413 protein-coding genes, 1 tRNA gene and 3 pseudogenes (2 of these 417 cut by a window edge) are annotated in these 461,373 nt (G+C 58.3%); 187 read left to right on the top strand and 230 right to left on the bottom strand.

Features of this window, described 5'->3' with window-relative positions; genetic code table 11:
* Both G518_RS0103315 and G518_RS0103310 read right to left on the bottom strand, forming a co-directional pair.
* Positions 1–306: the 5' portion of an OmpA family protein gene (locus tag G518_RS0103315; protein ID WP_051235923.1), read on the bottom strand. It extends 279 nt beyond the left edge of the window; the window shows 306 of its 585 coding nt (coding positions 1–306); the start codon lies at positions 304–306; the stop codon falls past the left edge of the window.
* Positions 303–797 carry a FecR family protein gene (locus G518_RS0103310; protein ID WP_084651388.1) on the bottom strand — a complete coding sequence of 165 codons (495 nt, stop codon included), beginning with the start codon at positions 795–797 and terminating at the stop codon, positions 303–305. Before G518_RS0103310 ends, G518_RS0103315 begins: the two co-directional genes overlap by 4 nt.
* Positions 798–954: 157 nt before the next feature.
* On the opposite strand from G518_RS0103310, the gene G518_RS0103305 reads away from it, so the two are divergent.
* The 3 genes from G518_RS0103305 (at position 955) to G518_RS0103295 (ending at position 5,118) form a co-directional block, all read left to right on the top strand.
* Positions 955–1,962, top strand: a complete 1,008-nt coding sequence (locus G518_RS0103305) for a tRNA dihydrouridine synthase (protein WP_051235919.1) — start codon at positions 955–957, stop codon at positions 1,960–1,962.
* Between the two features lie 75 nt (positions 1,963–2,037).
* Positions 2,038–3,000 carry a DUF808 domain-containing protein gene (locus tag G518_RS0103300; protein WP_028601306.1) on the top strand — a complete coding sequence of 321 codons (963 nt, stop codon included), beginning with the start codon at positions 2,038–2,040 and terminating at the stop codon, positions 2,998–3,000.
* Positions 3,001–3,918: 918 nt separating this feature from the next.
* On the top strand, positions 3,919–5,118 hold the full coding sequence (locus G518_RS0103295) for a hypothetical protein (RefSeq protein WP_156909256.1): 1,200 nt from the start codon (positions 3,919–3,921) through the stop codon (positions 5,116–5,118).
* Between the two features lie 80 nt (positions 5,119–5,198).
* Here G518_RS0103295 and G518_RS0103290 read toward each other — a convergent pair whose 3' ends face one another.
* Complete coding sequence (locus G518_RS0103290; protein WP_028601304.1) at positions 5,199–6,092, bottom strand: NUDIX hydrolase; 894 nt, start codon at positions 6,090–6,092, stop codon at positions 5,199–5,201.
* A 332-nt stretch (positions 6,093–6,424) separates the two neighbouring features.
* On the opposite strand from G518_RS0103290, the gene G518_RS0103285 reads away from it, so the two are divergent.
* Together G518_RS0103285 and gshA are read left to right on the top strand one after the other, a co-directional pair.
* The gene (locus G518_RS0103285; protein WP_028601303.1) at positions 6,425–7,339 is read left to right on the top strand and encodes an SDR family NAD(P)-dependent oxidoreductase; all 915 of its coding nucleotides are present in this window, start codon (positions 6,425–6,427) and stop codon (positions 7,337–7,339) included.
* Between the two features lie 172 nt (positions 7,340–7,511).
* On the top strand, positions 7,512–9,074 hold the full coding sequence (gene gshA / locus G518_RS0103280) for a glutamate--cysteine ligase (RefSeq protein WP_028601302.1): 1,563 nt from the start codon (positions 7,512–7,514) through the stop codon (positions 9,072–9,074).
* Positions 9,075–9,235: 161 nt separating this feature from the next.
* On the opposite strand, the gene G518_RS0103275 is transcribed toward gshA, so the two are convergent.
* Together G518_RS0103275 and G518_RS0103270 are read right to left on the bottom strand one after the other, a co-directional pair.
* Positions 9,236–9,592 carry a hypothetical protein gene (locus tag G518_RS0103275; protein ID WP_028601301.1) on the bottom strand — a complete coding sequence of 119 codons (357 nt, stop codon included), beginning with the start codon at positions 9,590–9,592 and terminating at the stop codon, positions 9,236–9,238.
* A complete protein-coding gene (locus G518_RS0103270) occupies positions 9,592–11,601 on the bottom strand; it encodes a TonB-dependent receptor (RefSeq protein ID WP_156909255.1) in 2,010 nt (669 codons plus the stop codon). Before G518_RS0103270 ends, G518_RS0103275 begins: the two co-directional genes overlap by 1 nt.
* A 368-nt stretch (positions 11,602–11,969) precedes the next feature.
* On the opposite strand from G518_RS0103270, the gene G518_RS0103265 reads away from it, so the two are divergent.
* A complete protein-coding gene (locus tag G518_RS0103265) occupies positions 11,970–12,365 on the top strand; it encodes a polyhydroxyalkanoate granule-associated phasin (RefSeq protein ID WP_028601299.1) in 396 nt (131 codons plus the stop codon).
* 22 nt (positions 12,366–12,387) lie between these two features.
* Here G518_RS0103265 and G518_RS0103260 read toward each other — a convergent pair whose 3' ends face one another.
* From G518_RS0103260 to G518_RS0103205, 12 genes are all read right to left on the bottom strand, one after another.
* Complete coding sequence (locus G518_RS0103260) at positions 12,388–12,753, bottom strand: TfoX/Sxy family protein (protein ID WP_028601298.1); 366 nt, start codon at positions 12,751–12,753, stop codon at positions 12,388–12,390.
* A 40-nt stretch (positions 12,754–12,793) separates the two neighbouring features.
* Entirely contained in the window at positions 12,794–13,552 is a 759-nt protein-coding gene (locus G518_RS0103255) for a 3-hydroxyacyl-CoA dehydrogenase (protein ID WP_028601297.1), read from the bottom strand.
* Positions 13,553–13,600: 48 nt separating this feature from the next.
* A complete protein-coding gene (locus G518_RS0103250; protein WP_028601296.1) occupies positions 13,601–14,899 on the bottom strand; it encodes a purine-cytosine permease family protein in 1,299 nt (432 codons plus the stop codon).
* Entirely contained in the window at positions 14,896–15,966 is a 1,071-nt protein-coding gene (locus G518_RS0103245; protein WP_028601295.1) for an NAD(P)/FAD-dependent oxidoreductase, read from the bottom strand. Before G518_RS0103245 ends, G518_RS0103250 begins: the two co-directional genes overlap by 4 nt.
* 160 nt (positions 15,967–16,126) lie before the next feature.
* A complete protein-coding gene (gene fdxA / locus G518_RS0103240) occupies positions 16,127–16,456 on the bottom strand; it encodes a ferredoxin FdxA (RefSeq protein WP_028601294.1) in 330 nt (109 codons plus the stop codon).
* Between the two features lie 238 nt (positions 16,457–16,694).
* Positions 16,695–18,065 (bottom strand): sulfate adenylyltransferase subunit 1, encoded by a 1,371-nt coding sequence (locus tag G518_RS0103235; protein ID WP_051235917.1) that lies wholly within the window; start codon positions 18,063–18,065, stop codon positions 16,695–16,697.
* Between the two features lie 195 nt (positions 18,066–18,260).
* Positions 18,261–19,202 carry a sulfate adenylyltransferase subunit CysD gene (gene cysD / locus G518_RS0103230; protein WP_028601292.1) on the bottom strand — a complete coding sequence of 314 codons (942 nt, stop codon included), beginning with the start codon at positions 19,200–19,202 and terminating at the stop codon, positions 18,261–18,263.
* On the bottom strand, positions 19,199–20,047 hold the full coding sequence (locus G518_RS33715; protein WP_084651386.1) for a phosphoadenylyl-sulfate reductase: 849 nt from the start codon (positions 20,045–20,047) through the stop codon (positions 19,199–19,201). The genes cysD and G518_RS33715 overlap by 4 nt, the downstream gene beginning before the upstream one ends.
* On the bottom strand, positions 20,044–20,436 hold the full coding sequence (locus G518_RS0103220; RefSeq protein ID WP_028601291.1) for a DUF934 domain-containing protein: 393 nt from the start codon (positions 20,434–20,436) through the stop codon (positions 20,044–20,046). The genes G518_RS33715 and G518_RS0103220 overlap by 4 nt, the downstream gene beginning before the upstream one ends.
* Before the next feature lie 223 nt (positions 20,437–20,659).
* A complete protein-coding gene (locus G518_RS0103215; RefSeq protein ID WP_028601290.1) occupies positions 20,660–22,465 on the bottom strand; it encodes a nitrite/sulfite reductase in 1,806 nt (601 codons plus the stop codon).
* Positions 22,466–22,817: 352 nt separating this feature from the next.
* Entirely contained in the window at positions 22,818–24,773 is a 1,956-nt protein-coding gene (locus G518_RS33710; protein ID WP_156909254.1) for an alpha/beta hydrolase, read from the bottom strand.
* A gap of 138 nt (positions 24,774–24,911) precedes the next feature.
* Complete coding sequence (locus G518_RS0103205; protein WP_028601289.1) at positions 24,912–26,627, bottom strand: PhoH family protein; 1,716 nt, start codon at positions 26,625–26,627, stop codon at positions 24,912–24,914.
* Between G518_RS0103205 and G518_RS39815 the strand changes: the two genes are divergently transcribed.
* Positions 26,626–26,781 carry a hypothetical protein gene (locus G518_RS39815; protein WP_156909253.1) on the top strand — a complete coding sequence of 52 codons (156 nt, stop codon included), beginning with the start codon at positions 26,626–26,628 and terminating at the stop codon, positions 26,779–26,781. The two genes, G518_RS0103205 and G518_RS39815, sit on opposite strands and share 2 nt — an antisense overlap.
* Here the strand turns inward: G518_RS39815 and G518_RS0103200 are convergent.
* Both G518_RS0103200 and G518_RS0103195 read right to left on the bottom strand, forming a co-directional pair.
* On the bottom strand, positions 26,756–27,232 hold the full coding sequence (locus G518_RS0103200) for a peroxiredoxin (protein ID WP_028601288.1): 477 nt from the start codon (positions 27,230–27,232) through the stop codon (positions 26,756–26,758). The two genes, G518_RS39815 and G518_RS0103200, sit on opposite strands and share 26 nt — an antisense overlap.
* Before the next feature lie 220 nt (positions 27,233–27,452).
* Complete coding sequence (locus G518_RS0103195) at positions 27,453–27,854, bottom strand: Mth938-like domain-containing protein (protein ID WP_028601287.1); 402 nt, start codon at positions 27,852–27,854, stop codon at positions 27,453–27,455.
* A gap of 80 nt (positions 27,855–27,934) precedes the next feature.
* On the opposite strand from G518_RS0103195, the gene G518_RS33705 reads away from it, so the two are divergent.
* The 10 genes from G518_RS33705 (at position 27,935) to G518_RS0103145 (ending at position 39,748) form a co-directional block, all read left to right on the top strand.
* Positions 27,935–29,209: a pyridoxal phosphate-dependent aminotransferase gene (locus G518_RS33705; RefSeq protein WP_051235982.1), complete on the top strand. Its 1,275-nt coding sequence runs from the start codon at positions 27,935–27,937 to the stop codon at positions 29,207–29,209.
* A 51-nt stretch (positions 29,210–29,260) separates the two neighbouring features.
* Entirely contained in the window at positions 29,261–30,607 is a 1,347-nt protein-coding gene (locus G518_RS0103185) for a homoserine dehydrogenase (RefSeq protein ID WP_028601286.1), read from the top strand.
* A gap of 23 nt (positions 30,608–30,630) precedes the next feature.
* A complete protein-coding gene (gene thrC / locus G518_RS0103180) occupies positions 30,631–32,055 on the top strand; it encodes a threonine synthase (RefSeq protein WP_028601285.1) in 1,425 nt (474 codons plus the stop codon).
* Positions 32,056–32,065: 10 nt separating this feature from the next.
* A complete protein-coding gene (mobB, locus tag G518_RS0103175; protein ID WP_028601284.1) occupies positions 32,066–32,608 on the top strand; it encodes a molybdopterin-guanine dinucleotide biosynthesis protein B in 543 nt (180 codons plus the stop codon).
* A gap of 3 nt (positions 32,609–32,611) precedes the next feature.
* Positions 32,612–33,868 (top strand): molybdopterin molybdotransferase MoeA, encoded by a 1,257-nt coding sequence (locus tag G518_RS0103170; RefSeq protein WP_028601283.1) that lies wholly within the window; start codon positions 32,612–32,614, stop codon positions 33,866–33,868.
* A gap of 31 nt (positions 33,869–33,899) precedes the next feature.
* Positions 33,900–34,154 (top strand): MoaD/ThiS family protein, encoded by a 255-nt coding sequence (locus G518_RS0103165; RefSeq protein WP_028601282.1) that lies wholly within the window; start codon positions 33,900–33,902, stop codon positions 34,152–34,154.
* A gap of 94 nt (positions 34,155–34,248) precedes the next feature.
* The gene (gene moaE, locus G518_RS0103160; protein ID WP_028601281.1) at positions 34,249–34,725 is read left to right on the top strand and encodes a molybdopterin synthase catalytic subunit MoaE; all 477 of its coding nucleotides are present in this window, start codon (positions 34,249–34,251) and stop codon (positions 34,723–34,725) included.
* 246 nt (positions 34,726–34,971) lie between these two features.
* On the top strand, positions 34,972–35,562 hold the full coding sequence (locus G518_RS33700) for a thermonuclease family protein (protein ID WP_169457888.1): 591 nt from the start codon (positions 34,972–34,974) through the stop codon (positions 35,560–35,562).
* A 58-nt stretch (positions 35,563–35,620) separates the two neighbouring features.
* The gene (gene clpB / locus G518_RS0103150; protein ID WP_028601280.1) at positions 35,621–38,209 is read left to right on the top strand and encodes an ATP-dependent chaperone ClpB; all 2,589 of its coding nucleotides are present in this window, start codon (positions 35,621–35,623) and stop codon (positions 38,207–38,209) included.
* A 120-nt stretch (positions 38,210–38,329) separates the two neighbouring features.
* On the top strand, positions 38,330–39,748 hold the full coding sequence (locus G518_RS0103145; protein ID WP_028601279.1) for a coniferyl aldehyde dehydrogenase: 1,419 nt from the start codon (positions 38,330–38,332) through the stop codon (positions 39,746–39,748).
* Positions 39,749–39,778: 30 nt separating this feature from the next.
* Here G518_RS0103145 and G518_RS33695 read toward each other — a convergent pair whose 3' ends face one another.
* A complete protein-coding gene (locus G518_RS33695) occupies positions 39,779–40,648 on the bottom strand; it encodes an AraC family transcriptional regulator (protein ID WP_245597883.1) in 870 nt (289 codons plus the stop codon).
* Between the two features lie 50 nt (positions 40,649–40,698).
* Between G518_RS33695 and G518_RS0103135 the strand changes: the two genes are divergently transcribed.
* Entirely contained in the window at positions 40,699–41,946 is a 1,248-nt protein-coding gene (locus G518_RS0103135; RefSeq protein ID WP_211231660.1) for an MFS transporter, read from the top strand.
* Positions 41,947–42,094: 148 nt separating this feature from the next.
* On the opposite strand, the gene G518_RS0103130 is transcribed toward G518_RS0103135, so the two are convergent.
* The gene (locus tag G518_RS0103130; protein WP_028601277.1) at positions 42,095–42,490 is read right to left on the bottom strand and encodes an SWIB/MDM2 domain-containing protein; all 396 of its coding nucleotides are present in this window, start codon (positions 42,488–42,490) and stop codon (positions 42,095–42,097) included.
* 515 nt (positions 42,491–43,005) lie between these two features.
* Positions 43,006–43,920 carry a DMT family transporter gene (locus G518_RS0103120; RefSeq protein ID WP_028601275.1) on the bottom strand — a complete coding sequence of 305 codons (915 nt, stop codon included), beginning with the start codon at positions 43,918–43,920 and terminating at the stop codon, positions 43,006–43,008.
* Positions 43,921–44,290: 370 nt separating this feature from the next.
* Between G518_RS0103120 and aceA the strand changes: the two genes are divergently transcribed.
* From aceA to G518_RS39115, 3 genes and pseudogenes are all read left to right on the top strand, one after another.
* Complete coding sequence (gene aceA / locus G518_RS0103110; RefSeq protein WP_028601274.1) at positions 44,291–45,622, top strand: isocitrate lyase; 1,332 nt, start codon at positions 44,291–44,293, stop codon at positions 45,620–45,622.
* Positions 45,623–45,825: 203 nt separating this feature from the next.
* The gene (locus G518_RS33690; protein ID WP_051235911.1) at positions 45,826–47,976 is read left to right on the top strand and encodes a DUF6351 family protein; all 2,151 of its coding nucleotides are present in this window, start codon (positions 45,826–45,828) and stop codon (positions 47,974–47,976) included.
* Between the two features lie 105 nt (positions 47,977–48,081).
* Positions 48,082–48,426 (top strand): annotated as a pseudogene (locus G518_RS39115) (isocitrate lyase); the annotation flags it as partial.
* 265 nt (positions 48,427–48,691) lie between these two features.
* On the opposite strand, the gene G518_RS0103095 reads toward G518_RS39115, so the two are convergent.
* Both G518_RS0103095 and G518_RS0103090 read right to left on the bottom strand, forming a co-directional pair.
* The gene (locus G518_RS0103095; RefSeq protein WP_028601272.1) at positions 48,692–49,378 is read right to left on the bottom strand and encodes an RraA family protein; all 687 of its coding nucleotides are present in this window, start codon (positions 49,376–49,378) and stop codon (positions 48,692–48,694) included.
* A gap of 314 nt (positions 49,379–49,692) precedes the next feature.
* Positions 49,693–50,667 (bottom strand): Bug family tripartite tricarboxylate transporter substrate binding protein, encoded by a 975-nt coding sequence (locus G518_RS0103090; RefSeq protein WP_036593217.1) that lies wholly within the window; start codon positions 50,665–50,667, stop codon positions 49,693–49,695.
* Positions 50,668–50,764: 97 nt separating this feature from the next.
* Here G518_RS0103090 and G518_RS0103085 point away from each other — a divergent pair, with 97 nt between their 5' ends.
* On the top strand, positions 50,765–51,571 hold the full coding sequence (locus tag G518_RS0103085; protein WP_084651378.1) for an IclR family transcriptional regulator: 807 nt from the start codon (positions 50,765–50,767) through the stop codon (positions 51,569–51,571).
* A 92-nt stretch (positions 51,572–51,663) separates the two neighbouring features.
* Positions 51,664–52,878 carry an alpha-hydroxy acid oxidase gene (locus tag G518_RS0103080; protein WP_036593216.1) on the top strand — a complete coding sequence of 405 codons (1,215 nt, stop codon included), beginning with the start codon at positions 51,664–51,666 and terminating at the stop codon, positions 52,876–52,878.
* Positions 52,879–53,148: 270 nt separating this feature from the next.
* Here G518_RS0103080 and pdxR read toward each other — a convergent pair whose 3' ends face one another.
* Positions 53,149–54,615, bottom strand: a complete 1,467-nt coding sequence (gene pdxR, locus G518_RS0103075; RefSeq protein WP_028601268.1) for a MocR-like pyridoxine biosynthesis transcription factor PdxR — start codon at positions 54,613–54,615, stop codon at positions 53,149–53,151.
* 115 nt (positions 54,616–54,730) lie between these two features.
* Here pdxR and G518_RS0103070 point away from each other — a divergent pair, with 115 nt between their 5' ends.
* The 5 genes from G518_RS0103070 to G518_RS0103050 all read left to right on the top strand — a co-directional run bounded on the left by G518_RS0103070 (position 54,731) and on the right by G518_RS0103050 (position 60,636).
* Entirely contained in the window at positions 54,731–57,121 is a 2,391-nt protein-coding gene (locus tag G518_RS0103070) for a penicillin acylase family protein (RefSeq protein ID WP_028601267.1), read from the top strand.
* Positions 57,122–57,241: 120 nt separating this feature from the next.
* Positions 57,242–57,970: a GNAT family N-acetyltransferase gene (locus G518_RS0103065; RefSeq protein ID WP_028601266.1), complete on the top strand. Its 729-nt coding sequence runs from the start codon at positions 57,242–57,244 to the stop codon at positions 57,968–57,970.
* Positions 57,971–58,010: 40 nt separating this feature from the next.
* The gene (locus G518_RS0103060; RefSeq protein ID WP_028601265.1) at positions 58,011–58,457 is read left to right on the top strand and encodes a GNAT family N-acetyltransferase; all 447 of its coding nucleotides are present in this window, start codon (positions 58,011–58,013) and stop codon (positions 58,455–58,457) included.
* Positions 58,458–58,485: 28 nt separating this feature from the next.
* Positions 58,486–59,772, top strand: a complete 1,287-nt coding sequence (locus tag G518_RS0103055) for an MFS transporter (RefSeq protein WP_036593485.1) — start codon at positions 58,486–58,488, stop codon at positions 59,770–59,772.
* Positions 59,773–59,805: 33 nt separating this feature from the next.
* Complete coding sequence (locus G518_RS0103050) at positions 59,806–60,636, top strand: isocitrate lyase/PEP mutase family protein (protein ID WP_028601263.1); 831 nt, start codon at positions 59,806–59,808, stop codon at positions 60,634–60,636.
* A gap of 68 nt (positions 60,637–60,704) precedes the next feature.
* Here the strand turns inward: G518_RS0103050 and G518_RS0103045 are convergent, their stop codons facing one another.
* Positions 60,705–61,625, bottom strand: coding sequence for a LysR family transcriptional regulator (locus tag G518_RS0103045; RefSeq protein ID WP_028601262.1), 921 nt, complete (start codon positions 61,623–61,625; stop codon positions 60,705–60,707).
* 140 nt (positions 61,626–61,765) lie between these two features.
* Between G518_RS0103045 and G518_RS0103040 the strand changes: the two genes are divergently transcribed.
* The gene (locus G518_RS0103040; protein ID WP_028601261.1) at positions 61,766–62,515 is read left to right on the top strand and encodes an SDR family oxidoreductase; all 750 of its coding nucleotides are present in this window, start codon (positions 61,766–61,768) and stop codon (positions 62,513–62,515) included.
* An 88-nt stretch (positions 62,516–62,603) separates the two neighbouring features.
* Here G518_RS0103040 and G518_RS0103035 read toward each other — a convergent pair whose 3' ends face one another.
* The 7 genes from G518_RS0103035 to G518_RS0103005 all read right to left on the bottom strand — a co-directional run bounded on the left by G518_RS0103035 (position 62,604) and on the right by G518_RS0103005 (position 69,802).
* Positions 62,604–63,074 (bottom strand): Lrp/AsnC family transcriptional regulator, encoded by a 471-nt coding sequence (locus G518_RS0103035; protein ID WP_036593214.1) that lies wholly within the window; start codon positions 63,072–63,074, stop codon positions 62,604–62,606.
* An 84-nt stretch (positions 63,075–63,158) separates the two neighbouring features.
* Positions 63,159–64,178: a uroporphyrinogen decarboxylase family protein gene (locus tag G518_RS38240; protein WP_051235909.1), complete on the bottom strand. Its 1,020-nt coding sequence runs from the start codon at positions 64,176–64,178 to the stop codon at positions 63,159–63,161.
* On the bottom strand, positions 64,175–65,149 hold the full coding sequence (locus G518_RS0103025) for a Bug family tripartite tricarboxylate transporter substrate binding protein (protein WP_028601259.1): 975 nt from the start codon (positions 65,147–65,149) through the stop codon (positions 64,175–64,177). The genes G518_RS38240 and G518_RS0103025 overlap by 4 nt, the downstream gene beginning before the upstream one ends.
* A gap of 248 nt (positions 65,150–65,397) precedes the next feature.
* Complete coding sequence (locus G518_RS0103020) at positions 65,398–66,360, bottom strand: hypothetical protein (RefSeq protein WP_028601258.1); 963 nt, start codon at positions 66,358–66,360, stop codon at positions 65,398–65,400.
* 7 nt (positions 66,361–66,367) lie between these two features.
* Positions 66,368–67,624 carry a cystathionine beta-lyase gene (gene metC, locus G518_RS33680; protein WP_156909251.1) on the bottom strand — a complete coding sequence of 419 codons (1,257 nt, stop codon included), beginning with the start codon at positions 67,622–67,624 and terminating at the stop codon, positions 66,368–66,370.
* A 121-nt stretch (positions 67,625–67,745) separates the two neighbouring features.
* Positions 67,746–68,807 (bottom strand): NAD/NADP octopine/nopaline dehydrogenase family protein, encoded by a 1,062-nt coding sequence (locus tag G518_RS0103010; RefSeq protein ID WP_028601257.1) that lies wholly within the window; start codon positions 68,805–68,807, stop codon positions 67,746–67,748.
* Between the two features lie 11 nt (positions 68,808–68,818).
* Positions 68,819–69,802: a Bug family tripartite tricarboxylate transporter substrate binding protein gene (locus G518_RS0103005; protein WP_028601256.1), complete on the bottom strand. Its 984-nt coding sequence runs from the start codon at positions 69,800–69,802 to the stop codon at positions 68,819–68,821.
* 93 nt (positions 69,803–69,895) lie between these two features.
* On the opposite strand from G518_RS0103005, the gene G518_RS39810 reads away from it, so the two are divergent.
* Positions 69,896–70,087, top strand: coding sequence for a hypothetical protein (locus G518_RS39810; protein ID WP_156909250.1), 192 nt, complete (start codon positions 69,896–69,898; stop codon positions 70,085–70,087).
* A 109-nt stretch (positions 70,088–70,196) separates the two neighbouring features.
* Here the strand turns inward: G518_RS39810 and G518_RS0103000 are convergent, their stop codons facing one another.
* The 4 genes from G518_RS0103000 to G518_RS0102980 all read right to left on the bottom strand — a co-directional run bounded on the left by G518_RS0103000 (position 70,197) and on the right by G518_RS0102980 (position 74,417).
* Positions 70,197–70,499, bottom strand: a complete 303-nt coding sequence (locus tag G518_RS0103000) for a DUF1330 domain-containing protein (protein ID WP_028601255.1) — start codon at positions 70,497–70,499, stop codon at positions 70,197–70,199.
* A 10-nt stretch (positions 70,500–70,509) separates the two neighbouring features.
* Positions 70,510–71,490, bottom strand: a complete 981-nt coding sequence (locus G518_RS0102995) for a quinone oxidoreductase family protein (protein WP_028601254.1) — start codon at positions 71,488–71,490, stop codon at positions 70,510–70,512.
* 115 nt (positions 71,491–71,605) lie between these two features.
* Positions 71,606–72,643 carry a Bug family tripartite tricarboxylate transporter substrate binding protein gene (locus G518_RS0102990; RefSeq protein ID WP_156909249.1) on the bottom strand — a complete coding sequence of 346 codons (1,038 nt, stop codon included), beginning with the start codon at positions 72,641–72,643 and terminating at the stop codon, positions 71,606–71,608.
* Between the two features lie 832 nt (positions 72,644–73,475).
* The gene (locus G518_RS0102980) at positions 73,476–74,417 is read right to left on the bottom strand and encodes a LysR family transcriptional regulator (RefSeq protein WP_028601251.1); all 942 of its coding nucleotides are present in this window, start codon (positions 74,415–74,417) and stop codon (positions 73,476–73,478) included.
* Between the two features lie 108 nt (positions 74,418–74,525).
* On the opposite strand from G518_RS0102980, the gene G518_RS0102975 reads away from it, so the two are divergent.
* From G518_RS0102975 to G518_RS0102955, 5 genes are read left to right on the top strand one after another with little or no spacing between them, the layout of a single operon-like run.
* The gene (locus tag G518_RS0102975; RefSeq protein ID WP_028601250.1) at positions 74,526–75,488 is read left to right on the top strand and encodes a Bug family tripartite tricarboxylate transporter substrate binding protein; all 963 of its coding nucleotides are present in this window, start codon (positions 74,526–74,528) and stop codon (positions 75,486–75,488) included.
* 3 nt (positions 75,489–75,491) lie between these two features.
* Positions 75,492–76,535 (top strand): 4-hydroxythreonine-4-phosphate dehydrogenase PdxA, encoded by a 1,044-nt coding sequence (locus G518_RS0102970; RefSeq protein WP_028601249.1) that lies wholly within the window; start codon positions 75,492–75,494, stop codon positions 76,533–76,535.
* Between the two features lie 30 nt (positions 76,536–76,565).
* Positions 76,566–77,738 carry an L-rhamnonate dehydratase gene (locus G518_RS0102965; protein WP_028601248.1) on the top strand — a complete coding sequence of 391 codons (1,173 nt, stop codon included), beginning with the start codon at positions 76,566–76,568 and terminating at the stop codon, positions 77,736–77,738.
* An 8-nt stretch (positions 77,739–77,746) separates the two neighbouring features.
* Complete coding sequence (locus G518_RS0102960; RefSeq protein WP_028601247.1) at positions 77,747–78,676, top strand: dihydrodipicolinate synthase family protein; 930 nt, start codon at positions 77,747–77,749, stop codon at positions 78,674–78,676.
* 11 nt (positions 78,677–78,687) lie between these two features.
* A complete protein-coding gene (locus G518_RS0102955) occupies positions 78,688–80,124 on the top strand; it encodes an aldehyde dehydrogenase family protein (protein ID WP_028601246.1) in 1,437 nt (478 codons plus the stop codon).
* A 154-nt stretch (positions 80,125–80,278) separates the two neighbouring features.
* On the opposite strand, the gene G518_RS0102950 is transcribed toward G518_RS0102955, so the two are convergent.
* From G518_RS0102950 to G518_RS33665, 6 genes are read right to left on the bottom strand one after another with little or no spacing between them, the layout of a single operon-like run.
* Entirely contained in the window at positions 80,279–81,298 is a 1,020-nt protein-coding gene (locus tag G518_RS0102950; RefSeq protein ID WP_028601245.1) for a TRAP transporter substrate-binding protein, read from the bottom strand.
* Positions 81,295–82,233, bottom strand: coding sequence for an amidohydrolase family protein (locus G518_RS0102945; protein WP_245597881.1), 939 nt, complete (start codon positions 82,231–82,233; stop codon positions 81,295–81,297). The genes G518_RS0102950 and G518_RS0102945 overlap by 4 nt, the downstream gene beginning before the upstream one ends.
* Positions 82,234–82,238: 5 nt before the next feature.
* Complete coding sequence (locus G518_RS33675; protein ID WP_036593211.1) at positions 82,239–83,258, bottom strand: TRAP transporter substrate-binding protein; 1,020 nt, start codon at positions 83,256–83,258, stop codon at positions 82,239–82,241.
* 37 nt (positions 83,259–83,295) lie between these two features.
* Complete coding sequence (locus tag G518_RS33670; protein WP_245597880.1) at positions 83,296–84,219, bottom strand: amidohydrolase family protein; 924 nt, start codon at positions 84,217–84,219, stop codon at positions 83,296–83,298.
* Positions 84,216–85,493 (bottom strand): TRAP transporter large permease subunit, encoded by a 1,278-nt coding sequence (locus tag G518_RS0102930; RefSeq protein ID WP_028601243.1) that lies wholly within the window; start codon positions 85,491–85,493, stop codon positions 84,216–84,218. The genes G518_RS33670 and G518_RS0102930 overlap by 4 nt, the downstream gene beginning before the upstream one ends.
* Positions 85,490–86,032: a TRAP transporter small permease gene (locus tag G518_RS33665; RefSeq protein ID WP_051235908.1), complete on the bottom strand. Its 543-nt coding sequence runs from the start codon at positions 86,030–86,032 to the stop codon at positions 85,490–85,492. Before G518_RS33665 ends, G518_RS0102930 begins: the two co-directional genes overlap by 4 nt.
* A gap of 650 nt (positions 86,033–86,682) precedes the next feature.
* Here G518_RS33665 and thrS point away from each other — a divergent pair.
* From thrS to G518_RS0102885, 8 genes are all read left to right on the top strand, one after another.
* A complete protein-coding gene (thrS, locus tag G518_RS0102920; protein WP_028601242.1) occupies positions 86,683–88,590 on the top strand; it encodes a threonine--tRNA ligase in 1,908 nt (635 codons plus the stop codon).
* Positions 88,591–88,661: 71 nt separating this feature from the next.
* Positions 88,662–89,291: a translation initiation factor IF-3 gene (infC, locus tag G518_RS0102915; RefSeq protein WP_084651376.1), complete on the top strand. Its 630-nt coding sequence runs from the start codon at positions 88,662–88,664 to the stop codon at positions 89,289–89,291.
* A 178-nt stretch (positions 89,292–89,469) separates the two neighbouring features.
* Positions 89,470–89,673, top strand: a complete 204-nt coding sequence (gene rpmI, locus G518_RS0102910; RefSeq protein ID WP_028601240.1) for a 50S ribosomal protein L35 — start codon at positions 89,470–89,472, stop codon at positions 89,671–89,673.
* A 26-nt stretch (positions 89,674–89,699) separates the two neighbouring features.
* A complete protein-coding gene (rplT, locus tag G518_RS0102905) occupies positions 89,700–90,059 on the top strand; it encodes a 50S ribosomal protein L20 (protein ID WP_028601239.1) in 360 nt (119 codons plus the stop codon).
* A 111-nt stretch (positions 90,060–90,170) separates the two neighbouring features.
* Positions 90,171–91,244: a phenylalanine--tRNA ligase subunit alpha gene (gene pheS, locus G518_RS0102900; protein WP_028601238.1), complete on the top strand. Its 1,074-nt coding sequence runs from the start codon at positions 90,171–90,173 to the stop codon at positions 91,242–91,244.
* Between the two features lie 21 nt (positions 91,245–91,265).
* Complete coding sequence (gene pheT / locus G518_RS0102895; protein WP_028601237.1) at positions 91,266–93,701, top strand: phenylalanine--tRNA ligase subunit beta; 2,436 nt, start codon at positions 91,266–91,268, stop codon at positions 93,699–93,701.
* A 40-nt stretch (positions 93,702–93,741) separates the two neighbouring features.
* Positions 93,742–94,077 carry an integration host factor subunit alpha gene (locus G518_RS0102890; RefSeq protein WP_028601236.1) on the top strand — a complete coding sequence of 112 codons (336 nt, stop codon included), beginning with the start codon at positions 93,742–93,744 and terminating at the stop codon, positions 94,075–94,077.
* A 202-nt stretch (positions 94,078–94,279) separates the two neighbouring features.
* On the top strand, positions 94,280–94,750 hold the full coding sequence (locus G518_RS0102885; protein WP_028601235.1) for a MerR family transcriptional regulator: 471 nt from the start codon (positions 94,280–94,282) through the stop codon (positions 94,748–94,750).
* Positions 94,751–94,919: 169 nt separating this feature from the next.
* Here the strand turns inward: G518_RS0102885 and G518_RS33660 are convergent, their stop codons facing one another.
* Positions 94,920–96,107 carry a CaiB/BaiF CoA transferase family protein gene (locus G518_RS33660; protein WP_084651439.1) on the bottom strand — a complete coding sequence of 396 codons (1,188 nt, stop codon included), beginning with the start codon at positions 96,105–96,107 and terminating at the stop codon, positions 94,920–94,922.
* A gap of 5 nt (positions 96,108–96,112) precedes the next feature.
* Positions 96,113–97,087, bottom strand: a complete 975-nt coding sequence (locus tag G518_RS0102875; RefSeq protein WP_028601234.1) for a Bug family tripartite tricarboxylate transporter substrate binding protein — start codon at positions 97,085–97,087, stop codon at positions 96,113–96,115.
* A gap of 93 nt (positions 97,088–97,180) precedes the next feature.
* On the opposite strand from G518_RS0102875, the gene G518_RS0102870 reads away from it, so the two are divergent.
* Complete coding sequence (locus tag G518_RS0102870; protein ID WP_051235905.1) at positions 97,181–98,146, top strand: LysR family transcriptional regulator; 966 nt, start codon at positions 97,181–97,183, stop codon at positions 98,144–98,146.
* Between the two features lie 32 nt (positions 98,147–98,178).
* Here G518_RS0102870 and G518_RS0102865 read toward each other — a convergent pair whose 3' ends face one another.
* Entirely contained in the window at positions 98,179–98,820 is a 642-nt protein-coding gene (locus tag G518_RS0102865) for a 3-oxoacid CoA-transferase subunit B (protein ID WP_028601232.1), read from the bottom strand.
* Positions 98,821–98,831: 11 nt separating this feature from the next.
* On the bottom strand, positions 98,832–99,530 hold the full coding sequence (locus G518_RS0102860) for a 3-oxoacid CoA-transferase subunit A (protein ID WP_028601231.1): 699 nt from the start codon (positions 99,528–99,530) through the stop codon (positions 98,832–98,834).
* A gap of 82 nt (positions 99,531–99,612) precedes the next feature.
* On the opposite strand from G518_RS0102860, the gene G518_RS0102855 reads away from it, so the two are divergent.
* The 4 genes from G518_RS0102855 to pcaC all read left to right on the top strand — a co-directional run bounded on the left by G518_RS0102855 (position 99,613) and on the right by pcaC (position 103,813).
* Complete coding sequence (locus G518_RS0102855; protein ID WP_028601230.1) at positions 99,613–100,410, top strand: IclR family transcriptional regulator domain-containing protein; 798 nt, start codon at positions 99,613–99,615, stop codon at positions 100,408–100,410.
* 116 nt (positions 100,411–100,526) lie between these two features.
* Positions 100,527–101,471, top strand: a complete 945-nt coding sequence (locus G518_RS0102850; RefSeq protein ID WP_028601229.1) for a 2-hydroxyacid dehydrogenase — start codon at positions 100,527–100,529, stop codon at positions 101,469–101,471.
* Between the two features lie 152 nt (positions 101,472–101,623).
* A complete protein-coding gene (gene ccoG / locus G518_RS0102845) occupies positions 101,624–103,054 on the top strand; it encodes a cytochrome c oxidase accessory protein CcoG (RefSeq protein WP_028601228.1) in 1,431 nt (476 codons plus the stop codon).
* Between the two features lie 360 nt (positions 103,055–103,414).
* Entirely contained in the window at positions 103,415–103,813 is a 399-nt protein-coding gene (gene pcaC, locus G518_RS0102840) for a 4-carboxymuconolactone decarboxylase (protein ID WP_028601227.1), read from the top strand.
* A 22-nt stretch (positions 103,814–103,835) separates the two neighbouring features.
* On the opposite strand, the gene G518_RS38235 is transcribed toward pcaC, so the two are convergent.
* The gene (locus G518_RS38235) at positions 103,836–104,762 is read right to left on the bottom strand and encodes a LysR family transcriptional regulator (protein ID WP_028601226.1); all 927 of its coding nucleotides are present in this window, start codon (positions 104,760–104,762) and stop codon (positions 103,836–103,838) included.
* 129 nt (positions 104,763–104,891) lie between these two features.
* Here G518_RS38235 and G518_RS33650 point away from each other — a divergent pair, with 129 nt between their 5' ends.
* From G518_RS33650 to G518_RS0102820, 3 genes are read left to right on the top strand one after another with little or no spacing between them, the layout of a single operon-like run.
* Positions 104,892–105,626, top strand: a complete 735-nt coding sequence (locus G518_RS33650) for an aspartate/glutamate racemase family protein (RefSeq protein WP_051235903.1) — start codon at positions 104,892–104,894, stop codon at positions 105,624–105,626.
* Between the two features lie 10 nt (positions 105,627–105,636).
* The gene (locus G518_RS0102825) at positions 105,637–106,611 is read left to right on the top strand and encodes a Bug family tripartite tricarboxylate transporter substrate binding protein (protein ID WP_028601225.1); all 975 of its coding nucleotides are present in this window, start codon (positions 105,637–105,639) and stop codon (positions 106,609–106,611) included.
* A 2-nt stretch (positions 106,612–106,613) separates the two neighbouring features.
* Positions 106,614–108,137, top strand: a complete 1,524-nt coding sequence (locus tag G518_RS0102820) for a M81 family metallopeptidase (RefSeq protein WP_036593460.1) — start codon at positions 106,614–106,616, stop codon at positions 108,135–108,137.
* Between the two features lie 93 nt (positions 108,138–108,230).
* Here G518_RS0102820 and G518_RS0102815 read toward each other — a convergent pair whose 3' ends face one another.
* From G518_RS0102815 to G518_RS0102805, 3 genes are read right to left on the bottom strand one after another with little or no spacing between them, the layout of a single operon-like run.
* The gene (locus G518_RS0102815; protein WP_028601223.1) at positions 108,231–108,491 is read right to left on the bottom strand and encodes a hypothetical protein; all 261 of its coding nucleotides are present in this window, start codon (positions 108,489–108,491) and stop codon (positions 108,231–108,233) included.
* Between the two features lie 44 nt (positions 108,492–108,535).
* Positions 108,536–109,243 carry an LrgB family protein gene (locus G518_RS0102810; protein ID WP_245597878.1) on the bottom strand — a complete coding sequence of 236 codons (708 nt, stop codon included), beginning with the start codon at positions 109,241–109,243 and terminating at the stop codon, positions 108,536–108,538.
* Entirely contained in the window at positions 109,240–109,641 is a 402-nt protein-coding gene (locus tag G518_RS0102805; RefSeq protein WP_084651368.1) for a CidA/LrgA family protein, read from the bottom strand. The genes G518_RS0102810 and G518_RS0102805 overlap by 4 nt, the downstream gene beginning before the upstream one ends.
* 206 nt (positions 109,642–109,847) lie before the next feature.
* Here G518_RS0102805 and G518_RS0102800 point away from each other — a divergent pair, with 206 nt between their 5' ends.
* Positions 109,848–111,257 carry an aminotransferase-like domain-containing protein gene (locus tag G518_RS0102800; RefSeq protein ID WP_028601220.1) on the top strand — a complete coding sequence of 470 codons (1,410 nt, stop codon included), beginning with the start codon at positions 109,848–109,850 and terminating at the stop codon, positions 111,255–111,257.
* 126 nt (positions 111,258–111,383) lie between these two features.
* The gene (locus G518_RS0102795) at positions 111,384–112,523 is read left to right on the top strand and encodes an acyl-CoA dehydrogenase family protein (protein WP_211231659.1); all 1,140 of its coding nucleotides are present in this window, start codon (positions 111,384–111,386) and stop codon (positions 112,521–112,523) included.
* A gap of 125 nt (positions 112,524–112,648) precedes the next feature.
* On the opposite strand, the gene G518_RS0102790 is transcribed toward G518_RS0102795, so the two are convergent.
* From G518_RS0102790 to G518_RS0102770, 5 genes are all read right to left on the bottom strand, one after another.
* On the bottom strand, positions 112,649–113,863 hold the full coding sequence (locus tag G518_RS0102790) for a PepSY-associated TM helix domain-containing protein (RefSeq protein WP_028601218.1): 1,215 nt from the start codon (positions 113,861–113,863) through the stop codon (positions 112,649–112,651).
* Between the two features lie 4 nt (positions 113,864–113,867).
* Positions 113,868–116,366: a TonB-dependent receptor gene (locus G518_RS0102785; RefSeq protein WP_028601217.1), complete on the bottom strand. Its 2,499-nt coding sequence runs from the start codon at positions 116,364–116,366 to the stop codon at positions 113,868–113,870.
* Between the two features lie 299 nt (positions 116,367–116,665).
* Positions 116,666–117,640, bottom strand: a complete 975-nt coding sequence (locus G518_RS0102780) for a FecR domain-containing protein (RefSeq protein ID WP_028601216.1) — start codon at positions 117,638–117,640, stop codon at positions 116,666–116,668.
* Positions 117,641–117,650: 10 nt separating this feature from the next.
* Entirely contained in the window at positions 117,651–118,199 is a 549-nt protein-coding gene (locus tag G518_RS0102775; RefSeq protein ID WP_028601215.1) for a sigma-70 family RNA polymerase sigma factor, read from the bottom strand.
* A gap of 783 nt (positions 118,200–118,982) precedes the next feature.
* A complete protein-coding gene (locus tag G518_RS0102770; RefSeq protein ID WP_084651366.1) occupies positions 118,983–119,570 on the bottom strand; it encodes a putative molybdenum carrier protein in 588 nt (195 codons plus the stop codon).
* A gap of 415 nt (positions 119,571–119,985) precedes the next feature.
* Here G518_RS0102770 and G518_RS0102765 point away from each other — a divergent pair, with 415 nt between their 5' ends.
* The 14 genes from G518_RS0102765 (at position 119,986) to G518_RS0102700 (ending at position 135,420) form a co-directional block, all read left to right on the top strand.
* Complete coding sequence (locus tag G518_RS0102765; RefSeq protein WP_028601213.1) at positions 119,986–120,831, top strand: hypothetical protein; 846 nt, start codon at positions 119,986–119,988, stop codon at positions 120,829–120,831.
* 47 nt (positions 120,832–120,878) lie between these two features.
* Positions 120,879–121,106 (top strand): amidase family protein, encoded by a 228-nt coding sequence (locus G518_RS41445; RefSeq protein ID WP_028601212.1) that lies wholly within the window; start codon positions 120,879–120,881, stop codon positions 121,104–121,106.
* A gap of 350 nt (positions 121,107–121,456) precedes the next feature.
* Entirely contained in the window at positions 121,457–122,350 is an 894-nt protein-coding gene (locus G518_RS0102755) for a MurR/RpiR family transcriptional regulator (RefSeq protein WP_028601211.1), read from the top strand.
* Positions 122,351–122,405: 55 nt separating this feature from the next.
* Positions 122,406–123,719: an aspartate aminotransferase family protein gene (locus G518_RS0102750; RefSeq protein ID WP_028601210.1), complete on the top strand. Its 1,314-nt coding sequence runs from the start codon at positions 122,406–122,408 to the stop codon at positions 123,717–123,719.
* Between the two features lie 37 nt (positions 123,720–123,756).
* Positions 123,757–125,055, top strand: a complete 1,299-nt coding sequence (locus G518_RS33645) for a hydantoinase/carbamoylase family amidase (RefSeq protein ID WP_051235899.1) — start codon at positions 123,757–123,759, stop codon at positions 125,053–125,055.
* Between the two features lie 56 nt (positions 125,056–125,111).
* Positions 125,112–126,098, top strand: coding sequence for a Bug family tripartite tricarboxylate transporter substrate binding protein (locus tag G518_RS0102740; RefSeq protein ID WP_028601209.1), 987 nt, complete (start codon positions 125,112–125,114; stop codon positions 126,096–126,098).
* 11 nt (positions 126,099–126,109) lie between these two features.
* The gene (locus tag G518_RS0102735; protein WP_051235897.1) at positions 126,110–127,192 is read left to right on the top strand and encodes a phosphotriesterase family protein; all 1,083 of its coding nucleotides are present in this window, start codon (positions 126,110–126,112) and stop codon (positions 127,190–127,192) included.
* A 212-nt stretch (positions 127,193–127,404) separates the two neighbouring features.
* On the top strand, positions 127,405–129,987 hold the full coding sequence (locus tag G518_RS0102725) for an FG-GAP-like repeat-containing protein (protein ID WP_028601207.1): 2,583 nt from the start codon (positions 127,405–127,407) through the stop codon (positions 129,985–129,987).
* A 136-nt stretch (positions 129,988–130,123) separates the two neighbouring features.
* Positions 130,124–131,215, top strand: coding sequence for a helix-turn-helix transcriptional regulator (locus tag G518_RS0102720; protein WP_028601206.1), 1,092 nt, complete (start codon positions 130,124–130,126; stop codon positions 131,213–131,215).
* Between the two features lie 24 nt (positions 131,216–131,239).
* The gene (locus G518_RS0102715; RefSeq protein WP_028601205.1) at positions 131,240–132,346 is read left to right on the top strand and encodes a helix-turn-helix transcriptional regulator; all 1,107 of its coding nucleotides are present in this window, start codon (positions 131,240–131,242) and stop codon (positions 132,344–132,346) included.
* 252 nt (positions 132,347–132,598) lie between these two features.
* The gene (locus tag G518_RS0102710) at positions 132,599–133,141 is read left to right on the top strand and encodes an RNA polymerase sigma factor (RefSeq protein ID WP_028601204.1); all 543 of its coding nucleotides are present in this window, start codon (positions 132,599–132,601) and stop codon (positions 133,139–133,141) included.
* Between the two features lie 36 nt (positions 133,142–133,177).
* The gene (locus G518_RS0102705; protein ID WP_028601203.1) at positions 133,178–133,549 is read left to right on the top strand and encodes a LiaI-LiaF-like domain-containing protein; all 372 of its coding nucleotides are present in this window, start codon (positions 133,178–133,180) and stop codon (positions 133,547–133,549) included.
* Positions 133,550–133,567: 18 nt separating this feature from the next.
* Complete coding sequence (locus tag G518_RS39110) at positions 133,568–133,771, top strand: LiaF transmembrane domain-containing protein (protein ID WP_084651362.1); 204 nt, start codon at positions 133,568–133,570, stop codon at positions 133,769–133,771.
* Between the two features lie 170 nt (positions 133,772–133,941).
* Positions 133,942–135,420: a lactate permease LctP family transporter gene (locus tag G518_RS0102700; protein ID WP_028601202.1), complete on the top strand. Its 1,479-nt coding sequence runs from the start codon at positions 133,942–133,944 to the stop codon at positions 135,418–135,420.
* 58 nt (positions 135,421–135,478) lie between these two features.
* Here the strand turns inward: G518_RS0102700 and blaOXA are convergent, their stop codons facing one another.
* The gene (gene blaOXA, locus G518_RS0102695) at positions 135,479–136,288 is read right to left on the bottom strand and encodes a class D beta-lactamase (RefSeq protein ID WP_028601201.1); all 810 of its coding nucleotides are present in this window, start codon (positions 136,286–136,288) and stop codon (positions 135,479–135,481) included.
* 164 nt (positions 136,289–136,452) lie between these two features.
* On the opposite strand from blaOXA, the gene G518_RS0102690 reads away from it, so the two are divergent.
* Entirely contained in the window at positions 136,453–136,794 is a 342-nt protein-coding gene (locus tag G518_RS0102690) for a YciI family protein (RefSeq protein ID WP_028601200.1), read from the top strand.
* A 45-nt stretch (positions 136,795–136,839) separates the two neighbouring features.
* On the opposite strand, the gene G518_RS0102685 is transcribed toward G518_RS0102690, so the two are convergent.
* On the bottom strand, positions 136,840–137,790 hold the full coding sequence (locus G518_RS0102685) for an aldo/keto reductase (RefSeq protein ID WP_028601199.1): 951 nt from the start codon (positions 137,788–137,790) through the stop codon (positions 136,840–136,842).
* 271 nt (positions 137,791–138,061) lie between these two features.
* Here G518_RS0102685 and G518_RS0102675 point away from each other — a divergent pair, with 271 nt between their 5' ends.
* Positions 138,062–138,274, top strand: a complete 213-nt coding sequence (locus tag G518_RS0102675; protein ID WP_028601198.1) for a DUF4287 domain-containing protein — start codon at positions 138,062–138,064, stop codon at positions 138,272–138,274.
* Between the two features lie 44 nt (positions 138,275–138,318).
* On the opposite strand, the gene G518_RS0102670 is transcribed toward G518_RS0102675, so the two are convergent.
* Positions 138,319–139,989, bottom strand: coding sequence for an IPTL-CTERM sorting domain-containing protein (locus G518_RS0102670; protein ID WP_028601197.1), 1,671 nt, complete (start codon positions 139,987–139,989; stop codon positions 138,319–138,321).
* 172 nt (positions 139,990–140,161) lie between these two features.
* Between G518_RS0102670 and G518_RS0102665 the strand changes: the two genes are divergently transcribed.
* Positions 140,162–141,133 (top strand): helix-turn-helix transcriptional regulator, encoded by a 972-nt coding sequence (locus G518_RS0102665; RefSeq protein ID WP_028601196.1) that lies wholly within the window; start codon positions 140,162–140,164, stop codon positions 141,131–141,133.
* A gap of 73 nt (positions 141,134–141,206) precedes the next feature.
* Here the strand turns inward: G518_RS0102665 and G518_RS33640 are convergent, their stop codons facing one another.
* From G518_RS33640 to G518_RS0102625, 8 genes are all read right to left on the bottom strand, one after another.
* Entirely contained in the window at positions 141,207–141,917 is a 711-nt protein-coding gene (locus G518_RS33640) for an ABC transporter ATP-binding protein (RefSeq protein WP_036593209.1), read from the bottom strand.
* A complete protein-coding gene (locus G518_RS33635) occupies positions 141,910–142,695 on the bottom strand; it encodes an ABC transporter ATP-binding protein (protein ID WP_051235895.1) in 786 nt (261 codons plus the stop codon). The genes G518_RS33640 and G518_RS33635 overlap by 8 nt, the downstream gene beginning before the upstream one ends.
* The gene (locus G518_RS0102650; RefSeq protein ID WP_051235893.1) at positions 142,692–143,948 is read right to left on the bottom strand and encodes an ABC transporter substrate-binding protein; all 1,257 of its coding nucleotides are present in this window, start codon (positions 143,946–143,948) and stop codon (positions 142,692–142,694) included. The genes G518_RS33635 and G518_RS0102650 overlap by 4 nt, the downstream gene beginning before the upstream one ends.
* 45 nt (positions 143,949–143,993) lie before the next feature.
* Positions 143,994–144,944 (bottom strand): branched-chain amino acid ABC transporter permease, encoded by a 951-nt coding sequence (locus G518_RS33630; RefSeq protein WP_051235891.1) that lies wholly within the window; start codon positions 144,942–144,944, stop codon positions 143,994–143,996.
* Positions 144,945–144,947: 3 nt separating this feature from the next.
* The gene (locus tag G518_RS0102640) at positions 144,948–145,799 is read right to left on the bottom strand and encodes a branched-chain amino acid ABC transporter permease (protein ID WP_028601194.1); all 852 of its coding nucleotides are present in this window, start codon (positions 145,797–145,799) and stop codon (positions 144,948–144,950) included.
* Between the two features lie 109 nt (positions 145,800–145,908).
* On the bottom strand, positions 145,909–147,000 hold the full coding sequence (locus tag G518_RS0102635; RefSeq protein ID WP_028601193.1) for an LLM class flavin-dependent oxidoreductase: 1,092 nt from the start codon (positions 146,998–147,000) through the stop codon (positions 145,909–145,911).
* A 57-nt stretch (positions 147,001–147,057) separates the two neighbouring features.
* Positions 147,058–147,600, bottom strand: a complete 543-nt coding sequence (locus G518_RS33625) for a flavin reductase family protein (protein WP_245597877.1) — start codon at positions 147,598–147,600, stop codon at positions 147,058–147,060.
* Positions 147,601–147,714: 114 nt separating this feature from the next.
* A complete protein-coding gene (locus G518_RS0102625; RefSeq protein WP_028601192.1) occupies positions 147,715–148,485 on the bottom strand; it encodes an alpha/beta fold hydrolase in 771 nt (256 codons plus the stop codon).
* 121 nt (positions 148,486–148,606) lie between these two features.
* On the opposite strand from G518_RS0102625, the gene G518_RS33620 reads away from it, so the two are divergent.
* Positions 148,607–149,344, top strand: coding sequence for a TetR/AcrR family transcriptional regulator (locus tag G518_RS33620; protein WP_211231658.1), 738 nt, complete (start codon positions 148,607–148,609; stop codon positions 149,342–149,344).
* A 14-nt stretch (positions 149,345–149,358) separates the two neighbouring features.
* On the opposite strand, the gene G518_RS0102615 is transcribed toward G518_RS33620, so the two are convergent.
* Both G518_RS0102615 and G518_RS0102610 read right to left on the bottom strand, forming a co-directional pair.
* A complete protein-coding gene (locus G518_RS0102615) occupies positions 149,359–150,378 on the bottom strand; it encodes an asparaginase (protein ID WP_028601191.1) in 1,020 nt (339 codons plus the stop codon).
* A gap of 49 nt (positions 150,379–150,427) precedes the next feature.
* The gene (locus G518_RS0102610; RefSeq protein WP_028601190.1) at positions 150,428–151,321 is read right to left on the bottom strand and encodes a polysaccharide deacetylase family protein; all 894 of its coding nucleotides are present in this window, start codon (positions 151,319–151,321) and stop codon (positions 150,428–150,430) included.
* A 163-nt stretch (positions 151,322–151,484) separates the two neighbouring features.
* Between G518_RS0102610 and G518_RS0102605 the strand changes: the two genes are divergently transcribed.
* Together G518_RS0102605 and G518_RS39105 are read left to right on the top strand one after the other, a co-directional pair.
* On the top strand, positions 151,485–152,249 hold the full coding sequence (locus G518_RS0102605; RefSeq protein ID WP_028601189.1) for an IclR family transcriptional regulator: 765 nt from the start codon (positions 151,485–151,487) through the stop codon (positions 152,247–152,249).
* A 44-nt stretch (positions 152,250–152,293) separates the two neighbouring features.
* Positions 152,294–152,740, top strand: a complete 447-nt coding sequence (locus G518_RS39105) for a GFA family protein (RefSeq protein ID WP_245597876.1) — start codon at positions 152,294–152,296, stop codon at positions 152,738–152,740.
* A gap of 114 nt (positions 152,741–152,854) precedes the next feature.
* Here G518_RS39105 and G518_RS33615 read toward each other — a convergent pair whose 3' ends face one another.
* The 3 genes from G518_RS33615 to G518_RS0102585 form a co-directional block, all read right to left on the bottom strand.
* A complete protein-coding gene (locus tag G518_RS33615) occupies positions 152,855–154,948 on the bottom strand; it encodes an acetate--CoA ligase family protein (protein ID WP_169457887.1) in 2,094 nt (697 codons plus the stop codon).
* 62 nt (positions 154,949–155,010) lie between these two features.
* Positions 155,011–155,802, bottom strand: coding sequence for an enoyl-CoA hydratase/isomerase family protein (locus G518_RS0102590; RefSeq protein ID WP_028601188.1), 792 nt, complete (start codon positions 155,800–155,802; stop codon positions 155,011–155,013).
* Positions 155,803–155,898: 96 nt separating this feature from the next.
* The gene (locus G518_RS0102585; protein WP_028601187.1) at positions 155,899–156,882 is read right to left on the bottom strand and encodes a Bug family tripartite tricarboxylate transporter substrate binding protein; all 984 of its coding nucleotides are present in this window, start codon (positions 156,880–156,882) and stop codon (positions 155,899–155,901) included.
* A 98-nt stretch (positions 156,883–156,980) separates the two neighbouring features.
* Here G518_RS0102585 and G518_RS0102580 point away from each other — a divergent pair, with 98 nt between their 5' ends.
* On the top strand, positions 156,981–157,769 hold the full coding sequence (locus G518_RS0102580; RefSeq protein ID WP_028601186.1) for a helix-turn-helix transcriptional regulator: 789 nt from the start codon (positions 156,981–156,983) through the stop codon (positions 157,767–157,769).
* On the opposite strand, the gene G518_RS0102575 is transcribed toward G518_RS0102580, so the two are convergent.
* The 3 genes from G518_RS0102575 to G518_RS41500 form a co-directional block, all read right to left on the bottom strand.
* Positions 157,766–158,308, bottom strand: a complete 543-nt coding sequence (locus tag G518_RS0102575) for a P-loop NTPase family protein (protein ID WP_028601185.1) — start codon at positions 158,306–158,308, stop codon at positions 157,766–157,768. The two genes, G518_RS0102580 and G518_RS0102575, sit on opposite strands and share 4 nt — an antisense overlap.
* Positions 158,309–158,402: 94 nt before the next feature.
* Complete coding sequence (locus tag G518_RS0102570) at positions 158,403–159,863, bottom strand: IPTL-CTERM sorting domain-containing protein (RefSeq protein ID WP_028601184.1); 1,461 nt, start codon at positions 159,861–159,863, stop codon at positions 158,403–158,405.
* A 339-nt stretch (positions 159,864–160,202) separates the two neighbouring features.
* Complete coding sequence (locus G518_RS41500) at positions 160,203–160,508, bottom strand: CPBP family glutamic-type intramembrane protease (RefSeq protein WP_084651352.1); 306 nt, start codon at positions 160,506–160,508, stop codon at positions 160,203–160,205.
* 877 nt (positions 160,509–161,385) lie between these two features.
* Here G518_RS41500 and G518_RS0102565 point away from each other — a divergent pair.
* Positions 161,386–163,332 carry a putative Ig domain-containing protein gene (locus G518_RS0102565; RefSeq protein WP_156909247.1) on the top strand — a complete coding sequence of 649 codons (1,947 nt, stop codon included), beginning with the start codon at positions 161,386–161,388 and terminating at the stop codon, positions 163,330–163,332.
* Positions 163,333–163,385: 53 nt separating this feature from the next.
* Here the strand turns inward: G518_RS0102565 and G518_RS40890 are convergent, their stop codons facing one another.
* Both G518_RS40890 and G518_RS0102555 read right to left on the bottom strand, forming a co-directional pair.
* The gene (locus G518_RS40890) at positions 163,386–164,168 is read right to left on the bottom strand and encodes a response regulator transcription factor (RefSeq protein ID WP_028601182.1); all 783 of its coding nucleotides are present in this window, start codon (positions 164,166–164,168) and stop codon (positions 163,386–163,388) included.
* A gap of 307 nt (positions 164,169–164,475) precedes the next feature.
* Positions 164,476–165,459: a helix-turn-helix transcriptional regulator gene (locus G518_RS0102555; protein ID WP_028601181.1), complete on the bottom strand. Its 984-nt coding sequence runs from the start codon at positions 165,457–165,459 to the stop codon at positions 164,476–164,478.
* A gap of 211 nt (positions 165,460–165,670) precedes the next feature.
* Between G518_RS0102555 and G518_RS0102550 the strand changes: the two genes are divergently transcribed.
* The 5 genes from G518_RS0102550 to G518_RS0102535 all read left to right on the top strand — a co-directional run bounded on the left by G518_RS0102550 (position 165,671) and on the right by G518_RS0102535 (position 173,341).
* A complete protein-coding gene (locus tag G518_RS0102550) occupies positions 165,671–166,999 on the top strand; it encodes an alpha/beta hydrolase family protein (RefSeq protein WP_245597875.1) in 1,329 nt (442 codons plus the stop codon).
* Between the two features lie 129 nt (positions 167,000–167,128).
* Positions 167,129–169,204: a hypothetical protein gene (locus G518_RS0102545; RefSeq protein ID WP_051235887.1), complete on the top strand. Its 2,076-nt coding sequence runs from the start codon at positions 167,129–167,131 to the stop codon at positions 169,202–169,204.
* A gap of 77 nt (positions 169,205–169,281) precedes the next feature.
* Positions 169,282–169,653 (top strand): glycine-rich domain-containing protein, encoded by a 372-nt coding sequence (locus G518_RS39805; protein WP_051235885.1) that lies wholly within the window; start codon positions 169,282–169,284, stop codon positions 169,651–169,653.
* A gap of 126 nt (positions 169,654–169,779) precedes the next feature.
* Positions 169,780–170,313 (top strand): IPTL-CTERM sorting domain-containing protein, encoded by a 534-nt coding sequence (locus G518_RS41270; protein ID WP_051235883.1) that lies wholly within the window; start codon positions 169,780–169,782, stop codon positions 170,311–170,313.
* An 82-nt stretch (positions 170,314–170,395) separates the two neighbouring features.
* Positions 170,396–173,341 (top strand): hypothetical protein, encoded by a 2,946-nt coding sequence (locus G518_RS0102535; protein ID WP_156909246.1) that lies wholly within the window; start codon positions 170,396–170,398, stop codon positions 173,339–173,341.
* Between the two features lie 155 nt (positions 173,342–173,496).
* On the opposite strand, the gene G518_RS38220 is transcribed toward G518_RS0102535, so the two are convergent.
* From G518_RS38220 to G518_RS41265, 3 genes are read right to left on the bottom strand one after another with little or no spacing between them, the layout of a single operon-like run.
* Positions 173,497–174,510 carry a helix-turn-helix transcriptional regulator gene (locus G518_RS38220; protein WP_028601177.1) on the bottom strand — a complete coding sequence of 338 codons (1,014 nt, stop codon included), beginning with the start codon at positions 174,508–174,510 and terminating at the stop codon, positions 173,497–173,499.
* Between the two features lie 2 nt (positions 174,511–174,512).
* Complete coding sequence (locus tag G518_RS41495; protein ID WP_425414276.1) at positions 174,513–174,644, bottom strand: helix-turn-helix domain-containing protein; 132 nt, start codon at positions 174,642–174,644, stop codon at positions 174,513–174,515.
* Positions 174,599–174,907 (bottom strand): sigma 54-interacting transcriptional regulator, encoded by a 309-nt coding sequence (locus G518_RS41265; RefSeq protein ID WP_084651348.1) that lies wholly within the window; start codon positions 174,905–174,907, stop codon positions 174,599–174,601. The genes G518_RS41495 and G518_RS41265 overlap by 46 nt, the downstream gene beginning before the upstream one ends.
* 51 nt (positions 174,908–174,958) lie before the next feature.
* Between G518_RS41265 and G518_RS39085 the strand changes: the two are divergent.
* Positions 174,959–175,111: pseudogene (locus tag G518_RS39085) on the top strand (DUF1508 domain-containing protein); the annotation flags it as partial.
* Between the two features lie 1,173 nt (positions 175,112–176,284).
* Here the strand turns inward: G518_RS39085 and G518_RS33600 are convergent.
* Positions 176,285–176,959 carry a nucleoside deaminase gene (locus G518_RS33600; RefSeq protein WP_036593208.1) on the bottom strand — a complete coding sequence of 225 codons (675 nt, stop codon included), beginning with the start codon at positions 176,957–176,959 and terminating at the stop codon, positions 176,285–176,287.
* Between the two features lie 553 nt (positions 176,960–177,512).
* On the opposite strand from G518_RS33600, the gene G518_RS38215 reads away from it, so the two are divergent.
* Entirely contained in the window at positions 177,513–179,450 is a 1,938-nt protein-coding gene (locus tag G518_RS38215; RefSeq protein WP_051235881.1) for an MBG domain-containing protein, read from the top strand.
* Between the two features lie 183 nt (positions 179,451–179,633).
* Here G518_RS38215 and G518_RS41260 read toward each other — a convergent pair whose 3' ends face one another.
* Positions 179,634–181,460 (bottom strand): autotransporter-associated beta strand repeat-containing protein, encoded by a 1,827-nt coding sequence (locus G518_RS41260; RefSeq protein ID WP_211231657.1) that lies wholly within the window; start codon positions 181,458–181,460, stop codon positions 179,634–179,636.
* Between G518_RS41260 and G518_RS39795 the strand changes: the two genes are divergently transcribed.
* Both G518_RS39795 and G518_RS38205 read left to right on the top strand, forming a co-directional pair.
* On the top strand, positions 181,431–181,877 hold the full coding sequence (locus tag G518_RS39795) for a hypothetical protein (protein WP_211231656.1): 447 nt from the start codon (positions 181,431–181,433) through the stop codon (positions 181,875–181,877). The two genes, G518_RS41260 and G518_RS39795, sit on opposite strands and share 30 nt — an antisense overlap.
* 256 nt (positions 181,878–182,133) lie before the next feature.
* A complete protein-coding gene (locus tag G518_RS38205) occupies positions 182,134–184,044 on the top strand; it encodes an IPTL-CTERM sorting domain-containing protein (protein WP_156909243.1) in 1,911 nt (636 codons plus the stop codon).
* Positions 184,045–184,197: 153 nt separating this feature from the next.
* Here the strand turns inward: G518_RS38205 and G518_RS40870 are convergent.
* A pseudogene (locus tag G518_RS40870) lies at positions 184,198–184,476 on the bottom strand (transposase); the annotation flags it as partial.
* 133 nt (positions 184,477–184,609) lie between these two features.
* Positions 184,610–185,092 carry a GreA/GreB family elongation factor gene (locus G518_RS0102490; protein ID WP_028601172.1) on the bottom strand — a complete coding sequence of 161 codons (483 nt, stop codon included), beginning with the start codon at positions 185,090–185,092 and terminating at the stop codon, positions 184,610–184,612.
* A gap of 142 nt (positions 185,093–185,234) precedes the next feature.
* On the opposite strand from G518_RS0102490, the gene G518_RS33575 reads away from it, so the two are divergent.
* Complete coding sequence (locus G518_RS33575; RefSeq protein ID WP_051235877.1) at positions 185,235–185,879, top strand: MBL fold metallo-hydrolase; 645 nt, start codon at positions 185,235–185,237, stop codon at positions 185,877–185,879.
* 176 nt (positions 185,880–186,055) lie between these two features.
* Positions 186,056–187,066, top strand: a complete 1,011-nt coding sequence (locus G518_RS0102480; RefSeq protein WP_051235875.1) for a Bug family tripartite tricarboxylate transporter substrate binding protein — start codon at positions 186,056–186,058, stop codon at positions 187,064–187,066.
* A 283-nt stretch (positions 187,067–187,349) separates the two neighbouring features.
* Here the strand turns inward: G518_RS0102480 and G518_RS0102475 are convergent, their stop codons facing one another.
* Both G518_RS0102475 and G518_RS0102470 read right to left on the bottom strand, forming a co-directional pair.
* Positions 187,350–187,640 (bottom strand): DUF7684 family protein, encoded by a 291-nt coding sequence (locus G518_RS0102475; RefSeq protein WP_028601170.1) that lies wholly within the window; start codon positions 187,638–187,640, stop codon positions 187,350–187,352.
* 523 nt (positions 187,641–188,163) lie between these two features.
* Positions 188,164–188,784 carry a hypothetical protein gene (locus tag G518_RS0102470; RefSeq protein WP_028601169.1) on the bottom strand — a complete coding sequence of 207 codons (621 nt, stop codon included), beginning with the start codon at positions 188,782–188,784 and terminating at the stop codon, positions 188,164–188,166.
* Positions 188,785–189,025: 241 nt separating this feature from the next.
* On the opposite strand from G518_RS0102470, the gene G518_RS0102465 reads away from it, so the two are divergent.
* The 4 genes from G518_RS0102465 to G518_RS0102450 all read left to right on the top strand — a co-directional run bounded on the left by G518_RS0102465 (position 189,026) and on the right by G518_RS0102450 (position 194,309).
* Positions 189,026–191,431, top strand: a complete 2,406-nt coding sequence (locus G518_RS0102465; protein WP_028601168.1) for an AAA family ATPase — start codon at positions 189,026–189,028, stop codon at positions 191,429–191,431.
* Between the two features lie 274 nt (positions 191,432–191,705).
* Positions 191,706–192,077, top strand: coding sequence for a hypothetical protein (locus G518_RS39790; RefSeq protein ID WP_156909242.1), 372 nt, complete (start codon positions 191,706–191,708; stop codon positions 192,075–192,077).
* 232 nt (positions 192,078–192,309) lie between these two features.
* On the top strand, positions 192,310–193,044 hold the full coding sequence (locus G518_RS0102455; protein WP_028601167.1) for a zinc ribbon domain-containing protein: 735 nt from the start codon (positions 192,310–192,312) through the stop codon (positions 193,042–193,044).
* Between the two features lie 266 nt (positions 193,045–193,310).
* On the top strand, positions 193,311–194,309 hold the full coding sequence (locus G518_RS0102450) for an HNH endonuclease (RefSeq protein WP_028601166.1): 999 nt from the start codon (positions 193,311–193,313) through the stop codon (positions 194,307–194,309).
* 141 nt (positions 194,310–194,450) lie between these two features.
* On the opposite strand, the gene G518_RS0102440 is transcribed toward G518_RS0102450, so the two are convergent.
* Positions 194,451–194,527 (bottom strand) — tRNA-Pro (locus tag G518_RS0102440).
* Positions 194,528–194,733: 206 nt separating this feature from the next.
* Here G518_RS0102440 and G518_RS33570 point away from each other — a divergent pair.
* The 3 genes from G518_RS33570 (at position 194,734) to G518_RS0102425 (ending at position 197,498) form a co-directional block, all read left to right on the top strand.
* Positions 194,734–195,273 (top strand): metallophosphoesterase family protein, encoded by a 540-nt coding sequence (locus G518_RS33570; protein ID WP_342663747.1) that lies wholly within the window; start codon positions 194,734–194,736, stop codon positions 195,271–195,273.
* 474 nt (positions 195,274–195,747) lie between these two features.
* Positions 195,748–196,815: an XdhC family protein gene (locus G518_RS0102430; protein WP_028601165.1), complete on the top strand. Its 1,068-nt coding sequence runs from the start codon at positions 195,748–195,750 to the stop codon at positions 196,813–196,815.
* Positions 196,816–196,817: 2 nt separating this feature from the next.
* On the top strand, positions 196,818–197,498 hold the full coding sequence (locus G518_RS0102425) for a nucleotidyltransferase family protein (RefSeq protein ID WP_036593204.1): 681 nt from the start codon (positions 196,818–196,820) through the stop codon (positions 197,496–197,498).
* 150 nt (positions 197,499–197,648) lie between these two features.
* Here G518_RS0102425 and G518_RS0102420 read toward each other — a convergent pair whose 3' ends face one another.
* Both G518_RS0102420 and G518_RS0102415 read right to left on the bottom strand, forming a co-directional pair.
* On the bottom strand, positions 197,649–198,527 hold the full coding sequence (locus G518_RS0102420; RefSeq protein WP_036593202.1) for a MurR/RpiR family transcriptional regulator: 879 nt from the start codon (positions 198,525–198,527) through the stop codon (positions 197,649–197,651).
* Between the two features lie 66 nt (positions 198,528–198,593).
* Positions 198,594–199,934, bottom strand: a complete 1,341-nt coding sequence (locus G518_RS0102415; RefSeq protein ID WP_028601162.1) for an aspartate aminotransferase family protein — start codon at positions 199,932–199,934, stop codon at positions 198,594–198,596.
* A 215-nt stretch (positions 199,935–200,149) separates the two neighbouring features.
* Between G518_RS0102415 and G518_RS33565 the strand changes: the two genes are divergently transcribed.
* Both G518_RS33565 and G518_RS0102405 read left to right on the top strand, forming a co-directional pair.
* Positions 200,150–201,124 (top strand): Bug family tripartite tricarboxylate transporter substrate binding protein, encoded by a 975-nt coding sequence (locus G518_RS33565; protein WP_036593199.1) that lies wholly within the window; start codon positions 200,150–200,152, stop codon positions 201,122–201,124.
* Between the two features lie 13 nt (positions 201,125–201,137).
* Positions 201,138–202,652, top strand: coding sequence for a M81 family metallopeptidase (locus G518_RS0102405; protein ID WP_028601161.1), 1,515 nt, complete (start codon positions 201,138–201,140; stop codon positions 202,650–202,652).
* Positions 202,653–202,691: 39 nt separating this feature from the next.
* Here the strand turns inward: G518_RS0102405 and G518_RS0102400 are convergent, their stop codons facing one another.
* From G518_RS0102400 to G518_RS0102365, 8 genes are all read right to left on the bottom strand, one after another.
* Positions 202,692–203,672 (bottom strand): Bug family tripartite tricarboxylate transporter substrate binding protein, encoded by a 981-nt coding sequence (locus tag G518_RS0102400; RefSeq protein WP_028601160.1) that lies wholly within the window; start codon positions 203,670–203,672, stop codon positions 202,692–202,694.
* An 86-nt stretch (positions 203,673–203,758) separates the two neighbouring features.
* Positions 203,759–204,736, bottom strand: coding sequence for a tripartite tricarboxylate transporter substrate binding protein (locus G518_RS0102395; RefSeq protein ID WP_028601159.1), 978 nt, complete (start codon positions 204,734–204,736; stop codon positions 203,759–203,761).
* A gap of 38 nt (positions 204,737–204,774) precedes the next feature.
* Positions 204,775–206,430, bottom strand: a complete 1,656-nt coding sequence (locus tag G518_RS33560; RefSeq protein ID WP_051235873.1) for a bifunctional 3-(3-hydroxy-phenyl)propionate/3-hydroxycinnamic acid hydroxylase — start codon at positions 206,428–206,430, stop codon at positions 204,775–204,777.
* 40 nt (positions 206,431–206,470) lie between these two features.
* Positions 206,471–207,475, bottom strand: a complete 1,005-nt coding sequence (locus tag G518_RS0102385; RefSeq protein WP_156909240.1) for a Bug family tripartite tricarboxylate transporter substrate binding protein — start codon at positions 207,473–207,475, stop codon at positions 206,471–206,473.
* 58 nt (positions 207,476–207,533) lie between these two features.
* Positions 207,534–208,088 (bottom strand): VOC family protein, encoded by a 555-nt coding sequence (locus tag G518_RS0102380; RefSeq protein ID WP_028601157.1) that lies wholly within the window; start codon positions 208,086–208,088, stop codon positions 207,534–207,536.
* A 45-nt stretch (positions 208,089–208,133) separates the two neighbouring features.
* Positions 208,134–208,481, bottom strand: coding sequence for an NIPSNAP family protein (locus G518_RS0102375; RefSeq protein WP_028601156.1), 348 nt, complete (start codon positions 208,479–208,481; stop codon positions 208,134–208,136).
* 22 nt (positions 208,482–208,503) lie between these two features.
* Complete coding sequence (gene fahA, locus G518_RS0102370) at positions 208,504–209,829, bottom strand: fumarylacetoacetase (RefSeq protein ID WP_028601155.1); 1,326 nt, start codon at positions 209,827–209,829, stop codon at positions 208,504–208,506.
* Positions 209,826–210,584, bottom strand: a complete 759-nt coding sequence (locus G518_RS0102365; RefSeq protein WP_028601154.1) for an SDR family NAD(P)-dependent oxidoreductase — start codon at positions 210,582–210,584, stop codon at positions 209,826–209,828. The genes fahA and G518_RS0102365 overlap by 4 nt, the downstream gene beginning before the upstream one ends.
* 113 nt (positions 210,585–210,697) lie before the next feature.
* Between G518_RS0102365 and G518_RS33555 the strand changes: the two genes are divergently transcribed.
* From G518_RS33555 to G518_RS33550, 3 genes are all read left to right on the top strand, one after another.
* Positions 210,698–211,540, top strand: a complete 843-nt coding sequence (locus G518_RS33555; protein ID WP_084651341.1) for an IclR family transcriptional regulator — start codon at positions 210,698–210,700, stop codon at positions 211,538–211,540.
* A 170-nt stretch (positions 211,541–211,710) separates the two neighbouring features.
* Positions 211,711–215,907, top strand: a complete 4,197-nt coding sequence (gene hrpA / locus G518_RS0102355; protein WP_028601153.1) for an ATP-dependent RNA helicase HrpA — start codon at positions 211,711–211,713, stop codon at positions 215,905–215,907.
* Between the two features lie 245 nt (positions 215,908–216,152).
* A complete protein-coding gene (locus G518_RS33550; protein ID WP_051235871.1) occupies positions 216,153–216,902 on the top strand; it encodes a hypothetical protein in 750 nt (249 codons plus the stop codon).
* Between the two features lie 14 nt (positions 216,903–216,916).
* Here G518_RS33550 and G518_RS0102345 read toward each other — a convergent pair whose 3' ends face one another.
* The 4 genes from G518_RS0102345 to G518_RS0102330 are packed head-to-tail and all read right to left on the bottom strand — an operon-like array spanning position 216,917 to position 221,048.
* A complete protein-coding gene (locus G518_RS0102345) occupies positions 216,917–217,681 on the bottom strand; it encodes an amino acid ABC transporter ATP-binding protein (protein WP_028601152.1) in 765 nt (254 codons plus the stop codon).
* Positions 217,678–218,778, bottom strand: coding sequence for an amino acid ABC transporter permease (locus G518_RS0102340; protein WP_028601151.1), 1,101 nt, complete (start codon positions 218,776–218,778; stop codon positions 217,678–217,680). The genes G518_RS0102345 and G518_RS0102340 overlap by 4 nt, the downstream gene beginning before the upstream one ends.
* A gap of 2 nt (positions 218,779–218,780) precedes the next feature.
* Positions 218,781–219,977: an amino acid ABC transporter permease gene (locus G518_RS0102335; RefSeq protein ID WP_028601150.1), complete on the bottom strand. Its 1,197-nt coding sequence runs from the start codon at positions 219,975–219,977 to the stop codon at positions 218,781–218,783.
* Between the two features lie 33 nt (positions 219,978–220,010).
* Positions 220,011–221,048 carry an amino acid ABC transporter substrate-binding protein gene (locus G518_RS0102330; protein WP_028601149.1) on the bottom strand — a complete coding sequence of 346 codons (1,038 nt, stop codon included), beginning with the start codon at positions 221,046–221,048 and terminating at the stop codon, positions 220,011–220,013.
* 489 nt (positions 221,049–221,537) lie between these two features.
* Between G518_RS0102330 and G518_RS0102325 the strand changes: the two genes are divergently transcribed.
* Entirely contained in the window at positions 221,538–221,849 is a 312-nt protein-coding gene (locus tag G518_RS0102325; protein WP_028601148.1) for a single-stranded DNA-binding protein, read from the top strand.
* 63 nt (positions 221,850–221,912) lie between these two features.
* On the opposite strand, the gene G518_RS0102320 is transcribed toward G518_RS0102325, so the two are convergent.
* From G518_RS0102320 to G518_RS0102280, 9 genes are all read right to left on the bottom strand, one after another.
* Complete coding sequence (locus G518_RS0102320) at positions 221,913–222,275, bottom strand: DUF3703 domain-containing protein (protein ID WP_156909239.1); 363 nt, start codon at positions 222,273–222,275, stop codon at positions 221,913–221,915.
* A gap of 407 nt (positions 222,276–222,682) precedes the next feature.
* On the bottom strand, positions 222,683–223,414 hold the full coding sequence (locus G518_RS0102315; RefSeq protein ID WP_028601146.1) for a GntR family transcriptional regulator: 732 nt from the start codon (positions 223,412–223,414) through the stop codon (positions 222,683–222,685).
* A gap of 336 nt (positions 223,415–223,750) precedes the next feature.
* Positions 223,751–224,767, bottom strand: a complete 1,017-nt coding sequence (locus G518_RS0102310; RefSeq protein WP_051235869.1) for a Bug family tripartite tricarboxylate transporter substrate binding protein — start codon at positions 224,765–224,767, stop codon at positions 223,751–223,753.
* Between the two features lie 43 nt (positions 224,768–224,810).
* Positions 224,811–226,010 (bottom strand): CaiB/BaiF CoA transferase family protein, encoded by a 1,200-nt coding sequence (locus tag G518_RS33545; protein ID WP_051235867.1) that lies wholly within the window; start codon positions 226,008–226,010, stop codon positions 224,811–224,813.
* Entirely contained in the window at positions 226,007–226,867 is an 861-nt protein-coding gene (locus tag G518_RS33540; protein WP_051235865.1) for a p-hydroxycinnamoyl CoA hydratase/lyase, read from the bottom strand. The genes G518_RS33545 and G518_RS33540 overlap by 4 nt, the downstream gene beginning before the upstream one ends.
* A 33-nt stretch (positions 226,868–226,900) precedes the next feature.
* On the bottom strand, positions 226,901–228,382 hold the full coding sequence (locus tag G518_RS0102295; RefSeq protein WP_028601144.1) for an aldehyde dehydrogenase family protein: 1,482 nt from the start codon (positions 228,380–228,382) through the stop codon (positions 226,901–226,903).
* Between the two features lie 70 nt (positions 228,383–228,452).
* Positions 228,453–229,310: an alpha/beta fold hydrolase gene (locus G518_RS0102290; RefSeq protein WP_028601143.1), complete on the bottom strand. Its 858-nt coding sequence runs from the start codon at positions 229,308–229,310 to the stop codon at positions 228,453–228,455.
* A gap of 66 nt (positions 229,311–229,376) precedes the next feature.
* The gene (locus G518_RS0102285; RefSeq protein WP_028601142.1) at positions 229,377–230,327 is read right to left on the bottom strand and encodes a 3-carboxyethylcatechol 2,3-dioxygenase; all 951 of its coding nucleotides are present in this window, start codon (positions 230,325–230,327) and stop codon (positions 229,377–229,379) included.
* A 14-nt stretch (positions 230,328–230,341) separates the two neighbouring features.
* Positions 230,342–231,331 (bottom strand): substrate-binding domain-containing protein, encoded by a 990-nt coding sequence (locus G518_RS0102280; RefSeq protein WP_028601141.1) that lies wholly within the window; start codon positions 231,329–231,331, stop codon positions 230,342–230,344.
* Between the two features lie 199 nt (positions 231,332–231,530).
* Here G518_RS0102280 and G518_RS0102275 point away from each other — a divergent pair, with 199 nt between their 5' ends.
* Positions 231,531–232,535, top strand: a complete 1,005-nt coding sequence (locus G518_RS0102275; protein ID WP_169457886.1) for a Bug family tripartite tricarboxylate transporter substrate binding protein — start codon at positions 231,531–231,533, stop codon at positions 232,533–232,535.
* A gap of 40 nt (positions 232,536–232,575) precedes the next feature.
* On the opposite strand, the gene G518_RS0102270 is transcribed toward G518_RS0102275, so the two are convergent.
* Complete coding sequence (locus G518_RS0102270; protein WP_028601139.1) at positions 232,576–233,559, bottom strand: helix-turn-helix domain-containing protein; 984 nt, start codon at positions 233,557–233,559, stop codon at positions 232,576–232,578.
* Between the two features lie 132 nt (positions 233,560–233,691).
* Between G518_RS0102270 and G518_RS0102265 the strand changes: the two genes are divergently transcribed.
* The gene (locus G518_RS0102265; protein WP_028601138.1) at positions 233,692–234,207 is read left to right on the top strand and encodes an isochorismatase family protein; all 516 of its coding nucleotides are present in this window, start codon (positions 233,692–233,694) and stop codon (positions 234,205–234,207) included.
* A gap of 75 nt (positions 234,208–234,282) precedes the next feature.
* Here the strand turns inward: G518_RS0102265 and G518_RS33535 are convergent, their stop codons facing one another.
* Together G518_RS33535 and G518_RS33530 are read right to left on the bottom strand one after the other, a co-directional pair.
* Positions 234,283–235,272: a Bug family tripartite tricarboxylate transporter substrate binding protein gene (locus G518_RS33535; RefSeq protein ID WP_051235860.1), complete on the bottom strand. Its 990-nt coding sequence runs from the start codon at positions 235,270–235,272 to the stop codon at positions 234,283–234,285.
* A gap of 16 nt (positions 235,273–235,288) precedes the next feature.
* Positions 235,289–236,125 carry an alpha/beta fold hydrolase gene (locus tag G518_RS33530; protein WP_156909238.1) on the bottom strand — a complete coding sequence of 279 codons (837 nt, stop codon included), beginning with the start codon at positions 236,123–236,125 and terminating at the stop codon, positions 235,289–235,291.
* Positions 236,126–236,346: 221 nt separating this feature from the next.
* Here G518_RS33530 and G518_RS0102250 point away from each other — a divergent pair, with 221 nt between their 5' ends.
* The gene (locus G518_RS0102250; protein WP_342663746.1) at positions 236,347–237,312 is read left to right on the top strand and encodes an alpha/beta hydrolase; all 966 of its coding nucleotides are present in this window, start codon (positions 236,347–236,349) and stop codon (positions 237,310–237,312) included.
* Between the two features lie 93 nt (positions 237,313–237,405).
* Here G518_RS0102250 and G518_RS0102245 read toward each other — a convergent pair whose 3' ends face one another.
* Both G518_RS0102245 and G518_RS0102240 read right to left on the bottom strand, forming a co-directional pair.
* Positions 237,406–238,209, bottom strand: coding sequence for a hypothetical protein (locus tag G518_RS0102245; protein ID WP_036593195.1), 804 nt, complete (start codon positions 238,207–238,209; stop codon positions 237,406–237,408).
* A gap of 445 nt (positions 238,210–238,654) precedes the next feature.
* Entirely contained in the window at positions 238,655–239,632 is a 978-nt protein-coding gene (locus G518_RS0102240; protein WP_028601135.1) for a GMP reductase, read from the bottom strand.
* 323 nt (positions 239,633–239,955) lie between these two features.
* On the opposite strand from G518_RS0102240, the gene G518_RS33525 reads away from it, so the two are divergent.
* The 3 genes from G518_RS33525 (at position 239,956) to G518_RS0102225 (ending at position 244,556) form a co-directional block, all read left to right on the top strand.
* Positions 239,956–240,645, top strand: a complete 690-nt coding sequence (locus G518_RS33525) for an ankyrin repeat domain-containing protein (RefSeq protein WP_036593194.1) — start codon at positions 239,956–239,958, stop codon at positions 240,643–240,645.
* Between the two features lie 356 nt (positions 240,646–241,001).
* Complete coding sequence (locus G518_RS0102230; RefSeq protein WP_169457885.1) at positions 241,002–242,051, top strand: ankyrin repeat domain-containing protein; 1,050 nt, start codon at positions 241,002–241,004, stop codon at positions 242,049–242,051.
* Between the two features lie 90 nt (positions 242,052–242,141).
* On the top strand, positions 242,142–244,556 hold the full coding sequence (locus G518_RS0102225; protein ID WP_245597873.1) for a UvrD-helicase domain-containing protein: 2,415 nt from the start codon (positions 242,142–242,144) through the stop codon (positions 244,554–244,556).
* Between the two features lie 81 nt (positions 244,557–244,637).
* Here G518_RS0102225 and G518_RS0102220 read toward each other — a convergent pair whose 3' ends face one another.
* From G518_RS0102220 to G518_RS0102185, 8 genes are all read right to left on the bottom strand, one after another.
* Positions 244,638–244,949: a hypothetical protein gene (locus G518_RS0102220; RefSeq protein ID WP_028601132.1), complete on the bottom strand. Its 312-nt coding sequence runs from the start codon at positions 244,947–244,949 to the stop codon at positions 244,638–244,640.
* 32 nt (positions 244,950–244,981) lie between these two features.
* Positions 244,982–245,980 carry a Bug family tripartite tricarboxylate transporter substrate binding protein gene (locus tag G518_RS0102215; protein WP_036593192.1) on the bottom strand — a complete coding sequence of 333 codons (999 nt, stop codon included), beginning with the start codon at positions 245,978–245,980 and terminating at the stop codon, positions 244,982–244,984.
* A gap of 176 nt (positions 245,981–246,156) precedes the next feature.
* A complete protein-coding gene (fosX, locus tag G518_RS0102210) occupies positions 246,157–246,567 on the bottom strand; it encodes a FosX/FosE/FosI family fosfomycin resistance hydrolase (protein WP_036593190.1) in 411 nt (136 codons plus the stop codon).
* A 32-nt stretch (positions 246,568–246,599) separates the two neighbouring features.
* On the bottom strand, positions 246,600–247,340 hold the full coding sequence (locus tag G518_RS0102205) for a glutathione S-transferase family protein (protein WP_028601129.1): 741 nt from the start codon (positions 247,338–247,340) through the stop codon (positions 246,600–246,602).
* 2 nt (positions 247,341–247,342) lie between these two features.
* Positions 247,343–248,317: a tripartite tricarboxylate transporter substrate binding protein gene (locus G518_RS0102200; protein WP_051235856.1), complete on the bottom strand. Its 975-nt coding sequence runs from the start codon at positions 248,315–248,317 to the stop codon at positions 247,343–247,345.
* Between the two features lie 224 nt (positions 248,318–248,541).
* Positions 248,542–249,534 (bottom strand): Bug family tripartite tricarboxylate transporter substrate binding protein, encoded by a 993-nt coding sequence (locus G518_RS0102195; RefSeq protein WP_028601127.1) that lies wholly within the window; start codon positions 249,532–249,534, stop codon positions 248,542–248,544.
* Between the two features lie 10 nt (positions 249,535–249,544).
* Positions 249,545–251,173 (bottom strand): gamma-glutamyltransferase, encoded by a 1,629-nt coding sequence (gene ggt / locus G518_RS0102190; RefSeq protein ID WP_028601126.1) that lies wholly within the window; start codon positions 251,171–251,173, stop codon positions 249,545–249,547.
* A gap of 51 nt (positions 251,174–251,224) precedes the next feature.
* Positions 251,225–251,869: a flavin reductase family protein gene (locus G518_RS0102185; RefSeq protein ID WP_028601125.1), complete on the bottom strand. Its 645-nt coding sequence runs from the start codon at positions 251,867–251,869 to the stop codon at positions 251,225–251,227.
* A 227-nt stretch (positions 251,870–252,096) separates the two neighbouring features.
* On the opposite strand from G518_RS0102185, the gene G518_RS0102180 reads away from it, so the two are divergent.
* The 4 genes from G518_RS0102180 to G518_RS0102165 all read left to right on the top strand — a co-directional run bounded on the left by G518_RS0102180 (position 252,097) and on the right by G518_RS0102165 (position 257,190).
* Positions 252,097–252,999: a LysR family transcriptional regulator gene (locus G518_RS0102180; RefSeq protein WP_028601124.1), complete on the top strand. Its 903-nt coding sequence runs from the start codon at positions 252,097–252,099 to the stop codon at positions 252,997–252,999.
* A gap of 39 nt (positions 253,000–253,038) precedes the next feature.
* Complete coding sequence (locus G518_RS0102175; protein ID WP_028601123.1) at positions 253,039–253,398, top strand: DUF2946 family protein; 360 nt, start codon at positions 253,039–253,041, stop codon at positions 253,396–253,398.
* Positions 253,399–253,489: 91 nt separating this feature from the next.
* Positions 253,490–255,655, top strand: a complete 2,166-nt coding sequence (locus G518_RS0102170; RefSeq protein ID WP_084651334.1) for a TonB-dependent receptor — start codon at positions 253,490–253,492, stop codon at positions 255,653–255,655.
* An 11-nt stretch (positions 255,656–255,666) separates the two neighbouring features.
* Complete coding sequence (locus G518_RS0102165) at positions 255,667–257,190, top strand: PepSY domain-containing protein (RefSeq protein ID WP_028601121.1); 1,524 nt, start codon at positions 255,667–255,669, stop codon at positions 257,188–257,190.
* A 39-nt stretch (positions 257,191–257,229) separates the two neighbouring features.
* On the opposite strand, the gene G518_RS0102160 is transcribed toward G518_RS0102165, so the two are convergent.
* From G518_RS0102160 to G518_RS0102140, 5 genes are all read right to left on the bottom strand, one after another.
* Entirely contained in the window at positions 257,230–257,982 is a 753-nt protein-coding gene (locus G518_RS0102160) for a pentapeptide repeat-containing protein (RefSeq protein ID WP_036593189.1), read from the bottom strand.
* 218 nt (positions 257,983–258,200) lie between these two features.
* The gene (gene imm9 / locus G518_RS0102155; RefSeq protein WP_028601119.1) at positions 258,201–258,665 is read right to left on the bottom strand and encodes an Imm9 family immunity protein; all 465 of its coding nucleotides are present in this window, start codon (positions 258,663–258,665) and stop codon (positions 258,201–258,203) included.
* A gap of 424 nt (positions 258,666–259,089) precedes the next feature.
* The gene (locus G518_RS0102150; RefSeq protein ID WP_245597872.1) at positions 259,090–260,514 is read right to left on the bottom strand and encodes a HAMP domain-containing sensor histidine kinase; all 1,425 of its coding nucleotides are present in this window, start codon (positions 260,512–260,514) and stop codon (positions 259,090–259,092) included.
* Positions 260,447–261,136, bottom strand: a complete 690-nt coding sequence (locus tag G518_RS0102145; protein WP_028601117.1) for a response regulator transcription factor — start codon at positions 261,134–261,136, stop codon at positions 260,447–260,449. The genes G518_RS0102150 and G518_RS0102145 overlap by 68 nt, the downstream gene beginning before the upstream one ends.
* An 85-nt stretch (positions 261,137–261,221) precedes the next feature.
* Entirely contained in the window at positions 261,222–261,692 is a 471-nt protein-coding gene (locus tag G518_RS0102140; RefSeq protein ID WP_028601116.1) for a Spy/CpxP family protein refolding chaperone, read from the bottom strand.
* A gap of 242 nt (positions 261,693–261,934) precedes the next feature.
* Here G518_RS0102140 and G518_RS0102135 point away from each other — a divergent pair, with 242 nt between their 5' ends.
* Positions 261,935–262,384: a hypothetical protein gene (locus G518_RS0102135; RefSeq protein WP_028601115.1), complete on the top strand. Its 450-nt coding sequence runs from the start codon at positions 261,935–261,937 to the stop codon at positions 262,382–262,384.
* A gap of 255 nt (positions 262,385–262,639) precedes the next feature.
* Here the strand turns inward: G518_RS0102135 and G518_RS0102130 are convergent, their stop codons facing one another.
* The 7 genes from G518_RS0102130 to G518_RS0102100 all read right to left on the bottom strand — a co-directional run bounded on the left by G518_RS0102130 (position 262,640) and on the right by G518_RS0102100 (position 271,744).
* Positions 262,640–264,520, bottom strand: a complete 1,881-nt coding sequence (locus G518_RS0102130) for a bifunctional metallophosphatase/5'-nucleotidase (protein WP_036593187.1) — start codon at positions 264,518–264,520, stop codon at positions 262,640–262,642.
* 728 nt (positions 264,521–265,248) lie between these two features.
* Complete coding sequence (gene kce, locus G518_RS0102125; protein WP_028601113.1) at positions 265,249–266,178, bottom strand: 3,5-dioxohexanoate:acetyl-CoA acetone transferase; 930 nt, start codon at positions 266,176–266,178, stop codon at positions 265,249–265,251.
* A 401-nt stretch (positions 266,179–266,579) separates the two neighbouring features.
* On the bottom strand, positions 266,580–268,436 hold the full coding sequence (locus G518_RS0102120) for a bifunctional metallophosphatase/5'-nucleotidase (protein ID WP_245597871.1): 1,857 nt from the start codon (positions 268,434–268,436) through the stop codon (positions 266,580–266,582).
* 73 nt (positions 268,437–268,509) lie between these two features.
* Positions 268,510–269,583: a PLP-dependent cysteine synthase family protein gene (locus tag G518_RS33520; RefSeq protein WP_051235854.1), complete on the bottom strand. Its 1,074-nt coding sequence runs from the start codon at positions 269,581–269,583 to the stop codon at positions 268,510–268,512.
* 6 nt (positions 269,584–269,589) lie between these two features.
* Positions 269,590–270,384: a BPSS1780 family membrane protein gene (locus tag G518_RS0102110; protein ID WP_028601111.1), complete on the bottom strand. Its 795-nt coding sequence runs from the start codon at positions 270,382–270,384 to the stop codon at positions 269,590–269,592.
* A gap of 7 nt (positions 270,385–270,391) precedes the next feature.
* Positions 270,392–271,378 (bottom strand): homoserine kinase, encoded by a 987-nt coding sequence (locus G518_RS0102105; protein ID WP_028601110.1) that lies wholly within the window; start codon positions 271,376–271,378, stop codon positions 270,392–270,394.
* Between the two features lie 6 nt (positions 271,379–271,384).
* Entirely contained in the window at positions 271,385–271,744 is a 360-nt protein-coding gene (locus tag G518_RS0102100) for a hypothetical protein (RefSeq protein WP_028601109.1), read from the bottom strand.
* Between the two features lie 236 nt (positions 271,745–271,980).
* Between G518_RS0102100 and polA the strand changes: the two genes are divergently transcribed.
* Entirely contained in the window at positions 271,981–274,806 is a 2,826-nt protein-coding gene (polA, locus tag G518_RS0102095; protein ID WP_051235852.1) for a DNA polymerase I, read from the top strand.
* A 12-nt stretch (positions 274,807–274,818) separates the two neighbouring features.
* Complete coding sequence (locus tag G518_RS0102090; protein WP_028601107.1) at positions 274,819–275,289, top strand: PACE efflux transporter; 471 nt, start codon at positions 274,819–274,821, stop codon at positions 275,287–275,289.
* A gap of 139 nt (positions 275,290–275,428) precedes the next feature.
* Here the strand turns inward: G518_RS0102090 and G518_RS0102085 are convergent, their stop codons facing one another.
* A complete protein-coding gene (locus G518_RS0102085) occupies positions 275,429–275,980 on the bottom strand; it encodes a midcut-by-XrtH protein (RefSeq protein WP_028601106.1) in 552 nt (183 codons plus the stop codon).
* Between the two features lie 1,073 nt (positions 275,981–277,053).
* Positions 277,054–277,707, bottom strand: coding sequence for a GDSL-type esterase/lipase family protein (locus G518_RS0102075; RefSeq protein WP_028601105.1), 654 nt, complete (start codon positions 277,705–277,707; stop codon positions 277,054–277,056).
* Positions 277,708–277,850: 143 nt separating this feature from the next.
* Between G518_RS0102075 and G518_RS0102070 the strand changes: the two genes are divergently transcribed.
* Together G518_RS0102070 and G518_RS0102065 are read left to right on the top strand one after the other, a co-directional pair.
* Positions 277,851–281,588, top strand: a complete 3,738-nt coding sequence (locus G518_RS0102070) for a choice-of-anchor U domain-containing protein (protein WP_051235850.1) — start codon at positions 277,851–277,853, stop codon at positions 281,586–281,588.
* Between the two features lie 143 nt (positions 281,589–281,731).
* Complete coding sequence (locus G518_RS0102065) at positions 281,732–282,202, top strand: RcnB family protein (protein ID WP_028601103.1); 471 nt, start codon at positions 281,732–281,734, stop codon at positions 282,200–282,202.
* 75 nt (positions 282,203–282,277) lie between these two features.
* Here the strand turns inward: G518_RS0102065 and G518_RS0102060 are convergent, their stop codons facing one another.
* Positions 282,278–283,810: a DUF11 domain-containing protein gene (locus tag G518_RS0102060; protein ID WP_084651328.1), complete on the bottom strand. Its 1,533-nt coding sequence runs from the start codon at positions 283,808–283,810 to the stop codon at positions 282,278–282,280.
* Between the two features lie 237 nt (positions 283,811–284,047).
* On the opposite strand from G518_RS0102060, the gene G518_RS39785 reads away from it, so the two are divergent.
* The gene (locus G518_RS39785; RefSeq protein ID WP_156909237.1) at positions 284,048–284,191 is read left to right on the top strand and encodes a hypothetical protein; all 144 of its coding nucleotides are present in this window, start codon (positions 284,048–284,050) and stop codon (positions 284,189–284,191) included.
* Between the two features lie 6 nt (positions 284,192–284,197).
* Here the strand turns inward: G518_RS39785 and G518_RS0102055 are convergent, their stop codons facing one another.
* The 4 genes from G518_RS0102055 to G518_RS0102040 form a co-directional block, all read right to left on the bottom strand.
* Entirely contained in the window at positions 284,198–285,223 is a 1,026-nt protein-coding gene (locus G518_RS0102055) for a class 1 fructose-bisphosphatase (RefSeq protein WP_028601101.1), read from the bottom strand.
* A complete protein-coding gene (gene pepN / locus G518_RS33515; RefSeq protein WP_084651326.1) occupies positions 285,220–287,991 on the bottom strand; it encodes an aminopeptidase N in 2,772 nt (923 codons plus the stop codon). The genes G518_RS0102055 and pepN overlap by 4 nt, the downstream gene beginning before the upstream one ends.
* 208 nt (positions 287,992–288,199) lie before the next feature.
* Positions 288,200–289,304, bottom strand: a protein-coding gene (prfB, locus tag G518_RS0102045; protein WP_156909236.1) for a peptide chain release factor 2 whose coding sequence is annotated in 2 segments (ribosomal slippage) — positions 288,200–289,222 and positions 289,224–289,304 — 1,104 coding nt in all. Because the reading frame shifts where the segments join, the coding sequence is not laid out codon by codon here.
* A gap of 81 nt (positions 289,305–289,385) precedes the next feature.
* The gene (locus G518_RS0102040; protein ID WP_028601099.1) at positions 289,386–290,297 is read right to left on the bottom strand and encodes a LysR family transcriptional regulator; all 912 of its coding nucleotides are present in this window, start codon (positions 290,295–290,297) and stop codon (positions 289,386–289,388) included.
* 214 nt (positions 290,298–290,511) lie between these two features.
* On the opposite strand from G518_RS0102040, the gene ilvD reads away from it, so the two are divergent.
* From ilvD to G518_RS33510, 7 genes are all read left to right on the top strand, one after another.
* Positions 290,512–292,368: a dihydroxy-acid dehydratase gene (gene ilvD, locus G518_RS0102035; RefSeq protein WP_028601098.1), complete on the top strand. Its 1,857-nt coding sequence runs from the start codon at positions 290,512–290,514 to the stop codon at positions 292,366–292,368.
* Between the two features lie 136 nt (positions 292,369–292,504).
* On the top strand, positions 292,505–293,326 hold the full coding sequence (locus G518_RS0102030; protein ID WP_245597870.1) for a response regulator: 822 nt from the start codon (positions 292,505–292,507) through the stop codon (positions 293,324–293,326).
* Positions 293,323–294,792 carry a two-component system sensor histidine kinase CreC gene (gene creC, locus G518_RS0102025; RefSeq protein ID WP_028601096.1) on the top strand — a complete coding sequence of 490 codons (1,470 nt, stop codon included), beginning with the start codon at positions 293,323–293,325 and terminating at the stop codon, positions 294,790–294,792. Before G518_RS0102030 ends, creC begins: the two co-directional genes overlap by 4 nt.
* A 1,085-nt stretch (positions 294,793–295,877) precedes the next feature.
* Entirely contained in the window at positions 295,878–297,953 is a 2,076-nt protein-coding gene (locus G518_RS0102020) for a VIT and vWA domain-containing protein (protein ID WP_084651324.1), read from the top strand.
* Positions 297,954–297,959: 6 nt separating this feature from the next.
* Positions 297,960–298,877: an exosortase Q gene (xrtQ, locus tag G518_RS0102015; protein ID WP_028601094.1), complete on the top strand. Its 918-nt coding sequence runs from the start codon at positions 297,960–297,962 to the stop codon at positions 298,875–298,877.
* Positions 298,878–298,896: 19 nt separating this feature from the next.
* Entirely contained in the window at positions 298,897–299,499 is a 603-nt protein-coding gene (locus G518_RS0102010) for a hypothetical protein (RefSeq protein WP_028601093.1), read from the top strand.
* A 32-nt stretch (positions 299,500–299,531) separates the two neighbouring features.
* Positions 299,532–300,839 (top strand): biosynthetic peptidoglycan transglycosylase, encoded by a 1,308-nt coding sequence (locus G518_RS33510; RefSeq protein WP_051235846.1) that lies wholly within the window; start codon positions 299,532–299,534, stop codon positions 300,837–300,839.
* Here G518_RS33510 and G518_RS0102000 read toward each other — a convergent pair.
* From G518_RS0102000 to G518_RS0101975, 6 genes are all read right to left on the bottom strand, one after another.
* Entirely contained in the window at positions 300,805–301,308 is a 504-nt protein-coding gene (locus G518_RS0102000; protein ID WP_028601092.1) for a c-type cytochrome, read from the bottom strand. The two genes, G518_RS33510 and G518_RS0102000, sit on opposite strands and share 35 nt — an antisense overlap.
* A gap of 85 nt (positions 301,309–301,393) precedes the next feature.
* A complete protein-coding gene (locus tag G518_RS0101995; protein WP_028601091.1) occupies positions 301,394–301,735 on the bottom strand; it encodes a copper-binding protein in 342 nt (113 codons plus the stop codon).
* 77 nt (positions 301,736–301,812) lie between these two features.
* Positions 301,813–302,310: a cupredoxin domain-containing protein gene (locus G518_RS0101990; protein WP_028601090.1), complete on the bottom strand. Its 498-nt coding sequence runs from the start codon at positions 302,308–302,310 to the stop codon at positions 301,813–301,815.
* Between the two features lie 33 nt (positions 302,311–302,343).
* On the bottom strand, positions 302,344–303,756 hold the full coding sequence (locus G518_RS0101985) for a multicopper oxidase family protein (protein ID WP_028601089.1): 1,413 nt from the start codon (positions 303,754–303,756) through the stop codon (positions 302,344–302,346).
* A gap of 16 nt (positions 303,757–303,772) precedes the next feature.
* Entirely contained in the window at positions 303,773–305,212 is a 1,440-nt protein-coding gene (locus G518_RS0101980) for a TolC family protein (protein ID WP_028601088.1), read from the bottom strand.
* A complete protein-coding gene (locus tag G518_RS0101975) occupies positions 305,209–305,580 on the bottom strand; it encodes a hypothetical protein (protein WP_245597869.1) in 372 nt (123 codons plus the stop codon). The genes G518_RS0101980 and G518_RS0101975 overlap by 4 nt, the downstream gene beginning before the upstream one ends.
* A 142-nt stretch (positions 305,581–305,722) precedes the next feature.
* Between G518_RS0101975 and G518_RS0101970 the strand changes: the two genes are divergently transcribed.
* Positions 305,723–306,406, top strand: a complete 684-nt coding sequence (locus tag G518_RS0101970; protein ID WP_028601086.1) for a heavy metal response regulator transcription factor — start codon at positions 305,723–305,725, stop codon at positions 306,404–306,406.
* The gene (locus G518_RS0101965; protein ID WP_245597868.1) at positions 306,407–307,831 is read left to right on the top strand and encodes a heavy metal sensor histidine kinase; all 1,425 of its coding nucleotides are present in this window, start codon (positions 306,407–306,409) and stop codon (positions 307,829–307,831) included.
* An 18-nt stretch (positions 307,832–307,849) separates the two neighbouring features.
* Here the strand turns inward: G518_RS0101965 and G518_RS0101960 are convergent, their stop codons facing one another.
* From G518_RS0101960 to G518_RS0101925, 8 genes are all read right to left on the bottom strand, one after another.
* On the bottom strand, positions 307,850–308,776 hold the full coding sequence (locus G518_RS0101960) for a catechol 2,3-dioxygenase (protein WP_028601084.1): 927 nt from the start codon (positions 308,774–308,776) through the stop codon (positions 307,850–307,852).
* 23 nt (positions 308,777–308,799) lie between these two features.
* Positions 308,800–309,150 (bottom strand): 2Fe-2S iron-sulfur cluster-binding protein, encoded by a 351-nt coding sequence (locus G518_RS0101955; RefSeq protein ID WP_036593390.1) that lies wholly within the window; start codon positions 309,148–309,150, stop codon positions 308,800–308,802.
* Positions 309,151–309,552: 402 nt separating this feature from the next.
* On the bottom strand, positions 309,553–310,614 hold the full coding sequence (locus G518_RS0101950; RefSeq protein WP_028601082.1) for an NADH:ubiquinone reductase (Na(+)-transporting) subunit F: 1,062 nt from the start codon (positions 310,612–310,614) through the stop codon (positions 309,553–309,555).
* A gap of 22 nt (positions 310,615–310,636) precedes the next feature.
* Positions 310,637–310,993, bottom strand: coding sequence for a phenol hydroxylase subunit P4 (locus G518_RS0101945; RefSeq protein WP_028601081.1), 357 nt, complete (start codon positions 310,991–310,993; stop codon positions 310,637–310,639).
* 17 nt (positions 310,994–311,010) lie between these two features.
* Positions 311,011–312,558, bottom strand: coding sequence for an aromatic/alkene/methane monooxygenase hydroxylase/oxygenase subunit alpha (locus G518_RS0101940; RefSeq protein WP_028601080.1), 1,548 nt, complete (start codon positions 312,556–312,558; stop codon positions 311,011–311,013).
* A gap of 42 nt (positions 312,559–312,600) precedes the next feature.
* The gene (locus G518_RS0101935; RefSeq protein ID WP_028601079.1) at positions 312,601–312,870 is read right to left on the bottom strand and encodes an MmoB/DmpM family protein; all 270 of its coding nucleotides are present in this window, start codon (positions 312,868–312,870) and stop codon (positions 312,601–312,603) included.
* Positions 312,871–312,919: 49 nt separating this feature from the next.
* The gene (locus G518_RS0101930) at positions 312,920–313,918 is read right to left on the bottom strand and encodes an aromatic/alkene monooxygenase hydroxylase subunit beta (protein ID WP_028601078.1); all 999 of its coding nucleotides are present in this window, start codon (positions 313,916–313,918) and stop codon (positions 312,920–312,922) included.
* 68 nt (positions 313,919–313,986) lie between these two features.
* Positions 313,987–314,262, bottom strand: coding sequence for a phenol hydroxylase subunit (locus tag G518_RS0101925; RefSeq protein ID WP_028601077.1), 276 nt, complete (start codon positions 314,260–314,262; stop codon positions 313,987–313,989).
* A gap of 266 nt (positions 314,263–314,528) precedes the next feature.
* Between G518_RS0101925 and G518_RS0101920 the strand changes: the two genes are divergently transcribed.
* Positions 314,529–316,214, top strand: coding sequence for a sigma-54-dependent Fis family transcriptional regulator (locus tag G518_RS0101920; RefSeq protein ID WP_028601076.1), 1,686 nt, complete (start codon positions 314,529–314,531; stop codon positions 316,212–316,214).
* 319 nt (positions 316,215–316,533) lie between these two features.
* Here G518_RS0101920 and G518_RS0101915 read toward each other — a convergent pair whose 3' ends face one another.
* Entirely contained in the window at positions 316,534–317,475 is a 942-nt protein-coding gene (locus G518_RS0101915; protein WP_028601075.1) for an alpha/beta fold hydrolase, read from the bottom strand.
* A gap of 79 nt (positions 317,476–317,554) precedes the next feature.
* On the opposite strand from G518_RS0101915, the gene G518_RS0101910 reads away from it, so the two are divergent.
* From G518_RS0101910 to G518_RS0101895, 4 genes are read left to right on the top strand one after another with little or no spacing between them, the layout of a single operon-like run.
* Positions 317,555–318,613 carry an aldo/keto reductase gene (locus tag G518_RS0101910; RefSeq protein WP_028601074.1) on the top strand — a complete coding sequence of 353 codons (1,059 nt, stop codon included), beginning with the start codon at positions 317,555–317,557 and terminating at the stop codon, positions 318,611–318,613.
* 6 nt (positions 318,614–318,619) lie between these two features.
* On the top strand, positions 318,620–319,111 hold the full coding sequence (locus G518_RS0101905) for an aminoacyl-tRNA deacylase (protein WP_028601073.1): 492 nt from the start codon (positions 318,620–318,622) through the stop codon (positions 319,109–319,111).
* 50 nt (positions 319,112–319,161) lie between these two features.
* Positions 319,162–319,794 (top strand): glycerol-3-phosphate 1-O-acyltransferase PlsY, encoded by a 633-nt coding sequence (gene plsY / locus G518_RS0101900; RefSeq protein WP_051235965.1) that lies wholly within the window; start codon positions 319,162–319,164, stop codon positions 319,792–319,794.
* Complete coding sequence (locus G518_RS0101895; RefSeq protein WP_028601071.1) at positions 319,791–320,144, top strand: RidA family protein; 354 nt, start codon at positions 319,791–319,793, stop codon at positions 320,142–320,144. The genes plsY and G518_RS0101895 overlap by 4 nt, the downstream gene beginning before the upstream one ends.
* Positions 320,145–320,200: 56 nt before the next feature.
* Here the strand turns inward: G518_RS0101895 and G518_RS0101890 are convergent, their stop codons facing one another.
* The 4 genes from G518_RS0101890 to G518_RS0101875 form a co-directional block, all read right to left on the bottom strand.
* On the bottom strand, positions 320,201–320,863 hold the full coding sequence (locus G518_RS0101890) for a retropepsin-like aspartic protease family protein (protein WP_028601070.1): 663 nt from the start codon (positions 320,861–320,863) through the stop codon (positions 320,201–320,203).
* A complete protein-coding gene (locus G518_RS0101885) occupies positions 320,860–321,258 on the bottom strand; it encodes a GFA family protein (protein WP_028601069.1) in 399 nt (132 codons plus the stop codon). Before G518_RS0101885 ends, G518_RS0101890 begins: the two co-directional genes overlap by 4 nt.
* Positions 321,259–321,376: 118 nt before the next feature.
* Complete coding sequence (locus G518_RS0101880; RefSeq protein WP_028601068.1) at positions 321,377–321,862, bottom strand: YajQ family cyclic di-GMP-binding protein; 486 nt, start codon at positions 321,860–321,862, stop codon at positions 321,377–321,379.
* A 21-nt stretch (positions 321,863–321,883) separates the two neighbouring features.
* Entirely contained in the window at positions 321,884–322,156 is a 273-nt protein-coding gene (locus G518_RS0101875) for a DUF2164 domain-containing protein (RefSeq protein ID WP_028601067.1), read from the bottom strand.
* Positions 322,157–322,199: 43 nt separating this feature from the next.
* Between G518_RS0101875 and murB the strand changes: the two genes are divergently transcribed.
* Positions 322,200–323,273 (top strand): UDP-N-acetylmuramate dehydrogenase, encoded by a 1,074-nt coding sequence (gene murB, locus G518_RS0101870; protein ID WP_028601066.1) that lies wholly within the window; start codon positions 322,200–322,202, stop codon positions 323,271–323,273.
* Positions 323,227–324,198: a bestrophin family protein gene (locus G518_RS0101865; RefSeq protein WP_342663745.1), complete on the top strand. Its 972-nt coding sequence runs from the start codon at positions 323,227–323,229 to the stop codon at positions 324,196–324,198. The genes murB and G518_RS0101865 overlap by 47 nt, the downstream gene beginning before the upstream one ends.
* Before the next feature lie 138 nt (positions 324,199–324,336).
* Here the strand turns inward: G518_RS0101865 and ppnP are convergent, their stop codons facing one another.
* Positions 324,337–324,654 carry a pyrimidine/purine nucleoside phosphorylase gene (ppnP, locus tag G518_RS0101860; protein ID WP_028601064.1) on the bottom strand — a complete coding sequence of 106 codons (318 nt, stop codon included), beginning with the start codon at positions 324,652–324,654 and terminating at the stop codon, positions 324,337–324,339.
* A gap of 95 nt (positions 324,655–324,749) precedes the next feature.
* Positions 324,750–325,979: a hypothetical protein gene (locus G518_RS0101855; RefSeq protein WP_028601063.1), complete on the bottom strand. Its 1,230-nt coding sequence runs from the start codon at positions 325,977–325,979 to the stop codon at positions 324,750–324,752.
* A gap of 100 nt (positions 325,980–326,079) precedes the next feature.
* On the opposite strand from G518_RS0101855, the gene G518_RS38200 reads away from it, so the two are divergent.
* From G518_RS38200 to G518_RS0101775, 16 genes are all read left to right on the top strand, one after another.
* A complete protein-coding gene (locus tag G518_RS38200) occupies positions 326,080–326,934 on the top strand; it encodes a GntR family transcriptional regulator (protein ID WP_028601062.1) in 855 nt (284 codons plus the stop codon).
* Positions 326,935–326,982: 48 nt separating this feature from the next.
* Entirely contained in the window at positions 326,983–328,149 is a 1,167-nt protein-coding gene (locus tag G518_RS0101845; protein WP_084651320.1) for an ABC transporter substrate-binding protein, read from the top strand.
* Between the two features lie 24 nt (positions 328,150–328,173).
* On the top strand, positions 328,174–329,109 hold the full coding sequence (locus tag G518_RS0101840) for a ferritin-like domain-containing protein (RefSeq protein WP_028601060.1): 936 nt from the start codon (positions 328,174–328,176) through the stop codon (positions 329,107–329,109).
* A gap of 36 nt (positions 329,110–329,145) precedes the next feature.
* Positions 329,146–330,078 (top strand): hypothetical protein, encoded by a 933-nt coding sequence (locus tag G518_RS0101835; RefSeq protein ID WP_028601059.1) that lies wholly within the window; start codon positions 329,146–329,148, stop codon positions 330,076–330,078.
* A gap of 23 nt (positions 330,079–330,101) precedes the next feature.
* Positions 330,102–330,974, top strand: coding sequence for a branched-chain amino acid ABC transporter permease (locus tag G518_RS0101830; protein WP_028601058.1), 873 nt, complete (start codon positions 330,102–330,104; stop codon positions 330,972–330,974).
* 3 nt (positions 330,975–330,977) lie between these two features.
* The gene (locus tag G518_RS33500; RefSeq protein ID WP_051235842.1) at positions 330,978–332,036 is read left to right on the top strand and encodes a branched-chain amino acid ABC transporter permease; all 1,059 of its coding nucleotides are present in this window, start codon (positions 330,978–330,980) and stop codon (positions 332,034–332,036) included.
* A complete protein-coding gene (locus G518_RS0101820; RefSeq protein WP_028601057.1) occupies positions 332,017–332,787 on the top strand; it encodes an ABC transporter ATP-binding protein in 771 nt (256 codons plus the stop codon). Before G518_RS33500 ends, G518_RS0101820 begins: the two co-directional genes overlap by 20 nt.
* The gene (locus tag G518_RS0101815; RefSeq protein WP_028601056.1) at positions 332,780–333,493 is read left to right on the top strand and encodes an ABC transporter ATP-binding protein; all 714 of its coding nucleotides are present in this window, start codon (positions 332,780–332,782) and stop codon (positions 333,491–333,493) included. Before G518_RS0101820 ends, G518_RS0101815 begins: the two co-directional genes overlap by 8 nt.
* Positions 333,483–334,388, top strand: coding sequence for an alpha/beta hydrolase (locus G518_RS38195; RefSeq protein WP_051235840.1), 906 nt, complete (start codon positions 333,483–333,485; stop codon positions 334,386–334,388). Before G518_RS0101815 ends, G518_RS38195 begins: the two co-directional genes overlap by 11 nt.
* An 11-nt stretch (positions 334,389–334,399) precedes the next feature.
* Positions 334,400–334,789, top strand: a complete 390-nt coding sequence (locus tag G518_RS0101805) for a RidA family protein (RefSeq protein WP_036593183.1) — start codon at positions 334,400–334,402, stop codon at positions 334,787–334,789.
* Positions 334,790–334,793: 4 nt separating this feature from the next.
* Positions 334,794–335,795: an alpha/beta hydrolase gene (locus G518_RS0101800; protein WP_028601054.1), complete on the top strand. Its 1,002-nt coding sequence runs from the start codon at positions 334,794–334,796 to the stop codon at positions 335,793–335,795.
* 124 nt (positions 335,796–335,919) lie between these two features.
* A complete protein-coding gene (locus tag G518_RS0101795; protein ID WP_028601053.1) occupies positions 335,920–336,693 on the top strand; it encodes an RNA methyltransferase in 774 nt (257 codons plus the stop codon).
* 218 nt (positions 336,694–336,911) lie between these two features.
* Positions 336,912–337,769 (top strand): HTD2 family dehydratase, encoded by an 858-nt coding sequence (locus G518_RS0101790; protein ID WP_028601052.1) that lies wholly within the window; start codon positions 336,912–336,914, stop codon positions 337,767–337,769.
* 44 nt (positions 337,770–337,813) lie between these two features.
* On the top strand, positions 337,814–339,004 hold the full coding sequence (locus G518_RS0101785; protein ID WP_028601051.1) for a CaiB/BaiF CoA transferase family protein: 1,191 nt from the start codon (positions 337,814–337,816) through the stop codon (positions 339,002–339,004).
* A gap of 13 nt (positions 339,005–339,017) precedes the next feature.
* Positions 339,018–339,854: an HpcH/HpaI aldolase/citrate lyase family protein gene (locus tag G518_RS0101780; RefSeq protein WP_036593375.1), complete on the top strand. Its 837-nt coding sequence runs from the start codon at positions 339,018–339,020 to the stop codon at positions 339,852–339,854.
* A gap of 49 nt (positions 339,855–339,903) precedes the next feature.
* Positions 339,904–341,256 (top strand): class-II fumarase/aspartase family protein, encoded by a 1,353-nt coding sequence (locus G518_RS0101775; RefSeq protein ID WP_028601049.1) that lies wholly within the window; start codon positions 339,904–339,906, stop codon positions 341,254–341,256.
* A 697-nt stretch (positions 341,257–341,953) separates the two neighbouring features.
* On the opposite strand, the gene G518_RS0101770 is transcribed toward G518_RS0101775, so the two are convergent.
* The 5 genes from G518_RS0101770 to G518_RS0101750 form a co-directional block, all read right to left on the bottom strand.
* Positions 341,954–342,910: a Bug family tripartite tricarboxylate transporter substrate binding protein gene (locus tag G518_RS0101770; RefSeq protein ID WP_028601048.1), complete on the bottom strand. Its 957-nt coding sequence runs from the start codon at positions 342,908–342,910 to the stop codon at positions 341,954–341,956.
* Between the two features lie 79 nt (positions 342,911–342,989).
* A complete protein-coding gene (locus G518_RS0101765) occupies positions 342,990–343,958 on the bottom strand; it encodes a hydroxymethylglutaryl-CoA lyase (protein ID WP_028601047.1) in 969 nt (322 codons plus the stop codon).
* Between the two features lie 17 nt (positions 343,959–343,975).
* A complete protein-coding gene (locus G518_RS0101760; protein ID WP_028601046.1) occupies positions 343,976–344,758 on the bottom strand; it encodes an enoyl-CoA hydratase-related protein in 783 nt (260 codons plus the stop codon).
* A gap of 11 nt (positions 344,759–344,769) precedes the next feature.
* The gene (locus G518_RS33490; protein WP_051235838.1) at positions 344,770–345,678 is read right to left on the bottom strand and encodes a succinate--CoA ligase subunit alpha; all 909 of its coding nucleotides are present in this window, start codon (positions 345,676–345,678) and stop codon (positions 344,770–344,772) included.
* Positions 345,659–346,486, bottom strand: a complete 828-nt coding sequence (locus tag G518_RS0101750) for a GntR family transcriptional regulator (protein WP_028601045.1) — start codon at positions 346,484–346,486, stop codon at positions 345,659–345,661. Before G518_RS0101750 ends, G518_RS33490 begins: the two co-directional genes overlap by 20 nt.
* A gap of 103 nt (positions 346,487–346,589) precedes the next feature.
* On the opposite strand from G518_RS0101750, the gene G518_RS0101745 reads away from it, so the two are divergent.
* The gene (locus tag G518_RS0101745) at positions 346,590–347,726 is read left to right on the top strand and encodes an ATP-grasp domain-containing protein (protein WP_028601044.1); all 1,137 of its coding nucleotides are present in this window, start codon (positions 346,590–346,592) and stop codon (positions 347,724–347,726) included.
* 74 nt (positions 347,727–347,800) lie between these two features.
* Here G518_RS0101745 and G518_RS0101740 read toward each other — a convergent pair whose 3' ends face one another.
* Positions 347,801–348,727, bottom strand: coding sequence for a LysR family transcriptional regulator (locus G518_RS0101740; RefSeq protein WP_028601043.1), 927 nt, complete (start codon positions 348,725–348,727; stop codon positions 347,801–347,803).
* Positions 348,728–348,843: 116 nt separating this feature from the next.
* Here G518_RS0101740 and cysE point away from each other — a divergent pair, with 116 nt between their 5' ends.
* On the top strand, positions 348,844–349,614 hold the full coding sequence (gene cysE / locus G518_RS0101735) for a serine O-acetyltransferase (RefSeq protein ID WP_028601042.1): 771 nt from the start codon (positions 348,844–348,846) through the stop codon (positions 349,612–349,614).
* A gap of 112 nt (positions 349,615–349,726) precedes the next feature.
* Here cysE and G518_RS0101730 read toward each other — a convergent pair whose 3' ends face one another.
* The 3 genes from G518_RS0101730 to yjgA all read right to left on the bottom strand — a co-directional run bounded on the left by G518_RS0101730 (position 349,727) and on the right by yjgA (position 352,081).
* Positions 349,727–350,713: a hypothetical protein gene (locus G518_RS0101730; RefSeq protein WP_028601041.1), complete on the bottom strand. Its 987-nt coding sequence runs from the start codon at positions 350,711–350,713 to the stop codon at positions 349,727–349,729.
* A 76-nt stretch (positions 350,714–350,789) separates the two neighbouring features.
* Positions 350,790–351,398, bottom strand: coding sequence for a molybdopterin adenylyltransferase (mog, locus tag G518_RS0101725; protein ID WP_028601040.1), 609 nt, complete (start codon positions 351,396–351,398; stop codon positions 350,790–350,792).
* A complete protein-coding gene (yjgA, locus tag G518_RS33485; protein WP_036593369.1) occupies positions 351,395–352,081 on the bottom strand; it encodes a ribosome biogenesis factor YjgA in 687 nt (228 codons plus the stop codon). Before yjgA ends, mog begins: the two co-directional genes overlap by 4 nt.
* A 73-nt stretch (positions 352,082–352,154) precedes the next feature.
* On the opposite strand from yjgA, the gene pmbA reads away from it, so the two are divergent.
* Positions 352,155–353,537 (top strand): metalloprotease PmbA, encoded by a 1,383-nt coding sequence (gene pmbA, locus G518_RS0101715; RefSeq protein ID WP_036593180.1) that lies wholly within the window; start codon positions 352,155–352,157, stop codon positions 353,535–353,537.
* Positions 353,538–353,887: 350 nt separating this feature from the next.
* On the opposite strand, the gene G518_RS38190 is transcribed toward pmbA, so the two are convergent.
* Positions 353,888–355,804, bottom strand: coding sequence for a midcut-by-XrtH protein (locus G518_RS38190; RefSeq protein ID WP_051235836.1), 1,917 nt, complete (start codon positions 355,802–355,804; stop codon positions 353,888–353,890).
* Positions 355,805–356,010: 206 nt separating this feature from the next.
* Positions 356,011–357,906 (bottom strand): DUF6600 domain-containing protein, encoded by a 1,896-nt coding sequence (locus G518_RS33475; protein ID WP_051235834.1) that lies wholly within the window; start codon positions 357,904–357,906, stop codon positions 356,011–356,013.
* Between the two features lie 1,156 nt (positions 357,907–359,062).
* Here G518_RS33475 and G518_RS0101695 point away from each other — a divergent pair.
* A complete protein-coding gene (locus G518_RS0101695; protein ID WP_028601038.1) occupies positions 359,063–359,626 on the top strand; it encodes a hypothetical protein in 564 nt (187 codons plus the stop codon).
* 19 nt (positions 359,627–359,645) lie between these two features.
* On the opposite strand, the gene greB is transcribed toward G518_RS0101695, so the two are convergent.
* A complete protein-coding gene (gene greB / locus G518_RS0101690; RefSeq protein WP_028601037.1) occupies positions 359,646–360,233 on the bottom strand; it encodes a transcription elongation factor GreB in 588 nt (195 codons plus the stop codon).
* A 152-nt stretch (positions 360,234–360,385) separates the two neighbouring features.
* Here greB and G518_RS33470 point away from each other — a divergent pair, with 152 nt between their 5' ends.
* From G518_RS33470 to G518_RS0101670, 4 genes are all read left to right on the top strand, one after another.
* The gene (locus tag G518_RS33470) at positions 360,386–361,279 is read left to right on the top strand and encodes an inositol monophosphatase family protein (RefSeq protein ID WP_051235832.1); all 894 of its coding nucleotides are present in this window, start codon (positions 360,386–360,388) and stop codon (positions 361,277–361,279) included.
* A gap of 2 nt (positions 361,280–361,281) precedes the next feature.
* Positions 361,282–362,049 (top strand): tRNA (guanosine(46)-N7)-methyltransferase TrmB, encoded by a 768-nt coding sequence (trmB, locus tag G518_RS0101680; protein WP_028601036.1) that lies wholly within the window; start codon positions 361,282–361,284, stop codon positions 362,047–362,049.
* Between the two features lie 19 nt (positions 362,050–362,068).
* Positions 362,069–362,989 (top strand): pseudouridine synthase, encoded by a 921-nt coding sequence (locus G518_RS0101675; RefSeq protein WP_036593178.1) that lies wholly within the window; start codon positions 362,069–362,071, stop codon positions 362,987–362,989.
* A gap of 237 nt (positions 362,990–363,226) precedes the next feature.
* The gene (locus tag G518_RS0101670; protein WP_051235830.1) at positions 363,227–364,159 is read left to right on the top strand and encodes an MBL fold metallo-hydrolase; all 933 of its coding nucleotides are present in this window, start codon (positions 363,227–363,229) and stop codon (positions 364,157–364,159) included.
* A 553-nt stretch (positions 364,160–364,712) separates the two neighbouring features.
* Here the strand turns inward: G518_RS0101670 and alaS are convergent.
* The 5 genes from alaS to imuA form a co-directional block, all read right to left on the bottom strand.
* Positions 364,713–367,343: an alanine--tRNA ligase gene (alaS, locus tag G518_RS0101665; protein ID WP_028601033.1), complete on the bottom strand. Its 2,631-nt coding sequence runs from the start codon at positions 367,341–367,343 to the stop codon at positions 364,713–364,715.
* Positions 367,344–367,597: 254 nt separating this feature from the next.
* A complete protein-coding gene (locus G518_RS0101660) occupies positions 367,598–368,182 on the bottom strand; it encodes a 2'-5' RNA ligase family protein (protein ID WP_156909234.1) in 585 nt (194 codons plus the stop codon).
* Positions 368,183–368,187: 5 nt separating this feature from the next.
* A complete protein-coding gene (locus tag G518_RS0101655; RefSeq protein WP_051235829.1) occupies positions 368,188–371,562 on the bottom strand; it encodes an error-prone DNA polymerase in 3,375 nt (1,124 codons plus the stop codon).
* Between the two features lie 231 nt (positions 371,563–371,793).
* Positions 371,794–373,263, bottom strand: coding sequence for a Y-family DNA polymerase (locus G518_RS0101650; protein WP_028601030.1), 1,470 nt, complete (start codon positions 373,261–373,263; stop codon positions 371,794–371,796).
* Positions 373,232–374,095 carry a translesion DNA synthesis-associated protein ImuA gene (gene imuA, locus G518_RS33465; protein WP_036593176.1) on the bottom strand — a complete coding sequence of 288 codons (864 nt, stop codon included), beginning with the start codon at positions 374,093–374,095 and terminating at the stop codon, positions 373,232–373,234. Before imuA ends, G518_RS0101650 begins: the two co-directional genes overlap by 32 nt.
* Positions 374,096–374,216: 121 nt before the next feature.
* On the opposite strand from imuA, the gene G518_RS0101640 reads away from it, so the two are divergent.
* Genes G518_RS0101640 through G518_RS0101630 form a run of 3 tightly spaced genes read left to right on the top strand, consistent with a single transcriptional unit; the run spans position 374,217 to position 377,405 of the window.
* Entirely contained in the window at positions 374,217–375,041 is an 825-nt protein-coding gene (locus G518_RS0101640) for a thymidylate synthase (RefSeq protein ID WP_028601029.1), read from the top strand.
* A 13-nt stretch (positions 375,042–375,054) separates the two neighbouring features.
* The gene (locus G518_RS33460; protein ID WP_051235827.1) at positions 375,055–376,866 is read left to right on the top strand and encodes an O-linked N-acetylglucosamine transferase, SPINDLY family protein; all 1,812 of its coding nucleotides are present in this window, start codon (positions 375,055–375,057) and stop codon (positions 376,864–376,866) included.
* Positions 376,867–376,892: 26 nt separating this feature from the next.
* Positions 376,893–377,405 (top strand): dihydrofolate reductase, encoded by a 513-nt coding sequence (locus G518_RS0101630; protein WP_036593173.1) that lies wholly within the window; start codon positions 376,893–376,895, stop codon positions 377,403–377,405.
* Between the two features lie 75 nt (positions 377,406–377,480).
* Here G518_RS0101630 and G518_RS0101625 read toward each other — a convergent pair whose 3' ends face one another.
* Positions 377,481–377,969 carry an Lrp/AsnC family transcriptional regulator gene (locus G518_RS0101625; RefSeq protein WP_028601027.1) on the bottom strand — a complete coding sequence of 163 codons (489 nt, stop codon included), beginning with the start codon at positions 377,967–377,969 and terminating at the stop codon, positions 377,481–377,483.
* 72 nt (positions 377,970–378,041) lie between these two features.
* Between G518_RS0101625 and G518_RS0101620 the strand changes: the two genes are divergently transcribed.
* Entirely contained in the window at positions 378,042–379,010 is a 969-nt protein-coding gene (locus G518_RS0101620; protein ID WP_051235825.1) for a DMT family transporter, read from the top strand.
* Between the two features lie 38 nt (positions 379,011–379,048).
* On the opposite strand, the gene G518_RS0101615 is transcribed toward G518_RS0101620, so the two are convergent.
* Entirely contained in the window at positions 379,049–379,525 is a 477-nt protein-coding gene (locus G518_RS0101615) for an Lrp/AsnC family transcriptional regulator (RefSeq protein ID WP_211231655.1), read from the bottom strand.
* 80 nt (positions 379,526–379,605) lie between these two features.
* On the opposite strand from G518_RS0101615, the gene ilvB reads away from it, so the two are divergent.
* Positions 379,606–381,432, top strand: a complete 1,827-nt coding sequence (ilvB, locus tag G518_RS33455) for a biosynthetic-type acetolactate synthase large subunit (RefSeq protein ID WP_051235824.1) — start codon at positions 379,606–379,608, stop codon at positions 381,430–381,432.
* Positions 381,433–381,457: 25 nt separating this feature from the next.
* Here the strand turns inward: ilvB and G518_RS0101605 are convergent, their stop codons facing one another.
* Together G518_RS0101605 and G518_RS0101600 are read right to left on the bottom strand one after the other, a co-directional pair.
* On the bottom strand, positions 381,458–382,198 hold the full coding sequence (locus G518_RS0101605; protein WP_028601024.1) for a GntR family transcriptional regulator: 741 nt from the start codon (positions 382,196–382,198) through the stop codon (positions 381,458–381,460).
* 6 nt (positions 382,199–382,204) lie between these two features.
* Entirely contained in the window at positions 382,205–383,407 is a 1,203-nt protein-coding gene (locus G518_RS0101600; RefSeq protein ID WP_028601023.1) for a CaiB/BaiF CoA transferase family protein, read from the bottom strand.
* A 77-nt stretch (positions 383,408–383,484) separates the two neighbouring features.
* Between G518_RS0101600 and G518_RS33450 the strand changes: the two genes are divergently transcribed.
* From G518_RS33450 to pip, 3 genes are all read left to right on the top strand, one after another.
* Positions 383,485–384,471, top strand: coding sequence for a Bug family tripartite tricarboxylate transporter substrate binding protein (locus G518_RS33450; protein ID WP_051235822.1), 987 nt, complete (start codon positions 383,485–383,487; stop codon positions 384,469–384,471).
* Positions 384,472–384,489: 18 nt separating this feature from the next.
* Positions 384,490–385,326: an enoyl-CoA hydratase/isomerase family protein gene (locus tag G518_RS0101590; RefSeq protein ID WP_051235820.1), complete on the top strand. Its 837-nt coding sequence runs from the start codon at positions 384,490–384,492 to the stop codon at positions 385,324–385,326.
* Positions 385,327–385,390: 64 nt separating this feature from the next.
* Positions 385,391–386,344 (top strand): prolyl aminopeptidase, encoded by a 954-nt coding sequence (pip, locus tag G518_RS0101585; protein WP_028601021.1) that lies wholly within the window; start codon positions 385,391–385,393, stop codon positions 386,342–386,344.
* Between the two features lie 87 nt (positions 386,345–386,431).
* On the opposite strand, the gene G518_RS0101580 is transcribed toward pip, so the two are convergent.
* The 3 genes from G518_RS0101580 to G518_RS0101570 form a co-directional block, all read right to left on the bottom strand.
* Complete coding sequence (locus G518_RS0101580) at positions 386,432–387,370, bottom strand: DMT family transporter (RefSeq protein ID WP_028601020.1); 939 nt, start codon at positions 387,368–387,370, stop codon at positions 386,432–386,434.
* 89 nt (positions 387,371–387,459) lie between these two features.
* Positions 387,460–388,026: a GNAT family N-acetyltransferase gene (locus tag G518_RS0101575; RefSeq protein ID WP_028601019.1), complete on the bottom strand. Its 567-nt coding sequence runs from the start codon at positions 388,024–388,026 to the stop codon at positions 387,460–387,462.
* An 88-nt stretch (positions 388,027–388,114) separates the two neighbouring features.
* Positions 388,115–389,146: a phosphotransferase enzyme family protein gene (locus tag G518_RS0101570; protein WP_051235818.1), complete on the bottom strand. Its 1,032-nt coding sequence runs from the start codon at positions 389,144–389,146 to the stop codon at positions 388,115–388,117.
* 134 nt (positions 389,147–389,280) lie between these two features.
* Between G518_RS0101570 and G518_RS0101565 the strand changes: the two genes are divergently transcribed.
* Positions 389,281–389,790, top strand: coding sequence for a DUF1993 domain-containing protein (locus G518_RS0101565; protein WP_028601017.1), 510 nt, complete (start codon positions 389,281–389,283; stop codon positions 389,788–389,790).
* Positions 389,791–389,923: 133 nt separating this feature from the next.
* On the top strand, positions 389,924–390,325 hold the full coding sequence (locus G518_RS0101560) for a DUF4345 domain-containing protein (RefSeq protein ID WP_245597867.1): 402 nt from the start codon (positions 389,924–389,926) through the stop codon (positions 390,323–390,325).
* A gap of 60 nt (positions 390,326–390,385) precedes the next feature.
* On the opposite strand, the gene G518_RS33445 is transcribed toward G518_RS0101560, so the two are convergent.
* The gene (locus G518_RS33445; RefSeq protein ID WP_051235816.1) at positions 390,386–391,453 is read right to left on the bottom strand and encodes a serine hydrolase domain-containing protein; all 1,068 of its coding nucleotides are present in this window, start codon (positions 391,451–391,453) and stop codon (positions 390,386–390,388) included.
* A gap of 269 nt (positions 391,454–391,722) precedes the next feature.
* Between G518_RS33445 and G518_RS0101550 the strand changes: the two genes are divergently transcribed.
* Positions 391,723–392,652: a restriction endonuclease gene (locus tag G518_RS0101550; RefSeq protein ID WP_028601015.1), complete on the top strand. Its 930-nt coding sequence runs from the start codon at positions 391,723–391,725 to the stop codon at positions 392,650–392,652.
* Between the two features lie 138 nt (positions 392,653–392,790).
* Here G518_RS0101550 and G518_RS0101545 read toward each other — a convergent pair whose 3' ends face one another.
* On the bottom strand, positions 392,791–394,275 hold the full coding sequence (locus tag G518_RS0101545; protein WP_028601014.1) for a sensor histidine kinase: 1,485 nt from the start codon (positions 394,273–394,275) through the stop codon (positions 392,791–392,793).
* The gene (locus G518_RS0101540) at positions 394,272–394,988 is read right to left on the bottom strand and encodes a response regulator transcription factor (RefSeq protein ID WP_028601013.1); all 717 of its coding nucleotides are present in this window, start codon (positions 394,986–394,988) and stop codon (positions 394,272–394,274) included. The genes G518_RS0101545 and G518_RS0101540 overlap by 4 nt, the downstream gene beginning before the upstream one ends.
* Before the next feature lie 165 nt (positions 394,989–395,153).
* On the opposite strand from G518_RS0101540, the gene msrB reads away from it, so the two are divergent.
* Genes msrB through msrA form a run of 3 tightly spaced genes read left to right on the top strand, consistent with a single transcriptional unit; the run spans position 395,154 to position 398,278 of the window.
* Positions 395,154–395,651 carry a peptide-methionine (R)-S-oxide reductase MsrB gene (msrB, locus tag G518_RS0101535; protein ID WP_028601012.1) on the top strand — a complete coding sequence of 166 codons (498 nt, stop codon included), beginning with the start codon at positions 395,154–395,156 and terminating at the stop codon, positions 395,649–395,651.
* Between the two features lie 24 nt (positions 395,652–395,675).
* Positions 395,676–397,532 carry a cytochrome c biogenesis protein DipZ gene (locus G518_RS0101530; RefSeq protein ID WP_028601011.1) on the top strand — a complete coding sequence of 619 codons (1,857 nt, stop codon included), beginning with the start codon at positions 395,676–395,678 and terminating at the stop codon, positions 397,530–397,532.
* Between the two features lie 5 nt (positions 397,533–397,537).
* A complete protein-coding gene (msrA, locus tag G518_RS0101525) occupies positions 397,538–398,278 on the top strand; it encodes a peptide-methionine (S)-S-oxide reductase MsrA (RefSeq protein WP_028601010.1) in 741 nt (246 codons plus the stop codon).
* A 65-nt stretch (positions 398,279–398,343) separates the two neighbouring features.
* Here the strand turns inward: msrA and G518_RS0101520 are convergent, their stop codons facing one another.
* Positions 398,344–398,787 carry an RcnB family protein gene (locus tag G518_RS0101520; RefSeq protein WP_028601009.1) on the bottom strand — a complete coding sequence of 148 codons (444 nt, stop codon included), beginning with the start codon at positions 398,785–398,787 and terminating at the stop codon, positions 398,344–398,346.
* A gap of 213 nt (positions 398,788–399,000) precedes the next feature.
* Positions 399,001–401,166 carry an Ig-like domain-containing protein gene (locus G518_RS0101515; protein ID WP_028601008.1) on the bottom strand — a complete coding sequence of 722 codons (2,166 nt, stop codon included), beginning with the start codon at positions 401,164–401,166 and terminating at the stop codon, positions 399,001–399,003.
* Between the two features lie 196 nt (positions 401,167–401,362).
* On the opposite strand from G518_RS0101515, the gene G518_RS0101510 reads away from it, so the two are divergent.
* On the top strand, positions 401,363–401,722 hold the full coding sequence (locus tag G518_RS0101510) for a DUF2946 family protein (RefSeq protein WP_028601007.1): 360 nt from the start codon (positions 401,363–401,365) through the stop codon (positions 401,720–401,722).
* Positions 401,723–402,001: 279 nt separating this feature from the next.
* Positions 402,002–402,472, top strand: coding sequence for a copper chaperone PCu(A)C (locus tag G518_RS0101500; protein WP_028601006.1), 471 nt, complete (start codon positions 402,002–402,004; stop codon positions 402,470–402,472).
* A 685-nt stretch (positions 402,473–403,157) separates the two neighbouring features.
* On the opposite strand, the gene G518_RS33440 is transcribed toward G518_RS0101500, so the two are convergent.
* Positions 403,158–403,592, bottom strand: a complete 435-nt coding sequence (locus G518_RS33440; RefSeq protein WP_051235815.1) for a helix-turn-helix domain-containing protein — start codon at positions 403,590–403,592, stop codon at positions 403,158–403,160.
* A gap of 67 nt (positions 403,593–403,659) precedes the next feature.
* Here G518_RS33440 and G518_RS0101490 point away from each other — a divergent pair, with 67 nt between their 5' ends.
* From G518_RS0101490 to G518_RS0101465, 6 genes are all read left to right on the top strand, one after another.
* Positions 403,660–405,078: an MFS transporter gene (locus tag G518_RS0101490; RefSeq protein WP_245597866.1), complete on the top strand. Its 1,419-nt coding sequence runs from the start codon at positions 403,660–403,662 to the stop codon at positions 405,076–405,078.
* A gap of 97 nt (positions 405,079–405,175) precedes the next feature.
* Positions 405,176–406,297, top strand: coding sequence for an ankyrin repeat domain-containing protein (locus G518_RS0101485; RefSeq protein WP_028601004.1), 1,122 nt, complete (start codon positions 405,176–405,178; stop codon positions 406,295–406,297).
* Positions 406,298–406,984: 687 nt separating this feature from the next.
* Positions 406,985–407,536 carry a sigma-70 family RNA polymerase sigma factor gene (locus tag G518_RS33435; RefSeq protein ID WP_051235811.1) on the top strand — a complete coding sequence of 184 codons (552 nt, stop codon included), beginning with the start codon at positions 406,985–406,987 and terminating at the stop codon, positions 407,534–407,536.
* An 88-nt stretch (positions 407,537–407,624) separates the two neighbouring features.
* A complete protein-coding gene (locus G518_RS0101475) occupies positions 407,625–408,725 on the top strand; it encodes a FecR family protein (RefSeq protein WP_051235806.1) in 1,101 nt (366 codons plus the stop codon).
* 163 nt (positions 408,726–408,888) lie between these two features.
* Complete coding sequence (locus G518_RS0101470; protein WP_084651312.1) at positions 408,889–411,300, top strand: TonB-dependent siderophore receptor; 2,412 nt, start codon at positions 408,889–408,891, stop codon at positions 411,298–411,300.
* A 6-nt stretch (positions 411,301–411,306) separates the two neighbouring features.
* On the top strand, positions 411,307–412,536 hold the full coding sequence (locus G518_RS0101465; protein ID WP_028601001.1) for a PepSY-associated TM helix domain-containing protein: 1,230 nt from the start codon (positions 411,307–411,309) through the stop codon (positions 412,534–412,536).
* Positions 412,537–412,631: 95 nt separating this feature from the next.
* Here the strand turns inward: G518_RS0101465 and G518_RS0101460 are convergent, their stop codons facing one another.
* The gene (locus G518_RS0101460; protein ID WP_036593167.1) at positions 412,632–413,186 is read right to left on the bottom strand and encodes a MarR family winged helix-turn-helix transcriptional regulator; all 555 of its coding nucleotides are present in this window, start codon (positions 413,184–413,186) and stop codon (positions 412,632–412,634) included.
* A 64-nt stretch (positions 413,187–413,250) separates the two neighbouring features.
* On the opposite strand from G518_RS0101460, the gene G518_RS0101455 reads away from it, so the two are divergent.
* Positions 413,251–414,123: an EamA family transporter gene (locus tag G518_RS0101455; RefSeq protein WP_028600999.1), complete on the top strand. Its 873-nt coding sequence runs from the start codon at positions 413,251–413,253 to the stop codon at positions 414,121–414,123.
* Between the two features lie 4 nt (positions 414,124–414,127).
* Here the strand turns inward: G518_RS0101455 and G518_RS0101450 are convergent, their stop codons facing one another.
* The 10 genes from G518_RS0101450 to G518_RS38185 all read right to left on the bottom strand — a co-directional run bounded on the left by G518_RS0101450 (position 414,128) and on the right by G518_RS38185 (position 424,449).
* Positions 414,128–414,904: a sulfite exporter TauE/SafE family protein gene (locus G518_RS0101450; RefSeq protein ID WP_245597865.1), complete on the bottom strand. Its 777-nt coding sequence runs from the start codon at positions 414,902–414,904 to the stop codon at positions 414,128–414,130.
* Positions 414,905–415,081: 177 nt separating this feature from the next.
* On the bottom strand, positions 415,082–415,996 hold the full coding sequence (locus G518_RS33430; RefSeq protein ID WP_036593166.1) for a LysR family transcriptional regulator: 915 nt from the start codon (positions 415,994–415,996) through the stop codon (positions 415,082–415,084).
* A 46-nt stretch (positions 415,997–416,042) separates the two neighbouring features.
* Positions 416,043–416,744 (bottom strand): ABC transporter ATP-binding protein, encoded by a 702-nt coding sequence (locus G518_RS0101440; RefSeq protein ID WP_028600997.1) that lies wholly within the window; start codon positions 416,742–416,744, stop codon positions 416,043–416,045.
* Positions 416,745–416,746: 2 nt separating this feature from the next.
* Positions 416,747–417,514 (bottom strand): ABC transporter ATP-binding protein, encoded by a 768-nt coding sequence (locus G518_RS0101435; RefSeq protein WP_028600996.1) that lies wholly within the window; start codon positions 417,512–417,514, stop codon positions 416,747–416,749.
* The gene (locus G518_RS0101430; protein ID WP_028600995.1) at positions 417,514–418,461 is read right to left on the bottom strand and encodes a branched-chain amino acid ABC transporter permease; all 948 of its coding nucleotides are present in this window, start codon (positions 418,459–418,461) and stop codon (positions 417,514–417,516) included. Before G518_RS0101430 ends, G518_RS0101435 begins: the two co-directional genes overlap by 1 nt.
* Positions 418,458–419,330 (bottom strand): branched-chain amino acid ABC transporter permease, encoded by an 873-nt coding sequence (locus G518_RS0101425; RefSeq protein ID WP_028600994.1) that lies wholly within the window; start codon positions 419,328–419,330, stop codon positions 418,458–418,460. Before G518_RS0101425 ends, G518_RS0101430 begins: the two co-directional genes overlap by 4 nt.
* Before the next feature lie 44 nt (positions 419,331–419,374).
* Positions 419,375–420,535: an ABC transporter substrate-binding protein gene (locus tag G518_RS33425; RefSeq protein WP_036593162.1), complete on the bottom strand. Its 1,161-nt coding sequence runs from the start codon at positions 420,533–420,535 to the stop codon at positions 419,375–419,377.
* A 110-nt stretch (positions 420,536–420,645) separates the two neighbouring features.
* A complete protein-coding gene (locus G518_RS0101415; RefSeq protein WP_169457884.1) occupies positions 420,646–421,419 on the bottom strand; it encodes an alpha/beta fold hydrolase in 774 nt (257 codons plus the stop codon).
* Between the two features lie 10 nt (positions 421,420–421,429).
* Positions 421,430–423,394 (bottom strand): flavin-containing monooxygenase, encoded by a 1,965-nt coding sequence (locus tag G518_RS0101410; RefSeq protein ID WP_036593160.1) that lies wholly within the window; start codon positions 423,392–423,394, stop codon positions 421,430–421,432.
* A 101-nt stretch (positions 423,395–423,495) separates the two neighbouring features.
* A complete protein-coding gene (locus tag G518_RS38185; RefSeq protein ID WP_084651311.1) occupies positions 423,496–424,449 on the bottom strand; it encodes a LysR family transcriptional regulator in 954 nt (317 codons plus the stop codon).
* A 26-nt stretch (positions 424,450–424,475) separates the two neighbouring features.
* Between G518_RS38185 and G518_RS39780 the strand changes: the two genes are divergently transcribed.
* Entirely contained in the window at positions 424,476–424,631 is a 156-nt protein-coding gene (locus G518_RS39780) for a hypothetical protein (RefSeq protein ID WP_156909233.1), read from the top strand.
* Positions 424,632–424,679: 48 nt separating this feature from the next.
* Here G518_RS39780 and G518_RS0101400 read toward each other — a convergent pair whose 3' ends face one another.
* The 13 genes from G518_RS0101400 to G518_RS33410 form a co-directional block, all read right to left on the bottom strand.
* Complete coding sequence (locus G518_RS0101400) at positions 424,680–425,414, bottom strand: ABC transporter ATP-binding protein (protein ID WP_028600991.1); 735 nt, start codon at positions 425,412–425,414, stop codon at positions 424,680–424,682.
* A gap of 1 nt (position 425,415) precedes the next feature.
* Positions 425,416–427,182 carry a branched-chain amino acid ABC transporter ATP-binding protein/permease gene (locus tag G518_RS0101395; protein WP_028600990.1) on the bottom strand — a complete coding sequence of 589 codons (1,767 nt, stop codon included), beginning with the start codon at positions 427,180–427,182 and terminating at the stop codon, positions 425,416–425,418.
* Position 427,183: 1 nt separating this feature from the next.
* Positions 427,184–428,224 (bottom strand): branched-chain amino acid ABC transporter permease, encoded by a 1,041-nt coding sequence (locus tag G518_RS0101390; protein WP_028600989.1) that lies wholly within the window; start codon positions 428,222–428,224, stop codon positions 427,184–427,186.
* A 99-nt stretch (positions 428,225–428,323) separates the two neighbouring features.
* Positions 428,324–429,469: an ABC transporter substrate-binding protein gene (locus G518_RS0101385; protein ID WP_425414275.1), complete on the bottom strand. Its 1,146-nt coding sequence runs from the start codon at positions 429,467–429,469 to the stop codon at positions 428,324–428,326.
* 58 nt (positions 429,470–429,527) lie between these two features.
* On the bottom strand, positions 429,528–429,950 hold the full coding sequence (locus G518_RS0101380; RefSeq protein ID WP_028600987.1) for an acyl-CoA thioesterase: 423 nt from the start codon (positions 429,948–429,950) through the stop codon (positions 429,528–429,530).
* A gap of 12 nt (positions 429,951–429,962) precedes the next feature.
* Positions 429,963–430,748 carry an SDR family NAD(P)-dependent oxidoreductase gene (locus tag G518_RS0101375; RefSeq protein ID WP_028600986.1) on the bottom strand — a complete coding sequence of 262 codons (786 nt, stop codon included), beginning with the start codon at positions 430,746–430,748 and terminating at the stop codon, positions 429,963–429,965.
* A gap of 12 nt (positions 430,749–430,760) precedes the next feature.
* On the bottom strand, positions 430,761–432,005 hold the full coding sequence (locus G518_RS0101370; RefSeq protein WP_028600985.1) for a thiolase family protein: 1,245 nt from the start codon (positions 432,003–432,005) through the stop codon (positions 430,761–430,763).
* 123 nt (positions 432,006–432,128) lie between these two features.
* Entirely contained in the window at positions 432,129–433,997 is a 1,869-nt protein-coding gene (locus G518_RS0101365) for a feruloyl-CoA synthase (protein WP_028600984.1), read from the bottom strand.
* 34 nt (positions 433,998–434,031) lie between these two features.
* Positions 434,032–434,829, bottom strand: coding sequence for a crotonase/enoyl-CoA hydratase family protein (locus G518_RS0101360; RefSeq protein ID WP_051235800.1), 798 nt, complete (start codon positions 434,827–434,829; stop codon positions 434,032–434,034).
* A 148-nt stretch (positions 434,830–434,977) separates the two neighbouring features.
* Complete coding sequence (locus tag G518_RS33415; RefSeq protein WP_084651309.1) at positions 434,978–435,979, bottom strand: Bug family tripartite tricarboxylate transporter substrate binding protein; 1,002 nt, start codon at positions 435,977–435,979, stop codon at positions 434,978–434,980.
* Positions 435,980–436,020: 41 nt separating this feature from the next.
* On the bottom strand, positions 436,021–436,875 hold the full coding sequence (locus G518_RS0101350; protein WP_028600982.1) for a fumarylacetoacetate hydrolase family protein: 855 nt from the start codon (positions 436,873–436,875) through the stop codon (positions 436,021–436,023).
* 25 nt (positions 436,876–436,900) lie between these two features.
* Positions 436,901–437,938, bottom strand: coding sequence for a cupin domain-containing protein (locus tag G518_RS0101345; RefSeq protein ID WP_028600981.1), 1,038 nt, complete (start codon positions 437,936–437,938; stop codon positions 436,901–436,903).
* A complete protein-coding gene (locus G518_RS33410; protein ID WP_036593156.1) occupies positions 437,935–439,182 on the bottom strand; it encodes an FAD-dependent monooxygenase in 1,248 nt (415 codons plus the stop codon). Before G518_RS33410 ends, G518_RS0101345 begins: the two co-directional genes overlap by 4 nt.
* Before the next feature lie 90 nt (positions 439,183–439,272).
* Here G518_RS33410 and G518_RS0101335 point away from each other — a divergent pair, with 90 nt between their 5' ends.
* From G518_RS0101335 to G518_RS0101320, 4 genes are all read left to right on the top strand, one after another.
* Positions 439,273–440,208 carry a LysR family transcriptional regulator gene (locus G518_RS0101335; RefSeq protein ID WP_169457883.1) on the top strand — a complete coding sequence of 312 codons (936 nt, stop codon included), beginning with the start codon at positions 439,273–439,275 and terminating at the stop codon, positions 440,206–440,208.
* Positions 440,209–440,251: 43 nt separating this feature from the next.
* Positions 440,252–441,133, top strand: coding sequence for a LysR family transcriptional regulator (locus G518_RS33405; protein ID WP_051235794.1), 882 nt, complete (start codon positions 440,252–440,254; stop codon positions 441,131–441,133).
* A 181-nt stretch (positions 441,134–441,314) separates the two neighbouring features.
* The gene (gene acnA, locus G518_RS33400) at positions 441,315–443,963 is read left to right on the top strand and encodes an aconitate hydratase AcnA (protein ID WP_084651306.1); all 2,649 of its coding nucleotides are present in this window, start codon (positions 441,315–441,317) and stop codon (positions 443,961–443,963) included.
* Positions 443,964–443,997: 34 nt separating this feature from the next.
* Positions 443,998–444,975: a Bug family tripartite tricarboxylate transporter substrate binding protein gene (locus tag G518_RS0101320; protein ID WP_036593154.1), complete on the top strand. Its 978-nt coding sequence runs from the start codon at positions 443,998–444,000 to the stop codon at positions 444,973–444,975.
* A 122-nt stretch (positions 444,976–445,097) separates the two neighbouring features.
* Here G518_RS0101320 and G518_RS0101315 read toward each other — a convergent pair whose 3' ends face one another.
* From G518_RS0101315 to G518_RS0101280, 7 genes are all read right to left on the bottom strand, one after another.
* Positions 445,098–446,381 carry an alpha/beta hydrolase family protein gene (locus G518_RS0101315; protein ID WP_169457882.1) on the bottom strand — a complete coding sequence of 428 codons (1,284 nt, stop codon included), beginning with the start codon at positions 446,379–446,381 and terminating at the stop codon, positions 445,098–445,100.
* A gap of 30 nt (positions 446,382–446,411) precedes the next feature.
* Positions 446,412–448,616, bottom strand: a complete 2,205-nt coding sequence (locus G518_RS0101310) for an OsmC domain/YcaO domain-containing protein (RefSeq protein ID WP_028600977.1) — start codon at positions 448,614–448,616, stop codon at positions 446,412–446,414.
* A 128-nt stretch (positions 448,617–448,744) separates the two neighbouring features.
* Positions 448,745–449,287: a demethoxyubiquinone hydroxylase family protein gene (locus tag G518_RS0101305; RefSeq protein ID WP_051235791.1), complete on the bottom strand. Its 543-nt coding sequence runs from the start codon at positions 449,285–449,287 to the stop codon at positions 448,745–448,747.
* Between the two features lie 108 nt (positions 449,288–449,395).
* A complete protein-coding gene (locus tag G518_RS0101300; protein WP_028600975.1) occupies positions 449,396–449,776 on the bottom strand; it encodes a hypothetical protein in 381 nt (126 codons plus the stop codon).
* Between the two features lie 414 nt (positions 449,777–450,190).
* On the bottom strand, positions 450,191–450,811 hold the full coding sequence (locus G518_RS0101290; RefSeq protein ID WP_156909232.1) for a hypothetical protein: 621 nt from the start codon (positions 450,809–450,811) through the stop codon (positions 450,191–450,193).
* Between the two features lie 59 nt (positions 450,812–450,870).
* On the bottom strand, positions 450,871–451,221 hold the full coding sequence (locus G518_RS0101285) for a hypothetical protein (RefSeq protein WP_028600972.1): 351 nt from the start codon (positions 451,219–451,221) through the stop codon (positions 450,871–450,873).
* The gene (locus G518_RS0101280; RefSeq protein WP_156909231.1) at positions 451,218–452,000 is read right to left on the bottom strand and encodes a hypothetical protein; all 783 of its coding nucleotides are present in this window, start codon (positions 451,998–452,000) and stop codon (positions 451,218–451,220) included. Before G518_RS0101280 ends, G518_RS0101285 begins: the two co-directional genes overlap by 4 nt.
* Positions 452,001–452,071: 71 nt before the next feature.
* Between G518_RS0101280 and G518_RS0101275 the strand changes: the two genes are divergently transcribed.
* The 3 genes from G518_RS0101275 to G518_RS0101265 all read left to right on the top strand — a co-directional run bounded on the left by G518_RS0101275 (position 452,072) and on the right by G518_RS0101265 (position 454,800).
* Positions 452,072–453,115 (top strand): alpha/beta fold hydrolase, encoded by a 1,044-nt coding sequence (locus tag G518_RS0101275; RefSeq protein ID WP_028600970.1) that lies wholly within the window; start codon positions 452,072–452,074, stop codon positions 453,113–453,115.
* A 292-nt stretch (positions 453,116–453,407) separates the two neighbouring features.
* The gene (locus G518_RS33395; protein ID WP_051235790.1) at positions 453,408–453,767 is read left to right on the top strand and encodes a cupin domain-containing protein; all 360 of its coding nucleotides are present in this window, start codon (positions 453,408–453,410) and stop codon (positions 453,765–453,767) included.
* A gap of 61 nt (positions 453,768–453,828) precedes the next feature.
* Positions 453,829–454,800, top strand: coding sequence for a Bug family tripartite tricarboxylate transporter substrate binding protein (locus G518_RS0101265; RefSeq protein ID WP_028600969.1), 972 nt, complete (start codon positions 453,829–453,831; stop codon positions 454,798–454,800).
* A 66-nt stretch (positions 454,801–454,866) separates the two neighbouring features.
* On the opposite strand, the gene G518_RS41490 is transcribed toward G518_RS0101265, so the two are convergent.
* The 6 genes from G518_RS41490 to G518_RS0101235 form a co-directional block, all read right to left on the bottom strand.
* Positions 454,867–455,151, bottom strand: coding sequence for a helix-turn-helix domain-containing protein (locus G518_RS41490; RefSeq protein WP_425414274.1), 285 nt, complete (start codon positions 455,149–455,151; stop codon positions 454,867–454,869).
* A 545-nt stretch (positions 455,152–455,696) separates the two neighbouring features.
* Positions 455,697–456,134 carry a hypothetical protein gene (locus G518_RS0101255; protein WP_028600968.1) on the bottom strand — a complete coding sequence of 146 codons (438 nt, stop codon included), beginning with the start codon at positions 456,132–456,134 and terminating at the stop codon, positions 455,697–455,699.
* 117 nt (positions 456,135–456,251) lie between these two features.
* Complete coding sequence (locus tag G518_RS0101250; protein ID WP_028600967.1) at positions 456,252–457,217, bottom strand: PDR/VanB family oxidoreductase; 966 nt, start codon at positions 457,215–457,217, stop codon at positions 456,252–456,254.
* 25 nt (positions 457,218–457,242) lie between these two features.
* Positions 457,243–458,319, bottom strand: coding sequence for a LysR substrate-binding domain-containing protein (locus G518_RS33385; RefSeq protein WP_245597864.1), 1,077 nt, complete (start codon positions 458,317–458,319; stop codon positions 457,243–457,245).
* A 520-nt stretch (positions 458,320–458,839) separates the two neighbouring features.
* Entirely contained in the window at positions 458,840–459,826 is a 987-nt protein-coding gene (locus G518_RS0101240) for a LysR family transcriptional regulator (protein ID WP_281170505.1), read from the bottom strand.
* Between the two features lie 444 nt (positions 459,827–460,270).
* Positions 460,271–460,825 carry a 4-hydroxylaminobenzoate lyase gene (locus G518_RS0101235; protein ID WP_051235783.1) on the bottom strand — a complete coding sequence of 185 codons (555 nt, stop codon included), beginning with the start codon at positions 460,823–460,825 and terminating at the stop codon, positions 460,271–460,273.
* Between the two features lie 488 nt (positions 460,826–461,313).
* Here G518_RS0101235 and G518_RS33380 point away from each other — a divergent pair, with 488 nt between their 5' ends.
* Positions 461,314–461,373, top strand: partial view of a tyrosine-type recombinase/integrase gene (locus tag G518_RS33380; RefSeq protein ID WP_084651300.1) — the beginning only. Its footprint extends 1,284 nt past the window's final position; only the first 60 of its 1,344 coding nucleotides appear in the window; the start codon lies at positions 461,314–461,316; its stop codon lies off the right edge, out of view.

The following is a 461,373-nucleotide window of genomic DNA, read 5'->3' as shown; positions in this document are numbered from 1 at the left end:
AGGGGTCAAGGCAGAACCACCGGCCACGAAGTACAGCGTGAAGCGTTCGGCTACAGGCGGCTGTATGGCCAGCAATTCCGGATACCGCAGGTGGACGTCTTGTGCATTGGTTTGATCTGCGGCGATCACACCCCGCTGGGAGACGCTGGCCACCTCGAAGGGGGTGGTCATCTTCCAGGTTTCATTGGCGGCCCTGACTTCCACCGAGCTTTTCGGGTGGTTTTCCTGGGGCAGCAGCGTTACTCGCGTGGTGGGGGCACAACCTGCTAACGTCACGATAAAAACCAAGGCGAGAAGTCCCCTCATGGAGCCGTTGCCTCCACGATGAAGTCAGTACCGCGCACGCCGATCACAGCAGTAGGCGTGAGAACGCTTACGTTTTCGGGTTTCAGCTTGGCGATCAAGCCGGTAACCATTCTCAGGCTGCCGCGAAGGAGCCGAACCGCAATGCTGCCCTCTTGGGTGGTGGCGTCATAGCTGAACTTCTCCAAAGCGAGCGCGCTATCCGGGCCGACAGCAATCACTGTCCCGTCTTGCAGCGTCAGGGCCGCTGCGCTTTTCGGACCCACCAACAATTTATCCGTGGTGAGAAAACCGTCACCTGAGGCGGCGGGACGAGGAATTTCAGCGCGCACCAGGTTGACTTCGCCCTTGATGGACTTGAAAGTCCCTTGACGATCGTCGCTCGGGGTGATCTGCACAGCGGCTTCTTGTGTCCAGGCAGGGGAAGAGCTCAACAGGGCCAGCATGAGTAAATGCTGGCAATGGCGGGCTATCTTCGAGGCTAATGGCTTCATTTTGATATTCTCCCTAGCGTAGCGTGGTTGGCTTGGCTAACCTATGATAGTACCTTAGTGCGCGGCAACAGCACTTTCAGGGCGAAACAACGCTCAAACGGCAATAGCGGTTGACCTCCACCTTCTGAACCTGACCTTGGCAATCTTGCTCGCCCCTATGGAGGGCCTTCTCGACCATACGCTTCGCGACGTGCTCACCCGCGTCGGCGGAGTGGATCGTTGTGTCTCCGAATTCATACGCATCACTGACCAGCTTTTACCTAAAAGAGTGTTCACACGTGTGGTGCCTGAGCTTTTGAACGGTAGTCGCACCCCGGCTGGGGTGCCGGTACGGCCTCAATTGCTCGGTTCCGAGCCCGTATGCCTTGCCGAGAACGCAGCGCGGCTCGCCGAACTGCGGCCGGAGGGCATAGATCTCAACTTTGGCTGTCCGGCCAAGACGGTGAATCTGCACCGTGGTGGAGCGGTACTACTGGATGAGCCCGAGCTCATTCATCGCATCGTGGCGGCGGTGCGGCGTGCCGTGCCCGAAGCCATACCAGTTTCGGCAAAGATCAGGTTGGGTGTGCAAGACGCAAGCCGCGCGATTGAGTGCGCACAGGCGATCGACCTGGCGGGCGCCAATCAATTGGTGGTTCATGCGCGTACCAAAGTTCAAGGTTATCGGCCCCCGGTGTACTGGGAGCGGGTAGCGGAGATCCGGGCGGCGGTCAAGGTGTCTGTGGTGGCCAATGGAGACATCTGGAGCGTGGAAGATGCCCTGCGCTGCCAGGAGGTGACTGGTTGCAAGGATTTGATGATCGGCCGCGGCATGGTGCGAGACCCGGGGTTGGGGCTTGCCATCCAGGCGCGATTGCTGGGCGATGCGCAGGGGGCTCACGCTGTCAACGCTGAGCCGCGAGTTACCTGGTTGGAACTGCTCCCTTTGATCGCCGAATTCTGGCGGCAAGTTAGCCTGCGCGTGGAGCCGCGGCATCGTCCCGGCCGGCTCAAGCAATGGTTAGGCTCTCTGCGCACTCGCTATCCAGAGGCTGAGACAGCGTTCGATCAGTTTCGCCAAGTGCACGATTGCTCGCGTATTGATGCATGGTTGGCAGGCGCCACTGCGCACCGCACTTTGAAAGCTATCGGTGTTGAGACGGAAGTGGCTGAGTCTGTAAATTAATCGTCTTCGGGCGCTCTGATTTCCAGGACTAAGCTGGTTTAATCCGCAAATCTATTTCTTTTGAGTCCTCGCACCATGGCTACCAGCTTGCTTGCTCTGCTTGACGACATTGCCACTCTTCTGGATGACATTGCCGTGATGGCCAAGGTATCGGCTCGTAAAGCCGTGGCCGTATCAGACGATGTCGCGGTGCTGACCAAGCTTTCAGCGCAGAAAACAGCCGGTGTGCTGGGCGATGATTTGGCGCTGAACGCACAGCAGGTCACTGGCCTGAGTGCCAACCGCGAAGTGCCGGTGGTCTGGGCCGTGGCCAAGGGCTCTTTCGTGAACAAGGTCATCCTTGTGCCCGCCGCCTTGGCCATCAGCGCTTTTGCGCCATGGGCCGTGACGCCCCTGTTGATGGTAGGTGGCGCCTTTCTTTGCTACGAAGGTTTTGAGAAGGTTGCACACAAGCTTTTGCATAAAGAAGACGAGGGTGCGCAAGCAGTCGCAGTAAGCGCCACCAACGAGCCCGGGGCTGAGGTTGATCTTGTGCAGTTGGAAAAGCAGAAGGTCAAAGGCGCCATACGCACGGACTTCATTCTTTCCGCAGAGATCATTGCCATCACGCTCGGCACAGTGACGGGGCAGCCTTTCCTGACTCAGGTTCTGGTGTTGTCGGGCATCGCCTTGCTGATGACCGTTGGGGTATATGGACTGGTGGCGGGTATCGTCAAACTGGACGATCTAGGTCTTTACCTCAGCCAGCGTGCAGGAAGTTTCACCCAGGCGTTGGGCCGAGGCATTCTTGTGCTTGCGCCCTGGTTGATGAAGTTCCTCTCGATTGCCGGTACGGCCGCGATGTTTCTTGTGGGCGGTGGCATTTTGGTTCATGGCGTGCCGGCTCTGGCGCACTGGGCAGAAGCGTGGTCGGCGGGCATGGGGGGGATAGCTGGCACGCTCGCTGGAATGCTTGTAAATATGGTTGTTGGTGTGGCGGCTGGTGCTGTGGTGGTCGGTGCCGTTGAATTGGTGAAACGGCTGCGTGGGCGTAAGTAGCAGCCTACCAAGTCTCCGGATCATTCTTGTGCCCCGGCGCTGATCGCACGCGCCGCGCTTGTCTCCTGCACTGACGCATGGTTCACGTGCGTCAGTGTGAGTCGTTGATGGAACTTTTCCCTTCCTGTGGTTACTCAGCAGAGGGCACCGTTCGGTGCTGTTGACGTTCTGCACTGGTGTTTACAACTCATCTGTTGAACGGATGACCTGCGCCGGAACCTCAACCATCAACCGAAACGCGATATGCCGATTACTCCGCCGGGCAGTCCCAGCCATCAAGGCTCCGTACTAACGCCAAAGGGTGGTGCAAGCTATTCGCAGCACGCACCTGACGAGGCGCCGCCCCCTGCTGAGCCGACCGTGCTTCCAACTTGGCGCAGCGAAGACTACATGAGCTCCAGCGAGTTCAGGTCCGGTGATGGGCGTACGAGGTTAGAGTTGTTACAGGACAGTGATTTTTTTCTAGATGAAACGTCCGCACTGATGACCGGAAATCGCGGCTTTACGGTGCTTTCGAGGTCCACCTCCGCGCCTCGATCACTTCAATCAGATGCAGACTATGTACTTGCGTCGGAGCCAGAGACTGATCAAAGCACCGACATCGCTGGGGAGGCGCTTTCCTGGAGACGTTTGTTTGAACGAGAGTTTGAACGAATGCTCTCCCTCAATGCCTCGGATGGTCCTTCGGAGTTTTTGGACACACCAAATTTCTCGAGAGCTCCCTCTTATATCGGCGGATACGCCGTTCACGCAAGACTCGACGGCGCGGAGCCAAAGCCAGACGAATCCAGTGTCGACTCGGATCTGTGGTCTCCTCTCCGGCTTTTTTGGTCCCCAAGCCATCCTTCCTGGGAACCAGAAAGCATCTGGACCAGCGAAAACACGGATTTTGATCACGAAGGAGCTGATATAGGTTCCGTGGCACATGCGCTTCTCGCGTGCGGGCCTGAGCGCGTGCTGGTCGAGCGTGCAGCGCTGGTGAGTGGATCACGCGAGTCAGCCCTGGCCGCCTATAACGACTATTCGCTCTTGAACGGGCAATCGTTCGAGGCGGATCGCCGCGCCAGGCAAACCTATGGAGATTTACTGGAGTCAACGCGGCAGAGAGCTTTGGCGGTTCACCCAGATCAACTCAGGGCTGCCCACGCGGCGGCCCTTGAGGCTGCTTACGCCCATTCTGGTGCTGAGCTCGCAGCCAGGTATTTGCGTACGGCTTATGTCGTCTATGCCACGCAGGCATTTTCTGCGGGCGATCTTGCTACAAGCGGTAGAGCGGCTTTTTTGAGCCGCGGCCGGGAGGCGCTGCAAGTTGTTCGGCTAGCGCTTCTCGCGGAGCTCAATCATCGTTTGCTCGCGGCGGTGTTCGGTGCCATCACAAGAACAAATGATCCTTGTCAGCCGCTTCAGCCCGAACATTCGTTTCTGCTTGCGGACCCAGGTGCCCTTGAGCACTTTGTGCGCCTTTCTGCCCGCATCGTTCCCTATCTTAATGACGCGGGAGAAGCCGATGAAACCACCGCCTCCAGCGCCACCACTTACGATGAAGTTCTTGCTGCCGCCAATGAAGACGCTCATGCGTGGGGGCTCTACCTCGCGGAGCAAGAAAGAGCTCAAATCTCAGAGTGGATTTTTATGGAAGCCCAAGCAAAAGAACTGGATTGGATCCAGGATTTTCTGGGGCTCTTTCGGGTGAAATCACCTAGGATCGATGGGCTGCTGAGAGACCAGCAAAAAGAGGTCACTACTGCGATACGGCAATCCGTGGTGGCCGATGTCTCTCTGCAACTTCGCGAAGCATCACAAAATTTCTTGGCCGGCAGCGCCACGGCTTTTGCGGCGGCAGCGTTGGCGTACAGCAGTTGCTTGGAGCATCTGATCCGTATTGCCTTGGCGGCGCCGCACGGAGCCCTCCCGTTTATACCCAGCACCCTTGAGATACCCGCGGTGCTTCGATACTTTACCGACGACCTTGACCCAGTCTCCAACGCTAGAAGCATCCAGACCAACGCTCTTCGAGCGCTCGATGATGCGTCGAATCTCATGCAAAAACTGATTCCAGCCTTGCTGATGATTCAATCAGTTCCGGCATTTCGCTTCAAGAACGCGCCCAACGCCTAAGGCGTCTTTTCCTGCGTATCCCCTATCTGCTCAACCCGATTCAGTGCGCGGGAAGATGCATAGCCTTAATCAGGGCAGCTTTAGTTTTCGCTCTGAAAAAATGCTTCAAAGCCACCAGGTGGCTCAAAGCGCTTGTCTTTCCATACAAGCCGTGTGGGGGTTGGCAGAGCGCGTTCTCGAACCGAATGGCGTTCGTCACCCGGATAGCAAAGTACGCGAGTGCCGTCTTCCTCAAAAGATTCGGGTTCTACCAATGGTGGCTTACGGGTGAGGGCATCTGCTCGGGCTTGCGCTACCGTAGTGAAACCCGCTAGATGGGCCAAGCCCATGATTTGAGGTGGAGCCAGATCAATGCTCCCAGCTTTGTACTCGGTGAGTGCGCTGCGAGGGGTGAGCCACAGCGTTTCAGTCGTTTCGAAGTTATCGTGCCGTGCGGTCTGGTCCGTTGGCGCCACGGCCAGGAAGAATCGCGTGTCAAAGCGTTTGTTCATGACCGATGGACGGCGCGGTGTGATCCAGCGTGACCATGGCACAAGGGCGTCAGTGTCGAGCGTGAGGCCAAGCCGCGCCAGCAGGGTGCCGAACGATTCACCCGCGTTCAGGCTGGCGCGTGCCGTCGCATCAACCGTGGCTATTTCGGTGTTTCCAACCTGCTGATACAGCACGCCGGCTTCTTCGAAAGCTTCGCGCGCAGCCGCCACGTACAAAGCAGCCGCGTGCGTAGGCGATAGCTCAGGCTCACCTAGCCGAGCATGCAACTCGGACGGAGCGCGGTCAAGCCGCGCCAGCAAATCCGCGCTACTGTCGGCAGCATCCAATTTCCCACCCGGGAAAACGCATGCGCCGCCCAGCACACTCGAATCGGTATGGCGGCGTACCAGCAGAACCTCCAGACCCTGGGCTCCGTCCCGGATCATGACCAAGCTGGCGGCGTCGCGTGGAGGGGTGTCAATCACGTTCGAGTTAAGTTCCATGATCAGCATTTTGCGCGAATAGGGCGCTCTTTCTATCTACAGAGGGTCGCGTACGTGTCTTGGGGCACTTAGCGCACGTTCTGAGGGATTGCGGTGTCAAGTGTTCCCACTGCCCGAAGCAGTACATTAATAACCCTCTGCGAAACCCATCGGGGCGCGGGATCCAAGTCCCCCCGGCGGTCTGCTGTGTTGTTTTTTTTGCCAATAGCGACGGCCATTGTCTGCAAACTTACCTTGCAGCCCATCCCGACGCCGACACCCAGCCTCCACGATGAGTTTTGCAGTAGGGCCTAAGCGGTTTGTCCGCTAGTTTGATTACAAGGAGCGAAAGCATGAGCAACCCCCTCGATTTTTCCGGCCGCGTAGCCATTGTCACTGGTGCAGGCGGTGGCCTGGGTCGCTTGCATGCGCTGGAATTGGCCGCGCGCGGCGCCAAGGTGCTCGTCAATGACCTCGGCGGCACGGTTAACGGCAGTGGCAGTTCCGCATCAGCTGCGCAGAAAGTGGTCGATGAAATCAAGGCGGCAGGCGGTGAAGCCATTGCCAATGGCGCTTCCGTGACCGATTTTGACGCCGTCCAAGCTATGGTGCAGCAGGCTATGGACACATGGGGCAGGATTGACATACTGGTCAATAACGCTGGCATTTTGCGCGACAAATCCTTCGCGAAGATGGAGCTCGCCGATTTTCGCCTGGTGCTGGATGTGCACCTGATGGGCGCCGTTCACACCACCAAGGCGGTGTGGCCGCACATGGTGGCGCAGGGTTACGGCCGCATCGTCATGACGACATCATCCACCGGCCTGTATGGCAATTTCGGCCAGAGCAACTACGGCGCCGCCAAGTTGGCTCTTGTGGGCCTGATGCAGACCTTGAGCCTGGAGGGAGCCAAGCACGGCATTCGTGTGAACTGTCTCGCGCCAACGGCGGCTACGCGTATGACTGAAGGTTTGATGCCCGCACCGGTGCTGGAGATGCTTCGCCCGGAAGCCGTGGTACCTGCCATGCTGGTACTGGCCTGCGAGGACGCGCCCACACGCACAACGCTCTGCGCGGGCGCGGGTACCTATGAGGCTGCGTATGTCACCATGACGCAAGGGATGCACCTTGGCCTGACACCAGACACCCCGGAGCGCCTTTTGGCCCACCTGGCAGAGGTTACCAACCGAGCCGGCGACTCGGTGCCGGCGAGCGGAGCCGATCAGGGCACGAACGAAGTCACACTGGCCATGGCGGCCCACCGCTGACAACGGCGCGTTCTTGAAAAGCCGCGTACGATAGAACGCGGTCACAATCCGCATATCACTCCTGAGAGACTTTGAACAGGCTCTTAGGCGGTCCGGGCTTGGTGACCCCGCCTGCGCGCGGAATTGCCGCCTGTGATACCGTCGCCCCCCAGCCCGAGAAATGAGACACGACATGAACAAGCTAAGGAGCCTATTAGAGGCGCTGCCTGGCGACCGGCTGCGGGGTATTCGCCGCGGTATTGAGAAAGAAAGCCTGCGTGTCAACCCAGATGGCCGGTTGGCGCTAACGCCCCATCCGGCTGCCCTGGGGGCGCCTTTGACCCACCCCAACATCACCACCGATTTCAGTGAATCGCAGGTGGAGCTGGTTACGGCCGTGCATGGCAGCGTGGAAGCCTGCCTTGAGGAATTAACGCAGATCCACCAGGAAACCTACCGCGTGCTCGCCGAGTCCGGTGACGAAATGCTCTGGGTTTCCAGCATGCCCTGCGCGCTGCCGCCAGACGAAATGATTCCGTTGGGCTTCTATGGCAGCTCCAACGTGGCGCGTGCCAAGAGCGTTTACCGCATGGGCTTGGGGCACCGCTATGGGCGCCGCATGCAAACCATTTCCGGCATTCATTACAACTGGTCAATGCCAGGGGTGACGAGTGATGAGTATTTTGGACTTATCCGAAACTTCCGCCGCCACGCATTTTTGATGCTGTATCTGTTTGGTGCATCGCCAGCGGTCTGTTCCTGCTTTGTCGAGGGACGCCCTCATGAGTTGCAAGCGCTCGGTGATAACACCATGTATCTGCCGCACGCTACTTCGCTACGCATGGGGCGATTGGGCTACCAAAGTGAAGCTCAGACCTCACTCGCGGTCAGCTACAACAACCTCGAAGGCTATGGCGCCTCCCTGGAAGATGCGCTCACACGGCCGTACCCGGCGTACGAGGCTGTGGGTCTGCGCAATCCCGGCGGAGATTACAACCAGTTAGCGACCACGTTGCTGCAGATAGAAAACGAGTTCTACGGCACTATTCGGCCCAAGCGCGTGATTTTCCCTGGAGAGCGTCCGTTGCATGCCCTGCGTGAGCGGGGCGTGGAATACGTAGAAGTGCGCCTGATGGATTTAGATCCATTCGTACCTATTGGTATTACGGCTGAGACAGGCCGTTTTATTGATATGTTCCTGCTGCACGCACTGCTTTCTGAGAGCCCACCTGACACTCCGCAAGAGATTGCTGCGCTTGGGCGCAACCAGCACCGTACGGCTGCTCGTGGGCGTGAGCCTGGCTTGATGCTGGAGCGAGATGGCGGGGAGATCTCCTTGCAACAATGGGGTGCCGAATTGCTGGCCGAGTTCGATCCAATCGCTGAAGCTCTGGATGCGACCCACGGTGGTAACGCCTATCGCGCCGCGCTGGAATCTGCGGTGGCCGCGATGCGTGCGCCAGAGAATCTGCCTTCAGCGCGTGTTCTGAATGCCATGCAAGGTGAATTCGGAAACAGCTTCATGGGGTTCGTGCGCCAGCGCTCAACGCACACTCGCGCTGAATTGCTTGCACTGCCGTTTGAGCCTGAGTGGCAAGAGCGCTTTGCGAAATTGGCCGCAGAATCGGTTGAAACGCGCAAGCGAATCGAGGCTTCCGACACCATGCCGTTTGAGCAATACCGCGAGGCCTATACGTCGCCAAACCGGCTGGGGCTGCGCGCGGGTGCCCGAATGGCGAATGCGGAATCGGTATAGGTAGCTTGCTACCGGCGTTGCTCCACGAGCAACGCCCTTGCAAGACTTCCAATCGGTAGGAGTACAGGGCGGAGGAGCCTTGGCGACCATCAGCGATAAGTCGGCAGATCGCGGTTTGTCTCGTGCGCCCTAGGCTATGGGCTTTTCCACATTTCAATCGCTCAACGGATTCGTTGGGCTGAGCGTGTGCAGTACACGGCAGGTTCCGACTTTTGGGTGGACTCGCATGATTCGCTTGCTGTCAAAGGCTTGACGATGAAGTTGCCGTTGATGGGAACCTCTACCCGGTAGCGTTGGATCTCAGCTTCTGCCGGAGTGCCATGCATGTAAGGAGTCAGTCGCAAGTCGCTCTGGCCGCAGAGTGCCAGGAGTGGTGGCTTACCCATACTGGTAAGCACACGCGTGACGCTGATTCGGGAAGTCTCGCAGTCTTTTGCGGTGGTGGCTTCTGAAAGAGTCAGACGTGTGCTTCCGTCGGCCATCAGCGTTAGCAGCAGGAGTGCGTGTGCGGCTGCCATCAGAATTTCTTCGTTAGAAACAGGTTGATGGAGCGCTCCGCACCCGGCATTTGCCCATAGGGTGTGTATCTGCGGTTGGTCAGGTTGTTGAGTTCGGCCACCAGGCTGAATCCGTTGGCCATCTCCGCATGGGCGCGCAGATTGAGAGTTCCATAACCACTGGCAGATCCTGACACAGCGCCGGAGTTGTCGCGCAGGCTGACCTTGCTTTCTCCGCGCACGTAGAGATCTACGCTCCCCCCTGTGCGGCCCCAGCGCCAGTCCTTGCGCAAGCCAATCTTGCCCGCGAAGCTGGGCGAGCCACCATCGTTGGTTTGATAGCCGTTACCGTAGCGTAACTGCCGGCTCATCGCGGCGAACGAGGTGTAAGGGGTCAGGCCCCATACCCCCAGTGCATGTTCCGCGTACAACTCCACTCCCGTGCTATGGGCTGCATCCACATTCTCATAGCTGCCGATGGCTCCGGAGGACACGGTGGCAATGTAGTCTTTGGCTCGGGCATGGAACAGGGTGGCATCCAATACGGTGCCTCCAGCGGCGTAGCGTGCGCCAAGTTCGTAGGTGGTGGAAGTCTCGGGCTTAAGATTTGGGTTTCCGGTCAGTGTGACGCCACCTCCCGTGGTGGTCAGGAAGAGTTGGCCCAGTGTTGGATAGATATAGCCTTGCGAGATGTTGGCGCGCAATGCCAAGTGCTTGGAGGGGCTCCAGACCAAGCCAGCCGAGCCAAGGAACTTGCTGTCGCTGCCGCTGCTCGTGGTGTTGGCGATGCCGTTGGTGGCGGAGGCGCGCAGATCGGAATTTACACGGGAGCCCCGTGCTCCGATTGTGGCGGTGAGTTGATCGCTCAAGGTGATTTCGTGCTGTCCGAAGACTGAAAACGAGCGGGTTTTGGCATCGTCGAAGCGCAGCGTTTTCGTGGTCGTTCCGGGAGGCGTGCGCGTGGTATTGGTGGTTTTGTCGGCCGTCAGCCCGTCGTCTTCCCACTCGATTCCTGCCACAGTACGACTGCGTGCAGAAAATTTCATTTCGGCACGCAGATTGGCACCGTTGGTGGTTTGCTGGTCGAGCGAAGTGGAAAGCACTCTGATCCGCAGAGGTCCCGCAGCGGTACTCACGTCGTTTCTGAAATCACGATCTATGGTTTGCCGGTACAGGTTAGCGCTGAGTTTGGTTAACCAAGGTGTCAACTGCGTGCCTTCATAGAACAGACCGGTCTTGCGCAAGTCACGGTGGGGGAGTGATATGAGGAAGTTAGGCTGGCCCACATACACGTTGGCCGCCAGGTCGAAGGCCTGTGCTTTCAGCCCGAAGTAGTGTGGCCCTAACCGGTAGCCAAGGTGGCCCGCAATATTGCGGTCTTCAACGTCAGAAGGGGATAGTGTGCCGTCAGGCGTGCGACGATCGCCCTGCCTCATCTTTCCCAGGCTAAGGTTGTAATCCAGTTGGCCCGGGCCGGCGTTGACGGTCCCGCTCGCACTAGCCGATGCCCTGTATCCGCGCGTGGCAGACATGTAGCCCGCTGTGGTGCTGAGGCTGAAGGGTTTTCCTGCGCCGCGCTTGGTGATGATGTTGATCACACCTCCAATGGCCGCGCTGCCTGACACCACTGAAGAGGAGCCACGCACGACCTCAATACGCTCGATCGTCGTAGGGTCCACCAGCACAGGCTGGCCGTAATTGGTGTGGTCGGTCAGTTTCTGACCATCAATCAGGATGGCGACACGGCGAGCGGTTTCTCCCCGAATCGAAATACGCTCGATACCTTCCTCAGAAATTTGTACACCTGGTACATCACGCAGCAGGGTTGCGACGGAGACCGGCGCCGTCTGCTCGATGGTTTCGGCGGAGATCACTGTGATGGAAGCAGGGTTGCGCAATACTTCAGTTGGCAATCCCGTACCAATGACGGTCACCGTCTCAAGGCTCTGAACGTCCGCTTGCGCAAAAGCAGGGGAGATGGCGATGTAAAACCCGGCACCCAGGACGAGTGAGCGGCCCAGTGAAGACATGATGGTCCTTTCGTCGATAGACAAGCTGAAAAAGCCTGAACCTGGCGAAAGCTGGGAAGGCAACAAGCTGTTTATATGAACTTTGTTGCGAATGAGAATTGATCCACATCAAAATTTGAGAAACAGGTGTGGGTGGTTCTTCCCATTTCCATCTTTTCGAATCAAAGAGGCTTATAAGCAGACTGATTCCGCTCTTCGACCTTCTTTGGAGTGGACTCTCTACGCCATGGGTGAAGAAACTGGTTATAGTGAATAATTGATTTAGTGTTCCCCGCGTGGCGCCAGATAGTGTGATCCCCGCGAGGTCGTTTCCCAAATGTCCATGCGAAGCGTGGAAAGCATGGGTGCCATTTTTAAGGAAGCAATCCATGTCCTCCAGCACGAATCGCGAAGCGACCACGCTGCTTCGCCAAAGCACCGAAATCGCATTAGCTGCGCCGCAAGTTGTCGCCCATCGCATGACGCGCATGACCGCGGGAGCAGGCGGCATGCCCTCCGCGCGTGATCAAAAGGAATTCACTCAAATGGTGGTTGAAAAGCAGGTAGCCTTTGGCCAAGCCTGGGTCGCCATGATCATGCACGCCGCTACCACAGCGCCATCTCTTTTTCTGGCTATGGCACAGTCTTGGACAATGCAAGGTACCCCAGCCAATAAATCGTTACTGACGCAGTGGCAAAACGCCACGCTCGGCATGATGAATGCCGGGCTCGCGCCTGTACGTGCTAAGGCCGTGGCCAACGCCAAGCGCCTCTCGCGCGGGTAAACCTACTCAGAAGGCGCCGGCCCTAAGCCTGGCGCTTTTTCGCCGCCGGTGGTTTAGTCGTTTTTCGGGGGGCTTTGGGTTTGGGCCGAGGTAGCGCTTCTGCCGTGGCCATCACCAGCGACCGTAACCAATCGCGCTCATCCCACCGATCAGGCGTGACCAAGAGGTGCGGCTTTATCTTTTCGTAAAAACTCCCCCACACCGGAGGATTCATGATCCCCTGGCCGGCGTCGGTGGGTTTCACGTAGAGCAAGTCGTCGCACACGAAGGCAACGGGTTTGTCATCTACATACACGCAATACTCACCGAACATACGCCGCGCGCGCAGCCCCGGTAGATCCCCAAGCTGATCAAACAGAAATTCGAGGGTCTCGGGCCGCGTAGACATATGCTTTAGTGTTGGTAGACAGCGCTCTCAGTGCCGGGATTTATTTTGGAGCCAGCCTGATCGCGCCGTCGAGGCGGATCACCTCGCCGTTGAGCATCTCGTTTTCAACGATTTGCTTCACCAGCTTGGCGTAATCTTGCGGAGTGCCCAGGCGGCTTGGAAAGGGTACGCTGGCTGCCAGCGCGTCCTGGACTTCCTGAGGCATGCCAAAGAGCATTGGCGTGCCGAACAATCCCGGTGCGATCGTCATATTCCGAATGCCATTGCGAGCGAGATCTCGTGCGATAGGCAGTGTCATGCCCACAACGCCGCCTTTGCTGGCTGAATAAGCCGCTTGGCCAATTTGCCCGTCGTAGGCTGCCACGCTGGCCGTGCTGATTAGCACTCCGCGCTCGCCCGTATCTTCCGCTTCGTTCTTCGACATGGCATCGGCTGCCAGGCGGATCATATTGAAAGTTCCAACCAGATTGACCATGATGGTCTTGGTGAACATTTCCAGCTTGTGTGGCCCGTTCCTGCCAACCGTTTTTTCTGCTGGGCCGACGCCGGCGCAGTTCACAAGGCCCATCAGCTTGCCCATCGAAGTCGCTTTGGCCACGACAGCCTGGCCGTCAGCTTCGTTACTGACGTCGCACTTCAGGAAGGCGCCACCAATTTCCTTGGCCACGGCCTCGCCTTTTTCCACTTGCATATCGGCGACGAGCACTTTCGCGCCTTCAGCTGCCAACATACGCGCCGTGCCCTCGCCCAAACCAGAGGCTCCGCCCGTAACGATGAAAACTTTATCTTTGATCTGCATGAATTGACTCCTTTTAGTGTTGATTGTTTCAGGCTTGATTATCGGTCCCTAGGAGGCTGTGACACGTCTTCCAGGGCGAGTGAGGAAGGAGAGAGCGAAGCAAAGCGCCAGTGTGGGCAAGGCGGAACCCAGCATGGGCGCTACTTTGGGCAGCAGGTGGTAGAGCGCGATTCCGGCAAGCCAGATCAGCGTCGGAGTCCAGTGCACACCTTCAGCGCGAGCCAGTAGTTGTTGTGCATTTGTACCAAAGGCCAAACGCCCCAGGATGACCCCGAAAAGTGGCACGAACACCGAGCTGAGCAGCATTAAAAATGGCTCCAGACCGTGCATCGGAAGCACCAAAGCAAATGCGGTGCAAGCGGCGGCAATGATCAACCCCCAGCGGCGTATGCTCCAGGTGGGAAGCAAACTGTGCGCGGATACGGAGCCTGAATAGGCATCTCCATAGGCGTTGTCTACCTCATCAATCAGAATGAGCGAGAGCGCGATGAGGCCGCCCTGAGCCAGCAGCAAAGCCGTCACCAGATCCTTGCTGGGTAGCACCAGCGCCACCAACACGCCCAGCGAATAGCACCACATATTGGCCAAGGCGTATCCCAGCCAGGTGCCGCGCAACGCGGTGCGGCCCTCTCGGCCATGACGGGCGTAGTCTGCCACGAGTGGAAGCCATGAGATGGGCATCGCAATGACCAGATCTAACGCAGGGAACACGCCCATGCCGCCTTCACCTCGGCGGCTCCAAAGCGCCGACAAGCCCTGCGTGTGGGCGAGCGAGAGGAATTGCCAGGACAACCAAAGCAGCGAAAGAATTACTAGGGGAAGTGCAATGCGCGAGATGAGCTGGCGCACCAGACGCACCATGCTGCCACTGATAAGTGCAATGACCACCGCCCCCCAAAGCAGGGTAGCGGCAACGGGTGCGTAGGAAAAACCAGCAGATGCGCCGCTGGCCTCTATCAGCCCTGACTGCTTGGCCAATGCTACGGTGGCGTCGCGCATCACCACCAGCTCAAACGCGCCCCAGCCCAGCAGCTGCACAATGTTGAGCACAATGGGCAGGCTTGCGAAGCGACGGCCATACACAGCATGCATAAGCCCCGCGCTCGACAAACCGCTGTCGCAACCCAGCTTGGCGACCCAACCCAGCAACCCCGCGCCGATGATGGAGCCAAGCACAATGGCTAAGGCGGCTTGCTGAGTGCTCAGCGCGGGCATGAGGTAGGCGCCCACCTGCATCACCAGCAGGCCTACCCCCAGGCTGAACCATAGGGAGGCATGGTCGCGAAAACCAAAGGCGCGGCTTTGAGGTGCGACAGGGGCCAGGGCTTCGTTGGTGGAGGCTGTCATGGTGTTTGTGGTGAGGACAGGCCCAGCAGCCTGTGCAATAGCGTGGACGATGTGGTGTATTGCAGGGGCACGGGTGCTCCGGCGAGCTGTTCCGCAAGCGCAAAGGCCGCAAGCGTAGCTTCATGAAAGCCACTGAGGATGAGTTTGCGCTTGCCCGGATAGGTGTTGACGTCGCCCATGGCGAAGATGCCCGGTTCGCTGGTTTGGAATTTTTCGGTGTCCACTACCAGTTGCTTGCGTTCCATGGCCAAGTGCCAGTCCGCAATGGGCCCAAGCTTGGGCGTGAATCCTTGCAGAACCAACAGCTTGTCAGTGGTCAAGGTGTGCGGTTTCCCGTCCACATCCAGGATATGCAGAGCGGCCAGGCGTCCTTCCGGTGCATCGAATCCTTGCGCTTGGCCAATGACAAAGCTCAGCTTGCCTTCAGTGAGCAAGGAACGGAAACGTTCAACCGTGGCGGGTGCAGCCTGGAAGCCATCGCGGCGGTACACCAGCGTCACACTGGCAGGGCGATTGACTTCGCGTGTGGCGAGGTCAATTGCTTGCTCCAGGGCGCTGTCTTCGCCGCCGATGATCACCACCTGTTGGCCGGCAAGGTGCTCCGCGTCAGGCGTTCTGTAGAAAAGGTGGTGGTCCTCAAGTGCGTTCAGGCCCTCTAACTTGAGCCGCTTGGGCTCAAAAGCACCTACGCCTGCAGCAATGAACACGGCCTTGGCGAGCAAGCGCAATCCCCGCTGGGTGGAGAGCAGAAAGCGGCCATCCGGTTGACGCTGCAGTTCATCTACGCGATGTCCCAGGTGCAACGGTGGATTGAAGGGTGCGATTTGCTTCATCAACCCATCAGCCAATTGCTGCCCGGAGCAGACGGGAGTGCCCGGGATGTCGTAGATAGGCTTGTCGGCGTACAACTCCACCGGTTGCCCGCCAATGCGGGGCAGGGCGTCGATGATGTGGAAAGAGAGTTCGTGCAGCCCCAGTTCAAACGCAGAGAAGAGCCCTGCGGGGCCGGCGCCGATGATGGCAACGTCGGTTTCAATGGGCGAAGAGAAGTCTTTGGCGGATGTCATTGCTCTCTTTCACAAAAAAAAGCGGCTGGCGCAGATCAAACCTGCGTCAGCCACCGTTTAGTTGAGCCACTCCTCGTGATGCGTGAAAACCAGGAGCAGGCCAGTCGTTCTCAGGATCGCCTTGCCCCGGGAATACGACGATCAAGGCGATAGGGGTGATTCAGCGTTTGAGTTCTGCAAGCTTGTCGGTGCGGTCTTTCCACTCTTCGGCCGTGGGCAGAGGGTCTTTGCGCTTGGTAATGGTCTTGAAGTTGGCCGAAAGAGCCAGCTCAGCGTTGATCTTGATCATGTGCTGCTGGTCTTTGGGCAGATCTTCTTCGGCGTAGATGGCATTAACCGGGCACTCAGGGATGCAAACGGCGCAATCGATGCATTCATCGGGATCGATGGTCAGGAAGTTGGCGCCTTCCTTGAAGCAATCGACCGGGCAGACGTCCACGCAATCGGTGTATTTGCATTGAATGCAGGCTTCGGTGACAACGTGGGTCATTTTATTTTGACGGGAATCAAAGTTGTGAAATTAGTCCGGGCGCTCTGTGGCATGCGCAACCTGGGAAACCCCGGGATTTTATCCCTCTAGAGGCTTCTAGCGTCGGTGGCCGTGCTGACAGAGCGGGTATGGCGAGGAGTCAGGAGCTCCAGGCCCTGGATGACGTGCCCATTTTGCCGTCCAGAAAGGGCAGCCCCAAGGGGCCACGGGAGGTGGATTGTCTCCCGTGGAGCAGCCCTCAGCGCACGAGCACCGCGCCTGCAGTTTTGTGATTGGCCGCATCCACCAGGATCATCGATCCCAGCGCACGGCTCTTGGCGAATGGCGCGGCGGGAATCGGCTCTTGTAGTGCCAATTCCACATGGCCGATGGCGTTTGGCTCAAGTTGCGCGGCTTCTTCTCGCGCAAGCGTCTGGATGTTCAGGCGTTCTACAACGCGCTTGACCTTCGCTTTGACCCAGCGATGACCATGAAGCGCCCAGTACACCCGACCGGCCACCAGGGGTTCGTCATCCAGCCAGGCGATCGTGGCATGGACTTCGCGGGTGGTGGGCCAAGCGGAGGCGGGCGGGGTCTCAAAATCATCCTCAGTGGCCGCTGACGCAGCCGTCGGTGAGGCCACAATCCAATCGCCGCGGGAAACATCGAGCTCGCGGTCGAGAGCAATCCCCGCGCTGTGGCCCGCAGTCACGATCTTGGGTACGCGCGCATGATCGAGCACTCGGGCCACTACGGCACTCTGGCCACTTGGCAGCAACGTTACCCGCGTGCCAGGGGCCACTTGCCCTGTCGCCACGCGGCCCCAAAATATACGGCGGCCTTGTGAGGTGTCGTTGGAAGAGGAGAATTTCTCGACCCATTGCACGGGAAAGGCCAGCGGCAGCTCAGTCTCGCGCGGAGTGACGGGAAGGGATTCCAGAATCTGCAGCAGCGTGGGGCCTTCATAGCCGCACCAGAGCGCGTCATGCTGACCGGCTTCCACCACGTTCCAGCCCTTCAAGGCGGAAATAGGCAAAACGCCAGCAGTATGAATACCTGCCTCCCGGGCAAAGGCTTGCAACCCGTCACGAATATGCGCAAAAGCTAATGCTGGGTCTGCCACGGCGTCCAGCTTGTTGACTGCGAAAACCACCGAAGGCACGCGCAAAAGCTGCAGCAAAAGCGTATGCCGCCGTGTCTGGGGCAGCAAAGAGAGGTCCGCGCGTTCCCAATCCAGTTTGGTGGCATCCACCAGCACTACCGCAGCATCCGCCTGGGAAGCCGCAGTCACCATATTGCGCGTGTACTGTTCATGCCCCGGTGCATCACCAATGATGAACTTGCGCGATTCAGTACTGAAGTAGCGGTACGCCACGTCAATAGTGATCCCCTGCTCGCGTTCCGCCGACAAACCATCGGTCAGCAAGGCCAGATCGGTCTCGCCTTGTCTGGTAACCCCAGCCAAATGATCTTGCAGCACCGATTTGCTATCCACCAGCAACCGCCCAATCAACGTACTCTTGCCATCATCCACACTCCCGCAAGTGATGAAGCGCAAGGCAGTCCGAACATCGCCCTTGGATTCATTTGCTCCGATAACCACCGGAGGAGCCGTCAATTCAATAGTCATCACATCACCTTCAAATAGGTAGAAGCATCAAGTGCCAGTCCATATCCCCACAGCTGTTCCAGCCCTCAAAGGCAGGGCTATTGCCCTGCCGCTGTTCCAGGGCACCAAAGCGCCGGCTTTGCCAAGCCGCTGGTGCGTCCCCTTGAGGGGAAGGCGCGTAGCGCCTCAGGGGTGGGCCAATCCTTCAGGGGTGGGCTAAAAATAGCCGTCTTTCTTCCGTTTCTCCATAGAAGCCTCAGACGTTTTGTCATCCATCCGGGTGGCGCCGCGCTCGCTGACGTCAGCCGCCAGAGTTTCAATCACGATTTCACCAGGCGTGGCGGCCAGGCTGGGCACGGGGCAGGTGCATGTGATGTCGCCCACGGTACGAAAGCGGACTGTGCGGGTCTGTGCAACTTCGCCTTCCTTGGCGGGCGTCAGTGGCGTAATCGGCACCAACAGGCCCCGACGTTCCACAACCTCGCGTTGGTGAGCGTAGTAGAGGCTGGGCAAGCCGATGTGTTCGCGTTCGATGTACTGCCACACATCCAGCTCTGTCCAGTTGCTGATGGGGAACACACGGAAATGCTCGCCCGGCGCTACACGCGTATTGAACAGAGTCCACAGCTCTGGCCGTTGGGCTTTGGGCTGCCACTGGCCAAAGCTGTCGCGGTGGCTGAAGATACGTTCTTTGGCGCGCGCCTTTTCCTCGTCGCGCCGGGCGCCACCAATCAATGCATCGAAGCGAAATTCTTCAATGGCTTCCAGCAGCGTCACCGATTGGTGGGCATTGCGGCTTTCCTCAGGATGGGCAAGGCGTACGGTGCCCCGGGCCATACTGTCTTCCACACTGCGCACGATGAGCTCGGCTTCCAGTTCCTTGGCACGCTGATCGCGGAAGTCGGTCACCTCGTGAAAATTGTGACCGGTGTCAATCATCAGCAGCGGATACGGGAGACTTCCCGCGCCAAAGGCCTTCTCCGCGCATTTGAGCAATACCAGCGAATCCTTTCCGCCGGAGAACAGCAGAGCAGGGCGTTCGAACGTCGCGGCCACTTCGCGCAGGATAAAGATGGTTTCTTCTTCCAGCGCGTCGAGGTGAGCGTTGCTCAGCTGAGGCCGTGGATGCAAGAGTTTGGGGTCGGTACGGGCGTTCATGCGTGAGCCTGTGGTTCTGGTTGGCTGTTTCTTGCCAGACTGAGGGAAGACGACTGTGGTGCTTGCACGTGGAGGCCGCATTCCTTGGCGGCTTCATCCTCCCACCACCACCGGCCAGAGCGGAAATCCTCACCCACGGTGACTGCGCGGGTGCATGGTGCGCAGCCGATGCTGGGGTAGAAGCGGTCGTGCAGCGGATTGAACGGCACTTCGTTTTGCGCGATGTAGTGCCACACGTCATTCCAGGTCCAGTTGGTCAGGGGGTTGTACTTGAGCAAGCCCTTGCTTTCTGCCTCAGAGCGATCCACCAGACTGACTTCGGCGCGCGCACCTGATTGCTCGCGGCGTAGCCCAGTGACCCAGGCGCTCTTGCCAGCCAGCGCACGTGCCAAGGGTTCCATCTTGCGGATACCGCAGCAGGCTTTGCGAAGCTCAATGCTCTTGTACATGGCATCTTGCCCCTCACGGGCTACGAACTCCACTACCGCTTCTTGCACTGGGCGGTAGATGGTGAGAGGCGCATGCTCATGCTTTGCTTGCTGAGTTTTAAGCTGATCGATCAGCGTCACCGTCTCGTCGTGCAATGCACCGGTGTCGAGCACAAAAACCCCTATGGGCAGGGAGTGCGTGTTGATGAGGTGGGTGATCACCATGTCTTCTGCACCAAGGCTGCTCGCCTGTGCGACTGGGCCGGTGGCAGCTGCCTTGAGCAGTGTGACCACGGTCTCATGGAGCTTTGCATCGAAATCGCGAGAAGGGCGCGCGTACAGATCGATCGCTGAAGACACATTCACTTGCGAGGGCTCGTACCGTGAGGACGGCAGTTCACTGACAGCGGCATTCATGCGGGCTCCAGTCTGGCGAAATGTGGAAGTGGCTGCTGCGCATCTCCTTGGTAGAAGCTGGCGTAGCGCTTGAACTGGCGCTCTGCAGTGGCTGGGTCTACGCCGGGTGCCAGCACAGCGCTGGTGAATCCGCTGCGCGACATCTGCACCAGTTGGTCAATCAATACATCGCCGGTGGCGCGGATGTCGCCGGTGAAACCAAAGCGCCGGCGCAGCAGGACAGCCTGGCTGAATGCGCGCCCGTCCGTGAACTTTGGAAAATTCAGGTCGATGCGTCCAATGGTTTCAAACGCGCCTTCTGCGGCCAGGGCAGCAAGGTCCGCATCGTTGGCAACTTGCAGCGTATTAGGGGCGACTGCTGATTCGGTATCTGCTGTGAGAATGTTCATGATTTTTCTACCGGTCTTCGTGAGACGGCCAGCGCTCAGAAGGTGTGAATGAATCCGACGTGTCCGAAAGGGCCGTCAAAAACCGCCTGATCAAGGCACAAAGTGCAGGCATAGCTCGGGCTATGGCGAGCATTTGTAACGCGGAGCGGGTGGCTTTTGGCGGTCAAGGCGGGCATGAGGGGGTCGTTCGCACCTTCTCAGTGCGTGCCGTGTTCAGATTTGCTCAGGCCAGTGCTTCCTCGCTTTCACGAGTGGCGCGGTGGCCTGAATTGCGGGCGGCGTTGGCGGCCAGCTTGAAGGGCTCATGTCCCACGCGGCGCAGTGCGTCGATGAAATGCTCCGCTGAGCTGGTGCGCAGTTTGCGGTACGTATCCAGAACAGCTTCCACAACACCAGGCACCTCTGCGGCGGTAAACGATGGGCCCACCACTTTGCCCGCGTGTGCAGGGCCTGAAAGCGCTGAACCATCAGAGCCACCGAGCGTGACTTGATACCACTCCTTGCCATCCTTATCGACACCCAGGATGCCGATGTGACCGCTGTGGTGGTGACCGCAGCTGTTGATGCAACCGCTCATATGCAGGTCGATGGGTCCGAGGTCAGTGACTTCATCAATGTCTTGATAGAGCTCTGTCAGCGCCGCGGCGATAGGTAGCGAGCGCGCGTTCGCGAGTGAGCAGTAATCGCCACCCGGGCAGGCGATCATGTCGCTGATGAGTCCAATGTTCGGGCGTGCCAGCCCCAGTGCCTTGGCCCGTTCGTACAGGGCAGGCAAGTCGCTTTCATGCACCCAGGGCAAGGCCAGGTTCTGCTCGTGGGTGATGCGGGCCTCGCCGGCGCTGAAGACTTGGCTGAGCTCGGCCACGGCATCCAGTACGTCAGCGTCAGCATCTCCTGGGGCGGCGCCAGGGCGCTTGAAGGAAAGGGTAACGACGCGCAGATTCGGCAGCCGGTGCGCGCGCACGTTCTGGCTCAGCCAGCGCTGAAACGCCTTGGCATTGACATCGGTCTGGCTGGGAAGGTTCGTCGGCCGCAGTTCGGGCTCCACAAAATTGGCCGAAACTCGGTTCAATTCAGCGGTGGTGATGGTGTGTGGGGCGCCGTCTTGTTCAATGATGGAGCGGTACTCGGCCTCTACTTCGTCAATGAACTTTTGACCTTCGGCCTTGACCAGGATCTTGATGCGGGCCTTCCACTTGTTGTCTCGCCTGCCGTAGCTGTTGTAGACACGTATCACTGCCTCAATGAAATTGAGGAGCTGATCCCAGGGAAGAAACTCTCGTACCACGGTGCCAATCACTGGCGTGCGGCCCATCCCTCCACCTACTTTGACGGTGAAACCGATCTCCCCTGCTTCATTGCGCACCGCTTGCGCGCCAATGTCGTACCAGCCAGTAGCAGCGCGGTCTTCTACCGAGCCATTGAATGCGATCTTGAACTTGCGTGGCAGAAAGGCAAATTCATGGTGCAGCGTGCTCCACTGGCGCACGATCTCGGCAAAGGGGCGCGTATCCACGATCCCATCAGGTGCGATGCCTTCCAGGGCCTCGCAGGTGATGTTGCGGATGGTGTTGCCACTCGTCTGGATGCCGTGCATGTTCACGCTGGCAAGAAGGTCCATCACGTCCGCGGCTTTAGAAAGCGGGATCCAGTTGAACTGCACGTTGGTGCGGGTGGTGAAGTGGCCGTAGCCGTATACCAGCGGAGCTGCGTCCAGCGTCAATCCAGGCTGGGCAGCCTGTAATTCATCTTGGGTGGCTTGCGCCTGCGCCAGCAAGGCTGGCTCTGGCTTGTCATAGTCACGTGCAATGCGAGCGAGCATACGTAGCTGCGTGCTGCTGACTTCCCCATAGGGAACTGCAATGCGGGCCATGGGCGCATAGCGCTGTACATACCAGCCGTTTTGCAGGCGAAGTGGCAAGAACTGTTCATCGGTCAATTCGCCGCGCTGCCACCGCTCCAACTGGTCGCGAAATTGCTGCGCGCGCAAGGTGACAAATTGACGATCGAATTCGGTGTACTGATACATTATTTTCCCCGGGTAAAAAACCCGCGAGCGGGTGGGTCCGAGGTGAAATGTACCTATTGCTTATGCAAAAACAAACCAATTGTTTGTTGTTGATATATGCATTTTAAGAATAAGGAGCTGCCTGTCGCAATTTGCGCGTCTGCGCAGGCGGCTTGAGCACGGGGAGAAACCCCTCAGACTTCCGAGCCTATCAACTGGCGGAAGGCCTCTTCCGGACCTCTTCCGGGCCATTTGCAGGCCGCTTTAAAGCCTGGAAAGCTCGCGCTGATGGCGTTAAGCGCGTCGCGAAATACGGTACCAGTCATCAAGGTCAACTTTGGATGACGTGGTCACGACGTAGTCCTAGGACACTTTATCTACCAAGCTTTTGGAATTGAACATCGGCCAACGCAATCTTGCCCGACTGAGCCGGAAGATGCAGACGCAACTCACTCAATCGGCTCAGATCGAGTTCCGGGAATGCGCTGAGAGGGATGGCCACCATGTTCATTAACTGCGCTGGCTCACCGTTGCCAAAGGGAAGGTCGGCCACATCCGGTATCAGGGGTGAGCCGGAGCGGGGTGCGGTGGGACCCAGGTACAGCGCATCGCTGAAACGGCTCGCTTTGACAGACGCTGATTTTCCTGAAGCATCGGTCAGGGAGACTTCGATCTCCTGGCCGAAGGGGCGGACAACCGCCACACGGAAGGAGAGGGTGTCGTAAGCTTTTGCCGAGATTCCATCCAGCATGGTGGACATGCTGGCCTTAGGGCTGCTCCAGGACAATTGGATATGTTCAGAGATCGAGCGCAATCCACCGGTGGTCATGGTCCGGGTTTCGAAGCCTGGCAGCCGAGCGGGCATGCAGGCCGCCTCGGTTTGGGAGTTACCGTACGGCATTTCACACAACGAAGCGGCATCAAAGCCTCTCAACGTCACTGCACCGCCTAGATCGTTTCTCCCCAAACTGTCAGCGTATTCAAACCGATGGATGCTCAGGCGACTGGCTGCGTCTTTCTGTATGGTTAGTGCAACCCGTGCATCGCAGGGCCACTCTCCTTGCGGACAAGCTGACGAAGGTAACTGCGCCAATCCGTTCCAATAGGGAGCAAACGCGGGCTCACCGCCCACGAAATGGCGCATGAAGCTATTGATGAGGAAGAGGCCGCCGCGGCGCTGGTCCTCGGGGTTCAAGTGTGGAGTTTCGTTGCGTTCCGCATCGCAATAGGCGTCATGGGGCAGATAAGGAGGATTGGTGTCATCTCTTCGCCATTCTGTGTTGTAGTAGTTGTGGTTGGCACCCCGTACCACTACTTGAATATTGGCTGCAGTGTCGTAATCAAATCCGTAGCGATTGTTGTCATAGGTGCGCGCACCTTGAAAGTTAAATACGTCGCCATCGCATGAAGGCAACACAACTGCCAGCGGAATGTTGGCCAAGCCGACAGTGCCATAAAAATCAGTGGGAGCCAGCAGCAGTCCACCCCGAAAGTTGTAAGGCCTGACGCTATTGGCACTCGGGCTGAAGGCAATCTCCTCGGTTTCGATGGCCTTCGTGAATAGCTCAATGTCGACCACTCCCGGGCTGACCACAGCCTTCAGTAAATCCGGGTAGTTGGCGAAGGTCTCAGGCGTGTAAGCCAGTTGATCCCTCAACTCGCGGGGCGTAACGGATTCACGTTGCAAGTTGAACTTAAAGGCGTTGGTGAGACCTTGGCCCCCACGAGAGTGGCCCATGACGCCGATACGCTCAAAATCAAGTTTGTTCATCAACGCGGACATCCAACCTGGCCCGCCCGATTTGTCGATATTGCGCAGTTGGTCTAGCGTTCCCAGAATCAACTGTCCTCGCGACACGCTGGAGGTGTCTCCGTGGTTGGATGGGTCAAATGGATCGTCGGAGCTTGCGTTGATGGCATTGGCATCAATGGATACAGCCACATAGCCGTGAGCGGCTAGATCCTGCGCGAGGTAGTCGTAGCCCCGATAGCTCGGGTCTGTTACCTCATGATTGCCGTGAAGGAGCAAAACGATCGGGAAGCGATCGTTCACTCGACCGCTTTTGGCCAATGCAGCTTCCGGAAAACGGATTAGGCCACGTATCGGCGTGAGGAATACGCTCGGGAATGGCGCGATACCCCGCACTGGCAAATGGCCGAGTTCATACTCAATGGCCTGTGAAACCGCGTGAGTGGGCTGGTCCTGAGGCGCTGGGGCAATCTGTGTAAATCGGACTGGATCGGTAGGTGCGGGCGCTGGATCAGCACCTTCACCACCACAGCTCACCAAAGTTAACAAGGCAGCTAAGGCAAGCGCGTATTTACTCATTTAAATCAAAAAATCTATAGTTGTCTTTGGCATCGACCGTTTCTGATGTGGAAGTGCGGAATTCTCAGCAAACCTTCCCCCACCTGCGATCATATTTCGATTGCAGGAGGTTACAGGCGAAACGATTTTTAAAGAGAACTATAGTACCTCGCTGGCGAAATCTGCCAAGCGTGAACGCTCTCCGCGAGCCAACGTGATGTGGCCACCATGCGGCCAGCCTTTGAAGCGGTCGACCGCATAAGTCAGTCCGGAAGACCCTTCTGTAAGGTAGGGCGTATCGATTTGCGCCAAGTTCCCCATGCAGATGATCTTGGTGCCGGGGCCGGCGCGGGTGATCAGGGTCTTCATCTGCTTGGGCGTCAAGTTCTGAGCTTCGTCGATGATGATCCACTTGTTCATGAAGGTGCGGCCGCGCATGAAGTTCATGCTCTTGATCTTGATGCGGCTGCGGATCAACTCGTTGGTGGCCGCGCGTCCCCATTCTCCGGAGCCGTTGGTTTCGCCCTTGGCCAGGAACTCGAGGTTGTCGTCCATCGCACCCATCCATGGGCCCATTTTTTCTTCTTCGGTCCCGGGTAGAAAGCCGATGTCTTCACCCACGCTGACCGTGGCGCGGGTCATGATGATCTCCGTGTAGCGGCGCTCATCCAGCACCTGGGTCAGGCCAGAGGCGAGCGCCAGCAGGGTTTTGCCCGTGCCCGCCGTACCGGCCAGAGTCACGAAATCGATCTCGGGATCCATCAGGAGGTTGAGGGCGAAGTTCTGCTCACGGTTGCGGCTGGTGACACCCCATACGGAGTTCTTCAGATGACCGAAATCCTTCAACGTCTTGAGGACGGCGGTCTTGTCGCGGATTTCGGACACGCGGGCATAGAGGCTGGGCTCACCTGGCGCCTCAAAATAGACGAATTGGTTGAGCATCAGGTTAGGCACGATGGGCCCGCTGATCCGGTAGTAGGTGTGGCTGCCCGATTGCCAGCTTTCCACCGTCTTGCTCTGGCGTGTCCAGAAGTCGTGAGGCAGTTGTAGCGCGCCAGAGAAGAGCAGGTCGCCGTCCTCTAGCGTCTTGTCGTTCTCGTAATCTTCGGCAGAGAGGCCCAGCGCCCGCGCTTTCACGCGCATATTGATGTCCTTGGACACCAAGATGACTTCTCGCTCAGCGTGTTTCTTCTTGAGCGCGGTCACTACGCCCAGGATTTGGTTATCAGCCTTACCTTGCGGCAGCGCAGCAGGAATGGTGGCTTCCAGCGGGGTTGTCTCGAAATAGAGCTTTCCGCCGGCTTCTCTATGACCGGTGGAGTCGAGTTTGAGTCCGGCCGTCATGTCGGCCCCCTTGACCCCGGCCAGCGCATCAAGTGAACGGCTGGTCTGGCGGCCATTGCGGGCAACCTCGGTCATGCCCTTTTTATGGCCATCGAGCTCCTCCAGCACGATCATGGGCAGGTAGATGTCATGTTCCTCGAAACGGAACAGAGCGATCGGGTCGTGTAGCAAGACATTGGTGTCGAGCACGAACAGGCGGGAAGGTCCGCTGGATTTTGGTTTGCGTTTCGCCTCGGCGCTCGGTGCCGGCGCGCGCGCAGGGGCGGGTGCGGGCGACTGGGGCCGGCTGGAAGGTGACTTTTTAGCTGGCGCCGCAGCACGTGCCTGAGATGGCTGGGCTGCAGCGGTAGGTTCGGTCGCCACCTTGGGAGGTACGGGGGCAGCCAGCAAACGCGCTGCCGGCCGGGTGGCTTCTGAAGCTTCCACCGGTGCAGCACTGGCTGTGCGCGGCTTGGTCCGGCGGGTGGACTGGTCTATGGCTTCGATGGACAGCTGGGCAGCACGTTTGGCGGGCGGAGGAGGCAAAGGCATGGATTTTGTACGCGTGAAGCTAAAACGAAAAAGCCGCCTTGAAGCCAAGGCGGCTTTTTATGGAGGCGAACGTTGCGGTGTGCGACGGCATTCAGGCCATTATGCACAACTGCGCGAAGCCAATACCCTCAGGCAGCTTTTTTCATCACCTTGACGGCTTTGAGAACGTCTTCAACGTGGCCTGGCACCTTGAGCCCGCGCCATTCCTGCACCAAAAGCCCTTCGGCGCTGACCAGGAAGGTACTGCGCTCAATGCCCTTAACCTTTTTGCCGTACATGATCTTGTTTTTCACGACGCCGAACATGTGGCACATTTTTTCTTCGGTGTCGGCGATCAGCTCGAAAGGAAGCTCAAGCTTGGTCTTGAAATCGTCGTGCGACTTCATGTTGTCACGCGAAACGCCAAAAACGATGGCACCGGCTTTCACGAAGTCCTTGTACTTGTCGCGAAACTGCATCGCCTCGGTCGTGCAACCGGGGGTGTTGTCTTTTGGGTAAAAATAAAGAACCATCGCCTGCCCAAGGTGAGAGGTGTTTGAAACCTTGATGTCGCCAGTGGCGATGGCTTCAAATTCGGGCAGGGGTTTGTTGACAACTATCGCCATATGAACTTCAATCTCTCTCGTGACGGTTTTTTGTAAGACGCGGCACGCCGTCTCCCGGCGCTGCAACCCGTACGTTATGGAAGGCTTTTGGCCTTGAATTGGTAAAGGCTTGTATGCTTTATGCCAAGTTTGTAGACCAAATTTTGAGCGCAATGTATTGTCACTGTGTTCAAACTTTCAGTCTTTCGTCGGGCGCCGCAACAGTCGGCAACCGTGAATTTTACTCCATTTTGGGTTGGCCCGCCGGTTCCGCGGTTTCGATAAGCAGCGCGACCACCACGCGTCGCCCCTCACCGGCCAGTATGTTGTAGGTGCGGCAGGCTGCTGGCGTGTCCATGGTCTCAATACCAATGTTGGCTTCAATCAGTGACCGCAGCCATTCCGGGCGGGGGAAACGCAGGCGCGAGCCACTGCCGAAAATCACCAGTTCCGGTGTGGACTCTATGAGGCGGGCGAAATGCGCTGCACTCAACTGCTCGAAGCGATCGCAGTCCCACACCGAACGTTCACCGCTCGCATGGAGCACGAGGCTCTGCGTGACGCGTTCGTTACCGACGGCGATCCAGTCTGGGCCATAGCCGCTTATGGTGGCGGCGCCAACGAGGTCTGGCTGAAATTTCATGAGTTGCGGCTAACTTGGTGGTGAACTGTGGTCAAATTCTAGGTTTTCCCAAGCGGGAACGCTCACTGGAGGGCTTCATCATGAAGGCCATCAAGAAATCGGCCAAGCTAGCCAACGTGCTCTATGACGTACGCGGACCCATCGTGGACGCCGCGAAGCAGATGGAGGACGAGGGTCAGAAAATCATCAAGCTGAACATAGGCAATCTTTTGCCGTTTGGCTTTGAGGCGCCGGAAGAGATTGTGCAGGACATGGCCACGAATCTGGCCAATTCCGCCGGCTACTCAGATAGCAAGGGCATTTTCTCTGCTCGCAAGGCGGTCATGCACTACACCCAGCAGCAGGGGATCACCGGCGTGACGCTGGATGATATTTACCTTGGGAATGGTGCGAGCGATCTGATCGGAATGGCCGCCAACGCGCTGTTATCTGATGGCGATGAAATGCTGGTGCCTGCGCCAGACTACCCTTTGTGGACAGCGGTGGCCAGCCTCTCCGGCGGAAAACCGGTGCATTACATCTGCGACGAAGCCAGCGGTTGGATGCCCAATCTGGACGACATCCGCGCCAAGATCACGCCCCGCACCCGCGCTATTGTGGTGATCAATCCCAATAACCCCACCGGCGCGCTCTACTCAGACGAGCTGCTGCTGGGTATTGTGGATATCGCGCGCGAGCATGGCTTGGTGCTGATGGCCGATGAGGTCTACGACAAGGTCCTGTTCGACGGTGTGAAGCACACGGCCATTGCGTCGCTTTCCACTGATGTGCTTACGCTCACCTTCAACTCCCTTTCGAAGGCCTACCGCTCTTGTGGCTTTCGTGCTGGCTGGATGGTGGTTTCTGGCGACAAAGGTCGAGCAAGTGATTACATCGAAGGCCTGAACATGCTGGCCAATATCAAGCTTGGCTCCAACGTGCCAGGCCAGTACGGCATCCAGACGGCGCTCGGTGGTTATCAGAGTATTCAGGACCTGGTTTGCGAAGGTGGGCGTTTGCGCCGGCAGCGCGACCTGGCGTACGAGCTCATCATGGCCATTCCCGGTGTGACCTGTGTCAAGCCACAGGCGGCGCTGTATATGTTCCCGCGGCTGGACCCCCAGATGTACCCGATCGAAGACGATCGCCAGTTCTTCATGGAGGTGCTGCGTGCCACGCGTGTAATGTTGGTGCAGGGATCGGGCTTCAACTATCCCGATCATCAACATTTCCGCATCGTTTTCCTTCCGCACGAGGATGACCTGCGGGTGGCTATTGGCCGCTTGGCCAAATTCCTGGAGCAGTATCGTTCTCGCTATGCGCATACTGCGCCGGTGGTCGATATCGCTTCAAAAAAAGCAGCTGCACGCGCCTGATTCGTCAGGGCTGACTCATCGCGACTTGTCGTAAGTTTGAATTTTTATCTCATGAACCCCATAAAAGTAGGCTTGCTTGGTATTGGTACCGTCGGTGGCGGCACCTTCAATGTGTTGCAGCGCAATCAGGAAGAAATCCGGAGCCGCGCAGGGCGGGGCATTGCCATTACCATGGTGGCTGATCTGGATACCGCGCGCGCCCGTGAAATCGTGGGGCCTGGGGTGGAAGTGGTGGCCGATGCTCGCGCCGTCGTCGCCAATCCTGAGATTGAGATCGTCATTGAACTCATTGGGGGCTACGGCATTGCCAAGACGCTGGTGATGGAAGCCATCGCCGCCGGCAAGCACGTGGTCACCGCCAACAAAGCGCTGCTGGCAGTGCACGGCACCGAGATCTTCGAAGCGGCGCAGAAGAAGGGTGTGATTGTGGCCTTCGAAGCCGCAGTGGCGGGTGGTATTCCCATCATTAAAGCGCTTCGCGAAGGCCTTACAGCCAACCGCATTCAGTGGATTGCCGGCATCATCAACGGCACTACGAACTTCATCCTGAGCGAAATGCGAGACAAGGGGCTCGATTTCGGCACGGTGCTCAAAGAAGCGCAACGTCTGGGCTACGCTGAGGCGGATCCCACCTTCGATATTGAAGGCGTGGATGCGGCGCATAAAGCGACCATTATGAGCGCCATCGCGTTCGGCATTCCGGTGCAGTTTGACAAAGCCTATGTAGAGGGCATTACCAAGCTCTCCGCCACCGATATCCGTTACGCGGAGCAGCTGGGGTACCGCATCAAGTTGCTGGGCATCACCAAACGCCGCGAAGGTGAAGGCGTGGAGTTGCGCGTGCATCCCACGCTAGTGCCTGCGAAGCGCCTCCTTGCCAATGTGGAGGGTGCCATGAACGCGGTAGTGGTCAACGGCGATGCCGTGGGCACCACGCTTTACTATGGAAAAGGCGCAGGCAGTGAGCCCACGGCCAGCGCAGTCATTGCCGATCTGGTGGATGTCACCCGCTTGGCGACCAGCGATGCCCAGCATCGCGTGCCCCATCTGGCATTCCAGCCGGGTTCATTGCGCGATGTCACTGTGCTACCTATGGAGCGCATTGTGACCAGCTATTACCTGCGTTTGAGTGTGAAAGACGAAGCTGGCGTGCTTTCACAGGTCACACGAATTTTGGCTGATGCAAATATCAGCATCAGTGCCGTGTTGCAGCGTGAAGCCGATGAGGTGGCTGGTACGGATGCAGGTGCGGGCGAGCCCACACCTGATCAAACCGATCTGATCATCTTGACCCATGACACCAGCGAGGGCACGATGAACAAAGCCCTGGCGCTCATGGAAGCATTGCCTGCGGTATTGGGCTCCGTGGTCCGGATTCGCAAGGAAGAGCTGGCCTGAGGGCCCTTTGCTGAATTTTCACCATGAACTACATCTCAACCCGTGGCGACACCACGCGCCGCAAGTTCTGCGACATCCTTCTTGAAGGGCTGGCACCAGATGGTGGCCTGTATCTGCCGGAGCAGTACCCTCAAGTCGATTCCGCCACGCTCGCTGCGTGGCGAGACGTCCATGCCAGCCAGGGATACGCGGGGCTGGCTTTCGAAATCCTGTCGCTGTACATAGACGACATCCCTTCCGCTGACCTGAAAGCCATTTGCGCCAAGACCTACACGTCTGCGGTGTTTGGCACAGAGGCCATCGTGCCACTGAAGAAGCTGCGTGAGGGCTTCTTTCTTGAAGCACTGTCCAACGGCCCCACACTGGCCTTCAAGGACATGGCCATGCAGCTCCTGGGGAACCTGTTTGAGTATGAGTTGGCGCGTCGCGGCCAGCAGCTCAACATCCTTGGCGCCACCAGCGGCGATACCGGCAGTGCGGCGGAATACGCCATGCGCGGGAAAAAAGGCATCCGGGTGTTCATGCTCAGTCCGCATGGGCGCATGAGTGCGTTCCAGCAGGCACAGATGTTTTCTCTGCAAGACGAAAACATTCACAACATCGCCATCGAAGGCGTGTTCGATGATTGCCAGGATATTGTCAAGGCTGTGAGCAATGATCTGGCGTTCAAGCGCCACTACAACATTGGCACGGTCAATTCAATCAACTGGGCACGCCTGCTGGCGCAGGTGGTCTACTATTTTGCTGGCTATTTCCAGGCCACCACATCCAATGACGAGCGCGTGAGCTTTGCTGTTCCTAGTGGCAACTTCGGCAATGTCTGCGCCGGTCACGTGGCCAGGATGATGGGTTTGCCCATTCAGCAACTGGTAGTGGCCACCAACGAGAACGATGTGCTGGACGAGTTTTTCCGTACCGGTGTGTATCGGGTGCGCGCAGCCGCGGATACGCATGAGACATCCAGCCCGTCCATGGACATCAGCAAAGCCAGCAATTTCGAGCGCTTCGTGTTCGATCTGCTTGGGCGCGATGGTCCGCGAGTCAAGATGCTTTTCACGGACAGTCTGGCAAACGCAGGAAGCTTTGATCTGAGTAGTGATCCGGCTTTTCAGAAGGCACGTGAGCGCTACGGCTTTGTAAGTGGAAAGAGCATCCATGCTGACCGCCTCACCACGATTCGCCAAGTCTTTGAGCAGCACGGTGTGATGGTGGATACCCATACTGCTGATGGCGTGAAGGTGGCTCTGGAGCATGAGACACCTGGTGTGCCGATGATCGTGCTCGAGACCGCACTGCCAATCAAGTTTGCCGAGACCATTGTCGAAGCACTGGGGCGCGAGCCAGACCGGCCCAGCAAATTCGAAGGCATCGAAGCACTGCCGCGCCGGGTGCAGGTCATGGCCGCGGATTCTGGTGCTGTGCAGCGACTCATTGCCGAAAATTGCTGAAAGTGCGCCGATGAAAGTGGTTTGCTTTGCCGGTTATTCCGGCTCCGGCAAAACACATTTGATCGAGCGCCTGATTCCAGCGTTCAAGCGGCGCGGCTTGCGCGTGTCAGTCGCTAAGCATGCACACCACAAATTCGATGTAGACCACCCAGGCAAGGATAGCTTCCGTCACCGCGAAGCAGGTGCTTTCGAGGTGGTGGTAGCGTCAGGCCGGCGAATGGCGTTGATGCGCGAGTTCGAGCATGAGACGCAGTTGTCTGTGCGCGATTTGATTGCCGAACTCGATCACCGTGTGGATTGGGTGTTCGTGGAAGGCTTCAAGCACAGTGATGTGCTGAAAATCGAAGTCTGGCGAGCCGCATCTGGTAAGCCACTGCATGACGTAGATGACGAGTTGGTGGCGGCGATCGCGACTGATTCTCCTGCCGATCTGCCTGAGATTCCCCCGCGCCCCGTGCTGGATCTGAATGCCACTGAAGCAGTGGTCGGGTGGCTGCTCGAAAATGAACGTCTGTTCGAATACGATTCCTCCCAAAATCTGAACTCTGTCTGACCGATGTCTTCTCCTGCTCCTCGCCGACCGCCACTCATGCCCTTGGATGAGGCGCTGCAACGGGTGCTCGCACAAGTGAAGCCCTTGCCCCTGCAGGAATTGGTGGATACTTTTGAGGCTGATGGCCGGGTACTGGCGGAGGATGTGATTTCCCGTTTGCAGGTGCCCCCTCAGGACAACTCCGCCATGGATGGCTATGCGGTCCGCGTGGCGGATGTCGCGGCCTCAGGGATGGTGCTGCCCGTGACGCAGCGTATTGCCGCAGGCCATGCAGGCGGGCCGTTGGTACCCGGCAGCGCAGCCCGAATTTTCACGGGTGCTCCCATTCCTGCCGGGGCTGACGCAGTGGTCATGCAGGAGGACACCGAGGTTGTGGATGAGGGCGCGCGTGTACGCATCAATGCTGTGCCGGCAAGTGGCCAATGGGTGCGTGCTGCTGGCGAAGATGTCCTGCGTGGGGCTGTCATTCTTCAACGAGGCGAGCGGCTCAAGGCGGCCAGCATAGGCTTGGCGGCCGGCATAGGGCTGGATCAGCTCCAGGTGAGCGCTCGCCCGCGTGTCGCGGTGTTTTCAACAGGAGATGAACTGGTGATGCCGGGCGAAATACCTCCCGAGCAGATGAAGCCTGGTGCCATCTACAACAGCAATCGTTTCTTTCTGCGTGCATTGTTACGGCGGTTTGGCTGCGTGGTGACGGATCTGGGTATCGTGCCTGATCAGCGGGATGCCACACTGGCCGCGCTGCAGGGCGCGGCTGACGGGCATGATCTGATTCTTACCAGCGGTGGTGTGTCTGTTGGGGAGGAGGATCACGTCAAACCGGCGGTGGAAACGCTCGGTGCGCTAGATCTCTGGCAGATCGGCATGAAGCCGGGCAAGCCATTCGCCTATGGGCACGTTCGGCGCTCGGAGGCCAGCGCTGGCCAGACGCATTTTGTAGGTCTGCCGGGTAACCCCGTTTCAAGCTTTGTGACCTTCTTGCTCTTGGTCCGGCCGCTCTTGCTCAAACTGCAAGGCGCTACTGAGCTGGGTGTTCCCGCGATCGCCATGAGAGCCGATTTCGATTGGCTCAAGCCTGACAAGCGCCGTGAATTCCTGCGGGCCAGGCGCAATGATCAAGGCGGGCTTGATCTGTTTCCCAATCAGAGCTCCGGTGTGCTCACTTCGGCGCACTGGGCCGACGGGCTGATCGATCACCCCGCAGGTGCCACGATTGCCAAGGGAGATATCGTGCGTTTTATCTCGATGGGGGAGTTTTAAGCTCGTGGTTACAGGCATCACACAACCCGAGATGAAAACCATCACGATCCGCTACTTCGCTAGCATTCGCGAAGCGCTGGGCACCGGCAGCGAGAGCTTGCAGACCTCCGCCGCTACGGTGGAAGCGTTGCGCGATGAGCTCATTGCACGCGGCGGTGTGTACGCGGAAGTTCTGGCCCGCGGCAAGGCCGTGCGTACGGCTTTGAACCAAGTCATGAGCATGGAGTCGGCCGAGTTGCTTTCGGGAGCGGAATTGGCGTTTTTCCCGCCAGTGACAGGCGGCTGATGCAGCGCTGACGAAGGGACCTTCTTTTCCTCCTGGGGAGAAACAGTATGTGCACGAGGCAAATCATGACCGCTGGTCAGTGCACAATCAGCGCATGGCTCCCGTGCGCGTTTCTATTCAGACTGAAGACTTCAACCTCAGCGAGGAGGTCGCTGCGCTCCGCGCCAACGATGCTCGGGTAGGCGCAGTTTGTGCGTTCGTGGGCACGGTACGCGATCGCAATGACGGGCAAACAGTGGGCTCTCTGGAGCTTGAACACTACCCCGGGATGACCGAGAAATCCATCGAGGCTATGGTCTCTGAGGCGCTGGAACGGTTTGATCTGTTTGGAGTGCGCATCATCCACCGTGTGGGCCTGCTCGCGCCGCAAGATCAGATTGTGCTGGTGGCCGTTACCTCGGCGCACAGAGGCGAGAGTTTCAAGGCCTGTGAGTTCCTTATGGATTATTTGAAAACCCAGGCTCCCTTCTGGAAGAAGGAGGAAACACCTGAAGGTTCCCGCTGGGTCGACGCCCGGTCTTCGGACGACGCCGCTCTAGCGCGCTGGGGCATTAAAGCCGTCAACTCCTGACACTCTGAGTCGCGTTTCATCGATAAACATCGTTCGGGCTGAGCTTGTCGAAGCCTTGCGCGGCGCGTTGATCTTCGACCAGCCCCAGGACAGGTCAAGCTCCGTAGGAACGGTTTTTTAGGTTGTTAATTTATTGCAAACAAAGAAAAGTAATTTTGCTTTTTGAGTTTGCTGAAGGGTCAAAGCCTCGTACGACGCTCGCTCGGGTGTCCCGCCGGCGGCCCAGAGTTTGTCAGGATCATTTGCTTGTCTTCGTTTGTCTCTCTTTTCACTTTCGTAGCGTCCACCGCTCGTCGTCCTGACCTCTTTCGATGCCTCTCTGCGTTGGTGTTGGGTGGTTCTGCTGTGGTCGCGAGCGCACAGGAGGGTGCGAGGCCCCGTGCTGGCCAATCGTGGGTAGCTGAGGTGACCTACGTAGTGGATGGCGATTCAATCTGGGTGCGTTCGGAGGCCGATGGGAGACGCCGAAAGCTGCGGTTGGAGGGCGTGGATGCGCCGGAGATTTGCCAAACTCACGGGCCAGAGGCGCGAGCAGCCATGCAGGCCTTGGTGCAAGGGGAGCGGATGCGGATTACAGTGAGGGCGTATGACCGATTCGGCCGTGGCATAGCCTCAGTCAGAAGAGCCTCGGATGAACTGGACATCGCAGGCGCGATGGTGGCGCAAGGCTGGGCCTGGACCAACACTTACAAAAGCCGACGGGGCAAATATTGGCGCGAAGAGGCGCTCGCCCGTGAGCAAGGCAAAGGCCTTTTTAACGACTCATCTGCCATATCGCCAACAGATTTTCGCCTGAAGCACGGGCCTTGCGGCGCTAAAGCGTATTCGCAACTGTGACCGCAGCCTTGAAAGCCCGGGTGTAAACCCTCATCTGAAGACCAATTGGAGGCTATTCATGCGATTAGACAAACTTACCACTAAATTTCAGGAAGCCCTGGGTGACGCACAAACGCTCGCCTTGGGAAACGATAACGCCTATATCGAACCCGTGCATTTGCTGGCAGCCATGCTGCGGCAAAACGAGGGGCCGAAGGCATTGCTTCAGCGTGCAGGGGTCAATGTAGCCAAGTTGGCGCAGGAGACTGAAGCTGCGATCAAGCGTCTGCCCAGTGTGCAGGGGCATGAGCAGGTCACTGTGGGCCCGGAGATGAACAAGCTGCTTCAGGCAACGGAAAAGGAAGCCATCAAGCGTGGCGACCAATTCATCGCGGCCGAGTTGTTCTTGCTGGCACTGGCAGATGCCAAGGACGAAGCCGGGCGCCTGGCCAAGGAAAATGGGCTCACTCGAAAGAGTCTGGAAACTGCCATTGACGCCGTTCGCGGCGGCCAGACCATGGATTCGGCAGAAGGCGAATCCCAGCGCGAGTCATTGAAAAAATATACCCTGGACCTCACTGAGCGTGCCCGGCAAGGCAAGCTGGACCCAGTGATTGGCCGCGACGACGAAATACGCCGCACCATCCAGGTTTTGCAGCGGCGTACCAAGAACAACCCAGTATTGATTGGCGAGCCAGGAGTGGGCAAGACCGCCATCGTTGAAGGCTTGGCTCAGCGCATCGTCGCGGGCGAAGTGCCGGACACGCTGAGGGACAAGCAGGTGCTTTCGCTTGATATGGCTGGCCTGCTGGCCGGAGCCAAGTACCGCGGCGAGTTCGAAGAACGCCTGAAATCCGTGCTGAAAGAAGTGGCGGCTGAGGAAGGCCGGATCATTCTCTTCATTGACGAAATCCACACCATGGTGGGCGCGGGCAAGGCCGAGGGCGCCATGGATGCAGGCAACATGCTCAAACCCGCGTTGGCTCGCGGTGAACTGCATTGCATTGGAGCCACCACACTCGACGAGTACCGCAAATACCTTGAGAAAGATGCTGCGTTGGAGCGGCGCTTCCAAAAGGTGCTGGTGGGTGAGCCCAGCGTTGAAGACACCATCGCGATTTTGCGCGGCTTGCAGGAAAAATACGAGATTCACCACGGTGTGGATATCACTGATCCGGCCATCGTCGCCGCTGCCGAATTGAGCGCGCGCTACATCACCGATCGGTTCCTGCCAGACAAGGCCATCGATCTGATCGATGAGGCCGCCGCCAAGATCAAGATCGAAATTGATTCCAAGCCTGAAGTGATGGATAAGCTGGATCGCCGCATGATCCAGCTCAAGATCGAACGCGAGGCGGTGAAGAAAGAAAAAGACGAAGCGTCGCAAAAACGCCTGAGCCTCATTGAGGAAGACCTCATTAAGCTGGAAAAGGAATATGCCGATCTTGATGAGATCTGGAAAGCGGAGAAAGCCAACGCCCAAGGTGGCGAGCTACTGCGCAAGGAGATCGATCAGGTCAAATTCCAGATTCAGGAAGCCACCCGCAAAGGGGATTTCAACCAGGTAGCAGAGCTTCAATACGGCAAGTTGCCCACGCTTGAAAAGCAGCTGAAAGAAGCACAAGCCAGCGAAAGCCATAAAAATCAAGCTGCCCCACAGCTCTTGCGCACGCAGGTTGGCGCAGAGGAGATTGCCGAAGTGGTGAGCCGTGCCACGGGGATTCCCGTGAGCAAGATGATGGAGGGTGAGCGCGAGAAGCTGCTGCAGATGGAAGATGCCTTGCATCAACGTGTAGTGGGTCAGGAAGAGGCGATCAGCGCAGTGGCCAATGCTATTCGCCGCTCGCGCTCGGGCCTTGGCGATCCCAATCGACCACTGGGCAGCTTTTTGTTCCTCGGCCCTACGGGTGTAGGTAAAACCGAGTTGACAAAAGCTTTGGCTGGATTTTTGTTCGACAGCACCGATCACATGATTCGCATCGATATGAGCGAATTCATGGAAAAGCACAGCGTGGCTCGCCTGATTGGTGCGCCACCTGGCTACGTGGGTTACGACGAAGGTGGTTACCTGACGGAAGCCGTTCGCCGCAAGCCCTATAGCGTGGTGTTGTTCGACGAGATCGAGAAGGCTCATCCAGACGTTTTCAACGTACTGCTGCAAGTGCTGGACGATGGCAGGTTGACAGACGGCCAAGGCCGCACTGTGGACTTCAAGAACACTGTGCTCATCATGACGAGCAACATCGGCTCGCCCATGATCCAAAGCATGAGCGGCCTGCCGTACGATGACGTCAAGGATGCAGTATTCGGCGAATTGAAAAACCACTTCCGCCCGGAGTTTCTGAACCGAATTGACGAGATCGTCGTATTCCATGGTCTGGATGCTTCGCAGATTGGCTCGATTGCCAAAATCCAGTTGCGTACGCTCTCCGAGCGCATGGCCAAGATGGACTTGAACTTGAATGTGTCAGACCAAGCCGTGGACGAGTTGGCCAAAGTCGGGTTCGATCCAGTCTTCGGCGCGCGGCCTCTCAAGCGTGCAATTCAGCAGCGCATCGAGAACCCGCTCTCGAAGCTGCTTCTAGAGGGCAAGTTCCCGCCGAAGTCCGATGTCAACGTGTCGGTCGATCCCATCAAGGAACCAGGGATCTTCAAGTTCACGACCTGACCTGACTCTGTTTCCCTGAAATGCACATGAAGGGGATTTAGTGTGAATACACACTAGTCAAACTAAAAAGGCGCAGCGGCTATTTGGCCGTGGCGCCTTTCTTTTCTCTATCATCTGGATATGACTCCACCAAGCAGCCTGCGCGATGTCTTCGATGAGCAGTTTCGCGCCAGTCGCGTCGCACCTGCCACCTCTCTTGATGAGCGGCGTCGTAGGCTGGATCTTCTGTCCCGTTTGGTAGACGAACACGCAAGTGCCTTGGCCGATGCCGTCAACACTGACTTTGGCGGTCGTGGCGCCGCACTGACTGAAATCGCAGACATGTTCGTCCTGCGAGCGACGCTTGTCGAGTTGAAGCGAAATCTAGCCCGTTGGAGCAGACCCCGGCGCGTTCGTACGCCCATCTACCTACAACCCGCGAGTGCGCGGATCGAGCGCCAGCCTCTGGGCGTAGTGGGCATCATCGGACCGTGGAATTACCCGTTGCAGCTGACACTCGGCCCCATCGCTACCGCACTCGCGGCTGGTAACCGGGTGATGATCAAGCCCAGCGAAATAACGCCGCGCACCTCCGCGTTATTGGCCGAATTGATCGCGAAGTATTTCGCCGAGAACGAAGTGGCCGTGGTGCAAGGAGGGGCGGAGGTGGCTTCTGCATTTGCGGCACTGCCGTTCGATCACCTGTTTTTTACCGGGTCTACATCCGTGGGACGCAAGGTCGCGGAGTCCGCGGCCCGCAATCTCACGCCCATCACGCTAGAGCTGGGAGGGAAGTCTCCTTGCATTGTCGATGTGTCCTGTGCGGATTTGGCGGATGCTGCTTTCAAAATTGCTCACGGCAAGCTGCTCAACTCAGGCCAAACCTGCATCGCGCCTGATTACCTGTTGCTGCCACGTGAACGTGAAGCGGCTTTTGAGCAGGCCTACCGCGCTGCTGTTGCCCAGATGTATCCTCAAATCGAGGGCAATGCGGACTACGCTGCCATCGTGAATGATCAGCATCGGGCCCGTTTGACGGGCCTGTTGGAGGACGCACAGGCACTCGGCGCCCATGTGGTGGATGTTGGCCCCGCTTCAACCGGCGAGGCAGGCACAAGTCGTCGTATGCGCCCCGTGCTGGTATCCGGCGTTCGACCTGAAATGCGCCTCATGAAAGAGGAAATCTTTGGTCCCGTGCTTCCTGTGGTGCTCTACGACCAGCTTGACGAGGTACTGGCCAAGATCAACACCGGCCCACGGCCATTGGCCTTGTACTGGTTCGGGCAAGATGCCGAAAGGCGAGACGAAGTGCTCCAGGGCACCGTAAGCGGTGGTGTCACCGTGAACGACACCTTGCTGCATGTCGCGCACGAACGCTTGCCGTTTGGTGGGGTAGGGGAGAGCGGGCTGGGCGCCTACCATGGCGAAACGGGCTTCCTGCGTTTCACTCACCAGAAAAGCGTGTTGCTGCAATCGCGTTGGGCGCAGGGCCGCTTGCTGTATCCCCCTTATGGCGCACGATTTGCGCGCGTCATGGGTTGGATCAGGAAGTTGCTCTAAGCGGGGCTCAGCTACCTACTACCACCGCTTTCAGGCGGTTCGCTTTCCCTGCAGCCGAGAAAATGCCCTTGGCGATTGCCCAAGCGTTCCTTTGAACATGGCGCTGAACGCGCTTTCACTGGAGTAGCCGCACCGCGTTGCCACCTGTCCGACTGGAATCCCGCTGGCCAAAAGCGGGAGTGCGTGGGCCAGTACGACCTGCTGGCGCCACTGCTGGTAGCTGGTGCCCAATTCCTCATGAAACAGCCGGGCCGCTGTGCGCTCGCTGGCGCCTACGCTTTTCGCCCAATCTGCGAGCGTCGCCCGTTTGGTGGGGTTTCGCATCACCGCTTCGCATAATGCGCTCAGCCGTTTGTCACCATCGCTGACGCGCGGCAGCGGTACGCCCAGCGTTTGAAGATCTGCGCGCTCAAGCTCGTCGAGGATGAGCTGGCTCAGGAGCGCTTCCCGCGGTGCCGATGAACTGCTCTCGTCAAGCGCCAGCGCCAGTTCACGGAACAGGCCGCTCACGGCCAAAACCCGGGGAATCGTCCACTCCTGTGGCAATGCAGCCGCATCTATATACAGCGTGTGCATCCGGGCCGCCTGCAACGCTGTAATGGCATGAGGCTCATTAGCAGGAATCAGCACTGCGCGTGAGGGAGGCACGATGAAGCTAAGCCGCGCATCGCTTCCTAACACCACCTGGAGCAGGCCATCCGTGCAATAGGCTAGTTGCGCCCATGGATGGTGATGGCGCTCAAAATGCCAATCGGCCGGCAAGTTGCGCGGGCGCGTTCGAACCGGATGCTGGGCCGAAGGCGCGAACTCATCGTTACCAGCCAACAGTGGAGAGTTGGCCGCATAGGGGGGTAGCCGGGTGGCTTGTGCGAGTGGCATGGCGTGAATTCGACGATCCATGGCAGTTTAGCGAATAGTGGAAAACTGTGCGCTGGCGTAGCATTGCCCACATGAGCTCACCCACTACCGAACTTGCTGCCGGCCCCGCGCCTGGCGCTCTGAAAGACGACGCCGCTGTGATCGGTCTGGTGGGCGCCGGCCATATGCTCAGTCACTACAGCCAGCTCCTGTTGGCACCGCTTTTCCCTTGGTTGAAGGCAGAGTTCAACGTCAGCTATACCGAGCTGGGCTTTCTGATGACCGTGTTCTTCGTGATGTCCTGCGCGGTGCAGACATCGTCTGGATTCATGGTGGATCGCTTCGGACCGCGCCCCATCCTTTTTGCCGGGTTGGCTTTATTGGCCTGCGCGGCTTTTGGGTTTGCATCCAGCACAAGCTACTGGATGCTGATGTTCTTCTCCGTGATAGGTGGTGTGGGCAATGGCGTATTCCATCCAGCGGATTACACCTTGATCAATCGCAAAGTCAGCCCAGGGCGGCTGGGGCACGCGTACAGCGTTCATGGCATCACCGGTAGCTTGGGTTGGGCGTTGGCCCCCGTGATGTTGGTGCCGTTGGCGATTGCGTATTCGTGGCGCGTGGCGCTTGTGGGCGCGGGCTGTCTGTTTTTGTTGGTGCTGGCGCTGTTGGTCATCTACCGGGCACGTTTGCATCTACCTCCTTTGCAGGTGGCACCTCAACAGGGCGAGGCCAAAAGGGAAGGGAGCTTCGATTTCCTCGCTATCCCCGCGGTATGGATGTGCTTCGGCTTTTTCTTTTTCTACTCGGCGGCGCTCAGCGCGGTGCAGACTTTCGCACCCGAGGCCGCTGGTAAGTTGCACTCTGTGCCGCCCACACTGGTGGCCATCTGCCTTACGACATACATGCTGGCTGCCGCAGGGGGAATGGTGCTGGGGGGATTTCTCATCAGCAATCCGGAGCGCTGTGAACGCATTGTCGGCTTCGGTTTTGGCGTGATCGTTTGTATTTCGCTGTTGATCGGTTTTGGCAGTCTTCCCGTATGGATGGTGCCGGTACTCTTTGGCGTCATGGGTTTTGCGGCGGGGAGTTCAAGCCCATCAAGAGACATGCTGGTCAAGCGCTCAGCACCTCCCAATGCTTCGGGGCGCGTGTACGGTGTGGTGTATTCAGGTCTTGATATCGGTCAAGCCCTGATGCCCTTGATCTTCGGAGCCATGATGGACAAGGGGCGGTACCAGGCCGTATGGGTGGTCCTGGCTTTGACTCAAGCAGTTTTGATTGTCAGCGCCTTTAATGTCCGCAAGGTGCGCCGGACGCCCTTGCCGGCAACTGCATGAGACCTGTGACCAGGGGAGATTAGAGCGCCCCCACGCTCCCCGCTTCGCGAGGTTCGTTGCTCCCATGGAGGGGTTTTGTCTCGGAGCGGCCTAGCCAAAAAAAAAGCCAGCTCAAGAGCTGGCTTTTCTTGGCCCGAAGGCGCGTCGATCAAGACAGGTGTGCGTTGATGAGCTTGGTCATCTCGAACATCGTGACTTGTGCTTTGCCGAAGATTGGCTTCAGCTTGGCATCTGCATTGATGTTGCGCTTGTTCTCGTTATCTTGCAGCTTGTTAGCCTTGATGTATTCCCAGACTTTCTTCGTCACTTCTGTGCGCGGTACTGGCTTGTTGCCGATCACTGCGGCCAGAGCGGCGCTAGGTGTCATTGCCTTCATGAAAGCGGCGTTTGGAGTGCGCTTTTTGGCTGGGGCGGCTGTCTTGGCAGGTGCTGCAGCTTTTTTGGCTGGAGCAGCGGCTTTCACCGGAGCTGCGGCCTTTTTAGCTGGAGCAGCAGCTTTCTTTGCCGGCGCCTTCGCGACGGGAGCTTTCTTTGCAGTTGCCATGGTTGGATCCTCTTTGTTTGAAATTGGGAACATTTGGCCGGCGCAGTGTTTGCACCTTGCAGGCTGACCGCCATGCTACTGGATAAGTAGCACCCTTCCAAGAGGAAAATGTCCTTTTTCCCTCTGTGATGTTGCTTTTTTTTGTCGCTGGGCCGCCCCGAGACAAAAAGGCCCCCACGGGGGGCAGCGGACCTCGCGAAGCGGGGAGCGTGGGGGCATGTTTTGTCGCTGGGCCGCCCCGAGACAAAAAGGCCCCTACGGGGGGCAGCGGACCTCGCGAAGCGGGGAGCGTGGGGGCATGTTTTGTCGCTGGGCCGCCCCGAGACAAAAAGGCCCCTACGGGGGGCAGCGGACCTCGCGAAGCGGGGAGCGTGGGGGCATGTTTTGTCGCTGGGCCGCCCCGAGACAAAAAGGCCCCCACGGGGGGCAGCGGACTTCGCGAAGCGGGGAGCGTGGGGGCTCTCTTTTTTCTTGTTCGTCCCACGTCAGTACATGCGGCCGAAGGGTATGAAACCCTAGGACCGGCCGCGCTTCGAAGGAAGAGTAGCCAGCACTACGCCGGCCAGCGCAATGCAAAACGCCAATACCTGAGTCCCCGTCAACTGCTCTCCAAGCACCACAACGCCCACCAGCGCAGCGCTGATGGGAAGCATCACAGTGAACACGCCAGCCTGTGCGGCCGGAACACTTTTCAGGCCCGTCATCCACAGCCACACCGTCCACATGCATGCGGCGAGCGAATAAAACAGCAGCAACATCCAGGTACTTGCATTCACAGCCCTGAAGTCAAACCCCCAAGCCAGCCAAAGGCCAAATGGCAAGGTAAGAACGAAACCCCAAAGATTGATGAGTGATGTGATGCGACGCGGTCCCAGGCTGCCGGTTAATTTTTTACCGATCACTGCATAGCTGGCTTCGCAAAACACGGCTGCCAGCAAGAGCAGGTTGCCCAGCCAGGCTTTGCCTTGGCCACTCGCTTCAGATGCAGGCCCCGAATTCGAGAGGGAAAGCAAACCAATTCCAAGCACCGCACAGACCACGCCGCCCCACACACGCGGTGGAACACGTTCGCGTAAGAACGCCCACGATAGGAGCGCCACTGCGGCGGGAATCGCCGCCATGATGACTCCTGCGGATACTGCCGTGGTGAGCTTCACGCCAGAGATCATGCACAGGGTGAAGAGAAAATTACCCAGGAATGACTCCAGGAACAGCAGGCGCTTCACCTGGGCGGTCATGGGCGGCTCGTCTTGGGGCTTCTTTAACCAGTGGAGCATGGCGGCGCCACCAATGCCAAAGCGCAGCCAGGCCAGGAGCAATACCGGAAATACGGCCGCAAGCGGTTTGGACAGCGCCACGTAGCTGCCTACCAAAGTCATTGACAGGGCAAGGCAGGCGTAAGAGACGGCGCGGTTATGAGCGGTGGCCAAGTGAACCCGTTCTCAGTGCAAAAGAGCCACGATCATGCACAAGTTTCCGTGCACTCTTTCACTGCCTGCAGGACTATTGCACAGCAAAAAAGCACTTATTTTGCAATGCGACTTTCATTTCTTGTATAGTGAAAAACGAATTGCTGCGCTGCCGCATTTTTTCTCAATATGGGATAAATGATTTCACATTGAGGTATTTGGTTGATAAGTAGTTGATTTATTTGATTTAAATTTTTCTCTTGTATAAGACATAAGAATGTTGCTTAGTCTTATATAAGAGTTATGATTCTTTCAACGGCGAGATTCAAAGCAAGGTAAGCGCAGCGAGCCAAGCCGCCCGAAATTCTTGATCTACCCACTGGAGCTTCACATGCCACAAAACGTTACTGAGCAACTGAGCCGCGAGCAGCAGATCGCTGCGTTGGAAAAAGATTGGGCTACCAATCCCCGTTGGAAAAGCGTCAAACGCGGTTACTCCGCGGCTGATGTCGTGCGCTTGCGTGGCAGCCTGCCAATCGAGCACACCCTGGCCCGCCGCGGTGCTGAGAAATTGTGGCGTCTGGTTAATGGCGATGCTAAAAAAGGCTATGTGAACGCCTTCGGCGCCATCACTGCGGGCCAAGCCATGCAGCAGGCCAAAGCCGGGCTGGAAGCTGTGTACCTGTCGGGCTGGCAAGTGGCCGCTGATGGCAACACCAGCGAGACCATGTACCCTGACCAATCGCTGTACGCGTATGACTCAGTGCCCACCATGGTGCGCCGCATCAACAACACGTTCAAACGTGCAGATGAAATCCAATGGGGTCGTGGCATTGAGCCAGGTAGCAAGGAGTTCATCGACTACTTCCTGCCCATCGTTGCAGATGCGGAAGCTGGTTTCGGCGGCGTGCTCAACGCATTCGAGCTGATGAAGAACATGATCGCATCCGGCGCGGCTGGCGTTCACTTTGAAGACCAACTGGCCGCAGTGAAGAAGTGCGGCCACATGGGCGGCAAAGTGCTGGTGCCTACGCAAGAAGCTTGCGAGAAACTGATTTCTGCACGCTTCGCCGCAGACGTGATGGGCGTGCCCACCATCATTCTGGCGCGTACCGATGCTGAAGCTGCGAATCTGATCACCAGCGATCACGATGCCAACGACAAGCCTTTCTTGAACGGTGAGCGTACGCAAGAAGGCTTCTACCGTGTCAAGAACGGCCTGGAACAAGCTATCAGCCGCGGCGTGGCTTACGCTCCTTACGCCGATCTGGTGTGGTGCGAAACTGGCGTGCCGGACATCGGCTTTGCGCGTGAATTTGCACAAGCCGTGCATGCTTCCAGCCCGGGCAAGTTGCTTTCCTATAACTGCTCGCCATCGTTCAACTGGAGGAAAAACCTCAACGACAAGCAAATCGCTTCGTTCCAGGAAGATCTCTCTGCGCTAGGCTACAAATACCAGTTCATCACCTTGGCCGGTATTCACGTCAACTGGTATCGCACTTTCGAATTCGCAAAGGCATACGCAGAAGGCGAGGGCATGAAGCACTACGTCAACATGGTGCAAGAGCCTGAGTTCAAAGCACGCGAGCAAGGCTACACCTTCGTAAGCCACCAGCAAGAAGTGGGCGCAGGCTACTTCGACGACGTGACCACGGTCATCCAAGGTGGCTCTTCCAGCGTCAAGGCGCTGACGGGCTCTACCGAAGAAGAGCAGTTCCACTGAGTGTTGTAGTGGCGCCGCATAGGCGCTGCTAAAAAACGAAGCCCGAAGGTAATGCCTTCGGGCTTTTTTTTGCTCAGGGTTATTGCTAATGTTCTCAAATACACGGCCAAGACAAACTTAATAAACCGCCCGACCGGTCGGTTTATTAACTGTGAGGCTCTTGACCTCGCAAACCCACGAAGTATTCCAAGAGGATTCCCTACATGCGTTTTGCCTTTAAAGCTGGCCGGCTGGTTTGGCCAGGTCTTGTCATCTTGAGCGCTTTCATCACCGGTTGTGGCTCTTCAGATGCTCCCGAGCCGGCCCCTCAGGTTCGGACGCTTTCTTCAGACCCCAGCCGTGTGACGGGCGGAAATGTTTTGATCGAGGTCACACTGACCGGTTCTACCAAGGACGGCAAGGTCAAGGTGACATCCGGCGCAAAGGATTTCAGCGACTCCTTCAAACCAACGAGTTCCACCGGCAGGTATCTTGGCCTCATCGAAGGCCTTCCGGAAGGCACATCCACTTTCGAGATACAGGCCGTCAGCAATTCTGGGGGGAGCTCTGCCACCTCAAGTTTGAAGCTTGTAAATCACCCAAGCTCCGGGCCCGTGTTTGCCGGTGCCAAAGAAACCCCGTATATCTGTACGGTCTCGGAGAACGGGATGGGGCAGGCGCTTGATGCGAACTGCTCGGCGAAGACGGAAGTCAGTTACCGGTACTGGGCTTCAAGTGGCGCATTCAAAACACTTGACCCCGATTCACCGTTGCCCAGCGATCTCACGACAACCCAAACATCAGATGGGAAGACCGTCAATTTCATCGTGCGTCTTGAGCGTGGCACGCTCAACCGGGGAATCTATCAAATCGCGTTCTTACATCAACCAGGGACCGCGCTTCCGAATCCCTGGACAAACACCGCCGATTGGAATCGCCGCCTGCGATACAACTTTGGTGGAGGTTGTGGCGGTGGGCATACCCAAGGGGTATTCGAGACTACGGCCGGAGGCGTTACGTACAGCCTGGCTACGGTGCTCGACAAGCCTGCACTCGCACGCGGCTACGCCGTTGCGACCTCGTCGCTCAACGTGGGGCAGGTCAATTGCAATTCAGTAGTTAGCGCAGAAACCCTTGCCATCGTGAAGGAGTACTTCATCAAGCGATTTGGTCAGCCCGTGTGGACCGTTGGCAAAGGCGGCTCTGGCGGGGCGGTGCAGCAATTTGAGATCGCTCAAGGGTATCCGGGGCTTCTGGATGGCATTTCACCTGATTCCAGCTTCCCCACCATGATGGAAGCGGCAACGATGTTCTCCGATTGCAAGCTGCTGCGCACCTATATGGCGAGCGGTGACGCTGCTGGCTGGACTGACGAACAAAAACGGGCGGTCTCCGGATACGCTACATGGACCACTTGCAATGGTCTCGGCGTGGGGCTTGGCAACTCAATGGTGAACGCATCGTCTTGTGATCCGCGCCTGCCAGCAGGCTTGGCCTTCAATGCGGTAAGCAATCCAGCTGGTGTGCGTTGCGCACTCGCAGATGTGTTCTCGAACGTTTATGGCCTTGACCCTGCTACCCAGGTTGCTCGTCGGCCGCTGGACAATGTGGGCGTTCAGTATGGCCTCGTCGCGCTGAAAAGTGGTGCTATATCGGTCGATCAGTTCCTGGATCTGAATGAAAAGCTAGGTGGGTTCGACCTCAATGGGGCAGTCCAGCGGCAACGACATGTGGGCAATACGCAAGCGTTGAGCACTGCATATGACACGGGCCGCGTTCTCGTGGGTGTCAACCTTGATGCGGTTCCGATGATTTCGTCGCGCACCTACAACGATAAAGCAGGTGACCTGCATGATCGTACTCGTGACTTTCAGATCCGCGCAAAGCTCGATGATCGCTTCGGAAATCATGACAACCATGTCTTGTTAATCGCCGCACCTGGCTCTCCTTCGGGCAGCGCTGAGATGGTCAACACGCAAATTATCGAGATGGAGAAATGGCTGGATGGTATTGCTGCAGACCTATCTGCTGATGGACTCGCTCAAAAGGTAAAACGGCATAAACCAGTTACTGCGCAGGACACATGCTGGCGTCCCGATGGATCGAAAGTCACAGAGCCTGCCAGTTTCGAGAGCACCGGCATTTGCAATTCACTGTACAAGCCGTACCTGGATCCGCGCTCGGCCGCTGGTGCTCCGCTGGCCGAGACGGCTCTCAAGTGCCAGCGCAAACCTGTTGACGTCAGTACCTATGGTGTTCCTTTCTCGGCGGACCAAGCCACGAGGTTGTCCGCAGTGTTTCCGGAAGGGGTTTGCGACTACTCCAAGCCGGGCGTAGAGCAGAAGGCGCCGACTCGCTTCTGGGCTTCATTCTGATGGTTGACGAAAGCCTTCGCCCATTGGTGACATGCACGCCACGCTGATGGGGGAGGGCCGAAGCGGGCGCGCTCGACTTGGGACTCTCCTGAGAGTGCGCTCTGCTTCAACTGGAAGAAAAACCTGGACGATGCCACCATCGCCAAGTGCCAGGACGAACTCCCTGCACTGGGCTACAGGTACCAGTTCATTACGCTGGCCGGTATTCACATTAACTGGTATCGCACCTTCGAATTCGCCAAGGCATACGCTCAAGGCGAGGGCATGAAGCACTACGTCAACATGGTGCAAGAGCCCGAATTCAAGGCACGTGAGCAAGGCTACACCTTCGTGAGCCACCAGCAAGAAGTGGGCGCAGGCTACTTCGACGACGTGACCACAGTCATCCAAGGCGGCTCTTCCAGTGTCAAGGCGCTGACGGGTTCTACCGAAGAAGAGCAATTCCACTGAATGTTGTAGTGGCGCCGCATAGGCGCTGCTAAAAAACGAAGCGCAACTCCATGGGGGTGACTGCATTGGCTTGGAATCTTGGTCCGTATTTGTCTCCTGTTGTGCGCTGTGCGAGTTGCAACCACTTCTGTTTTTCCGGTTGGGGTAGCCTCTTCAATGCGTGAACAATCGCTTGAGCAAGGCCTACTCCTGCAACTCCCGATTCGTCCATTCGTCGCAGACTCGAGAACACCAGCGGCGCCGGCGTCCCGTGCTTGACTACGGCCTAGAGCAACTCGCCTTCCTTGAGAACACCTGCAGCTCGTAACGCAGCTGGTAGCCATTTCGACACGGTGTCTCCAGTAGCGATTGCCTCTAGGCGAGCCGCTTCGTCTGCCACCTTCTTGTCGGCTAATGCCATCATGGCCGGTGCCTTGGCTCGTTCTATAACGACTACGCCATCAGCGTCCCCCACGATCAAATCGCCCGGATTGACCGTCGTACCCCCGGCAGACACGGGATGATTGATGCGCCCGGGAACGTACTTCGTAGGACCTGCAGGGTTGAAACCGGCGCTGAACACTGGGAACCCCAGCTCCAGTATTTCCAACTTGTCACGGATGGCGCCATCAACGACAACGCCGGCCAATCCAATCTTTTTGCAGGCGCTAAGCATCAGCGTGCCCATCAATGCCGCGGTTTGATCTCCCTTGCCATCGATCACAAGGACATCACCTGGTTTGGCCAGCGCAATGGCGGCGTGAATCATCAGGTTATCCCCAGGCCGTACTTCCACAGTAAACGCAGGGCCTGCAAGCTTCATGTCCTGGTGCACAGGCGTGATCCGTGCAAGCATGGTGCCACGGCGTCCTGCTACGTCGGCCAAGATGGCTGCTTGGAAGGTCGCAGCTTTGGCGATGACGTCAGCACTCACGCGTTCAATGTCACGGATGACTTCGGGAAGGTGGCTCATGAGATCTTTCAAAAAGTGGTTGAAGAACTTTGATTTATTAAGTGCAGGTTGCTTGGATTTGGCGTTTTGGGTCTGTTGAATGGAGGGGCAGAACATCTAGCTAGATGCCCCATACCCTGCATTTCTCTGGTCCTTGAAACCGAGGGCGTAGGGGGCGAGAGTTCCGACCAGCCAGGTAGTTGCCTCGGCACTGAAGCACGTGAGGCACCATACTGGTCTACCAGGCTCCAGAAGGGCCTGATGCGGGGAATGTTCGATCAAATCCTCTCCGCCATGGAGTGCAATGAAACAGGGTCATTGCTGTCGCCAGGTTCTCAGTTCAGCTCGACTCGAGCGTCCCGGATGACCTTCTCCCAGACTCCCCGCTCCCTGAGGACTATCTTTCGTAACTCATCAGGTCCTGCAAGGGCGACATCAACACCTTGCTCATCGAATCGATGTTTCAAGCCAGGGTTTTGTGCTGCTGCACGCATCGAGGTGTAGAGCTTGTCGATAGCGCCTGCAGGCGTACGCGCTGGCGCAAAGATCGCGTTCCACGAACTATAGGAAAACCCGGGCACGGTCTTTGAGATAAGCGGCACCCCCTTCAGCGGCTGAGCGTTGCTCGCGGCGGTAATGCCAATGGCATGCAGAGCGCCTTTCTCAATCATTGCCGTAAACGACGGCATCGTGCCGAAGATGGCATGAATCTGACCGGCCACCAAATCGTTTGTTGCTGCGGAGGCACCTTTGTACGGAACATGGGTAACTTTGATACCTGCGCTGTGAGCCAGCAATTCAGTTCCCAAATGGGCCAGGCCTCCAATCCCAGCAGATCCGAAATTCACTTCACCGGGATGTGCTTTCGCGTAGGCAATCAATTCCGGTAAAGATTTGAAGGGGGCCTTGTCGCTGATGACCAGCACGTGGGCAGCAGAGGCGATCATGCCGACTGGCGTAACCTGGCTCAAGATGTCGACGCGGTTCTTAGAGAGCAGTGGTTGCGCGGTGATGTTCCCCGAGGCGCAGAAGAGGACCGAATACCCATCGGGCGCTGCACGCGACACGCTGTTTAGCGCTGGCACGCCTGCTCCACCACCGATGTTTTCGACAACGAACGATTGCCCGAGACTGGGAGCCATTGCCTGACCAAGATCGCGCCCCAGTACGTCGGTCGCACCACCTGCTGCAAACGGGATGATCATCCGGATTGGTTTGCTGGGGTAATTGGGCTGAGCTTTTGCCGCCAATGGCAGGAGCGCGGCAGCGCTGAGAATATGGCGCCGGCTGAAGTGAGGAGGAATATCCATTGCGTCGTCTCTTTTTAGGTTGTCGGAGCCGGAATGATCACGCGACTTTCAAACCGGAACAACGTGTTACGTCAGGCGTAACAACTATCATTGGTCCATGGTTAAAGGTTATCTCCCCTCTACTCACCCAGCCGGTTCCGCTCCCCGACCTACTTCCAAGAGTCCAGACGATATCGACCAGGAACCCGGGCGCGAGCACGTTTATGCGGTGGTCCGTGCCATGTCACTGCTGAAAGCGTTTGACGGTGGCGATGAAGTCTTCCTCTCGCTTACCGAACTGGCACGACGCACAGGCATGCACAAGCCGACCGCGCTGAGGCTGGCTCGCACGCTGGCACTTTCGCGCTTCCTGGTGCAGCGCGAAGGCGGCGCTTGGCGGTTGGGTCCTGCCGCGGGTTGGATCGGCTCACGCTACCAGGCTCAATTCGATGTTGACTTGGTCATCGAGCCCATCTTGGTTCGTCTTGCGGCAGAGACTGGAGAGAGCGCTTCGTTCTATGTGCATGAAGGCAATCTGCGCAGTTGCTTGATGCGTTGTGACGGTCCAAACGCGAGGCCGGATCATCCGCGCTCAGGAGAGTTGCTACCTCTGGAGCTTGGCGCCCCCGGCCGAGTGATTCTGGCAGCGCTTGGCGAGCCAGGTGATCTCTATGAACGCATCCGGCGAAAAGGGTTTCACTGGGCTCGCGCCGAACGCTCCACTGGCGCCGCCGCTGTTGCCGCAGCGGTGCGCGGAGGCCAGGGCACGGTACTCGGAGCCGTCAGTACTTCCGGTCCTGTGGAGCGGCTGACCCCTGCGGTCCTACGCAAGCTCGCCCCCATCACGGTAGCTGCCGCTCGACAACTTGGGTTGGCATTGGGGGCGGTTCCAGCGACCGCTTTGCGGGCAACCTGGCATCCGTGATGTTACGCATCGCGTAACGCATTGCCGATACGCTTGGTCTGGATTCCAATGCCACCAAGCCCGCAGGACTGCAGGCAGCCGAAGGAATCCGCATGACTACAACTCCACCGCGACAGCAGCTTGGTCCCGCGCCAAATGCGCGTCGGCACCTGCCGCCCAGATTGCGAACCATTCTCTCTCTGGGTGATCTGGAGCCTGCTGCCCGCCGCATCCTGCCTCGCCCCATCTTCGGGTATCTCCAAGGCGGAGTTGAAGACAACGTGACGCTGCAAGCGAATGCAGCGGCGTATCGAAGATGGATGTTCCGCACGAGTGTTTTGGTAGACGTGTCACTGCGTGAGCAATCTTGCCAACTTATGGGCCAAACCTATAAGGCGCCCTTTGGCATCGCTCCCATGGGATTGTGTGCATTGTTTTCCTTTGATGGTGACGTTGCCATGGCGAGAGCGGCCGAAGCAGCAGGCATTCCCTATGTGCTCAGCGGCGCATCGTTGACCCGCATGGAGCGTGTGGCGCAGGCCGCACCTACCTGCGGCTGGTTTCAGGCCTATATTCCTGGAGAGACTGCACACATCGAAGGTCTCCTCGAACGCGTCACAAACGCAGGGTTCAAGACCTTGGTAATCACCGTGGACACGGCCACGCTGGCGAATCGCGAAAGCAACGTTCGTGTCGGTTTTTCAACACCTCTGCGTCCCAGCTTGCGGTTGGCGTGGGATGGCTTGGTGCGCCCACACTGGTTGCTGGGAACGCTGGGTCGCACCCTTATGAAGAATGGAGTTCCGCATTTCGAGAATTCGGGCTCAGGCAAAGGCGTCCCAATAATTTCCAGTAATGTGGTGCGGCAGTTCGGCTTGCGCGACCACCTGAACTGGAGTCACCTGGCGCTCATTCGCAAGCTCTGGCGAGGCACGCTGGTGATCAAGGGTTTGATATCCGCGAACGACGTGAAGCGCGCGGAACAAGTTGGTGCTGATGGGGTGATACTGTCCAACCATGGCGGCCGCCAGCTTGACGGAACGGTGCCCCCTCTTCTGGTGCTTACGGACGCCGCGAAGGCCAAAGGTTCGATGGCGCTGATGCTGGACAGTGGTATTCGCCGAGGTACCGACGTCATTAAGGCGCTTGCCCTGGGCGCGGACCACGTTTTTGTAGGTCGTCCCATGGCCTACGCAGCTGCAGTAGGAGGCCAAGCGGGCGTCACCCATGCGATTGGCTTGCTGCGCGACGAGATACATCGGGACATGGCGTTGCTGGGGGTCAAAGCCCTGGATGAGCTGGGAGATGACCAGTTGATTGCTATGTAGAAGAACTGTCCCTGGAGGGACCTGGATGGTCCGCTCAGAGTCTGACGGTTACACCATCAGGATTAGCCCATCGACCCGTATTGCGGCCAGGTGCCAGTGGTGGGTAGTGCCGCCAATTACACCCTGAAGGACACGAAGCCGAGCGCCCTAACCACGCAGTCGACGGCATGATCGTGGTGAATTTCTCCTTACCGGTCAAGTCGTACCGGGACATGTTGCCTTCGTGAATTCCCGGCTAGGCCAACTCACATTCGACCACCAAGATTAATCTTAGGCCAAGCCTTTCAAAATCTTCCCCAGCTTCTTCACCAGTGGCCCCATGGTTTCCACGGGTGTGTTGCCGTAGCCCAGAACGAGCCCATTGTCTTGTGTCTGCGGCTCCAGCGCGAAGCCGGATAAGGCTTGCGGAGCCATGCCGTAGCGCTGCGCGGCTTCGACCACGGCCACATCGGCGTAGTTCGCAGAAAAACGCACGCATAGGTGCAGGCCGCTGCGCCCACCTTCAATGCTGTGCGGCACACCCAGATGCTGGCCTAGTGCGCTGCGCAGGGCTTGCTGACGCTCGCGATAGAGGCGGCGCATGCGGGCCAGGTGACGCACAAAATGGCCCGCCTCCATGAAGCGGGCCATGGCCAGTTGCTCGTGGCTGTGGCCGCCGCGCAGTAGCTCGCGCAGTGGTTGCTGCAACAAGGGCTGCATGCGCTCGGGAAGCACCAGGAAGCCGAGCCGCAGGGACGGAAACATGGTTTTGGAAAACGTGCCCACGTAGAGTACCGGCGCATCTGACACCAAGCCCTGCATCGCCCTGATGGGTTCGCCACTGTGGCGAAATTCGCTGTCGTAGTCGTCCTCAATAATCCACGCACCGTGAGCCTGCGCGGCGGCCATCAATGCCAATCTGCGCGCTACAGACATGACGGTGCCCAACGGGTACTGGTGAGATGGTGTGGTGTAGATAAGCCGGGGTTGCTCGGTGCGCCAGTCGGTGGCGGTGAAGTACAAGCCCTCTGCGTCCACGCGTTTGGGCAGCACGCGCAGGTCCCCCGCTTGCAAAGCCGATTTGCCTCCTCGGTAGCCGGGGTCTTCCACCCACGCGGTGTCGCCGGGGTTGGTGATGAGGCGCACACACAGGTTCAGCGCTTCCTGCGCGCCTTCGGTCACCACCACCTGCTCCGCCGTGCAATGCACGCCACGGGTGACCGCCAAATGGCTGGCAATGGCGGCGCGCAAGGCTAGCTCGCCTAAAGGGTCACCGTAATTGAGTGTGTTGGGAGTGGCCGAGCGGGCGGCATAGGCGAGCGCCAAGCGCCAATGTGCTTGCGGAAACTGGGTAAGCGCGGGCACGCCAGGGCGCAGGGCGGTGCAGTCGGCCGTCGTCGCGGGGCTAGGGCGCAGGCTGGCAAGACGGGAGGCCAAGCGAGGGGAGGGGGGTGAGCTTGCATTAGTGCGGGTGTGGGCGTGTGTGCGCAGCTCTGCCACCACGGTGCCCTGTCGGTCTGCCACCACATACCCTTCAGCCAGCAGATGCTCGTAAGCCATGCTGGCCGTGTTGCGCGAGATGACCAACTCCTGTGCCAGCGCCCGTGTGGCGGGCAGACGCAGTCCCGCAGGCAGGTCTCCTGCCACGATGGCGTCCTTGATGCGGCGACATAGTTGGCGCTGCAGGGGCTCGGCGCTGACCCGGTCCAGCGGGGCCTCCAGCAGTGCGAGTAAAGACGATGACGAAGGTGTTTTCATCGCGTCGTGGCACCATGAAAAATAGAGATTGTGGAGCTTTATACCATGCCACAAATTTCCTATGCTTTGCTTTCAAACAGGAGACGAAGCTTTGAAAAATGCAATCAAACGGGCCATGCGCGTGACGGCCATGAAATTTGCGATGACGCTGTTGTGCGCCCAAACCGGTGCCGCCATCGCCAAGGAGCCGACCGCGTATCAACTGCCTGGTCTACGAGAACAAGCGGAGATCATTGTTGACAAGTGGGGCATTCCGCATATCTACGCGAAGAGCCAGGATGATGCGTTTTTTGTCCAGGGATTCAATGCCGCACGCGATAGGCTTTGGCAAATTGACTTCTGGCGAAAACGCGGTTTGGGCGAGCTGGCCAAGACCTTCGGTCCGTCATATACAGAGCATGACCGGGCCGCGCGATTGTTTCTCTACCGTGGCGACATGTACCGGGAATGGCTCGCTTACGGATCGGATGCCAAGAGAATTGCAGAAGCCTTCGCCAGCGGTGTGAACGCCTACATTCGCGAAACTCAGAAACACCCAGAGCTTTTGCCAGCGGAGTTCAAGCAATTGGGATACCAGCCCGCTCTGTGGACCGCCGAAGACATTGTGCGCATCCGCGCGCACGGATTGACGCGCAACGCCACGAGCGAGATTGCAAGGTCCCGGGTCGCTTGCAACGGCGACGTAGGCGTGGATGAGCTGCGAAGCGGCCTACAGCCGCCATGGCGCGCGGCCATCCCTGAAGGGCTTGACCCCTGCACCATCGACCCCAAAGTCATGGGCGCCTATGCGCTTGCGACGGCAGAAATCAAGTTCAGCAAAGAGTCCGTGGCCCAAGCGCAGTTGCCCGATATTGACGAGATGTTGGCAAGCACCGAGCGCATGGAGCAGGGTACGGGAAGCAATAACTGGGCGATTTCTGCCTCACGCACCAAGTCTGGCCGGCCAATTCTGGCCAATGATCCCCACCGTGCCTATTCCTCGCCTTCGCTTCGGTACATTGCCCACGTGTCCGCACCGGGCATGGATGTGATCGGTGCCGGCGAGCCATTTCTGCCGGGTGTCTCGATCGGACACAACGGGCGCATTGCATTCGGTTTGACCATATTCCGCGCAGATCAAGAGGATGTGTATTTTTACGAGACCAATCCGCAAAACAGAAACGAGTACCGCTACCGCGACCGATGGGAGCCAATGACGGTGGTCAAAGAGTCAGTCGCCGTCAAAGGCGCACCTGATCGGGTGGTTGAACTCAAATTCACGCGGCATGGCCCGGTTGTGCACGAAGACCCCGCTACCGGGCGTGCCTACGCATTGCGAGTGGCCTGGCTTGATCAAGGCATGGCGCCCTATTTCGGCAGTGTCGATTTCATGCGGGCACAAAACTGGGATCAGTTCACCGCAGCCATGAATCGCTGGGGGGCTCCTTCAGAAAATCAGGTCTATGCCGATACGGCTGGCAATGTGGGCTGGGTACCTGGGGGTTTGATTCCCATTCGTCCGAATTGGGATGGTCTTATGCCCGTACCAGGTGATGGCCGTTATGAATGGGCAGGTTATCGCCACAACGATGAACTTCCACGCGAATTCAATCCATCACGTGGCTGGGTTGCCACGGCGAACAACAACACCTTGCCGAAGGCCTACCCAGCAGACAAGAAGATTGGATTTGAATGGGCAGACCCAGCACGCATAACCCGCATCACGGAGGTTCTAAATCACCCTGGGAAGACTAGCGTGAGCGACTCCATGAAGTTGCAGACCGATGTGTACTCAGTACATGCGCGCCAGCTTACGGAGTTGCTGCGCCCACTCAAGAGCGATGACGGTGCCGTCGTCAATGCGTTGCGAATGCTGAACGGGTGGGATCTGAACGTGACTAAGGAGTCATCCGCCGCTGTTCTGTACGAAGTGTGGTTCTCTCGGCACCTCAAGACGGCCATCCTGGACCGCCTTGCGCCGCAGGACAAAAAAGCTTTGCTTGGAGAGGGTGACTCGCGGGTCATTCTAGGTTTACTGCTGCAGCCTGACGAACGATTGGGGGTTGACCCGAAATCTGAGCGCGACCGCATTCTCTTGGATAGCCTGAAGGCAGCGATGGCAGATAGCAGCAAATTGCTCGGCAGCAACCCAGATTCCTGGCAGTGGGGGAAGCTGCACCATGCGCTGTTCTCTCACCCGCTGGAAAATCTACTAGACAAGAACGTCCAGGCAAGCGTCGGGCCAGTACCTAAATCGGGAGACGAGTTCAGCGTCAATTCGTCTGTGTACCGCCGTAGCGACTTCAGGCTCATGACCGGGCCATCGTTCCGGATGGTGCTTGATGTTGGAGGCTGGGACAAATCACGCGTGATCAACACGCCCGGGCAATCAGGCGATCCGGCCAGTCCTCACTACCGGGACATGGTGTCTGATTGGGAGGCAGGACGTTATGTGCCGTTGCTGTACACGCGCAAGGCCGTTGAAAAGCAGGCCAGGGTGCGCATTCTTTTGCAACCGTCCCAGTAGCTAATAGTCAATACCCATAGCCACTAATAGAAAAGAGGAGAAAAACAGTCTGCACGTTAGCAGGCTGTTTAACGCCAGCGCTTCTATGCGGTGAGTCCATTGCCCTTTCCGAAAGCCCTCATGACACGCCTCAACGACTACGGCCAACCCATCGGCGATCCAGTCTCGGAATGGACACCCCGGCGATTGCCACCGCGCGCAACCATAGAAGGTCACTTCTGCCGTTTAGAACCTATCAATGCAAAGCGCCACGGTGCTGATTTGTTTGCTGCCAATACCACTGCGTTAGACGGGCGTGCTTGGACGTACCTGTTTGCAGAGCCTTTCACTCGTTGCGAAGAGTTCAATGTCTATCTGGAGAAGCTGGAAACCAGCGATGACCCCCTGTTTTTTGCCGTGGTGGACGGTAAAACTCAGCGCGCTGTTGGTTTTCTATCTCTGATGCGGATTGATCCCGCGCATGGTGTGATCGAAGTGGGGAACATCAACTATTCGCCTCTGGTGCAGCGCACGCCTGCGGCGACTGAAGCGCAATACCTGCTGATGAAGCTGGCGTTTACTACGCTCGGCTACCGCCGCTTTGAGTGGAAGTGCGATAGCTTGAACGCACCTTCGCGCAGCGCGGCGTTGCGTTACGGCTTCACTTTTGAAGGCATCTTCCGCCAGGCAGTGGTCTACAAGGGCCGTTCACGAGACACGGCGTGGTTCTCAATTGTCAACAGCGAGTGGCCGGGCATCAAAGCTGCGATGGAGTCCTGGCTCTCGCCTGGCAACTTTGAGCCTGATGGCAGTCAGCGCATGTCGCTGGTGGATATCCGGCAGCGTTTGGCGTCTAACCTGCTCGCATGAGCCCCACGGCACGGTAAAGAATCAACACATTGAGAGGAAGATGCCCATGAATATTCGATTGGCGCAAGCGCAAGACTACGCGCAGTGGCTACCGCTTTGGCAGGCCTACCAAGACTTCTATAAAACCATCATTGCCAAGCCGGTTACGCAAAAAACCTGGGCGCGATTTATGGACCCCGCGGAGCCAATGTACTGTGCAGTGGCCGAGCAGGATGGCGTGCTGGTGGGGCTGGTCCATTACATCTTTCACCGCAGTTGCTGGACCTCGGGCGACTACGTTTATTTGCAAGATCTGTTTGCCACGCCCGTACTGCGCGGCAAGGGCATAGGGCGAGCTCTGATCGAGCATGTCTACGCGGTTGCTCAAGTGCAGGGCGGTAGTCGCGTTTGGTGGCTCACGCACGAGAGCAATACCGACGCGATGAAGCTCTACGACAACATCGCCGACAAAAGCGGATTCATCCAATACCGAAAGTTAATGGCGTGAAGCATTCTTCGCTGCCCCCGGACTAATGATGCGTGTATTCGGGTCGACGGACTTCTTTGGTGTGTGGGTCGTGCGTGCTGCCTTCGTGCTGGCCGTCTTCGGATGGGGTGTCGGTTTCTATGGCCCTCCGATTTTTCTGCACGCGGTGGTGGAGCGCACAGGATGGCCTCTCGGCACCGTCTCTGCGGTTGTGACATTGCACTTCCTGAGCGGCGCGCTCGTGGTGGTTTACCTGCCCAAGCTCTATGCCCGATGGGGGTTGCCAACCGTCATCAGCGTTGGCGCGGTGGTCACCTCAGTCGGCGTATGGGGATGGGCTGTGGCGTCCGAACCCTGGCATCTGTTCGTTGCAGCATTGGGCAGTGGTATGGGTTGGGTGACGCTGGGCTCGGTTACCGTCAATGCCGTCATTTCGCCTTGGTACAGGCGCACCCGGCCCAGGGCATTGGCCATCGCCTATAACGGTGGCACTTTCGGGGGCGTGCTCTTCTCCCCGCTCTGGGTCACACTGATTGCCTTGCAAGGGTTTGCGGGGGCGGCCATGGTGGTTGGCGTCGTGATGGTGGTGGTGATCATTTCGCTTGGCGCCCTGGTGTTTATTCATACACCGCAGGATCTGGGCCAGCAATCCGACGGCCTCTCCAAATCCTGTGTGGGGGAGCACTTCGCCTCTTCATCGCGCCCGCCGTTGCCCGGTGGGCAGTTGTGGCGCGACCGTGCATTCCAGATGCTGGCTATTGGGATGGCTGTTGGGCTATTTGGTCATATGGGGCTGCTTGCGCACCTGTTTTCGCTGCTCGCAGTGACTTTGGGGTCCCAATATGCCGGTTTGGTCATGGGCGGGCTCACTGTGTGCGCATTGTTGGGGCGCACAGCGGCGGCCCATCTGCTAACCCTCGGGTGGGATCGACGAGCCATAGCTGGCGCGAGCTATACGATTCAAGCTTTTGGCGCGTTAACATTTCTGTTCGCAGATTCCGGACATGTGTTCCTGATTTTGTTGGCGGCAGCATTGATCGGCTCGGGTCTTGGAAATGGCTCGTATCTGCCGCCCTTGATCGCCCAGAGCGATTTCGCAGCAGAAGATGTTCCTCGGGTGGTAGCCACCACCGTAGCTATCTCGCAAGCCGTCTATTCGTTTGCGCCGCTGGTATTTGGTTTGCTACTGTCCGCATCGAGCGGAGATAGTCATACCGGAGTCGGGGCGCAATCAGTCGTATTCTTCGCTGTCGCAAACGGGGTATTGCTCTTGGCAGCGGTTTGCTTCTTCGCCTGTCGGTTGGGCCCCGGGCGCGCTGCTCGCCAGCGAGCTTAGGTCATCGGTGTTACGACATTTACTGGATAAGTCATGAAACAAACAGTTCAAGATAAGCGTGCCGCCTTTAGGGTGCTTCACGAAAGAGGCTGCTTCGTGTTGCCCAACCCCTGGGACACAGGCAGTGCGCTGTTGTTGCAAGGCATGGGCTTCAAGGCTCTGGCTACAACCAGTTCAGGTATGGCGTGGTCTCAGGGACAGGCCGATGGCGCGGTTTCCCGTGACCTTGTTCTTGAACATATGCGCATGATGGTTGCTGCCACAGACTTGCCAGTGAATGCCGATTTTGAGAGCGGCTTTGCGGCAACCCCGGAAGGTGTTGCAGAGAGCGTGCGTATGGCTATTGATACCGGTGTGGCAGGCCTCTCCATCGAGGACGCGACAGGAGATTCCCATAACCCGCTACGCGAGCTGGGCGACGCGGTTGCCCGCATCAAGGCGGCACGTTCGGCCATAGATGAGACGGGCGGAGACACCCTGCTGGTTGGGCGCGCCGAGAATTTCTTTGTGGGCCGCCCGGACATTGAAGACACCATCCAGCGCCTGCGAGCCTATGCGGAGGCTGGTGCTGATTGCCTGTATGCGCCCGGCATACGCAGCCGGGAACACATTGCTGCCGTGGTGGCCGCCGTGCATCCCAAACCAGTCAATCTGTTGATTGGTTCTGCCAGCGAATTCAAGCTACAGGACGTGGCAGCCATGGGCGTTAGGCGCGTGAGCGTAGGTGGTGCCTTGGCACGCGCCGCCTGGGGCGGGTTTCTTCGAGCAGCTCGCGCCATTGCAGACGAAGGCCGATTTGACGAATTCGCGCATGCGGCATCAGGCGCGGAACTTAACGCTCACTTTCGTCCATCTGCTGATTGAGTGAGGGGAGCGAGGGCTTACGCAACCCATGCATCAAGGTTTACCTCATCGGCGTAGGCCGGTGCACGTCATTTTGCGCCGGGCTTATCGACTCCAAATTTTTCACGGTACAACTCACTTGCCCAATCGATGAACACGCGTACCCTGGGGGAGAGTTGGCGGTGAAACGGATAGAGCGCGCAGACGGGCAGCTGGGGGCATGGCCATTCCGCCAGAACCTGAACCAGGCGCCCCGCCTGTAGATGCTCCTCCAGGCGAAAGCGTGGCAATTGAATCAATCCACATCCCGAGAGTGCTGCACTGAGGTAGCAGTCAGAGTCACTGACTGACATCCAGCCTGCCGCGTTGAACTCGGTCACTTGGCCGTTCAGGGTCACTGAGAAAGGGTACCGGCTGTCACTTCCCCTGGAGAAAAACCCGATGCCTTGGTGCGCTGCTAAATCTTGAGGATGCATTGGCGTGCCCGCTTGCGCCAGATATGCAGGGCTGGCACAAATGATCTGCGGCATATTGGCCAAGCTTCTCACCACAAGCGAAGAGTCGCGTGGCTCGCCGGCTCGAACCACGCAGTCAATACCCTCTTTCACCAGGTCAACCAGCCGATCACCGCTGCTGATGGCGATATCGATGTAAGGGTAGCGCTGCCGAAATTCGCCTATGCGCGGCAATATGATGGCCGTTGCATGAGCACCATGCAGATCCAAACGCAATATTCCGCGAGGATTGGCGACATGGGTGCTCAGAGATGCCTCCGCATCTTCCAGCTCAGCCAGAACACGCTTGCTGCGCTCATAGAAGGCTTGACCATCCAAGGTGGGTTTTACCTGGCGAGTTGTTCGATCCAGCAGCCGAGCTCCTAACCGGTTTTCTAGCGCCTTGATGGTGTGCGTGGCGGTTGCACGCGGCACATTGAGCACGCTTGCAGCTTCTGTGAAGCTGCCCAGCTCAACGATCTTGCTAAAGAGTTGCAGGGCATCGAAGCGGTCCATGATGATTAATTGTTGATGTATTTGGAAAAATAAAGACAATTTACATCTATTTATTCATTCTGAGTAAACCTTGATGATCGATCCCTCAGCTGTTCAGCCCAGCTTTTACTGGTGGAGCAGCAACTTACAAGGAAATCATCATGAGCCACAGCCCTACCTCTTTAATTCGGTCAGCCATCGTCACTGGAGCCTCGCGAGGCATTGGCCGTGCCATTGCCCTTCGGCTGGCCGCTGATGGTTTCAAGGTCGTCGTGAACTATTCAGGTAACGCTGCGAAGGCTGAAGAGGTCGTCTCGATCATTCGATCTGCGGGTGGTGAGGCAATTTCCTTGCAGGCGGATGTCGCCAAAGCCGAAGACGTGAAGCGGCTCTACGCTGGCACGCTGGAAGCATTTGGGAACATCAGCGCTGTCGTTCACAGTGCCGGCGTCATGCCTTTAGCCCCAATTGCTCCTGAAAGCATTGACGTCTTTGATCGCGTCATTCAGACAAACCTTCGCGGCGCTTTTTTGGTGTTGGGGCAAGCCGCACAACATTTGCAAGAGGGGGGCCGCATAGTGGCGCTTTCCACCAGCGTGATCGCCAAATCATTTCCGCAGTATGGCCCCTATATTGCAGCCAAGGCGGGTGTGGAAGGTTTGGTGCACGTGCTGGCGAACGAGCTGCGGGGCAGAAGCATCACGGTGAATGCGGTCGCGCCAGGGCCTGTGGCCACCGAGCTATTTCTTCAAGGCAAGTCAGACGAGCAGATTGTCCAACTCAGCAAGCTCCCGCCGCTGGAGCGCCTGGGGCAGCCTGAGGATATTGCTGGGGTGGTGTCGTTTCTGGTTGGAGCAGATGGGGGTTGGGTGAATGGGCAGGTCGTGCGAGCCAACGGCGGGTTTGCATGAATTGGCCGCAAGCTAGGACGCGAGTTCGGACGTCTGGACATCGAGCGACATGGTGTCCGCCTCATTTAGTCCAGCGCTTTTTACTCCATCAAGCGTAATCCAGTGGAAGCGCCGTCGTGTATTTGAGCTGCTCCATCGCAAAGCTCGAACTTACGTCAAACAGTTCAATATCCCGGATCAAGCGCCGGTACACGGCGTCGTAACCCTTGATGTCAGGTACAACCACGCGAAGCAGATAGTCATTCTCTCCGCTCATGCGATAGAACTCCACGATCTGGGGGATGGTGGAGACCACGTCCGCAAATTTCTTGAACCACTTGTCGTTGTGCTGGTTGGTCTTGATGGCCACGAACACGGTCACCCCAACGTTGAGCTTCTCCGGGTCCAGCAGCGCCACGCGGCGCTGGATGAAACCTTCTTGTTCCAGACGCTGTATGCGCCGCCAGCAGGGGGTGGAAGACAGGTTCACCCGCTCTCCGATCTCGCTGACCGAGAGCGTGGCGTCTTTCTGCAGCAGCTCCAGGATAGCTCGATCGGTATTGTCTAGCGTGTGCCCCATGTCTCTACCTGCCCTTTTTATTGGTTAGAGCTTGTTCAACGTCTCTGCGCGATGGAACTGCGAGGAGAGACTTTGAACAGGCTCTCAGATCTCCACTGCAGCGCGCAAGGCGTCAAGATTCGCAGAGGAGGTGCTGGCCACCTGGACCGAGCACCCTGGCCCGAGCAGCAAAGACTTGCCCCCCGTTTCAGCAATGGCAGAACGTGCCATCGTCGTGACCTCGTCTGGTGTGCCCACGCGCAGAGTTTTTGCATCTACGCCGCCGCCCACCGCTTTGCCTAACTCCGCATGGCCTGCAGCCAATGTGGGGTTATGCCCGGCGCTGCGGTCCCAGTGGAAGACTTCTACGGGGTAATCGGCCATCGCATCCAGACGGATAGAGTCTTCGCAAAGGTGGAGCATGTTGCACCACATTGGCTTCGCCGCTTCGAGCACCTGGAGGTCGAACGGCCGTACAAAACGCGCGTATTGCTCGGCCGTCAGGCGCCCGTCATTGGCCCATTTGGTGGAAAAATAGATGCCATCTACGCCTTCGCCCACCAACTGCTCGACAAAGCGGGTGAATGTGTCACCGATGGCGGCCATTGCGCTTTCCACCGCTTGTGGGTTCTCTTCGATGTGCGCACGCAGTAGCGCGCCATCACGGTCGACCAGCTTGTCTGCGACATCCAAAGGAGAAAACACCGTCATGATGAGCGGAACCGTGGTGCCCACGCGCTCGCGGATGTAGCGAATGGCTTCGATCTGCTCATGCAGCGCGGGCGTATCAAGCGTCAACGGTTTCAGCTTGCCCCAGTCGGCGCTGGATTTGATGGGCATCGTGGTGCATTTGTGCAGCAGCGCTGGGTCAGTTGAGGCTTCGTAATCAAAGCCCCAACCTTCCACGTGGTAGCTGGCACGCGCATGTACCTTGAGGTAATCCCAATCGTGGCGCTCGAAGAAATCGACCATGGTGTCGGCCAGCGAGCGCGCCGAAATTTCCTGTGGATAGAAATGGCCCCAGGCGCTAACCGGAACGCGGTCTGGCGTACCGCCTTGCACCGCAGCCTCCACACGGGTGCGCCGCGCGTCTTGCATGCGCACGGAATTGGCAGCGCGCGTCATTCGACTTTCATCCCGCTGTCTTTGACCACCTTGGACCAGCGCACCAGGTCCGCTTTGATCAGCTCGCCAAATTGTTGTGGCGTGTTGGTGGTAATGATGGCGCCTTCGGAAGCCAGCGCTTTGCGGCTCCGCTCAGTGCCCATCACTTTCACGATGTCGGCATTGATCTTGGTCACCAGCTCGGGCGGAGTGCCTGCGGGCGCGAGGATGCCAAACCAAGGGGAAGGGTCGAAGTTGCGCAAGCCGGATTCGGCCATGGTTGGTGTGTCAGGTAAAACTTCAAGGCGCTTAGGGCTGGCCACGGCCAATACTTTCAAGCGACCGGTCTGGATGTGCGGCAACACGGTGGCCGCACCCACCATCACCAGCGACACCTGGTTGCTCAACAAATCCGTCACCGCGGGACCCGTACCTTTGTAGGGCACGTGCACGATGTTGGTCTTCGTCAGCAGCTTGAAATATTCCATCGCGAGATGGTTGGCACTGCCGTTGCCGGCGGAGCCGTAGTTCAGCTTGCCCGGGTTGGCCTGCGTGTAGCTGATCAGTTCGCCCACATTCTTAGGCTCCAAAGAGGCATTGGCCACGAACAGCAGAGGCAAGAGCGTCACGAGCGAAATAGGCTCGAAGCTCTTCACCGGGTCGTAAGGAAGCTTGGGGTACAGCAGTGGATTGACCGACATCGTGCCGGTGTGGCCCAGTAGCAGGGTGTAGCCGTCCGCCGGTGATTTGGCGACGAAGTCGGCGCCGATGCTGCCGCCCGCGCCTGGGCGGTTGTCCACCACCACCTGCTTGCCCCAGAGGTCAGACAGCTGCTGGGCGAGCGCCCGGCCGATGATGTCCGTCGAACCACCAGGAGGGAAAGGAATCACCAGTTTGACAGGGCGGTTAGGAAAGGAGGACTGGGCCTGCGCAGGCAGACTGGAAAGTGCCGCCAAGGACAACAACGAGATCAGAAAGGCGCGCGACTTCATAAAAAGCTCCAATGAAATAGGGTGGTTGGAAAGACGTGTTGAAAATTCGAGGGGATCTGCAATCAAGTCTACCAACGGCATCCGAATAAATCTTTTCGATGATTGTCTGTTTTTCGAATAACGTAGAAAATTATTCTATTAATCTATAGGAAATTGTAATTTCCATCCAATGGCGCCTGCTTTTACTTAGAGGGATGCAGAGCGCTGGATACGGCTTGAAAGGAGTGCGCCACTAACCGTGCGTGCGGCTAACGCGCCAGGGTCGTCCCCAGGCCTAACTGCACAGCTCGTTGAAACACCAGCGCTGAAACCGCCGCGTCCGCCAGGCCCGAGCCTGCAAAGACGAGCGCACGCCGGGCGCTTGCGGAAGACGCACCAAACTCAGGCTGTGCAAGAACCTCTGCGAGCTCCCCAGCAAAGCTGCCTTTGTAGTGCAGGTCTTCCAGGGCCATCTGGGAGACAGGATCCAGATCGTCGGTTACGACCATGTCCAGTTGGTCGAAGCCGGCAGCATTCCATGCACGTCCGCCATCGACCATAGACACGAATGACCCTGGGGACAACCAGTCAATATCGAGGAACGAAGTGTGGGAGGAAAGTCTAGGCGTGCTGGTGATAACGATCTGATGGTCCGCCACAGCGTCTCGCGCTTGCTCAGCCACCCGAGCTTGCAGACCCAGAGACTGTGCATACTCTACAAAACTGGAAGCACCTTTTCCGTTCAGGCTGTAAGCGGTAACCCGCTTGAGTGGAAAGCGGGCCAGCAGGGCGTCCAGGTGGGAACGGGCTTGGAAACCTGCGGCAATGAAGCCTGCCGACGCCGACTCTGGGTCCGCCAGCACGGCAGCAGCAGCGGCAGAAAGCCCGGCCGTACGCACGCCCGATATCCAGTGCCCATCCATGATGGCCGCAGGCTCGCCGGTGGGCAGGCGGTTGACCAGAATCATCGGGATGAAGTTGGGAAGATTCAACGCTGCGTTGCCAGCTGCGAAGCCATACCATTTGACGGCCACGAATCCTTGCCTGGCGAGTACGCCTCCCTTGGCTTTGAAATCCAGCTCGGCGCTGGCCTTCATATACAGCGGTCGTTCGGTGATGGCTTGGTGCGTGTGCTTATCAACGAAGGCTTGCCGAATCGCTTCGGCCACTTCGTTGATAGAGATGCCGCATTGCCGGATCGCCGCGTCATTCAGGTAGAGCAAGTCTTGCATCGTCAGCTCAGAGCACGTTTTCCATCAGGTGCACAGCACTGTGCTGCGGGGGAACTGCTGACACATCGGAGCTCGTGCCGGGCTTTCGAGCCGCGGCTTTCGCTGCGGCCTCCAGCGCCTGGGCCATGTCGGCTTCGAGATCGATGTAGTCTTCCAGGCCCACATGTACCCGAACCAACTGACCCTGACTTGTCCAGGGCGCGACTGCGCGCTTTGGAGCGTCCATGGGTAAGGCCAGGCTCTCAAATCCGCCCCACGAAAGGCCAATTCCAAACAGCTTCAACGAGTTGAAGAAAGCGATGGTCTGCGCGCGGGTGAGAGGCAGCAAGACGAATGCGAACAGGCCGCTGGCCCCTTGGAAATCGCGCTTCCATAGCGCATGCCCGGGGTCTTCAGGCAAGGCGGGGTGAAGCACCCGCTCCACCATGGAATGCTGTTGAAGAAACTTCGCAAGGCGCACGCCACTCTCCCAATGCCGTTGCATGCGCAACGAAAGAGTTCGCAGGCCACGTAGCACCAGGAAGATGTCGTCGGGGCTGGTGGTTTGTCCGAAATCGTGTGCGCCGGCCTTGAGTAGTGGCCAAGCGCGCTCATTGGCGGTGGCCACCCCCATCAAGGCATCAGAGTGCCCGACGAGGTATTTCGTCGCAGCTTGAATGGACACATCCACTCCGTGCTCGAAGGCCTTGAAGAACAACGGACTGGCCCAGGTGTTGTCCATAACGACAAAGGCCCCATGTTCGTGGGCTTGGGCGGAGATGGCAGGAATATCCTGGATGTCAAAGGTCGCTGAACCTGGGGACTCTACGAAGACCAGTCTGGTATTTTTCCGCATCTGCTGGCGGATGCCGGCACCGATGGTGGGATCGTAGAACTCCACTTCCACACCCAGACGGGAAAGCACGTCTTCCGCAAATGAGCGTGTCGGGCCATAGACGCTGTCGGTCATCAGCACGTGGTCACCAGAACGCACGAACGCCAAGAGGGCATGGGTACACGCGGCCAGACCCGAGGGAAAGACCAAAGAGCGATGACCACCCTCCAGCTCGGCCATCATGTCCTGCAGCGCTAGCGTGGTGGCCGAACCAAAGCGGCCGTAAGAAGCGTAGGGATTGCCGGGTGTCTTGCGGGCTTCCCATTCCTGAAGTGTGGGTGCGACGATGGTCGATCCCCTGCAAACCGGCGTGTTGACCAGGCCACCGTGGCTGGCCGGGTTCCTGCCAGCGTGCAGCAGGCGCGTGTCGATGTTGAAATTGGATTCCACAGAGATACCTTTGGTGATTGCGGAAAACGTCTTTTCTAGCTCGTCTTCCAAAAAAAAGCGGGGATGAGTGCCCAACGGTTCGTGCGTTACAACCCGTTCCTTTTCTCGCGCGTCAGATTTCTTAGTGGTTCACCCGCGCCAGCAAGCCCGTCACGGTTTCTCCGGCCAGCATCAGTGGTTCGAGCAAGTCGTTCTCTGCCGTGAAGTCCCGGTCGGTGATCAAGGCAGCGTTGCCGATGACCGCCTGCGTGGCGGTCATATCCACGCCAGCGATGCGGCCCAGCGCCACGTTGAAGATCAGCCCGAACGGAACGTCCTCAGCAAGGAAGCGCGTCGCCACGTCGGTCGGTCCGGGCGGACCACCACGCGTGGCGTGGAGCTCGTCGGCAATTCCACTCAAGTTTTCAGCCGAAGTGGAGAACGATTGGGCGAAGTGCTGTTCGATCGTGCGTACCCGGGTGCCAAATGCGTCGGCCAGGGCTATCCGCTCGGCGTCCAGCTTTTTGATAGCGCCAGACACCATGGAGGTCATGTAGTGGTACTGCGGCCAGTGCTCGGCGCGTTCTATGCGCGTCCAGTTGTAGAGCGCCAACGGTCCGTGCGCCACAGGGTTGATGTTGGTCAATGCACTGGCCAGCGCATTGTCTTGTGCTGTGAACCTTTCGCCAAAGAGTGTGTTGCATAGGCTCACCACGGCTTCTGTGCGCCTGCATGGAATGGCGGAGACTCCCAGCGCAACCCTGCACGTCATGATCTTCACATGGGTGTCGCTCTGCCTGCGTGCCGTCAATACGGTGGTGCCCCAACTAGCCACAGTGATGTCGTGCCCAAGCTGACGTGCCTGCTCTGCCAAGTACAGCGCGGACAACGAACTCATGGAGCTGATGATGATGGTCTGGCCATCGCGCAGATGAGGAAGGAGTGCATCCATGACGCGCCGATGGGCGTTGACGATCACGGCGATCAACAGCACATCAGCGGCCTCAGTCAAAGCGGCGGCGTTGTCCACAACCCCCACCCGCACCTGGGTCGTCAGCACGCCGGAGGCGCTCAGAGGTTCGTCGCGCAATGCATCCGCATTGTGGCCCGTGGGCGACCACACGTTCACCTTGTGTCCGCCGTGAGCGAGCCAGGCGGCTGATGCCAACGCCACGGCGCCCGAGCCTACGATTCCAATATTCATGGCGTTCCCTTTCAGTTCACTTTGATGTTGCTTTGGCGAATCACGCGGCTCCATCGATCGAAGTCCTCCGCTACTACTTTCTCCAGATCCGCCGGCCCGCCGCAGGAGGGGAGGGCGCCCAGGCCGAGAAACATTTCCTGTGTCTCCGGCAACTTGCAGATGGCCTGGAGCTCTTGGGTCAAATGAGCGATACGGGCTGCGGGTGTCTTGGCCGGAGCCATCACGCCAACCCACACGGGCACCTCCAGCCCGCTCATACCGGCGCTTTCGTTCACCGTCGGCGCTCCACCCAGCGTGGGTAGGCGCTTGGCAGTGAAGCTCCCCAATACGCGCGCTGTGCCCATCTTCACGGCGGGATCAATGGATGCCGAACTCGCCACCATCACTTCGACTTGCCCGCCCATCAGATCGGTCATGGCCGGGCCGGCACCCCGGTACGGAACGGGCAGGATCGGAACGCCCACACGCTGGGCAAACAGCTCGCCGACCAAATGCGAAATCGTGCCTGTCCCGTTGGATGCGAAGCTCAGCGGCGCTGAGCGGGTCTTCGCGTCGCGGATCAGTTCAGCCATGGTGGTGTAGCGGCTCTGGCTGCGCACTGCCAACGTCATGGGCGTGTCGGCCAGGATCGCCAGGGGCACGAAGTCGCGTTTTGGGTCGTAGGGCAGTTTGGGTTGCAGGTGAGGCGCGATAGTGATGGGACTGCCCGTGGCAATCAGTAGAGTGGTGCCGTCCGGCGTGGATTTCGCCACTTGGTCTGCCGCAATCACGCCACCCGCTCCGCCTTTGTTCTCCACCACAACGGTCATTCCTGCACGGGTGGTCAGCTTGTGGGCAAAGTATCGACCTATGGCATCTTGCGCTCCGCCAGCCGCGAACGGCACGATGAAGCGTACCGGTTTGCTTGTGCTGACCACTTGTGCCCACGTGACCGAAGGCGTTGCGCACAACAACCCGGCGCTGCAAAGAATGACCGAAAAAACGTTTGACTTCACGCTATCTCCTTCAATAAATATGAGATCGTTGGGCGGCCTTTACGGAAAACGTGAAAGCCGCCGGATGCCCTGTGAATCAAGGAACAAGGCCCCGTGTTCGTTCAAAAATTGTCGGTTGATGCATGGAGTTTTTTGCTGCGCAATTTGGCGGATATCTCTTGTTTCTTAGAAGAGTTTTCTCCGCATTTGGGTGTATTTGGAATGGGGTTGCAGGCGTGTCTTTGCGCGGAGTTGAGTGCGGCGGAAGCGGTAGTTGGCGATCGGTTGATCTGGTTGTGCCCCTAACCAGAAAATGAAAAAGACCGCTGCAGCGTGAGCTGCAGCGGTCTTGGGAAGATCGGCGCTTGAGGTCGTTGATGCCTGGAGCGTGTTCGATCAGTTCAAAAGGTAAGGATCAAGTGGAGGGATCAACGCCCTCGACGATGACGTTCTCCACTATCCCCGCATCGCCCCGGCGAAACGAGGCAGCCTCGCGGTACTCGGCGGACTCAAAGCACCTGACGCCCGCTTCGAGACTAGGGAACTCGATGACGACGAAACGATGAAACGTTTCCGGGCCCTCCATGATCTGGTAGCGGCCGCCGCGCGCGAGCACTTTGCCCCCGTGTGCGGCAAGGATGCCCGGAACCAGATCGGTGTACCGCTTGTATTGAACAGGATCGCGGACGATGCAACGGGAGATCCAGTAGGCACTCATTTTGGATGGCTCAGGGCAGGAGAACGCTCGAACCCATGGTGCGCCCAGATTCCAGATCCGCGTGCGCCTGGGCAGCATCAGCAAGTGCATACCGCTGGTTAATAGAGACTTCGAGAAGTCCCTGCGAACGCAGCTCAAATACTGCCGCTGCAGATGTCCGTAGATCTTCTGTGGAAGCCGTATAGGTCACTAGTGTCGGACGGGTGAAGTACAAAGACCCCAGCTTTTGCAATGTGGCCGCTTCAATTGGAGGCGGCGCGCCCGTGGTCGTGCCAAAGGAAACAAAGTACCCGCGGGGCGCCAAGCTGGCGAGAGACTGCTCAAAGCTGCTCTTGCCCACCGAGTCGTACACGACTGGTACGCCCGCACCGCCTGTGATGGCCTTGACGCGCTCAGGCACGTTTTCGGTCAACCGGTCGATCACGTGTTCATAGCCATTGGCTTTCGCCAAGGCAGCTTTTTCTGAGCCTCGGACTACTCCGATCATGTGCGCACCCAAGTGTCGGCCCCACTGTCCCGCGAGCAGGCCCACGCCACCCGCGGCGGCATGCCATAACACGTGCTGACCGGCTTGCACGGCATAGCAGCGGCGCATCAGGTACTCGACCGTCATCGCTTTGAGCATCGAGCCGGCCAGTTGTTCGTCGCTGGTGTGATCGGGCGAATGCAGCAGTCGCTGAGCGGGGTAGTTGCGGTGCGTGGCATAGGCCCCCAGGTTCGGGCCGCTGATATAGAAAACGCGGTCGCCTGCCTTGAAGTCGGTCACATCAGGGGCCACAGCCTCCACGATACCTGCGGCCTCGGTCCCGAGTCCACTAGGTGTGGGTACAGGATACTGGCCCGAACGGGCATAGATATCCTGATAATTCAAACCTATAGCCGTGTGGCGGATGCGGACCTCTCCAACGCCAGGCTCTGGAAGGTCAATGTCGTCGAATTGGAGGACCTTGGCCTCGCCTGGGGCGTGAAATCTGATGGCTTTAATTTTCATGGTTTCTGCAATGGTCGATAAGCGGGGAAAAGAGAAGGCGATCCAGGCCTTCAATGCGAGGAAAACGCATTGGCATGGTCTGAGTCGCCATTAGAAATCAACGCGACCTTCGCTTTCAGTCCATTTTGATATCGCGATCGCGGATCACCTGGCCCCACTTTTTGTTGTCGCGCGCGATAATTTGCGCAAACTCCGCCGAAGTAGTGCCGGTAGGCGTAAACGCAAACTCCGCCATTTTTTTGTTAATTTCCGGCGTCTTCACGATGCGGACAAATTCGGTATTGAAGCGCTCAACGAGTTCTGGCGAGGCACCCTTTGGAAGCCAAACCCCATGCCATGAAATCAACTCGTACCCGGGTAAGGTTTCGGCGACAGTAGGCAGGTCAGGGAAGTCTGGGTGGCGGGTCGCACCCGTGTATGCCAAGGCTCGGACCTTGCCTTCTGAAATGAAGGAGCGAATGGAGGGTGGCACCTCCAATTGAATGTCGATGTTGCCACCTATCAGGTCGGTAACAGGCGCTTGCTTGTAAGGAACGTGAGTGATCTTGACGCCGCCCATACCGCAAAACAGCTCCATCCCAATGTGATGGGCGGACCCCGCGCCCCAGCTACCGTAGTTCAATTTGCCGGGGTTCTTCTTGGCGTGCTCCACCAAGTCCTTGACCGATTTGACTGGCAAATTATTGTTCACCACCAGAATGAAACCCACGGTGCTGGTTTGCGTTACCGGCACCAAATCAGTTAACGGGTTATAGGTCAACTTGGGGTAAATGTGGGGGTTGAAGGTAACGATCTGGTTAATGCCATACAGAATGCTGTACCCATCCGGCGCTGCCTTGGCGATGTCGGCGGCCCCTATGTTCGCGGAAGCACCGGGTTTGTTCTCCACGACGACGGGTTGATTGAACACGTCGGTAAGGCGTGGCGCAACCAATCTGCCCAGGATATCGATGCCGCCGCCGGGCGCCTGTGGGATCACCATGCGGATGGAGCGGGAAGGCCAGTTGGCCGGCTGAGCATGTGCCATGCTCATTCCCATTCCCTGCAGGGCAAAAAGTCCACCGACGGTTTTGGTCAGGGCCGCGCGGCGGTCGAGCATGGCCGCTTTCTCCATGTACGAATGAGCTTCTTGAGTTTTGCGTTCTTGTTTCATGATTTGTCTCCGTTGCTTAGGTTAAAAATGGAACGCCTTCTAAGTGCGTTCTCTGATCCACTGAAATTTGCAAGGGTCAGAATGTCCAACCCTTGCTCGGTACTTCTCTTTTTTAGTGGCACTGGCTGCTGGCTTCTAGTGCTCGCAGGCGTCTGTTTAGGCGCACATGCGTCCGATACACGAAGCTTCATGCATTCCTGACGGAGAGCGATGCCTTGAAAGGCTGAATAAGCTCAGCGCAGATGGCCCAGAAGGGGCGAATGCTGTGAATAGAGAGAAATTCAAGAACCCTCCGATTTGCGTGGTTCGCCGACTGAGTCAGTTCATCAAGCGCCCATTTACTGCGCCGTCTTCTTGGTTGTCTTGGCGGCGCCTGGGATTTGAGTTGCCGCGAACGCAACAAGATGCGTGGAGATTAGGCAGCGTGATCCCATCTGTCCAATACCTAATTCACTGCCTGCCATATCATCTTGAGATGGATGCGAGCTTGGTCCTCATCGGCAGCTGAGACGCCGCGCCTCTCAATTTCATGGGAAGCTCAGGGGGCAACGGCTACCCCAGTGCCATCAGCCGAAGGCAGTTCGAGGCCATCAAGCCCGTGTTGAAGGGCCAGTGCACAACGGCACGCCCGTGGCGGGCTGCCGAGCCAAAGAATCGCGAAGACCGCTGCAGCGGTTCTGAGGAGATTGGCGCTTGAGGTGGTTGATCGCTATCCTCCGCACCATCCGAAAAGAAGGGCGGCGCGATGGCCAACATGCCTAGACTGGGCTGATACTTACCGGCGATGTTTTACGGCGTCCCCTCTAGCTTTGATTCCAAAATCTAACCAGAGTCAAAGCTTCCTTGGCGCGTGCAGCAACGTGAGAAACTCCTGTGCCGGTTTGCTTAGAGGACGATCCGATCGGACCACGCTGCCGTAAGCTTCGAGCTTCTGTCTAAAGCGATAGGGCAGGATGTGCAGCAGATTGTTTCCTGAATACTGCTGGGCCACGGCTTCCGGAATCACGCCGATCAGTTGTGAGCGCCGGATCAGGTTGATGGTGGTGAGGATGGAGCCCGTCTCGATCAAACCCTTGGGGATCAGTGCATGGTGGTGGCGAAACTCATGCTCTATCAGGTCGCGCATTGGACTTCCGTTGGATTGCAGTACCCAGGAGAATTCGAGCAGAGATGTGAATTCGATGCGCCGCTTGCCAACCAGAGGGTGATCGCTGGCTACCACCACGGCCAGCGCTTCGTCGTCAATGGCGCGAAAGGCGCACTCCATACCGGGGTCGTCCACCAGGCGCCCAACCATCACCTCAAGCACGCCTTCCCTCAATTGAGCGAGCAGGCGGTCGCTGGTGTCGACGGCGATCTCCATGGCAAGCAGTGGAAACTGGGCCTTTAGCCCTAGCAAAGCGTCAGTCAGTCGCCCGGGCGACGCCGCCATGATGCTGCCTAGCGAGAATTTGCCGGCGCTGCCCAGGCGCATCTCACTGAGTTCACGGTTCAAAGCTTCCATACAACCGCGGATGCTGCGGAAATAGCCCGTGGCGCGCTCGCCGGCCGCATTGAGCTGCAGGCCCCGGCCTACCCGGTCAAAAAGCGTCTGACCCAAGGCGTCTTCCAATTCGTGAAGCATCTTGGTTGCGGCTGGCTGGGTCAGGCCCAGCTGATTCGCTGCGCCACTCAGCGTATGCCGATCCTCGATAGCGAGCAACAAGGCTACTTGCCGCATGCGTAGCCGATTAAGCAGTTGTGGAGTGCTGTCCTGCCGGTCGATAGAGCCCATTTTCTATTACCTGAGGTTATTGATCGATCAAGAGCTTTCAGTTTACGGCAATCAATTGCATGCCTACCATCGGTTCACTTCTTATAAAACGTATTCGGAGACAGCTAGATGAAATTCATGATGGCCTTAACGGCTGCCACTGTGCTTGTGTTGGGCCCTGGTGGTGCTCAGGCGCAGGAGTGGCCCACTCATCCGGTGCGCATCCTGGTGGGGTCCGCGCCGGGCGGGGGCACTGATGCTATGGCGCGTGCAGTGGCAGACAGGTTGGGGCCGCTACTTAAACAGCCCGTCGTGGTGGAAAACCGCCCCGGTGCGTCAAACACCCTGGCAGCTGGCGTCACCGCCAAGTCTACCGACGGGAACACCATGCTGATGGGTGTGGTGACAGCGCACGCCATTGCGCCGCACCTGCTAAAGCTAACCTACGATAGCAACCGCGACCTGGTTCCGGTGGCGTTCGTGGGCTCTGTTCCCAATGTACTCGTCGTGGGCAATGGTGTACCTGCGAAAACCGTGAAAGAGCTCATCCAGATTGCGAAGGCTTCACCCGGAAAGCTCAACTATGCGAGTAGTGGCTCCGGTAGCACACAGCACATCGCAGCAGAGATGTTCAAGGATGCCGCTGAAGTTGATATAGCTCAGGTGCCTTACAAGGGAAGTAGCCCGGCCCTGATCGATCTGGTGGGCGGGCAAGTCCAGATGAGCTTCGACACCTTGCCTTCCATCCTGGGCCACATCAAGAGCGGGAAGATCCGGGCGCTTGCGGTCACCACACCAAAGCGCAATCCGCAACTTCCTGATGTACCAACGATGGCCGAAGCCGGTGTGCAGGGCGTTGAGATGAGTGCCTGGTACGGCATCTACATGCCTGCTTCAACGCCAAAGGCTGTGCAGACCAAGGTGCATGACGCTGTCAATCTCGTGCTCGCCATGCCGGAAACCAAGACCCGCCTGGACGGCATTGGCGCAGAGATCACGCCAACGACGCAAGCTCAGTTCGCTGACTTCCATGCAGCCGAAAACAAGCGTTTCGGCGAACTCATCAAGAAGCGCAACATCCGCCTGGAGTAATCAATGAGTCACCCCGTACTGCCTGTAGTCTCCGTCATGCTCGGCGATCCCGCCGGGATAGGGTCCGAGCTGATCGCCCGGCTGCTTGCCAAACCTGAAGCTACTGCATTGGCCAACATCGTGCTGGTGGGCGACCCCTGGCTTTGGAATGAAGGGCAGCGCATCGCAGGCCTGACGGTTCCGTGTGATGAAGTGGCGTCGTTCGCCGAAGTCCGTCAACGTCCAGACCGCTCGCGCCCCGCGTTCATTGCAGTTGACAGCATTGATCGTGCCTTGGTGAATCGCGGTCAGGCAGAAGCGCCTGGTGGCCGCTCGGTCTTGAAGGTGCTTGATCTTTGCATGGACGCCGCACTTGCCGGCGAAGTCGATGCCATCTGTTTTGCGCCACTTAACAAGCAGGCCATGAAGATCGGTGGAATGCAGCATGAAGATGAGTTGCATCACTTTGCCGAGTATCTAGGGGTGAAGGGGTATTTCTGCGAATTCAACACGCTTGGCGACCTTTGGACATCACGCATCTCTTCGCACGTACCGCTCAAGACGGTTGCCAGTTTCCTGAGCGTTGAGCGCATCGAGCAGGCCTCGGAGCTGATATATCGGTCACTCTTGGCCAGTGGCATCGCAGCGCCCAAGGTGGCGATTGCTGCGTTCAATCCGCACGGCGGAGACGGCGGCGTTTGCGGACGTGAAGAGCTTGACATCATTGCTCCGGCTGTGCGTGCCCTTCAGGCGCGTGAGTGGCCAACCGACACGCCATTCCATGGCCCTTTCCCGGCTGACACCATCTTCCTGAAGGCGGTGGCGGGCGAGTACCAGGCCATTGTCACCATGTACCACGACCAAGGCCAGATCGCAATCAAGCTTCTGGGCTTCTCGCGCGGCGTCACGGTGCAGGGAGGTTTGCCGATTCCCATCACCACGCCGGCCCACGGTACCGCCTACGACATTGCCGGCATGGGCAAAGCCAACGTCGAAGCTACCTGGCAGGCTTTTCAGATTGCCAGTCGCATGGGCGCCGCGCGCCTGCGCGATGTCCAACCCGCTTGAGTCCATCAATTCATTCACAACGAGACAGCCATGAAAATCAAATCCGTTCGCGCTCGCGTTTTTCAATGGAAGGGTAAGACCGTCCCACCACAAGGAAATTTCTGCTCTAACGCGATGGACCTGGTCTACTCAAATACTGAGTCCATGAGTACGTTCCGCTTTCACTCCTGGACCGTGGTGGAGATCGAAACTGACGACGGTATCGTCGGGCTAGGCAACGTGGCCTTGGCTCCTGCTGTCGCCAAAGCCATCATTGACCAGTATCTGGCTCCGTTGGTGATTGGCCAGGACCCCTGGGACTATGAGTACCTCTGGCAACGCATGTACCGCAGCACGCACGCCTGGGGGCGCAAGGGCGTCACCATGGCCGCCATCTCAGCGGTTGATCTGGCCATCTGGGACATTCTGGGCAAATCGGTCAATAAGCCGGTCTTCAAGTTGTTGGGCGGGCGCACCAAGGAAAAAATTCCTGTCTATTACTCCAAGCTTTACCGCACCGACCTGGATGAAATGCAGGCTGAAGCGCAGAAGTTCCTTGACCAGGGCTTCACCATGTTCAAGTCTCGCTTCGGCTACGGCCCAGCGCACGGCACTCGTGGTGTGGCTGAGAACCTGAAGGCCGTTGAGGCACTCCGTGAAGTAATTGGCTACGAAAGCGATCTGATGCTCGAGTGCTACATGGGCTGGAACCTGGAGTACGCCAAGCGCATCTTGCCCAAGCTGGAGAAGTTCGAGCCGCGTTGGGTGGAGGAACCAGTGATTGCCGACGATATCGATGGCTACGCCGAACTCAATCAACTGACGAGCATTCCCATCTCTGGGGGCGAACATGAGTTCTCGCTCTATGGATTCAAGCAACTGCTAGACAAGAAAGCGGTGAGCGTCGTTCAATATGACACCAACCGTGTGGGCGGCATCACTGCTGCGCACAAGATCAATGCTCTGTGTGAAGCCTACTCGGTGCCAGTCATCCCGCACGCAGGTCAGATGCACAACTACCACCTGACAATGAGCACCATTGCGTCGCCCATCAGCGAATACTTCCCCATGTTTGATGTCGAGGTGGGCAACGAGCTGTTCTATTACATCTTTGACGGCGAGCCGATCGCGGAGAACGGGTTTGTGCAATTGCGCGATGACGTCCCCGGCCTCGGTCTTAGCTTGAAGACCGAGTTTCTTGATCAGTTCGACATCATCGAGTGAGCCATCCCATGCCTGGACTTTCCAACCCTCGCTATCGGGGCATCTTTCCCGTAGCACCCACCACCTTCGACGAATTCGGTGCGCTTGATCTCGAAAGCCAGAAGCGCTGTCTCGACTTCATGATCGACTCGGGCGTAGACGGAATCTGCATTCTTGCCAACTTTTCGGAGCAATTTTTGCTTTCAGACGAAGAGCGCGAGATCTTGACCCGGACTGCACTCGAACATGTTGCCGGGCGAGTGCCGGTCATTGTGACGACCACTCACTTCAGTACAGCGGTTTGCGCTGCACGCAGCAGGCGAGCGCAAGACATGGGTGCGGCCATGCTGATGGTCATGCCGCCCTACCACGGCGCTACCTTCCGTGTGCCTGAGACTCAGATCTTCGAGTTCTATGCCGGGCTATCGGACTCGGTCTCCATTCCCATCATGGTGCAGGATGCACCGGCCAGTGGAACGGCGCTTTCCGCTGCTTTCCTTGCGAAGATGGCAAAGGAAATTGAACAGGTCAGCTATTTCAAGATCGAAACCGCTGGCGCAGCAAGCAAACTGCGCGAGCTCATTCGTCTGGGCGGTGAGGTCATAGAAGGGCCATGGGATGGCGAGGAAGCCATTACATTGCTGCCCGATCTGGACGCCGGGGCGACCGGCGCGATGACCGGTGGTGCCTTTGCGGATGGCATACGCCCAATCATCGAAGCGCACCGCCTGGGCAATATGGATTTGGCTTTTACGCTGTACCAGCGCTGGTTGCCACTGATCAATGTCGAGAATCGGCAGGCAGGAATTCTTGCGGCGAAGGCGCTCATGAAGGAAGGCGGGGTAATTGCTTGCGAAGCACCGCGTCATCCGTGGCCGCCTATGCACCCGGCCGTGCGTGAAGGGTTAATCGCAACGGCTAAACGGCTCGATCCCCTTGTGCTACGCTGGGGAAAATGAACGGATCACGAATGAAAAAGAACGACAACTTCATTGGCGGTCAGTGGGTTAGTGGAAACAGCTACAGCCCCAACCTGAATCCCTCCAACCTTGCCGACACCATCGCTGAATACACGCAGGGCGATGCCGCGAGCGTGGATGCCGCAGTAGCTGCTGCCACCGCCGCATTCCCGGCCTGGGCCACGGGCGGGGTTCAGGCACGCTCGGATGCGCTCGACAAGATCGGTACCGAAATCCTGGCACGTCGTGAAGAACTCGGTACGCTGCTGTCGCGAGAAGAGGGGAAAACCAAGGCTGAAGGCATTGGAGAAGCCACGCGCGCCGGACAGATCTTCAAGTTCTTTGCCGGTGAATGTCTGCGCCTGTCGGGCGAACTCTTGCCGTCGGTACGCCCGAACATCGGCGTGGAGATCACTCGCGAGCCCATCGGTGTGGTGGGTTTGATCACTCCTTGGAACTTTCCCATCGCCATTCCGGCCTGGAAGATCGCGCCTGCCTTGGCCTTTGGCAATTGCGTTGTCCTCAAACCCGCAGATCTGGTGCCAGGCTCCGCTTGGGCTTTGGCTGAGATCATCAGCCGTTCGGGCATTCCGGCGGGCGTCTTCAACTTGGTCATGGGGCGCGGTAGCGTCATTGGTAGCGCGCTGGTAAGCCATCCCGGCATACATGCCATCAGCTTCACCGGGTCAGTCGGTGTGGGCCGAGCCATTGCTGTGGAATGCGTGACCCGTCAGAAGAAAGTCCAACTGGAGATGGGCGGCAAGAACCCGCAGATCGTGCTGGATGATGCCGATCTGGCTCAAGCGGTAGAGTTGAGCGTGCAGAGCGCTTTCTATTCCACTGGCCAACGCTGCACAGCTTCAAGCCGTCTGATCGTCACTGAGGGCATTTACCCTAAGTTCATCGATGCCATGAAGGCTCGCATGTCCAAGATCAAAGTAGGCGATGCCTTGGCGGAGGGAACGGATATTGGCCCCGTTTCCAGTCAGAGCCAGCTTGAGCAGGACCTGAGCTATGTGCGGATTGGCCAGGACGAAGGCGCTACGCTGCTCACCGGGGGCGAACGACTGAAACTGGCTACCGAAGGTTTCTACATGTCTCCGGCTCTGTTGGTGGATACGGATAAGGACATGCGTATCAACAGGGAAGAGATCTTTGGCCCGGTCGCAAGCGTGATCCGGGTGAAGAACTACGATGAAGCGCTGGCTACTGCTAACGACACAGAGTTTGGTCTGTCCGCAGGAATTGCGACCACCAGCTTGAAGTACGCGACGCACTTCAAGCGCCATAGTCAGGCAGGCATGGTGATGGTGAATCTGCCAACAGCCGGTGTTGACTACCACGTGCCGTTCGGCGGCCGCAAAGGATCAAGCTACGGCTCGCGAGAGCAGGGCAAGTATGCGCAGGAGTTTTTCACCACAGTGAAGACGTCCTACACGCTGGCCTGATTCGTCCTCCGAAAAAAAAGCCCGTGGATTCGCTCCACGGGCTTTTTTTGTGGCCGGGCCGCCTCAAAGCAGAAAAGCCCCCCACGGGGCCCAGCGAACCTCGCGAAGCGGGGAGCGCGGGGGGATTTCTTATGCTTCTCAGAGCACCAAAATTTCACTTGCCTGTGCGGATCTTTGCCAATTCAGAACCCATGCGCTGCATCCAGTCACCGCCAATAATGCCAGCATACTTAGTCACGACGGGCTGGAGCTTTTCTGCGAGGCGTTGCTTCTCCGCCGGAGTAACGTCGTTGACTTGCATTCCGTCCTTCTTCAGTTTTTCGAGCAATGAGCCAGCCAATGCACGGCTCACACCGCGTTCGTAAATGGCTGCTTCCTGGGCGGCTTCTGAAACCAGCTTTCGCTCGTCCGGGTTGAGCTTGTCATAAGTCTTTTTTGACATCAGCAAAGCGACCGCGTTGTACGCGTGCCCAGTGAGGCTCAAGTACTTCTGTACTTCCTGGAAGCGGTTGGAATTGACTGCTGCGAGGCTGTTCTCATGGCCATCGATGGCCTTGGTTTCCATGGCCGTATAGACCTCGTTGATGGTCATGGGCACTGCGTTTGCGCCCAAGGCGTTGAACATGTCAACGTAGAAGGCGGAAGGCTGTACCCGGATCTTCAGACCTTTGAAGTCTTCCCATTTCGAGATGGGGTGCTTGCTGTTCGTGGTGTCACGAAATCCCTGCTCCATGTAGGTGAGACCAATCAGATTTTTTGGCTCCAGCAGCGCGAAAAGCTGCTTGCCAATGGCGCCATCCAAAATGGCATCTGCCTCTGCAGTGGTGCGGAACATGTAGGGCATATCAAAGAGTGAGTACTCCTTGACCATGCCTACCAGCGTCGTGGTCGTTGCGATGGAGAAATCCTGCACACCACCCTGGAGTGCAGACTGCATCTGCATCTCATTGCCCAATGATGCGGAGCTGTATACCCTGGCCTTCATCTTGCCCGCGCTCTTGGCCTGTAGTAGTTCACCAAACTTCTTGGCCCCCTGGGTGATCGGGTGATCATCCGGCAGGGTTGTACCAATCTTGAAGTTTTGTTCTCGCACTTGTGCAAGAGTCGGTGTGCTTAACACAGCCAATGCTGTAGCAGCGACGGCACTCAAAATGAATCGTTGGCGGGAAATCATGGTTTGTCTCCTTGTAAGTCAGGGGGGGAAATCCGATAGAAATTCAGTGCATTACGACGAAAGAAGGCGTCGCGCTCGGAGGCCGTGAAATCGGCGAGGATCTGCTGCATAGCCTCTATCAATGCGTCGTATCCGATTCGTAGACCGGCCACTGGAAAATTGCTTGCGAACATGCAACGTTCCATGCCGAAAATGGTGATCGTGTCACGTACGACGCCGCGATTGGACTCAATCGTCCATGGCAGATCTCGCAGGCCTAGCTCGGATATCTTCACGTGCACATTGGGCTGGCGTGCTAACTCCTCCATGGCAGTCCGCCAGGCAGCTATTCCTTCAGCGGAGCGATTCCAAGGGAAACCTGTGTGGTTCAGCACGATGGGCGTATTTGGAAACTGCCGTGCAACCTCAGCCGCCTCAGCCAGATGCCAGTAGGGCACGCGCAGATCCCATGAGAAGCCGTGCTGCTCCAGCAAGGAGAACCCGCGCAGCCATTGGGGGTCATGCATGGACCCGGCGCCACGAGGGGGGGGCGCGTCGGGCGTGGCAGATGTCACTGGTTTGCTCCGGATGCCTTTCACCAGGGGCCAGGCTGCCTGTGCAGCGAGTACTTCCTCGGCTTCAGGCGTGTGGAACCAGGCGTGCGCGACAACCGCGTTTGGCAGCCCGTGCCGAGCGTGCTGGCGATGTAGCCAGGCGGTTTCACCGACTTGGTCATCCCGTGCACGTTCAGCCTCCACATGTACCGTGGCGATGACTTTATGGTGGCGGGTATCGTTGCGATAGTCGCCTGGAAGATAGTCGCGCCGTATGCCTGCGTAGTCACCTAGGAAAAAGTTGGGCTCCACCGCATCCTGAAGCCAAGGATAGCGGTGAGCTTTCAGATCCCAAAGGTGATGGTGCGCATCCACCAAATTGAGTGGTGCTGCATCACCCATGGAGGTCATTTGACGGTGGCACGAACTTGATCAAGCGCGCCGAGCCACGCCTTGACGAAATCCTCGCCGAGCGTGGATGAGAATTTCGTCTGTACAGGTTTGGCCTTTTCGGCGAAGCGGGCGGTCTCGGCGGGGCTCAGCTCATTGACCGTCATCTGCTTGCGCAGCTCTACCAGCAAGGCCGAATTTTGCTCGCGGGCGATCTGGCGCTCGTAGCTGCGTGCGCTAGCAGCGGCGTCCGTAAGGATCTTGCGCTCATCCGCGTTGAGTTTGTCCCAACTCTTCTGGCTTGCCAGCAGCACGTACGCGGTATAGATGTGGTTGGTCAATGAAAGGTGCTTTTGGACCTCAAAGAACTTCTGTGTGGACACAATCGATGGCGGGTTCTCTTGTGCATCAATGGCTTTGGTCTCAAGAGCCGTGTAAACCTCGTTGATAGCCATCGGAACGGCATTGGCACCCGTGCTGTTGAAGAACTCGCGGAAGACCGGGCTCTGCACTGTTCGGATCTTGAGACCATCGAGGTCTTCCCATTTGGTGATTGCACGCCGGCTATTGGTGACTTGACGGAACCCGATTTCCCAGAACCCCAGGCCGATAAGGCCCTTGGCCTTCAACTTATCGAGTAGCTGTGTACCCATCGGGCCATCGAGCATGGCGTCGACTTCTCGCACGTTGCGAAAGCTGAAGGGGAAGTCCAGGACGCCGAATTCCTTGACCAGGCCGCCCAGCGTGGGCGCGCCAACAAGTGCGAAATCCATGGTCCCACCTTGCAGCATGCCTTGCATCTGAACATCGTTTCCGAGCATGGCAGAGTCGTAGGTTTTGACCTTCATCTTGCCGCCGCTGGCTTTGGCGACCAACTCTGCGAAGCGCTTATTACCCATGGGTCCTGGGGCGGCAGATGGATCGCCGGTGCTGATGCGGAAGGTGTGCTCACGCACTTGAGCGTTGGCGCCCAGGGGAACTGCCAAAGCGGTGCACGTGAGAGCGGCCAGGATAGCGAGGTGAAATGATTTCTTCATGTTTGTCTCCTTCGTTTATGAATTCAGTGAACAGGGGTCATAGTTGGTAGACCCGGCACGCGTTGTCATGAAAGAGCCCACGTTGGACTTCCCATGGCATTGATGCCGTGGCCTGTGCAAAACCGCTGAAGATGGTGTTGAAGTCTCCGATCAGACTGTCAACGGGGAAATTGCTGGCGAACATGCAGCGCTCTGCCCCGAAGATCGAGATCGCATCGCGCACCACTGGTATGTTGTCCTCCGCGCGCCATGGTCGGTCTGCCAGTCCTATTCCCGAGATCTTGAGCATGACGTTGGGAGCTCTCGCCAGATGCTCCATAGCCGAACGCCAGGCGGCCAAGCCGGGTACGCTGCGGTCTGACGGAAGCCCCGCGTGGTTGAGCACTATCGTGGTGGAGGGAAAGTCCCCCGCCAGGTCTGCGGCTGCGTCCAGATGCCACCAAGGCGTTTGCAAATCAAACATCAGATGATTTGGGGCCAGATGAGCGAAACCGTCGCGCCATCGCGGGTCATCCATGCTGCCCCTGGCACCGCGTTGCGCTAGCGCCGCGCTGGCGGCTGCACGAGGCTTGTGGCGCACGCTACGTACCAACGGGAAGGCCGCCTGGGCAACGATCAAGTCCCTGGCGTTTTCGCTATCGAGCCAAGCCTGGGCAACCACAGCATTCGGCACTCCGAATTCCGCGGCTACCTTATGGATATACCGCGTTTCGCCCAAAGGGTCGCGGTGATCCCATTCGGTTTCAACGTAGACGGTCTTTGCAACCTTCCACCCACCGGTTGCCGCCATATAGTCCGGTGGCAGAAATCGGCTGCGAATCGCCGTGTAATCCCCATAGCGGAACGGGATCATTGGCTCGTCGTTTAGCCAGGGGTGATAGTTTCGTTCTGGCTCCCAGAAATGCTGGTGCGCATCGACGATAGGGAAATCACGGGCCTGCATATCTGCGATCTCGCTCACATCCACCACTTCATGGGGATCAGCACGAGCTGCGGGAATAAAGTGAACGCGGCCAGTAGCAACAAGTGCGCGAGCAGGAATGGCCAGATGCCCTTCATCACTTGATCCATGGTGATCTTGCTGACGCCGCAGATCACGTTGAGCACAGTGCCTACTGGCGGCGTGATGAGGCCGATGGCGTTATTCATGATGAACAACACGCCGAAGTACACCGGATCAATGCCTGCTTGCTTGACCACTGGCATCAGTACAGGTGTCAGGATCAAGATCGTAGGTACCAGATCCATCGCGGTTCCCACGAGCACCACAATGATCATGATGACCACCATCAACAAGATCTTGTTGTCGATCAATGGCTCCAGCAATCCAATAACGGCTTGCGGCAAATCAGCGATAGTGATGAGCCAGGCTGAAACCGCCGCTGCCGCGACCAGGAACATGATCACTGCGGTTGTTTTGCCCGCTGACAACATCAGCTCATAGAGCTGCGAAAACTTCAGTTCCTTATAGACAAATTTACCCACGAGGAAGGAGTAAACCGCAGCCACCACACCGGCTTCGGTGGGTGTGAAGACACCCGCCTTGATACCCCCTACGATCAGTACCGGGATGACCAACGCCCAGATGCCATCCTTGAGGCAATACAGCACTTCGCGCATCGACTGGCGTGGCGCCACCGTGAGTTCTTCCTTGCGGTTGACAAGCCACCATGTGAACACCAGTACGATGCCCATCATCAGCCCCGGAACAATGCCTGCCAAGAACAGCTTGCTGATCGAAACACCGCCCGCGACGCCGAAGATGATGAATGGAATGGATGGCGGCAACACCGGTGCAATGATCCCCCCGGAGGCGATCAAGCCAGCCGAGCGTGGCACGTCGTAACCTGCTTTGCGCATCATCGGAATCAAAAGCGCGCCCACGGCGGCGGTATCGGCGACGGCGGAGCCTGACATGCTGGCCATCAAAATGGCAGCGAACACCGCCACGTAACCCAGGCCGCCGCGTTTATGGCCGATCAACGACATGGCCAGGTTCACGATGCGACGTGAGATGCCGCCCGCATTCATGAATTCGCCTGCCAACATGAAGAAAGGCACTGCCAACAGCGAAAAGCTGTCAGCCCCGTTGACCAGGTTTTGCGCAATGATTTGCGCATCGAAGTTGTTGAGCTGAACCATCAGCGCGACGCCGCAAACGACTAGCGCGAAGGCAATTGGCATACCAAGCGCCATGGCGCCGAGCAGCGAGAAAAGGAAGACGGCGATGGTCACTTGCGCACCTCTGGCAACGCCGCTTCAGGCATACGCTCTTCACTTTCGACCACCTGCACAAGCTCGTCCACGCCAGCTCGGCCGCTAAGCACTCGCATCAAGTGCGACGTGATCACGATGATCAGTCCTACACTGGACACCACTGCTGCTGCGTGCATGACGCCGACCGGTACACCGGAGACCGGGGCCGCGTTGTCCATGTTGAAAAGCGTTTGTTTCCAACTTCCAATCAGCAGCAGTACGCAACAGCCGAGCATGAATACGTCGCTGAGTACTGCGCAGAATTTCTTACCCATCACCGGCAGCCGCGAGACCAAGGTGTCCACACCTAGATGCGCGTGGTCGTACATGGCGACTACAGCACCCAGGAAGGTGAGCCATACGAAAAAGTACCGCGCTGCCTCCTCCGAGATGCTGATGCCGGAGTTGAAACCGTACCTTAGTACGACGTTCCCGAACACGAGCACCACCATGGCACCCACGCATAGCACGATCAGCCAGCGCAGCACAGCGAGTGCGCCTCGGCCCAATGCATCCATTGTTGTCTCCTATTTGTTGCGACGCTCTTCGCCCCTCGAAAGAGGGCTTTGCGTGGGCCGGATTAGAGAGCCTCAATCGATAACCGTCCAATCAAATGTGGAGATTGTTTGATTCCCTCAAGCTATGGATTCAGGGTGTCTTGGTAAAAACCCTTGGTTCGTTGTGCGCCTCGATTTCGGCTGAAGAGCGAGCACTGAAAATGGCCTGATACACGGTCGAGGAGGGGAGAGTTTTCAGTTTCGAGCCAAGCGAAGTGGGGCGCTAAAGCGCTGCGTGTTGCGGCAACTCAAAGGTTTTTTGAAATCTAGGATGAGAAGGCCGTTTCGGCTTGTATGACGGCTGCGACTGGTGTTTTGCCACGTTTTTCGATCCTTGCCACCACTTCACAGCCGATCACGTTCATCCCCGGCTGGTGAGAAAATCCGAGCCAGTGGCCAGGCAAACCAACTCGGGACCCGGTAGAATCTCACCATCTGTAACCCATAAGGGCGAGAAAGGCATAGTCGGTTATGACACCGCGAACTACAACGGAGATTCTCACCAGCCGCTAGGCTGGCCGTTCGCGCCTGCACGAGATTTAGCCTTTGCCCTCGAAAAAAGCGCGGACCTTGCTCCGCGCTTTTTTCATTTTGAAGACCAGGATTCCCACATGATTCACATCACACTCCCTGACGGTTCCCAACGCGAGTTCCCCGGCCCGGTGACTGTGGCCGAGGTGGCCGCTTCCATTGGCTCAGGTCTGGCGAAAGCGGCACTGGCTGGCAAGATCGATGGCAAGGTCGTTGACACCAGCTTTCAGATCACGCAAGACAGCCCTCTGTCCATCATCACCGCCAAAGATCCAGATGGCCTGGAGGTGATTCGCCATTCCACGGCTCACTTGTTGGCTTATGCCGTCAAAGAGTTGTTCCCGGACGCGCAAGTCACCATTGGCCCGGTGATTGAAAACGGGTTTTTCTACGATTTCTCGTACAAACGCCCATTCACGCCTGAGGATTTGGCGGCCATTGAGAAAAAAATGACCGAACTGGCGGCCAAGGACGAGCCTGTGGTTCGTCGCGTATTGCCTCGTGATGAAGCGGTTTCGTATTTCAAAGGCATTGGCGAGGCTTACAAGGCCGAAATCATTGCCAGCATTCCTTCCAACGAAGACGTCTCGCTGTACCGTGAAGGCGCGTTTGAAGACTTGTGCCGTGGCCCCCACGTGCCGTCTACAGGCAAGCTCAAACATTTCAAGCTGATGAAATTGGCCGGTGCTTACTGGCGCGGTGACCATCGCAACGAAATGCTGCAGCGTATTTATGGCACGGCCTGGACCAGTAAGGACGAGCTGCAAAACTACCTGCGCATGCTTGAAGAAGCGGAAAAGCGCGATCACCGCAAGCTGGGCCGGGAACTTGATCTCTTCCATATTGACGAGCATTCGCCCGGTACAGTGTTCTGGCATCCCAAAGGCTGGACCTTGTGGCAGCAGGTGGAGCAGTACATGCGCCGCATCTATATTGACAACGGCTACCACGAGGTCAAAGGCCCGCAGATTCTGGACAAATCCCTGTGGGAGAAAACAGGGCACTGGGACAAATACCGCGACAACATGTTTGTCACTGAATCGGAAAAGCGGGATTACGCGCTCAAGCCGATGAACTGCCCCGGCCACATCCTGATTTTCAAGCAAGGCCTTAAAAGCTACCGTGATCTGCCCCTGCGCTACGGCGAGTTCGGCAATTGCCACCGCAACGAGCCAAGTGGCGGCCTGCACGGCATCATGCGTGTGCGCGGGTTCACTCAAGACGATGGCCACATTTTCTGCACGCCTGAGCAGATCCAGGCCGAATGCACGGCCTACACCACACTGCTGCAAGACGTGTACAAGGATTTCGGCTTCACCGAGATCATCTACAAATTGGCCACACGGCCTGAGCAGCGCATTGGAACTGAGGAAAGCTGGGATCAGGCTGAAGAAGCCTTGAAGGCAGGTCTGCGCGCCTCTGGATGTGAGTTTCAGATCAGCCCCGGCGAGGGTGCCTTCTATGGCCCCAAGATCGAATACACCCTGAAAGACGCCCTTGGCCGGGAATGGCAGTGCGGCACCATGCAGGTGGATCCCAACATGCCGGAACGGCTGGATGCGGAATATGTAGGCGAAGACGGCGCGCGGCACCGGCCTGTCATGCTGCACCGCGCTATCGTGGGCAGCCTGGAACGCTTCATCGGAATGCTGATTGAGCACTACGCTGGCGCATTGCCTGTATGGCTGGCTCCGGTACAGGTTGCGGTCCTCAATATCACTGATTCACAGGCTGATTACGTTGAAACCGTGGCGAAAACGCTGCGTGATCAAGGGGTTAGAGTGCAGACGGATCTGCGCAACGAGAAGATAACGTATAAAATACGAGAGCATTCGTTGCAAAAGCTACCTTTTATCCTGGTCGTAGGGGACAAGGAAAGGGAGGCTGGCGCCGTCGCAGTGCGCGCCCGAGGCAATGTTGATCTCGGCGTAATGTCTCTGGATGCGTTTTCCAAGCGTATCGCCGAAGACATTGCTTCCAAAGCCTGAATTTCTACCCGAAACAAGCTCTGGCCCGCGTGTAATGAGCGGCTTTCGCTACGTGTTCGTAGCATTTTGTATTGAGGATTTTTGCCATAGCTACCAATTTTCGTGATCGCCGCCAGCGGGAGGAACGTGCCCACCGTCTGAATCGAGAAATCATGGCCCCAGAGGTTCGCCTCAACGGTCCTGAAAATGAACCCCTTGGCGTTGTGCCAATCCAGGAGGCTTTGCGCCTGGCTGGTGAGTACGACGTTGATTTGGTCGAAGTTGTTGCCAATGCCAATCCGCCGGTTTGCCGGCTGATGGATTACGGCAAGTTCAAGTATCTCGAACAGAAGAAGGCCGCCGAAGCCAAGGCCAAGCAAACGGTTATCGAGATCAAGGAAGTCAAGTTCCGCCCTGGTACGGACGATGGTGACTACAACATCAAGATGCGCAATATTCGCCGCTTCCTGGGCGATGGCGACAAGGTGAAAGTCACGCTGCGTTTTCGCGGCCGCGAAATCACGCACCAAGATCTGGGCATGGCGTTGCTGAACCGTATTCGGGACGAGCTGGCCGATCAGATTCTGGTCGAGCAGTTTCCGAAGCTTGAAGGTCGTCAGATGATCATGATGCTTGCTCCGGCGCGCAAGAAACCAGGCGGTGGCGGTGCGGTCAAGCCTGTCGTGGCGGGTCAACCAGCAGCGGTGCAGGCAGATAGCTGATCCCGAATTGGGGTAGATGGTGAGATGAGAATTTGCCAGTGCGCTCCACTCCTCTGGAGAGGGGTGTGCAGGCAGATGAGTCAGCTGAAAGGCTGACTATAAGAAGTGTCTCGGGGCCAACAAGGCTGCAAGCAGTTTGCAGACGCCTCACGAGCACAATTCAAAAGTGAGCATTTAAATGCCCAAAATGAAAACTAAGAGCAGCGCGAAGAAACGTTTTCGCGTTCGTCCCGGTGGCACCGTCAAGCGCGGTCAAGCCTTCAAACGTCACATCTTGACCAAGAAGACCACCAAGAACAAACGCCAATTGCGCGGTGCGGTGAATGTGCATGAGACCAATATGGGTCACATGGCACAAATGCTGCCATTCGCTGGCCTTTGATCAACTGACGAACAAGGAAAAATAACATGCCTCGCGTTAAACGTGGTGTAACAGCCCGAGCTCGCCATAAGAAAGTCCTCGCCCTTGCTAAGGGTTTCCGCGGTCGCCGCGGTAACGTCTATCGCATCGCCAAACAGGCGGTGATGAAGGCCGGTCAATATGCATACCGTGACCGCCGTGCCAAGAAGCGCGTATTCCGTCGTCTGTGGATTGCCCGTATCAACGCCGCTGCGCGTGAATGCGGTATGACCTACAGCCAGTTTGCCAACGGCATCCGCAAGGCCGGCATCGAAATCGATCGCAAAGTCCTTGCTGACATCGCTGTGCATGACAAGGCGGCTTTTGCCGGCATCGTGGAGCAGGCCAAAGCTAAGCTGGCTGCCTGAAACCCTCTCTGCAAACATCACCTCCCATAGTGAGGTTTGCAGATTGCCCAAGGGGTTGAGGCCAGACCGGCCTCAATCCCTTTTTCATTTCATCGTTGTTTTCCGTCTGCCATGAACGCACCCGTTTCCGCCGCCTCTGAACTCGATACGATTGTCGAAAGCGCGCGCGCGGCTTTCAGCGAGGCCACCACTCCGGCCGATCTGGAAAACGCCAAGGCTCAGTACCTCGGTAAGACCGGCCGTCTTACGGAGCTGATGAAAGGCCTGGGCGCGCTGCCAGTGGAAGAAAAGAAAACACGCGGCGCCGCCATCAACGTAGTCAAACAAGCGGTCGAAGGCGCCCTGAATGCGCGCCGTCAAGCACTGCAAGATGCTGACCTGGACCGCCAACTGCGTGCCGAAGCGCTGGATGTCACATTGCCCGGACGCCAACGCGGTACGGGTGGCCTGCATCCCATTTCCCTGGCCTGGGAACGCATTGAGGCCATCTTTGGCAGCATGGGATTCGACGTGGCCGATGGCCCGGAGATCGAAAGCGATTGGTTCAACTTCACGGCGTTGAACAATCCGCCGAACCACCCAGCGCGATCCATGCAGGACACCTTTTACGTGGATATGAAAGACGCAGACGGCCAGCCGTACTGCCTGCGTACCCACACCAGCCCCATGCAGATCCGCTACGCCACGGCGCACGCCAAGGCGCAAGCAGAGCGTCTCGCACGCGGTGAGATGAGCGAAATCCGCGTGATCGCGCCTGGTCGCACGTACCGCGTAGATAACGACGCCACACACTCACCCATGTTCCATCAGGTCGAAGGACTCTGGTTGGGCGAAAACGTGAGCTTCAAGGATTTGAAGGTCACCTACCTTAATTTCTGCAAAGCATTTTTCGAAACCGACGATCTCATTTTGCGTTTCCGGCCGAGCTACTTTCCGTTTACAGAGCCCAGCGCCGAGATCGATATCCAGTTCCAAACCGGGCCCTTGGCAGGTAAATGGCTGGAAGTTTCCGGTTCCGGCCAGGTGCATCCCCAAGTGGTGCGCAACATGGGCCTTGATCCTGAGCGTTTTATCGGCTTCGCCTTCGGCTCCGGCATCGACCGGTTGGCTATGTTGCGCTACGGCGTGAATGATTTGCGCCTGTTCTTCGAGGGCGATGTGCGCTTCCTGCGCCAGTTCAGCTAATCAGTTTCCTAGAGAGTTTTTATGCAGTTTCCTGAATCCTGGCTGCGCGAGTTCTGCAATCCGCCGCTGTCTACTGAGCAATTGGCCGAAGCCCTCACGATGGCTGGCCTGGAAGTAGAAGAAGTCAGCGCGTTTGCGCCGCCGTTTTCCAAGATCGTTGTCGGTGAAATCAAACAAGCCGAACAGCACCCCAATGCCGATCGCCTGCGCGTATGCCAGGTGGATGTCGGTCAAGGGGCGCTGCTGAACATCGTATGCGGCGCGCCAAATGCGCGCGTTGGCATCAAGGTGCCTTGTGCTCTTGTGGGGGCTGAACTGCCGCCCGGTGAAGATGGCAAGCCCTTCATTATCAAGAACGGCAAGCTGCGTGGCGTAGACAGCGAGGGCATGCTTTGCTCGGCCCGCGAACTGAAACTATCTGAAGATCATGGAGGCTTGCTGGAACTTGCGGCGGATGCTCCTGTTGGCAAGGACATTCGCGAAGTGCTGGCACTGGATGAAGCGCTGTTCACGCTCAAGCTCACGCCCAACCTGGGCCATGCGCTGAGCGTCTACGGCATCGCCAGAGAGCTGTCTGCCATTACCGGCTCACCTTTGCTGACCCCTGAGCATCCTCCGGTGGCTGTAGGTTCTACTGATGTGTTGCCTGTCAAGATCAGCGCCCCTGATCTGTGTGGGCGTTTCTCGGGCCGAGTAGTTCGCAACGTCAATACCAAGGCTGCCACTCCCCAATGGATGATTGATCGCCTGGCGCGCTGCGGGCAGCGTAGCGTTACCGCGCTGGTCGATATCTCCAACTACGTGATGTTCGAGTATGGCCGGCCCTCTCATATTTTTGACCTTGAGAAAATCCATGGAAGCCTGGATGTGCGCTGGGGCAGGGCGGGTGAACAGCTCAAACTGCTGAACGGCAACACCATCAGTCTCGATGAGACCGTGGGTGTGATCGCAGACGAACGTGAGGTTGAATCTCTGGCTGGCATCATGGGCGGTGACGCCACAGCCGTGTCTGACGACACGCAGCACGTGTATGTGGAAGCCGCTTTTTGGTGGCCAGATGCGGTTGCAGGCCGTTCCCGGCGTTTTAACTTCAACACAGATGCTGGACACCGCTTCGAGCGTGGGGTGGACCCAGAACTCACAGCCGCGCACATTGAGCGCGTGAGCCAACTCATCATTGATATTTGCGGTACTTCGGCAACGGTATGCGGCCCGATCGATGATCATCAGCCGAACATGCCTGCACCGCAGCCGGTGACACTGCGCGTGGCGCGGGCTGTCAAAGTGATCGGCATGCCGCTCACGCAAGTTCAATGCGCTGATGCATTGAGCCGCCTCGGTTTGTCCTTGCAAGAGGGTGAGGGCACGATTACCGTTGTGCCGCCAGCGTACAGGTTTGATCTGCGCATAGAGGAAGACCTGATCGAAGAGGTTGCTCGCCTGATTGGTTTCCAACAGTTGCCCACCACTGCGCCGTTGGCGCCCATTGTTCCGCGCGTTCGGTCTGAATCGCGCCGCAGCCCTTTTGCTGTGCGGCACATGTTGGCTGGGTTGGGGTATCTGGAAACCATCAATTTCAGCTTCGTGGAAGAAAGCTGGGAGCGGGATTTGGCGGGTAATTTGGATCCGATCCGCCTGCTGAACCCTATCGCAAGCCAGATGAGTGTCATGCGCTCGTCGCTGGTCGGCTCACTGCTTCAAGTGGTCAAACACAACACCAATCGCCGGGCTGATCGGGTTCGGGCGTTTGAGATTGGCCGCACCTTTTTGCGTGATCCCGCGGCCAAGGCCTCGGACACCAGCGTGCAAGGCGTTCGTCAGCCCATGCGCGTAGCCGCCATCGCCTATGGCTTGAGCGGTCGCCAAGGCTGGGAGGGCCGCCAAGCCCCTGCAGATTTCTACGATGCCAAAGGAGACGTGGAGGCCTTGCTTTCACCTCGTCAGCCTCGTTTTGAGCCCGTTTCCCACCCCGCGCTGCACCCTGGTCGGTCGGCCGCTGTGCTGCTGGATGGGGTTGCTATTGGCTTTGTGGGTGAATTGCATCCACGCTGGCGCCAAAGCTGGGAACTGCCACAGGCGCCCGTGGTGTTTGAACTCGATCTGGAAGCCGTGCTTGATCGCACACTACCGCAAGCCCAGGCCGTGCCCCGGCATCAGCCGGCCGAGCGCGATCTGGCCGTGGTGGTGCGCGAGGCGGTTACGCACGCTCAATTGATGCAGGTCATCTGGGATACCCCCACCGACGGGCTGCTGCGCGATGCCGTTCTTTTTGACGTCTATCGTCCCAAAGCTGACGCAGCGTCTGCTGGGGGTGTGGCGGCAGGTGAGAAGAGCTTGGCGGTGCGGCTAACCCTCAGCAGTGCAGAGGCTACTTTGACTGATGAACGCATCGATGCGGTGATGCAGTCTGTGTCCGGAGCGCTGCAACGCGATTTGGGCGCCAGGCTTCGGGCTTAGGCATAGTTAGCAGCGAATAAAAAGAAGGAGCGAGGACGTCATGGAACTATCGGTTGAGAGCCTGGAAATTTCGGCGCTGACCAAGGCACAACTTGCAGAAGTGCTGTTCGAGCAGATTGGCCTGAACAAACGCGAATCAAAAGACATGATCGATGCATTTTTCGATCTGATCAGTCAGCGTTTGATCTCGGGCGAAGAAGTCAAACTGTCGGGTTTTGGGAACTTCCAGATACGGGTGAAAGCTCCGCGTCCTGGCCGCAACCCGCGTACGGGCGAGCTGATTCCCATTGAGGCTCGTCGCGTCATTACTTTTCATGCCAGCCAGAAACTCAAGGACCAGGTGCAGTCAGATTCAAACGTGAGTTCTGAAACTTGAAGGTACAACGAGACGCTAGCGTTGCACCTCTCGTACCGAGCCTATGAAAGCGTTTCGAAGGGATTGAATTGTTTCGGTTTACTTCGGGATGCCCCTCTGGCCCCATGTTACTGATCAATAAGTCACATCTTCGCTCTTACCCTGTAGCGATCTGCTTCAACTTGCGCTACCCTTTCGGATGGTCGCCCAAGGTCTAGGTTAAATGGAGAACGTACTCCCCCCCATTCCAGCTAAGCGCTACTTCACCATTGGTGAGGTAGCGGAGTTGTGTGGCGTCAAGCCGCATGTGCTGCGCTATTGGGAACAGGAATTCACGCAGCTGCGCCCCATGAAGCGAAGGGGCAACCGCCGTTATTACCAACACCACGAAGTGCTGATGATCCGGCGTATCCGCGGCCTGCTGTATGACCAGGGTTTCACTATTAACGGTGCCCGCCACAAGCTTCAGGAAATCGCCCAGTCGGAGCGCGAACGCAGCCGCTCGGGCGATTTCGGTCTACCCGTCATAGACGAACTCGATTTGCACGGGGATGAGCTGGGCCAATCGAACGGATTGCCAGAACCATCCGATCAGGCCGTAGCCATGGTCTTTGAAGATGGCCCCATGCCAGAGCAGATCCGCCAGGTGGAGCGGGAACTGAAAGCCATCCGCGACCTGCTAACGGTCTTCTAGGGGGTGAACACGCCCTGGTCTCCAGGGGCCCACGTATTGGCTCCCCGCTGCGACCGCCGAGCTCCCGCTCGGCATTGCAACGTATCCAGGTAGCTCGGTATGCCAATACGAAGCTCGGCTGTCCCGCGCAAACAGCCAAGTTCGCGAATCCTTGCAGTCACTTACCCGTTTATCTGCCCCCTCTAAGCAGTGCCTCCGTATGCTGCCCCAGCGATGGAGCGCCGGCTCTCAATTCAGAGTCTTCTCCCACATACGTGAAACCCAGGCCAGGTGTGCGAATCGTGCGATCCCCCTGCCCATAACTGCGTACCGGAAGCGGCAAGTGCGAACCACTTTCTACTTCGTCCAGGAATTCACCCAACCGCCTGACGCGCGCCGCCGGAACCCCTACCGCATTGAGTTGCTCTTCCATATCTCGCGCTGAGCGTTGCGCGAAGGCGGCGTTGAACTGCTGGCGCACGTAGTCCATATCGCGCGCAACCACGAACCCGCCTCCTGGGGCATTGAATGCTGCCAGGTCGATGGCGTTGCCATCCTCACACAGGTGCTCCAGCTCGAGAATCTTGGTCAGCTTGCGGAACTGGGCCGGGGTGTTCGCCGCTGTTGAAAGCCAACCGTCGTTGCATTGATAGGTATCTGCCGTTGGACTGCCGGTGTATCCCCGGTTACCTACCCGCTGGGGTTCTACCCGCTGGGTCAGAAATGCGCTCGCATTGGGATACATAAGCGTCATGGCCGCTTGAACCATGGACACATCTATGCGTGCGCCCGTGCCGTCCCGGGAGCGCTGATGCACAGCAGAAACGACGGAAAGCGCGCCCAGGAGCCCGGCAGCTACGTCGATCACCGGAAAACCTACCTTCAGCGGAGGGGCATCCGCTGAATCGCCTGACATCATCATCATGCCCGTGAGAGCCTGTACGACGTGATCGTAAGCGCCGCGCTCTGACCAATCTCCCTGCTGGCCGTAGCCAGAGACCGAGCAATAGATGATGTCCGGCTTCACGGCCTTGATGCTCTCGTAGTCGAGGCCATACTTGGCCACCACGCCCGGGCGGAAATTCTCAATGAAAACATCGGCGCTGGCTGCCAGTGCGCGCACGGCTTCATGCCCCTCCGGTTTCCGGATGTCAATGGCCATTGATTTCTTGCCAGCGTTGAAAGACACAAACCCGGTGGGTGTGTCCCCTTCGCCTGGGCCTGCCTTGCTGGAGCGCATGACATCGCCACCCGCTGGTGTTTCAATTTTGATGACTTCAGCGCCGAACTGCGCCAGGTAGAAGGAGGCCATAGGCCCGGCGATCACGTGGGAGAGATCAAGAACGCGGATGCCCGCCAGTGGAAGCTTGGTAGTCATATGCATCAGCCTCCCGTGACATTGCCTTTGCGGATGATTTCAGCCCACTTGGAGTTTTCCGCGTGAACGAACGCTGAATACGACGCCGGGCTTTCACTGGTTTCCACCTCACTACCCCCGTCTCGTGCCTTCGCCTGGACAGCCGGCGCTTTCAGAGCGCTGTTAACGGCCGCATGAATGCGGTTGATGATGTCCGGCGGTGTCTTGGCGGGGGCCCAAAGGCCCGACCAGGATTCCTGAATAGTCAGTGGGTCACGCGTGAGTTCATTCATAGTGGGTACATCCGGTAGCTCAGGTAAACGCTTGGTACTCGTGACGGCGAGCGCGCGAACTTTTCCGCCCTTTACTTGAGGCACTGCGGTTCCCGCTGTAGGAAAAGCGAACTGCGTATCTCCGCGAAGCAGTGATGCTGTGATTTCCACCGAACCACGAAGTGGAATGTGCACTACCTGCAGCCCCTTGAGAGCTGCAAATGTCGCCGCTGCCAGGTGGGCGCCTGTACCTACCCCTCCCGATCCATAGTTGAATTTCCCGGGGGCGGCTTTGGCGGCGGCTGCCAGTTGGTCAATGTTTTTGTAAGGCGAGTCGCTCGGCACGATGAGAATCGATGGCGAGGTAGACATGTTTCCGGCGAAGGCGAAATCCTTCAACGGATCGAAACCGAGTGAGGGCTGCAGTATTTTGAGGATCAGGTGCGTACTCGCTCCCATGAGCAGCGTATATCCGTCTGCAGGCGCGGCGGCTACGAATTGGGCCGCAAGGACGCCGGCCGCTCCCACCTTGTTCTCAATCACGATCGTTTGCCCAAGCGCATCGCCAATGGCGGGCGCCATCTGGCGCATGAGTACATCTGGCCCGCCCCCGGCCGCATAGGGGACGATCACGCGTACAGGGCGGGTGGGATAGCCTGTGGCGGCCCAAACAGACCCCATCGGCAGCGCCAGGGCTGAGGCGGCTATGCAGAAATTGCGTCGATTCATGCTGTCTCCTTTGTGGTTTTCCTCACTGTAGGCCTGTTATCTGATTCACGGAACTGATAAATTTCTATTTACTGATAGCTTTCTTGAATTGGTATGGAAAAACAAGACCCACCCAACGCTGGCAATGAAGAACGTTTGCGACGACTAGTGCTGCGGCTTCGATTCAGGCACCTGCAATTGTTGGCAGCGCTGCGAAAAGCCGGAAGCCTGCATGCCGCAGCCAAATTGCTGCACCTGACGCAGCCTTCGCTGAGCAAGATGCTCCATGAGGTGGAGCAAGCTTTTGGTCAACCGCTTTTTGAGCGCAGCGCCCGAGGCTTGCAGCCCACGCCTTCAGGCGATTCAGCCATGCACGGAGCTGAGATGCTCCTGGGCGAACTCGATCGGCTCTCACGTGAGTTGAGTACGCAACGACCACAGATGCTGCTGCGCATTGGAACGCCGCCGTTCGTAGCGCATTCCTTGATGCCACAAGTCTTTACCGAATTGAGATCGTTGTCGGCAGATGTCCGAGTGGAGCTGACGGAAGGTGGCGTTCCGCGGCTGCATCGCATGTTGCTGGATGGCAAGCTGGACGCGCTGGTTACCAGCTTTGCGAGCGACATGTCTGAGAGCGAAGGGCTGAAGTTCGAGCGCCTCAAATCGACTCGGATTTCGGTGGTGGCGGCTTCTTCTCACCCGCTGGCTCGAAGGCGCCAGATCAGTTGGGCCATGCTCGCCCAGGAGCCTTGGATTCTTCCTCCGCAAGACTCTCGAGTCCGGCGCTTCTTGAACGATATGTTCGCCCAAGCTGGCTATCTCACTCCACAGCCCATGATTGAGTCAGGCAACCCCATTACCAACCTGCGGTTTGTGGCGGCGGGGCTAGGGCTCGCGGCTGTTCCTCAGGAATGCTTGCGCCTGGTGGAAAACCCAGACGCTATTGTCAGCCTGCAGCTTGCAAAGCGCTTGCCCGAGAGCATCCTTGCTTTCGTCTACAGGACGGATCTGGAGCACCCCCGGATGAAGATTTTTCGAGACGCGTTGCTGAAGGCAGGTAAGAACGAGGCATTTTTCTGATGCCTCAGACCTTAGGCCTTACGCGTAACGCATCAAGCCTTCACCGGAAGCCCGATCAACTGCTCCAGTTCGGCATGGCTTAAGCCATCAACCTTGTCAATCAAGCGCAGGCCCTCAGCGGTGCACTCCAGTGTGACCAGATCCGAATAGATCCGCTTGACGCAGCTCACGCCCGTCAGCGGATAGCTGCAGCTCTCGACAACCTTGCTTTGACCTTGTTTGGTCAGCAGATCCATCATGACCCAGGTTTGCTTTGCGCCCACCGCCAGGTCCATGGCGCCACCGACTGCTGGGATCGAGTCTGGCTCGCCCGTGCTCCAGTTGGCGAGATCGCCGGTGGCTGAAACCTGGAAGGCTCCCAGCACGCAGATATCAATATGGCCTCCGCGCATCATGCCGAAGCTGTCTGCGTGGTGAAAATAGCAGCCACCAGCCAGCAAGGTCACAGGTTGCTTGCCTGCGTTGATGAGGTCGTAGTCTTCTTGTCCTGCGGCTGGAGCCGGGCCCATGCCCAGAATGCCGTTTTCGCTGTGCAGGACCACTTCCACGCCAGAAGGCAGGTGGTTGGCCACTTGAGTGGGCATGCCAATACCCAGGTTGACATACGCGCCATCATGAATGTCGCGTGCGACGCGTTGGGCCAGTTCGGTTTTGCTGCGGCGGGTGTAGCTCATGGGGTGTCCTTTCATGCGGCCTTGAAGCCACCTGCCTGTGTCTGCGTGCGGGCAATGCGCACAATCTTATTCACATGGATGCCTGGCGTGACCACGGTTTCGGGGTCGAGTTCACCGAGCTCAACAATTTCATGGACTGTGGCAATGGTTTTGCGTGCGGCCATGGCCATGACGGGGCCGAAGTTGCGCGCAGCCTTGCGGTAGGTGAGGTTGCCCCAGCGGTCACCGCGTTCAGCCTTGATCAGTGCCACATCACCGTGAATGGGCTCTTCCAGCACGTAGCCTTTGCCGTTGATGATGCGGGTTTCCTTGCCTTTGGCCAGTTCTGTGCCGTAGCCCGTGGGGGTGAAGAAACCACCAATCCCTGCGCCCGCAGCGCGCAGGCGTTCCGCCAGGTTGCCCTGCGGAACGAGTTCCAATTCCAGTTTGCCGCTGCGGTAAAGCCCGTCGAACACCTGGCTGTCTGCTTGCCGGGGGAAGCTGCACACCACCTTGCGTACCCGGCCGGCCTTGAGAAGGGCAGCCAAGCCAGTTTCGCCGTTGCCTGCGTTGTTGTTGACTACGGTCAACTCACGGGCCCCTTGCTCAATGAGCCCGTCAATGAGCTCGCCGGGAATGCCTGAGGTGCCAAAGCCGCCTATCAGCACAGTAGCGCCATCTTGAGTGTCTGCCAGTGCAGCGGCGATCGATTCAGCGATTTTGTTGATCACATGTCCCTTTTCTGTTCGTAATACGAACATTTGTTCATAATGCGAATTATAAAGAACTTGTGAATTCAATTCAAACCCCGCCATGAAGAGCCCAACCGAGCCCACCACGCCGCGCCCTGGCGACAACTACGTGCAATCGTTTGCGCGTGGCCTGCAGGTCTTGAGGAGCTTCAGCGCACAAGCCCCGCGGCAGACTCTCAGCGAAGTGGCCGAACGCGCCGGGATCACACGGGCGGGCGCACGCCGCATTCTTCTGACCATGCAAACCTTGGGTTATGTGCAGTCGGATGGCAAGCTCTTCAGGCTCACCCCCCGGGTGCTGGACCTGGGTTTTGCGTACCTGTCGTCCATGCCCATTTGGGACCTTGCAGAGCCGGAGGTGGAAGCGCTGGTGAACCGCGTGAAGGAATCAAGCTCCGTCGCGGTGCTGGATGGTGCGGAGATCGTTTACGTGATGCGCGTGCCTACGCACAAGATCATGAAAATCTCGCTGGGCATAGGCTCGCGTTTGCCGGCGTTCTGCACATCGCTCGGCCGGGTATTGATGTCAGATCTGGAAGACAGCGAAATTGTGCAACGCCTGGAGAGCGCCCCACATGCTGCGCTGACTCGCCACACAGTGACCGATATTCCCAAGATCTTGGCTCGTATTCAGCAGGTGCGAAAGCAGGGCTGGTGCCTGGCCAACCAGGAACTTGAAGAAGGGCTGATCTCGGTGGCAGCACCCCTGCGCAGCGCGGATGGCCGCATCACAGCCGCCATCAATGTGAGCGGGCAGGCCAATCGAACCAATGCGCAGGAAATTCAAGAAAAAATCTTGCCGCCCCTGCTGGAGACCGCGCAGACGATTAGTCGCCTGCTTCGCCGCAAGGGTGGGTGAGGGCGCTCGTTCAACGCATCGGCTTGGCTAACTGATCTTTTATCTATTTATCTATATTGATCGTCTAGGTATATCCATGAGAATCGGCTACTTCAAAGATTCAGGTTGTAGATGACATGAGACGGGTACTTCCCTTTGTTTGTCCGCCCTCCTATCCGTTTTGGCGTCAATGGGTTGCAGCTCTTCAAGAGGCTATGCCGGATGAGCACGTGGTGGTGTTTCACGAGTTGGACGCACGGGATCTCGCATCGTGTGACGTCGCTGTGGTTGCCAACCCCTCCATTGAGGACTTGCGTGCGTTACCCAATCTCAAGTGGGTGCATAGCGTTTGGGCGGGCGTGGAGCGTCTTGTCGCGGATCTTGGGGATCTTGACTTGAAGATCGTGAGGCTTGTCGATCCCGTCATGGCGGAGACCATGTCGGAAGCAGTACTCGCTTGGACGCTCTACCTTCATCGCGACATGCCCCGTTATGCCAAGCAGCAAGCGTCTCGGGAATGGTTGGAGCACGAGTATGTTGGCGCGGGGGATAAGACCGTCTCATTGCTCGGACTCGGCGCTTTGGGTACTGCGTCTGCGGTGAAGTTGCGTGGTGCCGGTTTCCAGGTGTGCGGTTGGAGCAGAACTCGCAAATCGATATCAGGCGTGCAATGCTATGCGGGCGAAGAGGAGTTGCTGCAGATGCTGGGGCGTACCGACATTCTCGTATGCCTGCTACCTCTTACATCCAAAACCGAGGGCATCTTGAGCGCAGAGGTGCTTGGTGCCTTGCCTCAAGGCGCATCGATCATTAACTTCGCTCGGGGTCCCGTTGTGGATGAACACGCGCTGCGGCGTGCGTTGGACGAAAGCAAACTTTCGCACGCCGTACTCGATGTGTTCAACCGGGAGCCCTTACCCGTAAACGCCTGGCAGTGGGCCCATCCTCGTGTAACCGTGCTTCCACATATATCGGGCCCCACGAATCGCCGAACAGCTTCGGCATTGGCAGCCGCCAATATCCTCAACTATCGGACCACCGGCGTTCTGCCCATTAGCGTGGATCGGAAAACAGGTTACTAGGGCCGTGCGAGCACGCCTGAGCGCATCGAAGTCCATCTGATACGAAAAATCGAGTCGAATCTGACGCTGTTCTTCTAAAGGGATCGAGGCCATAGTTCCAAGCTGAAACGGCGTACTGGTGATAGCACCATGCGCCGCGTCTCGAGGTTTCTATGCCACATCCAGAACATTCATCACCCGACAAAAAAGCCAAGAAAATCATACCGATCCTCCCGGAGTCGGTCGCTTTACTTGAGCCGCGCAAGAAGATCCAACCGCGGTCCATCAGTGATGTTTTTTCCGCATGGCGCTGGATCATGGTGTGGGTCACGCAACTGGTGTTCTACGTGCTGCCCTGGCTGGAATGGGGAGAGCGCCAAATGGTGCTGTTTGATCTGGAAACCCGGCGCTTTTACCTTTTTGGCCTAGTGTTGTACCCGCAGGACTTCATCTACCTGACGGGCCTGCTTATCATCTCGGCGTTGGCCTTGTTTCTCTTTACGGCGCTGGCAGGGCGCCTTTGGTGCGGCTTTGCGTGCCCGCAGACGGTCTACACCGAGATGTTCCTCTGGATTGAGCACAAGGTGGAAGGTGAGCGAAGTGCGCGTCTGCGCCTTGATGCGAGCCGCTGGACGTTCGAGAAGCTCTGGAAGAGAACGGCCAAGCACGGCGCCTGGATTGCGGTGTCGCTATGGACAGGTTTTACCTTTGTGGGCTTCTTCGTACCTATTCGGCAGCTTGGCAGTGAGCTGCTGATGCTACAGGGTTCCTGGCAGCTCTTCTGGGTGCTGTTTTACGGCTTGGCCACGTACGGCAATGCGGGCTTTCTGCGTGAGCAGGTCTGCAAGCACATGTGCCCCTACGCGCGGTTTCAAAGTGCCATGCTCGATAACGACACACTGGTCGTCACATACGATGCGAAACGCGGAGAACCACGAGGTGCGCGGAGCAAGAATGCGGCCTCCGAAGGGTTGGGCAGCTGTATTGACTGCACGCTGTGCGTGCAGGTCTGCCCTGTGGGAATAGATATCCGCAATGGCCTGCAGTACGAATGCATAGGCTGTGGGCTGTGCATTGATGCCTGCAACAGCGTGATGGATAAAGTGGCTCAACCACGCGGGTTGATCCGCTTGGCCACCACTAACAGCATGGCCGGTCAATGGAACGCTGCACGCATGTTGCGCCGGATGATTCGCCCGCGTGTGCTGATCTACGCCGCAGTCCTTGTGGCGTTAAGCAGCGCCATGATCATCAGTTTGGCCGTGCGTACACCCTTCAAGGTGGATGTGGTGCGCGATCGGGCTGCGTTGTCGAGAATTGTGCCGGGTGGAAAAATAGAGAATATCTATAGATTGCAGATCATGAACGCGACCGAGTCACCACAGCGCTACCGAATAAGCGCGCGTGGTATTGAGGGCGTTGAAGTGGCGTCTGAGCCGGAAGTGAGCGTCGGTGCAACCGAATCTCAGTGGGTCTCCGTGCGCCTGCAAGTTCCTTACGGAACCGTGCCCTCGGGTGCGCATCCGGTGTACTTTGAAGTGGAGTCATTGAGTCCAGAGCCAGAGTACGTATCAGAGAAGTCCTCTTTCCTGGTGCCGCGATGAATCCTCTGCTGAGCGCCGCTTCGATCTATCCAAGACACTAGGGCGTGTTCACACTAAATTCACCCCCGCGTGAGGTTCTGGCGAGCCGCAATCAAGGCGCAAACCGCAGCCGGGTTGGACACCCGGCGAGGGATTGCAACGCTGAGTGCGGGTTGCCAGAGCCTCACCCTTCGGGCCGGGGTTTGCCGGGCCGCATTGCCGCGTTGCGCCTCTTGCCAAGGATCGCTACCTTGGCGGCACGGCGCGCCTTGCACTACAGCGCGGCCGGCTTCGGTACGGCAAACCCCGGCGCGGGGGCGAATTTAGTGTGAACACGCCCTAGCTCCCAAATCACTCCCCAAAACCAACCAAGGAACTTATATGACCCGTGCCTTTGACCCCAAAAATCCAGCCCTGTTCGAACAAGGCTTGTCCACCCGCCGCGATGTGCTCGGATCCGAGTATGTGGATGCTGCACTTAAGAACGCGACGGATTTCAACATTGATATGCAGGAGTTGGTCACGCAGTACTGCTGGGGTGATGTGTGGAATCGTCCTGGCCTGGACCGCAAAACCCGCTCGTTCTTGAACCTGGCCATGCTCACTGCATTGAACCGTCCACATGAGCTGAAGCTCCATGTGCGTGGAGCCATCAACAATGGCTTGACCAAGGACGAAGTCAAAGAGGTGTTCTTGCAAACAGCGATCTACTGCGGGGTGCCTGCTGCTATCGACTCGTTCCGCGTTGCATCAGAAGTGTTCAAGGAAATGGAGATCTGAGAACGGATTCTCAGACTGAGGCTTAAGCTGCCGCCGTGCGGCTTCCCCGCTTTTGTGCGGCAGCCAATTCTTGCGCAAGCCATTTTCCTAGCAGGGCCACAGCGTCTTGTTTGTTGCTGAGCCGTGGCCAGCAATAGTAGTAAGACCTGCCGGTGGGAATTTTCAATTTGTGCAGGCGCTTCAGCGCGCCCAAACCAGAGCTTGGAACGAACTCTGGCGGAAGCAACACTACACCAAGCCCGGTCAGCGCAACCTCGAAAGTCAACAAGTACAGCGAGTGCTGACCCACGAAGTCCAACGGAGTTTTCAACGATGTGGCCGCCATATAGATGGCCCAGGACGCGTCTTGTTCTTGTAGGTCGACGGCTGGAATGCGTTCTAGATCTTCAAGCTTGTTGGCACCAAGCCGCTTCAGAAGGCTGGGCGATGCGAAGGGAGACATGGCGATGTCCATCAGCTTGAAGCTCTCGCAGTTCTCGGGTGGGGTCGTTGAGTTCACGATGGCCGCATCGATTGAGCCTCGCTCGAAATTCACGGCGCCAACATGCGGCATGACGTTTATCTGCGCCGCGTCCTCCAACGCGGAGTAGCCCGGCAGGTTGGGAATGAACCATAGGTTGCAAAAGCTGGCAGCCACAGATAAATTGAGCACGTTGCTTCGCAAGGCACGCATCTGCATGCGCAAAGTGGCCGCCCGCAGATCCTGGATGACCGGCTTTATGAGCTCTCTGAACTCAACTCCAGCTGTGGTGAGTGCCACCCGTTGACGCTCTCTGGAAAACAGCTTCACACCCAGGAGCGCTTCCAGATCGATGACTTGGCGGCTCACTGCACTCTGAGTCAAACCAAGTTGCTCACCCGCTTTGGTAAAGCTGGCATAGCGAGCAGCCTGCTCGAAGATCAGCAGTGAGTCGACCGAGGGTAGTGCGGCATGTAAGCTTCTCTTCATGAGTTTTTTGCATGGACTTGATGCGCCATTATCGCTGTACATTCATTCGTGCTGATCCTACTATTTGCGCAAGTTCACCTCACGTAAGCCTATGAAATGCCATTCGACAGCAAAAACATAGGCGTAAAAATGAAGCAAATTGGTTTGATCGCTGGTATGGGGCCTGAAGCCGGGGGCGACATGTTGATGCGATTTTTGCATGCGTGCCGTGATGAGATTGTGAAGACTGGTCACCCCGTCAGCGATCAGGCGTATCCCGCGCACGTGCTCATTCAGTACCCCATCCCTGATCGGTCATCGGCGTTGCTGAATGGCGGAACAAGCCCACTGCCCGGACTGGTGAAAGCCATCGGCGCTGCCCAAGCCACTGGAGCAGACGTCTTCGGCATCGCGTGCAATACCGCGCACTTCTGGCATGAGGATCTGCAGACGCTCTTTCCTGACATCGATCTTCTTCACATTGCCACGGAGACTGCCGAACACGTGGTCAATTCCGGATCAAGGCGGTGCGCTGTGCTCGCCACCTCGGCTACTCAGCGGCTCGGGATGTACGCCTCTGCATTTGAGAAGTTGGGTTTGGAAGTCGTGAAGCAGCCGCAAGAAGATGACGAGTCAACGCACCGCGCCATCTTTGACATCAAAGCGGGGAACCTTGAAGCAGCCCGGCATTGGCTCAACAGTAGCGTAGAGCGCCTTTTGCAATCGGTCGACACCGTAGTTCTGGGATGCACAGAACTTGGATTAGTGGTCCATGAGGGCGACTACCGGAAGCATCAAGTCACTGATGCGGCGACCGTACTCGCGCGAGCACTCGCCGCGAAAGCGTATGGCACCTACCGACCAACCCCTGTTAACGCACTTTGAAAGACCAACGATGAACCGCCGCCAACTTGCCCTTAGCCTATGTGCAACCCTCGCTTTATCGGGTCACGCTGTGTGGGCGGATACGTTCCCTAGCAAACCCGTTAGGTTGATCGTGCCGTTCGCATCCGGCAGCTCGCCAGACACTACAAACCGATTCTTTGCCAATGAGCTGACCAAGGTCATTGGTCAGCCGGTGATCATTGACAACCGGCCTGGCGCCAATGGGATCACCGGAACCATCGCGGGACTGGCCGCACCTGCGGATGGCTACAACTTGCTTTCGGTCAACGTGGGCACATTGGCCATCAACCCGTTCTTGTTTCCCAAGCAGAAGTATGACCCGCTGAAGGATATCGCCCCCATCGCCATCGTGGCCTCTACAGCCAATGGCTTGGTCATTCGTCCTGACCTGAAAGTGGCGAATGCTGCCGAGCTGATTGCTTATGGAAAAGCAAACCCTGGCAAGCTGAGTATGGGCTCATCAGGTACAGGCACGACGGGCCACTTGAGCGGCGAACTTTTTCTCAAGATGACCGGTGCTTCGGCCGTGCATGTGCCGTACAAAGGCTCTTCTGCTGCCTACACCGATCTGATCGCCGGGCGGATTGATTTCATGTTCGATAACCTCGTATCGGTATCGCCCTACGCAAAGGACGGCAGGGTGAAACTACTTGCAGTGACAAGCGCCCAGAGAAACGAGAATTTTCCCAGTATTCCCACTCTGCAAGAGGTCGGCTTGAAGGACTACGAAATGACGACCTGGGCCGGATTGGCCGCGCCAAAGGGAACACCCGCAGCCATTGTGCAGGCGCTGAAGCAAGCCGTGGATAAGGCCAATGCAAGCCCTGAAAATATTGCGTTCAACAAGCAAACGGGCATCAAGGCAGTTGCTCCGATGACGGAAGAGCAGTTCACCAAGTTCGTTGAAGCAGAGCAGAAAAAGTGGGCCGCCTTGGTCAAGAGCAGCGGCGCGGACACCAATTGATCGTGGGAAAATTGACTCACAGCTTCCCCAAGCGGATTCGAATTGCGGTTGTACATTTCTCGCACGAGACAGTGACGTTCTTGCCCAACGACACCCAACTCTCAGATTTCGTGTACGAGGGCTCGCCTTGCAGGGACGATGCGCTTCTGGCGTATGACCCCAATGGCTACATCGGCGGCTTTGTTCAATGTGCTCGGGAATTCACCGAGGTAGATCTCGTCGGTATCCAGTCTCCGTTGTTTCCTAAAACCGGAATTGGTTCCGGATGGGTGACCAACGAAGCGTATGAACATTTCGTTGGCGAAATGATTCAAGATCTGCAAGAGCGAGGCCCGTTCGACGGCGTCTACATGGCGTTGCATGGTGCGATGGCCGCAAGAGGCGTTGCACATCCGGAGGCGGAACTGGCGGCTCGAATTCGTAAGGTGGTCGGTCCCGAGGCCATTTTGGCTGCCACCTTCGATCCCCATGGAAATGAAGACGAGAAGTTTCATCAATCGGCTGACCTCGCGTTCTGCGTCAAGTTTTACCCGCACTACGACACGCATTTGCAGGGGGAGCGGGCAGCGAGAACCATGGTTCGCTCCATTCGTGGTGAATACAGGCCAACGTCTGCGTGCATCAAGGTGCCCATCCTCTCGCCCACGGTCATGCAATGGACAGGTGCTTCGCCCTGGATGGATCTGGTTCAGCGGGCACTGGTCTGGGAAGCGCGCAAGCCTGGCGTCTATGTGAACGTATTCTTCGGATTCCCTTGGGCAGATACTGCGGACGCGGGTATGACGATTCAGGTTACCTCCAACGGCGACCAAAGTCTCGCCCAGGAAGTGGCGAAAGACATGGCCAATGTCGCTTGGCGATTACGTGAGGCGCTCACACAATCAACGAAGGTTCACAGTATTGAGGAAGGTGTCAGCCTCGCGCTTCAGGCGGTGGAGAATGGGCAATATCCTGTGGTCTTGGCCGATCACAGTGATCGTTCCGGGCATGCGACCTGGTTGTTCGAGGAGCTACAGAGGCGAGATACGCGCAAGACCTTGCTGGCTTCAATCGCCGAAGGTGAGTTGGTTAAAGACTTGATCGCGCAAGGCATTCGCCCAGGAGATCCCTTTGACCACGAGATCGGCGGCAGAGTTGATCCGTCAGCAGGTGTTGCCGTTCGCGTCGTCGGAACTGTTCTGGGTTCAGGAATGGCCAACGACGGCACTGGCAGTAGAAGCGAGTGGATCAGTGTGGCGCTGGGCAACGGAAATGTCGTTGTCATCAGTGCCTACCTCATGCAAATCATTGAGCCCGGCATGTTGACAAAGATGGGGCTGAATGTCGGGGAGTTTGAGATTTTCGCCATCAAGTCACGGGTGCATTTCAGGCGTGGTTTCGATGACAGTGGGTTCGCCGCCCGTATCTTTCTCGTGGAACCGGAAAGTCCGTTTCTCGGAACTACACGCCTTGATGCGCTTGCCTATGAGCATGTTCGCATCGGCAATTTTTACCCTTATGGCTTGGAAGAATTTGAGGCTGATTGATCTGGTGTGATGATGCATTCACCGTTCGCCCTGAGCTTGTCGAAGGGCTTAGACCTTTCTAAGGGCGAACGGAATTCAAGCTTAATGAAGCCGCTAGCTTTTCAACACAGTGAATTTGCTTCGCACAATGAGCATGCCAGCACTCCGTGAATTTTGGATGGTTGCCAGCCCTTCAAGGCGCAGTTGCTTTCCGTCTACGCTGAGCACTGACTGATCGAATGCCACCGTCGTGATCTCTTCTGCTGAACGTGCCTCAGATGCATGCGCGGAGAACAAGATTTCATCGGTGGTGCTTATGCCAAGAACCTTCACCGTCTCCGGCACGATCTCCGGCGGTGGGTTGATATAAATCACGGTTGAGTTCGTAGTCGAGTTCGTAGAGGAGTTCACAGAGGAGTTCACAGCAGCCTCACAATCAGCGGAACCAGAATGCTGGTGATCAGTGCAGTGAGTCCCATCGCCAAAGCGGCGAAGGCAACCGCCGTCTCGCTCAGCTGAACGGCTCGGGCGGTTCCAATGGCGTGAGCCGCAGCGCCTAACGCCAAGCCGCGCACCGTGTCGCTCTTTACGCGGAGCAGGGAGAACAGTCTCGTGGAGAAAACGGCTGCTGCGATGCCCGTCAAAGCCACCGCCACTGCACTCATAGAGGCTACCCCTCCCACGCTTTGAGCGAGAGGCATGGCCACGGGCATGGTGGCAGATTTTGGAGCCAGGGACATCATCAGTTCCCAGTTGGCACCCAATAGCCACGCTATCCCTATAGCGGAAATCACAGCGGTAGCTGATCCCGCCAACACTGCGCCCACGACCGGCCACCAGATGCCTCGTAGCCGTGCACGTTGCGCGTAGAGGGGCAGGGCGAGCGCGACAGTGGCTGGGCCTGCAAGCCAGGAGAGCAGGGCGGTGCCTTCCCTGTACACGCGGTACGGAATATCCATAGCTAGCAGCGTGACCACTACCAGCGTGGTGCCCGTGAGAATCGGAAGGAGCAGCTCCCAGCCGCTACGCTGATATGCCCATAGAGCCAGCCCATAGGCCACCAGCGTGAGGAGTGTCGCGGCCAGCACCATCGCAGCGCCGGAAGGCGATGCCAACGCGTCGATCATTCAACCGCTTCCTGGCGCTTCATCAGCTTTTCCAGGGTGAACGCTGTCACCACGAGGGTGAGCGCCGCGCCCGCAATACTGGCCACTACGAACGGCAGCCAGCCAGACTTCAATGCTTGAAATTGCTCCATCACGCCCACCACAGCGGGAATGAAGAACAACATCATGTGCCTCAAAAGCGGCTTGCCTGCAGCTTCCGCGGTAGGGGCCAAGCGGCCAAAAATACCGAGCACGATGAGAAGAAGCACCATGCCGATGATGGCTGGCGGTATTGACAAGGCCAGCCATTGAGAGAGTTTGTCGCCTGCAAGCAGCATGAATACCAAGACAACGAAACCCAGCGAGAACTTTGGAATTCTCGAAGCTATTTCCGTTAGGCGTAATGATCCTTCACTCATATCTCAGTCAATTCCTCTTGCGAGTGCGAGCCTGATGGATCGTGCTCACACATGCCAGAGAGTCTGCACGTCCAGCCGGGACGCTTCAATGCTCAGAATTGAAAGAAAAAATCAGCTCAGATCCGGTCGATATACTGAGTAAAACCTTAGCAAAGCTCCAAGCAAATCAGTCCCACCATGGTGTACTTCCAGAAGAGCGAAAGAAAGTGAAGCGCTACGAACAACTGGCCAGTGACATCGCGGAGTCCATAGCCAATGGAACCCTGCCTATCGGAGCGCGGCTGCCCTCAGTGCGGCAAACCTGCGCCAACCGTGGCGTCAGCCCTTCCACCGTCTTCCAAGCCTATTACTTGCTTGAAGATCGAGGCTTGATTCAGGCGCGTCCTCGCTCGGGTTATTTTGTGGCCAGCAGCGCCTCCAGCGTGCCTGAGCCTGAGTCTTCCCGGCCCAGTGGTGAGCAGCAAGATGTAGAGGTTTCTGAACTGGTATTTCAGGTGCTGGAGCACATGCGAGACCGCCATCTGGCGCCCTTGGGATCGGCCTTTCCTGATCCCACTTTGTTTCCACTCGAAAAGCTTGCGATGGCGCAAAGCAAGGCTATGCGCAGACTGGATCCATGGCGTACCGTGGAGCATCTCTCGCCAGGTAACCCCGAGCTGCGCCGACAGATCACCTTGCGCTACCTTGCAACGGCCTTCGCTATCGACTCAAATGAGCTGGTCATTACCAACGGCGCGATGGAGGCCCTGAATTTGAGTCTCGAAGTAGTGACCCAACCCGGCGATCTCGTTGCCGTGGAGTCACCCACTTTCTACGGCGCGCTGCAGGCATTGGAGCGGCTCAACTTGCGGGCCATAGAAGTGCCCACCCATCCTCGCACAGGGGTAGACGTGTCAGCGCTTGCCGCTATTTTGGAGCGACACCCCGTGAAGGCATGTTGGTTCATGCCCAATTTTCAGAACCCTTTGGGCAGCCTGATGCCTGATGAAGCCAAGCAAGCACTGGTGCAGCTCATTACGGAGCGGCAGATCCCGCTGATCGAAGACGATGTCTACGGAGAGTTGTACTTCGGCGCGCACAAGCCGCGGCCTGCCAAAGCTTGGGACACGCAAGGGCTTGTACTGCATTGCAGTTCCTTCTCCAAAACGGTGGCTCCTGGCTACCGAATTGGCTGGGTGGCCGCTGGCCGCTTTGCCGCCACTCTCGCACGTCGAAAGCTGATGAGCTCCTTGACGGCCGCTGTGCCTTCTCAGGAAGCGTTGTCACGCTACCTCCAGCAAGGCGGCTACGACAAGCATCTGCGGCGATTGCGGCTCACCCTGCTAGGGAACCGAGCCGCCGCATTGCGCGCTATTGCGAAGCACTTCCCTCCAGGAACACGGGCTTCACCGCCGGAGGGCGGTTACTTCCTCTGGATCGAACTGCCGATGAACATAGATGCGCTGGCATTGCATCGGCTGGCTCTTGCGAACCAGGTGAGTAGCGCGCCAGGACATCTTTTCTCTGCAGATCATCGATTCCATCATCATCTGCGAATCAACTTTGGGCAGGCGGATGCGTCGGAACTGGAAACCGCCTTGGCGGTACTGGGCAAGTTGGCAAGCTCGTTGGCATAGCGCTGATCCGGTCAAAAAAGCAGCATCTGCTGCTTTCCCTGCGGGGATGTCCTAGCGATAGTGAAGGGGCTCAGAACGTGCATACACAGCCGCTGATGTTCCCCTTTACTTCTCCGTAGAAAACGCATGTCCAGCCCCTCCGGGTTTTTGCCTCGTCAATCCAAACCCACTTCGACCCAACCAGTGGCGGCAAGCGGCCAAATGGGGGCAAGGTCCGCCCATTGGCTGGTTGATTTGTCAGAGGCTCTGGATCAAGGCACAGCAGGTATTGATCTGCTGAGAAAATTTGCATCTGAGGGGCTGACACGCATAGGGGTTCCTGAAGCAATGGGAGGCAGTGGCGGGTCTTGGGCTGAGACTGCTGAATCCATCGCGGAGTTGGCAGAGCACTCATTGGCAGCCTCTTTCGTCCTCTGGAGCCACCGTACTTATATCGAATGTGTGGTCCGCAGCAATAACCCCGCATTGCGTGAACGAGAGCTGCCAAGACTGCTCGCAGGTGAGTGGGCCGGAGCGGTTGCCTTGTCAAATGCAATGAAGTTTGTTTGCGGGCTTGAACCCCTTGAGGTGGTCGCCAAGCCAATGGCAAGAGCCGAATCGCGAGAAAAAAAGTGGCGCATTGATGGCGTGCTTCCTTGGGTCACCAACCTCCGCGCCAGTGGTTTCAGTATCGCAGCAGCTGCGCAACCTGCGGCCCCCGGACCTGTACCGGTCTTTGCCTTCCGGTCAGATATGCCAGGCGTTCATCGTGGCCGGGATTTGGGTTTGATTGGCCTTCGGGGCTGCGAAGTTTCATCTGTCCAGTTGGATGCGGTACTTATGGGCGCGGAACACCGGCTGCATGACAACCTGACGGTCTGGTTGACACAGGTTCGACCGCAGTTTCTGGGGTTTCAGTGCGGTATGTCGATTGGTTTGGCGCGCGCCAGCGTCGCCGCCGCCCAGGAGCGCGTTGGCCGTCGTGCAGTTTTAGCGCCTCATCTCCTTAAGCTGAGCCGCGCTCTGGAGACTGATGCCGGAATGCTATTGCAGGGCTTGAAGAACGGCCGGTTCAGCAGCGACCCGGCTGCCCTGTTTCGTTTGAGAATCGCATTTGCTCGCCACGTGCAGCAAGCCCTGAACCTTGAGTTGCAAGCTTGGGGCGGACATGCGTACCTGGAAGATCACGCTCCCGGTTTTGCTCGTCGCTGGCGAGAGTCTGCGTTGATCCCGATCATTACCCCCAGCCTGGCGCAATTGGAAATCCAACTGAGCTTGCTCAGGTAGCAGCCGTGATTCAAACCTGCGTTGGCTGCGTTTCCAGCCCCCGTTGGTGTTGAGACGTATCGACTTGAACGTCATCACACCTCTCAGGAGTTGGTGTACATGGCTTCAGGATTGGAATGCAGCAATCAAACCTTGGCGTTTTTTCTTTTTATCCACCGCAGCACACCGGTCACACAGATCAGTGCCACGAACAAGCCACCTAAACTGATGGCCAAACGCCCAGGCACCCCCAGAAGTTTGCCGGAATGAACCGGATACAGCCACACCAGGAAACGATCGGAAGCGGTCCCGCTGATATATCCGAAGCGGCTCAGCAAGTTGCCGGATTCCGCATCTACGAATATCTGCTCATACCGGACACGAAGAATATGCTCTCGCAGCCCACGTTCCTTGAAGGCAGCGCGATACAAGCCTCGGGAAGCGTCGTAGCCCAAGTACCAGTTTTCATAGTGTCGCGCTTCATCTGGCAATAGCTCGCGCGCTAGTTTGAGCCCTTGCTCGGGAGAAAGTGTTGGAGAGGTGGCCAATGGCACTCGGGCCTTGGGTATGGTCGTGAAGGGGTGGGGCGTGATGGGGCCAAACAGGCTGACCGCTGGTTTGAACAGCTCGTTCCCAAGATTGAGGTAAATGCCGGTGAATGCGGTGGACAAGGTAAGCAGCAGTACCCATAAACCTGCAGCCCGGTGCAGATCATTGATTCTCCTAAAACCCTTGGCTCCTCGTTTGATCTGCCATGCTGGCTTCCAACGGCTCCAGTAGGTGGCACCCGCCTGCCGGTGAGTGCCGGGATCTGATGTCTTGCTCGTTTTCAGTTTGGCGGGCAATGTGAGGTAGAGGCCCGCGAACGATATGGACAGCCACACCACCGCCACCGAACCCAGCAGTTGGTTGCCTATGCGCCCAGGTAAGGTAAGGCTGCGATGGAAGCGGTTCATCCACGGCATCAGGTGAGCACGATCCCATTGCCAAACCCCCCATTGACGCGCCCCAAGTACACGGCCTGTGGTGGGGTCTACGAACAGACGATCAAACCCGATCGGCGCTCGCGCGGAGCCTGTAATGGCCTTGGTTTCTACCTGTACTTCGCGCGCTTGCCCTGGCTCTGTATCCAACGGCATCTGCGTCACGCGGAGCCTTGAATCTTGCCCCTCGATTCTGGCAATCAGCGCATCAAGGGGCAGTGCTTTCCCGGTGGTTCCCGTATAGAAAAGCTCAGGGTTGAGCCAAGCGTCCAGCTCGTGTTCAAAGGCTATCAAGCTCCCCGTGAGGCTGCTTGCCAACAGAAAGACCGCGACACTCAGACCGCACCAGCGGTGCAGCCTGCGGAGCAGGGCGCGCACCCGATCACCAAACGTGCGTGTAGCTGATTTTCAGCACAGCGCCTGCCGCTGGGAGGCGACTGGTGTTGTTATTGCTTCTGAGCAGTTGGCTGTAGAGTGGGTAGTAGTGGCGATTGAACAAGTTTTCAATACCGAACGAAAGCCGGTTCTTCGAATCGATCTTCCATTGGCTGATCAAGTCCACTGTGGTGTAGCCCTGGGTGTCGTAGCGGCCGAAACTTGTTTTTCCGTCCAGGCGGTAATCTTTGGATGCGTAGGAAGTAGCCTGTACCCGATGGCTCCAACGCGCGTTTGGCCTGTATTCCACATACGCCGTCAGTTTCTGAGGAGGGATCCGAAAGCCAGTCATGCTCTGGTAGTTGCTCGCGGTCTGCAACAGCTCGCGGCCCTTCATCCAGGTGAGGGTGCCTCCCATACTCCAGCGATCGTCTGTGCTGAAATAGTCCAGACCCGCCTCCAGGCCGTGAATCTTTTCCTTGGTACGCAGCAGCGTCAACCCGTTATTGAAACTTTGAACTGCTCCCAGGTTGGATTGGGATTGGAAGACGCTCAGGTTCGCTTGCATGTTGTTGAATTTGCCGCGCCAGCCGAGTTCAAAGGTATTGGTCTTGATGGGCTGAAGATTGGAGTTGCCTATGTCAAATCCAAGTGTGGCATTGCGTACCACCACTCCAATATCCGGTAATTCGAAGCCTTGGCTGTAAGACGCATAGAACTCCTGGCGTTTGACCGGCGTGAATACAGTCCCCACGTTGAAGGTAGATGAACCATACTTCACAGTGCCTCCAGTAATTGACTGCGGCGAAGGCAACTTTGATTGAGAGAGCGGCGTGAAGTCATTGAAACGAGCTTCAGCCCGGTCATACCGCGCGCCGCCTTCAAGAGACCATTTTTCGTTGAACTTGTGCTGCAACTGCGCAAAGCCGCCAAAACTGCTGGTGGTGATGGGCGGCATGTAGATCAAGCGGCCCGTCTTGTTGAAGACGAGGCCGCCACTGGCGTCATATGCTTTGGGGTCGAACACGTCAATTGGCATGTCCGTGCGTTCATGGTTGAAGTCCGCGCCCCAGATGAGCAGGGTTTTCTTGTCTTGCCCTAATGGAGTTTTGATGGTGAGCCGGCCACCAAATACTTTTGAGTTCTGCATGGCCTGATCGATATTGGCGCCACGTACGGGAACCGCGCGCGCATCGAAAGGCGAGAACCGGGTGAAGAAATCACGGTAATACAGTTGTGCGGCAAGCTTGCTGCCCGCAATGTCTCGATTCTCATAGTCCAGACCAAGCAAAGTATTCTTGATCTGATTCTGATCGGCAAGCACCAGGCCTTTTATAGGCCGGGCAGCGGTGGTGCCCGCCGGCAAGCGAGCCACAGAGGGATCGGAGGCGTAGCTGGTGTCCTGATTGGCGTTGTAGTGGCTGGCAGATAGTTGCAAGCGCTGGTTGGCATCGATCTTGAAGCCTACCTTGCCAGAGGCGTTGTACACATTGGAGTCGAACAAATCCCCTTGGCTTGGCTCTGGTGCAATTCGGTCACCCTTGGCATCAAATGATCCACCAATTCGCCGGCCGCCTACACTGAACGAGTAGTCGAGCTTGTCGTTGCCACCGGAAATGTAGTGCTGCACTTCACCGCCAAGGCCTGAACCTCCCAGCCTGGAGAGTGGGCTCAAGCCGCTCACTGTGGTTTCAGCCTTGGCCTCGCCTGAAGGCCTCTTGGTTTGAATGGCAATGATGCCGCCTGCTGCGCCACTGCCGTAGATGGCACTGCTGCCACGCAGCACTTCTATCTGCTCAATATCCGCAGGGTTGATGTTGGCTAGATTTCTGGATGAGTCACGGTTGGTGTTGAGAGGAATTCCATCTATCAGCACCAGCATGTTGCGGCCGCGAAGCGTTTGCCCGTAATCGGTGATGGTGTGGCTGGAGTCCGCCATCCCCGGAACCACTTTGCTGAGCATGGTGGCAAGACTATCCGAGCCTTGTCTGAGCTGCTGAATCTCCTCTGCCTCCAGAACAGTGACCTGTCTGGCGGGTGCTGTCAGGTTGTTCTGTGTGCGCCCAGTCACTGTGACTGTGGCCAGTTGCTGCACTTCACTCGGCTCGGCGGTTGAGGATGGTGCTTCAGTGGCCACTCTTGACACAGGTATTGCCCGCAGCCCATATCCACCTCCGCTCAATGGGACAGCTTGCAGGCCGGTGCCCGCCAGCAGCGCGACCAAGCCACCGGCTACATTGAATTCGCCCTTTAATCCCGGGCTGGTTTTGCCTTGGGCCAGACTGCTGGAAGCCGCTAGATGAATACCTGATTCAGCCGAAAATCGCGTGAGTGCGAAGGGGAGTGGCCCAGAGGGAATGTCATAGGTTCGCACCGCGGATGGAGCGGTCTGCGCGTGTGCAGGAGAGGTTATCGCCAGGAATGAACTGCTTGCCAGTGCAATGTGCAGAGCGGTTGCAATGGGTCGCAGGGCGAAGGTAACGGAGGCGTGAGTACCACGAGGCATGGTGATGGTCTTGATCAAGAAATGTGGAGAAATGGCGAGCGCCTCATTTCCTGGTTCGAACTGGCTGCCTGCTGCGCGGTGGCTGTCGCTCTTGGATGTGGCCCTCTCTCACTAGGTAAATCAGCCGAGACAAAAAAAGCGGAACCATTTCTGCAAATTTTTTCAAGATTTCCCCGTCGGTGGTTTCCTCGGCAAGCTTTTTCATCTGAGGATGGGCTACCGATGAGAACGGCATGCGGTAGCGCAGGGACGTCCAGCGAGGGAAAGACCCCCCCCCCGCGGCGCGCGTCAACCGGGGTTCACAAAGCTTCCAGGGTGACCCACCACGGTAGTGTGCGGCGTACTCGCAAGTTGGCTGCATCTGCCAGCAGATTCAGCGTGGTGTTGACGTCATGCAGAGGGAACGAACCAAATACCCGCTGTTGCGCGAAGGATGGGTCCACACCAATATGCTGGCGCGTGTAACGACGCAGTTCTTCCACCACTTCGATCAAGGGCGTGTCTAGCGCCACCAGATCGCCACGGCTCCATGCAGCGCTGGATTGATCAGCGGACGTCAGAGGTCTGATGCCTTGAGCACTGAAGCGCGTTTGCTGGCCAGAAGGAATGGTTTTGACGTCACCACTTGCGGCCGTACGGACTTCAACTGCTCCCTGATACACGGCGAGCACGGTTTGCTCGTCCTCGCGCCGGACTGTAAAGCGGGTTCCAAGTGCGCGCAGCCAGCCTTCCGGTGTCTCAACGATGAACGGGCGCTTGGCGCCGTCCGCAGCGGTGTCGATGAGGAACTCACCGGCTAACAGTCGTAGCCGCCGAAAGTCCGTGTTGTAGTGTTGGTTGAATGCGCTGGCAGTATTGAGCCAGACGCGGGTGCCGTCGGGCAACTCGATCTCGCGTATCTCGCCCACACCCGTGCGGTGATCAGCACTCAAAGCCAGCACCATGGGGCCGAGTGAGCTGCGCCAACTCATCCACCCCAGCGCGCCTGCACTGGTGGCCACCGCCACACTGGTGAGCACATGGCGGCGGCGCCATGTGCGGGTGTTGGCGGAGTGCAGGTTCTCTGCGGTCAAATGAGGATCAGTGGTGTCCTTCAACGGTGCCAATACACGCTGACTGACCGTTTCTACATAACTCCAGGCTTGGCGATGCTCCGGATTGGTCACCAGCCAGGCCTTCCAGCGTGCCCGGTCATTGGCTGTTTCTTCGCCGGAGATCAGCAAGGCGTACCAATCGGCCGCTTGCTGCATGGCGGCATGTGAAGGCGTGTGCATGAGGCGCGTGTCAGGAGTCTTGAAGCAGGCCGGCTACGGTCTGGCTGGCCTGCGCCTGCATACAACGCAGCATGACTTGCGCTACGTACTTGCGCACCATCCGGGTAGAAACGCCCAGCTCGTCCGCCACTTCCTGGGCGCTCATTTCGCACACGGAGGATAGAAGGAAAGCCCGGGCTGCCTTGGGCGGTGCACCCAGCAATAGCGTGCCAATTTCGTGCAGCGCTTCCAGAACAATGGCCTGCCGTTCTGCAGAGGGGGCGAAGGCCTGCGGATAGGTAGCCAGGGTATCCAGCCAGGCTTGCTCGATTTCCCTCCTATGCCAGAGGTTGATGCACATCCCTTGGGCCATGGTGCGCAGATACCCACGAGCCTCTCCATCGCTGGCAAACCCACGTGGAGCTGGCTTGACGATCAAGCGTAAGAACGCGTCGTGTGCCAGATCGGCAGCATCCGCAGCGTTGCCCAGGCGTTTACGCAGCCATCCCAGCAACCAGCTGTGATGATCGAGATAGAGTGTTTGCACGTCAGTGTGCAAGGGTAGGGTGGCAGCAACCATGTATATAAATAGGAATGGTTCTTATTTATATCTGGAGTGTACTCTTCCGGCGGCAGCGCCCTTCTGAGTGGGGGCTAAGCTCAGAATTTCCCTCCACAGCGTATGTGCCCTGGGGCGCCTGCAAGGACTACGCTTGGAGTTTCCGCAGCTTGCTTAACTGCTAGGGCGTGTTCACACTAAATTCACCCCCGCGTGAGATTCTGGCGAGCCGCAATCAAGGCGCAAACCGCAGCCGGGTTGGATACCCGGCGAGGGTTTGCGCGGCCGGCGTCGGCAACGCCGAGTGAGGATTGCCAGAGCCTCACCCTCAGGGCCGGGGTTTGCCGGGCCGCATTGCCGCGATGCGCCTCTTGCCAAGGATCGCTACCTTGGCGGCACGGCGCGCCTTGCACTGCAGCCCGGCAAACCTCGGCGCGGGGGCGAATTTAGTGTGAACACGCCCTAGTCGGGTTGTCTGCGGGTCTCCCTGCTGGGACCGCCGAGCTCCCGCTTGGCATTGTCGCGTTTGCAGATTCTCGAGCGTCCTTGGAGAAAGTCGCTCCTCAGGTTCGCACACCAATGGCCCTTAGTGGGCAATGTGCTTTCGAGCTGTAAGACGCTGCTGGTGGCCCTCACCTGCCGTGATCAGCAACTGAAAGAACTTCATGGCTGCCGGTGACAAGGTGCGGTTGCTGCGTTGAATCAAAGTCTGACGTAAAGGTCAAACTTCACTATCGACCATTCGGTGAGAAGCTGATGGATTCGCTACGGCCGCTATGGCGGCAATCCACCCCTAGTGCGACTCTATGAACGAATTGCGTGGTCAACCGTTCGCAAAAACTCAACCGTTAGGTTATGAATTCCTGGCCGCTTACTTTCGCGGGGGCCGGCGATATTCAGCGTCTTGATAGAGTGGTGACGGAGCCATGCAAGCGCATTGGTTACGGCGTCCGCTGTGGCCTCGATGTCAAGTTGTGCAACAAGAGTCGTTTTTCCTATTTGTGCGGCAAAGGTTTGGGTCGCGAGTGTGCCGCCGTCCAGCGGCCCGAGATTGACTATTAGCGTGCCGTCGCTGTCTTGAATATTGCGACGGGTCCGCTGTCGATAGCCGCCTTCGGTCATTTCGGTGAGCTGATAGTTCAATGGGATGATGCCGTCTTCGGCTCTGCGCCCCCGCGGTACCCAACCACCATGTGAGTATCCATGTTCGATCGCAAAATTCAGCGCACCACGATCCACACCGGTTTGTCCGCCGGAGACAATGCGCTCGCAGAAGCGAGATGGATGGTGTAAGTGGTTGTGCAATGGTTGCAGTGGCGGCAACGTGCCATTGGTAGGAATACCCCAGTGATCATAGACGCCGTAGTTGGGTTCTGTTGGGTTTTCATACATGTGCGATCAGTGGCGCTGACCCGCCGCCTGTAGCAAGATCGACTTCCCCAACGCTCATTGAACGGATTGCAATTCTAGAAAGAAGACATGTTTTCAGAGAGCCACCCTCTCGTCGCTAGCTCTGAACGAATGCATTTGGTTTTCTCCCAAAGTTTTCATTCGAAGGAAGTAGTCGATACGATCTCCGTTCGCTATCCGGAGCAGACCGCGAAGTGCTTGATCTGCGCCCGGATGATGCGCCGGAGGTACTGACAAAGGTTTCGCGGGCAAGACCGTCCGCGTCGGAAGTGAGCGGTGGTCTAAGCTGAGTCCGACATATTCGAAAAAGGTGCTCCGCGTTCATTAGCAGGGCCCACCTGACCTGTTGTCTAAGGCAAATTTTCTTGCCTGTACACACTGATTCTTGGGACTGAACATGCGAAAAACCTTCCTTGCCCGACCTCTACCTGACGATCCTGTTATCGCCCAATGGCTGCAAACCCATGAGCAAAGTGCTGCCGCACGCGCCTGTGTGTACTATTCATTGGCTTACAACTTGCTTGACATCGGTTGGGTGAAAAACATGCTGGCGCCTGGCGTGCACTACTGCACGCAAGGCAGTGTTGAGGGGTATGAAGGCGTTAAGCGGGTGACTGAATTCCTGTCAGGAAAATTCGACACATTGCGCAGTAGTCCCGAGCATCAGCCACTCTTTGAACTTGCTGAAACAGGGCCCGATTTTCAGCCTTGCGCTTCAGGCTGCCAGCCACTAGGTGCTTTTGACCGCAACTGGCTCTCCCGACCGGTCGTGAGCGTGGCCTTTGAGACGGGCCCACTGGGACTGATCAGCAAGATTTTCAATATCACGTCCATGCCAAACCCGGCCTATGTTCGGCGCCGCGGAATTTACCCTGGCACCAACGGAACGGTAAAGGAACGTCCGCGCCTTTTCATTCGCCCTACGCAGGATTTTCAAGGTGTACGTCTGGATTTTTATGTGTGGTCAGGAAAATATCGGCAAGACCAGCAGATGCTTCAAACTGCAGATGCTGTGCAGGAGCAATTGCCGGGTGCGGAAGTTCGAGTAGTGATTTTGCATGAGATCGAACCTAATTCCGAGGCTAAGTTGACCCTCCGGCAAGCCCAACTCACTGTCTTTCCGTCTGTCGTGGTGTATTACCGCGGAGAGGGTGTTTTTCGATACCTCGGCGTGATTTCGGCGCATCTTCTCATCGATGCTATTGTCAAAGCTAGCCCTCTGCATGTTGTTTCTGACTCTTAGGACAGGTCTTACGCGAAACGGGGCAAGCGCTTTTGCCGATCGATGGGATGCCGGTTGCATGGGGCGCACAACAGGGGTCTCATGCTCAGGTAGGCCGATGGGGTTGCGAGTGGCATGTTCTGGCGGGCTTGGGCACCCAGGCTCAAGGCTCCATCTTGCGGCCCGCCAGCTTTTGCGGCGTGGTTGGCTACAAGCCAACTTGGGGCGCCGTGCCATTGAGTGGCGTGCATCCCGTTCTACTTCGTGCTGGCGCAGTGCAAATGAGCGCTGCCTGACGTTGCGCATCCCGGTACAACGCCAACTGCGTTGGCGCGGGTTGCGCTTGAGTTGACCACCGCATCTGCGTTTTGCGCTGAGTTAGGTCAAGTGCGCTGAGCTCTATCCGAGACCAGGCCACCTCGCTTTTCAGCGGGACATTCCCTTCGTTCTGATTGGCCGAGGTGCCTCAAAGCGGCTCTGTACGGCGGACGCATTGCTATAGCCATGCTGGGGTTGCCGTATCTCTATGGAGGCTACCCGCCTCATCACGTCCGAGTACTTCTTTCCTGGGGTAATCCCTATATCAAAGAGATTTGCATCGCCATAAGATGCATTCAAAATTTGCACGAGTTGCAGGAAATTAGAAATGAATACTCAATTGAGCGTTGAGAATTTGCGTGAAATTCTGAGGGAAGAACGAGCCAAAAGCGGGCGGAGTCGGGTGGGTGAAAAGGCGCTGGTGGTTCTTGAGGACATGCTGAGCCGCCCAGGGCCCGCTGCGGTGGACAGCATTTCTGAGCTCGCTGCAAAGAATGGCGTTGATCCTTCAACCCTCACTCGCTTGGGAAAAAGGCTTGGGTTTGCCGGTTTTGCTGAACTGCAGGATGTGTTCCGCCGCCACGTGGCACAGACCCAACCGTTCTACAGCAGCCGTGTTCAGGAGCGGGTGGCGGAGCCGGTAACCATTGATGATCCGCAGGAGCTGATCCGCGTACATGCCCAATCTGAGTGCCAGCGTGTGCTCAAGCTCGCGAACAGCCTCGACGCCGATGCCGTGACACGTGCGGTCGACGCCATCGTTTCAGCCAAACACGTGCACGTATTGGCCATGCGTGCCACCTACGCCTTCAGCCACTTCTTTGGCACGTACCTTGGAACCTTGCGCGAGAACGTGACCATTTTGGGAGTTCCCGGGCAGGGGCTGACTTTGGAGTTGGCCAGCCTCACACCAGACGACTTATTGGTCGCGGTGAGTTTCCGTCCCTATACGCGCGCAGTGGTGGCCGCCGTGGAAGTCATGAAGGAAAACGGCGTGCCCATCCTTGCTCTGACGGATGCGGATTCCGCCATTCATGTAGGGCCAGAGCATGGCACTTCTGTCGTCATTGACGAGCCTTTTTACTTCGACTCAGCTACTTCTCAGTTTTTTGCCATCCAAACCATTTTGTTGGCGGCGGCGCGCCGCCTGGGCCCCTCTGCGGTCGCCATGGTGAAGCGCCGCGAGCGCCTGGACAAAGCACTGAACGTGGAAATCACCTAAAGACACGTCGGTTTTTACTCAGCCACCTTTAAAGCGATCACTTTCATTTTTCCCAATGACAGCACAGACCTCTAATTCCGCAGCTATCCAGCTTGCGATCGCCGAAGCGAAGAGCCGCTATCGCGCAAGCAATCCCAAGAGCCTGGCACAGCACCAAAAGGCAGCCCGCGTTTTGCCGGGTGGCAACACACGCACGGTGCTGTTCAGCGACCCCTTCCCGATCACTTTGACCTCGGCCGAAGGCTGTCGGGTTACATCGCTTGATGGCCGAACCTACACGGATTTTCTGGGGGAGTTCACTGCAGGCCTGTACGGTCATTCGGATCCTGTTCTTAAGCAGGCCATGCTGCAAGCCATGGAAAGTGGTTGGGTGCGTGGCGGCCACATTGAGCAAGAGGAGCAACTGGCGAGTTTGATCTGCGACCGCTTTCCATCCATTGCGCAGATTCGTTTTGCCAACTCCGGTACCGAAGCCACGCTTTATGCCCTCGCCAGTGCGCGTGTGGTCAGTGGCAAAAACAAGGTCATCGTATTTGAAGGCGCGTACCACGGCGGCGTGTTCACCTTTGGCGCGCAGACGAGCCCCTTGAATGCGCCCTTTGACTTTGTACGTGCCCCCTTCAACAACTGGGAGGGAACTGAGGCCTTGCTGGATGCGAATAGAGAAGATCTTGCTTGCGTGATCATCGAGCCCATGCAAGGTTCAGCGGGTTGTATTGCCGCAGATCCGGAGTTTCTCCGGGCCTTGCGTGCCTGGACCATGGCGCGCGGCGTGATCCTGATCTTTGATGAAGTCCAGACCTCCCGTCTGGCTGGTGGTGGGCTGCAAGGCGTCTACGGTATCGAGCCCGACATGACAACACTTGGCAAATACATAGGCGGTGGATTTAGCTTTGGTGCCTTCGGTGGCCGTGCCGACATCATGGAAAGGTTCAACCCCTTGCGGCCGGACTACATAGCTCATGCCGGTACCTTCAACAACAACGTATTCACGATGTCCGTGGGTGTCGCGGGCCTCTCAAAGTTGTACACCCCTGAAGTCGCGGCAGCTCTTACCGCGCGCGGAGACGCTCTGCGAACACGGCTGAACGAGATCGCCAGCAAAGCCCTTTTTCCTATGCAGTTCACGGGCATCGGATCGATGATGAACGTGCATATGTGTGAGGGGCCGGTTCGCAGCATCCGCGATTTGACGGTGAGCAATATGCCGCTGCGTGACCTGTTCTATTTCGACATGGTTGAACAAGGTTTCTGGCCTGCGCGGCGGGGAATGTTCAACCTCTCGCTGCCTATGGGTGAAGCAGAGATCAATGGGCTGATAGACGCTGTCGCACGTTTTGTGCGAGAGCGAAACGCGCTCGCTCAATGAGGTGTGTCAGCGCCAATTCATACCAGGCCCATAAGAGATGACTCACGAAGACGCACACATGCTGATGAAGTTTGACGCCGAAATTGACAAGCTTGCTCAGGTGGCTGAACAGCTGTTTTTCAAGATTGCCGAGGCTTCCCGTGATGGAGAAGGGATTACTCGGCCTGCCTATTGCGAACAAGAAACCACGGCAGGCCATGTGCTGCGTGAGTTTGCTGAAGCCGAAGGCCTGCGTTGTGGCCCTGATGCAGTCGGTAATTTTGAATATGTGCTCGAAGGCGAGGACAAGAAAAACTTTGTCTTGATGGGCTCTCACCTGGACTCAGTTCCCATTGGCGGCAACTACGACGGCCTGGCCGGTGTGGTGGCGGGCGTTCTTTTACAGGTCGCGCTCAAACGTTGCGGTCTGGTGCCCAAGTTCAGCTTGAAAACAATTGGGTTCAGAGGGGAAGAGAGCCCCTGGTTTGGTACCGCCTACATCGGAAGCCGGTTGCTGCTCGGAGAGTTCGCGGGCGAGCAGTTGACTTCCCTCAGGCACAGCTTGACGGGCCAGACATTGCAACAGCATCTGCATGAACTGGGCGTCAGCGTGGACGTCAATGCGCCCGGCAAAAACAAGCTCGATCTGACTTGCGTTAAAGCCTATCTGGAGCTTCATATTGAACAGGGGCCGCTTCTGGAAGCCGAAGGAGTGCCCATAGGCGCTGCAACGGCCATTCGGGGCAACATTCGCAGGCCCTTCGCATCCTGCCGAGGTGAGTATGCGCACTCGGCGGCAACGCCGCGGCATCTGCGCAAAGACACCGTCATCGCAACGGCCCATCTGGTTGCCGCTGCAGACCGCTTCTGGCAAGAGTTGATTGATGCTGGCGGCAACGACGACCTGATTATCAACGTCGGAATTTTCTCAACCAATGCGGCGGAACATGCACTGACAAAAGTGTCGGGCGAGGTCACCTTCAGCCTCAACGTGGCTGGCACCAACAACGCCGTCCGAGACGCGCTGTATGAGCGCATCTTGAACGAGGCTGCGCGCATAGAGAAGGAATTTCGGGTGTCCTTCGACTTTGGCTCACGAGTAGGCACAGACGCGGTTCAACTGGATGCAGGGCTGATCTCGAAGACTGAGAAAGCTGCGCGAGGTCTTGGGCTTGCCGTGCTCACCATGCCTACGGTGGGTCACGACGCGGCCTTGTTTGCGCGAGCAGGCGTGCCCGCCGGCATGGTCCTCATCCGCAATCAGAACGGCAGTCACAACGTGCATGAATCCATGGAGATCAGGGATTTTCTCGATGGTGTCAAGGTGCTGGCCCGCTGCGCGTTGGAGCCCATTTAGCTTTTGTCTTCGGTTTGATTCAGCTTTTCGATTTCATTTTTACAGGAGAAATCATCATGGAAAAATTCTGGCGTTTCCCGGTTCTTCGCCGCGCTTTGCTCGGGCTCGGTGTTGTTGCAGCATGCGCTGCTGCACCGGCGCTCGCAGCCTATCCGGAGCGTCCTGTGAAAGTGCTCGTGGGGTTCTCTGCAGGCGGCACGACGGACATTGCGGCGCGCATCATTGCCGCTGAGCTAACCAAGACCCTGGGCCAATCGTTTGTAGTGGAAAACAAGGCCGGTGCGAGCAGCAACCTGGCGACCGCTCAAACCCAGGCTGCGGCGCCTGATGGGTATACCTTGTTGGTCTTTGCAGTGACCTCGGCGATCAATCAGACCTTGTTCAAGAACCTCAAGTTTGATATCACCACCGATTTCGAGCCCGTTGCCAACTTCTTTCTCTCGCCTAATTTGCTGGTGGTTAACCCATCACTTCCCATTAAGAATGTGAAAGAGTTGGTGGAGTACGCCAAGAAGAATCCAGGCAAGCTGGCTTTCGCATCTGCTGGAACAGGTGGCTCGACGCATATGGCTGGTGAGCTCTTCAAGATCCAGGCAGGCGTTGACATGCTCCACGTTCCCTACAAAGGGAGTGCTCCAGCTCTTCAAGATCTGATCGCAGGTCAGGTGCAGCTGAGCTTTGACAACATGCCATCAGCCTTACCCCATGCCCGCGCTGGCAAGCTACGTGCGCTTGCTGTGACGAGCCGCGAGAGATCACCAAGTGCGCCTGATATTCCCACAGTGGCGGAAGCTGGCTACCCCGAATATGCAGTCTCCGCATGGTTTGGAATGCTTGCTCCCAAAGGCACTCCTTCTGACATCGTGATGAAGCTCAACGCGGCAGTCAACAAGGCGCTGGCGGAGCCGTCAGTTCGTCAGAAGCTGGACCAGATGGGCGCCATTCCTTCGCCTATGACGCCAGCCGAGTTTGGCCGTTTCGTGAAGGCGGAAACCGACATGTGGGGTAAGGCTGTTCGCGCTTCTGGCGCGACCAGTGAGTGAGATCGCCTGCCATGTTCAATCAACTTTTAGCTGAAGACGCGGCCAAGGTTTCTAGCGATGAACTTCGCGGGAAGATTCAAACAGTACGCGGCCTGATAGAGCCGGATTCCCTGGGCAAGACGCTGATGCACGAGCACTTGCTGTGGGACATTCGAAGCGCCGAGCAGAAAGCTGCCGTGGATCAGGGGCCGGAGATTACGCTGTGCAACTGTTTCAAGATCAACTATGGCCGCTTGAAGGTTCCACGAAACAAAATCTTCAGGAGCTGGGAAACCGCAACCCGTGAAGTTCAGCTCATGCTTGATGCAGGTGGGAATTCCATCGTCGAGCTCAGCAATGGCGGCTTGGCGCCAGATCCGCTTGGCCTCAGAAAGATCTCGGAAAGCACTGGTGCTCACGTGGTGATGGGCTGTGGTCATTACGTGGATGCCTATCAGGACGAGAGCAACCGTGACCGTTCCGTTGAAAGCTTTGCCCAGGAAATCAGATCGCAAATTCTTGAAGGCGCATGGGGCACAGATGTGCGTGCCGGCATCATTGGAGAAATTGGATGCCAGGCGCCCTGGACTGACCTGGAAAAGAAAGTCATGCTTGGTGCGCTGATTGCACAAGCCGATACCGGCGCTGCGCTGAATGTGCACCCGGGCCGCCACGAGGACCAGCCGCAGGAAGTGATCGATTTCATGATCAGCAACGGCTACCCCGTGGAACGAGTGATCATCAGCCACATCGATCGCACGATCTTTGATAACGAACGTATTCTCCGTCTTGCGGACACTGGGTGCGTTCTGGAGTTTGACCTCTTCGGGCAAGAGCATGCCTACTATTCGCTAGGCGACATTGACGGACTCAATGATGCGATGCGTTTGAAGTACATTCGCACGCTCATCAGCCGCGGGCATCTATCGCAGATCGTGATCAGCCACGATATTTGCCACCAGACCCGCTTGGTGAGCAATGGTGGCCACGGCTATGGGCACATCTTCGAGAACGTGATTCCAATCATGGACCGTCATGGGTTCACTGAGCAGGAAAAGGCTGCAATTCTGGTGGAGAACCCCAAAAGACTGCTGACCTTCGCCGGAGGGCGTTGACCTGCGTCATTGAGCGGCGTGGCTTGTCACGCTTTGACTTCGTCAGCCAATCGCGCCAAACCATCCCCGGCTTCTATTTTCTCGTCGACGCAATCATTTGCGATTGAACCCACCCCTGGGGGTGGGGCGTTGTAGCACTTAACTTCCTAGACTGATGCCATCTACAGTCGGAATTAAGAGCAATGAGAACTTTAACAATAGCAAGCAGATGGATGCAAAGAGCGAAACGCGTTGCCGCCAGCGTGGCTGCAACTGCCGCGTTCTGCGCTGTAGCGCTGCCAGCGCAAGCGGCCAATATTTACGGGCCAGCGGAGTTACAGGCCAATAGCGCAAGCAACGCTCCAAACGTGTCGACGGCCGCCGTCAGCGCGGACTTTAATAATGATGGTTACCCAGACTTGGCGGTGGTCAATGAAAACACCTCCCAGTTGCTCATCTATCTCGGCACGCCCATTGGCGGCCTGGCGCTTACGCGGGACTTCAATAACCTGGTATTCGGTTTGCAAGTACCTAGGAGCATTTCTGCCGGAGACATCGATGGGGATGGCAAGATTGACTTGGTTATTACTGATTCTCTGGGGGTATCAGTATTAAAAGGATCAGGTAACAATAACGCCGATTTTAATGCATTTGGTATTCAAAGACCGCTGCTTTCGGATGCTGATACTGGCGCCTTTAATGCGAGCCTTGCGGATCTCAACCACGACGGGAAATTGGACATTGTTGTTGGTGTGCATGAGTATGGTAATTTTGGTGGGACTGATTACTTTGAAGTTTTGCAAAATGTGGGGTTCGGGAATTTCATATTAATTGGACAATATGAAGTAAGTAGCAGCGGGTATGCTGCTCGCTCTTCCATAAGAACCTCGCATCTGGCTGATATTGATGGCGACGGGAAAACTGATCTGATCTTTCGTGGCAGCTACGAAGGAACGAATATTTCATGGCTAAAAGGGCTAGGGAATGGAGGTTTTTTACCGCAGGCACAATTGCTTGGAGTAGGCGCTGGCGCCACGGACCTCGAGGATATTGAAGTCGCTGATATAGACGGCGACGGCAAAGTCGATATATTGATGCAGAATTCCTACGGCCAAGGCGTATGGATGGCCAAGGGTGTTGGCAATGGTATTTTCTTACCGAGCACCAAGCTTTATGCCACAGGCTTATCTGGGGGTGGCGAGCGTGATATGGGGCGAATCATCATTGCCGATGTGAACGGTGATGGTCGGCTGGACCTTATATCGGATGGCTATGTAGGACTGCAGCAAGCCAACCACACCTTTGTTTTAAACGAGCATATTGGTTATTCGGTCACCCGCATGCTTGCGGCAATTGACATTAACCGTGATGGTCGCGTGGATCTGGTGACATCTGGCCCCGGTGCCGGGAAGATTGCTGTTTTCAAAACCATTGCCCTCGCTGCTGCGTCAGTCGGGAATACCGGCACGCCGCAAAGCACGGTTTTCAATACCAGTTTTGCGCAATCCTTGACCATCAAGGTGCTCGACAGCAATGGCGTGGGAGTGCCTGGCTTGGCGGTGAGCATTACCCCAGTGAACCCAGGGCCCAGCCTGCCAGTAGCGTCTACCGGCTCGGGCACCACCAATGCGCAAGGTATTTTTAGCTATACCCCAGTGGCCAATGGCGTGATGGGGTGCTATGAGATGAAGGGAACCATTGGCATCTTGGGCAATATGCCGATCTTTTCTTTGTGCAACACCAACACGAATAGCCTGGCGGTGACGGCCGGCGACAACCAAACCACCCTGGTCAACACGGCCTTTGGCACGCAGTTGCAAGTGAGGTTGACCGACGCGTCGAATGATCCGAAGGCCGGTGTCACGGTGACATTTGGCGGACCTAGCGTACCGTCGCGTGTGACGCTTTCTTCGACTACAGCGGTGACTGATGCGAACGGGTACGCGGCGGTCACGGCCACAGCTGCAGGCATGTCTGGTGCCTATAGCGTCAGTGCCACAGCGCCGAACACGGCGGGAACGTCGTTCAAGCTGTCAAACTCCGCGCCTGCCGGAGCCGCTGCCGCGATTGCTTTTGGCGTGTCTACTCCGCAATGGGCATATGTCACCCAGCCATTCTCAGGGCCCGTCACTGCGCATGTCCAAGACTTTTTTGGTAATCCAGTGCAAGGCGCCACGGTTATTTTTGCCATCACACCTGATGCCGTATCGGGCGCCACGGCGAGCTTCTCCGCACTCACAGCGGTGACCAACGCCGCAGGGGACGCGCAAGTGAGCGCGACGGCCAACGGGTTTGTGGGCACCTACGCTGTGAAGGCCAGCGTGCAAGGCAGTGCATTGGTCAGCCCTCAAAGCCACCTGCTGAGAAACATTGCGGATCTGCCAAAGTTCATGACAACGGCGAGTGGCACGCCACAAAGCACACCAATCAACACGGCTTTTGTCCAGAAACTGCGGGTGCAAGTCACGGGCTGGGATGGCAGCGTGACGCCGCAGGTTCGTGTCTATTTCCTGGCATCCGGCGGGGCGGTGTTGTCTAGCGAAAGCGCCCTGGCCGATGCCAATGGTTTTGCGGAAGTCACGGCCACCGCCGACGCCACGGTGGGGACGTATCAAGTCAGTGCTGTGGTGTATGACACCGTGCTTGAGGAACCTATTACACAAACGTTTGACTTAACGAATATCGCTGGTTCAATTCCACCCGTCGTCTCCAGCAACCCCGTGCCCGTGCCGGTGCCGGCGGTCAGTCCGGTTGGCCTGCTGGGCCTGTCATTGGCCATGCTGGCCTTGGTCCGGCGCCGCCGAGCAAGGCGCTGAGCGTTCTGACTGCTCAATAGGTATTTCGCCTTTTTTCGCCGGTGAATACTTATCCCTACCCCTTGGGGTGGGGCGGAGAGCGCGGTGTATGTGGTAGGTTGTTACAAAGTGCACTAACAACCGACTGATCCACACCATGTCTCTTTCTCGAGTTCAGCAGCAAGCCCTGGCGCGCGTGCAGCATATGGCCTGCTTGGATTTCAACGGGCCGCAACTGATCGAGGCCCTGTTTCACGAGCTGCATCACCTGATCTTTTTTGACACGGGGGGTTATTTCTACCCCGGCAGCGAGGGTGCGATGGGGGCCTACATCGAGCCTTCGCTGGCGCGCGACATGATGCACATTTACTTCGACCCGGAGATCATGGCCAGCGAGCGAAAAGTGATCCGGCGCAGTGCGCACGACTTTGCTGCTGCGGTGCGTGGTGACCACGGGCCGCAGATGATGGAGCAGCTCATTACCGTGCCGATTGCCGAGTTGATGCGCAGCGATTTTTACAATCTGACGCTGCGCCCGGCAGAACTGCTGGACTGCCTGAGTCTGGTGTTGCGCACGCCTCAGGGCGCCGGTGTGGGTGCGATCAAGCTGTATCGCGGGACGCAGGCGCCGCGCTTCGGCCCCGAAGAGGTGGCCATGATGGCGCAGCTGGAGCCTTGGCTGGCGCGTGTGCTGCAGCTAGGTGAGGCGGATGCGAAGGACACTGTGGTGCATGACAGCGCCATGTTGGTGGCATCCCCGCAGGGGCAACTGTTGTGGACATCGCCCGAGGCCGACCGGCTGATGGCTCTGGCGTTCGAGCCGCGCTGGTATCGGCGCAGCGAGCTGCCGCCCGCGTTGCAGGCATTGCTGCGGCGCCTGGAGTACGCCCGCCAGGGCGCCAGTCTCCCTGAGCCACCGCAACTGGATTTGCACAACGCCAGCGGCACGTTCTCGCTGCGCGCTACGCTGATGGAAGCGGTCGCTGGCGAGGGCAGGGCGGTAGGTATCGCCATCACGCAGCGTGTGCCGCGCGTAGCCAAATTGTTGCCCACGCTGCGCGCCCTGGGTCTTCCGCAGCGCCAGCATGAGCTCGCCTACTGGCTGGTCCGTGGCCTGCCTGAGGAGCAGATTGCCACGCGCATGGGCATCAGCGCGAATACAGCCACCTACCATCGCAGGCAGGTGTACATACGGCTAGGGGTGCAGAATAGGCAGGAGCTGCAAGCGTTTTTGTTTGCACCGCAGTGATGCGGCGCAAAGCGCCTATCACCCATGCAAAGTTCCCATATTCATCAGCAGGCCACTGAGCGCCTGCAATTAATGGCCTGTCTGGATTTCAGCGGGCTGGCGCTCATTGAGCCAGTGATGCATGAGCTGCACCAACTGATCGCCTTTGATACGGGTGTTTATTTCCACCCCGATGCCAGCGGGGCTCTGGATGCGTACATCGAGCCTTCGGTAGCGCGCGAGTGGATGCACCGCTATTTTGATCCGCAGATGGCGGCGCTGGAGCACGAGGTCGTCAACTACAGCTCGCACGACTTCGCCGCCGCCGTGCGGCATGAACATGGGGTGCGGGTGATGGAGCAGCTCATCTCCGTACCCAGGAGCGTATTCGTTCGCAGCGATTTCTACAACCAGGTGGCGCGACCATCCGAGCTGCAGGATTTTTTGAGCCTGGTGTTGCGCACACCGCAGGGGCGGGGCCTGGGTTCGCTCAAGCTATGCCGCAAGCCGGGCGCCCCGTGCTTCACGCCCGCAGATACGGCAGTGTTGGCGGGGCTTGAACCTTGGCTGGCGCGCATCCTGCAGACCGGAGAGCTGAATGCGCAGGACAGCGTGGTGTGCGACAACGCCATGCTGGTGGCCACGCCTCAGGGGCGGTTGCTGTGGTCATCGCCACAGGCTGACCGGCTGATGGCTCTGGCCTTCGGGCTACGCTGGTACCGCCGCAGCGAGCTGCCGCCCGCGTTGCAAGAAGTGTTGTTGCGCCTGCAATCTGTCCAGCAACCTGCGCTCAGGAGCTCGAAGAACCTATCTTCAGCATTGCCGCAACTGGAGCTGTACAACGCAAGCGGCTCTTTCACGCTACGCACCACGCAGATGGCCGATGCCAAGGGTGAGGGCCGGGCGGTGGGTATCCACATCACCCAGCGGGTGCCGCGTGTGGCGCATTTGCTTTCCGCACTGCGGGCGCTGAAGTTGCCGCAGCGCCAGTACGAACTAGCCTACTGGTTGGTACGAGGCCTGTCTGAGGAGCAGATCGCCACGCGCATGGGCATCAGCGCCAATACCGCCACCTACCATCGGCGGCAGATCTACACGCGATTGGGGGTGAAGAGCCGCAAGGAGTTGCAGGGGCTATTGTTGGCGCCTTAGCTGAGCGAGGTTGAGTAGGCTGAGTTCGAAAGGCACGGAGTCTTCTTCGGGACCCACTTGAGCTGCCGGGACCGCCGAGCTCCCGCTCAGCAGCTTCATGCTCGCACTTGGCAGGGGCAGCTGCATCGTCTGGCAAGGGATAGGCGAGCTGTAATCGCGCCTAAATTCCGTTCGTCCACAATATTTCCTGTGCTCGTACGTCTTCCTAGTATGGACGCCGTAGTCAGCCCGCCCCCCGCAGCACAATTCGCCATGCCGACCAATGTTTCGCGTTTTACTGAAGTCGTTAAGCGCGAGCGGTCGCGGCTGGGTAACTTTATCCGCGGCCAGGTGCGTGATGCTGCGGAGGCAGAGGACATCTTGCAAGACGTATTGCTGGATTTTTACGCCGCCACCGAAACCATTGAGAAAGCCAGTGGGTGGCTATTTCGAGTGGCCAAGAACCGAATCATTGACCGTTCACGCAAGAAAAAAGAAGAGCCGTTTGCGCCCGTTGACGGCGAAGAAGGCCGAAGCTGGCTTGAAGAGAGTCTGCCTGATCCCGCTGCCGGGCCTGATGCAGCCTATGCCCGTTCGGTTTTACTGGCCTCTATACAAACCGCTCTACAAACGCTTCCGCCCGAACAGCGCGACGTATTTGTTGCGCATGAGATTGAAGGCCTTTCGTTCGCTGAGATGTCCGCCCAATGGCACGTGCCGCAGAACACCCTGCTTGCGCGCAAGCGTTACGCCGTGCTGGCCTTGCGTGAAAGGCTACAAGCCGAGTACGGCGAATACGGCGATTTCATCATCTAACGCTCACTTATTTGCACTTTTTTGTTGGAGAAAGCCATGCGTATCTTTCCATTTGCCCTCATCGCCATAGGCGTGTTTGGGGTGCTCAAACACTTCGGTTTCATAGACCCCGCCTTTGTGCAGTTGTTCTGGCCTTTGATTTTGATAGGCATTGGCATCGCCATGCTTGCGCGTGGCCCACGTTGGCGCGCCGACATGCGTGAACGCATGCAAGACCGTTGGGAGCGGCGCATGAATCGTCAATTCGGCCCCGGCTGGACCAATCTGAGCGAAGAAGAACGCAATCGCTTTCGCGCAGGTATGCGGCAGTGGCACTCTCATGGTGGCCCTGCAGGCCACTCACACTTTCCCGCCTCCACAAAAGAAACATCTTCCTCGAAGCAGTTCGCTCAGCCACCCACCTCTTGATTCAACCTAGAGCACATCATGAGAATCCTTCCTCTTGCATTTATTGTTATCGGCTCGCTTGGCGTCGCCAAATACCTGGGCCTGATCCCCGTCGGCATGTTTCCCCTCATTGGCCCGGTCTTGTTGATTGCGCTCGGGGTGGCACTTCTATTTCGTCGTCCACGCCACTGCCGGGGCGAATGGCGCGGCCGTAGAGACGTCGCCAAGACAACCACTCCATAACTCGAGACCGCCGGCAGGCTGAGAGAGGCCCCGGCGGTTTGCTATTTGCAAGGGTGTTGCTTTCGGCTTGGCCATGACAGGCCATGACAGGCCTTGCGGCCTATTGCCCTCAGGGCCGTGGCGTCCGCTACCATCAGCGGGATGACCCAGCTTTCCCCATCCCGGCTTCAATGACCTACTTACTATGGTCAATGCCAGCGTTTGTCATGGTGCTGGCCATTTGCAGTGGCCGTGTCAGTATGACGAATGCTGCGGTGCTGGGGCTTTTGTCTGCCATCCCTATCGCATTCACCACGGGGCCAACGGCATTCGGAATAGAGCAATTGAGCCACGCACTCACGCGTGGTTTCTGGATTGGGGCCACCATAGCGCCCTATATCCTGGGTGGGCTTTTTTTCTGGCGAATTGCTTCGCATAGCAAGGTTCAAACCGAAAGCGCGGATACGGCTTTATCAGGTGCCTCTGCAACGCAATCGCCGCTGGCCCGGCGCCGGAGGCTGTTCTTTGCTTGCTTCCTGGTGGGCCCATTTGCGGAGGCCGCTACGGGCTTCGGTGCCGGAATGTTGGGCACCGTGACCTTGATTCGCCACATGGGCTTTGCTCCTCGGCATCTCATGGTCTTTGGGTTGCTGAGCCAAACCATGATTCCTTGGGGTGCCATGGGCAGCGGGACTCTCCTGGCAGCCGCGTACGCGCGCATTCCAGCGTCCGTGCTGGGGCTTTACTTGATGGTGCCCATCAGCTTGTTCATGATGATATGGCTGCAGTTGTTCTGGCGGACCATGCGGGCCGCAGGCTGGGAAGTCTCAAAAGGGGAGTGCATCCGCGAAACTGCGTGGATCGCCACAGGCTTGGTCTTGCTGGCTTTTGCCACCTGGTACCTAGGGCCCGAAACAGCTCTTCTTGCAGCCTATGGCCCCTTGATCTTGCTGCGTTACTTGGTCGATGAAAAGCCGGACCTTGCCAGTGCCCGGAAGGCAGCAATACGAGCCATGCCGTACGTGGCGTTGATCAGCGCGCTAGTACTGACACGGCTGCTGCCACCTCTCAAGGATGTCCTTGGGAGCATATTCAGGATTGCACCTTTTGAGGATCTGCCTGCGTGGTCCCCGCTCTTTCATGCGGGCTCCTGGTTATTGGCCGGTGGTGTGGTCACTGCTTGGGTCCGCAGGCAGGCCCAGCTCATTCCTTTGGAAGCTACCGCGGCATGGGTGACCGGCAAGCATGCGGTATTAACCGTATTCCTGTTTGCCATGATGGCGGAAGTCTTGTCTGCCGCGGGTATCTCGGGGGCCAGCGCGCAGGCCATGTTTGCTGCGCTGCATGAAAAAGCGATTCTGGTCACCCCGTTGATCTCAAGCGCTTTCGGTATTCTGACCAATAGCGGCAACGCTCCCAACAGCCTGTTCATGCCCTCTCAACTCGCTCTGGCTGCGCAGGCTAGTCTGAGCCTGCCAGCCGTTGCCGCATTGCAGCACGTATCAGGCACCGCCATGAGCATCTTTTCACCTGTTCGGATGACGATCGCCGCGGGTATGGCACATGGAGTGGGGCAGGAGCGCCTGGTCTATCGCGCGCTTCTGCCTTACGCAGCTTGTTGTCTTGCTGTGCTTATGCTGGGGGCGCTATACATTGCTTTTTTCATGTGAGCACTACCAGGCGTAGCCGGGAAGTTCGACCGCGACCACATTCAGCTCCACTCGCTCATCAACGCAAGCGAAGGCTTGCAGTAGATAGCTCCTCCAATAGCTGATCTCTTGCACGGACGCCCGCATTCGGTTTTTGCGCTTTTTCGTCCTGAATGAGTCGGGCGAACACCAACGTTTGCGTGCCTTTGGTTGCCCATCCAACGTACCAGCCATACGCTTGATCCGCCCGATATCTGTTGTCCTGACCTGGTGAGCCCGTGCCTGTTTTCCCGTAAATACGCCAGCCGTCCAAATGCATATCTTGCCTTGCAATGGTGGCTGTCATCTCATATGCGTGGGCACTCACAGGCAGTTGACGATTCACAAACTTTCGCAGGAAAGAAACTTGCTCATTGGGCGATATTTGAAGCGATGACATCACCCAAACACCATGGCTGCTTGACGCTTTAACGGGTACGGCCGAGACATCCTTGTTCCCATACCCGAAGGCCTCTACGTATTTCTCGAAGCGAGCTTGTCCTAGCTGCTTCAACACTTGTTGGGAATACCAAAATACAGATACCTTCATCCAGTCGGCAGGATCGATGTCTCGTCTCCATGCGTCTCCAGCCCAATCGGGGTAGCCGACCTGATACGGCCATGAAGGGTTTTTTGCATCAGATAGAACGCCAGAGTCGAACCCCATCACGCTAATGGCGAGCTTGAAGGTCGACGCGGGAGTTACGCGCGTTGCACAGTGTTGGCCGGTTTTCAGGACGGTGTCACCGCTGGCTGCGTCGATGATCAGTGTGCACAACTCACCGGCAAATGACGTGGGTGCTGAGAACGCCAGGGTTGACGTAAGAACAAGTGCCGTGGCTCTGCGCATGTTAGGCTTTAAGTGTTGAAGTTTGAATTTTCGCCGACAAGACGGCTTCGCCCCTCGGTCCAGTGAGCTTGAGTTGGACAGGTCACAAACACGGGAGACGCTGCCGGCCCTCACCCCAGCCATCTCCCGCATGCGGGAGAGGGAGTGATTACTCGAGACCAACGATGACCAAATTCCTGATCTCCTTTCCTGCCGGTGCGATGAAAGTCGCCCCTGAGGACCTGGCCGCCGTGAGCGATGCTTCGCACCAGGTCATCCGGGAGGCCAAGGAAGCTGGCGTGTATGTGTTCGGTGGCGGAGTCAACGCAGAGGTTGCCACACGCATGGTGGCTCCAGACGGTACTGTTACCAATGAAACCTATCCCCAGACCAAGGAGTTCGATGGGGGCTTCTGCGTGCTGGAGCTTCCGTCTCGCGAAGCCGCCATTCTCTGGGCGGCAAAACTCGCCAAAGCTTGCCGCTGCTCGCAGGAGCTCCGCGAGTTTGGGTATGACCCCGAAAGCTGAAGGCTAGGAGTCTGCGCGGCTGGGGGCGCCCAGCCGCGCAGACTCCTAGGCGCCAAGGGCCCGGTTGCGCCAGAAGGAGGCCTCAGGAATGATGCCCATGCCGGCTCTGGCGTTGTCTACCATGTGCTCAGGTCGGCTGGTTCCTGGGATGACACAGGTCACTGCGGGGTTGCTGAGCACAAACTTGAGAAGCACCTGCGCCCAGCTTGCGCAATCGATTTCCTTGGCCCAACCAGGCAACGGTTTGCCTCGCAGTTCCCTTAGTAACTCGCCGCCACCAAACGGCTTGTTTATCAATACGGCTACGCCTTTGTCTGCAGCCAAAGGGAGCAGGGTGTTGGCAGCGCTTTGATCATCGTAGGCATAGTTGATTTGCAAGAAATCCAATTGTTCACGCCTGAGTACCTGCTCTACCTCGCGGAACGCCGAAGGGGTGTAGTGCGTGATGCCAATGTACCGAATCTTCCCCTGTGATTTCCAACCCCGAAGAGTCCTCAGGTGTGTTTGCCAGTCCACCAAGTTGTGAACCTGCATCAGGTCCAGCTTGCTGACGCCCAGCAAAGAAAAGGACTCATTCATCTGTGCAATGCCCGCCTCACGCCCAGATGTCCAGACTTTGGTGGCCAGGAACGCCTTGCTCCGATGCTTCGATTTCGCCAGTAACTCTCCGGTAGTCTTCTCAGAGCGGCCGTACATGGGTGAACTATCTAAAACAGTGCCGCCAGCTTCGAAAAGCGCGTCGACCACGCCAGGCAAGCGCAGGTACTCGGCGCTCCCTTCGGCATGCCCAAAGCCCTGCCAGGTACCACATCCAACCACAGGAAGAAGTTCGCCTGTGGTGGGGATTTTCCGTGTGATCATCTTGCTTCCTTGGACATCCTGGGAGGCAGAAAATGCCGTGCTCCCGAGCGTCGCCGCCACTGTGGCGGCCGCGGTGGCTCGCAGGAACTGCGCTCGGCTGACGCCTGTGGCTCGAAGTTCACCAGGTCGGGTCATGTGCTCTCCAAAGAAGTTGCTGCAACCTTAGCACTCGTTGAAAAGCTTATATGCCACAGGGGGGAGTTCGCGTTTCCACTCATAGCCTGGCGTTCCCAGACATCAAAATGCCGAAGTCAGTTTACAGTTGGCGCTAGCGCGATGGGTTGGGCGTGGTTTCGGCGCCGGTAGTGGCCATGTAGTTGGTCGCGGTGGCCTGTCGGGGGAGTGCCTGCTGCCGCAGCATGGCGGGGGGCATACCTCAAGAATATTTCGAAAGGTGTTTCAGTTCATGGCTACTTCAAACACAGTTAAAGGCCCAGCCTCCTATTTCCCGTCCATAGAGAGCAAGTATGGAAAGCCCATCAGCCACTGGATGGAAGTCCTGCAAGCGGCGGGTCCCTTGAAGCACATGGAGTATGTTGCTCTTCTGAAGACCGAACATGGGATGGGGCATGGGCATGCCAACGCGCTCGTGGCGGTGCACTTGGCCGCCAGCAAGTAGCGACTGGCAACGGCGAAAATCTTAGGCTGGCGTGTTCACACGACCTACTTCGCGCCGTGTTTTCCTGGGGCCCGACCGTCGTTTTGCTCAAGATCGGAGTCTACGGACCGTGGCGCGCGCAGTGCTCCCACACCTAACAAGAGGGCAGACAGCAAGGCCAAACCTAATTCGCCCATTGTGGGGACCGCAGCGACCTTGCTGCCACCGTTACTCACTGGCCCGGCCTGTATAGCGACGCACTGCGAGAATTCAGACGTACCGAATTGCCCGCCGTAGTCCACCGTAGCGGTCATGGTGAGCGGTGTGCCTACAGGTAGATTGGGCAGCGCCATGCTGCCGCTGTACTGACCGCCGTTCCCGCTCACGCTGACACTGCCCAGATAGGTGCGGCCAGGGCCCCAGCCGCTTGCGCCACATTCGGTGTTGCTGAAGAGTTCGAAACGTACTGGGTATTCCAGAGGGCCGTTTGTCAACATGAAGTTCACCACACCCGCCGTCGCGCTGGTAATAGTGGGGCGCGACATGCCGACCACAGAGTTGGGCGCTCTGCTGCCTGGGGCTGCGCCTTGCCCCGTGGCCGTGTCGATCAGCTCGATGCCTTCGCCTACAGTGGCATAGATGCTGTTTCCCAGGACGCTCATGAAGCTGATGCTGGTGGCGTTGTTTGTTTGGCGATCAGCTCGTATTCCGTTGCCACGCCAGTGTGCAATGGTGTTTCCGTCGGCGGGGTTGGTGGTGCCTATCTGCGGGAAGTAGGGGCTTTGGTCGTGGCTGCCATTGGTGATGAACACTCCGTGGCGGCTGTTGGCGCCGGTGAGGTTGGCGCCATCTGTGCCCACGCCAATTCGGTTGGTCCGCAGGGCGATGTGGTTGACCCCACCATCAATGTAGACTCCTACGTCTTGGGCACCAATGACGTTGTGCTCCGCCATGGTGTTGTCTGAAGATCCCACGTACAGGCCTTGGCCAGTGGCTATCAACGCATTGCCCGTGCGATCTGTCCCGATGAAGTTGCCCGCCACGCGGGCCGAGGTGGCACCGAAGGCGCTGATGCCCGCGCTTGAGCTGGGCGCAACTATGAGGTTGCGGTCCGCCGGCTGAGAGCCACCCGCGGTGGCATAGGCAGCTTCATTCTGAATTCTCACAGCGTCGCCTTCATTCGGCAGGGGTGTGAATCCATCAAGATCCACGCCGACGAAATTGCCTGCTAGGGTGAGACCGGTCAGATTGCTGCCACCTTGCCCATCAATGAGCACGCCGGCTCCGGTGAAACGTGTGATGGCCACCCCACGCACCACCGAATTGGATGCGCCGGGGAGAAAGCGCAGGCCAGGTGTTCCCGATGGGCCAATATTGCCGCCATCTATGCGCACGGTGATGATGGCGTTGTTGCCTGCGGCCAGCGTGTTGGGGGTGCCTCCGTTGGTGTAGCCGTCGATGGTGAGCTGGTGAGAGATAGAAGGCAGCGATGTGTCGATGCTGATCGTGGTGGGCGCGCCGCTAAAGTCGAACGCGATGGTGTGCATTCCCGGCAGGGCGCTGGCTTGCTCAATGGCCGCGCGCAGCGTGCAACCGTTGCCTTGGGCGTAGCACACGTTGTCGCCCAGGGCATGGTCAGGGGCGTCGTCCGAGCGGTTGACTGTGAAGGTGGCGGCCCATGAGGCCGATGGCATCAGCACACAGGCCAGGAAAAGCAAAGCAAAAGAATTGGGCACGGGGAAGATTCGAAGGAATGCGTTGCCCCGTATTCTTAGAAATACCTCATCACCTGTATTGGCTGCGTGCGCCACGCAATTGTCTGTACACGACATTAGCGAAAACACGGGTAAATGGCGCGATGCGATCTGCGACACTTTTCATTACAGTACGAAGAACGAGGAACTGTGCATGACGACTTCCGTAGACGCTGCTGCTCCCATGGCCACCATACGCCTTTCCGGCCTGCACGCTGGCCGCGAGATGCTGGCTATGCGTGAATACCTTGCCAGTGTTATGCGGGTGGATCTTGCGCCCCTGGATGCCACCCAGCCGCTGCGCTATGAAGCGAGCTTGCGCACCGTGCCGGGTGCGAGCTGGGGTGGCGCCCGGGTGAGCCCTGTGCGCACCACGCGTACGGCGGCACTCTGCAAAGACGGCCAGGACGACCTGATGCTGCTCATGCCGCAGGCAGAGACGCTCATCGAGCAGCCTGGGCGAGAGGCGCTGCGAGTACGGCCCGGCGGTGCGGTACTGGTGTCGCAGGCGCGGCCCATGCAGATCAGCCAGCAAGCCGGAGCGGCCTGGATGCTGCGCGTGCCGCATCGCGATGCAGCCCGCATGCTGCCGCGCCTGAGCGATGCTCCTATGATTGCGCTGCACGAAGACACGCCCATGCTGGGGCTGCTGCAGCGCTATGGCAAATTGCTGGAATCAGAAGCGCTGCGGGGTGCGGCTACCCAGCAACTGGCAGCACGCCAATTGCAGGACATGCTGGCCGTGGCCCTTGGCCAATCGCCTGACTACGCCGCCTGGGCTGAGCAGAACAGCCTGGCCTCCGCCCGATTGCAAGCACTGCGCGCCGATATGGCTGCACATTTGACCAGCAGCCGTCTTTGCCTGGAGTGGCTGGCCGCGCGCCAGGGCCTATCACCGCGTCACCTGCAGCGTATGCTGGCCGCAGAGGGCACGAGCTACCTTGATACTTTGCGCCAGGTGCGCGTGCAAGCGGCTTACGCCATGCTGAAGGATCCAAAGAACGCGGCGATGAGCATCACAGCGATCGCGTACGCGTGCGGGTTTTCAGATGCACCGGGGTTGAACCGGGCTTTCCGGCAGCACTATGGCATGACGCCTGGGGAAGCCCGATGGCATGCAAGGTGATTAGCCAAACCCGGTCCCAAGGGGAGGTCGCCCTCGCGGCATTGATCTTCACGCCAATCCGCGTCCGAAGACCTTAAACGCCTAGATAGCGGTGCAGGGTGGCGGTGTCGTTCGCGAGTTCTCTTCCCGTGCCGTTGTAAACCACCGCGCCCGTTTCAAGCACGTACACAGAGTCCACCACGGACAAGGCACTGCGCAGGTTCTGCTCCACCAGCAAGACCGTCATGCCCTCGGCCTGCAGGGTGCGGACAGCCTGTTCAACGTGCTGCACGATCAACGGCGCCAGCCCCTCAGTCGGCTCATCCATCAGCATCAGGTCCGGGTTGAGCATCAGGGCCCGGGTGATGGCCAGCATCTGGCGCTCTCCGCCTGAGAGCTGATTACCTCGGTGGCCACGGCGCTCGCCCAGCCGGGGAAACAGCTCGTAGGCCCGCTCCACCGTCCAGGGTTGACGGCCCGATGAGACTGGTCGACGCGGAATGATCTCCAGGTGCTCCTGTACCGTTAGAGAAGGGAACAAGCGGCGCCCCTGTGGCACCAGGCCTATGCCCAACATGGCCACCTCATTAGGCAAGAGGCCGCACAACTCCTGCCCGTTCCAGCGAATGGAGCCAGTAGTCACTTGCGGTGGTTTGACCTGCATGATGGAGCGGATCAGGGTGGTCTTGCCGGTGCCGTTGCGTCCCAGCAGGCCGACGACTTGGCCGACTTCCACCGTCAGATTCACCGCATGCAGAATCTGCGCTTCGCCATAGCTGGACGATACGGATTTGATTTCAAGCATGGCTGCTGGCTGTTCCAAAATAAACTGATTGCACCTTCTTGTCCGAGCGCACTTCTTCCGGCGTTCCATCGGCGAGCAGGCTTCCATAGTAGAGGCAGCTGACGCGGTCGGCCAAGCCGAGCGCCAGCTCCATGTCGTGCTCAATGAGCACGATGGTCAGCTCGCGCGGCAAACGGCGGATGGTCTCGGCCATGGGGCCTCGCTCGGCCGGTGAAAGGCCGGCCGCGGGCTCGTCAAGCAGCAGCAAACGCGGATCATTGGCAAGCGAAATCGCCAACTCCAGCAAGCGTTGCTCGCCATAGGACATCGCCCCTGCGCGCACATCACGGCGGTTTTGCAGGCCACACATGCTCAGCAACTCGTCGATGCGCGCACTGCTGGCCGCATCTGGGCGAGTGCTGGTGAACATATTGAGTTGGCCACCGCCGCGCCCGCGCATGGCTAGCACCAGGTTTTCCTGCACGCTGAGGCCGGAGAACACGTTGGTGATCTGGTAGGTTCGGCCCAATCCTGCCCGCGAGCGGCGCATGGCAGACCAGGATGTAACATCCTGGCCGAATAGGTTGACCTTGCCAGCGCTCACACCCAGCTCGCCTGACATCAATGCGAACAGAGTGGTTTTGCCCGCCCCGTTCGGACCAATGAGCACGTGGCGCGTGCCGGCCTGAATGCGGAGCGTGACATCATCTACCGCCTTCAAGCCACCAAAGCTACGGCTCACGCCGTGCAGCTCAATGGCCGCCGCGCCTGCGTTTGCCGCTGAACTCGCTAGACTCATTTGGCAATGCCTTGGAAGGCGCGGCTGTACGCAGGCTGCTTCAAATACTCCACGGGGTTGTAGTTCCAGAACTGCGAGACCTGAGGGTAGGTCTCGACGACGGCATTCACCAGCTTGCCATCGGCGCGCTTGACCACGCGGCGAATGTACACGTCGAACACGGGGTTGCCATAGGCATCCATCTTCACGCTCTTGCCAAACGGCGTGCCTTCAATGGTCTCGCTAGACAAGGCAGAAATGAGGGCGGCGGAGTCTTCGGAGCGGCCATTGATCTTCTTCAGTGCGTGGGCCAGCCACATGGCGCCGGTGAAACCTTCGGCAGCGAAGATGCCTGGCAACTTCTTGAACGCCTTTTCGTAGTTGTCCACGAAGCGTTTGGTGTCGGGCGAATCGCGCCCTTCGGCGAAATGGGAGCTGGAAATGATGCCCTCACACTCGGCGGCATTGAGCGTGCGAATCACGGATTGATCGGTGACGTTTTGGGAGGTGATCAGCGGGATCTTGTCCTTGAAGCCATAGTTCGACCATTGCTGCAAGATACGCGCGGAGTCGGCACCCGTTTGCACCGAGAACACCACATCGGGGTTCAGGGCTTTGATCTGTCCAAGGTAGGTGCTCAGGTCTGGCGTGTTCAGTGGATGCCAGAACTGGCCAGCGACTGAACCCCCACCCTCGGTAAAGACCTGCACGAAACCACCAACCTGCTCATGGCCAAAAGCGTAATCCTGGCCGAGAGTGACCACGCGCTTGTAGCCGCGCTTGCGGGCCCAGTCTGCCAGGGGGCGCGTGATCTGGCTGGCAGAGAAACCACCGGTGCGCAGCACATTGGGAATACGGCCACGCTGGGTGAGTTCATCGGCGGCCACCGCTGGCATGAGATAGGGCACATTGGCCGTCTTGGCGTATTCAGCCACCGCCAGGCCGGTGTTCGCCAGCACGTTGCCCACCAGCATGTGCACACCTTGCTGCTGGTGCAAACGGCGTGCTTTCTGCATGGCTGTGTCGGGGTTGGAGCCATCGTCCTCCACGAGGATTTCCACCATTCGGTTCCCAATCTTCAGGCCGTTTTGTTGCCAGAACATATTCCACCCATCCAGCAACTCCCGGCCTGTGGAGGCTGCCACGCCAGTGAGCGGGCTCATGAAGCCGATTTTGATCGGGCCGGTCTGGCCGAAGGCTAGCGGGCTCAGTGTCGGCAGCATAAGTGCGGCACCGGCTTGGGCGCTGTTCAAGATGAAGTTTCTGCGTTGCATGCTTGTCTCCTAGGGTATTGAAAGTTCGAAGGACGGGAACGGGATTCAGGGTGGCGTCGTCTTGGACGAACCCTTCTTGAGGCGCTCAATCACGGTGCGCGCCGTGCCCAGCAGGCCTGTGGGGGCGAACAACATGGTCAGCACAAACATCACGCCCAGCACCATGGCCCAGCGTTCGGTGTAGAAGCTCACCAGGTTTTCCAGGGCGATCATCACGCCCGCACCAATGAAGCCCCCCCACAAGGTGCCAACGCCGCCCAGGATGGCCATCAGCAGGCCTTTGGTGGACTGCGCCAGCGCCACGCTGCTGGGGCTCACAAAGCTGTTCAGGTACACGCCCAGCACGCCGGCCACGCCGGCAACGAAGCCAGATACCGTAAATGCGAGAGCGAGTGTCAGCGGCACGTTGTAGCCCAGGGTGCGCATGCGTGTGCTGCTCTGCTTGATGCCACGCAGTGCAAGGCCGAACTGGGAGTTCACGACGCTGCGGAGCGCAAAGAAGGTGAGCGCCACCGCCGCGAGCACGAACCAGTAGAAATGGGCGTTGTCCTCCAGGCCTTCTGGTCTGGCAATGCCCCGCAGGCCGCTCTCGGCGCCCGTGACCGAGACCCAGCGGTAGGCCACCCCCCAGACCACCATGCCCAGCGCCAGCGTGAGCAGCAGGAAGTACACGCCTTCTGTGCGCACGGCCAGCAAACCAAAGACCAGAGCCAGCAAGGTGGCGGCCCCCACACCCAGTGCAGCGGCCATCCAGGGATCAATGCCCGCAGAAGTCTGGCACCAGGCCACCACATAGGCGGCTGTACCAAAGATCGCTCCGTGACCCAGTGAGGTGCGGCCAGCCACACCGGCCAGCAGGTCGATGGAGGCTGCAAACAGGCCAAAGATCAAGATCTCGGTCAGCAAAGTTTGCGGGTAGGCATTCAACCAGAACGGAGCGCTCACCAAGGCCAGGAACAAAACCAGCGCCAACAGAAGCGGAGTGCGTTGAATCACGTTTCAGGCCTTTCCAAACAAGCCAAGAGGGCGGAAGGCGAGCAGCAATGCCATCGGCCCAAAAATCACGAAGTAAGCCAGCTCGGGTAGCCATAGAGGCCCGAACGTTGCCAGGCCGCCAACCAGCAAACTGCCAATCGCTGCGCCGCCCAGGCTGCCTCGTCCGCCAATGATCACGATCGCCAGGCTGAACACCAGGATTTCGGAATCTGCCGTGGGATACAGCGTGAGGAATGCACCACCCAGAACACCGCCCAAGCCGGCCAGAGCTGAGCCCAGCATGAAGGTGAACACGAAGAGGCGGCCAATGTTGACCCCCATGGCCTGCACCATTTCCTTGTCGTCGACGCCCGCGCGTATCAAGGCGCCCAGGCGAGTGCGGTTGTAAACCAGCCAGAGCAACACAAAAGTGGAGAGCCCTGCGGCCATGACGAACACTCGGTACTTGGGATAGAACGCTTCGCCGATTTCCATCGCGCCGCGCAGGAACTCAGGAATAGGTACGGTCAACGCATCACCGCCCCAGATCACCAGCGCCAGATCATTGATGACCAGCGCCACACCCAGCGTGAGCAAGACCTGTTTCAGATCCTGGTCCTTCACGCGCTCCAGCAGGAACCGGTCCAGCAGGTAGCCGGCCAAGGCTACCGAAGCAGTGGCCGCGAGGATGCCAAGCAGAAAACTCTCTGACGAGCGTGCCACCGTGAGGCCTATGTAGCCCCCCAGCAGGTACAAGGCTCCGTGCGCAAGGTTCACCACCCGGAGCAGGCCAAAAATCAGCGTGAAACCACTGGCCACCACAAACAGCAAGGCCGCCAGGGAGAGCGCGTTGGCGATCTGTATCAAGGTCCCCATCACAGACTCACTTCCGGGTTGAGATTGATGCCGCTTCCCGGCAGGAAGGCGGGCGTACGGGCGTGCTGGTCAGGGCGCGCCTCGGTCCGTCGATTAGCTTGCGCGGGGTTCATGCGCCAATGGCTGCATTGACCCTGGGCATGACCTGCTCGGACATCAGCTGCATGGAGCGTTTGCCCAACGCTGGGTCTACCCAATCGTGCCCGGCGTAGAGCAGGGTGCCGAAGTCACCCACCTGCTCGCGGAAGGCCAGCAGTTGGTCCACCACTGAATCGACCGTGCCGGCAATCACCAACCGCTGTGTCACGTAATCCGGCGTGATGGCTTCGTCGGGCATGCTGGGGTCGGTCTTGAACAGGTTGCCGCGCCCGCCTGCACCCACCAGTTTGCGCACCAGTTGCTTGAAGTAAAAATGGTAGGGGCCATCGGCTTCTAGCGCGTAGCGGCGCGCTGTGGCTTCGTCATCGGCCACAAATATGCTCTTGGCGATGCGCCATTCATTGGGGGAGGCCTCAGCACCGATGGCCGTGCGCCCCTCCACGTATTTGGGCCAATGCGTCTTGACCCATTCAGGCATGAGGAAGTTTGCAGAGATGGGCTGCCAACCACGCATGGCCATCTCCGTCACGCCTTGCGAGAAGGGGGCGACTGCCGTGCCCACGATCAAGGGATGCGGTTTCTGGAACGGTTTCATCATGAAGCCCTGGCCAATCTCGGGGATCATGGTCTTGGCGACTGAGATGTTCCAGTACTTGCCTTCAATGTTGTAGGGCGGATCAGACTGCCAGATATTGAGCACCGCATTGATGCCCTCCACAAACATCTCGGTGCGGTTATTGCCAAGATTGCCGAACACCTCTGCATCTGACATCAGCCCACCCGGGCTGATGCCCATGATGAAGCGGCCTTTCAGCAAATGGTCCAGCATGGCGGCTTGCGTGGCGATGGCCGCAGGGTGGCTGTTGGGAACGTTGATCGTTCCGGTGCCCAACATGATCTGCTGCGTCTCGGCGATCAGGCTGGCAAGAAAAATCATCGACGAGGTGACGGTTTCTGCGGCATCGGTAACGTGCTCACCAACGTAGGCTTCAGAGAAACCCAGCCGATCAGCCAGGATGATGGCCTCACGGTCTTCCTGCAGTGTCTGAGTCACATTGCGGCCCGGTGGGTGCAACGGCATCATGAACATGCCCAGCTTCATTGTCTTTTCCTTGGTTTTCTGTGAATTGGTGAATCGTTGGGTGTGGCCAGCCCGGCGTCAGCAGGCGGCGTTGCGTGCTGGGGCGGCTGCAGGTGGCGGTGTGATGACCGTGGCCTCTATGTACTTGCCGTTGTGGAAGAGCAGGGGCGCAGCGTCTTCGTAGGTGTAGCGCTCCACCCGGCCCAAAAACAACATGTGGTCTCCCACCGTATGGCTATTGATAACCGCGCACTCAATCGTTGCAGTGCATCCTGTGAGCACTGGCAAACCACCCAAGCCATCTGCGTACTCGACGCCGGCGAACTTGTCCGGTGCGGGGCGTGAGAAGCGGCCAGACAGGTCCATTTGGTGCAGTGCCAGTACGTTGACCACAAAACGCCCCGCGTTCCGGAAGTTTTCAAGGTTGGGCGACTTGGTCGCCAGGCTCCACAACACGATGGGGGGCTCCAATGACACCGTGTTGAACGAGTTCGCTGTCACGCCAACGCGTGTGCCATCAAAGGTGCGCGTGGTGATAACCGTCACGCCTGTGCCAAAGCGACCGAGGGCACGTCGTAAATCGAGAGGGTCGATCTCAGGTTTCATGTTCGCCGCTGCCATGGTGCTCATCCTTGTTGGGTTCATGCGCCGCAGAAATAAGGGCATTTGCCGTGACTTTAGTGATCAAGTGATCACCAGAAAATCGGGGTTTCCCCTATTCGAGAAAAAACGCATTCAGTTCGAAGCCAGAAAGTTCTGCACGGCTCGATCAAAGCCCACCGGGTTCTCGATATGCACCAAGTGGGGGCCATCGATCTCGATCAGTTGCAAGCGGTCGTTAGAGGCGGCATCAGCTTTCACCAGCGCGCTGAGCACCGCCTGGTCTGCACGCCCTGAGATCAACAGCGCGGGCACCTGCAATTGCTTCAGGCGCTGAGCCTGGTGCATGTCGGCAAGGGCACGTGCGCAAGCGGCAAAGCCTTCGGCAGACATGGAAGACAAGGTCTCTCGTACAGCCTCCGTGATGTGCGGTTCAGTGGCTCTGAACGCCGGTGTGAGCCAGCGGTCTAGCGTGGCATCTACCACCGCAGCCATACCGTGTTGCTCCACTGAAATGGCGCGCTGTTGCCACATTTGCGTTGCCGCGGAGTCCATCTCCAGGCGCGCATTGGCTATCACCAGGGATTGCACCGCTTCAGGGTACTGGTGGGCCAGCGCCAACCCCACGCAACCACCCAGGGACAGGCCCACAAAATGGCTTCTTGCAATACCCAGTTGCTGCCACAGTGCATACACGTCGTCAGCGAGATCATCAACTCCACAGGAAGGCCCTTGGCTGGGAGATTCACCATGGCCGCGCATGTCATAGCTCAACACCCGGTAACGCTGAGACAGCTTGGCCGCTTGCGGCGCCCAGGTCTTGCGGTTCGCGCCCACCGGATGGGCCAAGGTGACCCAGGGGCCTTCGGCTGGCCCTGCGATTGAATAAGTTGCTTCAGCGTGCATGAGTGTGTTTAAATCCAAGAAAATATGTGATTTAAGTGATCATATGATCACTAGAGGTGAGCTAATCCGCACAGGCTTGGCCGCCCCTACAATCTTTCATGTCCCCACTGACAAGGCTCCCTTGAAACACAGGTCGGATTCGATCCCTGGCGCCGCTATCGCCGCCACCGGCACCCAAGCCGCGAGCCCTGAGCCACCGACTCGCCGCCGCTTGTCGAGGCCAGAGCGTGAGCGCAGCATCGTGGAAGAGGCGGTCAAGTTTTTTGCGGAAGTCGGCTTTGATGGCGACACCCGAGAGCTCACGCGGCGCCTCAACGTCACACAATCCCTGTTGTTCAAATATTTCCCCAACAAAGCCTCTTTGGTCGAGCGCGTGTACCAGGAGGTGTATGTAGGGCGATGGAATTCGTACTGGGAGGAGATCGTTGCCGACCGACGCACTTCTCTGCAGGAGCGGCTCGTTCGGCTGTATACGGACTACGCCCAAACCGCGCTGACCTGGGACTGGGTTCGCTTGTTCATGTTCTCCGGCCTTCGAGGCGAAGCCATCAACCAGCGTTACCTGGGCTTCTTGCGCAGCCGCATCCTGGAGCCGGTGGCTATCGAGTTGCGCGCGGAGCTTGGCCTGCCAGGGCCGGACCGTGTGCCGCTCCATATCCAGGAGATTGAGCTGGTGTGGGGCATCAACGCCCGTATCTTTTACTTCGGCCAACGCCGCTGGATTTTCAATGTGCCGCTGGAATCGAGTGTGGAAGAGCTGGTGCAACTGACCATTGAGCACTTCATCGCGGGAGCGCGTGTCCTGGTGCCTCGTATTGTTCAGGCTCAGATGGATGCCACGCCTGCGCATGCTACGTAGAGGGCTGAAACGCATCATTTCGCCCCTGAAGAGAAACCATCGCGCAGGGCTGCAAACGCCTGCTTGAGGGGCTCACCCTGAAGCCCCTGTGCCAAAAGCAGCCGCAACAGCAGGCACGCTTTGGGGCCTGACAGTTCTCCTGCAGGCAGTACCCCTTTGCTGATCAGATCCATCTCGGACCCGGCAAAACCATAGGTTGAGGTGAATACAGGTCCGCTGACCACGCGTGTAGCCAGGATGACCGGTAGGGTCTGGGCCAATTGCGCCACGATGGCCGCATGGGAGGCCGGTAAATGCCCCGCACCCAAGGCTTCAATTACCGCACCATGGAACCCCAACCCAGGCAATGCAGCCAACAAGCGGCCATCGTCGCCCAGCACCGTGCTTACCAAAGCCACTGGGCAGTGGTTCACGCGCTCGGGCCGCGCGAGCTTCGGTGCTTGCGGCACGCGTGCCTGCAGGCGCAACCGGCCTTCAATGACTCGGCCCAGAGGAGCGAAACCGGGCGAAGCGAATGCGGAGGTGAGTGCGGTGTGAGACTTCCGAACATAACGCGCGGCATGAACCTCATCGTTCAGCACCACTAACGTTCCCATGCCGGCCGCAGCGGGAGAAGCTGCCACCGTCACCGCTGACAGCAAGTTGGCCGGCCCATCGGCGCCTGGAGCGCCAGCGCCACGCATTGCGCCTGTGACCACCACAGGCCGGCCCGCCGCCACCAGAACATCCAGCACGAAAGCGGTTTCCTCGATGGTGTCTGTGCCCTGAACCACCACCGCGCCCGCAAACCCCCGCGCAAAGCCATCATCCAGAAGGCGCGCAATCTCTACCAGGTCTTCCAGGGTTAATGAGGCACCAGGCTTCTGTGAATAACTCAGTACATCCAGTTCAGCCTGTTGTGCCAGTTCAGGCACGGCCTTCACCAGGTCATCGCCCGTGAGGGTGGGCACAATGCCGCCGGGGCCTGGCCCGGATGTCATGGTGATGGTGCCGCCCGTGGAGATGAGCAGCACGCGAGAAAGGGGCTTGGTCATTTGGGAAAGCCTTGCAGATGAAGGTTGCCGCATCGGCCAGCAGCGAGGCTCATGCGGGCTGCTGCGCTTTGTACACATCCATGATTTCTGAACCCGTCATCCAGGCCACGTCCTGGTGCTGGAGGATGTGGTCGTACAGGGCTTCGAGATATCTAATGCGATGAGGCACGCCCGTCAGGTACGGGTGAATAGAGATAGCCATCACGCGCGGAATGCTCGCGCCTTCCTTGTAGAGTTGGTCGAACTGGTCGCGCCCACGGCGGAATAGCTCGTCTGAGGCGTGTTGTTGCACCGCAGAGATGACCACGTCGTTGATTTCCACGCTGTAGGGCACTGAAACAATGGGGCCAGATTGCGTCTGGATGCTCACCGGCTGGTCATCCAGAACCCAGTCGGCCACGTACTCGATGCCGGCGGCAGCCAGCAGGTCTATGGTGCTGTCTGTTTCCGTCAGGCCCGGGCTTTCCCACCCGCGTGGCGGCTGGCCGGTGAAGGCGCGGATCGCGTCCACGGTCTGTTGTATGGCCAAGGCCTGGTCCTCTACGCGGTGCATGGGCTTTTGTTCAAAGCCATGTCCCATGAACTCCCAGCCCGCATCCAGCGCGGCGCGGCATGCTGCTTCGTACTCTTGGCATGCGGATCCGTTCACCGCAAACGTTGCGCGAAGCTTCCTGCTTTTCAACACCTCCAGAAAACGCCAGAAGCCCACGCGCATGCCGTACTCGTGCCAACACCAGTTGGGCACATCGGGCAGCAGCGGTTGTCCCATTGGTGGCGAAAGTACCGCACGCGGCATGGCGGCCTGCGGTAACCAGTTCTCAACGTTCACGATGGTCCACACGGCCACACGTGCGTTGCTCGGCAGCACGAATGGGCGGCGCCCCACGATGGGCTCGTAAGGAATCCGGTCTCTCGCGGTGCGTAGCGGGTTGTTTGGGTTCACCTGATTTGTCTCGTGCTCGCGCCAGGGTTCAACACTGGGCGAATGTTTTCTACTATTTGGACTACTTTGATTTAGTACAAATGCCTGTAGAAGCATTATTGTTTCGAGTGAAATTCAGTCAACACAAGTAAAATTCGTTTCACTATTTGGACGCATCCGCCCTATGACCATTACCCACGGTGCTCAGACCATCACCCGCGCGATCAGGGCACTGAAGATCCTCGCAAGCCAGAGCTACCAAGGCATGCGTTTGGTGGATTTGGCGCGCGAGATGCAGCTGGAGCGACCCACAGCGCACCGCTTGCTGAAGGCCTTGATGGTGGAGGGCATGTTGGTGCAAGACGCCAGTAGCCGCCGGTATACGCTGGGGCCATTGGTGTTTGAGCTTGGCCTGGCTTCCGCGCATCAGTTCAATCTGCGAGATCTCTGCGCACCCATCCTTGAGCACTTGGCAGAGCAAACCGGCGACACAGCATTTCTGTTCGTTCGCAGCGGAAACGATGCCGTGTGCCTGAGCCGCGTGCAAGGCAAGTACCCCATACAGACACCCGCAGTGCCGGTGGGTAGCAGGCAGCCCTTAGGTGTCAGTGCGGGTGGCCTGGCGCTGCTCAGCAGCCTCTCTCCAACAGAGATCCAAACCATCACGCAGGCAATTGATGCGCGGCTCAGTGTGTACGGTGATCTGGATGCCGCAGAAATTCACCGGCTGTGCGCGCAAACCAAGCGCACGGGTTACGCCTGGATCTCTAACCGCGCTGTGCCCGGAGTGAGTGCCGTGGGGTTGGCCGTTAAAAGTGAAAACGGTACGCCGGTGGCCGCCGTGGCCGTGGCAGCCACCATGGCGCGCATGACCGAGAAACGTGTGCTGGACATCCTGCCTTGCCTTCAAGAGGCAGCCAAGGAAGTGACCAACATCTTTCGCGCCTAGCCTTTTGCACCCAAGCCCAACTCTGAAAAGTACATGAGGCACCCATGGAATACTGTATTAAAATACAGTATTCCAATAAAGGTAAAGGAAGAGCCATGCTGAGAGGTAGCTGCTGCTGTGGGGAAGTGAAATTTACGGTTTCCATGCCTCCGAGCATGATGGGCACATGTCATTGCAGCCGATGCAGAAAGATCGGCGCCAGCACCTTCGTATTCGTCAAGCGTGAATCTTTCACCTTGGTTTCTGGGGCAGAGCTCATCGCCACGTTCAAGCCACAAGCCCCTTACAAGTACAGCCGTTGCTTTTGCTCGCAGTGCGGTTCTGCCCTGGGCGAAGTGACTTCGCTTAGTGAGTCATTCCCTGTTGCTGCCAATTGCTTTGACGACGAATTACCGCTCAGCAATCAGTTCCACGAATTCGTCCAGGAAAAGCCAACCTGGTACGACATATGCGATAGCGCCATACAGTTCCCAGGACACCCCCAGCAGTAAAAAGTGGAGCACTCCCTCACTGCTGATGCGTTAGCGATACTTTGCGCCGACCACTGAAGAGGCCGGGGTCGCGCAAGTGGTTTAGCAAGGGCCTTGCGAGAGCCCTAAGTCGCCTTACGCTACCACTCCGCGCCCGTCAACCGCCAAGGCCCCTTGTCCGGCTGGGCGTACCAGCAGAGGGTTGACGTCGAGTTCTAGGAGCGAATCTCCCAGATCGGAAAGCAACCAGGAAAAGCGACAGATTGCGTCAACAGCCGCCTCCATGTCAGCGGCTGGCTTACCCCTGAACCCATTGAGCAACGGGAACAGCTTCAGGCTCATCAGCATGGACTGCGCTTTCTCTCGCGTGACAGGTGCGAGCGCGGAGCACACATCTTGCAGAAGCTCCACCTGTACGCCGCCAAAGCCGACCAGCAATTGCGGGCCAAACTGCTTGTCGTAGCGGCCGCCCATGATGAGTTCTGTGGCGCCATGGATCATTGGCTGAACAACGATCGCGTTGCCGGCGCTCGTCGATAAGCGCTTGAGCACGTCGCTGAGGTGTTTGTAAGCTTGGCGCACATCTGCGGCATTGCTCAGGTTCAGTTGCACTAATCCTGAATCGCTTTTGTGCGAGATATCGCGGGCCACCCCTTTGAGAACCACCGGGTATCCGATGGCATCCGCAATGGCCACTGCACTGGCTTCGCTGTCGACGACATGATCTTCCGTTGCTCGAATGCCATAGCTCGCCAGCATGCTTTTGACTTCCGGCTCGGTCAATATCGTGCCCGGCGCGTGCGTACCGCTATAAGCGGCCTTGAAGTTCTGGGGTACATCTGCTGGCCGAACAGGCGAGGCATCGTGGGTTCCCGCATTTTTGGAAAGGCGACACATCACTTCCAGCGTCCGAATTCCGTCGTCGATTCGGCTCACGAAGGCAGTTCCGCTGGCAATGAAGCGTTGGCGTATAGGCTCGCCCAGGCTACCCGTATTGAGCACCACCAGGAGCGGCTTGCCGGAATCTTTCCACGCTGCGGCCAGTGCATCGGCCATCTCTGGCATGAAAGGTTGCGGCGTCATCAGGAACAGCATGACGGCCACCCCCGGGTCGGCAAGGATCGCACGCACGGTAGTAACGGAATCCTCCAGATTGGGGCCGCGCTTCAAGGCGCCAAGGTCAATCGGATTGTTGATATGCCGATCGAGATAACAATCACCAAGCGCATCGCGCGCGTTCTTTCCGTAGGCCGTGAGCAAGGGCAGACCAAGGAGGTCAAGCCGGTCGCTGGTAACAGCGCCGCAACCGCCTGAAGACACCATCATGGCAATGCCACCGGGGTGCAGTTCTCCCAGCTTATCCATTGCACCAGCCGCCAGCACCATACCTTCCGGCTCATCGATCAGTAGCGCCCCGGTGGCCTCGCAGGCGGATCTGAACGCTTCGAACGAACCCGCCAGGCTGGCCGTATGAGACAACGCGGCGATCTGACCGCTGGTCGTGCGGCCGGCTTTCACCACGAGCACAGGCTTGCCCACGTCGCGCGCTCTACGGGCCAGTGCAATGAACCGTTCAGGGTTCACCAGTCCTTCCACATAGAGGCAGATCACACGTGTGGCGGCGTCATCAATCAGGCACTCAAAAAAGTCACAGAGTTCCAGGTCAGCCTGGTTACCCACCGAGATCATGCGGCTGAAACCAACGCCGTGGTCATAGCCAATCATGAAGAGTGTGGCCATCAATGCCCCACTTTGACTGACCAGCCCAACGCCGCCCTTGGGCAACGAAGGCACGTGGAGCATGGTGGCTGACGAAGTCAATGCCATTCCGTGGGCGGGATTGATGATGCCCAGGCAATTCGGCCCCACCAATCGCATGCCGGCTTCGCGAGCCGTGCGAACGACCTCACGTTGCAGGTTTTCTCCAGCCTCATCGAATTCTGCCGTTTGCGCAGTGATGAGCACGCAGGCACCAACACCCGCATTCGCACACGCCCTTACCGTTTCCAGCAGTTGGGAGGAGGGCAGCGCGATCACCGCCACATCCACGGGCTCTGGCACGTCTGAGATATTGGCGTAGGCGCGCAGACCCAGCAGGGTGTCGCGCTGCGGATTGATAGGGAAGATACGGCCACTGAACCCCTGCTTTACCAGACAGGCGAATAACCGGCCTCCGAATTTCTCCGTACTGGCAGACGCCCCAATGATCGCCACTGAACGTGGGTTCATTACTTGCGCCACCGTGAGGCGTGGCGGGGCGCAACTCACTTTGCATTCCTCAGAGCCCACCATCAGCCCACCACCTTGGCATTCGGAGCCGCCGCTGAATCCGCTGCAGAACGGGTGTTCACGAAGGCATCGACAGCCCGCCCTGCATCGCCGGCCCGGAAAACTTCCTGCCGCAAAGGAATGCCGAATTTGTAGACATCGCCATAGGAATGGTCGAGCGACTTGTACAAGGTTTTCTTCGTGAGTTGCAGAGCGGGGGCACTCATGTCACACAGGCGCTTGGCAATGCGCATGGCCTCGCCAAGCTCTTCGCCGGGCAAGCTGACCCTATGAACCAACTGGTGTGCCAGTGCCCAGGCAGCGTCTTTTTTCTCGCCCAGGAAGCAGAGTTCAACCGCTGCCGGAAGGCCGAGAGCACGCACGCACTGGGAGCTGAGCCTGATCAACGGCATACCGACCGCCACTTCGGGCACAGAGAAAATCGCATCTGATGCGCACACGCGGAAATCGCAGGCAAGGGCCAGGTGCATTCCTTCGCCCACGCACCAGCCGCGAATGGCGGCTACTACCGGTTTGTCCAGGTATCCGGGCTCTGCAAAGGGGATCTCGTAATCACTGTCGTGGAACTCGCCTGCCAATGAATTTTTCATGGCCTTGAGGTCAACCCCTGCAGAGAAGGCGCGCTTACCCTCTCCGCTGATGACAGCAACCTTCAAAGATTTATCGTTGCGGAACTGATCTATGGCCGCGTTCAGCTCCTGGAACATCGCCAGGTTGAAGCTATTAAGGGCTTCGGGGCGGTTCAAGCGGATATGGGCAATAGAGCCCTCAATTTCAAAAATAACAGCGCTCATTGGTTTACCTGAATGGAGTAGGAGCTTTCCCGCCGCGGAGTGGGCGGGGAGGGGAGAGGCGCAGACCGAGTCGGTCCGCACGGTGATGTATGAAACTTATGTCGGCTCGATGCCGGCCGCCTTGAGCAGCCCATCCCAACGGTCCATGTCCTTGCGCACGAACTCATCTACTTCTCTGGGGGGCATGCGCAACACAGCACCACCCTGTTCAGCCATATGTACGACTTCCTTGTCGTTCACCACTTCGAGCATCTGTGGGTAGAGAAAATCAATCACTGAGCGAGGCGTGCCAGCAGGCACGAAGAAGCCGTTCCAGTAACCCACATCCACTCCGGGTACCGTTTCATTGATGATCGGAGTCTGTGGGTAGGCCGGTAGCCGGCTTGGTGCCGCAATGGCGATCATCTGCAGGCCGTCGTGCTGCAAGAAAGGCGCTACGCCAATCACCGGCTGGAACGCCGCCGCCAATCGGCCGCCCATGAGATCGGTCATCATTTGCGAAGAGGCCGCGTACCGAATGTAGGTGTGCGACAACTTGGCCTTGTTCTGCAATTGCTTGTTGAGCACTTCCGCCGTTGTGCTTGATCCGCCAATCGCATACTTCTCAGGAGATTCGCGCGCACGCTCTATGAATTGAGCCAGCGTGGCGTTCTTGTCTCGGGCTCCAATCAACAGCGCGAAGTAGCCTTCACCGGTAATCGTGATGCCGTTGAAGTCTTTTGTGGGGTTGTAGCTGAGAGACTTGGAAAGGGAAGGCGCGGCTGAAAGCGAAGAATTGGTGGCGTAGAGCACGGTGTAGCCGTCGGGCTTGGCTTTGGCAACGTAGCCGGTCCCGATCATGCTGTTGGCGCCGGGCCGGTTATCAACCACTACCCTTTGGCCGACGCGACTTTCCAATTTGCGAGCAAACAGCCGGCAATAGGCATCTGGTGGGCCACCGGCTCCAAACGGCACGATCAAGGTGATTGGCTTCGTCGGATAAGCCACTGATTGCGCCCTGGCAGGCTGGATGCCAGCACCCCACGACCCGAGTGCTATGAGTGCGCCCGCATTGACGAAATGGCGGCGGGGGATGGTCATATATGTCTCCTTCGTTGTATGTGTCTCCCATTCTGTTTGGCTTTTTCGACTAGTACAATACTACCTATTACACTAGTATAAAAACTACCAAGCTAAGCATGGCCTTGCAGGACAGAACCGAAGCGCGTAAGGATCTGGCGGTGTTCCTTCGCGCACGCAGGGCTGAGATTTCTCCACTGGATGTAGGCATGTCTATCGGTGCACGGCGGCGCACACCAGGCCTAAGAAGGGAAGAGCTGTGCCACTTGGCTGGAGTGGGCTTGACTTGGTATACGTGGTTGGAACAGGGGCGCGATATCAACTTTTCGCGAGGTGCCCTTAACCGTCTGGCGGGAGCATTGAAGCTGAATACCAGCGAACGCAACCACTTGTTCGCGCTGGCACAGCAGCCCATATTCGAAGTTCCCGCAGAGCAGGCCACCGTATCACCTCAGCTGCAGCGCGTGCTGGATGTGATCGGTACCCCTGCCTACATCATTGACCGCCATTGGGACATCTTGGCCTGGAATCAACCGACGTCCGACCTCTTTGGAGATTTCGCCAATCGCAATGGCCAGGAGCGTAATCTCGTGTGGCTCGTCTTCGCTGATCCTTCCTACCGACACCTGTTCGTCAACTGGGAACAGGATGCGCAACGGGTGCTGGCCAAGTTCCGTGTCGCCTATGCCCGCGGAGGCGGCGAGTCTGACCCAGCCAACCACCGGCTGGTAGAAGAGCTGCGCAGCATCAGCCCACACTTTTTGCAATGGTGGGGCCGGCAAGATGTTCTGGATCTAAGTGAAGGTGACAAGCGTTTCCGCATCAAAGGCGAGGGCGATCTGCTGATGCATCACACGTCTTTTTCCATCGGCTCAGATCCTGATCTGCGGCTGGTGGTGTATTCCTAGGCTCGCGTATAAGCACCGAGCTGCTCAGCCTGGTAGAAGCGGTTGAGTTCACCTGTGGTTGCGAGTTTCACTTTGGGCAGGCGGGCCTTCTCGTACAGCTCTGCATAACGCAGCCGGTTGCCTGGGGTGACGATGGCTATATGACGAAGCATTCCCCACTTGATTGAATCCTTGCCGCCCTCCAGTGCTCCGGGCCGGTGATGTTCGAACCAGGTTCTACGAAAGTAGCGAAAGAGGCTGATGGCCGTCGACACCTCCAGCAAGATGAAGCCTGTGGCTCGCTCCAGCCGTTGGTCAAGGGTGCGCGTGTAATTGCCCTCCATGACCCACTGGTGCTGCTCTATCGCCTGGTCGTGCAGGCGAATGAACTCCGCTTGGGGCCGGGGCTGCCAATCTGTGTGGGGCTGATGGAATAGTTGATCGAGGTGAATAGCCGGAAGCCCACGCTTGCGTGCGATGGCCTCCGCTAGTGTGGACTTGCCGCTGTTCGAAGGCCCCAATATGCAAATACGGGAACCAAGGTCATGAAGGGAGTCCATATGCGGGCATGTCTGGTGAAAAAGGATTTGACCAGAAAGCTGCTAGCAGTGAGCCCCCCAAAATAAAAAACCGCCCGAAGGCGGTTTGCTTAAATTAGATATTGCGTTGGCGAACTCTCGACATGCCGAACAAAGCAAGCAGGGACATCAACGCCATCAGCGCCCACTGGCCCAGACTTGGCACGGGTGTTGGCGTGAGTGTCTGTGGAACAGCAGCGCTGGTCACAGGGCCTGATGCAAGCGTACACACTTCCAAGCCTGGGGAGGCACCGGTCTGCGCAGCAGGCGTCACGCAGTAATAGACGTACTTGTTCAGATCCGCTGGCTGCAATGTGTAGGGGACACTGCCGGCAGCGCCACCTGTAGAGCCAGTTGCCACCACCGTGCCACCGCCGGAGCCAGTGATTGTTGAGCTTGTGCTGGTGACAAAGTGATAGATGGTGCCGCTGGGGTTCTCAATATCAGAGTTGCTGTCGGCATAGGTATAGGTGCCGGTCACGGTGGATCCTACTTGCGTGGTCCCTGTGATAGTCGGAACTGCCGTAGGAACCACATTGGGAGGAGGAGCATTAGTGACAGGCCCGGAAGCCAGGGTACATGCCTCCAGCCCTGGGGACGCACCCGTCTGCGCAGCAGGTGTCACGCAGTAGTAGACGTACCTGTTCAGATCGGCTGCTTGCAATGTGTAGTTGACACTGCTGGCAGCACCACCTGTAGAGCCAGTCGCCACCACGGTGCCATCTCCGGAACCAGTAATGGTTGAATTGGTGCTGGTGACAAAGCGGTAGAGGGTGCCGCTAGGGTTTTCAATATCAGAATTGCTGTCGGCATAGGTATAGGTGCCGGTCACTGTGGATCCCACCTGGGTGGTGCCCGTGATCGTCGGAACCGCTGTGGGAACCACATTGGGTGGTGCCCGCTCAATGATGGCCGCCATGCTTTGCTTTGCCGGATCCTGATTGTTGAAAAGATCCACGGTTAACGTAGTGGCGCGGTATGTCGAGGGAAGGGTGGCAAATGCAGTCGTCATGGCCTGGTACAGAGTTTGGTAGGCAGTGACGAATGCAGGGTAGTCTGCATGAGTCGGCGGATAAACGACATCGTTGCCGCTGGCTGGACGTGAGGCACCTGCGTTGTCATTGATGCTGCCGACAGTGCCGTTGTAGTCGTTTCCGATCTCCCAGAGCGCATATTGAATGGCTCGTTGCTGCGGCCCTGTTCCGTTCTTGAAATAGGTGAGATAGTAGTTATCCAGCAGCCAATGGACTGCGGCGACGCCAGCGTTGCCCGAGCCACCTTTGAGCGCAGTGCCACCTGCTTCCGTGAGGAAGGTGGTTGTCTGGTCGAAGGGGGCCTGTGTCGAATGGTCTACGCAAATCAGCGTCACCGGCAGGTCGCTGTAAGGCGTGGAATCGGGATGTTGAAGGTTGGTCGACTCAACCGCGTAGGCTTGGGTAAAGGTGTAGCGCATATAGCCTGTCACCGTGGCTGCCATGGACAAGCTCGGCGCGGCAATGGCGAACGCCACTCCTAAGGCAGAGAGTAATTTACGCATCGTGTCTTCCTCGTTCAGTTGTGGCCCCAATGCGAAAGCTTCAGGACCGGTTGCCACTTATTGATAAGAACCTTTACGCAATGAAGGAGCCTCTCCCGCTGAGCTCTCCTTCGTCTTGCGGCTTCATTCGTGAATTCCCAGAGCTGAATAAGGAAGTTTCCCGTACTGAAGATTCAGCGAGAGTATCTATAACTACTTTGTCTGGGCAAGTGGCTTGGCGTGAAATTACTGCGGAACGCCAAATTTGTCGAGCTTTCTTTGAGATATTTAACTCAATGCCACATGGGTTATTGAAATTAATCAAAGAAAATTAATAAATACCAAAGGTTTAATGGGTTTTCAAGAATTCGTTACTTGGAAACGTCGATCGGTTTCTTTAAAAGGTGGCTTGGCATCATGGCGCGGATAGCCATACAACAGCCTCGTTCCCTCCCGCCAGGGCAACACTCTGCCTCGGTGCTCGTGGCTCACTGGATGACGTAGTAGAAGGTGAAGGCCGTTGTAGGTCACGTGCAGAGCCATGCACGGCCAGTTGCGTCGGGTCTTGTGCAGCAGCCACCTTGCGAGCACCTCCACCATGGACGCGAGCAGGAAAATAATGCATGGGTCGTGTGCACTCGGGAAGATCAGCGAGCGGACTACCACCCCAGTTCAGGCTCCATAACGGCTTAAAGCATTGGCAATGACGCCGCGGAAGGGAGCCGCTTCACCGATGGGCGTAAGGATGGAGCCCGTGAACAGGAGCACGGCAAGAGTAACTCCATCGGCCTGGGCGGCTGCTTGAAAATCGCCTTGGGTGGTGGGTTCGTTGATGAAGTGAAATAGACCGCTTCAATCGCGAAACTTGCGGCAAACGCGATAAAGCCTATTCCTATCCCGAAAAGGATCCACTTCCACGAAGTTCTACTGAATCCAAAGGTATTCCCGCGGTGAATCCTCAAGATAAGGGCCACGAGCAGGCCGGCTACACCAGTAACTCCATTGACGGTACCGCCCGCAATTCCGCGCTGTGCGGCTTGTTCATTCGGGTTTTCCGTGATCCATATAAGCTGCTCGACCTGAATGATGAGATATCTCGCAAGCCTTGCTGCAAGATCTGGTCACCTGGGCCGGCCAAGGGTCGCAGGTGGGTTGACCACAGAAAGCTTGCTCATTCGACTAGTTCCAGATTACGTTGCTACATGCACACGCTGCCGTACCCGCCTACTGTCGCCGGATTCAGAATCGGGTATGGAGACAGCCAACGGCGGCGCTGCTTGAATTTAAGTCAATAGTTAATCACGAATATTCAGTGGTACCGGTTATGAGGTTTCCCGAGAAATACAGAGTGTGCTAGTTTTTTTGTAACCACCTCATGAGAATAAATTGGATCAGTGACTGATATTAAAAAATGCCACTTCCAGAGTGCCGCGTATAGGCAGGGCTATGTCACATGGAGCCAATTGCATGGCGTGTACAGCCAATACAAGTCGCAGCGAATTCCGAAAAATACCCGGTGGTTCTCACCCCGGACTTCCAAGCCATGCCCCGCTTCCCGTTGTCACTATCCCTGGCCTGCATATGGCTGCCTGTCGCTGCAGGGGCTGCTACGGTCACCGTGACTGACGCGGGTGACGCGCCGCTGGGTGGTGCGGTGCACTGCAACACGGGTAGTTCCACTTGTACGCTGCGCGCGGCCATCGACCACGCGCAGCCGGGCGACACTATTGCGTTCGACTTCGGCGGCGTGCCCACCATCATCAGCCCGGCCACACCGCTGCCGTTCATCACCTACCCGGTCACCATCGACGGCTACACCAACGGCGGAACGCCCAATAGCGCGGCTACGGGGACCAACGCGGTCATCACGGTGCGGATTGATGGCGCGAACGCCGGGGCCAACGCGGTTGGCCTGCAACTGGTGCGCGGCACGTCTGGTTCAGTGGTGCGCGGGCTGGCTGTTACTCGGTTCGGCAACACGGGCGTGTGGGTTACTTCCCAGCAGTTGAACGACGTGTATAGCGTGCAAGTCCTTGGCAATTTCATCGGCACAGATGGCAGTGGCTCGGCGGACGATGTGGCGGGCTTGCTGGCCAACGGGCGCGGGGTAGGCGTCGCCAACCGTGCCCAGGGCACCTCGGTGGGCAATGGCACGCCCGCTGGACGCAACCTGATTGTGGCCAGCGATGGCGGCATAAGCATTCTCGCTACCGACAAGGTGCTGGGCACCTCCATCCACGACAACCTCATTGGAACGGATCGCAGTGGCAACCAGTTGCGCGGCGGTGCGCCCATCGGTATCCAGGTGATGGGCAGCAACAGCGTTTCCATCCGCAGCAACGTGATTGGCGCTCGCGAGACAGGTATTGACATCGTGAACGAGAGTGACGCGAACGAAATCCGGTCGAACCGCATCGGCGTGGGCGCCGACGGCAGTGCTTCCATCGGTGGGAGCGGCCACGGTGTGCTCATCCGCAACTGGATGAACATCAACAAATCCTTCCCCTGGAACAACCGCGTGGGCGGCACCAGCGCTGGCGAGGGTAATGCCATCGCCCACTGGGGCGGCAACGGTATCCGCGTGGAGCACAACCTTCTGCAGGTCAGGAACCCCCAGGGGAACAACTGGCGTGGCAACAGCATCTACAGCAACGGTGCGCTGGGCATTGAACTGATCGACCCTGGCAACCCCCTTGTCGTGGGCGCTGACCCCGCGCAACCCCAGCCCATTTGGGCTGAAGAGTTGCCCATGATCGCCAGCGCCACCGGCAGCGCTGCCGGCACGCAGATCCACACCACGCTGATGGACAGCCTGCGACCCAGTGCCAACTTCCGCGTGGAAGCTTTCGCTAGCACTGCCTGCAACGTCAGCGGCTATGGCGAGGGCCAGGCCTTCCTGGGTGCGGCCAACATACAGACCTTCGCGAGCGGCGGTTGGGCCGGCGCGTTAAGCTTTTCCGCCTTACCAACCGGCTACACCCATGTGGCGCTGACAGCCACTTGGATCGGTGTGAATGGATTCGCGGCCAGTTCGGAGTTCTCGCGCTGCGTGGCAGTGCAGATACAGGGCGGTGGCTCCGACGCGCCGACGCCGCCCGCCGTGGCGTCCGGCAGCGCCAGCGCGCTGGTGAACCAGCCCTTCAGCCACGCGCTGGCGCAGTACGTGACGGCCACCGACGGCGATTCCCTGCAGTCGTACGCGTTGTTGGGCACGCTGCCGCCAGGTCTGGGGTTCGACTCCGCCACTGGCCTGCTCACCGGCACACCCGGTACACCCGGCATCTACCCGCTGCTGCTATCTGCCTCCGACAAGGACGGCACCGCCAGCGCGGTGTTCACCCTGACGGTAACCGGACCGGGTGGCGATGTCGGGGGCGGTGGAGGCGGCGCCAGCCCAACGGCCATCCCCACGCTGGGCACATGGGGCTGGCTACTGCTGTCAGGGCTTCTGGGTGGCTTCGTCCCGTGGCGAAAACGCCTTCGAAACTAAAGCCACTTTCGCTTTATGTCCTGCTGTGTTTCGCAAGCAGGTCGTGTTGGCTATCAACTCTTGCTGCCCAGCCACAAGCTCATCAATTCAGCACGGCTGCGCACTGCGAATTTTCGGAACACGGCAACGATGTGCTGGTGCGTGGTAGAGACAGCCAGGCCAAGCTGATCCGCGATGACACGCTCCGATGCCTTGGTCAGCAGCAGCCTGAGCACCTTGCGTTCGGTTGGCGTTAATGGCGACTTCGCTACCAACGGCCCGCTGGTGAGCATGAGTTGGCGGTGAAACCACTTGATGCCGCGCAGCGCGTAGGCCAGCAGTTCGCAGTCCTTGTCAGTAAAGACCTTATGAGAATAGAAGCCGAAATGCGATTCCGCATCGCTGTTGATCGGAAAACCCACCCATAGTGAATCCACGATGCCGTAGCGCGCACTGAACATCTGGTACACCGGTCCGTCGAACCACTCCGGCGGCAGGTCGCGCCTGTGCCCGTAGGTGCGGAATTGGCCGATGCCTTGCATGGGCTGCAAGAAGGAAACATCCATCTCGCGGTTGTTCCAGCGCTTCTGCAGTTCCTGGAATGGCCCGTCTTCGGCGGGTGCCTCGAAGGGGTAGAGCAGCCGGGTGACGGCCACGCGCCAGCCTTGCAGAGGGTCATCGTTGTCCGGGCCAGGGTCGAGGCGGGTAGCACCACCCCAGGTCGAATTCCACGCCCCCACCATGCGGCACAGGCGCTCCTGCAGATGTCTTGCGGCCGCATCGGTCTGGCCTGCATCGAAGTCCGTTAGTTCATCCCACAAGCTGTGAATATCTTCTTGAACGGCTGAATCCAGCAAATCAGTTGTCCTTTATTTCTTCACCCTGCGGGGATATGGAGTGTCAACCCTACACATCTGTGGATAGGCGCAATCTAGTGTCCTAGGTAAGCTTTATGCAGCAATCGACGGGTACAGGCCGGTCTTTATTAACTACTTAAGAAAACTATTTTCTCTGGTCGATCCATTCTAGATTGAAGGAATATTTCCCGACAATTTGGAGCAGTTTGCCGCCCAGGGTACAGACGAAGAGCCGAACATGGGACGCGCAGGGCAACGATTAGGCGGCTGGGCATCACGGGCTGCCGTAGCAAAAATCTGCGGCTACTCAGCCCGTTGTGTTGGTCTGCGCGTGCAGATGCCATTCAGTGGGTGTCAGCCCAAAGCGCAGCCGGAACAGCTTGCTGAAACCCGATGGGCTTGCAAAGCCGCAGCGCCACGCTATTGCCCCCACATTCAGACGCTGGCTTTGCTCGATGAGGTTTCGGGCGCGTTGCAGGCGCATCTCGCGCAGCGCGTCCATCACCGTGCCGTTCCTGGCTGCAAAAGCCTCGTACAACCGCGTGCGCGAACAGCCCGCACCGTGGGCGATTTCAGCGGCGCTTAGTTCGGGGCGGTGGGCATGCAGTTCCATAAAACGCAACGCCGCCGCACGGCGGCCCGAGTGCAGGCTTTCGGTGGTGTCAGGCAGATCCGAGCTTTCGCCCTGGCGGCCCAGGTTGCGCAGCATGAGCAGGGCCAGAGCGCGCGTGGCATCCAGCAGGTCAGCGTACTCCGCGTCGTTCACCTGGGCGCGCTGGCGCAGCAGCGGAGTCAGGTGATTCATGTGGGACGCCAGTACGGGCGCCAGCGCGCAGCGGGCGGTGCTGATGGACTGGGAGGCTGGAGGCTCGCGGCCCAACGCGGCCTGCACATCGCAGTGCCGCAGGGCGATGAAGGCGTAGCGGGTGCCCTGGGTCCAGCGAAAGTGCCCCGCTCGCCGGGTGGCGCACAAGCCCATGCCGCCCGCGGCTCTGGGTGCGTCCAGGCCAGGCAGCATTTCGCCAGACTGAATGAGCGAGATCACCACCATGTCCTCGGGGCGCTGCCAGCGCGGGCCGGTGCGCATGTCGTAGGCCGAAGAGCGCATGGAGCCGGTGGCGCAAGTGCTGCCCCGAAGGATGTCCATCTCAGCCTCCAGTGGCACGCCGGGCATGGGTTCGTAACCGACCCAGGGATGAGCGATCTCCTTCCAGGCATCCCTGCGCACGGATGGTTCCCAAGCGTCGGTGCGCAGGTGAGTCAGCAGGGACTGAGGCAAAGGGTGCGACATGCACCGAATTCTAGTGATGACCGGGCGCGCGGGACGCGTGTGCTCAATCTGGGACGCCTGTGCTCAATCTCATGCGCAGGGCCTCTGCCTCCGTCCCTAGACTTTGCAGATGTCCCGTTGCGCACCGTGGAGCTCAAGGAAATTTCAGTCTCCAGCGCTTGTCAGTCTGTCGTATTCAACTATCAAAAAACAGAGAAAACCTGAGCCTTCTATGCTAGATCTGCACACCCATCAGCCGCGCCGCCATTTCATGGCCGCTGCAGTCGCCAGTCTGGCCCTGCCTGCGCAGGCGCAGCCCAGGCCCGCCGCCCGAATGGAGCGCGGCAACACCCGTGTGGCTGGCTTTGCCAGCGCGGAGATGGACTACCAACTGATCCGCCAGTTGGGCTCGGCGCGCTATGGTGGCGCGTCGGTGGGCGAATGCTTGGCGCTGGCGCAGCGCATACAAAATGGCATTCCGGCCAGTTGGGTGGCAGAGTTCACCAAGGCTGCCCAGCGCCAGGAGGCTGACGCACGGGTTCGCGCGTTGCGGGGCCACGCCGTCAGCGCACGCGAGCAGTACCTGGTGGCGTGCAACAGCTACCGCGCTGCCGAGTACTACTGCGGTGTTTTGAACCCCGAGCACGCACGCCTGGGCCGCAAGAGCCGCGAATGCTTTCTGGCCGCCGTGCGTGGGCAGGATGTGGAGGAGGTCTTCCTGCGCTTTGGTGGCTCATCGCTGCCCGCATACTATGTGCGCGCACCCAGTCAATCTGGCGCCAAGCGCGGCCGTCCTGGCAAGACACTGCTGCTCATCAGCGGCTACGACGGCACGCTGGAGGAAACATGGCTTTCCTACGGCCTTGCTGCGCTGGAGCGTGGCTACCACTTGCTGCTGTTCACTGGCCCAGGGCAGATGGACGCGCTGCGTACCAACCCCGGCATGGCCTTCATTCCTGAATACGAGCACGTGGGCCGCCTCGCGCTGGACTACGTGCTGGCGCGTCGCGAGACCGACCCGCGCCGTGTGGCGCTCATGGGCATCAGCTTCGGTGGCTACTTCGCTACCCGTATCGCCTCGCACGAGCCACGAGTGCGCGCCCTCATCGCCAACTCGCCTATCGTCGATCTGCATGCCTACATGGCCTCGTTCGTGGGGTTCGATCCAGCCCTTATGCCAGATGCTGAGGATGTTCGGCTGGAGGATATCGACCACATACCTGACAGCGCCGTTCCCCCGCAGACACGCGAGATGATGCGTAATCTGATCGTACGCATGGGGCAGCGCAGCTTCAAACAGGCCTACCTGCGCCTGCGCGAGTTCCGCGTGGATGACGATGGGCTGCGCGGTATCCGCTGTCCTTCACTGGCCCTGGTCGGCGCTGGCGAGGGTGCCGAGCCCCTGGCCCAGTGCGAGCGTTTCCTGCGTACGGTCGGCGGCCCGGTTCGGCGCCACGTCTTCTCGGCCGAGGAGGGTGCTGAGGGCCATTGCCAGACCGGCAACCTGGCGTATTCGGCTGCCATCTCCATGGACTGGTTGGACGAATTGTTCGCTACCTGATTCATGTCCGTACACCGTCCGAGGCCGACGCCGACGCCGAAGACGGGCGGTACCAGTGCCTCGACCGTGTGCGAGGCGCTCCCTTCCCTCAAACCAACCCAAATCCGATATCTACAAGGATTCTTTCAAATGCGCACATCTCCTCCACCCGGCCATACCCCGCACCCAGTGCCCGCCGTCGTTGCTCTGGCTCTCACCGCTAGCTTGGTAGCCTGTGGCGGTAATGGCACTTCCGAGTCAGCAAGCGGTGGCGGGCTTGGAGGCGCCCCCATGGCCAACAAACCCATCGTCTGCAAGGACTATGACAATAACGACGTGCTGGTCCAGCCCAAGACCATCACCATCCGCAACAACTCCGAAGGCCAGATCTACCCTGTGCTGGCCACCAGCACTAACGCGGTCAACGAATGGGTGCAGGGGTGTTTGCGCACGGTCGAGCCGCTGCCCACCGAATCGGTCTACAAACTCTACGTCAACGACGGACAGGGCATCCCGCCAAACTCGGAGGTCACCATTACGCTGCCGCTGTACAGCGAACTGGGGCCCAAGCAATACGCCACCTGGTGGAATGGCGGGCGCGTTCTGTTGGCTGACCGCACCCAACGCCTACGCAATGAAGAAGACAAGGCCATGGCCACGCCGGGTGGCGTAAATTGCAAAGGCGAAGGTACCACCTGCAATCTGAGTACCTATTCCAGCAAAGTGCAGTTCCCCGAAGATGCCTTCGCCCAGTTGTCCGAATACACCTTCGGCGACGCCTACATCCCCAGTGGGCAGTCCGTGCGGCTACTCAAACCCGAGAACGTGGGCTACAACATCTCCTACGTCGATCATGTCTACATGCCTGTGGCCATCGGCGTGCGGGGAAATCCCTACATTGGCTACAGCGGATCGGCGCAAAAGCTCAGCGGCTTTCGCAGCACCTTGCGCAGCTTCCTGGGCAACCTGGGCGAGGGCTGGCCGGTCTACAACATGAGCGAGCTGCGCCTGCCCGGTGGCTACAACATATTTGCCCAGCGCGGGGGCTTCCTGATCAAGGATCCCGACGTGCCCGTGCAGCCGCCGGACAATCTGAATCCGCCGGTGCTCACCGTGATGAAGTGCATCGACAAACAATGCACCCCGCAGGAACAGCGCAACATGCAATGGGGCCAGTCCGTGCAGAACATTCAGGACTTGTGGGGCGCCTGTGTCGATTGGGGCAGCGAAGACATTTCTGCCTACACAAGCAAGAAGTATCCGCAAGATTGCACGGCCCCCGATGCGATGAAGGCGAACATGGTCCTCATCAAGGATTTCTTCACAGAGAACCACAGGAAGTACCTGGCCCTGTACGCCAGCGGAGCCTGCCAGGGCAGCACGCCACCGGAGCACGTGGCGGAATTCAAGTACTGGGAGGCCGTCAAGCACATCTATGGCTGGGTGCCCTACAACGAAGGTTGCGGCGCGGCAGCCAACAAGCTGAGCACCACCACGGCCCATGGCCGCGATCATGCCTACATCCAGGGCATGTACATCCAGGACCTGCAATACAACTACAAGCAGCCTGCCGTGCAGGCTAACCCCAAGCTCACCTTTAACCCGTACGTCAAGCTGATCCACGAGGACCTGGGCATGAGCGCCTATGGCTTCTCGGTGGATGACGCCGTGGGGTTCATGAGCGAGCTGGGTAATGGCCTGGTATTTACCGTTGGCGGCGAGCAGGGGCTGGAGAACGGGCGGGCCTTCAACTATGCCGACGGCTTCGAGGTGCTGCTGGGCGGACCCAGCGAAGTGCCCGAGAACAAGCCACTGCTTAAGAAATACGGCGTTTGCTCGCTGGGTCAGGACGCGGGCGACCCGAACTGTGAGAAAGACAAGCAGGACGTCACTATGCCTGATGGCCGAAAGGTCGTTGGCTTTCGCGTGGGCACCATGCCCTCTTACCCCATGAAGGTGCGCTTCACTGACGCGCAGGACAACGTCTACACCTTGCTCATCAAGGAGAAGTTCGCGGCCTGTACCGGCCCGCTGGCCAACTGCCCATCTAACAAGGCGGCCATCGTGGACAAGAGCGCGTGCAGCGTCATCACCCCGCAGGGACAGAAACACGCTGACTCCGACCGCTGGTGCAACGGCGCCAACCCCAACCAGAGCCGGGAAAACGACGAAGCGGCGATCAAGAACCACCTGAGCTACCCGGTGCCGGTCAAGTACCTGCCGTAAGCCAGATTCAAGAAAAGAGATGCCTCAAGCAATTGCAGGACAAGTGCTGGAGGCTATTAAAAAACTGGAGTATCCACATGCAAAAGACGAAAGTGCAGTTGGCCATTTTGGGCCTGCTTGCACAGCCTCTGGCGGCTTCGGCGGCCACACAATCCTTCAGCGCCTCAGGTACCTGGACAGTGCCGCCAGGCGTCACGCAGATCAATGTGCAGGCGCTGGGCGGTGGCGGTGGAGGCGGTGATGGCGTGCCGGGCGGTGCGGGAGGCAGCGTCACTGCGAATGGTCTGGCCGTCACGCCGGGCGCTACGCTCACCATCGTTGTGGGCGGGGGAGGCGGCGCCAGCACTGGCGGCAATAGCGGCCACTCCGCAGGTGGCGGTGGTGCCAGCAGCATTCAGGCGGGAGGCACCTGGGTCGTGGCGGGCGGCGGCGGGGGCAGCTCGTACTAGAACGACAACAGCGTCTCCGACACCGGCGGTTGGGGCCAGGGTGGCCACGGTTGCGGCGGCCATGGTACAGCGGGTGGCGACAACGCGGCAGACGACGGTCAAGGCGGCCAGGGCGGCAGCGCGGGCATGGGCGGCGCGGGCGGCATCGCAGGCACTGGCGGCCATGCGGGCGGGTCGGGCCAGAGCGGCCAAGGTGGCGCAAGCGGTAGCGCCGCACTGGCCAATGCGCTGGTGGGCAACGGCGGGTCAGGCGCAGGTACGGGCAGCGGTGGCAATGGCGCCTACGTCCAACTCGTTGGCGGCGGCGCAGGTGGCGGCGGTGGCTGGGGCGGTGGCGGCGGCGGTGGATCCAGCGACGATACCGACGCCGGCGGCGGCGGTGGCGGCAGCACCGGTGGTACCTGCACCCCCGGCAGCAATGGGGGGCTGAGTTTCCGGGCCTCGACTGGCGACGGCCCGGACCTACCCGCAGAGGCGGGCGGCAATGGCTTCGTCACCATCACCTACACCGACGCGCCGTCACCCCCAGTGGGCGCGCGGCCCGTGCCCACACTGGGCGAATGGAGTGTGGCGCTGCTGTCGGTCCTGCTCGGGCTGGCGGCGCTGGGGTGGCGGAACTTGGGTCGAATCAGTTTACGGCGCTTAACTGCCAGGCGCTGAAGCCCATAGAAAAGCAGATACACCCAGAAAAACCATGCAGCCCACGGGCTTCAACAGAGAACTTTTCAGACAAGTATTCAAAATGCCCTTTGCTTCACGAACCTGCATTGCGCGACCTTCGGCGGGTGCCTCGCGACTACTGCCCACCCGCTTGGCCATGCTGCCGTCCGCGCTGGCCTGCACGCTCCTCCTGGCCAGTTGCGGCGGCGGCTCTGACGAGACAGAACCCACCTACGCCTCACGTTACCCCGCTCTGGCCGCGCACGCGGCCATGGACGAGGAAGACTTCGATCGCTTCCTGAAGACCGCCGGCCGGGGTACCGACATCACGCAAGAGACCATCAAGTCGCTGTCGGTTGGCGCCAGCATCGACTCCGGCGCTTCTACCTACAACCTGCGCCCCATTTTCGACCTAGGCCGGCTCAAGGACGATAACCTGCTGAACGTGGACACCACGCGCTCGCAGCAAAAGACCGAGCTGAGGCTTACCAGCAACAAGAACGCCAGTTCGGCCAGCAGCCAGGCCACCATCGACGGCTCGGCCTCCGGCTCCTACGCCGGCTTCAAGGCTGCGGCAGCCTACCACCAGGCCAACGCCTGGAAGAACACCCACTCCGATGGATCCATCAGCGTGCAGATGGTGTCGGCCAACACCAACAACATCGTCTCTATCTTGAGCAGCGGGTTCAGTGGCAGTGAAAACCTCACCCCCTATCTCATAGGCACTCAGCTCACCGACGAGCAATTGCGCGGCTACGTCAGCGTCACCGAAAGCGCGTCCGCCGACGTGTGCGGTGGCAAATCCCACATCACCGGTCTTACCATCAGTCGTTACAAGATGGCCGACGCCGAGCCTTACGCCAACATGCAGTTGCTCTCGCGCATGGAGAGTATCTTTGCCGACCTCCGGGCCCAGCATGAGCTGTGCTCTGACGCCGCTATCAAGGCGAAATCCATCCTGCAGATGACCGAGCTGCGCGGCAAGATCGAGAGCGCCATCGCTGATTTCTACGCCTTCAATGGCGATTCGTTCGTCTCCCAGACCACCTCGATGAACCAGGGCGTTGGCAAGGGCCAGCTCACCTTCAGCAGTGCCGACGGAAACACCGAAGCGCAGTACGGTGCTTCCCTCTCGGCCGAATACCAGACTGCGGCCTTCGGCGCCGGAGCGACAGGTGCCTTCCAGTATTACAAGCAAAACGGCTGGGCCTCGGCTCTGCAGAACGTGCAGGTCTCTGCTGAGTCATGGCCCGCCGGCGTGGCAGACACCACTGCCTGGGTCAGCAGCCTCTACACCATGCTGAAAGACCAAGGCAGCTCTGTGGTGCCGCCGCTGGGCGGCCTGCCCAAGGACCCCGGCGTGAAGCTGCCCACCCCAGTGGGCCCCAAGAAAGAAAAGCAGGAGGGCCCGCCGGACTCGGTGTTTTCCTCCTATGACGACTGGAAGAAATACCAGGCGGACAAGAAGAGCGCCAAGGACGCCGAGGAACTGGAACGAGCACGCCAGCGCGCCGAGAGCCTGCCCATCATCGTTGATGGCGATTGGAAGAGCCTGCAAGCCAGTCAAGGCAGCGGCGGCAACGCTTACCTCCAGCTTATCGCCGAACTCGACGACCTGAAGCAGCGTGCCAGGGTTCCCCAGCAGGCGCCGCAGGCTGGAGCTTCGGCCGCAGCGGTCGACGGCAACCTCGTGCGCTTCGACAAGATGTACGTTAGCGGCTTTGAGACCACGCCTTACGACAGCGTCATCCCTCAGCTACGCCCCAACCTGGAGATTCCGGGTATGGACAAGGCCATTGGCAGCTTCCCCCAGTTGATGGACATGATGCTGGCCGTGGAAAAATTCGGCAAGCTCGACTCCTACCTGCGCTTTCTGGCCAACCTCTCGGTCAGCAACGTCACGCCCGAGATGAGCGCGCGCTACCACCAGTTTTTTCAGACCGCCTCGTCGCGTGCCTACGACCTGGTGGCCCTGGCGATCGGGCAGGGTGCGGACATCACGCCTGAGGTGCTTGCCGGATACAAACAGGCCATGTTCGGCGGTACCAGCGCCACTAAAGCGCAGAGCGAGTTGTACAAGAGCCTTCAGGACATGGACTATTACGACTACGTCGTTGGCACTCTGCTTGACCCCGTCAAGGGCAAGACGTGGGCCACCGCACCGGGCGGCTACCTGCCCATGCGTTGGAAGAGCGACGGCAGCGGTGGCGCGGAACTGGTCACCTGGACAGCGCTGTCGCAGGAACGGGGCGGACACAGGGGCAAAGAGGGCGTGGTGGCGGCGGATTTCAGCAACCCCAACGCTGACCCGCTGGCGCTCTACAGCAGCAGCATGAAGGCCCTCCAAACGCCTTGGTACCCGGTTTACATTTTCAACCAGGGCAACGCGCCGGCGCTAGTGTTCGTGCAGAACTTCGGTGCCTACCAGGCGATCTACGGTGCCCGTTGGGTGGTGCGGCCCTTCGATGGGGATGTGCCCGTGAAGCCGAGCCTGAAGCCCCTGTGGTCGGATTACCAAGCGCTGGGCAGCAATGCCATGCGCGCGGTCATGACGGGTAGCGAGAACTCCTTTCTGGAGCACATGAGCTGGGATTACTCGGTGTACTTCCCGCTGTCCGGCAATGACCCCATGCGCCTGCGCAAGTTCAATGCGCTTTTGCTTACTATGCCTGCAGATTTCACTGGCGGGGAGACCCTTTATTCTGCTTCGCACTCGGCGGCGGTGCGCGATTTCCGCAAAGGAGCGTACGACGTCACCTTAATGTCCGACGCAACCTACAACGCCTTCCGGCTGCCCGTCAAAGAGCACAAGATGCGGCGCATGAGCGACGGCGCGGTGGTGGACACTGCGCTGCAAAAGATCGACGAAAACTACGCCACCTCGCTGATGCTGCTACCGCTGAACACCACCACCACGGGCGCGAGTCTGAAACAGGCGTTCAACTATGCCCCTGAGCGGGCGCCGATGGATATCGTTACCCCCACCAGCCTGGACCTCGTCAACAAGCTGGCCGTGCTGCTGCAGTGAACCGGCGTCACCACCCGCCACGCCCATAGCAAACCCCTGCCCACACTCGGCGAAAGGGGGGCTTTGGCCGTGGGTTTGGGTGTTCCTGCCCAGCGCCGTCTATTCAGATAATTCAGACTATTTTTCTCAGCGGAAGCGGCCATTCAAAGCTGCTTTCAAGCACCTGCAGCCCAGGCGCGCCGGTGCCATTCCGAAGGCGAGATGCCGAAGCACGCCTTGAACAGCTTGGCAAAGCCAGATGGGCTGGCAAAGCCGCAACGCCACGCGAGCGCGCCCACGTTCAGGCGCTCAGTCTGCTCAATGAAGCTGCGGGCGCGTTGCAGGCGCATCTCGCGTAGGGCGTCCATCACTGTGCCGTCCTCGGCTGCAAAGGCCTCGTATAACCGCGTGCGCGAGCAGCCCGAACCGTGGGCGATTTCAGCGGCGCTTAGTTCGGGGCGGTGGGCGTGCAGTTCCATAAAACGCAATGCCGCCGCACGACGGCCTGCATACAGAATTTCAGTGTCGGTGGGCGTTACGTCGGGTTCGTCGGCTGGCTTGCCGCTGCGGCTGTGGCGGGCGTGGCGGCCCAGGTTGCGCAGCGTGAGCAGGGCCAGGGCGCGCGTGGCGTCCAGCAGGTCCGCGTACTCGGTGGCATCCACCAGACCGTCGGCCTCGCCACTCTGGCGCAGCAGCAGCGCCAGTTGGTTCATGTGGTTGGACAACAGCGGAGCCAGCGCACCGCGGGCCGTCAACAGTTGTGTGAAAGGGGCCTGCCCCAGCGCGGCGGCCACATCACTGCGTGATAAGGCCAGAAAGACCTGGCGTGCGCCTTGTTCCCAGCGAAAGCGGCCCACCTCGCGCGGATCGCACAGGCTTAGCGCGCCCGGCCCCTTGCGCCCGTATACATCAGGCAGAAGGCCGCCGGACTGCATGAGGGTGAGCACCACCATATCGTCGGGCTGCGCCCGGTGCGAGCCCGTGCGCATCTCGTAGGCCGACGAGCGTGTGACGCCCAGCGTGCAAGCCTCGCTAGCTAAGATACTCAACTCCGCCTGCAGGGGCACTTCGGCCGCAGGGCGAAAGTCCACCCAGCGGTGCGCCACATCGCACCACGCATCCCGTCGTTCGACAGGAGCCCAGTCATCAGATCGGAAGTGAGCCACAAAGGACGGCGGCATGGTGGTCATGCTCAGGATTTTAGTAATACTCTCGATCTACCAGGGTTCGCGCCAACCTGGCGCTTGATCTTCCTGTAGAGCGTTGCGCGGCTGATGCCTAGCATTTCGGCCGCGCGCTCTTTGTCTCCGCCGGTGGCCTGAATAGCCCGGCCAATGCTCCTGGCTTGCCGTGCGAACGAGCGCATGGAATTGAACCGCCTTCGTAACCAAAGAGCTCAGCATTGATCAGGTTCTCAGGAGTGGCGGCGCAGTTCACCCAGAAGAAAGGGCGCTTGGCGCGAGGCGAAAGCTCATGAATGGCATTGGCTGCCAGCTCTTTCCCCGTTCCGGTTTCATCTGTGATCACCACGGGCAAGTGCAGGGGTTGCGGGTTACATTGCGTTAGTCTTTCCACAGAAGAGAACATGAGCCTCGCTTCCTTTTACGTCTACAAAGACACCGCAAAACGTGGCGCTGGAGGTTTGTTGCCACGAATAGAAAAACAATCGCTGTTAGTTCTGAGGCCTATCACCATCTTGTGGATTGCGAACACTCGGTCAATCTGGTCAAGCAAGAAGGTCCAACCTGTCCATTAATCAGGCATGACGATTTCAAACGCGCCAGGCTTTAGCGTGGATACTTGGCCTAACCTATCAACCAAGCGGATTCGCCATCGGCAATCCACTCGCTCTAAACATTGGGCGGTGCAAAACTAATGCGTAGTGTCCTTGACGATCATCCCGCGCTCGCCGCCGCCATCCGAAAGCTCCATTCGGCTGCCGTGAGTGCGAGCGAAGCTGAGGACTTGATGGCACGTGTTGCCTCTGAAACCAAGTCGATCCCCTTGAGGAGAATGGACGACTGGGAACGCACGATAAGAGCCGAGTTATGGTCTGCTGAACCCGGAAACAGTGAAGCCTCGTGGAAGTTTTGGGTTCGCCCGCGTCGGCTTACTTCGTGGCTTGACCTCTGTAGCCACGATGGCCACAAGAGAGAAGCGGCACTGCGAGCCACTTCTAGCGGCGCACCGAGTGCGTTTCTGCTCACTCTCGCATTTAGGCGCTTGAACGATTGGGTGCCGCAAGTAAGGAGTGCCGCCCGCGAGGTGCTTCCAGAGCTCGCTTCAAACTCTGCGCCAGAAGACGTCGCCAATGCGCTTTGGAGCCTACTTGCTCACTGGAATACTTGGGGCCGGCTGGAGCCTGCGGATAAAGACGCTGTAGCTACGATAGCTTCAGTCGAACCTGTTGCCCTTGCACTTCGGTCGAAGATCATGAACGCAACGGTAGGTCCAGCAGCACTCGTTCTATCTCAATCTGCCCGTTTGGGCATTTTCGATTCCTGGATCCAGGAGGTAGCCCAAGGCGCCGCCCAGCCAGCTGCCCGAGCACGGGCTTTCCGGTGGTTGTTTCTTGGGCGAACTACTTGGGTTGTGGGCCGCAAGTGGAGGTGGACCGACTTGGCGTATTGCAAAGGGAAACTCGAGCCCATCCTTGAGTCTCGAGACATTCCTACGAATTGGTCGTTCGCAATGACGCTAGGTGCCGCAATGGCGGATAGGTCGCCCATGGTTCGCCGGGTCGCGGCGGAGTTTCTCATCCGCGAGCTCCCCTCTTTGGGCGAGAACGCGCTTCCCCTCGCGCAGCGGACGGCTTCCGATATGAGCCCATCCGTTGCACGGCTTGGCCATTTCGCGCTGAAGCAACTGAATCACCAAACTCTTACCAGGTCGAACAGCGCCGCTTAATCCCTCGCTTAGAGGGCGCACCAACGCGTCATTGTCGGGCGAGAAGGGCGTGAGGGATCAATACCGCGCGCCGTCCGGCAGCTTGCGGAACTCTTGCCAGACGGCCTGGCCTTCTTGCTGCAGGATTTGCTGAGGCGCGAGCTGGCGCTGCGGGTACGGCTTGGCTAAGTCCAGACCGATGTTGGAGTCGTCGAAGATGTCGTCGTAGTCGCGCCAGCCAGCGGCAAAAAAGATCTTGTCGATGCGGGCCCAGTAGGCTGTGGCGTAGCACATGGGGCAGCATTCGCAGCTCGTGTACAGCACCGCGCCGGTCAGGTTAGCCGAACCGACGTTACGGCAGGCCATGCGGATAGCGTTGACCTCAGCATGGGCCGTAGGGTCCTTGTCCTTGACGACGCTGTTGCCACTGGCCGCGATGATTTTGCCGTTGAGCACGATAACGGCACCGAATGGGCCACCCGTCTTGTCGACCACACCCACCTGGCGCATCAGGCGGATCGCCTCTCGCATGTACTCGCGGTCCTTGTCGGTAACGACAGCCATGCCGCCGCGCGCACCACCGGGTGGCCCAACGGCAGTCACCGCAGCTGCCTCGGCGTTACTGGCGCCCAGCAGAGCGCTGCCCGACGCGGCCAAGCCGGCGGCCGAGAGGAAATTCCGGCGGTTGATGACGGAATATTGCGCGTAGTTTTCGTCGAGTTGCTGGCCTTCGGACGGCGGATTGTGGGTCATGGAAGCGCTTTCAGATGTAGGGTTCAGGATCTAGGGATTGATGCTGCGATTTCGCCAGCCTGGGCTGAAGCGCATAAGTAGCCAGCGCATTGACGCACAAAATGTGTGAATTAAGTTTCATTTTGCAACGTAAATTTGCACTTCGCAATACCTTCGTGGACGGAATTATTGATTTGCAATGAGAAAAGGCGTTCACCGGATGTTGGTGAACGCCTTTAAGCCTTCTAACGGGCAGTGATCTTGCGCTTGACTGGTTTGTAGAGTCCGCCCATGGACTGCGCTTTTCCAGAAATCTTCGGTCAAAGGAAGAATGCCGCTGTAGCCGATTTCGCTAACAGGGCGACCAGCCTGCACCCGAAGGTTGGCGCGCTGCGCATTCGTCGGGGGGCAAGGTTTCGAGGGGGTAGTTAACCGTTTCTTCTTCACCCGGCGAACATAACCCGCACGGTTCGCTTGCCGTCGCACGCTGCGCTTATTCGAGCGATGCGCAACTGGCCCTATCGGATATCATGCCGCCGAAGTGCAGCCGACGCTGTACAAACCGGGGGAACGCATGTTCGGTTTCGATATCGCGAAATGGTCGCCGCGCCGCGCCGCGTGGTTGCTGGTGCTGGCCGCCGCGCCGGTGAGTGCCGTCACCTTTAGTTATACAGGCGGCATGCAGACCTGGACGGTACCCAACGGTGTGACCAGTATTACGGTCGATGTCAGGGGATCGCAGGGTGGAGAGTGTATTTATAACAATACGGCCAAGCCAGATGACCCCGGCGGTAAAGGCGGCCGGGTGGTAACCGTATACCCGGTTACGCCTGGACAGATATTGAACCTGTTCGTAGGCGGGCTTCCTTACAACGGCGGCGGTAACGGGGCGGGCTCCATTTGCCAGGCAAATGGCGGTGGCGCCTCGGATGTGCGCATTGGCGGCACGGCTTTAACGGATCGCGTAGTTGTAGCCGGTGGCGGCGGCGGCGGCGGTAACAATTGCTCTCCCGATGCGGAGCCTGGTGGCGACGGAGGGGGATTAATCGGTGCTGCGGGATGGGAGTGTGGTAACCAGTCGTCAACCTATGTAGGACCGGGCGGTACGCAGTCAGCAGGCGGCGCTGGCGGCACCGGCCCAGGCAATCCCGGAACTGCCGGCGTGCTCGGTATAGGTGGCAATGGAGGTGGGTTCGGAACCGCTTCTGGTGGCGGTGGTGGCGGCTATTATGGCGGTGGTGGCGCGGCCTATGGCGGCGGCGGCGGTGGTAGTAGCTACACCAGCTCGTTGGCCACGTCGGTGGAGCATACCCAAGGCTTTCAAAACGGGACGGGCCAGATTCTTATCGCCGTAGCGCCGACGATAACGGCATGGCCGAGCGGCAGCACCATCACCTACGGTCAAACTCTGGCGGATTCCCCCTTGACCGGCGGCGCAGCCTCGGTTCCGGGCACTTTCGCGTGGACCACGCCCGCGACAGCGCCGCCCGCGGGCACGGCGAGCTACTCCGTTACCTTCACGCCGACCGACACAGCCAACAACTCCACCGTCACTGACACGGTCAACGTGGAAGTGAACAAAGCCACGCTGACCATCACCGCCGACGACAAATCGCGCGCCTACGGGGCAGCCAACCCCGCGTTCACCTGGACGCCGAGCGACTTCGTCCACGGCGATACCGCGTCCGTGCTGAGCGGCACACCGGCGATTAGTTCGACCGACACGCCGACCTCGGCCGTGGGCACGACGTATCCGATCACGATCACGCAAAGTCAGCTGGCGGCGGCGAATTACACGTTCACCTTCGTCAGTGGTACGTTGACGATCAACAGCAAGGCCAGCCAGTCCGCGTTGACTGCCATCGCCACGCCGTCGGGCATCGCCTACGGCGGCAGCAGCGCCTTGAGCACCACGGGCGGTTCGGGCACCGGCGCGGTGAGCTACGCGGTGACCGCAGGCAACGCGTTCTGTAGCGTGAGCAGCGCAACACTGACCGGAACCGGCATCGGCACCTGCACGGTAACCGCGACCAAGGCGGCGGACACGAACCACAACGCCGTCACCGCGACGGTAGACGTCAGCGTGAGCCAGAAGACCTCGATGATCGCGCTGAATGCAACGCCGAACCCGGCGCCGCTCAATGTCCCGGTGACGATCTCCGCGATCGTGGCCGGAGATCCGCCGAGCGGCACGGTGACGTTCTGCGACGGCGCGGCGACGCCGGACGCGGCCTGCAGCGGCGGCGCGCTGCTGTGCACGGCGACGCTCGTGCCGGGCGCGACGAATTCGACGGCCGTCTGCACGCACAGCTTCACCACTGCGGGCACGCACAACCTCGGCGCGTACTACGCGGGCGATGACAACTACGTCGCGATCGCCACTGTGCAGGCGCTGGCGCTGTCGGTGAATACACCGGCAGTGCCCGTGCCGACGTTGTCGGCGTGGCTGCTCGGCCTGCTCGGTGGCCTGCTCGCGATGATCGGCTTCGCCCGCGCACGGCGCGCGGTCTGATGCCTGGAAAGCCGCATGAAATAAGCTTTCCAGATGAGAGTTTTACCGTCAAAGACCGGTTTAGTACGAACAGCGGAATTCATCCTCCCGTTCTGAATGTCCGGGTGCTGGGATAGGGTGCGCCCGCGCGCAATCCGCGCACGGGAGCTTTGGGCCGATCTGTGAACCGAAAATCCGTCGCCTTCATCGCTGCGCCCACCCACGCGCGCGCGCCAACCCCACCACTCCTAGCAAACCGCCGAGCAAACCGAGCAGCCAGCCCGACAAGGCGGGTACCGGGTGTATCGGTACCAGCACCGGTACAGGGGGTGCCGGTGTCATCGCGAAGTCCTGCGTCATTTGCCTCGCTGCCGCATAGGTGGAGTCGCCGACCTGATCCGCCGCGATCGTGCAGGTGCCAGCGCTTAGCATCGTCACCGTGCTACCACTGACCGAGCATACGCTTGGCGTCTGCGAGGTGAACGCTACCGTCAGGCCGCTGCTCGCGGTCGCCGCCACGTTGAACGTAGCGCCGCTCACATAGGTTTGCGGTGGGATCGCGGGGAAGGTGATGTTCTGCGCGCACAAGACATTGAACACGAGCGCATTGCTGACGATGGCAAAACTTCCGGTGAAGCCCGTTGTGCTGCCGGTGTAGTCGAAACTGAAATCGCTCGCGGCAAAGCCGCTGATGCTGCCCGCCTGGATCAGCGTGTACGCCGCACCACTGCAGGCTGCAGGCGCGGTGGCCGCGTCGCTGAAGTGGAACACGTAAGTGCCGCTGCCGGCCTTGCTCAGTGCGCCGGCGACGACGATCGCATCAGATGCTGGCGGAGTGCCATCCAGCTGGAAATCAATCGCCGCGCCGCCGCTCCAGGTCAGTGCGCCGGTGCTCAGCGTGGCCACAGCGCCGGAGCTGCCGCCGGGGGCGATCGCGCCGCTTTGCAGGGCCACGGCGCCGGCCACGTTGCCGCTGCCGGCGAGTGTACCGCCGCTGACCGTCACCGTGCCTGACCCCGTGGCGCTGTTGGGCGCCGCCGTATTCGCGAACAGGGTGCCGGCTGAGATCGTCGTGCCGCCGCTATAGGTGTTCGCGCCGGTCAGTACCAACGAGCCCGGGCCGGTGAGCGATAGCGCACCCGTGCCCGTGCCGCCATTGGCGGTCTGGTCGGTGATGACGTCGCTCACTATCTGTGTGTCGCCTGAAGCGGGGGTAAAGGAGATGGAGTTGTTCCCTTGGACGAATATGCCGCTGCCGAAGGCAGAGCCGTTCTGGTAGCCCGTGCCGCCGGTGACGGCATTGGTGGTGATCGTGAGCGGGCCGGCGACGATGAGGCTGCCGCCTTGTTGCACGAAGATGGCACCACCCATGCCCGCGCCGCCGCCGCCGAAGGAAGCTATGCCGAATGAGCCGCCGCTCCCGCCACCGAAACCGCCGCTGGAGTTGTAGCCGCCGCCGTTGTAGCCGCCGCCGCCGCCGCCGCCGAAGCCGCCGGGACCGCCTATGCCGGCGTCGATGCCACCGCCGCCGCCGCCGAAGCCGCCACCGCCGCCCGAAACGAGGCCGCCGCCACCGCCGCCGCCGAAGCCGCCGCCACCGCCGGAATTCTGGAAAGAGGGCGCACCGCCGCCTACACCTCCCCCCGCGCCTTCGTTGCCACTCGAACCGCCGCCACCGCCGCCGATGCCACCTGCATTGGGCCCGTCGGAGCCGCCGGGCGACGCGCCGGTGGCTAAGCCGGGCCCGCCGCTGCTGAAGTTGCCGCCATCGGCTCCGACGCCGAGGCCACCGCCACCGTACACGGTACCGTGGCCTCCCATACCGCCGCCGCCACTGGCAGCGAAGCTGGCAGCGGTGCTACCGCCGATGGCGGAGCTGGAATCGAGGGAGACGCTATCGAGGGTGACGGTGGCCCGGTCGGCGACGAAGAGCGCTCCGCCCAGGCCAGCGCCGCCTCCACCGCCAGCTCTCATGACGGCCCATCCGCCGCGGGCGCTGGCATGGCTGATGGAGAGATTGCGGATAGTCACCGCGACGGGGGCGAAGGTGCTGCCACCGTTGAAGTTCGCGACGAACAAGCCGCGGTAGCTATCCGCGCCGTTGAGGGTGTAGCCCGCGCCGTCGATAGTGATGCTCTTCTGCACGAGGGGGAGGTCGCCGCTGAGGAAGATGTGGGTGCTGAAGACAACGGTGTCGCCGTCATCCGCGCTGCCGGCACCATTGCGGGTGAGGGCGGTGCGGAGTTCGGCATCGGTCGCCACCGAAATCGTTGCGGACAGCGCCAACGACGGAAGCAGGGCGACCGCCAGCACCGCAGCGGGCATAGCGTTCGTGAAGGAAATGCTACGGGCCGCATGCCGCGCGCTGCCACGCGCAGGCCCGGATTTTTTCATTTGCTTGGCCGCTGCGGGATACGCCGTGAGCATGTTGGAGAACGTCATTTCTAGTCTCCCCTCGCCTTTTTTGTAATGGATTCAACGTCGACATACGCGTGTCATCGACGGGCTCAGTGAATCGCCCCAGCAAAGAGTCTGGGCGCTAAGAATTATGAGCGATCAGATTTCTGTTTGTTCTGAAAGCTCTGAGGATATACAAAAGCTGTAAGCAGTGGCAACATGGAGCGCCCCCGCGCACGCAGGGATTAAAAAATTCTCAAAACCATAGCTGCTTGCGCCTGCCGGATGGGCGTTGGAGGCCAAAATCATGCCAAGTACCCCGCACCCCGCCCACGTCCTCCACCGCTGGCTTCTACGCATGGCCTGGGGTCTGTGGGCAGCGGCCCTGCTGCTTGTGGGCGCCGCACACGCGCAGGCCGGCCTCTGGACTGCCAGCAGCGACCTGGCCACGGCGCGCGCCCGCCACACGGCCACGCTGCTGCCCAATGGCAAGGTGCTGGTCGCAGGGGGGGCCAACGCCAGCGGAGACCTCAACCAGGCCGAACTGTACGACCCCGCCACCGGCACCTGGGCCCCAGCAGCCAGCATGCTGGCTGCGCGCAGCGTGCACACGGCCACGCTGCTGCCCAATGGCAAGGTGCTCGTCGCGGGGGGCTTTAGCGCCGTCACACAGGCTGAGCTGTACGACCCGGGCGCCAACACCTGGACAGCCACCGGCAGCCTGACTCAACAGCGCCTGGCCCACACGGCCACGCTACTAGCCAATGGCAGCGTGCTGGTCGCAGGGGGTACCTTGAGCGCCAGCGCCAGCACCAGCGCAGAAATCTACAACCCCGCCACCGGCACGTGGACGGCCACCAGCAGCCTGGTCCAGGGGCGCTTCTATCACGCAGCCACGCTGCTGCCGGGCGGCAAGGTGCTGGTTGCCGGGGGCACGCTCAATGGCGACACCGGCCTTACCAGCGCCGAGCTCTACGACCCCGCCAGCGGCACCTGGGCTGCCACCGGCGCGTTGGCCACGGGGCGTTACGGCCCCACGGCCACGCTGCTGCCCAATGGCACGGTGCTCCTTCTCGGAGGCGCCGGGGCGGGTACAAGCTTTCTCAGTGCCGCCGAACTGTACGACCCCGCCACCGGCACCTGGGCAGGCACCAGCGCGCTGCCCACCCCACGCTTCGCCCACACCGCGAGCCTGCTGCCTGGCGGCAAGGTGCTGGTCGCGTCGGGGCAGACCGACCTCGTCCCGCCCACCAGCAGTGCGGTGGTGTACGACCCTGCCACCAGCACCTGGGCTGACACCGGCATGCTGGCCCATGCCCGCATCGACCATACCGCCACCGTGCTGCAAAGCGGCATGGTGCTTGCCGCCGGGGGGAGCAATGGCGCCCCGTACCTTGCCAGCACCGAGCTGTACCAACCCACCGCCCAGCCCACCCTGGCGCTGGCAGCCAGCGCCAACCCCAGCGTCCTGGGCGCCAGCGTCACCCTGAACGCCACGCTGGGCAGCGCCAGCAGCCCCACGGGCACGGTGGCCTTCAGCGCGGACGGCGTGCCGCTGACCTGCGTGGCCCCGCCTGCCATCAGTGGCAGCACGGCCACCTGCACCGTCAGCGGCCTGCTGGTGGGCGCGCACACCCTCACCGCCAGCTACGCGGGCGACGCCAGCAACTCCCCCGCCACCAGCGCCCCGCTGGCACACACCGTGGACAAGGCCAGCCTGGGCCCAGGGCCCACGGGGGTCACCGTCAGCGGCCCGCCCGGCTGCGTGGTCGGCAGCCTGGCACTGGCCGCCGCCGCCCCTACCGACAACTTGCCCGCTAACGCCACCGCCCCTCTGGGCGTGCTGCGCTTCACCGCCACGGGCTGCGCGGGCGCCACGCTCACCGTCACGGTGGACTACCCTGCGGGCAGCCTGGCCGGCCTCACGCCCTACAAGTTCGGCCCGGCCAGCGCAGGCGCCACGCCGGATTGGTTTGCCCACGGCGGCAAGACCGGCGACAGCGTGACCTACACCGTGACCGACAACGGCACGGGCGACAACCAGAGCGCCACCAGCGGCCCCAACGCGGGCGTGATCGAAGACCCCCACGCCATGCTGCTGCTGGCCGCGCCGCCCGGCGGCACGCAGGCGATTCCCACGCTCTCCCAGTGGGGGCTGGCGCTGCTGGCGGCGCTGCTGGGGCTGCTGAGCGCGCGAGGCTGGCGCAGGCCTACCTAGTGTGGTGTTCGACGCTATCCGGCACTTAAACCGCGTCTTTTCGGTAGTGGCGGCGTTGCAAATCCTCGTGATAGCTATGGCTATCACTGCGGCTTTTGCGCCTCGTCATGATCAAAAATCCATCGGTTTTATTGATCCGGCACGATGGGCTCTTCAGGCCGCATACTTGACGATCGGGTCCTGGAAGTAGCTCCGAACCCGATCGCGATTGGCTGAGATGAGTTGCATGTGCTCATCCGCTGTGGCGCGCACTTTGGCTTTCGTACGAACTTGAACCTTTTAGCTGATGGCGTGCTTGATGTCGGCGTTCAGCCGCGTGTCGGGATTGAGCTCGGGGGTGTAGCTAGGCAGGAAGAAGACTTCGATGCCGCGCCGGCGCTCAGCCAGCCAAGCCTTCACGGGCTTGCAGTGATGCACGCCCAGGTTGTCCAAACTGAAGCTCTGGAACGAGGTTTACCTACCCCAAGCTGAATGAAATGTAATGCCGTATGACATTGAAAGTCCGGTCCTAGCCTCCAGGCACGTCTGCTGATCTCGGCCAATGCGGCGTGGGCTTGCTTGCGGATTAATAAACCCGCAGCACCTCAAACTGCTGTCGGATTGCAGCGACCTGTATCCACACCTCATCACCCTCGCACTTACCCAGCATGGCCTTGCTCAAAGGGGCTTCGCTGCTGATGACCTGAACGAGTTGAGCGCCGCTGACCAACTTCATGCTGCCTCCATCCGGCCCGAGAAAGAGATGTTGCTGCTTGGCGCAGGAATCGACCAGGCAGACTAGCGCGCCGAGCTGTATACCTTTGCTGGCGTCGTAGGGGTGCGACCGGAATTGGCGCCAATTGGCCATTGCCTGCCGGATACCTTCGGCGCGCCGGGCTTGGCCGGTGGCCAGGTAGGCGGCCTCGAGTCCCAATGTGTCGTATTTGTTTTCGGCGATGTTTTCTTCGTGAGTCGCCGTTTCATGGGCCGTCTTCACTGCTTGTTCGGCTTGCAGCAAGTCTTCGGCAAGCCGCTCCAGCACCTGCTGCTGCAGCAAGAATTTATCCATGATGAAAGATCAGCATCTCGAAAAACGGGAGGTCTTGATTATGAAGGGCGCCACCAGCCTTAGCCGCTTCTGTTAGCTGTTCAGCTATCAGCATGCAAATACACCCTGAGGGGCGCCAAGCGGTCGCTGGATCGCGCAACTGGTGCTGCAGGAGCAGCCCTTTTCCTACTGCCTGGGCGCCGTAGCCGGCTGCTTGCAAACTGCTCAGGAAAAGCTATTCCGTTGCCTGGGGCTGACTCCCGCCGACATTCACTACGTCATGTGCACCCATCTGCACAGTGATCACGTGGGCTGGAACACTCAGTTAGTGAATGGTGAATGGGTTCCCACCTTTCCCAACGCGCGGTACGTTTTCAGCAAGCAAGAGTTGGAATGGGCCCAGACAGCAGACGCCAAGGAACCGCTCGCGGCCTATCGCGACAGTGTTCTACCCATCGTCAGAAAAGGTATGGCTGAATTGGTGGAAGACAGCTATGGCCTGGGAGACCATGTGCGCCTGTTGCCTACGCCTGGGCATACACCAGGCCATGTGGCGTTCTGCTTTGGCCGCGGCCGGGATGAACTCGTCGTGACGGGAGATCTGATTCATGTCCCGCTGCAGATGCGTTACCCCGAGCTGAACTTCGCACGCGACAAAGATCCCAAGCTTGCTCGCGAAACCCGGCGGAGTTTCTTTGAGCGCTATTGCGACACCCCCACGCTCTGCTGTACAGCGCATTTTCCGCCACCCTCAGCAGGCCGGGTTCGGCGCTGGGGTGATGGTTACCGGATGGATTACTCCGGTTGAAAGAGAAGGACCCGCATGCGCGCATACGCTGCCAACCGCCTTAGTTAACTACGGGAAGCCGTTGACCTTCCTGGCCCGGAACACACGGGTCCCTACCGCTGAAATAAATCATCTTCGCCTGGGCGATGTGACCCGGCGCCGCCGTGCCTAGCTCTCATTCATAACCTGACATTGACATGAACAACCTACATAGCAAGAACTGGTCTGAGGCCCGCTCTGTGAAGCGCCGAACTTTGCTGGCTGCCGCCGCAGCGTGCACTGTGATGCCAATGGGCGCCAGCGCCCAGGCCGCGTGGCCCAACCGCCCTATAAAGTTGATCGTTCCATTCCCACCTGGTGGCGGCAATGATTTGGTCGCCCGTGCGTTGGCCACAAAGTTAGGTCCCCGCTTGGGGCAACCTGTGGTCGTGGAGAACAAGGGTGGTGCTGGGGGTACGATCGGTACGGATTTTGTCGCCAAGTCTGCGCCTGATGGGTACACGCTGGTTCTGGCCTCCACCTCGATATCCACGAATGAGGCCAGCGGAAAAAAGTTGCCGTATGACCTAGAGAAAGATCTTGTCCCGATAGGGCAGATTGGTGCGGGTGCCCTGGTGGTGGTCGTGCCAAACAATTTGCCTGTGAAAACGCTACAGGAATTCATCGCATTGGCTAAAGCCAAGCCGATGTCTATCAACTTTGCTTCAGTGGGCGTTGGCGCCATGAATCATCTGGGCGCCGAACTGCTGGCCTCCAGCGCCAACGTGAAGCTCACGCATGTTCCCTACCGTGGTGCTGGGCCGGCTTTTAACGACCTGATAGGCGGGATCGTGCAGATGCACATGCCAAGTCTCTCTGTGGCAGCGCCGCAGATGAAGGCCGGAAAGATGCGTGGGCTGGCGGTAACAAGTGCTGAGCGTTCCCCGCTCGCGCCTGATCTTCCAACGGCTGCCGAGGCCGGATTGCCTGGTCTGCAATGCGAGATCTGGTGGGGCTTGCTCGGCCCAGCACGCATGCCGCCAGAGGTGGTCAAACGGTTGAACTCGGAGATGAACGACCTGTTGGCTCAGGCCGATATGCGCGAACTCCTAGCGCGTGAAGGCGCAACTCCCAGACCGGGTAGCCCTGCAGCGTTTGCGAGCCTGATCCGTTCTGAGACAGGACGGTGGGCAAAAGTAATTCGGGACGCGAACATTCAGATTGAGTGAGCCGCATGGGTGTGCGGGAAGAAGAACCGGTTGGGGTGATGGGAGCCGGCGAGCCAAGCGGGCCTGAGGGGGAGGGCGGGTGCACCTTTCCCCGGACGGCGCACTCGACAGCAATCGGGTACGCTGTTTTGCTTTGATCTGTCAGAGAAGAACTGCGAGCGTCTTCGGCTAACCTGATGTGTTGAGACGAATAAACTCCGAATGCCGTCCGTTTGCCCGACCAACTGCCGTGGTGATCGCCAATGAACTCGTTTGAGGGTTGTTAGTGCGGTGCAGGGTATGGTTAAAGCTGGACTACTTGAACTTTGCCAGCATATTCGTCCATCAGAGACTCGGCAAACTCAATGGCTTCATCAAGCGACTCCCCTTCGTGGAACGAGGTGAGGATGAACCTCGTTTCATCGAAACCGTCTCCGACCAAGAGTTCATGGATTATGTCTTCCACGCGCGAGCAATCATGGCCCACGACACCAACAAATACCACCCCGTCGCGTATGAACTGCTCAACGATTTCATCGAGTTCCGTTTTGTAGCCGCATGGGCAGTGCAACACTATCTTTCGACCGTAGGGCATGGAAGGCCTATCGTTTATGTTCGATGGGTGGCGGCGTGTTTGGCATATTAGCGCCCCCTTGAACAACCAAGTAGGTCAAGCACAATTGTTCAATCAGTATGCTGATGTGAGCAAGTATTGGTCGCCGTGCTTCAATCGGGTGACCTGGTTCGCGCTGTGGACGGTCAAAGAAGCCGCAGCTCGAACACCTGTTCGTGTAGCGGCACTGCGTCGCCTCCTCGAGGGGAGGTCGTAGATCGTGCGTGCGTCGAATTGACCGCCGGCGACACACTGGCGTATTCGCCGTGCCAATCGGTTCGCACTGCGCTCCAGCTGTCGGCCGCTTGCAATGGCTGCTTCGCAGCGTGAGCCGACATTGGAATTCGGAAACGCGATGACCGCTCTCAGCGGAAGCTGTCCTTAAGTGGCTAAATCGGCTTTGCAGCGGCTGCTGCCTAACGCACGTATAGTGCTGACTGGCGGGAGTTCACCAACGGCTCAAAGACGTCTAGAAAAGCCGGGGCGATTCACCTTTCGCCACAAATTACTGCTCTGAGGTGCCTTCGATGGCGATGCCTCGAGGTATCTGCAGATCGTCAAACTTGGCTGAAGTGATGCGACGATCTCCAGTGGTGCATCTAAAAAACTCCAGGAAAAAACGATATGAGGTCAGGTTGCACGAGTCATTCAAAACACGACTGCTTGCGCCAGCAATCCTATTTGCCGAAGCACAGCGCATTCCTGACTTCGTGTAATTGAAGACGAACGAGTCAGGAGTGATGTCTAGCATCTTGTCGCACTGACTAAGCAGCTCTTTGTGACTGCCTAGTGTCATTGCTACGCCTTCATCTATTCTCTTTGATTGAATCAGGACTCCCTTGGAGTAGGTGAGTTGTGGCGTCGCGATCGACACATGAACCAGCATGTCCGCACCAGCCGTTTTCTCCTGTGCCGCTACCCCTTGGCGGTGCCTCAGAACGGACGAAGACCAGTTGATACCACCAATATCCTTATCAAAAGCCGCGTCCAACCGGCCTATCAAAACGCCAGTGATGTCGTCTTCATCCGTCACATGACCATTGGCGTACTTCTCCATGGCGGCGCTCACAGCTCGGTCTGCAGCATGCGCAGCTTTTCGAAAAGCTTTTTCAAGGCGATTTTCCATTTAGGTATCAGTGTTGGGCAAGCATCTGTGCGACTCGGCGAACCCAGTGGCACTATGAAACGCTTTTAGCGTCACTATAGGTGAATGAATGTGGAGAGGCTTTGGTTTAAATGCCAGGCTCGATACAGGCCGTTCGGGCGTTACAGCTAACTAATTGGCAAAAATCCCAGTGGCCTACGGTCTTGAGCCCTACAGGTCGTTGAGTCAGAATGTTGCCAATTGTGACAAATGAGGCGCTGCGATGATTGAAAAGCTGGATATTGCGAACTTCGGGTCGTTTGACGGTTTTCGATGGGACACCGATGTCCGTGAGCCGCACGGGGCTGTTGGGAGGTTCAAGAAACTCAATATTCTTTACGGACGCAACTATTCGGGAAAGACAACGCTCTCCCGCATCTTCCGTTCGTTCGAAGTCGGCCAGACACCCGCCCGGTACGATAACCCTTCGTTCCAAATCAAGACGGCCAACGGGCAATGGACGCAATCACAGTTGAATGTGCAAGGAGCGCCTATTCGCGTCTATAACAAGGATTTCGTCGAGGCAAACCTCACCTTCCTTCGCGACGACCATGGCCACATCCAGCCGTTCGCAGTACTTGGTGCCCAGAATAATGAGGTCGAGCAAGAGATTGAGAAGGTGAAGACCCAACTGGGAAGCAAGGAGTCGGACACCGGCCTGCGAGCGGCTTTTTTCAAAAAGCAGACCGAAGAGAGCAATGCTCAAACCATCGTTACCCGAAAGACCGAGGCCTTGAACAAGAAATTGGTCGACAAGGCTAACGGTAAACCCGGGGGCATCAAGCACAACGCGCTGTACCGCAATCCCTATTACGACGTCCGCAACCTGAATGCAGATATCGCGCACGTCCAGTCTCACCAGATCGCGGCGCTGGATGAGGCAGTGCGAGTCGAGAAAATCGGTCTGCTCACGGAGAAGCCACTTAATGACATTAGCCCACTTGCTGCATTCGCATCAAGCATCGCGGCATTGAACAAGCGCGTAGTGGCAATTGCAGGCGAGAAGATTCAGCCCAGCGCGCCGCTTCAAGACCTCCTGAACTCTGCCGTCCTAGCGAACTGGGTCAGAGACGGCCGGCCGCTGCATGTGAACCGTGACTGCTGTGCATTCTGTCGGCAGCCTTTACCCGCTGACCTGACAGAGACGTTGAACAACCACTTTAACGAGGAATCAGAAAAGCTGCAGGCCAAAATCCAACGTTTCCTGCAGGATTGCGAGTCCGAGCGCGCTCGGATCCAGGCCTTGGGTCTGCCTGAACGAGATCGGTTCTATTCATCCTTCCACGCAAAGCGTGACTATGTTGTGGAGAAGCTCGGCGCTGCAAAGGCAGGGTACGAGCGAGCACTTGACGAGTTATCCAAGGTAGCACGTGAGCGCTCGAATAACATTTTTTCTGCTCACGAACTCACCGAAGTCGTTCCTGACTCCGATTCGGGCATCGGCGCTGCTTTAGATAAGGGAAACGAGCTCATTCGTCAGAGCAATGAGCACACCGCTCGAATCGGCGCATCCCAGAAGCAATTGAGAGATGAATTGCGTCTGAGCGAGGTGGCCGCGTTTGTGGCTGACAGCGGACTGGATGAGGTCAAGGCGGACATCGAACAAGACCGGCAGAAGCTCGAAGCGCTTACAAAGGAGCTCGAGGAGTTGGAAGCCGAGGGCAAGAAACTGCGCGCCGCATTGGAGTCGCTGCAAGCGCAGCTTCGAGACGAGAAGCGCGGCGCCGAGCGCGTCAACCGTTACCTAGGCCACTCACTGGGTGGGACAAGCCTGCGCCTTAAGGCTGAAGAGGAAGAAGGTAAGGCAACCTATCGGTTTCGCATCATGCGGGGCGAACAGGAGGCGTTCAATCTGAGCGAGGGTGAGTGCAGCCTCGTCGCCTTTTGCTATTACTTGGCGCGATTGGATGACGTTCAGACCCATGGGACGAAGCCCATCATCTACATTGACGACCCTATTTCGAGCCTTGATAGCAATCACATCTTCTTCATCTTCACCCTGATTGAGTCCTTCATTGCAAAGCGGCTTGTCAGCAGCGATGGGACTGAACTCAAGGATGCCGTGGGAAAACCCGTCTACCGATACGAGCAGCTCTTCATTTCCACGCACAACCTTGACTTCCTGAAGTACCTCAAACGGCTGACGGCGCCCGAGCAGGTGGAACGATTCCTCGTCAGCCGCAAAGCGGCGTCGAGCTCCATCTCGCTCATGCCCAAATACCTCAAGTCCTACATCACCGAACTCAACTATCTCTTCGCTGAGATTCATACTTGCACGGACGATGCCAACTCTGCCGCGAGTTATCACAGTTTTTATAGCTTCGGTAACAACCTCAGAAAATTCTTGGAAGCATTCCTGTTCTTCAAATACCCCAGCGGAACCGTGAACAACGATAAACGGTTGCAGCTTTTCTTTGGAGATGACGTCGGCGCGGTTGCCTTCCTGAGCAGATTGACTAACGAGCACTCCCACCTGGAAGAGTATGTAGACCGAGGAATGGTGCCAATCGATTGCGCTGAAATTGCTCGAACCGCGAAGTTTGTGCTGGGAGCGATGAAGGCAAAAGACCCCGACCAGTACCAACACTTCCTGCGTAGCATCAACGCAGGAGACCCCCTTTCAGCGTGATGGAAGGTTTGTTGCAGGGACCGCCTGCCGGACTTCTGGATGCTGTTTGTTTTATCGTTGCGGGCCAACTTTTAGGCCAAATGAGTTTCAATTGTCCGACGACTGCTATACGGTGACAGTAGTTGTTCGGCGCTGAGCTCTTGAAAGGCCGTTACCAGCCTAAAGCTGCCCTAGCAAGTCACACAACGAATCTCTGAATCTGCTTCAACGCCGCAGGGTCCTAAATATTCGTCATTTCTCCAGGATCCCGCGCACCACGCACCGCCCGTACCGCATGGCACAGAAGCTTGCCGTGTCGTCTTGTGCAAGGGCGTCAAAAAGCGCACCCGAGGCGACGACCATGGTGGTTAACCGTGGGGATATGTTCCGTGGGCTGGTGTACACCATGGCAGTTGCATTGGTACTGTGGTTATTGGGGCGTTTCTTTATCCGAGACCGCAGCCGTATTGATATGCGTGAAGAAGAGCCGGACGGTGTTCGCATGCGGACCTACTATCGCGCGCCCAGTCCGAAAAAATTCCTTTGCGGACTGTGTCGCGCCTATGTCGAGACTGCAGCTGAGCTGTTGCAGCGAGGCTTGGCCGCGTGCCATCGCCCCGGTTGTGCGTACTTAGAGACACGCTCGCGACGGCCTGAGTTTGTGTGAGTTACAAGTAAGCAATAAAAATCGATCAAGAGGAATTCAGGATGAAGGACCAATGCGGAATTTATGGCATCGTTTTGGTCGGCTTCTTTAGCTAAGCAAATCAACGTTACTCAGGAAGTTGCATCTCAATTCATTTTTCAGAACTGAACTCGGCTGGAAGTGCCACAGACTCGTTCATAAAAAATGCCCTGTTCGAAAGTGCGAACGATAATTAGAGGCAATGGAGGCACATATGAAGTTCCAAGCTGATGCAGGCGTTCTACGTCTGCGGGAATGCATTATTTTGGGGGGAAGCGGCTTTCCGTTCGCTTCAGGGGAGACGGTAGGCGTCTTGTTAGGGAAAAACGGCCTGACCGTTCATGGGTCGGCCTATCTCGTAAGCATCTCGCTAGTAGAAATTGCCGAATTGAACATTGCGGGGCCTGGCTCCGTCACAACAGGCGGCAGCTTTGTTGGTGGCGGCTTTGGTGTTGCGAGCGCGCTAGAGGGCATGGCTATAGCGGGCGTACTCAACGCGCTGACAAGCCGAACCAAGATCCATACGTTCATTTCTCTGATTACGAACTTTGGAGAACTGCACTTGCATTACGGCGATCTGGAGCCATCCGCGTTACGGATTGCACTGTCTGACGTATTTGTGAAATTGCGGTCCTTGGAGCCATCGTGGCAGCCTTCACGACTCCGCCTGCTGGAGGCGGAACATTCCCGTGGAGGCATCACGCAGCAGCAATTTGATGACGGCAAAAGCCGCCTAGTATCCGACCCCACATGGAGCACTATCGCTGATGAATCTCGCCGCATAAACGCGCTCAGAGATGCTGGGGCACGTGATGAATTTGAACGTGCACCAAAAGGAATCTGCCCGAATTGCGATGCCGTGATCGCATTGCACTCTGAAAAATGCCCCAAATGTGAGGCTACGTTTGGCGTTGGATCGGCATGGGCGCCAACGCCAATTGCTGAATGAGAGCGACGTCCTTTGGTTTCGAGGATTATCTTTCTTCTGGGAGCCAAGTTGCCCTCCAGATGCGCTGTTGAGCCTTGCGCAAGCTGTTTACCCCGACGCATTTCAGGACCAGCTTTAGAGCTCAAGATGGTGATTTGTTCGATTGCGCTGGGGCGGTGGCGAGGTGAGCAAGGAAATGAAGGCCGAGTTCACTGAGTATCCGGTTTATCCCGCCGATTCTGCAGAACACATTAGTTAATAAACCATCATTCTGGAGCTCCCGAGATATGTACGGCCAATGCATCCTCTGCCTTGAGTCCACTGAACTGCTGACCGAAGAACACATTTTTCCCGAAGCTGTCGGCGGAAACATTGCAAAGTACGTGCTCTGTAAGCCTTGCAACGACGAGTTGGGGCGCTGGGTTGATGCGCCCTATGTTGACCAAAAGCACATTCAGCTCGCCCGCGTTGCATACAAGATCAAAGGAAAGACTGGAAACATCCCACAGCCGTTTTCCGAGACCTACTCTCTAAATGGCTCGGACGGTCAGTTGAAGATAAAACTGGACAAGGACTTTACGCCAAGGGTTGTACCTCAAGCACCGAAGGTATGGGTTACAGAGGGCGGAGAAGTTGGTTTCAGTCTGTCCCGGGACGTCAAGGACAGGAAGGACATTCCGAAAATCATTAGGACAGTACTGTCGCGGTTCTTCAAGTCGGAAGAGGGTAAGCGTCTCGGATGGTCGGATGAGCAAAAGGAAAATGCAATACAAAGAGCCATCGACGGGGCTACTAGAGTCGAACCTAGGTCCGAGCAGATAAAGTCCCCCTTGGGTGGTCGTTGGACAATCGAACTTAAAGCACTATTTGCTGAGCATATAAAAGTCATTTATGAAATCCGCTGTCTAGAGTTCGGCGCCCCCTACATCAATAGCCCATCAGGTGGGCGACTGCGGGCCTTTCTCCGTGCTCAATGCTGCGATGAACCAGAGCCATGGGATCTGAAGGACATGGCCAAGCATCTAAATGTTGCCCCTCAAATTCCAAAAGACCTTGATGGCTTTATTAAGTACCTCACGAACGGCAATCCACATACACATCATATTGCCGTAGTGACCCCAGCCAGTGTGGTGTGTTCTATGCTCGGGATGGGCGCCGTTTTCCACGATGGAGACCTCGATCAAGCCCCTGGAGTGGCAGACATAGTAAAGGTCTATATCAGCAGCGTCACGGGCGGCAAGTCGGGAATATTCTGTCTCCATGAATTGCTGGGTGATGGCCAATGAGTTCTAACCTCGTGGTCAACACAGATCGCCTGCAAGCTGCGCGTGATCCTCACGCCATTGCCACTTTCCCCGCGGGGTATCGCTGCAACAGACAAAAGAAAAAAGACTTAGCCCCTTTCGAAGCTAAGTCCTTGATATAAATGGTCGGCGTGGCGGGATTCGAACTCGCGACCCCTTGCACCCCATGCAAGTGCGCTACCAGGCTGCGCTACACGCCGACAAGCCGCAGATTATAGCCTGTAAATTTATCCCCTAGGCTAGTTCTCTGTAGAGCTTTCGGCGATTCCAGTTCTTGGTCTTGCTTGTCTCTCATTAGCGACGTTTTACGCGGGGGGCGCTAAGCAAACTTGCACGCCACGACACGACGCGTGGCAGTCTATTATTGAGTTCATCAACTTACAGCCACAACGTTCAAGGCCAGTGAATGCGCATTGCCATTGTCTCGGACATTCATGGAAACCTTCCTGCGCTCGAGGCCGTCGTGAAGGACATCGGCCGTCGGGGCGTCGATTTCGTGGTCAATCTGGGCGACAGCCTATCTGGGCCGTTGATGCCTCTCGAGACCGCCCAATTTTTGATGGGCCAGGATTGGGTTCATCTCGCTGGAAATCACGAGCGCCAGCTTCTTACGCTCGCTTCTGGTCAGCGCGGTGCGTCAGATGAATATGCACATTCCCGGCTCGGCGCTAAGGAGTTTGAGTGGCTGGCTTCGCTCAGGCCTTGTCTTCGGTTCAGTCCAGAGGTCGTGCTTTGTCACGGAACCCCGACCAGTGATTTTGAGTACTTTCTGGAAACAGTGGAGCCTGAACGCTTTCGTGCGGCCACAATGCCGGAAATCGATGCCCGCCTCGGGGAGGTCAACGCGGAACTGATAGCGTGCGGGCACACGCATGTGCCACGCGTGGTTCGGGCGTCTAGCGGGCAACTAATTCAATCCGGGCAGTGTCGGGCTGCCGGGTTATGACGATATCCATCCTTATCCGCATGTCGTTGAGACAGGGTCGCCGGACGCGCGCTACGCCATCGTCGAACGACAGGAAGGTGTCTGGATTTCCACGCTTTTCTCGGTGCCATATGCTCACCGAGCAATGGCAGCCCTGGCTTTGGCTCGCGGGCGTCCAGACTGGTCAAGTGCTCTGTCTACTGGACGCCTTGCGTAGCCCAGTGGCATTGGTAAGTTCTGCTGTGCCCACTTTATGCTGGCAGACCCTGGTGCGGAGAAGTTGGCGTGCGAGCGGAACGCAGGAAGCAAGCTCGTGTTGGCGCGTGCCTAGGTCATGCATTGGTTTCAACTGATGTCCGACAGCAGGTGCGGAAGATGGTTCACGGGTAGGATTGCCGACAGGAAATGCCTACATCGCTGGGGAGGACTCAGTCCAGGGTAGGCTAGTGGCTGTTCAGCCGTTTCGGATAGGAGAGCTTCAAAAGGAAGCTGGTAATGGAAAACCTCGATGTGACTGTCTTACGGGCCTTGCGTGACTGGCGTCTCGCAGGCAAGCGTGCGCTTATGGCTACTGTGGTGCGGACCTGGGGTGCTTCACCTCGGCCCATTGGCTCCATCATGGGGCTGGCTGAAAGTGGTGCGGTGGTGGGCTCGGTATCTGGGGGCTGCATTGAAGACGACTTGATCGCTCGCTACACGCAGTCTGCAGCGGCTGATGCGCTTACGGCTTGCACAGATGGCGCGCCGCAGTTCGTCAAATACGGGGTTTCAGCGGATGAAGCCCACCGCTTTGGATTGCCGTGTGGTGGCACGCTGGAGCTGCTGCTGGAGTTTGATCCGGATGCAGCCATTCTCTCGGAGCTGGTGAGCGCTCTGGAGGCGGGGCGGCTCACGCATCGCAGTGTGGATCTGGCTGATGGTTCGGTCACGCTCCAAGCGGCCAAGGCACCTGCGGAGTTGAGCGTGAGCCCCACGCAGCTCGTGAATACGTTTGGGCCTGAATACCGCATGCTCCTCATTGGCGCTGGGCAATTGGGGGAGTATTTGGCCACGATGGCGCTGTTTTGCGGCTTTGCCGTGACTGTGTGCGACCCGCGAGAAGAATACCGGGGCGCATGGAGTGTGACGGGTGCTCGTGTACTGAGCACCATGCCTGATGACACCGTGATTGATTTCAAGCCTGATCGCCGCAGCTGCATCATTGCCTTGACTCATGACCCCAAGCTGGATGATCTGGCGTTGCTCGAAGCGCTTAAAAGTGAGGCGTTCTACATTGGCGCCATTGGTAGCCGCCGGAATAACGAAGCTCGCCACCAGCGGATGATTGAACATCTGGATCAAACCGAGGAAAGCCTGGAAAAGCTGCGCGGGCCGGTGGGCATTTTTATCGGCAGCAAGACGCCACCCGAGATTGCGGTGAGCATCATGTCTGAGGTGTTGGCGGTGAAGAACGGGGTCACGCTGCCGCGTGATCTGGATGTGGCGCATGTGAAGAACGCGCAGAACATGCAGAACGCTGAGCTTGCCCAGGCGGGTGATCAGGCGGCGTGTTTCATTCCTTGAGCATGCCTGGGAAGATTGGCGCCATCATCATGGCCGCAGGGGCAGGGCGGCGCATGGGAGGGCGGCCCAAGTCTTTGCTTTTGCGTGATAGCGTGCCTTTGATTGAAAGGCAGTTGCGCGCGCTGGCGCAAATAGGGGTGTCTCACGCTGTGGTGGTGCTGGGCCATCACTCGGTGTGTATTGAGCCCGTTTTGGTGGCGCTTCAATCACAGTTTGGTGATTCACTGGATCTGCGCTGGGCTCTTAACCCGCTGCCAGACGATGGGCCGGGCTCTTCATTGCGAGTGGGGTTGGCGGCGCTTTCACCCGAGCTTGATGCAGTGCTCGTTACGCTGGCGGATCAGCCTTTGGTGGAAGCCGCAGATATGAGGGCGGTGCTGGCTGGGTGGGAAGGCAGGGGGCCTGAGGTTGAACTGGTGGTGCCCAGCTTCGAAGGGGAGCCGGGGCATCCGGTGGTTTTTGGGGCGGGGGTGCGCGATGCCGTTGTGGCGATGAGTGGTGGTGCGGGTTTGCGTGATTGGCGAAAAGCGCATTCGGCTCAGGTGCAGATGCTTCCGGTTGATCATGCGCGCCATACGCTGGACATTGATACGGAGGCTGACCGTGCTGCGCTTGCTGAGCGCTACGGTATTGCTTTGGAGTGGCCTGCTGGGTTGGATGCGGGTGTTGCTGCGTCGGGATAAATTGGCTGGCGTTGACGTTTTCGCAGCTTGTCACAACTAACCTACCGCCGTTCGGGCTGAGCTTGTCGAAGCGTTGCGCAAGGCTTCGACAAGCTCAGCCCGAACGGTTATTTTGTTCCAACGACATTGACCGCGGCCCTCGCAAGCACCTCAACCCCGGCTAGTTCGCGCGTAGACGTCGAAGCGGCGTAGCTGGGCTTCACTGTTGTCGATTTCATCCAGGCTGGCTTGTCCGCCGCTTTGGACCAGCATGGCCACCAGGGTTTGTGCCACGGAGAGTGCGGGCACTACTGATGGGAACAAGGATGGAGACGCGTTGGCGAACAGCAGCAGGGCGTGGGCTGGTCCGGCGATGGGGGAAACGGTGCTGTCAGTCACAGCCACGATGCGTGCGCCGCGCTCGTGTGCAAACTCGACTGCAGCCACGGTGTCTCGGGCGTAGGGGGCGGCGCTGAAGACCACCATGGCGTCGTCTGCGCTCACCTTGCGGAGCGCATCGGTAAAGACGCCGCCGGTGCTGGTGAGCAAGGTGGTGTCTTGGCGGAACATGCCGCATGCATAGCTGAAATAGTATGCGGCGGGAAACAGGCTGCGTAGGCCCACTACGTAGATGTGGCGAGCTTGTGCAAGTAGCTTTTGGGCTGCTGCATAGCGCTCTACTGTTTCGGGCGCCAAGGTTTGAGCCAGGTTCTGCGTTTCTGATTGCAGCATGTCTGCCAAGAGGCGAGCATCTGCGTTCTGCGCTCCACGCTGCTGTAAAGCGCTGGCGCGGGCAGAAAACGTATCTGAGCCTTGCCCTAGCCAGGCTCTATAAATCGTGCGGAAATCTTCATAGCTTTCAAAGCCCAGCTCGCGTGCCAGGCGCAGCATGACACCTGCTTGTACCCCCGCTTCTTGAGCCAAGGCACGCATGGATTGCATGGCCACATCGCGCGGGTGATCCAGGACATAACGGGCTGCCAATTGCAGCTTGGGCGTTAGTGCGGGAAATTGCTGCGCGATGCGCCGATCGAGCGTGCGCTTGTCCATAAAACTCCCAATTTACGACACTAAGAGGCCCGCATTGTCACGCATGCGATGGCTTTGCATGGGAGATCAGCTTGTTGCCCGAACCTCTTGCAAGGCAGTATCAACAGATTGCCGCAGCAACCCCGCTATGGATTCCAGTTCAGACTCCGTGACGATGTAGGGCGGCGCGAGCAAGATGTGATCGCCGGAAGCTCCATCAATCGTACCTCCACCCGGGTAGCACAGCAGGCCCTGGCGTTCGGCAGCGGCCTTGATGCGTGCGTTCAGTTTCAGGGCGGGGTTAAAGGCTTGGTTGCTTGCGCGGTCTGCCACCAGCTCAACGGACCAGAACAGGCCTCGCCCACGGATGTCGCCCACATGTGGATGATCTCCCAGGGAGTCGCGCAACATTTTTTCGAACCGTGGCCCGAGCGCGGCAACCCGTTCTACCAGGCCATCGCGCTGGATGATGCGCTGAACCGCCAGCGCCGCGGCGCACGCCACGGGGTGGCCCACATAAGTGTGGCCGTGTTGGAAGGCACCGGCTCCGTGGTGCAGCACATCCACTACCTTGCGATGTGCCAGCACCGCGCCTATGGGCTGATAGCCGCTGCCAAGCCCTTTGGCCAGGGTGACGATATCTGGCACCACGTCTTCCTGTTCGAACGCGTGGTAAGTGCCCGTGCGGCCTACGCCAGACATGACTTCATCCAGAATGAGCAGTACACCGTGCCGATCACACACTTCCCGAATCTTGCGGAAGTACCCAGGTACGGGAGCGACTGTGCCTGCGGTGGCCCCGACCACGGTTTCCGCCACAAAGGCCGCCACGGTATTGGCGCCCAGGTTGACAATGGTTTCGTTCAACTCGGCAGCCAGGCGGGTTCCATAGCAGTCGTCTGTTTCGCCTGGCTCGCGATAGCGGAAAGGAAAGCAAGGAGACACATGATGGCTCTCCATCAGCAGGGGTTGGTAGAGCGCGCGGCGAGCCATATTGCCGCCTATGGAGAGGGCGGCCAGGGTATTGCCGTGGTAGCTCTGGCGGCGTGAAACGAAACGGCGGCGCTCGGGTTCACCACGGTCCACGTGGTATTGGCGTGCCATTTTCAAAGCGGTTTCTACGGCTTCTGATCCACTTGAAACGAAGTAGGCGTGGCCTAAGCCAGCGGGGCTGCGTGCGGCCAAGGTTTCAGCCAAGGCTTCTGCGACCTCGGTGGTGAAAAAGCTGGTGTGCGCGTATTCCAGTGCGTCCAGCTGAGCTGTGATGGCGGCTCGCACTTCTGGATGCCCATGACCCAGGCACGAAACGGCTGCGCCTCCAGAGGCATCAATGTAGCGGCGACCTTGGGTGTCGACGATGGTGCAGCCTGAGCCGGAAGCGGCTACCGGCAAAGGGGCGTGTGGATTTCGGTGAACGATGTGAGTCATTGGCGGTATGCGCTGGATAAACAGGCTGGAGAGGGGCATGCCGAAAGCGGAAGTCTGCTGAGCATTTGGGTTGCTGCACTTGACAGGGCTTGCGGCCATGGATAAAGTGAATGTGTGATTTAAATGAATAATAAATCATTTGTTCGATTTTGTCTGAGCCAATTGTTGGTTTTCAGCTCCTTACATCCACTTCATCACCTGTAAAGACCCACACAATGTCCATTTCATTTCGTGCAGCGTTTGCAGCTTGCTTTGTCGTCATGGCGCCCTTGATGGGAGTTGCTTCTGCGCAGACTTGGCCAGACAAGCCTCTTCGCCTCGCGGTTCCTTTTGCTGCAGGCGGCACCACCGATCTCTTGGGGCGCCTGGTAGCCGAAGGCATCGCTCCTGAGTTGGGCCAGCCGGTTGTTGTGGTGAACAGGGCCGGCGCTGGCGGTAGCCTGGGTGCTGCCGAGGTTGCCCGCGCTGCACCAGATGGTTATTCGCTGCTGCTGGGCACGCCGGGTACGCAGGCCATCAACGCCTACGTGTACAAGAGCATTGGGTATGACCCCAGGAAAGACTTTGCGCCTGTGGCCTATGTGGTGCAGGTGCCCAATGTGCTGCTCACCAATCCTCAAAGCGGCTTCAAGACCATGGCGGATGTCGTGCGGGCGGCCAAAGCGAATCCGGGTAAGTTGAACTGGGGCTCACCCGGGGTGGGAAGCTCAGGGCACCTGATGCTGGAAATGCTCAAGCAGCGCGCTCAAGTGGATATCACGCACGTTCCTTACAAGGGCGCGAGCCAGGCTAACAACGACCTGCTTGGCGGGCAGATCCAGTTGTCTGGAGACAACCTGCCAACGGCCTTGCCTTTCATCAATTCCGGCAAACTGGTGGCATTTGCTGTGACTTCCAAGGATGCCGTGCCAACTGCCCCAGGTGTGGCTCCGGTGTCTGCCACTTTGCCAGGCTTTGAGTTGACTTCCTGGTTTGTGCTGATGGCGCCGGCGGGTACGCCTAGCCCGGTGGTGAATCGCCTGAATGCTGCAGTGGAGAATTGGCTTGCCAAGCCTGAAACGCGCAAACGCCTCTCTGAACTTTCTGCGTTGCCGGTTGGTGGGTCTCCTGATAGCCTGGGGCGCCACCTGGAAAGTGAGCAGCGCAAATACAGGGATCTGACCACCGCCGCTAAGATCGAACCGCAATAACTTTGGGCAAAGCATGAGCATTGATTCAGCGCCGCGCAAGAAGCGCCTGGCCGTGGCTCGCTTCTGGTATGAGGGGAACGTCTTTTGCCCGGTGCCTTGCACCCAGGAAGATTTTGACCGCCGCGAGTGGCGCACGGGCTCCGATGCTCTGGCAGTGGCCCGTGATACGGCCACCGAGCTTGGCGCGGTGGAGCGCTTTGCTCGCACCCGCACTGATTGGGAAGTGGTTGCGCTTCGCTGCGCATCTGCACTACCGGGTGGTGCCATAGATGATGAAGTCTTCACGCGGTTTTACGATGAAGTACTCACCGGCTTGGCACAAGGCGGGCAGTGGGATGCTGTTTATCTTTCATTGCACGGTGCCTCCATCACCAACGCGCGGCATACCCCGGAAATGGATATTCTGAGTGCGGTGAGGTTTTTGCTACCCGGCGTGCCCATTGGAGCCAGCTTCGATTTGCACGCCAACCTTTCTCCGGGAATGGGGCCGTTCCTTGATATGGCCAGTGGCTACAAGACCTACCCTCACATAGATATGCTGGAGACGGCTCAGCGTGTGCTGGATGGCTTGTTGTCCATTGTGGAGCAGGGGCGTCGCACGCGCGTGACGGTTGTCAAACCTCGCGCTATGCTGCCCAGCTTTAATATGCGCACGGCCGAAGGGCCCATGAAAGAGCTGCAGGAGCTGGCTGCGGCACAGATCGGCCCTGGGGTAGTTGAGGCGCTGGTGTTCGGAGGCTTTCCTTACTCTGACACGCCAGATACTGGGTCTTCTGTGGTGATCGTTTCGGATCTCAATGCAGATCCAGAAGGCAAAACCGCTGCAGCAGTCAGTGCGAAACTGGAAGAAGCAGTGCGTGCGCTTGCGCCCCGTTTTGCTGTTCAATTGCCAAACGCAGAAGAGGGTTTACGGCAAGGTTTGGAAGCCTTGGTCTCCAAGGGCGGCCTTGTAGCGGTAACTGACCCTGGCGACAACCCACTCTCCGGGGGCGCATGTGATACCCCGGGTCTGTTGGCCGCTCTGCTGCAAACAGACACCACCGTGCCTTGCTTGTTCGCCAGTTTTGCTGATGCCGATTCCGTGCGAACTTTGCATGAAGCGGGCATTGGCGCGCAGTGCAAGGTAGCGCTGGGCGGAAAACTCACCGCAGATTTTGGGCCTCCGGTAGAGGTCACTGTGCGCGTTGAACGCCTGACCGATGGGGTGTTTCGTAACACGGGCCCCATGGAAACAGGCGTTGAAACCCGCTGTGGGCGCACTGCTCTGGTGTCATTGGTAGATAGGCCAAATATTCAAGTGATCGTGACCAGCTCAGTAGCCCCCGCGAATGACCCTGGTTTCTTTGCGCTCCACGGCATAGATCTGGATGCTTCAAGGCTGCTTTGCGTAAAAGCCAAGAACCATTTTCGTGCGGCTTTTCTGGATCGTTGCCAAGCCATCATTGATACGGATGTTCCCGGGCCTTCGGCGCTGGATCTGGATCTATTGCCCTTTAGGTACGCGGATAGATCGCTGGCGCCGAAGTAGCCCGAACTCATTGGTGTTCAGCTGTGGTTAACCCGGCGGTTAGTCAACCTTGGCGCCGGATTCAACTACAACCTGCTTCCAGCGAGCAAGCTCCGTGTGAATGTGCTGCTTGAATTGTTCTGGTGTTCCACCCAGTGGGTCAGCGCCCAGCTTGAGCAAGCTCTCCTGCATGGCCGGTGTCTTGAGGCCTTTGTTGATCTCTGCGTTGAGAGCGTTGATCACTTCTTGTGGTGTACCCTTGGGCGCGAGCAGGCCCCACCATGATGTGACGTTAAAGCCTTTGTAGCCTTCTTCTTCGAGCGTGGGAACATCGGGCAGAGAGCTTGAACGGGTTCGTGATGTGACGGCAAGCGCCCTGAACTTTCCGCTGCGGATATGTGGCAGAGCTGTGGGCACGACGTCAAACATCATGTCGAGTTGACCGCCCAGGAAATCGGAGACCGCAGGTGCGGAACCTTTGTACGGTATGTGCGTTGCTTGCGCGCCCACCTGCCGCAGGAAATACTCAGTCACCAGGTGCGTGAGGTTGCCATTGCCTGCGGAGCCGTAGCTCATCTTTCCGGGTTGTGCTTTCAGCGCGTCTACAAGCGCACGCACGTTGCGCACGTTGGAAGAGGGTTGCACCACCACGACGGCAGGTGTGCCTGCAATCAGAACAACCGGGGCAAAGTCACGCTCTGTGTCGTAAGGCAGTTTGGGGTAGAGGCTGGGGTTGATGGTTAACGGCCCAATGGGGCCCAGCAGTAGTTCATAGCCAGTGGGGGCGGCTTTGGCTACGGCATCTACACCAATGGCGCCGCCTGCGCCTGCCTTGTTTTCCACAACGACTGCGGTTCCCCATGTGCGCGAAAGGTGATTGGCCACGATACGAGCCACCAGATCCACGGCCCCACCAGCAGGGAACGGTACGACGATGCGCACGGGTTTATCTGGGAAGGCAGCATGTGCTCCCGTAGAGGTAAGCAGACCCAGGCCCATACACAGGGCCGCGAGAAAATGGCGTCGTTTGGAGAATTTCATAACTGGTTGGCTTGTGATTTAGATATCTGACGGCGCGCATTGCGTGTGTTGCGCGCGTTGTGCCTCAGGTCTTGGCGCTTCATGTTTCAGGCTTGCAGCGGAATCCCGACCTTGGTGATCACGGTGTGCCAGCGGGCGATTTCGTTTTGCACCATGGTGCGGAATTCATCTGGCGTGCACGGAGAGGCCGCACTGCCCGCAGCGGCAAGTGACTTTTGCAGGGTGGTGTCTTGCAGGGCCTGATGCACTGCAGCGGTGAGTTTCTGAACAACGGGTGCGGGTGTTCCGGCAGCCGCGGCAATGCCAAGCCACGAGCGCACTTCAAAGCCCAGCAAAGTGCTTGAGACAGGCGGTACATCTGGTATGGAAGGCCATGCAGCCGCGCTGGTTACGCCCAATGCGCGCAGGCGTCCGGATTTGAGGTGGGGCGTTGCAACGGTCAGTGTGTCGGTCAATATGTCTACATCGCCGGCAATCACTGCTTGCACCGGGGCACCCCCGCCACGATAAGGAACGTGCAGCAACTCTACGTTGGCGGCGGAGCCCAGTAGTTCGCCCACCATATGCTGTGTAGAACCCACGCCCACCGATGTGAATGTGATCTTGCCCGGGTCCTTCTTGGCGAGAGCGATCAGATCGGCCAGCGTTTTGGCCGGATGCTCTGCGCGCACCGCCACCACGAAGGGGAATGATGAAACCGTAGAGATGAAGGAGAAATCCTTGACCGGGTCGTACGGCAGGGATTTCTTGAGCGCGGCAGACACCGTGTGCGCTCCGGTCAACATGACGAGGTTGTAGCCATCAGGTGCTGACTTGGCCACATAGTTGGTGGCAATGCTGCCGCCCGCGCCGCTTTTGATGTCAATGACTACCGGCTGCTTGAGAGCATCTTGCAATTTCTGGCCCACCAGGCGAGCCACTACATCGGCGTTGCCGCCAGCGCCAAAGCCATGAATGAGCTGTATGGCGCGTGAGGGATAGGTGCCTTGCGCCCAGGCCTGGGGCAAAGCAAGTGAGGCGGCGCCGGCGAGCAGGGCAGTGCGGCGGTTGAGGAACATGGTCATAGGGGTGTCTCCGTCATGGTTCTATTGATGGGGCAGGGTCAGTTAGCAAGGGTTGCCGGCTCCCGGGCACTCGCTTGGCCGGCGGCGGTTGCCGAGGGGTGAGCGCCAAAGAGCGCGCTTTCAAGTGCCAGCAGCAGGTGCGGAAGTTCCTCTGCGCTTTGGGCAACGCCGTATACATATCGGTCTGGGCGAATGACGGCGACCTTGGCGCCTAGTGATTGCAGCCAGGTGGAGAACACGCCGTCTCGTTCCTGCACGGCGAGTACATCCGGCGCCACGGATGGTGATGGCGGTACGGTGCCTATCCAAACGCGCTGGCCTGCAATGCGTTGCCAGAAGGAAGCCGTGGAAGCGCTCATTCCGTCTAGTGCGGAAACATCGTTGCTTACGAGGAGGAAGCCAGGTGAGGCCAAGTCGTCTAGTCGTTGGAACGCCAGGTTCACGGCGGTTTTTACCCACGGTTGCACAAACAGCACGCCAGCGCCTGGTGCGGGGCATTGCTGGGTGTCCATGGCGATCAACCCGGTGGTCAGCCCGGGTATGAATTTTTGCCTTACGCTTTCGGCTTGGCCCGAAAGCAGCTCTTCTTCCATGCGCTGGTCACGGATGCGCGCAGCCGCTTCATCCAACTCCCCAATGATGAGCCCGAATGATTTTGCATGGCTCACCACCGTGCGCACATGGGGCGTGCGTTCTTCAGCGTAGGTGTCCAGCAGCTTGGGCGAGGCGCCCAGGCGCTCTACCGCATCAAGCTTCCACGCCAGGTTGATGGTGTCGCGAATGGCTGCACACAGGCCTTGTCCCAGAAAGGGCGGCATCTGGTGTGCGGAGTCGCCCATCAGGAACACCCGGCCAAAGCGCCACTGTTTGGCAACCAGGGCATGAAAGCGGTAGATGGCTGTTCGGCACAGGTCCAAGGCTTCGGGGTTGGTGAATTCGGCCAACACTTTCCGAATGGCTGCCTCGTTGTCGAATTGCTCCGGCAACTCGCCGGGAAGCATTTTTATCTCCCATCGGCGGAGCGAATTCGGGCCCACGATGTAAGTGCCGGGGCGCGATGGGCGGCAGTACTGGACGCAACGCTCAGGCAGATCAGCATCAGCGCGCAGCCACGCATCCACCACGATCCACCATTCATCGAACGCGAGATCTTCTATCTCGCCGTTCATCTGGCGGCGTACGGAGCTTCGGGCGCCATCGCAGGCGATGGTGTAGCGCGAGCGAAGCCGGATTTGCTCGCCATCTGACAGCCGCCGTATGTCTGCGCAGACTTCGTTTTCGTTCTGCTGGAGTTGCAGCAGTTCGTGGCCCAGGAAAACCTGCACCTTGGGAAATCGCTCCACGCCTTTGCGCAGTTTGACTTCCAACTCTGGCTGCACAAACATCCATGTGGGCTCCCACGCCAGCAACTGGGGAGGTGGCTGGGGGTAGAAGCGTTTGATGACTTGGCCCTGCATGCCGACAAAGTCCGTTCCCGGATGCGGGCAGGTGCCTTGTTCCATTTCTTGCGCCAAACCGCAATGCTGGAACACCCGCATGGCTTCCTGATCAGCCGTGATGGCCCGCGGCTTGTCGTAGATGGCGGTGGCTGACTCAACCACGGCCACGCTGTAGCCGCGCTGGCCCAACAGGTTGGCCATGGTGGCGCCAGCAGGACCGTACCCGATGATCAGGACATCGAAGCACTGGGGCATGGGGGTCTCCTGTTTCTCAAGCACGCGCAGTTCTCCGGAATCAATCCGCCCGAATGCCGCGGGATTTGATCAAGGGCTCCCAGATGGCCTTCTCTGCACGGACGTGGCGATCCATTTGCGCGGCGTCGCTGGGGATGGGTTCCATGCCAAGATCAGCCAGTTTTTGGCGCACGGCGGGAACGCTCAGTGCTTGCTGTACTTGTTGCGATAGAGCTTCAATGGCGGCGGGTGGTGTCCCCTTGGGGGCCACCAAGCCTTGCCAGGCATAAACGCCTGTGCTGGCGAAGCCCAGCTCCTTCAGGGTGGGAACATCAGGCAATTGGGGCAGACGAGTGTCGGAGCTGACCGCAAGGGGGCGCAACTTGCCGCTGCGGAAATAGGGCAATGACAGCGATGGAGACAGCACGGCCACGGGAAGCTGGCCACCCACCAGATCCTGAAGCGCAGGGGCATCACCTTTGTAGGGCACATGGGTGATGGTGCCGCCAGTGGTGGCTCCCACCAGTTCCATGGTGAGATGGTGCGGAGTACCCACGCCAGCAGAGCCATAGGTCAACTTCCCATCAGGCTTCTTGGTGCCAGCCACCAACTGCTGCATGCTTTGAATGCCGCTGGCAGGATGGGTGGCCACGACCACCGGAAAGCGAGCCATCAACCCGACAGGGGTGAAATCCTTCAGCGCGTCGTAGCGGATCTTTTGGTAGAGCGCACCGTTGAAAGTCATGATGGCGATGTCGCCGGTGAGCACGGTGTATCCGTCAGCGGCGGCGTGCGCTACGGTTTCTGCAGCCAGCATGCCGGCAGCGCCTGGCCGGTTGTCAATCAGTACGGACTGCTTGATCTGCTCTGTGAGTTGTACACCGACCGTGCGGGCAAGCACATCGGTCCCACCGCCAGCGGGAAAGCCCACTACCCAGCGGATGGGCTTGTTGGGGTAGCCATCTGGTGATGCCGCCAGCGCGGCAGCGCTGCTTCCCAGCAAAGCGGCGCCCATGCATAGTGCCAACGTGCGGCGAGAGAGCGCCTGTGGGTAAGAAGTCTTCACTGTTGTCTCCTGAGGTTTATTTGTTGGCTTGTTGGTTTGAAGGAAGGGCGTTGGCTCGCTATGGCGCTCGTACGTACCCGGTCTTGGCACCAAAGACCTTCTCGCGCTGAGACCAGTCGTGGGTTGCGTTCCACAAGGCGAGCACCTGGGGGGCTTCCGCTTCAAACTCCGGATAGCGCGCGGGATCGCAAGTGCGTGTGGTCAGTTCCAGGCGGTGGCCTGAGGGGTCAAAAAAGTAGATCGACGTAATGAAGTCGTCGTGATTGGTGGGGCCCACCACAGACAGGCCTTTGCTCTCCAGGTCCTTCTTGGCCTGCAGCAGGGTGTCTATGTTTTCCACTTCAAAAGCGAAGTGCTGAACCCAGGCCGGTGTATGCGGATCACGGCCAGAGGGTTCTCCTTCGTCTTGCGGGCACTCAAAGAATGCAATGTTGCTGCCGTCTTCCATCTCAAAAAAGATATGGACGTGCGGGCTGTACTTGCCTGTGGAGGGCACATGGTCTTCGCCCATGGCATGGGCGAATTTCAGACCAAGTACCTCGGTGTAGAACTTCACGGTTTCTGCGGCGTCTTTGCAGCGGAAGGCAGCGTGGTGGAGTTTTTTACAAAGCATGGCGTTCTCCTGTGAGCGAAACGGGTGGTCAGGGCGTGGGCGCTTTCAGGCGCCAGTGGGTTCGGAAGGCGGTTCTTGCCACATGGGCTGAAAGAACGGTGCGGGCGTGAGGAATTTCGATTCCTGGCTTTGCAGCATGGGCAGCATCTTGGAAACGTAGGCCAGCCACTGCGGGTCTTGCATCAGGCGGGCACGCAGTTGTGCGCGCTCGTTCAAATCGGTATAGGCCCACAGATGCACAATCTGGTTCAGCGGCCCAGACTCCGTGGTGTAGTAGCCCACCATGCGACCCAGAATGCGCTGCTGCACAGCCAAGCCCTCGGCTTCATACAGGGCCAGGTAGTTGCGCCATTGGCCGGGGTGGGTGGTATAGGTGCGTTGTTCGACGAGCATGGTGCTTTCCTCAGACCAACTGCTACGCGGAGGCCGCCAGCACCGTGTTCGTGCAATGACCCCAGCCAATGCTGATGAAGCCCTCACGCGAACAGCGGCCACGGAAGCTGACTTCGTCACCGTCTTGCAGGAAGCTGCGCTGCTCCTGGGTGGCTGCAATCGCCAGCGGCTCAGAACCTCCCCGGGTGATTTCCAACAGGCTTCCCAGTGCGTCTGCCGAGCTACCGGAAATGGTGCCTGAGCCCAAGAGGTCGCCTGTATCCAGCGCACTGCCGTTGCTCGTGTGGTGCGCCACCATCTGCGCAAAGCTCCAGTACAGCGTGGAAGCGTTGGAGCGCGACAGGCGTTGGGCCGATGCGCCCGTGGCGCGCATGCGTTCGGTGCGTAGAAGAGCCTCAATCTCCACGTTCACTGTGCCGTGAGCTTGATCGTTGGTGTCCAGCAGGTGAGGCAGCGGGGCTGGGTCTCCTTCGGGGCGTGCAGCCACAGCCTGGCGAAACGGAGCCAGGGCCTCGGCGGTGATCACCCAGGGCGCGACGCTGGTGGCAAAGCTCTTTGCCAGGAAGGGCCCCAAGGGCTGGTATTCCCAGGATTGGATGTCGCGCGCAGACCAGTCGTTGAGCAGCGAAAATCCGAAAACATGGCCCCACGCATTGGCCACTGCCACCGGGCTTCCCAGGCGCGACGGCGCGCCGATATACATGGCCAGCTCCACTTCAAAGTCCAAGCGCTGGGCTGGGGCGAATACTGGTGCTGCCTGATCGGGCCGCTTGAGCTGACCCCAGGGGCGCTGCACGGGTGCGCCGCTTACTCGCACGCTATTGGCGCGGCCGCTATAAGCTACGGGCACGTACTTGTAGTTGGGCAGAAGTGGGGCGTCTGGGCGAAACAGGCGGCCTGCGTTGGTGGCGTGATGCACTGAGGCAAAAAAGTCTGTATAGCCCGCCACGCGTACGGGTTGCAGCAGTTCAACGCGGTCAATGGGATGCAGGGCGCGCTGCAGTGCCTCTCTATGGGTCTTCTGGTTGGCGCTGAGCAAGCTCGATAGTTCTGCGCGCAATGCCGACATGGCCTCAGGGCCGAGGGCCATCAGGGCGTTCAAGGTATCTGCGGCCTCACAGGCTTGCGCAGCGCTGCGTGCCAGCGGGTCGCTCATCAAGGGCGCGCACGCAGCAATTTCCAGGACCTGGTCACCGATGCCAACACCGCAACAGGCTGTGTTACCGCCCTGTGGGCGAAACACCGCGAGAGGCAGGTTTTGAATGGGGAAGTCTGCGCCAGGCTGATTGGCGCTTTCCACCCAACTGCGCAGCTCGGGTGCGTGAGTAGCGTTGAGTTGCAGGCTCATAAGGTATGCCCCCCGTCAATCACGATGCGTGCACCCGTGGAGGTGCGCAGATGCGTGATGCAGGCGAGGATGGCCTGGGCCACATCTTCGGGTGTCACTACGCGGCCCAGGGGGGTCTTGGCTGCCTTTTGCTCCAGCTCGTTGCGGCTGCGGCCGGCGACGAAATCTGTATCTACCGAGGCCGGTGAGACGCATAGGAAGCGCACCGGGGCAAAGGCACGGGCCAGAGAAACGGTGAGCGTGTCGAGCGCCGCTTTGGCCGCGCAATACGCCATGTTGCTGCCGAGGCCGGTAAAAGCCGACACGGACGACACATTGACGACCGTGGCTTCTGGGCGGGCGCGCAGCAGTGGCAGCAGGGCACGGGAAATGCCGTAGGTGCCGCCTACGTTTTCTGTGAGGATCTGGTTGAATAGTTCAGGTGTCAGGGCGTCCAGATCTGCGTGAGCAATACGCTGCGTGAACCCTGCGGAGTTCACCAGGATGTCCAGGTGACCGTGCTCTGCCTGTAGCCATTGGCTGGCAGCCGCGTGGGTTGCTGGGGCATCCAGCGAGATCTGCAGCGTGGCGTGGCGGCCCGCATCGCCCAGGCTGGCGCGAAGGGCTTCAGCACGGTCACGGCCCTGGTGGTAGCCAATCACAACGCTGGCGCCTTCTCGCGCCAGCGCACGCACCGTGGCGGCGCCTATGCCGTTACTGCCTCCCGTAACGAGGGCGACTTTGCCTTGCAGTGAGCAGGAGGAATTGCGTTCCATGTTCTATTGCCGATCTGAAGCGTCATGTCCGATAGTTGGATGGCTTGAAAGCCAACTGACGGAATTGTTTTCTAATTGCGGAATGGCGTCATTAATTTGTCCGATAAACGAACATGAATAAAAACACCGAATTAGGATCACTTAAGCGTGGTGTTGTCCTGCTCAAGCTGCTGGCTACAGGTGGGGCAAGAGGATGTCCGTTAAGTGAACTTTCCGAAAAATCAGGAATGCCGCACCCTTCGGCGCACCGGATCCTCAAGCAGCTGATTGCCGAGCGCCTGGTCGAGCACAACCGCGAAACGCACCGCTACAAGCTGGGGCCGCTGGCCTTTGAGCTGGGCATCGCCGGATCCACCATGCATGACATCAGGGATCTGTGTGAACCCACCATGCAGGCGATGGCGTTGGAGACGGAGGACACGGTGTATCTCGTGGTTCGCAGCGGCTTCGAGGCCGTGTGCATGCACCGTTGGGAGGGCAGCTTTCCAATCCGCACGCTGGTGCTGGAAGTGGGAAGCCGTCGTCCGCTGGGGGTGGGCGCGGGTGGTTTGGCTGTGCTGGCTGCCATTGAAGAAGACGAACGCGAGGAAATCATCCGCCGGGTGGCCCCCTCACTCCCGGCATTCGGCAAGCTCACGCCGGCGGCATTGGCGGAGGCCTGTGACACCACCCGGGCTCACGGGGTGGCGATTATTCAGAACCGGGTGAGCCTGGGCGTGACGGCCGTGGGCGCTGCCTTTCGCGACAGCATGGGTTTAGCGATTGGTGCGGTTAGCGTGGCGGCACTGTCTCAGCGGATGGGGCAGGCACGGCTGCGCAAAATCTCTGAATTGGTGCTGCGTGGCGCGCGCGATATCGAGGCGAGCATCCGCAGGCAACGGGCGCCGGTGAAGGCGGGGAAGGGCGCGCGGATGGACGAGCCCTCATCATTGGCCGCCTCCATGCCTCGCTTGTGATGGCGCGCAGCGCATTCTTGTCAGATCGAAATACAACCCCATATGCTTGATTCCCGCACGTGGTGCTCACTCTATCTGCTGAGAAAGAGAGGGCGCCTACAGTTGCCTGCAGGCCCTTGGGGGCAGCCGATAAGCGGCAAGCCCCCGTCGCTGGGATAATCCCCAACCCGATGATTGAGCCAACCCCGCCATTGAACTCGCCCTTGAAGATCGAATTTCCACCAAACCTGCCCGTATCCGAGCGCCGCGCCGAGATAGAGGAAGCCTTGGCACGGCACCAGGTCATTATCGTTTGTGGCGAAACGGGCTCGGGCAAAACCACGCAGCTCCCCAAGATGGCGCTAGCCATGGGCCGGGGCCGCATGAACGCCAAGCCGGGAGAGCGGGGCAGGCTGATCGGACACACGCAACCACGCCGGATTGCGGCCAGCAGTGTGGCCAAGCGTATCGCCGAAGAGCTGAACACCCCGCTGGGCGAGGTGGTTGGCTACAAGGTGCGTTTTCAGGACCGTTTGTCCCAGAATGCGTCGATCAAACTGATGACCGACGGCATTTTGCTGGCGGAGACGCAAACGGATCCGCTGCTTAAAGCCTACGACACCCTGATCATTGATGAGGCGCATGAACGAAGCCTGAACATCGATTTTCTGCTGGGCTATCTGAGGCAAATTTTGCCCAGGCGGCCAGATTTGCGAATAGTGGTGACTTCGGCCACCATTGATGCTGATCGGTTCGCCAGGCACTTTGAAAGCAAAAATGGCCCGGCGCCTGTGCTCATGGTGTCTGGAAGGACCTTCCCGGTAGAGCAGCGCTACCGGCCCTACGAAGAAAGCCGCGAATACGATCTGAATAGCGCCATAGCCGATGCTGTGGATGAGCTGTGGACTGGCCGGCCCGTGGGCGATATCCTGGTGTTTCTGCCGGGAGAGCGTGAAATCCGCGAAGCGGCGGATCACTTGCGCAAGCATCTATCGCACCACGCCGGCACGCGCAACGCTGAAGTGCTGCCTCTGTTTGCGCGTCTGTCACAGGCTGAGCAAGACCGCGTGTTCGATACGCATGGCGGCCCGCGCATCGTGTTGGCCACCAACGTGGCGGAGACATCACTCACGGTTCCAGGTATCCGGTACGTGGTGGATACGGGTACGGCCCGGGTCAAGCGCTACAGCTACCGAAGCAAGGTTGAGCAATTGTTGGTCGAACCCGTGAGCCAGGCTGCCGCTAATCAGCGCGCCGGCCGTTGTGGACGTGTGGCCGATGGCATTTGCATACGCCTATACGACGAGAAGGATTTTTCCGGGCGCCCGCGCTTCACAGATCCTGAGATCTTGCGCAGCTCGCTTGCGGGCGTGATCTTGCGCATGAAAAGCCTGCGCCTGCTGGGCGACGGTGGCCGGGTGGAGGATTTCCCGTTCCTGGAGGCGCCTTCCGGGCGCGCCATTGCCGATGGCTACCAACTTTTGGGTGAGCTGGGGGCAGTGGATGAAATGGGCGAGTTAACTCGCTTGGGTAGCGAGTTGGCACGCCTGCCGCTCGATCCCCGCATCGGCCGGATCATCATCGAGGGTAGAGAGCGTGGCGCCCTGGATGAGGTGATGGTGATCGCTGCAGCCTTGAGCGTGCAGGACGTGCGCGATCGCCCGATGGAAGCCCAGGCTCAGGCCGATCAGGCGCATGCCAAGTTTGACGACGAAAAAAGCGAGTTCAGCGGCTATTTAAGACTATGGAAATGGCTGCAAGACGCTCGCGGCGGGCATGCTGCCGGCTCGCGCCGCGAAATGGCCGCGCAAGAAGGCAAGGCGCCTAAAGTGCCCGCGAACATCGCGGTCCTTCCGGTGGCGCAACGAGCTGCGATGGCGATGCAAGCTGCACGTCAGGCGCTCCAGACTTCAGCTCAAAACGCGGCAACTGGCTCCAAAACTGGGGGTTCCAAGGCCGCGGCGCGCCCTGCTCCGGAAGGAGCGGCGGGGCGATGGGTAGACCCCTCATCCCACAAATTAAGCAACCGCCAATACGAAAGCCTGCTGCGCCAGAACTTCATCAGCGTACGCCGCGTGCGCGAATGGCGCGATATTCACACCCAGTTGCATACCGTGGTGGCGGAGCACAAATGGAAGGTGAACACGCAGGCCGCAGGCTATGAAGCGCTGCACAAGTCTTTGCTTGCCGGATTACTGGGCAACATAGGTTGCAAGCTGGAAGAAGACGCCGGTGGTAGTTCTGGTGAATATCTGGGTGCGCGCGGGATCAAGTTCTACAGGCACCCCGGATCTCATCTGAGCAAAAAGCCGGGCCGCTGGATTGCCTGCGCGGAGCTGGTGGAAACCACGCGCCTCTTTGGCCGCAGCATTGCCAATATTGAACCGCAATGGCTGGAGGAAGTAGGTGAGCACCTGCTGAAAAAGCAACTGCTGGCGCCACACTGGGAGAAAAAAGCCCTGGACGTGATTGCACTGGAGCGAGCCACTTTGTATGGCCTGCCTGTGTACACCGGCAAGCGCGTGAGTTTTGGCAAGGTGGACCCGCATGGTGCGCGGGAGATCTTCATCCGGGAGGCATTGGTTGCCGGTGAATGGCCTGATGAATGGGCGCGTCGCCTGCCATTTTTGCCCGCCAACCAGAAAACCATTGCCAAGGTGGAGGAGCTGGAGCACAAGAGCCGCCGGCAAGATGTGTTGGTGGATGATGAGCTCATCTACGCCTATTACGACCAGCAGATCCCAAAAACCATTTGCAACGGCCGAGACTTCGAGGCTTGGTGGAACGAAGCCAGTAAAGCACAGCCTGACCTCCTGCGGCTAACGCGCGAAGAGCTGATGCGGCACGATGCGGCTGGCATCACCACCAGCGCGTTCCCCCGGGTGGTGCGCCTTGGTGGCGTAGATTGCGCCGCCACGTACTTGCATGAACCGGGTGATCCCAAAGATGGCCTTACGGTGACCGTGCCGCTTTTTGTGCTCAATCAGGTCAATGAGGAGCGGGCGGAATGGTTGGTGCCCGGCATGTTGAAAGACAAGATACAGGCGCTTTTGAAAAGCCTTCCGCAAAAGCCGCGCAGCCGATTTGTGCCGCTTCCCGAAAGCGCCGCGCGCCTGAATGAGCAACTGGGGGCGCCTGAGGCGTTCGGCCATGGAAGCCTGATTGATTCGCTGCTTAAGCTCGTACGTGATGCCACCAGCCTTCAGGTGACACGCACCGATTTCAAGCAGGACATGCTTCCCCTGCATTTGTTCATGAACTTCGTTGTGGTCGACGAACATGGCCGTCAATTAGCCACGGGCCGCAATCTGGCCGCTCTCAAGGCAGAGCTGGGGCATCAGGCGAGGGGAGCGTTTCAAGCATTGGCGGCTTTGAAGGTGAACACGCCTGCGGCGCAGGCCTCATCCGCCTCGGATGGCGCAAGCCCCGCTTCAAGTGCCAAGGCACGTGCAGGGTCGCCAGGTGCCGCTACCGCTGAGTCGTCTACCGCGCGATCGGCAGGAGCGCAAGGGGCGCGCCCAAGCGATGAATTGGCCCCAGCCCAACGCTATACGACCTGGACATTCGGCGAATTGCCGGAGCTGATGGAGATTCGCCGAAAAGGGCAGGTCTTGATCGGGTTTCCTGCGCTGGTGGATGGTGGCGACGCGGTCACCATAGAAGTGTTTGATGAGCCCGATGTGGCCGCCGCCAAGCATAGAAGCGGTTTGCGCCGGCTTATTGCGCTGCAGATCAAGGATGCCTTGAGGTACTTGGAAAAGAACGTTCCTGATCTGCAGAAGATGGGCGTTGCGTTCATGAGCCTTGGAACACCGGAAGAGCTGCGTCAGCAGATCATCGATGTGGCCCTGGACCGAGCTTTCCTGCAAGAACCCCTGCCGCAAGACGCCGGAAGCTTTGGCCGCCGTGTTGAAGAAGGCAGAGGGCGGTTGACCCTGATCACCAACGAGGTGGCACGCTTGGCTGGAGTGATCTTGTCCGAATACGCCACGGCCGTTCGCAAGCTCAAAGACACCAAGAGCGCTCCAGACGCTGTGGCAGACGCTCAAGTGCAACTGCAGCGTCTCATGGGCAAACGCTTCCTGCAAGAAACGCCTTGGGCCGCCTTGCAGCACTTACCGCGCTATCTGAAAGCGATTGTGCTGCGTATGGAGAAGCTCCGCGCTGATCCGGCCCGGGATGTGCAGCGCATGACAGAAGCGCGCGCTCAGGAGCAGCGGTTTTGGCGCCTGGTGGCTGATCGCAAGGGCGTGCAGGATGCTCGCTTGCAAGAACTGCGCTGGTTGCTGGAGGAGTTGCGCGTGAGCTTTTTTGCGCAAGAGTTACGCACTCCACAACCTGTGAGCGTGAAGCGGCTGGAAAAGGTTTGGGGCCAGGTCAAGGGCTAGAGCAAGGGCTGGATCAGAGGCGAGCTTAGTGGCTAGGTCAGTGCCTAGGTTAAACCCTTATAAATGCTGTTGATCTAGAGCCCTGGGAAGGAAATTGCGCGATGTTGAGAACGGAAGGTCTCAAGAAGCGCGCAAGAAACCCCAAAAATATCACGCATGAGCGAATACGTGCTGACGCGAAAGTGACAAATCCGCGTGGATTTGTACACAATTAGAAACACGTAATCTTTCGTCTTGGCTAGCTCATGTTTTCCACCCTTTCGTCGGCCTTTTTATTGCTTCTGGGGCTTGTTGCGGCTCTGCTGCTTCTGGCCGCCGGCGCGTGGGGGTATCGCGCTTGGGCGAAACGGCTCGCCAGGCGCCAGCGTCGTATACCGCACCATTGGCCACTGGTACCCAGGGCCTTGGTCAATAGCGAAGAACTCAGAGTCTGGCGCTGGTTGATGCACACCTTCCCTGATCATCGGATCATGGTGAAGCTGCCACTCACACGCTTTGCAATGCCCAATGACCGCGCGCAGGCGGAAGCCCTGCACGAGCTTCTGGGTGCCGTATATTGCACTTTCACCATTTGCAAGACTGACGGCAACGTAGTCGGTTGTGTAGATGTTCCAACGCAGGCCGAGACGCAACGCAGGGCCTATAGGATCAAGCGCTCAATGCTTGGCCAATTTGCGCTGCCCTATTGGGTGGTCAAATCAGACAACCTTCCTGACCCGGCTTTAATGCGCACCGAATTCCTGGCTGGCGAAGGCCCATCGGATTTTTTGGTAAACCAGGAAGAATATGAAGACCAGGCCATCATGACGGCTCAGGCCAGCCTGCGTTCCGCGCTCAACCGCCAGCGCCAAAACCGGGAGCATAGTGACTTCGGTCCATTGCCTACGGAGCTTTCTGCTCTTGATGCAGTCTCGCAAGATCGCGGCATGCGCGGGGGCTGGCAATCCAACTCCTTCTTGACTCCCATGGATAGCCGCGAAGCCGGTTTACGCTGAAGAATACCGGGGCCTTAGCGCTCCAGTAGCTTGGAAAGAAAGTCCCGGCCACGATCGGTTTGTGGCGCTGAAAAGAACTGCTCTGGCGGGGCCTCTTCCATGATCTGGCCTTCGTCCATGAATACGATGCGATCAGCCACGGCGCGCGCAAAATTCATCTCGTGCGTCACGCACAGCAGCGTCATACCCTGGCCCGCTAGATCCACCATGACATCCAGCACTTCCTTGACCATTTCAGGATCAAGTGCGGAAGTGGGCTCATCAAACAACATGATGCGCGGTTTAAGGCAAAGCGCACGGGCGATCGCCACACGCTGCTGCTGACCGCCGGACAACTGCAAGGGGTACTTGCTGGCTTGCCCGGCAATACGTACGCGCTCCAACTGAGCCATGGCTTGCGCGCGCGCTTCAGCCGGAGTGACTTGATTGACCCAGACGGGTGCGAGCGTCAGGTTTTCCAGCACAGTAAGGTGCGGGAACAGATTGAACTGCTGGAACACCATGCCCACCTGGCGGCGCACTGCCTGCACTTCCTTGAGATCATCTCCCAGTACATGGCCGGCGACGGTGAGCTCGCCTTCCTGGTAGTCCTCAAGCGCGTTTACGCAACGCAAGAGCGTAGATTTTCCTGAACCTGAGGGGCCGCAGATGACGAGGCGCTCGCCGGCCTGCACGGAAAGATCGATGTCGCGCAGCACGTGCAGGCCATCTCCATACCACTTGTTCACTTGCTCGAAGCGGATCAAGGGCGCGTCGGGGTTGATGGGCTGAGCAGTCATGTGGTGTGGCGATGCAGCCGTGCTTCCAGGCGCCTGGCATAGAGCGACATGCAAAAGCAGAGCGTGAAATAAATCATCGTGATGAACAGGTAGCCTTCAATTTTGTAGGGCCGCCATACGGGATCTCCAGAGAGCGCAAGACCGAGGGCGCCAGTCAACTCGTAAAGGCTCACGATGGTCACGAGCGAAGTGTCCTTCAGCAGCGCAATGAAATTGTTCATCAAGCCCGGCAGCACCGTGGTGAGCGCCTGAGGCAGCACCACCAAGCCCTGTGTTCGCCAAAATCCTAATCCCAGGGAGGCCGCGGCCTCCTGCTGCCCTGCGGACACGGCTTGCAAGCCCCCGCGTACCACCTCTGCCATATAGGCCGCAGCAAACAGCGTGATGCCTATGACCACGCGGATGAGTACATCGGGGTTGTATCCGGTGGGCAGGAGCAGCGGGAACATGAAGCTGGCCATGAACAAGACAGAAATCAGAGGCACGCCGCGGACCAGCTCCACATAAACGGTGCAAACCGCGCGCACCGCTGGCAGGGCCGAGCGCCTGCCGAGCGCCACGGCCACCGCTAGTGGGAATGCCAGCGCAAGCGAAACGGTTGTGAGCAACAGCGTGAGCGGTAAACCACCCCACTGCGAGGTGTCGACGCGTGAAAGCCCCGCCACACCTCCGCCCATGAGCGCCATGAAACCTGCCAAGCCTACGATCCATGCCGGCAGCAGCCATTTGCGCCAGAGTTGGCGTACTCCGCTGGCCACCACCAGCGCCAGAAGCAGCACGGAGGCCAGCGCTGCACGCCAATGCTCGGCATAAGGGTAGTGGCCAAACAGGATGACGCGGTACTTTTCGGTAATGACTCCCCAGCAGGCGCCTTGTCCGCGGGCGGCTTCGCAAGCCTGCTCGTCAGGTGCAAAAACTGCATTCAGCACAGCCCATTCGGCTGCGTGCCAGAGTGCCCAGATACCGAGTACAGCCAGCAGACAAGTGGCCAGCAAGCTCGCTGGGCTGGCGCCAAAATTGGTGCGCAGCCTGTGCAAGATTCCTGCGCTGCGTCGGGGCGCCGGCCGCGCTGCGATGAAAGCTTTTGGAGCGCTCATACTCATCGCTCCTTGATCGCTACGCGGCGGTTGAACCAGCCCATCAGTGCAGAAGTGAGCAGGGAGAGCACCAAATACACCAGCATGATGAGCGTGATGCACTCCACCGCACGCCCCGTCTGGTTGAGCGAGGTGTTGGCCACCGAAACAAGGTCAGGGTAACCAATGGCCACCGCGAGCGATGAATTCTTCGTGAGGTTGAGATACTGGTTGGTGAGCGGCGGAATGATCACGCGCAGTGCTTGTGGCAACACCACCAGCCGCAGCACAAGGCTGCGCGGTAAACCTATGCTGGCACCTGCTTCCAATTGCCCGCGGCTCACGGAGGAGATTCCTGCGCGTACCACCTCTGCAGTAAAGGCCGTGGTGTAGGCCGTGAGGCCCAGCAGAACCGCCATGAATTCGGGGGTGAGAGACACACCGCCCTCGATGGAGAAGCCGCCTAGCTCGGGTACTTCCCAGGCAGTGGGCATGCCGCCAACCAGCCATCCCAGCAGGCCTGCACACAAGACGATGGCCAGTGGCTGAAGCACCAGGCTGGGAGGGCGCCCACCGGCCTCCTGGAATCTTCGGCGCGCGCGCAGTCCTAACGTGGCGGCTATGGCCACACCTGCGGCCAGGCCACCGGCAACCCAACCCCAACCAGCAGAGGCTGCGGGAGCAGGCAGCGCCAGGCCGCCTTTGCTGAGGAAGATGAGTCCACCCAGACTCAGCGGCTCGCGGGCAGGGGGCAAGATCTCCACGAAGATCAAATACCAAACGAGCAGTTGAATCAGCAGCGGCACATTGCGGAACAGCTCTACGTACGCTTGGCAAAGGCCACGCACCAGTGCGTTGCTGGACAAGCGGCCAATACCAATCAGCACGCCAGCCACAGTGGTGAGCAAGCAGCCCGCTACGGCCACACGCAAGGTGTTGCCAAGGCCTACGAGAAAAGCCTTCCAATAGGGATCGCTGCTGGAGAAATCAAACAGGCTTTCACTGATCTCGAAGCCTGCGCTGTCGGTCAGGAAACCAAAACCACCCTGAATGCCGCGCGCACGCATGTTGGCCCAGGTGTTGGAAAACAACCAGGCCACGAGGCCAACCACTGCAGCCACGGCCAGGGCCTGATAGACCCAGCGGCGCAGGCTACGGCTGCGCCAGCTCCATGCAGCACGGCGCGAGACGACCGGAGGTGGTCGTGCGGGGATGGTCATCAGCCTGCGTCCGGCAGGCAGAAAGGCGTGCGATCAGCGGACTGGCGGCGCATACATCAGGCCACCCTTGTTCCATTGCCGGTTCAAGCCACGTGGCAAGCCAACAGGTGTTTTCTCACCCAGATTGCGCTCAAAGATTTCGCCATAGTTGCCTGTGGTCTTGATGGCGCGGGCGAGCCATTCGCGGTCAAGCCCGAGCAGCTTGCCCATGTCTTCGCCTTTACCCAGCAAGCGCATCACCACGGGGTCAGTGCTGTCGGCCTTGAGTTGATCTACGTTGGCTTGGGTGATGCCGTTTTCTTCTGCCTCGATGAGGCCATACACCACCCATTTGACGATGGTGAAGAACTCATCATCTCCGCGGCGTACCAATGGGCCCAATGGCTCTTTGGAAATCAGATCGGGCAGGATCACGTGGTCCTTGGGATTTTTGGCTTCTTTGGAACGGATAGAGGCCAGGCCGGAGACGTCAGAGGTGTACACATCGCAACGACCACCAAAATACGCTGCAGCCGAGGCATCCAGCTTTTCGAACACCACAGGCTTCAGATTGAGTTTGTTGGCCCGCGAGAAATCAGCGAGGTTCTTCTCTGTGGTGTTGCTGCCTTGCAAGCAAACGGTGGCGCCCTTGAGTTGTTTGGCGCTGGTGATCTTGCTCTTGGCAGGCACCATGAAGCCTTGGCCGTCGTACAAAACGATGGCTGTCTGGACCAGGCCCAGGGATGCATCGCGGGTGAGCGTGAAGGTGGTTCCGCGAGAGAGCAAATCCACTTCGCCAGATTGAATGGCCGTGAAACGCTGCTGTACGGTGAGGGGAACCCATTTGGTTTTCTCGCCATCGCCAAGAACGGCTGCTGCCACAGCGCGGCCAATATCCACATCCAGCCCTGTCCAGCGTCCTTGGCTGTCCGGTGCGGAAAGGCCTGGCACGCCGCTGCTCACGCCCACCACAAGCTGGCCGCGGGATTTGATGGTGTCCAGGGTTTTGCCAGCGAAAGCTGGGAGCGATGACGCCGCGAGAACACCGGCGAGCAGAAGATGTTTTCCGAGGGATTTAGGGGAAAAGGCCATATGACGCCACTCCGATGTGCGGTTTAAGGAAGTTCTCTCGGACAAACGGTGCACCGAAGCGCGCCCACGGCGTCCAAGAGGATCGTTCAACAATATACTGAATACTGTAGCAGCCGCCAATCAACCAAAATGATCTCAGCTCATAGCTTGGCGGCATAAGCGAGTAGTCACCTTGTTCTCGCTAGCGCGATGATTGGAAGCTGCGGCTCACCACTAGTGTCGTGGGTTGAAAGTTCGTTGAAAAGACAAATCTGTCGAAATCGGTGTCAGGCAAGGAACAAACCGCAGTGATACCGGTTGGTATCGCGAGGAGTTGTGACGCCGCATGGCGTCGATTCTCGGCGGATTTGTTCAGCGAACTTCCAATTCACGACACTAAACCACCCCCGACGTTCGAATTGCACTTGATTCGTGATGGACTCAGGCTGAGTCCACTTCACGGGCTGGTGCTTTTGTGATTGACGGTTAGATACCCCCAAGAGGAAACCCATGATTGATGCATTGATCGCTGGCAAGTTATATGGCCAGGCCCAACAACGCGACGGCGCCAACGGCAAACCCTTCACTACCGCCAAGGTGCGCGCTTCAGTGGGCGAGGGCGAGCCACTCTTTGTGAACGTGATCGCATTCAGCCACTCGGTGCAGGAGACATTGTTGTCCCTGGGTGATGGCGAAAGCGTGGCGCTGTCTGGAGAGCTGACGCCCAAAGTGTGGACGGATAAAGAGGGCAACACCCGCCCAGCGGTTGATCTGGTGGCCCACGCCGTGCTGTCTATATACCAAGGCTCGCGCGATCGCTAGGTCTGCATCTCGCGCGTTGCAGCCGGCGATCCTTCTGCCGGGGGCGCCCAGCCGCGCAGACTCCTAGGCCTTGGATGCAGCGTCAATCTTTTGCTGCAGATCGCCGGAGACCGGCATGCGGCGAAAGGGGCTGACATCCGCGCCACCTGTGTTCCCGGTGGGAACCAGGCCGATGGCGGTTTTGGTGGCAGCTCCTACGACGCGAATGACCTGACCAAAAGCTTCCTTGAATCGGCCATGGCGCCATGCCCAAAAGAGCATCTGCATATGTACGCGGACATGCTGGACAGTAGAAGCCTGCCCGAGGACATGCGCCCGCTCCAGGTGCCTGAAGCCTAGGTCAGGGAGACCCTTGGCTTCAAGTTCGAAGGCCTCGTGAATTTCGGTATCTACTACCGGCCGAATTCGCTTTCCAAATGTGTTCATGATTGCTTTTGGGGAGGGTTGAGCTTTTCATCGCCCTCCGCGTGTACTACATGCCGGGCGACTTGCCCACAATTGGAAACCCTGGAGTAACTCCAATGTCAAGTGCTAGGGCGTGTTCACACTAAATTCACCCCCGCGTGAGGTTCTGGTGAGCCGCAATCAAGGCGCAAACCGCAGCCGGGTTGGACACCGGGCGAGGGTTTGCGCGGCCGGCGTCGGCAACGCCGAGTGCGGATTGCCAGAGCCTCACCCTCCGGGCCGGGGTTTGCCGGGCCGCATTGCCGCGTTGCGCCTCTTGCCAAGGATCGCACCTTGGCGGCACGGCACGCCTTGCACTGCAACGCGGCCGGCTTCGGTACGGTAAACCCCGGCGCGGGGGTGAATTTAGTGTGAACACGCCCTAGTCTCTAGCGGAGCTCAATCTCGAGTTTGAAGGTGTCGCCCCGGTACAGGCCTTCCCCGAGGTAGATCAGCTTGCCGTCCAGGTCAACAGCCGTGCGGTGCACCTTCACGATGGGTGCGTTCAGCGGCAGTTCAAGCAGGTTGGCGATTTCGATGTCTGCCGAGCTCACGGTCAGGATCTGGTGAGCCGAAGCAATGCGGGCGCCGGCGATATCGTGGAGTATGGGCAGGGTGGGCTCTCGCAGGAAACGCTTGGGCGGGCCCAGCCGGAATAGTTCGCGGTCCAGGTAGAAGCGCCCCACAAGATACGGCTGGCGTTCGCGCAGATGCAGGCGCCGCATCATTTCGTATTCAGCGGCGGGCTCACCGGTGGTTGAGGCATAGGCGGGCAATGTCTTGGTGCGCCCTTGCTCCAACACGCGGATTTCCACGCCTTTGTGCATCTCGATCATGGATGCCCAATCGCTCTCAAGATGATGCACGCCCTGGGCTATGGGCGATTTGCGCACAAAGCTGCCTTTGGCGCGAAAGCGCTCAATCAGGCCTTCCTCCGCCAGAACGTCCATGGCTTCGCGAATAGTCCCCCGCGCGACCTGGAACTCTTCTGCCAGCGCCTCCACGTTGGGAATACGCTCGTCTACTCCCCATTCCCCTGATGCAATCCGGTTCCGGAAAAGCGTGGCAAGCTGGAGATAGCGTGCGATGCGGCTGCGGCTGATATCCGTGAACTTCGACATGTTTTTATGTTTTGAATTTCGTAGCTGGCGTTGGCCATTCTAGGAGGGTGTTGGCTTCGACCGTCTTGGTCTGCAAATGGACCGCAATGGAAATGCCGTGCAACCAGGGTATGACTGATGTCGCTTATTGACGCTCTCATAAACCACGACAAATACCCGTTCGTGCTGAGCTTGTCGAAGCGTTGCGCAAGGCTTCGACAAGCCCGAACGGTAGTTTGTAGCTCAAACGACCTTTGCTACTTGACCGAGACCAGGGAACCTCAGAACAGGCCAAGCTCAGCGTGAACGGTGGCAGGTTGGTTTGGTGCTCCAAACTTCGCAGCCTCCTGGAAAATCTCATTCTGGCTGGATTCCAATAGTCTGGGCCAAGCGGGCAAACCGGGCTACGTCTTCCTTGACAGTACGAGCCATGCTCTCTGCTGAAACATCGGCCGGCTCGAAGCCGCCTTTCATCAATGAATCTCTGACCTCTGCAATCCCCACGATGCGACGGATTTCTTCGCCTAGACGTGCCACGATGGGTGCTGGCGTGTTGGCAGGCAAGGCAAAGCCGAAGTAGGTTTGTGGCAGTAGATCTGGCTGCCCGCCTGATTCAGCAACGGTGGGCGTCTGCGGAAGCAGGGGAGAGCGGTTGGGCGCGCCCACGGCCAGGGCTTTCAGCCGGCCATCTTTGATGTGTGGCAGCACTGCGGCAATGGTCGACAAGGTGAATTGAACCTCACCACCCACAGTGGCCATGACCGCTGGCCCACCTCCCTTGTACGGCACATGCGAAATGCACGTGCCGTAGTGCGCGTTCAGCGACTCCATACCCATCTGAGCCATGCTGCCTATACCAAAGCTGGCGTAGTTCAACTTGCAGGCGTTTTGCTTGGCATAGGGAACCATCTGCGCCAGATCTTTCACTGGCAAACTGCCTGCGGCCACAAGCACATAGGGCGACCACGTGGCGATGCCTATATAGGCAAAGTCCTTCAGCGGATCGTAGGCGAGCTTTTTGTAGAGACTTGGGTTGACACCAAAGGCCCCGCGGTCCGCAAACAAAAGGGTATAGCCGTCTGCAGGCGCCTTGGTCACCGCACCTGCGCCAATGGAGCCGTTCGCGCCAGGGCGGTTGTCAATCAGCACGGGCTGCCCGAACGCATCAGACAGGCGTTTGCCAATCATTCGGGCGGTGGCGTCCACACCACCACCCGGCGGAAAGGGGACCACCATTCGAATGGCTTTGTCTGGATACGATTGAGCGACTACCGGCAGCGCAGCCAGGGGTGCGAGCGCGGTGAGCAGTAACCGTGCTGCAGCGTACGAGCAGCGGCCGAAGGCGCTAGCCTCCCGGGGGCGAATCTGTGGCATGGAGATCTCCTCGTTAGTCATGTTCGTGGACGGTGGCTGTGCGCTACCCGTGGCGGGGCATACCCGCCGGCTCGGCACTGCCGATGCCGAACTCACGCAGCACTTCATCGGTATGTTCGCCCAGCACCGGGGGTGGGCATCGTGTGGGCGCGCGCCCACCATCGAACAGCACGGGCCGCTCAATGCAGGTCACGTCTCCCATTTCCGGATGCGACAGCGTACGGAAGGTGCCACCTCGCTGCAGAACCGGATCTTGGAGTACCTCGTCCACCCGGCGGATCGCAGAGTGAGGTACATCGGCGCGGGTGAGTACGTCCAGCCAATGCGCCCGAGGCTGGGCTGCAAAAAGCAGGCGCAATTGTGCGGTGAGTTCCTGGAAGTTCTGAATGCGCAGGACGCGCGTGCAGAAGCGAGGGTCCGCAGCGAGCGCCGGTACACCGATGGCGTTGACCATCGCGAGCCAGAATTTCTCTGGCGAGGACAGCTGAATTCCCACCATTTCCCCATCCGCGCACCGAAAGGCAAAGGTATGTGAATACGCAGCCCGCGTGGTGGACCCCATCAACGTGCCTTCCCTTGAGTAGCTGGCAAAGAAATCAGGCATGAAAGACATGGCCGCTTCTACCATGTTGACATCCACCCTGCGGCCCACGCCACTGGTTGTACGCCCGGCCAGCGCGCCAAGAATGCCATAGCTGGCATACATGCCTGCCACCTGGTCTGCAATGGTGGGGCCGCGCACATCCGGGTTGGCGGGGTCCAGGAAGACGTCGAGCATGCCGCTCTGGGCCTGCCCGATGGCATCGAACGCGGGGCCGTCAGCGTTCTCGCTGCCGGGAGGAAAGCCTGCAATGGCGCAATACACCAGTCGCGGGTTGAGAGCGCGCAGCTTTTCGCAACCCAGCCCCAGCTTATCCATCACGCCAGGTCGGAAGTTCTCTATCACGACGTCGGCCTGCTCCACCAGGCGCAGGAAGGTGTCCCGCCCTGTAGCGCTGCCCAGGTCGAGCTTCACGCTGCGCTTGTTTCGGTTGAAGCCCACAAAATTTGGGCTGTATTGACCACCCCGGAACGCGCGGAAAGGGTCTCCTTCCGGGCGCTCGATCTTGATCACGGTGGCTCCCAGGTCAGCCAGAAGCAGACCCGCGTACGGCCCTGTAATGAAGCCACCTAGTTCAAGCACCGTGATGCCGTCCAGCGGCTCACGGGCAGGCGATGCGCCGTTGGCTTCGCCGCTGTTCAAGACGATTCCTTGGGCTGATTGGCGCCAGCGTCTTCGTTGCGTTGATAGGCGCCATAGCCAGGCCTGTACGTCTTCTCGTCCAGGAACTGGGTCATGGCCTGCTCACGACCGCGCTCGGTGTCCAGGAAGCGCATCTCGCGCTCCTTGGCCAGCAGGTAGTCAGCCGCCTGGTCCACGCTCATGCCACGCACCAGGCGCAGGCTTTCCTTGATGGTGCGCAAAGTCTGCGGGTTTTTCTTGGCGAGTTCGTGCGCCAAAAGCTCCGTTTTCTCACGCAATTCAGCAGCCGGAACAGATTGCGTGACGAGGCGGATCTCTGAAGCTTTCTTGCCGTTGAACTGCTCACCCGTCATGGAGTAGTACACCGCATCGCGATAGGAAAGACCATCTACGATGACTTTGCCCACCAGGCCGCCGGGCAAAATTCCCCAGTTCACTTCCGAGAGGCCAAAAAGTGCTTCGTCTGCTGCAATGGCGAAATCGCAGGCGAACAGCTGTACGAAGGCGCCACCGAAACAATAGCCGTTGACCATGGCAATGGTGGGCTTGGGAAAGCTCGAAAGCAAAGTCCAGCGCCATTCGTGGTTGGCCAGGCGTGCCAGGTGCCTCTCGCGTGGCTTGTCGTCCAGATCACGGAAGAAGAGCTTGATGTCCTGGCCGGCGCACCAGCTGTCTCCCTCGCCAGACAGCACCAGCACGCGCACTGCGGTGTCTTCGGCCAGCTCCTTGAGCACATCGACCATCTCGAAATGCAGATCCGGGCTCATGGCGTTGCGCTTTTCCGGGCGGTTCAGGCTGACCCATGCAATGCCGTCGGCGATGCGGACTTTGACGTTCTTGAGTTCGTTGAAATTCATGGCATTGGCTTTCAAGTTAAGGATGCGGTGGTGTCAGAGATTGATGTGGATGTTCTTGAGCTGCGTGTACGAGAGCAGCTCCTCAAAGGACTCTTCGCGGTTGTTGCCTGATTGCTTGGTGCCCCCAAACGGTGCCGGGAAGAAGTGGCGCGCGGCGTTGTTCACCCAGACATAACCCGCCTCTACACGTGCCGCCGCACGGTGTGCCGTAGCGAGGTTGGTGGTGTAGATGCCGGCGGCCAGGCCATATTCGACGTTGTTCACTTCTTCGAACATGGTGTCCTCGTCACTCCACTTGATGATGGACAGGACCGGGCCAAAGATCTCTTCCTTGGCGATACGCATCTTCATGGTCACATCGGCGAAAACCGTGGGCTCGATGAAGTGGCCGTTCGCGAGGTGTTCCCCATCTGGGTGTTTGCCGCCAGCCACGAGACGGGCGCCTTCGTGTTGGCCACTTTCCACATAGCTCATGATCTTGTCGTACTGCGCTTTGGAGACGATGGCGCCCATCGTGGTGTCCATGTCAGTGGGTATGCCTGGGCGGAAGGCTTTCACGCCTTCCGCAACGCCGGCCACCACCTGGTCGTAGATGGAAGCGTGTACGAACAACCGGGAGGTGGAGCTGCAAGCCTGGCCGCACCAGGTGAAGCACATGCCGGCCACGGCGCCCGCGATGGCTCGCGGCAGGTCTGCATCCGGGTAGAGGATGAGGGCATTTTTTCCGCCAAGTTCCAGGCTCACGTGCTTCAGCTTGTCGGCGGCGCCGCGCGCAATGGCCTTGCCTGTGGGGATGCTTCCAATCAGGGTGACCTTGGGAATCAGGTCGTGTGCCACTAGAGCTTCGCCGCAGACCTGACCACCGGTGAGCACGTTCATCACACCCGGTGGCAGCACGCCGTCAATCAGCTCCATGAGCCGCAGGGCAGACAGCGGGGCCTGTACCGGGGGTTTCATGATGACGGTGTTGCCGGCCGCAACGGCGGGCGCCATCCGGCTGGCGGTGAACATCAGCGGATGGTTGTAAGCAACGATGCGTGCGCAAACACCGAAGGGCTCACGCACGGTCATGTTGACCACGTCCTGCCCCATGGGGATGGTGGAGCCACGCAGTTCGTGGACCAGGCCGGCAAAGTAGTCAATCAGTTGGGTGGCGATGTCCACGTCGTGCATCAGCGCGCGCACGGGGTTCCCGCAGTTCATGGCGTCCAGGCTCGCCAGTTCCTCCCGATTGGCGCGCATGATCCGCGAGATCTCTCTCAGTGCCTTGGCGCGCTCTTCTGGGGCGGTCAGGCGCCAACTGAGGTAGGCGGCGTGTGCGGCTCGGGCGGCAGCGTCTACATCAGTTGCGTCCGCGTCTGCGTAGAGGCCCAAACTGGCACCAGTCGCCGGGTTGAAGGTCTCGGCATAGCCACCGTGTGGCGCGTGCCACGCGCCACCGAAGTACAGGTCTCGGTGCTTGGGCAGGTAAGTGGCCTGCCGCTCTGCGGCGCTGGCGTTTTGGGCGTTTGACATGTGCTTTGTCTCCTAAGTTAAATATTTGAGTGCTATGGCCTCCAGGCCATTGAAGATTCAGAACCTGAGTTCAGAGCCTGGTCAGGAATTCGGTGATGGCCTCAATCAAGCCTTGGGGGTTGTCGCTCACCAGATCGTGCGATCCGGTGATCTCGCGGGTGCTGACACGGGCATTCACTTCATGAACTTTCTCCAGCGTTTCGCGGGAAAGCATGTCAGAGGTGCTTCCGCGCAGCACTTCTGCGGGAATGCTTAGTCCAGCCAACATGGCCCAAAGATCAACGCCTGCAGGTTGCGACTTCCCGGTGCGCAACACCTCGCGGAACGAATTGCGAAAGTGCAGGTCTCGCTTGAGAACCAAGCCATCGTCCGTGGCCCGTAGAAACGCGGCATAGCGCTTGTACAGCGGCGAATCACTGGAAACTCCCTCATGCCCGTGATAGGCCAAAGCCTCATATATCGAAGCAAATGTGTCGGGCTGGTTGCCGATGCGAAGGGCGACCTTCCGGCGTCCTTCAGCCTCCACATCCGGTGCGAAGTCCAGGCACATGAGTGCGCCAACGCGTTGCGGGTGCCAGGCTGCAGTGCAGAGGCAAACTCGGCCACCCATGGAATGGCCCAGCAAGGCCGCTTGATCCCAACCCAAATGGTCCAGCACGGCGATCAAGTCGTTGGACATGGCTTGCAAGCCGTATTCACCAGAGGGGCTGCGGTCTGAATCACCGAAGCCGCGCAGATCAATAGCCACTACTTCTCGCTGCTGAGATAAGGCGGCGGCTATCTCTATCCAGTCGTAGGAGAAGTAGGAGAGTCCATGGACGATCAAGGCGGGCATCTTCCCCGGCGAAGCCTCCCGTGAAAGGAAGCGCCGGTAGTGGATGCGCACATCGCCGGAAGTGATGTGTCCTGTTTCTGAAGACAAAGTCATTGTTCGTTCCTTCCCGGGGCAACGCCCGTTGCTTGCTCAGTGCGGTGGTGAAATTTCATGGCTCACTCACACCTGCGCCGTTACCACGCCCATGCCAGTCAGCCATTCGGGAATGGCCTGGTAGTAGCGGATCTCAGGTTTCAGCGCGTCTCTTCCTGCCATGGCTTCGCAGGCGGCAGCCGCCGCTACCCAGGTGCGCACTTCGTGGCCTCCGAACCCGGCTTTGCTGTCTAATTCCGCATCGGTGATGGCGTCCAGGGCGGAGTGGTCTAGTGCCACGATGCGCTGCATGAATTCGTCGTCCCATTGCACATCTGGGGGTTTGCAAGGTCCGCGGCCCAGCACCATGTCGCGTGCTGCCTTAACCACGCGGGCCTCTCGGGCCTGCAACTCTTCCTGGCTGGGGGTGGCGCGTTTGATCAGCCTGCGTGCTACTTCAAAAGATGTCTGTGCGAGCCTGGGTGTGGGTGGGTCGTGGGATAAGCCCCCAGAGCCCAGCACCGCCACGCGCAAAGATTGCCCCGCCAGAAACCGCCCGATCTCTGCACCCAACTGGCGCACGCGCCGCATGGAAGGCCGCGGATCGCCAGCGCAGTTGATAAATATAGGCAGCACGTCGTAGCGCGCCAATGCGCCGGTTACTTGAATGAGCGGAATCGTCAAGCCGTGGTCAACCTTCATGTCGTAGGACAGGCTGATGTCGAAATCTGCGCCGTGCAGGTGGCGGACGCACGCCACGGCAAGATCACGCGGTACGCGCAAGGGGCCGCCTTCAGCTCCCCAGTCCCGCGAGCCCTCAGCGGCGGCGCCGATGCAAAAGGGGGGCATCAGCTCATAGAAGAAGCCGTTGAAGTGGTCAGGTGCGAACACCACCACCAAATCGGGCGAAAAGGCGTGCAGTTCCTGAGACACGTCTTCCATGGTGGCAATGAAGCGGGCTTGAGCGTCGCCCTGCGACTCCTCAATCCCTGTCAGCATCAGAGGGCTGTGTGAACAGCAGATCATTTGAACTGGCATGGTGGTCTCTCCGCTCAAACGTGCACTGCGTCGAGTGTTCCCGGGGCAAAGATTTCTTCGATTTCGAGCTTGCGTACCGCCAGGCCCTGGTCGTAGGAATAGCGGGTCATGGCCTCCAGCGCCCCCCTGTTGGCAGCCACGCCGTAAGGCCAGAAGTCTTCACCCATGACCTGCTGTGTGGCTTCCAGTTCGGCAGTGACCCACGGCAATCCGATCTTCAGCGCCGTGACCTCCTTGAGGTCTTCATCGGAAATGCGTTTGGCTGCTGCGAATGCTTTGTAAACGCTGGCTGCGAGCCAGGGGTGCTTCTCCGCCATGTCCTGACGCACACCGACCGCGTGCATCAGCGGGAACAATCCCGTGCGGCGGTAGTAGTCCTGCTCTACCGCGCGGTAATCAGGAAAGAGCCGCTGCACGGGCACCCCGGGTTGCCCGAAACAAGAGGGTGCGCGAGCCGAGATCACTGCATCCAGTTCACCGCACGCCAGCAGGCTGGAGAGTGAGCTTGAAGACGCAGAGGTCAGCGGGAAGTCTGGCGGCAGGTTTAGAGGGAATTTGTCTTTTCGGCCAACCTGTTCCAACCCGCCTTGCACCCATTGCATGTCCGCCGGGGCCAGCCCGAAGTCGTCTTGCAGGAACCCTCGCACCCAAAGGGCCGCCGACTGCTGATATTCCGGAACACCAATGCGCCTGCCGCGTAGATCCTGGGGGGTGCGAATGCCACTATTCGAGTTCACGTACACCGCTGAATGCCGGAACGTGCGCGACAGGAAGGCGGGCACCGCCACGTATGGTGCCACGCCGCGCGACAGCGCAATGAGAAACGGGCTGAGGCCAATCTCGGCCACTTCGAACTCGCCGTGAAAGTAGGCGCGATGAAAACACTCTTCTACCGGCATCACGAGGTAGTTCACATCACACCCCTCCACCGTGACCCTTCCGTCGATGAGCGGGCGGACTCGGTCGTAGTCCCAGGTGGCGATGGTGATTGGCAGGCGTGCCATGTCGGATCCCTTTTTCTTGATTGACAACGGGCCGGAGTTTAGACCTTAAAAGTCAAAAGATCATAGTATTGACCTTTAGGTGTTTTCCCTATTGATGGTTTTTTCTTCAAACAATCAGACTATTGACCTTTATGGCGTGGAATTTTCGGGAAACCGAAAAACCACCATCGCTTGGTTCGAAGAAAAAATGGAGATCAACATGTCTAGCTGTTCCCGCCTGTCACTTCAAGCCCGCCCATGGAAGGTGCGCGCTTCCCTGTTGCTGTGTGCGGCGCTCAGCGCGCTGGCCGTGCCGGCTGCTGCGCAGACATATCCCACCAAACCGGTACGAGTGATCGTTCCGTATGGACCCGGGACCGCACCAGACTCCATTGCGCGCATTGCGAGCGATGGCTTGCAGCGGCGCCTGGGCCAATCGTTTGTGGTGGAAACGCGTACCGGCGCCGGTGGAAAGATCGGCACTGAAGCTGCTGCGCTGGCGGCCCCTGACGGCTACACCTTGTTTCTGGGCACCAAAGATTCCCAGAGCATCCTGGCGCACCTGTACCCCACATGGAACATCAAGCCTGATCGCAGCCTGGTTCCTATCTCCGGGCTGGCGCGCATTGAGAATGTTCTTGTGACGCGTTCTGCGTTCCCGGCGAATTCCCTTCAGGATATGGTGGCCCTTGCGAAGACCAAGGAACTCACGTACGGAACCCCAGGAGTGGGCACCAATTTGCACCTGATGGGCGAGCTGCTGCGCTCTCGCCAAGGGCTCAAGCTGCTGCACGTGCCTTACAGCAGGAGTTTTGCCGAGGCATTGCCTGCAGTGGTGCGAGGGGATGTCGATCTGCTGGTAGCCGGCTTGCCGCCCATGTTGCCCTTTCTTCAGGACGGGCGGGCCAAGGCTCTCGCTATCACTGGCACGGCTCGGTCCAGATACCTGCCGGACGTTCCCACCTTTTCAGAACTCGGCATCAAAGATCTGGAGACTGGTGGTTGGTTCGGATTCTTTGCACCCGCAGGGACGCCTGCTGCCATTCTCAGCAAGCTTGAGGCAGAGCTCGCGCTGGTGGTCAAGAGCCCGGAGTTTCGAAGCCGCATGGAAACGATGTCTGCTGAGCCTTGGCCTGCGACGCCTGCAGACGTCTCGCGCACGATAGAGGCAGAGACGCGGCGTTGGGGAGCGCTCATCCAGGAAAGCCGCATCACGGTGAACTAGGGCTGTCCAGTAGAAGGTCTCGATCTACATCAGGACTACATCATGCTGAAGGACTCCGAGCTTCACTGAAAGCGAAGCTTCGCCGCCAGGTGCTCGGGCTCACTCCAAGCTCGCGCCGGAAGTGGTGGCGCAGCGAGACTGCCGACCCAAAGCCGGCCATTTCTGCAACTTGTTCGACCGATTGATCTGTTTGTTCGAGCAGTCTCTGGGAGAGCGCAAGCCTCTCGCTTAGCAGCCAGGATTGCACGGTAGTACCCGTCAAAGCCTTGAAGTGGCGCGTGAAGCTGCGCCGGCTCATGCGGGCTTCCGATGCCAGGCTGTCCAAGTTGTGCGGCTGGTGAAGGTGCATTCGCACTGAATCGATCAGCCGGGCGAGCCTAGTTCCTCCCACGGTGCTGGGAAGCGGCTGTTCAATGAACTGCGCTTGTCCCCCTTCGCGATGCGGCGGCACAACGAGGCGCCTCGCGAGCCGATTGGCGACTTGTGCACCTAAGCGTTCCCGAACCAGGTGCAGACAGGCGTCTATGCCCGCCGCTGTACCGGCGGAAGTCAGGATGCCATCGTCTTCCACATACAAGACATTCGCATCGATATCGACCGCCGGAAAACGAGCCGCCATGGAGTCCGCGTACTCCCAATGCGTGGTTGCTCGTCTTCCATCGAGGAGCCCGGCTTCTGCGAGCACGTGCGCGCCAAAGCAAAGGCCCACTATCCTGGCTCCGCGGGCATGTGCATCGCACAAGGCCTTGAGCAGGCGCTCTGGCGGCCGTTCATTGGTGTCCCGCCAACTCGGCACGACGATTGCACCAGCTTTCTTCAATACCGATAGCGCAGCCAGGTTCCCTAGGCTGAAACCGGCAGTGGTCGTCAGCGGGGCAGGTTCAGCGGCGCAAACCACTACTTCAAAGGGCGAACTCCCACCCATTGCGTCGCCAAAGACTATGCAAGGCACGGACAGGTGAAAAGGGCTGATGCCGTTGAAGGCGACAACGGCAACCAGTGTTGTGGGTGAATCAGCAGGCATGAGCGATCCCGTGGACGGAAGCAAAGCAAAAGCAAACTTGGCCCGATGTTATCGATATTGGTATCTCAGGCCAATCGTCAGGGGCCGTGTGGAGAGAAACAATCCTCCCATCAACCCTAAATGGAGTTACCCATGAGCAAGCCCGCACTCGTCGTCATCGATGTTCAGAACGACTATTTCGAAGGCGGAGCCTTCCCCCTCTGGCATGCCGAACAAACGCTCGCCGCCACCGAAAAAGCCATTGCGGCGGCACGCAGCAAGGACATTCCTGTGGTGTTAGTTCAGCACGTCGCGAAAGGTGCGGCGCCGTTCTTCAACCCAGGCACGGAAGGCGTAAAAATCCACGACCGTGTGAGTGCGGCGGTAGGTGACACTCCCGTGGTCACCAAGCAGCATGCCGACGCGTTTGAAGGCACCACACTGCACGATACGTTGAAGGGGCTGGGCGCGGACGAGCTCATCATCTGCGGAATGATGACCCAGAACTGTGTCACGCACACGGCCATTTCTCGCCGTGCTGATGACTACCGCAAGATGACCGTCTTGAGCGATGCCAGCACCACGGTCTCCGAGATCTTGCACCTCATTGCCCTGGCTGGGCTCTCGCCGCGCGTGAATCTAGCTACCGTAGATCAGGCGTTTGCTTGAAACAGAGAGCCGGGTCGGCCGGAAAGTGGTGCGCCGCGTATTGGCGCGCCCATTCCGGCGCTTTACTCGTGCCAATTATTCTTCGATCGTGATCTTGGCTTTGGTTGCCAGAGTGCGCCAGCGAGTCAAGTCGGTGAGAACAAACTTCTTGAATTCATCTCCGCTCTGAGGAGCGGGATCAAAGCCCTTTTCCTGCAAGCTCTTGATGAATTCGGGGTCGTTGATCACCTGAACCATGGCGGCGCGCAAAGATTCTGTAGTGGCTGCCGGCATGCCTGCTGGGCCGGCAATGCCCCACCAGTTTTCCACGCGCAAATTGGGGTGCCCGATCTCTGGCGATGAGGGGACCTGTGGAAGCACATCGCTCCGACGCCCACCAAAGACGGCGAGCATCTTGACCTTTCCATCCTGAACCATAGGCCGGATCGAGCCGGGCGACACAATGCACGCCTCGATATGTCCGCCCTGGAGATCGTTGAGAACTGGGGCCATGCCTTTGTAGGGAATGACATTGAGCTCAATTCCCAACTCTGATTGCAACATCATGGCGCCCATGTAGTCCAGCGCGCCAATGCCTGCGGAGCCAATGCGGATGCTCCCCGGGCGAGCCTTTGCGGCTTTCACGAATTCGGCAAACGTATTGGCCGGAAAATTCTTGTTCACTACCAAGCCGAACGGGCTGCTGGCAATGCGCACGAGAAAGGTGAAGTCGCGGTCTACCGCGTAACGAACTGATTTGCTGATGGCCGGCAAGATTCCCATGCTGGCAGTGGCGCACAGCAGGAGAGTCTGGCCATCAGCAGGTTTGGACTGGGCCACAAACTGTGTGCCCAACATAGAGCCGGCCCCAGGTTTGTTTTCCACAATGAACGTACGGTTCATTTTTTTGCTGAGGGCATCTGCCATCAGGCGCCCTACGAGGTCGTTGGAAGCACCAGCCGCGAAGGGCACCACAATGCGGGCCGCTTGCTGTGCAAACGCGCGAACAGGGGCCAATGAAGCGAGCAACAGCGCGCCGGCGCCCTTGATGGAACCACGGCGCGTGGAAAAAATAGTTTGTGGCATGTCTCTGTGTCCTTGTTTAGTTTTGTGAAAGCGGTTGGCCCAAATATTCCAGAACGATCTGGTTGAATTCTTGCGGGCGTTCCCAGTTGATGGAGTGGCCGGCATCACCGATCTCGGCGTATTGGGCGTTCTGCAGGTGCTTGGCCCAAGTTTTCATGAGGGCTGGAGGCGCTAGCAGGTCGGCACCGCCCATCAACACAAGTGTTTGCGTAGCAATGGTGGAAATTTTGGCGAAAGTGTTGGGTGTGCGAAGAGCCTGCTCCGGAGCACCTTCCTGGCGAGAGGTGTGCTCCATTTCTATGAAGCGGGCAAAGCCTTCGGGGTTTTCTGACCGGTAGGCCACACCCACCTCCAGATATGGCCGCACCTCTATACGACCAGTCAAGCCAGGAACCGCGATACGGGCATAAAAATCCTGCATTTCGGGCTGGGTGAACTTCCCGTTGCTCCCGGCGATGACCAGCTTGATCAGTCGCGAAGGCTGCCAGGAGGCGTAATCCAGTGCTGCAAACCCACCTCCGGCAATGCCCAGAAGATGGAATTTCTCCAAATTCAGCGCGTTGGCTAATGCCTCAAGATCTTCAGCAATGCTCCCTGGCTGAGGGCCGGTGGCAGGGTCTGCCATGCTTTTGCCCCAACCGCGGCGATCAAATGCAATGACTCGGTAACCTGCTTCGTGAAACGCGACGAACTGTGCGTGCCAGGACGCGACAGTCGAGGTGTTGGCGTGAAGCAGAACCAGCGGCGTTCCTTCTCCGCCGCTGTCCATAACCCAAAGGCGAGCGCCTGGTACAGCGACCTCCCTGGCCGGAAAGGTGGAGGAGGGGAGGGGAGATGAGCTTGATTGAGTCATGCGTGCAAGTTCTTCTTGTACTGAGATGAGGCCCGGAATGAGCACGGAGCTCGCAGGCGTGGGTCGGCTTGCAGGCAAAGGGCTCTGCTTGGCGCTTTGCAAGAACCCGAAAAAATCGTGTGTCCGATGTCGTGTCTCCTCACGGGCGAAATGACCGCCCGCGTCGCCAAAGTCTAAGGGGAGTCAGTAATTCGGCCTATTGCCGTTCAGTCAAAGCAGCTATGCAGGCCGATTTGGAGTTGGGGTATTTCTACAACTCGCGCACTCGTTATCTGGATGTGGCCTTGCAGTTTGAGACAATATCGCCACTCATGTCACGCCTAGAAGACGCCCACCGCCCCGTCATGCCAGATACGCAATGGCTTGAACGCATGTACAACAATCGCATGCGCGTACCCGATCACGGCGATTATTTCGCCCGCTGGGCGGCTGAATCGGCTCTTGTGCGCCAGCATTTGCCATGCGAGCGTGATGTGGCCTATGGCGATGATCCCCGCGAAAAACTCGATGCTTTCCACACACCACGCAAAGGCGCCCCGTTGGTGGTGTTCATCCATGGCGGATACTGGAAAGCGCTTGATAAGTCCCATCACAGCTTTTTGGCTGCAGCGCTTCATGAGGCTGGCGCGGGCGTAGTGGTGCCTAACTATGCGTTCTGCCCACGGATGACCATTCCTCAGATCACATTGCAGGTGGCGCGTGCTGTTGCCTGGACGTGGCGCAACGCGTCGCGCCTGGGCGGCGATGCCCGCCGCATCACGGTGATCGGGCATTCCGCAGGCGGCCATATGGCGGCCATGATGATGGCTTGCGCCTGGAACGTGTTTGACAAAGATTTGCCCCCAGCGCTTGTGAAGGGGGCCATGGGCGTTTCAGGCCTGTATGACCTGGAACCTCTCATGCACACACCCAGCCTGCAGGAAGTCCTGCGTATAACACCAGAGCAGGTGCACGCAGCCAGCCCGGCGAGGCTGCCGCGCCCCGCCAAAGGGCGCTTCTATAGCGTGGTGGGTGGGCTGGAGAGCGGTGAATACCTGCGTTTGAACCGCCTCATTCAGCAGGCTTGGAGCCGTGAGCGGGTGCCGGTGGCCGCAACTCTGGCTGGCCTGAATCATTTCAGCATTCTGGACGCTCTGGCAAAACCAGGCCATAGGCTGAATTCGTTGGCACGTGAGTTGATTGGCTAAGTGCTGAGTACGGTGGCCGTGGTTGCCTGGCCAGGCGATCATGTTGCGCGCAGTGCCCGGCATGCCCATGCTCGCCTCCGCTCGCAGAGCCGATCAGGACCCCCTGCGGTTTCGTGACCACATGCGCTTGGCCGCTCCCAGCACCAGCACGCCCAGCAACGCCAGCCCGAGGTCATTCAACAGAGGAACTGCAACCGGGGTTGGAGGAGGGGGAGGTTCGGGCGGAGGCAGCGCGGGGACAAGGGTGAACGTATGCGGCTCACTAAGATCGCTGCTTTGGCACCCTTCATTACCTCCGTTGTCTCGAACTTGAAACCCGAAAAATTCTGAACCAGCAGGTGGAGTAGGCAGGCTAAAAACCAGCTTGCCATCACGGATAGCGACAATACTTATCTCAGCATTCTCTGCCAGGAGCATTCCATCCAGCGTCAATTGCCCTGTGGCGGGCAGGCCGGTGATCACAACCGACTTGAATCCGTCCGCGGGCGTGTCATTCGGATCAGAAAAACCGAAATCTGCCTCCTGCAAGGTGTAGCTTGTGGCCGCACCAAGGTTAATGGATGCATTGACAGCGTTAGGCGGGTCGTTGGTTGGACTAATGTTTACGAAGAGGTCCATCGTGACTGAATCGGGCACTCCCGTATCCTGAGTCGTGAAGTTGACCGAGAAGTAGCCATATTCATTTGGTCGCAAGGCCGCATTGACATTGATAGCAGGCCCGCTACCAGTCAAAAGTGAAACAAGGCTGCTCCACTCTGCATCCACGACCGAATTGATGACCGTATTGGTCAGTGGAGCTGTGGTCATGTGCCCACCCAACTCCAGCAAGGCTGACACTGGCCAAGACCTCGCTTCGTCTTCGCATATATCTACGGAGCTGGAAAGTTCTATAGGCATGTGTACCTCCTAAAGACGTAGGAAACCCAGGACACTCGGCATTGCAAATCGACTTCTACCCTGCAGTTTAGATCTACCGACCCTATTTTGGGGACTTTTCTCAGAAACTACGGTTTCGGAATCTACTGCTTAAGATTTATTTTGAGCGTATTGTGAGGTTAGGCATTCACAAAAGCCGAGACTCTCTGCAAAACCCACCGCGGATGCCGGGCTGGAACGTCGGCATGGGCTAAAAGATGAGTTTTTCGGCCAATTGCTCGTATTGTTGGCGAAAAATCAACGCCGCAGGCCGCAGCTAGGCAGCCCACGGGCCAATGATCTGGCGCCATGGGGTTTTGCAGAGGGCCCCTGGGGGAGTTAAGTAATTAGTACGGAAGCCGTTCTGTCCGCACCAGAGGCCGCGGCGGTTTCCCGGGTATGAAACTGCCGCTCATGCCGCGTGGGCTTACATCAGCAGATGTTCACCGGCGTTGTCTCCACCCAGGATGACGTAGTTCACCTTGCGGATGTCCAGCAGCTTTTTGCCGCCCGCATAGCTGATGGAGCTTTGCACATCCTGCTCCATTTCGGTGAGCGTATCGTCCAGTTTGCCTTTGATTGGCTCCAGGATGCGCTTGCCCTCTACGTGGCGGTACTCACCCTTGTTGAAGTCGCTGGCGGAACCGTAGTATTCCTTGAACTGCTCGCCATCCACCTCTACGGTGCGGCCAGGTGATTCTTCGTGCCCCGCGAAAAGCGAGCCAATCATGATCATCGTGGCGCCAAAGCGGATACTTTTAGCGATGTCGCCGTGACTCCGGATACCTCCGTCAGCGATGATGGGCTTGGTCGCCACGCGCGCGCACCATTTGAGCGCTGAGAGTTGCCAGCCACCGGTGCCAAAGCCCGTTTTTAGCTTGGTGATGCACACCTTGCCTGGACCCACGCCCACTTTGGTGGCGTCAGCGCCCCAATTTTCCAGATCGATCACGGCCTCAGGAGTGGCCACGTTGCCAGCGATGATGAAAGATTCAGGCAGCTTGGCTTTGATGTGGGCAATCATGTCGCGGACGGTGTCCGCGTGGCCATGTGCAATGTCTATGGTGATGTACTCCGGAGCCAGATTTTCTGCCGCCAGTTGATCCACCGTGGCGTAATCCGGGCTCTTGACGCCCAGTGAGATAGAAGCGAACAGGCCCTGATTCTTCATCTCGCGCACAAAGGCGACGTTATCAAGATCGAACCGGTGCATGACATAGAAGTAGCCGCTCTTGGCAAGCCAGGCGCACATCTTCTCGTCCACCACCGTCTTCATGTTTGAAGGCACCACCGGCAGTTTGAAGCGCCGGCCACCGAACTCCACGCTGGCATCGCATTCGCTGCGGCTTTCCACCAGGCATTTGCGCGGTAGCAGCAATACGTGGTCGTAGTCAAAAATTTCCATGAGATCCAAGCTCCATTCAGGTTGTGAGGGAAGGGCGCTTGGTCTGGCAACCGGTGTTTGTGGGCGGCCACAAAAAACCGGGCCAAGAAATCTTGGGCCCGGTGGCTGATTCTACTGCGTTGAGATTGCCGTGCCCCCCGTACTGGAATACCGGTTTCGAGCGTAACTACCAGCTTGTTGGGTTGCATGGGTAGTGGTATAAATATTTGAGAACTTTTGATTTATTTATTCGCAACCTTGGTGCAGAGACGTTGAGCATGCTTTGTGGGCAAGCAGGCGGGCTCAGTCAGGAACGTGAGCGCTTCTTTTACTAGGAAAATCACATGCTAGGCCGTGCCGGTGTGCAAGACACAAGTCCCCAGATCGCCCTTCGCTCGCTTTCCTCCGCGAACATCAAGCCTGTACCTGTCTTGCGGCAGCAGGGCGCTCGCAGCGATGCTTTTATCTCTGGCACCGGCGTGGGTACTCCCCTGGAAGATGATAAAAGCCAGTGTGCGCAGGTACTTGGTAGTACTTTGTCGTTCCCGGAGTGCTCAGTACCGGTGAGTACGGAGCAGCGGGAGGTCCCGGCCGCCGTGGGGCCTGGTGGCTATACCGGGGAGCGAGCGATTGCACTACAGATCACGGCCGAATTGGGGCCGCTTGAGCAGGTTCATGCACTGCGTCAGGTTGGCGCGAGAGTTGATGGGGATATCAATGGCCCCATCGCGTCGCGTGCAATGCGTTCGGCGGCCCTTGCAGGACGAGTGGACTTGGTAGCCGGATGGATTGCTGCCGGTGCGGACATCAATGCCCCCAACGCAAACGGCACCACTGCCCTGATGATTGCAGCGCAGCTTGGGCACGCGGACGTCGTGTGTTTGCTGATCCAGGCCGGCGCTCTCACTGACATGGTCAATCGCAACGGGGAGACCGCATTCACGCTTGCGTTGGTTGCGGGGAATGTCGGCATTGCCAAGAGCCTTCATTTGGCTGGGGAGAAAGCGGCCCATGCGGTGACCCCTTCCAAGTGATTTTTTGCTGGGAAACGGCTTGTTCCGGTTGGGCGTGCGCCCTGACAAAGACACGCCCATTTGCAACTTTTGTAGAAAAACCGAAGCTTGCGGTTTACTGAGGTAAGCCGGGGTTCCGATACTGTTTCATCAGGAAAATCCTAATGTTGAGTCGTGCTGCTATCAGTGACAGGAGTTCCGGAAATACGCCTCCTTTGCGTCCACGGAGAGAGACTTCCCGCGGATCTGGCTCGCCGCCAATGGTGGCTAGAAGCGGGCCCTCCATTTCCTCAGAAGGCCTGGGACCGTCGCTGAAGAAGGGAGGGCCTGAGCTTAAAGCTAGTCCCTGGCTTCCAAGTCACCAAGTGCTGGCAATCGTGACTGTCAACGCGATAGAGCTTGGGCCAGAGAGCACGGCTGCGGAGAAGGCGTCCGCGCTGATGGCCGCAGCGGAGCGGGGCCAGGAAGACCGGGTTCAGGAACTGCGTGGTATGGGCGCTTGCGTTGATGGCCCTATCCATGGGCCGCTCGCATCACGATTGTTGAGGGCGGCAGCGCAAGCCGGGAAAACGAATGTAGTGGCAGCATGGATAGCCGCAGGAGCTGACATCAATAACGCCGACAGAAATGGCTCCACGGCGCTGATGCTGGCAGCTCAAGCAGGGCATGGTGCGGTAGTGAATTTGCTCATTGCAGCCAAGGCGAGCATCAAACTTGCCAACCTTTCCCGTGAAACCGCGCTAACGCTCGCCGCACGGGCGGGACATGTGGAGACTGTGAAAATCCTGCGCATAGCGGGCGCAACGGTATCGAGCGCTCAGCTCGATAAGAATTTGCCCGAGTTGCGCCGTGCGATGGAGACCAACTCATGCTCACAGGCACTGGCGTGGATGATGGCGGGGGTGGATCTGGCGGTGCTTAACCCGGTGCTCGTTTTTGACCTTTTCTCCTCATCGCCACGCGCTGCCAGTGAAAGTAGTTCTTCCGCCGCCGTCAGGCGCGCTTGCCTGATGGCACGCATGAATCCGGGGCATCCATCTGGTTCGATAGAAGTCGGTCTGCAATCCAGCCTGGATATGAACCTGGTTCAATGTGCGGCGCTTCACAAGCCTGAGCTGGTTCAGGCCTTGCGATCACAAGGGGCCAGGTTGCCTATCGAGTGCGTGGCGGATGCAGAGCTTGCGCTTCTTGAGGATGCGCGCCTTGGGCGAGCAGCCGGCGTACAAGCGTGGCTTCTAGCGGGTGCCTGCCTCAACGCCGTCCATCAAGACGAGCTCGCAGCCCTTATGAATACGGCCCAGTTTGAAGACATTGCTTTGATCAACACCCTCATTAGGGCAAGAGAGCGCCTGGATCCGCAAGACAAGAGTGGAGATGGTGCGCTGATCCATACGGCTGGAGCTGACAGCATGCCAGATCCAGATTGAGCAGATTGGGATGGTGCCAGCGGCACCTGCCGGCGCGTAATCTGGGCTAAGTTCGGGTGCGACCCGTTCGCTTTTTCTACAATGGGCGCAATGTACCTCGAAAGCCCCGTGTCAGATCACTCTCTACCCCTTCTCGCGGGCCTCAATCCTGAACAGGAAGCCGCAGTCACTTTGCCAGCAGAGCATGCGTTGATTCTGGCTGGCGCTGGCTCTGGTAAAACGCGCGTTCTCACCACCCGCATTGCATGGCTGTTGCAAACCGGGCAGGTGTCGCCTGGTGGCATATTGGCTGTTACGTTCACCAACAAGGCTGCCAAAGAACTGCTCACGCGCCTCACTGCCATGTTGCCGCTCAATGCGCGCGGTATGTGGATTGGCACCTTTCACGGCCTTTGCAACCGCTTTTTGCGCGCCCATTACAAGCTGGCGAATCTGCCTCAATCGTTTCAGATTCTTGATACGCAAGACCAGCTTTCTGCCATTAAGCGTTTATGCAAGCAGTTCAACATCGACGATGAGCGCTTCCCACCCAAGCAACTGCAGTGGTTCATTGCCGGGTGCAAGGAAGACGGCGAGCGGCCAGGAGATGTGGTGGCGCGGGATGAAGAAGCGCGCCGTAAGGTAGAAATCTACCAACTGTACGAAGAGCAGTGCCAACGCGAAGGCGTGGTTGATTTTGGCGAGCTGATGCTGCGCAGCTACGAGCTGCTGAGAGACAACGATGCCGTGCGCGAACACTACCGCAGGCGTTTCCGGCATATCCTGATAGATGAGTTTCAAGATACCAACCGCCTGCAGTACGCGTGGATCAAGATGATTGCCGGCATGCCCTCAGAAGGGGGCGGCTCAGTCTTGGCTGTGGGCGATGACGACCAGAGCATTTATGCCTTCCGTGGTGCTCGCGTGGGCAATATGGATGATTTTGTGCGGGAGTTCAATGTTCAGCACCAGATCAAGCTGGAAGAAAACTACCGTAGCTACAGCAACATCCTTGATAGCGCCAACCAGCTGATCAGCCACAACAAGAAGCGCCTGGGCAAGAATCTGCGCACGGTTCAAGGGCCGGGAGAGCCGGTACGGGTGTATGAGGCGGCTACGGATTTCGCTGAGGCGGAGTGGGTGGTAGACGAGCTTCGCCAACTGGTCCGGGGCGATGGTTTCACACGCAGCGAAGTGGCCATTTTGTACCGCAGTAACGCGCAAAGCCGCGTGATCGAGACGCAGCTGTTCAATGCTGGTGTGCCGTACCGGGTGTACGGGGGGCTGCGCTTTTTCGAGCGTGCGGAGATCAAGCACGCCTTGGCTTACTTGCGCTTGCTGGAGAACGAGCGTGACGACACCAGTTTCCTGCGCGTGGTGAATTTCCCCCCGCGTGGCATTGGCGCACGCACCATAGAGCAATTGCAAGATGCGGCGCGAGCCTCAGGCTCTTCCCTGCGCGATGCCGTGACCTCCATACCTGGCAAGGCGGGCGCCAATTTGGCGGGTTTCGTGGCCATGATCGACGTGCTGCGCGAGCAAACGGCGGGTCTGACTTTGCGCGAAATCATCGACGCCGTGCTGGAGTCCAGCGGCCTGATCGAACACTACCGCGCCGACAAGGAAGGTGCCGATCGCATAGAAAACTTGGAGGAACTGGTTAACGCTGCTGAAAGCTTCGTCACCCAAGAAGGCTTTGGGCGGGATGTGGTGGCACTTCCTGTAGATGAGTACGGAACGCCCCTGACGCAAAGCCCAATCAGCCAAGGGCTGGATCCTGATGCACCTTTGCTCAATGAGTCGCTGGGTGTGGCGATTGATGCGGAAACCGGCGAAACCCTTTCCCCGTTGGCAGCCTTTTTGACCCATGCCGCTTTGGAGGCTGGAGACAACCAGGCCCAGGCTGGTCAGGATGCCGTGCAACTGATGAGCGTGCATGCCAGCAAGGGCCTGGAGTTTGATGCGGTGTTTATCACGGGGTTGGAAGAAGGCCTGTTCCCGCATGAAAACTCCATGAGCGACTACGAGGGCCTGGAAGAAGAACGCCGGCTTATGTATGTGGCCATCACGCGGGCACGCAAGCGCCTGTACCTGAGCCATGCCCAAACACGCATGCTGCACGGGAAGACGCGGTACCACGTGCGCAGCCGGTTTCTGGAAGAGTTGCCGGAAAGTGCACTGAAGTGGATTACGCCAAAACGCTCAAACTTTGGGTCTGGATTCAGTTCTGGATCTGGCGGAGGGTACAACGCGGGTTCCAGGAATTCAGGTGCCGGCATGCAGCCCGCCTGGGGCCGAAGCGGCATCGGTGTGGAAACCTTCGCCAGCCCGCCAGTGCCACCCCAAAAAGCAGCTCCAAGCCATGGGATCAGAGCTGGCATCAAGGTCTTTCACATCAAGTTTGGTGAGGGCAAGGTGCAGGCAGTGGAGGGCGCGGGTGATGACGCACGAGCACAGGTGAACTTCCCTAGACACGGGGTGAAATGGTTGGCGCTGTCAGTGGCCAAGCTGACTGTGGTCGACTAGAGGAGTCGGCTATTCACCCGGGACCGCCGAGCTCCCGCTCGGCACTGCGGCGTTTCGTGGCAGCACCGCTGCACGAGGCGCTTAAGGCTGCGACACGGTCCCTGTCGCGTTATCCACCACCAGAAGCAAGTCATAGTAGGTGATTTTCACGGGTGCGCCGGTCGCCTTTTCTTTTGCGGCGATCCACTCGGCGTTGTGCGCCTTTTGCGCGGCCTCGCGCGTGGGCCAGAGGTAGAAGCCCGCGCCGTCGCGGTTGTTGTCGCTCACCAGAAAGTGTTTGCGCACCAGGTCCGTGTTGGCCTGCCACTGGGGTACGACGGACAACGCGCCTTCGATGATTTCGGCGCGTGTGCTGCCCGCAGGGTGGGTGAAGGTGACGAGTTCGGCAATCATGAATTCTTCCGTTGAGTTAGTGTGAACACGCCCTAGTCCAGGCGGATTCTCGCCTGTTCGATAACGTTGGCCCAAAGCTTCACGTTGTTCCGGATCTGGCGTTCAAGCACGGCGGCATCGCGGCCGTCGGGCATAAAGCCCTGTTGAATCAGCGTGGGCCGCAAGGCCGGGTGGAGCACGATGCGGTTGAGTTCGGTGGAGAGTTTGTCGATCACGGCGCGGGGTGTTCCCTTGGGCGCAAGGATGCCGAGCCAGTTCACGACGGTGGCGTCGGGCTGGCCGGCTTCAGCCACACTGGGTACGTCGGGCAGGGCGGCGTTGCGGGCTTCGCTGGTGACGGCAATGGCGCGCAGGCGCCCGCTTTTCACGTGGGGCACCACGGGCGCGGCCAATATCCAAAGCGCATCGGTCTGGCCGCTGAGCAGATCATTGATGGCGGGCGGGCCCCCCTTGTAGGGTACATGGGTCCAGTCGATGCCCGCGCGCAGGCCGTAGAGCGCGCCCGACAGGTGGCTTGATGTGGCCGGCCCGGGCGAGCCGGCGGTGAGGGGCTTGCCGGCTGCGGCGCGTTCAATGGCGGTGCGCTTGAAGTCGGCCAGTGTCTTGATGGGCGAGTCGGCCCGCACCAGCAGCACGTCGGTGGTGAGCGCAAGCAATGAGACGGCTTCAAAGTCGGTGAGCGGGTTCACCGCACCCTTGATGCCCAGGCTGGGCGCGGCCGAGATGCCGTCGGTTGTGAGCAACAGGGTGTAGCCATCGGGCGCGGCCTTGGCGACGGCGCCAAATGCGATGTTGCCGCCTGCGCCGGGCCGGTTGTCCGTGATGACGGCTTGGCCCCATGCCTGCTGAAGGCGCTCGCCCAACTGGCGGCTCAGGATGTCGAGTCCGCCGCCCGGTGCACCATTCAGGATGATGCGGATGGGGCGCTCAGGGAAGATGGCGGGTTCTGCGGCTTGGGATGGCGTGCTGCTGAAAAATACCGCAAACGCGACGAGGGCGACGGCGGGGAGCCGGAGAAAAATTCGAGTCATTGCGCGTTGCGTCGGGAGATTGCAAAGCGTGAATGCTAGGAGCGTGCCTTCGTGAAGGAAACGAAGAAGATGTCATGAGCTAATGCAGTTGGCGTCATGAGCCAAGCCCATAGGAAAACGCGTTCCGTGAGGCCTCGCACGCCAAGACCGGACAGCAACGACATCTGCTATGTCGATCACTGGCCGGTTGCGTAACGTATCAAACGTTCGTCCAGAGTTCCCGTGTGGAGCTCGAACAAGTGATTGTCAAAGTCATGGAAGTACAAGGAGTTTCCTTCTCCTTCTACGCGCGGGCGCGGCGTTTGAATATCTACACCTATTGAGCGCAGGCGGATTTCAAACTCAGAAAGTTCATCCTCAGAAACCTTGAAGGCCAGGTGCCGGTAAGTCCGTTCCGCAGGAGGCTCTCCCTCCATCGCAGCCAACCAGACACCACCCAGGAGGAAGAACTTTTCACGCGAGACGGAGTAGTTCTTCGCGCTGCTGTCATAGACCTCCTCAGCTCCCAATCCTTCGCACAAGAATTTCTTCATCAGATCGAGATCCCGAACGATGAACGTGATGTGGCTGATGCCTTGAATTTTCATAGGCAATTCCAGGCAGCTTAGCTGTATAGATCTCAGGCAGGCTCAATCGAGCCGCCTTCTGAGCCTGCAGGCGGCATTGCTGAGGCATAGGTAGGGCGCGAAGTGATGCGTGCATACCAGTCGTTCACACGCGGACGCGCCGCGACCAGGCCGAACAGATCGATGCGTACAAGGCGCTGCACGAAAGGGGCGATGTCGATGTCAGCAAGGCTGTACTCCTCGCCGGCGAGCCAGGGCGCATCTTGCAGCGCGTCATCCATTCGCTCCACCATCTCGGTCAGGCGCCCAATCGACGGTTTCAGGTCATCCGCAGAAATCCCCTCGGTCGCGGCCTTGCGCCATCGCGCGCGAATGTGTTCATTGGGTATGCGGGCTATTGTGGCGAGCGCTTCTTCGCGCGGCATGCGCTGCAGCCCTGGCTGGATATTCTTGACGAAAGACGGCAGCTTCACTGCCTCGGATGCCACGTCATCCGCGTATTTGGTCCATAGGCGCATGCGCGCACGGGCATGCGCGCTCTCCGGAGAAAGGCGCGGCTGCGCATAGGCGTCCTCCAGGTACTCGTTAATAATGCGCGACTCCGTGAGCACTTGTCCGCCGTCGACCAGCACCGGCACCAGACCCGCAGAATTGAGTGCGAGGAATTCCGGTTTCAACTGATCGAAGGCCCGAAGGTTGAGGTGGTGGCCGGTCCACGTGAGCCCCTTCTCCGCCAGGCAGATGCGTACCTTCTGGCTGCAGGTTGAGTGGGTGCTGTGATAGAGCGTAATCATCGCTAGTCGACGCGTGCGCCGGTTTTGCGGACGAGGTCGCCCCATTTCTTGATGTCAGCACGCAGGAGCGTGGAGAATTCCTCGGGTGTGCTGGTCATGGGCTCGATGCCCTGGAGCCGGAGCTTTTGATCGACGTCGGGCATGCGCATGATCGCAACCAGTTCCTGGTTCAGTTTGGCGATGATTTGTGAGGGCGTTCCAGCGGGGGCGACCACACCGAACCACACGTCTGCCTTGAAATCAGGCACGCCTGCTTCCGCGACTGTAGGTAGTTCGGGCGTGGCCTGCGAACGGCTTGCGGTCGCGACCGCGAGTACACGCAACTTGCCGCTGGAGATCTGGGGCCGGAGTGTTGCCATTTGCGCGAACGAGGTCTGCACCTCTCCACTGGTCTGAGCCTGCACCACCGCAGCCGTGCCCTTATACGGAACATGCACGATATCGACACCCGCCAGGTTTTTGAACAGCTCCATTCCTAGGTGGGCGACGGTGCCGTTTCCGCCGGAAGCGTAGCTGAGCTTGCCTGGATTGGCCTTCGCGTGGGCGATGAGTTCCTGCACGTTGTTGACTGCAAGCGAGGAATGAACCGACAGCCCCATGGGTGCGCTCACAAGCAAGCTGACAGGCGCAAAGCTCTTCTCGGCGTGATAAGGTAGTTTGCTGCGCAGGCTCTCGTTGATCGCCAGGTCAGGTGCCACCAAAAGAATGCTGTAGCCGTCCGGCGCTGCCTTGGCAACGACGTCAGTCCCGATGACGCTGCCGCCACCGCCGCGATTTTCCACAATCACCGGTTGCCCCCATTTTTCGGTGAATTTTTGCCCAATCGTGCGCGCCAGCAGGTCGGTCACTGAACCCGGGGGATAGGGTACGACAAAGCGGATGGGCTTCTCGGGATAGGAGTCGGTGGCAGCGTTGCAGACGCCCCCCAAAGCAAACATGGTCATGATCGGCAGCGCGAATCGCAACATGGTGTTCATTGTTTGTTCTCCTAAGGGGAAGTTTCGAGTTGTATTTCAATGAGGATAATGGGGAAACCACATCACGCATGCCGCTACCGCGACGCACGAATACCGGCGTGGTGTAACTACCACGCCATTTGCCGAGCTGACGAGGCCAGCGATGCTCAGCACGCGTTGACTTTTCAGTGCTGCCCTAGTCACCTTTCAGCGTGAGACGAAATACGCCTAGAACTCTAACTTGTTCAAGACTGCCCAGAGATATTGAGCTGTTTGATCAGCTTACCCAAGCGATTGGATTCCGTGGCAACCAACTTGTTCATTTCATCGCGACCGCTCGCTACGATCTCGAATCCTGCCTCTTGAACCTGTTGGCGCACCTGTGGATCTTGAAAGACGGCGGCAACTGTTTGGGCAAGTTTGTCCAGAATGACTGGTGGCGTCTTAGCTGGTGCGACCAAGCCGACCCAGGAGTAAAACTCAAATCCTGGAAAAGTCTCCGAGATGCTAGGCACATCTGGCAGCGCGGCCAACCGCTGTGATGAAGTAACGCCCAGCGCCCGCAGTTTTCCGTTCTGTAGATGCGACATGATCTGCGGCAGGCTGCTGAAGCTTGCGTGAACATGGCCACCCATCAGGTCAGTCATGGATGGGCCGCCGCCTTTGTAATTGATCATGGTGGCGCGTGTGCCGGCTTTTTGGTGCAGTAGCTCAAAAGCCAGGTGCGAGCCTGCTGCAACGCCCACCGTGGAGTAAGACAAGTTCTCCTTTTTGGAGGCGGCAAGGTAGTCTGCCAAGGTCTTGAAGGGGCTGTTCGCACTCACCACGAGAACCAATGCCGAGCGAACCATGCATGACACGCCGGTCAGATCCCGCATGGTCACATAGGGCAATTGCGGATACACATGTTGCTCGGTTGCATAAGAGTCATACACCATGGCCAGCGTGTAGCCGTCGGGTGCTGATTTGACGACTTGAGCTGTACCAATAGTGCCGCCGGCGCCGCCCCGGTTTTCTATGATGAGGGATTTTCCAAGCTGTGTCTGCAGCGGCTGTTGGATCATCCGGGCCACGCGGTCCACTACACCTCCTGCGGCAAACGGCACCACGACGGTAACGGGCTTGGTGGGGTATTGTTGAGCGAAGGCGGGTGATGCATGTGTGAGCAGTGCAATGGATGAGCCTATACCGCTTGCAATGGCTTGGCGGCGGGTACAGCGAAAGCTGGATTCGTTCATGGTTGTCTCCTTAGTTGTTAAAAATGGTGGTTTCGTAAGCGACGCCATCTCGCCCGGGATCGGCACCACCCTGGAACTGCCCAGCCGCCATGCGAATGGCGTGTACCCAGCCGATCGTGTAGCCATAGGGGTTGCGTATGACCTCGTAGCCCATCGAATTGAGCTCAGACTGGGTCGAACGGGGAATACGGTTGCAGATGTCTATGGCGTTGCTGGTAGCAGAGAACCTGGGTAGCGACACGGCGGTCTGCATGGTTTCACCGTGGTCGATCACGTTCAGCAAGCTCTGCAAGATGCCCATGGCGATCTGCGTGCCACCTGGGGCGCCCAAGACAATTTCTGGAGCACCATCTCGAAAAACGATGGTGGGGCAGGCCGAAGTGAACCGGCTCTTGCCCGGCGCAATGCTGCCGGCACGGCCTGGCCGTGGATCGAACACAGCCATGCAACCGTTGTACATGTAGCCAAGGCCAGGGGTGATCACTCCAGATGGTGAGCCCAGAGAGTGAGTCAGTGAAACGCAATTGCCGTCTCCGTCCACGACGGAGAGGTGGGTGGTATCTCTTGGCTCAGGGGCCGCCGCATCCATTCTTTGGATATGCACTTTGTCGCCGGCAATGATTCGCGCTGCCGCCTCAGCCGCATGGCTTTTGGAAAGCAAATGCTCTAGCGGGACCTCTAGAAAGCGGGGGTCACCAATAAACCGGTCCTTGTCCACAGTAGCCTGCTTCATGGCTTCGCATACGAGGCGGATGTATTGCGGGCTGTTGTGCGGGAGCGATCCCAGATCGAAATGCTCCAGAATGTTCAGCATCTCCAGCAACAGGGCACCTCCACCAGGTGGTTGGTTGGTGGTGATGGTCCGATCGCGGTAGGTGCCGGTAAGGGGCTTTGTACGTGTAGCCTGGTAGTTGGCCAGGTCCTCACGGGTGATCAGTCCGCCTTCCTGACGAAAATGCTGCAGCATTTTCTCGGCCAGAGAGCCCAGGTAGAACGCATCTGCACCTTCGCTTGCGATGATCTCCAGGGTTCTCGCGTAGTCGGTATTCACCAGCGGTGATCCCACGGGTTTGGGCGACCCATCAGGCTTGCAGTAGAGCGATCTGCCGTCAGCGCTGAAGGCCAGGCGCTCCTTGCTGCTGGCGCGCCCCAGTCCAGCCTCATCCATCCAGTAGGTGTACATGGATGGACGAACAAAAAACCCCTCTTCGGCCCAACGGATCGCAGGCTCAACAAGCTGTCGCCACGGCAAACGTCCATGCTCTCGGTGCATCAACTCCAAGCCGCGCAGCGTGCCGGGAACTCCTATGGATTGAACGCCTATTTCATTCAAACGGCCTTTGATGCGGAAGCCAAAGCCATCTCTTGATTCGCCCTCCAGCAGGTGTTCCCACATGGTTGCGCTGGCGGCTGCGGGGGCTGGCGCATGAAAATCGACATACTCATGCACGCCTTTGCCCGGCAGGTAGATGGCCGCTGTACCGAAGCCGGCAATGCCGCACATCAAGGGATCGACCACGGTTTGCGCGAGCGCACAGGCGACTGCTGCATCGACCGCGTTGCCGCCCAGCTGCAGGATCTCGATTCCAGACTCGGCCGCCTCTGGCTGCAGGCAAGCCACCATTGCTTTTTTCGTCATTCTTGATTGCTACTCATGGATGTTGTCTCAGACCCTGGCATGCAGCGTTCGTCAATCTGTTTGTTGTTGATGGGGAGCGCGGAGTGCGACCTTGGGCGGTCGGGCAATCGAGAATTTGGTCTCTGGTGTTGCCACGAAGTAGTCGAAATAGCCCGCTCGCATGATGGGGCGCATGGCCGCGGTATCGACCAAGCCGTTCTGGATAAATTGGTCGTCTATATACACACCCATGACCTGTCCCAGAATGATGTATTGATCCATCTTCTGGCCATCGACCGTGCTGGGTTGGATGGTCTGAACCCATCGGCATTCCAACGCGGCGGAAGCTTCCGCAACGCGGGGTGTCTTGATGAAATGAGAGGGCGCGGTGGTCAGCCCTGCATAGGCTAGTTCGCTCTCGCCGCGTGGCAGGTTGGTGGAGGTCTTGTTCATCTCGTCCCGCAAGTCCCACGTGACGATGTTGCAGACGAATTCCTTGCTTTTTTCCACAAAGGCGATGGCGTCCTTGTAGCCGGCAGAGGAGAAGGCCACCAAGGTTGGATTCTGTCCGAGCATGTTGAAGAAAGAATAGGGGGAGAGATTCAACTCTCCTTTGTCCGAAATTGCGCTGATCCATCCGATGGGGCGCGGCCCGATCAGTGCTTTGATGGGGTTGTGAGGCAGGCCATGGTTGTTGATGACGGCGTCGTAGATCACAGGGTGTACCGGTTGGGAAGGTCGACTCAGATGAAACTTGAAATCAGCTGGAGCATGTGGCGGTGATTTCCAAAAAAAGGAAACTTCTTAACTTTCTCGATCCTACAATTGCACTTTTAGGTAGGCAATTACCGAATTTCTAACAATGCGTTGCTTTACAGGCAAAGGTAAGGCGCTTTTTGAGCGTTTGCCCGGCTTTCCTGGAGCGCCGCAACGAGGGCATCGCGATGGATCAGACGGCTCTGCGCTACTTTCTAGAAATCTCCCGCAGCGGCTCTCTCAGCAAGGCTTCTGAGCGACTGTTTGTGGCTGTTTCTGCCCTGAGCCGCCAGATATCGAGGCTTGAAGAGCAAATGGGAACGCCTCTCTTTGAAAGACGGCCCAGGGGTATGGTGCTGACGGACGCAGGACGGCTGCTCGCGAGCCATGTCAAGCGCCGTCAGATCGAAGAGGAGCGCGTCATTGAGGAAATAAAAGACCTGAGCAATCGCGGTGCGGTGGTTTTGCGCGTTGCCGCGTCCAGAGGCTTGGCTCCGGATTTTTTGCCTCAGGTTTGTGCGGAGTTTCTCAAGATGTACCCGCGCACACGCTTTCATCTTGATGAGTCCATGCCTTCGGTCGCCACGCAGCGTGTCAGGGATGGCTCACATGATGTGGCGGCCTGCTTCAATATCGCTCCAGAAAGAGACGTAGAAATCCAATATGTCCAACCAGCACCCGTGTGTGCCGTGATGCAGCGTGGTCATGCATTGGCTTCGCGTGATTCGATATCGCTTTCTGAGCTGGGGTCCTGGCCCATTGCTCTGCTTCAGGAGGTTGGGCCGCTTCGGCACGTACTTGAGGTGGCCTGCAGTATGGAAGGGCTGATTTTTGAGCCGGTGTTTGTGGCAGACAGCCACTCTGCGTTGCGTGGCTTTGTGCAGAACACTGATGCCATCATGCTCACAAGTTACCTCACGGTGCATGGGCGTCTTGCCAGCTTGGGCCTGGTGGCCGTACCCATCACCAACCCCGAGCTACATCAGCGTACCTTGCAAGTCCAGACGCAGGCAGGGCGAAAATTGCCGGAGGCTGTAGAGGCGTTTGTTGCATTGCTGATCAAGACAATCAAAGCGTCCCCAATGGGGTGATTGAAGCGGGCTTCGCAAGAAGGCCTCATAATCCGCGCCATGCAAGAGCTGCGCAAATCCCTGCTGCTAACTCGCCTGGTCCTGGCGTGGTTCTTGTTGACGTTGGGAATTGCTGTGGCATCGCCCATCGTGCACCCCCGGGCCATGCAAATGGTCTGCGCGTCCAGTGGAAGCATCCAGGTCCTCATCCTGGATGAAAACGGTCAAGCAGAAGCCAGCCTCCATCACACGCTGGACTGCCCGCTCTGTGTAGCCCTCACCACACCGCCGGTATACCCAGCTATCCAGTTTGAGCAGCCCGTGCCCCAGGCAATTGCCCTGTACGCGCTCGGCTCGCAGCATATTGCGGCGCTTTTAGGCGCACCATTCCCCCCGAGAGGTCCCCCAGCTCTGGTGTAAGTCCTGCGTGACAGGCCGTTGTGGCCGGTCGCGCGCATTCGTTGTCGGGCTTTGCTTTGCCTGACCGATTTCACTTGCACACAGATCGATCATGACCCGTCCCGTTTTTGCAGCGACGCCCGTAGGCGTGGCTAGTTACTTTTCGCCTGCACACCTCCAAAGTGCACCTCTTGGTTGGCTCCTTCCGCTGGCTTTCATTTCCACATCGTCGTGGGCGCAGTCCTCCGGCACCCTGGAAGCCGTTACCGTGCGCTCATCTGGTGAGACAGCTTTGGAGCGCACTGTCAGTACCGGCAGTCGCCTTGACGTCAGCCTGCGGGACACGCCCGCCAGCGTCGAAGTGATCACGCGTGAGCAACTGGAGGCCAAGGGCGACACCTCGGTGGTTGACGCCATCACGCGCTCCACTGGTATCACCAGCCTGGGACATCCTGGCAACAGCGGCAGTTCGCTCTCCGCACGAGGTTTCACGGATACGACGTCGGTGATGCGTCTGTATGACGGTACCAGGCAGTACGGCGGAGTGGGGGTGAGTTTTCCCTTTGATACCTGGTCTATCGACCGCATCGAGGTGCTGCGTGGCCCCGCTTCGGTGATCTATGGCGATGGTGCCATTGGCGGCGTCGTGAATGTGGTTCCCAAGAAACCCTCGCGTGGACCCATCCGTAATGAGATCCAGGCGATCGGCGGAACGGATGGCAAACGCGCCCTGGCGTTTGGCAGCGGAGGTGCCATCAGTGAGCAGTGGTCTTACCGTGTAGACCTCAGTGGTGACCGTTCTGACGGCTGGGTGGACAGGGGCGATTCCAGCAACCGATCGGCCTCAGGTGCTTTGCGTTGGGATGTGACGCGAGACTTCAATCTTCAGCTTTCTCATGCGCAGGGGCGGCAAAACCCCATGCGTTACTTTGGTACGCCCTTGATCAACGGCGTGCAAGACCCCGCTATCCGCGAGCGCAACTACAACGTGCTCGACAGCCGAATTCAATACAAGGATCGCTGGACAGAGTTGATGGCTCAGTGGGCGCCCAGCAGCCACGTAATGGTGCGCAGCAAGCTCTATCACATCACCAGCAACCGGTACTGGCGTAACGCTGAAGCCTATGCGTACAACGCCCGAACGGGGCTGATAGACCGCTCGGACAACACAGAGATTGCCCATGACCAGACGCAGACTGGCAACACCACTGATGTCACCTTTACCGGCAAACTCTTTGGCCTTCCTAACCAGGTTTCCGTGGGTTTTGACGTCAATCGCGCCTCGTTCCAGCACACCAACAATACCTACACCGGCAGCTCTGGTTCGGTAGACCCCCATCACCCTGATTCAGGTTATTTCAACAGCTCTGTTCCATTCATTCCGCGCTACCGCAACAAGGCGGAGCAATACGCCGTGTTCCTGGAAAACAGGCTGGAGCTGACCGATCGCTGGTCTGTGGTGGGGGGCGCGCGGTTCGACCATGCCGAACTATCGCGCCAGGATTTGATTGCCGGCAGCCAGGCCTTCAAACGCAGCTACGCGAATACCGGATGGCGTCTGGGTACGGTCTACAAGCTAACCCCGTCTACCTCGCTTTATGCCCAGGCCTCGAAAGCGGCAGATCCAGTGAGCGGCTTACTGATGCTGTCAGCCGCTAATGCCGCGTTTGATGTCTCGACTGGCAAGCAGTTCGAGGTGGGAGTCAAACAGACATTCTGGGAAGGCAAGGGCGAATGGACGCTGGCGGCGTATTCCATCACCAAGAACAACTTGTTGACGAGAGATCCCGCCAACCCTTCGTTGCGGGTTCAGGTGGGGCAGCGTTCGTCCAAGGGGGTTGAGGGCACGCTCTCCATGCGTGTGACCAAGGCACTGCAGCTTGATGCCAATGTGGCGTTGCTCAAAGCCCGCTATGACGATTTCAGAGAGTCTGTGGGCGGCGTAGCTGTCTCGCGCAACGGTAATGTGCCCACTGATGTGCCGGAGCGGGTAGCCAATGTCTGGGTGGGTTGGAAGCTGGCGCCAGCCTGGACGCTTTCCAGTGGCCTGCGCCATGTTGGCAAACGCTATGCTGACAACGCCAATACCCTGAAGCTTCCTGGCTACACCACGGTTGACGTGGCGCTGCAATGGAAGGCGACGGCCGACACCACGCTGACCCTTCGTGGCTTCAACGTTTTTGACAAGAACTATTTCTCCACCGCCTACTACACCACCAGTCAGTGGCTGGTGGGGGAAGGCCGGCGCATTGAAGTGACGCTAAACCACCGTTTCTGAGCATCCACGCCATGTGGTCTGCTTCGCGCGCCAAGCGGTTGGTGTTTCTGGTCCATCGATGGACTGGAGTCGCTGCGTGCTTGCTGATGGCATTGTGGGTTTTCAGCGGAGTGGTGATGCTCTTTGTGGGGTATCCCAAGCTGCTACCCACTGAGCGGCTGGCTGCGCTGCCACCGCTTTCTGCGCAGCCTTGCTGCGTTCCGGTGGAGGCGGCCTTGCTGCAAAGCCGTGCGCCGGACAAGGTGCAGCAAATTGTTCTTACCACCATCGCCGGGCGTCCCAGCTACCGTTTGAAAGAGGAGGGGGGTACCCTGCGGGTGGTTGACGCCACCACCGGCCACGCGGCACCTTTGCCCAACGACGCCGCCGTGCTGCGCAGCGCCCAGGACTTTTTGCCAGGATCGACTGCCATTTCGCGAGGCCACACGCAGGACGACCGCTGGACGCATTCAGGCTCGCTGGACCCTCACCGGCCGCTGATCAAGATGCAGATGAATGATGCTGCGTCAAGCCTGTTGTACGTGTCCTCCACGACGGGTGAAGTGGTCATGGATGTACCGCGTTACCAGCGGCTTTGGAACTATGTTGGCGCGTGGCTGCACTGGGTGTATATGTTTCGTGACGGATCGAGGGACCCGGTATGGAGCTGGCTGGTCATTGGCTTGTCAGCGGTGGGGACAGTCTCCGCAATAGCCGGGGCTTTCGTGGGTATCTGGCGATGGCGGTTTTCCGGGCACTACAAGTCAGGAGCCAAGACCCCGTATCGGGAATTTCAGATGCGCTGGCACCACCTCACCGGCCTGGTGTTCGGGGTGATCATGATCTTGTGGATTTTCAGTGGCTTGATGTCTATGAATCCGCTGGGCATCTTTAACCCAGCGGGGCCACGTCCGGATGTGAAAGCGTATCAACAGGGCAGCCCGGGGAACACTCGGCCTGGCATCTCTACAGGCGAGGCCTTGAACTTGCTGAACACCGATGGGTTCGACACTCGGGAAGTCGAGTGGAAGGTGCTGGATGGGCAGCCTTATCTTTTAGCATCTGATGGTGCGGGTAGTACGCGCGTGGTGACGTCAACCGGTGGCGGCTACAGGGTGCGAGAAACCATAGAGCTTGCAATGCTGGAGCGAGCGGCGCTGCGTTTGTTTGGATCTGGTCCTCAATCTGCCAGTGTCTTGAACACCTATGACGCCTATTATTTCCGCCGCGGAGATGCGTCGATGTATGGCGGGTCGGCACGTGATCTGCCGGTGTTGCGGCTTCAGTTTGAAGACCCGGGGCGTACCCTTGTGTACATCAGCCCAGATTCAGGGGATGTAGTGCTCAGCATGGACCAGGCGCAACGCACGGGCCGCTGGCTTTTCAATTTCCTGCACAGCTGGGATTTGTCCTGGATGCTGCGGCACGCCTGGCTTCGTGATGCCGCCCTGGTGCTGCTCAGCATCGGAGCCTTTGCCCTCTCCTTCACGGGTGTCGTGCTTGGATACAGGCGGCTTGTGCTGTTTATCAGGCAAAAGATCCAGCGCCGTTTCTGAGAACGGCAGACCTCCCCCGGGGTAGCGGATACAGAGTGTTTAGCTATCGCCAAGAGAGAAGATGCGAGCCAAAATATCGGCAACAACAACCCCCTCTATTTCTGTTAGGGATTTTTTGTTGAATATATATTCATTCATGCTCGCGTAGCTTTTTAGCCTGCGGGTAACTATTTTTCTTGTTGGCTCATCGACCGTTTGCAATAAGAGAGACGCGCGTTCTATTTTTTCCTTAAGAAAGTCCACATAGTGGTGAAATTTTTGGTTTGGAGGTACGCACTCCGTTAGTGTGCAATGTTCAAAACTGACGCAATCGAGTTTGCAATTTTCAAAATCAATAAGTAGCGGCTCACCCTTGCCAGTGAAGTGAATTTCTCTAAGAACACCTGTGAATCGGCAATTTATCCAATTGGAGGCGTGGAGTGTCAAGTCTCTCAAATTGCATCGTTCAAAACTGCAATCGACCCAATGGGCACGATCGAGCGCGGTTCCTCGGAAGTCGCAATCTTTGAACGTAGTCTTCACAAATTTCGAGCCATCTTCCCCGATTCCAATGGCTCGCATGTCACATTTTTCGAATGTGCAATTGTAAAAACTACAAGCAGTGAAAAATCTGGAACTGCTTAGATTTGATTTTTTAAAATGGCAACCATCAAAATGGCAGCTGAAAAATATAGGCCCATTGAAATCTGAGTTTTCAGCATTAAAAGCCGTAAAGCTCTGCTGGTTGTACTCGATAGCCTCGTCATATGTGATATTGTTGACAGTAATATCTGAGGTTATTTTGTCATGCATGGTATGTGCCTCGATACGCCCTGATGGTCAGTGTCAAGTATTTCATTCGGCGGATAGGGGCAATCCAGGTAAGGTCATTGGCAATAGTCCTGCGGCTTCGACATCTACAAATAGGACTGACCCATGGCATTCACATCGGAGGCCTTGCCCAGTGCCTGGCTTCGTCGTCATTCCACAAGCAGACACATACTCATCTGAGATACGGCAGCTATTGAAATTTACCTTTTAAATTTATGAATTTTCCCATCTATTTTTATGCCTTTCTCCATAAAAAGGCGAGTGCACACGCTCATAGATCCCAAAAGCATGTTTGTCAGGGACGTATATTTTTGAAAATCAATATTTTCATGCAAATATGAATCGTATAGAAGACTGGGTTTTGCATGTTTTGGAAATCTACTTTTCTTTAAACCATAACTTACTTCATCAATAGATGGAATTGGCAATAAAAAAGTGCTCCGATATTGCTTATCTGAATTGATTGTCTGTTGCTTTTTCGTTATGCCGGTGTGATCTGTGTTAATGAAGAAATATGTGATATCCAACTTCCAGCCCACTGGCATTAAATCGCTCAAACAATTATCAAGCTCAGCCAATTCGTCATCTAAAATTTTCTTTTCAAAGTCATTTTCTGGGAAATTAACTACATATGAATGAATATGCGTATTAATTTTATTCAACATAATTTATATTCATTTTGGGTGGCTGTTTTTTACTTTTTTTTATTTATTCAGTGGTAAATCATGGCTTTGATTTTTTAAGGTTCTAACTCGCTTTTGCCGCAAATCGTTCGGCTTTGCAAGTGGTTGTTACCCCCCCCCCAAAAAAAATTCTCCACAACTCGTGATCCCGAATTCTTTCAAGAAAAAAAAATACATTCCCGCCACAGGGTCGGCACGAAATCCTCCCCCTTGCTCAGCGTGAAGAGGCTTTCAGTGCAGGTGTCGGCTCCGCGCATGGTCTGGGATTTGAATCGGTCAAGGGATAGGTGTCAGCTTACCGGGCAACTCGGACTAGTGAGCGCATGGAGTATTTCAGCAGCCTGTTAAGCGGAATTCACACGCGATGAGAGGAGTACACCCGACTCGAATGCTCTCAGTGTGGGTCCTATGTCCCCCGTACAGGCAAGCTGACTGATACTTGCAGCCCCGGCCCCGCGTTGCGCACACTCCACCTTCCACCGTGCGCTAACACCACCAGCTTGCACAGGTAGAGCCCCAGGCCGACACCGCCGGTGGCGCGTTCGCGGGCTGCATCGGGGCGGTAAAACGGCTCGGCCAGGTGTGGCAACACCGCTTCGGGTACGCCCGGGCCGTGGTCGCGTACTACCAGCCGCACGGTACCGGATTCTTCTGCTTGCAGATGAATTTCGGGGGGAAGGGGGGCGCCGGCGCTGTGGTGGAGGGCGTTGCTCAGCAGGTTGCGCACGAGCAGGCGCGTGCGGGTACGGTCGAGCATGGGGTGTGGAAGGCCGCTCGCCAAGTGCATTGACACGGTTGTTCCGGCGCCAGAATGCGCTTGAATGCTCGCTGCTACGTCGCTTACCAACTCAGCCAGGTCGGTCGACTCCAGATGCAGTGCGGCGTGTCCAAGTCCCAGGCGTTCGCTCTCCAGCAGATCTGTGATCAAGTCTCGCATCGCGGCAAGATCGCGCAGCAGTGCCTCGCGCAGGGGCAGAGTATCGGCAGTCTCGGGCAGAAGTTCGGTGTTGAGGCGGGCACGCGTGAGCGGGCTTCGCAGTTCGTGGCTGATGGCTAGCAGCAGGCCGCGCTGGGATTGCAGCATCTGGTGAATGGATTGTCCCATGGCATTCACATCGGAGGCCAAGGTGCCCAGTTCGTCGCGGCGGCGAACTGGAATCTGCGCCGCAAAATCGCCGGCACCGAAACGCTGCGCGCCCGCGCGAATGTCGTCCAGCGGACGCAGCATCCGCCGCACATAGGCATAGGCACCGGCGGTGAGCAACAGCAGCAGCCCGAGCGTGAACCAACCCACCCCGCGTGACGGGTGCTGCCAGTGCGTCGTGCTCAGGCCAAACGCAATATGGTGACCATCGGCCGTGGTGCGCTTTAAGAGCGGCGTATCGCCGTCATTGCCATCACGGCCCTCGGGGTCGTCGTCCATCCAGCCGCGGCGCTGGCGCCAGCTGTCCAGGCGAGGCGCAGGTTCAGATTGCCAGTTCACCTGCGGGCCGCTGATGCGCAGCGAGATGGGGAGGCGCTTCACGAGAGCCTCTGCCCGTTCAATACTGGGTGGGCTTCCGAGTTCGGTGACCAGCCGGTCTATGTAATCGGCCACCAAGGGGCGCGCTGCATCTCGCCAGCCACCACTCAGTGCCTTCTGCATGCCGCCCAGGAATACCACCGTCACGGCCAGCGCTAGCACCAGGAAAAGCAACACCAGCCGCAAGCGCAGGGAATGGCCCAGCGAATGGCTCAGCCGCCTGCGATGCGTGTGCAAGCGCTCAAACATCGGCAACCCTGGCCAGACCCAACGCGTAGCCAGCGTTGCGCAGGGTCTTGATGCAGTCAAGCGGCTCCAACTTCTTGCGTAGCCGGCTCACCACGATATCGACCGCGCGGGTATAGAGCTCGGCTTCATGGCCACGCAGCTGGTTCAGAATATCGTCGCGGCTAAACACCTTGCCCGGCTCGCGCGCCAGCAGGTGCAGCAGATCGAACTCTGTGCTGGTGAGCTCTACCGGTTGGCCCTGGCGCAGCACTGTGCGGGTAACCGGGTCGACCATCAAACCATCGAAGTGCAACGGCCCTGCTGCAGGCGGTGCACGCGAAGGCTGGCGTCGGCGCAGCACAGTCTGCAGCCGGGCCACTAGCTCGCGCGGCTCGAAAGGCTTGGGCAGGTAATCGTCTGCGCCGAGTTCCAGGCCCACTACACGATCCATCACATCTCCGCGTGCGGTGAGCATGATGATGGGGATGTCGCTGGTTTTGCGGATCTCGCGGCAAAGCGCAAAGCCATCCATCTCGGGCAACATCACATCGAGGATGGCGGCTTCGAAGCCACCCAGGGACAGCTTCTGCAAACCAATGCTGGGCCGCAGCGCCTGCTCCAGCCCATATTCGAAACGGGCGAAGTAGGTGGCCAGCGGAGCACCAAGGTCCGCGTCGTCATCAATCAGCAGTATGCGTTGCATGACAGGATTGTCCCATTCACTTCGTCCGTGTCCCGCCATCATGCGCGAAGTCGCCGCGGCGGACAGGGCAGGGTCCCTGGTCTCCTTAGCCGTGCCGGCCCCAACGCGAGCCACGGTTCATGAAGTCACGCACCTTCTGTTGCTGCGCAGGGTTCAGACTGTCATAGAAGTCACCCAGCGCAGTGATCACCTCGGGGCTCTGACTATTCAGCGCGGCGGTCTTCTCGGTGACCAGTGCCTGGGCGCGTGTACGGTCGAATTTCTCACCGGCCACCAGCGCAGTCACATCTGCACGCGGGTTGGCGCTGCTGCCCATCAGCGCAGTACGCTGCGCGTGCAGCTTGTCTGCCACGACAGTGAGGCGCTGCTTCTGGTCAGCATTCAGATCGAGTTTGCCGCTCACGCGGTCGACCATCTTGACGCGGAATTTGGCTGAGTCCTCCGCGCTGGTCTGCCAGCGATGGCTTTCTCCGCGTGTACCGCAAGCCGTGAGGCCAGCCAGCAGTATGGAGGCGCCGACAACACCGAAAAGGCTTCGTTTGATCCAGGATTTCATGACAGGTCTTTCTACAGACAGGGGTTGAACATGGCTGTAATGGTGCCGTTGGGACCGCACGGCGTCCTGTCAGTGGGGTATCGGTTTGTTTCGTTTTATGTCAAAACCCCGGATCTGCTCTTAACCTGGGGCGCACCGGTTGACATACCGGCTGCTGTACTGAGATCGACGCATGCCGTCGTGCCACCGATGCTTCTCAAACGTGCCACTACACTTAGTGCGCGACATCAACGGAGAGTGGCATGCTTTTAGTGCTTGGATTTCTAGCCTTCCTCGGTATTGGATACCTATGTTTTAAGGGCTTCCAAGCAATCGGCGCCAAGAGATCCATGGGAAATCAGGATTGGCTCCGGAAAAAGCTCGCCGGAGACAGCAGATTTTCTCAAGCTGACAAGTTATCTGTGCTTGATGAGTCCGCACTGGCTTTTCATTCAAGAGACCAAAAAATCTACCTTGCCCAGAAAGAAGTTGACTGGATTTTGAGCAAGAGCCATCCGAGAAAGCACAATGGATGGAAAGTCGCGATCAAGGATTACAGCTTTGCTGACTTCGTTAGCGTGGAGCAAGTTGATAACGACTTTGAGCCGCGGCACATATTGCTTTGCGGGAAGGTTCGCAGTGAGGAGGTCCGGGTTGCATGGGGCCACACCGAACTCGTGAACGCCTTGAAGCCGCTTCTCACGAGCAAATAGTTCTTCCACGTTTTCAAGGTGATGACGGTGCCGGTCGAGATGGCGACTGGCTTGACCATGCCGTAACCTGAATCTCTAGAATTTATTCCGCACTGCAGGGCTTGGAGAGGCCCAAGATGCCGAGCAGGAGCTCGGCGGACCCAGGTCAACAGCCTGCCTGATGAAGTTTTACACGACATCAATCCTGATATGCGCCTCTGGACACCGTCTTCTTCGAAGACGGCGCCAGGCTTTTCCGAACAAGCTATGGTGTGATCAGGGCAGTGTTACGCCTGCCTTGGTGATGACCACTTGGTGGGAATAGTCGCCAGCGGCGGGGCGGCCGACAGTTCCCTTGGCGCGGATGTAATCCACAAAGGTTTGCGTGTAGAGCAAGTAGTTGTTCACGTAGTTGCCACTGTCATAGATTGGCTTGAAAGTAGCGTAACCATCCTGGCCTTTCGCGGCGAAATCGTTAGTGGCCACGATGTAGGTTTGTGTAGGGTTGATGGCTGCCCAGACGCCAGTGGTGCGGTTTTTCACTTCAAGCTGGGTAAAGCGTGCGCCTTTGGCTTTGCTCATGTCAAGGTGCCAACGCAGGCCCGCTGCATAAGGATGACCGCCACCAGTGGTTTGACCTGCGTCGAGGTAGTTCGATAAGGCATCTTCCAATACGGCAGCAACCTGCTGGCCTGTGACGGGCAGCTCTACCAGCACGTTGGAGAAAGGAAGTACCGTGAACGCGTCTCCCATGGTGATGGTGCCAGCCGCCATCGGCACCCGTACGCCACCGGCGTTCTGGATGGACATATCGGCCCGCAGGCTGGCATTCAGGAAGGCTTGTGCAACCACTTGCGCTGCGTCGCTGCCGCGCGCCAGTTTGTTGGCATTCTCGCAACCAGCCACGCCTGCACTGCGGTTGGTGCTCTCGCCCGGCGTGCGTACGAGGCATAACGCTTCAGTAGTGGCGCCGATGGGCTCCTTCTTCAGTACTTCTACCTGACCGGAGTAGGCTTTGAGCACGGTGGCGGCGCTGGCGTCCGGCGTGAGCATTTTCAGGCCCTTGTCAGCGGCCACGGCAGTGGTGATCTGTTGCCGGGTGGTGGCATCCACTTCAGCCCAGGTGCCGTCAGCGCCCTGGCGCTTGAAGCTGTCACCAATGATGAGCGAGGCCTGGCCGGCGCACGAGGTGATCTCACCATATTCGTTAAAGCTCACACGCATTTCGCCCATGGCTTTGCTGTATTCATACGCATGGCCAATACAGACTGGCTTGCCATCCTTGTTGGTGACTTTGGTGGGATAAGCGCCGGAAGTGGAGTAGCCGCTACCCTGGGCGGTGAAGTCGCCTAGCAGGGTGTGTGAATCACCGCCAATGATCACATCCACATCTGTCAGTTTGGGGGCAATGGCTTTGTCAGCGTCGTAGCCCATGTGGGTCAGCAGCACGATGTGGCGGATGCCTTGAGCTTTTAGCTGGTCGATAGTGCGCTGGGCGGCCACGGCTTCGTCGTCGAAAACGGTGGTGGCTAGCGGGCTGGAGGAGTTCTGAGTTTTGGACTTGATGGTCAGGCCAACGATACCCACCTGGATGCCCTTGATGGTCTTGATCGTGTAGGGCTTGAGGTAATCGTTCTCTGCTTTGGGCGCCAGAGGTGTGCCGATCTTCGGATGAATGTTGGCGGCGAGCACGGGCGTCTTGCAGGCGCCTGCTTGCAAATGATCGATGAAGCTCTTGAGCTGGGCATCGCCATCGTCGAATTCATGGTTTCCTACGGGCATGGCGTCGAAACAGATGGTGTTCATCATGTCTGCGTCGGCCTTGCCCTTGAAGAGCGTGTAGTACAGGGTGCCGGTATTGGCGTCGCCCGCGTGGAGTTTGAGCACGTCGTCACGCCCAGCGTACTGCTTGAATGCTGCAGTGACGCGGCTGAAGCCACCCAGCTCAACTTGCGTATCGACGCCGCCGATTTTCATCGCCTGGGCGGTAAAAGGGTCCAGGTTGGAGTGATGGTCTCCAATGTGAGCGATGGTCAGATCAAGAGGGGCGGTCTTGTCGGAATCATCGTCACCGCCACCGCAAGCAGCGAGGGCGGCGGCGAGGGCCAGGGGAGCCAGAAAGAGGGCGCGGCGAGGGTTCAGCAGTTGAGTATTCATCTTGGCATGAAGCGGACGTTAAGTACCGCGTCATGCTGCTGTGCTCGCGTGAAAATACGTTGACTTATTCGTGACGGTGAGATGACGTCAGCAGGCTCGGACTAAGCTGATCAGCGTGACTTGGTCACCTCAGCTTTGAGCGTTGCAGACGGCGTTGCAGCTGAAGTGCGCTTCAACTCGTCCGCGCTTAGACTCAGACTTTCGAGGTTTCGGATTCATCTTTCCCCAGTAAGGGAAAGACCAGCAACCCGAAGGCCGAGCGAAGCAATGGCCCGAGTGGGTATCCACCCCTTTAGGCCGTGCCGAGGAGCGCAGGGCGAGGGGCGGGCAAGAGCACTGAAAGATGCTCTTGCTTCGTGATCTAGCTTGCGGCAGCTGTTTGAGGGTAGAGAGCGAAGCGAACGCAGCGAGTTCTGCCGCACCGCCCCTTGCCTGAGCACCGGAGGGTGCCCGGAGCGCAGCGTAGGGACACGGACTTGGGGTCGCATTTCTTTGGTTACTTGCTTTGTGCGAGCAAAGAAAGGGACTGCGCAGCCGGGCGCAATCCCGGCCTCCGACCTCAAAAGAACAGCAGAAGATAACTATTACGAGCTGCCAACAAATCCACGGCTGCTTGCCCTCACCCCCGCCCTCTCCCAGAGGGAGAGGGAGTTAAAACCCTCACGCCGCACCCCGACCCCCACACTCCGACCCCCGCACCCCGACCGGGGTCGAGGTAACTAAAACTATCAGAACGCGACCTTCGCAATCCCTTTAAGCCCAAGAATCTCACGAGCCTCAGCCGGCGTAGCCACCTCAAGCCCCAAGCCTTCAATGATCTTGCGTACCTTGAGCACCTGCTCTGCATTGGTTTGCGCCAGCTTTCCCGCCCCAATCCAAAGACTATCCTCCAACCCAACCCTCACATTCCCACCCATAGAAGCTGCCATGGCCGCCACAGGCATCTGGTTGCGCCCAGCCCCAAGAACTGACCAACGATAGCTGTTGCCGAACAGCCTGTCGGCCGTGCGCTTCATATGCATCACATCTTCAGGATGGGCGCCGATGCCGCCCAGGATCCCGAACACTGTTTGCACAAAAAATGGTGCCTTGATCAAACCGCGATCTACAAAGTGAGCCAAGTTATAGAGGTGCGATGTGTCATAGCACTCAAATTCATAACGCGTTTCGTTGGGTGCCATGCTCTTGAGCGCAGTCTCGATGTCTCCGTAGGTATTGCGAAAGATGAGGTCTTTGCTACCTTCGAGATAAGGACGTTCCCAGTCGTGCTTGAACTCTTTAAAGCGTTCCAACATGGGAAAGAGGCCGAAGCCCATGGTTCCCATGTTCATGGAGGCGACCTCGGGCTTGAGCACCATGGCCGGTTGGATGCGCTCATTCACGGACATGTAGGGCGAGCCGCCAGTGGTCAGGTTCACCACGGCATCGCATCCGGCCTTTATTTTTTCCAGGAAAGGGCGGAATGCCTCTGGTGTTTGATCCGGCTTGCCAGTCACGGGATCGCGGGCGTGCAAATGAATGATGGCCGCACCCGCCTCGGCCGCCTCAATGGAGGACTTGGCGATCTCTTCCGGCGTGACCGGCAGATAGGGAGACATCGAAGGGGTATGAATCGCACCGGTGACGGCGCAACTGATGATCACTTTTTGACCGGCCATGACTTGCCTCTTTCTTAGTGCTGAACAGGCCCGGGGCAGGCCATGTGGTTGGTTAGCATGATCTTGGTATGCTAAGAAATTGTATGTCAGTATCTCATTTGTGTGGCAAACGAGTCGCGAGTTTCCATTGGGTGGAATGGTGGTGCACGTTCTGACTCAGGGGTGGCCGTAGAGTTGGCGAAATTCTGCCTGAGAGCCTGCAGGGGCTCCAGGTCAGACAGTCTCCTAGTGTCGTGAATTGGAAGTTCGCTGAACAAATCCGTCGAGAATCGGCGCCATGCGGCGTCACCTAGGCGGCCCCACAACTCCTCGCGATACCACTCGGTATCACTGCGGTTTGTTCCTTGCCTGACACCGATTTCGACAGATTTGTTTTTTCAACGAACTTCCAACTCACGGCACTAGTGAAGCACGACTCCAGCCTGGGTGGTCACTGCCTGGTGAGAGTAGTCTGCCGGCGCAGGGCGTTGCACCTTACCGTGGGCGCGGACGTAGTCTACGAAAGCTTGGGTGTAAAGGAAATGCGTATTCACGTAGTTTCCACTGTCGTAGATAGGTTTGAAGCTGGCATATCCTCCCTGTCCCCTAGCCAGAAATTCATGCGTGGCAACGATATAGGTGCGTGCTGGGTCCAGGGATGCCCAAGTGCCGCTTTGGCGGTCCTTGGTTTCCAGCCGGCTGAATCTGCGCCCTTTGGGTTGGCTCATGTCAAGATGCCAGCGAAGGCCTGCCGCGTAAGGGTGGCCTCCGCCAGAGGAGCGCCCAGCGTCCAGATAGCTGGACACGGCATCTTCCAGCACGGCAATGATCTGCTCGCCTGTCACCGGCAATTCGATCAGTACGTTGTTGAAGGGCATCAGAGCAAAGGCTTGGCCCAAGGTGATAGCGCCAGCCGGCACTGGAATGCGGACACCACCAGCGTTGTGAAGGGCCAGGTCAGCACGCAAGCTGGTTCTCAAGAAGGATTGCGCCACCAACTGCGTCACATCGCTGCCGTGTGCGCGCTGGTTGGCCTCCTCGCAGCCAGCGACTTCCCCGCTGGCGTTGAAACTCTCGCCTGGTGTGCGTACAAGGCAGAGGGCTTGAGAGGCTTCGCCAATCGATTCCTTCTGCATTTTTTCTGTCTGGCTGGAATAAGAGCGAAGCACATTCGATGCGATGGCATCTTCCGCCAGCATTTTCAGACTGGCGTCCGTAGCGGCCTCGGCTGCTATTTTCTGAGGCGTGGCGGGATCGACGGCCACCCATTTGCCTGCGGCGTCCTTGCGCTTGAAACGGTCTCCGATGATGAGCGACGCTTGCCCTGTGCAACTGGTGACGTCGCCTTCCGCGTTGAAGCTGACATTCATTTCACCCATGGCCTTGCTGAATTCCCAGGCTTGCCCTACGCAAACTGGTTTGCCATCTCGATTGGCCACCCGCGTGGGGTAGGGGCCTGCTGACTTGGGCAGGTGGCGTTGTTTACTGAAGTTGCCCAATAGCGTGTGCGAATCGCCGCCAATGATGACATCCACATCGCTCAGCTTGGTGGCCATGGCTTTGTCGGCCTGGTAACCCTGGTGGGTTAGCAGAACAATGTGGCGTATACCCCGGGCTTTGAGCTGATCTATGGTGCGTTGTGCCGCGGAGGTTTCGTCTTCGAAGCTGGTGCTGGGCAGAGGGCTGGACGAGTCTTGTGTTTTGCGCTTGATGGTGATGCCGATGATCCCCACAGGGATTCCGCGGATGTTCTTGATGGCGTAGGGTTGAATGTAGTCTTCAGCGTTCTGGGGGGCCAGCGGCGTACCCCGCTGAGGGTGGACGTTGGCGCTCAGCACAGGCGTCTTGCAAGGTCCGGTGTGCAGCTGTTCAATGAAGCTTTTGAGTTGGGCATCACCGTCATCGAACTCATGGTTGCCTACCGCCATGGCGTCAAAACAGATGGTGTTCATCATGTCGGCGTCGGCTCGGCCCTTGAAGAGGGTGTAGTACAGCGTGCCCGTGCTGGCATCGCCCGCATGCAGCCTGAGCACGTTGTCGCGACCTTCGTACGATCTGAATGCGCTGGCCAGGCGAGTGAACCCGCCCAGTTCCACCTGCGTATCCACGCCACCTATCCGAACGATCTGATCAGGGAGCGCTTCCAGGTGGGAATGGTGATCGTTAATGTGGGCAATGGTCAGCTCCAAGGGGGTGCCCCTGTGGGTACCCATGCCGCCGCATGAAGCCAGTAGGAAGGCCAGTGTCATGACCAGGGAAACCGATGCTGATATAGCCACGTGAATCCAAGCGGGATGACGGCTGTGGCCGGAACGACGGAATTCGTTCCGGCCAGGGCCGGGAGGCGGATTTTCAGCTGGCCGATTCGGCCCAGCTACCTTGAGTGCAAGTCGTCTCGAACCGGTGTAGCCAAGGGGTAATGTCATGCCCGTTGGTTTTCAGCCATTCGTCGTTGTAGACGGTGTCGAGGTAGCGCTCACCGCCGTCGCAGGCGAGGGTGACGATGCTGCCTGTTTCGCCGCGTGCACGGATTTCGCAGGCAAGTTGCAGCGCACCATAAAAATCAGTGCCGGTGGAGCCGCCAAAGCGCCGTCCCACCACCATTTCAAGGTACCGTGCCGCAGCAAAAGATGCAGCTGTGGGCACGCGCATCATGCGATCAATCACGCCCGGCACAAATGAGGGTTCTACCCGAGGCCGTCCAATGCCTTCTACCCCCGACCCGCGAGGGCTGGTGAGGGTGAGGTCGCGGGTTTCATAGTAGTCAAGAAACACCGAGTGCTCAGGATCCACCACGCACAGCTGGGTGGCATGGCCTTGGTAGCGAAGATAGCGTCCAATGGTGGCTGAGGTGCCGCCAGTGCCTGCGCCCACAACGATCCAGCGCGGGACAGGGTTGGGCTCTGCACTCATTTGCTGGAAGATGGACTGCGCAATATTGTTGTTGCCGCGCCAGTCTGTGGCACGCTCTGCGTAAGTGAATTGGTCCATGTAGTGACCATTGGTTTCACGCGCCAGGCGCTCGGCTTCAGCGTAGACCTCGTCTCCCTTGTCAACGAAGTGGCTTTGGCCGCCATAGAAAGCGATCTGGGCAACTTTGGCGGGTGAAGTGCTGCGCGGCATCACGGCAATGAATGGCAGACCTAAAAGCCGGGCGAAATAGGCTTCAGAGACGGCCGTGCTGCCTGAAGATGATTCGATGACCGTAGTGCCTTCCTGGATCCAGCCATTGCACAGGGCATAGAGGAACAAGGAACGCGCCAGCCGGTGCTTCAAGCTGCCGGTAGGGTGGGTAGATTCATCTTTAAGATAAATCTGCACGCCAGGAAATGCACGCAACTCGATTGGAAAGAGGTGCGTGTCGGCGGAGCGCTGAAAATCGCGCTCAATGCGCCGGATGGCGTCGGATACCCACGGAGATGGCATGCTGGTTTATGGCTTTGGAGCAGTTTGAGACGGGTCTTCGTCCGCCGAAAAGCTGTCGCGGAAGGTGAACCAGAGGGAATTGAAGAACATGGAGGCGATCAAGATCGCTACCGGCATGAGGCCGAACGAGGCAATGGTGGCGCTGCCAGTGACGGCCGACAGGACCAGCAAAGCAAGGCCAGCTGCGAAAGACATGGCCATCCACATCAGGCCGTAGAGAAGAAATGCGCCTACGTTGCGAAACACGGCCACCGCACTGAAGAACAGGCTTTTCAGGGGAGGTACACCGTGCCAATGCACCAGCGCCGGTGCATGCCAGAAGGCTATGGACAGCGGGAGGTAGAGCAGGGTCGACACCCACATCGCGGTGCGAAACGAGGGGTCTTCCACCATTTCAGTGGTGATGCCACCACCACCAATGTAGAGCTCCGCGAAGCTTCCGCCATCAATGAGCGCAGAAATCCCGATCACGATCAGCACGCCGATAGCGTAGAGGACGCCGAGCAGGAGCATGGCACGCCTGCGCTGTGGTCCCTGGCGCAGGGCGATGGCCAGCGTGAGCGGCATCGGGAAACGTCCGGCTTCTGCTTCGCGAGCAGCTGCCATCAGGCCCACGGTGGCGGCTGGTACCAGTATCAGCGCCAGAACACCGCCCACAAAAGGAATGATCGCCACCAGCGAAATGCTGACGATGAACATGAAAAAAAGCCCGGTAATGGCTAACGGTTGCCGGAAAAAGGTGCGGACGCCGTCTCGGACCCATCTGGTACCTGTGCGGGCGGGGACGATATTGAGCTTCATAGGGACTTCATGGAAGCAGCGGCTCAGCAATGCGTGCCAGGAGCACACGTTCGAAGTGCGTGGGGTCGTGTGCTTTCAGCATCGCAGCTTCGCGTGGGAGGTGGTAGTCCCACAGGCGGGAGATCCAAAAACGCAGCGCACCGGCGCGAACCATGGCTGGCAGCAAGCGGCGCTCGGCACTGGTGAGAGGGCGAACGGCCTCGTACGCCTGCAGCATGGCTTGCGTGCGCTGTGGATCGGCCCGCCCGCTGGGGTGGTCTATGGCCCAGTCGTTGAGGGTGATGCCTAGATCCAGCAGCCAGGTATCGATACCGGCAAAGTAAAAATCAAAGAACCCTGAAAGCTTGGGCTGCTCCCTGGTGCCTTCAAACATGACGTTGTCTCGGAACAGATCAGCGTGCACCGGGCCGCGAGGCAACGCCGCGTAAGCCGAGCTTTGAGCAGTGTGGTTCTGATAGGCCAGCTCGGATCGGATCAGCGCGGCCTGTGTTTCGCTCAAATAGGGTAGAACCACCGGCACGGTTTCGTTCCACCAAGGCAGCGCGCGCAGATTGGGTTGACGGCCTTCGTAGTCGCGCCCTGCCAGGTGCATGCGGGCCAACATGTCGCCTACAGCGGCGCAATGGGCATCCGTGGGGGCTAGCTCGCTCTTGCCGCGCAGGCGGTTTACTACTGTGGTTGGCTTGCCCTTCAGGGTATGCAGCAGGTCGTCTTCGCCGGCCGGGATGCGCATCTCAGCTGGCTTGGCGCAGGGCGCCGGTACCGGAATGCCCTTGCCCGCCAGGTGCTTCATGAGGTGCAGATAGAACGGCAACTGAGCGTGCGTCAGTCGCTCGAACAGGGTGAGCACCCAACTGCCATCAGTGGTGGTGACGAAGTAGTTGGTGTTTTCTATGCCACCTTCTATGCCTCGCAGCTCGGTGAGGGTGCCTAGACCCAGCGAGTGCAGGAGCTGGCCTGCCTCGTTTTCGGAGACTTCTGTAAAAACCGCCATGAGATGTTAAAAGCTCAAGACTTTCCACACGCGCCGGCCAGCGCCCCCGGGCGCCGTTTCGCCGCTGTTTGCGCCGGTGCTGGTATTACCGGCAGGCTGCACTTCGTAAGCGGGAACGCCCGCTTTGGGTTGCACCGTAATGCTCTTGGTTTCGCCGCCGGCCCGAACTTCGTCAACCCGGCTTCCAGCATCTTCAACCCGAATGTTTTCAATACGCTGGGTCTTGCTGTCGTGCTGAACCGGGTTTTCACGCGCTAAGGGGGCGTTGGAGGCTGCTGCTGGGGCAGGGGCTTGCGCCAACGCCGCGACGCCAACGAGGCAGGTGGCCGCCAGCAGGGCAGCCTTGGAGGTAATCGAGAGTGGCATATATGGGGATTGTAGAGGCCGCACCCGGTCAACGCACGTTTCAGGCCGAATTGCGTTGAGTCAACAAATACCGTTCGGGCTGAGCTTGTCGAAGCCTTGCGCGGCGCTTCGACAAGCTCAGCCTGAACGGATTTATATTCTTGGACGCGCGGCAGTATGAATCTCATCAAGGCTTGGTTGCGGATACGTAAGCACATGTTGCGGCATGCGGGAAGCCGTGCATGCACAATTCACCCATGACCGAAATTGTCCCAGCGTCCGCCGACCAAGCCTCCAGCCAGCCTCAACTACTGATCGTGGATGGCTCCAGCTATTTATATCGTGCATTTCATGCCATGCCTGATCTGCGTGTGGACCCCAATGACCGGGAGAGCCAGCCCACCGGAGCCATCCGCGGCGTGATCAACATGTTGACCGTGCTGCGCAAGCAGTACCCGCGTGCTCAATACGCGGTTTGCGTCTTCGACGCCCCTGGTGGCACGTTTCGCGACGAAATCTATCCAGATTACAAGGCGCAGCGCGCTCCCATGCCGGATGACCTGCGCAGCCAGATCGCACCTATTCATGAGGCGGTGGATCTCCTGGGCTGGAAGGTATTAATGGTGCCTGGCGTGGAGGCAGATGATGTGATTGGAACGCTGGCCAAAACGGCGGCGGAACAAGGTATTGAGGTGATTGTCAGCAGCGGAGACAAGGATCTCGCGCAACTGGTCACGGACAACATCACCATCATCGACACCATGAGTGGCAAGCGCCGCGATATGGCCGGCGTGCAGGCAGAGTTTGGTGTGCCCGCTTCGCTGATGGTCGATTACCAGGTGCTCCTGGGCGACTCGGTAGACAACGTGCCCGGTGTGGACAAGGTGGGGCCCAAGACCGCCGCCAAGTGGCTTGGGGAGTATGGTTCGCTGGATGCCATCGTAGCCAATGCCAGCCAGATCAAGGGCGCTGCAGGTGAGAACCTGCGCAAGGCGCTGGATTGGCTGCCTACCGGCCGCCAGCTACTGACCATCCGTACGGACTGCGATCTGACCGGGCACGTGGACGGCTTGCCTTCATTGGATTCGGTGACTGGCCGCGAGATGAATACCGAGGCGATCGTCGAGTTCTACAAAAAGTATGGCTTCAAGAGCTTGGCTAAACCGCTGGAGACTAGCCAACCTGGCTCGAAGGCCAAAGCGAGCGCGCCAGTGGCTGCCAAAGACACCAGTGGCACCGGCGATCTTTTCGCTGATCCGCCTGCCGCCTCTCGTGCAGGCGAGCTGAAGTACGACGTGGTGCTCGATTGGCCCGCCTTTGATGCCTGGCTTGCAAAGATCGAAGCCGCTGAGTTGACCGCCCTGGACACCGAAACGACCTCACTGGATGAAATGCTGGCGCGCATTGTGGGCATTTCATTCAGCGTGAAACCAGGCGAAGCGGCCTATATTCCGCTCGCCCATACGGGACCTGACGCGCCAGAGCAACTGCCCCTGGAGGAAGTGCTCGCGCGGCTGAAACCCTGGCTGGAAAACCCGGAAAAGAAAAAACTGGGTCAGCACATCAAGTACGACCGTCATGTGTTTGCCAATCACGGCATTGAAGTGCAGGGCTTCGCGCACGACACCATGCTGCAAAGCTACGTGCTGGAAGTGCATAGGCCGCACGGCTTGGCCAGTTTGGCGGAGCGCCATCTGGGTCGCCAGGGTATTCAATACGAAGATTTATGCGGCAAGGGCGCGCACCAGATTCCCTTTGCGCAGGTGGCGGTTGACAAGGCTGCAGAGTATTCCGCCGAAGACTCAGACCAGACGCTGGATGTTCATTTGGCGCTTTGGCCGCGCTTGCAAGAAAACGAGAAGTTGCGTGCCATCTATGAGCTTGAGATGGAGAGCAGTGAAGTGCTCTACCGCATCGAATGCACAGGCGTGTTGATCGATAGCGACGCGCTCAGAGCCCAAAGCCATGAATTGGGCCAACGCATCCTGGCGCTTGAAAAAGAAGCCCATGAGCTGGCGGGGCAACCGTTTAACCTGGGTTCGCCCAAGCAGATCGGTGAAATCTTTTTTGTAAAGCTCGGCCTGCCGGTGGTCAAGAAAACGGCTACAGGAGCCCCCAGTACCGATGAAGAGGTGCTTGAAAAACTGGCAGAAGATTACCCTCTGCCAGCGCGGATTCTGGAGCACAGGGGGCTTTCCAAACTCAAAGGCACTTACACGGACAAACTGCCGCTGATGGTGAATCCCACCACCGGCCGGGTGCACACCCATTACGCGCAGGCCGTGGCTGTGACGGGGCGGCTATCCAGCAATGACCCCAATCTGCAGAACATTCCTATCCGCAATGCGGAGGGGCGCCGCGTGCGCGAAGCGTTTGTGGCGCCTGCCGGCTGTGTGATTGCCAGTGCTGATTACAGCCAGATCGAGCTGCGCATCATGGCGCATATCAGTGGCGATGAGGCGTTGCTGCGCGCCTTTAGCGACGGACTGGATGTGCACCGTGCCACGGCTGCGGAGGTGTTTGGTGTGGAGACCGAGCAGGTCACGAGTGAGCAGCGCCGGTATGCCAAGGTGATCAACTTTGGCCTGATCTACGGCATGAGCAGCTTCGGCCTGGCGCGCAATCTGGGAATTGATAACACGGCTGCGCGCAACTACATCGCGCGCTATTTTGAGCGTTATCCCGGCGTGAAGAAGTACATGGACGATACACGCCAATCGGCCAAGGAAACTGGTTACGTGGAGACCGTGTTCGGCCGGCGTTTGTACTTGCCCGAGATCACTTCACCGAACGGCCCGCGCCGGGCAGGTGCTGAGCGAGCCGCCATCAATGCACCTATGCAAGGCACTGCGGCGGATTTGATCAAAATGAGCATGGTGCAAGTGCAGAAAGTGCTGGATGATCAGAAGCGCAAGACGCGAATGATCATGCAAGTGCATGACGAATTGGTTTTGGAAGTGCCAGAAGACGAGATCGAATGGATGCGCAGCGAGATTCCACGTGTGATGGCGGGGGTGGCTGCGCTGAAGGTGCCTTTATTGGCTGAGGTGGGCGTGGGCCCCAACTGGGAACAGGCGCACTAAGCAAACGTCGCAATGCAAGGTATTAAGCGCAAGATTGTTTACGTTACCCTTTTTGAACTGATTGCTGTGGCCGTCACGACTGTGGCGTTTGCAGCTTACTCAGGGCAGGGCGCAGGGCACTCCACCTTTTTGGCCGTGGCTTCCTCACTCATTGCCACAGTGTGGAATCTTTCTTACAACACGGCCTTTGAGAAGTGGGAGTCTCGCCAGAAAGTGCGCGGACGAGGCCTGAAGCGGCGCCTGGCGCATGCTTTCGGCTTTGAAACGGGTTTGACGGTGATGCTGGTGCCGCTATTTGCGTGGTGGCTGAAGGTGTCCTTGTGGGAGGCATTGATTTTGGATGTGGGACTCATCGTCTTCTTCCTGGTCTATGCCTTCCTCTTCAATCTCTGGTTTGACCGCGTTTTCGGGTTGCCTGCCTCGGCTCAGCCTTTACCTGAGCCATCTCCTGCCGTCACAGCTTCATCCGTTATCCCGAACTGACTTTTACCAAAGTGACAAGAAGTTGAGCTGGGTCTAACTTCAAACAATGTGAAACGTCGCGCCTACGGCTTTGTGCCGAGGCCGAATTTTCCCCGCAGGGGAGATTTCTCTACGTCGAGATCTCTTGGCGCTGAGCGTTCTAGTTGTTGCCGCCGCCGCCGCCATCGCAGGAGATCGGGTAATCGGTCGTACAGGATGCATTGTTTTCCAGCAGCGTATCTGCTGAGCAACCGATCCAATCGGGAACGACACCGGTGATACGGACGCGAACGCCTGATCGGTTGGTAAACGTCAGCTGTTCGCCGTTAGGAACTTGCACATTCAGCGTGCCAGAGGGGCTGAGGATATCTGCCGTGGCGGCATAAGCTTTCTGTATCAACCCACCCCCACCCTGATTGGCCATGAAGGCGGCCATGGCCAGAAGCGCGGCTGCTAATGGGCGGGCGCCGGGTAACTTGCGTTGGCGCCAAGCCACGAACGCGACACCCCCCACCAAAACAGCAAGGCCTAAGTGAGACAGGCTAGGTACAGCTGTTGGGACGACTGGGGCTACCGTGACTGGTGGAGCTGCCGAAACATAGCTGATAGCGACCTCGCACATCAAGGGTTGTGCCCAAGCTGTAACCGAGGACAGGCTAGCCGTTACGCCGATAGCACCTATTCGCGGGAGCGTGCCGAAAAATTTAATCATTTGATTTTAATTCGTGGAGTTTATTATTTAGATAATGTATCCATGGAAAATAATTTTAGCTTATTGAAATTTCTAAAATTAATGTAATGGATGTCTCGATTTTATTATCTTGAATGAATGCCGGACTACGTAGTTTTCCTGTCTTTTGTAATAGGGCAGTTGAATAGGAAAAAATTCACAAGAAAGATTTGTTTCTTTGTTGCATGACTGATTTGACTGAACGTGCAAGACTGTAGTGGTATACCGCCACCGCAACCCTTGTAGCCAAAGTAGTCAGTCCCGGATCAGAGACGACGAGTACGAATGCGGAGGCTATAGGAATGGGCTAGGTAGTGGCCGGGGGACCTGGGGTCTGCACACGCTGCCATGGAACACATGCGTATGCATCGGCACGGGCACACCACTGAGGAGATCTTCGGCGAAAAAGAGTCATGGGTTCCGTTCCGTAAGAAAGGGTTCTTTCAGGTTAATGCATTTCCTCTAGTTGCAGTAAAAATTGAACTTATGGATTCAAGTGCTTCTATTTATTTAAGCTATGAAGGAGACTGTTTCTTGAGTAGGTCCCACCTTGGAATTGCATGCATATGCAAAAAAAGAAGTCTTCTCAGAGGCTGGATACCTTCACTTATCAGACCAGCAGCCTGACGCACGCAGTTGCGCTGTCCATTCTTTTAGGCGATTCGGCGGTGCCCGCGCGCGTTCGCAAGGATAGGAGTTGAACGCAAACTGGAACAGCAGCGCACTGCTGCATATTCATTCGCATTCAAAGGAAGTTTCAATTCGTCGGCCGACGCTGCGTAGAGCGGGTGATTGGGTATCCGCTCGTACTGGCCGTCTGGAGTGAAAACTGAGGTATCGCCACGAGAAGCGTCTACGCGCCGGAGTCTGTAGCGGACTCGCAGATGGATCGGATGTTTTCTTGGCACCGACTGCGGTCCTCTGGCGCAGCCTTTGCCTGAGTCTTCTCCTGTCGTCACAGCGTCATCGGTTATCCCGAACTGACTTTTTCCAAGCGGTAAGGATGGCGAAACCTCCGTCGTCGTGGTCAGTGACTGCCATCCTTGGCGAAGTACCTATCCGGCCAACAGGCCTGACGCACGTAGTTGCCCCGTTAATCCCTCAGTAAAGCGTCGGTAACCCTGAGCGTTTGCATGTATTTGATCGGATCGTAAGCTGGCGTCGGCAAGCACCTCCGCCCAGCCGTTCTGGTGCAAGGGAAGCTTCAACTCGTCCGCCAGTTCTGCATAAAGCGGGTGATCTGTGAGGCGCCCTGTGCTGGCCGCGAGCAGCGAAAACTGCGGTACCGCCACGAGAAGCGCTTGCGCGCCGGAGGCTGTGGCGGCTTCACAGATTGATCGGATGTTTTCCTTGGTACTGGCCGCACTCATTTGGCGAAGAAAGTCGTTGCCGCCAATGCTCAAGATGACAAGTTCGGGGTTATGTTCCTTGAGAAGGGCGGGCGTGCGCACAAGCGCCTGGGCCGATGTTTCCCCTGAGACGCCCCCATTGATCACTTGCCAGCCTGTCAGCTCATGCAGCACAGCCGGGTAGGCGGTGGTGGCATCAGTTCCAACGCCAGAGGTCAGGGAGTCCCCTAGTGCCAGAACAGTGCTGCCCGCGGCTATGGCTCGGGCTGTTGGCGTGCTCTTTTTGCCGCAGGCTGCGAGCAGAGTGGTCATGGACACCAAGGCCAGCAGATGGCGGCGGGAAAGGCTGTGGTTGTTCATGCGTTGGGAACACGTATGGAAAAGAGGAAATGAACCAGATGGCGGGCCTCTCGTGAGTCACCGGGCGCACGTGCAGTCACACGGCTGACATCTGGCGTCTTTATCGTCACGCGATTTTGTCAAATTTTTGCGTTGCGAGTTTCATGAAGAATAAATTCAAGGTGGGTGCGGTCACGCTATTGATCGCAGTGGGAAGTCCATTCGTTTGGGCTGCACCGTTCAGTCCAGGAAATGTGGTCGTGTACCGATTCGATGGCGGAGCGACCAAGACGGCGCAGCCTGTGTCGCTGCTTGAACTCAGCCCTGAAGGTACTCTGGTGCAGACCCTGAGCTTGCCATCCACGGGCACGGGCGCCAGCGTTCTGACGGCCAGTGACACGCGCTCGGAGGGCCTGCTAAATCGCTCGGCAGACGGGCGTTGTCTTGCGGTACCTGGCTATAGCGTCGCGGCCGGCACTACGCCTCTGGTTGACGCGGCGACGGCAGCGCCGCGCCGGGTGGTCTTGATAGGAGCCACTGGAGAACAGGTTGGCGGCGTGACCTTTGGGAGCTCAGCCAGCTCCGCTTTCATGGGTGATTCAATCCGCAGTGCCGTCAGCAGCGACTGTACTCAGGTGTGGGCCAGCGGCGCTGGCAGCGGAGGCGCTACGCGTGGACTCTGGTATGCACCCAATGGTGGCCTGCCTGCGAGTAATGCGCAGTTGTCTACGACGAATGCGCAAGGCATACAGATCTCCGCAGGCCAGCTCTACGCCGCTTTCGCCGGTGGTGGCACCGTGAACAAGTTTGGCCTCAACCTGCCGACAAGCACGCCCAGCCCTTCCACGGTGGTGCCTCTGCCTGGCGTGCCCGCGAACAATTTCCGGGGTCTGGCTTTGCTCAAGCTGGGCAGCGGCCCCGCCGTGACGGATACGGCTTATGTGGCCAACAATAACGCCAGCACCCCCGCCATAGAAAAATACAGCTTCGACGGTACCACCTGGTCTCTCAAAGGTCGCATGCCAGTTCCTGATGCGCATGGTGTTCTGGCCCTGGATACCGGTAGTGGCCAGGTGGTGGTGTTTGCCACCGGATCAGACGGCAAGGTCTATCGCGCGTTCGATCGCTCCGGACCCACCGGAACGCTCACAGGAGCATGGACCTCCATTCATGCCATCGAGGCAAGCCAATCTTCTCCGGCACGCTTCTTTGGCCTGACGCTGACGCCTGAGGCCACTTTGCCTGCGGCGGCGCCGAATGCGCCGACGAATGCGTCCACCAGCCCCGCGGCCAATGGCTTCACTGCCCAATGGTCTGCGCCAGCTTCAGGTGCGGCGGTCGCCTGGTACGTGCTGGAGTTGTCAACGGACAGTTTTGCCACGGTGGTTCGTGAGCATGTCGTGCCCGCCAGTGGCGCCGCGCTCAGCAGGGCGGTGACAGGGCTGCCCAATGGCACGTATGGTTTTCGCGTGCGTGCGGTGAACAGCAAGGGAGGGAGCGCCCATCTCACCTACGCTGGCACCGTCACGGTCCAGCCGCCAGATATTGCAGGGCTTGCCAATCAATTCGCTCTCTCTGGGGTAATTGGCGATGCCACTGATCCTGCCGCCACGCTCGGCTTGCAGTTTCAAGTCAGTGACGCCCAGGATGTAGCTGCCATTCTTGAAGTGAAGGCCGAAAGCAGCAACACGAACGTGGTAGCGCAGTCAGGTTTGCAAATTCTGAAGAGCGGCAACGATGTCACTTTAAGGATTGCGGCCAGCAGGGTGGGCTTTGCGGACATCACTGTCACGGTCACGAATAGCCGCGGCCTCTCTATTGCGCGGACGATTCGCTACGCTGCTTCACAGGCCATCTCCGCCACGCCCTCGACGCGCTGGTACACCGGCCGTTCAGATGGCTCCACCGGCAGCATGCTCAATGGTGGTGCGCTCGTACTCGTGGGAGACGATGAGGCGCCGGCTGTTGATCTTTCTGGTCAACCTCTGCCTGGTGGCAACGCTTTGTGGGCCTACTCTCGCAGCGGTTCAGGAGCCCCTTCGGCGCCTTTGGCTATTGACTCAGCGTTGGGTCTCAGCCAGGCAACCAGTTGCACTGTGCAGGGGCTCACAGGCATCACCAGCAATTGCAAGGCGGATGGAGAAGTCGATCTTGAAGCCAGCATGCGCATTGGTGACCGTCTCTACGTCACGGGCTCGCACTCGAATAATAAGAGCGGAAACTCGCGCGCGGATCGCTGGCGCGTATTTGCCGCAGACGTGTCAGATGGTGCCACTCCTTCCCTGGATATCAAAGGCTACTACCGCTGGTTGCGCGAAGATCTGCGCGCCTGGGATGCAGCCAATGACCACCGCTTTGGGCTCGTGGCAGGATCTGCCGGCGGCGGTATTCCTGAGAGCGAGTCGCTTGATGGGTTTTCAATAGAAGGGCTCTCCAGTAACCCCAGCAACAGCGCAGCCTGGTTCGCATTCCGCGCGCCTTTGGTGCCCGCGCCTGGGCAACCTGCTCCTGTTTTTGGCAATGCGCAGGGGCGCAACCACGCGCTGATCGTTCAGGTGAACAACTATGACGCGCTTGCGACGAGTAGCGGCGGCGGCAACATAGGTAGCGCGCAATTCGGTGCCCCGATCTGGCTCAATCTAGGTGGGCGGGCCATTCGCGAAATCAGCAAGAACGCAAGCGGGCAATACCTCATCATTGCCGGCCCGCCTGGCAGTGCCACGGGCGTAGCACCGAAGGATTTTCGCTTGTACAGCTGGGACGGCAGTGTCGCTTCCAACGGCCTGGCCACCAATCTGCGCCCGCGCGCGACTTCGCTGGCTTCACTTAGCCCAAGCGTGACTAGTTGCTCACCAGAAGGGTTTGCGGAATTGCCTGCCAACATGATGGCGGGAGGTGATACAGGCCTCATCAGCGACTGCGGCGATGCCGTCTTCTATGACGATGGCAATGTGGCCAAAGATCTGGAGTTCAATGAGTGGAAGAAATTCCGCACTGATAGCGTTGTTCTCGATACGCTGGCGACTGCCTCTGTGAGCGCCACGGTTAGTGAAGCGACGGGGCTCCGCGCTAGTGTGACGGCGAGCCAGGCCGGCCAGTTCTACTGGGTGGTATTGCCGGCTTCGGCGCCAGCACCTGATTTTGCGCAAGTGATGGCTGGTTTGGATGGCACTGGGACGCCAAGCGCTTTTTCGGGTCAGCTCGCCGTGGCATCTGCATCACCCACCAGCTTCAGCGCGAGTGGCTTATTGGCCAGTGAGAACTACAGCTTGCACGGGGTAGTGGTGGTGGGTGATACGCCGGGAGTTGTGGCGAGTGCCTCGCTGAAACGCCTTGCCTTGGGTGCGGCGGGGGGAGCGCAGGCTGTTTTGTCTGGTGATCATGGCTGGGCATTCGCGCCTGTCGGCTCCGGGGCCATGGACTCAGGCGGTTGGATTGCTGCGAGCGGCGCGCCCAAATCACCGCCTTCATTGCCATCCGGGTACAGCTTTCCATATGGATTGCTCGACTTTGTAGCGGTGAACGGTGATGCCGACTCGATGTTGACCGCCCATTTCACCTTGCCGTCTGCGGTTCCGATGGGCGCTGTCTTGTGGAAATACGGGGCGACCGCGGCCAAGCCGCAGGCTCATTGGTACATGCTCCCGGAGGGCGCAGAAGGTCAGCCTGGTAGTTACAGCCTCTCGCAAGATAGAAAGACACTGACGCTGCGTATTGCAGACGGTGGCTTGGGTGACTCCGCGCTGGATACCAAAAACGTGATTGCCGATCCTTCAGGCATTGGCATACCTTTGTCGACCGAAGCAAACATGGTGCCTGTGCCAACGCTCTCGCAATGGGGGGTGATGATCCTGGTGGCCGGCTTGACGCTGCTCGTATGGAGAAGAAAAGGCTCATTTTGAAATCCCGACGGTCTGGAATCACTATTCAAACCCAGGTGCGGATGAGCGGCTGACATGGGTTCGCGGCCTTGGCCTACAGGGCCATATGGCCCTGCATCGGATAGCATGTGCAGTTGCTATATGCGACGTAAGAAGGGCATTCCATGAAAGTCAAAGCGACAAAAACACTTGTGGGCCTGCTGGCCCTGTGTATGGTGAGCGCTCCGGTGCTGGCGCAGCCGGGCCGTGGTGATCACGGACGCGATCATGGCCGTGACGGGCGAAATCCTGGCTACCACCAAGGTGGACCGGACCGCCGTGGCCCGCCACCTTCATACAACCATAGGCCGGGGCCCCCTCCACACGCTGGCCCACACCGGCCGGGCCCTGGTCCGCAGGTATGGGTGAATCGGCCTGGGTACCAGTACCACCCGGAATATCGTCGTTTCAATCGCGGTGATCGCCTTCCGCAGGAGTTCCGCCAGCGTCAGTACGTGGTCAATGACTGGCGGGGCCATGGGCTGCGCCAACCGCCGAGGGGGTATTACTGGGTGCAGAACGGCTCAGACTACTTGCTGGCTGCCGTTGCAACCGGTCTGATCACAGCCGTGGTGATCAACGCGATGACTCGTTGATGGGTTAGGAGCTGTTCAGGGTTTTGCCCATATAAAGAGGATTACCACGACCTGGCGATCCTCTTTGTTTCTCTCTCACATCTGGGGTTTTCTGCGGCGCCAAGCCATGAAGCCTATAAATGCCGCCAGGGCTGCCAATGCGCCATATCCCACGGTTGGCACCGGGTGAGCCGGCGCGGGAGCTGGGGCAGGTGTGTAGGTAGGGCTTGCCGTAGCGGAACAACCTGTAGCCGGTGAACACTCTCCACCCGCCCCTGGGGTAATCGTTGCAGTATTTTCCAAGGAGGCGCGGCCAGTTACGGTGCCCTCTAGCGTGAACAACAAGCTTGACCGGCCCGGAAGGTTGAATGGCGTTCCGGGCGTGGGTGGGTTCGGGCACACCGCGGAGCCCGTGGCGGGTGTGCAAGACCAGCTAGCCCCTGTGATTCCGGGAGGGGTGGGGTCGGTCAACACCACCCCAGTGGCATTCACTGTCCATTCGTTTGTGACTGTGATGGCGTATCTTGCAGTCTCGCCGGGACGATAGTTTGCCTGGTTCGCCGTTTTTGTAATGCTGATGGGTGAAGTCTGCGAAGCTGTGTAGCTTGGTGTGACAGTCGCCGAGCACCCGGTGGTCGCCGCGCACACCCCGCCAGTTCCGGGTGCAATAGTGGCGGTGTTGTCTAGCGTGTCTCGCCCGGTCACCGTGCCAGTCAATGTGAATACAAGGCTGGATTGGCCCGGCAAATCAAACGTGATTCCGGGCGTTGCGGGAGCTGGGCATGCTGCCGTTCCGGAAGCCGTTGCACACGTCCAAACGGGATTGGCAAGCCCGGCAGGTACTGGGTCAGCCAAGCTGGCACCGGTCGCATTTACCAAACCTATATTTGCGACAGTGACGGTGTAGCTCGCTGTATCTCCTGGAACGTAGCTGGCCTGATTGGCCGTTTTCGTGATGCTGATGGGAGAGACTGAGCAGATCGATTGCCCCGCAGTGCGGGCACGCATCAGAAAACCGGCTGACCAACCGGTGTCTCCGGTGGTGAAAATCAATGAATTGGCGCCCGCGACCCAGCCGCTATTCATGGTTGTGTAGACCCCACTAACAAATCCGGCAGAGGTGAACGGAGAAACTGCATTGCCGTTCACATAGGCGGCGGTGACCGTGTCGTCACCCATGTATTCGAGTTCAAAACTTACCGCCGAAGGAGGCACTTCAGGCGAAAGGTTGAACTGCACCCTGTAGTGGTTGTAAAACGGAGTGGTGGCGGCCATGGGGCGCGGCCACCAATCGCCGCTGGCCGATTGAATGTAGACCCCGGATCGGCTGGGATAACCGGGACTTAGCCATTGAGCATCTGTAAAAGTGCTCCAGACGCCGTCTATGGCGCCAGTCGTGCGCGCCTGGACCCATGCGCTGGAGTTAGGCGGCGGCGTTTGGGGAGTGACTGTGCGCTCCTGGAACTGTGCCCAGATCGGATCGGGTTGATACAAACCCAATGGCGTTCCGCTAAGCACGCCCGTGTTCAGCTCGGAAGACAAGCTGGCGCACGAGAGAGTAGGTGCAGTTTGGGCGAATGCAGACACCGCATTCATTGCCAGTGCCAAGACCAGGATTTTTTTACTCATTGGGCGGGTAAGTGGCCAAGATAGAAGTCGCTAGCGGGGTGACCGTTAGTTGGAACCAATTATCTCTCTTTGTCGGCTTGGGTATCAATTTGTATCGGTTCAAATTGCCCGATCTTTGCCCAAAGTTGGTTTCGCGGGCGGTACGCCCCTTTTTGGTGGCATGGGTAGGAGCATCTGCTTGGTCGACATAGTGCAGGGCCCAATGACGATGCGGCTGGCAACACCAGTACTACCCGCATGAGCAGTCGCGAAATCTGGCGATATTCCTTGTGCGTGTCGGTCGGCAACAACGCTTGTGGCTGGTCAAGTCCACACTACTTGTTGGCTGCGGTTGCACCAAGCCTGATTGCAACCGTAGCGATCAACGCGATGACGCGTTGATCAGTCTCATTGACCTGAGCTGGCCTGTTCCTGATGGTAGGAGGTCACCCGTTCTACTTCATTCTTGCTGCCCAGAATGACGCTGACGCGTTCATGCAGCTGGGTGGGTTGCACATCGAGGATGCGCTCGCGGCCGTTGGTAGCAGCACCCCCTGCTTGCTCCACAAGCCAACCCATGGGGTTGGCTTCATACATGAGCCGCAGCTTGCCGGGTTTGCCGGGTTCGCGCTTATCCCATGGGTACATAAAGATGCCGCCACGCGTCATGATGCGGTGAACGTCAGCCACCATGCTGGCGATCCAGCGCATATTGAAATCCTTGCCGCGCGGGCCTTCCCGACCTTCCAGGCATTCGTCCACGTAGCGCTTCACCGGGGTGTCCCAGTGGCGCATATTGCTCATGTTGATGGCAAATTCCTTGGTGTCAGCGGGAATGCGCACGTCGTCTTGCGTCAGCACGAAGGAGCCTTGCTCACGGTCCAGCGTAAACATGGCGACCCCATCGCCCACCGTAAGCACGAGTGTGGTCTGAGGGCCATACACGCAATAGCCGGCCGCTACCTGGCATTTGCCGGGCTGCAGGAAGTCTCGCTCTTCCACACCACGATCACCCTCGGGCATTTTCAGCACGCTGAAAATGGTGCCAATGCTCACGTTGACATCGATGTTGCTGGAACCATCAAGGGGATCGAACAGCAGCAGGTATTCACCGCGTGGGTAACGGTTGGGCACCAGGTAGATGGCGTCCATTTCTTCGCTGGCCATGGCGGCCAGATGGCCACCCCATTCGTTGGCTTCAATCAGCACTTCGTTGGCGATGATGTCGAGCTTTTTCTGCACTTCGCCTTGAACGTTCTCGCTACCGGCGGTGCCCAGCACATCACCCAGTGCGCCCTTGTTGACCGAGTGGCTGATGCGTTTGCACGCACGGGCCACCACTTCGAGCAACAAGCGCAGTTGTGAAGGGATGTGGCCATCAACGCGCTGTTTTTCAACCAGGTACCGGGTGAGGGAGATACTGCGGCTGCTCATGAGTTGGCTTTCTGCTCGGAATTCGAGTCTTCATGGATTTCAGAAGAGGGCGCATCCGTTGCCTCGGCTGCCAACGTGCGTGTGATGACTTCGCGCACGTCGTTGCTGAGGTCGGTCTTGGCGGCAACGCGCTCGATAGCGGCCAGGGCAGCTTGGCGGTACGGCTGGGCAAGGCGTGCCCATTGGTCCATGGCACGTGCCAAACGCGAGGCCACCTGCGGGTTGAGCTTGTCCAGCTCAATGACGCGATCCGCCCAGAATGTGTAGCCAGCGCCATCAAGGCGGTGAAAGCCCGCCAGGTTGCCGTGGCAGTAGCTGGAGAGCACGCTGCGCGCACGGTTAGGTGTGCGCAGGCTGAAGTCAGGGTGGCGTGTGAGCTTCTGCACGATGGGCAGAATGTTCCCGGAGCGGTCAGAGGTGAGAACCTGTAAGGAGAACCACTTGTCGAGCGCAAGCGGCTCGGCACGGAACAACTCGTAATAGCGGGTAAGCGCCCGTTCGGCGAGTTCGTGGCCGCAGTTCAGCAGGGCGCCCAGTGCGTTCAGGCGGTCGGTCATATTGCCGGCATCCTTGAAGCGCTGGTAGGCCTTGCCAGGCCACACGGCGTCGTTCGTTTTGCAGGCCCACACGCAGAGGGCACTCAGAGCCATCCCGGCCAGGGAGCGGCGCCCACTTGAAACCGGGTCAGGTTGGTAAGCGCCAGTGTCTTTGTATTGCTCGTAGGCCCATTCCCAATCGTCCCGCAATTCTGTGGCCAACTGCACTGAGATCGCTTCGCGGACGGCATGAATGCGTTGCGGGTCCATCTCTTCCATCTGCTCGGCGATGTAGTCATCATCTGGCAGGCTGAGCACCAAGGCCTTGAAGGCTGCGTCCAGATCAGGATGGCGCAACACTTCGCGCAGGGCGGCTATATAGGCATCATCCAGTGGTCGCTCTGGGAGTGCGTTCGCGCTGGACGACAGGGCATTGAGCGCAACGCGCAGGCCTAGCTGCTGGCCGGCTTCCCACCGGTTGAAGGAGTCGCTGTCCTTGGCCAGCAGACGCAGCAATTGCTCTGAGGTGTAGTTGCAATCGAGTTTCACCGGAGCGCTGAAGCCGCGCATCAGGGAGGGCACAGGCTCGCTTCCCACATCTACGAACGTGAGCGTAGCTTGCGGCTCAGTCAGCACATAAGTCATGCTGCCGGTTGGCTCGCCTTGCTCCTGCGAGAGGCTTCCTTGTTCAAGCCGCAAGGGAAGATCACGGCCATCTTCTGCCACCAGACCCAGGCGAACCGGGATCACAAAAGGCTCTTTCACCGGCTGCCCAGGTGTGGGTGGGCAGCTTTGGGAGAGCTTCAGCGTATAGGTGCGCGCTGCCGCGTCGTAATTTCCTTCGGCCTTCACCACAGGTGTGCCAGATTGGCTATACCAGCGTTTGAATTGGGGGAGAAGGCGGGGGAGGTCGCTATCCGGATTCGCATCAGCCAGGGCTTGGGCGAAGTCATCGCAGGTCACAGCTTGGCCGTCGTGGCGCTGGAAGTAAAGATCCATGCCTTTGCGGAATCCATCGCGTCCTACGAGCGTCTGGTACATGCGCACCACTTCCGCGCCTTTTTCATAGACGGTGGAGGTGTAGAAGTTACCGATTTCCAGATATTCGTCTGGCCGCACCGGGTGCGCCATGGGACCGCCGTCTTCCGGAAACTGCGCTGAGCGCAGATCGATGACGTTTTCAATGCGTTTCACGGCCCGCGCACTCGGCGTGCTGGCCAGATCCATACTGAATTCCTGGTCGCGGAATACAGTGAGGCCTTCTTTCAGTGAGAGCTGGAACCAGTCGCGGCAGGTGACGCGGTTACCCGTCCAGTTGTGGAAATATTCATGACCAATCACGCTTTCCACGGCGTCGAAGTCAGCGTCAGTGGCGGTGGAGGGCTTGGCCAGCACATACTTCGTGTTGAAGATGTTGAGGCCCTTGTTCTCCATGGCGCCGGCGTTGAAATCGCTGGTGGCGACGATCATGAATCTTTCCAGATCCAGCGGAAGGCCAAAACGCGCTTCATCCCACAATACGGAGTGGATGAGGGAATTCATGGCGTGTTCGGTCTGATCAAGATCACCCGGACGCACATAGACCTGCAACAGGTGCTCACCGCCTGAGCGGGAGATGATGCGTTGCTCGCGAGCCACCAGTTGGCCCGCCACCACCGCAAACAGGTAGCTGGGCTTCTTGTGCGGATCTTGCCACTTGGCAAAGTGGCGCCCACCTTCGAGTTCACCCTCATCCACCAGATTGCCGTTGGACAACAGCACTGGGTATTTGGCCTTGTCCGCGCGCAGGGTCACGGTGTAGCTGGCCATGACGTCAGGCCGGTCTATGAAATAGGTAATGCGGCGAAACCCTTCGGCCTCGCATTGCGTGAAAAACGCACCGCCACTGAGGAACAGGCCCATCAGTTTGGTGTTTTTCTCGGGATTGCAGGTGGTGAAAATTTCCAGCTCAAAAGGCTCATGGCCTTCTGGCAGGCTTTCCAGCACCAGTTGCTCGCCTTCCATGCGGAAGGAGGTGCCCTGACCGTTCACCAGTACACGTGCCAGATTCAGCTCGTCGCCATCGAGCTTGAGCGGTTGTGCCGCCTGGTCCGGGTTGCGGCGCAGCGTCATTTTATTGAGAACGCGCGTTTTGGTGGGATCCAGATCGAACGTGAGATCGACCGTGTCGATCCAGAACGCGGGGGGGGCATAGTCCAGCCGCCGGGTGACGGTGGTGTGTCCTTCACGCATGGGAATTCCTTTTTATTTCAGTGGTGGCGTACCTAGAGCCTGTTCAAACTCTCTGCGCGAGGGCTATTGTGTTCGAAAGACTGTGGATGCAAGGCGAAAAACGCAGGGATACCTCGTGGTATCGCGAGTATTTTTAACGCCGCAGACGCTGTTTTTCGAGCGCAATAGGACCGCGAGGAGATTTTGAACAGGCTCCCAGAGCAAGCTCTTAGACGCCTTGCTTCAGGCTGGCTTCGATGAAGGCATCGAGATCGCCGTCAAGCACTTTCTGTGTGTTACTGATTTCGACGTTGGTGCGCAAATCCTTGATACGGCTGTTGTCCAGCACGTAGCTTCGGATCTGATGGCCCCAACCGACATCGGTCTTGCTGTCTTCGAGCTTCTGAGCTTCCTCTTGGCGCTTGCGCATTTCATGGTCGTACAGGCGCGAGCGCAGGCGTTTCCAAGCCACGTCGCGGTTGCTGTGCTGGCTACGGCCATCTTGGCACTGCACCACGATGCCGGTGGGGATGTGCGTCAGGCGCACGGCCGAATCGGTCTTGTTGATGTGCTGGCCGCCGGCGCCGCTGGCGCGGTAGGTGTCGGTGCGTACGTCTGAGGGGTTGATGTCGATCTCGATGGAGTCGTCCACCTCAGGGTAGACAAACACGCTGGCAAAGCTGGTGTGCCGGCCGCCGGAGGAGTCGAACGGGCTCTTGCGCACGAGACGGTGCACGCCTGTTTCAGTGCGCAGCAGGCCGTAGGCGTATTCGCCTTCAATTTTGATGGTGGCGCCTTTAATGCCGGCGGTTTCACCTGGGGTTTCGTCTTCAATCTCAGTCTTGAAGCCCTTGCGCTCCGCATACTTGAGATACTGGCGCAGCAGCATGCTGGCCCAATCCTGTGCCTCAGTACCCCCGGCTCCAGCCTGGATGTCGAGGAATGCGTTGTTCGGATCAGCTGGCTGGTTGAACATACGGCGGAATTCGAGATCCTCGACCAGCGCCGCGAGCTTGGCGGCTTCGGCTTCTATGGTCTTGATACCGTCTTCATCGCCGTCATCGCGGCTCATCTGGAAGAGCTCGGCGTTGTCCGCGAGCTCGCGCGAAAGCGTGTCGATCACTTCGACCACGCCATCAAGCGCTTTCTTTTCCTTGCCCAGTTCCTGGGCCTTCTTGGGGTCGTTCCAGACGGAAGGGTCTTCGAGCGAGGCGTTTACCGTGCGCAGGCGTTCAGCTTTGGCATCGTAGTCAAAGATACCTCCGTAAATCTACCGTGCGCGCGGTGAGATCTTCGATTTGTGAGCCGATCTGGTTGATGTGTTCTGCGTCCATGATTTGATCCTGATGTGGGGGAGCCTGTAAAAACAGGCGAATCCATCATTTTCTCATGGTGGCAGGCGCTTTGGCGGCGGATCAGGAACTCGTTTCCCGGACTACCTGCAGCCACCTGCTTAGTACCGGTGTTTCCTGGCTGGACATCCACATCACACTGGTTTCGCAAACAGGAAGGAAGGGGGCTTCCTGCAACCCGCGGTACACGACGCCTGCGCGCTGTAATTGACTGACACTTTGCGGTACCCAGGCCAAGCCCAGTTCTGCAGATACCAGGTTGACAATGGTCTGCATCTGAATGGCCTCCTGCTCCACATTCAGGGCCCTGCCCACTGCGGCGTAGCAGGCCAGAAGCCCGTCGTAGATAGCCGGCAAAATGGCGCGAGGAAACAACACCAAGGGCTCCCGGGCGACCTGCTCGAAGGCCAAGTTGGCCGTTTTTGCCAACGGATGGGCCTGGGGAAGGGCTAACCAAAGCGGCTCCTGACCGATCATCTGGCGTGTAATGCCCAGCGGGGCTGGCTCCTCGTGGGCATGCAACACGATGCCGGCATCTATGCGCCCCTCGCGCAGCAGACGCAGCTGAACGTCCCCAGTGGCCTCGGTCAATTCCAGCCGCACGCCAGGGCTTGTGGCACGGAAATTTCTAACCCAGCCTGGCAATCCGCCAAACCCCACCGTGGAAACAAAAGCAAGGCGAAGGCGCCCCACCTCGCCGCTGGCCGCTGCTCGGGCTTGCTCTGGAAGGGCCAATGCTCTGGCCACCAGATCCTGCGCTTGCGGCAGTAGCGCTGCCCCGGCAGGGGTAAGTTGCACGCTGCGTTTGGTGCGATCGAACAACCGAACACCCAATTGCCGCTCCAGGCCAGCAATGGCCTGGGTCAGCGGAGGCTGGGTCATATTGAGGCGCTGGGCGGCGCGGCCAAAGTGCAATTCATCAGCCACCATGATGAATTGCCGCCAGGCCCGGATGTCGATCAAGGGTAGACTCATATGTAAAACATATTAGTCGAGATCTTTAAAGGTATTGGATCAAATTAGCGGATCGTTCCATACTCGACGCTTGGCAACTCTGGTTTCTGTCTTTTCTCCGCCGGGGAAGAGGGGGAAGTGAAGAGAGAAGCCTTAGAGTAAGACCGAGACCGAGACCGAGACCGAGACCGAGACCGAGACCGAGAGCCTTTTTACAACCATTCAAAAAACCACGATGCCTGCTTACCGTTCCAAGACTTCCACCGCTGGCCGCAACATGGCTGGTGCCCGTTCACTGTGGCGTGCCACCGGCATGAAGGACGAGGATTTCTCCAAGCCCATCATTGCGGTCGTCAACTCTTTCACCCAGTTTGTACCCGGCCACGTGCATCTGAAGGACCTGGGCCAGCTCGTCGCCCGTGAAATTGAGGCGGCAGGTGGTGTGGCCAAGGAATTCAACACGATTGCGGTGGATGATGGCATCGCGATGGGCCATGACGGCATGCTGTATTCGCTGCCAAGCCGCGACATCATTGCCGACAGCGTGGAATATATGGTCAACGCGCACTGCGCTGATGCCATGGTTTGTATCTCCAACTGCGACAAGATCACCCCCGGTATGTTGATGGCCGCCATGCGGCTGAACATTCCTGTGGTGTTTGTCTCCGGCGGGCCTATGGAGGCTGGCAAGGTGCGTCTGGCGGTGCCAGAGTCGGCGACCATTCAATTCAAGAAGCTGGATCTGATCGATGCCATGGTGATGGCCGCGGATGACAAGGTCAGCGATGCGGATCTGGCTGAGGTGGAGCGCTCTGCCTGCCCCACCTGCGGCTCTTGCTCGGGTATGTTCACAGCGAACTCCATGAACTGCCTGACCGAAGCGCTTGGCCTGGCGCTGCCCGGCAATGGCACGGTGGTGGCTACGCATTCAGACCGCGAGCAGCTCTTCAAACGCGCTGGTCGCCGCATTGTGGGGTTGGCTCAGCAGTACTACGAGAAGGACGACGAATCCATCTTGCCGCGCTCCATGGGTTTCAAGGCGTTCGAGAACGCGATGACCCTGGATATCGCCATGGGCGGTTCAACCAACACCATTCTGCATTTGCTGGCGATTGCGCAGGAGGCAGAAATCGACTTCGGAATGACCGATATCGATCGCCTCTCTCGCACCGTGCCTCAGTTGTGCAAGGTGGCTCCCAATACCAACAAGTACCACGTGGAAGATGTTCACCGTGCGGGCGGCATCATGTCCATCCTGGGTGAACTCGAGCGCGCAGGCAAGCTGCATACCGATGTGCCCACCGTGCACGCCAAGACCATGGGCGAAGCGCTGGAGCAATGGGACATCACGCGCACGAATGACGAAGCTGTGAAGACCTTCTTCATGGCTGGTCCTGCGGGCATCCCAACTCAAGTGGCCTTTAGCCAAAGCACCCGCTGGCCCAGCCTGGACGTGGACCGCGAAGATGGTTGCATCCGTTCCTACGAACACGCTTTCAGCAAGGAGGGGGGCCTGGCCGTGCTCACCGGCAATATTGCACTGAATGGCTGCGTGGTGAAGACTGCGGGTGTGGACGAATCCATTCTGGTGTTTGAGGGCCCGGCCCATGTGGTCGAGTCTCAGGATGAGGCTGTTGCCCACATCCTGGCCGATGAAGTGAAGGCAGGTGATGTGGTTGTGGTGCGCTACGAAGGTCCCAAAGGTGGCCCTGGTATGCAAGAGATGCTCTACCCCACGAGCTACATCAAATCCAAAGGTCTGGGCAAAGCTTGCGCGCTGCTGACTGACGGGCGTTTCTCAGGCGGTACTTCTGGCCTTTCCATCGGCCACTGCTCGCCAGAGGCAGCGGCAGGAGGGGCTATTGGCCTGGTGAGAAATGGCGACCGCATCCGTATCGACATTCCCAATCGCACGATTGATGTGTTGGTGAGTGATGAGGAACTGGCTAAACGCCGTGCAGAGCAAGACGCCAAAGGTTGGAAGCCGGTTGAGGCACGCCCTCGCAAGGTTTCAGCTGCACTGAAGGCCTATGCCAAGCTGGTGATGTCTGCGGACAAGGGTGCGGTGCGGGACTTGTCTCTGCTGGACTAAGCTGGAGCGTAGCGGGGAGACTCAGTTCTCCCTGTGCCGCCCAGCCTGGGAAGCTCGGCTTCGGTGAAACAACTGACGGGAAAAAGTCGGTGGAGATTCAATTCAGTTAGAAGCTCCATTCCCGCAGGCTAACTGAATGACATTGAGCCTAGAATCGCTCCGCATGCATGGTGAGTTGCCCTTGATTCTGGTGGTGGAAGACGAACCCGGTATTGCCGAGACCATCCACTATGCGCTGTCGTCTGACGGCTTCTTACCCGAAGTCTGCGTGAGCGCGCGCCAAGCCATGGAGCGCTTTGCCGAACGGCCACCCGCGCTGGCGATTCTGGATGTCGGCCTTCCAGACATGAATGGCTTCGAACTGCTGCGCCGCCTGCAGGAATTGCCGGGTGGCAAGGCAGTGCCCATGCTTTTTCTTACTGCACGCGCGAGCGAGATTGACCGGGTGGTGGGGTTGGAGCTGGGCGCGGATGACTACATTGCCAAGCCGTTCTCACCGCGTGAACTGGTGGCGCGAGTACGCACGATCTTGCGCCGCAGCCAGCGCATTTCTTCAAATTCAGACTCAATTCCAGCGCCTGCCCCTCAGACAGTGCCCGTCGTCAAGACTGAAGACACTCCGGCGACCGGAGCGGATGGCTCCGCGCCGATCCGGATGGACGGCGCAGCACCCACTGGCGCTTTCATGCTGGACGAAGAGTGCCGTTTGATCCATTACCACGGCGAAGCTCTGAACCTGTCTCGCTACGAATACGGACTGCTGGCTGCGCTGATGCAACGGCCTGGCCGCGTGTTCACACGCAATGAATTGCTGGAACGCGTGTGGGATGACCCGGGTGAGAGTTTCGATCGCACCGTGGACGCGCACATCAAGACCTTGCGCGCCAAGCTGCGATCAGTGCGCGATGACGAAGATCCCATCCGCACCCTTCGCGGCATCGGATATGCGCTGAAGTGAGCCGTCGAACCCGAATTTTCCTTGCGCTGGTGGTGGTCTACGCCATCGGTATGGCGGCGCTGCTCTACCAACTGTTGGGTGATCTGGATCCTCGGTACCGGGAATCGGCCGAGGAGGGGCTCGTGGAGACCGCGCAGCTGCTGGCGACCGTGATTGAGCAGGATGTAGAGCAGGGCGCGTTGCCTGCAGATCGCATCGCCGGCATTTTCCGGGATTTATACGCCAGACGCTTCTCGGCCCAGGTTTACAGCTTGCACAAGACCCGCGTGGACTTGCGCGCCTACGTGACCAATCGCCACGGCATCGTGGTGTATGACTCCACTGGGCGAGACTTCGGCAAGGATTATTCAACCTGGCGAGACGTGAGCTACACCCTGCGCGGTGAATATGGTTCTCGCACTACGCGTGATGTGCCGCAGGACCCGCACAGCAGTGTGATGTATGTGGGCGCACCTATCCGATGGGAGGGTGAGATCGTAGGTGCTGTGGTCATCGGCAAGCCGGTGCAGAGCCTGGAGCAGTTTGTCTCTGCGGCGCGGGGCAACATCATCTCGGTGGGCGTGGCCTCGGCCTTTTCGGTGTTGCTGCTGGCTTGCGTTTTATCCTTCCTGCTGATTCGCCCACTAGGCATTACCAGCGATCTGCTGGCGGCGCTGCGCACGGCGTGGTGGCGTGACCCTGAGGGCAGACGCCATTTCAGCCCACGCCGGGCCTGGCGTGCCGTGCGTGCGCAAACGCGCGCAGCAGCGCAGGAGGTGCGAGACGCTATTGCCGGGCGCAACTATGTGCAAGAGTATGTGGAGCAGCTCACGCACGAGCTGAAAAGTCCTATCTCTGCCATTCGTGGCGCTGCAGAGCTGCTGCAAGAGCCCGGCATGCCGCCCGAGCAGCGGCAGCGATTCACCGCCAATATTGCGCGCGAGACCCACCGCTTGCAAGAAGTGGTGGACCGCATGATGGAGCTCACCGCACTGGAGAGCCGCCGGTTGCTCCAAGACCAGCAGCCAGTAGATTTGGCGCCGCTACTGCATGAGCTGGCGGGTGGTGCGCGCCATCAGGCGCCGGCACTGCGAATTGAGGTGCGTATTGATGCGGAGCTGGTGGTGGAGGGGGATCCGTTCTTGCTGCGCCGTGCGATTGGCAACCTGCTGGACAACGCGGTGGGGTTCTCGACGCCTTCCGGGGGCTCTGAACCTGACATCTTGCTCACTCTGGCGCGTGAAGGTCGGATGGCGCGAATTGATGTGCGTGATCACGGGCCGGGTGTGCCTGTCTTCGCTGAAGGCAAGGTGTTCGAGAAGTTCTTTTCGCTGGCGCGGCCTGGTTCGGGGAAGCGCAGTACGGGGTTGGGGCTGGCGTTTGTGCGGGAGATTGCTACGCTGCATCAGGGGAGTATTGCGCTTGGGAATGCTGGGGATACTCCGGGGGCGCTGGCGGTGTTGCGGCTGCCGTTGATGAAGGTCTGAGAGCGAGCGATCGAGGTCGTTCTTAATTCATCTGCCCTAAGAGGGGGGCGGGTGGTTTTTACCCTTCTCTTTGAGGTGGGCGTCTGGTTTTTGCGCCCTCTCCCGCTTGCGGGAGAAGGTTGGGCGGGGTCGGCCAACCGGTGAGGGTAGGCGGCGTATCCATGTGGACTAAGCTCATCAGTGGCACCAAAGATCACTAAAAAGCTGACGACGCGGTGCTTGAACGAAGCGTGGTGATCCCAGCGACGCTGCCAGCCCTACCCAAGAACCCTGATAAAGCGCTGATTTTTCATGTAGAGATGAATATATGAACCTGCGCGGATCGTGAACGTGTTGCTAGAGGCCGGCTTGGTCAAAGCCTTGAATTTTTCTTTCCTGATTGGGAACGACGAGCACTCTGAGGGCCGAGCGCAGCAATGGCCCGAGTGGGTATCCCACCCCTTGAGGCCGTGCCGAGGAGCGCAGGTCAAGGGGCCGGCCATCCGGGGGCGGGCAAGAGCACTGAAAGATGCTCTTGCTTCAAGAACTAGCTTGCGGCAGCTGTTTGAGGGTAGAGAGCGAAGCGAACGAAGCGAGTTCTGCCGCACCGCCCGTTGACCGAGCACCGGAGGGTGCCCGGAGCGCAGCGCAGGGACACGGACTTGGGGTCGCCTTTCTTTTGCCTACTTTTCTTCGGCCGGCGCTCCGGTGGCGAAGCAAAGAACAAGTAGGTGCGCTGCCGGGCGCAACTCCCGGCCTCCGACCTCAAGAAAAGAGCAGAAGGCAATTCGCATCCGCAGCGTCTAAATCAACCGCCGCTTGCCCTCACCCCAACCCTCTCCCGCAAGCGGGAGAGGGGGTAAAACCAGCTCGCAGCCTCGGGTTCTGGGGCTCAAGTCGGCAAGCGCGCTTGCATCAGGCTCTCCCGCGAGCGGGAAAGGGAGTAAAGCAATCCCCGCTCGCTTTCACCCAGACTTCACACAGACTTCACACAGCGCCCAAACCTTGCGCAATTTTCCTGGCGTCTTCTCGCAGGCTTCATAGCTCCTTCGAAGCCGATTTGCACAGTAGCGGACATAGAAGCTCACTACTGAAAGGAAGACCCCATGCGCACTGCCGCACTCATTGTTAAGTCCGCCTCCGTCGTTTTGGCCCAGCGGCTCACCTGGCATTTGGCACTGACGGCCTTTGTGCTCTTGGCGCCGTCCGCTCGTGCTTCGACGGACGCACCGGCCAAGGCTGAAAGCCCGTACTTCTTTGTCCAGGGCGCGCAAGCCGGTGTAGAGGCGCTACCGCTCAAGCGCACAGATGTCAAAGTGAACATCAGCGGTGTGATCGCCGACGTGGTGGTAACTCAGACCTATAAGAACGAAGGTACGACGCCTATTGAAGCGAAGTACATCTTCCCGGGTTCCACGCGTGCTGCGGTCAACGGCTTGAACGTGCGTGTGGGTGATCGCCTGGTGGTCGCTCAGATCCGCGAGAAACAACAGGCTCGGGTGGAATACGACGAGGCCAAACGCGCGGGCAAGACCGCAGCCTTGCTGGAACAGCATCGGCCCAATGTGTTTCAGATGAATGTGGCCAACATCCTGCCTGGCGATGACGTGCAGGTGGAGCTGCGCTACAACGAGCTGCTCGTCCCGGAAGAGGGGCAATATCAGTTCGTCTTTCCTACCGTGGTAGGCCCACGTTACGCAGGCGCTGCAGGTAGCGCGGTCGCGGAGTCTTTTCCGGCCCAGGCGGTCTTGCGCAGCAATCAGCCAAGCGCCAGCGCTTTCGACCTCAAGGTCAACCTGGCAAGCCCTATTGGCATCCAGGAAGTGCGCTCCCCCAGCCACTCCATCGACACAGAGATGAATGGGCAGCGCGCCAGCGTGCAACTGGCTGGCAGCGCCTCGCGCGGCGTGAGCAAGAGCAATAACCGCGACTTCATTCTCGATTACCGCCTGGCGGGCGCGCAAATTCAGTCCGGCGTGCTGCTGCAAAGGGGGGAAAAGGAGAACTTCTTCATTGCCATGGTGCAACCGCCCAAGGCCGTACCGCAAGCAGCGATCACGCCGCGCGACTATGTCTTCGTGGTGGATATCTCTGGTTCCATGCATGGCTTTCCACTGGACACCACCAAGGCCTTGATGCGCCAGCTCCTGGGCAACCTGAAAGCCAGTGACACCTTCAATGTGTTGCTGTTTTCAGGCAGCAACCGGTTCCTGGCACCGCAATCGGTGCCGGCCACCCCTGCGAATGTCAACGCGGCTATCCGGACTATCGAGCAGATGGGCGGCGGTGGGTCGACTGAGTTGCTCCCGGCGTTGCGCCGCGTTTACGCAGAACCCAAGCCGGCTGACCTTTCGCGCACCGTGGTTGTAGTCACGGATGGCTATGTCACCGTGGAAAGCGAAGCCTTTGCACTGGTGCGCAAGCAACTTGGGCAGGCCAACGTATTCGCCTTTGGCATCGGATCTTCGGTGAACCGCCACCTGATGGAAGGCTTGGCCCGCGCTGGTATGGGTGAGCCGTTCATCGTCACCCAGCCGAGCGAAGCCAAGGCTCAGGCTGAACGCTTTCGCCGCATGATTGAATCTCCTGTGCTTACCAGTGTGAAGGCACGCTTTGAAGGCCTGGATGTGTACGACGTGGAACCCCAGGTCTTGCCCGACGTATTGGCAGAGCGCCCCGTCATCGTGTTCGGCAAGTGGCGCGAGACCAGTAAATCGGCAAACCCCAAGTTGCTGATCGAAGGCCGCGCTGCCAGCGGTGCGTATCAGCAGACTTTGCCTATCGATCTGCAAGGAATTGACAGCAGCACCACCGCGCTGCGCTACCTTTGGGCGCGCCACCGCATTGCTGGCCTGAGCGATGAAGAAGCCTTGACGGGCGGCGACGCGCAAAAGGCGGCTATCACCCGCCTGGGCTTGGACTACAACCTGCTTACCCAGTACACCAGCTTCATCGCAGTGGACAAGGTGGTGCGCAATCCAGGCGGGCAAGGCGCCACCGCGAACCAGCCCAGCCCAATGCCCGAAGGTGTGAGTGATCTGGCTGTGGGCGAAGCCAGTGCCCTGGGCGCTGATGTCAGCAGCACCCCTGAGCCTGAGACCTGGGCAGCGATGCTGGTAGTACTTGCGGTGCTTGGCGCACAGATGGCTCGCAGGCGTGAGCGCCGGGCGTTCACTGGTTGAACTGCCATGAGCTCATCTCTTCTACTGCGCCACGCGCCCATTCTTCGCAACGCCATGCGTATTGACCGCGCGCCAGCATGGGTGTGGCTTGGGCTGCAAGCTGCCGCGCTCTGGCCCACCTGGCGCTGGATGATTGCACGCGTAGCGGACGGCTCCGACGATCCACTGGGTTTGTTGGCACTTGCAGCACTGGGAGTACTGTTGTGGTCTGTGCGTGGTCAGTTGCGCTCTTCACCACGCCTGTCCTGGATGGCAGTGGCTTTGGTGGGTACGTTGGCGGCTACCTCCATGCGAGGGGAAGTTACCCCGCTGGCCACCAGCTTGCTGGCGATCACCAGCTGGGCCTGCGGACTGCTGGCGTTCATGCCCTCGGTGCGCCGCGGCGCCATGCAAGCCCGCAATGGCGTGCTTTGGCCCGCCTCGCGCCACATCGTCGCTGCGGTGCCTGTGCTGGGGCTTGCGGTGTTGGCACTGCCACTCATTGCCTCGCTGCAGTTCTACGCGGGTTACCCGCTGCGCGTGCTCACCGCCGAGGCTAGTCGTTGGTTGCTGAGCGTGGCGTTCTCTGTGCAGCGCGAAGGCGGCAGTCTGCTGGTGGATGGGCGTCTGGTCATTGTCGATGCGCCGTGCTCCGGTGTGCAGATGGCCTGGGCGGGTTACTTTACGGCGTGCGCCGTAGCGCTGTTCAAAGGGCAAAGCAACCGCGGCTTCGCTTTGCGCCTTCCGCTGGTGGGCCTTACGGTGTTAGCCGGCAATGTGCTGCGCAACACCGCGTTGGTCGCGCTGGAAGCCACTGGAAATGCATCTTCTCAGATGGTCCATCAGGGCATTGGATTATTGGCGTTGGCGGTGGCGTGTGGTGCCATCGCTCTGTTGATGGGGCGGCCTGTCAGTGCCGAACCAAGGCCTTCAGGTAGCCGCTAATCGAACGTAGGAGATCAGCATGATAGAGAACACTTTTCAGAATCGGGTGCTGGGCAAAGTTATGTTCGGTTGCGCCATGCTGGCGTGTGCGTTGGCAGGCGCATTCTCGAGTGCCCGTGAGGTGGTACCTTCACCTGCCATGCAGGCTGTGGAGGTACCGCAGCAGTGGGAGGGGGCCATCGTGCGGCCTCTGGCTTTGTCTGCTGTGGAGCGGCGCTTTGCCGATCGATTTCCCGGCCGTATCACGCGTTTGACCGATGAGCGTCAGATCATTGTGTTGAGAGATGTCACTGCCCCCACGCGCATGTTGCATCCCGCTGCGGATTGCTACCGTGCTCTGGGTTACCGCATAGAAGGCGAGCACCTGGAAAGTACGCCTGCTCAATCTGCGATGACTACGGTGGCAATGGTTTCGGAAGAATCTCTCGGCAGCGGCCTTCAGCGCTGCTTCATTGCTCGCAAGGAAGGCGTTGCGCTGAGGGTATGCGAGCAGATAGAAGACGCCAATGGTCAACGCTTTGCAGATACTTCGGCATGGTACTGGGCCGCCACCATGGGGCAATCTAAAGGCCCGTGGCGCGCGGTCACCGTCACGCGTGCGCTGGCTGCGGGGGCTGTATGAACAAGTCGACAAAGTCCCGATTCAGATTCCTCGTGATTCTGATTTGCTCGCTGTTGATCCCCGCAACATTGCTGGCTATGTTATGGGGCGCCGCGCGCATCGCGCTGGCGCCCAAGGCCGATGAGTGGTCTGTCAGGGTAGGGCGTGGCCCGCTCAAGATGGAGGCCAGCGTGCCGCAGCTTGTGTGGCTGGCGACCACGCCGTGGATTGGCCAGGTGCTTGATGGGGTGCGTGTGCCTAGCCGCATTGGCTTCATCACTTTGGGATGGAAGCCCGCCGGGGTAGAAGGCCCGGAGCCGGTGCTGACCTTGCACTGCGAGCCATGTACGTTTCCCGTGCCGGCCGCATTGGGGCAGGAGCGGCTGAGGGTGCCCGCAGCGCAGATCGCTTTGTCCCGTGGGGAGGGCGTAGACCGGCTGCAAGGCCAACTGCTGCTCGCCTCTGAGTCTCCGCAGGGTGAGCGAGCCATTGTGAGCGCGAAGTGGCAGGCCCGCCGTCATGGCCCAGGGTGGGATGTGACGATGCGGTGGCCTGATGCGCCGGCACGCCATTGGGTGGCCTTGTTGGCGCCGGGGCTTGCGGAGCTTCGCGTGGCACATATAGAAGGTCATGTGGCTGCCACCGCCCGTGTGCAATTGCCTTCAGGAAGGTTTGAGCTGACTCCGCAAGTGCAGGGGCTGGCTGTCAGTGGCCTGGGCACCGAAACCTGGGCGCACGCCCGTTCGTCTTGTGGCCCTAGCCATAAGCTCGATGCGCGTGGTTGGTTGGCGCGAGCGGTAGTGGCTGCTGAAGACCAGCGCTTTTACGAACACCCAGGTTACGACCTGGAGGAGCTTCAGGCTTCGCTGGCGATCAACGAGCGGAACGCAACCATCCGGCGCGGTGGAAGCACCTTGACTCAGCAGGTTGCTAAATTGATGGTGGCGGGGGGTGAACGCACGCTGACACGCAAAGTGCGTGAACTGCTGTACGCCGTCGAGATTGAGCAAAGCCTGGGCAAGGCGCGCATTCTTCAGCTCTACCTGAATCTGGCTCCCTGGGGCCAAACGGTAGAAGGCCAACTGGTTTGCGGCGCCGATGCAGCCGCGAGGCATTATTTCGGCGTATCTGCCAAACAGATCGACGCGCGCCAATCCGTTACCCTGGCCGCCATATTGCGCAATCCCGCGCACGATGCCAGTGCGGGCCGGTTGCTGTGGGTGGCTGAGCAGGTTCGCGGAGTGTCAAGGCCCCAACAACGCATGCTGACCCAGGAGCTGAGGGTGCTCGCTTCTGCACAACTCAACGTGTCAGTAAAAGACCAAGTCAGCGTGACAAGGACTGTCGGTACTGGGCATTGATTTCATCGTGACTGCGGCGTATTTCGGGTGGCCATTGCGCCTTGATCCATGACAGCACGGCTACTATTTCATCGTCGTTCAGTATGCCGCTGTAAATGGGCATTGCTGTGCGGTAGCCGGGTTGTTTGATCAACTGGGCGAGTCCATGCTTGGTGATGGCGAAGAGTTGCTCATCGGGATGGTGCCAGGTGTGCCCGCTGGGATCGTGGGGGGGCGCCGGAAGCTGGCCATCGGGCCCCTGGTCGCGCCAGTTGGGTTGGCCTTCGCCCTTGGCGCCATGGCAGGCCGCACATTGTTGTGCGTAGATCTTCGCGCCAACTTGAAGCACATGGGGGTCATCGGGCCGCAGGCTGTGTAGCGACGCCGTGACTTGTTGCTTGCTGGCGTTCAGGGAAAAATAGGTCGCCCCCGCGGCTAGCACCAAGGCCAGAACACCTGCGGCTCCCAGGGCTAGCGGCTTCATCTTCATTGCAACTTCCTTGATCTCAAGCATCTCACACGGAGGTCCGTCGTCGGCTCATCGGACACTCCGTTCAAAGCGTTCGCGGCGTATCTCAAGGAGCGGTCTGAATATCGGTCACGATCATCTTCCCACCTTCCTGGATGACTGTGAATTGCACTTTGTCTCCGGGCTTGAGGGTGGTGAGCTGCTTTTTGTCTCGGGCTGTAAAGACCATGGTCATTGGGGGCATGTCCAGGTTCTTGATCTCCCCATGCTTGAGCGTGATCTTGCCTTCTTCGGCCTGGATCCTTCTGACCTCCCCGTAGGTCATCGATGCTGATGGTGGCGCCGTAGCTTGGCCTGAATTGGAATTTTCCTGTGCGTGGGTAGCGATGGGCAGGGCGATGCCCATGGCCAGTGCGGAAATAGTGAGCAGACGTTGGATGGGTTTCATGGCGGTTGTCGTTGATTGGCTGGTGCTTGTGTTCCGCACCGAGATGGTTGGCTTACATCTGATGGCGCTTCATAGCCCTACTTGCGGCCCACCTTGATAGCGCCTTTCATGCCCGCCTCATAGTGGCCTGGTATCAGGCAGGCGAAGTCCACGGTTCCCGCCTTGGTGAATTGCCAGACGATCTCGCCTTGTTTGCCAGGCTGCAGCGTGATCTTGCCGGGTTCGTCATGCTCCATGTCAGGGAATTTCTTCATTTGCTCCAGATGCTCCAGCAATTCCTTTTGCGTGCCCAGGCTGAGTTCGTGCTTGACCTGCCCTGTGTTCTTGACGATAAAACGCACGGTTTCGCCTTGTTTGACCTGCATGCTTGATGGCGTGAAACGCATGTTGTCACTCATGGCTATGGTGATGGTGCGGCTGGCATTGGCTGCAACGCCAGGCTTGCCAATGGCTGTTTCACCGCTATCTCCATGACCATGGCCGCCTCCGTGATTGCCGCTGGCCAACGCGGCACCGGATGCGGCCAGCACGGCCATCGCAAGGGCCAGAGGAATGGTGGATCGTGTGAATTTCATGGGATTTTTTCGTTGAAGATTGAATGAAAAAAATCAATGCGCGCCATGTGAGCCAGGTTTTCGTACCCTGACTTCTGTGGGCGATGCCGGCTTGTGTGCGCGCTGCATGGACTGCCCGCCTTCAGCGCTAAAGCGTGCGGGCTCAGCGATCGGGCCGGTGTACTCATACGCCACCGTGCCAGCCGGATGCTTGAACCAGCCAGGATCTGTGTAGTCACCGGGTTTTTGCTCTCTGCGCACCTTCAGCACGCTGAACATTCCGCCCATTTCTACTGATCCGAACGGCCCCTGGCCACTCATCATGGGTACCGTGTTGTCCGGGATGGGCATTTCCATCTCAGCCATATCAGACATACCGCGCTCACCCATCACCATGTAGTCAGGAATGAGCTTATTGATTTTCTTGGTAAGGCCGGTGTGATCCACCCCAATGAGCGTAGGGACGTCGTGACCCATGGCGTTCATGGTGTGGTGACTCTTGTGGCAGTGGAACGCCCAATCGCCTTCCTCATCAGCCACGAACTCAAGCTGGCGCATCTGACCTACAGCGACATCCGTGGTGACTTCATGCCAGCGAGTGCTCTTGGGTGTGGGGCCGCCATCGGTGCCAGTCACCACGAACTCGTGCCCATGCAGGTGCATCGGGTGGTTGGTCATGGTGAGATTGCCGACACGAATGCGAACTTTGTCATCAAGCCGCACGTTCAAAGAGTCGATGCCGGGGAAGACCCGGCTGTTCCATGTCCATAGATTGAAATCCGTCATCTCTGCCACCTTGGGTGTAGCGGCCCCTGGTTCGATGTCATAGGCGCTGAGCAGAAAACAGAAATCCCGCTGCACCTCATCAATCAAAGGGTGCTTGGCTTTTGGGTGGGTGACCCAGAAACCCATCATGCCCATAGCCATTTGCACCATCTCGTCAGCGTGCGGGTGGTACATGAAAGTGCCAGGGCGGCGCGCCACAAACTCGTAGACAAACGTCTTGCCAGGCTGAATTGCGGGCTGCGTGAGGCCCGAAACGCCATCCATGCCGTTGGGCAGGCGCTGACCATGCCAGTGGATGCTCGTGTGCTCGGGTAACTTGTTGGTGACGAAAATGCGCACGCGGTCTCCCTCCACCACCTCGATCGTGGGGCCAGGGCTCTGGCCGTTGTAACCCCAAAGATGGGCCTTGAAGCCCTGGGCCATTTCGCGTACTACCGGCTCGGCGACGAGGTGAAACTCCTTCACACCTTGGTTCATACGCCAGGGCAGGGTCCAGCCGTTAAGCGTTACCACGGGGTTATATGGGCGCCCAGAGCTAGGCACCAGTGGGGCCATGGTGTTCGGGCTGGTTTGCGTGATGGGCTCAGGCAGTGCAGCCATAGCCACCCGGCTGACCGAGCTGACTGCAACAGCGCCACCAGCTATACCGGCGAACTTGAAGAACTCTCTTCTGGATGTCATGGAAATCGTTTCTGCATCAATGACCGGCGCCACCGCTGGACACACTGGATGTGGTGGACGGTGTAACGGGTAGGTTGGGGTTCGAGGGACGCCCGATCACGGCTGCCTGTATGGCGGCATCGGTCAGCCAGAATTGCTGCTGTGCATCGATGGCCGCCGTGACGGTGCTGACCTGATCGCGGGCGTCTGCCAATAGCTCGAACACGCTGATCAACATGCCGTTGTAGCGAAGCTGGTTTTCCTCAGAGATCACCTTGCGCAGAGGCACGATTTCATCACGGTAGTGGCGCGCCACGTCATAGGCTGAGCGATACGCCGAGTAGCTTTCACGCAGGTTGGAACCGGCGGAACGCATCGTGGATTCAAGCAGGTTGGCCGCTGCCAGGGTTTGAGCATTCATGGCGCCTCGCAGCATTGCGCCGCTGTCGAAGATTGGCAAACGTACCGAGATTTCCCAGCCGCGTGCGGTTGAGCGTGTACCTTCAGCACCATCAAAGCCGGTGTTGCGGCGCCCCTCCAGTTCGATGTCGGTGAAACTGGTCACCATGTTCAGGCCTTGGGCTTTGGCAGCGTCATCCAACGCGGCTTGTGCCAGACGGATGTCCAGACGGGATTGCGTTGCTTGCGTGGCTACGGCCTCTGGTGCCAGTGGCTGTTTGGGCAGATCCATCAAACGCTCCGGCAGCTTGAGTGCTTGTTCCTGCGCCTCATCCAAACCAAGCAATCGAACGAGTTCTTCGCGGCTGGCTGTGGCCTGATGCTGCGCGGTGCTGAGCCGGGTGGCGGCATCCGCGTAGAACGCTTGTTCGCGGGCGCGTGTCATCCGGTTGAAGTTGCCTACAGCCTGCATGCGCTTAGCCAGTTCTGCACTCGCTTGCGCGCTCTCATAGACCTGCTGGGCATATTTGAGCGTTTGCTGCGCAGCCACGGCTCGCACCCATCCCTGGCGCACCCGGGTGATCTGGTCCACCACGTCACTGGTCAAGCGCAATTGCGCTTGCTCAATGCGCCGGATAGCGATGCTATGCCGTGCGGGGAGTGTCAGGATATCCAGCAAGCCGATAGATAAAGCGCGCCCTAGCTCCAGCCCATCGCCGGAGGCCATGCGCTCAAAGCTGAAAACGGGATTGCCAATTCGGCCGGCCTGCGCGGCACTTGCCGATGCTGCCCAACCCTGTGCTAAGAGAGTCTGCAGGGATGGACTGTTTACCAATGCCAACTGGACAGCATCCTTCTGCTGCAACGGTTGAGCCAGCAAGGTCTGCGCGGCCTTTGCACGCTCGTCTCGCTCCTGCTGTGTGCGGACTAATGCGAGATTGCCCCCTGTAAAGCTTGCAGCCTCGTCGTTGATGCGGCGGATGTTCTGATCCGGGTTAACGCTGGCACATCCGGCCAGCAATATCAGCACCAGCGCTGACAGAGTCAATTTGGCCTGAATAGCACCCAAAGCCATCATGGCCTATGCCCCCCGTGATGGCCAGCATGCGGATGGCTACCGGAGGTGGGAGCAGAATCCTTGGCTGTTGTGGTTTCGTCTGAAGCGATTTCCTTGGCATAGGCACGCCAGCCGCCAATTTGGCCTACGCGGTCATTGGCTTCGCGCCAGGACTGCAGGGGTTGATCCACATAGGCTTGATAAGCTTGAATGGGGGACGAATACCGCAGTGCCGTCAACGGTGCAGGCTTGGAAGCTTCGGCTTCTGCTGGAGCTTGTGCAGAAACTGCTCCCGAAAAAATTGCCAAGGCCCAAGGCAACAAGGCGCCAAGGCGGGGCAGGGGGGTGAAAGTGACCATGGCCTCTTCTGAAAGAATCTTGAATCTCACGATGTAGCGATTCTGAAGAGGCCACCCTTTCATCCGGATGTTCTGAACATTACATTGTTGTTATCTTCGTGTCAGGCCGCTCCAAACGCGGCAAACTCTCGCCAAGAGATTCATACCGAGTTGGTAGCAGCGGAACGCAAACGTGAAAATATTGATCGTTGAAGACGAGCCCAAGACGGGTGAATACTTGCGCCAGGGGTTAACCGAGGCTGGCTACATATCGGACTTGGTGCCCAATGGCGCTGATGGCCTGCATTTGGCCGTGCAAGGTGAATACGACTTGGTGATTCTGGATGTCATGCTGCCTGGGTTGAACGGCTGGCAGGTTCTGCAATCCTTGCGTGAGCGCGGCCTTCAAATGCCGGTGCTGTTCCTGACCGCTCGCGACCAGGTGGAAGATCGTGTCAAAGGCTTGGAATTGGGGGCTGACGACTATCTTGTCAAACCCTTTTCGTTTGCCGAACTGCTGGCAAGGGTACGGATCATTCTGCGACGAGGTTACGCAAGCAATGAGAGCACCGTTTTGAGGGTGGCGGATCTGGAGCTGGATTTGCTGCGCCGGCGGGTCTCACGAAACGGCAAACGTGTGGATCTCACGGCCAAGGAGTTTGGCCTTTTAGAGCTGCTGATGCGTCGCCACGGAGAGGTGTTGCCGCGCTCCCTGATCGCTTCCCAGGTGTGGGACATGAACTTTGACAGCGACACCAACGTCATCGAAGTGGCTATGCGCCGCCTGCGCGTGAAGGTAGATGAAGGCCACCCAGTCAAACTCATTCAGACCGTCCGCGGCATGGGTTATGTGCTCGACGTTCCAGAGGAAGATTAGGTGACGCAGAAACCGTTTCTGAGCAAGCTTCTTTTGAAAAAACTCTCGCTCACCAGCCGTTTGAGCCTTTTCTTCACCGTGGCCGCCGCCGCAGTGGTCCTTGGGTTGGGAGCGCTGTTTCTTGTGGAAACCGAGCGGCACTTCGTGGAACTGGATCGAATGGCTTTGCAGGAGAAGCGGCATTTGATAGAGGAAATCCTCAGCAACGCGGACTCAGCGGAAAGTGCCCGAGAGCGTCTGGGCGAAGCTTTGAACTATCACCACGATCTTCGCGTCTTGGTACAAAGCTCGCAAGGTGAAACGATCTTTCAAACTTCAACATCCAACCTCAGGGTGCAAAGCGGTGAAGCCGTGAGCACCGATGAAAAGGGGGTTTTCGGTGTATGGCGAGACCAGAATACCGAATTCCACACTTTGAGTTTTGAGGCTACTCCGGCCTACTCCACATCCGCGCTGAAGGTATTGCTTGCTACGGACACCAAACACCACACCCACTTCCTGGAAGGGCTACGCAGCAGTTTGACGCTCTATGTGATCGCCGCGGTCATCGTGTGCGGTCTGCTGTCTTGGTTCGCTGCGCGCCAAGGGCTGGCGCCCTTGCGTGAAATGAAGTCACGTGCCGCCGTGGTCACAGGCCAGAAGTTGTCTGAGCGCATGCCCGTGCAAGCCGTACCGGTGGAAATGGCAGATCTTGCGCAAGAGCTGAACCGCATGTTGGATCGCCTCCAGGAAGACTTCCGGCGTCTGACTGACTTTTCTTCAGACCTGGCGCACGAGTTACGCACTCCCATCAGTAATCTACTGACGCAGACGCAGGTAGCCTTGGCCACCAAGCGCGATGCCGCAATCTACCGAGACATTCTGGCTTCCAACGCCGAGGAATTTCAGCGTTTAGCGCGCATGGTCTCTGACATGTTGTTTTTGGCCAAGACCGAGCGTGGTGTGGATCTGCCACGCAAGGAGCGGTTTTCCGCCCGACAGGACTCGCTGGCGCTGATGGAATTTTACGAGGCAGTAGCCGAGGAAAAGCGCATTCGACTCCAGTTGGAGGGCGACGGTCAGATTGATGGTGATCGCCTGATGTTCCGCCGTGCGGTGAGCAACCTGCTCTCCAACGCCTTGCGTTACACCCCAGAATCAGGCGAAATCACCATCCGCATCACCAGCGCGCCACAAGCAACGACCGTGGAGGTAGAAAACACCGGCACAGACATCGATCCCAGGACACTACCTCGATTGTTCGACCGGTTCTACCGCGCAGATGCGTCCAGGGCGCACCCGGACTCCGATGGCTCCGGGCTGGGGTTGGCCATTACACGCGCCATCGCACATGCCCACGGCGGGCGTGTGACGGCAACATCTACAGACGGAAAAACTTGCTTCGCCCTGGTGTTTCCTCTCCATGGCCCTCGGCCATCAAGCTGAACCCAGGGCGCTTTCCACTCAAGTCAATACGCTCAGGAAAGCCTCGTTCAATTTCCTGTCGTGGTAGAAGATTCCGCGGCCCACTTCTTCCCAGCTCCACGTGATGGGCGGCATATCCGGGTACCACTGATAACCTCCTGCGAAGGTTTCAAGGCGGTTGCCAGATGGATCGAAGAAATAGATCGTGGTGCCTTGAGTAATGCCGTGGCGCGTGGGGCCAATGTCTATTGATACGCGGTTGCGGCTAAGGATGTCAGCGGCCCGCAGTACCTGCTCCCAACTCTCCATCATGAAACTCACATGGTGAAGTTTGGCATCTTCCGAGTGCCGCACCATGGCCAGATCATGTGCCTTGGTGCTGCAAGTGAGCCATGTGCCTAGATCGGTATTCCCGTCTTCGAGCTTCACGCGCTCCACCAGGCTGAAACCCAGAATTTCAGTGAACAGCTTCAGATTGCCGTCAATGTCTCCCCCATAGATCAACGCGTGATCCATGCGTACCGGGCGGATGCCTGGGCCGTCGATCACATCTACGTCGGGATCGTTGTAGCCGCAAATGCTGCCTACGCATGTTTTCTCGGCAAACAATTCGATGGTGTGGCCCGTGGGAATCTGAAAGCGTACGCGTTCTCCAGTTTCGAGCATCTCGCCTGCGGGCATGCGCTCGGTTTTGACGCCAGCCGCTTGCAGTTTTTGGTCAAGTTCTTCCAAAGTGCTCTTGTCACTCACCTTGAAGCCAAAGAAGTCCATCCCGGCGTGATCGGCTTGGCGCAACACAATGCTGTTGTGATCGTGTTCCTGCCGGCATTTGAAATATACGCGGCCGGAGCTATCACGCCCGGTTTCCATGAACCCCATTACTTGGGTGTAAAACTGAACGGATTCCTCCATATCCAGAACGCGAATCTGTGCGTGACCTGGACGCAAAACACCTGTCATTGCCATTTCAAAATCTCCTTTAGTTTTCTTCAGGTTGAGCGCAGGGGGGAATCGTCTGCCGGCTCAACCAGCCTGCAGACGTTCTTTTTCATTTGTCCAAGCACCAAGATCCGTAGATCACTGGTGGGCTTGATCCGGCACGAGAGCGCACGGCCAGCAGCTTCCTCAGCTGCACTGACGTGCTCACGGCTCATCACGCGCCGCGTGTATTGACCTTCAATCACCTGCACCTTGCAAACACCGCAACCACCGTTTCGGCAGCCCACAGGAATGCCCTTTCTCCCCAGCGCTTCCATGCCTTCAAGCACCGAGCGATACCCAGCACACCGATAGCTTTCGCCGGTCTCCATCAAAGTGATCGTGTAGGCACCCAAACTCATCTCACCCACCCACACCACCCACCGCGACCCGCCCCCCAGCCCCCCAGCCCCAGTTCCAACTCGAACGGCTGCGGAGCAAGCCACACGAGAACCACCGTGGAGCGGGCTTTGCCCGGCCGCCAGTGGTGTCCCCCTTAGGGGGAAGGCGCGTGAGCGACTCAGGGGGAATCTCAGCTCCACCGCGGAGCGGGCGTTGCCCGGCCGCCGGTGGTGTCCCCCTCGGAGGAAGGCGCGTGAGCGAGCAACCACCCAAACAACCTACCGCGACCCGCCACCCCAGCCTCAGTTCCAACTCGAACGGCTGCGGAGCAAGCCACAAGAGAACCACCGCGGAGCGGGCTTTGCCCGGCCGCCAGTGGTGTCCCCCTTGGGGGAAGGCGCGTGAGCGACTCAGGGGGCGTCTCATATTTTTTTGAACAAAGGACTGCGCACCTGCTGAGCATCAGCAGCCGATATGAACTTCTCGGTATAAATGTCGCGCTCAAAAAGGCGACCTTGCATCAAGGTGCTGATGCAGGCGTCAATCATGAGCGGTGGACCGCAAAGATAGGCTTTGTGACCCCGGAAGTCGTTCCTGAAATGAGCCTTGGCGGCCTCGTGCACGAATCCTCTCGCACCCGGCCAACCGGCATCATCCGAGGAGAGTGCGGCCACGTAGCTGAAATTGCTGTGCTTGCTGGCAAGGTCCGTGAACTCTTCGTGGTGATAGAGCTCTTCAGAGCTGCGCGCTCCGTTAATGAGAGCAATAGGTTTTTCGCAACCGCTCTCCAGCAGATCCAGGATCATCGAACGAGGGCTGGAAAGGCCTGAGCCACCGGCCAGGAAGATGTATCCCAACTCATCCTTTTTGTGTGCCGATTCCCGCACAAAGAAGCGGCCATACGGCCCTGATAACTTGACTTCCTCACCACTGCTCAGTTGTTGGTGAACCCATGCCGTGCCTTTGCCGCCTGGCACAAGGCGGATATTGAGCTCAATCTCCGACGCTTGCGCAGGGGCACTCGCGATCGAGAAAGCGCGGGGTGCACTCTCCCCAGGGACGTGCAGATTGATGTACTGACCAGCCTGGAAATCCATGGGCCTGTCCAACTCAATCCACACGCCTTTGATGGTAGGCGTGAGGTCTTCGATGCGCGAAACCGTACCTTGGTAGTCCTGAACCGGAAGGAATCTTGCGTCTGGCTCCTCATCTATTTCGGCTTCTATGGTGGTGTCGGATAACAAGGTAGCGCAACAGGCCAGGCATTGGCCTTCGTCGCGTTCGTAGTCCATCAGAGCGAAGGTGCTTGCTTCGCCGTGATCGATTTCTCCGTCCGTCACGTTGACTTTGCAAGTGGCGCACAGGCCATGGCAACAGGCGTGAGGAATGTAGATGCCCGCGCGGAGCGCTGCATCGAGGATGGTTTGACCATCTTCGATGTCCAGCACCTGGCCCAGGGGTTCGATGGTGAGTTGGTAGCTCAAGCTGCTCCTCCGGGGTAGTTGCTCAGTGAGCGGAGCCCTTCAGGCCGGTCAAGCCCGGCGTGCGAAAGCGGATGACATCTTTGTGTCCCAAGCCGTTTTCAGCCAAAGTCTTTTCCATGTCTGGGGCCCAGGGTTGGCCAGACTTGAACCACTCGGCCTTGTCCCAGTCGATGTTGGCGAAATCAGGGTGGGCACCAAAAAATCCTGGGAACGCGCCGCGGCACATGTCCGCGAACTTCAGCGTGGGTGGCAGTGGCACGGCAAAGGGCGCGCAAAACATCTTGTGATCTTCCCAAGAGAAGAACAGCAGAGGGGCGGGGAATTTCTCGACACCGTCTTTTTGCGGAAACTCATACTTGCCGATGGAGGCGATGGTCATACTGGTTCTCCTTCCAATCAGTTGCCGGTGGCTTGTTCGCGCCACTTGTCAAAGTTTTTCTTGTCGGTCGAGTCTGCGTAGTCGAGGTTGTCTTCTCCCCAGGTCATCCGATACCAACGAAGCACTTCAGCCAAGGGGTTGAAGTCAGGTTGCGTGGGGTCAGCGTCGGGGCAGAAGCAATTGCCCTGATAGATTTGCTGCACGGGGAGCCAGCTCTGGCTGTACTTTTCCGGCTCATAGTCAAAGATGTCTTTACAGCCGTCTGAGCAGAAGTGGTATTTCTGGCCTCGCCAGTCGCTTTCGCGAAATGCGATCTTGGTGGGATCGTCAGGTTCGGTGAAGAACATGGGAATCTGGCAGGTCTGGCACAACATGGGTAAGGTGCCGTTGTAGAAGCGCCTGCCTTCCTTCTGCTCCTCAGAGAAGTGCTCCCAAAGAGGGCGGTAGTGCTGATCGAAAGTGTCGGGGTACTTTTCGCTTAGCCATTTCATTTCGCTCTCGCTGGGGGCCCATGTATGAAATGGGGCGGCGGCGCCGTAGTTGTAGAACACGTTCCACGCCTGGTGGCTGAGGTGGTCTTTTTCCTTGCATGCCTGCTCCCATCCCTTAGGTGGGCGCAAGCCGTAGCGGGCCAGATCGGCGAACAGGGCACCACCGTTCTCTTCGGCGTAAACCTCCCATGCCTCCTTCCAGCTCATCACGCGCTTGGGCAGCATGTAGTCCATCATCATGGCCACCAAGGTCAGCACGCGATACCCACGCCAGAACCATTTGTCGATCCAGCGTTGCACGATGGGCAGGTTGTCCGGGTCTTGCTCGAGAATGAACTTGATCATCTCCAGCCCCAAGGTCATATGGCGCGACTCATCGGACTGCGCCGAGAAGCCAAATGCCATGGCCCCCATATCGCCGTTGTAGGCCGCTCCACTGATGAAAGGCACGAACAACAGGTTGGTCAGCACGTATTCGAACGCGAACCCGATGGCGATCATGAACTCGAACGGGCCCGAACTAACGGCGTCGTCGAAGAATGATTTGGGCACGCTGAGATACCACACGCGGTCATGCTGATGGCGCCAGTGCTGGAAGCCGTTGTAGTGTTTGTTGTAGTTTGAAAGTGAGTGGAGCTGGGTTTGCGCGTGGCGCATTTCATCCAGGCTCTGCATAAGGCAGGCCACGCGCGGGCCAGCGCCTGCGAGCTGCCGGCCCACATGAGCGAAGCCTCTGTGCGCCATGTACTCGAGTGGGCTCACGCCCGTGAGGAAGAGTTTCAGTGCATTGATGTAGCGTGCATCGGTGACGCCCAGATGGCCATTGTTCTGCGTGAACGCGTCCATGATGGCGTAGAGCTTGCGCTCTTTCTCTGCCTGGTATTTCCAGTAGGCATCCATCGTCATGCGGAACGGATCCTCGAACTTGTCCCAGTCATGAATCTTGATTCCCTCGTACTCTGTATACGGGAATACGTCATTCACGGCCTGGTAGGTAGGCGTCCAGGCCAAATCTCTTGTCATCAGGTTGTAGCGGTCTTTCAGACTCAGCTTCTTGTTGACTTTCATGTCCATGTTTGTCTCCTTTGATCTGTTGTTACGTACGGGGGCGGGCGATCAGCTGTTCCAACTGAGGGTGAACTCGTCGTCCGTCTCGTCGATGTAGCCAGACAGGGTGATCAGGTTGACCTGCATCTCCTGCAGGTCGAACTCACGCCCCAGCTCTTCTTCGATGGTGCTTTTTCGGATGACCATGCTGCGGGGCACGTCGATCTTCACCATGGCAGGTTGTTCATTGACGATGGCCCCAGGGTTGTCCGCCACGATGGCGTTCACAATGGCGCGCGTTTCTTCGTTGCGTTGGAAGGCGATAAATACGTTGGACACAGGCACTCCTGTTCAAGCGTTTGGGAATGGATATCGGAGGCGGCAGGGTTTATGTCAAAGCCGGCAAGCCGGCCTTGACCATGCGCGAATCGAGTGCTGAGGCAACGCGCTCCAGCGCAGCGCTTCCCCCGTCTCCCAGGCCCAATCTGGCGACAGGCTCCAGCGCTTCGAGCGAGCGAGTGCGCCAATGGGCGTACCACTGCAATAACTGGGTCTTGTTTTCAGGGTTCTCCGCTGCTGCTGTTTTGACAACCGCATCTACCCATTTGCAGGTGTCCTGGAACCACTCGGCCTGAAAGCGGGTGAGCATGGCCACTGCCGGGCCTGCTCGTTCAATAAGCGCGTTGTCGACTTCCTTGTAGGCCAGCGCGAAGAGCAAACCATCGAGTACGACGTTTTGCGCCACATAGAGTTCGAACCAATCTTTCATGACCAAGGTGTCTTCCACCAGGCGCCGCAGGCCTTGCCATGCTGGAGCTTCCATCCAGGCATGTTTGGCCGCTTCCAGATCGCCTGGTTGCCCAAGGAGTAGACCAAGGCGAGTGAGGTATTGCGCAATGCCTAGTTGGTCCATCGCTGCGTAGAGGCAGGGCTGGGTGATGGCAGTGCCATACCCATAGGCGCACTGGGAGGCGCCGTTCAGGTTGGCGCCCCAAGCCACATGACGAAGCGGTACGTAAAAGTCGAGCGCAGTGCGGCGTGCGGTGTCATCGTATTGGTCCGCCAGGCCGCGTGTTTCAACGAATTCGAAATCAGCCTCGGCGGTTTCCTGCATGCGAGCGCGTGCTTGCGTGTAGGTGCCGTAGTAGAGCTGGCGCGGGTCTTTCAACGCGTACCAATCCGCCATGGTGATCTTGGTGCGCGTGGGATCAAAGATCTCGTGCTCAGGATCCCAGGTAGGGCGGTAGTGAAAGTTCGCGTTGGCCTGGACATCCATCGTGCCTTCCAGGTAGCGCGAGGCCGCCTTGTCTGCACCCAGGCGCTCGGCAATGTTGGCGTAGGTTTGCCGCAGGGGCGTGATGCTGACAGTTCTAAGATCGATTTGCATGAAACGATGTCTCCTTTTTGGTTTTGATGACGGTGCCGGTTCGGCGGGGCAAGGCCCTCAGAATCTGCTCAAGGCGCGTGGCGGAAATGCTGATCTCGCGCTTCGCGCAAGCTCCAATCCCATTCGTGCTCAGCGGTGCCAGCCGCGTTCTCTGGCAGCGGCCATTCCGTGGGCGTCACTTGCTGGTCTTTGCAGAATTGCTCAAACTGCGCCTTGGGCAACACCAATTCCACAAACAGTTGCGGCTCGCCCAAGGCGAACTCGAGCTCAACCATTCCATCGGCTCGCGCTTTGATCAGGCGGATGAATCGGTGGTTGGGGTTGAATGGAAGGGATTCGGTCATGGTGGTTTGATTCCTTGCCCAAGACAGCTGCATGGCCCGTGCCACATGGGGCGAGAAATGGTGAAATATCGATAAATCTAGGGAAAACCATGAGGGTGTCAGTGCTTTTGAGTGTGATGCTCTAGGAAAGCTCACTATCCTGCGGAGTGATTTCTGTTTCAAATTCATGATTTGAAGCAAAGCTGTTACCCGTATTTCATGATTTGATGAAGTTCCGCGATTGATCAGTGCGCTATTCCGCCTTAAGTAAAAATATCGATAAAAATATGACTGCCCCACAATTGCCCAGCGATCGCGATTTGCGCCGGTTGGTCCAGTTTTCAAGCGGCGACGGCCGTATCTGGCTGGCCGGACAGCGCATGGTGTTGGTACACGCTGCAGCGCTGAGCTCACTCCGGAGCGAGCTGATCAACACGATTGGTCCCATTGCCACGCGGCGGTTGTTGCTGCGTGCGGGGTTCGCCGCTGGCGAACAAGATGCCGCTCTGGCACGCCAGATCCGCCCGGGTCGTCCCTTGCAGGAGATGTTTGCGGTGGGGCCTCAGCTACACATGCTGGAAGGATCAGTTCAGGTGACCCCGGAGTTGCTCAACCTCGATCCTGAAGCCGGCAGCTTCCATGGGATTTTTCGCTGGGATCACTCTTGGGAGGTGGAAACCCACGTGCGCGATTTCGGTCCTCAAGCCGAGCCCGTATGCTGGATGTTGTTGGGGTATGCCTCCGGGTACACCAGCGCCTTCATGGGTCGCCCTATTCTCTATAAGGAGGTCGCGTGTGAAGCCTGCGGCGCGGCGAGTTGCCGCATAGAAGGGCGTCCGGTCGCTGAATGGCCTGATGGTGAACAGCTCTCGCGTGATTACGATGCAGACTCCATGCTGCTCAAGCTGGAAAACCTGGCATCAGAAGTGCAGTCACTGCGCAGCACCCTGCAGGCGGCAGATGATCTTGGACCACTGGTCGGCCATTCGCGTGCCTTCAATGTGGCGCTGGATTTGCTTCGCAAAGCTGCTGCCACCAACGTCACGGTGCTGCTCACTGGCGAGACGGGGGTTGGCAAGGAGCGCTTTGCGCGCGGCTTGCACGCCATGAGTTCCCGTAAGGACAAACCATTCATCGCGGTGAATTGCGCCGCGTTGCCAGGTGATCTCATTGAATCGGAGCTCTTCGGTGCCGAGAAAGGGGCCTACACCGGCTCCGCTGCCAGCCGGCCAGGTCGGTTCGAACGCGCTGATGGTGGTACTTTGTTTCTGGACGAATTGGGTGAATTACCGCTTTCAGCACAGGCGAAACTACTGCGTGTATTGCAAGATGGGGCGGTGGAGCGCTTGGGCGCTACGCAGGCGCGCAAGGTCAACGTACGAATAGTGGCAGCCACCAACCTCGATTTGGCAGCGGCCGTAAAAAGTGGGCGCTTCCGTCAAGACCTGATGTACCGCATAGATGTCTATCCCATCCTTATCCCGGCACTGCGAGAGCGCCCGGACGACATCGAACCATTGGCATTGCATCTTCTGCAACGCTTCACGAGTCTGCATGAGAAAACCGTTCCCGGTTTTACTGACCGAGCGCTGGATGCTCTGAGACACCACGACTGGCCTGGCAACGTACGCGAGCTTGAAAACCTGGTGGAGCGCGGCGTGATCCTGGCAGGTGCCGGCGAGATGGTAGATGCGTGCCATCTGTTCCCGTCGTTGCCAAGTCGCAGTGAGATGACCGTGAACCAGGCAGGTCGGCTGGAGCGGAGCGCTGACGGCCCGGCTGCTACTGTTGCGCGAGAGGCGCTTGTCCGAGGGATCAGTCTGGAGGATCTGGAGTCGGAGTTGATCCAGGCGGCTATGCAGGCCAGCGAGGGCAACCTCTCTGCGGCTGCGCGGATGTTGGGACTGACTCGGCCGCAGATGAGCTACAGGTTGGAGCGCATCAAAGCCAGGGATGTTGACTCGGTAGGATAGGGCTTCCGGGAGGTGCTTGAGCAAGGCGCGATGGCGTGAGGCGTGACGGCAGGCGACAGGCGACAGGCGACGGGCGACGGGCGACGGGCGGCGGTTGGATTCTCACTCCCTCTCCCGCGTGCGGGAGAGGGGGTCAGATCAGATGGCCGCGGAGCAGGCCATGCGGGAGTAACCGCGGAGCTGGCTTTGCCAGGCCGCTGGTTGCGTCCCCCTGGGGGGAAGGCGCGATAGCGCCTAAGGGGGGATCTCAACCTCCAGGCCGTTGGCTGCGTCCTCTGGGGGAAGGCGCGATAGCGACTCAGGGGGATCCAAAAGCCTTTCAGGGGGTTAAAAACTGCTCCAGCATGCCCGCTAAGACCTGCGGCTGATCATGATGCAGCATATGGCCCGCATCCTGAATCTTTTTCCGTTGCAGCTTGGGCACATGCACGATGCGTTCGTCGAATTCGGCTTGGGTGTACTTGCCTCTCCACGCGTCCTTCAAGCTGCCCTCGGTGGCTTCCACCATCAAGACAGGTGCGGTGATTCGTTTGTACAGGGCGATCATTTCCTCCACGCGGAAAAGCTGCGCGGTGGGAATTCGGTGCGCGCCATCGCCCAAGATTTCCCAGCGCGTGCTGCCATCGGCCTGGGGGCGCGGCTCGGACCAGTAGCCAGCCAGCCAGTCGGCTTTGTCTTGCGGCAGCCGATGGTTGGTTTTCATCAGTCTGGCCGCTACGCCGCTTTCATTCTCGTAGCTTCTGAGCATGTCCTTGCCCGCGTGCAAATTCTTGATCTCGTCAATCCATTTTCCATAGCGCGCCGGGGCTTGATCGGGTTGAGTGCCCGGCATACCAAAGCCTTCGAGGTTCACCAGCCGCCGGATACGGGTTGGGCGCACGCCGCTATACATCATGGCGACGTTGCCACCCATGCTGTGGCCTACCAGATCTACAGGTTGATCCCCCACGTAATGATCAAGAAGCATCTCCAGATCGCCCAGATATTCTGGAAACTCGTAATGATCTGTGGCCGGGCCGGTGGATTGGCCAAAACCTCGCCAATCAGGGGCGATGATCATGCGCCCAGCAAAAAACTCTGGCGAAAGTGCATCAATCATGAACTGATACGACGCGGCTACATCCATCCAGCCGTGCACCAGCACGAGAGGGGGCAGGGCGCTTTTTTGGCCTGGGGAGGAGTCACCCCACAGCCGTACGTGATAGCGATGAAACCGGATCGGAATGAACTCGCTGCGGGAGGGGCGCATGACTTGGTACATTGGCCCCATTATCCAAATTTGGAAAAGAACACGTTCTACGCGTTACGATTCCGCCAAAGTTTGAACTTCGTCTCATCAAATGCAAACCATAAACCTTGGGCGCAGTGATCTGCGCGTTACACCCATCTGTCTTGGCACCATGACCTTCGGCCAACAGGTGGATGAAGCCACTTCACATGCCATCATGGACCGCGCCCTTGAGCGCGGTGTCAATTTTTTGGATACGGCCGAGATGTATCCCGTGCCGCCGAGCGAGCCCACTTATGGACGGACTGAAACCTTCATTGGTAACTGGCTTAAGGCCCGCCCGGGCCTCCGGGAGAAAATCGTGTTGGCCAGCAAAGTGGCCGGCCCCTCGCGCGGCATGCCTTGGGTCCGTGAGGGACAGGGCCTGACTGCAGCAGATATTGAAGCCTCATGCCATGCCAGCCTGAAGCGCCTCCAAACCGACGTGATCGATCTCTATCAGATTCACTGGCCTGAGCGCCAGGTGCCTGCGTTCGGCAATCTTTATTACGATCCTTCGCGTGAAAGATCGGTGACTTCCATCGGCGAGCAATTGGAAGCTCTGGGCAAGTTGGTCAAGAGCGGAAAAGTGCGCGCCATTGGCCTTTCCAACGAAACGCCCTATGGCGTCCATGAATTCGTGCGGTTGGCTGAACAGCATGGTCTGCCACGTGTGGCGACCGTGCAGAACCCTTATTGCTTGATTGCACGGGGCTACGATAACGGGCTCGACGAAACCTGCCACCGGCTGGAGGTCGGCTTGCTGGCCTATTCGCCACTGGGCTTTGGTTTGCTCACAGGTAAATACGACGCCACTGGCATTCATTCAGCCGACGCTCCAGTAGGCCGCATGAGCCTGTTCGAGCGCATGAAGAGCCAGCGCTGGGGCCTGCCGGCGTCGCTGGAGGCCGCACGCCGCTATAACCAATTGGCGCGCGATCATGGCTTGACACCCTCACAGATGGCGCTCGCTTTCTGCTACCGCTCCTGGCGGGTGGCCAGCACCATCATCGGCGTGACGACGATGGCGCAGCTGGAAGAGGATTTGAACGCGTGGGATACCCAACTCTCGCCTGAAGTACTGGCCGCTATAGACGCCATCCGTCTGGAAATGCGCGATCCAGCGCAGTAGTCCCCTATGAGCAAACGAGGCCACGTCAGTGAAACGCCAGCTACCGCGCTGCTGCGCGCGCAAGCCGTGGCGTTCACGGAGCATCCTTATGAGTACCTGGAACACGGCGGCGCCGAGCACAGTGCCGAAGTCCTGGGGTTTGATCCGTTCACCGTGGTCAAGACACTGATCATGCAAGACCAGGATGCCAAGCCACTCATCGTGCTCATGCACGGCAATCGCAAGGTGTCCACCAAGAATCTGGCGCGCCAGATTGGCGCCAAATCGGTAGAACCCTGCCAGCCGGATGTGGCCAACCGCCACAGCGGCTACCTCGTGGGGGGCACTTCGCCGTTTGGAACTCGGCGTGCCATGCCTGTATATATCGAAGAAAGCATTCTGGCGCTGCCCCGTATTGCTATCAACGGCGGCCGGCGTGGTTACCTGATAGGCATTGATCCACAGGTGTGCTTGCAGTTGCTGGAGGCCAAGCCGGTTCAGTGCGCGATCGACTTGTAGGTATTATTGGCTCAGGTCTATTTCTGTAACTTTTGGAAGAATTCGAAACCGTGCAAATACTTTGGCCTTTGCTCGCGGCTCTGCTTGCCTACCTGATTGGCTCGCTCAGCTTCGCCGTCATCGTCAGCCGAATCATGGGGCTGAAGGATCCGCGCAGTTACGGTAGCAAGAACCCGGGCGCCACCAACGTGCTGCGCTCCGGTTCCAAGGCTGCGGCCATCGTCACCTTGCTACTCGATGCCGCCAAAGGATGGTTGCCGGTGATGCTGGTCAAATGGTTTGGCGCGGCCTACGGTTTGGGGGAGGGTACACAAGCCTTGGTGGGTGCCGCCGCCTTTCTGGGGCATCTGTACCCGGTTTTCTTCGGTTTTGCCGGTGGCAAAGGCGTTGCCACTGCGGCAGGTGTTCTTTTGGCCTTTGAGCCTCTGCTGGGGGCGGCCACGCTGGCTACCTGGCTCATCATCGCGTTCTTCTTCCGCTATTCATCCCTCGCCTCCATGGTGGCTGCGGTGTTCGCCCCCGCGTACTACTTGCTGGGCGATGGTGTGGGCTGGTATTCGGCAGGTGCCAAGACATTGGCGATGGCCGTGATGGGGGTCTTCTTGATCTATCGCCACCGCGAAAACATCAATCGCCTGATGGCTGGAACCGAATCAAAATTGGGAAAAAAAGGTAAAAAATGAGTGAACTGAAGCGCATTGGTATGGGCACACGCTTTTCAGAGGCGGCCATTTTCAATGGCGTCGTCTATTTGGCCGGCATGGTGCCTGAAAACGGCGCCACTGATATTCGTGGCCAGACGGCAGACGTGCTGGCGCAGGTCGATCAGCATCTGGCCAGTTGCGGTAGTGACAAAACCCGCATATTGCGCACACAGATTTTCCTCACAGACATTGCCGATATTGACGTGATGAATGAGGTCTGGGATGCCTGGGTGGCGCCAGGCAATGCACCTCCGCGGGCCACGGTTCAGGCGCCGCTGGCCAATCCTGCCTGGAAAATAGAGATAGTCGTGACCGCCGCTCAAGGCTGAGTGGAAGCCGCACCAGGAGTTCATTCTTACCTCCTGGTGCTGTCATGAACATGTTCCTAGCGCCTGCTGAGGATCATTTGATCTGCGTCGCGCCTCATGTTGAAGCGATTCAAAAAGCTATTGCCCAGCAACACCACGGGCATGGACATGGGTGTGATGATGGCTTCTACGTCGTAGGCGGTGACATCACCCACCCGCACGCTGTGTAGCTTGATGCGCCAGCCTTCGGTGACACCGTTTGCGGTGCCCATGCGGACCACAGTGCCGGATTTGTAGTCCAGATTCAACCTATCTGCTTCGGCTCGGCCCAGCGCCACCGTTGAAGCGCCTGTATCCACCATAAACTTCACGGGCCGGTTGTTGATGCTGCCCAGGGTAAGAAAGTGCCCCCTGCTGTCCGCGGTCAGGCTGATGTGGTCGCCTCCAAGACTTGGCGCAGCGCCCCGTACATTGCCGGGAGCCTCGCCCACACGCAAGGTTTGCTTCTTTCCATCGATGGTGATCACGGCTTGATCGCCGCTGGTGGAGAGTACGCGCACGTTGCCAATCGCGTCTCCAGGCGCCACGCTACGAGGGTTCCCTCCATCGATGATCAGCAAGGCTCGATTGCCCAGCATGCCCTGCAGCGAAACTGACGTTTGTGCGAGGGCACTGGCACCCTGCAATAAAACGACCATCGATGTCCAGGAGGCCCAGCGATGAAGACTCCTTGGCTTCATGTGTTCGACTGAAACTGCTCGAACACCTGCTGACCCGTCAGTTTCTGTGTGTCGTTGCGCAGTGCATAGTAGGCTGGCTGCTCGTCTACAAAGATCTCGTTGGTGAGCTGAAACTCCCGGTCCTGAAACAGCCCGGCCGGCAGGATGTAATCATTGGCTGGCAAGAGGTGATAGAACAAGTGGGTTCCACATGTGGGACAGAAGCCTCGCTCTGCCCATTCAGACGAACGGTAACGCACTGGCGCGGGACCGCTGAATTCCACTTGCGCACCGCAGTGAACAGCAAACATGGGGCCACCTGACCAACGCCGGCAATTGGTGCAATGGCACAGGCCCACCTCCTGCTGATCCTGGGCTACGACCTCAATGCTGCCGCAAAGACACTTACCTTTCATACGCTCCTCCGAATCGGTGTTTGGAGTCCTGGGTGCAGGACCGCTGAACAAGTCCATTGAGAATCGGTGCCGACTGTGAAGTCATGTTGCCCGCGAATCCCCAGAAGGCCCAGCCTGATCAGTCTCTGAAATTGTCGAAACTGAGTGGCAAGTCAGCCATGTCCTTGCGCAGCAATGCCATCACTGCTTGAAGGTCATCGCGCTTTGTTCCGGTCACGCGCACGGCGTCACCCTGGATGGAGGCTTGAACCTTCAGCTTGCTTTCCTTGATGATCTTCTGGATTTTTTTGCCATCTTCGGTGGCAATGCCGTTTTTGACCGTGATCACCTGTTTGACCTTGTCACCACCCATCTTGGTGACGGGGCCTTTGTCGAGAAAGCGCACATCCACATTGCGCTTGATGAGCTTGCTGCGCAGGATGTCTTCCACCTGCTGAAGCTGAAAATCGGCATCTCCCACCAGGGAAATTTCCTTGTCCTTCAGCTCAATAGCGGCGGAGGTGCCTTTGAAGTCGAAGCGCGTGCCGATCTCTTTGGCGGTGTTCTCCACTGCGTTCTTGACTTCCACCATTTCAGGTTCGCAGACGGTATCGAATGAAGGCATGTTTGGGTCCTTTGGTTGGGTTTATTTGGTTTTTCTTTGGCGTTCAAATTTGCGCCAATATTGAAATTCGTCTTCGTGCACCTCAAGATCCACTTCAGAGACTCTTTGCTGAAGGCGTTCCTGAACATCGGCGACTGCCTGGTTGTACACCAACGGGCCGAGTTCTTCGAGAAAGAAACCCAGCAGACCGCCGGCGGCAATGTTGCCGATGCGTTCTTCCATGTTTTCCTCGAAATAACGCATGATCGAAGCCACGGCTTGCTTGCGTGATTCGGTTGAGATTTCGATGGCCATGATTGAATAGGCGCTTGCGCGAACGCGATGCGACAATTGTCCCATGTTCGTGGAGCAAAATGTCCCCCTTCAGCCGCTCAATAGCTTCGGCATCGCCGCCCGGGCGGCTACCCTTGTGCGCGTGCGCAGTGAAGATGATGTCAGCGCGGTGCTGGCTGATCCCGCACTCGCCAGTCAGCCCAAATTCGTGTTGGGTGGAGGCAGCAACATCGTATTGACTGGCGATGTCAAGCCACTGGTCTTGAAAGTCGAGGTGCCGGGTCGCCGTGTGGTGCGGGAAACCGAGCGCTTTTACATCGTGGAGGCCGGCGCTGGTGAGAATTGGCACGACTTCGTGACCTGGACGCTGGACCAAGGCCTGCCCGGCCTGGAAAACCTGGCCCTTATTCCCGGTACCGTGGGCGCCTCACCAGTGCAGAACATTGGCGCCTATGGGGTGGAGTTGCAAGACCGCTTCGACTCGCTTGACGCGATCAATCTGGCAACGGGTGAGTTGTTCAGCTTGAACGCGGCTCAATGCGGCTTTGGCTACCGAGATTCAGTGTTTAAACACCCACCCGCCATTCCCAGCCAGAGTGGGATTGCACCGCCCAGCATGGGTCTGGGAGGGCGCACCCTTATCTTGCGCGTGCGCTTTGCGCTTTCAAAGGCCTGGAAACCGGTGCTTGGCTACCTGGATCTGGAGCGGCGCATGCAGGAGGAGGGCGTTCCAAATCCGAGTGCCCGGCAGATCTACGATTGGATCGTGGCGATTCGCCGCGCGAAATTGCCAGATCCCGCAGTCATCGGCAACGCTGGCAGCTTCTTCAAAAACCCTACCGTCACGCCAGAGCAATGCCTGGACATCATCGGCCGTGACCCCAAGGTGGTGCACTATCCCATGGCGGATGGAAGCATCAAGCTCGCGGCGGGCTGGCTGATCGACGCCTGTGGCTGGAAGGGTAAGCAGGTGGGCAATGCGGCCGTGTACGAAAAGCAGGCACTGGTGCTGGTCAATCGCGGAGGCCACGAGCATCCCGCCACAGGCGGAGAGGTGATGACCTTGGCCAAAGCCATTCAGACCAGTGTTTATGAACGTTTTGGCATTCGGCTGGAGCCGGAGCCAGTGGTGGTGTAGATTGATCTTGCTTGACCGGCCGAACGCCCTCGGCCTTTTCTTTTCTCTCAAGGGCTCGGTGCTTCCTCGCATTGCTGCGAGCATTGCCACCTGCACGGGTTTGGCGGTCCTCGTGACGATCACGCACGGCCTGCTGTTTTCATGGAAAGTGACGCTGACCCCTGTCCCATTTACTTTAATGGGGCTGGCGTTGGCAATCTTTCTGGGCTTTCGCAACAGCGCTGCCTATGAGCGCTTTTGGGAGGCGCGCAAGCTTTGGGGGGAGTTGATCCACCAATCCCGCAACCTGGCTCGCCAACAAGCCTGGGTGAAGATTGATTCACCAGCCCAAGCAGAGGAGGTCCGTCGCGTTCTTTTTCGTACCGTTGCGTTCGCCCATTCGCTGCGATGCCAATTGCGCCGCCTGGATTCCAAAGACGAGCTCACCAAATGGATAGGCGCGCAAGAGCAGACTGAAATAACAGCGCGGGTTAGTCCCGGCAACGAGCTTCTTACACGAAACACCCTTGATCTTGCTCGATGGGTCCGTGAAGATCGCCTGCCATTTCCCCTGGCTGCTGAAATGGACAAGACCCTTGCAGGGCTGGCCGGTGTGCAGGCTGGTTGCGAACGCATCGATTCAACGCCCATACCCTTCGCCTATACCCTGCTTCTGCATCGCACAGCGTATCTCTATTGTTTGCTGTTGCCGTTTGGCCTCATTGACGTCATAGGCGTCATGACTCCCGTGGTGGTGGCGATCGTTTCGTATACTTTTTTTGGCCTGGATGCCCTGGGCGATGAGATTGAGCAGCCATTTGGCGTACGCCCGCATCACCTGCCACTGGACGCCATGTGCCGGGTCATCGAGATTGATCTTCTCCGCGCGTCTGGAGAGACAACGTTGCCAGAACTTCTGAAGCCGGTAGGCGGCATCATCCGCTGAGTTTCAGGCGCATTGTCCGGGCGTGCAACGCACCGGCGGGGCCTGGGCTCGCACGCTTCGGAGGTGCGCACCCAGGACCAGGCGCTCAGTGTTCAATTACGCCCTGGCGTTCAGCACTGCCGTGCTCGCCTTTGGCGATCAACCGAAATGGCAGATGTAGTGGTACGGCTCAGTGACTCGGATTTCGAATGAAGAATTGGCCGGAATGCTGAACTTTTCCCCTGGCCCGGATTTTTTCCATTCGTTCGAGCCAGCCAGTTTGTATTCGCAGTTCCCGCCTACGCACTCCATGATCTCGGCAGCGCCGGTATTGAAAGTCAGTGTTGCCGGCAGGACGACGCCCACGCTTTTTTTGGTGCCGTCGGCCAATGTGAAGCCATGAGAAACGCATTTGCCGTCGAAATAGACGCTGGCTTGCGTGGTGAGGGTCACATTGGCGAAGTTTTCAGTGGTCATGATGGAGAGCAGATAAGAAGACAAACCCTAGATGTTATCCGCCAGGACGGGATACCAGCTAAGCCTTGCCGAAACCTCATCAGCCGCCCAGGTATTTACGGGCGTGCTGGGTGTGTCAGCGCCGCATCTTGCTCCCGGACTTCATCCAGGAAATCAAAGTTTCTTTCCTTGTAGGCGATCTGCAGGGTGGCTCCTGTCAGCCATGAGATGACCGCAGCGTTTGTGCTTTTGGCGGTAGCCAGACGCATGATGTTCTCGGCATTGGCTCCGGCGATGAATGCAATGGGCGCCACCTCCCGGTTCAGCTCATTGGCCCAGGGCTGTGCTCGCTCACTGAGAGTCTCGGTGATCTCCTTGGCGGAAGTGAGGTCCGCTTCTTCGAGCAGCACCAGCACACACGCATGGCCCAGGTGCTCAAACACCAATGTGCCGGTGGATCCAATGCCATGTTGCACATAGGCGCCCAGGGCATGCAGTACCTGCAGCGCTGCGTTGATAACGCCTACGCGGTCACCATGCTCTAGTTGACCAAAGAATGCGATGTCGGAGATCTCCTTGAGCAATGCGGCTTCTCTGGACTGCAACTCGCGGCGCTCCTGCGACGTTTGTGCCAGTTGCTGACGTAGTGCGCGTTCTCTCTCCGTCACCACTGGGCGAGCTCCCACGTAACCTGAAACGCGCGCGTCCAGCCGGAGGCGGGCGCTGAGGTCGTCCAGTGCATCCACTATGGTGGCGAGGGCCGCCGGAGAGGCGGTTTCCCGCAACTCCGGAATAACGAGAATGCGGCCCGGGTGATGGTATTCATAGACTGCGCAGACTCCGTCGCTATCTGAAACAGATGCAATGGCTTGCGCCTCACCTGGCGTCAACGTGGCGCAGGCTACAAATTGCTCACTGAAGGCGTCGAAAAACTGCCGAAACGGCTCGCCTGCATCACATCGCAACGCGGAAGGTTCGCACGCTTGGTGGCCTAGGCTTCTATAGCCCGGCAGGGCTTCGATCACGTCGAACGGAACGACGTCCTGCACCGTATGCAGCCCCATCTTGGTGAAGCCCGGGGCCAGCATCACGAGCGTGCCGCCGCGACCCAGGAATTCCTCGAACTCGGTGCGCCAGTAACGGATATGGCTGAACACCCGCTGTGAATCTCGCACATCCAGTACCGGCGTGCCCTCGAAGGAGTGGTCTCTTGAATAGACGTTGGCGATGGCGGCAGGCCGCCAGATCACCAGATCGAACTCATTCAGCGAGGCAGGCTCCGCGAAGCTCAGAGGGCTCACTCCCTGGAGCCGCGTATTAGGGAAATCGATAAGTCCAATGGGCATGTAACCAGCACCTTTGAATAAAAAAGCTGTTGACACAAGATTGACTGCATATCATGATATCCGTACAAGCTGATGAGTGGAAATTATTTCTTTAATCGTCATGTCCTATACAGATAAAACGCAGAGCCCTGGGCGCCCGGGCAGTACCGATCAAGCCGGGCAAGAGCTCGGGCTTGACCGAGATTCCGCTCTGCCGCTCTATGCGCAGCTCAAGCGTCGGCTACAAGCCATCATCCAAACCGAAGCGCTACCTGGCGGGCTTTTCTATTCCGATCAAGAAGTTGGTGCCATGTTTGGCGTCAGCCGCTATACGGTGCGGCAAGCAGTGCAGGAACTCGTCACTCAGGGACTTCTGCGCCGGGTTCAAGGGCAAGGTACTTTTGTTAATACTGAAAAGTTCGATGAGATCTTTGGCCCTCAGATGGACTTTCAGAATCAGTGGGAGAAGGGGGGACGCCCGCTCACCTTCAGCCTTCGTAGCTTCGCCATCCTGCCGTGCCCGGAAAGCGTGGGTTTCCATCTGGGTGTGAGTGCTGGGCAGGACGTACTTCATATTGAACGGCAGCGCAGGAGCGGCGACGCTACCGTGTCCTACGACTACCGCTATATCCATCCTGACCTGGCAGGCTCGATTTCCGAGCAGGAAGCCACGCGGCACTCGCTTTTAGATCTTCTCTCGCGCAGGGTGAGTCTGTCTCACGCTCAAAACAGTATTGAAGCTGTGATCGCTGGAGCCGAGCTCGGCACTCTGCTCAATGTTCCGCCCGAATCAGCGGTCATGGTGAGGGAGCTCGTTTATTTCTGCAAAGAAGGTCTTCCTGTGATGTGCGGGCGGTCCTACTCGCCTGGCAAATCCGTGCGCCACACCTTCTCGGTCGCACTTTCAAGCGCTCACTTCGCATCTCATCCCGCCAACACCGTTAGCGGGACGCTTTCGACCGAAGTCAGCGATTGATCGACGGACATCGCTTGCCCATTTCCCCACCACCAACCCTCGACTGCCATGAATACATCTTTTTCCAAACGTACGACTCTGAAGTTGCTTGGTCTTTTGATGACGGGTCTGTCCACGTCAGCCAAGGCTCAATCCACCTACAAGATCGGTTCTGTTCTCTCGGTCACCGGGCCGGCTGCTTTTCTGGGTGACGACATGAAGGCGGGGATGGAGCTTGCCTTGGATGAAATCAACGCCAAGGGCGGTGTGAACGGCAAGAAGATCGAATGGGTCTTCTACGACGCTGAAAGCCAGACGCAGAAAGGACTGAGCGCGGCACGTCGCCTGCTGACTCAGGACAAGGTTGAGATGATCGTCGGCGGCGGCAACATGAGCGGCATGGCCATTGCAATGCTGCAACTGACTGAGAAGGCGCAGGTCCCGTTCATCTCCACCGAAGGCAGCATGCAAATTGTCACGCCTGTAGACGAGCGCCCTTGGACATTTAAATCCACCGTGGATGACGATCAGGCGGTTGAACGCATTGCCGACTATTTCGACAAAAACAAGATCAAGAAAGTCGGCATGCTGGCGGATTCTTCTGGTTTTGGGCAGAGCGCTGTCGAACAATGGAAGAAGGTGGCGCCTAAGCGCGGGCTGGATGTGAGCTACGAGTCATTCAATCCAAGCGATACGGATATGACACCGCAAATCAACAAGCTGAAGGCTGCGGGAGTGCAAGCCCTGGTTTGCTGGACGGTCACCCCTGCTGGTGTTGTAGCGATGAGGCAGGCCAAAACGCTGGGCATGGGCAACATTCCGTTTATCCATAGCTACGGCTTCGTAGACAAACGCTATATGGACCTTGCAGGAGATGCTGCCAAGGGCGTTTTGTTGGTCAGCGTGAAATTTCCTGTGGGCGAAGACCTTCCGGATAGCGACCCTGTCAAGGCCCGGATTCTCACCCTCAACAAGGCATTCGAGACGCGCTTCAAGCGCCGCCCGAATCAGTTCGCCGCGCAAACTTACGACGCCATCTATCTGGCCAAGATGGCGCTGGAAAAAGGCAATACCGACAAGGCCAAGGTGCGCGATGCCATACGAGGCGTTCAGAACTACCACGGCGTTGGCGGAACGTTCAACTTCTCCTCTACTCAGCATTCCGGTCTGTCGAAATCCGATCTGGTCTTGCTGAAGTACGAAGACGGTCGCTTCCGGCTCGCGGACTACAAGTAATCGACGCACTGCAAGGAGATCGACATGAGTGCAACCTTCGCCGTAGCGCCCACCATTCTGGATGCGCCCGAAAATCGTTTCCCACTGGATCTGGACATTGCCGTACCGCGCGTGCGCAATCTGTTCCATTCCGCCACGAACAATCAGTGGAATCCGGCCACGGATATCGAGTGGTCTCTGCTGGACCCATCGGTCTACACCGATGAGCAACTTTATGCCGCGCGCATGTACTGGAGCCGGCGTGCCTGGGGTGAGTACGGGGCTATCTCTGAGTCGCCTGCTTTACAGATCCGGTTCTGCCAGGAAAACTGCCCACCTGATACGCGGCTCTTTTTCACCATCCGTACTCAGGAAGAGTCGCGCCATGCTGAGGTGTGTTTCCGTATGGCGGAGAGGCTGGGCGGCTACATCCAGCAACCGGAACAATCGGAGTTTCAAGGAGCCATAGCCACCCACGGGGTGCGCAAGATGGCCCTTGATCCTAGTGTGCCCCTGGAAGGTGTCATTGCAGCGTTGGTCTGCGCGGCCGAAGAAATTGCATTCGATGTGTTTCGCCACCTGATTGACATCACGCCGAACCCAGTGGCGCGCCAGGTGCTCAAGAGCATCATGCGCGACGAGGTGCGCCATTGTGCTTTTGGCTGGGCGTTCATGGACAACCGCATCCCGCATCTCTCCAAAACCGAGTTGAAGGCCGTGGAAGACGCGGTTGTGCTGATGATCGAGAAGGTGGAACTCAATGGCTATCACAGCGCCTGGTTAGCCACGGAGGGCGCGGCCAAGTCCGCGGAGGTGGAGACTGACCGCATCACTTGGCAAGCCGGGCTGGGCGCGACGGTGGAAGAGCTGGAAAAGCCTGTCTTCGTGGCCTCTGTCCAAAGGATTCGCCGTCAGATGGAGGAGTCATGGGGCATCCAGCTTCCCATGTTTCGCCACCCCAAGATCGACGGGGAATTCTGATCGCAGTAGCGCAAGACTTCAGGAGAAAAGCACATCATGCAGGCACATGCACCCGTCGTCACTCTGACGCCCACCCCGCTCATGGTAGAGCGCCGCTTTCCACTGGATCTGCATCGGTCCATTCAGTCGATCCGGGAACTGTATGAAACCGGAAAGCAGAAACACTGGAGTCCAGGCAAGGACATCGATTGGAGCAAGCTCGATCTTTCCGCTTATTCTTCAGGGCAGTTAGAGGCGGCGCAGCAGATATGGAGCCGCAGAGCCTGGCTTGAGTACACCGGGCTGGCAGAAACACCGGCTTTGCTTATCCGCTTTTGCCTGGAGTTGGACCGCGAGTCAGACCCCAAGTATTTCCTGACCGTCCGCAACACTGAAGAAGCCTGGCATGTCGAGTGCTTTCACCGATACGCCAAGGCTTTAGGCGGCTACCAGAGCAGACCCGCCAATTCTGCCTGGGAGGAAGTCATCAACCGTACTCTCTACCGCGACGCATTGAACGCCACGCAATCCCTGGATGCGTATGTCGCCACGCAATGCGCCATGGCGGACGGCCTGGAGCTGGAGTTAGCTCGCCTCTATGCCGGGAACGCGAGAGAGCCCATCGCTGCGCAGATTCTGGAGCAGGTGGTTCAAGCCAAGGAGCGGCATGCGTCGTTCGGATGGTTGTATCTGGAGGAGCGGGCCGCGCACATGGATATGGCAACCAAGGAAATGATCTCCAAACAGATCAGTGCCTGGATCGAGGAGGTCGCATTCTCGGGCTACCACATCCCCACCTTGTCCACACAGATCGACACACAGCCCGATGCCGCGGCCGCCACGCTGGCAGCAGAAGCAGGGCTGGGCGCTGCCACTCCTGAAAGTGAGCAGGGTGCGTTCAAGCAGTATCTGCAAAACGCCTTTGGCCGTCTGGAGCAATTGGGCTTTGTCGTCACCCCACCGCAGCATCCTGTGCTGGGTCTTTTGTAACCCGTTCACAAAGGGACTGGTTTATGAGCGACACCCTCCAGTTGCTGTTCGCAGGCCTCAGCACCGGAAGCATTTATGCCATGGTGGCACTCGGCTTCAACATCATTTTCAAGAGCACCGGCGCGCTCAACTTCGCGCAAGGGGAGTGGGTGATGTTGGGCGGAATGGTGGCTGCCATGCTGTATGCCGCCAAAGTGCCGCTGGCCATCGCGTTCCTCGTGGCCGTAGTGGTTGCCATGGCGGTGGGTGGTCTTTCCGAACGGTTCATCGTTCGAAAACTCAAAAAACCCAGCCCTATGTCGATCACGATTTTGACAATCGCGATTGCCATCTGCACCAAAAGCATGGTCATGTTGGTGCTCGGGAAGAGCCCGGCCGGCCTGCCTTCTTTCTCTGAAACCGGTCCCATTTCCCTGGCGGGTGCCATGCTGGAGACCCAATCGCTTTGGATCATAGGCATTGCTGCGCTGGTGATGGCTGGAGCAGGCTACTTCTTCAACCGGACTGTCCTCGGCAAGGCCATGCGCGCCGCCGCTGCGCAGCCCGAAGCGGCAGCGCTCGTAGGCATCAGCCCCAGGCTCACAATGAGTCTTTCGTTCATTCTTGCGGCAGGGGTTGGTGCCGTTGCGGGCGTGATCGTCACGCCGCTGACGCTCACCTCTTTTGACCACGGAACCATTCTTGGCTTCAAAGCTTTCTGCGCGGCCATGCTTGGCGGGCTGGGTAGCTTGCCGGGCGCGATGATTGGCGGCCTGCTGCTCGGCTTGGCTGAGAGTTTCGGTGGCGGCATGATTTCATCGCACTTCAAAGACGCGGTTGCATTCGTGGTGTTGTTGCTCGTACTCGTGAAGTGGCCAAACGGCTTGCTCGGGCGCGGACAAGTGGAAAAGGTGTAAGACATGTCTACGCTGACTTCCTCCACTTCTCCAATCGGCGATCGGCGTGCCCGCCATCGCTGGACACTGGCCGCAGTCTGGGCGCTGGCGCTGTTTTGGCCATTGCTGGCTCCCAATGAGTATGTGCTGAGCCTGGGGGTGTACTTCTTTATCAACCTCATCTTGATCGCCAGCCTGAACGTGATCATGGGCTGGACTGGGCAGGTGTCGTTGGCTCACGCGGCGTTTTATGGTCTGGGCGCCTATGTGAGCGGCGTGCTGAATACGCGCTGGAATATTTCTCCCTGGATTGGAACGTTTGCCGCGATCTTGGTCGTTGGCGGGGTCGCTGCATTTGTCGGGTGGGCTACGCTGCGCTTACGCGGGCCCTATCTCTCCATGGGGACTTTGGGCTTCAGCGGCATTCTTTCCGTCATGTTTGTGGAGTTGGTTCCTCTGACGGGAGGGCCCAACGGTCTTGCCGCCATAGCTCCCTACGAAATGTTCGGGTACGCCCTGGACACTCCAGGCCGGTTTTTCTGGCTCGCGTGGTTGATGGGGGCGCTGGTCATGTGGTGTCTCATCAACCTGTTTTGCAGTGTGTCCGGGCGCTCGCTGCGTGCCATTGAGGGGAGTGAGATTGGGGCCAACACCCTTGGCATCAATACGTTCCGCGCCAAAGTGGTGGCATTCAGTCTCTCCGCAAGCATGGCTGGGCTTGCGGGTGCCATGTACGCCCACTTCAACCAGTTTGCCTCTCCTGAAACCTTTGGCTTCTTTGGCTCGGTTCTTATGGTGGTGATGGTGGCTCTTGGCGGGGTTGGATCGCTTTGGGGGCCGGTCTTTGGTGCGGCCGTTCTCACCGGTGTGCCTGAGTTGCTGAGGCGTTTTCAGGACGCAGAGCTGCTGATCTTCGGCATCGGAATGATCCTGGTGCTGCTCTATCTTCCGGGGGGCGCTTCTTCCCTGGGGCAGCGATGCGTGCGCTGGTACAGACACAAGTCGACCAAGGCCAATGCCGGTGAAAGCAAGCCTATGCACAAACCACAAACGGAGTCTCACAATGGCACTGTTGGACGTTGAAAACGTACGAGTGAGTTTTGGTGGCCTGCATGCCGTTGACGGCTTGAGCATGCACGTGCAGGCCGGACAGATCAAGGGCATCATCGGGCCTAATGGCGCGGGAAAAACAACCCTTTTCAATGCCATTGCTGGAATTCAGAAACTGAGCGCCGGCACCATCAGGCTGCAAGGACAAGAGATCCAGACGCTTCAACCCTACGAGCGCGCGGCATTGGGTCTCGCACGAACGTTTCAGAATTTGCAGATATTTCCCGACCTGAGCCTGATCGAGAACGTGATGATCGGCTACCACCCTAGAGCCCGCACCGGCTTTCTGAAGGCGCTTCTCGGCATGCCCAGTGTGCACAAGGAAGAGATCAAGATTGAGGAAGTGGCCTACGAGAAGCTGAGGTTGATGGGCCTCGCTGACCGTGCAACCAGGCTTGCCGGAGACTTGAGCTTCGGAGAGTCGAAACTGCTGGAAATCGCACGGGCCCTGGCGGCGGAACCCCAGATCCTGATGCTTGACGAGCCCATCGCAGGAGTGCCTGCATCTGAGCAGGCGCCTGTGGTCAGCATGATTCGGGAAGTGAATAAGTTGGGTGTCACCGTGGTGCTGGTGGAGCACAACATGCGCATGGTGATGAGCCTCTGCCATGAAATTCTGGTTATGCGCAGCGGTTGCTACCTGGCCGAAGGCACGCCCAAGGAGATTTCTTCGAACCCTGAAGTGATCAGCGCCTACTTGGGAGAGGAGTCCGTTCATGCTTGAGATACGTGATCTTCATGCCTCCTATGGGAACGGGGATGTTTTGCACGGGCTGAATCTCAGAATTGAACAGCGCTCAGTGACCGCGCTTCTTGGTGCCAATGGCGCTGGTAAGTCCACCGTGATGAGAACCGTCAGCGGCTTGATGAAACCCACTCGCGGCGAGATTCTTCACTCAGGGCAAGACATCTCCGGTCTCGGTGCTGAGCGCGTGGTCCGCAGAGGCATGGCGCTGGTGCCCGAAGGGCGCAAAGTTTTTGCGCCGCTCACTGTGGCCGAAAACCTGGAGATGGGAGCGTTTCAGTACTTGATCAAACGCGAGACCACGCACTATCACACCCAGCTCGAGTTCGTCCTGGAACTGTTTCCCAAGCTGAAGGAGCGCCTGCCCCAAGCAGCCGGAACGCTATCCGGCGGCGAACAGCAGATGCTTGCCATTGGGCGTGCCCTGATGTCTGCGCCCAAGATGCTGCTGCTTGACGAGCCTTCCATGGGGCTTGCACCTTTGGTGGTCAAACAGATCTTCGAGACGCTCTCTGAGCTCTCGAGCAAGGGCATGACCATTTTCGTTTGCGAACAGAACAGCGAGGTCACGCTACGGCATGCCGACTACGGGTATGTCATTGAGAGTGGTCGCTTGGTTCTTTCAGGCAACGCGAAAGAACTTCTCGCCGATGCGCGGGTAAAGGAAGCTTATCTTGGAGGTTAGTTCATACCGCATTCTGGAGTTGGTGCAGCGTGAGGAGCTTAACTACAGCCTGCGTCCTCGGCATCCCGAGCGCGATTCCGTCTATGCCGACTATCGCACCCGAAGCGAGCAGTTCCGCGCCCAGGCAGAAGGCTGGAAAAGCATTTCCTATGGTGAATCCGAGCGCTGCGCGATCGACTGGTTTCCTCCGCTAAAACCAGCTGGTGCAGATGCAGGAGCGCCGCAGGCTCCAGCGCCGCTTCTCATATTCATTCACGGGGGATTCTGGCGAGCGCTGGATCACCGTCTGTTCAGCTTTATTGCTCATGAGTATGTGAAGCGTGGCATTGCCGTGGCGATGTTGGGCTACCAGTTGGCCCCTGAAGTCCGCGTGACTGATATCTTTGAGCAGGTTTGCAGCGCGGTACGGCTTTTGAACGCGCAGGCCGCCGAACTCAATTTCGATCCGCACAGAGTATGCATTTCCGGGCACTCTGCTGGTGGCCAACTTGCCGCCATGCTGAGCGGTACGCCGCCTGATCAGCTTGGTGGACATCCCTTGGTTTCCGTCGTTCCAGTGAGTGGCGTATTTTCACTTCCACCACTGTTGCTCACTACTGTTAACCACGACGTGCGCATGACGCCGGATGAGGCGTTGCGCATGAGCCCGAGCGTTCTCACGCGTTTTTACGGCGCCCAATTTCTGGTGGCGGTAGGAGGGCTGGAGACTGAAGGCTTTATTGGCCAAAGCCGAGATTTCGTGGATACCGTCAAAGGACTGGGTATTCCCGCAAGCTTGCAGATTGTGCCGGGCCGCACCCATTTCGACATTCTTGAAGAGCTGGCCAGCCCCGGTTTTGAACTCTTCGAGCGCGTGCTGGAGCAATTGCTTTCGCCACATCTTTCAGAAACTTAAAGGAGACCGTCTTGACCGAATTCCGCAATTCACCCTCCATCGCCCCGCCCGTAGGTGCGTACTCGCATGCGGTTCGTACCAGTGGACCTGGGCAGTGGCTGTATGTCGCCGGGCAAATTGGCGTAGACAAACAGGGCGCATTGGTTTCTGGCGTTCAGGCCCAGGCCGATGCGGCTTGGAGCAATCTCGTCGCCATTCTTGAAGATGCCGGCATGGGGGTGCAAGACCTCGTGAAAATCACCACCTACCTGCTCGATTCGGATGATTTGGCCGCAGTGAACGCAGTGCGCAAGCAATACCTTGGTGAACATAGGCCTGCCGCCACCTTGGTTGTGGCAAAAGCACTCGCAAAGCCGGAATGGCTATTTGAAATTGAGGCGGTCGCCTTCAAGGAAGCCTGACCAGGTGCCAGCCCCAGCGGTCAATCCTTGGACTGGGCAGCCATACGCACAACGATTGGATCCAGCTCTGGCGCGCTTGCTTGAGCAGCAAGCCGAGGGCGTTGCGAAAGTTGATCGATATGCCGTGCCTTTTCCCGAGTCACGCAAGCTGCTGGAGGAGGCGCGCATACGGACGCACGCCAACCGCGTTTCCATGCACCGAGTGGTGAATGAGGACCTGTTGACCAACGGGCGCCTCGTCAAGCTGCGCTGGTATTACCCCAGCGCTGACCATGCTCAGTGCACTCCTATTGTGTATTTGCATGGGGGAGGTTGGTGTGTTGGCTCCAACTTGACGCATGACACCGTTTTGCGTCATCTGGCGTACGCAGCGCAAGCGCCGGTTTGTGGCGTGGAGTACTCGCTGGCGCCCGAATACCCATTTCCCGCAGCTCTAGAGGATGTCCGTGCGGTGATTGATTTTCTCTGCGGCCCTTCGAGCAAGCTGAAAGAAGGCGGTGAATTAATTCTTGCCGGCGACTCTGCAGGCGCCAACTTGGCGCTGGTTGAAGCCATGCGCCGAAGAGATGAAGACGCCACATCGGACATATCGGCCTTGATCCTTTACTACGGCTGCTACGGGCCTCACCGAGAGGGCGGCTCTTTCGAAGCTTATGGGGATGGCCGTTTTGGGCTGAGCAATCAAGCTCAGGCACGCTATCTTGAGGCGTACATGCCCACATCATCGGGTAGCGACTGGCGAATCTTCCCCCTGGAAGGCGAGCTTCGCGGGTTGCCTCCCACCTACGTCCTGGCTGCGGAGCTTGATCCGCTGTATGACGACTCCATAGATCTTTATCGCGTACTCAAGGATTGTGGTGTTCCTGCCGAGCTTGCCGTTGCCCATGCCTTACCTCACGGTTTTTTGAATCAGGCCAACGATCTGCCGGCAGCTGCCCGGGCTATAGAGCAGTCGGTCGCTTACGTGAACGCCGTTGCGCGACCGGCTTCATCCCCGAGAGATTGAATCATCAGCAAAACGTGGGACTCCATGCGAGCTAAGGCTTGTTCCAAGTTTCGCGATCGCAGTGGGTAACATGGCGGTGAGGGTGGCATGAATATCTGTAGCCACCTCGCATTCCTTAACTACCATGCAAACCCGTTTCGTCCTTATTGAAAGCAGCCATGCCGGCAATGTGGGAGCCGTCGCACGTGCCATGAAGGTCATGGGCTTTGATGACCTGGTCCTGGTTGCGCCGCGCTGGCCAGACGTTCTTACGCGCGCCGAGACCGTTGAGCGCGCCAGCGGTGCGACTGATGTGCTGGAGAAGGCGCGCGTGGTATCCACCGTGGAAGAAGCGCTGAGTGGCTGCACTCACCTGTGCGCCACAGCCATGACCCCGCGTGACTTCGGACCACCTACTCGCAGCCCGCGCGCGCATTTTCAAGGCTTGCTCGCGCCTGAACGCAGAATTGACGAGCCCCCTGAAGGCATCGCGTTCTTGTTCGGCTCTGAGCGTTACGGCATGAAAAACGAGGATGTCTATCGCTGCCACGTGGCGCTGTCCATCCCCACGAATCCTGACTATGGCTCACTCAATCTGGCTGCCGCCGTGCAGTTGATTGCTTACGACTGGCGGCAAGCTTTGTTCGCTCGCTTTGGTGATTCCTGGGCGCTGCCGATGGGATCGGCTCCAAAGTATGCGGACGCCGCTCAGATCGCCGGCATGTTGGTTCATTGGGAAACATCTTTAGCCGACATAGGTTTTCTGGATCCCGCTGCACCCAAGAAGCTGATGCCACGGCTGACTCAGCTTTTCAACCGCGCAGAGTTGACTCAAGAGGAAATCCACATCCTGCGTGGCATTGCCAAGGCTATGAGCGAGAGCGCGGCGAATGCCAAACGGGCCAAGTCGGCTGGCTGATTCGGGCTGATTTCGTCGTTACGTCCATCGCACCCCGGACCCGGAAGGTGTCCGATGCTGTGGTTCTGCGGTTGTTTGCCGGTTAGGTTTTGCTAGTGGGTCTAATTTTTATCATTTATTGCATCAATTGATCTGAATGTTGCAATTCACGGACGACCCGTTGTAACCGACACTTAGGCTGAACCAGATACTAGCAATCACTCTGCAGATATATCCAAATGAACACCACAGCTGATTCGTTGAATGCCTGGGTTGGGCGGAGCGAGATTCTCCAGGACACCATCACTCCTACGCCTGTCGTGGCGTTGAACGCCACGCTGGATTACCCCGCGACGGCTTTGCCCGCCGGCTCCCCGCTACCTCATTTGTGGCATTGGCTGTACTTTTTGCCAATGTATCGGCAATCGGAAATTGGGGTTGATGGTCATGCCAAACGCGGTGGATTCCTTCCACCCGTGCCCCTGCCGCGCCGCATGTGGGCTGGTAGTCAGTTTGAATTTCGCTCGCCCATTCGCGTGGGCGACAAAGTAGAGCGAACTTCCACCATTGCGGATGTGAGCACCAAGGAAGGGCGTACCGGAAAGTTGGTGTTTGTGAAGGTTCGGCATGAAGTCCGCTGCAACGGAGCGAGTGAGCCTGCCTTGATCGAATTTCACGACATCGTTTACCGGGAAGCGCAGCGGCCCGACGATGTGGCGCCACCTCCGCAGGCTGCAGAGCAGGGGGCCTGGAAGCGAGAAATCGTGCCAGATGACGTGTTGCTCTTCAGGTATTCAGCTCTGACCTTCAACGGTCACCGCATCCATTACGACCGAAAGTACGTCACGGAGGTCGAAGGCTACCCCGGCTTGATCGTGCACGGTCCGCTCATCGCCACGCTGCTCATGGACCTGCTGCGCCGCCAGCGGCCGGATGCCGACATTGCCAGCTTCCGTTTCAAGGCGCAGCGGCCCACATTCGATCTGAACGCTTTCCATGTGCATGGCCAACCGCAGGAAGATGGCAAGACCATTCGCCTCTGGGCGTCCGACCATGACGGATGGTTGACCATGGATGCCACCGCCGTGTTGCGCTGAATCTGGTTGCGCTGAACATACTTAAAACAAGACACATTGCCATGCTGCAGCCATTAAAAGGTATTACGGTCGTCACCCTCGAACACGCCATTGCGGCGCCTTTCGCCACGCGGCAACTGGCGGATATGGGGGCGCGGGTCATCAAGATCGAGCGGCCTGGTGCAGGCGATTTTGCGCGTGGCTACGATCAGCGCGTACGCGGCTTGGCCTCGCACTTCGTCTGGACCAATCGCTCCAAGGAAAGCTTGACGCTGGATGTCAAGTCGCCAGAAGCGGCCAAAATTCTTGAACGGCTGGTACTTGAGAAAGCCGATGTAGTCGTACAGAACCTGGCCCCGGGGGCTGCTGCGCGCCTGGGCATGGGGTATGAGCGTTTGTCCAAGCTCAAACCCGAGCTGATCGTCTGCGACATATCCGGCTATGGCGATCATCCTGTGAATCCTGGCCCCTATCGGGACAAGAAGGCCTACGACCTCCTGATCCAGAGTGAATCGGGGTTTGTCTCGGTCACAGGTACTCCTGAAGAGCCCAGCAAGGCCGGCACATCCATTGCCGATATCGCTGCGGGTATGTACGCCTACAGCAACATCCTGGCGGCGGTTATTCAACGCGGCCAAACCGGAAAAGGCCAGCGCATCGACATTTCCATGCTGGAAGCCCTGACTGAGTGGAACAGCTACCCTCTGTACTACGCTTTCGAGGGAGCAGAGCCGCCGCCGCGTACCGGCGCGAGCCATGCCACTATCTACCCCTACGGCCCGTTCCCTGCGGGAGATGGGGGCACTGTGATGCTAGGCCTGCAAAATGAACGTGAGTGGGTGAGTTTTTGCGAAAAGGTGCTGCAACTGCCCGCGCTGGCCACAGATCCGCGCTTTACTGCGAATTTCAAACGCGTGGCAGAGCGCGTGGCGCTGCGTCAGATCATCGTAGAGGCCTTTGCAACGATCACGGCTGCTCAGGTCGTGGAGCGGCTGGAGCTGGCGCAGATCGCGAACGCGCAGGTCAACACAATGCGAGACGTCTGGGCGCATCCTCAATTGCAGGCGCGTGGCCGTTGGACCACAGTGGATTCTCCCCAAGGACCTCTGCCGGCCCTGTTGCCACCAGGTAGCTGGGACAGCGAACCCCGCATGGACGCCGTGCCCGCGCTGGGCCAGCACACGGATGCCATTCTGGCTGAGCTGGGGTATTCCGGCTCGGACATTGAGGCTTTGCATACTGCGCAGGCAGTTTAAAAAGTCCTCCATGATGAATCACTGCACTAGCGAATTGCCGCCGCGCACCTACCTGTTTGTGCCGGGTACAAGGGAAGATCGTTTTGCCAAGGCGCTTGCCACCGGTGCCGACTGCGTGATCCTGGATCTTGAAGACGCCGTGAGCACTGACGACAAGCCCCGTGCTCGCGAGATAGTCGCTGGATGGCTGGCATCCGCGTCATCGGAGCAGCGCTCGCGGGTCGCAGTACGGATTAATGATGCAGGTTCATCTTATTTTGCTGACGATCTGGGCGCGCTGAGAGTTTGCGGTGCGGCGACCATCGTCTTGCCAAAAGCGGAGAACGCCTCGCAGATTGCCGCTGTCACAACGGGTGTGCCTGGCGCCCGCGTTCTGGCATTGATAGAGAGTGCCCGCGGCGTAGCTTATGTGGATGAGATCGCGAGCGCGCCTGGTGTGTCGAGATTGCTGTTCGGTACGCTGGATTTCGCACTCGAGCTGGATATGGATATTTCGGTTGACGCCAGCGGGCTCGCCTATGCCGCCAGCCGCATCGTGATCGCATCGCGCCTGTCTGATTTACCTGCACCAGTGGCTGGCGTCACGCCGCAGCTCGATGACGATGCCCGGCTTCTGGCTGACTTGGCGCAGGCGCGCAGTTTTGGATTTGGGGCCAAGCTGTGCATTCACCCCAAACAGGTTGGGCTCATTCACGAAGCCTTGCTTCCAAGCGCCCAGGCGCTTGAGTGGGCTCGCCGGGTATTGGCCGCTGATGCCGCATCGCCTGGCGCCGCGCGGCTGGATGGCCGCATGGTCGACAGGCCCGTAGTACTTCAAGCCCAGCGCGTGCTGGCTCTAGGTGGCTCTTAGGCAGCCCTCTAGAACGAAAGATTAACGCTTCCATATTCAAGGAGACTCCATGGCATCCACGATCATCGATTCACGCATCTTCGGCGACATGTTCAGCGACGTTCGCATGCGCGATGTCTGGTCTGACGAAAATCGCACGGCCAAGTACCTGGACATCGAACGAGCCCTTGCCAAGGTTCAAGGCAAGCTTGGGATCATCCCGCAAGAGGCCGCGGACGAAATCGTGCGCAACTGCGAGTTGTCCATGATTGACTGGGACAAACTCAAAGCGAAGACCGAGCAGATTGGGTATCCCATCATTGCGGTCGTTAACCAGATCAACGCCAATTGCCGTGACAAGCTGGGTGAGTACTGCCATTGGGGCGCCACCACCCAGGACATCACCGATACCGCCGCTGTGCTGCAGATGCGCGAAGGCCTGGCATTGGTAGAGCAGGATCTCAATGAGATCGGTGATGCGCTTGCCGCCCTGGCAAAAAAATACAGGGACACGCCCATCATTGGCCGCTCCAACTTGCAGCAGGCCACTCCCATCACGTTTGGCTACAAGATGGCCAGCATACTGGCCGGTATCGACCGGCATCGTGAACGTCTGCAACAGCTCAAGCCTCGCGTGCTGATGGGGGAGTTTGGTGGTGCATCCGGTACGCTGTCTTCGCTCGAAAAAGGCGCCATGGAAACGCAGGCCGGTTTGATGCAGGAACTGGGGCTTGCCCAACCGCTGATTTCCTGGCACACGGTGAGAGACACCATCGCGGAAGTGGGTGCGTTCCTCGGTTTGGTGGGGGGCTCGCTTGGCAAGATAGCGATGGATGTCAAGCTGATGATGCAGACGGAAGTGGCGGAAGTGTTCGAGCCCTATGCGCCTGGCCGCGGCTCTTCCTCCACCATGCCGCAAAAGCGCAACCCCATCTCGTGCCTGTACATCCACGCCAATATCTCTGTGGTGCGTCAGCATGCAGCCGCGCTGATGGATGCCATGGTGGCCGATCATGAACGCTCTACCGGTCCCTGGGAAATCGAATGGGTGTCATTACCTGAGATTTTCTGCCTCATGTCCGGTGCGTTGAAGCAGACCAAGTTCGTATTGAAGGGCCTGGAAGTAGATGCAACGCGCATGCGCGCCAATATTGACATCACCAACGGTTTGGTGATGTCAGAGGCCGTCATGATGGGCTTGGGCCCCTATATTGGCCGTGAGTATGCGCACGATCTGGTGTATGACCTCTGCCGCGAATCGATCACCAAGAATCGCCCTCTGATCGACATCCTTGCCGAGCACCCTGAGATCAACAAACACGTGACGCGGGCACAGCTCGAAGCCATGTGTGATCCTGCCAATAACCTGGGGCAGGCTGGTGTGATGGTGGACCGCGTATTAAGCTCCCCCCTGAGGAAATGACTCCCCCCTGAGTCGCTTGCGCGCCTTCCCCCCTTGGGGGGGACGCAGCCAGCGGCCTGGCAAAGCCAGCTCCGCGGCTACCCTCGTATGGCCTGCTCCGCGGCCTTCTGAGTTAGAACCCTCTCCCGCATGCGGGAGAGGGCAGGGTGACGGTAAGGGGAGTTTCCAGAAGGCGGAGACCTGTGCGTTGGAGACGGGCCTGCCTCCAATCCACCTCGTATGGCCTGCTCCGCGGTCTTCTGAATTAGGACCCTCTCCCGCATGCGGGAGAGGGCAGGGTGAGGGTAAGGGGCGTCTCCAGAAGGCGGAGACCTGTGCGTTGGAGACGGGCTTGCCTCCGGTCCACCTCGTATGGCCTGCTCCGCGGCCTTCTGAATTAGAACCCTCTCCCGCATGCTGGAGAGCCTGATGCAGGCGCGCCTGTCGACTCGAGTCCCAGAACCGGAGGCTGGTTTACTCCTTCCCATCTGGGGGAAGGCTGGGCGGGGCCGGCCAACCGGTGGGGGCAAGCGGCGTGTCCATAGTGGCGCTGCGCGTTTCCGCTCAGGTGGGCCTACTCCACGGCTTTCTGAGTTAGAACTCTCTCCCGCATGCAGGAGAGAGCAGGGTGAGGGTAAGGGGCGTGTCCAGAAGGCGGAGACCTGTGCGTTGGAAACGGGCCGGCCTAGAGTCCACCTGGAATGGTCAACTCTGCACCTTATTCTGGCTTGATGCCCGCTTCGCGGATGTGGCGGCCCCAGACTTGATACTGGTCGGCTACGAATTTCTCTAGTGTCGGTCCGAAGAGGATGAATGGCTCAACACCTCTTGCCTTGAAATCTTCAATGACGTTGGGCCTGTTAAGCGTAGTGGTCAGATTGCGCTGCCACCAGGTACGTACTTCTTCCGGCAGGCCAGCAGGTCCGGCAACGCCTACCCAGCCGATCAACTCCGCATTGATGCCACGCTCGGTCAGCGTGGGAACATCAGGGAATAAGGTGGCACGTTTGTCTCCGGAGACTGCCAAGGCGGTGAGCTTGTTTCCGCGAACCAATGCGTCTACTGAAGGCAAATCGGAAGTGACGAATTGCACCTGATTGCCCACGAGGTCCGTCAATGCGAGCGGCTGACTCTTATACGGAATTCCCACCACATTCCTGTCAATCCCCGCAGCGCGCACAAAAGCCGAGGCGCCCACCTGGCCAGTGGCTGAGCCATATCCATAGTTGAGGCTTTTCTTCTTCGCCTCTGCCACAAGATCTTCAACGGTCTTGATGCCTGAACTGGCGTTGACGACCAGCATCAAATGGAAACGATCCAGCGCGCCGAGGTGTGTGAAGTCCTTGACTGGATCGGCGACGGTCATCTTGGTCAACTGCGGTGCTGAGGAGTGGGTCGCACTGGAGGTGGGCATGAGTGTGTACCCATCAGGTGGGGCTTTCGCCACCGCATTCATACCTATCATGCCCAAGGCGCCCGGACGCTGCTCCACTACGAACACCGCACCCGTACGCTTGGAAATGTCATCCAGCACGATGCGAGACAGATTCTCAATCGAAGACCCTGCAGCGAACCCGGTAACGAAGTGAATGGGCTTGTTGGGATAGGACTGCGCGAAAGCTAAACCGCTTGAAATCAGCAGGCCCGCGCCAGCGAGGAGGGTGCTTATCTTCATGATGTCTCCGGTTGTTTTCTAGTTGGTGCAATATTCAACTTAATGCCAAAGCGGGCATGACGGATTCGTTCACGCCGTCTCAGTTGGCAGAAAGCGCTATTTGCGCATTGCGCTTTCTCCTCGCCGCAAGAGAGCCCGCATGCGCGACCTTGGACGGCAGCGGATGACCGACTATCTCCTCCGCCATCGCCACGCATTCAATCAGTCGCTCAAGATCGATGCCCGTGCTGATACCCATTTCCTCGCACATCTGCACCAACTCTTCAGTGGCTATGTTCCCCGCCGCCGCCGTATTGCCGGCGAAGGGGCAGCCTCCAAGCCCTCCGCAGGAGCTATCAAAGTGATCGACACCCAGACGCAAGCCGGCCATGGCGTTGGCTATTCCCAAGCCACGCGTGTCGTGCAGATGCAAGCCCAGACGAAGCTCAGGCCAGCGTTCGCGCAATGAACCCACCAGACGCTCCACGGACAAGGGGTGGGCCCAACCCACCGTATCGCACAGCACAATGCGTGGCACCGGCAGACCTTTGAAAAGCTCGAGCAATTCTGATACTGCACGCACCACGGTGGACGGGGCGATATCGCTCTCGTACGCGCAGCCGAAAGCCGTGAAGACGTAGCCATCCCGTGGTGTGAAACCGGCCGCCTGGTATAGGCTCAACAACTCCTGCTGTTCAGCCAAGGCCTCCGTGCGGTTCTTGTTGCTATTGCGAATGCCAAACGTTTCTGAAGCGGACAGAAACAACAGCGGCAAGCAGTCCAGGGGGGTCTTTCTCGCGCGATCGAACCCCGCCGCATTCAGAATGGTTCCGGTGTAGTGCACACCAGGGCGTTTGCGGATGCCCGCAGCCACGGCCTCTGCATCCGCCATCTGAGGCACGCGCTTGGGATTTACAAAAGAAACGCAGTTGATTTCCCTCACGCCGGTTTCCGCGAGTGCTTCGATGAAGCGGATCTTGTCAGCCGTTGGAACCATGTTGGGTTCGCTCTGGAAACCTTCCCGAGGACCTTCCTCGCAGATGTTCACGGACTTGGGAAAATCAGACATGGCGCTACTTCTCGGTTTTACCGATTGGTCCAATGTGGCTGGCGCTTCTCGGCGAAGGCGGCAAGGCCCTCTTTGGAGTCTTGCGTGAGTGCCATGGTGCCAAGCTGCTGAGCCATGAAGGTGAGGCCTTGCTGAAGCGTCATGTCGGCCACGGCTTCCATGGATTGTTTGCCTAGCCGCACCGCGGTGGGTGATTTGTCCAGCAGGCGCGAGAGCAACCAATCCAACTTGGCGTCCAATTCGGCTGCGGGAACAATGTGATTGACCAAACCGATGGCAAGCGCTTCGTCAGCGGTGATGGGCTCCCCAGTCAAGCTCATCTCCACCATCTTCCTGCGAGGAATCAAGCGCTGCAGTAGCGCATCCACCTGCAAGGGAAACATTCCAATTTTGACCTCAGGCAGGCCAAAGCGAGCGCTGTCTACGGCAACCGCCATGTCAGCCATGCTCAACAACGCCATGCCTCCCGCCATCACGTGGCCATTCACCCGCGCGATGATGGGAAGCGTGCTCTGCGTGGCTTTGGTGATCAGCCGAACAAGTGGCAGATCCATGCGCGAGAAATCACGCACGAACTGCTGAGTGGAGGGCTGAAGATCCCCGCCGGCGCAAAAGGCCCGATCCCCCGCACCCGTCAGCACGATAGCGCGCACTTCTTCGTCGTCTTCGGCAAGCTCGATCCCGGTATGCAACTCGCGCATCACCTGGCTATTGATCGCATTGCGCACTTCGGGGCGATTGATGGTCAGCCAGGCTACAGCGCCTTTGCGTTCGTATTGGATGAAATCGAAATTGGGCATCGGGTCGGCTTCTACTCTGAAGGTTGAAAGGCAGGCTGGTTAACTTGCTTGGCATCAAGGAGGAGGCCACGGACAATCTCGACCAGTTGAAACGGGCTGTCTGCGACGATGGCACCCGCCTCTGCAAGTGCTTCGCGCTTCGCCATTGCGGTGGACTTGTGATCGCTCACGAAAGCACCTGCGTGCCCCATGCGTGTGTTGGCAGGCGCGTGGCGGCCTACGATGAGGCACACCACCGGCTTCTTCTGGGAGGCAATGGCGTCGAGCATCTGATACTCCTTGCCTCCGCCGATCTCTCCCAGCGAGACAATCACCTGCGTTTCATGGTCCTCAAGGAAGGCTTGCAGGTACTCCACCGGGTTGCGCCCGATAACCATGTCGCCACCCATGCTGACGCATGTGGTCTGCCCCAGGCCGGCACGCGTCAGAAGCCGCACCGTCGTCAATGAAAGTGTTCCGCTGCGTCCCATGAGCCCCACGGCTCCTGGCATGGTGTAGTCGGGCGGAATAGAGCCCAATGCGGCCTTTCCGGGAGAGGTGAGCCCTACACAGTTCGGCCCCACCACCCATAGGCCACGCTCCCGGGCATAAGCCAGCCCCCACAGCGCATCCTGAATGGGTACGAACTCTGCTCCCACCACCATCAGCTTCAGTCCGGCATCAGCGGCTTCGACGAGCGCATCGCGCACACCGGCTGCGGGCACATAGGTCGCTACAGCGTTGGCGCCTGTAGCCGTCGCGGCTTGAATAAGCGTATCGAATACGGGAATCCCATCCATCACCTGCCCACCACGGCCAGCAGAGGCTAGCGCAACCACATTCGTGCCGGCCTTTTTCATGGCCCTCATCTGGTTGAGGCCATAGCCTCCAGTGGTACCTTGGAGGACTACGCGGGCCCCCTCATCCAAGAGAATTGACATTTTTCTTTGTTTTGCTGGAGGTTGATTCGTCCGGCACATACAGATAGCCAGACACGGCGCGAGTCTGTTTGAATTTGTCCCCGCGATAGATGTTGTTAGCCGCGTAGGCAATGCGCCCCGAACGATCAGTCATGACGCGCACAATGCGTGCGATTGGACTGGCCATCGGGTATTCGAGATATTTGGCTTCTTCCCAATCAGCGCTATCCACCGTCAAGATGTCTTCACCCTTGGCCATTTCGACACCGCTGGCCGCCAGCAGCCGAGCCAGCTTCTGGCGGGCGTCTGCGCCGGCCGGCAAGCGTTCATAGATCTCGCTGGCAATACTGACCTCGTAGTACCCATAGGGAATGCCATTGAGCAAATGCACCTTGCGTATCAATGTGTAGGACTCATAGGGAGAGCCCACCTTGAAAAGGGCGGTGTTGAGGGACACACGGTGTCGCCGCTCTAGAACAATGATCTTGTGTTCCTTGGGTTCAGGCGCAAGAACCTGAAATAGCCCGCCGTCAACCTCGCTCGCAGGTGGCTTCACATACGAAACCCTGCTGCCGCGCCCCCGCTCGCTCACGATCAACCCCTCGGCCACGAGCGCTTGCAGGGCTTGCCTGGCCGTGGCACGGGCCACGCCATAAGTGTTGCTTAACTGTTCAACGCCGGGTACCAAGGCATCGTGCGGCCAGTCACCCCGCACGATGCGGCCTTTCAAAATGCTGGCAATGCGCACATACAGCGCAATGGAGTCATGCTGCCCCTTTGAATCGGTGGGCTTGGAGGAATCGAGCTTTGATGAACCGAGTCGACTCATGTCGTCAAATGTCCTTGGGGTGTTTCGTTAAAGTTCTAGCATATTAGAACTTTGAAGTAGGATACGCAATCCCTTGGTTGAATCCCATCACCGGACAGGACTTATGCAGCTCATTGAATTCGATGGCAAAGCTTTGCTGGAAAACCATGGCATCCCGGTCTTACATAGATGCTTGCTTGCACCGGATGAGCCTGCCCAGTTCTCGGGCGATGCGATGGTCAAGGCCCAAATACTCTCTGGCGGACGCGGCAAGGCAGGGCTCATCAAGAGAGCCGATGTTGGCTCGTTGGCTCGAACCGTAGACGCCCTGCGAGCGTTGTTGAATGAGCGTGGCGAGCCCGGCTGGCTGATGCTTGAGCAGCCCGCGCAAATTACGGCTGCGCTCTACATCGCCTTCACCATCGACGATGTCGCCTGCGCGCCCTGCCTTCTGTTTTCATGTGCGGGGGGAGTGGAGGTCGAGAGCCACCCCGAGCAGGTTCAGTGCTTGCTCATCAACCCTTTGAAAGGTCTCGTGGCATGGAAAGTAGTTGAGTTCTTGCGTACGGCAGGCTTGGAAGAAGGGCTGATCGGGCCAGTCAGCCGCTTTGCGCTGGAGCTGTGGAGAGTCTGGTGCGCCGAGGATGCCGAGCTGATTGAAATCAATCCGCTGGCGGTTACCCCGGATAGGAAACTGGTGGCCTTGGATGCCAAAATCATTCTGGATGACCATGCGGAAGCCCGACATCCGCATCGATACGATTCGGTGTCGTCGCGGCTGAACAGCAGAGGCCGGGGAGAATTAGATACTTTTGTGGAGATGCCCGGCAGCATAGGCTTGCTCACCGGAGGAGCTGGGCTGGGCATGACTGTGGTTGATATGCTCGCCGACGCCGGCCTACATGCTGCGAACTTCGTTGACGGCAGTGGCGGCAACGATCCCGCAGTCTACGAGAACAAGGCCAAACGAATACTCCAGCTTTCCGAGAGTCCGGCTATCAAGGGTGTCTTGGTCTACTTTACTCTCGCGGCAGCGTCACTTGCGCCTATCGTGCGTGGAACGATCAAGGCTCTTCAGGAACACCCCACCTCGAAACCAGTGGTGGTTGGCATCGTGGCCGCTGCAGCCGCTGAGGCTGAAATGACCGCGATCGAAGCGAAACGGATTTTTGTTGAAGCAGGCTTCGCTTTCGTCCCTGAGCTGGATGAAGCCATCGCGGAGCTTTCCCGTCAAGTCAAGGCAGGTGCGTCGTCCGCGTAGTACATGCGGTGGTGGAGCGGGCTTGAGCGAGTTCGATGAAGGATGCGACCCCAGAAGGATTCGTTCACACCTTCTCAGGTCTTTGCTGGCTTGGATTTTGGCGCGCGCTTGCCCTTCATCTCTATGAAGAAGTCGTAGAGCTGCTGGGCTGCGGGGGACAAGGGCCGGCCTTTGCGCCGGATAAGGCCCACTTTCCTTGTGACGATGGGGTCTACCAGCGGCACGCTGACCAGCAGAGGATGGTCGGGCCCTGGCATCGCCATCGACGGGACCGCTGCAACCCCAAGCCCCGCCTCCACCAGTCCCAGCATGGTGGTCACGTGCTGGGCTTCAAACAGGCTTTGCGGCCGACTCGTCAGACCCGCCAGGGCTTGGTCTATCAAAAGACGATTGCCTGAGCTCTTGCTGGTAGAAATGAAGTCGTATTGGCTCAACTCGCTCCAACTCACCTTGCGTGCGAGGGCCAGCGGGTGATCGCGCCGGCATGCGGCGACGAAGCGCTCTTCAAGCAAGGGTTTGAACTCAATCTCAGGCTCTTGGCTGCCAATGAAATTGAGGCCAAAATCCGCTTCGCTACGAGCTACAGCAGAGAGCACCTCGTTAGCGCCCGCATCGAACACCTTTACACGGATCCTCGGGTATTGCTCGTGATACCGAGAGACGACCTGCGATAGGTAGTAGTAAACAGTGGAAGGTACGCAGGCAACGGTCACCTCGCCCATGCGGGTGGCGGCGACGCCGCGAATGCCTAGAAGGGTGCTGTCGAGATCGTCCAGCAGTTGTTTGACTTTTCGATCAAAGTCCCGCCCCACTGCGGTCAAACTCACCTTGCGCGTGGTGCGTTCGAGTAGCTTGACGCCCAGCGCCTCCTCCAGTTTTTCGATGCGCCGGCTGAAGGCCGGTTGAGACAGGTGAAGCGCTTCCGATGCCTTGCGAAAATTGGCCAGTTCCGCCACCGTTCGAAAAGCCTGCAGGTCGTTCAGGCTGAAATTGATGGACATTCCGTACTCGCGCAAATCTGCAATGATCCAAAGTATGCATCAATTGGTTTTGAACTCCACATTGACATACCCACGCTGCTGCTGAAAGCGCCGCCCGCGAGTAGACTTCACGCACCATGTTAGACCGCATTCGCTCCTATTCCAGCGCCATCCTAGAGCGCGATCCCGCTGCACGCAGCGTATGGGATGTGATTTTTTCCTATCCAGGCTTTCACGCGCTGGTGTTGCATCGCATTGCGCACGCGCTTTGGAAGCGCGGCTGGCTTTGGCTGGCGCGCTGGATATCCCATTGGGGACGTTTTCTCACCGGCATCGAAATTCACCCAGGCGCCACCATTGGCGAGCGGGTTTTTATTGATCACGGAATGGGTGTGGTGATCGGTGAAACCGCCGAGATTGGTGATGATTGCACCATCTATCAGGGGGTGACACTGGGTGGAACTTCGCTCACCAAAGGCAGCAAGCGCCATCCCACCCTGGGAAAACGCGTCATCGTGGGGGCCAACTCCCAGGTGCTCGGTGGCTTTACGGTGGGTGATGGGGCCAAAATCGGGTCTTCAGCCGTCGTGACCAAGCCGGTACCGGCAGGGGCCACGGCGGTCGGTAACCCCGCCAGGATCATCCAGGCAGAAGGGGACGCCATGCGTGAGCAGGCGGCGGCCAAAATGGGCTTCTCGGCTTATGGGGTGACGCAAAGCGATGATCCCGTGAGTCAGGCTCTGCGTGGTTTGATTGATGGCACCGCCACGCACGACCATCAAATCTCGTTGCTATGGCAAGCGGTTGAAAAATTGGCTTGCAAGCTCGATCCCGATTGCGTGCCGGAAGCCGCTGCGCGTGAAGACAGCTTTGAGGCTAAAAAATTCAACGACCTCGTGGGCAAATAGCCCGGCCCCAGTTTAAACAGGCGTCCGGGCGTTCAAGGCGGTTTCGCAGTTTTGCTTGAAGAGACTTTGAACGAGCGCTAAGGCCTTCCTGCAATACTGCTTAGCTTGGCGATTAAAGCAGGCTCTTAAGGTGTGCGGGCAATAGGCGCAAATTGAGAAAGGTCAGCTCATACATTGCGGACAAGCCGGTGGCTTGTTCGTCGGTCAAGTCGGCCGCGCAAATGATGAAATTTTGGCGGTTGAGCCCCAGGCGCTTTCGCAGGCGTAGGTATTTTTCAATATCCCGGCGGAATTCTCCGCTTTTGCATTCCACACAGATGGGGCTGCCACCGGCCGGCAATACCATGACGTCCAGCTCGTGCAGGTCTTCGTTCGGGAACGTCACCTTGACGCCTCGTGCACAAGAGAACTGGTTCACGTTGGCTGCTTTTAGCGCATCCAGCGTTTGCAGAAGTACGTACCATTCAAACCAGCCGCCTTCGAAGAAGCGACGTATTGCGGGCGCCGTCTGCAAGGTTACCCGAACGGTCTTTTCTGGCTTCTGATAGTAGTAGCGAGAAAAGAAGGTGTGGCTGTAGAGCTCACGACACAGCTGCGTAATGGCCTTTGCGTCTACTTGAGCCAGACGCCCCAGCTCAAGAAAGACGCTGGAGTGTCCTTTGCGATAAGCAAAAGACACTCGGTCGATCAACTCGCCAAACAGGCCCAACCCATCACCCAGCATGCGTGCCGCATCATCGAAATAGCCCGCCGTGTCGACCTGCTGAAGGTCAAATTCGGCGGAGATTTTTCGGGCTGAAAACCAGTCTTTGAGAGGTTGATGCTGCTCAGCAGTGGCTAAAGAACCGCTGCTTGATGCTTCCACGGTCGCGGACGCAGGTGCTTCTTCTTGATCCTCTGGCGCATCGTCTCCCGCTGACCGCAACACCTGCAGCTCGCGCATGGCAGCGGTGTAACGCTCGACCAGTTTCTCCACGAAGAACACGGTGCCATACACGGTGCAGGCGTGACCGCAGCGCGCACAAGGCTGCTTTTGCCCCACCGGCACGATGGCCTCCTCCGAAACGTAAGCGCAGGCGTTGCATCTGTAGATTGGCATTGCTCTTTTTTCTTCTGGGTTCTGGCCTTTGGCTTCTGGCCACTGGCCTATCTCCGAGGCCTGTCAGTCTTTGGGTTTATACCGTGGTTTCTGTCCGCCTGGGCCGTATCGCATTTTTCGGCCGAAATGCCTTGCACACTGCATCATGCGTCTCGAAGTAGGGGCCTCCGATCAGATCGATGCAATAGGGCACGGCTGCAAAGATGCCGTGCACCAGCGGCTTGCCATCCCCATCTTTCAGCCCTTCCAGTGTTTCGGCAATGGCTTTGGGCTGGCCCGGCAGGTTGATGATGAGCGTGTTGCCGCGAATGACCGCGACCTGGCGCGAAAGAATGGCTGTGGGTACGAAGGTGAGGCTGATCTGGCGCATCTGCTCGCCGAAACCTGGCATTTCCTTGTCAGCCACGGCCAGGGTGGCTTCGGGGGTGACATCACGCACTGCGGGGCCCGTGCCACCGGTGGTCAGGACCAGGGAGCAGCCTGAATTGACCAACTCGATCAATGTCTGGCTGATCAACTCTTTCTCATCAGGAATCAGGCGTGACTCGAAAGTGATGGTGTTTTCCAGCGCCTTGGTGAGCCAGCCTTGCAAGGCCGGCAAGCCTTGGTCCTCGTAGCCCCCGCTGGAGGCGCGGTCGCTGATGGAGACTATGCCAATGGTGACGGGGTCGAGTGCGTGGCTCATGATGTCGAAGAGGGGGTGTCTGGATCGGTGTCGGTGTCAGCGGCGCCTTCTGTGTCGTCAGGCTCAGCAAGCTGCTCGCGCACGAGTTGGAACAATTCCCGCCAGGCGCGGGTTTTGCGCGGTGCCAGACCCTTGGACTCTGCTGCGTTCGCTTCCGCTGCCGGAGGGGCATCTTTGCGAATTTGGCGCACCAACGCGCGAAGCTGCTGCGAATCGCTTTGCGGGAACTCCTCAATCCAGGCTGCCACGGCGGTATCGTCTTTAATCAGCCGCTCGCGCCAGTCTTCCGCCGAGTGCAGCAATAGCGTCTCTTTTGCCGAACCTTTGCGTTGCACTTCCAAGGCGACACGAATGGATTCGACCTCTTCTTCGTCGAGCTTGCGCATCAATTTACCCACGAACTGGCTTTGCCGGCGCCGACCTTCAAAATTGGTGATGCGCTTGAGCTCTTCCAAGGCTTCCAGGAGCTTGGATGGAAGCTCAAGGGCCTCGAAGAGATCGCGGCGCAAGCCGAGCAAGTCTTCGCCCAGGCCTTGAAGCTCTGAGCTTTGGGCCTTCAATTCGGTTTTACTAGGCTCTTCGCCGCCGCCTTTAAGCTCGCGCTTGAGCTCTAGATCTAGTTCGCTACCTTCGGCAACGAAATGGCCACGTACGTAGTAGCCTTTCTTGAATTTGCGGGACATGAAATATGGATCAACAAGTTGAGGCGCATTGCGCCAGCAAAGGCGGGAAGCGGCAAGTATGATAGCCGCCACCATGAATAAAACATCTGTGGGCGCCGGACAAGGCGCCGAATCCGGTTTTAGCTACTCTCGCGCGTTTTTCGAGGATTTGGTCGATACCGCCATTAAACATGCCAAAAAACTAGGCGCCACTGACGCAGGTGCCGAAGCCTCTGAAGGTTCTGGACTTTCGGTGAGCGTGCGTAAGGGAGAGCTGGAAAACGTTGAGCGCAACCGAGATAAATCGCTCGGCGTGACGGTCTACCTCGGCCAGCGGCGCGGAAATGCCAGCACTTCTGATTTTTCGCGCGCAGCCATCGAACAAACGGTGCAGGCAGCCTACGATATTGCACGCTTCACAGCGGCCGATCCTGTAGCAGGCCTGCCGGATGAGTCCGATATTGCGACCGAACACCCCGATCTCGACCTATTTTACCCCTGGGCTGTCACCAGCGAGGAGGCAGCCCAGATGGCAGTGGCTGCAGAGCGTGCAGCTTTCGCTACTGACAAACGCATCACCAACAGCGAAGGCGCGGGTGTGTCGGCGCAGCAAAGCCATTTTTTCAGTGCCCACACGCATGGTTTTCGCGGTGGCTACGCAAGCTCGCGCCACAGCCTGTCTGTCGCGCCGATTGCCGGCAAGGGTAGCGGTATGCAGCGCGATTACTGGTACAGCTCCATGCGCGCGGCGCAGGAACTGGCTAGCCCGGAGGCCGTAGGTCGGTACGCCGCTGAACGCGCGTTGAGCCGCCTGAAAAGCCGCAAGATCGCCACTTGTGAAGTGCCTGTACTTTTCGAGTCGCCTTTAGCGGCCGGTTTACTGGGCGGGTTTGTACAAGCGGTGAGTGGCGGGGCCTTGTACCGGAAAGCCACTTTCCTCCTGGATTCGTTGGGTAAGAAGGTTTTCCCCAAACACATCGACATTGCGGAAGATCCCTTCATTCGCGGCGGAAAAGGCTCTTCACCTTTCGATGATGAAGGTGTCCGGGTGCGTGCTCGCAAAGTGGTGACCGCCGGTCGCGTGGAGGGGTACTTCCTGACCACCTACTCGGCACGAAAGCTGGGTATGAAAACTACCGGTAATGCGGGTGGCTCGCATAACCTGACCCTGACATCCCGCCTCACGCAGCCCGGGGACGATCTCGAAGCCATGTTGCAAAAGCTGGGCACCGGCCTTTTCGTGATCGAGTTGATGGGGCAGGGCGTGAATTACGTGACGGGCGATTATTCGCGCGGCGCCAGCGGTTTCTGGGTGGAAAACGGCCGCATTGCTTTTCCGGTGCACGAAATCACGATTGCCGGGAACCTGCGCGACATGCTTGCGGGCATCACAGCAGTCGGTGCAGACGCGTACAACTACGGCGCGAAGACCACTGGCTCCTTGCTGATCAACCGCATGAAGGTGGCCGGTAGCTGAGCTCGCCAGGCGGCGGCACCCCCTGGTTGGCGCGCGAAGGAGCTTGAGATGGCTCCTGTCACGATGGGGGCGCGTCCTAGGGCGTGTTTACACTAAATACACCCCGGCCCGCAGGGTGAGGCTCTGGCAACCCGCACTCAGCGTTGCAATCCCTCGCCGGGTGCCCAACCCGGCTGCGGTTTGCGCCTTGAATGCGGGCCGCCAGAGCCTCACGCGGGGGTGTATTTAGTGTGAACACGCCCTAGCTTGCTTGCGATCATTCTCCAGCCCTCGGCAGTTGCGCCGATGTAATTCTGGGCAGTTGTGCTTAGGAGCCTGGGCTGCGTAGCCCCGGCCAGGAGCTCTATCTTCTAGCTACAGTTGACCTCGATGTTTGTCACATTGGAGGCGGGCACGGTGCCCGAGCCATTCATCACTGTGCAGCTCTGGGTGGCGGGTTGTGCGGCCACCGTGACCAAGTAGGAGCTCCCTTGTGCAACGGGTGTGGAGAACGTGAAGCTCCCGCCGGAACTTTGAACCAGTGTATCGCTGCCGTTGTTCAGGAGTATCACGCTTCCCACCAGGCCAGAGACTACGCCGCCTACCGTATACGTGTTCGTGGAGCATGTGACCACGATGTTGCTCACGTTGGAGGCGGTCACGGTGCCCGAGCCGTTGATCACTGTGCAGCTCTGGGTGGCGGGTTGTGCGGCCACCGTGACCGAGTAGGGGCTGCCTTGTGCAACGGGTGTGGAGAACGTAAAGCTCCCATTGGAAAGTTGCGTCAGTGAGTCGCCGCCATTGTTTTGTAGCGTCACGCTTCCCGCCAGGCCAGAAACTACACCGCCTACCGTATACGCGTTCGTGGAGCATGTGACCGCGATGTTGCTCACATTGGAGGCGGACACGGTGCCCGAGCCGTTGATCACTGTGCAGGTCTGGGTGGCGGGTTGTGCGGCCACCGTGACCAAGTAGGAGCTCCCTTGTGCAACGGGTGTGGAGAACGTGAAGCTCCCGTCGGAACTTTGAACCAGCGAATCGCTGCCGTTGTTCTGGAGCGTCACGCTCCCCGCCAGGCCAGAAACTACGCCGCCTACCGTATACGTGTTCGTGGAGCATGTGACCGCGATGTTGCTCACGTTGGAGGCGGACATGGTGCCCGAGCCGTTGATCACTGTGCAGGTCTGGGTGGCGGGTTGTGCGGCCACCGTGACCGAGTAGGGGCTGCCTTGTGCAACGGGTGTGGAGAACGTAAAGCTCCCATTGGAAAGTTGCGTCAGTGAGTCGCCGCCATTGTTCTGTAGCGTCACACTTCCCACCAGGCCAGAAACTACGCCGCCTACCGTATATGTGTTGGGTGCAACCGTGACGGCTGCACTGACTGCATTGGTATTGGCACCTCCGATGACGACGTTCGTTGGCCCTTCTGCGGAAGTGCTCGTCAGGGTGATGGTGCAGGCGCCGCCTGGTGGCAACTGGCTGCCGCAGGTGTTGCTCATCACAGTGAGGCTGCTGCCTTGAGGGATCGTTGGCACCACGTTGGTGGCGGAGACCAATGATGAAGGGTGGGCCGTCACGGTGATGCTGTCATAGGCGTTGGGCGCAAATGACAGGGTTGTGGGCGAAGCGCTGATCGTCGCCACGCCTTTGGTGCACATGGAAGCGACATCCACAAAGCAGCTCGAGTTCTGATCGAGTTCAAGGTTCTGAGCGCAAACGGTCGCGCCAATGGGAAGCGGTGTTGTAGGCAGGCTCGCAGGGACACCAGATGGGAAGCAGGCTGAAATGCTCGCGGGATCGGTGATGGCCGAGATCTTCAGCCTGGCTCCACTGGCATTGGTGAACTGGATGGGCGTGAACCCTGAGGGCTCTTGCGAGCTCCCTTCAGGGAGGATTGGGATGTTCAGTGTTTCACCACCGGGCTGGGTAAATGACCACATTGAAGCCACAGCGGCTCGTACGGATGGGTTGTAACCCAGGGCTACCAAGCCGAGGGCGAGGGCCAGTACGCCACAAATTGAGCGAGCGGCCCGCTGTGCGTGATTAGAGCGAATCAGCCATGCCCCCAAGGCTGCCAGTAGTGCAGCCATCAAGGTAAGCGTCCAAAAGCCGCTCGTAGGGACTGCGGCTATCGCTGCGGAGCCGGGAACAGGCGTTGTGGTGATGGTTTGCGCGAAACCTGAAGTGCCAGTCAGGGCGGCTGCTGTGCCCGCTGCGATGGCTTTGACCCAGGATGAGCTGTTTGATGGGCCCGTGCCGATTTGCACTTCCAACTTTTTTTCCCGCATCTGTACCCTTTGATTTGGTCATTCGTGCAAGTGGAATCAAACGGTGATTCACATTCCTTGCACCAGATGCGGCAAATTTTATTTCATTTGATTACATTTTTATTATTTTTTGAAAGAACTGTCGACAGTCTGGTTTCATGAGTTGGAAGTCCGTTGAAAAACCAAATCTGTCGACATCGGTGTCAGCTTCCTGGTAACCAGTCAACTCAATCCTGGCCTGCGAGGTTATTGGGCGGCCGCTGGAACCCCGGGCGCTCTCCTGGTCGCATGGGTTGCGGGCGTTGTTGGGACTGCCTCTGCTGTTCCATTTGCTGGCGGTGCTGCTGCTGTTGTTCGCGCCACTGGTTTTGTTGCTGCTGAGCGGCCTGGCGCTGATGATCCAGCTGCTGCCGTTGTTCTTGCTGTTGCTGAAACTGCCTGTGCTGCTGTTGCTGCTGCTCGCGTTGTTGCTGTATCTGGCGCTGTTGGTGATCGCGCATGGCCCGCTGCTGCTCAGCGATGACCTGCTGTTCACGTAGCTGCTGTGCCCCACGTTCGCGCTCCATTTGTTGCTGCTGGTCGCGTTGGCGATCAAATCGGTGTTGTTCCTGCTGTTGCTGGATCCGCCAAGCCTGTGATTCACGTGAGCGGTCATCCCCCATCTGCGGTTGACCTCCAGGGCGACGGTTCTCAAACCCGGGTTGATATGGGCGATCGCCACCAGCGTTGTAGCCGGGCGCTGGCATTGGGGAAGATCGATTCGGGATGGCGCCAAAATACCCACTGCCAGGGTTGCGCGGGCCGGATATGCCCGGCAAGTTGGGGCGCGGTGGTGGCGGCACAATGCGCGCGCCATTCCACTGGCCGGGCGGGAGGCGGCTGCCGTCGGTAAAGCGAGGTCTGCGGCCTTCGCCTATGCCGAATTGATCGCGCGCGACCACGCTGATCGCGTTCGGGTGGCGTTGGAAGAAATAATTGGAACCTCGCGGAGGAACGCGTGAGTTGGCCCATGGGTTCAGGGCGCGCATGTAACGCGGGCTGGCTCGGTAACCAGGCTCCCAATACTCGCCTGGGGCCAGGGGGAACCAGGCGGCGCCAGGGCCTCCGTTTCCAAGCGATATACCCCAACTTGTGTCACCGCTGGTGCCACCCATGAAGCCCACCAGCGCAGGCGAATACACGGGGCGCCGCACGACCGGGCCGGGTACCCAAGCCCAACGTGGGCCAATTTGCGCCCAGCGGCCATAGTGAAACGGTGCAAAACCCCAGGGTGCGGCATCTACCCATGTCCAGCCCCATGGATCGACCCAGCGCCACTGACCATCGCGGTAAGGGGCCCAGTTCGCATCGGACACCCTCGGAAACCAAACGGCGCCATGCGTGGCATCCTGATTCCAGTCGCCATAGGCGTCTAACTGTTGATAGCCTGGTACGCCTGGGGACACATAACGCGCGGAAGCTGAGCGATCATCCAGTACATCCCTTGAGGCAACCCATTGATCGAAGGTGTCTCGGTAGCTGATGATTCCCCGGGTGGCACCACCGAGCGAGCGTCCAGTGAGGATCAATTGTTCGCCGGCTCCCACGTTGACCGATTGACCTGCTTCGCCATACACGGTGGCACTTCCTTTGTGTATGGACAAGCGAGTAGTGTCTGAGCGCGGATCTACATCGAAACGGTATTCCCCTGGCTGATTGGCTACCAAAGCGATGTTAGGTGTGCCGATCTCAAAGCGTTCACCTTGCTGAAGTTCGCGTACACGGGCGGAAAGGGTGCCACTGGTTAATGCGAGGCGAGTTCCGTCGTCATCCAATTCGGTGATTTCCAGCTCGGATTTACCTGATAGACGGAAGGCTGACCATCCGCTGTGCAATTCGGTGCGTGAGCCGTTTTCCGTTGCCAATCGAGCCCCGGAGGTCACTGGCATATTGAGAACGGCGGGAGACCAACTGCCGCTGCCGTCCGTTGCCAGCACAGCCGTGCCTTCCTGGAGGCTGATGTAGGCCACCCGATCCGGCGGATCTACCTGCTCAGCCTGTGCCCATGCCAGCGTAGAGCCCGCCAACATGAAGGTGGCAACCAGCCAGTGCCGAATTTTGAGATGAAAAGTGGATGTTTGCATGGCTCAAGTAGGGGCAAGGGGAGGGCGCAGAAAAAGGGCCCCACGCTCCTCCGCTTCGCGTGGTCCGCTGCCCCCGAGGGGGCACCTTTTTGTTTTGGGACGGACCGGCAACAAAAAATGCTGGTTTTGCCCAGTCTACTCAACGCGGCAGACTGGTGAACGGTTTGCCTGGAAATTCCTTGCACTGCAAAGCTGCGATGTTAATTGCAACAGTATGCAAAGCCAGAGGTCAGTGGATGCTGACTTGGCGGGGCTTGGGGTCTTGCTTTGCCTCGCCTTGCGAGCGCTGTGCTTGTGCGGGTTGTCAGTCGCACGCGACGGTTCTTACTCCCTCTACCGCATGCGGGAGAGACTGATGCAGGCGCGCCTGCCGACTTGAGCCCCAGAACCTGAGGCTGGTTTTACTCCCTCTCCCCCTGGGAGAGGGTGGGGGTGAGGGCAAGCGGCGGTCGATTGAAGCGCTGCGGTTGTAAGTCCCTTCTCCTCTTGTATTGAGGTCGGAGGCCGGGATTGCCCCCGGCAGTGCAGTCCCTTTCTTTGCTCGCACAAAGCAAGGAACCAAAGAAATGCGACCCCAAGTCCGTGTCCCTGCGCTGCGCTTCGGGCACCCTCCGGTGCTCAGGCAAGGGGCGGTGCGGCAGAACTCTCTTCTTTCGCTTCGCTCATTACGTTCAAACAGCTGCCGCAAGCTAGGGCGTGTTCACACTAAATTCGCCCCCGCGTGAGGTTCTGGCGAGCCGCAATCAAGGCGCAAACCGCAGCCGGGTTGGACACCCGGCGAGGGTTTGCAACGCCGAGTGCGGTTTGCCAGAGCCTCACCCTTCGGGCCGGGGTGAATTTAGTGTGAACACGCCCTAGGATACTGCCCAACTTAAAAATCGCCGGCTCCAAATGAGCCGCAGCGGTCGGTTCACCGCTGGCGATTACCAAGTTCGACAACCTCTTAGAGCCTGTTCAAAGTCTCCTCGCGGTCCTATTGCGCTCGAAAAACAGCGTCTGCGGCGTTAAAAATACTCGCGATACCACGAGGTATCCCTGCGTTTTTCGTCGCATGGGCGCACCCCTTGCATCCACAGTCTTTCGAACACAATAGCCCTCGCGCAGAGACTTTGAACAGGCTCTTAGAACCCCTTTACCTGACCGCAATTGATTTTCCATGAGCACAGACTCTATTAATGCCCAAGCGTTTCTGCGCGCTGAAGGGCTTGGTTTTCCTGAGTTGCCGCATGAGCTTTCAGCGCAACTGAGCGAGCGCTCACCCGGCGTCTATTCCTCCTGCGAGTTGGTAGTTTCGCCCTACGACATGGAAGCCCATGTAGCCAAGCTGTTGAGATCCGATCGCCCAAAAGACTATGCCGTGTTGGCAATAGACACCCAAGGCGTCAACAACGGGGCATTTCACTACTTCCTGGTAAGCGGTCCTCTGGCCTTGTTTGTTCAACTGCCTTGGGCCGGTGCGTTGAAAGACGCAGCCCCGTCTCGTAAAGAAATCGATCGCGTGCTGGATTGGGCAGCTCCCCTGCTCGACCGCCTGAGCGAACTGCAAGAGCGCGGGCGCTTGGAGTCCGATCGAAGGCTTGTGGCGGTCATCACCCACCTCAGCGAAGCTCGTTGGGCCTGGACCTACCAGGCCGGTTCAAATTCTGATGAAATCACCTGGCGCCCGGCCAAGAAGTTGCTTGCCGCCATCGACGCGGAACTGAAGGCGATGGCGAAATAGCGCCAGGAACGCTAATCGTCTATGCCGGAGGGGACTGAGACGCTATGCCCGGCGTGGGGTATTCCACGCTCAGCACCTCGATTTCCCTCGCTCCAGCCGGTGTTTGCAGTTTCAACACGTCACCGACACGGGAACGCAATAGCGTGCGGGCAATGGGAGAAATCCAGCTCACCTCGCCCAAACTGCTTTGCGCCTCATCAACCCCTTTGATGGTGATCGTGCGCTCTGTACCATCGTCTTCTACGTAGATCACCTTGGCGCCAAAGAACACCTGCTCGCCGCCATGGTGAGCGCTGGGGTCTGTAACCTCGGCAATTTCCAGGCGCCGTGTCAGGAAACGGGTACGCCGGTCGATTTCGCGCAGGCGCTTTTTGCCGTAGAGATAGTCGCCATTTTCAGAGCGATCGCCATTTTTGGCCGCCCAATGCACCGCCTCCACCACCTGTGGGCGCTCAACATCCAAGAGGGTCAATAGTTCGTCGCGGAGCCTGGCGTAGCCCTGCGGCGTGATGTAATTGCGCGTCCCGGGCGGCAACGCCGGCTGTGCACCGCCGGCGTCATCGTCGTCGTCTTCTGCGTCTGATTCGCGTGTAAATGCCTTGCTCATTTCAGCCGCCATGCTAACCGCGGTTTGTATCCGTGGGAAAATAGCGGTTTTAGAGCGTGTTTACGTTCTCCGCGTGAGGAGATTGTCAACACGCTCTTAGCCCCCGCCATCGAGCGGGCGGGCTATCCCGGCTCTTGCTCTTGCTACAACCTATGAACTCCACCCTGCACCCCATGCTCAACGTGGCCATTCGGGCCGCACGCGCCGCTGGCGCCATCATTAACCGCGCTGCGCTCGACGTCGAGGCCGTTCGAATTTCTCAAAAGCAGGTCAACGATTTCGTGACCGAAGTCGACCATGCGAGCGAAGCAGCCATCATCGAGACGCTGCTCACCGCCTACCCTCACCATGGCATCCTTGCTGAGGAATCCGGCTCGACCCATGGTAATGCCCAATCCGATCACGTCTGGATCATCGATCCCCTGGATGGCACTACCAATTTCATTCACGGCTTCCCGGTCTATTGCGTCAGCATCGCCCTGAGCGTGCGCGGGCGCGTGGAGCAGGCGGTGGTTTTCGACCCCTCACGCAACGATTTGTTCACCGCCACCCGTGGGCGGGGTGCCTACATGAATGACCGGCGCATCCGCGTAAGCAAGCGCACCCAGCTGAACCAGTGCTTAATCTCCACCGGTTTTCCGTTTCGCAAGGGCGACGATTTCCCCAAATATCTGCGCATGATGTCCGATGTGATGCAGCGCACCGCCGGCCTGCGCCGCCCAGGCGCTGCCGCGCTGGATCTGGCTTATGTTGCTGCGGGTTTCACTGACGGCTTTTTTGAAACAGGCCTCAAACCCTGGGATGCAGCCGCGGGTTCGCTGTTGGTCACAGAGGCTGGGGGCCTGATTGGCAATTTCACCGGTGAAGCGGAGTTCCTGGAACACGAAGAGTGCCTGGCCGCCAGCCCGCGCGTCTATGCTCAGCTGGTGGCCCTGCTGAATCAATACTCCAAGTTCGATACCGTGGCGCCCAGAGCCGGCCTCACCCTCAAGGCCGGGCACGCACCCGAGAAGCAGGAGCCGGACGCGGGAGCTGAGCAGCCATGATGATGGGGAACGAGAGCGGCGAACGCGTTGAGCATGCCGGAGACGTGGAAAGTACTAAACCTTCGGCGGCTGACGTGCCTTTCCCCCGCGCCGTTCGCAGCTTCGTGACCCGCGCCGGGCGAGTGACCACGGGCCAGGCACGCGCACTGACCGATCTGGGGCCTCGCTACCTTTTGGCCTTCGATCCAAACACCCCAGACCTGGTGGCCACCTGCGCCGCTTCGGCCAGCGCCCAAGGGAAGCAGTATGAGAAAACCGTACTGGAAATTGGCTTCGGAATGGGCGCGGCCACCGCGCATATCGCTGGCGTGCAGCCCGACACCCTGTTCATTGGCTGCGAAGTCCACGAACCGGGCGTAGGCGCATTGCTGAAGTCGATGGGCGAGCAAAATCTGGACAACATCCGTATCTTGCAGCATGACGCTGTTGAGGTGCTGGCGAGCATGATCGCTCCCGCCTCATTGGATGGCATTCACATTTTCTTTCCAGACCCCTGGCACAAGAAGCGCCATAACAAGCGGCGCCTGATCCAACCAGCTTTCGTGCGTGAATTGGCCAGCCGGCTGAAGCCTGGCGGCTATATTCACTGCGCCACCGATTGGCAACCCTATGCCGAACAGATGCTGGTTGTGCTTGGTGAAGAGTCTTTGCTAGCCAACTCAGCGGAAACTTATGCTCAAAAGCCTGATTACCGCCCATTAACCAAGTTCGAGTTGCGTGGGCTGAAATTGGGCCACGGCGTCTGGGATCTCGTGTTTCACAGGGTCTGATTCTTTTCCCAGAAGCCGCATGGCCCAAGCCCCGCGTCCGCTCGATCTGCCTTTGCGCAACGGCGTGAGCCCCAGCACAGTGGCCGTGCCCACCGCCTCATGGCCCACAGTGCTGGATTTCCTGGCAGACCGCCTGCCCATTTTGAGCAGAGATGCTTGGGCGGCCCGGTTAGCTGCCGGCGATGTGTTGGGAGAAGATGCCCTTCCCGTCGCGGCCACTTCCGCTTGCCGGCCCGGCCAGCGCCTGCACTACTACCGCAGTCAACCCAACGAACCTGAAGCACCCGAGTGCGAAACCATCGTTTTTCAGGACGAATGGCTGGTGGTGGCCGACAAACCCCATTTCATGCCGGTCATTCCCAGCGGACCCTACGTTCACCGCAGCCTGGTGGTCCGCCTGAAGCACAGGCTAGGTCTTGAGCATCTGAGCCCTATTCACCGTATAGACCGGGAAACCGCTGGCCTGGTAGCCTTTGCCGTGCAACCCGCCACCCGTGCGCCTTACCAGGCCTTGTTTCGCGAGCGTGCCGTGGAGAAGGTATACGAAGCCGTGGCCTCCTACAGGCCCGAACTTGAACTACCCCGTACGCATATCAGCCGCCTGGAAACTGACCCTGACCGGTTCTTCCTTTCGCACGAAGTGCCAGGGCCAGCCAACAGCCACACTCGCGTTGAACTCATCGCTTTGCACGGCTCGTTGGCCCATTACAGGTTGCTTCCAGTCACGGGGCAACGCCACCAGTTGCGCATACACATGGCTGCGCTCGGCATTCCCATATTGGGCGATTCGTTTTACCCACGGGTGATGCGCGGACCAAGCGAGGCCGACGACGAAGCCAATCCCCTGCAATTGCTGGCTCGCCGCCTGGCTTTCAAAGACCCCGTGACGGGACAGGAGCGAGAATTCAGCTCGGGGCTGAAGTTAAAAGCAAGTCTCTAAACGCTGTACGGCTATGCTGAATCCAGAAAGCCATCGTTGCGCCCCAAGCAGGAGTCCAATTTAACTAGGGCGTGCTCACACTAAATGCGGCCTAGAACAAGACCCGCAGGACTTGAGGCACTCTCTGGATTTCCGCCTGCGCCAGAATGATGGACATACAGCGCTCTTTTGAGCATCTCGGATGCAGCGCCCTAAACTGAACGGTATTAGCTCCAAACTATGCGATCTGAAACGCGAATGGCCTCATCCCTCTTGCCTGCTGACATGCACGTCATGGAGCGTGGTTGGCTCTCTTCCAACAACATCGTCTGCCTGGGCGACGCGCCAGCCGTCATTGACACTGGCCACACCAAGCATGCCGCGCAAACGGTCACCCTGCTGGCCAAGGTGCTTGGCGATCAACCGTTGGCCACCATTGCCCATACCCACCTGCACAGCGACCATTGTGGCGGCACGGCGGCATTGCAGGCGGCCTGGCCCGACGCTTCCACCTGGGTGCCCGTGGAGTCCTTGTTGTATGTGCAGACATGGAATAAGGACGCCCTCACCTTCGACGGCACGGGCCAGCGCTGCGACCCCTTCACAGCCAGTGATGCCTTGATCCCCGGCAACACCGTGCGATTCGGTAACCACCATTGGGAGATTCACGCTGCACCCGGCCATGACGCTTTGGCAATCCTGCTGTTCGAGCCCGAGCATGGCCTTTTGATCTCTGGCGATGCGATGTGGGAAAGCAGTGTGGGCGTCATCTTTCAGCACATAGACGGCTCGGGTGGTTTCGATACCTTTACCGATACGCTGGCTCTGATTGAACGACTGTCACCCCGCGTCGTCATCCCCGGGCATGGAGCGCCCTTTTCACGTGACAGTGGCGCCATAGACGCCGCCTTTGCTTCCGCGCGCAAACGCATTGAGTACTACAAGGATCATCCGGCGCAGCATGCTCTGCACGCAGCCAAGGTGATGATCAAGTATCAGATGATGGATTTTGAAAGTGTGCCGCATGCGGGGTTTGAGGCGTGGCTGAATGCCATGCCTTTATTGCCCGTATTGCACAAGCAGCACCGGCCGGATGTCGGTTTCGGCGAGTGGCTTGATTTGATAGTGGAGCCCTTGTTCAGCAAAGGCATGCTTCGGCGTAATGAAACGCATGTGATGAATGGTGACTGAATGCGCTTCAATTGGGTTGGGTTGGGTTAGTTGGGTTGGCTGGTTGGCTGGCTGGTTGGGCGTGCGGGTCGTCTTTACTCCCTCTCCCTTTGGGAGAGGGTTGGGGTGAGGGCTGGCAGCGGTTGATTGAGCGCTGCGGTTGCTAATCACCTTCAGCTTTTCTCTTTAGGTCGGAGGCCGGGAATTGCGCCCGGCAGCGCACATACTATTTTTTGCGTCGCCAAAAAATAGTATGCACAAAAAAGGCGACCCCAAGTCCGTGTCCCTACGCTGCGCTCCGGGCACCCTGCGGTGCTCGGTCAAGGGGCGGTGCGGCAGAACTCTCTTCTTTCGCTTCGCTCACTACGTTCAAACAACTGCCGCAAGCTAGTTCTTGAAGCAAGAGCATCTTGCAGTGCTCTTGCCCGCCCCTTGCCCTGTGCTCCTCGGCACGGCCTCAAGGGGTGGGATACCCACTCGGGCCATTGCTGCGCTCGGCCTTCGTGTAGCTAGTCTTTCCCTTGTCGGGAAAGATGAATTCAAAACCTTGACTGGGCCAGGTCCTGCAACGTGCTTAGACGCGCTCAGCAACCCAGCCCTGAACAGACTGCAACGCCTGTGGCAGGCCACTGGCATCCGTTCCACCGGCCATGGCCATGTCGGGTTTGCCGCCGCCTTTACCCCCTACCTGCTGGGCGACAAAGTTAACCAGCTCCCCGGCTTTGACCTTGCCCACGCTGTCAGCCGTGACCCCTGCAGCCAATTGAACCTTGGCGCCATCTACAGCGGCCAGCACAATGACTGCGGATTTGAGCTTGTCTTTCAGCTTGTCCATGGTCTCGCGCAATGTCTTGGCATCAGCGCCCTCCAGCTTCGCAGCCAGCACCTTGATTCCTTTGACGTCGACAGCCTGCATGAGCAGTTCATCGCCCTGCGAAGACGCCAATTTGCCTTTCAGCTGAGAAACTTCCTTCTCAAGCGCCTTCACCTGATCAAGCATTTGCCCTAAACGGCCCTGCACTTCGGTGGCTGGTGCCTTCAAGGTGGCTGCCACGCTGTGCAGCGTGGACTCAAGCCCTTGCAGGTAAGCCAGCGCGTTGGCACCCGTGATGGCTTCTATACGCCGCACGCCCGCCGCCACGCCACCTTCGCTAAGGACCTTGAACAAGCCAATGTCTCCGGTGCGCGCCACGTGCGTACCACCGCATAGTTCGCGGCTGGTGCCGATATCGAGCACGCGTACGGTTTCACCGTATTTCTCGCCAAACAGCATCATGGCGCCGGTCTTTTGCGCACTTTCTATATCCATCACGCGCGCCTGGGTGGCTGCATTGGCAAGGATTTCTTCGTTCACGCGCCGTTCGATCTCAAGGATCTGCTCGGAAGTCACGGCTGCGCCATGAGCGAAGTCGAAACGGGTTTTGTCTGCATCGACCAATGAGCCCTTTTGCTGCACGTGTGTGCCCAGCACCTCACGCAACGCCTTGTGCATCAAATGCGTGACGCTGTGGTTGCGCATGGTGGCAGCGCGGCGCTGCTGATCAACCCGCGCATCGATCACGTCACCTACTTTGAGCGCGCCCTGGGTCATTACCCCATGGTGGCCATATACGTCTGCGCGAATCTTCTGCGTGTCTTGCACTCCGAATTCAACGCCCTCGGTTGCCAGCACGCCCTGATCGCCCACCTGGCCGCCGGATTCAGCATAAAAGGGCGTGGAGTCCAGCACCACGATGCCACTCTGGCCTTCCTTCAGTTCGCTCGCGGGCGTGCCTTCCACGTACAACGCCACAACTTTGCTGGTGTGTGCGAGTTCGTCGTAGCCGGTGAAGGCATTGGCTGTGCCGCTGTATTCAACGGCCTTATCCATCTTGAATTTGCCTGCAGCGCGGCCCGCAGCCTTTTGGCGCTCCATGGCGGCGTCAAAACCGGCCACATCTACAGTGACATCGCGCTCACGGCATACGTCTTGTGTCAGATCCAGCGGGAAGCCAAAGGTATCGTGGAGCTTGAAGGCCACTTCACCCGGCAGAGAAGTCTGTCCACTCGCCAGGGCGCTATCAAGAATTTCCATGCCGTTGGCCAGCGTCTCAAAAAAGCGCTCTTCTTCCGCCTTCAGCACTTCGCCTACTCGCTGCTCATCAGCGGCCAGGCGCGGATACGCTTCGCCCATCAGCTTGGCCAGATCGGGCACCAGCTTATGGAAGAAAGGCTTTTTCTGGCCCAGTTTGTAGCCATGCCGAATGGCGCGGCGAATAATGCGCCGCTGCACATAGCCGCGGCCCTCATTGCTGGGGATCACGCCATCGCTAACGAGAAACGCCGTGGCCCGCACGTGGTCAGCGATGACTTTAAGTGAAGGATTGGCAATATCTTCACACCCTGTTTCGCGCGCCGCAGCCTTGATGAGCGTGTCGAACAGGTCGATCTCATAGTTGCTGTGCACGTGCTGCAAGATAGCTGCCAGGCGCTCCAGGCCCATGCCTGTGTCCACGCAAGGCGCGGGCAATGGGGTGAGCTTGCCGTCGTCATGCATTTCAAACTGCATGAACACGTGGTTCCAGATTTCGATGAAACGGTCGCCATCTTCATCAGGCGACCCAGGAGGGCCACCGGGAATCTCGGGGCCATGGTCATAGAAGATTTCGCTGCAAGGGCCGCAAGGGCCGGTGTCAGCCATCATCCAGAAGTTGTCGCTCTTATAGCGGCCGCCCTTGTTGTCGCCAATGCGGATCACGCGCTCTGGCGGCAGGCCGATGATCTCAGTCCAGATGCCGTAGGCCTCGTCATCTTCTGCATAGACGGTGGCCAGCAAGCGCTCGGCAGGCAGGCCAAACACCTTGGTCAGCAGCTCCCAACCCCACTCAATACTTTCTCTCTTGAAATAGTCACCAAAAGACCAGTTGCCCAGCATCTCGAAAAACGTATGGTGGCGCGCTGTATAGCCCACGTTTTCCAGATCGTTGTGCTTGCCGCCGGCGCGCAAACAAGCTTGCACACTGGTCGCTCGCACATAAGGCCGCTTGTCGGCGCCGAGAAAGACGTCCTTGAACTGCACCATGCCGCTGTTGGTGAACATCAGCGTGGGGTCGTTGCCCGGTACCAATGGGCTGCTCTGCACCACTGCGTGGCCTTTGCTTTCGAAAAAATCCAGGAATGTCTTGCGGATTTCAGCGACAGAAACGGGAGGACGATTAGTTTTCATATTCTTTGACCGATTCGAGCGCGGTCGCAACCGTCAACAGTTTTTCTTACCACGGGCGAAACCGTAGCAAGGCACAAAACCTCGGGTTTTCTGGGGAGTTAGGTTGAACCAGCCAAATTTTAGCTGTTTCACCCTTGAGAACGCTCATGATCAGTCTAGGAGGCTGCCTGACTTGGAGATCCGATGGCAAAAATGGACCGGAGTGGCCCAGTTACAGCCGGCAATTTCCAAGTCTGGCAGTCTCCTGGGGAAGCTCAATGCGCCCCAAACTGGCCTAGTCGGTGATAGCGCAGCGGCTTGGGTTTTAATTCTGACCATATCCAGTCGATATGCGAAACACGCCATCGAATGGCCTGTGTCAAAGGCTGCAATTTGGTTTTTTTCGCACCGCGCAGCGTCGTCAGGTGCGGCACCCAGGCTCTCGTTTCGGCAGGCAAACCGGCACGGCGCGCAAGCCGAGCTGTCGCCAGGTGCAATTCAGCCAATTCGGCCGAGGGCTCTGGCAGGAGTACAGCAATTCTTTGGCCACTTGCGTCCCATAGCTCAGCGTGGGCGAGCGCGATTTCAAACGGTTCGAACCGCAGCTCTTTCAGCGCGATGAGCCAATCCCGCTCGTGCGGCCAATCAACCTGGTTGAAGCTCTGAAACGTGATGTGCATACGCTCGGGTATGGGGTACAGCTCGCGTGGGTGGCCCAGCCATCGCTGGCGTTCGGCATCTATGGCAGCACAAGCTTGGGCATCTGGAAACAACATGGTCAATAGCCGCCGGGGTGGCGCCGGCTCAGGTAGGGGGTTGTCTCCGAACAGATCGCCCTGCACAAGGGTAGTGGCTAGCATGGTCATCAATGAAAATCCCGGCTGCTCGTTGATTCGGCGAGACGCCCCAATAAAGGGGTCAGATCGTGCATACGCTGGGCAATCAAGTGTCGAACCAGACCACCGCTGCTTTCATCTTTCTGCCATTCGCCCTCCACTGCCAACAGATGTGAGCGCAGCAAAGCATTGCGCTGCTCCTCATCGACCCGCGCGCTTTTCCAGACGATGACGTTCACTGGGCCAGTTTCATCCTCAAGGGTGACGAAAATGGTGCCCTTGGCGGTGCCGGGCTGCTGGCGGCCAATGACCAGCCCGCAGGCCGTGACACGTCGCCCATGTGGCAGTTCATTCAATTCAGCGGCACTGAGCACACCGCGCCGAGCTAGCCGCTCCCGCAACAAGGCCAATGGATGATTACGCAACGAAAGACCCAGGGTGGCGTAATCGTGCACGATCTCTTCACCTTCGAGTGCAGCCGGCAAGGACAACGCGGCCTCTTCCACTGGTGCTTCACGCAGCAAGCCCGGTGCCCGCCTCTCGGCGGACGCCTGCCACACCTGCTGGCGGCGGTGGCCGCTGAGGGAGCGCAAAGCATCGGCTGAAGCCAGAGAATTGATATCCTTGGACTCCAGATCGGCACGAAGACATAGATCGTTCACGCTCGCAAATGGCGCCAACCTTCTTGACTCAACCACCTTGGCACCTGCCGCCTCGCCAAACCCCTTGACCAACCGCAGTCCCAGGCGAACAGCCGAGCGAGAGGCGGAGCCAGGAGCGACACATTCGAGCGTGCAATCCCAATCGCTTACCGTGACATCCGACGGCAGCACCACGACATCGTGCCTTTGCGCATCTTGAATCAACTGCGAAGGTCCATAAAATCCCATGGGCTGGGAGTTGAGCATGGCAGCCAGGAATGCCTCGGGTTCGTGGCATTTGAGCCAACTGCTCTGATAAGCGATCAGTGCAAAGCTGTAGGCATGGCTTTCAGGGAAACCATATTCACCAAACCCTTCGATCTGCTTGAAAATTCGCTCTGCATACTCCTGCTTGTACCCGTTTTTAAGCATGCCGGAAATCAGCTTTTCACGGTGCGGACCCAAGCCACCTTTCCTCTTCCATGCGGCCATATCCCGGCGCAGCTTGTCAGCCCCCTCGGCGCTGTAACCAGCTGCGATCATGGCCAGTTCCATCACCTGTTCCTGGAAAATAGGAATCCCCAGCGTGCGCTCAAGTGCTTTGCTCAACTGCGGTTGACTAGCTGGGTCAAGGTGATTTTTGTGGTTAGGAGGCGGATCTTTAGAAGAACGTTCGTACTCAATCGGCAGACCCTGCCGCCGCCGCTCGCGTGCCTTCAGGTAGGGATGAACCATGCCTCCGCTGATTGGCCCCGGCCGGACAATGGCTACCTGCACTACCAAATCGTAAAACGTATCCGGCCGCAAGCGCGGCAACATGGACATCTGCGCCCGGCTCTCAATCTGGAAGGTGCCCACGGTGTCAGCCTTCTGGATCATGCGGTAGGTTTCCGGGCATTCATGCTGAATATCGGCGCAGGTGAAAGGCTTTCCTCGTTGGGCTGAAACCATATCCAGGCAGCGCCGCACTGCCGTCAGCATACCCAGAGCCAGCACATCCACTTTCATCATGCTCAAGGCGTCCAGATCATCCTTATCCCACTGGATGATCTGGCGTTTTTCCATGGCCGCAGGCTCCAATGGCACCAGCCGGTGCAATGGGGTTTCGGTCAAGACGAATCCCCCTACGTGCTGGCTCAAGTGCCTAGGCGCACCACGCAATTGATTGGTCAATTCCAGCCACAAGGCAGCTAATTCTTCCGTCAAGGTCGTGCCCACATCTTGAGCCAGCGCACTCAACCGGTGAGCCGCCAGGTCGGTATCGAACCAGTGGTGGTCTTTTGCAAAAACATCGATCAGGCGTATATCGATACCCAGTGCCTTACCCACATCGCGCAACGCACTGCGTCTGCGGTAACAGATGACTGTAGCGGCCAGCGCTGCCCGGTCACGTCCGTACTTCCCATAGATGTATTGAATAACCTCTTCACGCCGCTCATGCTCAAAATCGACATCAATATCAGGGGGTTCATGGCGGCGTTGCCTGCTGATGAAGCGCGCCAGCAGCGGGTTCGATACCCGGGGATCAGCCTCTGTAATCCCAAGGCAGTAGCACACTACCGAGTTGGCAGCCGAGCCACGTCCTTGGCACAAAATTCCCATGCTGCGCGCTTTTCTCACGATGTCGTACACAGTGAGAAAGAACATCTCATAGTTGCATTCAGCAATGAGCTTCAACTCAGCATCGATGAAACCCTGGATTCTTGACTTTGGACCTTCTGGAAACCGCCAAACCGCCCCTTCCCTTGTATAGCGCTCCAGAGTTTCCATCGGGGTCAGTCCCTCAAGAACGGTTTCCCTCGGGTAGTTGTAGCAAACCTCCGTCAGCAAGAAAGTACAGCGCTCAGCCACTGCCAGCGTACGGGTCAGAAACTCCGAGGAGTACACATCGGCCAGTTGCCCGCGCGGACGCAAGTGGCGCTCGGCGTTGGCCTGCAACTCAAAACCACACTCCTGCACGGACTTTCCTAGGCGGATAGCGGTCATCACATCGTGCAGCCGCTTGGCGGAGCGCACATGCATATGCACATCGCCCGCAGCGAGCAAGGGGCAACCCGTGGCTTGGCTGAGTTCCCGCATAAAAGACATCCACAGGGCATCATCAGCGGCACCATTCAATTCGACCAGTAGCGAGACACCAAAATCAGAAAGCGCCCTTTCCTCACCTTCTGACAGAAACGAAGAAGCCTGCCCATGAGAAACGTCCGCAGCGGAACGCCAAGGTGACCATAGAAGTTCGCAATCGCCCAGCGCAGCCAACGTTTTCAAGAGCGAATCCATACAGTACTGCCCCTTGGTCGCAGCGCGGCGGGCATTTGTGATGACTTCGCACAAATTTCCCCAGCCATTCAGGTTGCGCGCCAACGCCACCAAGGTCCCCTGCCCTTCAAAACGAAACTCGCTGCCGCAAACCAGGCGCATGGGTTGCTGCATACCAAGCGCCAGACGTGCGGAGCGGATCTGCCCCAATTCTTCGTCATAAGCATCGCTGCCCGATTCGCACAGACCCAGCTCTTTCCAAGCCCGCACCACGCCAGCGACAGAGCATTCATCCGTAATCGCCAGCGCCTCATACCCGAGCGCCCAAGCGCGCCGCACAAGACTTTCGGCGCTGGAAGCCCCCCGCTGAAAGCTGAAATTAGTCAAGCAGTGAAGCTCCGCGTAGCCTGGCAGCACCGCTTCGGGCAACGATGCAGACGCCGAGCCCTGCGGCGACGTGCTGCTGCGACGATCTGGCAGCCGGAGGATGGTGGCCGTATTCATGTCAGTTAGTCTGACGATCGCCCTCTACATTGCAGACGCTGTCCGCCCTCAGCCGGGCGCCCTCACCCCTGCCCGCTCCCGCAAGCGGGAGAGGGAGCAGAACCCCCAACATGAGCGAAGCTCTAACGGCTGCGGAGCAAGCCATACAAGTGCCACCGCGGAGCGGGCTCCGCCCGGCCGCCAGTGGCGTCCCCCCAGGGGGGAAGGCGCGTAAGCGCCTCAGGGGGGACTTCATGAATACAAGCCTTGGAGAAACCAGCGCGCCTCACGTCCCTCATGGCGCGAGCTAGGGCGCTCCCGGTACACCCACAGCAATTCAGCTGCTGGGTTCTGGGCAATGTAGTAATCACGTGCGGCGGGCACTCCCTGGCCTGGCATGGCCGCCCCCCACCATCCGGCTTCAATGCGGCGCGGACCAGTGAGCAGACGCAATAAACCTCGGTAGCAGGGTTGATCGTCTCGCAATTCCAGCGGCAGGGGTTCACGCAGCAACCAAGTGGGCGCCAAGGCGTCAGGCAGATAGGCTGAGCGATCTTTCTCATTGGTGGCAGAAAAACCTGATGGCAATTTTGGCCGCTTGAGTTCTTTCATATCTGCGCTTTTCACACCCACGCCTCTACCTGTAGCGGCAGATATTCGCCCGCCTGCACCACGACCTTGCCGCGCACGCAAGCTGGCCGAACCAGCCGCCAACCCCACGGCCTCACTCCATTCCTGCGCGCACTCCGGCCGATGATCGGCACGCATGGTGGGCGACAGCACCTGCGCCGAGCCCAGGCGCGCACTGACACGCTCAAGGAAGGCATGCAGTGGGTCTCCGTTGCGCTGGTCTTCAGGCAGAAAACTGGTGCTTCCCGCCAGCCACGGCGCGGTTTCCAGCGAACGCAAGCGCAAATGCACCGCAGGCGCCAACAACTGCACTTGTGCCAGGCGCTCGGCCAGCAAACGCCTCAAATGCTCCATGGATTGCGCTGGCTCAGCGGTGCGAACTATGAGCGACTGATGCGGAGGCAATGGCCGGCCATCCAGGCGCTTCAGATCCAGATCCCAAATCAGCTCGAAGGCTAGCACGCCAAGCTGGCGCGCACGCAGCCAGATCTGCAAAGCGGTAAGCAGGCGGTTGGCAGACCACATCAGCGCTTGGGCGTTTTCCACGCGAGCAGCCAATTCCAGAGACTGATCAAAAACATCAGGCAGCTCAAGCCAGCGGTAGCTCTCAGGCGTTGCGCCCCAAGCCACATCGAGTGCAGCGCGCAACTCAACCCCAAAGCGCCGCACCAAAGGCCCGCGTGGCAGCGCCGCCACATCGCCCCAAGTGCGGCAACCCAGGCGCGCCAGCAAATCCAGGTGTGGACGTGCAGCCGTCAGTGTGGCGAGAGGCAGCGCGCCAATTCCTCCACTTGGCAGCGGCAGGCCTGCAACACGCAGGCGTAAACGTGCCAGCGCGCTGATGCCACTGATGGCCTGTGCCAACTGCATCTTGCCCTGCGCGGGATTGGACTCCAGCATGCGGTCCAGCATGGCTTGCCGCCCTCCCCAAAGCCGCACACTTGCCGAAACCTCCAAAAGCAAGGCTTCGTCTAGCCAAACCACGCGCGGAGTGAATTCCAGCGCCCACCAACCCAATGCCTCACGCATGGGAAGCGCCGCATCGCCACCTGCAGCCTCTTCAAGCGGCCACTGCAAAGCGATCCAATGCATGGAAACCTCCTGATGAGTCTGCGGGAGTTGGAATAACCAACTGGGGATGGGAGTAGAAATGGGTGTGCGGATGGAGAGGCTGAGACGGAATCGCCAAAAAGGGCAGTACGGCGGCACCTCCGCTTTGACTTGCGTCGTGCGGGCGCTGCCGGGACTGCTGGACGGCCAACAGCAACGCCCGTACACCATCGCCTTGCGCGTTCAGAAACAGGGGCTCCACCAGTGGAGGACCACGGCGTTTGAGAATATTGATTTGCAAACGCGGTTCGGCATTTCGCCCCGAGGAGGCGCCCCGAACCACCAAGCGCACCCGAGCTGGCGAAGCGGATGCCGCCGCACTTGCTGGCCGAAGCACAAACAGCAGGCTATCCGCTCGCCTGGCCGCAGCACCTTGCAACCGCCGCAGATCCACAGCGCGGGCCCCTGGCAGCCAGGCCATGACGGCCCCCACGTCTGCACAGCGCAGCGCCTGCTCGGCAGCCCACAAGGAAGCAGCTGCCGTCTCGCCACGGATCCATAGAACAGCCTGAGCAGCCAAGCCCGCCGCCATCAATGCGGGCATGAAAGGCTCATGAGGCGGGTGAACCAACGCCACGGCTTCGCCCCGGGCTTGCCAATGCGCGGCCAGCGCGGGGAGCAGGAGCTGCCAGACCGGAGCATCCACCGATGGCTGGAGCAGCTCGGTCATGGCGCCCAAGGGCCAGCCACCGCCAGGCAACTCCGCATCCAATAGCGAATGACCAGTGACGACCGTGCGCACGGCTCCGCCGGCTAATTCATCGGCGTGCCATACGCCGGGCATATCAGTGTGAGAAAGTGAAAAAGCGCCCATGATGTAAACTTCAATACTGCGTTTTTATACAGTATTTTTCAACATCTGCCAAGGTCAACCAGGTAACAGCGGGAAGGTGTTTAGACTGAGTGAAAATCAGAAATGCGCCACAATCTCGACCATGACAACGCCGACCAACCGCCCCATCCGCCATCAGTACGAAGACTTCATGCGCCATGTGAATGAACATGGCGTGTTCAAGGCTGATCGCACCGGCACGGGTACCAAAAGTGTCTTCGGCCACCAGATGCGCTTTGATTTGAGTGAAGGCTTCCCGCTGGTCACCACCAAGAAGGTTCACCTGAAAAGCATCATCAATGAGCTGCTTTGGTTTCTGCGCGGTGATGGCAATGCACGCTGGCTGCAAGAGCGCGGCGTGACCATCTGGGATGAGTGGGCCAATCCGGAAACGGGTGATCTAGGCCCCGTGTATGGCGTGCAATGGCGTTCATGGCCCACCCCCGGGGGCGGGCATATTGATCAGATCGCCCAGGTGATGGAAACGCTGAAGAAGAACCCGGATTCGCGCCGCATCATCGTCAGCAGTTGGAACGTGGCAGAGCTCGATCAGATGGCGCTGATGCCCTGCCACGCCTTCTTTCAGTTCTATGTGGCCAATGGGAAACTCAGCTGCCAGCTCTACCAGCGCAGTGCGGATATTTTTCTTGGCGTGCCGTTCAATATTGCCAGCTACGCCTTGCTGACCCACATGGTGGCCCAGCAGTGCGATCTGGCCGTGGGCGATTTCATCTGGACCGGTGGCGATTGCCACATCTATTCCAACCATGAAGAGCAGGTGAAGGAACAGCTCTCACGCCAGCCCTTCCCCTACCCCACCCTCGCCATCCGCCGTAAGCCAGCTTCGATCTTCGATTACGAGTACGAAGATTTCGAGGTGCAGGGATATCAACACCATGCGGCCATCAAAGCACCAGTGGCCGTGTGATTGCTATTTTTGAATGAGTTCACCCGCTTCCGGCAAGCCGCTTCAAGCCCTGCTTCAAGAGGCCTCTGTACACCTTCAACAACGCTCGTTCGATTCTGCTCAGGCTTTGCTGGATGAAGCGGCTCGCCTAGCACCACACTTGCGCGATGTGCAAATGCTGCAGGCCATTCTGGCTGTGCAAACGCGCCAGGCGGAAAAAGCAGAAAATATTTTTAACGGCATCTTGCAGATCAACCCTTCGGATGTCGATGCCCTCGCCAACCTGGGATTTTTGCTATTGCAGGCCGAGCGATCAAAAGAGGCTCGTGCTTTGCTAGAACGCGCCATTCAACTCCAGCCTCGCCATGCTGGGCTGCACCTGAACCTGGGGGTTGCACTGGAAGCCCTGGGCCACACGCAGGATGCCCTTCAAAGCTACCAGCGTAGTTTGGCGCTCGATCCAAAAGACGCCCAAACACACTTCGCGATCGGCAAGCTGTTGCAGCGGCGCCAGGATTATCAAGGCGCTTTCGCGAGCTATCAACGCGCCTTGTCGCTCAATCCGCATCATGCAGATGCATTGAGCAGCCTTCTCTTTACGCACCACTATCTTGAGGATTTCAGCCCACTGGTCAATAGCGCCTGGGCCAGGCGCCTATCGCCATCCTCGGGCTTGGCGCGCGCTCGCTCAGCGAGCAGGGGCGCGCTCAAGCCATTGCTGAGAGTTGGCTTTGTTTCAGCTGATCTGCGTGAGCATCCGGTAGGCTTTTTTCTTGAAGCCACACTTGCCCAGCTCGACCGTTCTCGCCTCTCGCTATTCGCCTACAGCAACAACATCTTCGAAGATGAAGTTTCCGAAAAATTGAGACCTCATTTTGCGCAGTGGCGCGTGATCGAATCGCTCAATGATCAAGACGCTGCTGCTTTGATCGAACAAGACCAGATCGACGTGCTAATTGATCTATCTGGCTATACGGCCGGCCACCGTCAGAGCCTTTTTTCTCTGCACCCGGCTCCGCTGCAAATTTCCTGGCTGGGTTATTTTTCCACCACCGGGCAGCCAGCCATTGATTACGTCCTGGCGGACCCGGTCAGCGTTCCCCCTCAAGAAGAAAACTTGTTCGCAGAGAAGGTGTGGCGAATGCCCAGCATCCGGTATTGCTTCACGCCACCAGAAAACGCGCCAGAGACATCCAAGGCACCGGCCACTGAACGAGGCCACATCACCTTCGGAAGCTTTCAAACCCTGCAGAAGATCAACAACCGCGTGTTGCGTGTCTGGGCAGAGATTCTCAAGCGCGCTCCCAAAGCACAGCTACGCATTCAGAGCACTCAATTCGATCTTCCCCTGCCACGCAGCGAATTCGAGAGCCGCCTGACGACCTGCGGTATACCTTTGGAACGCGTGCACTTGGCCGCAGGCCAAAGCCGAGCAGACTATCTGGCTGCCTATCAAGAGGTCGATCTGATTCTGGACACCTTCCCCTACCCCGGTGGAACCACCACGGTTGAAGCACTCTGGATGGGCGTACCCACGCTCACACTGGCGCTCCCCGGCATGCTTGGGCGACAAGGACAAAGCATCATGGCTGCGGCAGGACTGACTGACTGGGCTGCTGGATCAGAAGCCGATTACGTAGCTCAAGCCATACACTGGGCGCAATCAGCTGCCGAAAACCCGCTTGAACTGGCCCAGTTACGCTCAGGCCTGCGCGAACAGGTACAAGGCAGCCCCCTTTTCAATGCCGCCCGGTTTGCCCGCGATTTCGAGCAAGCCATTGAAGGCATGTGGCAAGGCACTTCAGCCCCGGGTGCCGTCACCCAAAATCCCAACTCTTCCAAGTAAGAACGTCTTTAAGACCCGAGACTGCAATGACATCGAAAATTGGCCTGATCTACGCTCGCGCTCGCAATGGTGTCATCGGTAAAGATGGGGTGATGCCTTGGCATCTGCCGGAAGATCTGGCGCACTTCAAACGCGTCACATTGAATCATCCGGTCATCATGGGGCGCAAAACCTGGGATTCGCTTCCTCCGCGTTTTCGCCCCTTGCCTGGCCGAACCAATATCGTGATCACACGGCAAGCAGATTGGAACAACTCAGGGGCCACACGCGTCGCCAGCCTGCAAGAAGCTTTGCAAAAATGTGAGGATGCTTCGGAGGTCTGGGTCATTGGTGGGGCCCAGATTTATGCCCAAGCCATTGAGCTGGCAAATGAGGTGGTCGCCACCGAGATTGATGCTGATTTTGAAGGTGATGCCCATGCGCCTGTGCTTGATAGCTCCTGGCAAGCTGTGGCACGCAATGAAGTGACGGCAGCCAACGGACTGGGTTTGAGTTTCGTCACCTATAGAAAATCAGCGACCAACGCTCTGGGGACTTAACACCTTCACTCTGACGGATACCCCTAATGCCGCACAGGAGCTCAGCTGTCCCAGCTGAACAGCCCTATCGCCCTATCAAGGGATGACGATGGCCGTATCAGTTTTTACCCTGTCCAGCGCGACCAGTGTCCTGAAATACACCACCAGCTCGTTTTCGGCGAACAGGCGCCGGGTCAAGCCTTCGTAGGTAGGCATGTTCGGCGCGATGATGATCAGAATGAAACTGACTCCACCGGTGACATAAAAGCACTGCTGCACCTCCGGCGTATTGCGAAACAGCTCCCTTGCCAGATCAGAAGTGGATGCGCGTTCATCCCTCAGTTGCACTTCCACAATCGCAGTGATGGTGGCCGCTACAGCATCAGGATCCACCACCGCCACATTGGCGGCGATCACACCTGACTTTTCCATGGCTGCAATGCGCCGCTGCACCGCGGCTGTGGAAAGACTCACCGATTCAGCAATCACCCGCTGAGGCGTCTTGTTGTCGCGTTGGATGATGTCCAGAATAGCCCTGTCATAACGATCCAGGACAAAGGGAGAATTAACAGTTTTCTTGGGCATAACCGAGAAATTTTCTCTCCACAACAAGAATTCAGAGTCAATTTATATCACCTAAACGATTAAATTACTCACATGAATACGCTTCCCATGTCTCAAAGCCACAGCAGCAAAATCTGGGCCGGCCTTGCCTGCGGGATGGGAGCGGGTGCGTTCTGGGGCCTGGTTTTTCTTGCTCCAGAACTGGTGCGGGAATTCAGCCCGCTGCAGATCACGATCGGGCGGTATCTAAGTTACGGATTGATTGCAGCTGCACTGCTCGCCCCGCGCTGGCGCCCACTGGTTGCCCACGTCCCGCGCCACCAATGGTGGAACCTGATGTGGCTCTCATTTGCGGGCAATACGCTGTACTACATCCTTCTGGCCAACGCCGTGCAGATTGGGGGAATTGCCATGACTTCGCTTGTGATCGGCTTTCTGCCAGTGGTGGTGACAGTTACCGGTAGCCGAGAACATGGGGCGGTCCCCTTGAGCAAACTCGCCCCGTCACTGTTGCTTTGCACGCTGGGCGCGATCTGTATTGGCTGGCAAGCCATTGCAGGGCCCAGCACTGGCTCGCCCATCCAGCAATTAATCGGTTTGTTGTGCGCCATAGGAGCCTTGGCATCATGGTCTGCATACGCAATAGGGAACGCGCGTTGCCTTGCTAAGCTAGACCGCGTTTCTTCCCATGATTGGAGCTTATTGACCGGTGTGGTCACGGGCGCTCAAAGCCTGCTCTTGATCCCATTTGCGCTGGCACTGAACAATGCGGATCACCAAGTCAACGCGTGGCTTCTGTTCGGCGCTGTGTCGGTGGGGGTGGCGGTTTTCGCCTCCATCGTCGGCAATGGATTGTGGAACCGTGCGAGCCGCCTGCTGCCGCTGACGCTTGTGGGCCAGATGATCTTGTTCGAGACGCTTTTTGCCCTGTTATATGGATTCATCTGGGAACAACGCCTGCCAACCTGGTTGGAAATCGCAGCATTGATCTGCGTGGTACTGAGCGTTCTCACCTGTCTTGCCGCCCACCGCAAACCTGTGGCGATCGAACCTGCTGCATAGAACTTGTTCATGATCTTGGAACGCCCAACCTGCAGACCCTAGACCGGCACACTTTCTTCCTTCAGAACGCGCAGCACAAAGCTGGACTTGCTGTGCCGGATACCAGGTATCTTGTAGAGCTTTTCGCGCAGCAAGCGCTCATAGTCTCGGGTGTCGCGCACCGCGATGCGGATGTAGTAATCGTAATCACCAGATACCAAGTAGGCTTCCAACACCTCTGGAATGGTGGCCAGCACCTGGCCGAAGGCGTAGAGCGTGTCTTCCGTGTGGCTCTCCAGATTGAGTTGCACGATGACGGTGTCTCTGTAACCCAGGCTGGCTGGGTCCACCTCTACGGTGTAGCGCTTGATCACGCCTTCGGATTCAAGCCGCTTGATCCGGCTCCAGCAACTGGTGGTGGACAGCCCCACCTCTTGACCAATCTCCTGGAGCGTTCGGCGCGCATCCTGCAGCAGGATACGCAGAATACTCAAATCCTTCTTGTCGAATGATTTTTCTTCATTTGCATTATTCATAGAAATTTTTTCAGAATAAAAGCCTTAGATATTGAAAATCTCGAAGCCAATTCTGCCTCATAACCGTAAAAATTGAGGTTATGCACTCATCATCCCTCTTGGATTCCCAGCCCGCCGTAGCCAATACGGTTTTGCACCCCGAGCCGTCAGCTCCGCGCAATGGCGCGCAAACCTTGCTGGACACACTCATTGAATGCGGCGTGGACACCCTTTTCGGCTATCCCGGTGGCGCCGCACTCCCTTTGTATGACGCCTTGCATGCTGAGCCCAGGCTGCGCCACATCTTGGTTCGCCACGAGCAAGCCGCAGTGCACGCCGCTGAAGGCTATGCACGAACCACAGGCAAAACTGGTGTGGTGCTGGTCACTTCCGGCCCAGGCGTTGGCAACACCATCACCGGCTTGCTGGATGCCATGAGCGATTCCGTGCCCGTGCTGTGCATCAGCGGGCAAGTGGCAACCTCTGTGATCGGCACGCAAGCGTTTCAGGAGAGCGATGCACTGGGCATGTCACGCCCTGTGACCAAATGGAATTTTCAACCGCGCAAGGCTGACGATGTAGCCGGCGCCGTGCGCCGCGCGTTAACCATCGCCTCAGGAGGCCGGCCAGGCCCGGTGCTGCTGGATATACCCAAAGATGTGCAACTGGCCCCTGTAAAGCCTTCCGCCGCAGTGCAACCGCAGCCTGCCCCGCAGCCTCCACGCCTTCCCATCGCCAGCCTCCAGAGGGCTGCCGAAATGATCGCCAGTGCGCAGCGTCCTGTGTTCTACGGCGGCGGTGGCCTTATCAATGCCGGCCCTGCCGCTTGCGAAGCCTTCACGCGGCTAGTGCGCCAAGTTGGAGGGCCTTGCACGCTCACCCTCATGGGGCTGGGTGCTTTCCCCGCCTCCGATCAGCAGTTTCTCGGCATGCTGGGCATGCACGGCACGCTGGAGGCCAACCTTGCCATGCACGAGGCTGATGTCGTGATCAACGTGGGGGCTCGGTTCGACGACCGTATCACCGGGAAGCTTGACGAATTCTGCCCGCACGCAAAGAAGATCCATATCGACATCGACCCCAGCTGCATCAATAGAACCGTCAAGGTTGAAGTGCCCATCGTCGGAGACTGCGGTGAGGTGCTCAACGCCTTTCTAGCCTTGCCCCAGTTGCGTGGTTTGGACCCTGCCCGGCTCTCTCCCTGGTGGGAAAGCGTGGCCCGCTGGCGCGCCCAGCGCTGCCTTGACTTCGTAGCTGAGCCCACTGTCATCCTGCCTCAACAATTGATGAGCACGCTGAATGCCAGGATCACGGGGCGGAATGCCATTGTTTCCACGGACGTAGGTCAGCATCAAATGTGGGCCGCGCAGTACCTGCGGTTTGAGCAACCACACCGCTGGCTGACATCCGGTGGCGCAGGCACCATGGGCTACGGTTTGCCCGCAGCCATCGGCGCGCAGGTAGCGCACCCGAATTCGCTGGTCGTTTGCGTCAGCGGCGATGCCTCTGTGCTGATGAATATTCAGGAGCTATCTACCGCCATTCAACATGGCACGCCCGTCAAGCTGGTGCTCTCCAACAACGGCTACATGGGCATGGTGCGGCAATGGCAGGAGTTGATCCATGGCAATCGCTTGTCGCACAGCTGGAACGCCGCATTGCCTGACTTCGTGGCATTGGCCAAGGCCTTCGGTTGGGGGGCTCGCAGCGTGAGCGATCCTGCAGAACTGGGTGATGCGCTGGCGGAGTGCCTTGCCTACGACGGCCCCTTCTTTTTGGATGTGAAGGTCGCTGCCCAGGAAAACTGCTTTCCAATGATCCCCGCCGGCGCTGGCCATCACCGTGTGATGCTGGGCAAAAACCGCTGGTATGAGGACGAAGGAAACAGCCATGAAGCAAGCTCAGCCCCGCTTCCAGCTACCGTCTGACACTAGCGCCTGCCGAGCGCCCGGTTCATTGGCCAACGTTACGGATGAGCTCCGACTCGAACCTGTAATGCTCCGCAGGAAACACGCTGAGCGAGAGCAGAATCAGCTTGCCCTCACGCCCCATGTACCACCGCCTGGAGCTCACCGCAGCGGAGCCAGCCGGTTGCTTGAGCATCTCGGCTTGCGTGGCGTCCAGCAGGCACGCGCCAATCTCTTGGCGGATCGTCTGGATTTCGTCCCCATGAGTCTCTGCAATGAACTGCGCCAGCGAGCTGCGCAATCTTGCCAGTTGGCTTATCGACGGCGTCAGCAACGCGGGAACGTAGTGCACACTGGTTAAAAGTTTGCTGCCATTGGCCGCCTTCCGCAAGGCATGAAGCCGGGAAAAGCGTTGACCTTCTGGAATTCTCAAATCCAGCGCTTGCTCAGGCGTTACCGTAAAAACGGACTGCTCAATGAGCTTGAACGACACGCCCTGCGTGAAATAGAGCACCTCATCAATGCTGCCTCCCGCATGAGCGAACACAGGCCGCTTCACCGTTTGCGAGAGCACTCTGGTGCCAATCCCCGCTCGGCGGGAAACAGCGCCACCTATCTCCAGCTCTTTGAGTGCCGCGCGCGCCGTAATGCGGCTGATATTGAACTGCTCACATAGTTGGGCTTCTGAGGGCAACAGATCGCCCTGGCGATAAGTGCCTTCCTGAATCTGCTGCAAAAGATGCTCGGCCAGCCGCATGTATTGCGAGCCGGCACTGCGTTTAGTCATGCGCCATCATACGACCCCATCTGCCCGCAGTAGCGCGATCTCTTCGGGATCGAAGCCGCACTCCAGCAACACATCGCCCGTGTTCTCCCCAAGGGTGGGTGCCATCTGCTTTGGCTCATCATCAGACTTTGAAGAAGACAGGGGGTTGCGCACCAAACGTACTTCTTCCCCATCACCGCTTCGAACCGTCATGATGCGTTGCCTGTCATGCACATACTCGCTCTCAAGCGCATCGTCCATCGACAATACAGGCGAAGCGGGCACCTGGCCACCAAAGATCTCCATCCACTCACCCGTGGTGCGCACGGAGAGAACTTCATCAAGCCGCTCAGTCAGTTCATCACGGTGTTCCCAGCGGGCCGGGAAATCCAGATAACGCGGGTCTTTCGCCCATTCCGGATGTCCTATGCACGCACAGAGAGACAACCAGAACTTCTCCTTGTTGCACATCAAGTAGATCCAGCCGTCAGCAGTCTTGTAAAGCTGGCAAGGCACAAGTGAAGGGTGCGCAGAGCGGGCCTGGCGGTGCGTGGTCGCACCCGCATTCAAATACCAAGCGGCCAGGTAATTCAAATTGTGAAGCGCCACATCAAAGAGCGAGACATCTACATCGCTGCCGGTACCACTGCTGCGTGCATTCAAGACCCCGCTCACCAGACCAAGCGACATCACCACGCCCGTCATGTAATCGATCATGGATAAGCCCATGCGCGAGGGCGGCCCATCAGGCTCTCCCGTCAAGCTGAAATAACCCGCCTCAGCCTGCATCAGATAGTCATAGCCAGGCCACTTGGCGCGAGGGCCTTCGCGCCCATACCCACTAAGGTGCGCGCACACGATCTTAGGATTTGCGCTGGAAAGATCGGCGTAAGTAATGCCAAGCTTTGCAGGCACATCCCCACGGAGATTGTTGAGCACTGCATCGCTCTTGGCCACAAGCCTTTTGAAAACGCCTCGCCCGCGTTCGCTTCTCAGATCAAGCGCAATGCTCTTCTTGCCAGTATTGAGGCTATGGAAGAACAGGCTCTGAGCCGTTTCCGGCAACTTTGGATTGAAATGCGGCCCCACCTGGCGGGAAACATCTCCCCCTTCACCCGGCTGTTCGATCTTGATCACTTCCGCACCCAAGGCAGCCAGGTACTCCGTCGCGAACGGCCCTGCTCCGTACTGCTCAATCGAAAGAACGCGAACTCCTCGCAGCAACGCCATTGGTTTTCCTTGCAAGCTCAAATGCCATAATGATATGATATTTGCAGAAAATTCGAGACATTATTGAAAGGGTTCGTATGCAGCGACGCAGCTTCTTGCTTTCTGGAGCCGCAGTGGCGCCATGGGTACTCAACATGTCGCCAGCCCTGGCGCAGGCCGCCTACCCCAGCCGCCCCGTCCGCATCTTGATTCCCTTCGCCGCAGGCCAAGGATCAGACATCCTGGCCCGCGCATTGAGCGAACATCTCACTACTCTCTGGGGCCAACCGGTCATCGTAGAGAACAAAGCAGGCGCCAATGGCGCGTTGGCTGCTCAGGAACTAGCTGGCTCCGCCGCTGATGGTCATACGCTGCTCCTGACCTCCAATTCCCCCATTGTGGTGAACCCGGTTCTATACAAGAGCCTCAGATACGACGTGGAGCGCGATTTCCATCCCATCGCCCTGCTCTCCACCACACCACTGGCCCTGGTCGCCAATGCAGCGCAGCCCTACAAAACCGTGCCCGAGCTTCTGGCTTATGCAAAGGCCAACCCTGGAAAGCTGAGCTACGCCAGCATAGGTGCCGGCTCCACCAGCCACATGTGCATGGAAGCGTTCAAGCAGATCACCGGGCTTGATGCCGTTCACGTGCCCTACAAAGGAAGCGCGCCTGCACTGGCCGATGTCATGGCGGGCCACGTGCACATCATGATTGACGGGCTTCCCAGCGCGCTGGCCGCCCACAAGAGCGGCAAAACACGCGCCCTTGCCATCACCGGCCCCAAGGAATCCAGCTTTATGCCTGGAACTCCCACGTTCGACTCTCTTGGCATCAGGGGCGTTCCAGCGGGAGGATGGTATGGCCTCATCGCACCCGCACGCACAGACCCTGCAGTACTTGACAAGCTCTACAGAGATTTCACATCCCTCATGAAGCGCCCAGATGTGGATGCCAAACTGCGCTCGTTGAACCTGGAGCCAGCGCCCACAATGACATCTGCCCAGTTTCATGAAATGATCCGCAAGGAAACGACCATGTGGGAAGGCACCGCCAGGAAGCTTGGTCTGTACAAATCCGAATAACCGACCACCTAGTTGCCCATGGAATCCAGCGAACTCGACCTCACAGAAAACTTCCTGCAGCAACTACCGGCCTATGAAACGGTGAGATGCTTCCGTGCGGCCGAGCATGTTCTAGGCGTTGAGCTTTCCAGGCCCGATTCAGCGAACGCGCTGAACACGCAGATGGGCCACGACCTGCTGGATATCTGGACCCGCCTCACCGCTGCCCCGCTGGCAGCCCGCTGTATCGTGCTCAGCGCCAGCGGCACGCGGATCTTCTGTGCCGGCGGCGATCTGAAAGAGCGCAACGGCATGACACGCGCACAATGGATTCAACAACACGAGTTGTTTGAGCGCATGTTCTGGACGTTGGTGGATCTGCCGCAGCCGGTCATTGCCGCCGTTAACGGGCACGCTTTTGGCGGTGGGCTGGAAATGGCGCTTTGCTGCGATTTCATCTACGCAGGAAGCCATGCGCGCTTCGGGCTTCCTGAAGTGGCTCTTGGCATCATGCCCGGAGGCGGGGGCACGCAAAATCTGCCCCGCGCCGTGGGAGAAAGGCGAGCGAGGGAGATCCTTCTCAGCGGCACCCCCTTTGATGCGGAAAAAGCGTTGCGATGGGGCCTCGTGAATGAAGTCTTCTCGCAGGACGAACTCCCATCACAGGTTCTGCAGGTAGCCAGCCGTATTGCGGGCAACGCACCTCTGTCAACCCGGCAGATCAAGAAGTCAGTCCGGTACGGAATGCAGATGGAGCTTCGCACTGCATACCGCTTCGAAATCGAAGCCTACAACCACCTTATTGACACCGAAGACCGCATGGAAGGTGTGCTGGCGTTCAACGAGAAACGCGCACCACGATTCAAGGGAGTCTGAGCAAGCCCTCATCCAGCACGAAAGGCCGTATTCAGAGAGGTCTACCAAGCTGTAAAGTGTCGCCATGGCCGAATCCCGCACGCTTTACCCCTCCATCGAACCCTACGAGACCGGGCGTCTTGACGTAGGCGATGGCCATGTCATCTACTACGAACGTGTAGGTACCCGCGGCGCCAAGCCGGCGGTATTCCTGCACGGCGGGCCAGGCGGAGGCATTTCGCCTGAACACCGGCGGCTGTTTGATCCGGTCCGCTACGACGTGCTGCTGTTCGACCAGCGCGGCTGTGGCCGCTCCACTCCCCATGCCGGGCTGGACGCCAACACCACATGGCACCTGGTCGCAGATATTGAAAGACTGCGCGAACTCGCCGGTGCCGAGCAATGGTTGGTTTTTGGCGGCTCCTGGGGATCTACGCTGGCCCTCACCTATGCGCAAAAGCACCCGGAGCGCGTGAGTGCGCTGGTGCTGAGAGGCATCTACACCGTGACGCGCGCTGAACTGGCCTGGTATTACCAGTTTGGCGTTTCGGAGATGTTCCCGGACAAATGGGAACGCTTTCAGGCGCCCATTCCGGAAGCAGAGCGTGGCGACATGATGGCAGCCTACCGCAAGCTGCTGACCGGAAGCGATGTGGCACGACAAATCGAAGCTGCCAAGGCATGGAGCTTGTGGGAGGGCGAAACCATTACGCTGTTGCCCGACCCCTCATTCACCGCCACGCATGGAGATGACCACTTCGCTCTGGCCTTCGCTCGGTTGGAGAACCATTATTTTGTTCATGGTGCTTGGCTGGACGAAGGTCAACTGCTGCGCGATGCTCATCGGCTGCACGGCATTCCGGGCGTGATCGTGCATGGGCGCTACGACATGCCCTGCCCCGCTCGCTACGCCTATGCGCTACACAAGGCTTGGCCGGAAGCCGAGTTTCACCTGATTGAAGGTGCCGGGCATGCCTGGTCAGAGCCAGGCATTCGGGATCAGCTTATCCGGGCGACGGATCGCTTCGCTCGGCAATAAGGCAGCGAAATAGCCAGCGCGATGAATGGCAGCCACGCAATCGATCGCCTCTTTTTCCAAAATCCGCAGACTCAGGATTCTTCGCTTTTAGCTGGCAGCGTTGGGCTGTTGCTTGGGCAAAAACATACGGCCAAAGTTCATCAGTGCCATACCGACTATGGCCATCACACCGCCAGCGAGCAATGATTTGGTAAGTGGCTCGCCCAACCAAAGGCCGGAAAACAACATGCCAAATAGCGGGACTAGAGCCATGTAGGCTGCCGCGGCTCCAGCACCCAGGACCTTGACCCCGTGCAAATACCATGCGTAGGCCAGCGCGGTGCTACCGAAGGCCAGTGCCATCAGGCTAAACCAAACAGTTGTTGAAACAGTGGCAAGAGTCTTCCACGCGGCAGGCCCTTCCACGGCCATGCTGGCAATGAACAGAAAAATAGCGCCAATCACTGCGGTGACGGCGGTAGTGGTGAGTGAATCGACGGTGAATAGGACTTTACGCCCTATCAGCGTGTAGCCCACCCAACAACCCGCACAGCCAAGCAACAAAAGCTCTCCAGTGCCGGAAAGCCCAGGTTGCATGACAGCAAGTGAGCCATCAGTCAGTGCGTAAAGTGCGCCGGTCACCGCCAGTATGAGCCCTATACCCATGACCCAATTCACCGACTCGCGAAATAGCAAGACGGCAAAGATCAAGGTCAATACGGGGTTGAGCGCGACCACCATCGCGGCCTTGCCAGCTGGCACCGTTTTCAGCGCTAACAAGAAGAAGGAGGCGTAGCCCAGCACCCCGACCGCCGCAGCCGCTGTCAGCCCCCACCATTGCTGCGCGCGCAAGGCACCCAGGGTATGCATGCGTCCGCTGCCCTTAAGCCAGAGCAAGAGCACCACACTGGCCAGCACAAACCGAAGGCAGGCTGCAGCCAATGGCGGCATGGCCTGCGCCACAACGCGCCCCCAGGGCCAAGAGGCGCCCCATAACGCGGCCATGCCTACCAACCCAAGATGGGTGGAATATCTAGCAGAGATCATGGGTTTGTAGTATCTGCTTAAGTGACCATAGTCGAATGAGTAAACACGGATACCCCTCAGGCATATGCGAGCTTTTGCGGCTTCGATCTTCAGCTTGGAAGAACCGTTGCATCGTAGTGGGCACGAGGCAATCGGTACAAGTAGTGGGGTCGCAGAGAACTAGCTTCCGGTACGTGAGGATGTTCAAACGCTCCGGACTCCAGCATGCCTAGCTTTTTCATCACGGCACGAGACCTGGCGTTTTGAATGGCCGTGAAGGACACGATCTCGTCCAGGCCTAACGACGCAAAGCCAACACCGAGTGCGCTTCTTGCTGCTTCAGAAGCCAATCCCTTTCCCCAGTGTTGATAGGACAGACGCCAACCTATTTCCACGCACGGCGAGAAGGGAAGCTCAGGAGAAGGGGTATGCAAGCCGACAAACCCGATGAATTCGCGAGAAGTCTTCAGTTCAGTCGCCCAGAATCCCCAGCCGCGCTCTCTAATCAAAGACTCACAACGATCAGCGATCGCATCACTTTCTGCTCTTGTGAGGCGGGCAGGGAAAAACTCCATCACCAGTGGGTCTGCGTTGAGCGCAGCAAACGGTTCACGATCAGCGGGTTTCCACTGCCGCAAGACCAGGCGCTCCGTTTCTAATTCGATGAGATCAGTCATATGCAAGGGTTGGATCAGGGTTTCTGATGATCGCGCAATATATTCGTCTTCCGGCGGCCTACAGATCGCTTGGCACCAAGGAGTTCTTTCACGCGCGCAGATCCACCTTTTTCCAGGCTTCGAACACCTCGATCTGGTTTTTCAGCCATGCCACAGAAGCTGAGCTCGTACCCCAGTGATGCAAACGCCCCACAGCCTCCCCAAGGTTCCATAGATGCCTGAGCTGTATGAACAAGGGGAGTGCAGCCAAATCCGCCTCTGATGGATTGCCGCCCCCAGCACGGTAGCCTCGCAAGTAGTGTGCCCAACGCTCCCGCAGGGTTTCGTCGGGTTCCTTCAGGGTCTTGCGAATCAGGTAGGACCATGGCATCACACTCAGGTCGTATGACAAAAAACCCGGCCCGGCATCATCGAAATCGAAGAAGACCGTTTTCTTGCAGCCAGCATCATCTGCGAAGACATGGTTGTTGAACCCATGGGTGTCCCCATGGCAAATGACCCGGGTAAGACCGCCCTCCACCGCCGCCAGCTCTCCCAGAAGACCGCCGATCAAACGGCTATACGCTTCCAAAAGCTCTTCGCCCAACTCTGGGTATGCTTGCAGGTAGTTCAAACTCCTACCAGCAAGATGATGCCCATCAAGCGTATACAAGCTGGGCGGGCCTGAGTAGTCGAGTACCGCGCCGTGAATCTCAGCCAACGTGCGGCCAGTCAGCTCGAACTCTTCGAGTGTGTCAGGCGTAGCGCCCTCCGCATAGCGGAACAAAGCCAATGCACGCGAACCCTCAGGGAACTGCAGTGAGACGTGATTTCGCCCCTGCGCAGCAGGAACCACTGCCGCTACTCCCGCGCCCTTGGCCGCAAGATGCGCCAAGAGTGAAGATTCAAATTCAACATTGAAACCACCGCGTGGCCGGATCGAGTAAAGGCGTGCAACGTACTGCGTTCCTTCGATCGACCGAAGTGCGTAGTTATCGTTCAGGCCGCGGCGGATCAAATGGCAATGCTTCACAGCGATGCCATGGTGCTGCGCTACCCAGCGTGCAATGGAAGCCGCCGCAGCAGTCGTGTGGGTGGGGACCAGATAGGGGTCTTGTACTTGTTCATGCGTATCTGCCATGGCGTATTGTGTATCCACCCGTAGCGCACGGCCCCTCCGCCGTCTTGCTGTTAGCCTCGCATGGTCGGCAGCGTTCCTGCCGAATCAGTCCGGGCCATTGCGTCCCACCGCCGCTATTTATAAGTGAACTCACAATGACAAGTCCCCTGTACACCGCCTCCGTTCCCGTCATGCTGCAGATGCTGCGCGCCATGTCCGATGTGCTCAAGAAAGCCGAAGACCACGCAACGCAAAAAAATATTGAGCCCAATGCGCTGCTGCAAGCACGGCTATTTCCTGACATGTTCCCGCTGGTACGCCAGGTTCAGATCGCCTCAGACTTCTCCAAAGGCATCTCTTCCCGCCTGGCCGGCGCAGAAGTGCCATCCTGGCCCGATTCCGAAGTCAGCTTCGCTGATCTGCAGGCATTGATTGCCAAGGCTCTGGCCCATATTGAATCTTTCAAACCCGAGCAATTCGACTCAAGCGAGACCCGCGAGATCGTACTGCGCCCCGGCACCCCCAAGGAGAGAAAGCTGACCGCCAGCACATACCTTCTGCACTATGGTCTGCCACAGTTCTTCTTCCACGTGACTACCGTCTATGACATCTTGCGCCACAACGGTGTTGAGATCGGCAAGCGCGACTATATGGGTGCCTATTAATTCACGAGTTTCGGCGCGCGAGCTAGCGCGAAGTTCTTCCGAGACATTACATTAGTGCGTGTCATCAATCCCCCCTAAAACCGGGGGACTAGTGAGTGACACGCCCTATACAGCCTCAAGAGGAGAACGCATCGTGACATCCACGCCACCCATGCCGGCGAGTCAGCGCGTCGTGCAAATCAGTTTGTTCCTCGTCGCGGCCATCGCCATACTCGGCGGTACGCTTCAGATGTACCTGGGAGAGCCGGAGGTCTCGCCAAGGCTCGACAACGTACACCGCTTCATGGCCGGCGTGTACCTTTCTACCGGGTTCATCAACCTCTGGGCCGCCATCACCATCAGGCAGCAGGGAACGCTGGTGTACCTCCTTGCACTGGGAGTCTTCCTTGCTGGCGTTGGAAGGCTGGTGTCCATCAGCCAGGTCGGGCTTCCCCAGCCAACCGCCGTATGGCTGGGTTACCTTGTACCTGAGTTGCTCTTGCCAGTGATCATTGCTCTGGCTCACCGAGCCACCAATCGCAATGCCTCTCGATAGGTAGCGAACCCGTCCAGCCGGCGCCAGCCTCAGCGGGTTACAGGGCTGCGCCGCAAAGGATCAGCCGAGCATATGAAATCGAAAGACGCCATGCTTCGCCGGAACTGTGGATTGCGCCAGCGAAGCCGCTAGCCGCAGTCCGTTCTCACTGTTGGTCATGAGAACGAACCCATCTCCCGAATTCACGGACAGCATGGCAAATGCGCGATACCCTGGGTTGTTGCCCCATTGCCAGAGATAGGGGACTGCCTCTGCGGTTTCTATGCCCCATCCGTGTCCCCACGACAATCCAAGCTCGCGGTCGACCGGCACAGGATCTGCAACCGTCAATGACAACAGATCGCGGCGAAATGCCAGGGCCCCAAGAAACTTCGCGTAGTCACTTGCAGTCGTGTACATAGACGCGGCGGCGTTCGGCTCCGTGAACTCAAAATGCGTGCGGTGACCAAACGGGCCGACTCCGCTGACGACCCGCCCTCGAATGTCATCGGTCAGGCGCATTCGGGAATCACGCATTCCCAATGGCTCGAATACGAGCCTGGAGACTGTTGTTTCTGTGCTTTCACCGGTTACGGCGGCTATCAAGGCTTGCAGGATGAGATAGCCTTCTCCCGAGTATTGCCAGCGGTGCCCCGGCTCGAAAGCTGGTGTTAGAGCGCTACTCGTCCAATTCGGAAAACCGGAGCTATGGTTGAGCAGCGTTGCCACCGGAATGCGGGCCAGCACCGCTGGTGCCACCCGGTCGGTGCGGTTGTCATCTGGTCCGGCGAATGGCTTCTGACGATGCAAATAGCCGTTGGGCAAGTATGCGGACACTGGCGAGCGCAAATCTATCTTGCCAGCGCGCGCCAATTCGAGTGTGACGAAAGCGATGACCGGTTTGGTCAGGGAGGCCGCCTGCAAGATCCCATCTGGGCCTAAATTGTTGGACGGCCCGCAGCCATTGACCACCACGGGTGATTGCGGCTTACCTGCGCGCAGCACAACATAGGTCGAATAACAAACTCCGGCACTCGCGGCCAACTCCGAAACCGGCGTACTGCTGTAGCTACTCAAGTTGGTAGCGCATGCGGACAGCGCGAACCCGGAAACGCCGGAAAGAAGAAGATTGCGTCGCGAAAGATACATATTACGTTGCAGAAAAATAGAACTACTTAGTCCTGATGGTGTCCCGCTCGTCGCCTTTGGCGAGCGCGTTAAAAACACTATAGCTCGGGTATGACGCTGTCTTGCATGGCGGTCTTGAAGCGCTGATCCAGGTAGCAACTCCAGCTCCAACACACCCGTTCGTGCAGTGGAATGGCTAAGAGTCTGCGCGGCCTTCTCGCTTGCTATGCCCCTTAAGCTTTATTGCAAAATGTTAACCAATCGCTATTAGTTAAGGGAGGGGGACAACAATGTCGAAGCGCCGTAAATCCAGCCCCGCTGAAGATCTCATGGACTTGGTCGCCATGCTGCCGTGGTGGATGGGCGTGGCGTTGGCGGTCTCCAGCTATTGGGTGCTGCACTCTGTGGCCTCTCGCCCCCTTCCTACCGCAACGTCTGCACCACAAATCGTGCAATTCGCGGCAAACGGCCTGTTGCAAACACTCGCCACCTTCGGGCAATACCTGCTCCCGGTTATCTGCCTTATTGGCGCCCTGGTCTCAGCTCTGCGCCGCCATCGGCGGCGAGCGCTGTTTGAATCAACGTCTACGAGCAGCAGTGCTGATGCACTACATGGTATGTCGTGGCAGGAATTTGAAATTCTGGTGGGTGAAGGGTTTCGACGCCGCGGCTACTCAGTCAAGGAGCTGGGCGGAGGTGGCGCAGATGGTGGCGTGGACCTGGTGCTCACCAAGGCAGGGGAAAAGTCCTTCGTTCAATGCAAGCAATGGATAGCTTTCAAGGTGGGCGTGACTACTGTGCGGGAGCTGTATGGCGTCATGGCTGCCCATGGGGCCGCAGGTGGCTTCGTTGTGACTTCTGGACGCTTCACGAAGGAGGCCTTAGCGTTTGCGCACGGCCGCAACATCCGGTTGATCGACGGCCCCGCACTCATGGGCTTGCTGCGCGAAGCACGTGGTAAAGGCGATCGCAATACGTTCTCTCCCGCATCACCTTCCGAAGCGCCGGGTTCGCAGACCGTGAAATCACCAGGCCTGACGCCCCAAGCAACAGAAGTGGCCATTTCGGCAGCAAAGACGGAGCTGCCTGCCGAGCCGCCCTGCCCCCGTTGCAGTAAACCGATGGTACGGCGTGTCGCAAAGCAAGGCTCCGCAGCAGGAAAAGCCTTTTGGGGATGCTCGGAATTTTCTGCGGGGTGCAGGGGCACACGAGACATCTAGGGAATCTTTAGAGCAAGTACATTCGGATTGCGGCTCGCCAGAACCTCACGCGGGGGTGAATTTAGTGTGAACACGCCCTAGAGCGAAGCATTCCGATCCCCGCAAGCTTGCTCGGCCCAACTGCGTAAGCCCTGACTGCTATCTCGTAGAGTGCTCAGTAGCGCGCGGCAAGGAAAACCTGAAGCTGGCCCCCGATTCCGCCACATCAACCAGGGCGATCGTGCTTCCATGAAGTTCCAGCATTCGGTGCACGATTCTGAGACCCAGGCCACCATCGCGGCGTGCCCCACCCACCGTGAAAGGCTTGCGGAAAAGCCCCTCACGGAGCTCCTCTGGAATACCGGGGCCAGAGTCGCTTACAGTGACTTCGAGCATGTCCCCCTTCCCGGCAATGCCCACTCGAATCTTTCCGCCTTCCGGGGTATAGCGCAAAGCGTTATCCAGCAAGTTACTCAGGACTCGCTCCATCATGCCAAGATCTGCGTTAGCGGAAGGTACCTGCGGCGGAAAACTGGCCTCTAACGCCACACCTCGTGCCTCGGCACGCAGCTCAAACTTTTGAAACACATCCTGCACCAGATCCACTAGGGAGAAGGCTTCAGGCTCAGGCTGAACAAAGCCATACTCCAGCCGCGCCAACTCGAACAGGCTTCGAGACAGTGCGCCCACATTGCGGCTTTGCTCCAGCGCAATGCCAAGGTAGCGGCGCCGCTCTGCCGGCTCCAGCGTGGCGTCTTTCAGCAGCAAGGTTTCCAGGTATCCGTGAAGCGAAGACAGGGGAGTGCGCAAGTCATGCGACACGTTGGCGATCAGCTCTCTGCGCTCCTGGTCCTGGCGCGTCAGCGCCTTCCATTGCTCGCCAATACGCTTGACCATTTGCCGGTAAGTAGCGTCCAACACCGCGATCTCGTCTCGGCCGTTTTCGTTTGCCTCGGGCGACTGTGCGGGCAGAACGGGGGGAGGCCCGTCAATATCAAACCCGCGCACCGTTTCAGTCAACCTGCGCAAGGGCCGTGTGATCAACGCAAACGCCACCAAGCCGGCCGCCAGGCACAGCAGCGCCACCATACCGATGGATAGCAGCGCCGTTTTCAGAACCGCGTTGGCGGAGCCTTGGGCGGCGAGCAAATCGTGCGCTTCTCCCAGCAGCACCACATAGATGAACCCGACCTGCCTGCCCTCCACACTCAAAGGCGCGGCGCTAAACACTTTTCGCCCATCCCGGCTGCGTGGGTCATCTCCCAGAATGGGTAGCATTTGCCCATCCAGAAAACGGCGCACCGGCTCCAGATCTACCCGGTCACGGCGCAGGCGCCCTTCAGGTGCCGCATGGCCGGCAATACGGCCATCTGGCTCCAACAGGTAGACCTCCACGCTGGGGTTCACCATCATCAGTTGGTTGAAGAGGTTGCGCACTGCCCCGGGCATGAGTCCGTTCGCATCCGTAAGCTGGGCGTCTCTGGCGATGCTTTCAGCCACATCCCGGGAAAGGGCTTGAACCACCTCCAACTCATGCATGCGGTTGGAGCGGACCTGCAGCCATGCCGATGTGCCGCTGCATAGCAGGAGCAATACGGCGAACACGATCGCCAAGCGCTGGGTCAGCGTGAGTTGGAGCTTCATTCGCCCTCGCCGCCTTCAGAAAATTTGTAGCCACGCCCCCAGACCGTCAGGATGCGCGCAGGCTGTGTGGGATCAGGCTCCACTTTGGCACGGAGTCGATTAATGTGGGTGTTCACGGTGTGCTCGTAGCCTTCATGCTGGTAGCCCCATACCGCATTGAGCAAATCCATGCGGGAAAACACCTTCCCAGGCTGGCGCGCGAAGAAATACAGAAGATCGAATTCACGCGGTGTGAGGTCTAGCCGATGCCCATCCAGCCGCGCCTCTCGGGTAACGGGATCCATCACCAAGCCTTGTATCGATAGCTTGCCGGACTCCAGCCGCGCATTTTGTGCCAGCGCATCCACCCTGCGCAGCAGCGCTTTCACCCGCGCCACCAGCTCCAGCACGGAGAAGGGTTTGGTGAGGTAGTCATCCGCACCAATTTCCAGACCCAGAATACGGTGCACTTCGCTGGAACGGGCGCTAATAATGATGATTGGGGTGTAACGGGTCATGGCGCGGGCTCTTCGGCAGATTTCCAGGCCATCCACGCCAGGCAGCATGATGTCTAGCACCAGAGCATCCCAGCCGCCACGCTCCAGCTGCGCCAGGCCATCGTCGCCACGGGCACAGTGAACCACTTCCAGCCCCTCATCGCGCAGATGGAGCAGAAGAAGATCGGCGATGTGGGCATCGTCCTCAACCAGCAGGACGCGGCGGGCAGTGGTCATGGGTGGCAGGTTTTCCAGGAAAATTGGCAATGCAGGGATGCGCGCTGTTTCGCATTGTGCGCAATCTTGTGGTTCTTAGTTATCACGAATTTTTTAACTTTACGTGAGGACTTCGGGAGCCTGGGCCTGTAAGCTGACCTGCATTCCTTCCAGAAAGCCGATGCCATGACCACCCGACGCAACCTGCTCCTGGGCACTGCCGCCTCCACCGCCGCGCTGGCAACAGGCCTTTTCCACCGCCGCGCCACGGCTGCGGCAGCTGCTGAGGCCTTTGAGGTGACCTACACCGATGCCCAGTGGCGAGCAAGGCTTAGCCCACAGCAATACGCTGTTCTGCGCAAAGAAGGCACGGAGCGGCCGGGAACCAGCCCGCTGAACAGCGAGAAGCGCACAGGTACTTTCGCTTGCGCAGGTTGTGCCCTGCCCCTGTTTTCGTCCACCACCAAGTTTGAAAGCAACACCGGCTGGCCCAGCTTCTGGAAGCCGCTGGATAACGCTGTGAAGACCCGAAGTGACCGAACCCTTGGCATGGTGCGCGTAGAAGCACACTGCAGGCGCTGCGGCGGACATCTGGGGCATGTCTTCGACGACGGACCACCGCCCACAGGCCTGCGCTACTGCATGAATGGCCTTTCGCTCACGTTTACACCCAAGCCTGCCTAAGCTGCTCTCTAAAGAAGCTAAACCATGTTGCTGATTGTTCTAGCTTATCTCGGAGGTGTGCTGACCATCATCAGCCCGTGCATCCTCCCAGTGCTTCCTTTCGTGTTTTCCCGGGCTGACCAGCCTTTCAGGACAAGCGGCTTGCCCATGCTTGTGGGCATGGCATTGACCTTCGCGGTGATTGCCTCCCTGGCTGCAGTTGGCGGGGGATGGGTAGTTGCTGCCAACCAATATGGTCGCTGGCTGGCAATGGCACTGGTGGCGGTTCTGGCGCTAACGCTGATATGGCCCGGGCTCTCCGAACGGCTGACCAGGCCCTTGGTGGCCATGGGAAATCGCTTATCGCAGAACGCTCATGCAGACGGAACGCCCCGGATTGGGTCTTCGGCCCTGCTCGGTGTGGCTACGGGGCTACTTTGGGCGCCCTGTGCCGGCCCCATTCTCGGATTGATCCTGACCGGCGCGGCTCTTCAAGGTGCCAACGCTACATCGTCGCTGCTGTTGCTGGCTTATGCCCTGGGCGCCGCCACCTCCATGGCAGGGGCGCTGCTTCTGGGGGGCAAAGTTTTTGCTGCGCTCAAGCGTTCACTGGGCGCAGGGGAATGGATACGGCGCGGCCTGGGGGTGGCTATGCTCGCCGGCGTCATCGCCATCACGCTTGGCCTGGACACGGGAATACTCGCTCAGCTATCTACCGCATCCACTGGGGATCTGGAACAAAAGCTGGTTGACCGACTGAAAAAGCCGCAAGATGGTCAGGCCATGGCCATGAGCGGCAATCCAGCCATGATGATGCAAGGATCGTCCGCCATGATGATGCAGGGGCCGGCCATGGCGCCTGCAGAAGGTGCAGCCATGATGGCGGCGGGTGGCGCGATGCGCATGTCCGGTCCGGCCGGTGGAACTTCGGCCCTTCCTGATGAAGGCATTGCGCCCTCATTGGATGGCGCCACGCAATGGCTCAACTCCCCGCCTTTGAGCTCCCAGGACCTTCGTGGCAAGGTGGTGTTGATTGATTTCTGGACCTACTCCTGCATCAACTGCCTGCGCACGCTGCCCTATGTCAAAGCCTGGGCTGAGAAATATCGCGACCAAGGTCTGGTGGTCATAGGGGTGCACGCGCCGGAATTCGCCTTTGAGCGAGACATCGGCAATGTGACCAAGGCCATCAAAGACCTGGGCATTTCTTACCCAGTAGCAGTAGACAATAAATACGCGATCTGGCGCGCCTACAAAAACCAATACTGGCCAGCCCACTATTTCATTGATGCTACTGGCCGCATTCGCTATCACCACTTCGGCGAAGGCAAGTATGCTGAATCAGAGCGTGTCATTCAGCAGCTTCTCAAAGAAGCCGGTGCCTCGCAGATGGCCATGGGCCTGACTGAGGTAGAAGCCAAGGGCGTGCAGTTAGCCGCCAATATGGATGAAGTCCGCTCGCATGAAACCTATCTTGGCTACGAACGGGCAGAGAACTTCGGATCGACCCCCAAGGCCGTGCATGACAAGGCGGCGACCTATACAGGGCCCGCCCGCCCTGGCCTGAACGCCTGGGGATTGGCCGGCAGATGGGTGATTGGCCCGGAAAGCGCCACGCTTTCGGAAGCGTCCGGCCGCATCGTCTACCGTTTTCAGGCTCGCGATCTACATCTGGTGCTAAGCCCGGGTGCAGACGGAAAGCCCGTGCGATTCAAGGTGAGCATTGATGGCAAACCTCCGGGAGACGCGCACGGTATGGATGTAGCTCCAGATGGCAGTGGAACCGTCACAGCCCAGCGGCTATACCAGTTGGTGCGCCAACCAGGCGACGTCACACAACGCACCTTCACGATTGAGTTCCTGGACCCTGGCGTCTCTGCTTACGCCTTCACCTTTGGATGATTGATATGAAAACCTCTGCTCCATTGCTATCTCTGCCCAGCCGGCGTAGCCTGCTCCAAACTCTAGCGGGGAGCTCGGTATTGTTGGGTGCCGGGCTGCTTCTGATTAAACGGGCTCACTCCGCAGAGGAAGCGGTTCGTATCCCTGCCCCAGCGCAGGATCTCCCCGCGGGGGCTCCAGCTCCGCAGCGCGCGATATTTGCGGGCGGGTGCTTCTGGGGCGTGCAAGGTGTGTTTCAGCACGTCAAAGGGGTGCAACGTGCGGTTTCGGGCTACAGCGGCGGCACCGCGTCCACGGCCGCTTATGAACTGGTCAGCCGGGGAACCACCAATCATGCGGAATCGGTAGAAGTCACCTTCGATCCGGCACAGGTGAGCTACGGCACGCTCCTGCAGATATTTTTCTCCGTGGCGCACGACCCTACTCAACTTAACCGCCAAGGGCCAGACACCGGTACGCAGTACCGCTCGGCCATCTTCGCGAGCAATCCTGCACAGCTCAAGGTGGCCCAAGCCTACGTGGCGCAATTGAACGCTGCTCGTGTGTACCCCAAGGCCATTGTGACGCGCCTGGAAGACAAGCCCAGTTTCTTCCCAGCCGAAATGTCTCACCAGGATTACATGACCGAGAACCCGCGTAACCCGTACATCGCGATTAACGATCTGCCCAAGGTAGAGGGCCTTAAACGCCTATTCCCCGACAGGTACCGCAGTGATCCGGTGCTGGTGAAGAAAGCGCGCACGTAATCCGGTCACGCCAGGACACCGGGCGGCAGAAGAGTCTTCTGCTCCCGCCCATGTGTCTTTGAGCATCAATTGCCAAAAACAAGCTGAGTGATGACTCCGGTAGCCACTGCGATCAGCACGTAATCACTGCCAACCTGTACCCAGCGATGGCCACGGGGAGGCGCGCTCAGATGGTGACCCCGCCAGTTCTGCACGACGTAGTGATTGGTTCGATAGTAAGCAGGAAGGCGTTCGCCTCTGTAGAAACGCCGATCCGGCCCGGCGCCCCGGCCTCGATCAGCTTGGTGAATGGGCGGGCGGCCATGAACCACCACGGGCTGTCTATAGTCCGGTGCGCGCTGCGGACCTGCATGGCGACCGGGGTGTTGCGCGTCACGGGAGGGCTGGCGAGCCTGCTCCTGCCGATGATCCCTGTCTCGGCGCTCATGTGATTGCGGCTGTGCATTGGCCACGCCAGCGCTCATGCCGAAGGCTACAGCGGTCAAAGCGATGATGCTTCGTGCGTTCATGATGATGATCCTTTCAGGGTTAGAAAATGGTCACTCCTATTTCCGTCAATTGTTTTCGCGGAATTCGAGTACCCATTGCTGATGAGCATAGGCGTGGCTAACCACCTGCCATATGACGCGCGTGTAAAGCAGCGTGAAGCCTGTATCCGGAACCTCGAATCAAATGACAACGGCGCCCTGAAGGCGCCGTTGTGTTGGGCAATGGCCTCCTCTTTATGAAGAGCGCCTGTTTCTCAGCCTCCACCCAGCCAAACCTGCCAGCAATGCCGCCATCAGCATGGCAAAGCCAGCGCCGCCCACAGGTACGGGGATAACAGCAGAGGGCTGAACGGGTGGATTCACCACCGGTTTGGCTGTGACCATGATGGTCACGGTGGCCGTGGCGGATGCGTTGCCGGGGTCTGCGACGACATAGGGGAAACTGGCCTGGCCTACAAAACCGGTGGCCGGGGCAAAACTGATGGCCCCAGTGGCGCTGACGGTGACAACGCCATTGGTGACGGCGATGGTTTGCTCGGTGCCAGACGTAATGACGGTGCCATTCAGGCTGACAAGGTGCAGCGGCTCGCCATCGGGGTCGCTGTCGTTGCCCAGCGGGCCGAGCGTGATCGCTGGGGAGTCTTGCACGGTGGAGTAGCTGTCGTTGACGGCCACAGGGGGCAAGTTAGCGCTGACGTTGAAGCTGATGGTGTTGGGGCTGGCGTCCAGGTCAATGCCGCCGTTGGCAGTGCCACCATCGTCTTGCACCTGGAAGGTGAAGCTGGCAACACCATTTCCCACGCTGCCGGGTGCGGGTGTCCAGGTCAGCTGGGCGATGCTGGCTGCCAGAACGCTTTGCCCCGTTGCAACCGGCGCCCCTGCCAACAGAAGCGTGCCGGTGTTGGGCAAGGTGGTGATCTGCACGGCCAACAGGGCGTTGGCACCCGAGGTATTGGCCGCGTCCTCGGGGTCGGTCAAAGCAAAGTCTGCGGCACTGAAGGTGTACAAGCTGTGTTGGGCGACGGGGATTCCGAGCTTGTCGGTGCCACCAGGCGCATCGTTCACGGGGATGATGGTGAGCGGCAACTGCTGCTGGGCTGATAAATCACAAAACTGCGGGCTGGGCGTGGCCGGGTACGAGGGGCAAACGCCGGAGCTGCCGTTGCTGCCGTGGTCATTCAGTTCAAGGCTCAGTGCATCGGGGCCGTTGTAATTGGCAACCGGGGTGTAGACCATGCCTTCAAGCGCGCGGTTGATTTCAGCAAGCGTGCCGACGAAGGTGTAGCTGGCAGCAGGGCCCGAGGCGGGCGTGGCAACCAGCGTGGGTGGCGGGCTGTTGGACAGGATTGATAACGGGAGAGTAGGCGTCAACGTGCCGTGGGCCACGTTGGCCGTCAGCGTGTAGTTCGTCGTTTCGCCATCGGGGTCGCTCACGCCGAGGTTGTTGAGGTTGGCGCCCGAGAAGGTCAGGCTGCCATCTTCTAGCAACTGCTGCGCCGCAAACGGGCCCTGCACGTTGATGTACTCCATCGCAATGTCGGTGCTGTTGGTGGTGCCGTTGATGGTGGTGTCGGCAATGCGCAGGGTGGTTTGTGCGCTTAGTGCCACAAAGGTAAAGGACTGCGTGCCCGCCAACTGGCCATAGGTTTGCGTGTGAAGAGCTGTGCCCGGCAAAGGACCAAACGGTGTGCCCGCATCGGGGCTGCCATCAGCCAGTCCGACAGTAATGCGTTGATCTGTCGTGAAATAACCGCCGAAATTGATCTTGAAGTTGACCGTGTAGGTGGTGCCAGGCTCGGTCACCATGACCTGTTGCAGGATGCCACCGGGCGGCGAGTCGCCGGTATTAAAGCCCACGCCGCCATAGCTGTGACCAATGTTCGTTCCCAGGTTGGAAAAAGTCCAGCCTGGGAGGGTGAGAGGCCCGTTGTTTCCTGGAAAACCGCTGCCGTTGACACGGTTGGTGCCCAGGAACGGAGTGTCGTTCACCGCCTGGTTAATGCCCAAGGTCAACGTGTACGCGGTTGGGTCGGCATCTACCGTAAACCTGAATGCTGTGGGCGAAGTCTGGTTGAGGCCCGGCGCCCATGACAGACGACCTGCTGCGATGTCTGCGCAGCTGGTAGGCGGCCCAGTGACGTAAAGGCTTGTCCCGTTGTTGATAACGTTACCCTGGCCCGTGCCCGGAACGGCCACAGTGGTGATGCTGGTGCAGGAGCTGTTATCGATGTTGGCCAACACTATGGGCACCGACGTGTCTTCGCGTGTAGATACGCTACTGTTCACCCCTGCCGCGAACGCTGGCACGGACAAAACAGACAAACACCAAAGCGCCCGAGTGGCAATGGCTCCGATAGCTCTGACCGATGGCACAGATCGGGCAATGGGATGAAATGTCATGGCAGGAATGCGTACGGTTTTTCAATTCGGCGGACGGTACAAAGCCATACCCACCAAAAAAATGAGGGTAACACCATCTCAGCATATTGAAAGCAAAGCACGACCGAGTACTTCGCCATTCAGGCGTGCCCGAGGGATTCGTTCACACTATTTGAATCCGCGGGGTGGGCAATTTCTTTTCATCGATAATCTATCAATGCATTTGCTGCGCACATCATCCATCCTGACTCGCCTGGTATTGGCGTGGTTTCTGTTGATGATTGGCGTCGCAACGGCATCCCCCATCGTTCAGCCCAAAGCGACAGAAATTGTCTGTTCCGCGGGCGGCGTGATGAAAATCGTTTTCCAAAACGATGACGGGCAAGTCACCAGCAACGGTCAGCACACGCTCGATTGCTCTCTGTGCCTGGCGCCCACTCTGCCGCTTGCTCAGCAGCGCACCCTCCAGGCTCTGCCCTCAGCGCCCTCGCACGCATTAAAGCCAGAGCTCGAGGCGCCTGTTGCCGCAGCGGTTGGGGCACCGCTACCCCCTCGCGGTCCTCCCGTCTTAATCTAAGCTCTTCATCGGCCTAGCCCTCATGGGCTCGCCACGGTAGCCGTCGGCAAGTGTCAGTTGCCCGCGAAGAGTCTCACTGGAACATGAACGGCTCATGGCCCAGGTCAGAGCTGTTTCCCGCGCTTCGAAGGCGGTGGGTTTGGTGCTTTACATGCCTGCTCTCGCCCTCCCTGTATTCGGCACGTCCCACTACTGTCTTACAGACCAGGCTGCTCGCCTGATTTGCGAGTAGCTGGAACCATCCACATCACACGATTTATCACCCCAAAGGACCTCAAGATGAAACTCTCATTTGCATCTATCGCAATCGTTGTCTCTCTCTTCGCCTCCGTCGCCCACGCACAAGTTACGGTGACAAACGCCTGGGTCAGAGCCACGGTACCGCAACAAAAAGCGACCGGCGCCTTCATGCAAATCCAGGCCGCACAAGACACCAAGCTGGTTTCAGTAAGCTCGCCACTGACCCCTGTGGTTGAGGTGCATGAGATGGCCATGCAAGACAACATCATGAAGATGCGCCAAATTTCTGCTCTTGATTTGCCTGCAGGCAAGGCAGTGGAACTCAAGCCTGGTGGCCATCATGTGATGTTGATGGATTTGAAGCAACAAGTAAAAGAAGGCGACTCAGTCCCGCTGACCCTGGTTTTGGAAGGACGTGACGGCAAACGTGAGACCGTGCAGGTTGCAGCGCCTGTACGTGCCCTCAACGCTAGTGCACAGCCGAAGCATGGTGCAGGTGGCAAGCACTAATCGAGCGCGGCGATTACGGATGCAACTAGGTGTCAGTGCTGCCGGGTCGCATGCCGTTCAGACTTACGCGTCTGTGGCGTCCGTGACGTCTGGAGAAGGCGGGGGTTTTTACCCCCTCTCCCTCTGGGAGAGGGCGGGGGCGGCCGGCTGCGGCGTGAGGGCAAGCGGCGGTTGATTTAGCGCTGCCGTTGTAAATTACCTTCTGCTCTTCTCTTTAGGTCGGAGGCCGGGAATTGCGCCCGGCAGCGCAGCCCCTTTCTTTGCTCGCCCAAAGTAAGGAACCAAAGAAATGCGACCCCAAGTCCGTGTCCCTGCGCTGCGCTCCGGGCACCCTGCGGTGCTCAGGCAAGGGGCGGTGCGGCAGAACTCTCTTCTTTCGCTTCGCTCACTACGTTCAAACAGCTGCCGCAAGCTAGTTCACGAAGCAAGAGCATCTTTCAGTGCTCTTGCCCGCCCCCGGATGGCCGGCCCCTTGCCCTGCGCTCCTCAGCACGGCCTCAAGGGGTGGGATACCCACTCGGGCCATTGCTGCGCTCGGCCTCCGAATAGCTTGTCTTCCCCCTTACCGGGGAAAGCGAAGACCAATACCTTGAAGGGATGGCCCTTAGAACGTGACGATGTTCTATGCCGTAGCGCGAACCACTTTGGGGATTTCTCGCGACGCTCCCGGCTGCTCAACCCACATCTACCCAGAGTGCCCCTTTCTCCGCGGTACTGCTTCAAACGGAACGGTAGGAAAAGTCACGCGCAGTAGCGTCCGAAAGCGCGAGCAGGCCATATGAGATGGCGCGGGGCATTCTGCGACATGCCTCAGCAACTTGCTCAATGTGGTCAAACGGAGAATTTGATCGTCCAGCTCATCCGCACGCTGATGCAAGGTCGGCCTCGGCAGTTCAGGCTTCCGGTCCTTATCAAACATTCCTCTGATCTCCCCCAAGGAAAAGCCGGCAGCCTTTCCGAGCGAGATCAATGCGAGCTGTACCAGTGTGTCTTCCTGGTATTGCCGTCGCAGCCCGTTCCTGCTGACGGGCTGGATCAACCCCACTTCCTCGTAATAGCGAAGCGTGGATGTGGGAACGCCCGCTGCCTTGGACAAGGCTCCTATATCTACGAGATTCATGCTTGACTTCAAGTTGACTTGAAGTTGCATAGTAGGCCTTCGTTCGGAATCAAGCAAGGAAGTGCCCATGAAAAGTGAAGGTTTAAACCCAGACAGCAGGCTATTGATGATCGCGTTAGCGGGGTGCATCCTGCTCGCTTCATTAGGAATCAGCATCGTCACGGTAGCCCTGCCAACCCTCACCCGAGCTTTCTCGGCAGAAGTGCAGCAAGTCCAATGGGTGGTGCTGGCGTATCTGCTCGCTGTGACGGTGACTATTGTGTCGGCGGGGCGTATGGGAGATCTATACGGGAATCGGCGAGTGTTGGTCGCAGGCCTCCTACTCCTTACCCTGGCTTCGGCCGCCTGCATGTGGGCCCCGAGTCTGAACTGGTTGATTGCCGGGCGCGTGGCGCAAGGCCTGGGCGCCGCTATCCTCATGTCGTTACCCATGTCCATAGCTAAAGGGCTGGTGGCCAAGGAACGCGTAGGCTCAGCGATGGGGTTGCTGGGAACCACATCTGCCATCGGGACCGCCATGGGGCCCTCCTTCGGCGGAGTGCTCATAGGATCGCTGGGTTGGCAGTCCGCGTTTGCTGCTCTGACGATCTTGGGCGCGGGGATGCTGGTACTGGCCTTGAAGGCTATCCCGAAACCAGGAGCAAGTGGTTCAGCAGGCAGTGCAATCAACGGCGGCATGGATTGGGCCGGGAACTTCTGGCTTGCAGTAGCACTGCTCTGCTTCGCGCTCTCTGCCACTGGCGGAAAGGTGGGCATGGACATCCCAATATTGATGTTGCTGGCCCTTTCCGCCATCGCGCTCGCCGCATTCGTTCACACGGAGCTGATGGCGGCGAAGCCTCTTGTTCCCGTGGCGCTACTAGGTGAAAGAGCGATCTCGACGGCATTGATCACCAACCTGCTGGTAGGCGCCATCATGATGGCCACCCTGGTGGTGGGCCCCTTTTTCCTCTCATTTGGCCTGGGGCTGAGTGATGCAGGAACAGGCTTGGTCATGGCCGTGGGCCCGATCGCCGCGGCTCTCTCAGGCGTTCCGGCAGGACGCATGACGGACAGATTTGGCGCAGACAGAACCTTGCTGGCAGGATTAACGCTCGCCACTGCGGGGCTTTGCTGCTTCGCCATATTGCCCAGCCTCTTCAGCATTCCTGGCTATGTCATAGCGTTGATCCTGATCACGCCTGGATTCCAGCTCTTTCTGGCCGCCAACAACACGGCAGTCATGCTCAAGGCAGCAGATGAACACAAAGGTATGGTGTCAGGGCTCCTGGGTTTGTCTCGCAATCTGGGGTTCATGGCGGGAGCCTCCCTGTTTCCACTACTGTTCGCATCCATGCTGGACTCTGGCGGGTTGACCGGCAACTCCGCCGAGGCCATTGGCAAAGCCTTTTCCTTCACTTTTTTCTCGGCAGCCGGGTTGTCTGGTCTTGCCATCCTTCTTGCAGTAGTGGCTATGGGTACCCGGAGCTCTCGCGCCAAGGCTTGAACTACATCGAGTAAAACACCGCGAAACTGTCAAAAATGGCATGCTCGAAACCACGGCGGCGCGGCTATAGTGAAAGATCAAAGTTTGGAGATTGATCTTGGCCAAAGCCAAAAAGAAGTTGCTTCCTAAAGATTTCACGACGCAGTTGGAAGCGGGTGATCTTGACGCGCTCAAGGCCGTTTTTGATTCCTGCGATGTGAATGCGCGTGGAGGAATATTCAAGCAATCCGCCCTGGCCTTCAACGAATGTCCGGATGAGTTGGTGCGCTGGCTGGTGACACAGGGCGCTGATCTTTCAACACCCGACAGTTACGGTCAAACACCTCTGCATGCACGGGCCGGCCACTGGCAAGGCCGCATTGAAGTCTTGCTGGAACTGGGGGCAGATGTTCACAGCGGTGAGAACGTGCGAGGCACGCCGCTCCATATGGCAGCGGGAATTGGCAATATTCACACTGCACGCTTGTTACTGAATCATGGAGCGCGTGTCGCAGCACTCGACGGCCAGGGTCTGACACCGCTGGTCTACGCACTCCAACGCTGCAGCAACGCCGGGATAGAGGGGATGGCGGCCATGGCGGAGTTGTTGCTTGAAGCCGCACAGGCCCAAGCACCCAAGAGTGCGCGAACGTTTGTCGATCGTATTTTTAAGCGGCGCTTGGAACACCCAACGCCCGTGACACCGGAAATGAAGGCGCATGTGCAGCGAATAGGAACCGAATTCGAGTTTCACCGTGCCGGCTTCAACCCAGACTCCGTAGACGCGACCAGCGTAGCGCTAGAAAAGCTGTACGCGCTGTTCGATGTTCCTCCTGTCCCCCGCCGGACGACGCACGATGGCAAATCCCCGATCATTGCCAATGCGACGCGATGGCAGGATCAACATCAGGAACTCTGGGAATTGCTTGTTCCCTCCAAGGGGGCTGCGGACACCGTCCAAGGTGAAGTGGTCAGAATTTCTGGCCGAATCCGCAGCGAACTTGAGGGCAATGGTGGTGTCAATTGGGACGCCTCATTCAAAAAAATGGCTGATGCCTTTCTAGCGCACGTTGCCTCTGGTGTTGCCCTTCCCGAGTCTGCGTTAGCGGAAGCCAGGGAAATCGTTTCAGAGGTAAAGGGCCAGCGAGGCGACACTGAGCGGCTGTGTGCATTGGCCGTGGAATGGGTGGGGCTGAATCCCAAACCAGAAAAGCTAAGCACGCCGAGCTATCACCGTTAAAGGGCCAAAGGGCCAAAGAGCCAGTTCAGAGACTGCGTATGAGCCAAGAATGCCCGATTTGCCATTTAGTCGTTACCGAGAACCCACGGTATCGAAATTATCTGTGCCGCACCTGCGCTAAAAAAGTTTGCGACATCGAAGCCCGTCCGTTGCGGCTTTTCCAAACTGGTCCTGAGGGTCGGTACGCAGCAAGCTATGCCGACACTGGTGCACCTTACGACAGCCACGAAGTCTACGTAGACGGCATCGCTTGTTGGGCGGAGGAGGCTCGCTTCGGCGGAATTGTGGTTCAAGCTCGCTGACCCGGCACAGCCGCCTTGGTGATTGCCAATTTCTGTGTGTACGAACTAGGGCGTGTTCACACTAAATTCACCCCCGCGTGAGGTTCTGGCGAGCCGCAATCAAGGCGCAAATCGCAGCCGGGTTGGACACCCGGCGAGGGTTTGCGCGGCCGGCGTAGGCAACGCCGAGTGCGGTTTGCCAGAACCTCACCCTTCGGGCCGGGGTGAGATCGTTGGAAGTATGCTGCCTTGTCCGCTTCCTTGAACGCCCAAGAGATCCAGAAGTGAGCCAGCTCGCGCAATCAAGGATAATCAAAACTCTTCATGCTTTAGATCTCAGGTCAGCCACGTCCCTCGAAGCCCACCTGCGCATGGCTTTGTCATTCGTCCAGGATGTGGTGCAACTTTGTTCGAACGGTACTATCGTGAGCTGCTGAATTTCCTTGCGCGCAAGGTCGGTGATCGCGAACTCGCCGCCGACCTCGCTCAGGAGAGCTATGCCCGCGTGTACGCGGCGCCAAACAGCGAAGAGGCTTCCGAGCCACGTGCCCTGCTCTACACCACGGCCCGCAACCTGGTCACTGATCATCATCGCCGTTCTGCAGTACGCGAACAGGTGGAAATGCCGAATGCGCGAGACAGTCTGGAGCACCTTGACTTCGTAATCGGCCCCGCGTCGCTGGAACCTGATGCCGTGCTGGCTGGTCGTCAACGCCTGGAGGCTATCGAAGAAGTCATCGCACGGTTGCCTCCTCGCCCGCGCGAGGCTTTCGTCCTCAGTAAACTGGATGGGCTAAGCCGCAGTGAGGTAGCGCAGCGCATGGGTGTGGGTGTCAAAACGGTTGAAACCCATCTGGCTATAGCTATGGAGGCTTGCTTGCACCGTTTGCAGGAGCTTGAAGGCTTGGCACCAGCAGCCTCGGCACGCTCTGCAAGAAAGGCACGCACATCCAAATGAGCATGGACCATTTTTTGACGTTTTTCGGCTACCTATCCGGCAAAGCATGCTCTCGTGCGTCTACACGTAGAACAGAAGTATCCGCCCCATGATCTCCGCAGTCCCACCCGACGATGCCGCGCGCCAGCGTAAGAAGCTGGTCGACTGGTTCCTGCGCCGCCATGATGGCCAATGGGCGCCTGAGGACGAACAAGCCTTTCAGAAATGGATGGCCGCATCCGACAATCACCGTGCCTATACCCAGTGGGAAGCCGACTGGAACTCGATTGATGCCATGCCGCAGGCTTCCGCTGATCGCCTGCGGGCCATGGTTGCAGCGGACCGCCAGACACGCCCAACAGCCCAGCTTACTTCCGCGCTTCAGCCAAGGCTTCAAGGAATGGTCGTGCCCGCACGTCGCAGAACGCTCGCGGCAGGTTTTGCGATGGCTGGTATCGGCGGTGTGGCCGTCGCCAGTGGCTGGCTCGGATGGCGCTACGTCCAGTCAACGCCGCTGTATGAGCAGGCTTTCAACACACCCAAAGGGCAACAGTCCGAAGCGACTTTACCTGACGGCTCCACCTTGCGCCTGGATACGGCAACGTCCCTGAAAACCACTTACTACCGCGATCGGCGGGAGATTCATCTGGCTGAGGGGCAAGCACTATTTTCCGTTCTACCGGATGCAGAGCGGCCTTTCCGCGTGATAGCCAATGATGTAGTCATCACCGTGGTGGGCACAAGGTTCTCGGTGCGGCTGACTCCCGACGTGCCCGGCCGCGGAGGTGTAGAGGTGGTGGTACAGGAAGGCCGCGTGCGCATCTCGCAAAAAAGCTTGACGCAGGAAACCAGAGGCTCATCCTCCCAGAAGACAAGGGAGCAAACATTTGAGCTGACAGCCGGGCAATCCCTTGTCTTCGCCGTCGACGGCTCTCCACCCCGGCAAGGTACTGTGCCAGCCGGTGGATTTGCCTCATGGAGATCTGCTCGCCTGAGCTTCAGCGACGTTCCGCTCAGAGAAGCGTTGGCTGAAATGGATCGCTACGCTGATCTGGGAATCTCCACGGTAGACCCTGCAGCCGCGAGCTTGCGCCTGACCGGCACGTTCGATCTCCGGGATGTGGCTGGTACGCGCAAGCTGCTGGCCAATGCCCTGCCCATTAAGCTTGAACGTGGGGAAAGTGGCCTGGAGTTGCGTTCCGCACGGTAGCTGACGCCTCAGGTTCAGGGCGCCCCCTAAGTACGCTTGTTGCGTCCCGCAGCCATTCGACTTAAAAATTTTCAAAAAAATGCAGAAAGTTATCCGGCATGCGGACACCTGATGCGTCTACACAAACAAGAACCATTCCTATTTGTCTGTTTGTGGAGTTTTGATGAGTCGAATTTTTCCGCGCCCGGCGCCTCTTGCGTTAGCTGTTTCGTTCGCCTTGAGCACCCAGTGTCTTTGGGCGCAAGGCACGGTAAATCCTTTGCAGATTGCAAGCCCGAGCCACATCAGCATCCCCGCCCAGGCACTGGGTGACGCCTTGAATGCGTGGGCGACTCAGACTGGTGCTCAACTGGCCGTGCAGCAAACGCTGGTGGCAGGCAAGAAAGCACCCGCTGTATCTGGTGACTTGACTCCCAGACAGGCGCTGGACCGCTTGCTCGTGGGCAGCGGATTGGTTGCGGACATAGACGGTCGCTCAGTTGTTCTGAGGTCTGCGCCAGTTTCATCCGACTCCACCCTGCCCGTGGTCACAGTCACCGGAGTTGCTGATCGGGAAACGGCCACGGGACCAGTGCTCGGATACGTCGCAAAACTCAGTGCGACCGGGACAAAAACCGATACGCCGATCATCGAAACACCGCAATCCATCTCTGTGGTTGGTGCCGAAGAGATGGAAACCCTCAAATCACAGAACATTCAGGATGCTCTGGGCTACGTGGCCGGCGTCAGCCGTTTCGAAGGCATGTCCCGGGTTCAGGACACCATCTACATACGCGGTTTCCAAGCGCAAGCTGCGACTGGCAGCGTGTATCGCGACGGAGCAAAATACACCGTCAACGCGTTCAATGGCAAGCAAGAAATCTACGGGCTTGAACGCATAGAAGTGCTGAAAGGCGCCTCCTCACTGCTATACGGCACGGCAGGGCCAGGCGGCATCATCAACATGGTGAGCAAGCGGCCCCCCTCCTCTCCGCTGCATGAGCTCAATGTGGAAGCCGGCAGCTTCAGCCGAAAACAAGTCTCTGGCGACTTCGGAGGACCGCTGGACAAAGATGGCAAGTGGGCTTACCGACTCACTTTTCTCAAGCGCGACAGTGACACCTTCGTCGATTTTGTGAAGGATGACAGGCTTTTCATTGCCCCGGCCCTGAGGTGGCAATTGTCCGCTGGCACTTCGCTCACCCTGCTTGCCGACTACCAGAAGGACAAAACGAATTATGTCTATTGGCTGCCTGCAACCGGGACCATATTCCCCACTGCGTTTGGAAAAATCCCACGCAATCGGTTCACGGGAGAGCCCGGATACAGCAAATTCGATGCGGAGCGGTATTCCATAGGGTATTTGTTCGAGCACGCCTTTAGCGAAAAACTAAAGCTCCGCAACAGCCTGAGATATTTCCATTCCAATAGCGATTTCCCTCAGGTGTGGGTGTCTGGTCTTGCCTCGGACCAGCGTACGTCTGCCTACCGCGGGGGAACTCTGCGCTGGGAACGTTCCTCGTCTATCGTCGCAGACACTTCGCTGCAGTACCAAGCCACCCATGGCAGCGTTCAACACACCGTTTTAGTGGGCTTCGACTACTCCCACCCTAAAAACCAGTCAGAGCGCTATGACAGGTCAGCCAGCAACATCGATTACTACAACCCCGTTTATGGCACCCCGTTGGGTGAGCCCACTCGGGACAACTGGTGGTCTTACAACGCAGACACCAAGCAACTGGGTATTTATGCGCAAGACCAAATGAAGATTGCGGATAAGTGGGTGGTTCTGGTTGGCGGCCGGTACGACCACTCCCGCGAAAACCAAAGCAACCTGTACACCGGTGAGAAATCGATCGACAACGAGAAGAACAAAGCCTTTACGGGTCGAGCTGGCTTGGTCTATCTTGCTGACAATGGTCTGGCGCCCTATCTCAGTTTCAGCCAGTCTTTCGAACCCACCTCCGGCAGAGACCGCCTGGGATCACGCTTTTCGCCCACAAAAGGCACGCAGTATGAGGTTGGCGCACGCTACCAACCGCGAGGTTCGGACACGCTGATCTCTGCGGCCGTCTACCAACTCACGCAAAAGAATGTCTCAGTCTCAGATCCCGTAGATCCCGTAGATCCATCTTACTCAGCCCAGATTGGTGAGGTGCGGTCTAGAGGTTTTGAACTGGAGGCACGAACGCGCATTGGCCGCAACGCGAACCTCATTGCGGCGTATGGCTATACGGACGCGCGCACCACCCAAGCAAGCCCCCTGCAGCCTTCAGCGGTAGGAGCGAGATCACCCGGCATCCCGTTCCACCAGTTCTCCATCTGGGGCGACTACAACTTCGGCAACATGGGGTTGCCTAATCTCAAGATCGGCGCAGGTTTGCGCTATCAGAGTGAAACCAAGCCTAACGTCGGTACGTTCGACGTCCCATCCTTCACCTTGGTCGATGCCATGATCAGCTACACCAAGGGTCCTTGGCGCCTGGCCTTCAACGTGACCAATCTTTTCGACAAGACCTATGTCGGAAGTTGCACAACAGGTTGCTTCTATGGCGAACCCCGAAAGATGATCGCGACAGCGACATACCGCTGGTGACGCTTGATGCGCTCCGTATGGGTGCCGGTCCACCGCTGGGCCGGCCTATTCATCGCCGTATTCCTCTTCATCGCAGGTGTGACCGGTTGCGTGATCTCCTGGGACCACGAACTCGACGAGTGGCTCAATCCGCATCTGTTTCAAGCACATAGCGCTGATAACCCTGCGGCAGTCGCACAGCTCTCTGCACTTGAACTGGCACAACGCGTGGAATCATCAGATCCTCGCCTGCGGGTGAGTTTCATGCCTCTGATCATCGAAGCCGGCCACACACTGCTAGTCTCAGTGCAGCCCCGTATCGATCATGCGACGGGCCAACGCTTTGCCCTGGACTTCAATCAACTCGCACTCAATCCTGCCACCGGTGCCGTGCAGGGGCAGCGGGAATGGGGTGCCATCTCCCTCTCGCGCGAAAACCTTCTACCTTTCCTTCACAAGTTGCATTACAGCCTGCACATCCCTGACATCGCAGACGTGCGCACAGGTTTGTGGCTCATGGGCATAGTCTCCATAGTCTGGATTCTGGACTGTTTCATTGCTTTATGGATATCCTTCCCCAACCTGCGCAGCTGGCGCAAATCTTTCGCTTTTCGTACCCATCAGGGTTGGCCCAAGCTGAACTTCGACCTGCACCGCTCCGGCGGCACCTGGGTTTGGGCAGTACTGCTGATGCTGGCCATCACGTCGGTCTCAATGAACCTGGGTCGGGAGATCATGAAGCCATTGGTGGCGCTGCTGTCACCGGTTGGCACCACACCCTTTGAAACACGCTCGCCGGCGCCGCTCGACGAGCCGATCGAACCGGTATTATCAAAAGGACAAGCGGTTGCCCTGGCACATGCCGAGGCTCGCAAACGGAACTGGGCCACCCCACCCGGTGCCATTTTCTATGCCGAGCGTTTCGGTCTCTACGGCGTGACGTTCTTCGAAAATGGCAACGAGCACGGTGACGGCGGCTTAGGCAACCCGTGGCTTTATATCGATGGCCGCACCGGAGCCGTGGCGGGAGACTTCGTGCCAGGTACCGGCAGCGCAGGGGACATTTTCCTGCAGGCACAGTTCCCCTTGCACTCAGGCCGCATCATCGGCTTGCCCGGCAGGATACTCATCTCATTGATGGGGCTGGTAGTTGCCATGCTGAGCCTGACCGGCGTGGTCATCTGGGCCAGGAAGCGACGTGCACGCGCGAAGAGAAACCTCAACGCACCTGTCTCGCGCCTGCACCTTCCCGGCTAGTCCCACAGACAAGCAGAGAGATCACGCTCTGGTAGTGCAGACGATGGGGCAGTTGAAAATATCTCGCCACTTTGCTGAAAAAAGAGTCGATCGAGTCACGACTCTTGTCTTCCCAATCCAGGTGTGGCGCCTGATGCGTTTTCTTCGAGGGATTTTAGAAACGTGGAAAGGTGAGCATCCAATTCAGCCAACGCCCCAGCTGGCAGTGGCTTCAAGATTGCACGCTCTCTTTCAAGGTGAACCTCGACGGCGCGATTGACTAACTCCAGGCCCTTCGCGCTCAACTGAACCAACAAACTCCTGGCGTCTTGCTCATTGGGAACACGTTCAATCAAGCCGCTGCCCTCCAGTCGTTTGAGGCGGTGGGTCATCGTGCCGGAGGTCACCATCAATGAGGAAAACAGCTCTGTAGGGCTCAAGCGGAATGGCGCACCAGCGCGCCGCAATGAGGCCAGTACGTCGAACTCCCAGATGCTCAAGCCGAACTGTGAGAAATTTTCATTCAGACTCTGATCCAGTAACGCAGCACAACGTTTGATTCGCCCTATGGGCCCCATGGGGCTGGCGTCCAGATCAGGCCGCTCGCGGGCCCAATGCATGAGGATGACGTCCACTGCGTCCGTTGGACGTGCAGGAGTTTTGGATTTCATTTGTCTTGACTTCAAGATAAATTGGGTTGAAAATTATTTTATCTTGAATTGAAGATAAATCACCATGGCGAATTCCCTCTCCCCGCCCCGCTGGCACGACTTCCTTATTACCGCAATGGCGCCTGTCATCTGGGGCTCCACTTACATCGTCACCTCAGAGCTACTGCCACCCAACCGGCCATTCACTGCTGCACTCCTGCGCGTGCTGCCAGCTGGGCTGCTGTTAATCATGATCACGCGCCAGAAACCCGCTCTCCAGCATTGGGGTCGCCTTCTGATCTTGAGCGCGCTGAACATTGGCGCGTTCCAGGCCTTACTGTTCGTGGCGGCTTACCGTCTGCCCGGTGGATTAGCTGCGGTGCTCGGTGCCATTCAACCCTTCGTGGTCATGGCGCTTGCATGGATGGTGGATGGCAAGTCGCCCGCTCGCACCACTTTGATCGCGGCGGCCGCCGGTGTAATTGGGATGGCCATGCTTATCGTCTCACCGCAGACGGTGTTCGAGCCTGTGGGAATCCTTGCCGCCTTAATGGGAGCGGCGTGCGCAGCGGCTGGGGTCTGGTTAACGCGCCGCTGGCAACTACCTTTACCGGTGCTGGCGCTCACTGGTTGGCAGCTGTTCCTGGGCGGGCTGATGTTGGTTCCGCTGGTCTTGCTGGCCGATGCCCCGCTGCCAAGCCTGAGCCTTTCAAACGTCGCAGGATACGCGTACCTGTGTCTTGCGGGCGCCTTGCTGTCCTATGTATTGTGGTTCCGTGGAATTGAGCGGTTATCGTCTGTGGCAGTTACTTCCTTGGGTTTGCTGAGTCCGCTCACTGCTGTAATTTTGGGTTGGGCGTTCTTGGCCCAGTCCATCACCGGAATGGCCTTCACTGGCTTGGTGATCGCCTTGGCCAGCGTCCTCGCGGTGCAGTGGACGACGGCGCGAAGCAGCTAAATCCTCACCTCGCCATATAACGCCAGATGAGCGCAACTCCCGAGCACAATACAACCACGCTGACGATGCGAAGGAACTGCACGCGCGAAAGACTCAGCGTGATGCGCCGGCCCACCGCTGTGCCAATCAGCATGGCGGGCACCAATAGCGTAGCCAGCACCAGAATGGCCCGGTCAGCATAAACACCCGCCAGCAGAAACAGCACCGCCCGCGTCAAAGTAGAAAGCCCAATCAACGCCGACTGCGTCGCGCGGAACCGGTCACTGGCTTCTATGCGCCCTGCCAAGTAGATCGCATAGATAAAGCCACCGCTGCCAAACAGCGCAGAGAACACTCCGCCCACCAACCCGAAAGGCGTGGCAGCTCGAACAGTGAACCTGGCCTGAGACTTGAAGCCGCTCAGCGAATACAAAGCGTAAGCCGTGGCGAAAATCCCTAAAGCCAGCAGCAAAAACTCCGCTCTTCCCATGAGCAAAATGGCAGCGCCCCCAAGGCTGCCCAGCGCCATGGCAGGCACGATGCGTTGGAGCTCGGCGTTATCGGCCGAACGCCCATCGCGCATGACATTCACCGTAGCCGCCGCAAAATCCAACAAAGCCAGCATAGGCACGATGGTGGACACTGGCACGAAATGCGCCAACACTGGCCCGGCGACCAACGCAGTGCCAAACCCTGCAATGCCGAAAATCACATAAGCAACGGCAACGCCCAGCGCCAACACGAGAAGTTCAAACGGGGTGAGCGGTAGGCCAGCAAGGGCTGAAGAAATCAAAGGGTGCACGGGTAAACGATGGAAAGGAGTGACCTCACCAATCTATCGCTCCCCCTTCAAATGCGCCAATACAGAATGTGGCGCGCGACTATCTCGAAATCAGCTAGGCATCCTCTGAGAAATCTAATCGGACTTATAGCGTCGAAGGAGAAAATAAGCCATTGCGGCCTGTTTGCAGCCGGCGATCTACAAGTCTGGTGGCCTGCTGAGCCCTCCTAGCGCCGCAATCAATGCTTCAGCGAAGCGTTGCGCTAAAACCGGTGCGTCGCGTCGCCACACCGCCAAGACCTGCGTCGTGCAATCTGTACCCTCCAGCGGTAACAGGCACACGCCCTCCGGTGCAAGCCGCCCCATGGATTCAGGCACGATAGCGATCCCGAATCCGCCCTGCACCAATGCAAGTTGCGACCACTTGCGTGAGCGCACGGTAGCCGGTATTGGCTGAAAACCCGCAACACGGCATAGCTCCGCCACCCGATGACTCAGGCCACCCCGCTCCAGATGTGGAACGGACACAAATAACTCCTGACTCAGCTCTGCCACGGCCACGCAGCGCCGGCTGGACAGCGTGTGCCCAGGTGGCACGGCTACCATCAGAGGCTCTTTGTACAGCGTCGCGTAGTTCAAACTTCCATAGCGGCGCAAGATAGGCGAACGAGCCAGCCCGACGTCTGCTCTGCCTTCATGAACGTCCAATGCCTGATGCTCGGAAGAGGCCAGCGAAACCTCGACCACCACACCGGGATATTGCTCGGCATGCTGCCGCAGCATACCGAGAACGGGCTCATGCAAGGGCACGGAGCTTGAATGCAGAAGTTGCAATGTGCCTTCAGTACCGCGCTGAGCATTCGCCACATTGGCTGCCGCGTCTTCCAGGGCAGCAAGAATACGGCGTGCATCGGCATATAACGAACGGCCCGCGGGGGTCATTTCCAGGTGCCGCGCATCTCGCTCCAGCAACAGCACCTCAAGTTCACGCTCCATCTCGCGTACCTGACGGCTGAGCGCAGACTGGGCTATGAACAACCGCTCTGCCGCCAAGCTGAAGCTGCCGGCGTCCACAATTTCAACGAAATAACGCAACTGACGATGGGTAAGCATGCAGGAATTCTGGCATGGGACGGCCATTCGCTGCGCTATCTCGGCGTCACAAGCCCAAGTACGCCTTCTGCACCTGCGGGTCTCCGCGCACGGAGCCGCTGTCGCCGCTGAAAGCGATACGGCCCGACTCCATGACGTAAGCCCGGTCAGCAACAGTCAACGCGAGATGAGCGTTCTGTTCCACCAACAAGATGGTAGTCCCCTGCCCCCGCAGTCGCCGAATGATGCGGAAAACCTCCTGTACGATGACCGGAGCCAACCCCATGCTGGGTTCATCCAATAGAAGCAAGCGTGGCCGCGCCATCAGTGCGCGGCCCAGCGCCAGCATCTGCTGCTGGCCGCCAGAGAGGCTACCCGCCGGCAGGTGCTGTTTCTCACGCAGGATAGGAAACAGATCAAGCATGCGTTCAATGTCTTGAGGCACTTCCGCCTGATCACGCACGTACGCACCCATCAGCAGGTTGTCACGCACGCTCAGAGGCCCAAAGACTTGACGCCCCTCCGGCACCTGCGCCATGCCCGCACGCAACCTGACGTGCGATGCCTGTGCGCTCACGTCCACTCCATCGAAAAAAATCTGACCGGCAGCCAACGGATGCACGCCAGACAAGGTGCGTAGCAGCGTCGTCTTGCCGGCGCCATTGGCACCGATCAAGGCAACTATCTCACCTGCTTCAATGTCCAGTGACACACCATCAAGCACTTCGATGCGGCCGTAGGCAGCGCGCATGTCCTTCACTTCTAGCAGCTTCATGCAGCCTCCAACGATTCAGCGCCCAGGTAGGCAGCCAACACGGCAGGGTTGCTGCGAATCTCCGCGGGCGTGCCCCGGGCCAATTCTTGTCCCAGGTTCAACACCACGATGCTGTGCGATATTTCCATGACCAGTTTCATGTCGTGCTCTACCAGCACTACGGTGATACCCCTGGCAGCAATCGCCTTGATCATGTGCTTGAGTTGCTCCGTTTCCGCACCATTGAGGCCCGCCGCAGGTTCATCCATGAGGAGCAGCCTGGGTTCGGCCGCAATGGCGCGGGCCAGATCCAAACGCTTGATAGCGCCGTAGGACTGCTCGGCAGCGGGGGTGTCTGCGGCGTCAGCCAAGCCCACAAAGTCCAACCACTCCAGACTGCGTTCGCGTAGCGCACGTTCCTCCCGCCTGTAGGCCGGCAGGCGCAGCAGCGCACTGAGCAGCCCACGGTGAGCAAACCGGTGGCTACCGATTTGCACCGTCTGCAGCGAGGTCGCGCCATCAAAGACCTGAGGGTTCTGAAACGTGCGTGCCACGCCCAACCCAGCCAGCCTGTGTGGTGCCACGCGAGTCAGGTCCTGCCCTTCCCACAAGACACTACCGCTTGTGGGACGGTATAGGCCGCTAATCACATTGAACAGCGTGGTCTTGCCAGCTCCATTGGGGCCGATGACAGCCATGATGCTGCCTGGCGGCACATCGAAGCTGATACCGGACAAGGCCTGCACGCCACCAAAGCGCATCTCTACTTGTTGCACCTGCAGCATCACGCGCCCCTCTTGCGCCAACGTTGCTGCAGCGTTGGCAACAGGCCACGTGGCAAGAACAGCACGGTGAACACCAGTACCAAGCCGAAGACGAGCGTTTCATAGTCATGAAACCAGGTCAACAGGTGCGGAAGTGACATCAGGATTGCCGCACCCACGATGGCACCGTAGATAGAGCCCATTCCCCCCAGAAGGACGATGATCAACATCTCGAATGAATACAACAGCTCAGCCTCGCCCGGCGTAATGAACTCCGTATAGTGCGCGAACAGGCTACCCGCCACGCTGGCGTACACGGCCGAGACCACGAAGATCAGCAGCTTGTAGCGCGCGATATCCACGCCTGACACCTCCGCCGCCACTTCCGAGCCCTTGATCGCCACCAACGCGCGGCCTACAGGCGAGTTCACCAGATTCAGCGCCAGCCAGGTTCCTGCCAGCACGGCGCAGCAAATGGCGATATACCACTGCAATCCACCCTGCAGCCGAAAACCGCCTACCTCGAATGGTTTGACTGATATGCCATCCGGTCCGCCGAAAAGGGCCACATTTTGATTGAGGATGATGTAGATCATCGACCCCATGGCCAGCGTAGCCATAGCCAGTAAATGCCCCCGCAGGCGCAGGATGGAGCGTCCAATGATCAACGCGATCAGCGCGCACACCGCAGCGCCCGCCAACAACGCAACCGGCACCGGCCAGTCCAGCCGAGACGTGAGCAAGGCAGAGCTGTACGCACCGATGGCGAAGAAGCCCGCATGGCCCAGACTGATTTGCCCTGCAAAACCCAGCAGCAGGCTCAGGCCCAGACACAGCAGTGCGCGGATGCCCACGTTGTTGGCTACGTTGAAGTAGAGGTCGCTGGTGATCAGCATCGGCAGCAATGCCATGACGGCAGCCAGCGTGACCAACCCTCCAGTCTGAGATTGCCAGAAACCGGATTTCATACACGCTCCTTGTGTCGGGCACCAAAAATACCCTGCGGCGCCAACAGCATCACGGCCAAGATCACCAGCAGCGCGATCAGGTCCTTATAGCTGGACGAAAGATAGCCTGCGGCCATGGACTCCGTCAGCCCCAACAACAGGCCGCCTACTACAGCGCCAAGGCCATTGCCCATTCCGCCGATGATGGCGGCAGAAAAGCCCTTGACACCCAGGTTCAGGCCCACGTCATACGAGGTAAACGTGAGCGGTGTCACCAGCACTCCTGCCAAGCCGCCCAGGAACGCGGAAAGCGTGAAGCTCCAGCGAAGCACCACGTCAATCTTGATCCCGAACAACTGAGCAGCCATTGGATGAGCGGCTGCGGCCAGAATCGCCTTGCCGTGACGACTGCGGCGAAAGAAGCTGTCTACAGCCAACACCGCGACGATCATCAACCCAATGACCCATAAAGTCTGGGGCACGATGGTCACCCCCATGATCCGGATGAGATCGCCGCTACCAATAGGCGCCAGCGTGTGCACTTCCTTGTCCCACAACAGCATGGCAACACCCCGGAAGACGATACCAACACCTATGGTGAGCAGCATCAGCGAGAGCACGGGCGCCTGCCTGCGCGGCTCGATGGTCAGGCGGGCCATCAGCAAGCCGACTAGCGCCGTACCCACCACCGCCAGGAACATGGCCACTGGAAGTGGCAGCCCCAGGCCTGCGAGCGACACCGCGCCCATGCCCCCCAGCATCACGAACTCGCCCTGCGCGAGATTGACCACGTGGCTAGCGTTGTAGATCAGCGCATAGCCTAAGCCGACCAGCGCATAAATTGAACCCATGGCGACACCGGAGATCGCCAGCTGTAGAAAACCATCCATTGATCGATCCCGATGCGGTTGCCGTCAGTGATTGCGAACGCGACTCAAGGCGCGTCTTTCTCCAACACGAAGCCCTTGCCTTTCACGCGCATGGTGTAGACCGAATCGATATCGAGCCCGGCGTGGTCTTTCGGCGTGTAGGTATAGGTACCGTTGATCATGACCAGGCCCTTGGTCGACTCCAGGGCCTCACGTACCTTCTTCTTGTCTTGCGCACCACCAGCGCGGCGAATAGCATCAGCCGCGATCATCAATCCATCGTAGCCCGTGGCGGCGAAGGCCGAGACTTCGATCTTGTATTCCTTCTCATACTCGTGCTTGAGCGTCTGGATGATCTTCTTGCGTGGATCGTTGTCCGCCAGTTGGTCAACAATTGGCATGGCCACTGTGGACATCAGAACGCCCTCGGCACCGGGGCCAGCCAGTTCAATGAAGCGCTCGGTGGCGTTACCCGTTGCTACGTAGAACGGTTTTCCGATCTGCAACTGGTGGTAGTTCTTAGCTGCCAATGCAGCGCCCGCTCCCAAGCCGAATACAAAGACCGCATCCGGGCCTTTGCCCCGAATGGTGTTGAGCTGTGGAGAAAGATCTTTATCTGCGTCCGCGTACTGCTCATCAGCTACTAAAGTCATGCCCATGGCCGGCACCAGATCACGCACCGCTTGTTGCCCGGAAACTCCGAATGCGGAGGTGGACGACAGCAACCCCACCTTGGTCACTCCACGGTTTTTCATGTGGATGAGCGTCTTGCGCACGGTCAGCGCCTCGCCGGCCGCCACCTTGAACACCCACGGGCGAACCGGCTCGGTCAGACGGCTGGTGGTGCCCATTGCCACGAAGGGGACGCCAGCGGCTTCCGCGATAGGCGCCGCTGCCAGCGCATTACCTGAAACCCCACCACCCACCACGATATCGACCTTGTCATTCTCGATCAAGCGCTTCATGTAGCTCACCGCCATAGCCGACTTGGATTGATCGTCATACTCAACCAGCTCAATCTTGCGGCCATCGATGCCGCCTTTCTGATTGAGCAACTTCACCCACAGCCGAACAGCTTTGAGTTCGGGATCTCCAATGGTGGCAGCGGGCCCGGTGGCCGGATTGAACGTGCCAATGCGGATCGTGTTGTTATTAGCCGAGGCAGCGGACGCCGCAACCAGCGTGAACGCAGCAGCAGCCGCGAGCATGAGATTCTTGATAGTCATGGTTGTCTCCAATAAATGAAAGGAAAAGCGGGTCTGACGCCCACTATGCGAAATGGCAAGAACTGGCCAAAGGTGGAAAGGCAAGGAAACGAAGGGAAGCCCCCCGGTGCTCAAAGTTCGCCCAGGAAAGCCTTGATGTGACGGGCGGTCTCTTCTGGCTGCTCAAAGTGGGGCAGATGGCCGCAACGCGGCAGGATCACCTTGCGAACACGCGGCAGCGCACTACTCCACACGTCGGCGTAAGGCGTAGGGCAAATCAGGTCTGTATCACCCCACAGCACCAATGAAGGCGTGGTCAGTTGGCGTAGTTGCTCTTCCAGCGCTGGATTGAAGAACCCCGTTGGGCCGCCCAAGCGCGCAGTGCTGGCTCGGTTCTTAGCCAGCATTTGCTTCTGCTCGTCGGTCATGTCCATGGAAAGGATGCGCTCAACAATTTCCTGATCGAAATAAGCCTTGCGTGTAACCTCCTGGGGTGTCCAGGACAGCATATCGGGCACTGGAATGTCGTCGCGCCGCAAGCCCGCAGGCCCGAGCAATGTCAGGCTTCGTAGCAGAGCGCTATTGCGCACGGCGATCTCGCTCGCCAACCATCCACCGAGCGAACTGCCAATCAGATGGACACGCTCCACACCCAAGCCCTCGATCACATCCAGATAAAACGTCGCGAGTTCGTCAATAGATGAGATCCACTCTGGCGAGTCCGACTTTCCGTAACCCGGGTGCTCAATAGCAATGAAGTCAAACCCATGCGACATGGTCTCAAAAAACGGTGTCCAGTGGCTCAGACCGGCGGCGCCATGCAGAAAAAGCGTGGGCTCGCCATGTCCGCCGCGAAACATTCTCAGCTTGACGCCTCGCACGGTGTAGGTAGATTCGAATTGCATCATGTCAGGTTTAAACAGCGGAAGGGTTTGTAGCGGAGGGGGTGACGAGATAGTCGTCAGGTTCGAATTCACGCGTGAGTTGCCAGTAATCCACCAGCTTCCATGGCGAAGTAATCGTGACGCGGTTGTCGCGGTTTTTGTACCAGCTGCTCACACCGGGGTGCGACCAGACCATGCCACGGCAGCGCTCGTCGACCTCGTCGTTGTAGCGGTCATGGATGTCCTCTCGTACCTCTATCGCCGAGCAACCGCTCTCAAGCATTGAGCGGAGCGCCTGCATGATGTACTTCACTTGGCACTCCGTGTGAAACACAAGGCTTCCACCATGCGCCAGCGCGGTATTGGGCCCGCATGTCAAGAACAGGTTTGGAAAGCCGGGCATGGTCATGCCTTTGTAGGCACGCGGGTTCTCGCCTTGCCACACTTCACTCAGGCGCAAGCCATCGCGCCCAGTGATCTCCATCGGCCACAACACCTTGCCCGCATGGAAGCCGGTGGCCAGCACGAGAGCGTCCACCTCATGTCGAGTACCGTCCTGCATGATGACCGCGTCTTCGGTGATGTGCGCAATAGGACCGTTCTCAAGCTCCACGTTAGGCCGGCGCAGCGTGCGATACCAATGGTTGTCGCGAAGCATGCGCTTGCCATACGGCGGGTAGTTCGGGATGCACTTGGCGATCAATGCCTCGTCACCGTCCAACTCACGGCGGATATGCGCAATCAACACCTCCCGCATGGCGTGGTTCTCGCGATTGAGTGACAGCTCGGGCTGAGTCCAGTTGGGATCAACCTGCAGCGTATCGTGGAAGCCATCAGACCCAGCCCAGAAAAGCAGGAAGCGGCACCACTCCGTGAACAAGGGTATGTGCTCCAGTGCCCACTGATGACCAGCGCTCACGGGCTTGTGGTAATTGGGGTTGTGAGCGGCCCAGTGCGGAGAGCGCTGAAACAGCGTGAGCTTGGCCACATCGGGTGCGATCTCCGGCCCAGCTTGCATAGCGCTCGCCCCGGTTCCGATCATGGCCACGCGTTTACCCTTGAGATCAACCGTATGATCCCAACGCGCGGTATGGAAGCAAGGGCCAGCGAATTTCTCCAGGCCCTCGATCACCGGCACTGCAGGCCGATTGAGAATGCCCACTGCACTGATCACAGCATGAGCACCCATCGTCTCGATAGTGCCATCTTCCAGGCGCAACTCAAGGGACCAAAGCGCCCTGTCCTGCTCATAGTTCAGCTGAGTGACCTCCACGCCGAACCGCACGTGGCGACGCAGATCATGAAGCTCGGCCGTATCCCTGAAGTACTCAAAGATCTCATCGCGCTTGGCGAAATGGTGAGACCAGTCGTTTTTTGGGTTGAACGAGAATGAGTAAAAATGGTTGGGGGTGTCCACGCCACAGCCGGGATAGTCGTTCTCGAGCCAAGTCCCCACCATCTCCTGGTTCTTCTCGAGAATCACGAATGGGATACCCGCCTGCCGCAGGCGAATGCCAGCACAGATGCCCGAGAGGCCCGCGCCTATAACCACTACCCGGAAATCCTTCACAGCCTCCGGCGGCTCACCGGAGTGCCAAGGCACCGCCCGCGGATCTTCGTGCGCCAGCCGCATTTCCTCGATCAGCAGCGGCACGTAGGATGCCGGTACGGCTTGACCAGCCCCCACGCTCATGATGCGCTGCAAACGCTCGTCAGGCACCACGCGCGGAACTGCTTTCCCGTTCTGCGCGTACTCGTGGAGCGCGCCAATCAAGCGCTCACGGATGCGTTCGGCCAGCGCAGGAGGAATCTTCTGCTGATAGCTCCATGCACCCTCAATGTAGGGGGCGGCCTCCTCCAGCAGTGCCGTCTCGTCGGTCAACTGGGCCAGCACCATCAGTGCGGGAACTGTATCCGCGTCCTGCAGCGACTGGCGCAGCACCGCCTCGTCGCGGCATGCTCTCTCGATCATCGGATCCATCGTTGTCTCGGTCATTTTCTGAATGACCGCAATACTAGTCAGCGGGACAACTCAGAAAAAGCGATTTAAATGGATGTCACCCATCACTCAAACCGATGACTCGTTCAACGCTCCCGCTAGGACGCCTCTTGTAGCGACTTTTCGTGCTCACCTACTGCGGCGTCCCACCTGGCGCGCACCTCACCAAGCCTGCGCTCCAGGATTTCCGCGAAAGCCCTGGCCGCCGGCGTAAGCGGCCTGCGCTGATCGCGCACCAGGTAGAGGTCAAAGCGCAGGTCGGGTTTAACAACCGGATAGATAAAGAATTCCTTCGAGTCGAGTTCATTGACCACAGCGGTCATGGGGCACAGACATGCCCAGTCCGAGGCAAGGACGCTTTCCATCGTTGCGATAGTGCCGTCGACCCGCATCAGCGAGCGCGGCTTGACGGCGCCGCTGGCAATGAGTGTGCTGATCGCCTGCCCCAACAGATGGCGGTCGGAGGGCACGACCAGTTTGAGATCGTCGCGCGCGGTCAAATCACAGGGTGTGAGGGATTCGCCAAGGATAGGCCGGCCTGAAACCATCACGCATAGATCGCGTATGCTGGAGTGAAACGCGAGACCGCTGTGCTCCTGCGGCATTGCGGCCAGTGCCACGTCTAGTTGCCCGGCCTGAACCTGGTCTGTCAAAGTACGATGGTAGGCTTCCACGACGCTCACATCCACCTTAGGGTAACGCTCGCGAAACTCCCGTAGCACACCACCCAGGATACCCCTGCAGATAGAGGAAGGAAGGCCAATGCGCAAGGCTCCCGTAATCTTCTTGCCCTGCACCAAATCTACGATCTCCTGCTTGGCGGAGGCCAGATCGCGCAGCAGCGGCAGACTCAGCTCATACAGTCGCTGCCCGGCCGGAGTGGGATCCACCCCTCGCGCTCCGCGCTCAAAGAGTGGTGTACCGAACTCGTCTTCCAAATTGCGGATCTGCGCACTCAGCGCCGATTGAACGACGTGCACTTTCTCAGCTGCGGCGGTGAAACTGCGTTCCTCGTAAGCATTGACGAAATAGTAGATCGCACGCATATCCATGGTTGGCGGTCAAAGGAGTGGCAACCGTGCGGACTGTAACGGACCCTGATGCCAAGCGCATCGCAGCGACGGTAGCGGCCCCCTCCATAGCCAGGGTATCTTCGGCAGAAGTTCATAAGACCGCCATTCCTCATCGGCATCCGCAGTTCATCGCGCTTCGGCCTGGGAGCCACAGCGGTTAAGCGGTACCACCTCGCTTAGGGAGGATAGGCATCCATGAAGAACAAGCCCTAATCCGGCTTCCTGGTGGCACCCAGGTAGGTATCGATGACACGTGCGTCTTGCGCCAACTCGGCCGCCGGGCCTTGTAGGCTCAGTTCGCCCATTTCCAGCACGTAACCATGGTCGGCAACTGCCAGCGCGGCGCGCGCATTCTGCTCCACCAGCACGATGGTCACGCCGGTTTGGCGCAGGGTCGTGATGATGGAAAAGATCTCTTTCACGATCAGCGGTGCCAAACCCAGGCTGGGCTCATCCAGCATCAGCACCTGCGGACCCGACATCAGAGATCGGCCCACCGCCAACATCTGGCGTTCACCGCCTGAGAGTGTGCCGGCCAACTGAGTGCGGCGCTCCTTCAGCCGCGGGAACAACGCATACACATCGTCCAGGCGTGAACGCCACTGGGCGTTGCCCAGGCGCATCTGCCGGTAGCCGCCCAGCACCAGATTGTCTTCTACCGGCATAGTGCCGAACAGTTCGCGCTTTTCCGGCACCAGGGCAATACCGCGCATCACGCGCTCTTCCAGGGTGAGCGTGCCAATGTCCTCGCCTTCGTATTCGACCAGGCCCTTGGAGGGCAGCAGGCCCATCATGCTATTGAGGAGGGTGGACTTTCCGGCGCCGTTAGGGCCGATGACGGTGATCACGCTGCCCTTGTCTGCGTGCAGATCAATGCCATGCAATACCTCTGCCCGGCCATAACCTGCGCGCAGTTGCTGGATGCGAAGAAGTGGGGTGCTCATGTCAATGCTCGGTTCCGAGGTAGGCCGCGCGGACCTTGGGGTCTTGCTGGACGTGGGCCGGTGTTCCCTGAGTCAAAAGGGTTCCGAACTCCATCACCACCAGGTGATCACAGACCTGCATGACCAGATCCATGTCGTGTTCCACCAGCAAAATGCTCACGCCCTCTCGCTGCAATTGCCGCAATACGTCAGCGAGGGCCTGCTTCTCTTTGTGGCGCAGACCGGCGGCGGGCTCGTCGAGCAAGAGCAAAGCCGGGTCAGCACAAAGGGCGCGGGCGATTTCCATCAAACGTTGTGGGCCCATGGCCAGGTTGCCCGCTTGCTCGTGCAGGTGCTCGCCCATACCAATGCGCTCCAATTGGCGCTGGGCCTCGCGGAACAGGCGCTGTTCTTCACCTCGATTGGTGCGCAACATGGCCTGCAATACGCCCTTGGAGCCACGGGTGTAGGCGCCCAAGGCCACGTTTTCCAGTACCGTCATGTCGGCGATCATTTTCACGTGCTGGAACGTGCGGGCCATGCCCAGGCGTGAGATTTCCCGCGATGCCTTTCCGCCCACTGCCTGACCACGGAACAACACCTGTCCGCTGGTCATGCCCAATACGCCGGTAATGAGGTTGAAGGTGGTCGATTTGCCCGCGCCGTTGGGGCCGATCAAACCGACAATCTGGCCGGCCTGAATCTGAAAGCTGATGTCATTGACGGCCACCAGCCCGCCAAACTGCTTGCGGACTTTCTGCACATCCAGCACCACCTCGCCCGCACAGGGCTTGCTGCGCTCGTGCAGCGCGGCTGCCTCGGCCCAGTCCACCTTGCGTTGCTTGCGTGGCAATTGACGCTCCACCAGCGACCACAGGCCGTCTGGCAGGTATTTCAGCACGAGCACCATGGCGATACCCAACACGATGACCTCGTAGCTGCCACTGGTGCCGATGAGTTTGGGCAACAACACCTGCAATTGGTCGTCCAGCAGCTTGATCATGCCGGCACCGGCAATAGCGCCCCACACATGTCCCACACCACCCAGCACCGCCATGAACAGATACTCGATGCCCATCTTGATACCAAAAGCTGACGGGTTGACAGTGCGCTGGAAGTGCGCCAGCAACCAGCCTGCTACGGACGCGAACAACGCCGCCAATACGAAGATAGTGACCTTGTAGCGGAAGGTGTTGATGCCCATAGCCTCAGCCATCTGCGAGCCGTTCTTCAGGGCCCGGATGGCGCGGCCGGCCCGCGAATCCAGAAGGTGTATCAGGGCAAACGCCAGCGCCAGCAAAATGCTCCAGGTCAACACAAAAAAGGTGCGACCCTGCCCTATATCAAAGCCAGCGAGGGTAAGGCTCTTGATACCCAGTAACCCATCGTATTTTCCCAGCGCACTTAAGTTGCCCATCAGGTAATACAGCGATAGGCCCCAGGCAATAGTGGCCAGCGGCAGGTAATGGCCCGACATGCGCAGCGTGATGAAGCCCACCACCAGCGCACTGACGGCCGTGAAGGCCAGCCCGATGAACAGCGTGAGCCAGGGCGAAAACCCCAGATTGAGCGTAAACCAGGCAGTGGTGTAGGCACCAATGCCCACAAAGGCCGCCTGCCCAAACGATGTGAGTCCACCCACGCCAGTGAGCAGCACCAAGCCTAGCGAGGTCAGGCTGTAGAGGCCGATGTAATTGAGTTGCATCACCCAGAAATCAGGCAGGGGCAGCACCGCGATCAGCGGCACGGCGGCGATCAGGGCAACAAGCCCAGCTTTTCGGATGTCCATTTCAGTGATCCTCACCGGAATGCCTGCTGGTGATGGAGCGGATCAATAGGACTGGCAAAATCAGCGTGAACACGATCACTTCCTTGAAAGCGCTTGCCCAGAACGAACCGAAGGATTCAACGATGCCCACAAACAGCGCACCGATGAGTGCACCAGGGTAGCTGGACAAGCCAGCCATCACAGCAGCAACGAAGCCCTTCAGACCGATCAGGAACCCCGAGTCGTAGTACAACGTGGTGGTGGGGCCGATCAGCAAGCCCGAGAGCGCACCTAACAGCGCGGCCATGGTGAACGTGAGCTGGCCAGAGCTGTGGGTCGAAATACCCATCAGGCGCGCACCGGTACGGTTGACCGCGGTGGCACGCAGTGCCTTGCCCTTGAACGAACGCTCGAAGTACAGGTAAAACAGCACGATCAGCGCCACCGTGCTCAGCCCGATGATGATGGTCTGACCGCTCAGGGTGAGCGGGCCAAACTGGCCCCGGTAATTCCAGAAGCTAGGGTTGCGGAAACCCTCGGCACCGAAGAACAGCAGGCCCAGGCCAGTCATGGCGAAATGCACGCCTACCGACACAATCAGCAGCACCAGCGGCGTGGCGTCTTCAAGCGACTGATACGCCACACGATAGACCAGCGGACCAAAGGCCGTAACCACCGCCACAGACAACAAGGCCTGTGCCACCAGTGGCCACTGTTGCGGTGCGGCCCACATAGTGAGTAACGACACGGCCACAGGGGCCATCAACGTTTTGAGTGCGGAACGGGTGGCATGGCCGGCGTGGCCGTGATGCCGGAAGCGGGACACCCACTCCATAGCGGCCGCAACGCCAGCCACAATGAGCAACAACCAAACCGTACCCGGCGTCTTGCCACTTTGCAACATGGCGAGGGTGAGAGCCCCATAAGCGACAAACTCGCCCTGCGGAATGAAGATGATGCGCGTGACGGTGAACACGAGCACCGTGGCAAGGCCCAGCAACGCATAGACGGCGCCATTGGTTACGCCGTCCAAAAAGAGGATGCTGGCGATCGTGAAGTCCATGGGATGGTTTTGGTCTTTCAGGAGAAAAGGAACCGCGCCGGCGTGGCCTGGCCACCGGGGCGCAGACGAACTTGGCGCGGCTGAACTCGAAACAAAAACTTATTGCTCGACCTTGAACTTACCGTCCACGATCTTCAGCATCACCCCAGTTTCGCTGGTGTAGCCCCAGTGATCGGTGGGTGTCCAGTTCATAACGCCCCATGACAGGATGGTTCGGCCCATGGTTTCTATGCTGTCACGAAGCGCGGCGCGAAACTCAGGTGTGCCCGGCTTGGCTTTTTTAAGCGCCATAGGCACTGCCTTTTCCAGCACCACTTGCACATCGTAGATCTGGCCTGCAAAGGGATTTCGAGAGTTAGGCCCATAAGCCTTCTCGTACTTCTGCACGAAATCTACAGCCACTGCTTTTGAAGGGTGCGTATCAGGCAGTTGCTCAGCAAGCACAGTGGGGCCCGAGACCACGAATGCGCCCTCCACGGCCTTGCCGCCAACGCGCATCAGGTCTTGTGTGACGGCTGCGTGAGTCTGGTAGATCTTGCCCTTGTAGTTACGATCAACCATGGCAACGTGGGGCATGGCGGCGCCAGTTCCCGTGGCCACGACCAATACTGCGTCGGGGTTGGCTGTAGTCAGTTTCAGCGCCTGCGGGGCCACACTTGAGTCGGTGCGTGCGAAGCGCTCGGTAGCCACAATCTTGATACCGGCCTTGGTCAACAGCGGAGTTAAATCCTGAAGCCACTGTTCGCCATAAGCATCAGCGTAGCCCAGGAAGCCCAGGGTCTTGACGCCCTGCTTGCGCATATGCTCGACCATGGGAAACGCCATCACCGCGCTGGACTGAGGCATACGGAACAGCCACTTGTCCTTGCCGGGGGGCAAAATCACAGGGCTCAGAGCCAGTTGAACGGTACCTGCCTCAGCGGTAATGACCGACATCGCAGCGGCCACTGGAGTGATGGTGGAGCCGAGGATGATGTCCACCTTGTCCTCGGTTACCAAGCGGCGCGTGTTGGCCGCTCCCTTTCCGGGGTCTGTGGCGTCATCGAGTATGAAAAGCTGAACGTTTTCACCAGCAATGGTCTTGGCGAACAGCTTGAGCTGGTTGTTCATCGGAATTCCCAGGCTGGAACCAGGGCCGGTGAGCGAAAGGACGACACCCACCTTGATGTCGGCTTGCGCGGCTGTGGCGGCCAGCGCTGCCACCGTAACAGCCAAGAGAGTTCGGATAGCTTGTATGGTCTTTATGGTTTTCACGGGCTTTGTCTCCTAAGTTAGTTGAGGGGGAAAGTGGTCTCGCGGGGAATCAACCACCGCACTTGGCGCGAATGTCCTCGGGTATGGGAATGGCCTTGATGCGATCGGGGTTCTCGGGCGGGTGCACGACAAAAGCGCGCGTCTCTGTGCCCTCGCAGAGCACCTCCTCGCCTCGCTTGACAACATGCTTCTGGATGAACACCTTTTCGCGCCATTCGATGACACTGGTATGCACTTGCAAGCGTTCGCCATAGGTGGCCGGACGCATGAATTTGGTATGAATCTCCAACAGCGGCGTGCCAACGATGCCACGCGTCTTGACCAACTCACGCCAGGGCGGAACACCACACGTGACGAAGAAGTTCAGAGACGAGGCGTCCATCCACTTCGAGAAGTTGGGAAAGAAAACAATGCCGGCCGGGTCGCAATCGCCGAACATCACATTCACTTCGTACACCACAGTCTTGCTCATTGGCTTAGTCTTTCAACGAGGCGCCAGGCGCAGCGCGCCGTCCAGGCGGATCACCTCGCCGTTGAGGTGGCCGTTGGTCACCACATGGCAAGCGAGTTCTGCAAACTCTTCGGGCTTACCCAGCCGCTTAGGGAAAGGGATGCTGGCAGCCAGCGATGCCTGTATCGATTCAGGCAAGGTGTTCATCAGCGGGGTAGCAAAGAGGCCTGGCGCCACGGTGCACACGCGGATGCCATGTTGCGACAGGTCACGCGCCATGGGCAGCGTCATGCCCACTACCCCGCCCTTGGAGGCGCTGTAGGCCTGCTGACCCACCTGGCCGTCGAACGCCGCCACAGACGCGGTAAACACCATGACTCCACGCTCGCCGTCTGCCATAGGCTCGGCCTTGGCGCAGGCTGCCGCGAACAGGCGGGCCACGTTGTAAGTGCCAACGAGATTGACGTTGACCACGCGGACAAAGTCTTCCAGTGGGGCGGGGCTGCCGTCCTTGGCGATGATGCGCCTGGCGCTTCCGATGCCGGCAATCTGCATGAGAATGCGTGCCGAGCCATGGGCTACGGCCGCGGCGTCTATGGCCGCCTGCACGCTATCGCCATTGGTCACATCGCACTCCACAGCCAGTGCAGTGCCAGTGCCGTGCGCAGCAATGATGGCGTCGGCCACGCGCCGAGCGTTGTCCATGTTGATATCGAGCACAGCAACCTTGGCGCCCTGGCGGGCTAGTTCGCGTGCAGTGGCTTCACCCAGGCCGGAGCCGCCGCCGGTGACCAGTGCTGCTTGTCCTTGAATAATCATTTGATCAGCTCCTTATTGGGGGTTCTCAATCAGCAGCGCAATGCCCTGCCCGCCGCCCACGCACGCACTTGAAATGCCCCAGCGCTGCTGGCTTCGGCGCAGCTCACGCGCCAAGGTGATGGTCAGTCGCACGCCCGTGGCGGCCAGAGGGTGACCAAGCGCGATGGCGCCGCCATTGACGTTGAGTTTGGACAGATCCAGCCCTAATTCGCGCCCGACAGCAAGGGTTTGCGCGCCTTGGGCCTCGTTGATCTCGAAGCGGCTGATCTGGTCTAGCGTCAGCCCGCAGCGCGACAGCAGCAGGCGGATGGCTGGCGCCGGCCCGATGCCCATGATCTCGGGCGGCACACCCACGACGGCGGCAGCCACCACACGTGCCAGTGGTTTCTTGCCGTAGGTCTTGGCATACGCGCCCGATGCGACCACCGCAGCTGCAGCTGCATCCACCAAGGCCGAGCTATTGCCACCGGTCTGTACGCCACCTTCATAGACGGGTCTGAGCTTGGCCAGTACCTCCACCGGAGAAAGGCGAGCGTGGGTGTCGGTGGCCAATTCGGTGGCCTTGCCCTGCAGCCGGATTCCACGCGGCTTGTAGCCTTCCAACTCGAACTTCTCGGTGACCACGGGCACGATCTCTCCAGCCAGAAAACCGCTTTCCTGCGCTGCGACAGCCTTGGCAAAGGAGCTGGATGCGAAGGCGTCCACCTCCTCGCGGGTAATACCGTACTTCTTGGCTAGATTCTCTGCCGTCTGGATCATGTTGATTCCGGCAGCGGGGTCTTGAAGCGCCTCCCACAGATAGTCCTTGAAACCCACCGGCGCGCCCAGCTTGAAGCCGGTCCGATGGTCGAAAGCGACGATAGGATTGCGGGTCATGCTCTCGGTGCCCACCACCAGCACGGCCTCGCAGGCGCAGCCCTGGATGTGTTCACCGGCCTGGCGGAACAGCTCAAATCCCGTCCCGCAGATGCGCTGCGCCATGATGGCCGGCACCTCCAGCGGCACGCCCGCGTACAGGCCGATGTGCCGCGGCAGGAAGAACTGGTCGAAATCTCCGGGCGACATATTGCCCGTGACCACCGAACCGATATGTTCCGCCGGCACATCAGCGCGGGCCAGTGCGGCCCGCGCAGCCTTGATGCCCAGGTCGGTAGGAGAGATGTGACCGAGGGCGCCGCAGTAGTCGACCATCGGAGTGCGGACCCCGTCGAGTATCACGACGTCATTAAATAGATTGAAGAAACCGTTGTCTTTCATTTCAACTTTCATGGAGAACCTGGTCGATTCCTGCCAACATGAGTGTTAGCGTCATAGTTACCGTGGGGCCAAGCCCTTGTGACCACATGACACCTGCTTGACGCCGAAGCCGGCAGGGGAAAATCAGTGCTGAGGCTTGACGATGTGGTGCAACCGGTCCTCGTGCAGAGCGGCCACGGTATCAGCCCGGTGTGTAAGCACCGCGCGCTGGTTAATAGAGCCCTTGTCGGTGATCTCGCCACGGTCGATAGTGGGCAGATCGGCCAACAGGCATAGGCGCGCGATTCGGTTGGCGCTGCCTGTCGCTGTCTTGGCAAGCTCGTTAGCCAGGTTCTGGAAGTAGGCCAGCACTGGTGCGCTCTCCAATACATCGTGGAAGGACGCATCCGCTGGCAGACCTGCCAGCTCGCGCACCTTGGGCGTAGGAAAAACCATGGCACCCACCTCCTTCAAGTTCAGGCCAGTCAGCACCACGTCCTGGATGTAGGGAGCGCCTGCGGCAATGATCCTTGCGCGCATAGGGCCCACGCTCACGAAAGTGCCGGTAGCAAGCTTGAAGTCCTCGGCGATGCGCCCGTCGAACTTCAACCCGAGATGGACATCGGTCTCATCGATCCACTTCACTGCATCACCCGTCTTGAAGAAGCCCTCCTCGTCGAAGGCATCCGCGGTTTCCTGGGGTGCGCGCCAGTAACCTGGGGTGATGTTGGGACCGCGAAAGCGCACCTCGGTCTTGCCATCCACATCTACTAGCTTGAGCTCCAACCCCGGAGTGGGTAAACCCAAATCACCCGCCCTCACATTGGGGCTGGTCACAAACAGGCCAAACGGTGCAGACTCCGTCATGCCCAGCCCGGACGCCATGACGACGCGCTGGCCAATCTCACGCTCCTCACTCTCGTACAGGCTGTCCCACACGGGCTGCGCCAGCGCCGCTCCGGCGTAGAAAAACATCTTCACACGTGACAGCAGCGTCTTGCGCAGCAAGTCGTCGGTCTTCATCGCATTGGCGATGGCCTCAAAGCCTATGGGCACGTTGAAGTACACGGTTGGCGCAATCTCGCGCAGGTTGCGCAAGGTCTCGTGCATCAGTGCAGGCGTAGGTTTGCCATCGTCGATGTACAACGTACCGCCTTGGTAGATCACCATTCCGAAGTTGTGGTTGCCCCCGAAAGTGTGATTCCAGGGCAGCCAGTCCAACAGCACCAGGGGTTGCTCTGCCACAACGGGCATGGATTGCGCTGCCTGCTGCTGATTGGCACACCACATACGCTGCGTGTTGATGACAGCCTTCGGCAGTTTCGTGGACCCGCTGGTAAAGAGAAACTTGGTGATGGTGTCCAGCCCTGTAGCGGAGATGGCCGCATCCACGTCGGGCGTTTCCGGCGTTCCGGCCAGTTCGGCGAAGCTGGTGCTATCCAAACCTTCAAGGCGGCCTTGTGCCAACACGATTTCCACACCATCACTGGCGACGGCGTGCAGGGCCTTGCCATAGAGAGTGGCGTCACTGGCAAACAGCATCCCGGGTGTGGTGGTGCGCAGCACGTGCTTGAGCTTTTCGTAATCGGTGCTGATCAGCGAATACGCGGGGGAAGCAGGCACATGAGGAACACCCGCCACCATGCAACCCAAAGCCAAAAGCGCATGCTCAAGGCTGTTTTCAGACAATATGGCCACCGGGCGCTCAGCGCTGAGCCCTCGGTTGATCAGGCCTTGAGCAATGCGGCGTGCTGTAGCCCATGCCTCTGCGTAGCTGATGTGGCGCCACTCACCCAGTGCGGGTTTGCCGTCAACACCCACGATAGGCTGACGACGTGCCATCCAGGTACGGTCGGGGACGGTTTCGGCCCAATGGCGCAGGAGGTCTGTCAGGCGATTTTTATAGGGCTGCAGTTCTTGGTCAGCGCGCAGGTAGTGCGTGCCATTGGGGCCGTCGCGCAACACGGCGGTGGTTACACCAAAGGCCATCGGTCGGAAGGCGGGAGTGCTCATCTTGTCTCCTGGAATTTTCTACGTTGACCCGGCTTCATCCCTTCTGCACCTTGGCGGCCTTGCCTTCCAGGAATGCGCGCACGCGCTCCTTGGCTTCAGGTGTGGCCTGGGCAATGGAGGCCATCAGCGCTTCAGTAAAGAAGCCGTGGTCAGCAGACTGCTCGGCGATGCGCGGCAGTGCGTGCATCAGCGCGTAGTTTGTCAATGGCGCGTTGGTGGCAATTTGCGTGGCCAGCGCCAGTGCCTTGTCCAGCGCCGTGCCCGCGGGCACAAGGTACTGCGCCAAGCCCACACGCTCGCCGTCCGCAGCGTTGTAGACACGGCCGGTCAGCATCATGTCGGTCATGCGCGCCACACCGATCAGCTTGGGGATGCGCACCGAGCCGCCGCCACCCACAAAGATGCCACGAGTGCCTTCAGGGAGTGCAAAAAATGTGGTCTCGTCGGCCACGCGGATGTGGCAGGCACTGGCCAACTCCAAGCCCCCGCCCACCACCGCACCGTGCAACGCGGCGATCACCGGCACCGGGCCTTCCTGCACCTGGGTTAGCGCGTTATGCCACGAGCGTGAGTGGTGTACGCCTGCTCCTGCATCGCGTTCCTGCAGTTCAGATAAATCCAGGCCGGCACAGAAATGTTCGCCTTCGCCGTGGATGACGGCGGCGCGCGCTTCGGCCGGTAGATTCTGGAAAACGTCGCGCAGAGCGAAGATGAGCTTGTCGCTCAACGCGTTACGCTTGGCTGGCCGGCTCAGACGAATGACCGCAACTGAGCCCCGCATATCGAAGTGAACGAGCTTGTCTTTACTGTTTGATGTGGGCGGTTGGCTCATTGAGTCTCTTGTTCATTTCTAGAAAAAAATCAAAGACATTTTGATATCAGAACTTCAATACAACATCTTCACCAGACGAGAAGAAAACGGTTCGTTCAGAGAAAAGGCAGCCATCCATTCATACCAAACGGATACTCAAAACGATTACTCAATCCACTTTCAAGCCAATGGCCTCTACAAGTTCGCGGTACTTGAGTCGCTCGGCTTGCATCATTTTTTGCACCTCATCTGGAGCACCAGGCAATGGCAACATGTGAAACTCTGCCAACCGCGCTTTAGCCTCCGGAGAGCGAAGAACTTTATTCAACTCGGTGTTCAAGGTGCTCACAGTTTCGGGCGGAAGACCAGCCGGGCCAAAAATCGCAAACCACGATGTCAAGTCAAGGTCACGGTGCGCATCCCTCAGCAAAGGAACTGTGGGGAAGCGCTCCTTCGCTCCAGGTCCACTGGCGGCAAGCAATACCAAGCGCCCGCTTTCGATGAGAGGCACTGCTTCGGCGGAACCAATCACCATGGCATCGACATCACCCGCCATCACTCCTTGCAGGCCCGGGGATGTGCCCTTGTAAGGCACATGGGTCATCTGCAAACCTAGACGATTAGCGGTCATGGCCATGATCAAATGCGTTGGGTGCGCGGAGCCACCAGACGCATAGGTTACGGATTGGGGCTTGGACTTGGCCCGCTGAACCAACTGGTCCAGGGTTTTGATCCCGCTCTTCGGGTGCGTGACCAGCACGACCGACACCTTCCCCAATAGTGCAATTGGCTGGAAATCCGTCTCCACGTTGTACGGAGACCGTTGGTAGACAAACTGATTAACCACCATCACGGTGTCCGGAGTCAAGAACAGTGAACGGCCATCTGGCGCCGCTTTGGCCACTGCGCCTGCAGCCAACATGCCATTCGCTCCTGGCTTGTTTTCTACAAACACCTTCTCTGATAAGGCTTCACTGAGCTTCAGGGCAAAAAAGCGCGACAAGGTATCCGACAAACTGCCTGGTGGCCCCCCCACAACAACGCTGATTGGCCCCGACGGGTACTTCGTATTTGCGTGGACCAGACCCGCGGACCCCAAAGCGGCCGAAAGTGCGGCGGATAGTACAACCCGACGCCGAATTACGTGCTGTTTTTGATTTGATCGATTCATTACATTGTCTCCTGAAGCTCAGAAAATTTATCGATTATTTATTAATTTGCAATGTCGATCGACATTTCCCCCAGCCCCTGAATAACGGACAACATACGGTCACCCGGCTGCACCGGACTCACTCCAGCTGGGGTGCCCGTCATGATGACATCTCCAGGCATCAGCGTATACATTGCTGACGCGTATTCAATCAAATGTTGAACATTGAAAATCAGATAACTTGTATTTGATTTTTGCCGAACTTCACCGTTAACTGAAATCGAAAAATCCAAGGCATTAGGATCTTGAATTTCGTCAGCAGTCGTGATCCAGGGGCCTATTACCCCGAATGTATCTGCTGACTTTCTAAATCCCGGAAACTCAGGACCACGCACCGTCATGTCAAGTGCAATGCAATACCCAAAAACGTAGTCAAGCGCTTGGTCACGAGAAACCCTGCGGCATTGCTTTCCAATGATGACACCCAGCTCGACCTCATGGTCTGTTCTTCTATCGGCGAACGGAATTTGCACCACACCATCTGGCCCCAACAGCGAAGTTGGAGCTTTAATGAACAACCCCAACTTATCCATGGAGGTGTATTGCTTACCGTGGTTGATCTGCTTATCTATATTCGCTTCATCGATATGATCCTTGTAATTCACCGGCGCGCCAATGATTTTCCCAGGATTTGCTACCGGCGCGCGTAATGTGACATCGGCCAAGGCAAGTGCCTTAACTGAAGGCAAAAATCCATCAATCTCATTGCGAATTTCACCAAAATTCCCAATGATCCAGTCATACGCAGGGTAAGGCCAACCGGGCTTTCCGAAGCGATCAAACAGCGGCGTAATGTCATAGACCTCGTTGTCTTTAATAATACCGATGCGGTTTTCATTGAAACGACAGACTTTCATGAACCAAGTTCCTTTTCTAAATTATTTATCCGAGTTGTTCGCGATACAAACCTAGCTTCTCATGCACGGGGCGGTCCGAGTACGCGAATATCACCGCATCCTCTGTGTCTCCTGCGAGAGCTCGCCAGCGCCGCCATCCAGGCACCACAAAAACATCGTTGGGTTGAAGCAAGACCGGCACCTCACCATCAATTTCGATGGTGGGCGTTCCCTCGACAACAGTCAGCACAACGCTATCGGTAGAACGTGTATGGAGCGGCTTCCAGCGCTTCGGTAAACATTGCATCCATGCCCCGATTGAAGGCATTGCCCAATCGCCATTCAGCGGATTGGCATAACGCACCACCGCTCCTCGGTACTCATCAATTTCCCCCGCGCTGACCAGTTGCTCCAACGATTCGCGCGTGCGCTCGTAGGGATAGCTAAAGATGGGAGAAGTTGAGCCCGCATCTCGGCGCTCCAGCGGAAGCAGCCCGTTGCCGTAGCGGTGGAACACCTGCTCGGCACTACCGCGAGCGGGAAATCGAACGGCTTCGTGCTCTTCCCGAAACCCTGCCTGCAAAAAACTGACCAGTGGTACGTCCAGTCCATCCAGCCACATGACCGGACCATCGCCATCGTTACCGTGATCGTGCCATTTCCAGGAGGGCGTCACGATGAAGTCCCCCCGTCGCATATCGGCGCGCAGGCCATCGACAGAGGTGAAGCCGCCCTCGCCTTCCAGAACAAACCTCAGTGCTGACTGACTGTGCCGGTGGGCTCTGGCTGACTCACCTGGATGAATAAGTTGCAGTCCGGCATAAAGCGTGTCAGTGACCTGACGGCGCCCAACAATTCCGGGGTTGCACAACATCAGAACCCGGCGTTCCGCTTCTTCGGCACTGATGAGTTCACCAGCAGCCAATAGCTGTGGCCGCAACTGAGCCCAGCGCCATACATTTGGCACTGCGTTGCTCCGGGGTTGCGGAGGAACCAGGGTGGCCAGCACATCCCAGAGCGGTGCCGCATTCAGCGCCGACAACTGCTGTCTGAAGCGGTCAGGTGCAATGCCGGTGGTCGTCATGCAAGAGCCTCCGCCGAACGGCCATCAGACTTCTGCACAGTCAAGGGCATTCCTGACATCGGATCACCATCCCAGATCCAGGATAGACAGTCGTAGAAGCTCTGATCCGTGCGCTCTTTCAGTTCGGCATTGCGTACTTCCCGGGCAATGCCTTCAGCGTGGTAGAACTCCCAAAGGTGGCGTGAACCAAGCTGAATGCGCGCGCTACGAACGAGCCTTCGCTTCGGGTACTCCGCAAAGGCCTTCTCAAAATCACCGCCGCTGTCGTTCACCAATCCGGCCAAGCAAACAGCATCCTCAACGGCCATCCCGGCACCTTGCCCATACGACTGTAAAGTCGGATGAACGGCATCGCCTAGCAGCGTGACGCGCCCGCAACTCCACGTGCGGAATGGATCGCGGTCTGCTAATGGCCATCGCTTTTGCAAGTCCATCAGCTCAATCACCTTCTTCAGCGAAGGATGTGCTGCGCCATAAACCTGCTGGACTTGGGCGACATACTGTTTTGGGTCTTCTACCCCTGGCGCAGGATTTCGAAAAACAGCGACCGCATTGAACACTGTTCCTTGATTAAGTGGGTAGTGCACCACGTGGTAACCCGGTCCAGACCACAACACCACATCTTGCAAGTGCGGCAGGCCAGCAGGCGTTTGCGACATCGGCATCACCGTACGGTGCGCTACGTAGCCTGTATCGCGAGGGGCTGTCTCACCTTGAATCAACGCGCGGATGCGACTCTTGACGCCATCCGCACCGATCAGTGCACTGCCCTCGAATCGCCGCCCATCTGTGGTTGTAACGGACACCCCGTCTTCGCCTTCGTCACGGAAATTGTCGACCTGCGAGTTGACTATCAACTCAACTCCTTCTTGTCTGCTGCAGGCTTCGAGCAGGATGTCGTGGATCGCCGAACGGTGGATGACAATGTAGGGCTCACCAAATCGCTGGATGTACGCCTCTCCGTTTAGCGGGATGCGCAGCAGCACGTCGCCGCTTTCAGCGTCTGGCATCACCAGAGACTGCGGGTAATCACATGCTGCCTTGACGATGGAAGCCAGCCCGAGTTGGCTGAAAGCTTTCAGCACGTTGGGCCCCAACTGGATGCCATAGCCGATCGGTGCGATCTCTGGCGCTTGCTCAAGTACCTGAACGCAATGCCCGGCCTGGCCCAGGGCGAGGGCCACGCTGAGCCCACCTAGGCCACCACCGGCAACGATCACTGGTTTGTCTTTCGCGGCTTTCAAGGAATCTCCGTTTGTTGATATACGCAGCGGGAAACTGGTTGCCTGATGATCAAGTTTGCTGGATCATTCGTCAATTACATGGAGCTTATAGTGACGATCCAAATAATAGATAACAGGCAACTCGACCTCAACCTCCTGGTCGTCTTCGAGGCATTGCTGCGCCACCGAAATGTCACGGCAGCCGGGAAAGAGTTGGGTCTGAGTCAACCCGCCGCAAGCTATGCCTTGCGGCGCATGCGCCTCGCCTTCGAGGACCCACTGTTCGTCCATGTGAGTTCGGGTATGGAGCCCACGCCGCGCGCTCTCGCTATGGAGGACACCGTGCGCGACGTCCTGATGCGCATCCGCACCGACCTCTTGAGTTCGTCAAACTTCGATCCCACGAAGTCTCAACGGGAGTTCTGCATTGCCACAAGTGACGTGGGTGAAGCCTTCTTCGTACCCCGCATCGTGGGGGCGCTCCAAAAGTTTGGCCCTCGGTTGCGGGTGCGCGTGGCCTCTCCCACGCCCGAAGCTCTGGAACAACAATTGGCATCCGGAGAAATCGATCTGGCGATGGGCCACTACCCCGATCTGATCGGCGCCGACTTCATCCAGCAAGCACTTTTCACCAGTCACTTCGTGGTGATCAGCAGATCCGGCCATCCTCACGTCAACGGCAAACTCACCATGAGCCGCTTTCTGAGCGCGCCACAGGTGGATGTCGCAACACCGGGCCGCAGCGGCGAGATCATTTTGCGACATATGGCGGAACGCAAGCTTGAGCGTTACGTTCCGCTCAAGGTCTCGCGCTTCATGAGCCTTCTTGAGATTGTTTCGCAAACCGACCTTATTGCTATCGTGCCCCGGGAAGTGGTTCAGCTCTTCCACAAGTCGCAGGACTTGGAAGTACATCCACTGCCGTTCAAGTCACCGACGTTTCGCTTACGGCAGCACTGGCATAAGCGCTTCCACGATGATGCGGCGAGCAAATGGTTTCGCGAAACGATGCACGAGTTGTTCAACAAACAAGACGAGATTTCATGAAGCGTTCAGTGTTTTGGCCTCATCCTCGAACTAACCGCAACTTATGAAGCTCCGACAACTTGAAGTTCTCCACGCGATCCTCCAGACGGGATCCATCACGCAAGCAGCCAGGCTGCTGCACGTGTCCCAGCCTTCGGTCAGCACCATACTTCAGCATTGCGAAGCGCAGCTCGGCGTCGCGCTGTTCGTAAGAGCTGGAGGACGCCTGAAACCCACACCTGAGGTGGAGCGCTTGTTTCCCGATATCCGCGCCGTGTTTCTCGGTGTCGAGCACGTCACGCGTCGCGCGAAGGCGCTGGCGTCTGGTCGAAGCGGCGAACTTGCCGTTGCAGGCACATTGGCACTGGCTACGGGCCATCTGGTGAACGCCATCGCACATATTCGAAGCGCAAGCCCTGAAGTCTGTGTGACGCTTCAAGCCCTCCAAACTCCAGAACTCATTGCCCGAGTAGCTGCGCGCGAGTTCGATGTGGGTGTCTGCTATGGCCCGGTGGCTCACGACGGGGTAGAAGTGGAACAGGTGACTACCGGTGAGCTCATGTGTGTGCTCCCTGAAGCGCACCCCCTCGCAAGCAAAAAGACGATTTCACCTGCCGATTTGGCCCATGAATCCTTGGTTACCTACGACCCGCAGGACAACCTGCGCGGCAAGGTAGACCGTCTCTTTTCCGGCTCGGGCCATGTACCCAACATCGGCGTGCAGGTTGGGCAGACGCTAACCGCTATTCGATTGGTGCAGTGCGGCGCCGGCATTGGGATTGTCGAGCCGTTTTACTTTGCTGCCATGCGCCCGGCCGGACTGGTTGCGCGCCCCCTGCGTCCGAAGCAGCAACTCGTGGTGGTTGCCGTGACGCCCTACGGTCAGGTGCGATCGCGCGCCACAGAGGACTTTTTGGTGGAGCTGAGAAAGCTGACCAAACGCTGAAATCCATAATTTTTCTTTAGTATCACCCCAAATATTCGTAATAGATTTCCTTTGAGTGGAGGACTATTCTCGTAGTGTGACTACCCAACAAAAACTACCCACGAGTCCTCTCGAACGGCTCGTAGACCCGTTCAACACACTTCGGCCGCTCTCGGTCCCCGGAACCGAGCCCGGAGGTCAGATGCATCTCCTGGCAGCGCTTCAGGACCAGGGGCTGGGCCATATTGAACGCTTGCCGGTGTCACTTCGAATGCTGCTTGAGACCATGCTACGCCACTGCGACGGCATTCGTGTGCTTCCCGAGCATGTCCGTGCGTTGTGTGGCTGGACACCCACTGGCGCGCGAACCCAAGAGCTACCGTTTGTCCCGGCAAGGATCTTGTTGCAGGATCTCAACGGCGTTCCGTTGATCGCAGATTTGGCAGCCATGCGGGATACCGCTCAGGCCAACGGTTGGCCTGCCTCGCTTATAGAGCCGCAGGTTCCTGTGGACCTGGTCGTAGACCATTCGGTGCAAGTTGATCACCAGGGCAACAAGCAGGCGCTGGCACTCAACATGTCCACTGAATTCGAGCGCAATGCCGAGCGCTTCATGTTCTTGAAGTGGGGCGAGCGTGCGTTTCGCGGAGTCAACGTGGTCGCGCCAGGAATTGGCATCTGCCATCAAGTCAACCTGGAACGTCTCGCCACAGGAGTCTCTTGCACCAATGGCATCTATCACCCTGACTCCGTCGTCTGCCCCGACTCACACACCACCATGATCAACGGCCTGGGCATCCTGGGCTGGGGCGTCGGCGGTATTGAGGCCGAAGCAGGCATGCTCGGCCAACCCATCTTCCTGCTGACACCCAACGTGGTCGGCGTGGAGCTCTGCGGCGAGTTGCGCCCTGGAGTCACATCCACCGATGCGGTCCTGGCGATCACCGAGAGGCTTCGCAAGGAGAAAGTGGTTGGTGACTTCGTCGAATTCATTGGAAAGGGAGCCGCTGGGCTGTCAGTGCCTACACGTGCCACCATCGCCAACATGGCGCCAGAGTACGGTGCATTCATAGGCTTCTTTCCCCCGGACGAAAAAACCCTTAGCTACTACGCGGACACCGGGCGCGCTACTGAACATGTGCAGGCCTACTTGATGCAACAAGGCTTGCTCGGTATTCCGTCCGCCGAACAGATCGACTACACACGGGTAGTGCGTATCGACTTGAGCGCGGTCGTGCCCAGCGTTGCAGGTCCTCGCCGCCCCCAGGACCGGATCGAGCTGAGCAGGTTGCCAGAAGGGTTCGCTGCATTTTTGCAAGAACTTAACCCCCTCCCCGCCGGTAACCGCCCCAAAGGCTGGGTGGAATCGGCGAGCTCATCGAGGATATTGCCCGATGGGGCACCCGAACTTCATCATGGAGATCTGCTGCTCGCGGCAATCACCTCCTGCACCAACACATCCAACCTGACAGTGATGGTGGCCGCAGGTTTGCTCGCCCGAAATGCAACCTCACTCGGCTTGAATGTTCCCAAGCATGTCAAGACGTCAATGGCTCCGGGATCGCGGGTCGTCACAGCGCTACTGGAGAAGGCCAAGCTTCTTGCATCGTTGGAGAAACTGGGTTTCGCTGTGGTTGCTTATGGATGCACGACCTGCATTGGAAACTCGGGCCCCCTGCCTGCGTCAATCGAGACGTTTGTCGCAGATAACGACATCGTCGCGTGCTCTGTTCTCTCCGGAAATCGGAATTTTGAAGGCCGTATCCACGCAAGTATTCGAGCCAACTATTTGGCTTCACCTCCTCTGGTTGTTGCGTTCGCACTTGCCGGGCGCATGGACATCGACCTGACCACTCAGCCGGTTGCGCACTCGCCCACTGGTAAACCTGTGTATTTGCGCGAGCTTTGGCCCAGCGACGAGGAGATTGACCGGGTGATTCGCTCAATGGTCTCACCGGAGATGTTCCTCGACGCCTACACACTCACTGCCGAGAAGGTTGGGCCATGGGCTGACATTAAAGCTCCCGAGGGGGACATTTACCAATGGCCAGAATCCCACTACATCGTACGACCACCATTCTTCGATGACTTCGATACCGAACCTCCCAAGCGTGCACCACTTGCCGGTGCGCGCGCACTCGGCATCTTTGGTCATTCGCTGACCACGGACCATATCAGTCCGGCGGGCTCAATCCCTTCCGCTTCAGCAGCGGGCACTTACCTGCAATCCCTGGGAATCACGCAGCATGATTTCAACGGATACGGAGCGCGCAGAGGCAATCATGAGGTCATGATTCGGGGGACGTTCGCCCACGCTCGCATAAAGAACCTGGTCGTACCGCGACGGGCTGATGGATCGTTCCAGGAAGGCGGCTACACGGTGCTGCAACCAACGCGCTCCGTGACCTCCATCTTTGACGCCGCGATGGCCTACCACGAGAGTGGTACTCCAGCGTTCGTGTTTGGCGGCCAGGAATATGGCACCGGGTCTGCGCGAGATTGGGCAGCCAAGGGCACCAAACTGCTGCACGTAGCAGCCGTCATTGTGAGCAGCTTTGAACGTATCCATCGGCTGAACCTGGTGTTGATGGGCGTGATGCCGTTGGAGTTCGCAGAAGGGCACAGCGCCGAATCCCTCGGGCTGACCGGCAACGAGACATTTGACCTGCTTGGCTTGGAAAGCCTGAGCCCGCGCCAAGCCGCGCTGCTTAACATCCGATACGAAGACGGCCGAACAGCCTCTGCTCCGCTGGTGCTTCGTCTGGACACCCCCATTGAGGTTTCGTACTACCTGCACGGAGGCATCACACCCTACGTGCTGCGACAAATGTTCTCACGACAGCAACGCTGATCTCATCTAGCACCTATACCAACAGGAGACAACAATGACCCGCCCCTTGATCCGTAGAGCGTTCACCGCTGTGGCCGCAGCCCTATCACTGGTAAGTTTTGCCGCGCATGCGCAAACAGACCAGTACCCCAGCAAGCCCATTCGTCTCATCGTGCCGGTACCCCCAGGCGGCGGCTCTGATGCGATAGCCCGCACAGTGGCCCATCAGATGTCGCAATCAATGAAGACTTCTATCGTCGTTGATAACCGCCCTGGCGCTGGCGGCCTGATCGGCAGCGAAGCGGTTGCCAAAGCCTCACCAGACGGCTACACCTTGTTGATGATCAACAACGGCTTTGTCATCAACCCCTCGATATACAAAGTTCCATTCGATCCGGTGAAAGACTTTGTTCCTGTGACCATCCTTGCCAGCTCTCCCAACCTGTTGGTGGCTCACCCTTCGCTGCCGGCGAACAATGTGAAGGAACTGATTGATTTGGCCAAGCAAAAGCCAGGAACCATCCCTGTGGCTATCTCAGGAGGCCAGATGTCCCATTTGGCGGCGGCACTGCTTGAACAAGCCGCAAACATCGACCTCCAGCTAATTCCCTATAAGGGAGCGGGCGTCGGCAACAACGACCTGGTGGCCGGGAACGTCATGCTGTCATTCGGTACCACGCCAACCTACCTAGCAATGATCAAGGCCGGCAAGCTCAAAGCGCTGGGCCTTGGCGGCACAACGCCAATCGATTCCCTGCCCAACGTTCCATTGATAAACCAGACCTTGCCGGGCTTCGAAGCCAACACATGGTTTGGACTGTTTGCACCTGCTGGCACACCAAAAGCGGTGGTTGATCGCTTGCGCGCTGAGGTGGTTGCCGCACTGAATGCCCCCGCAGTCCAGGAGCGCATGAAAAACGATGGGTTTGTTGGCGGCTCAGGAATTTCCACAGCACAGTTTTCCGAGTTGATTCAAAAGGAAATGGCGAAGTGGAGTGCTGTAGTCAAACAGCGCAACATCAACGTGAACTGATTGGACCGAGGAGCTAGAAGCTTCAGATGAGCGGCCCCCCCGCGGCGGCCCCTCTCACAACACCAAGCTCAAACCTAATGCGCCTTGGCAGGCCGGGCTTTGATTTGGGTTTATTGGCAGAGTTACGGAGCTTTGGCCGGCTTTCGCCGCAACACAGCGGCCTCCGGGTAGGTCATCTTGCCCGTCAACAGCGGGGCATCACCCGCTTTGCCCTTGACGTACTGATCGAGAAACTCCAGCACGTAGGCATTGATGATGCCGTGTGCCGTGCGCGGATTCAGCATGTGCGGATCGTGCGGCTTGAATAGGCTGGTGTCGGAAAAGCTGCCGTGATCAGTGCGGTCAATGGTGATGTGATACCAGTCTGCGGTGCTTCTTTGCAGCATGGTCCAATAATGCAAGTTGGCCGCATGGCTCATCTCGACTCGGGCGGCGTCCGCTTCGACGTTCGTGCCCTTCCCTTGCGATACTTGCCTTTCTCCGGCAAACATCAGAAGAACCGGCCGATTGCTGCCCAAAGTGACCACGCCCTTCGGACCCAGCAACCCGTGCGGCCAACCGTCAAGGTTTGCCGCAGCCTTGATACGGCGTTCATCCCGAGAGGCTTGCAGGGAAGTGAAGCCACCAAGCGACCAGCCCAAAGAACCCACTCGGTCAAGATCCAGGCGACCGTGAAAACGGCTGCCAGGGTCTTTGTCGAGCTGAGTCAAACGATCAAGCACAAAGCTGATGTCGTTCACGTACAGGCTGACATCGGCCGTAGCCAACATTTTTTCAAGCTGCTCTCGGCGAGAGAGCGTTTCGCCTTCTGGCACTCTGCCAGCCCATTTCTTGCCGTCATTCACATACGATGATCCATCGGGAAAGCGGCGAATGGCGTTGGCACCAGAGTGCCCAATGGACACCACGACGTAGCCGTGGCTGGCGAGAAACTCTGTCTGAAAAGTCGCGCTGAAATGCGTATGAGCACCTCCGTGGTTGTAGATCAAAACCGGTAAACGTTCAGTGCCACCAACCAGCGGGGCCTCCAGAAAAGCTTGCGTTCGCACATGCGCCAGCTTGTGCACCCAGTGCTCAGGAGCATAAAGCTGGGGACTGATCGCGTAAGGCGCTCTGCGCGGATTTTCTGGAGCAGTTGCGGGATACCAAACCTGAACCATCAGCTTGCGGGCATCACCCGATATCAAGGTGCTTGGATCGTCAATGCCCTCATTGACCCACAGCGCCTCAAACGTGCCAACTGGACTCGGACCACGCCGTTCGCCGGAAAGCAGGCGCTCGGGATTTGGGGACGATGCAGCCTGCGTATCGTTAGCCCAAACGGCGGGGGGAGACATCCCGGCCATCATGGAGCCGCAAACAACGATCAGCACCCGGAAGATGCGCAAAAACCTTAAAGCATTCATCATCAAGATGGATGTTTGACTGGCGTCTGACTAGCCGGATACAGCTACAGCGCGAGCCCGTGCCGCGTGCAGCTTCTTATAGCTATCCATCAAGCGGTGATGCCTGTCGAGGCCCTCCAGCTTCGTGCTGGTTGGTGTGAGCCCGAAGAAGCGCACGGACCCAGCTACCGAACCCAGCACTGCGTCCATGCACGGGTTGCCGAACATCCTCCGAAAGTTGACCTCGTAATCGTCCAGTTCCAGGCCATCATCCAGTTGCACTTCCAGAACAGCATTCAGGGCTTGATAAAACAAGCCGCGCTCGACCGTGTTGTCGTTGTACTGCAGGAAAGCTTCGACAAGTTCTTGCGCTTCTTCAAATCGCTTCAACACCAGATTAATCAGCAGTTTCAGCTCCAGAACTGTCAATTGGCCCCAGGGCGTGTTCTCGTCAAACTCAATGCCAATCAGTGTGGCTATGTCTCCATAATCATCCAACTCATTGTTCTCCAGCCGCTTAAGTAGCGACTTCAAACCAGGGTTTTTGAGGCGGTGCAAATTCAGGATGTCATCACGAAATAGCAAAGCCTTGTTGGTGTTATCCCAGACCAGATCTTCCACTGGATAGACTTCTGAATAACCCGGAACCAAGATCCTGCAGGCCGTTGCGCCCAGCTGGTCATACACGGCCATGTACGCGGTTTTCCCCATTTCATCAAGAATGCCGAACAAGCCAGCAGCTTCGTCAGCATTCGAGCTTTCGCCTTTTCCGGAAAAATCCCAATCCACAAAATAGAAATCAGACTTGGCGCTGAAGAAACGCCAGGAGACTATGCCGCTGGAATCAATGAAGTGTTCAACGAAGTTGTTGGGCTCAGTTACGGCGTTGCTGTTGAAGGTGGGCCGTGGCAAATCGTTCAACCCCTCAAAGCTACGACCTTGCAGCAACTCCGTAAGACTGCGTTCCAGTGCGACCTCCAGCTTGGGATGAGCCCCAAAAGAGGCAAATACTCCGCCAGTGCGAGGATTCATCAAGGTGACGCACATCACGGGGTACTTCCCACCCAATGACGCATCCTTCACCAGCACGGGAAAGCCCTGCTCTTCCAGGCCCTTGATGCCGGCCAGAATGCCGGGGTATCTTGCCAACACCTGTTCTGGCACATCGGGCAGAGCCATTTCAGAGTTCAGAATGTCCCGCTTGACCGCACGCTCAAAGATCTCGGACAGGCATTGCACCTGAGCTTCAGCCAGCGTATTGCCTGCGCTCATGCCGTTGCTGACATAGAGGTTTTCAACAAGATTGGTCGGAAAGTAGACGGTCTGGCCGTCTGAATGACGCACAAACGGCAGCGAACATATGCCGCGCTTCACGTTACCTGAATTGGTGTCGTAGAGGTGCGAGGCGCGCAACTCATCATCAGGGTTAAAAATCTCCAGGCAGTATTCGTCGAGAATTTCTGCTGGTAATGCATCTTCAGGACCGGGCTTGAACCAGCGCTCGTTGGGGTAGTGCACAAAGGGTGCTGCCGCGATGTCTTCACCCCAAAACTGACCTGCATAGAAATGGTTGCAACTGAGCCGTTCGATGTACTCACCCAAGGCCGAGGCCAGCGCGCTTTCCTTTGTGGAACCCTTGCCGTTGGTGAAACACATGGGCGAATGCGCATCACGGATATGCAGGGACCACACATTAGGAATAATGTTGCGCCACGATGCAATCTCTATCTTGATGCCCAAGCCCGCCAACACTCCTGACATGTTGGCAATGGTCTGCTCCAATGGCAGATCCTTGCCGGCTATATAGGTACTCGCATCAGAATCCGGATTCAACGTCAGGAGCGCCTGGGCATCTGCATCCAGATTTTTAACTTCTTCAATGACAAACTCAGGCCCGGCCTGCACAACCTTCTTGACCGTGCAGCGCTCAATGGAGCGCAATATTCCTTGACGATCTTTCGCAGATATATCTTCCGGCAACTCCACCTGAATTTTGAATATTTGCTGATACCTGTCTTCAGGGTCAACAATATTGTTTTGCGATAGCCGAATATTTTCTGTTGGAATATTTCTAGTTGCGCAATACAGCTTCACAAAATAAGCCGCACACAAAGCTGAAGAAGCCAGAAAATAATCAAACGGTCCTGGCGCCGAGCCATCACCCTTATAGCGAATCGGCTGATCAGCCACCACTGTGAAGTCATCGAACTTAGCTTCTAGCCGGAGCTTATCGAGAAAATTGACCTTGATTTCCATAAAAACTCCAAGCGAAGCCCAAATTATTTCCCCAGGATTATCCTGGATATCCCGTGCAAATTCTCTTCAGCGAGAAATGGCCTTGCTACAGGCACCCGCCACGCCATGCAGCGCTCTGGGTCAGTACCTCAGGCGCGCATGCCAATCCATATCACCGCCTCCGTGGATGCTGTAACTATGGGTGATAGGACCCTTGGCCAGAATTGGCCAGTTGCAATGTGAGAAGCCGACTGATCGTGGTGCTGCCGTTCCTCCTCAACAATTGACTCGATGGCCTTGACCGCCGCTTCGTCTTTCCCAGCTAACTGATCGAGCTGTTGCTCAAGGTGACAAAGAACCACTCGCTCAACTGCCACCGTGGTTGCGGCAATGGCTCTACGACCAAAGGCTCCCGTGACCAAGCCGAGCGTGAAGCCGCCAATGCCGCAAAGCAAATAGCTGCGGCATCGAGGTTGGTGACGCCGCTGAAGTTCCGCCCAGAAGACCGCACGGTGTCTCTCTTCATGTGACTTGAACTCGACCAATTCTGCAACCATCTTCGGCGCTGTGATTCGGGCGAAGAAAATTTGCCCCGCGTAGATGTTGACAGCCCCGTTTTCACCTGCGTGGTTAACCTTGAGAACGCGAGACGCAAATTCGTGAACTTGGTTGGCTGGAATGGCGGACTCCATGAGGCCTGGTCTTCGATATGAGTGGCGGCTTGAGACCTTCCACTCAAGGAGAGGGTTAGCGAGAAATGTCGTCGACGCGTTCCGCAACCCAGCTTGAGCAGCTTGCCTTCATTTGGCAAACCCAAACCGAACCAGCGCCAGAAAAAATGCAAAAAGGAACCCGTAGCTGAACCGGTCTATACGCAGCACGGCCTGCCCTCGTTTTGCCCGCCAAGCACCCATGAGGCACATGAGCAACCCCACAACGACCGGCGTAACCACAAGGTTCACCAGACGCAAAGTCTCGCCGACCACGAAATGGGATGGGAACAACGCAACACTTATTCCACCCGCAGCCGCTCCAAACAATGCATACCCCAGCGCAGCTAACCATGGGTTGGGCGGTTTGCGAAACGGCTCTGCCAAAGAGTGAAGCCCAAGTTCGAAAAGCGCTTCACCAATTGCCTGGATAAGTATTTCCCCGATGATTTGGAAGATGAACTCGAACATTCTTGTGTGTACGTCTATTACATCAACGAGCGAACTCGGCAATGACAGGTGGAAATTTTAAGTGGCCTGGCGAATGCTTCGATCGAGGTCGGCTTGCGTAGCCCATACGACTCCGCACTCTCCGCATCCATACTCGAAATCGGTCACATCACTTATCCTCACGGCGTAGCCAGCGCATGCCGCCGTGGGACATCTGTAATTCGCTTCACTTGCAGCGGGCCCATTCTGAGCCTCAAACCGAAATGGAAATGTGAGCCCGCACCGATTGCAGTTCAGCATGAGTAGCTTCATTCCCTTGGCGCGTGACTCCTCAACAAAGCGTTCCTGATCGATATCCGCCGTGAAACGTTCATTGCAAGATTTGCATGTAATTTGCATACAGACTCTTGATAGCCGGAGACCCCCTCAGCAGTGCTAGTTGGGGCGCTGGATCTTGATGGCGCGATCGAACTCAACCGCCATCTCTGTGCGATGAAAGGTTTTGACGACCATGGTCTCAACCACAGCCGCAAGCGGAAGCCCGGAGTCGGCACTGAAATAGGCTGTGATGGCCAGTTCGCGCGGAACGATATCTTCGACGGGGATGGCGTAGCTATAGGAGCGCACCCTCAAACCGCTGTTAACGGACACGCCATGGCAAACCAGGCTATTGGGCTTGGGGGCGTTGAAATACGTCCCGTACAGGCCACGCTCGATCAAGGTGCTCATTTCAGCGGCCGGAACGGATTTCCAGTCGCCCTTCTCTTTCGTCCATCCTGTCTTGCCCATGTAGATCGCTTCCGTATCGCCGAGCGGTGACTTGTCGTTCAGATGAACCGCGTCAGGCGGAGCGAATTCATAAGTCTGGCTGGTTGGCTTTCCGGCATATTTTTTTCCGCCAACCTCGTTCGTAGTCTGGTTGCGCATGATCAAGCGATATGGGCCGGCTTCAAGCTTGGTTTTGTTCGCCTCCGTGAACTCGGTGACGCAATCGGCATAGGCTGCCCCTGCCGTCACCAACAAAACCGAAATGGCTGACGCCGCAAGCAATCTCATATCGCAATCCTTGAAATTCACCAAACTAGGAAGTGTTAACACGCCCTAAACCAAACCGTTCAATCCTTCTTGCTTGTACGGTACCAAAACATGGCGGTGAATCGACCAACAAAAAATGCCACCCCGGCATATAAAAGCAACAGCCCGGCAAAAATTGGCACTATGACCATGGCGGATGACACAGATTCACCGAACAACAGTCCAATCCCGCTAGCAACTCCGAAGGCGGCAAAGATTCCGCCCAAGTAAACGGCAAACGACGGGTTCATGAGCCAGCCCAGTACGAAACTGATCAAACAAACACCTGCTATACCAATTCGCGTGGCTGAAAGTGCGCTTGCAGCAAGAAAGAACAGCAACGCAAGCACCCCTGCGATGAAGGTTGACCGGGAATCAAACGCAAGCTTCACTGTTCGAACTTCAGGCTGTCGACAATAGACAAGGCTTTCTGTAGAACCGCACCATCTTTGTCATTCGAATAGAGCGTGAACAACACGACCTTTTTGCCCTGCAAGCGCACGCCTTGGGTATACAGCGTGAACTCCCCTGGCTTTGGAGTCTTATCTGTCAGGCGTGCATAAGCACCATCACGCTGCCGGCCAAAGCGAACAGCACTTACCTTGCCTTCGACCGATTGCGGTGCCGCGCGGGCCATGTTGCTCTGAATGTAGAGCTCCAGATCCTTGTCGATCAGCGCTTCCATCTCCATGTGGGCGAGATCGTTGACCAGGATTTCGAAATCGAACTCACCTGCTGTGGGTGGCTGGAGGCGGTAGAAGGTGGTTCCAAAATTGATGCGATGGCGCTCGACAGGCTTCCAATCTTTGGGCGCCGTCAAGCTGACTTTACCGACATTCACGTTCGTGAACGAACGCAATTCCTCGCCTTCAGCTCCGTGCGCAAAGGTGGTTATCAGGCAAAGAATGACGCTGGAGAAAAATGTTCGCATTGAATGATCACCGGTCATGTTGTAGCTGCTTCTCTGGATATTGATGGTCGCCGTTCCCGGTATCGGCGGCAAGCTTCCAACATCATAAGTTGCGCCTGTGCAGTGCAGCAGTCCTGAAATATTTAACTCCAGGAACGTCTCCAACCAAAGTAGAGCACTCCGAGTGAACGCGTTGAGACATCCAGCAAGTGAATGACGGACCTCAGAATTTGAGATTTGACCGTACAAAACCGCAGCCATACATTGGCGCCACGTCACGTCGACGGGTCGCCTCACGGGGACCAAACAAAAAAACCGACAGGAGTTTTTAGATGACCATGAGCTCGAAATCGTCCCGCAGAGTTTTTCTTGCCACTGCCTCTGCTGCGGCAGCCGCCTGTTTGCCATCCACAGCAGGAGCGGCAACGAATGCAGCGAAGGTTAAGCCTCTCAATGTCCGCCACAGCACCGGCTTCGTGAGCGATCCTTCGACTTACTACGAGGTAATCGAGCCAACAACGCCATCCAATAAGCCCCCTGTCATCATGATCCATGGTGGAGCGCACACCGGCTCCTGCTACATGACCACCGCAGATGGCCGCCCTGGTTGGGCCTATGCATTCGCGGCGAAAGGCTACAAAGTCATCGTCCCGGATTGGGCCGGGACCGGGCGCAGTGGGTACGTCCCTTTTGAAGATCTCACCGGGGAAATGGTGGTTCGAGGCTTGGGGAATATTTTGAAATCGCTCGATCGTCCCGCCGTGGTCATGACGCACTCCATGTCGGGTCCGTTTGGCTGGAAGCTGCTGGAGCTTTACGGAGATCGCATTGCATCCCTTGTGGCGATTGCACCCGGCGGTCCTGGCAACATCAGCGCACCTATCGAATTCATCTCTGAAACACCCGAACATGTGGAAGTGCGTTTCCTTCCGGGAGCCCCCTCGCTGAAACTCAGCCGTAAACAAGCGTTCGTTGCAGAAGCCGGATGGGCGAAGAAAAAACTCATCGGAACCAGCACACGGTTTCCGCAGGAGTATGTGAACGCCTATCTGGCCACATTGACGGTCATTCCGCAGCGCCTCCTGCTGGAGCGTGTCAATTTCGCCGGCAGCGCACCTGTGGTGAAGGACTTCACACATTACAAGGGTAAGAAGGTTGCCCTTGTAATGGGCACCGATGACGCCGATCACACCGTTGCGGTCGACAAGCCCATCGTGGACTGGCTCAATCAGAATGGCGCCAAAGCTGATTTCGTTGAACTCCGGCAGCATGGAGTCGTTGGTAACGGCCACATGATGATGCTCGAGAGTAACAGCAACCAGTTGGCCAACGGCATCGTCAGTTGGCTGGAAACCGGCAAGGGTGGCTGGTCCTGAGCACTCCATGGACTCTCCAGTCTCCCCATAGGGAGCTCAACACTGCATAGGCGTGGATTGGGTCGCTAGTACTAGCGGCCCTTTTTTACATGCACCATTGCTAGGCATTGCACTGGCAATCATGCACCGTTTGAAGGTGCTCCTCGCCCATGGCCATCCCCTCATGGTGCATTCACAGGGTCATCACACAAATCAATGCCGAGACTCCAAATTTGCAATTTGACCCTGTTAATGCCCACCTTTACATTGCCCTCATCCCACGTATGTCCAGTAAACGATCAGGAGAAACTCGATGGATTTGGTTCACAACGTAAATGACCACACATGGCGCGACGAGACTGAGCTCCCAGGCGCAAGAGGGTTTGAGTTCATAAAAATCGTTGGGGACGACCCAAGCTACACAAGTGCATTCAGCTGCGAGTACGTCCGCCTCGGACCCGATGACCACTCAGTGGTTCATATCGAGAAATGGAATCACCTTCTCTGGTTTGTCGAGGGCACCGGTGAGCTCATGATTGATGGTCAGACGTGGCAGGTCAGCCCGGGCAGCTACGCAAAAGTCAAGGCCGGGATGAAGCACTCTTTGCGGAACCTGGGCGGTACGGACATGAAGATCATCGCCGTGTACGACCCACCTCGCACCCGCGCTTGAACGTCACTACAAGGTCGGCGATTCCCTGGGGAATCTCTTCTCAAACTCACTGGAATTCACCATGTCTTCGAAGCCTCTTTTTCGTTCACTTGCCCTGGTAGCTGCGTGCCTGGTTTCATGGAATGCCCAAGCGCAGTCCTATCCAAACCGTCCGATCCGTTTCATCGTTCCCTACACACCAGGAGGTCTTCCGGATGTAGTGGCCCGAATTCTTGCCCAGCGCCTCGGGGAAAACATCAATCAGTCAGTCACGGTCGATAACAAGCCTGGTGCCATGGGTAGCGTGGCCGCGGCATCCCTTCTGACCTCACCAGCTGACGGGTACACATTCTTGCTGACTGACACAGCCATGCTGACTGTGGGGCCCTTGCTTCCAAGATCCTTGTCGTTTGATCCCAAGAAAGATCTGGTCCCAGTATCCCTCGTCGGAAACTCGCCCCTGTACTTGGCGATCAACCAGCAGACTCCGGCAACAAGCTTTGACGAATTCGCAGCTTACGCCAAGGCAAAACCTGGCGGCGTCAGTTACGGCTCATCTGGGCAGGGGACCATCCATCACTTGGCCGGCGAAGCCATGGGCATCTCCTTGAAGCTTCCAATGACGCATATCCCTTACAAAGGTAGTGCACCTTCTGTGACTGCGCTGGTGGCGGGACAAGTAGACATGGTTTTTACAGCCCATTCCAATGTCGCCGGGTTCGCAAAATCCGGTCAGGTCAAACTCCTTGCGGTCAGCACCGGGAAACGTTCCGCTACAACACCAGGAATACCCGCACTTGGCGAGACGATCGCAAGCTACGACTATTCCGTGACCATCGCCGTACTGGGTCGAAGCGGTATACCTGACGAAGTCATTGCTCGCATCAGCTCTGAGCTGGGGAATGTCATCAGGCGTCCAGACGTTCAGAAGCAGCTGCAGGGTTTGGGGATGACCCCGTCAGGGGCTGGTTCTGTTGAGCTGGCGAACGTTCTAAAAGATGAGTCAGGTCGCATGAGCGAGTTGTTCAAAACTGCAAAGATAAAAATCGACTGATTCACTCATCGAAGCCGTTCGGGGCTTGCTTTCGGCGAATGCTGAAAGCAAGCCCCCAAACGGCGATCAGTTTGTTGGGGCTCTGAAAATCAAACTTGGGGGAACGCCTACAAGTTTTCGGAAGCTCGCAGAGAAGGCGCTTATCGACCGGTAGCCCTGTTCCATTGCAACCTGGCCAATTGAATGGCCTGCAACGATCCGGGGCACGCTCATCACAAGGCCGGCTTGACGCCGCCATGCGGAGTAGCTCAGGCTGGTTTCACTCTTGAATGCTTTAACCCATGCCCGGGTAGGTCGGCTTTTCGGTTCCGAGCTCCCGGTGCCACCTGAAGAGCTGAAACCCAGAATCATTTCCAAGCACGTCTGTGCGAGTATCGGGTCCAGGGGTATTGGGAGGTGCAGTCGCGCCAAGGGCTGACGTTCAACTTCGTCGATGGTGAGTTCCGTTAGAAGTTTGAAGCGCTCACTCGTCTTCGCGGTTTGAGACATTGAGGCAAGAGACGCTATCAATTCAATACCCAATGAGCTGAGCTTGACAACGTGGCCGTGAGCTACGGAGATTTTCCCTGGGCTCACCTCGAGTTGCACTGAGGAAATTTTAGAACCCACGCTCAATTGACTCTGGAAGACGGTCCCGGCCGGTATGACCGCTGCATACCCTGGTGGTGCCAAGAGCACGCAGTCCTTTGCGCGTATCACCAGCACGCCCTCTAAAACGTGAATCAAACTCCAGCAGTGATGTGCCGAGTATTCACTGGCTACTGATGTTGGAAAGAACATCATCCCTGACACCACGCCTATGCGATTAACAACCAGTTTTCGACCGTGTCGCCAGATGTCCTGAGATCTTCCGCGCGCAGCGGTCCTGACATGATGCAGGACCGCCTAAGAAGACCTTAATCTTGATCCACAAAGCTGTGCGAGGTGATGATGTCCGGACTGCCTGAATACCAGATCAAGGCCATGAAGTCCTTGCTGAAATTGCCGCCGTGTTTTGCATTCGGAGCGCGGTAGGTATAGGTACCCTCCATGTTGGCGTAAGGTAAATCTCCGGGGGTGTGGTTCAGCATGTAAATGTGCTCATCACCATCACCTGGAACAAGCGCCACGTGCTTCACCGTCTTTCCGGGCCAGCCGTGAACCCACTTGAACAAGAATGTCCAGCCTGGAAATTCAGGAGACGGACGGCGCAGGACCTTCATCCATCCGCCATAGGGGCCTTCTGGCATTGGGGCGCCGGTGGCGTAGGTCGCCCAGGGCTCCCATTCGCACTCTTCAGTACGAACTACTGTGTTCATTGCTTTCTGCGACTTGATTTCTGGAACTGCACTCATTGGATATCTCCTTGCTGAAAAATCGGGGGTAATAGTTACTAAACACCTGGTCTGATCACCGGCTCTCTTATTCGTCGTCAACGAGTGCTTGCGGGTGATGAGCGCCGAAAAACTGATTCATAGGTCCAATACGAGCCTTTCTGACTTGCAACCAGAGACGCAGATCAGCATGGTCTTGTTGCTCGCCTTTTCTTCTTTGCTAAGCAGATCATCGCGATGGTCTATATCGCCTTCAAAAACGCGTGTTTCGCAAGCTCCGCAAACGCCCTCTTCGCATCCGAAATCCACATCAACGCCTGCATCCAGCATCACGCGAAGCACGGTCTTTCCTTCCGGCACATCAAGGGTCTTTCCGGACCGCCGCAGTTCCAGTTGAAAGGCGCGGCTTGCACCTGGCTCGTTGGTGTGCGTGGCTGCGAATCGTTCAATGGCTGCGTTGAGGTATCCCAGCTCCCCACAGCGGAGCAAAAACGAATCCAACATAGGGCTTGGTCCACAGCAATAGAGATGGCCTTGGGAATCACGGTTCGCCAACAATTTCTCCAGCGCAGGGGTGCTACCAACTTCATCATCAAAGTGCCATAGCACTTCAACCTTGCCTCGAACCAGTGCGGCAATCTCGGGAGCGAAAGCTGCCTCCTTGCGAGAACGCGCGCAGTAGATGAAGGTCACTTGCTTTTCCAACTCAACCAGACGCCGCAACATCGAGTACAGCGGCGTGACACCAATCCCTCCGGCTACAAGAACGAAGCTTTCCGCCGCTTCATTGAGTCTGAAGTTATTTCGGGGAGGCGAAATAGTCAGCTCCGTGCCAGGCAGCAAGTTATTGTTGATATAGCTAGATCCGCCTCGGCTACTTCTGTCGTTGGCCACCGCTACGACATACCGATGGCTTTCGTTCTGGTCATTGCATAGGGAATAGCTTCTCGTGATTCCGTTGGGCAGATGCAAGTCAATGTGCGCCCCTGCGGAGAACCGGGGAAGACTGGCGTCGTTTCCGGCAGGACGCAATTCAACGCTAACAACACCCTCCGCTTCTCTGCGGATCTGGTGGACGAGAGTTTTTATCAAAGAAGTAGACATTGATCTTTACGGGTTACGGATCAGGTTAAGCAATCGCGGGAGAAAGGGCGGCAGGAGTCCTGCTGGAATGAGGACCAGTACTCAATCCACCTTCGGCTAATCGACCCGAGATTTCTCGCAGGCATTGGATGAATTTCAGGCAAGCTGGCTGTAGCGCTTTATCGGCTCTTACGGAATACCCCACGGGGCCGAAATCCACCGATGCCGACAGTTCAAGAACAGTGAGCAGGCTTCGATTAGCAAACTGCAGCGCAGCGGCGCGAGGCAGCAGAGCCACCATATCTGTCTCCATAAGGAGCCCCACGTTGGTCATGAGGGACAGCGAGCGTATGTGACGGGAAGGCAGCTTCAGGCCGGAGTCATGGAACAGCTTTTCTACCGAAGTCGAGAACGGGGACTCTTTAAGAGGCAATATCCACTCATCAGAGATGAGGTCCTTGAGCTGAACATTTCTCTTGCCCGCCAGCCGATGGTGATTTCCCACCACGAAGCAGAAGGTCTCGTTGACAAGTACCTCGTGCGTCAAAGAAAAGGACTTGGCCAACGGGATGCCTTTCTCCGGCAATCGGCCGACGACGATATCCACCTCTCCCAAGGAAACAGCGGGAAAGAGTGAAGCACTCGTTCCCTCCCGGATCACCAAGGAAACGTTCGGGTATTCGCTGCGGAAACGTGAGATCGCCAACGGAAGCAATTTCGCAGCACCGGCTATCAACGTTCCAACGATCACGCTCCCCGCTTCACCGGTTCGAAACGAATTCACTTCGTCAGTCAGATGTCTGGCATCGGCGAGCAGCCCCTTTGCATGCCGCCCCAGCATCGTGGCGAATTCAGTTGGGACAGCGCCACGATTTGAGCGCTGAAATAGCGACGTCCCAAAGAACACCTCCAACTCGTGTATTGTTTTGGTGACCGACGGCTGCGTTACGCCCATCGAGTTCGCGGCCCCCACAAATGATCCTGTCTTCAACACGAAGTCGAAGATCATCAGTTGGCTGAACTTCAGCTTTCTGTTTAGTGAAACTTGTGTGAGCGGGAACGGGGTCATATCTATCGGGCTTTTTTTTAATTCCGTTTGGCGATCCGGGACGGTCAAATCCATTCACCAACCCCTTGTGTTCATCAAGGAAAATCTCACTCCGGAAACCCAGGTTGGCGAACGGCAAAGCACGCTCACCACGCTTTCGCAGACGCTTTGATCCGGTATTCCGTTTTGCTTGTCATCGTGTGTTCGAGGTCGTTACACGGAATATAGGTAGGGGTGCTTCGCCAGTCCAATCGCCATTTTTTAAGGGGGACATCCAATCGACTGATGGAATGACCGATGCGGCATGGAGGTCGCAGATTCCGCACGCGGATCGCAGCCACCGGCGTGCACTACCGCTCAGTTCGGGGCGTGTTTTGCAAGTGCCACTCGTCCAAGAGGGTCGTAGGTAATGCCGGGTCGTGCGGCCCGCAGATCAAGCAGAGGCTATCGGCACGCAGAGCGATTGCCGCTTACGGTGGTTGAATTGCCACTTCACGGCTGCGTAGCCCTCATTGTTCAGAAACCACTGAGCTTCTGGTCACGAAGCCTGGCGCTCTGGCGAGCCAGGCGCTCGCGCCCAATGATTGGGATAGGCCTAGATGGAAAGCCCGCTAGCCAGCTCAGACAGAGCTGACTCCGTCGAGGAAAGTGGATTCCTTCCAGGGTTCCACACGCTCTCTACGGTTTCTAACAAAGCGCCAATGATGGGATCACCACGGCGCTGCGACAGATGTGCGAACGACAGGCGAGTCGTCACGCGTTGATCCTTGGCCACGGAGATCAAACCACTTTTCACATCAAGCTCGGCCTGCTCTTGATTCAAAAGACCCAATCCCACGCCTTTCACAACGCAGTGCCTGGTCAAGTGCTCATTGTCGACACGCGCGGCAGGATTCAGATCCAGCCGGTGGTTCGAAAAAAGCTCCTGAAGCATCCGGTCATGCGCCCCCCCGATAGGCGGCAATATCCAGGGGGCCGCAGCACTCTCGGCCAAACTCCAGTCGCTGATATCAGACTCGAACGACTTGCCCGCGCAGACGACGTAATTGACTTCCCGCAGGTGCCTCACGGTCACAGAATCATCAACTGCCAATTGCAGGGCAAAGCATGCATCCAGCTCTCCGGTGCACAAGCCAGCATAACAACTGGCGGAGCTACGTTGTTGAACGCTCACCTGAATGAGCGGATGTTGGAGAACAAATTCTGATAGAACCCCGCCCATCCGCACACGTTCAGGGTCTGAAGCCGAGCCTATACGCAGCTTTCCTGAAATGCGCCCCGTCAAGGTTCTTGCTTGTGCCTTGAACGCGTCTACATCAAGCAGAAGATTCTCTGCTCGTGGCAACAACTTTCTTCCTGCCTCCGTCAGCTCAAGCCCGGAATGGTGCCGAGTAAACAGCGCCAACTCAAGCTCTTGCTCGATACCTTTGATCTGAGCACTGGCTGCCGGCTGGCTAAGGAACAGCCGCTCAGCGGCCTTGCTCAAATGGCCCGATCTGGCTGTGGCAACAAAGATTCTTAGCTGCTGGAGGTTCAAGGTAGAAAGCCAACATTGGACTGAAAAAATCGTAACCCGCAACACCACAAGGATGTTCCGGGACCCAGATTTCACAAAGCAATTTTTGAGCCCGTGGACTCGATCAGGCAAGCATCGATTGAAGGCAACAAGAGGGAGCAAAACCTGCGACCCAAGATGAACGCCGCAGGTGACTCACAACCCCAGACCATCGGCCGGTACAGGTCGACGGAAGCAGGTCCTGGTGCATTCAGCGCAGGAATAGGGTCAGCACATGTCTCTCGCGTACAAATGCCCAATCAATAAAGGGCTTGGGAAGTTATGACCGCAGGCTAACTTCTCTCAATTTTTAGCTCTCTGATGGCTCCAATATAGCTGGTTTGCAATTGAACCAAGGTAATTGAGCTATCCCACGCTGGAACGCCCTGGCTGCGCAGCACCTTTCGACTCTGGTTGGATCGGCGGGTTAGAGATCGAACAGTGCGCCCCGAGCGGCCAAGGCCCAACGTATCAGGATGCCGCCACCGGAGCCGGCATATATTCGATTTGTCCGCCAGGCAGGAAAAACAGCATGGTTACCTTACCTCCCGTGACAGTCGGGTAGTGTCGGCTGTCCGGGCCGAACACTTTCCATCCTGCCCCGTGACCACAAAATTTGGCAGTGGCATCCACAGGGCCGATCATGTTGATCTCACCCAGCGGATGACGATGGTAGTTGCCCAGGACGTTCTTGAGCATGCCAGTTTCCACACTGAACCCATGAGTTGCCGGCCCGTCTTTGGCAAGTCTTCCGCGGCGGTAGTCTGGTCCATCTATCTCCGCGTAGCAGGCCCAGCCCTCTTCAATGCCAGCTCGCAGCAACGTGAGCAGTTCAGCATAAGCGTCAGTTTGCGCACCATAACTATCGTTGAGGTCTTTCTCAAGCGCGGCGTCAAGTGGCCTTTGACCAATGAAATCCAACAAACCGGCCACTGCAGCCATGAGCTTGGGTTTATGCGGCCCTGTCGGTAGAACATCGCCTTTTTCCGGGATCGCGAGTGTGACACCCGCCGTCAAGTCAGCCATAAAGTCCTCCTTTTTTCATTCGTGGATTCGTCTACCCACCCCGGAGGCAGGATGCGCCTCACAGGAGTTAGGTGACGCCACGAATCTTAGGTCGCAGTCCCTTTTAGGGCCAATTCAAATAAACAGCTCTACTATTCCATTTGGCTATAGCCATCCCACCGTACCGCGGAAAAATCCAACGTGGTTTCAGCACGCCTACAACGGCGGGTTTCATTCACGTTGGTGGATAAAAGCGTCACTTCCGCGTACCACGTGTAACTAATATCTGAATGTCCCTGCATATCAATAGAATAGTAGTCATATGCGTATAACCACCTGAAGTATGCATTGGTGTTTCATGCGATCTCACAAGTTCTCAGAAGTCACGAAAATCTCAATAGTGGCAATGAGTTACCATCCATCAACGTCTCAAGCGATCTAAGGGTTTTTCTTGACAGCGCGACCATTTGGGGGCCTCATTGGGGGCCTCGCCAACCAGAAGGCCCCCAATGCTCACTACCGTCAAGATCAAGACAGCCAAGCCCCAGGAGCGCCCCTACAAGCTTGCG

Origin of the sequence: Ottowia thiooxydans DSM 14619, from assembly GCF_000422885.1 — a bacterium.
Lineage (GTDB): Bacteria > Pseudomonadota > Gammaproteobacteria > Burkholderiales > Burkholderiaceae_C > Ottowia > Ottowia thiooxydans.
The sequence above is the reverse complement of the archived record's forward strand: the minus strand, read 5'-3'. Positions and strand labels throughout refer to the sequence as shown.

Bases quoted from the DNA above. Each gene is read 5' to 3' on its own strand.
- G518_RS0103310 (WP_084651388.1), bottom strand. From the start codon at position 797: ATGAAGCCATTAGCCTCGAAGATAGCCCGCCATTGCCAGCATTTACTC.
- G518_RS0103305 (WP_051235919.1), top strand. From the start codon at position 955: ATGGAGGGCCTTCTCGACCATACGCTTCGCGACGTGCTCACCCGCGTC.
- G518_RS0103300 (WP_028601306.1), top strand. From the start codon at position 2,038: ATGGCTACCAGCTTGCTTGCTCTGCTTGACGACATTGCCACTCTTCTG.
- G518_RS0103290 (WP_028601304.1), bottom strand. From the start codon at position 6,092: ATGGAACTTAACTCGAACGTGATTGACACCCCTCCACGCGACGCCGCC.
- G518_RS0103285 (WP_028601303.1), top strand. From the start codon at position 6,425: ATGAGCAACCCCCTCGATTTTTCCGGCCGCGTAGCCATTGTCACTGGT.
- gshA (WP_028601302.1), top strand. From the start codon at position 7,512: ATGAACAAGCTAAGGAGCCTATTAGAGGCGCTGCCTGGCGACCGGCTG.
- G518_RS0103275 (WP_028601301.1), bottom strand. From the start codon at position 9,592: ATGGCAGCCGCACACGCACTCCTGCTGCTAACGCTGATGGCCGACGGA.
- G518_RS0103270 (WP_156909255.1), bottom strand. From the start codon at position 11,601: ATGTCTTCACTGGGCCGCTCACTCGTCCTGGGTGCCGGGTTTTACATC.
- G518_RS0103265 (WP_028601299.1), top strand. From the start codon at position 11,970: ATGTCCTCCAGCACGAATCGCGAAGCGACCACGCTGCTTCGCCAAAGC.
- G518_RS0103260 (WP_028601298.1), bottom strand. From the start codon at position 12,753: ATGTCTACGCGGCCCGAGACCCTCGAATTTCTGTTTGATCAGCTTGGG.
- G518_RS0103255 (WP_028601297.1), bottom strand. From the start codon at position 13,552: ATGCAGATCAAAGATAAAGTTTTCATCGTTACGGGCGGAGCCTCTGGT.
- G518_RS0103250 (WP_028601296.1), bottom strand. From the start codon at position 14,899: ATGACAGCCTCCACCAACGAAGCCCTGGCCCCTGTCGCACCTCAAAGC.
- G518_RS0103245 (WP_028601295.1), bottom strand. From the start codon at position 15,966: ATGACATCCGCCAAAGACTTCTCTTCGCCCATTGAAACCGACGTTGCC.
- fdxA (WP_028601294.1), bottom strand. From the start codon at position 16,456: ATGACCCACGTTGTCACCGAAGCCTGCATTCAATGCAAATACACCGAT.
- G518_RS0103235 (WP_051235917.1), bottom strand. From the start codon at position 18,065: ATGACTATTGAATTGACGGCTCCTCCGGTGGTTATCGGAGCAAATGAA.
- cysD (WP_028601292.1), bottom strand. From the start codon at position 19,202: ATGAACGCCCGTACCGACCCCAAACTCTTGCATCCACGGCCTCAGCTG.
- G518_RS33715 (WP_084651386.1), bottom strand. From the start codon at position 20,047: ATGAATGCCGCTGTCAGTGAACTGCCGTCCTCACGGTACGAGCCCTCG.
- G518_RS0103220 (WP_028601291.1), bottom strand. From the start codon at position 20,436: ATGAACATTCTCACAGCAGATACCGAATCAGCAGTCGCCCCTAATACG.
- G518_RS0103215 (WP_028601290.1), bottom strand. From the start codon at position 22,465: ATGTATCAGTACACCGAATTCGATCGTCAATTTGTCACCTTGCGCGCG.
- G518_RS33710 (WP_156909254.1), bottom strand. From the start codon at position 24,773: ATGAGTAAATACGCGCTTGCCTTAGCTGCCTTGTTAACTTTGGTGAGC.
- G518_RS39815 (WP_156909253.1), top strand. From the start codon at position 26,626: ATGGATTTTGTACGCGTGAAGCTAAAACGAAAAAGCCGCCTTGAAGCC.
- G518_RS0103205 (WP_028601289.1), bottom strand. From the start codon at position 26,627: ATGCCTTTGCCTCCTCCGCCCGCCAAACGTGCTGCCCAGCTGTCCATC.
- G518_RS0103200 (WP_028601288.1), bottom strand. From the start codon at position 27,232: ATGGCGATAGTTGTCAACAAACCCCTGCCCGAATTTGAAGCCATCGCC.
- G518_RS0103195 (WP_028601287.1), bottom strand. From the start codon at position 27,854: ATGAAATTTCAGCCAGACCTCGTTGGCGCCGCCACCATAAGCGGCTAT.
- G518_RS33705 (WP_051235982.1), top strand. From the start codon at position 27,935: ATGAAGGCCATCAAGAAATCGGCCAAGCTAGCCAACGTGCTCTATGAC.
- G518_RS0103185 (WP_028601286.1), top strand. From the start codon at position 29,261: ATGAACCCCATAAAAGTAGGCTTGCTTGGTATTGGTACCGTCGGTGGC.
- thrC (WP_028601285.1), top strand. From the start codon at position 30,631: ATGAACTACATCTCAACCCGTGGCGACACCACGCGCCGCAAGTTCTGC.
- mobB (WP_028601284.1), top strand. From the start codon at position 32,066: ATGAAAGTGGTTTGCTTTGCCGGTTATTCCGGCTCCGGCAAAACACAT.
- G518_RS0103170 (WP_028601283.1), top strand. From the start codon at position 32,612: ATGTCTTCTCCTGCTCCTCGCCGACCGCCACTCATGCCCTTGGATGAG.
- G518_RS0103165 (WP_028601282.1), top strand. From the start codon at position 33,900: ATGAAAACCATCACGATCCGCTACTTCGCTAGCATTCGCGAAGCGCTG.
- moaE (WP_028601281.1), top strand. From the start codon at position 34,249: ATGGCTCCCGTGCGCGTTTCTATTCAGACTGAAGACTTCAACCTCAGC.
- clpB (WP_028601280.1), top strand. From the start codon at position 35,621: ATGCGATTAGACAAACTTACCACTAAATTTCAGGAAGCCCTGGGTGAC.
- G518_RS0103145 (WP_028601279.1), top strand. From the start codon at position 38,330: ATGACTCCACCAAGCAGCCTGCGCGATGTCTTCGATGAGCAGTTTCGC.
- G518_RS33695 (WP_245597883.1), bottom strand. From the start codon at position 40,648: ATGGATCGTCGAATTCACGCCATGCCACTCGCACAAGCCACCCGGCTA.
- G518_RS0103135 (WP_211231660.1), top strand. From the start codon at position 40,699: ATGAGCTCACCCACTACCGAACTTGCTGCCGGCCCCGCGCCTGGCGCT.
- G518_RS0103130 (WP_028601277.1), bottom strand. From the start codon at position 42,490: ATGGCAACTGCAAAGAAAGCTCCCGTCGCGAAGGCGCCGGCAAAGAAA.
- aceA (WP_028601274.1), top strand. From the start codon at position 44,291: ATGCCACAAAACGTTACTGAGCAACTGAGCCGCGAGCAGCAGATCGCT.
- G518_RS33690 (WP_051235911.1), top strand. From the start codon at position 45,826: ATGCGTTTTGCCTTTAAAGCTGGCCGGCTGGTTTGGCCAGGTCTTGTC.
- G518_RS0103095 (WP_028601272.1), bottom strand. From the start codon at position 49,378: ATGAGCCACCTTCCCGAAGTCATCCGTGACATTGAACGCGTGAGTGCT.
- G518_RS0103090 (WP_036593217.1), bottom strand. From the start codon at position 50,667: ATGGATATTCCTCCTCACTTCAGCCGGCGCCATATTCTCAGCGCTGCC.
- G518_RS0103085 (WP_084651378.1), top strand. From the start codon at position 50,765: ATGGTTAAAGGTTATCTCCCCTCTACTCACCCAGCCGGTTCCGCTCCC.
- G518_RS0103080 (WP_036593216.1), top strand. From the start codon at position 51,664: ATGACTACAACTCCACCGCGACAGCAGCTTGGTCCCGCGCCAAATGCG.
- pdxR (WP_028601268.1), bottom strand. From the start codon at position 54,615: ATGAAAACACCTTCGTCATCGTCTTTACTCGCACTGCTGGAGGCCCCG.
- G518_RS0103070 (WP_028601267.1), top strand. From the start codon at position 54,731: ATGCGCGTGACGGCCATGAAATTTGCGATGACGCTGTTGTGCGCCCAA.
- G518_RS0103065 (WP_028601266.1), top strand. From the start codon at position 57,242: ATGACACGCCTCAACGACTACGGCCAACCCATCGGCGATCCAGTCTCG.
- G518_RS0103060 (WP_028601265.1), top strand. From the start codon at position 58,011: ATGCCCATGAATATTCGATTGGCGCAAGCGCAAGACTACGCGCAGTGG.
- G518_RS0103055 (WP_036593485.1), top strand. From the start codon at position 58,486: ATGCGTGTATTCGGGTCGACGGACTTCTTTGGTGTGTGGGTCGTGCGT.
- G518_RS0103050 (WP_028601263.1), top strand. From the start codon at position 59,806: ATGAAACAAACAGTTCAAGATAAGCGTGCCGCCTTTAGGGTGCTTCAC.
- G518_RS0103045 (WP_028601262.1), bottom strand. From the start codon at position 61,625: ATGGACCGCTTCGATGCCCTGCAACTCTTTAGCAAGATCGTTGAGCTG.
- G518_RS0103040 (WP_028601261.1), top strand. From the start codon at position 61,766: ATGAGCCACAGCCCTACCTCTTTAATTCGGTCAGCCATCGTCACTGGA.
- G518_RS0103035 (WP_036593214.1), bottom strand. From the start codon at position 63,074: ATGGGGCACACGCTAGACAATACCGATCGAGCTATCCTGGAGCTGCTG.
- G518_RS38240 (WP_051235909.1), bottom strand. From the start codon at position 64,178: ATGACGCGCGCTGCCAATTCCGTGCGCATGCAAGACGCGCGGCGCACC.
- G518_RS0103025 (WP_028601259.1), bottom strand. From the start codon at position 65,149: ATGAAGTCGCGCGCCTTTCTGATCTCGTTGTTGTCCTTGGCGGCACTT.
- G518_RS0103020 (WP_028601258.1), bottom strand. From the start codon at position 66,360: ATGCAAGACTTGCTCTACCTGAATGACGCGGCGATCCGGCAATGCGGC.
- G518_RS0103010 (WP_028601257.1), bottom strand. From the start codon at position 68,807: ATGAATATTGGAATCGTAGGCTCGGGCGCCGTGGCGTTGGCATCAGCC.
- G518_RS0103000 (WP_028601255.1), bottom strand. From the start codon at position 70,499: ATGAGTGCCTACTGGATCTCCCGTTGCATCGTCCGCGATCCTGTTCAA.
- G518_RS0102995 (WP_028601254.1), bottom strand. From the start codon at position 71,490: ATGAAAATTAAAGCCATCAGATTTCACGCCCCAGGCGAGGCCAAGGTC.
- G518_RS0102990 (WP_156909249.1), bottom strand. From the start codon at position 72,643: ATGAAACAAGAACGCAAAACTCAAGAAGCTCATTCGTACATGGAGAAA.
- G518_RS0102980 (WP_028601251.1), bottom strand. From the start codon at position 74,417: ATGGGCTCTATCGACCGGCAGGACAGCACTCCACAACTGCTTAATCGG.
- G518_RS0102975 (WP_028601250.1), top strand. From the start codon at position 74,526: ATGAAATTCATGATGGCCTTAACGGCTGCCACTGTGCTTGTGTTGGGC.
- G518_RS0102970 (WP_028601249.1), top strand. From the start codon at position 75,492: ATGAGTCACCCCGTACTGCCTGTAGTCTCCGTCATGCTCGGCGATCCC.
- G518_RS0102965 (WP_028601248.1), top strand. From the start codon at position 76,566: ATGAAAATCAAATCCGTTCGCGCTCGCGTTTTTCAATGGAAGGGTAAG.
- G518_RS0102960 (WP_028601247.1), top strand. From the start codon at position 77,747: ATGCCTGGACTTTCCAACCCTCGCTATCGGGGCATCTTTCCCGTAGCA.
- G518_RS0102955 (WP_028601246.1), top strand. From the start codon at position 78,688: ATGAAAAAGAACGACAACTTCATTGGCGGTCAGTGGGTTAGTGGAAAC.
- G518_RS0102950 (WP_028601245.1), bottom strand. From the start codon at position 81,298: ATGATTTCCCGCCAACGATTCATTTTGAGTGCCGTCGCTGCTACAGCA.
- G518_RS0102945 (WP_245597881.1), bottom strand. From the start codon at position 82,233: ATGGGTGATGCAGCACCACTCAATTTGGTGGATGCGCACCATCACCTT.
- G518_RS33675 (WP_036593211.1), bottom strand. From the start codon at position 83,258: ATGAAGAAATCATTTCACCTCGCTATCCTGGCCGCTCTCACGTGCACC.
- G518_RS33665 (WP_051235908.1), bottom strand. From the start codon at position 86,032: ATGGATGCATTGGGCCGAGGCGCACTCGCTGTGCTGCGCTGGCTGATC.
- thrS (WP_028601242.1), top strand. From the start codon at position 86,683: ATGATTCACATCACACTCCCTGACGGTTCCCAACGCGAGTTCCCCGGC.
- rpmI (WP_028601240.1), top strand. From the start codon at position 89,470: ATGCCCAAAATGAAAACTAAGAGCAGCGCGAAGAAACGTTTTCGCGTT.
- rplT (WP_028601239.1), top strand. From the start codon at position 89,700: ATGCCTCGCGTTAAACGTGGTGTAACAGCCCGAGCTCGCCATAAGAAA.
- pheS (WP_028601238.1), top strand. From the start codon at position 90,171: ATGAACGCACCCGTTTCCGCCGCCTCTGAACTCGATACGATTGTCGAA.
- pheT (WP_028601237.1), top strand. From the start codon at position 91,266: ATGCAGTTTCCTGAATCCTGGCTGCGCGAGTTCTGCAATCCGCCGCTG.
- G518_RS0102890 (WP_028601236.1), top strand. From the start codon at position 93,742: ATGGAACTATCGGTTGAGAGCCTGGAAATTTCGGCGCTGACCAAGGCA.
- G518_RS0102885 (WP_028601235.1), top strand. From the start codon at position 94,280: ATGGAGAACGTACTCCCCCCCATTCCAGCTAAGCGCTACTTCACCATT.
- G518_RS33660 (WP_084651439.1), bottom strand. From the start codon at position 96,107: ATGACTACCAAGCTTCCACTGGCGGGCATCCGCGTTCTTGATCTCTCC.
- G518_RS0102875 (WP_028601234.1), bottom strand. From the start codon at position 97,087: ATGAATCGACGCAATTTCTGCATAGCCGCCTCAGCCCTGGCGCTGCCG.
- G518_RS0102870 (WP_051235905.1), top strand. From the start codon at position 97,181: ATGGAAAAACAAGACCCACCCAACGCTGGCAATGAAGAACGTTTGCGA.
- G518_RS0102865 (WP_028601232.1), bottom strand. From the start codon at position 98,820: ATGAGCTACACCCGCCGCAGCAAAACCGAACTGGCCCAACGCGTCGCA.
- G518_RS0102855 (WP_028601230.1), top strand. From the start codon at position 99,613: ATGAAGAGCCCAACCGAGCCCACCACGCCGCGCCCTGGCGACAACTAC.
- G518_RS0102850 (WP_028601229.1), top strand. From the start codon at position 100,527: ATGAGACGGGTACTTCCCTTTGTTTGTCCGCCCTCCTATCCGTTTTGG.
- ccoG (WP_028601228.1), top strand. From the start codon at position 101,624: ATGCCACATCCAGAACATTCATCACCCGACAAAAAAGCCAAGAAAATC.
- pcaC (WP_028601227.1), top strand. From the start codon at position 103,415: ATGACCCGTGCCTTTGACCCCAAAAATCCAGCCCTGTTCGAACAAGGC.
- G518_RS38235 (WP_028601226.1), bottom strand. From the start codon at position 104,762: ATGAAGAGAAGCTTACATGCCGCACTACCCTCGGTCGACTCACTGCTG.
- G518_RS33650 (WP_051235903.1), top strand. From the start codon at position 104,892: ATGAAGCAAATTGGTTTGATCGCTGGTATGGGGCCTGAAGCCGGGGGC.
- G518_RS0102825 (WP_028601225.1), top strand. From the start codon at position 105,637: ATGAACCGCCGCCAACTTGCCCTTAGCCTATGTGCAACCCTCGCTTTA.
- G518_RS0102810 (WP_245597878.1), bottom strand. From the start codon at position 109,243: ATGATCGACGCGTTGGCATCGCCTTCCGGCGCTGCGATGGTGCTGGCC.
- G518_RS0102805 (WP_084651368.1), bottom strand. From the start codon at position 109,641: ATGAGTGAAGGATCATTACGCCTAACGGAAATAGCTTCGAGAATTCCA.
- G518_RS0102795 (WP_211231659.1), top strand. From the start codon at position 111,384: ATGTCCAGCCCCTCCGGGTTTTTGCCTCGTCAATCCAAACCCACTTCG.
- G518_RS0102785 (WP_028601217.1), bottom strand. From the start codon at position 116,366: ATGCCTCGTGGTACTCACGCCTCCGTTACCTTCGCCCTGCGACCCATT.
- G518_RS0102780 (WP_028601216.1), bottom strand. From the start codon at position 117,640: ATGCACACGCCTTCACATGCCGCCATGCAGCAAGCGGCCGATTGGTAC.
- G518_RS0102775 (WP_028601215.1), bottom strand. From the start codon at position 118,199: ATGGTTGCTGCCACCCTACCCTTGCACACTGACGTGCAAACACTCTAT.
- G518_RS0102770 (WP_084651366.1), bottom strand. From the start codon at position 119,570: ATGTATGAAAACCCAACAGAACCCAACTACGGCGTCTATGATCACTGG.
- G518_RS0102765 (WP_028601213.1), top strand. From the start codon at position 119,986: ATGCGAAAAACCTTCCTTGCCCGACCTCTACCTGACGATCCTGTTATC.
- G518_RS41445 (WP_028601212.1), top strand. From the start codon at position 120,879: ATGCCGGTTGCATGGGGCGCACAACAGGGGTCTCATGCTCAGGTAGGC.
- G518_RS0102755 (WP_028601211.1), top strand. From the start codon at position 121,457: ATGAATACTCAATTGAGCGTTGAGAATTTGCGTGAAATTCTGAGGGAA.
- G518_RS0102750 (WP_028601210.1), top strand. From the start codon at position 122,406: ATGACAGCACAGACCTCTAATTCCGCAGCTATCCAGCTTGCGATCGCC.
- G518_RS33645 (WP_051235899.1), top strand. From the start codon at position 123,757: ATGACTCACGAAGACGCACACATGCTGATGAAGTTTGACGCCGAAATT.
- G518_RS0102740 (WP_028601209.1), top strand. From the start codon at position 125,112: ATGGAAAAATTCTGGCGTTTCCCGGTTCTTCGCCGCGCTTTGCTCGGG.
- G518_RS0102735 (WP_051235897.1), top strand. From the start codon at position 126,110: ATGTTCAATCAACTTTTAGCTGAAGACGCGGCCAAGGTTTCTAGCGAT.
- G518_RS0102725 (WP_028601207.1), top strand. From the start codon at position 127,405: ATGCAAAGAGCGAAACGCGTTGCCGCCAGCGTGGCTGCAACTGCCGCG.
- G518_RS0102720 (WP_028601206.1), top strand. From the start codon at position 130,124: ATGTCTCTTTCTCGAGTTCAGCAGCAAGCCCTGGCGCGCGTGCAGCAT.
- G518_RS0102715 (WP_028601205.1), top strand. From the start codon at position 131,240: ATGCAAAGTTCCCATATTCATCAGCAGGCCACTGAGCGCCTGCAATTA.
- G518_RS0102710 (WP_028601204.1), top strand. From the start codon at position 132,599: ATGCCGACCAATGTTTCGCGTTTTACTGAAGTCGTTAAGCGCGAGCGG.
- G518_RS0102705 (WP_028601203.1), top strand. From the start codon at position 133,178: ATGCGTATCTTTCCATTTGCCCTCATCGCCATAGGCGTGTTTGGGGTG.
- G518_RS39110 (WP_084651362.1), top strand. From the start codon at position 133,568: ATGAGAATCCTTCCTCTTGCATTTATTGTTATCGGCTCGCTTGGCGTC.
- G518_RS0102700 (WP_028601202.1), top strand. From the start codon at position 133,942: ATGACCTACTTACTATGGTCAATGCCAGCGTTTGTCATGGTGCTGGCC.
- blaOXA (WP_028601201.1), bottom strand. From the start codon at position 136,288: ATGCGCAGAGCCACGGCACTTGTTCTTACGTCAACCCTGGCGTTCTCA.
- G518_RS0102690 (WP_028601200.1), top strand. From the start codon at position 136,453: ATGACCAAATTCCTGATCTCCTTTCCTGCCGGTGCGATGAAAGTCGCC.
- G518_RS0102685 (WP_028601199.1), bottom strand. From the start codon at position 137,790: ATGACCCGACCTGGTGAACTTCGAGCCACAGGCGTCAGCCGAGCGCAG.
- G518_RS0102675 (WP_028601198.1), top strand. From the start codon at position 138,062: ATGGCTACTTCAAACACAGTTAAAGGCCCAGCCTCCTATTTCCCGTCC.
- G518_RS0102665 (WP_028601196.1), top strand. From the start codon at position 140,162: ATGACGACTTCCGTAGACGCTGCTGCTCCCATGGCCACCATACGCCTT.
- G518_RS33640 (WP_036593209.1), bottom strand. From the start codon at position 141,917: ATGCTTGAAATCAAATCCGTATCGTCCAGCTATGGCGAAGCGCAGATT.
- G518_RS33635 (WP_051235895.1), bottom strand. From the start codon at position 142,695: ATGAGTCTAGCGAGTTCAGCGGCAAACGCAGGCGCGGCGGCCATTGAG.
- G518_RS0102650 (WP_051235893.1), bottom strand. From the start codon at position 143,948: ATGCAACGCAGAAACTTCATCTTGAACAGCGCCCAAGCCGGTGCCGCA.
- G518_RS0102640 (WP_028601194.1), bottom strand. From the start codon at position 145,799: ATGGGGACCTTGATACAGATCGCCAACGCGCTCTCCCTGGCGGCCTTG.
- G518_RS0102635 (WP_028601193.1), bottom strand. From the start codon at position 147,000: ATGAAGCTGGGCATGTTCATGATGCCGTTGCACCCACCGGGCCGCAAT.
- G518_RS33625 (WP_245597877.1), bottom strand. From the start codon at position 147,600: ATGGCAGCGGCGAACATGAAACCTGAGATCGACCCTCTCGATTTACGA.
- G518_RS0102625 (WP_028601192.1), bottom strand. From the start codon at position 148,485: ATGCACGCTGAAGCAACTTATTCAATCGCAGGGCCAGCCGAAGGCCCC.
- G518_RS0102615 (WP_028601191.1), bottom strand. From the start codon at position 150,378: ATGACCAAGCCCCTTTCTCGCGTGCTGCTCATCTCCACGGGCGGCACC.
- G518_RS0102605 (WP_028601189.1), top strand. From the start codon at position 151,485: ATGACCATTACCCACGGTGCTCAGACCATCACCCGCGCGATCAGGGCA.
- G518_RS39105 (WP_245597876.1), top strand. From the start codon at position 152,294: ATGGAATACTGTATTAAAATACAGTATTCCAATAAAGGTAAAGGAAGA.
- G518_RS33615 (WP_169457887.1), bottom strand. From the start codon at position 154,948: ATGAACCCACGTTCAGTGGCGATCATTGGGGCGTCTGCCAGTACGGAG.
- G518_RS0102590 (WP_028601188.1), bottom strand. From the start codon at position 155,802: ATGAGCGCTGTTATTTTTGAAATTGAGGGCTCTATTGCCCATATCCGC.
- G518_RS0102585 (WP_028601187.1), bottom strand. From the start codon at position 156,882: ATGACCATCCCCCGCCGCCATTTCGTCAATGCGGGCGCACTCATAGCA.
- G518_RS0102580 (WP_028601186.1), top strand. From the start codon at position 156,981: ATGGCCTTGCAGGACAGAACCGAAGCGCGTAAGGATCTGGCGGTGTTC.
- G518_RS0102575 (WP_028601185.1), bottom strand. From the start codon at position 158,308: ATGGACTCCCTTCATGACCTTGGTTCCCGTATTTGCATATTGGGGCCT.
- G518_RS0102570 (WP_028601184.1), bottom strand. From the start codon at position 159,863: ATGCGTAAATTACTCTCTGCCTTAGGAGTGGCGTTCGCCATTGCCGCG.
- G518_RS0102565 (WP_156909247.1), top strand. From the start codon at position 161,386: ATGCCCCGCTTCCCGTTGTCACTATCCCTGGCCTGCATATGGCTGCCT.
- G518_RS0102555 (WP_028601181.1), bottom strand. From the start codon at position 165,459: ATGTCGCACCCTTTGCCTCAGTCCCTGCTGACTCACCTGCGCACCGAC.
- G518_RS0102550 (WP_245597875.1), top strand. From the start codon at position 165,671: ATGCTAGATCTGCACACCCATCAGCCGCGCCGCCATTTCATGGCCGCT.
- G518_RS0102545 (WP_051235887.1), top strand. From the start codon at position 167,129: ATGCGCACATCTCCTCCACCCGGCCATACCCCGCACCCAGTGCCCGCC.
- G518_RS39805 (WP_051235885.1), top strand. From the start codon at position 169,282: ATGCAAAAGACGAAAGTGCAGTTGGCCATTTTGGGCCTGCTTGCACAG.
- G518_RS41270 (WP_051235883.1), top strand. From the start codon at position 169,780: ATGGGCGGCGCGGGCGGCATCGCAGGCACTGGCGGCCATGCGGGCGGG.
- G518_RS0102535 (WP_156909246.1), top strand. From the start codon at position 170,396: ATGCCCTTTGCTTCACGAACCTGCATTGCGCGACCTTCGGCGGGTGCC.
- G518_RS38220 (WP_028601177.1), bottom strand. From the start codon at position 174,510: ATGACCACCATGCCGCCGTCCTTTGTGGCTCACTTCCGATCTGATGAC.
- G518_RS41265 (WP_084651348.1), bottom strand. From the start codon at position 174,907: ATGTTCTCTTCTGTGGAAAGACTAACGCAATGTAACCCGCAACCCCTG.
- G518_RS33600 (WP_036593208.1), bottom strand. From the start codon at position 176,959: ATGACCCACAATCCGCCGTCCGAAGGCCAGCAACTCGACGAAAACTAC.
- G518_RS38215 (WP_051235881.1), top strand. From the start codon at position 177,513: ATGTTCGGTTTCGATATCGCGAAATGGTCGCCGCGCCGCGCCGCGTGG.
- G518_RS39795 (WP_211231656.1), top strand. From the start codon at position 181,431: ATGGCTGATGGAGAGATTGCGGATAGTCACCGCGACGGGGGCGAAGGT.
- G518_RS38205 (WP_156909243.1), top strand. From the start codon at position 182,134: ATGCCAAGTACCCCGCACCCCGCCCACGTCCTCCACCGCTGGCTTCTA.
- G518_RS0102490 (WP_028601172.1), bottom strand. From the start codon at position 185,092: ATGGATAAATTCTTGCTGCAGCAGCAGGTGCTGGAGCGGCTTGCCGAA.
- G518_RS0102480 (WP_051235875.1), top strand. From the start codon at position 186,056: ATGAACAACCTACATAGCAAGAACTGGTCTGAGGCCCGCTCTGTGAAG.
- G518_RS0102475 (WP_028601170.1), bottom strand. From the start codon at position 187,640: ATGCCCTACGGTCGAAAGATAGTGTTGCACTGCCCATGCGGCTACAAA.
- G518_RS0102470 (WP_028601169.1), bottom strand. From the start codon at position 188,784: ATGGAAAATCGCCTTGAAAAAGCTTTTCGAAAAGCTGCGCATGCTGCA.
- G518_RS0102465 (WP_028601168.1), top strand. From the start codon at position 189,026: ATGATTGAAAAGCTGGATATTGCGAACTTCGGGTCGTTTGACGGTTTT.
- G518_RS39790 (WP_156909242.1), top strand. From the start codon at position 191,706: ATGGCACAGAAGCTTGCCGTGTCGTCTTGTGCAAGGGCGTCAAAAAGC.
- G518_RS0102455 (WP_028601167.1), top strand. From the start codon at position 192,310: ATGAAGTTCCAAGCTGATGCAGGCGTTCTACGTCTGCGGGAATGCATT.
- G518_RS0102450 (WP_028601166.1), top strand. From the start codon at position 193,311: ATGTACGGCCAATGCATCCTCTGCCTTGAGTCCACTGAACTGCTGACC.
- G518_RS33570 (WP_342663747.1), top strand. From the start codon at position 194,734: ATGCGCATTGCCATTGTCTCGGACATTCATGGAAACCTTCCTGCGCTC.
- G518_RS0102430 (WP_028601165.1), top strand. From the start codon at position 195,748: ATGGAAAACCTCGATGTGACTGTCTTACGGGCCTTGCGTGACTGGCGT.
- G518_RS0102425 (WP_036593204.1), top strand. From the start codon at position 196,818: ATGCCTGGGAAGATTGGCGCCATCATCATGGCCGCAGGGGCAGGGCGG.
- G518_RS0102420 (WP_036593202.1), bottom strand. From the start codon at position 198,527: ATGGACAAGCGCACGCTCGATCGGCGCATCGCGCAGCAATTTCCCGCA.
- G518_RS0102415 (WP_028601162.1), bottom strand. From the start codon at position 199,934: ATGACTCACATCGTTCACCGAAATCCACACGCCCCTTTGCCGGTAGCC.
- G518_RS33565 (WP_036593199.1), top strand. From the start codon at position 200,150: ATGTCCATTTCATTTCGTGCAGCGTTTGCAGCTTGCTTTGTCGTCATG.
- G518_RS0102405 (WP_028601161.1), top strand. From the start codon at position 201,138: ATGAGCATTGATTCAGCGCCGCGCAAGAAGCGCCTGGCCGTGGCTCGC.
- G518_RS0102400 (WP_028601160.1), bottom strand. From the start codon at position 203,672: ATGAAATTCTCCAAACGACGCCATTTTCTCGCGGCCCTGTGTATGGGC.
- G518_RS0102395 (WP_028601159.1), bottom strand. From the start codon at position 204,736: ATGACCATGTTCCTCAACCGCCGCACTGCCCTGCTCGCCGGCGCCGCC.
- G518_RS33560 (WP_051235873.1), bottom strand. From the start codon at position 206,430: ATGCCCCAGTGCTTCGATGTCCTGATCATCGGGTACGGTCCTGCTGGC.
- G518_RS0102380 (WP_028601157.1), bottom strand. From the start codon at position 208,088: ATGCTTTGTAAAAAACTCCACCACGCTGCCTTCCGCTGCAAAGACGCC.
- G518_RS0102375 (WP_028601156.1), bottom strand. From the start codon at position 208,481: ATGCTCGTCGAACAACGCACCTATACCACCCACCCCGGCCAATGGCGC.
- fahA (WP_028601155.1), bottom strand. From the start codon at position 209,829: ATGAGCCTGCAACTCAACGCTACTCACGCACCCGAGCTGCGCAGTTGG.
- G518_RS0102365 (WP_028601154.1), bottom strand. From the start codon at position 210,584: ATGGAACGCAATTCCTCCTGCTCACTGCAAGGCAAAGTCGCCCTCGTT.
- G518_RS33555 (WP_084651341.1), top strand. From the start codon at position 210,698: ATGAATAAAAACACCGAATTAGGATCACTTAAGCGTGGTGTTGTCCTG.
- hrpA (WP_028601153.1), top strand. From the start codon at position 211,711: ATGATTGAGCCAACCCCGCCATTGAACTCGCCCTTGAAGATCGAATTT.
- G518_RS33550 (WP_051235871.1), top strand. From the start codon at position 216,153: ATGTTTTCCACCCTTTCGTCGGCCTTTTTATTGCTTCTGGGGCTTGTT.
- G518_RS0102345 (WP_028601152.1), bottom strand. From the start codon at position 217,681: ATGACTGCTCAGCCCATCAACCCCGACGCGCCCTTGATCCGCTTCGAG.
- G518_RS0102340 (WP_028601151.1), bottom strand. From the start codon at position 218,778: ATGAGCGCTCCAAAAGCTTTCATCGCAGCGCGGCCGGCGCCCCGACGC.
- G518_RS0102335 (WP_028601150.1), bottom strand. From the start codon at position 219,977: ATGACCATCCCCGCACGACCACCTCCGGTCGTCTCGCGCCGTGCTGCA.
- G518_RS0102330 (WP_028601149.1), bottom strand. From the start codon at position 221,048: ATGGCCTTTTCCCCTAAATCCCTCGGAAAACATCTTCTGCTCGCCGGT.
- G518_RS0102325 (WP_028601148.1), top strand. From the start codon at position 221,538: ATGATTGATGCATTGATCGCTGGCAAGTTATATGGCCAGGCCCAACAA.
- G518_RS0102320 (WP_156909239.1), bottom strand. From the start codon at position 222,275: ATGAACACATTTGGAAAGCGAATTCGGCCGGTAGTAGATACCGAAATT.
- G518_RS0102315 (WP_028601146.1), bottom strand. From the start codon at position 223,414: ATGTCGAAGTTCACGGATATCAGCCGCAGCCGCATCGCACGCTATCTC.
- G518_RS0102310 (WP_051235869.1), bottom strand. From the start codon at position 224,767: ATGCCACAGATTCGCCCCCGGGAGGCTAGCGCCTTCGGCCGCTGCTCG.
- G518_RS33540 (WP_051235865.1), bottom strand. From the start codon at position 226,867: ATGAATTTCAACGAACTCAAGAACGTCAAAGTCCGCATCGCCGACGGC.
- G518_RS0102295 (WP_028601144.1), bottom strand. From the start codon at position 228,382: ATGTCAAACGCCCAAAACGCCAGCGCCGCAGAGCGGCAGGCCACTTAC.
- G518_RS0102290 (WP_028601143.1), bottom strand. From the start codon at position 229,310: ATGACTTTGTCTTCAGAAACAGGACACATCACTTCCGGCGATGTGCGC.
- G518_RS0102285 (WP_028601142.1), bottom strand. From the start codon at position 230,327: ATGCCAGTTCAAATGATCTGCTGTTCACACAGCCCTCTGATGCTGACA.
- G518_RS0102280 (WP_028601141.1), bottom strand. From the start codon at position 231,331: ATGGCACGCCTGCCAATCACCATCGCCACCTGGGACTACGACCGAGTC.
- G518_RS0102275 (WP_169457886.1), top strand. From the start codon at position 231,531: ATGTCTAGCTGTTCCCGCCTGTCACTTCAAGCCCGCCCATGGAAGGTG.
- G518_RS0102270 (WP_028601139.1), bottom strand. From the start codon at position 233,559: ATGCCTGCTGATTCACCCACAACACTGGTTGCCGTTGTCGCCTTCAAC.
- G518_RS0102265 (WP_028601138.1), top strand. From the start codon at position 233,692: ATGAGCAAGCCCGCACTCGTCGTCATCGATGTTCAGAACGACTATTTC.
- G518_RS33535 (WP_051235860.1), bottom strand. From the start codon at position 235,272: ATGCCACAAACTATTTTTTCCACGCGCCGTGGTTCCATCAAGGGCGCC.
- G518_RS33530 (WP_156909238.1), bottom strand. From the start codon at position 236,125: ATGACTCAATCAAGCTCATCTCCCCTCCCCTCCTCCACCTTTCCGGCC.
- G518_RS0102250 (WP_342663746.1), top strand. From the start codon at position 236,347: ATGCAGGCCGATTTGGAGTTGGGGTATTTCTACAACTCGCGCACTCGT.
- G518_RS0102245 (WP_036593195.1), bottom strand. From the start codon at position 238,209: ATGCCTATAGAACTTTCCAGCTCCGTAGATATATGCGAAGACGAAGCG.
- G518_RS0102240 (WP_028601135.1), bottom strand. From the start codon at position 239,632: ATGGAAATTTTTGACTACGACCACGTATTGCTGCTACCGCGCAAATGC.
- G518_RS33525 (WP_036593194.1), top strand. From the start codon at position 239,956: ATGCTAGGCCGTGCCGGTGTGCAAGACACAAGTCCCCAGATCGCCCTT.
- G518_RS0102225 (WP_245597873.1), top strand. From the start codon at position 242,142: ATGTACCTCGAAAGCCCCGTGTCAGATCACTCTCTACCCCTTCTCGCG.
- G518_RS0102220 (WP_028601132.1), bottom strand. From the start codon at position 244,949: ATGATTGCCGAACTCGTCACCTTCACCCACCCTGCGGGCAGCACACGC.
- G518_RS0102215 (WP_036593192.1), bottom strand. From the start codon at position 245,980: ATGACTCGAATTTTTCTCCGGCTCCCCGCCGTCGCCCTCGTCGCGTTT.
- fosX (WP_036593190.1), bottom strand. From the start codon at position 246,567: ATGAAAATTCAAGGCATCAGCCACATCACGTTCATCGTTCGGGATCTC.
- G518_RS0102205 (WP_028601129.1), bottom strand. From the start codon at position 247,340: ATGATTACGCTCTATCACAGCACCCACTCAACCTGCAGCCAGAAGGTA.
- G518_RS0102200 (WP_051235856.1), bottom strand. From the start codon at position 248,317: ATGAACACCATGTTGCGATTCGCGCTGCCGATCATGACCATGTTTGCT.
- G518_RS0102195 (WP_028601127.1), bottom strand. From the start codon at position 249,534: ATGAACGAATCCAGCTTTCGCTGTACCCGCCGCCAAGCCATTGCAAGC.
- ggt (WP_028601126.1), bottom strand. From the start codon at position 251,173: ATGACGAAAAAAGCAATGGTGGCTTGCCTGCAGCCAGAGGCGGCCGAG.
- G518_RS0102180 (WP_028601124.1), top strand. From the start codon at position 252,097: ATGGATCAGACGGCTCTGCGCTACTTTCTAGAAATCTCCCGCAGCGGC.
- G518_RS0102175 (WP_028601123.1), top strand. From the start codon at position 253,039: ATGCAAGAGCTGCGCAAATCCCTGCTGCTAACTCGCCTGGTCCTGGCG.
- G518_RS0102170 (WP_084651334.1), top strand. From the start codon at position 253,490: ATGACCCGTCCCGTTTTTGCAGCGACGCCCGTAGGCGTGGCTAGTTAC.
- G518_RS0102165 (WP_028601121.1), top strand. From the start codon at position 255,667: ATGTGGTCTGCTTCGCGCGCCAAGCGGTTGGTGTTTCTGGTCCATCGA.
- G518_RS0102160 (WP_036593189.1), bottom strand. From the start codon at position 257,982: ATGCATGACAAAATAACCTCAGATATTACTGTCAACAATATCACATAT.
- imm9 (WP_028601119.1), bottom strand. From the start codon at position 258,665: ATGTTGAATAAAATTAATACGCATATTCATTCATATGTAGTTAATTTC.
- G518_RS0102145 (WP_028601117.1), bottom strand. From the start codon at position 261,136: ATGCAACGCATACTGCTGATTGATGACGACGCGGACCTTGGTGCTCCG.
- G518_RS0102140 (WP_028601116.1), bottom strand. From the start codon at position 261,692: ATGAAATCCTGGATCAAACGAAGCCTTTTCGGTGTTGTCGGCGCCTCC.
- G518_RS0102135 (WP_028601115.1), top strand. From the start codon at position 261,935: ATGCTTTTAGTGCTTGGATTTCTAGCCTTCCTCGGTATTGGATACCTA.
- G518_RS0102130 (WP_036593187.1), bottom strand. From the start codon at position 264,520: ATGAATACTCAACTGCTGAACCCTCGCCGCGCCCTCTTTCTGGCTCCC.
- kce (WP_028601113.1), bottom strand. From the start codon at position 266,178: ATGGCCGGTCAAAAAGTGATCATCAGTTGCGCCGTCACCGGTGCGATT.
- G518_RS33520 (WP_051235854.1), bottom strand. From the start codon at position 269,583: ATGCCATCTCCGTGGGTATCCGACGCCATCCGGCGCATTGAGCGCGAT.
- G518_RS0102110 (WP_028601111.1), bottom strand. From the start codon at position 270,384: ATGAAGCTCAATATCGTCCCCGCCCGCACAGGTACCAGATGGGTCCGA.
- G518_RS0102105 (WP_028601110.1), bottom strand. From the start codon at position 271,378: ATGGCGGTTTTTACAGAAGTCTCCGAAAACGAGGCAGGCCAGCTCCTG.
- G518_RS0102100 (WP_028601109.1), bottom strand. From the start codon at position 271,744: ATGCCACTCTCGATTACCTCCAAGGCTGCCCTGCTGGCGGCCACCTGC.
- polA (WP_051235852.1), top strand. From the start codon at position 271,981: ATGACCGAAATTGTCCCAGCGTCCGCCGACCAAGCCTCCAGCCAGCCT.
- G518_RS0102090 (WP_028601107.1), top strand. From the start codon at position 274,819: ATGCAAGGTATTAAGCGCAAGATTGTTTACGTTACCCTTTTTGAACTG.
- G518_RS0102085 (WP_028601106.1), bottom strand. From the start codon at position 275,980: ATGATTAAATTTTTCGGCACGCTCCCGCGAATAGGTGCTATCGGCGTA.
- G518_RS0102075 (WP_028601105.1), bottom strand. From the start codon at position 277,707: ATGAACAACCACAGCCTTTCCCGCCGCCATCTGCTGGCCTTGGTGTCC.
- G518_RS0102070 (WP_051235850.1), top strand. From the start codon at position 277,851: ATGAAGAATAAATTCAAGGTGGGTGCGGTCACGCTATTGATCGCAGTG.
- G518_RS0102065 (WP_028601103.1), top strand. From the start codon at position 281,732: ATGAAAGTCAAAGCGACAAAAACACTTGTGGGCCTGCTGGCCCTGTGT.
- G518_RS0102060 (WP_084651328.1), bottom strand. From the start codon at position 283,810: ATGAGTAAAAAAATCCTGGTCTTGGCACTGGCAATGAATGCGGTGTCT.
- G518_RS39785 (WP_156909237.1), top strand. From the start codon at position 284,048: ATGAGCAGTCGCGAAATCTGGCGATATTCCTTGTGCGTGTCGGTCGGC.
- G518_RS0102055 (WP_028601101.1), bottom strand. From the start codon at position 285,223: ATGAGCAGCCGCAGTATCTCCCTCACCCGGTACCTGGTTGAAAAACAG.
- pepN (WP_084651326.1), bottom strand. From the start codon at position 287,991: ATGCGTGAAGGACACACCACCGTCACCCGGCGGCTGGACTATGCCCCC.
- G518_RS0102040 (WP_028601099.1), bottom strand. From the start codon at position 290,297: ATGAGTCTACCCTTGATCGACATCCGGGCCTGGCGGCAATTCATCATG.
- ilvD (WP_028601098.1), top strand. From the start codon at position 290,512: ATGCCTGCTTACCGTTCCAAGACTTCCACCGCTGGCCGCAACATGGCT.
- G518_RS0102030 (WP_245597870.1), top strand. From the start codon at position 292,505: ATGACATTGAGCCTAGAATCGCTCCGCATGCATGGTGAGTTGCCCTTG.
- G518_RS0102020 (WP_084651324.1), top strand. From the start codon at position 295,878: ATGCGCACTGCCGCACTCATTGTTAAGTCCGCCTCCGTCGTTTTGGCC.
- xrtQ (WP_028601094.1), top strand. From the start codon at position 297,960: ATGAGCTCATCTCTTCTACTGCGCCACGCGCCCATTCTTCGCAACGCC.
- G518_RS0102010 (WP_028601093.1), top strand. From the start codon at position 298,897: ATGATAGAGAACACTTTTCAGAATCGGGTGCTGGGCAAAGTTATGTTC.
- G518_RS0102000 (WP_028601092.1), bottom strand. From the start codon at position 301,308: ATGAAGATGAAGCCGCTAGCCCTGGGAGCCGCAGGTGTTCTGGCCTTG.
- G518_RS0101995 (WP_028601091.1), bottom strand. From the start codon at position 301,735: ATGAAACCCATCCAACGTCTGCTCACTATTTCCGCACTGGCCATGGGC.
- G518_RS0101990 (WP_028601090.1), bottom strand. From the start codon at position 302,310: ATGAAATTCACACGATCCACCATTCCTCTGGCCCTTGCGATGGCCGTG.
- G518_RS0101985 (WP_028601089.1), bottom strand. From the start codon at position 303,756: ATGACATCCAGAAGAGAGTTCTTCAAGTTCGCCGGTATAGCTGGTGGC.
- G518_RS0101980 (WP_028601088.1), bottom strand. From the start codon at position 305,212: ATGATGGCTTTGGGTGCTATTCAGGCCAAATTGACTCTGTCAGCGCTG.
- G518_RS0101960 (WP_028601084.1), bottom strand. From the start codon at position 308,776: ATGGCAATGACAGGTGTTTTGCGTCCAGGTCACGCACAGATTCGCGTT.
- G518_RS0101955 (WP_036593390.1), bottom strand. From the start codon at position 309,150: ATGAGTTTGGGTGCCTACACGATCACTTTGATGGAGACCGGCGAAAGC.
- G518_RS0101945 (WP_028601081.1), bottom strand. From the start codon at position 310,993: ATGACCATCGCCTCCATCGGCAAGTATGAGTTTCCGCAAAAAGACGGT.
- G518_RS0101940 (WP_028601080.1), bottom strand. From the start codon at position 312,558: ATGGACATGAAAGTCAACAAGAAGCTGAGTCTGAAAGACCGCTACAAC.
- G518_RS0101930 (WP_028601078.1), bottom strand. From the start codon at position 313,918: ATGCAAATCGATCTTAGAACTGTCAGCATCACGCCCCTGCGGCAAACC.
- G518_RS0101925 (WP_028601077.1), bottom strand. From the start codon at position 314,262: ATGACCGAATCCCTTCCATTCAACCCCAACCACCGATTCATCCGCCTG.
- G518_RS0101920 (WP_028601076.1), top strand. From the start codon at position 314,529: ATGACTGCCCCACAATTGCCCAGCGATCGCGATTTGCGCCGGTTGGTC.
- G518_RS0101915 (WP_028601075.1), bottom strand. From the start codon at position 317,475: ATGTACCAAGTCATGCGCCCCTCCCGCAGCGAGTTCATTCCGATCCGG.
- G518_RS0101910 (WP_028601074.1), top strand. From the start codon at position 317,555: ATGCAAACCATAAACCTTGGGCGCAGTGATCTGCGCGTTACACCCATC.
- G518_RS0101905 (WP_028601073.1), top strand. From the start codon at position 318,620: ATGAGCAAACGAGGCCACGTCAGTGAAACGCCAGCTACCGCGCTGCTG.
- G518_RS0101895 (WP_028601071.1), top strand. From the start codon at position 319,791: ATGAGTGAACTGAAGCGCATTGGTATGGGCACACGCTTTTCAGAGGCG.
- G518_RS0101890 (WP_028601070.1), bottom strand. From the start codon at position 320,863: ATGAAGCCAAGGAGTCTTCATCGCTGGGCCTCCTGGACATCGATGGTC.
- G518_RS0101885 (WP_028601069.1), bottom strand. From the start codon at position 321,258: ATGAAAGGTAAGTGTCTTTGCGGCAGCATTGAGGTCGTAGCCCAGGAT.
- G518_RS0101880 (WP_028601068.1), bottom strand. From the start codon at position 321,862: ATGCCTTCATTCGATACCGTCTGCGAACCTGAAATGGTGGAAGTCAAG.
- G518_RS0101875 (WP_028601067.1), bottom strand. From the start codon at position 322,156: ATGGCCATCGAAATCTCAACCGAATCACGCAAGCAAGCCGTGGCTTCG.
- murB (WP_028601066.1), top strand. From the start codon at position 322,200: ATGTTCGTGGAGCAAAATGTCCCCCTTCAGCCGCTCAATAGCTTCGGC.
- G518_RS0101865 (WP_342663745.1), top strand. From the start codon at position 323,227: ATGAACGTTTTGGCATTCGGCTGGAGCCGGAGCCAGTGGTGGTGTAGA.
- ppnP (WP_028601064.1), bottom strand. From the start codon at position 324,654: ATGACCACTGAAAACTTCGCCAATGTGACCCTCACCACGCAAGCCAGC.
- G518_RS0101855 (WP_028601063.1), bottom strand. From the start codon at position 325,979: ATGCCCATTGGACTTATCGATTTCCCTAATACGCGGCTCCAGGGAGTG.
- G518_RS38200 (WP_028601062.1), top strand. From the start codon at position 326,080: ATGTCCTATACAGATAAAACGCAGAGCCCTGGGCGCCCGGGCAGTACC.
- G518_RS0101845 (WP_084651320.1), top strand. From the start codon at position 326,983: ATGAATACATCTTTTTCCAAACGTACGACTCTGAAGTTGCTTGGTCTT.
- G518_RS0101840 (WP_028601060.1), top strand. From the start codon at position 328,174: ATGAGTGCAACCTTCGCCGTAGCGCCCACCATTCTGGATGCGCCCGAA.
- G518_RS0101835 (WP_028601059.1), top strand. From the start codon at position 329,146: ATGCAGGCACATGCACCCGTCGTCACTCTGACGCCCACCCCGCTCATG.
- G518_RS0101830 (WP_028601058.1), top strand. From the start codon at position 330,102: ATGAGCGACACCCTCCAGTTGCTGTTCGCAGGCCTCAGCACCGGAAGC.
- G518_RS33500 (WP_051235842.1), top strand. From the start codon at position 330,978: ATGTCTACGCTGACTTCCTCCACTTCTCCAATCGGCGATCGGCGTGCC.
- G518_RS0101820 (WP_028601057.1), top strand. From the start codon at position 332,017: ATGGCACTGTTGGACGTTGAAAACGTACGAGTGAGTTTTGGTGGCCTG.
- G518_RS0101815 (WP_028601056.1), top strand. From the start codon at position 332,780: ATGCTTGAGATACGTGATCTTCATGCCTCCTATGGGAACGGGGATGTT.
- G518_RS0101795 (WP_028601053.1), top strand. From the start codon at position 335,920: ATGCAAACCCGTTTCGTCCTTATTGAAAGCAGCCATGCCGGCAATGTG.
- G518_RS0101790 (WP_028601052.1), top strand. From the start codon at position 336,912: ATGAACACCACAGCTGATTCGTTGAATGCCTGGGTTGGGCGGAGCGAG.
- G518_RS0101780 (WP_036593375.1), top strand. From the start codon at position 339,018: ATGAATCACTGCACTAGCGAATTGCCGCCGCGCACCTACCTGTTTGTG.
- G518_RS0101775 (WP_028601049.1), top strand. From the start codon at position 339,904: ATGGCATCCACGATCATCGATTCACGCATCTTCGGCGACATGTTCAGC.
- G518_RS0101770 (WP_028601048.1), bottom strand. From the start codon at position 342,910: ATGAAGATAAGCACCCTCCTCGCTGGCGCGGGCCTGCTGATTTCAAGC.
- G518_RS0101765 (WP_028601047.1), bottom strand. From the start codon at position 343,958: ATGTCTGATTTTCCCAAGTCCGTGAACATCTGCGAGGAAGGTCCTCGG.
- G518_RS0101760 (WP_028601046.1), bottom strand. From the start codon at position 344,758: ATGCCCAATTTCGATTTCATCCAATACGAACGCAAAGGCGCTGTAGCC.
- G518_RS33490 (WP_051235838.1), bottom strand. From the start codon at position 345,678: ATGTCAATTCTCTTGGATGAGGGGGCCCGCGTAGTCCTCCAAGGTACC.
- G518_RS0101750 (WP_028601045.1), bottom strand. From the start codon at position 346,486: ATGAGTCGACTCGGTTCATCAAAGCTCGATTCCTCCAAGCCCACCGAT.
- G518_RS0101745 (WP_028601044.1), top strand. From the start codon at position 346,590: ATGCAGCTCATTGAATTCGATGGCAAAGCTTTGCTGGAAAACCATGGC.
- G518_RS0101740 (WP_028601043.1), bottom strand. From the start codon at position 348,727: ATGTCCATCAATTTCAGCCTGAACGACCTGCAGGCTTTTCGAACGGTG.
- cysE (WP_028601042.1), top strand. From the start codon at position 348,844: ATGTTAGACCGCATTCGCTCCTATTCCAGCGCCATCCTAGAGCGCGAT.
- G518_RS0101730 (WP_028601041.1), bottom strand. From the start codon at position 350,713: ATGCCAATCTACAGATGCAACGCCTGCGCTTACGTTTCGGAGGAGGCC.
- mog (WP_028601040.1), bottom strand. From the start codon at position 351,398: ATGAGCCACGCACTCGACCCCGTCACCATTGGCATAGTCTCCATCAGC.
- yjgA (WP_036593369.1), bottom strand. From the start codon at position 352,081: ATGTCCCGCAAATTCAAGAAAGGCTACTACGTACGTGGCCATTTCGTT.
- pmbA (WP_036593180.1), top strand. From the start codon at position 352,155: ATGAATAAAACATCTGTGGGCGCCGGACAAGGCGCCGAATCCGGTTTT.
- G518_RS38190 (WP_051235836.1), bottom strand. From the start codon at position 355,804: ATGCGGGAAAAAAAGTTGGAAGTGCAAATCGGCACGGGCCCATCAAAC.
- G518_RS33475 (WP_051235834.1), bottom strand. From the start codon at position 357,906: ATGCAAACATCCACTTTTCATCTCAAAATTCGGCACTGGCTGGTTGCC.
- G518_RS0101695 (WP_028601038.1), top strand. From the start codon at position 359,063: ATGAGCACAGACTCTATTAATGCCCAAGCGTTTCTGCGCGCTGAAGGG.
- greB (WP_028601037.1), bottom strand. From the start codon at position 360,233: ATGAGCAAGGCATTTACACGCGAATCAGACGCAGAAGACGACGACGAT.
- G518_RS33470 (WP_051235832.1), top strand. From the start codon at position 360,386: ATGAACTCCACCCTGCACCCCATGCTCAACGTGGCCATTCGGGCCGCA.
- trmB (WP_028601036.1), top strand. From the start codon at position 361,282: ATGGGGAACGAGAGCGGCGAACGCGTTGAGCATGCCGGAGACGTGGAA.
- G518_RS0101675 (WP_036593178.1), top strand. From the start codon at position 362,069: ATGGCCCAAGCCCCGCGTCCGCTCGATCTGCCTTTGCGCAACGGCGTG.
- G518_RS0101670 (WP_051235830.1), top strand. From the start codon at position 363,227: ATGGCCTCATCCCTCTTGCCTGCTGACATGCACGTCATGGAGCGTGGT.
- alaS (WP_028601033.1), bottom strand. From the start codon at position 367,343: ATGAAAACTAATCGTCCTCCCGTTTCTGTCGCTGAAATCCGCAAGACA.
- G518_RS0101660 (WP_156909234.1), bottom strand. From the start codon at position 368,182: ATGCTAGCCACTACCCTTGTGCAGGGCGATCTGTTCGGAGACAACCCC.
- G518_RS0101655 (WP_051235829.1), bottom strand. From the start codon at position 371,562: ATGAATACGGCCACCATCCTCCGGCTGCCAGATCGTCGCAGCAGCACG.
- G518_RS0101650 (WP_028601030.1), bottom strand. From the start codon at position 373,263: ATGCATTGGATCGCTTTGCAGTGGCCGCTTGAAGAGGCTGCAGGTGGC.
- imuA (WP_036593176.1), bottom strand. From the start codon at position 374,095: ATGGGCGCTTTTTCACTTTCTCACACTGATATGCCCGGCGTATGGCAC.
- G518_RS0101640 (WP_028601029.1), top strand. From the start codon at position 374,217: ATGACAACGCCGACCAACCGCCCCATCCGCCATCAGTACGAAGACTTC.
- G518_RS33460 (WP_051235827.1), top strand. From the start codon at position 375,055: ATGAGTTCACCCGCTTCCGGCAAGCCGCTTCAAGCCCTGCTTCAAGAG.
- G518_RS0101630 (WP_036593173.1), top strand. From the start codon at position 376,893: ATGACATCGAAAATTGGCCTGATCTACGCTCGCGCTCGCAATGGTGTC.
- G518_RS0101625 (WP_028601027.1), bottom strand. From the start codon at position 377,969: ATGCCCAAGAAAACTGTTAATTCTCCCTTTGTCCTGGATCGTTATGAC.
- G518_RS0101620 (WP_051235825.1), top strand. From the start codon at position 378,042: ATGAATACGCTTCCCATGTCTCAAAGCCACAGCAGCAAAATCTGGGCC.
- G518_RS0101615 (WP_211231655.1), bottom strand. From the start codon at position 379,525: ATGAATAATGCAAATGAAGAAAAATCATTCGACAAGAAGGATTTGAGT.
- ilvB (WP_051235824.1), top strand. From the start codon at position 379,606: ATGCACTCATCATCCCTCTTGGATTCCCAGCCCGCCGTAGCCAATACG.
- G518_RS0101605 (WP_028601024.1), bottom strand. From the start codon at position 382,198: ATGACTAAACGCAGTGCCGGCTCGCAATACATGCGGCTGGCCGAGCAT.
- G518_RS0101600 (WP_028601023.1), bottom strand. From the start codon at position 383,407: ATGGCGTTGCTGCGAGGAGTTCGCGTTCTTTCGATTGAGCAGTACGGA.
- G518_RS33450 (WP_051235822.1), top strand. From the start codon at position 383,485: ATGCAGCGACGCAGCTTCTTGCTTTCTGGAGCCGCAGTGGCGCCATGG.
- G518_RS0101590 (WP_051235820.1), top strand. From the start codon at position 384,490: ATGGAATCCAGCGAACTCGACCTCACAGAAAACTTCCTGCAGCAACTA.
- pip (WP_028601021.1), top strand. From the start codon at position 385,391: ATGGCCGAATCCCGCACGCTTTACCCCTCCATCGAACCCTACGAGACC.
- G518_RS0101580 (WP_028601020.1), bottom strand. From the start codon at position 387,370: ATGATCTCTGCTAGATATTCCACCCATCTTGGGTTGGTAGGCATGGCC.
- G518_RS0101575 (WP_028601019.1), bottom strand. From the start codon at position 388,026: ATGACTGATCTCATCGAATTAGAAACGGAGCGCCTGGTCTTGCGGCAG.
- G518_RS0101570 (WP_051235818.1), bottom strand. From the start codon at position 389,146: ATGGCAGATACGCATGAACAAGTACAAGACCCCTATCTGGTCCCCACC.
- G518_RS0101565 (WP_028601017.1), top strand. From the start codon at position 389,281: ATGACAAGTCCCCTGTACACCGCCTCCGTTCCCGTCATGCTGCAGATG.
- G518_RS33445 (WP_051235816.1), bottom strand. From the start codon at position 391,453: ATGTATCTTTCGCGACGCAATCTTCTTCTTTCCGGCGTTTCCGGGTTC.
- G518_RS0101550 (WP_028601015.1), top strand. From the start codon at position 391,723: ATGTCGAAGCGCCGTAAATCCAGCCCCGCTGAAGATCTCATGGACTTG.
- G518_RS0101545 (WP_028601014.1), bottom strand. From the start codon at position 394,275: ATGAAGCTCCAACTCACGCTGACCCAGCGCTTGGCGATCGTGTTCGCC.
- G518_RS0101540 (WP_028601013.1), bottom strand. From the start codon at position 394,988: ATGACCACTGCCCGCCGCGTCCTGCTGGTTGAGGACGATGCCCACATC.
- msrB (WP_028601012.1), top strand. From the start codon at position 395,154: ATGACCACCCGACGCAACCTGCTCCTGGGCACTGCCGCCTCCACCGCC.
- G518_RS0101530 (WP_028601011.1), top strand. From the start codon at position 395,676: ATGTTGCTGATTGTTCTAGCTTATCTCGGAGGTGTGCTGACCATCATC.
- msrA (WP_028601010.1), top strand. From the start codon at position 397,538: ATGAAAACCTCTGCTCCATTGCTATCTCTGCCCAGCCGGCGTAGCCTG.
- G518_RS0101520 (WP_028601009.1), bottom strand. From the start codon at position 398,787: ATGAACGCACGAAGCATCATCGCTTTGACCGCTGTAGCCTTCGGCATG.
- G518_RS0101515 (WP_028601008.1), bottom strand. From the start codon at position 401,166: ATGACATTTCATCCCATTGCCCGATCTGTGCCATCGGTCAGAGCTATC.
- G518_RS0101510 (WP_028601007.1), top strand. From the start codon at position 401,363: ATGCATTTGCTGCGCACATCATCCATCCTGACTCGCCTGGTATTGGCG.
- G518_RS0101500 (WP_028601006.1), top strand. From the start codon at position 402,002: ATGAAACTCTCATTTGCATCTATCGCAATCGTTGTCTCTCTCTTCGCC.
- G518_RS33440 (WP_051235815.1), bottom strand. From the start codon at position 403,592: ATGAATCTCGTAGATATAGGAGCCTTGTCCAAGGCAGCGGGCGTTCCC.
- G518_RS0101490 (WP_245597866.1), top strand. From the start codon at position 403,660: ATGAAAAGTGAAGGTTTAAACCCAGACAGCAGGCTATTGATGATCGCG.
- G518_RS0101475 (WP_051235806.1), top strand. From the start codon at position 407,625: ATGATCTCCGCAGTCCCACCCGACGATGCCGCGCGCCAGCGTAAGAAG.
- G518_RS0101470 (WP_084651312.1), top strand. From the start codon at position 408,889: ATGAGTCGAATTTTTCCGCGCCCGGCGCCTCTTGCGTTAGCTGTTTCG.
- G518_RS0101465 (WP_028601001.1), top strand. From the start codon at position 411,307: ATGCGCTCCGTATGGGTGCCGGTCCACCGCTGGGCCGGCCTATTCATC.
- G518_RS0101460 (WP_036593167.1), bottom strand. From the start codon at position 413,186: ATGAAATCCAAAACTCCTGCACGTCCAACGGACGCAGTGGACGTCATC.
- G518_RS0101455 (WP_028600999.1), top strand. From the start codon at position 413,251: ATGGCGAATTCCCTCTCCCCGCCCCGCTGGCACGACTTCCTTATTACC.
- G518_RS33430 (WP_036593166.1), bottom strand. From the start codon at position 415,996: ATGCTTACCCATCGTCAGTTGCGTTATTTCGTTGAAATTGTGGACGCC.
- G518_RS0101435 (WP_028600996.1), bottom strand. From the start codon at position 417,514: ATGCTGCAGGTGCAACAAGTAGAGATGCGCTTTGGTGGCGTGCAGGCC.
- G518_RS0101430 (WP_028600995.1), bottom strand. From the start codon at position 418,461: ATGAAATCCGGTTTCTGGCAATCTCAGACTGGAGGGTTGGTCACGCTG.
- G518_RS0101425 (WP_028600994.1), bottom strand. From the start codon at position 419,330: ATGGATGGTTTTCTACAGCTGGCGATCTCCGGTGTCGCCATGGGTTCA.
- G518_RS33425 (WP_036593162.1), bottom strand. From the start codon at position 420,535: ATGACTATCAAGAATCTCATGCTCGCGGCTGCTGCTGCGTTCACGCTG.
- G518_RS0101415 (WP_169457884.1), bottom strand. From the start codon at position 421,419: ATGCAATTCGAATCTACCTACACCGTGCGAGGCGTCAAGCTGAGAATG.
- G518_RS0101410 (WP_036593160.1), bottom strand. From the start codon at position 423,394: ATGACCGAGACAACGATGGATCCGATGATCGAGAGAGCATGCCGCGAC.
- G518_RS38185 (WP_084651311.1), bottom strand. From the start codon at position 424,449: ATGGATATGCGTGCGATCTACTATTTCGTCAATGCTTACGAGGAACGC.
- G518_RS0101400 (WP_028600991.1), bottom strand. From the start codon at position 425,414: ATGAGCACCCCACTTCTTCGCATCCAGCAACTGCGCGCAGGTTATGGC.
- G518_RS0101395 (WP_028600990.1), bottom strand. From the start codon at position 427,182: ATGGACATCCGAAAAGCTGGGCTTGTTGCCCTGATCGCCGCCGTGCCG.
- G518_RS0101390 (WP_028600989.1), bottom strand. From the start codon at position 428,224: ATGGACTTCACGATCGCCAGCATCCTCTTTTTGGACGGCGTAACCAAT.
- G518_RS0101380 (WP_028600987.1), bottom strand. From the start codon at position 429,950: ATGAGCAAGACTGTGGTGTACGAAGTGAATGTGATGTTCGGCGATTGC.
- G518_RS0101375 (WP_028600986.1), bottom strand. From the start codon at position 430,748: ATGATTATTCAAGGACAAGCAGCACTGGTCACCGGCGGCGGCTCCGGC.
- G518_RS0101370 (WP_028600985.1), bottom strand. From the start codon at position 432,005: ATGAAAGACAACGGTTTCTTCAATCTATTTAATGACGTCGTGATACTC.
- G518_RS0101365 (WP_028600984.1), bottom strand. From the start codon at position 433,997: ATGAGCACTCCCGCCTTCCGACCGATGGCCTTTGGTGTAACCACCGCC.
- G518_RS0101360 (WP_051235800.1), bottom strand. From the start codon at position 434,829: ATGAGCCAACCGCCCACATCAAACAGTAAAGACAAGCTCGTTCACTTC.
- G518_RS33415 (WP_084651309.1), bottom strand. From the start codon at position 435,979: ATGAATCGATCAAATCAAAAACAGCACGTAATTCGGCGTCGGGTTGTA.
- G518_RS0101350 (WP_028600982.1), bottom strand. From the start codon at position 436,875: ATGAAAGTCTGTCGTTTCAATGAAAACCGCATCGGTATTATTAAAGAC.
- G518_RS0101345 (WP_028600981.1), bottom strand. From the start codon at position 437,938: ATGACGACCACCGGCATTGCACCTGACCGCTTCAGACAGCAGTTGTCG.
- G518_RS33405 (WP_051235794.1), top strand. From the start codon at position 440,252: ATGAAGCTCCGACAACTTGAAGTTCTCCACGCGATCCTCCAGACGGGA.
- acnA (WP_084651306.1), top strand. From the start codon at position 441,315: ATGCATCTCCTGGCAGCGCTTCAGGACCAGGGGCTGGGCCATATTGAA.
- G518_RS0101320 (WP_036593154.1), top strand. From the start codon at position 443,998: ATGACCCGCCCCTTGATCCGTAGAGCGTTCACCGCTGTGGCCGCAGCC.
- G518_RS0101315 (WP_169457882.1), bottom strand. From the start codon at position 446,381: ATGAATGCTTTAAGGTTTTTGCGCATCTTCCGGGTGCTGATCGTTGTT.
- G518_RS0101310 (WP_028600977.1), bottom strand. From the start codon at position 448,616: ATGGAAATCAAGGTCAATTTTCTCGATAAGCTCCGGCTAGAAGCTAAG.
- G518_RS0101305 (WP_051235791.1), bottom strand. From the start codon at position 449,287: ATGGAGTCCGCCATTCCAGCCAACCAAGTTCACGAATTTGCGTCTCGC.
- G518_RS0101300 (WP_028600975.1), bottom strand. From the start codon at position 449,776: ATGTTCGAGTTCATCTTCCAAATCATCGGGGAAATACTTATCCAGGCA.
- G518_RS0101290 (WP_156909232.1), bottom strand. From the start codon at position 450,811: ATGAGATTGCTTGCGGCGTCAGCCATTTCGGTTTTGTTGGTGACGGCA.
- G518_RS0101280 (WP_156909231.1), bottom strand. From the start codon at position 452,000: ATGGCTGCGGTTTTGTACGGTCAAATCTCAAATTCTGAGGTCCGTCAT.
- G518_RS0101275 (WP_028600970.1), top strand. From the start codon at position 452,072: ATGACCATGAGCTCGAAATCGTCCCGCAGAGTTTTTCTTGCCACTGCC.
- G518_RS33395 (WP_051235790.1), top strand. From the start codon at position 453,408: ATGGATTTGGTTCACAACGTAAATGACCACACATGGCGCGACGAGACT.
- G518_RS0101265 (WP_028600969.1), top strand. From the start codon at position 453,829: ATGTCTTCGAAGCCTCTTTTTCGTTCACTTGCCCTGGTAGCTGCGTGC.
- G518_RS41490 (WP_425414274.1), bottom strand. From the start codon at position 455,151: ATGATTCTGGGTTTCAGCTCTTCAGGTGGCACCGGGAGCTCGGAACCG.
- G518_RS0101255 (WP_028600968.1), bottom strand. From the start codon at position 456,134: ATGAGTGCAGTTCCAGAAATCAAGTCGCAGAAAGCAATGAACACAGTA.
- G518_RS0101250 (WP_028600967.1), bottom strand. From the start codon at position 457,217: ATGTCTACTTCTTTGATAAAAACTCTCGTCCACCAGATCCGCAGAGAA.
- G518_RS33385 (WP_245597864.1), bottom strand. From the start codon at position 458,319: ATGGATTTGACCGTCCCGGATCGCCAAACGGAATTAAAAAAAAGCCCG.
- G518_RS0101235 (WP_051235783.1), bottom strand. From the start codon at position 460,825: ATGGCTGACTTGACGGCGGGTGTCACACTCGCGATCCCGGAAAAAGGC.